The sequence below is a fragment of the Sulfuriferula thiophila genome, assembly GCF_003864975.1.
Lineage (GTDB): Bacteria > Pseudomonadota > Gammaproteobacteria > Burkholderiales > Sulfuriferulaceae > Sulfuriferula > Sulfuriferula thiophila.
This window is the reverse complement of sequence record NZ_BHGL01000006.1, coordinates 113,173-477,379: the sequence shown is the minus strand read 5'-3', so window position 1 is coordinate 477,379 and position 364,207 is coordinate 113,173. Positions and strand designations below refer to the sequence as shown.

General features: G+C 52.8%; 355 protein-coding genes and 4 tRNA genes (1 of these 359 cut by a window edge). 162 read left to right on the top strand and 197 right to left on the bottom strand.

Annotated features, from left to right (window positions below; translation table 11 throughout):
- From EJE49_RS14360 to flgB, 16 genes are all read right to left on the bottom strand, one after another.
- Window positions 1-1,142 (bottom strand): Tar ligand binding domain-containing protein (locus tag EJE49_RS14360; protein WP_124949233.1); only part of this gene is annotated, 1,142 nt, incomplete at its 3' end.
- A gap of 49 nt (window positions 1,143-1,191) precedes the next feature.
- Window positions 1,192-1,686: a chemotaxis protein CheW gene (locus EJE49_RS04785; protein WP_124949232.1), complete on the bottom strand. Its 495-nt coding sequence runs from the start codon at window positions 1,684-1,686 to the stop codon at window positions 1,192-1,194.
- A gap of 26 nt (window positions 1,687-1,712) precedes the next feature.
- On the bottom strand, window positions 1,713-3,770 hold the full coding sequence (cheA, locus tag EJE49_RS04780) for a chemotaxis protein CheA (RefSeq protein ID WP_124949231.1): 2,058 nt from the start codon (window positions 3,768-3,770) through the stop codon (window positions 1,713-1,715).
- Window positions 3,771-3,925: 155 nt separating this feature from the next.
- Window positions 3,926-4,291 (bottom strand): response regulator, encoded by a 366-nt coding sequence (locus tag EJE49_RS04775; protein WP_124949230.1) that lies wholly within the window; start codon window positions 4,289-4,291, stop codon window positions 3,926-3,928.
- Between the two features lie 60 nt (window positions 4,292-4,351).
- Complete coding sequence (locus tag EJE49_RS04770; RefSeq protein WP_124949229.1) at window positions 4,352-4,885, bottom strand: chemotaxis protein; 534 nt, start codon at window positions 4,883-4,885, stop codon at window positions 4,352-4,354.
- Between the two features lie 114 nt (window positions 4,886-4,999).
- A complete protein-coding gene (gene flgL, locus EJE49_RS04765; protein WP_124949228.1) occupies window positions 5,000-5,932 on the bottom strand; it encodes a flagellar hook-associated protein FlgL in 933 nt (310 codons plus the stop codon).
- 12 nt (window positions 5,933-5,944) lie between these two features.
- Window positions 5,945-7,885 carry a flagellar hook-associated protein FlgK gene (flgK, locus tag EJE49_RS04760; protein WP_124949227.1) on the bottom strand — a complete coding sequence of 647 codons (1,941 nt, stop codon included), beginning with the start codon at window positions 7,883-7,885 and terminating at the stop codon, window positions 5,945-5,947.
- Window positions 7,886-7,945: 60 nt separating this feature from the next.
- On the bottom strand, window positions 7,946-8,824 hold the full coding sequence (flgJ, locus tag EJE49_RS04755; RefSeq protein WP_124949226.1) for a flagellar assembly peptidoglycan hydrolase FlgJ: 879 nt from the start codon (window positions 8,822-8,824) through the stop codon (window positions 7,946-7,948).
- A 7-nt stretch (window positions 8,825-8,831) separates the two neighbouring features.
- On the bottom strand, window positions 8,832-9,890 hold the full coding sequence (locus tag EJE49_RS04750) for a flagellar basal body P-ring protein FlgI (RefSeq protein ID WP_370685815.1): 1,059 nt from the start codon (window positions 9,888-9,890) through the stop codon (window positions 8,832-8,834).
- A gap of 70 nt (window positions 9,891-9,960) precedes the next feature.
- On the bottom strand, window positions 9,961-10,623 hold the full coding sequence (locus EJE49_RS04745) for a flagellar basal body L-ring protein FlgH (RefSeq protein WP_124949224.1): 663 nt from the start codon (window positions 10,621-10,623) through the stop codon (window positions 9,961-9,963).
- Between the two features lie 16 nt (window positions 10,624-10,639).
- Window positions 10,640-11,422: a flagellar basal-body rod protein FlgG gene (gene flgG, locus EJE49_RS04740; protein WP_124949223.1), complete on the bottom strand. Its 783-nt coding sequence runs from the start codon at window positions 11,420-11,422 to the stop codon at window positions 10,640-10,642.
- 52 nt (window positions 11,423-11,474) lie between these two features.
- Window positions 11,475-12,215 (bottom strand): flagellar basal-body rod protein FlgF, encoded by a 741-nt coding sequence (gene flgF, locus EJE49_RS04735; protein WP_124949222.1) that lies wholly within the window; start codon window positions 12,213-12,215, stop codon window positions 11,475-11,477.
- 21 nt (window positions 12,216-12,236) lie between these two features.
- A complete protein-coding gene (flgE, locus tag EJE49_RS04730; protein WP_124949221.1) occupies window positions 12,237-13,466 on the bottom strand; it encodes a flagellar hook protein FlgE in 1,230 nt (409 codons plus the stop codon).
- A 27-nt stretch (window positions 13,467-13,493) separates the two neighbouring features.
- Complete coding sequence (locus EJE49_RS04725) at window positions 13,494-14,165, bottom strand: flagellar hook assembly protein FlgD (RefSeq protein ID WP_124949220.1); 672 nt, start codon at window positions 14,163-14,165, stop codon at window positions 13,494-13,496.
- Window positions 14,166-14,179: 14 nt separating this feature from the next.
- On the bottom strand, window positions 14,180-14,584 hold the full coding sequence (gene flgC, locus EJE49_RS04720; protein WP_124949219.1) for a flagellar basal body rod protein FlgC: 405 nt from the start codon (window positions 14,582-14,584) through the stop codon (window positions 14,180-14,182).
- Between the two features lie 5 nt (window positions 14,585-14,589).
- Window positions 14,590-15,000 (bottom strand): flagellar basal body rod protein FlgB, encoded by a 411-nt coding sequence (flgB, locus tag EJE49_RS04715; RefSeq protein WP_124949218.1) that lies wholly within the window; start codon window positions 14,998-15,000, stop codon window positions 14,590-14,592.
- Between the two features lie 164 nt (window positions 15,001-15,164).
- On the opposite strand from flgB, the gene flgA reads away from it, so the two are divergent.
- The 3 genes from flgA (at window position 15,165) to EJE49_RS04700 (ending at window position 16,749) form a co-directional block, all read left to right on the top strand.
- Window positions 15,165-15,854 (top strand): flagellar basal body P-ring formation chaperone FlgA, encoded by a 690-nt coding sequence (flgA, locus tag EJE49_RS04710; RefSeq protein WP_124949217.1) that lies wholly within the window; start codon window positions 15,165-15,167, stop codon window positions 15,852-15,854.
- A gap of 104 nt (window positions 15,855-15,958) precedes the next feature.
- Window positions 15,959-16,279 (top strand): flagellar biosynthesis anti-sigma factor FlgM, encoded by a 321-nt coding sequence (gene flgM, locus EJE49_RS04705; RefSeq protein ID WP_124949216.1) that lies wholly within the window; start codon window positions 15,959-15,961, stop codon window positions 16,277-16,279.
- Complete coding sequence (locus tag EJE49_RS04700) at window positions 16,276-16,749, top strand: flagella synthesis protein FlgN (RefSeq protein ID WP_124949215.1); 474 nt, start codon at window positions 16,276-16,278, stop codon at window positions 16,747-16,749. The genes flgM and EJE49_RS04700 overlap by 4 nt, the downstream gene beginning before the upstream one ends.
- Before the next feature lie 40 nt (window positions 16,750-16,789).
- Here the strand turns inward: EJE49_RS04700 and rimO are convergent, their stop codons facing one another.
- Window positions 16,790-18,103, bottom strand: coding sequence for a 30S ribosomal protein S12 methylthiotransferase RimO (rimO, locus tag EJE49_RS04695; protein ID WP_124949214.1), 1,314 nt, complete (start codon window positions 18,101-18,103; stop codon window positions 16,790-16,792).
- Between the two features lie 76 nt (window positions 18,104-18,179).
- Between rimO and EJE49_RS04690 the strand changes: the two genes are divergently transcribed.
- Window positions 18,180-18,323 (top strand): hypothetical protein, encoded by a 144-nt coding sequence (locus tag EJE49_RS04690; RefSeq protein ID WP_189941697.1) that lies wholly within the window; start codon window positions 18,180-18,182, stop codon window positions 18,321-18,323.
- Here the strand turns inward: EJE49_RS04690 and EJE49_RS04685 are convergent.
- From EJE49_RS04685 to rluD, 3 genes are all read right to left on the bottom strand, one after another.
- The gene (locus tag EJE49_RS04685; protein ID WP_124949212.1) at window positions 18,314-19,096 is read right to left on the bottom strand and encodes a ZIP family metal transporter; all 783 of its coding nucleotides are present in this window, start codon (window positions 19,094-19,096) and stop codon (window positions 18,314-18,316) included. The two genes, EJE49_RS04690 and EJE49_RS04685, sit on opposite strands and share 10 nt — an antisense overlap.
- Before the next feature lie 84 nt (window positions 19,097-19,180).
- Complete coding sequence (gene pgeF, locus EJE49_RS04680; protein WP_124949283.1) at window positions 19,181-19,915, bottom strand: peptidoglycan editing factor PgeF; 735 nt, start codon at window positions 19,913-19,915, stop codon at window positions 19,181-19,183.
- Between the two features lie 38 nt (window positions 19,916-19,953).
- Complete coding sequence (rluD, locus tag EJE49_RS04675) at window positions 19,954-20,931, bottom strand: 23S rRNA pseudouridine(1911/1915/1917) synthase RluD (protein ID WP_124949211.1); 978 nt, start codon at window positions 20,929-20,931, stop codon at window positions 19,954-19,956.
- On the opposite strand from rluD, the gene EJE49_RS04670 reads away from it, so the two are divergent.
- Genes EJE49_RS04670 through panC form a run of 7 tightly spaced genes read left to right on the top strand, consistent with a single transcriptional unit; the run spans window position 20,930 to window position 26,597 of the window.
- On the top strand, window positions 20,930-21,721 hold the full coding sequence (locus EJE49_RS04670; RefSeq protein WP_124949210.1) for an outer membrane protein assembly factor BamD: 792 nt from the start codon (window positions 20,930-20,932) through the stop codon (window positions 21,719-21,721). The two genes, rluD and EJE49_RS04670, sit on opposite strands and share 2 nt — an antisense overlap.
- 6 nt (window positions 21,722-21,727) lie before the next feature.
- Window positions 21,728-22,393 (top strand): histidinol-phosphatase, encoded by a 666-nt coding sequence (locus tag EJE49_RS04665; protein ID WP_124949209.1) that lies wholly within the window; start codon window positions 21,728-21,730, stop codon window positions 22,391-22,393.
- A gap of 54 nt (window positions 22,394-22,447) precedes the next feature.
- Entirely contained in the window at window positions 22,448-23,803 is a 1,356-nt protein-coding gene (gene pcnB / locus EJE49_RS04660; protein WP_124949208.1) for a polynucleotide adenylyltransferase PcnB, read from the top strand.
- Window positions 23,796-24,311: a 2-amino-4-hydroxy-6-hydroxymethyldihydropteridine diphosphokinase gene (folK, locus tag EJE49_RS04655; RefSeq protein WP_124949207.1), complete on the top strand. Its 516-nt coding sequence runs from the start codon at window positions 23,796-23,798 to the stop codon at window positions 24,309-24,311. The genes pcnB and folK overlap by 8 nt, the downstream gene beginning before the upstream one ends.
- A gap of 1 nt (window position 24,312) precedes the next feature.
- Complete coding sequence (locus EJE49_RS04650) at window positions 24,313-24,957, top strand: deoxynucleoside kinase (RefSeq protein ID WP_124949206.1); 645 nt, start codon at window positions 24,313-24,315, stop codon at window positions 24,955-24,957.
- Window positions 24,958-24,967: 10 nt separating this feature from the next.
- Complete coding sequence (gene panB / locus EJE49_RS04645; protein WP_189941695.1) at window positions 24,968-25,765, top strand: 3-methyl-2-oxobutanoate hydroxymethyltransferase; 798 nt, start codon at window positions 24,968-24,970, stop codon at window positions 25,763-25,765.
- A 4-nt stretch (window positions 25,766-25,769) separates the two neighbouring features.
- Window positions 25,770-26,597 carry a pantoate--beta-alanine ligase gene (gene panC / locus EJE49_RS04640; protein WP_124949205.1) on the top strand — a complete coding sequence of 276 codons (828 nt, stop codon included), beginning with the start codon at window positions 25,770-25,772 and terminating at the stop codon, window positions 26,595-26,597.
- A 26-nt stretch (window positions 26,598-26,623) separates the two neighbouring features.
- On the opposite strand, the gene motB is transcribed toward panC, so the two are convergent.
- From motB to uvrB, 9 genes are all read right to left on the bottom strand, one after another.
- Entirely contained in the window at window positions 26,624-27,541 is a 918-nt protein-coding gene (gene motB, locus EJE49_RS04635; protein ID WP_124949204.1) for a flagellar motor protein MotB, read from the bottom strand.
- Between the two features lie 19 nt (window positions 27,542-27,560).
- Window positions 27,561-28,421: a flagellar motor stator protein MotA gene (motA, locus tag EJE49_RS04630; RefSeq protein ID WP_124949203.1), complete on the bottom strand. Its 861-nt coding sequence runs from the start codon at window positions 28,419-28,421 to the stop codon at window positions 27,561-27,563.
- Between the two features lie 158 nt (window positions 28,422-28,579).
- Window positions 28,580-29,356: a class I SAM-dependent methyltransferase gene (locus tag EJE49_RS04625; protein WP_124949202.1), complete on the bottom strand. Its 777-nt coding sequence runs from the start codon at window positions 29,354-29,356 to the stop codon at window positions 28,580-28,582.
- A 46-nt stretch (window positions 29,357-29,402) separates the two neighbouring features.
- Window positions 29,403-29,957 carry a flagellar transcriptional regulator FlhC gene (gene flhC / locus EJE49_RS04620; RefSeq protein WP_124949201.1) on the bottom strand — a complete coding sequence of 185 codons (555 nt, stop codon included), beginning with the start codon at window positions 29,955-29,957 and terminating at the stop codon, window positions 29,403-29,405.
- A gap of 35 nt (window positions 29,958-29,992) precedes the next feature.
- Window positions 29,993-30,310, bottom strand: a complete 318-nt coding sequence (flhD, locus tag EJE49_RS04615) for a flagellar transcriptional regulator FlhD (RefSeq protein ID WP_124949200.1) — start codon at window positions 30,308-30,310, stop codon at window positions 29,993-29,995.
- A gap of 467 nt (window positions 30,311-30,777) precedes the next feature.
- Window positions 30,778-31,017 (bottom strand): RNA-binding S4 domain-containing protein, encoded by a 240-nt coding sequence (locus EJE49_RS04610; protein WP_442267846.1) that lies wholly within the window; start codon window positions 31,015-31,017, stop codon window positions 30,778-30,780.
- 47 nt (window positions 31,018-31,064) lie between these two features.
- Window positions 31,065-33,245, bottom strand: coding sequence for a RelA/SpoT family protein (locus EJE49_RS04605; protein WP_124949199.1), 2,181 nt, complete (start codon window positions 33,243-33,245; stop codon window positions 31,065-31,067).
- A gap of 69 nt (window positions 33,246-33,314) precedes the next feature.
- Complete coding sequence (locus EJE49_RS04600; RefSeq protein WP_124949198.1) at window positions 33,315-35,663, bottom strand: DNA internalization-related competence protein ComEC/Rec2; 2,349 nt, start codon at window positions 35,661-35,663, stop codon at window positions 33,315-33,317.
- Between the two features lie 3 nt (window positions 35,664-35,666).
- Window positions 35,667-37,703, bottom strand: a complete 2,037-nt coding sequence (gene uvrB, locus EJE49_RS04595; RefSeq protein WP_124949197.1) for an excinuclease ABC subunit UvrB — start codon at window positions 37,701-37,703, stop codon at window positions 35,667-35,669.
- An 83-nt stretch (window positions 37,704-37,786) separates the two neighbouring features.
- On the opposite strand from uvrB, the gene EJE49_RS04590 reads away from it, so the two are divergent.
- Entirely contained in the window at window positions 37,787-38,980 is a 1,194-nt protein-coding gene (locus EJE49_RS04590; RefSeq protein WP_124949196.1) for a pyridoxal phosphate-dependent aminotransferase, read from the top strand.
- Window positions 38,981-39,077: 97 nt separating this feature from the next.
- On the opposite strand, the gene EJE49_RS04585 is transcribed toward EJE49_RS04590, so the two are convergent.
- Complete coding sequence (locus tag EJE49_RS04585; protein WP_124949195.1) at window positions 39,078-39,311, bottom strand: ATP-binding protein; 234 nt, start codon at window positions 39,309-39,311, stop codon at window positions 39,078-39,080.
- Between the two features lie 164 nt (window positions 39,312-39,475).
- On the opposite strand from EJE49_RS04585, the gene EJE49_RS04580 reads away from it, so the two are divergent.
- The 4 genes from EJE49_RS04580 (at window position 39,476) to EJE49_RS04565 (ending at window position 43,015) form a co-directional block, all read left to right on the top strand.
- Window positions 39,476-40,084 carry a hypothetical protein gene (locus EJE49_RS04580; RefSeq protein ID WP_124949194.1) on the top strand — a complete coding sequence of 203 codons (609 nt, stop codon included), beginning with the start codon at window positions 39,476-39,478 and terminating at the stop codon, window positions 40,082-40,084.
- Window positions 40,077-41,213: a methyltransferase gene (locus tag EJE49_RS04575; RefSeq protein WP_124949193.1), complete on the top strand. Its 1,137-nt coding sequence runs from the start codon at window positions 40,077-40,079 to the stop codon at window positions 41,211-41,213. The genes EJE49_RS04580 and EJE49_RS04575 overlap by 8 nt, the downstream gene beginning before the upstream one ends.
- 273 nt (window positions 41,214-41,486) lie before the next feature.
- The gene (locus tag EJE49_RS04570; protein WP_124949192.1) at window positions 41,487-42,128 is read left to right on the top strand and encodes a c-type cytochrome; all 642 of its coding nucleotides are present in this window, start codon (window positions 41,487-41,489) and stop codon (window positions 42,126-42,128) included.
- Window positions 42,125-43,015 (top strand): c-type cytochrome, encoded by an 891-nt coding sequence (locus EJE49_RS04565; protein WP_124949191.1) that lies wholly within the window; start codon window positions 42,125-42,127, stop codon window positions 43,013-43,015. The genes EJE49_RS04570 and EJE49_RS04565 overlap by 4 nt, the downstream gene beginning before the upstream one ends.
- A gap of 85 nt (window positions 43,016-43,100) precedes the next feature.
- On the opposite strand, the gene modC is transcribed toward EJE49_RS04565, so the two are convergent.
- From modC to modA, 3 genes are read right to left on the bottom strand one after another with little or no spacing between them, the layout of a single operon-like run.
- Complete coding sequence (gene modC / locus EJE49_RS04560) at window positions 43,101-44,195, bottom strand: molybdenum ABC transporter ATP-binding protein (RefSeq protein WP_223246752.1); 1,095 nt, start codon at window positions 44,193-44,195, stop codon at window positions 43,101-43,103.
- Complete coding sequence (gene modB, locus EJE49_RS04555) at window positions 44,192-44,866, bottom strand: molybdate ABC transporter permease subunit (protein ID WP_124949190.1); 675 nt, start codon at window positions 44,864-44,866, stop codon at window positions 44,192-44,194. Before modB ends, modC begins: the two co-directional genes overlap by 4 nt.
- A gap of 21 nt (window positions 44,867-44,887) precedes the next feature.
- Window positions 44,888-45,649, bottom strand: coding sequence for a molybdate ABC transporter substrate-binding protein (gene modA, locus EJE49_RS04550; RefSeq protein ID WP_124949189.1), 762 nt, complete (start codon window positions 45,647-45,649; stop codon window positions 44,888-44,890).
- A gap of 103 nt (window positions 45,650-45,752) precedes the next feature.
- On the opposite strand from modA, the gene EJE49_RS04545 reads away from it, so the two are divergent.
- Window positions 45,753-46,052: an EAL domain-containing protein gene (locus EJE49_RS04545; RefSeq protein WP_124949188.1), complete on the top strand. Its 300-nt coding sequence runs from the start codon at window positions 45,753-45,755 to the stop codon at window positions 46,050-46,052.
- 100 nt (window positions 46,053-46,152) lie between these two features.
- Here the strand turns inward: EJE49_RS04545 and EJE49_RS14185 are convergent, their stop codons facing one another.
- From EJE49_RS14185 to arsC, 3 genes are all read right to left on the bottom strand, one after another.
- Window positions 46,153-48,018, bottom strand: a complete 1,866-nt coding sequence (locus tag EJE49_RS14185) for a diguanylate cyclase domain-containing protein (protein WP_124949187.1) — start codon at window positions 48,016-48,018, stop codon at window positions 46,153-46,155.
- 115 nt (window positions 48,019-48,133) lie between these two features.
- Window positions 48,134-49,123, bottom strand: a complete 990-nt coding sequence (torT, locus tag EJE49_RS04535; protein ID WP_223246751.1) for a TMAO reductase system periplasmic protein TorT — start codon at window positions 49,121-49,123, stop codon at window positions 48,134-48,136.
- 316 nt (window positions 49,124-49,439) lie between these two features.
- Entirely contained in the window at window positions 49,440-49,856 is a 417-nt protein-coding gene (gene arsC, locus EJE49_RS04530; protein ID WP_124949185.1) for an arsenate reductase (glutaredoxin), read from the bottom strand.
- Between the two features lie 104 nt (window positions 49,857-49,960).
- Between arsC and EJE49_RS04525 the strand changes: the two genes are divergently transcribed.
- From EJE49_RS04525 to EJE49_RS04500, 6 genes are all read left to right on the top strand, one after another.
- Window positions 49,961-50,284, top strand: coding sequence for an ArsR/SmtB family transcription factor (locus EJE49_RS04525; protein WP_124949184.1), 324 nt, complete (start codon window positions 49,961-49,963; stop codon window positions 50,282-50,284).
- A 40-nt stretch (window positions 50,285-50,324) separates the two neighbouring features.
- Complete coding sequence (locus EJE49_RS04520) at window positions 50,325-51,383, top strand: permease (protein ID WP_223246750.1); 1,059 nt, start codon at window positions 50,325-50,327, stop codon at window positions 51,381-51,383.
- Between the two features lie 27 nt (window positions 51,384-51,410).
- The gene (locus EJE49_RS04515; RefSeq protein ID WP_124949183.1) at window positions 51,411-51,626 is read left to right on the top strand and encodes a YgaP-like transmembrane domain; all 216 of its coding nucleotides are present in this window, start codon (window positions 51,411-51,413) and stop codon (window positions 51,624-51,626) included.
- Window positions 51,627-51,641: 15 nt separating this feature from the next.
- The gene (locus EJE49_RS04510) at window positions 51,642-51,956 is read left to right on the top strand and encodes a hypothetical protein (protein WP_124949182.1); all 315 of its coding nucleotides are present in this window, start codon (window positions 51,642-51,644) and stop codon (window positions 51,954-51,956) included.
- 73 nt (window positions 51,957-52,029) lie between these two features.
- Window positions 52,030-52,263 carry a thioredoxin family protein gene (locus EJE49_RS04505; protein ID WP_124949181.1) on the top strand — a complete coding sequence of 78 codons (234 nt, stop codon included), beginning with the start codon at window positions 52,030-52,032 and terminating at the stop codon, window positions 52,261-52,263.
- 24 nt (window positions 52,264-52,287) lie between these two features.
- Entirely contained in the window at window positions 52,288-53,253 is a 966-nt protein-coding gene (locus EJE49_RS04500; RefSeq protein WP_124949180.1) for a cation diffusion facilitator family transporter, read from the top strand.
- Between the two features lie 35 nt (window positions 53,254-53,288).
- On the opposite strand, the gene EJE49_RS04495 is transcribed toward EJE49_RS04500, so the two are convergent.
- Genes EJE49_RS04495 through EJE49_RS04475 form a run of 5 tightly spaced genes read right to left on the bottom strand, consistent with a single transcriptional unit; the run spans window position 53,289 to window position 57,596 of the window.
- Window positions 53,289-54,977, bottom strand: coding sequence for a GGDEF domain-containing response regulator (locus EJE49_RS04495; protein ID WP_223246749.1), 1,689 nt, complete (start codon window positions 54,975-54,977; stop codon window positions 53,289-53,291).
- Between the two features lie 21 nt (window positions 54,978-54,998).
- Window positions 54,999-55,418, bottom strand: coding sequence for a response regulator (locus tag EJE49_RS04490; RefSeq protein WP_223246748.1), 420 nt, complete (start codon window positions 55,416-55,418; stop codon window positions 54,999-55,001).
- A gap of 20 nt (window positions 55,419-55,438) precedes the next feature.
- Window positions 55,439-56,815 carry a sensor histidine kinase gene (locus tag EJE49_RS04485; protein ID WP_124949178.1) on the bottom strand — a complete coding sequence of 459 codons (1,377 nt, stop codon included), beginning with the start codon at window positions 56,813-56,815 and terminating at the stop codon, window positions 55,439-55,441.
- Window positions 56,812-57,351 (bottom strand): DsrE/DsrF/DrsH-like family protein, encoded by a 540-nt coding sequence (locus tag EJE49_RS04480; RefSeq protein ID WP_124949177.1) that lies wholly within the window; start codon window positions 57,349-57,351, stop codon window positions 56,812-56,814. The genes EJE49_RS04485 and EJE49_RS04480 overlap by 4 nt, the downstream gene beginning before the upstream one ends.
- A 20-nt stretch (window positions 57,352-57,371) precedes the next feature.
- Window positions 57,372-57,596: a sulfurtransferase TusA family protein gene (locus EJE49_RS04475; protein WP_124949176.1), complete on the bottom strand. Its 225-nt coding sequence runs from the start codon at window positions 57,594-57,596 to the stop codon at window positions 57,372-57,374.
- Between the two features lie 334 nt (window positions 57,597-57,930).
- Here EJE49_RS04475 and EJE49_RS04470 point away from each other — a divergent pair, with 334 nt between their 5' ends.
- Window positions 57,931-60,171: a putative bifunctional diguanylate cyclase/phosphodiesterase gene (locus tag EJE49_RS04470; protein ID WP_189941693.1), complete on the top strand. Its 2,241-nt coding sequence runs from the start codon at window positions 57,931-57,933 to the stop codon at window positions 60,169-60,171.
- Between the two features lie 16 nt (window positions 60,172-60,187).
- On the opposite strand, the gene EJE49_RS04465 is transcribed toward EJE49_RS04470, so the two are convergent.
- The 9 genes from EJE49_RS04465 to EJE49_RS04425 all read right to left on the bottom strand — a co-directional run bounded on the left by EJE49_RS04465 (window position 60,188) and on the right by EJE49_RS04425 (window position 65,557).
- Entirely contained in the window at window positions 60,188-60,616 is a 429-nt protein-coding gene (locus tag EJE49_RS04465; protein WP_124949174.1) for a thiol-disulfide oxidoreductase DCC family protein, read from the bottom strand.
- A gap of 82 nt (window positions 60,617-60,698) precedes the next feature.
- Window positions 60,699-61,274, bottom strand: coding sequence for a DUF4166 domain-containing protein (locus tag EJE49_RS04460; protein ID WP_124949173.1), 576 nt, complete (start codon window positions 61,272-61,274; stop codon window positions 60,699-60,701).
- Window position 61,275: 1 nt separating this feature from the next.
- Window positions 61,276-61,749, bottom strand: a complete 474-nt coding sequence (locus EJE49_RS04455) for a DUF2269 family protein (protein WP_124949172.1) — start codon at window positions 61,747-61,749, stop codon at window positions 61,276-61,278.
- Window positions 61,746-62,579, bottom strand: coding sequence for an NAD-dependent epimerase/dehydratase family protein (locus EJE49_RS04450; protein WP_124949171.1), 834 nt, complete (start codon window positions 62,577-62,579; stop codon window positions 61,746-61,748). The genes EJE49_RS04455 and EJE49_RS04450 overlap by 4 nt, the downstream gene beginning before the upstream one ends.
- Window positions 62,576-62,932 carry a hypothetical protein gene (locus EJE49_RS04445; RefSeq protein ID WP_124949170.1) on the bottom strand — a complete coding sequence of 119 codons (357 nt, stop codon included), beginning with the start codon at window positions 62,930-62,932 and terminating at the stop codon, window positions 62,576-62,578. Before EJE49_RS04445 ends, EJE49_RS04450 begins: the two co-directional genes overlap by 4 nt.
- 101 nt (window positions 62,933-63,033) lie before the next feature.
- Entirely contained in the window at window positions 63,034-64,050 is a 1,017-nt protein-coding gene (locus EJE49_RS04440) for an AraC family transcriptional regulator (RefSeq protein WP_124949169.1), read from the bottom strand.
- A gap of 60 nt (window positions 64,051-64,110) precedes the next feature.
- Window positions 64,111-64,662 (bottom strand): pyridoxamine 5'-phosphate oxidase family protein, encoded by a 552-nt coding sequence (locus EJE49_RS04435; RefSeq protein WP_124949168.1) that lies wholly within the window; start codon window positions 64,660-64,662, stop codon window positions 64,111-64,113.
- Between the two features lie 11 nt (window positions 64,663-64,673).
- The gene (locus EJE49_RS04430; RefSeq protein WP_124949167.1) at window positions 64,674-65,018 is read right to left on the bottom strand and encodes a DUF4870 family protein; all 345 of its coding nucleotides are present in this window, start codon (window positions 65,016-65,018) and stop codon (window positions 64,674-64,676) included.
- Window positions 65,019-65,077: 59 nt separating this feature from the next.
- The gene (locus EJE49_RS04425) at window positions 65,078-65,557 is read right to left on the bottom strand and encodes a GNAT family N-acetyltransferase (protein ID WP_223246747.1); all 480 of its coding nucleotides are present in this window, start codon (window positions 65,555-65,557) and stop codon (window positions 65,078-65,080) included.
- An 806-nt stretch (window positions 65,558-66,363) separates the two neighbouring features.
- On the opposite strand from EJE49_RS04425, the gene EJE49_RS04420 reads away from it, so the two are divergent.
- Window positions 66,364-66,804, top strand: a complete 441-nt coding sequence (locus EJE49_RS04420; RefSeq protein ID WP_124949166.1) for a host attachment protein — start codon at window positions 66,364-66,366, stop codon at window positions 66,802-66,804.
- On the opposite strand, the gene thpR is transcribed toward EJE49_RS04420, so the two are convergent.
- The gene (gene thpR, locus EJE49_RS04415; protein WP_223246757.1) at window positions 66,795-67,352 is read right to left on the bottom strand and encodes an RNA 2',3'-cyclic phosphodiesterase; all 558 of its coding nucleotides are present in this window, start codon (window positions 67,350-67,352) and stop codon (window positions 66,795-66,797) included. The two genes, EJE49_RS04420 and thpR, sit on opposite strands and share 10 nt — an antisense overlap.
- 83 nt (window positions 67,353-67,435) lie before the next feature.
- On the opposite strand from thpR, the gene amrB reads away from it, so the two are divergent.
- The 4 genes from amrB (at window position 67,436) to EJE49_RS04400 (ending at window position 70,366) form a co-directional block, all read left to right on the top strand.
- On the top strand, window positions 67,436-68,245 hold the full coding sequence (gene amrB / locus EJE49_RS14085) for an AmmeMemoRadiSam system protein B (protein WP_189941690.1): 810 nt from the start codon (window positions 67,436-67,438) through the stop codon (window positions 68,243-68,245).
- Window positions 68,235-68,801, top strand: coding sequence for an AmmeMemoRadiSam system protein A (amrA, locus tag EJE49_RS14080; protein WP_189941688.1), 567 nt, complete (start codon window positions 68,235-68,237; stop codon window positions 68,799-68,801). Before amrB ends, amrA begins: the two co-directional genes overlap by 11 nt.
- Entirely contained in the window at window positions 68,798-69,886 is a 1,089-nt protein-coding gene (gene amrS, locus EJE49_RS04405; protein WP_189941686.1) for an AmmeMemoRadiSam system radical SAM enzyme, read from the top strand. Before amrA ends, amrS begins: the two co-directional genes overlap by 4 nt.
- A gap of 141 nt (window positions 69,887-70,027) precedes the next feature.
- The gene (locus EJE49_RS04400) at window positions 70,028-70,366 is read left to right on the top strand and encodes a hypothetical protein (RefSeq protein ID WP_189941684.1); all 339 of its coding nucleotides are present in this window, start codon (window positions 70,028-70,030) and stop codon (window positions 70,364-70,366) included.
- A gap of 157 nt (window positions 70,367-70,523) precedes the next feature.
- Here the strand turns inward: EJE49_RS04400 and EJE49_RS04395 are convergent, their stop codons facing one another.
- The 20 genes from EJE49_RS04395 to EJE49_RS04295 all read right to left on the bottom strand — a co-directional run bounded on the left by EJE49_RS04395 (window position 70,524) and on the right by EJE49_RS04295 (window position 87,941).
- Window positions 70,524-71,156 (bottom strand): phosphoribosyltransferase, encoded by a 633-nt coding sequence (locus EJE49_RS04395; protein WP_124949163.1) that lies wholly within the window; start codon window positions 71,154-71,156, stop codon window positions 70,524-70,526.
- A gap of 16 nt (window positions 71,157-71,172) precedes the next feature.
- Window positions 71,173-72,084: a CHAD domain-containing protein gene (locus EJE49_RS04390; protein WP_223246756.1), complete on the bottom strand. Its 912-nt coding sequence runs from the start codon at window positions 72,082-72,084 to the stop codon at window positions 71,173-71,175.
- 394 nt (window positions 72,085-72,478) lie between these two features.
- Window positions 72,479-73,336: an EamA family transporter gene (locus EJE49_RS04385; protein WP_124949161.1), complete on the bottom strand. Its 858-nt coding sequence runs from the start codon at window positions 73,334-73,336 to the stop codon at window positions 72,479-72,481.
- Window positions 73,333-74,094, bottom strand: a complete 762-nt coding sequence (gene phnP, locus EJE49_RS04380; RefSeq protein WP_124949160.1) for a phosphonate metabolism protein PhnP — start codon at window positions 74,092-74,094, stop codon at window positions 73,333-73,335. The genes EJE49_RS04385 and phnP overlap by 4 nt, the downstream gene beginning before the upstream one ends.
- Entirely contained in the window at window positions 74,085-74,654 is a 570-nt protein-coding gene (gene phnN, locus EJE49_RS04375; protein ID WP_124949159.1) for a phosphonate metabolism protein/1,5-bisphosphokinase (PRPP-forming) PhnN, read from the bottom strand. The genes phnP and phnN overlap by 10 nt, the downstream gene beginning before the upstream one ends.
- Before the next feature lies 1 nt (window position 74,655).
- Window positions 74,656-75,816 carry an alpha-D-ribose 1-methylphosphonate 5-triphosphate diphosphatase gene (locus EJE49_RS04370; RefSeq protein ID WP_124949158.1) on the bottom strand — a complete coding sequence of 387 codons (1,161 nt, stop codon included), beginning with the start codon at window positions 75,814-75,816 and terminating at the stop codon, window positions 74,656-74,658.
- A complete protein-coding gene (phnL, locus tag EJE49_RS04365; protein WP_124949157.1) occupies window positions 75,813-76,538 on the bottom strand; it encodes a phosphonate C-P lyase system protein PhnL in 726 nt (241 codons plus the stop codon). Before phnL ends, EJE49_RS04370 begins: the two co-directional genes overlap by 4 nt.
- Before the next feature lies 1 nt (window position 76,539).
- Complete coding sequence (locus tag EJE49_RS04360) at window positions 76,540-77,373, bottom strand: ATP-binding cassette domain-containing protein (protein WP_124949156.1); 834 nt, start codon at window positions 77,371-77,373, stop codon at window positions 76,540-76,542.
- Window positions 77,370-78,266, bottom strand: coding sequence for an alpha-D-ribose 1-methylphosphonate 5-phosphate C-P-lyase PhnJ (locus EJE49_RS04355; protein WP_124949155.1), 897 nt, complete (start codon window positions 78,264-78,266; stop codon window positions 77,370-77,372). The genes EJE49_RS04360 and EJE49_RS04355 overlap by 4 nt, the downstream gene beginning before the upstream one ends.
- On the bottom strand, window positions 78,263-79,375 hold the full coding sequence (locus EJE49_RS04350) for a carbon-phosphorus lyase complex subunit PhnI (RefSeq protein WP_124949154.1): 1,113 nt from the start codon (window positions 79,373-79,375) through the stop codon (window positions 78,263-78,265). The genes EJE49_RS04355 and EJE49_RS04350 overlap by 4 nt, the downstream gene beginning before the upstream one ends.
- On the bottom strand, window positions 79,372-79,962 hold the full coding sequence (gene phnH / locus EJE49_RS04345) for a phosphonate C-P lyase system protein PhnH (RefSeq protein ID WP_124949153.1): 591 nt from the start codon (window positions 79,960-79,962) through the stop codon (window positions 79,372-79,374). Before phnH ends, EJE49_RS04350 begins: the two co-directional genes overlap by 4 nt.
- Complete coding sequence (phnG, locus tag EJE49_RS04340) at window positions 79,943-80,410, bottom strand: phosphonate C-P lyase system protein PhnG (RefSeq protein WP_124949152.1); 468 nt, start codon at window positions 80,408-80,410, stop codon at window positions 79,943-79,945. Before phnG ends, phnH begins: the two co-directional genes overlap by 20 nt.
- Entirely contained in the window at window positions 80,407-81,201 is a 795-nt protein-coding gene (gene phnE, locus EJE49_RS04335; protein WP_124949151.1) for a phosphonate ABC transporter, permease protein PhnE, read from the bottom strand. The genes phnG and phnE (EJE49_RS04335) overlap by 4 nt, the downstream gene beginning before the upstream one ends.
- On the bottom strand, window positions 81,201-81,998 hold the full coding sequence (gene phnE, locus EJE49_RS04330; RefSeq protein ID WP_124949150.1) for a phosphonate ABC transporter, permease protein PhnE: 798 nt from the start codon (window positions 81,996-81,998) through the stop codon (window positions 81,201-81,203). The genes phnE (EJE49_RS04335) and phnE (EJE49_RS04330) overlap by 1 nt, the downstream gene beginning before the upstream one ends.
- Window positions 81,964-82,743 carry a phosphonate ABC transporter ATP-binding protein gene (gene phnC / locus EJE49_RS04325; RefSeq protein WP_124949149.1) on the bottom strand — a complete coding sequence of 260 codons (780 nt, stop codon included), beginning with the start codon at window positions 82,741-82,743 and terminating at the stop codon, window positions 81,964-81,966. The genes phnE (EJE49_RS04330) and phnC overlap by 35 nt, the downstream gene beginning before the upstream one ends.
- A gap of 53 nt (window positions 82,744-82,796) precedes the next feature.
- On the bottom strand, window positions 82,797-83,666 hold the full coding sequence (gene phnD, locus EJE49_RS04320) for a phosphonate ABC transporter substrate-binding protein (RefSeq protein WP_124949148.1): 870 nt from the start codon (window positions 83,664-83,666) through the stop codon (window positions 82,797-82,799).
- A gap of 41 nt (window positions 83,667-83,707) precedes the next feature.
- Window positions 83,708-84,433 (bottom strand): phosphonate metabolism transcriptional regulator PhnF, encoded by a 726-nt coding sequence (gene phnF, locus EJE49_RS04315; RefSeq protein WP_124949147.1) that lies wholly within the window; start codon window positions 84,431-84,433, stop codon window positions 83,708-83,710.
- Window positions 84,434-85,189: 756 nt separating this feature from the next.
- On the bottom strand, window positions 85,190-85,378 hold the full coding sequence (locus EJE49_RS04305; RefSeq protein ID WP_124949146.1) for a hypothetical protein: 189 nt from the start codon (window positions 85,376-85,378) through the stop codon (window positions 85,190-85,192).
- 35 nt (window positions 85,379-85,413) lie between these two features.
- Entirely contained in the window at window positions 85,414-87,171 is a 1,758-nt protein-coding gene (gene ggt / locus EJE49_RS04300) for a gamma-glutamyltransferase (protein ID WP_124949145.1), read from the bottom strand.
- Window positions 87,172-87,479: 308 nt separating this feature from the next.
- Window positions 87,480-87,941: a DsrE family protein gene (locus EJE49_RS04295; protein ID WP_124949144.1), complete on the bottom strand. Its 462-nt coding sequence runs from the start codon at window positions 87,939-87,941 to the stop codon at window positions 87,480-87,482.
- 349 nt (window positions 87,942-88,290) lie between these two features.
- Here EJE49_RS04295 and EJE49_RS04290 point away from each other — a divergent pair, with 349 nt between their 5' ends.
- A complete protein-coding gene (locus tag EJE49_RS04290) occupies window positions 88,291-89,271 on the top strand; it encodes a helix-turn-helix domain-containing protein (protein ID WP_124949143.1) in 981 nt (326 codons plus the stop codon).
- Here EJE49_RS04290 and eutC read toward each other — a convergent pair.
- From eutC to EJE49_RS04270, 4 genes are all read right to left on the bottom strand, one after another.
- On the bottom strand, window positions 89,268-90,155 hold the full coding sequence (gene eutC, locus EJE49_RS04285) for an ethanolamine ammonia-lyase subunit EutC (RefSeq protein ID WP_124949142.1): 888 nt from the start codon (window positions 90,153-90,155) through the stop codon (window positions 89,268-89,270). The two genes, EJE49_RS04290 and eutC, sit on opposite strands and share 4 nt — an antisense overlap.
- On the bottom strand, window positions 90,047-91,444 hold the full coding sequence (locus tag EJE49_RS04280; RefSeq protein WP_124949141.1) for an ethanolamine ammonia-lyase subunit EutB: 1,398 nt from the start codon (window positions 91,442-91,444) through the stop codon (window positions 90,047-90,049). The genes eutC and EJE49_RS04280 overlap by 109 nt, the downstream gene beginning before the upstream one ends.
- Before the next feature lie 51 nt (window positions 91,445-91,495).
- Window positions 91,496-92,875 (bottom strand): ethanolamine permease, encoded by a 1,380-nt coding sequence (eat, locus tag EJE49_RS04275; protein ID WP_124949140.1) that lies wholly within the window; start codon window positions 92,873-92,875, stop codon window positions 91,496-91,498.
- A 272-nt stretch (window positions 92,876-93,147) separates the two neighbouring features.
- Window positions 93,148-93,591, bottom strand: coding sequence for an OsmC family protein (locus tag EJE49_RS04270; protein WP_124949139.1), 444 nt, complete (start codon window positions 93,589-93,591; stop codon window positions 93,148-93,150).
- Between the two features lie 364 nt (window positions 93,592-93,955).
- Between EJE49_RS04270 and EJE49_RS04265 the strand changes: the two genes are divergently transcribed.
- Entirely contained in the window at window positions 93,956-94,345 is a 390-nt protein-coding gene (locus tag EJE49_RS04265) for a DUF302 domain-containing protein (protein ID WP_124949138.1), read from the top strand.
- A gap of 54 nt (window positions 94,346-94,399) precedes the next feature.
- Window positions 94,400-94,666 carry an SHOCT domain-containing protein gene (locus EJE49_RS04260; protein WP_223246746.1) on the top strand — a complete coding sequence of 89 codons (267 nt, stop codon included), beginning with the start codon at window positions 94,400-94,402 and terminating at the stop codon, window positions 94,664-94,666.
- 74 nt (window positions 94,667-94,740) lie between these two features.
- Here the strand turns inward: EJE49_RS04260 and glcF are convergent, their stop codons facing one another.
- Genes glcF through EJE49_RS04235 form a run of 5 tightly spaced genes read right to left on the bottom strand, consistent with a single transcriptional unit; the run spans window position 94,741 to window position 102,042 of the window.
- Entirely contained in the window at window positions 94,741-95,958 is a 1,218-nt protein-coding gene (gene glcF, locus EJE49_RS04255; protein WP_124949137.1) for a glycolate oxidase subunit GlcF, read from the bottom strand.
- A gap of 1 nt (window position 95,959) precedes the next feature.
- The gene (gene glcE / locus EJE49_RS04250) at window positions 95,960-97,024 is read right to left on the bottom strand and encodes a glycolate oxidase subunit GlcE (RefSeq protein ID WP_124949136.1); all 1,065 of its coding nucleotides are present in this window, start codon (window positions 97,022-97,024) and stop codon (window positions 95,960-95,962) included.
- A complete protein-coding gene (locus EJE49_RS04245) occupies window positions 97,024-98,517 on the bottom strand; it encodes an FAD-linked oxidase C-terminal domain-containing protein (RefSeq protein ID WP_124949135.1) in 1,494 nt (497 codons plus the stop codon). The genes glcE and EJE49_RS04245 overlap by 1 nt, the downstream gene beginning before the upstream one ends.
- Window positions 98,517-99,845, bottom strand: coding sequence for a four-carbon acid sugar kinase family protein (locus tag EJE49_RS04240; protein WP_124949134.1), 1,329 nt, complete (start codon window positions 99,843-99,845; stop codon window positions 98,517-98,519). The genes EJE49_RS04245 and EJE49_RS04240 overlap by 1 nt, the downstream gene beginning before the upstream one ends.
- A 4-nt stretch (window positions 99,846-99,849) precedes the next feature.
- A complete protein-coding gene (locus tag EJE49_RS04235; protein WP_124949133.1) occupies window positions 99,850-102,042 on the bottom strand; it encodes a phosphoketolase family protein in 2,193 nt (730 codons plus the stop codon).
- Between the two features lie 124 nt (window positions 102,043-102,166).
- Between EJE49_RS04235 and EJE49_RS04230 the strand changes: the two genes are divergently transcribed.
- Entirely contained in the window at window positions 102,167-102,931 is a 765-nt protein-coding gene (locus EJE49_RS04230; protein WP_124949132.1) for an IclR family transcriptional regulator, read from the top strand.
- Here the strand turns inward: EJE49_RS04230 and EJE49_RS04225 are convergent.
- From EJE49_RS04225 to glnE, 4 genes are all read right to left on the bottom strand, one after another.
- Entirely contained in the window at window positions 102,928-103,677 is a 750-nt protein-coding gene (locus EJE49_RS04225) for an MBL fold metallo-hydrolase (RefSeq protein ID WP_124949131.1), read from the bottom strand. The genes EJE49_RS04230 and EJE49_RS04225 overlap by 4 nt on opposite strands.
- A gap of 90 nt (window positions 103,678-103,767) precedes the next feature.
- Complete coding sequence (locus EJE49_RS04220) at window positions 103,768-103,992, bottom strand: zinc-finger domain-containing protein (protein WP_124949130.1); 225 nt, start codon at window positions 103,990-103,992, stop codon at window positions 103,768-103,770.
- A gap of 10 nt (window positions 103,993-104,002) precedes the next feature.
- Window positions 104,003-104,923: a branched-chain amino acid transaminase gene (locus tag EJE49_RS04215; protein ID WP_189941677.1), complete on the bottom strand. Its 921-nt coding sequence runs from the start codon at window positions 104,921-104,923 to the stop codon at window positions 104,003-104,005.
- Window positions 104,924-104,978: 55 nt separating this feature from the next.
- Window positions 104,979-107,654 (bottom strand): bifunctional [glutamate--ammonia ligase]-adenylyl-L-tyrosine phosphorylase/[glutamate--ammonia-ligase] adenylyltransferase, encoded by a 2,676-nt coding sequence (gene glnE, locus EJE49_RS04210; protein WP_124949129.1) that lies wholly within the window; start codon window positions 107,652-107,654, stop codon window positions 104,979-104,981.
- A 221-nt stretch (window positions 107,655-107,875) separates the two neighbouring features.
- Here glnE and EJE49_RS04205 point away from each other — a divergent pair, with 221 nt between their 5' ends.
- The 29 genes from EJE49_RS04205 to EJE49_RS04065 all read left to right on the top strand — a co-directional run bounded on the left by EJE49_RS04205 (window position 107,876) and on the right by EJE49_RS04065 (window position 138,487).
- On the top strand, window positions 107,876-108,196 hold the full coding sequence (locus tag EJE49_RS04205) for a DUF485 domain-containing protein (RefSeq protein WP_124949128.1): 321 nt from the start codon (window positions 107,876-107,878) through the stop codon (window positions 108,194-108,196).
- 1 nt (window position 108,197) lies between these two features.
- A complete protein-coding gene (locus EJE49_RS04200) occupies window positions 108,198-110,225 on the top strand; it encodes a solute symporter family protein (protein WP_124949127.1) in 2,028 nt (675 codons plus the stop codon).
- A gap of 164 nt (window positions 110,226-110,389) precedes the next feature.
- A complete protein-coding gene (gene acs / locus EJE49_RS04195; protein WP_124949126.1) occupies window positions 110,390-112,357 on the top strand; it encodes an acetate--CoA ligase in 1,968 nt (655 codons plus the stop codon).
- A 1-nt stretch (window position 112,358) separates the two neighbouring features.
- Window positions 112,359-116,174 carry a YhdP family protein gene (locus EJE49_RS04190; RefSeq protein WP_124949125.1) on the top strand — a complete coding sequence of 1,272 codons (3,816 nt, stop codon included), beginning with the start codon at window positions 112,359-112,361 and terminating at the stop codon, window positions 116,172-116,174.
- Window positions 116,158-116,496, top strand: coding sequence for a hypothetical protein (locus tag EJE49_RS04185; protein ID WP_124949124.1), 339 nt, complete (start codon window positions 116,158-116,160; stop codon window positions 116,494-116,496). The genes EJE49_RS04190 and EJE49_RS04185 overlap by 17 nt, the downstream gene beginning before the upstream one ends.
- Window positions 116,489-117,394 (top strand): carbon-nitrogen hydrolase family protein, encoded by a 906-nt coding sequence (locus tag EJE49_RS04180; RefSeq protein WP_124949123.1) that lies wholly within the window; start codon window positions 116,489-116,491, stop codon window positions 117,392-117,394. The genes EJE49_RS04185 and EJE49_RS04180 overlap by 8 nt, the downstream gene beginning before the upstream one ends.
- A gap of 9 nt (window positions 117,395-117,403) precedes the next feature.
- Window positions 117,404-118,873 (top strand): metalloprotease TldD, encoded by a 1,470-nt coding sequence (gene tldD / locus EJE49_RS04175; protein WP_124949122.1) that lies wholly within the window; start codon window positions 117,404-117,406, stop codon window positions 118,871-118,873.
- A gap of 84 nt (window positions 118,874-118,957) precedes the next feature.
- Window positions 118,958-120,361, top strand: a complete 1,404-nt coding sequence (gltX, locus tag EJE49_RS04170) for a glutamate--tRNA ligase (RefSeq protein ID WP_124949121.1) — start codon at window positions 118,958-118,960, stop codon at window positions 120,359-120,361.
- 88 nt (window positions 120,362-120,449) lie between these two features.
- The gene (locus EJE49_RS04165; RefSeq protein ID WP_124949120.1) at window positions 120,450-120,818 is read left to right on the top strand and encodes a DsrE family protein; all 369 of its coding nucleotides are present in this window, start codon (window positions 120,450-120,452) and stop codon (window positions 120,816-120,818) included.
- A gap of 179 nt (window positions 120,819-120,997) precedes the next feature.
- A complete protein-coding gene (gene rpoE / locus EJE49_RS04160) occupies window positions 120,998-121,597 on the top strand; it encodes an RNA polymerase sigma factor RpoE (protein WP_124949119.1) in 600 nt (199 codons plus the stop codon).
- An 11-nt stretch (window positions 121,598-121,608) separates the two neighbouring features.
- Complete coding sequence (locus tag EJE49_RS04155; protein ID WP_189941675.1) at window positions 121,609-122,133, top strand: sigma-E factor negative regulatory protein; 525 nt, start codon at window positions 121,609-121,611, stop codon at window positions 122,131-122,133.
- A complete protein-coding gene (locus EJE49_RS04150; protein ID WP_124949117.1) occupies window positions 122,130-123,089 on the top strand; it encodes a MucB/RseB C-terminal domain-containing protein in 960 nt (319 codons plus the stop codon). Before EJE49_RS04155 ends, EJE49_RS04150 begins: the two co-directional genes overlap by 4 nt.
- On the top strand, window positions 123,086-123,577 hold the full coding sequence (locus EJE49_RS04145; protein WP_124949116.1) for a SoxR reducing system RseC family protein: 492 nt from the start codon (window positions 123,086-123,088) through the stop codon (window positions 123,575-123,577). Before EJE49_RS04150 ends, EJE49_RS04145 begins: the two co-directional genes overlap by 4 nt.
- A complete protein-coding gene (locus tag EJE49_RS04140; protein ID WP_189941673.1) occupies window positions 123,574-124,959 on the top strand; it encodes a DegQ family serine endoprotease in 1,386 nt (461 codons plus the stop codon). Before EJE49_RS04145 ends, EJE49_RS04140 begins: the two co-directional genes overlap by 4 nt.
- A complete protein-coding gene (locus EJE49_RS04135) occupies window positions 124,959-125,213 on the top strand; it encodes a glutaredoxin family protein (protein ID WP_124949115.1) in 255 nt (84 codons plus the stop codon). The genes EJE49_RS04140 and EJE49_RS04135 overlap by 1 nt, the downstream gene beginning before the upstream one ends.
- A gap of 98 nt (window positions 125,214-125,311) precedes the next feature.
- Window positions 125,312-127,108 (top strand): translation elongation factor 4, encoded by a 1,797-nt coding sequence (gene lepA, locus EJE49_RS04130; RefSeq protein ID WP_223246755.1) that lies wholly within the window; start codon window positions 125,312-125,314, stop codon window positions 127,106-127,108.
- A 24-nt stretch (window positions 127,109-127,132) separates the two neighbouring features.
- On the top strand, window positions 127,133-127,939 hold the full coding sequence (gene lepB / locus EJE49_RS04125; RefSeq protein ID WP_124949113.1) for a signal peptidase I: 807 nt from the start codon (window positions 127,133-127,135) through the stop codon (window positions 127,937-127,939).
- A gap of 11 nt (window positions 127,940-127,950) precedes the next feature.
- On the top strand, window positions 127,951-128,322 hold the full coding sequence (locus EJE49_RS04120; RefSeq protein WP_124949112.1) for a DUF4845 domain-containing protein: 372 nt from the start codon (window positions 127,951-127,953) through the stop codon (window positions 128,320-128,322).
- Between the two features lies 1 nt (window position 128,323).
- Window positions 128,324-129,022: a ribonuclease III gene (rnc, locus tag EJE49_RS04115; protein WP_223246745.1), complete on the top strand. Its 699-nt coding sequence runs from the start codon at window positions 128,324-128,326 to the stop codon at window positions 129,020-129,022.
- A 114-nt stretch (window positions 129,023-129,136) separates the two neighbouring features.
- A complete protein-coding gene (locus EJE49_RS04110; RefSeq protein WP_124949111.1) occupies window positions 129,137-129,421 on the top strand; it encodes a phosphopantetheine-binding protein in 285 nt (94 codons plus the stop codon).
- A complete protein-coding gene (locus EJE49_RS04105; protein ID WP_124949110.1) occupies window positions 129,421-130,071 on the top strand; it encodes a COG4648 family protein in 651 nt (216 codons plus the stop codon). The genes EJE49_RS04110 and EJE49_RS04105 overlap by 1 nt, the downstream gene beginning before the upstream one ends.
- Window positions 130,022-131,422: an AMP-binding protein gene (locus EJE49_RS04100; RefSeq protein WP_223246744.1), complete on the top strand. Its 1,401-nt coding sequence runs from the start codon at window positions 130,022-130,024 to the stop codon at window positions 131,420-131,422. Before EJE49_RS04105 ends, EJE49_RS04100 begins: the two co-directional genes overlap by 50 nt.
- Window positions 131,419-131,724 carry an ApeI family dehydratase gene (locus EJE49_RS04095; RefSeq protein ID WP_124949108.1) on the top strand — a complete coding sequence of 102 codons (306 nt, stop codon included), beginning with the start codon at window positions 131,419-131,421 and terminating at the stop codon, window positions 131,722-131,724. Before EJE49_RS04100 ends, EJE49_RS04095 begins: the two co-directional genes overlap by 4 nt.
- On the top strand, window positions 131,721-132,647 hold the full coding sequence (locus tag EJE49_RS04090; RefSeq protein ID WP_124949107.1) for a lysophospholipid acyltransferase family protein: 927 nt from the start codon (window positions 131,721-131,723) through the stop codon (window positions 132,645-132,647). The genes EJE49_RS04095 and EJE49_RS04090 overlap by 4 nt, the downstream gene beginning before the upstream one ends.
- Complete coding sequence (locus EJE49_RS04085; protein ID WP_223246743.1) at window positions 132,644-133,246, top strand: LolA-related protein; 603 nt, start codon at window positions 132,644-132,646, stop codon at window positions 133,244-133,246. The genes EJE49_RS04090 and EJE49_RS04085 overlap by 4 nt, the downstream gene beginning before the upstream one ends.
- Complete coding sequence (locus tag EJE49_RS04080; RefSeq protein ID WP_223246742.1) at window positions 133,243-135,582, top strand: MMPL family transporter; 2,340 nt, start codon at window positions 133,243-133,245, stop codon at window positions 135,580-135,582. Before EJE49_RS04085 ends, EJE49_RS04080 begins: the two co-directional genes overlap by 4 nt.
- Entirely contained in the window at window positions 135,575-136,378 is an 804-nt protein-coding gene (locus EJE49_RS04075) for a polysaccharide deacetylase family protein (protein ID WP_124949106.1), read from the top strand. The genes EJE49_RS04080 and EJE49_RS04075 overlap by 8 nt, the downstream gene beginning before the upstream one ends.
- 15 nt (window positions 136,379-136,393) lie before the next feature.
- Window positions 136,394-137,077, top strand: coding sequence for a phosphatase PAP2 family protein (locus EJE49_RS04070; RefSeq protein WP_124949105.1), 684 nt, complete (start codon window positions 136,394-136,396; stop codon window positions 137,075-137,077).
- Between the two features lie 87 nt (window positions 137,078-137,164).
- Window positions 137,165-138,487, top strand: a complete 1,323-nt coding sequence (locus EJE49_RS04065) for a cation:proton antiporter (protein WP_124949104.1) — start codon at window positions 137,165-137,167, stop codon at window positions 138,485-138,487.
- Between the two features lie 5 nt (window positions 138,488-138,492).
- Here the strand turns inward: EJE49_RS04065 and EJE49_RS04060 are convergent, their stop codons facing one another.
- The 3 genes from EJE49_RS04060 to EJE49_RS04050 form a co-directional block, all read right to left on the bottom strand.
- Window positions 138,493-139,281 carry a lysophospholipid acyltransferase family protein gene (locus EJE49_RS04060; protein WP_124949103.1) on the bottom strand — a complete coding sequence of 263 codons (789 nt, stop codon included), beginning with the start codon at window positions 139,279-139,281 and terminating at the stop codon, window positions 138,493-138,495.
- The gene (locus EJE49_RS04055) at window positions 139,281-140,252 is read right to left on the bottom strand and encodes a chorismate transformation FkbO/Hyg5 family protein (RefSeq protein ID WP_223246741.1); all 972 of its coding nucleotides are present in this window, start codon (window positions 140,250-140,252) and stop codon (window positions 139,281-139,283) included. The genes EJE49_RS04060 and EJE49_RS04055 overlap by 1 nt, the downstream gene beginning before the upstream one ends.
- 77 nt (window positions 140,253-140,329) lie before the next feature.
- Window positions 140,330-141,673 (bottom strand): NAD(P)/FAD-dependent oxidoreductase, encoded by a 1,344-nt coding sequence (locus tag EJE49_RS04050; protein WP_124949102.1) that lies wholly within the window; start codon window positions 141,671-141,673, stop codon window positions 140,330-140,332.
- Between the two features lie 316 nt (window positions 141,674-141,989).
- Between EJE49_RS04050 and EJE49_RS04045 the strand changes: the two genes are divergently transcribed.
- Genes EJE49_RS04045 through fabG form a run of 4 tightly spaced genes read left to right on the top strand, consistent with a single transcriptional unit; the run spans window position 141,990 to window position 145,178 of the window.
- Window positions 141,990-143,183: a beta-ketoacyl-[acyl-carrier-protein] synthase family protein gene (locus EJE49_RS04045; protein WP_124949101.1), complete on the top strand. Its 1,194-nt coding sequence runs from the start codon at window positions 141,990-141,992 to the stop codon at window positions 143,181-143,183.
- Window positions 143,180-143,992 carry a beta-ketoacyl synthase chain length factor gene (locus tag EJE49_RS04040; RefSeq protein WP_124949100.1) on the top strand — a complete coding sequence of 271 codons (813 nt, stop codon included), beginning with the start codon at window positions 143,180-143,182 and terminating at the stop codon, window positions 143,990-143,992. Before EJE49_RS04045 ends, EJE49_RS04040 begins: the two co-directional genes overlap by 4 nt.
- A complete protein-coding gene (locus tag EJE49_RS04035; protein ID WP_124949099.1) occupies window positions 143,986-144,462 on the top strand; it encodes a hotdog family protein in 477 nt (158 codons plus the stop codon). The genes EJE49_RS04040 and EJE49_RS04035 overlap by 7 nt, the downstream gene beginning before the upstream one ends.
- Complete coding sequence (gene fabG / locus EJE49_RS04030) at window positions 144,459-145,178, top strand: 3-oxoacyl-ACP reductase FabG (protein ID WP_124949098.1); 720 nt, start codon at window positions 144,459-144,461, stop codon at window positions 145,176-145,178. Before EJE49_RS04035 ends, fabG begins: the two co-directional genes overlap by 4 nt.
- 32 nt (window positions 145,179-145,210) lie before the next feature.
- Here the strand turns inward: fabG and EJE49_RS04025 are convergent, their stop codons facing one another.
- A complete protein-coding gene (locus tag EJE49_RS04025; protein WP_124949097.1) occupies window positions 145,211-146,173 on the bottom strand; it encodes a LysR family transcriptional regulator in 963 nt (320 codons plus the stop codon).
- Between the two features lie 169 nt (window positions 146,174-146,342).
- On the opposite strand from EJE49_RS04025, the gene EJE49_RS04020 reads away from it, so the two are divergent.
- The 5 genes from EJE49_RS04020 to EJE49_RS04000 all read left to right on the top strand — a co-directional run bounded on the left by EJE49_RS04020 (window position 146,343) and on the right by EJE49_RS04000 (window position 151,798).
- Window positions 146,343-147,764 carry a form I ribulose bisphosphate carboxylase large subunit gene (locus EJE49_RS04020; RefSeq protein WP_124949096.1) on the top strand — a complete coding sequence of 474 codons (1,422 nt, stop codon included), beginning with the start codon at window positions 146,343-146,345 and terminating at the stop codon, window positions 147,762-147,764.
- 72 nt (window positions 147,765-147,836) lie between these two features.
- A complete protein-coding gene (locus EJE49_RS04015) occupies window positions 147,837-148,193 on the top strand; it encodes a ribulose bisphosphate carboxylase small subunit (RefSeq protein WP_124949095.1) in 357 nt (118 codons plus the stop codon).
- 108 nt (window positions 148,194-148,301) lie between these two features.
- Entirely contained in the window at window positions 148,302-149,105 is an 804-nt protein-coding gene (locus EJE49_RS04010) for a CbbQ/NirQ/NorQ/GpvN family protein (RefSeq protein ID WP_124949094.1), read from the top strand.
- A gap of 66 nt (window positions 149,106-149,171) precedes the next feature.
- Window positions 149,172-151,499 (top strand): nitric oxide reductase activation protein NorD, encoded by a 2,328-nt coding sequence (locus EJE49_RS04005; protein ID WP_124949093.1) that lies wholly within the window; start codon window positions 149,172-149,174, stop codon window positions 151,497-151,499.
- Complete coding sequence (locus tag EJE49_RS04000) at window positions 151,496-151,798, top strand: hypothetical protein (protein WP_124949092.1); 303 nt, start codon at window positions 151,496-151,498, stop codon at window positions 151,796-151,798. The genes EJE49_RS04005 and EJE49_RS04000 overlap by 4 nt, the downstream gene beginning before the upstream one ends.
- A 14-nt stretch (window positions 151,799-151,812) precedes the next feature.
- Here the strand turns inward: EJE49_RS04000 and EJE49_RS03995 are convergent, their stop codons facing one another.
- Complete coding sequence (locus EJE49_RS03995; protein ID WP_124949091.1) at window positions 151,813-152,214, bottom strand: hypothetical protein; 402 nt, start codon at window positions 152,212-152,214, stop codon at window positions 151,813-151,815.
- A 234-nt stretch (window positions 152,215-152,448) separates the two neighbouring features.
- On the opposite strand from EJE49_RS03995, the gene EJE49_RS03990 reads away from it, so the two are divergent.
- Both EJE49_RS03990 and EJE49_RS03985 read left to right on the top strand, forming a co-directional pair.
- Entirely contained in the window at window positions 152,449-153,627 is a 1,179-nt protein-coding gene (locus EJE49_RS03990) for a ketose-bisphosphate aldolase (protein ID WP_124949269.1), read from the top strand.
- Window positions 153,628-153,778: 151 nt separating this feature from the next.
- Window positions 153,779-154,306 carry an adenine phosphoribosyltransferase gene (locus EJE49_RS03985; RefSeq protein WP_124949090.1) on the top strand — a complete coding sequence of 176 codons (528 nt, stop codon included), beginning with the start codon at window positions 153,779-153,781 and terminating at the stop codon, window positions 154,304-154,306.
- 255 nt (window positions 154,307-154,561) lie between these two features.
- Here the strand turns inward: EJE49_RS03985 and EJE49_RS03980 are convergent.
- Window positions 154,562-154,646: transfer RNA gene (locus EJE49_RS03980), tRNA-Leu, on the bottom strand.
- Between the two features lie 39 nt (window positions 154,647-154,685).
- Here EJE49_RS03980 and rnr point away from each other — a divergent pair.
- From rnr to EJE49_RS14075, 7 genes are all read left to right on the top strand, one after another.
- Entirely contained in the window at window positions 154,686-157,052 is a 2,367-nt protein-coding gene (gene rnr / locus EJE49_RS03975) for a ribonuclease R (RefSeq protein WP_124949089.1), read from the top strand.
- A 14-nt stretch (window positions 157,053-157,066) separates the two neighbouring features.
- Window positions 157,067-157,798: a 23S rRNA (guanosine(2251)-2'-O)-methyltransferase RlmB gene (rlmB, locus tag EJE49_RS03970; RefSeq protein ID WP_124949088.1), complete on the top strand. Its 732-nt coding sequence runs from the start codon at window positions 157,067-157,069 to the stop codon at window positions 157,796-157,798.
- Window position 157,799: 1 nt separating this feature from the next.
- Window positions 157,800-158,351, top strand: a complete 552-nt coding sequence (locus EJE49_RS03965; RefSeq protein WP_124949087.1) for a hypoxanthine-guanine phosphoribosyltransferase — start codon at window positions 157,800-157,802, stop codon at window positions 158,349-158,351.
- 86 nt (window positions 158,352-158,437) lie between these two features.
- Window positions 158,438-159,271 (top strand): Tim44 domain-containing protein, encoded by an 834-nt coding sequence (locus EJE49_RS03960; protein WP_124949086.1) that lies wholly within the window; start codon window positions 158,438-158,440, stop codon window positions 159,269-159,271.
- 97 nt (window positions 159,272-159,368) lie between these two features.
- Window positions 159,369-160,121, top strand: a complete 753-nt coding sequence (locus EJE49_RS03955) for an S-methyl-5'-thioinosine phosphorylase (protein WP_124949085.1) — start codon at window positions 159,369-159,371, stop codon at window positions 160,119-160,121.
- A 59-nt stretch (window positions 160,122-160,180) separates the two neighbouring features.
- Window positions 160,181-160,255 (top strand) — tRNA-Val (locus EJE49_RS03950).
- A 246-nt stretch (window positions 160,256-160,501) separates the two neighbouring features.
- On the top strand, window positions 160,502-160,792 hold the full coding sequence (locus EJE49_RS14075; RefSeq protein ID WP_189941668.1) for a hypothetical protein: 291 nt from the start codon (window positions 160,502-160,504) through the stop codon (window positions 160,790-160,792).
- 372 nt (window positions 160,793-161,164) lie between these two features.
- On the opposite strand, the gene EJE49_RS03940 is transcribed toward EJE49_RS14075, so the two are convergent.
- From EJE49_RS03940 to EJE49_RS03875, 14 genes are all read right to left on the bottom strand, one after another.
- Window positions 161,165-161,389, bottom strand: a complete 225-nt coding sequence (locus tag EJE49_RS03940) for a YnfA family protein (protein ID WP_262981951.1) — start codon at window positions 161,387-161,389, stop codon at window positions 161,165-161,167.
- Between the two features lie 97 nt (window positions 161,390-161,486).
- Window positions 161,487-161,834: a P-II family nitrogen regulator gene (locus EJE49_RS03935; RefSeq protein WP_124949084.1), complete on the bottom strand. Its 348-nt coding sequence runs from the start codon at window positions 161,832-161,834 to the stop codon at window positions 161,487-161,489.
- Window positions 161,835-161,890: 56 nt separating this feature from the next.
- Entirely contained in the window at window positions 161,891-164,977 is a 3,087-nt protein-coding gene (locus EJE49_RS03930) for an efflux RND transporter permease subunit (protein WP_124949083.1), read from the bottom strand.
- A gap of 9 nt (window positions 164,978-164,986) precedes the next feature.
- Window positions 164,987-166,228 carry an efflux RND transporter periplasmic adaptor subunit gene (locus EJE49_RS03925; RefSeq protein ID WP_124949082.1) on the bottom strand — a complete coding sequence of 414 codons (1,242 nt, stop codon included), beginning with the start codon at window positions 166,226-166,228 and terminating at the stop codon, window positions 164,987-164,989.
- 29 nt (window positions 166,229-166,257) lie between these two features.
- Entirely contained in the window at window positions 166,258-167,517 is a 1,260-nt protein-coding gene (locus tag EJE49_RS03920) for a TolC family protein (RefSeq protein ID WP_189941666.1), read from the bottom strand.
- 132 nt (window positions 167,518-167,649) lie between these two features.
- The gene (locus EJE49_RS03915) at window positions 167,650-168,000 is read right to left on the bottom strand and encodes a hypothetical protein (RefSeq protein ID WP_124949081.1); all 351 of its coding nucleotides are present in this window, start codon (window positions 167,998-168,000) and stop codon (window positions 167,650-167,652) included.
- Window positions 168,001-168,066: 66 nt separating this feature from the next.
- Complete coding sequence (locus EJE49_RS03910) at window positions 168,067-168,528, bottom strand: hypothetical protein (RefSeq protein WP_124949080.1); 462 nt, start codon at window positions 168,526-168,528, stop codon at window positions 168,067-168,069.
- Between the two features lie 54 nt (window positions 168,529-168,582).
- A complete protein-coding gene (locus EJE49_RS03905; RefSeq protein ID WP_124949079.1) occupies window positions 168,583-168,834 on the bottom strand; it encodes an SHOCT domain-containing protein in 252 nt (83 codons plus the stop codon).
- A 112-nt stretch (window positions 168,835-168,946) separates the two neighbouring features.
- Window positions 168,947-169,303 carry a DUF302 domain-containing protein gene (locus tag EJE49_RS03900; protein WP_223246740.1) on the bottom strand — a complete coding sequence of 119 codons (357 nt, stop codon included), beginning with the start codon at window positions 169,301-169,303 and terminating at the stop codon, window positions 168,947-168,949.
- Window positions 169,304-169,371: 68 nt separating this feature from the next.
- Window positions 169,372-171,243 carry a heavy metal translocating P-type ATPase gene (locus EJE49_RS03895; protein ID WP_223246739.1) on the bottom strand — a complete coding sequence of 624 codons (1,872 nt, stop codon included), beginning with the start codon at window positions 171,241-171,243 and terminating at the stop codon, window positions 169,372-169,374.
- 35 nt (window positions 171,244-171,278) lie between these two features.
- Window positions 171,279-171,680, bottom strand: coding sequence for an ArsR/SmtB family transcription factor (locus tag EJE49_RS03890; RefSeq protein WP_124949076.1), 402 nt, complete (start codon window positions 171,678-171,680; stop codon window positions 171,279-171,281).
- Between the two features lie 113 nt (window positions 171,681-171,793).
- A complete protein-coding gene (locus EJE49_RS03885) occupies window positions 171,794-173,686 on the bottom strand; it encodes a cytochrome c/FTR1 family iron permease (RefSeq protein WP_189941664.1) in 1,893 nt (630 codons plus the stop codon).
- Between the two features lie 288 nt (window positions 173,687-173,974).
- Window positions 173,975-174,535 (bottom strand): hypothetical protein, encoded by a 561-nt coding sequence (locus EJE49_RS03880; RefSeq protein ID WP_189941662.1) that lies wholly within the window; start codon window positions 174,533-174,535, stop codon window positions 173,975-173,977.
- Window positions 174,535-174,810, bottom strand: a complete 276-nt coding sequence (locus tag EJE49_RS03875; RefSeq protein WP_124949074.1) for a hypothetical protein — start codon at window positions 174,808-174,810, stop codon at window positions 174,535-174,537. Before EJE49_RS03875 ends, EJE49_RS03880 begins: the two co-directional genes overlap by 1 nt.
- A gap of 157 nt (window positions 174,811-174,967) precedes the next feature.
- Here EJE49_RS03875 and EJE49_RS03870 point away from each other — a divergent pair, with 157 nt between their 5' ends.
- The 5 genes from EJE49_RS03870 to EJE49_RS03850 all read left to right on the top strand — a co-directional run bounded on the left by EJE49_RS03870 (window position 174,968) and on the right by EJE49_RS03850 (window position 182,197).
- Complete coding sequence (locus tag EJE49_RS03870) at window positions 174,968-175,714, top strand: hypothetical protein (protein WP_124949073.1); 747 nt, start codon at window positions 174,968-174,970, stop codon at window positions 175,712-175,714.
- Window positions 175,715-175,877: 163 nt separating this feature from the next.
- On the top strand, window positions 175,878-176,711 hold the full coding sequence (locus EJE49_RS03865; RefSeq protein ID WP_223246738.1) for a hypothetical protein: 834 nt from the start codon (window positions 175,878-175,880) through the stop codon (window positions 176,709-176,711).
- A gap of 183 nt (window positions 176,712-176,894) precedes the next feature.
- Window positions 176,895-178,265, top strand: a complete 1,371-nt coding sequence (hemN, locus tag EJE49_RS03860) for an oxygen-independent coproporphyrinogen III oxidase (RefSeq protein WP_124949071.1) — start codon at window positions 176,895-176,897, stop codon at window positions 178,263-178,265.
- A gap of 213 nt (window positions 178,266-178,478) precedes the next feature.
- On the top strand, window positions 178,479-179,351 hold the full coding sequence (locus EJE49_RS03855) for a phosphate/phosphite/phosphonate ABC transporter substrate-binding protein (RefSeq protein WP_189941660.1): 873 nt from the start codon (window positions 178,479-178,481) through the stop codon (window positions 179,349-179,351).
- A 65-nt stretch (window positions 179,352-179,416) separates the two neighbouring features.
- On the top strand, window positions 179,417-182,197 hold the full coding sequence (locus EJE49_RS03850) for an EAL domain-containing protein (RefSeq protein WP_223246737.1): 2,781 nt from the start codon (window positions 179,417-179,419) through the stop codon (window positions 182,195-182,197).
- A 352-nt stretch (window positions 182,198-182,549) separates the two neighbouring features.
- On the opposite strand, the gene EJE49_RS03845 is transcribed toward EJE49_RS03850, so the two are convergent.
- Both EJE49_RS03845 and EJE49_RS03840 read right to left on the bottom strand, forming a co-directional pair.
- Window positions 182,550-182,945, bottom strand: coding sequence for a hypothetical protein (locus tag EJE49_RS03845; protein WP_124949068.1), 396 nt, complete (start codon window positions 182,943-182,945; stop codon window positions 182,550-182,552).
- Between the two features lie 8 nt (window positions 182,946-182,953).
- Complete coding sequence (locus EJE49_RS03840; protein WP_124949067.1) at window positions 182,954-183,727, bottom strand: HNH endonuclease; 774 nt, start codon at window positions 183,725-183,727, stop codon at window positions 182,954-182,956.
- Window positions 183,728-183,978: 251 nt separating this feature from the next.
- On the opposite strand from EJE49_RS03840, the gene EJE49_RS03835 reads away from it, so the two are divergent.
- Together EJE49_RS03835 and ycaO are read left to right on the top strand one after the other, a co-directional pair.
- On the top strand, window positions 183,979-184,716 hold the full coding sequence (locus EJE49_RS03835) for a pseudouridine synthase (RefSeq protein WP_124949066.1): 738 nt from the start codon (window positions 183,979-183,981) through the stop codon (window positions 184,714-184,716).
- A 12-nt stretch (window positions 184,717-184,728) separates the two neighbouring features.
- Window positions 184,729-186,453: a 30S ribosomal protein S12 methylthiotransferase accessory factor YcaO gene (ycaO, locus tag EJE49_RS03830; protein ID WP_124949065.1), complete on the top strand. Its 1,725-nt coding sequence runs from the start codon at window positions 184,729-184,731 to the stop codon at window positions 186,451-186,453.
- Window positions 186,454-186,517: 64 nt separating this feature from the next.
- Here the strand turns inward: ycaO and iscX are convergent, their stop codons facing one another.
- From iscX to EJE49_RS03780, 10 genes are all read right to left on the bottom strand, one after another.
- Window positions 186,518-186,712 carry a Fe-S cluster assembly protein IscX gene (iscX, locus tag EJE49_RS03825; RefSeq protein ID WP_124949064.1) on the bottom strand — a complete coding sequence of 65 codons (195 nt, stop codon included), beginning with the start codon at window positions 186,710-186,712 and terminating at the stop codon, window positions 186,518-186,520.
- A 2-nt stretch (window positions 186,713-186,714) separates the two neighbouring features.
- A complete protein-coding gene (fdx, locus tag EJE49_RS03820; protein ID WP_124949063.1) occupies window positions 186,715-187,053 on the bottom strand; it encodes an ISC system 2Fe-2S type ferredoxin in 339 nt (112 codons plus the stop codon).
- A gap of 10 nt (window positions 187,054-187,063) precedes the next feature.
- Window positions 187,064-188,926 carry a Fe-S protein assembly chaperone HscA gene (gene hscA, locus EJE49_RS03815; protein ID WP_124949062.1) on the bottom strand — a complete coding sequence of 621 codons (1,863 nt, stop codon included), beginning with the start codon at window positions 188,924-188,926 and terminating at the stop codon, window positions 187,064-187,066.
- A gap of 5 nt (window positions 188,927-188,931) precedes the next feature.
- A complete protein-coding gene (hscB, locus tag EJE49_RS03810) occupies window positions 188,932-189,468 on the bottom strand; it encodes a Fe-S protein assembly co-chaperone HscB (protein ID WP_223246736.1) in 537 nt (178 codons plus the stop codon).
- An 80-nt stretch (window positions 189,469-189,548) separates the two neighbouring features.
- Entirely contained in the window at window positions 189,549-189,872 is a 324-nt protein-coding gene (gene iscA, locus EJE49_RS03805) for an iron-sulfur cluster assembly protein IscA (RefSeq protein WP_124949061.1), read from the bottom strand.
- A gap of 10 nt (window positions 189,873-189,882) precedes the next feature.
- Complete coding sequence (iscU, locus tag EJE49_RS03800; RefSeq protein WP_124949060.1) at window positions 189,883-190,284, bottom strand: Fe-S cluster assembly scaffold IscU; 402 nt, start codon at window positions 190,282-190,284, stop codon at window positions 189,883-189,885.
- A gap of 16 nt (window positions 190,285-190,300) precedes the next feature.
- Window positions 190,301-191,512, bottom strand: coding sequence for an IscS subfamily cysteine desulfurase (locus EJE49_RS03795; RefSeq protein WP_124949059.1), 1,212 nt, complete (start codon window positions 191,510-191,512; stop codon window positions 190,301-190,303).
- A 36-nt stretch (window positions 191,513-191,548) separates the two neighbouring features.
- Window positions 191,549-192,031: a Fe-S cluster assembly transcriptional regulator IscR gene (gene iscR / locus EJE49_RS03790; RefSeq protein WP_124949058.1), complete on the bottom strand. Its 483-nt coding sequence runs from the start codon at window positions 192,029-192,031 to the stop codon at window positions 191,549-191,551.
- 54 nt (window positions 192,032-192,085) lie between these two features.
- Entirely contained in the window at window positions 192,086-192,838 is a 753-nt protein-coding gene (cysE, locus tag EJE49_RS03785) for a serine O-acetyltransferase (RefSeq protein ID WP_124949057.1), read from the bottom strand.
- Between the two features lie 51 nt (window positions 192,839-192,889).
- Entirely contained in the window at window positions 192,890-193,645 is a 756-nt protein-coding gene (locus tag EJE49_RS03780) for an RNA methyltransferase (RefSeq protein WP_124949056.1), read from the bottom strand.
- Window positions 193,646-193,739: 94 nt separating this feature from the next.
- Here EJE49_RS03780 and EJE49_RS03775 point away from each other — a divergent pair, with 94 nt between their 5' ends.
- The 4 genes from EJE49_RS03775 (at window position 193,740) to EJE49_RS03760 (ending at window position 196,142) form a co-directional block, all read left to right on the top strand.
- Window positions 193,740-194,537, top strand: a complete 798-nt coding sequence (locus tag EJE49_RS03775; protein WP_124949055.1) for an inositol monophosphatase family protein — start codon at window positions 193,740-193,742, stop codon at window positions 194,535-194,537.
- A gap of 65 nt (window positions 194,538-194,602) precedes the next feature.
- Entirely contained in the window at window positions 194,603-195,829 is a 1,227-nt protein-coding gene (locus EJE49_RS03770) for an aspartate kinase (RefSeq protein WP_124949054.1), read from the top strand.
- Between the two features lie 67 nt (window positions 195,830-195,896).
- Window positions 195,897-195,989: transfer RNA gene (locus EJE49_RS03765), tRNA-Ser, on the top strand.
- Between the two features lie 76 nt (window positions 195,990-196,065).
- Window positions 196,066-196,142, top strand: a tRNA-Arg gene (locus tag EJE49_RS03760).
- Window positions 196,143-196,351: 209 nt separating this feature from the next.
- On the opposite strand, the gene EJE49_RS03755 is transcribed toward EJE49_RS03760, so the two are convergent.
- Window positions 196,352-197,410, bottom strand: coding sequence for a substrate-binding domain-containing protein (locus tag EJE49_RS03755; protein WP_124949053.1), 1,059 nt, complete (start codon window positions 197,408-197,410; stop codon window positions 196,352-196,354).
- A 451-nt stretch (window positions 197,411-197,861) separates the two neighbouring features.
- On the opposite strand from EJE49_RS03755, the gene EJE49_RS03750 reads away from it, so the two are divergent.
- Together EJE49_RS03750 and EJE49_RS03745 are read left to right on the top strand one after the other, a co-directional pair.
- Window positions 197,862-198,206 (top strand): hypothetical protein, encoded by a 345-nt coding sequence (locus tag EJE49_RS03750; protein ID WP_124949052.1) that lies wholly within the window; start codon window positions 197,862-197,864, stop codon window positions 198,204-198,206.
- A complete protein-coding gene (locus EJE49_RS03745; RefSeq protein WP_124949051.1) occupies window positions 198,199-199,491 on the top strand; it encodes a type II toxin-antitoxin system HipA family toxin in 1,293 nt (430 codons plus the stop codon). The genes EJE49_RS03750 and EJE49_RS03745 overlap by 8 nt, the downstream gene beginning before the upstream one ends.
- Window positions 199,492-199,568: 77 nt before the next feature.
- Here EJE49_RS03745 and EJE49_RS03740 read toward each other — a convergent pair whose 3' ends face one another.
- Window positions 199,569-208,292: a glycoside hydrolase family 94 protein gene (locus EJE49_RS03740; protein ID WP_223246735.1), complete on the bottom strand. Its 8,724-nt coding sequence runs from the start codon at window positions 208,290-208,292 to the stop codon at window positions 199,569-199,571.
- Window positions 208,293-208,629: 337 nt separating this feature from the next.
- Here EJE49_RS03740 and katG point away from each other — a divergent pair, with 337 nt between their 5' ends.
- Complete coding sequence (katG, locus tag EJE49_RS03735) at window positions 208,630-210,801, top strand: catalase/peroxidase HPI (protein WP_124949050.1); 2,172 nt, start codon at window positions 208,630-208,632, stop codon at window positions 210,799-210,801.
- 96 nt (window positions 210,802-210,897) lie between these two features.
- On the opposite strand, the gene EJE49_RS03730 is transcribed toward katG, so the two are convergent.
- Window positions 210,898-211,317, bottom strand: a complete 420-nt coding sequence (locus EJE49_RS03730) for a GNAT family N-acetyltransferase (protein WP_223246734.1) — start codon at window positions 211,315-211,317, stop codon at window positions 210,898-210,900.
- Between the two features lie 302 nt (window positions 211,318-211,619).
- On the opposite strand from EJE49_RS03730, the gene EJE49_RS03725 reads away from it, so the two are divergent.
- A complete protein-coding gene (locus tag EJE49_RS03725; RefSeq protein WP_124949048.1) occupies window positions 211,620-214,613 on the top strand; it encodes a bifunctional diguanylate cyclase/phosphodiesterase in 2,994 nt (997 codons plus the stop codon).
- Window positions 214,614-214,635: 22 nt separating this feature from the next.
- Here EJE49_RS03725 and EJE49_RS03720 read toward each other — a convergent pair whose 3' ends face one another.
- Together EJE49_RS03720 and EJE49_RS03715 are read right to left on the bottom strand one after the other, a co-directional pair.
- Window positions 214,636-214,959, bottom strand: coding sequence for a VOC family protein (locus EJE49_RS03720; protein ID WP_223246733.1), 324 nt, complete (start codon window positions 214,957-214,959; stop codon window positions 214,636-214,638).
- 77 nt (window positions 214,960-215,036) lie between these two features.
- Entirely contained in the window at window positions 215,037-215,951 is a 915-nt protein-coding gene (locus EJE49_RS03715; protein ID WP_189941657.1) for a LysR family transcriptional regulator, read from the bottom strand.
- A gap of 96 nt (window positions 215,952-216,047) precedes the next feature.
- Between EJE49_RS03715 and metE the strand changes: the two genes are divergently transcribed.
- Complete coding sequence (metE, locus tag EJE49_RS03710; protein ID WP_124949046.1) at window positions 216,048-218,351, top strand: 5-methyltetrahydropteroyltriglutamate--homocysteine S-methyltransferase; 2,304 nt, start codon at window positions 216,048-216,050, stop codon at window positions 218,349-218,351.
- 63 nt (window positions 218,352-218,414) lie between these two features.
- Here the strand turns inward: metE and EJE49_RS03705 are convergent, their stop codons facing one another.
- The 3 genes from EJE49_RS03705 to EJE49_RS03695 form a co-directional block, all read right to left on the bottom strand.
- Complete coding sequence (locus EJE49_RS03705; protein WP_124949045.1) at window positions 218,415-218,792, bottom strand: hypothetical protein; 378 nt, start codon at window positions 218,790-218,792, stop codon at window positions 218,415-218,417.
- A 137-nt stretch (window positions 218,793-218,929) separates the two neighbouring features.
- Window positions 218,930-219,739, bottom strand: coding sequence for a 4-hydroxy-tetrahydrodipicolinate reductase (dapB, locus tag EJE49_RS03700; RefSeq protein WP_124949264.1), 810 nt, complete (start codon window positions 219,737-219,739; stop codon window positions 218,930-218,932).
- A gap of 2 nt (window positions 219,740-219,741) precedes the next feature.
- Window positions 219,742-220,194: an outer membrane protein assembly factor BamE gene (locus EJE49_RS03695; RefSeq protein WP_223246732.1), complete on the bottom strand. Its 453-nt coding sequence runs from the start codon at window positions 220,192-220,194 to the stop codon at window positions 219,742-219,744.
- A gap of 49 nt (window positions 220,195-220,243) precedes the next feature.
- Between EJE49_RS03695 and fur the strand changes: the two genes are divergently transcribed.
- From fur to prmB, 4 genes are read left to right on the top strand one after another with little or no spacing between them, the layout of a single operon-like run.
- Complete coding sequence (gene fur, locus EJE49_RS03690; protein WP_124949044.1) at window positions 220,244-220,675, top strand: ferric iron uptake transcriptional regulator; 432 nt, start codon at window positions 220,244-220,246, stop codon at window positions 220,673-220,675.
- Window positions 220,676-220,705: 30 nt separating this feature from the next.
- Entirely contained in the window at window positions 220,706-221,050 is a 345-nt protein-coding gene (locus tag EJE49_RS03685; RefSeq protein ID WP_124949043.1) for an ArsC family reductase, read from the top strand.
- 15 nt (window positions 221,051-221,065) lie between these two features.
- Complete coding sequence (gene dapE, locus EJE49_RS03680; protein ID WP_124949042.1) at window positions 221,066-222,196, top strand: succinyl-diaminopimelate desuccinylase; 1,131 nt, start codon at window positions 221,066-221,068, stop codon at window positions 222,194-222,196.
- Window positions 222,193-223,101, top strand: a complete 909-nt coding sequence (gene prmB / locus EJE49_RS03675; RefSeq protein ID WP_124949041.1) for a 50S ribosomal protein L3 N(5)-glutamine methyltransferase — start codon at window positions 222,193-222,195, stop codon at window positions 223,099-223,101. Before dapE ends, prmB begins: the two co-directional genes overlap by 4 nt.
- A 23-nt stretch (window positions 223,102-223,124) precedes the next feature.
- On the opposite strand, the gene EJE49_RS03670 is transcribed toward prmB, so the two are convergent.
- Complete coding sequence (locus EJE49_RS03670) at window positions 223,125-224,396, bottom strand: HD-GYP domain-containing protein (RefSeq protein ID WP_124949040.1); 1,272 nt, start codon at window positions 224,394-224,396, stop codon at window positions 223,125-223,127.
- 153 nt (window positions 224,397-224,549) lie between these two features.
- Complete coding sequence (locus tag EJE49_RS03665) at window positions 224,550-225,083, bottom strand: DUF302 domain-containing protein (RefSeq protein ID WP_223246731.1); 534 nt, start codon at window positions 225,081-225,083, stop codon at window positions 224,550-224,552.
- A 73-nt stretch (window positions 225,084-225,156) separates the two neighbouring features.
- On the opposite strand from EJE49_RS03665, the gene acnA reads away from it, so the two are divergent.
- The 5 genes from acnA to EJE49_RS03640 all read left to right on the top strand — a co-directional run bounded on the left by acnA (window position 225,157) and on the right by EJE49_RS03640 (window position 232,085).
- Entirely contained in the window at window positions 225,157-227,835 is a 2,679-nt protein-coding gene (acnA, locus tag EJE49_RS03660) for an aconitate hydratase AcnA (RefSeq protein WP_124949039.1), read from the top strand.
- Between the two features lie 4 nt (window positions 227,836-227,839).
- On the top strand, window positions 227,840-228,211 hold the full coding sequence (locus EJE49_RS03655; protein ID WP_124949038.1) for a YidH family protein: 372 nt from the start codon (window positions 227,840-227,842) through the stop codon (window positions 228,209-228,211).
- A gap of 21 nt (window positions 228,212-228,232) precedes the next feature.
- A complete protein-coding gene (gene metG / locus EJE49_RS03650) occupies window positions 228,233-230,257 on the top strand; it encodes a methionine--tRNA ligase (protein ID WP_124949037.1) in 2,025 nt (674 codons plus the stop codon).
- Window positions 230,258-230,442: 185 nt separating this feature from the next.
- Window positions 230,443-231,342, top strand: coding sequence for a patatin-like phospholipase family protein (locus EJE49_RS03645; RefSeq protein ID WP_124949036.1), 900 nt, complete (start codon window positions 230,443-230,445; stop codon window positions 231,340-231,342).
- Entirely contained in the window at window positions 231,342-232,085 is a 744-nt protein-coding gene (locus EJE49_RS03640; protein WP_124949035.1) for a 2OG-Fe dioxygenase family protein, read from the top strand. The genes EJE49_RS03645 and EJE49_RS03640 overlap by 1 nt, the downstream gene beginning before the upstream one ends.
- 6 nt (window positions 232,086-232,091) lie before the next feature.
- On the opposite strand, the gene EJE49_RS03635 is transcribed toward EJE49_RS03640, so the two are convergent.
- From EJE49_RS03635 to EJE49_RS03620, 4 genes are all read right to left on the bottom strand, one after another.
- Window positions 232,092-233,870: a SulP family inorganic anion transporter gene (locus EJE49_RS03635; protein WP_124949034.1), complete on the bottom strand. Its 1,779-nt coding sequence runs from the start codon at window positions 233,868-233,870 to the stop codon at window positions 232,092-232,094.
- A 62-nt stretch (window positions 233,871-233,932) separates the two neighbouring features.
- Window positions 233,933-235,147 carry an HD-GYP domain-containing protein gene (locus tag EJE49_RS03630; RefSeq protein ID WP_124949033.1) on the bottom strand — a complete coding sequence of 405 codons (1,215 nt, stop codon included), beginning with the start codon at window positions 235,145-235,147 and terminating at the stop codon, window positions 233,933-233,935.
- Window positions 235,148-235,346: 199 nt separating this feature from the next.
- Entirely contained in the window at window positions 235,347-237,047 is a 1,701-nt protein-coding gene (gene recJ / locus EJE49_RS03625) for a single-stranded-DNA-specific exonuclease RecJ (protein ID WP_124949032.1), read from the bottom strand.
- On the bottom strand, window positions 237,044-237,415 hold the full coding sequence (locus tag EJE49_RS03620; RefSeq protein WP_124949031.1) for a DUF8785 domain-containing protein: 372 nt from the start codon (window positions 237,413-237,415) through the stop codon (window positions 237,044-237,046). Before EJE49_RS03620 ends, recJ begins: the two co-directional genes overlap by 4 nt.
- A gap of 43 nt (window positions 237,416-237,458) precedes the next feature.
- On the opposite strand from EJE49_RS03620, the gene cobC reads away from it, so the two are divergent.
- The 3 genes from cobC (at window position 237,459) to EJE49_RS03605 (ending at window position 240,285) form a co-directional block, all read left to right on the top strand.
- On the top strand, window positions 237,459-238,082 hold the full coding sequence (gene cobC, locus EJE49_RS03615) for an alpha-ribazole phosphatase (RefSeq protein ID WP_124949030.1): 624 nt from the start codon (window positions 237,459-237,461) through the stop codon (window positions 238,080-238,082).
- A gap of 48 nt (window positions 238,083-238,130) precedes the next feature.
- Entirely contained in the window at window positions 238,131-239,489 is a 1,359-nt protein-coding gene (locus EJE49_RS03610; protein WP_124949029.1) for an EAL and HDOD domain-containing protein, read from the top strand.
- A gap of 64 nt (window positions 239,490-239,553) precedes the next feature.
- Window positions 239,554-240,285 carry a ribonuclease H-like domain-containing protein gene (locus EJE49_RS03605; protein WP_124949028.1) on the top strand — a complete coding sequence of 244 codons (732 nt, stop codon included), beginning with the start codon at window positions 239,554-239,556 and terminating at the stop codon, window positions 240,283-240,285.
- Window positions 240,286-240,292: 7 nt separating this feature from the next.
- Here EJE49_RS03605 and EJE49_RS03600 read toward each other — a convergent pair whose 3' ends face one another.
- The 3 genes from EJE49_RS03600 to miaA form a co-directional block, all read right to left on the bottom strand.
- Window positions 240,293-240,865: a TetR/AcrR family transcriptional regulator gene (locus EJE49_RS03600; RefSeq protein WP_189941655.1), complete on the bottom strand. Its 573-nt coding sequence runs from the start codon at window positions 240,863-240,865 to the stop codon at window positions 240,293-240,295.
- A 34-nt stretch (window positions 240,866-240,899) separates the two neighbouring features.
- Window positions 240,900-241,910: an NAD-dependent epimerase/dehydratase family protein gene (locus EJE49_RS03595; RefSeq protein WP_124949026.1), complete on the bottom strand. Its 1,011-nt coding sequence runs from the start codon at window positions 241,908-241,910 to the stop codon at window positions 240,900-240,902.
- 145 nt (window positions 241,911-242,055) lie between these two features.
- Window positions 242,056-243,012, bottom strand: coding sequence for a tRNA (adenosine(37)-N6)-dimethylallyltransferase MiaA (gene miaA, locus EJE49_RS03590; RefSeq protein ID WP_124949025.1), 957 nt, complete (start codon window positions 243,010-243,012; stop codon window positions 242,056-242,058).
- Between the two features lie 121 nt (window positions 243,013-243,133).
- Here miaA and EJE49_RS03585 point away from each other — a divergent pair, with 121 nt between their 5' ends.
- From EJE49_RS03585 to pnp, 5 genes are all read left to right on the top strand, one after another.
- Window positions 243,134-243,508 carry a tetratricopeptide repeat protein gene (locus EJE49_RS03585; protein WP_124949024.1) on the top strand — a complete coding sequence of 125 codons (375 nt, stop codon included), beginning with the start codon at window positions 243,134-243,136 and terminating at the stop codon, window positions 243,506-243,508.
- Window positions 243,509-243,516: 8 nt separating this feature from the next.
- Window positions 243,517-244,716 (top strand): formate-dependent phosphoribosylglycinamide formyltransferase, encoded by a 1,200-nt coding sequence (gene purT, locus EJE49_RS03580; RefSeq protein ID WP_124949023.1) that lies wholly within the window; start codon window positions 243,517-243,519, stop codon window positions 244,714-244,716.
- A gap of 524 nt (window positions 244,717-245,240) precedes the next feature.
- Complete coding sequence (gene xseA / locus EJE49_RS03575) at window positions 245,241-246,590, top strand: exodeoxyribonuclease VII large subunit (protein WP_124949022.1); 1,350 nt, start codon at window positions 245,241-245,243, stop codon at window positions 246,588-246,590.
- A gap of 90 nt (window positions 246,591-246,680) precedes the next feature.
- Entirely contained in the window at window positions 246,681-246,950 is a 270-nt protein-coding gene (gene rpsO, locus EJE49_RS03570; protein WP_124949021.1) for a 30S ribosomal protein S15, read from the top strand.
- An 87-nt stretch (window positions 246,951-247,037) separates the two neighbouring features.
- Window positions 247,038-249,158, top strand: coding sequence for a polyribonucleotide nucleotidyltransferase (gene pnp, locus EJE49_RS03565; RefSeq protein ID WP_189941653.1), 2,121 nt, complete (start codon window positions 247,038-247,040; stop codon window positions 249,156-249,158).
- Window positions 249,159-249,257: 99 nt separating this feature from the next.
- Here the strand turns inward: pnp and EJE49_RS03560 are convergent, their stop codons facing one another.
- Together EJE49_RS03560 and dksA are read right to left on the bottom strand one after the other, a co-directional pair.
- A complete protein-coding gene (locus EJE49_RS03560) occupies window positions 249,258-249,689 on the bottom strand; it encodes a hypothetical protein (protein WP_124949019.1) in 432 nt (143 codons plus the stop codon).
- A gap of 22 nt (window positions 249,690-249,711) precedes the next feature.
- A complete protein-coding gene (dksA, locus tag EJE49_RS03555) occupies window positions 249,712-250,131 on the bottom strand; it encodes an RNA polymerase-binding protein DksA (RefSeq protein WP_124949018.1) in 420 nt (139 codons plus the stop codon).
- Window positions 250,132-250,221: 90 nt separating this feature from the next.
- Here dksA and EJE49_RS03550 point away from each other — a divergent pair, with 90 nt between their 5' ends.
- The gene (locus tag EJE49_RS03550; RefSeq protein WP_124949017.1) at window positions 250,222-250,983 is read left to right on the top strand and encodes an HAD family hydrolase; all 762 of its coding nucleotides are present in this window, start codon (window positions 250,222-250,224) and stop codon (window positions 250,981-250,983) included.
- Between the two features lie 36 nt (window positions 250,984-251,019).
- On the opposite strand, the gene EJE49_RS03545 is transcribed toward EJE49_RS03550, so the two are convergent.
- Window positions 251,020-251,313, bottom strand: a complete 294-nt coding sequence (locus EJE49_RS03545) for an encapsulin-associated ferritin-like protein (RefSeq protein WP_124949016.1) — start codon at window positions 251,311-251,313, stop codon at window positions 251,020-251,022.
- An 86-nt stretch (window positions 251,314-251,399) separates the two neighbouring features.
- Here EJE49_RS03545 and msrB point away from each other — a divergent pair, with 86 nt between their 5' ends.
- The 3 genes from msrB (at window position 251,400) to EJE49_RS03530 (ending at window position 253,524) form a co-directional block, all read left to right on the top strand.
- Window positions 251,400-251,798 carry a peptide-methionine (R)-S-oxide reductase MsrB gene (msrB, locus tag EJE49_RS03540; protein WP_124949015.1) on the top strand — a complete coding sequence of 133 codons (399 nt, stop codon included), beginning with the start codon at window positions 251,400-251,402 and terminating at the stop codon, window positions 251,796-251,798.
- 8 nt (window positions 251,799-251,806) lie between these two features.
- A complete protein-coding gene (locus tag EJE49_RS03535; protein ID WP_124949261.1) occupies window positions 251,807-252,505 on the top strand; it encodes a ferredoxin--NADP reductase in 699 nt (232 codons plus the stop codon).
- A gap of 65 nt (window positions 252,506-252,570) precedes the next feature.
- Window positions 252,571-253,524: an MBL fold metallo-hydrolase gene (locus tag EJE49_RS03530; RefSeq protein ID WP_124949014.1), complete on the top strand. Its 954-nt coding sequence runs from the start codon at window positions 252,571-252,573 to the stop codon at window positions 253,522-253,524.
- Here EJE49_RS03530 and EJE49_RS03525 read toward each other — a convergent pair.
- Both EJE49_RS03525 and EJE49_RS03520 read right to left on the bottom strand, forming a co-directional pair.
- Window positions 253,514-253,837 (bottom strand): DUF3301 domain-containing protein, encoded by a 324-nt coding sequence (locus EJE49_RS03525; RefSeq protein ID WP_124949013.1) that lies wholly within the window; start codon window positions 253,835-253,837, stop codon window positions 253,514-253,516. The genes EJE49_RS03530 and EJE49_RS03525 overlap by 11 nt on opposite strands.
- 3 nt (window positions 253,838-253,840) lie before the next feature.
- Entirely contained in the window at window positions 253,841-255,187 is a 1,347-nt protein-coding gene (locus EJE49_RS03520) for a DEAD/DEAH box helicase (RefSeq protein ID WP_124949012.1), read from the bottom strand.
- Window positions 255,188-255,405: 218 nt separating this feature from the next.
- Here EJE49_RS03520 and EJE49_RS03515 point away from each other — a divergent pair, with 218 nt between their 5' ends.
- The 7 genes from EJE49_RS03515 to trxC all read left to right on the top strand — a co-directional run bounded on the left by EJE49_RS03515 (window position 255,406) and on the right by trxC (window position 262,602).
- Window positions 255,406-256,797 carry a TolC family protein gene (locus tag EJE49_RS03515; protein WP_124949011.1) on the top strand — a complete coding sequence of 464 codons (1,392 nt, stop codon included), beginning with the start codon at window positions 255,406-255,408 and terminating at the stop codon, window positions 256,795-256,797.
- A gap of 13 nt (window positions 256,798-256,810) precedes the next feature.
- Window positions 256,811-257,902, top strand: a complete 1,092-nt coding sequence (locus EJE49_RS03510) for an efflux RND transporter periplasmic adaptor subunit (RefSeq protein ID WP_223246730.1) — start codon at window positions 256,811-256,813, stop codon at window positions 257,900-257,902.
- Window positions 257,895-261,176, top strand: coding sequence for an efflux RND transporter permease subunit (locus EJE49_RS03505; RefSeq protein WP_124949010.1), 3,282 nt, complete (start codon window positions 257,895-257,897; stop codon window positions 261,174-261,176). The genes EJE49_RS03510 and EJE49_RS03505 overlap by 8 nt, the downstream gene beginning before the upstream one ends.
- A 20-nt stretch (window positions 261,177-261,196) precedes the next feature.
- Window positions 261,197-261,415 carry a YgaP family membrane protein gene (locus EJE49_RS03500; protein ID WP_124949009.1) on the top strand — a complete coding sequence of 73 codons (219 nt, stop codon included), beginning with the start codon at window positions 261,197-261,199 and terminating at the stop codon, window positions 261,413-261,415.
- 9 nt (window positions 261,416-261,424) lie between these two features.
- Window positions 261,425-261,835, top strand: coding sequence for a rhodanese-like domain-containing protein (locus EJE49_RS03495; RefSeq protein ID WP_124949008.1), 411 nt, complete (start codon window positions 261,425-261,427; stop codon window positions 261,833-261,835).
- On the top strand, window positions 261,835-262,089 hold the full coding sequence (grxC, locus tag EJE49_RS03490) for a glutaredoxin 3 (RefSeq protein ID WP_124949007.1): 255 nt from the start codon (window positions 261,835-261,837) through the stop codon (window positions 262,087-262,089). Before EJE49_RS03495 ends, grxC begins: the two co-directional genes overlap by 1 nt.
- A gap of 81 nt (window positions 262,090-262,170) precedes the next feature.
- Window positions 262,171-262,602 (top strand): thioredoxin TrxC, encoded by a 432-nt coding sequence (gene trxC / locus EJE49_RS03485; protein ID WP_442267845.1) that lies wholly within the window; start codon window positions 262,171-262,173, stop codon window positions 262,600-262,602.
- 10 nt (window positions 262,603-262,612) lie between these two features.
- On the opposite strand, the gene recN is transcribed toward trxC, so the two are convergent.
- Both recN and EJE49_RS03475 read right to left on the bottom strand, forming a co-directional pair.
- Window positions 262,613-264,280 carry a DNA repair protein RecN gene (gene recN, locus EJE49_RS03480; protein ID WP_124949006.1) on the bottom strand — a complete coding sequence of 556 codons (1,668 nt, stop codon included), beginning with the start codon at window positions 264,278-264,280 and terminating at the stop codon, window positions 262,613-262,615.
- On the bottom strand, window positions 264,280-265,152 hold the full coding sequence (locus EJE49_RS03475) for an NAD kinase (protein WP_124949005.1): 873 nt from the start codon (window positions 265,150-265,152) through the stop codon (window positions 264,280-264,282). The genes recN and EJE49_RS03475 overlap by 1 nt, the downstream gene beginning before the upstream one ends.
- 75 nt (window positions 265,153-265,227) lie before the next feature.
- Here EJE49_RS03475 and hrcA point away from each other — a divergent pair, with 75 nt between their 5' ends.
- Together hrcA and hemH are read left to right on the top strand one after the other, a co-directional pair.
- Window positions 265,228-266,244, top strand: a complete 1,017-nt coding sequence (gene hrcA, locus EJE49_RS03470; protein ID WP_124949004.1) for a heat-inducible transcriptional repressor HrcA — start codon at window positions 265,228-265,230, stop codon at window positions 266,242-266,244.
- A 6-nt stretch (window positions 266,245-266,250) separates the two neighbouring features.
- The gene (gene hemH, locus EJE49_RS03465) at window positions 266,251-267,360 is read left to right on the top strand and encodes a ferrochelatase (RefSeq protein WP_124949003.1); all 1,110 of its coding nucleotides are present in this window, start codon (window positions 266,251-266,253) and stop codon (window positions 267,358-267,360) included.
- Window position 267,361: 1 nt separating this feature from the next.
- Here the strand turns inward: hemH and EJE49_RS03460 are convergent, their stop codons facing one another.
- The 4 genes from EJE49_RS03460 to EJE49_RS03445 are packed head-to-tail and all read right to left on the bottom strand — an operon-like array spanning window position 267,362 to window position 270,097.
- Complete coding sequence (locus EJE49_RS03460; protein ID WP_124949002.1) at window positions 267,362-267,865, bottom strand: TPM domain-containing protein; 504 nt, start codon at window positions 267,863-267,865, stop codon at window positions 267,362-267,364.
- 1 nt (window position 267,866) lies between these two features.
- Window positions 267,867-268,697: a TPM domain-containing protein gene (locus EJE49_RS03455; RefSeq protein WP_124949001.1), complete on the bottom strand. Its 831-nt coding sequence runs from the start codon at window positions 268,695-268,697 to the stop codon at window positions 267,867-267,869.
- 6 nt (window positions 268,698-268,703) lie between these two features.
- Window positions 268,704-269,318 (bottom strand): LemA family protein, encoded by a 615-nt coding sequence (locus tag EJE49_RS03450; protein WP_124949000.1) that lies wholly within the window; start codon window positions 269,316-269,318, stop codon window positions 268,704-268,706.
- Window positions 269,319-269,365: 47 nt separating this feature from the next.
- Window positions 269,366-270,097, bottom strand: coding sequence for a DUF3530 family protein (locus EJE49_RS03445; protein WP_124948999.1), 732 nt, complete (start codon window positions 270,095-270,097; stop codon window positions 269,366-269,368).
- A gap of 188 nt (window positions 270,098-270,285) precedes the next feature.
- Between EJE49_RS03445 and hisD the strand changes: the two genes are divergently transcribed.
- The 13 genes from hisD (at window position 270,286) to EJE49_RS03380 (ending at window position 279,487) form a co-directional block, all read left to right on the top strand.
- Entirely contained in the window at window positions 270,286-271,590 is a 1,305-nt protein-coding gene (gene hisD / locus EJE49_RS03440) for a histidinol dehydrogenase (RefSeq protein ID WP_124948998.1), read from the top strand.
- Between the two features lie 4 nt (window positions 271,591-271,594).
- Window positions 271,595-272,674 carry a histidinol-phosphate transaminase gene (gene hisC, locus EJE49_RS03435; RefSeq protein ID WP_124948997.1) on the top strand — a complete coding sequence of 360 codons (1,080 nt, stop codon included), beginning with the start codon at window positions 271,595-271,597 and terminating at the stop codon, window positions 272,672-272,674.
- A 62-nt stretch (window positions 272,675-272,736) separates the two neighbouring features.
- Window positions 272,737-273,324, top strand: coding sequence for an imidazoleglycerol-phosphate dehydratase HisB (gene hisB / locus EJE49_RS03430; protein ID WP_124948996.1), 588 nt, complete (start codon window positions 272,737-272,739; stop codon window positions 273,322-273,324).
- Between the two features lies 1 nt (window position 273,325).
- A complete protein-coding gene (hisH, locus tag EJE49_RS03425) occupies window positions 273,326-274,021 on the top strand; it encodes an imidazole glycerol phosphate synthase subunit HisH (protein ID WP_124948995.1) in 696 nt (231 codons plus the stop codon).
- A 29-nt stretch (window positions 274,022-274,050) separates the two neighbouring features.
- Window positions 274,051-274,794 carry a 1-(5-phosphoribosyl)-5-[(5-phosphoribosylamino)methylideneamino]imidazole-4-carboxamide isomerase gene (hisA, locus tag EJE49_RS03420; protein ID WP_124948994.1) on the top strand — a complete coding sequence of 248 codons (744 nt, stop codon included), beginning with the start codon at window positions 274,051-274,053 and terminating at the stop codon, window positions 274,792-274,794.
- Window positions 274,794-275,555, top strand: a complete 762-nt coding sequence (gene hisF / locus EJE49_RS03415) for an imidazole glycerol phosphate synthase subunit HisF (RefSeq protein WP_124948993.1) — start codon at window positions 274,794-274,796, stop codon at window positions 275,553-275,555. Before hisA ends, hisF begins: the two co-directional genes overlap by 1 nt.
- On the top strand, window positions 275,552-275,947 hold the full coding sequence (hisI, locus tag EJE49_RS03410) for a phosphoribosyl-AMP cyclohydrolase (protein ID WP_124948992.1): 396 nt from the start codon (window positions 275,552-275,554) through the stop codon (window positions 275,945-275,947). The genes hisF and hisI overlap by 4 nt, the downstream gene beginning before the upstream one ends.
- Window positions 275,944-276,267, top strand: a complete 324-nt coding sequence (locus tag EJE49_RS03405; RefSeq protein WP_124948991.1) for a phosphoribosyl-ATP diphosphatase — start codon at window positions 275,944-275,946, stop codon at window positions 276,265-276,267. The genes hisI and EJE49_RS03405 overlap by 4 nt, the downstream gene beginning before the upstream one ends.
- Window positions 276,264-276,602, top strand: coding sequence for a histidine triad nucleotide-binding protein (locus tag EJE49_RS03400; RefSeq protein ID WP_124948990.1), 339 nt, complete (start codon window positions 276,264-276,266; stop codon window positions 276,600-276,602). Before EJE49_RS03405 ends, EJE49_RS03400 begins: the two co-directional genes overlap by 4 nt.
- Before the next feature lie 12 nt (window positions 276,603-276,614).
- Entirely contained in the window at window positions 276,615-276,827 is a 213-nt protein-coding gene (tatA, locus tag EJE49_RS03395) for a Sec-independent protein translocase subunit TatA (protein ID WP_124948989.1), read from the top strand.
- An 8-nt stretch (window positions 276,828-276,835) separates the two neighbouring features.
- Window positions 276,836-277,303, top strand: a complete 468-nt coding sequence (tatB, locus tag EJE49_RS03390; protein ID WP_124948988.1) for a Sec-independent protein translocase protein TatB — start codon at window positions 276,836-276,838, stop codon at window positions 277,301-277,303.
- Window positions 277,290-278,093 (top strand): twin-arginine translocase subunit TatC, encoded by an 804-nt coding sequence (gene tatC, locus EJE49_RS03385; protein WP_124948987.1) that lies wholly within the window; start codon window positions 277,290-277,292, stop codon window positions 278,091-278,093. Before tatB ends, tatC begins: the two co-directional genes overlap by 14 nt.
- Before the next feature lie 191 nt (window positions 278,094-278,284).
- On the top strand, window positions 278,285-279,487 hold the full coding sequence (locus tag EJE49_RS03380; protein WP_124948986.1) for an ammonium transporter: 1,203 nt from the start codon (window positions 278,285-278,287) through the stop codon (window positions 279,485-279,487).
- A 1-nt stretch (window position 279,488) separates the two neighbouring features.
- On the opposite strand, the gene EJE49_RS03375 is transcribed toward EJE49_RS03380, so the two are convergent.
- Genes EJE49_RS03375 through EJE49_RS03360 form a run of 4 tightly spaced genes read right to left on the bottom strand, consistent with a single transcriptional unit; the run spans window position 279,489 to window position 285,133 of the window.
- Window positions 279,489-281,051 (bottom strand): hypothetical protein, encoded by a 1,563-nt coding sequence (locus EJE49_RS03375; protein WP_124948985.1) that lies wholly within the window; start codon window positions 281,049-281,051, stop codon window positions 279,489-279,491.
- A complete protein-coding gene (locus tag EJE49_RS03370) occupies window positions 281,029-282,246 on the bottom strand; it encodes an ATP-grasp domain-containing protein (protein ID WP_124948984.1) in 1,218 nt (405 codons plus the stop codon). Before EJE49_RS03370 ends, EJE49_RS03375 begins: the two co-directional genes overlap by 23 nt.
- Window positions 282,233-283,708 (bottom strand): pyridoxal phosphate-dependent decarboxylase family protein, encoded by a 1,476-nt coding sequence (locus tag EJE49_RS03365; RefSeq protein WP_223246729.1) that lies wholly within the window; start codon window positions 283,706-283,708, stop codon window positions 282,233-282,235. Before EJE49_RS03365 ends, EJE49_RS03370 begins: the two co-directional genes overlap by 14 nt.
- 57 nt (window positions 283,709-283,765) lie before the next feature.
- Window positions 283,766-285,133, bottom strand: coding sequence for a sigma-54 interaction domain-containing protein (locus EJE49_RS03360; protein ID WP_223246728.1), 1,368 nt, complete (start codon window positions 285,131-285,133; stop codon window positions 283,766-283,768).
- 190 nt (window positions 285,134-285,323) lie between these two features.
- Here EJE49_RS03360 and EJE49_RS03355 point away from each other — a divergent pair, with 190 nt between their 5' ends.
- On the top strand, window positions 285,324-286,592 hold the full coding sequence (locus EJE49_RS03355; RefSeq protein WP_124948983.1) for an NAD(P)/FAD-dependent oxidoreductase: 1,269 nt from the start codon (window positions 285,324-285,326) through the stop codon (window positions 286,590-286,592).
- Between the two features lie 145 nt (window positions 286,593-286,737).
- Here EJE49_RS03355 and EJE49_RS03350 read toward each other — a convergent pair whose 3' ends face one another.
- Genes EJE49_RS03350 through trxB form a run of 6 tightly spaced genes read right to left on the bottom strand, consistent with a single transcriptional unit; the run spans window position 286,738 to window position 290,836 of the window.
- Window positions 286,738-287,004, bottom strand: coding sequence for a barstar family protein (locus EJE49_RS03350; RefSeq protein ID WP_124948982.1), 267 nt, complete (start codon window positions 287,002-287,004; stop codon window positions 286,738-286,740).
- Complete coding sequence (locus EJE49_RS03345; protein WP_223246727.1) at window positions 287,001-287,450, bottom strand: ribonuclease domain-containing protein; 450 nt, start codon at window positions 287,448-287,450, stop codon at window positions 287,001-287,003. The genes EJE49_RS03350 and EJE49_RS03345 overlap by 4 nt, the downstream gene beginning before the upstream one ends.
- Window positions 287,447-288,847, bottom strand: a complete 1,401-nt coding sequence (locus EJE49_RS03340) for a PhoH family protein (RefSeq protein ID WP_124948981.1) — start codon at window positions 288,845-288,847, stop codon at window positions 287,447-287,449. The genes EJE49_RS03345 and EJE49_RS03340 overlap by 4 nt, the downstream gene beginning before the upstream one ends.
- A gap of 9 nt (window positions 288,848-288,856) precedes the next feature.
- Window positions 288,857-289,303, bottom strand: a complete 447-nt coding sequence (locus EJE49_RS03335) for a peroxiredoxin (protein WP_124948980.1) — start codon at window positions 289,301-289,303, stop codon at window positions 288,857-288,859.
- A gap of 12 nt (window positions 289,304-289,315) precedes the next feature.
- Window positions 289,316-289,873, bottom strand: coding sequence for a Smr/MutS family protein (locus EJE49_RS03330; RefSeq protein WP_124948979.1), 558 nt, complete (start codon window positions 289,871-289,873; stop codon window positions 289,316-289,318).
- Window positions 289,874-289,879: 6 nt separating this feature from the next.
- On the bottom strand, window positions 289,880-290,836 hold the full coding sequence (gene trxB, locus EJE49_RS03325; RefSeq protein ID WP_124949255.1) for a thioredoxin-disulfide reductase: 957 nt from the start codon (window positions 290,834-290,836) through the stop codon (window positions 289,880-289,882).
- Window positions 290,837-290,996: 160 nt separating this feature from the next.
- On the opposite strand from trxB, the gene EJE49_RS03320 reads away from it, so the two are divergent.
- Genes EJE49_RS03320 through EJE49_RS03310 form a run of 3 tightly spaced genes read left to right on the top strand, consistent with a single transcriptional unit; the run spans window position 290,997 to window position 295,212 of the window.
- Window positions 290,997-293,276, top strand: coding sequence for a DNA translocase FtsK (locus EJE49_RS03320; protein WP_124948978.1), 2,280 nt, complete (start codon window positions 290,997-290,999; stop codon window positions 293,274-293,276).
- A 14-nt stretch (window positions 293,277-293,290) separates the two neighbouring features.
- Window positions 293,291-293,908 carry an outer membrane lipoprotein periplasmic chaperone LolA gene (lolA, locus tag EJE49_RS03315; RefSeq protein WP_124948977.1) on the top strand — a complete coding sequence of 206 codons (618 nt, stop codon included), beginning with the start codon at window positions 293,291-293,293 and terminating at the stop codon, window positions 293,906-293,908.
- The gene (locus tag EJE49_RS03310; protein ID WP_124948976.1) at window positions 293,905-295,212 is read left to right on the top strand and encodes a replication-associated recombination protein A; all 1,308 of its coding nucleotides are present in this window, start codon (window positions 293,905-293,907) and stop codon (window positions 295,210-295,212) included. Before lolA ends, EJE49_RS03310 begins: the two co-directional genes overlap by 4 nt.
- 30 nt (window positions 295,213-295,242) lie before the next feature.
- On the opposite strand, the gene EJE49_RS03305 is transcribed toward EJE49_RS03310, so the two are convergent.
- Entirely contained in the window at window positions 295,243-296,691 is a 1,449-nt protein-coding gene (locus EJE49_RS03305; RefSeq protein WP_124948975.1) for an SEL1-like repeat protein, read from the bottom strand.
- 167 nt (window positions 296,692-296,858) lie between these two features.
- Between EJE49_RS03305 and EJE49_RS03300 the strand changes: the two genes are divergently transcribed.
- From EJE49_RS03300 to EJE49_RS03290, 3 genes are all read left to right on the top strand, one after another.
- A complete protein-coding gene (locus tag EJE49_RS03300; protein ID WP_124948974.1) occupies window positions 296,859-297,800 on the top strand; it encodes a bestrophin family protein in 942 nt (313 codons plus the stop codon).
- A gap of 127 nt (window positions 297,801-297,927) precedes the next feature.
- Window positions 297,928-300,306: a response regulator gene (locus tag EJE49_RS03295; RefSeq protein WP_124948973.1), complete on the top strand. Its 2,379-nt coding sequence runs from the start codon at window positions 297,928-297,930 to the stop codon at window positions 300,304-300,306.
- A gap of 57 nt (window positions 300,307-300,363) precedes the next feature.
- Entirely contained in the window at window positions 300,364-301,338 is a 975-nt protein-coding gene (locus EJE49_RS03290; protein WP_124948972.1) for an esterase/lipase family protein, read from the top strand.
- A 520-nt stretch (window positions 301,339-301,858) separates the two neighbouring features.
- Here the strand turns inward: EJE49_RS03290 and zapE are convergent.
- Genes zapE through EJE49_RS03255 form a run of 7 tightly spaced genes read right to left on the bottom strand, consistent with a single transcriptional unit; the run spans window position 301,859 to window position 307,143 of the window.
- Window positions 301,859-302,953 carry a cell division protein ZapE gene (gene zapE, locus EJE49_RS03285; protein ID WP_124948971.1) on the bottom strand — a complete coding sequence of 365 codons (1,095 nt, stop codon included), beginning with the start codon at window positions 302,951-302,953 and terminating at the stop codon, window positions 301,859-301,861.
- A complete protein-coding gene (locus EJE49_RS03280; protein ID WP_124948970.1) occupies window positions 302,946-303,203 on the bottom strand; it encodes an FAD assembly factor SdhE in 258 nt (85 codons plus the stop codon). Before EJE49_RS03280 ends, zapE begins: the two co-directional genes overlap by 8 nt.
- 2 nt (window positions 303,204-303,205) lie before the next feature.
- A complete protein-coding gene (locus tag EJE49_RS03275) occupies window positions 303,206-303,901 on the bottom strand; it encodes a succinate dehydrogenase iron-sulfur subunit (RefSeq protein WP_124948969.1) in 696 nt (231 codons plus the stop codon).
- 9 nt (window positions 303,902-303,910) lie between these two features.
- The gene (sdhA, locus tag EJE49_RS03270; protein WP_124948968.1) at window positions 303,911-305,674 is read right to left on the bottom strand and encodes a succinate dehydrogenase flavoprotein subunit; all 1,764 of its coding nucleotides are present in this window, start codon (window positions 305,672-305,674) and stop codon (window positions 303,911-303,913) included.
- Complete coding sequence (gene sdhD / locus EJE49_RS03265) at window positions 305,671-306,021, bottom strand: succinate dehydrogenase, hydrophobic membrane anchor protein (RefSeq protein WP_124948967.1); 351 nt, start codon at window positions 306,019-306,021, stop codon at window positions 305,671-305,673. The genes sdhA and sdhD overlap by 4 nt, the downstream gene beginning before the upstream one ends.
- Window positions 306,015-306,389, bottom strand: a complete 375-nt coding sequence (gene sdhC / locus EJE49_RS03260; protein WP_124948966.1) for a succinate dehydrogenase, cytochrome b556 subunit — start codon at window positions 306,387-306,389, stop codon at window positions 306,015-306,017. The genes sdhD and sdhC overlap by 7 nt, the downstream gene beginning before the upstream one ends.
- 7 nt (window positions 306,390-306,396) lie before the next feature.
- Window positions 306,397-307,143 (bottom strand): GntR family transcriptional regulator, encoded by a 747-nt coding sequence (locus tag EJE49_RS03255; protein WP_124948965.1) that lies wholly within the window; start codon window positions 307,141-307,143, stop codon window positions 306,397-306,399.
- 101 nt (window positions 307,144-307,244) lie between these two features.
- Between EJE49_RS03255 and aptA the strand changes: the two genes are divergently transcribed.
- Window positions 307,245-308,690 carry an omega-aminotransferase AptA gene (aptA, locus tag EJE49_RS03250; protein WP_223246726.1) on the top strand — a complete coding sequence of 482 codons (1,446 nt, stop codon included), beginning with the start codon at window positions 307,245-307,247 and terminating at the stop codon, window positions 308,688-308,690.
- A gap of 24 nt (window positions 308,691-308,714) precedes the next feature.
- Here aptA and EJE49_RS14485 read toward each other — a convergent pair whose 3' ends face one another.
- From EJE49_RS14485 to EJE49_RS03190, 13 genes are all read right to left on the bottom strand, one after another.
- Window positions 308,715-308,879 carry a hypothetical protein gene (locus EJE49_RS14485; protein ID WP_442267847.1) on the bottom strand — a complete coding sequence of 55 codons (165 nt, stop codon included), beginning with the start codon at window positions 308,877-308,879 and terminating at the stop codon, window positions 308,715-308,717.
- Window positions 308,880-308,888: 9 nt separating this feature from the next.
- The gene (locus EJE49_RS03245) at window positions 308,889-309,473 is read right to left on the bottom strand and encodes a COG4705 family protein (protein ID WP_442267844.1); all 585 of its coding nucleotides are present in this window, start codon (window positions 309,471-309,473) and stop codon (window positions 308,889-308,891) included.
- 58 nt (window positions 309,474-309,531) lie between these two features.
- The gene (locus tag EJE49_RS03240; RefSeq protein WP_124948964.1) at window positions 309,532-309,837 is read right to left on the bottom strand and encodes a PepSY domain-containing protein; all 306 of its coding nucleotides are present in this window, start codon (window positions 309,835-309,837) and stop codon (window positions 309,532-309,534) included.
- Between the two features lie 110 nt (window positions 309,838-309,947).
- Window positions 309,948-313,043, bottom strand: coding sequence for an efflux RND transporter permease subunit (locus EJE49_RS03235; protein ID WP_124948963.1), 3,096 nt, complete (start codon window positions 313,041-313,043; stop codon window positions 309,948-309,950).
- 30 nt (window positions 313,044-313,073) lie between these two features.
- Window positions 313,074-314,114, bottom strand: coding sequence for an efflux RND transporter periplasmic adaptor subunit (locus EJE49_RS03230; protein WP_124948962.1), 1,041 nt, complete (start codon window positions 314,112-314,114; stop codon window positions 313,074-313,076).
- Window positions 314,115-314,166: 52 nt separating this feature from the next.
- A complete protein-coding gene (locus EJE49_RS03225) occupies window positions 314,167-315,537 on the bottom strand; it encodes a TolC family protein (protein ID WP_189941651.1) in 1,371 nt (456 codons plus the stop codon).
- 72 nt (window positions 315,538-315,609) lie between these two features.
- Window positions 315,610-316,755, bottom strand: coding sequence for an MFS transporter (locus tag EJE49_RS03220; protein WP_370685813.1), 1,146 nt, complete (start codon window positions 316,753-316,755; stop codon window positions 315,610-315,612).
- The gene (locus EJE49_RS03215) at window positions 316,742-318,304 is read right to left on the bottom strand and encodes an FAD-dependent oxidoreductase (RefSeq protein WP_223246725.1); all 1,563 of its coding nucleotides are present in this window, start codon (window positions 318,302-318,304) and stop codon (window positions 316,742-316,744) included. Before EJE49_RS03215 ends, EJE49_RS03220 begins: the two co-directional genes overlap by 14 nt.
- A gap of 1 nt (window position 318,305) precedes the next feature.
- The gene (locus EJE49_RS03210; protein WP_124948960.1) at window positions 318,306-319,091 is read right to left on the bottom strand and encodes a glucose 1-dehydrogenase; all 786 of its coding nucleotides are present in this window, start codon (window positions 319,089-319,091) and stop codon (window positions 318,306-318,308) included.
- Window positions 319,088-321,463: a glycoside hydrolase family 15 protein gene (locus EJE49_RS03205; protein ID WP_124948959.1), complete on the bottom strand. Its 2,376-nt coding sequence runs from the start codon at window positions 321,461-321,463 to the stop codon at window positions 319,088-319,090. The genes EJE49_RS03210 and EJE49_RS03205 overlap by 4 nt, the downstream gene beginning before the upstream one ends.
- A gap of 349 nt (window positions 321,464-321,812) precedes the next feature.
- Window positions 321,813-323,105 (bottom strand): ATP-binding protein, encoded by a 1,293-nt coding sequence (locus tag EJE49_RS03200; RefSeq protein WP_124948958.1) that lies wholly within the window; start codon window positions 323,103-323,105, stop codon window positions 321,813-321,815.
- On the bottom strand, window positions 323,102-323,761 hold the full coding sequence (locus EJE49_RS03195; protein WP_124948957.1) for a response regulator: 660 nt from the start codon (window positions 323,759-323,761) through the stop codon (window positions 323,102-323,104). The genes EJE49_RS03200 and EJE49_RS03195 overlap by 4 nt, the downstream gene beginning before the upstream one ends.
- Before the next feature lie 21 nt (window positions 323,762-323,782).
- Window positions 323,783-324,547: a COG4705 family protein gene (locus tag EJE49_RS03190; RefSeq protein WP_124948956.1), complete on the bottom strand. Its 765-nt coding sequence runs from the start codon at window positions 324,545-324,547 to the stop codon at window positions 323,783-323,785.
- Window positions 324,548-324,829: 282 nt separating this feature from the next.
- On the opposite strand from EJE49_RS03190, the gene EJE49_RS03185 reads away from it, so the two are divergent.
- From EJE49_RS03185 to EJE49_RS03175, 3 genes are all read left to right on the top strand, one after another.
- Complete coding sequence (locus EJE49_RS03185) at window positions 324,830-325,288, top strand: GNAT family N-acetyltransferase (protein WP_124948955.1); 459 nt, start codon at window positions 324,830-324,832, stop codon at window positions 325,286-325,288.
- A gap of 204 nt (window positions 325,289-325,492) precedes the next feature.
- Window positions 325,493-325,834, top strand: coding sequence for a helix-turn-helix domain-containing protein (locus EJE49_RS03180; protein WP_124948954.1), 342 nt, complete (start codon window positions 325,493-325,495; stop codon window positions 325,832-325,834).
- Window positions 325,834-327,132: a type II toxin-antitoxin system HipA family toxin gene (locus EJE49_RS03175; protein WP_124948953.1), complete on the top strand. Its 1,299-nt coding sequence runs from the start codon at window positions 325,834-325,836 to the stop codon at window positions 327,130-327,132. The genes EJE49_RS03180 and EJE49_RS03175 overlap by 1 nt, the downstream gene beginning before the upstream one ends.
- 287 nt (window positions 327,133-327,419) lie before the next feature.
- Here EJE49_RS03175 and EJE49_RS03170 read toward each other — a convergent pair whose 3' ends face one another.
- The 7 genes from EJE49_RS03170 to EJE49_RS03135 form a co-directional block, all read right to left on the bottom strand.
- A complete protein-coding gene (locus tag EJE49_RS03170; protein WP_124948952.1) occupies window positions 327,420-329,957 on the bottom strand; it encodes a DEAD/DEAH box helicase family protein in 2,538 nt (845 codons plus the stop codon).
- A complete protein-coding gene (locus EJE49_RS03165; RefSeq protein ID WP_223246724.1) occupies window positions 329,950-331,596 on the bottom strand; it encodes an Eco57I restriction-modification methylase domain-containing protein in 1,647 nt (548 codons plus the stop codon). Before EJE49_RS03165 ends, EJE49_RS03170 begins: the two co-directional genes overlap by 8 nt.
- Window positions 331,593-332,672: a PDDEXK nuclease domain-containing protein gene (locus EJE49_RS03160; protein WP_223246723.1), complete on the bottom strand. Its 1,080-nt coding sequence runs from the start codon at window positions 332,670-332,672 to the stop codon at window positions 331,593-331,595. The genes EJE49_RS03165 and EJE49_RS03160 overlap by 4 nt, the downstream gene beginning before the upstream one ends.
- The gene (locus tag EJE49_RS03155) at window positions 332,659-333,309 is read right to left on the bottom strand and encodes an N-6 DNA methylase (protein WP_124948950.1); all 651 of its coding nucleotides are present in this window, start codon (window positions 333,307-333,309) and stop codon (window positions 332,659-332,661) included. The genes EJE49_RS03160 and EJE49_RS03155 overlap by 14 nt, the downstream gene beginning before the upstream one ends.
- A gap of 339 nt (window positions 333,310-333,648) precedes the next feature.
- Window positions 333,649-334,170 (bottom strand): hypothetical protein, encoded by a 522-nt coding sequence (locus EJE49_RS03150; RefSeq protein WP_124948949.1) that lies wholly within the window; start codon window positions 334,168-334,170, stop codon window positions 333,649-333,651.
- Between the two features lie 687 nt (window positions 334,171-334,857).
- Entirely contained in the window at window positions 334,858-336,279 is a 1,422-nt protein-coding gene (locus EJE49_RS03140; RefSeq protein ID WP_223246722.1) for a heavy metal sensor histidine kinase, read from the bottom strand.
- Window positions 336,276-336,953: a heavy metal response regulator transcription factor gene (locus tag EJE49_RS03135; RefSeq protein ID WP_124948947.1), complete on the bottom strand. Its 678-nt coding sequence runs from the start codon at window positions 336,951-336,953 to the stop codon at window positions 336,276-336,278. Before EJE49_RS03135 ends, EJE49_RS03140 begins: the two co-directional genes overlap by 4 nt.
- A 217-nt stretch (window positions 336,954-337,170) precedes the next feature.
- Between EJE49_RS03135 and EJE49_RS03130 the strand changes: the two genes are divergently transcribed.
- The 4 genes from EJE49_RS03130 (at window position 337,171) to EJE49_RS03115 (ending at window position 341,190) form a co-directional block, all read left to right on the top strand.
- Window positions 337,171-337,467, top strand: a complete 297-nt coding sequence (locus EJE49_RS03130) for a hypothetical protein (protein WP_124948946.1) — start codon at window positions 337,171-337,173, stop codon at window positions 337,465-337,467.
- Window positions 337,468-337,648: 181 nt separating this feature from the next.
- Window positions 337,649-339,493, top strand: coding sequence for a copper resistance system multicopper oxidase (locus EJE49_RS03125; protein WP_124948945.1), 1,845 nt, complete (start codon window positions 337,649-337,651; stop codon window positions 339,491-339,493).
- A gap of 30 nt (window positions 339,494-339,523) precedes the next feature.
- Window positions 339,524-340,510 carry a copper resistance protein B gene (locus tag EJE49_RS03120; RefSeq protein ID WP_189941649.1) on the top strand — a complete coding sequence of 329 codons (987 nt, stop codon included), beginning with the start codon at window positions 339,524-339,526 and terminating at the stop codon, window positions 340,508-340,510.
- A gap of 83 nt (window positions 340,511-340,593) precedes the next feature.
- The gene (locus EJE49_RS03115; protein WP_124948943.1) at window positions 340,594-341,190 is read left to right on the top strand and encodes a c-type cytochrome; all 597 of its coding nucleotides are present in this window, start codon (window positions 340,594-340,596) and stop codon (window positions 341,188-341,190) included.
- A 119-nt stretch (window positions 341,191-341,309) separates the two neighbouring features.
- Here the strand turns inward: EJE49_RS03115 and gabT are convergent, their stop codons facing one another.
- The 10 genes from gabT to EJE49_RS03065 all read right to left on the bottom strand — a co-directional run bounded on the left by gabT (window position 341,310) and on the right by EJE49_RS03065 (window position 353,478).
- Window positions 341,310-342,608 (bottom strand): 4-aminobutyrate--2-oxoglutarate transaminase, encoded by a 1,299-nt coding sequence (gene gabT, locus EJE49_RS03110; protein ID WP_124948942.1) that lies wholly within the window; start codon window positions 342,606-342,608, stop codon window positions 341,310-341,312.
- A gap of 23 nt (window positions 342,609-342,631) precedes the next feature.
- A complete protein-coding gene (locus tag EJE49_RS03105) occupies window positions 342,632-344,119 on the bottom strand; it encodes an aldehyde dehydrogenase (protein WP_124948941.1) in 1,488 nt (495 codons plus the stop codon).
- Window positions 344,120-344,185: 66 nt separating this feature from the next.
- Window positions 344,186-345,646: an NAD-dependent succinate-semialdehyde dehydrogenase gene (locus EJE49_RS03100; protein WP_189941647.1), complete on the bottom strand. Its 1,461-nt coding sequence runs from the start codon at window positions 345,644-345,646 to the stop codon at window positions 344,186-344,188.
- A gap of 20 nt (window positions 345,647-345,666) precedes the next feature.
- The gene (locus EJE49_RS03095) at window positions 345,667-346,506 is read right to left on the bottom strand and encodes an ABC transporter permease (RefSeq protein WP_124948940.1); all 840 of its coding nucleotides are present in this window, start codon (window positions 346,504-346,506) and stop codon (window positions 345,667-345,669) included.
- Entirely contained in the window at window positions 346,503-347,420 is a 918-nt protein-coding gene (locus EJE49_RS03090) for an ABC transporter permease (protein ID WP_124948939.1), read from the bottom strand. Before EJE49_RS03090 ends, EJE49_RS03095 begins: the two co-directional genes overlap by 4 nt.
- Window positions 347,417-348,532 carry an ABC transporter ATP-binding protein gene (locus EJE49_RS03085; protein ID WP_124948938.1) on the bottom strand — a complete coding sequence of 372 codons (1,116 nt, stop codon included), beginning with the start codon at window positions 348,530-348,532 and terminating at the stop codon, window positions 347,417-347,419. The genes EJE49_RS03090 and EJE49_RS03085 overlap by 4 nt, the downstream gene beginning before the upstream one ends.
- Window positions 348,533-348,630: 98 nt before the next feature.
- Window positions 348,631-349,749 (bottom strand): polyamine ABC transporter substrate-binding protein, encoded by a 1,119-nt coding sequence (locus tag EJE49_RS03080; protein ID WP_124948937.1) that lies wholly within the window; start codon window positions 349,747-349,749, stop codon window positions 348,631-348,633.
- Between the two features lie 144 nt (window positions 349,750-349,893).
- Window positions 349,894-351,267: an aspartate aminotransferase family protein gene (locus EJE49_RS03075; RefSeq protein WP_124948936.1), complete on the bottom strand. Its 1,374-nt coding sequence runs from the start codon at window positions 351,265-351,267 to the stop codon at window positions 349,894-349,896.
- A 41-nt stretch (window positions 351,268-351,308) separates the two neighbouring features.
- Window positions 351,309-352,679 (bottom strand): glutamine synthetase family protein, encoded by a 1,371-nt coding sequence (locus EJE49_RS03070; protein ID WP_124948935.1) that lies wholly within the window; start codon window positions 352,677-352,679, stop codon window positions 351,309-351,311.
- 28 nt (window positions 352,680-352,707) lie between these two features.
- A complete protein-coding gene (locus EJE49_RS03065; RefSeq protein ID WP_124948934.1) occupies window positions 352,708-353,478 on the bottom strand; it encodes a gamma-glutamyl-gamma-aminobutyrate hydrolase family protein in 771 nt (256 codons plus the stop codon).
- A 261-nt stretch (window positions 353,479-353,739) separates the two neighbouring features.
- Between EJE49_RS03065 and pdxR the strand changes: the two genes are divergently transcribed.
- Window positions 353,740-355,236 carry a MocR-like pyridoxine biosynthesis transcription factor PdxR gene (pdxR, locus tag EJE49_RS03060; protein WP_124948933.1) on the top strand — a complete coding sequence of 499 codons (1,497 nt, stop codon included), beginning with the start codon at window positions 353,740-353,742 and terminating at the stop codon, window positions 355,234-355,236.
- Window positions 355,237-355,239: 3 nt separating this feature from the next.
- On the opposite strand, the gene EJE49_RS03055 is transcribed toward pdxR, so the two are convergent.
- Window positions 355,240-356,547 carry an NAD(P)/FAD-dependent oxidoreductase gene (locus tag EJE49_RS03055; protein WP_189941645.1) on the bottom strand — a complete coding sequence of 436 codons (1,308 nt, stop codon included), beginning with the start codon at window positions 356,545-356,547 and terminating at the stop codon, window positions 355,240-355,242.
- Window positions 356,548-356,789: 242 nt separating this feature from the next.
- Here EJE49_RS03055 and EJE49_RS03050 point away from each other — a divergent pair, with 242 nt between their 5' ends.
- A complete protein-coding gene (locus tag EJE49_RS03050; RefSeq protein WP_124948932.1) occupies window positions 356,790-358,169 on the top strand; it encodes an aspartate aminotransferase family protein in 1,380 nt (459 codons plus the stop codon).
- A gap of 40 nt (window positions 358,170-358,209) precedes the next feature.
- Here the strand turns inward: EJE49_RS03050 and EJE49_RS03045 are convergent, their stop codons facing one another.
- Genes EJE49_RS03045 through EJE49_RS03035 form a run of 3 tightly spaced genes read right to left on the bottom strand, consistent with a single transcriptional unit; the run spans window position 358,210 to window position 361,010 of the window.
- Window positions 358,210-358,584 (bottom strand): RidA family protein, encoded by a 375-nt coding sequence (locus EJE49_RS03045; protein WP_124948931.1) that lies wholly within the window; start codon window positions 358,582-358,584, stop codon window positions 358,210-358,212.
- 2 nt (window positions 358,585-358,586) lie between these two features.
- Entirely contained in the window at window positions 358,587-359,690 is a 1,104-nt protein-coding gene (alr, locus tag EJE49_RS03040) for an alanine racemase (RefSeq protein ID WP_124948930.1), read from the bottom strand.
- A 12-nt stretch (window positions 359,691-359,702) separates the two neighbouring features.
- Entirely contained in the window at window positions 359,703-361,010 is a 1,308-nt protein-coding gene (locus EJE49_RS03035; protein ID WP_124948929.1) for a D-amino acid dehydrogenase, read from the bottom strand.
- A 179-nt stretch (window positions 361,011-361,189) separates the two neighbouring features.
- On the opposite strand from EJE49_RS03035, the gene EJE49_RS03030 reads away from it, so the two are divergent.
- The 5 genes from EJE49_RS03030 to EJE49_RS03010 all read left to right on the top strand — a co-directional run bounded on the left by EJE49_RS03030 (window position 361,190) and on the right by EJE49_RS03010 (window position 363,361).
- Complete coding sequence (locus tag EJE49_RS03030; protein WP_124948928.1) at window positions 361,190-361,687, top strand: Lrp/AsnC ligand binding domain-containing protein; 498 nt, start codon at window positions 361,190-361,192, stop codon at window positions 361,685-361,687.
- A gap of 217 nt (window positions 361,688-361,904) precedes the next feature.
- The gene (locus tag EJE49_RS03025; RefSeq protein ID WP_124948927.1) at window positions 361,905-362,051 is read left to right on the top strand and encodes a lmo0937 family membrane protein; all 147 of its coding nucleotides are present in this window, start codon (window positions 361,905-361,907) and stop codon (window positions 362,049-362,051) included.
- A 33-nt stretch (window positions 362,052-362,084) separates the two neighbouring features.
- Complete coding sequence (locus EJE49_RS03020) at window positions 362,085-362,297, top strand: hypothetical protein (RefSeq protein ID WP_124948926.1); 213 nt, start codon at window positions 362,085-362,087, stop codon at window positions 362,295-362,297.
- A gap of 166 nt (window positions 362,298-362,463) precedes the next feature.
- The gene (locus EJE49_RS03015) at window positions 362,464-362,649 is read left to right on the top strand and encodes a CsbD family protein (RefSeq protein WP_124948925.1); all 186 of its coding nucleotides are present in this window, start codon (window positions 362,464-362,466) and stop codon (window positions 362,647-362,649) included.
- 148 nt (window positions 362,650-362,797) lie between these two features.
- Entirely contained in the window at window positions 362,798-363,361 is a 564-nt protein-coding gene (locus EJE49_RS03010) for a lipid-binding SYLF domain-containing protein (protein ID WP_223246720.1), read from the top strand.
- A gap of 100 nt (window positions 363,362-363,461) precedes the next feature.
- On the opposite strand, the gene EJE49_RS03005 is transcribed toward EJE49_RS03010, so the two are convergent.
- Complete coding sequence (locus EJE49_RS03005; protein WP_223246719.1) at window positions 363,462-363,944, bottom strand: Lrp/AsnC family transcriptional regulator; 483 nt, start codon at window positions 363,942-363,944, stop codon at window positions 363,462-363,464.
- A 163-nt stretch (window positions 363,945-364,107) separates the two neighbouring features.
- Between EJE49_RS03005 and leuA the strand changes: the two genes are divergently transcribed.
- Window positions 364,108-364,207 carry the beginning of a 2-isopropylmalate synthase gene (leuA, locus tag EJE49_RS03000; RefSeq protein WP_124948924.1) on the top strand. It continues 1,565 nt past the right edge of the window, so only the first 100 of its 1,665 coding nucleotides appear in the window; it begins with the start codon at window positions 364,108-364,110; the stop codon falls past the right edge of the window.

Here is a 364,207-nt window from a genome sequence, read left to right as displayed (position 1 = left end):
ATGTTGGTCTGGAATGCGATACCGTCAATCACTCCGATAATATCAGCGATCTTGCGTGCCGATTCGTTAATGGCGCCCATAGTTGCCACCACTTCCGATACAACTGCGCCGCCTTTAACAGCCACTTCCGAAGCAGTTCCGGCCAACTGATTAGCCTGACGCGCATTATCCGCATTCTGCTTGACCGTGGAGGTAAGCTCCTCCATTGCTGACGCCGTTTCTTCCAGCGAGCCTGCCTGTGCTTCAGTACGATTGGACAGATCCAGATTGCCCGCAGCAATCTCACTGGATGCCGAGGCTATCGTCTCTGTACCTACACGAACCTCGCCGACTATATGGGCCAGGCTGACATTCATATCTTTCAGCGCATTCAGTACATCACCAATTTCATCCTGGTGAATCACTGTAACATCGGAACGTAAATCACCATCCGCAACACGGCGCGCCACTTCTACTGCATGATGCAATGGCACGGTAATACTCCGGATCAGCAGCCAACCGGTTATGATGGCCATGATGACGCCAAGGGAAAGTATCGCAATCAGGAAATAAGTCATCTGTGCAATGTTTTCCCTCACCAGCACCCGATTTTTCTCCGCCCGTTTTGTCAGATACTCCACAAGTGCTTTTGAATTTGCATCACTTTTAGTATAGAGCGGGTTAATCACTTTCACCGTACGACCTGCTGCCTCTTCCCATTGATTTGCCTGGATATCTGCAACAACTTGTTTGATAGCTTCGGTACCCATGTTATTTGATTCGGTTAACCAGTTATCAAAAAGCTGCTTCTCCTCAGGATCAGATATCCCAGCCTGATACGCATCAGCCTTCTCCTTGAGGATTTTGTTACTGGCCTCAATACTTTTAATATGCTTAGTCACAGGATGGTCATGCATCTTTGATACACTGAACGTAGGGTCATGCTGTATTGCGCGCAACAACTCGCTGCGGTTAAATTCCATACGGTATTTAATACGCACAATGTCAGCTTCAGCGCTTTTGTCTTTTAATGTAAGACTTTCCAGAAGATACACATTGTGTTTTGCGGTATAAATACCTAAACCACCAACAAACAAAAGCAGCAAAGCATTCATTGTAAATGCTGCAATCAAGCGATTTTTAATACTGATTCGACTAAACATGATGTCTCCTTATTTATATTATTTATTCTTTACAACCTGACAACTGCAATCATGCAGCCATCTCGTCAGTTAAACCCATTTCAGCACTAGACATCAGCTTATCAATATCCACTAGAATCAACATGCGCTGCTCTACGGTACCCAGCCCAATCAGATAAGTAGTATCAAGCGCACTGGTCATGGCTGGCGCTGGTTTGATTTGTTCTGGATTCAGCGTAATCACATCGGATACGCTATCCACTACCATACCAACCACACGACCGCCAATATTCAGAATGATCACCACCGTCAAGTTATCGTAATTCGCGTCACCCAGATTAAACTTAATCCGCATATCCACAATAGGCACTATCAAACCACGCAAGTTGATGACCCCTTTGATAAACTCTGGCGCATTCGCAATTCTCGTCGGACTTTCATAACCGCGAATTTCCTGCACTTTCAGAATATCGATACCATATTCTTCCGCACCCAGAGTAAACGCAAGGAACTCATGCCCCGTAGACTCCTCAGAATTACCATTCATGTGCATAGTATTTTGCATGATTTACCTCTTAAACTTTAAACGATTTATCCAAGTGAACGCATAATTGCTGACACATCCACAATCAACGATACGCCACCATCACCCAATATTGTTGCCCCGGATATCCCCGGCACTTTACGGAAATTGGACTCCAGATTTTTAACGACAACCTGTTGCTGCCCTACCAGGCTATCAACGAACAAGGCCGCTTTTTTGCCATCCATACCCAAAATCACCACAATACCCTCTGAAGGCTCCGTATAGCGTGGGTTTATGGAGAATTGCTCATAAAGATAAATCAATGGCAGGTATTCTTCACGCACTTTAATCAGTCTACCCTGCCCCGCAACTTCCTTGAGTTCTGTCGTTGCTGGCTGCAACGATTCAACTACATAGGCAAGCGGCACAATGTATACCTCCTCACCAACCTTGACCGACATTCCGTCCAATATAGCCAGGGTCAAGGGTAATGATATCCGCATAGTAGAACCAAATCCACGCGCAGAGCGAATTTCCACTGAGCCGCCCATCGCAGTGATGTTGCGTTTAACCACGTCCATCCCCACGCCTCGACCAGAAATATCGGTGACAGCTTCGGCTGTTGAGAATCCAGGAGCAAAGATCAGTTGCCAGACATCTTCATCGGGCATGTTATCAGCGACGGGAATACCCTGCTGCTGAGCCTTATCCAGAATACGCTCCCGATTAAGTCCAGCACCATCATCACTGACCTCAATCACGATATTTCCACCCTGATGAGATGCTGCAAGGGTTAACCTGCCCGCCTCAGATTTACCCGCTGCCCGGCGCACTTCCGGTAACTCGATACCATGATCCACGCTGTTCCGCACCAAATGCGTCAACGGATCAACAATACGCTCTATCAAGCCTTTATCCAGTTCCGTGGCTGCACCCTGAGTAACAAAATCAATTTTCTTGCCCAGCTTACCCGCCAGATCGCGCACCATGCGCGGAAAGCGCGAAAACACATAATCCATAGGCATCATGCGTATCGACATCACTGACTCTTGCAAATCATGGGTATTGCGTGTCAGTTGGCCGACACTGTTTAACAGACCTTCGTGCAACATCGGATCCAGACTGCCTATACGCTGTTCAATCATTGCCTGGGTAATTACCAGCTCGCCAACCAGGTTAATTAGCTGATCCACTTTTTCAATGCTAACCCGGATGGAGCTCGATTCAGCATTGTTTGATCCCGATTTTTCATGGTCACGCTTAGTATTTTTCTTGTCTGCCACTTCGCCTGACGCCATCGCTGATTGGGCCAACATTTCATTTTGCGCGGCGGCAGATTCTTTCGCTGCTATTTCAGTCAGCATGGGCTCAAAAAAACCATAGCCTGGATCTTCAACTACAGGTGCGGCTAGCACTGCGGCAGGTGTGATATCAGTGATTTTTAATGCATTGGCATCCATAATAAACGAACAAATAGCGACGATATCGTCTGCACTACTCTCAGTATCCAACTCGAACACTACGCGCTGATCATCCAGGCGAGACTGAGTAATATTCCCTAACAAACCTAGCTCACTGGCCAGGGCATCAATATCTCGCTGAGGTGTCTCGGGCAGTTCGACACGAAAATGATGCATGTTCGCAGATGACGAAAGTGCTGTGTCAGCCAGCGCAGGCACCGGCTCAACCATTGCTGTTTTTTGCCCTGCCTGAGATGTGCCAACATTCGTAGCACCTAATGCAGACAATGCATTCAAACGCTTGCTGATCTGCTCAACAGCCACATGATCAACTTCACTGCCATTTTTATGACCATTGATTAACATTTCCAGCACATCTTTCGCGGCCAGAAATGCATCAACATGCTCTGCCGTTAAGGCTATTTCGCCCTTACGAATACGATCCAGCAAGGACTCCAGAACGTGGGTCACTTCCGTAATATCGTTAAACCCAAATGTTGCGGCACCGCCCTTTATGGAATGGGCTGTGCGGAAAATGGCATCCAGGTCTTCTGAGTCCGGTGAGGCTATGTCGACATCCAGCAACAGCCTTTCTTTTTCTGCCAGCAGCTCTGCAGCTTCGTCAAAAAACACCTGGTAAAACTGACTCATATCTACCGTCATTGCCAACTCCCTAAATTGCTTATTACGAACTTTATTACTTGTGGGATTTCTAAAGATTTATTATTTTTGCACAAAGACACTGCCTTTTACCTGATTTCCATAAGGTAAAATTCGATGCAAATTAAATGAAAATAAATTTCAGAGTCAGGCTAAAATCACCCAATTACTTTTTTAACCACGTCAGTCAGTCGCTGTGGATCAAACGGCTTCACCAACCAGCCCGTTGCACCTGCTGCACGTCCCTGAGATTTCATTTCATCACTGGATTCCGTCGTCAGCATCAGAATCGGCACCTTTTGGTAGTTGGACATGCCGCGTAGCATCTTGATTAGCGTCAAGCCATCCATGCGCGGCATATTCTGGTCAGTAAGCACCAAATCGAATGTTTGCTGTTTAGCTTTATTTAAACCATCCTGACCATCAACGGCCTCTGTCACATCGTATCCAGCTGCTTTTAGACTAAAGCTCACCATCTGCCGAAGCGAGCCTGAATCATCAACTGCTAATATGGTCTTGGCCATCATATTCCTCTTTTTACTTTATATACTCACAAACGCAACAATTGCTAAGCGTTGCGTGATTTAAAACAATTCTATATCGCCACTTTCAAGATGGCGCTGCGACACAATTTTGCGTGACAGATCATCAAAAACCAACTGCTGTCGTTCAAGGTCAGTATTCATATTATTGAGAATTTCCACAATAACAGCATCTTCAGCGACCGCGGGTATTTGACGATCAGACCGGTCCATAACCGCAAAAACATCGTGGAGTTCAGCGATGTGTTTAGTCATTTTGTTGATAAGCTGACTGGTCATGTCCTGAAACTGCAGTCCCGTAACGGCTGCATTGATATGCTGGTTGATTTCTGTTTGAAGTGTCGCCAACTGATCAGCCAGCCCGGCATCGGGTATGTTCGTTGTTAAGTTTTGATACGATGTCAAGCCTTGGTGAATAGCTAAAAAACTATTCCCAAGTTTTCGAACAGCCTCATCTAGCAGCATATTGGTTTGAGCTAAATCCCGCTCAATTTCGCACACATGTTGATTACCATGCGTAGAAACGGTTGCTAACAACTGCTGTAACTGTGAGCCCATGGTTTGCTTTTTCTGCATAGTCGCCCCCAGCGGTCTCATCCAAGTAAAAATAGCTTACTAACTGCACAAATACAATTACTTGGAAAATATTGTTATATTAATTATTATCTTATAACGAACTTATCTTCTACATTAATTAATATAATTAAACAAAGACAAACCCGACATTTTTACAAAGGATTGTTGAGCAGCTTGCAAAGTGGTCTGCTGCTGCGAGAACTTGGTTATGGCCTTAGCATAATCCAAATCCTGTAGCTTTGACAAGGTCTGACTGTACTGTATGTCACGATCAGAACCGTAACTATTCAACGCATCCAGCTCATTGAGTTTAGAACCGGTTGAAGCGCGCGCTGTTAAAACATTGTCCAGGCTTGCGCCAATATTCGTATTTGCTGTTTGCAATCCAGACAAAATATTAGCGTCTGTACTGGCTGGGTTTTCCAGAATTGTTGCAAAATTATCCAGTGTTTTGAAAATGTCTTGCGTACCTGTTTGAAAAATTCCCGGCCCTGATTCACTGATGGCAATTTGCCGCGAACTATCTACTTGCAACTGTGTTTGCCCCTGATCGCCTACGTATTGCGCACCAGTAACCGTAACGCCGCCTACGACAGTACTCGTTTTTACAAAGGGTGGCGTAGCTGTATGATAACCGCCAAACAGATATTTCCCGGTACCATCAGTGGAATTGGCTAATGACATCAGATTATCGAAACCGGCACGAAACTGAACAGCAATCGCCCCACGTGCGGCGCTGGATAATCCAGGAACACCTGCGCTTACGGTTAATGTCTTCAGGCTTTGCAACAAGTCTGTGGCTGTCGATAAAACGCCATCTACCATGGTTAATGAATTTGTCGCAGATTGACGATTAACAGCAAATTGCGCGTTAACCGATTGGGACTGCGTCACATCCAGCACCTGGGCTGCCGCAATCGGATTATCCGCCGGTGTCAAAATACTTTTACCAGCGGAAATTTGCATCTGCGTGTTATTTAACGCACTTTGCAAATCGCTGATTTTGCTTGAGCCCTGATCGTATAAAGCACTAGTACTGATACGCATAATTACCTCCTGTTACTGACCAATAGTCAACAACACATTAAATAACTGGCTAGCCAGTTGCATCACTTTTCCGGCGGCCTGGTAGGCCTGCTGATAACGCAGCAAATTGGTTGCTTCTTCATCCAGATTCACACCGGATGTCGCCTGTTGCGCATTCACCAAATTCGTTAATGTCTGACCTTCAGCCGTACTGGTCACATTTAATTCATTCGTTTTATTTCCAACCAAAGCCACAAACTGTGAAAATGCGCCTTGATAGCTAGCCGTACCACCTACCAACGTATTCGTGGTTTGCAATGCGCCTAACAACACAGCATTACGATTATCACCGACACCGCCGGTATTTACACCGACAGTAAACGTGTCACTGTTAGAAGGTGTGCCACTCAATGTAAAACTAATACCGCCAAAACTGATAGTCGCCCCAGCAGTGTAGGTCACTGGCGCACCAGCTGCGAACGTAGTCGTCGTACCATTATTGGTAACCGTCACCGCTTGCGTGGCTGGAAAACCCGTCAACTCATTAGTACCCGATGCATAGGTCAATGTAACAGGCGTACCGGCAGTTAACGGCGACGCCAGATAGGTACTGTCTACACTACCCGCACTGATCTTGCCTGTGCCCAAATTAGCAATAGGCGCCGCAGTTACAATAGGTGCAGCGGCGGCAATCTGGCTCGTATCGGTTATGCTCAAACCAAAAGCAGTTGCACCCGTCGAAGTCGGCCGTATCAGAAAATTATCGTTAGTTGCAGGCGTGCCGGTCAGATTAAATGAAACACCATCTATGGTTTGCGGAAAAGTAGTAAACGTTGTTACGGCACCATCAGACACACGAGTGACAGAGTAATTGGTACCATCATATTTCAAACGGTAATCACTCGTCGTCAATTTACTGACATCAGTAATAGCTGAAGTCACCGCTCCCGTACCTGTATTAGCGGTGCTGGCTGTTACTGTTGGAATGCCGACAGAGAAGAAATCGCCCCCGGGATTACCATTCAGATCTTGGCCAAGTCGATGCTGGGCATTAAATGTTGTGGCCAGACCGATTGCGATCCGGCCCAATGCATTCTGCGCAGGATCCAGAGTTTGGCTACGGAAATCAAGCAAGCCACCTAACGCTCCACCCGAGAGGGCCGAGCTATCCAGAATAACGGTTTTGCCCTTTGCATTATAGGCAACTTCGATTTTGCTTGGATCTGTAGGGGAAGTCGCCGTGGTCAGATTATATGCCTGGGAACCAACAACCAGCGGTTGCCCATTCCCGATAAATACGTTGTATTTATTGTCGCTCTGCTTCACCACCGTGACTTTAATTTGCTTACTTAAATCAGCCACTAACTGATCGCGCTGATCCATCAAATCATTCGGCGGCTGCCCGGTACCCTGCGCAAGGGCAATATTATCGTTTAGCTGCGAAATTTGCGTAGCTAATGAATTAATCGTGGAGACACCAGTAATTACCTGATTATTAACGCCCTGGCGCAACTCACTCAACTGCGCCCCCATACTTTGAAAACGAGAAGCCAGCGCACTGGCTGATGACAAAGCAGATTGACGGGATGCCGCTGAAGAAGGATTAGAGGCTAAATCCTGAATACCTTTAAAGAAGCTCTGCAAAGTTGGCGACAACCCGGATGTCGAATCCGCCAGCATATTATTCACTTGCGAAATCTGCGTGTAATAGCTGTTCAGGCTGCTCGCCGTACTCTGCGTATTATTGACCTGCGTAGCCTGAAAATCAGAATAAATTCGCTGTATGCTGGTAACGTCAACACCCTGACCCACAAATCCATAACCAAAGTCCTGCGCCGTGGCAGCACCCTGAATGACTGTTTGTCGACTGTAACCTGGCGTTGAGGCGTTAGCGATATTATGCCCGGTCGTGCTGATCCCGATTTGGGCTGCAGCCAGTGCGCTTTGTCCGATACTAAGAATATTAGTGGCCATGATAGTTTACTCTAAGACGTTACTTAGGTTAGCGGCAAATGCAGAACAAACTTTAATGAATCAGGCTGATAGTGATTGATTAATGATTTTGGTCAATTTGTCTGCATAATTAGGGTCGGTTGCATAACCGGCTCGTTGCAAGCCGTGTGCAAATCCATAGACGTCATGCGCATTCGCAATCACACCCTGATAGCGCGGATTGCTCCGCAATAAATTTGCGTAGTCGCGGAAGGAGTCCGCATAACTATCGTAAGCCCGAAATTTTTCCACTCGTCTTTGCGCAACACCATCCACATACTCTGTTGTCACTGAATCGACGGTTTTACCGTGCCATGATGAGCCAGCCTTGATGCCGAATAAATTGTGACTGGTCGTACCATTCGCTGCGAGTATCTCTTTACGACCCCAGCCACTTTCCAGCGCCGCCTGCCCGAGCATGAATTTGGCCGGAATGCCTGTGGTACGACTAGCCTCCTCGGCGTGCGCCTGCAACTTGTTCTGGAATGCCTGTACATGCGCAGGTTGCGACTGGCTGGATTTAGCCAAATCACCGCCTGACAGTGACCCGCTCGTTTCTTTGCCAAGCACATCGGCCTTGCCCGGCATAACCATGGGCGTCTGCGGTATGGCAGGGCCACCAAAGCTGGATAACTGCCGCGCCAACACATCGGCAAGACCTATGCCACGGCTTGCCATATTCTGGCTCAATTGCTGGTCAAGCATAGAGGTGTACAGACGGCTTTGCTCATTGTCAAACATGCCATCTTGCGGTGTCGCTTCACGCATGCTCTTCAGCATCATATTCATGAACACCGCTTCAAACTGCTTGGCAACCGTTTTAATGGCTTCAGGCGAGTTTTCCTTGGCTGCCCGACGCAGTTCCGCCAGACCCTGAGTGTCGGCTGCTAATTTACTGGTTATGTCAGCAGAACCTATCATAATGACCTCAGATAATTTCCAGTTCGGCCCGCAAAGCGCCCGACGACTTCATCGCCTGGAGAATGGCCAGCAAATCCTGTGGTGTAGCACCAATCGAATTGAGCGCCTTAACCACATCCGACAGTGAGGCGCCACCTTTAACCAGCATCATCTGCCCCGGCTCGCTTTTGATCTCTATTTGCGGAGTCTGGGTAATGACTGTTTTGCCTTTTGAGAACGGAGCGGGCTGACTAACTGCTGTTTCGTTCTTGATCACGACCGACAAATTGCCATGCGATACCGCACATGGATCCAGCATAACGGCCTGATTCATCACAATCGAACCAGTGCGCGCATTCATGATCACTTTGGCGGCAGTTTGTGCAGGATTAACACTAATACTTTCCAGCGCACCTAAAAACGCAACCCTGTCGTTACTGCCAATCGGCGTCCGTACCTGAATCACACGCCCATCTAAAGCGGCTGCAGTACCATTACCAAAATGCTGATTAATGGCGTCCACCACCCTGCTGGCAGTCGAAAAATCGGTGTCATTCAATTCCAGACGAATCACATTATCCTGGCCTAATACACTCACTACTGCACGCTCTACCGTTGCACCCGAGGAAATCCGCCCCACACTCAAATGATTAACCTGCGCCTTTGCACCATTCACAGCCGCACCTGCGCCACTTACCAGCACATTACCCTGCGCCATTGCATATATCTGGCCATCTGCACCCTTTAACGGTGTCATTAATAATGTACCACCCCGTATGCTCTTGGCGTTACCCATGGATGACACAGTCACATCCAGCAACTGGCCTGGCTGGGCAAAAGCCGGTAACGATGAAGTCACCATCACAGCGGCAACGTTCTTTAATTGCAGCGTAGTGCCCGGTGGCAGATTCACCCCCATCCCTTTCAGCATGCTCGCTACACTCTGCACGGTAAATGGCGTTTGCGTAGTCTGGTCACCGCTGCCATCCAGTCCGACTACCAGTCCATAACCTATCAACTGGTTCTGACGCACACCCTGTACGCTCGCCAGATCCTTCAAACGTTCGGCCTGTGCAATGCCTGTCATCAACGAAGTCAACAGAACAAGTGCCAGAGATAACGATAATTTCCATGATGTCATGATGATCTCACTATCGTCAGAAAGGTAATACATTCAAGAAAAAACGTGCCATCCACGCCATAGCCACTGCTTTATCAATACGGCTATTAGTACGGTATTCAATACGCGCATCGGCAACTTGCGTAGAAGACACCACATTTCCGGCCTGTATCGTATCTGGACTCACTACGCCTGAAAAACGCACATACTCGACGCCCTTATCCAACGCTACCTGCTTTTCACCGCTCACAACCAGGTTTCCATTTGCCAACACGTCGACCACGGTAACTGTCAAAGTACTGGTGAAATTATTCGTGGCTGACAGCGCATCTGTATCTGCATTTTTACCAGACGAATTCGCTGAGACCGACATGCCTTGCAATGTTTTGAATGGCAACCCGAATATGGTTGGTATGCTTGAGCTTATACTGCCTGATTTACTGCCGGAGCTGGATGCCGCTTTACCAGCACTGGTTTTTTCACTGATGGTAATGGTAAGTGTATCGCCGATAAGACGTGCACGCCGGTCTTCAAACAAAGGCCGATAGGCATTCGCCTGATAAATAGCACCGTTATTGGATTGTGCGGCAGTCACCGGCAGTGGCTTTGCCGTCATGGGTTGTTGAACGATACTATCAGGCACAACTGCACAGCCCGCTAGTAGCGAGAGCATCCCCATCAGTATCGTGATCGTTTTCATCGTGCGCTCAAGTCGATCAAAGCTGTGTCAGTTTTTGCAACATCTGGTCAGATGTTGTAATCGCTTTACTGTTAATCTCGTAAGCACGCTGCGTCTGTATCATATTTACCAACTCCTCGGCCACATTCACATTGGAGGTTTCAACGTAACCTTGATTGACCAGCCCGGCACCATTTGTGCCCGGAGTATTCGTGCTCGGACTACCCGATGCGGCTGTTTCGACAAACAGGTTCTCGCCTCGACTTTCCAGTCCAGCCGAATTGATGAATGTAGCCAGTTGCAATGAACCGACTTGAACCGGCGCAGTAACACCCGGCTGCGTTACCGATACTGTACCGTCACGCCCTATCGTTAGGGACTGTGCATTAGCCGGTATAGTAATGGCCGGTTGCACCACAAAACCACTGGAAGTCACTAGCTGGCCCTGATTATCAACTTGAAATGAACCATCACGCGTATAGGCAGTTGTGCCATCTGGCAACAGCACCTGGAAGAAACCGGCGCCTTGCACAGCCACGTCCTTATCATTACCCGTTTGCTGCAAATTGCCCTGGGTAAAGATACGTTCTGTCGCAACGGGTCTTACCCCGGTACCGACCTGCAATCCTGAAGGAAGCTGGGTTTGCTGGGATGACTGCGCACCAGGCTGACGCATGGTCTGGTACAGCAAATCTTCGAATACCGCGCGCGAGCGTTTGAAACCATTGGTGCTGACGTTAGCGAGGTTATTAGCAATCACGTCCATCTGTGTTTGCTGGGCATCAAGGCCGGTTCTGGCTATCCATAATGAACGTATCATGTTGTTCTCCGCATATAGGGTTGCTTATGATCTAAGTATAAGCCGATCAGTGTCAGGCCAAAGTCAGGATCTGACTGGCTTTATTGGCGTTATTCTCAGCGCTGGATATTAATTTCATCTGCATTTCAAACTGACGCCCCAGGCTAATCATATCCACCATAGCCGTCACCACGTTGACGTTACTGCCCTCTACGGCACCGTCAACGACGGTTACCGTGGCATCAGCATCGGCCGGTTTTCCATCTTTGGTACGGAAGTAGCCGTCATCACCGCGAACTAACGATGCTTCCGGCGGATTAACCAGCTTGATCCGCCCCAGCACATTGACAGAGGTAGCCGCGCCGGTTCTTGGAATGGTCGAAACCGTACCATCCTTGGCAATGGTCACGCTTTCATCTGGTGGAATGGTAATCGGCCCGGTTTCCCCCAGAACATTTAATCCATTCTGGGTTTGCAACAAGCCATTTTCGTTGGTTTTAAGACTGCCATTACGCGTATAAGCCTCAGTGCCGTTACCCATCTCTACTGCAATCCAGCCATTTCCTCGCAATGCCACATCCAGATCGCGTCCGGTTTGCTGCATCGGGCCTGGGGTAAAATCGGTACCCACCGTGGAGTCGACTACAAACGCGCGCGTAGGCAACCCCTCACTCACCACTGGTACGGCACGAAACGAATCCAACTGGGCACGAAATCCGGTCGTCGTCGCATTGGCCAGATTATTCGAAGTATTACTCTGCTTTTCCAGAATATGCTTCGCGCCCGTCATTGCTGTATATATCAGACGATCCATGATTCGCTCCCTAGCTGGCTATTAACGCAAGTTCACCAAGGTCTGCATCACCTGATCCTGGGTTTTGATGGTTTGCGCGTTAGCCTGGTAATTCCGCTGCGCAGTAATCATGTTCACCAGCTCGGCAGTCAGATCGACATTGGAATCCTCGGTAGCCGAAGACTGCAGCACACCCAATGGACCTGAACCCGGCGTGCTGACCAAAGCTGCGCCAGAAGCGGCCGTATCTGTCCACACGTTATCACCGAGTGGCTGTAAACCGTTTGGATTACTGAAACTGGCCAGCACAATTTGACCGAGCGTCTTGGATTGACCATTAGTGTAGCGGCCAACAATAGAGCCATCGGCAGCCGTGTTGAAGCCATTCAGCTTACCTGAAGCATAACCGTCCTGACTTAAGGAGTTAACGCTAAATGCGGAGCCGTATTGTGTGGTGCCGGTATAGTCCACGGTTACGGTAAAAGGTGTACCCGCACCTGTAGTGACAGGCACAGCAACGGAGATTGGGGAACCGCCGGTCAACACACCGGAACTATTGAACGTCACCGAACCTACCGGCACAGCAGCGGCTGGCGGTGTATATCCAATCGGCACACCATCGTTTGTTGCATACACATTCCAGGTATTGGCGGCTGTCTTCACATAATATGTCTGCAGCGTATGTGAATTACCCAAACTATCGTATACCGATACCGAAGTGGAGTTATTAAAGGTCGTAGGATCCGTTGTATCAAAGGGCAATACCGGCGCGGTGCTACCCGAATCCAGATTAAGCACTGCACCAACCTTGGCCGTCACCTTAGGCGCAAGATCCGAGGTATTGATATAGACATCCGTCGGCGCACCGGTTGATAACACGCCACTTGCATTGACTGAATAACCCGTCAAATGCAATCCGTTCGCGTTAACAATAAATCCTGATTTATCAAGCTGGAATTGCCCGTTACGGGAATAGCTGATGGTACCGTTATGGCTCAAGCGGAAAAAACCGCCACCGTTAATCGCTAGATCCAGCGGATTATTCGATGAGGTAATATTGCCCTGGGTAAACTGCTGGGTCACTTGCGACACTTTAGTACCGATACCTACCTGAGAGGTACCAGAGCCGGTCAATGAACTCGCATATACGTCAGCAAATTGCGCCTGGGATTGTTTAAAGCCAACCGTACCCGCGTTGGCAACGTTATTCCCGATCACTTCCAGATTTTTGGAAGCGGCATTCAACCCACTCAGTCCTTGTTGGAAACTCATTTTGCTCTCCTCGGTTTTATCAGGAATTTAAAGAATCTGACGTACATCGGTCATACTGATTGCACCTAAACCAGGCACAGTCAATTTAACCCCTTGGCTACTCGTAGCCACACTCGCAACTTGCCCATACGATAAAGTTTGTGCAGAAACAGGCTGGCCACCCAGCGTAGCTGTAACTTTGAAGCTGTAAGCGCCATCAGCCGCAGCAGCACCGCTATCGGTCGTACCATCCCATTGCAATGGCAGCAAGCCGGCTTGCTGTGCACCCACATCAAAACTGTGTACCGGCTGACCATTTCCATCCAGCACCGTGACATTCACAGTATCTGCATTGCTGGCCAGATCCACACCAAACAATGCCTTACCGGCATTCAGGCTAGTCGTTGAACCATCGACCATCACGCCGTGCCCTATCATGCTGGCAGCCTGAAATGATTGGGTCGATTGATAACTTGCAATCATCGACTCCAGCGTCGTATTCATTTTTTCAATACCCGATACCGTCGACAATTGCGCCAGCTGACTCGTCACCTGGGCGTTGTCCAGCGGATTCAGCGGATCCTGATTCTTCATCTGGGTCACCAGCAGTTTCATGAACTGATCCTGCGCCGCTGCCGACGTGCTCTGCGTCGCACTTGTACTGGGATTCATCGTTGCCAGCAAGCTGGGGGACACGGTATTGGTCTGAACTGTACTCATCTTGAACTCCTTAATTACTGACCAATGGTCAGCGTTTTTTGCAACATCGATTTGGCCGCATTCATGGTATCCACATTGGTTTGATATGACCGTGAAGCGGAAATCATATTGACCATTTCTTCTACCACATTCACATTAGGCATCGTCACATAGCCCTTCGCATCTGCCAGTGGGCTTTTAGGGTCATACATCAAGCGCGGCAGGGATTTATCCTCTACCACCTGATCGACTTTGACTCCCGTCGCTTCTGCACCATTCACCGGCATTGCCGAAAAAACCACTTGCTTGGCTTTATAAACCTGTCCGTTTGCACTCGTCGCGCTATCTGCATTGGCCAGGTTACTCGCCACCACATTCAGACGCTGCGCTTGTGCGCTCATGGCTGAACCAGCCACATTAAATATACTGAATAATGACATGGCAATTACCCTCCTTGCATAGCTGCTAACAAATCCTTAATCCGACCCGTGATCATGGTCAGGCTCGCCTCATACCGCAATGCATTATCAGTAAACTGATTGCGCTCGGTATCCATATCCACAGTATTCCCATCGACACTGCCCTGTTGCACCGTGCGGTACTGCAGTGGCGCCCCACCAAAATCAGCATCATTCACGCCGGGCATATGCCCGCTTGCAGTTTGCGCCATCGCCGTTGGCGTACTGGCATTGCGTGCTAACACACCTTGCAACGCCTGATTAAAATTAAAATCACGCGCCTTATAATTAGGTGTATCGGCATTAGCAATATTGGAAGCCAGTAACTGCTGACGCTGCTCACGTAGCCGTAATGCGGCTTCCTGAAACTGCAATTCATTGTTTATACTTCCTATCATCCTGGCCTCCTGTCAGCGTAATAACACTAAGATATAGTTCCTATAATAGTCGCATCACACAATATCAATTGATCGAATAGGCGAATTTTCATGAGCTTATTCTGCGCTTTAAGCCTGGCAAGGTGATTTAATATGGAATCAGAAATTCAATTGATGGTTACCCAATGAGAAGCCTGCTTACCTTATTATGCTTATTGCCTGCACTGGCTACTGCCCAGGTGGACGCACCGCGTCAGGACCCGGCTCGGATACTGCATAGCGTCGAGCAATTCCTGCAAACCCAAACGACCGGATTACCGGGCCAAGTCAAAATTAAAGTTGGCGCACTCGACAGCCGCCTGAACCTGAGTGCTTGCAATGCACTCGAACCATTTATTCCTACTGGTAGCCGTATTTGGGGTAAAACCACGGTCGGGGTGCGCTGCAGTTCACCGTCAAATTGGACTATCTATATACAGGCTGACATCAGCGTCATCGGTAACTATCTCGTCAGTGCCGCTCCATTGGCACAAGGTCAACAGATAAGCGAGAAACAACTCAGCATAGCCACTGGAGATTTGACAAAATTACCCAATGGAATTATTACCGATAGCAGCCAGGCAATAGGCAAGACCGTTGCGATGTCCATACCAGCTGGCACGCCATTACGCATGGACGCCCTGCGCGTTCAAGCGGTGATTCAGCAAGGACAAAGCGTCAAGCTTGTTTCCAGTGGCAACGGATTCGAAGTCAGCGCAGAAGGACGTGCGCTGACAACGGCCAATGCGGGCCAATCGGTCCAGATCAGAATGGGCAATGGTCAGGTTATTAGCGGCATTGCTCGATCAGATGGTATAGTTGAAGTGGGATATTGAATTTTGTGATTATTTTGCCCGTTGTGTTAAAGTTTGCAAAATAATTGCCGACAATTCAGTTGTAGCTCAGGATTGTCTGAGCGCTCACTAAAAGAGATAACATCATGAAAGTCACTGACTCTGTTAAAAACGTTACGGGCGTAACTGTCGGGACCAGTACTGCGGGTAGCAAAGCAAAAGCAGCGGATAAGTCGACTGGCGCGCAACCAAGCAGTGGCGCTACCGTCACCTTATCGCCGCTATCTTCCCAGCTGCAGGCCTTGCAATCGCAAATATCAACCAGCAGTGCTTTTGACGCAAAAAAGGTTGACGCGATCAAACTAGCTATTGCGGATGGACAGTTCCAGGTCGATTCTAAAAAGATTGCCAACGAACTGATATCGTCGGTCAAAGATTTACTACAAGGCAGGAATAGTCAAAGATGAGCACATTCGGCACACGATTATTAGAGAATCTGCATGAAGAAAACCAAACCATTACCAGCTTGGTTAAACTTATTCAGAATGAACAAGCTCTGTTAATCAACGCCGATATTGAAGAGATCAAACCCATTGTTGATCAAAAAGCTCAGCACATTGCCAAATTGGCAGAGCTATCAAACAAGCGCCATCTAATTCTTGCGACTGCTGGACATCAGCCTGATGAATCGGGCATGCAGACCTGGATTGACCAAAACGCAGCCCATACTGTTGATCAAGCCTGGCAAAGCTTGTTGAACCTGGTAAGAACAGCCAAAGAACTTAATCACACCAACGGGCTGCTGATTAATACGCACCTGAGCCGCAATCAAAATACACTCAATGTTCTGCGCGGTTCCAATAAAACCGGCAATATTTACGGTCCTGATGGTCAAACCACAAGCGCAACCAAATCCCGCGGCATCGTTGTCGGGTAAGCACCAAACCCTGAAGTTTTAGCGCTTCCCAAGCCCCGATTTAAACGCGTTCACCCCATAGGTCATGCTCGCCACTATCGATTATTTTAACGGTAGCAAACTCACCCGGCACCAACCCTGCAGCATCCTCAATCACCACCACACCATCAATCTCAGGTGCATCTGCATAACTGCGACCTATTGCACCCTCTTCGCTGATTTCATCAATCAGCACTGTAAGAGTCTGGCCAATACGCGCCTCCAACCGATCCGCACTAATGTCAGCCTGCAACTCCATTAACCGCGCACGACGTTCCTCTTTGATTTCTTCCGGCACGTGATCAGGCAATGCATTAGCCGTCGCACCTTCAACTGCTGAATACGTAAAGCAACCGACACGATCCAGATCCGCTTCTGCAATAAACTCCATTAGCTGTTCAAAATCGGCTTCCGTCTCACCAGGGAAACCGGTAATAAACGTACTGCGAATAACCAGTTCAGGGCAAATCTCACGCCATGCGCGAATTCGCGCCAACGTATTTTCAGCCGCAGCCGGACGTTTCATCGCCTTCAGTATGCGCGGGCTGGCATGCTGGAACGGGATATCGAGATACGGCAAAATCTTGCCCTCCGCCATTAATGGAATAATCTCATCCACATGCGGATAAGGATAAACATAATGCAGACGCACCCAGACATCAAGCTCAGCCAATGCAGCAGCCAATTCCGTCATGCGCGTCTTCAACGGACGGCCTTGCCAGAAACCAGTACGGTATTTGACATCCACACCATAGGCACTGGTATCCTGGGAGATTACCAGTAACTCTTTCACACCAGCCGCAGCCAGTCGCTCGGCTTCCTGCATCACATCACCCACAGGCCGGCTCACCAGATCACCGCGCATGGACGGGATAATGCAAAACGTGCAGCGGTGGTTACAACCCTCGGATATTTTCAGATAAGCATAATGATCAGGCGTTAAACGTATGCCTTGCGGCGGCACCAGGTCAAGATAAGGATCATGCGGCTTAGGCAAATGTTCGTGCACCGCCGCCATGACCGCTTCCGTGGCATGCGGACCGGTTACTGCCAGCACGCTGGGATGTGCCAGCTTGACCACATCGGCCTTCGCGCCAAGACAGCCGGTCACAATCACCTTGCCATTTTCAGCCAACGCCTCGCCGATTGCATCGAGCGACTCTTCCACCGCAGCATCAATAAAACCGCAGGTATTCACCACCACCAGATCTGCGTCCTGGTAATTAGGTGCAATTAAATAGCCTTCGGCGCGTAATTCAGTCAAAATACGCTCGGAATCTGAAGTGGCCTTGGGGCAACCTAACGACACAAAGCCAATTTTCGGGATAGTATTCATTTAAACAATCTTTCTTTGGTATCAAACCACGATGTACATTATATTTTTTGCGTTTGCCTATATCTGGGTCATGCTTATGGTTACAGCATCCAGCTGGATTAGCAGCGTAATGGTTTTCGTATTTGGTGGAGCACTACTTGCGGTTGTTTACTATCTGCTCGACACACCTGGACGCAAGCATCGCCGTCTGCGCGCAGAACAGCAGGAAGATCAGGCGTAACCCCGCGCCAGCCACTCAGTCAACGCAATCGTACCCACACCTGCAGCAATCAAGGCTGCCTGCTCTATCGTGGCTGCCAGCCCTACTCGCTTATGCAAGCCGGGAATCAAATCAGCAACCGCAACATAAATCATACTAGCTGCCGCCAACCCAAGGAACACAGGAATCAAATTTTGCATGGACTGCAACGCAAAATACGCTAACAACCCTCCCACCAGCGTGGCCGCACTCGATAACAGATTAAATGCCAGCGCACGCGATTTGGTATAACCGGAGTGGAGCAGAATCAGAAAATCGCCGACTTCTTGCGGAATTTCATGAGCGATAATTGCTAGTGCGGTAACAATACCCAACTGCACATCGGCCAGGAAAGCGGCTGCAATCAAGATACCATCCACAAAATTATGGAAAGTATCACCTACCAGTATCATCATGCCGGAACGGCCGTGATCATGCCCATTATGCTCATGCATAACGCCGTGCGTTTCACAGCTTTCATGATGACAATGCCGCCACAGCACGAGTTTTTCTAAGATAAAAAAGCCAAAAATACCCGCCAATACTGTCGCTGCTGTGTTGTGGGCATTACCAGACACCTCTATAGCGTGCGGTAATATTTCTAAAAATACTGCACCCAGCAACGCACCAATCGCATAACTGACTAGACCACCTACCCAACTGGGCCGTGCAGCAAATGCAAATATGGCGGCCGCAAACACACTGAGCGCGCCACCTATAAAACTACTCACAACAATCCAGGCAAGTACAGACATGTATAGCAAAACTCTAAATCGAAAGCATGATTATACGCTACCCTGTGCGCCAGCGCCTTAATGCACGCAAGCTGCCAGCGATCATCAGCGCTCCGCAATCCAGATCAGGCTGGCCATACGCCCTGTCACACCATCACGCCGATAGGAATAAAACTGTTGAGCATCCCCATAGGTACAGTAATTCCCACCATAAACCTCAGTAAGACCAATACGCTTCAGACGCAATCGCGCCAGCATGTAGATATCCGCCAGCCACTTCCCAGCGCTGACACCCTTGAAAGCACTAGCTGCTTCGGGCAGATCAGCAACAAACACCTGCCTCACCTCATCACCCACTTCAAATGCGGCTGGACCGATAGCAGGGCCGAACCACGCCATCATTTGGCCTGGAGGATGCGCCATCACATCAACGGTCTGCTCCAGCACGCCCGCTGCCAATCCACGCCAGCCTGCGTGTGCCGCACCAACCACGCTACCATCTGCAGCGCAAAACAGCACCGGCAGGCAGTCAGCAGTCAATACTGCACATACGGTATTAACCCGCCTTGCCATTGCCGCATCCGCCTCAACTATCTCTTTTAATTGGTCAGCGTAAGCAACCGTCGTGCCATGCACCTGTTTAAGCCACAGCGGTTCAGTTGGCAACTCATCTCGCACCAGGGTACGATTCTGTGCCACATCAACCCAGCTATCGCCGACATGGTCACCCAGATTTAAACCCTGGTATACGCCCTGACTGACCCCACCGGCACGCGTTGTCACCAGGCTTTTAACATTTTTGGGCGCTGGCCAGTCCGGAGTAATAACGTTTAAATTCATCATGCTTCACTTCGTTTGTAATCTGAATACGAGATTAATCACTCAATGTTCGCCGTTGTTAAACAATCTATCAACATGGCAAAATCAGCCGGCGGTTCCATCTGCCATTCCATCATATCTTCCGTCACCGGATGAACTAGCCCAAGCTGGGTGGCATGCAACGCCTGTCGCGAAAAATCACGTGAACATGGAATGTCGTTCGCTCTGCCTCGACTGTAAGCAGCGTCGCCTACCAATGGATAGCCAATAGACTGCATATGCACACGAATCTGATGGGTACGACCCGTCTCCAGCGAGCATCGCACCAGGGTATGTTTAGCAAAACGCGTCACTACAGCATATCGTGTTACCGCATCACGACCGGTGCTCACCACGGCCATCTTAGTGCGCAGGCTAGGATGACGACCGATAGGTGCATCAACCCGACCATTTTGCGCAATGACCCCATGCACAACGGCAAGATACTCACGCTTTACCGTACGCGCCTGCAACTGCCGAACCAGGTGCGTTTGGGCAGTTAATGTTTTAGCCACTACCAGCAAACCACTGGTGTCCTTATCCAGCCTGTGCACAATACCAGCTCGCGGGATGTGCGTTAATGCTGGCGCGTGATAGAGTAATGCATTCAACAGCGTGCCTTGCCAGTTGCCACTACCAGGATGCACAACCAGGCCAGCGGGTTTATTGATAATGAGAATGCTATCATCCTCGTACACAATATCCAGAGCGATGTTTTCGGCGACGGCGGGCAACTCGGCAGGATGCAATTCCGGATAGAGGGTAACGGCTTCACCACCCCACACCTTGTCTTTGGAAGAAAGTACGCGGCCATTAACCTGAACCAGTTCCTGCTTGATCCAATCCTGGATACGGCTACGTGAATATTCGGGCATTAATGCAGCCAGCGCACTATCCAAACGCAATCCCGCGCTGGAAAATGGGATTTCCAACTGGATAACGCTGCTCGCCGTTGGCTTTAATGTATAATCTATTAACTGTTTTTCGGATGATGTCATGAAACGAAGTTTACTTGTTTTACTGCTAGTTGGGTTAGTTGGTTGCAGCAGCACACCAACTACCAATGATGAAACCAAAAATTGGTCCGCACAAAAAATTTACTCCGAAGCTAAAAGCATGCTCAATTCGGGTAGTTATGAAAAGTCTATCAAACTATTCGAAACGCTGGAGGCACGCTATCCGTATGGCCGCTATGCGCAACAGGCCCAGCTCGAAGTGGCTTATGCATATTATAAGGACAATGAGCCTGTATCAGCCGTGGCTGCATGCGATCGTTTTATCAAGTTGCATCCAAATCATCCAAATGTTGATTATGCCTACTACTTAAAAGGCCTGGCGAACTTCACTGAAGATCAAAGCCTGTTTGCACGTATCGCTGATCAGGATATGACTGAACGCGACCCACGTTCTGCCAGCAGTTCGTTTGAATCATTCCGCGAACTTTCCACCCGCTTCCCGGACAGCAAATACACGCCAGATGCCATAGCGCGTATGAAATACCTGGTGGATGCACTGGCTTGGCACGAAGTTCACGTCGCTCAATATTATTATAAACGTGGCGCTTATGTCGCCGCTGCCAATCGCGCACAATATGCACTGATACATTACCCGCAGGCTCCCGCCAATGAACTCGGCCTGGCCATCATGGTCCGCAGCTATGATGCAATGGGTACCAATGATCTGCGCGATGATGCTTTGCGGGTATTACAAAAGAACTTTCCCACCAGTAAATATGTCAGTGGTAACTTCGATCGTAAAAAACCATGGTGGCGCTTCTGGGAACTATAATCTGATATGAAACTTGTTTTATTTGATCTAGACAACACCCTGCTGGCTGGCGATTCCGACTATGAATGGGGGCAATTCCTTATCGAGCGTGGCATCGTTGACCGCGCCCTGTATGAATCGCGCAACCTCGAGTTTTACCAGCAGTACAAAGCTGGCACATTAGATATTAACGAGTTTCTGGATTTTCAGTTGCGTCCATTAGCGCAGCATACCCGTGCGCAACTCGATGCATGGCACGCAGACTTCATGCAACAAAAAATCCAGCCTATGATCACAGCGACAGCACGTGACTTGGTCAATCGCGCCCTGGACGAAGCTGATCTGGTGGCCATCATCACTGCCACTAACAGTTTTGTTACTTCCCCGATTGCACAGGCATTTGGCATCCCGCATTTGATCGCTACCGAACCGGAACAAATCCAGGGCCAATTCACCGGCAAGGTCAGTGGCACCCCCAGCTTCCGCGAAGGTAAAGTGACGCGCCTGAACGAATGGCTGACAGATCAGAACAAGCAATTGCAGGACTTTGATCAAAGCTGGTTCTACAGCGATTCATTAAATGACTTGCCGTTATTGGAGCTGGTCAGCAATCCGGTCGCCGTCGATGCCGACCCCACTCTGCATTCGCATGCTCAGGCACGCGGCTGGCCAAGCATCAGCTTACGCAAGTAATAACCACTACATTCACTCAGGCCAAACGCGTTATGATAACGCGTGTTCTCATACATGATTAAAAGCTTCATCCGACGCATCTTGGGTAAGAAACCGCACACCACGAAAAAGACTCGCTTACAGCGCATACCCGTTAGTCAGCACGGATTAACGCGAGTGCAAATATTACCCTGCGCGCTAAAAGTCACTGACACTCTGCAACAAGCCGGCTTCAGTGCATTTGTTGTCGGCGGAGCAGTACGTGATTTGCTTTTGAGCAAAACACCAAAAGATTTTGACGTCGCGACAAACGCCACACCCGAACAGGTTCGCGACCTGTTTCGTCGCTCACGGATTATCGGGCGCCGCTTTCGCTTAGTCCATGTCATGTGTGGTGGCGACACCATAGAAGTATCGACTTTCCGTGCCAGCGCCGTGACTGAAGAAGACGACAGCAGCCATGTTACCGACGACACCGGTCGCATCGTGCGCGACAATGTTTTCGGTGATCAGGAAAGTGATGCCGAGCGACGCGACTTTACTGTCAACGCCCTGTATTACGACCCCAGCACAGAAGAAATATGGGATTACCGTGGCGGTGTCGCGGATATAAAACGCAAGACCTTGCGCATCATCGGTGATCCGGCCACACGTTATCGTGAAGATCCGGTTCGTATGCTACGTGCAGCCCGTTTCGCGGCTAAACTCGACTTCCATATCGATGAAACCACGCGCGCGCCCATTGCTGAACTGGCTGAACTACTGACTAATGTGCCACCTTCACGACTTTTTGATGAGATGCTGAAACTGCTCTTATCCGGCCATGCCTTACGCGCCGTACATCAATTGCGCGCAGAAGGTTTGCATCAGGGCATGCTGCCTATGCTGGACAGCATCCTTGAACAGGATGAGGGCAAACGCTTTATCACTGCCGCATTACATAATACCGACCAGCGTTTACAAGCCGGGAAATCAGTATCACCGGCATTCCTGTTCGCCAGCCTGCTCTGGCATGAATTGCAGATTCACTATCAGAAACGCCTGGATGCCGGCGAAATACCCGCCCCGGCCTTATTTGCCGCAATGGATGATACGCTGGATCATCAGCGTGCGCGACTGGCGGTTCCACGCCGGCTGGACGGCATGATGAAGGAGATATGGAGCCTGCAATCGCGTTATGACCAACGCTCTGGTAGTCGTCCTTATCGACTGCTCGGACACCCTCGTTTCCGCGCGGGATATGATTTCCTGCTGTTACGTGCCGAAAGCGGTGAAGTCGATCAGGAACTCGCTGACTGGTGGACAACGTTCCAGGAAGCCGATGAGACACAACGTGCAGCCATGCTGATCAAAGAACCTGCCAGCAGCAAACCTAAACGCCGCCGACGCACCAAAAAACCTAATCCAGCGCCTCAAGCTACCAATGACTAACATTGCCATCCCGGCGAGTGCGTATGTCGCAATCGGTAGCAATCTGGCAGATTCGGCACAACAAGTGCTACGCGCCTTTACCGCTATTGCGGCCTTGCCACATACTCGTCTTTGCTCACGCTCGTCGCTTTACCTGACTGCACCCGTTGGCTATGCCGACCAACCCGACTTCATCAATGCTGTCGCGCACATTCAGACTTCGCTCACACCTCAGCAATTACTGACAGCCTTGCTGGAAATAGAACAACAATTTGGCCGTGAACGCACCTTCCGCAATGCGCCGCGCGTCATTGATCTGGATGTGCTGTTATATAATGATTTACAGCAGCATGATGCCGGGCTGACCTTGCCCCACCCACGTATGCATGAACGCGCATTTGTTCTCGCGCCACTCGTAGAAATAACCGCAGACATCACCATACCCGGACGCGGGCAAGCCGTGGATTATTTACAGGCGACGCACAATCAGGATTTGCACCGTGTCGGGGATGACTGGCAGCGTCAATAGCATGAACATACTGAATAAATCCCCATACATTGCAGTTGAAGGTCCGATAGGCGCAGGAAAAACCAGCCTCGCTAAACGATTGGCGGCACATTTGAATGCAGAATTACTGCTGGAAAATGCGGAAGAAAATCCGTTTATAACACGTTTTTATCAGGATCCGAAACGGCACGCCCTGGCTACCCAGTTATTTTTTCTGTTCCAGCGCAGTGGCCAAGTCAATGCCCTGCAACAAAACGACTTGTTTCACAACGCAATTGTGGCCGACTTCCTGTTGGATAAAGACCCGCTATTCGCCGAACTCAATCTCGATGATGATGAGTTTCGCCTCTACCAGACAATTTATAAAGAACTACAACCGCAGGCTCCGGTACCCGATCTGGTAATTTATTTACAGGCCAAGCCAAGTGTTTTACTGGCGCGGGTACATAAACGCGGCATCGCTTATGAAAACAGCATTAGCTCCCAATATCTGGAACGCCTGACAGACAGCTACACCCGGTACTTTCATCGTTATGAAACTGCACCACTGCTCATTGTCAATTGCGAACATTTCAATTTTGTGGACAATGATGACCACTTTGCCCTATTGATAAAACAAATTGCCAACATGCGCAGTCCGCGCGAGTTTCTCAATCAAGCAGCGTGAGAGGATAATTATGGCTGATTTATTGTCTTTACAACTACGAGCTGCACAAGGTGAAAAGCTCGCCATCCTGACGGGCTATGACGCAAGTTTTGCAGCACAACTTGAAGCCTGCGGTGTAGATGCCATTCTGGTCGGCGACTCTTTAGGCATGGTAATACAAGGTCAGCGCTCGACGCTGCCGGTAAGCCTTACCGAAATGGCTTACCATACCGCCGCTGTTGCTCGAGGCGCAACCAAAACACTGATCATTGCAGACTTGCCTTTTGGTAGCTACCAAGCCAGTCCGGCCCAGGCTTTGCAATCCGCCAGTACATTATTGGCTGCTGGTGCGCACTGCGTGAAAATTGAGGGGGGTGCAGTTATGATGGAGACAGTTGCATTCCTGAGCACCCGCGGTATTCCGGTATGCGGACATCTGGGACTATTACCCCAATCCGTCAACAGCATGGGCGGCTACAAAGTTCAGGGCAAAACCGAGTCTGCCGCTCAGCAACTCCTTGACGATGCGCACGCACTTACTGCTGCGGGTGCAGCCATGATAGTGCTTGAAGCCATCCCGGCGCCTTTAGCCAAACAGGTCACCGATGCCATTACCATACCTACCATAGGCATAGGTGCAGGCGTGGACTGTAATGGACAGGTATTAGTGCTCTACGACATGCTGGGGATAACTCCGGGCAAGCCCCCGCGCTTTACACACAATTTCATGGCCGATACGAATGATATTGCCGCAGCTATCGCCGCCTATGTCACAGCGGTCAAACAAGGCACATTCCCTGCGGAAAAACACAGCTTCTACACCACCTAAACACATGCAAATTATTCACAGCATTCAGGCGCTGCGCAGTTGGCGCGCACAACATAACGATATCGCTTTTGTCCCGACCATGGGCAACTTGCATGCTGGCCACCTGGCACTTGTTGCAAAAGCACGTCAACAAGCCAGCCAGGTTGTGGTCAGTATTTTTGTCAACCCATTGCAATTTGGTGTTAATGAAGATTATTCACGCTATCCGCGCACCATGGAGCATGATGTTGAGTTATTGCAAAGCATGGGTGTGGACGTCTTGTTTGCCCCCAGCGTCGAGGAGCTCTTCCCTGCCCCGCAAAGTTATCATGTAGAACCTCCCCCTGTCGCCAATGAGCTATGCGGTGCATTTCGCCCCGGACATTTTCGCGGGGTCGCCACCATCGTGATGAAGTTATTCAACATCATACAACCCACAATTGCAGTATTCGGCAGGAAAGACTATCAGCAGCTAACCATTATCCGCGGCATGGTCGCTGATTTTGCCATACCGGTTACACTCCTGGCAGGTGAAACAATACGTGCAGAAGACGGCTTGGCGTTATCCTCACGCAATGGCTTTCTGAGTGCAGACGAACGACGTACAGCGCCACAACTTTACGCAAAATTAGTAGAAATGAAAGACCTGATTCTGGCAGGGGCGCATGACCACATGCAGATTGAACAACGCGCCATTGACGACCTCACTACACAAGGCTGGCAAGTTGACTATGTCGCCATTCGCGATAGCAGCCTCGCCATACCATCCCCGGACAGCAAGCAACTGGTAATACTGGTTGCGGCGCGCCTGGGAAGCACACGACTTATAGACAATATCGAAATTGACAGCTAACGGGCCGATCGGCTATCGTCAAACGACTATTTAGTAGTTGCCAGCGCGGCTCTCACTTCCTGCTCATCTTTGGCTGACAATACTCCACCGTCCTTGACCACCGCATCTTCAGTTTTCTTGTTCATCACAATAATGCTGATACGACGATTAATCGGATTCATCGGATTTTCCTTATCAAAAGGAATCGCAGAAGCCAGCCCGACCACTCGCAGCATCTTGGACTCATCCATCCCACCGGCGATCAATTCACGCCGTGAAGCATTGGCGCGATCCGTTGACAACTCCCAGTTACTGTACGAGGTGCCGCCATTAGCATAAGGCGTAGCATCAGTATGCCCGGATAAAGTGATTTTGTTTGGCACTTCGTTGAGCGTCTTGCCTATTTCATGCAGGATTTCTTTGGTATAAGGTTGTAGCTCCGCTTTGGCTGAAGCAAACATGGGACGGTTTTTTTCATCCACAATCTGTATGCGCAACCCTTCTGTAGTGATATCAAGCAACAACTGTTTTTTGAACTGCTTAAGCATCGGGTTCCCGTCAATCGACTTTTCTATGCTAGCCTTCAGGCCCTTCAAACGCGCCGCTTCCAGCCTCTCCAGATCTGCTTGTGCCGCCTTCAAATCGTAAGTTTTTTTCTGTACGGGATCAGTCGCTTTACTCACCTGCCCATCTTTACGCGTCAAATCCTTGCCGCCACCCTGAATAACGCTCGAACTATCGCCACTGCCAGAACCTCCGGCCATAGCCACTTTCAACGGCGTAGAGAAATACTCGGAAATGCCTTTCAAATCACCTTTTGCAGTTGAACCCAGCAACCACATCAACAAGAAGAAAGCCATCATCGCCGTCACAAAGTCGGCATAGGCAATCTTCCAGGCACCACCATGATGACCACCAGCGGTTTTCTTGATCCGCTTTACGATAATGGGGCGCGCATCAGCCATAATTTATTCTCACTTACGATTACTTGGATTTGGCTTGCTTAACATGCTCTTCAAGTTCAAGGAAACTTGGGCGCTCGGTCGAATAAAGCACTTTACGCCCGAACTCAACTGCCAGCGCGGGCGCATAGCCATTCAAACTTGCTAATAAAGTAATCTTGGTACATTGAAACATTTTGCTCGACTCATCCAGCTTCTGTTCCATCAAACCTGAAAGCGGCCCAACGAAGCCATAGGCCAGCAAAATACCCAAGAATGTACCCACCAGAGCATGGGCAATCAACATACCCAACTCAGCCGGTGGTGCACCCACTGATTCCATCGTGTGCACTACACCCATAACAGCGGCAACAATACCGAACGCAGGCAAACCATCACCCAACTTGGCAATGCAATGTGCCGCCACCGCACCTTCATGGTGGTGGGTATCCAGTTCGTTATCCATCAAATTCTCGATCTGGAATGCATCCATATTGCCGGATACCATTAAACGCAGATAATCAGTCATGAACTCGGTTATATGATGATCATGCACAATCGAAGGATATTTACTGAAAAGCGGACTCGCCTCAGGATTTTCAATGTCACCCTCGATGGACATTAATCCTTCCTTGCGAACTTTGCTTAGAATCTCAAATAATAATGCCAGCAAATCCATATAAAGGGCTTTAGTATACTTTGAGCCTTTGAATATCGACGGCAATGCTTTCATCGTCGCTTTTACAGACTTGGCATTATTTCCAACAAAAAAAGCACCTGCGGCACCGCCGCCGATCATCAGCAATTCCAGTGGTTGAAATAAGGCTGCCAAATGCCCACCCGCCAAGGCAAAACCGCCAAAGACGGAGCCTAGCACGACTACATAGCCAACAATTACTAACACTCGTCGCTCCCGGGAAAAGAAAGGATAAACCTTTCGTCATTATTATCTTCATCATGATCGAGGATCCATTGCTCTATATCGATGCTGCTAAAAACTTATCTTACACAAGATAATGTCGACTTCAAACGAAGTAACTTAAATGTTTCACGACAATATGACTAAATATACCATGCGTAAAGCGGGGTACGCATCCGTTCGGTTTGAATCACCCTGTCGGCTGCATGATGCTCTATCTTAAATTCATTGCTGAGCAACATGGAACCAGGCCGCATTTCTGCTTGCGCTTTATCCCATAAAGCAGACATCACAGCGGGAGACAAATACGCAAAGACCACATCGAACTGCGATAAATCCAGATCAACATAATCCGCGCGAATAAAACGACCTCTGCTGTTCGATAGACGCGCACGCAACCAGCTAATCAGCCAGGGCAATGGCGCCAACTCCACCCCCATTATCTCACTATCCAGCCGTCTGGACGATAAATTCAGCACCAGCCCACCCAAACCGCTACCTATATCCACCATGCGAATGCTTCGATCCGTGGGCAACAATTGCGCAACAGCTTCCCACACGGCAAAACTGGAAGGGTAATAGGGAACCTGGGTACGGAATGTATGCCAGTACAGCAGGAGAAATAATAGAAATGCAGCTAAAAAAACAACGGGGGGAAGATGCAGGGCCATTGCAAGAAACAACGCCATAGGAAAAAACAGTTGAATTACCCACCACCAGACAGCCAGTTTGCGCCAACGCGCCAGCAATGCAGCGATGACTCCTTGCAGCAGGACTGCAATACCAGTCGAAACGAGAACTGCAGGGATAAAATACCACCACATAACCAACAACAACCCAAGCAGGCAACCGGCAAGGATTTGCAGCAACAATGCCTGCACAGCCGGCAAGCGCCATGCTGTACGCAATCGTCTCATCATCAATCCAGCAGGCAAAGAAATGACCAAAAAGTGTCCGGAAAGTTAATTAAAGAGCCGCAGCGGCAAGCGCAGCTTCTTCGCGTAATTTCTTGGTTTTCCCTGCACGTGAAGGCATATGGCACAATCCGCATACGTAGTGATTATTCAAATCAAAACGATCAATCACGAAATGGCCACCACACTCGGAGCAGGTTGTTGTCGCTAGCATCTTGCGCTCAACAAAACGCACCAATGTCCAGGCACGTGTTAATGACAATACGGCTTCATCACCCTCATTAATCTCCACCTGCTCGAGATACAGTTGATAGGCTTTCATAATCGCCTGGATGCCTTGAATTTCAGCGTGCAGAACCAAATAATGATAAATATTGAGAAACATCGACGAATGGATGTTCGGCTGCCAAGTCAAAAACCAGTCCGTTGAAAAAGGCAGCATACCTTTAGGTGGAGACTCACCTTTTAATTCTTTGTATAAATTCAGCAATCGCTCACGGGAGAGGGAGGTTTCTGATTCCAGTAATTGCAGACGGGCACCCAGGTGAATTAACTCCATTGCCAACTGGATATCCTGCGCTTCTGTCACCACACTTTTTTTAGTCATTTTTTTAGCCTCACATCCCGGATGAATCAAAACGCTTATGCGAATTCTTCCACAGCCTGGCCTGCCATCAATATGGCTGCGTGAGAATGCGCTAACGCACGATCTTTATTATAGTTGGTAAGCATACCCAAAATCGCACCGTCATCAAAACGAAACCGCGCCAGCATCATATTTGTGCCTGCCAGTTTGAGTAACTGGGCATTACTCAGACCTTCAATCAATTCTGCAATTTGAGCATCGATACCGAGACGAAAGATAGCTGTTGCCTTATCAGCACGAATCATTTGCTGAGCCAGCATTAAATAGTTCAAATTAGCATCACGAATTTCAGCCAACATGTTATCTACAGTCATTTTTATTCTCCTCAAAAGCCAACTTTTTAAAACCTGTCGCACAGTTTGTGTGGCAAGTGGTTAGCATATTGGAACTAGAATAAAAAAGCGCAAATAGGCACTATTCTGTATTTTATGTAAGATGAAATGGTATGCAATAGACGGTATTTGGCTTACAAATACCAATTGGCGAAATAAAAAATCCGGCAGGAAAATTTATAAAATCCATAAGATTCCAGCGGTGGCGGGGCATGCAGAACACATGCATCACAGAACTAACTTACAAGCATGTAAGTGAACTCCACCCTGAAAATCAAATAAACCTGATAAAAACGGAGAAAAATATTTCTCATATTGTTGTTATCGGCCAACATTTTGAAAACTTTAGGGTTAAATTGAAAATAAATTCATTTATTTTCAATTTAACTACTAACCAACTGTTTTACAACAAAATATATTTTAAAATAAATTAAAAAATATTTGATATGTTATATATCGGCACTTTTTTGCAAAACTTTAATTTCCACATCGCCCACACTAACAACTTGCCCGCTGCGAACCTTACAGGTTTTGCGCAACTCCACTTCCCTATCCACCCTAACCAAACCTTCGGCTACGAGATGCTTCCCTGCACCGCCACTATCCACAACACCAGCCAGTTTTAATAGCTGATTAAGTTCTACAAACTCACGCTCCAATTCGAAATCAACATGCTGCATAGCTTCCATTTGATACCCCGCTTTAAAATAGGACTGCAAAATTACACATATACGAGCTAATTGACTCGCACTGCATGAATAACATTAGATAAACCCTGGATACGCGCCAAAGCACGGTTTAATTGCTGTTGATTAGCAAAGTTCACATGGAAGCGCATAGTCGCCACCCCGTCATTCGTATCTGTATTTACACGCACCAGCGGCATACGCTCTTTGGTAAAGATATCGGAAATATCACGCAACAGGCCATGGCGATCAAATGCTTCTACTGCAATATCACAAACAATGCGCTCACCACCCTCTTCGCCCCAGCTTGCCGCAAGCAGACGCGCCTTGCGCTCGCCCTCGACTCGCAGGACATTAGGACAGTCCTGGCGATGTATGGTGACGCCGCGCCCCTGCGTCGCATAGCCAACTATCGCAGCAGGCGGTGAAGGCTGACAACAGTGAGCAATTGTCACCGGCAGATTCCCCACCCCTTCAATCAGGATATCGTTGCTACCCGGTTTAGCCGCAACACGTATATTGCTCCGCTTAGCCGGCTCTATTGCTGGCAATGGCGCCATTTGCGACTGAATGGCATCGTCAAGTTGACGGGCACTAATATCACCGCGACCTATTGCAGCCAGAAACTCATCGCCTTTGGGTTCACCCAGCTTTACCGCCAGTTTATCCAGATTTACGTCGGACGCACCCAAACGCCGCACCTCCCGATCCAGAATATCGCGGCCTTGTGCAATATTCTCTTCGAAGTACTGATAACGGAACCAATGCCGTACTTTCGCACGAGCACGTGGCGTTACCAGATAACCCAAAGCCGGATTCAGCCAGTCGCGACTTGGCGTCCCTTGCTTCACCGTCAATATTTCCACCCGCTGCCCGTTTTTTAACGGCGTATTCAATGGCACAATCACGCCATCCACTTTTGCGCCACGGCAACGGTGCCCCAAATCAGAGTGCACGTGATAGGCAAAATCCACCGGACTCGCGCCAGCTGCCAGGTCTATCACTCGCCCTTGGGGTGTCAGCACATAGATGCGGTCCTGAAACAGCTCATTTTTAAATAACTCGGCAAGCTCACGGCCATCGGCAACTTCATCCTTCCATTGCAATATCTGCCGCAGCCAGGCAATTTTATCCTCGGCACCGGTGGCTTTAGTCGCACCTTCCTTATAGCGCCAGTGCGCCGCCACGCCCAGTTCGGCATGGTTATGCATGTCGAATGTGCGAATCTGCACTTCCAGCGCCTTATTTTCCGGGCCGATGACCCCCGTGTGCAACGAGCGATAATCATTACTTTTAGGATGCGCAATATAGTCATCGAATTCACCGGATATCGGCTGCCACAAGTGGTGTATCAAGCCCAGCGCGGTATAGCAGTCCTTCAACTCCGGTACCAGTATGCGCACGGCGCGAATATCATACAGCTGCTCAAATGCCAGATGCTTGCGGTTCATCTTGTTGATGATACTGACGATATGCTTGGGCCGGCCAGTGACTTCAGCAGCGATTCCCGCAGCTTTCAATTCGTCCTGCAACAGCGCCACGACATCGGCAATATAACGCTCACGATCCAGCCGTTTTTCGTCCAGCAAGCGCGCTATGCGTTTGTAATTATCGGGTTCAAGGATGCGATAAGACAAATCCTCCATTTCCCACTTGATTTGCCATACCCCCAAACGGTTTGCCAGCGGCGCAAACAACTCGCGCACTTCCCGCGCTACCTGATGACGGGCAACATCATCGTCACTCTGCGTCAACACGCGCAACGCATAAGCGCGTTCGGCCAGCTTGATTAACACCACCCTGACGTCTTCCACCATCGCCAGCAACATTTGCCGCAAACCTTCCACCTGGCTATGTCCATCACGGCGTACCGTTTCGTCACCGGCGATTAACTGCCCCACCGCATCCATTTTTGCCACACCGCGCGCTAGCGCCAGTACGGGCTCTGCAACAGGTAAGGGCTCATCCAGCGATATACCCGACAGCAGCGCAGCCGCTACGCTCTCGGCATCCAGATGCAACTCTGCCACTTGCAACGCAGTTCCCATAGCATGCTGCCAGCGCCCTATTCCAGCCTCGCTACCCGCATCCGGCAGTGTAGTAACCCATTGCGCCACATCAGCAATCATGGCCGCGCCAGTCACATCCGCCTCCGCCGTCAAACGCGGCAACACCGTTGCCAAATCCGGCAGAGCATCATCATTTACTGCAGTAGTCTGAGTTGTAACCATTATTTACCTAAATTATGCTAACTGAGACCTTTGCACTATGTAGCGAGTGCAGTAATCGTGTAAAGGTCTCTAACTATCCTGCCAATAATGCCGCTTTAACAGCCGCCAACTGTTAGTTTCCATAGCCACATCAGGCATGAAACGTATATCCACCAAACCATCAACATCCGAGCGCCGTAATTGACTACCGGCATCGCGATAGCGCGTCACCACATCACTGCGCGGATGCCCGAAACGGTTGTTGTAGCCCATAGTAAACACCGTCAATTGCGGCTGGACGGCGGCAATGAAACCAGGCGTGGATGAAGTACGGCTACCATGATGTGGCGCAACGAGCACAGACGCACGCAACAACGTCGGCTGTGTTGCCAGCAACATGGCCTCATCCTCTGCCTCGATATCGGCCGGCAATAATACACTACCGCCTGCGCTACTGAGCTTCAGTACACAACTGCGATGATTATCTTTTAACGACGCATCAGCATAACTGCTCAGCGTCGGATGCAACATGGCGAAATGTACGCCATCCCAATCCCAGCTTTGCCCCGCCTCGCAACGCCTTACTGGCTGCACTGAGTTAGCAAACAGCGAATGTGCGGACGGCAAAGAAGTAATGACGGTTGTCACCGGCACCGCATTTAACAATGATGCGGCGCCACCAGTATGATCATTATCATCATGTGACAACACCATCCCATCCAGCCGAGTGACCCCTTCGCCGCGCAAATAAGGCGCGATAATACGACTGCCGCTATCCGCTTCACTGTTATAGCGTGGCCCGGTATCGAACAACAGCGTGTGATGTGCGGTGCGCACCAGTACCGCCAGCCCCTGCCCGACATCGATCACACTCACCCATAAGGCACCAGCGGTCGGTTGCGGCACTGCTACCAGCAACGCCGGCAGCATCCACACCGCACCCAGCCAGCGTGCCGGGAAGCCTCGCGGCAACAGCCACCATAACGCGCCCAGCAAAGCCATGCCAACGGCCCAGCGGCTCGGTTCAGGCTGTTGCCACACAGGCCAGCTCGCCAATATTTGCAATAGCCACACACAAGCCGCCATCAACCCATGTGCCCAATGCAATGGCGCATCCATACCCGAAAAACTGCCCAGCAAAGCTAAAGGTGTAATCAAAAAACTGATGAGTGGTATCGCAAACGCATTAGCCAACGGCGAGACCGTAGACAACTGCCCGAACAGCAACAATAATATCGGCGCTAACGCCAGCGTCACCGCCCACTGTGAATGCCACCATTCTTGTAGCCAATGCGGCTTGCCGACACGTGACCCGGTTGCGAATAACAACACCCCCACCGCGCCGAACGACAGCCAGAACCCTGCCGACATCACCGCCCACGGATCGATCAATACCACGATCAGCAACGCCCAGGCCAGTATCCGCGTTGGTGCCAGCGTGCGACCGCTCCATAATGCAATCGCCACCACCCACAACATATAGAGTGTGCGTTGAGCCGGTATGCCGAATCCAGCCAGCACCACGTAAGCCAGCGCAACCAGCGCACCCGCCAGTATCGCCGCCCTGCGCGCCGGCAACCGCAAGGTCAGCCGAGTGCTGCGGCGCCAGAGTGCATAACATAGCGCAAACGCCAGCCCGGACAGCATAGTCACATGCAAACCCGAGATACTGATCAAATGGGTAATACCGGTACGCTGATACAACTGCCATTGCGCGGGCGGGATAGCAGACTGCTCTCCTATCGCCAGCGCCTTCAGCACCCCCGTGTAAGGCGCGCTAGCCAATACGTGATCAAAACGATCGGCAATATGCCCACGTAAGACCTCGATCAGATAGCGCGGTTCCGCAACCCGGGCTGATAGCAAACGCTGTTCGCTGCGTTCGCGTACTGCCCCCAAAGCACGAATGTCGCGTGCAAACCACATGGCTTCCATGTCCTGCACATGTGGATTCTGATTGGCGTGCGGACGCCGCAGACGCACCGTCAATTGCCAGCGCTGTGCCGCCTTTACCGACAGCGCCCCAGCTAGAGGCTTACCATTAAAATCAGTAAGATAGGTTGATAATTGCACGTGTTTCGGCACTTCCGCACCGGGAGTCCGCACCCGTTCCACGTCAAATTCGAAACGCTGACCGCGCTCAGTCACCACCGGCAAACTCGCCACCACACCGACCACGGAGACATCCACACCTTCCCAGGTGAGTGGCAAACTATCAGCCAGTCGCTGCTGTGCCAGCATGGCCGCGTAAAAGAAACCCAGCGCAAACCACAATACCAGCAAAGCAACTCTGCGCACTTGCCGCCACCTGCCCGATACGGGCAACCCCCATGCCGATGCCAGCAGCGGTAAGCCCCACGCCCAGGCCAGATCAGGCAATACGGCTTGTTGCTGCAGCCAAATTACACCCGTAACAAACGCGAGTATGACTAGACGCACAGCTTACTCATCGTCATGCGTGCCATCGGCACCAAACAATACGGTTTTCAAGCGCCTCAATTCATCACGCAATTCGGCAGCACGTTCGAACTCCAGGTTTCTGGCGGCGGTGAGCATGTCCTTTTCCACCTGTTTCAGTTCCTTGGTCAAGGTCTTTTCATCCTTGGCATGGTAGCTCGCCATTTTTTGCGCGACTTTATGATTAGCCTGTGCGCTTTCCATGTCATACGCGCCTTCGATAATATCCTTGATGCCTTTGACCACACCGCGCGGCGTGATGCCATGCTCAAGGTTATATTCCACTTGCTTATGGCGACGGCGGTCGGTTTCATCCATCGCCCGCCGCATCGAATTGGTAATGCGGTCAGCATACAGAATCGCACGGCCATTCAGGTTACGCGCCGCCCGGCCTATGGTCTGGATCAACGAACGCTCGGAACGCAAAAAGCCCTCCTTATCCGCATCCAGTACCGCTACCAGTGATACTTCCGGAATATCCAGCCCCTCGCGCAACAGATTGATACCAACCAGCACATCAAATATGCCCAGACGCAAATCACGGATAATTTCCACCCGCTCTACCGTATCCACATCGGAATGCAGATAACGCACTTTCACTCCATGCTCCGACAAGTAATCAGTCAGATCTTCAGACATGCGTTTGGTCAGCGTGGTCACCAGCACGCGCTCGTTCACTGCCACACGCTTGGTAATCTCGGATAGCACATCATCCACTTGCGTTGCCACCGGACGCACTTCGATCTCAGGGTCAACCAGACCGGTCGGCCGCACCACCTGCTCCACTACCTGGCCCTGATGCTGTTGCTCATAGTCAGCAGGCGTCGCCGACACGAACACAGTCTGGCGCATGATGTGCTCGAATTCATCGAAGCGCAGCGGGCGGTTATCCATCGCCGATGGCAGGCGGAAACCGTAATTCACCAGATTTTCCTTGCGTGCGCGGTCGCCCTTGTACATGCCGCCGATCTGCGGAATGGTAACGTGCGATTCATCAATAATCATCAGTGCCCGTGACGGCAGGTAATCAATCAGCGTCGGTGGCGGTTCGCCCGGCTTGCGCCCAGACAAATGTCGCGAGTAGTTCTCAATGCCTTTGCAAAATCCCAGCTCGTTCATCATCTCCAGATCGAAGCGCGTGCGCTGCTCCAGGCGTTGCGCCTCCACCAGCTTGTTATCGCGGTAATATTCTTCCAGCCGCTCGCGCAATTCGATTTTAATCGCCTCGATGGCGCGTAAGGTAGTACTGCGCGGGGTGACGTAATGACTGGACGGATACACGGTGAAGCGCGGCAATTTCTGCAGCAAGTGGCCGGTGAGCGGATCGAACAGACGGATACTTTCCACCTCGTCGTCAAACAGCGAAATCCGCACCGCATGTTCGGCACTCTCCGCCGGGAAGATATCCAGCACATCGCCGCGCACGCGAAACACGCCGCGCTTGAATTCAAATTCATTTCTGTCGTACTGCATCGCGATCAGACGTTGTATCGCATCACGCTGCGACAGTTTTTCACCCTGACGCAGATGCAATATCATCTTGTGGTAATCGCCCGGATCGCCGATACCGTAAATCGCGGACACCGTCGCCACGATAATGCTGTCATTGCGTTCCAGCAGCGCCTTGGTCGCTGACAGGCGCATCTGCTCAATATGCTCATTAATGCTGGAATCTTTTTCGATAAACAAATCACGCGCCGGCACATAAGCCTCGGGCTGATAGTAGTCGTAGTAGGACACAAAATATTCGACCGAATTTTCGGGAAAAAACTCGCGCATTTCCGCGTATAGTTGAGCTGCCAGGGTCTTGTTCGGCGCCATGATCATCGCCGGCCGCCCCAGTTGCGCAATCACATTCGCCATAGTGTAAGTCTTGCCCGAGCCAGTCACGCCCAGCAAAGTCTGGAACGCCAGGCCGTCATTAATCCCCTCTACCAGCTTCGCTATCGCTTGTGGCTGATCACCTGCCGGTAAAAAAGGTTGATGCAATCGAAAAGGACTATTGGGAAAAGTGACAATCACGAGTAAAATCCGTCTGTTTTTAACCTGTTAATCTTATCATGTCAGCGGATTAGCCTCTGACATACTACTCAAGGATGTTTAAGTTGGAACTCTCAAATCGCGTTCAGGCCATCAAACCCTCTCCTACACTCGCTGTTACTGCTCGCGCAGCGAAGCTTAAAGCTGAAGGAAAAGACATTATCGGCTTGGGCGCAGGCGAACCCGACTTTGACACTCCGCAACACATTAAAGATGCAGCGATTGCTGCGATTAACAGCGGTTTCACCAAATACACTGCGGTCGGCGGCACACCATCCTTAAAACAGGCGGTCATTGCCAAATTCAAACGCGACAACGGCCTGGACTATACCGCCAAGCAGGTTTTAGTCTCCTGCGGCGGCAAGCAGAGCTTTTTCAATCTGGTACAAGCCCTGATCAACCCCGGTGACGAAGTCATTATCCCGGCACCCTACTGGGTGTCATACCCTGACATCGTTATCCTTGCCGGCGGCTCACCGGTCATCATTGAAGCCGGTATCGATCAAGGTTTCAAAATTACGCCAGCGCAGTTGCAGGCAGCGATAACACCTCGCACCCGTTTGGTAGTGATCAACAGCCCGAGCAACCCAAGCGGCGCTGTGTACAGCCTGGAAGAACTGGCTGCATTAGGCGCCGTATTGCGTAACTACCCTGACATTATCATCGCCACTGACGATATGTATGAACACATCCGCCTGCAAGACGGACCGTTCAGCAACATCCTCAATGCCTGCCCCGACCTGTATGACCGCACCATGGTGCTGAATGGCGTATCCAAATCGTATGCCATGACCGGCTGGCGTATCGGCTATTGCGCCGGCCCGGAAAAGCTCATCACTGCGATGGAAAATGTGCAATCACAGTCAACCTCCAACCCCACTTCGATTTCGCAGGTCGCCGCTGAAGCCGCACTCAACGGCGATCAAGCTTGCATCGTGCCGATGATCGCCGCATTCCGCGAACGTCATGAATTCGTTGTCGCCGCACTCAACACTATTCCCGGCGTCAACTGCATCTATGCCGGCGGTGCGTTCTACGCCTTCCCTGATGTCAGCAGCGCCATCCAGCGCCTGCATCAGGCTGGCAAAATCACCGCCACCACTGACATTGCGCTGAGCGAGTATCTGCTGGAAAAAGCTGGAGTTGCCGTTGTACCTGGCTCGGCTTTCGGTAGCGAAGGTTATATCCGCTTATCATTCGCCACCTCCATGGATAATCTTAAGGCAGCATTAAGCCGGCTACAGACATGGATGGCGTAAGCTAGCTATAGCCAACGCAGCCTTGACACAACGATAGACGCTTACCGGGCTAAATCCACCGGTAAAAATCGACGGAATTAATTACTGACAGCAGCTGCTACAGACCGATTGAAGTTGCACGAAAACCCTGGCCGGTCACATTGGCCAGTATGGTTTTGGTATCGACACATTCGGGGTCATAAGCGACCAGCATCAAATGCGGTGTCCGGTCATGGGCACCCGCACTAACAACGCAACTATGTTCTCGTATGGATGCTTCTAACCTGTCCAACTGCTCACGCGTCAGCGTCTCGTCAACATGTATAATGAAATCGGAAATGGATATATGCATGATATTCTCCTTCCCATGCAATGGTTAATATCACCGTATATTAATACGTGTTTCAACTCCTAAATTATTTATAGCACATCACAGCAATCTGTCGAGTTGAGGCATTAACGCCAACCGATCAAACCACCCTCACTCAATCGCCGGCATTACGGTATGGGAACTACATGAACGATAAGATTCTCAGTTTGCTTGCACAAATCAATTCTCTCGACGCTGAATTGCGTACTGCCTTACATGAACAGGAAACCCGGGTACTATTTGAAATCAAAGGTAAACATATCCAATTTGAACGCAGCATCAAACAGGCGCACCGCAAGCTCAAACTTGGTTTTTTCCGCTGGCTGGTCACTAACCGTCCGCAGAATCTGATTACTGGCCCCATCATTTACAGCATGATCATTCCACTGTTTCTTACTGATGTATTAATCAGTTTTTATCAGTTTAGCTGTTTCCCTATCTATAAAATTGCCAAAGTACGCCGTGCCGATTTCGTCATCTTCGACCGCAGCCAACTGCAATACCTCAACTTCGTCGAGAAATTCCATTGCACTTATTGCGAATACGCAAATGGCGTGATCGCTTATATCAGGGAAGTCATCGCCAGAACCGAGGAATACTTCTGCCCGATCAAACACGCTCGCAAAGTACTGGGCTCACACTCACGCTACGCTTATTTCCTGGATTATGGTGATGCGGACAACTACGAAGCAAAACTGGAAGCATACCGCGTTGCCCTCGGCAAAGCAGAAAACATAGGAAAACCCCATGACTGAAGCCATTATCAACTGGATAGAAGCGGGTAAGCCCTGCTCGGCTATCTGGCACTCCGAAAACAAAACACCGCCGCCCAAGCGCATCGTCATCACCGATGACACTATGGCGGCAGACACCGCCTACCGCCTGGCCTGTGAAGGCACAGCATTGCTCTGGCGTGGTGATTTTCAGAATGCGCGGCAATTGCTGCAGGCACTGGCGCGACGCGTAGACCGCCCACCACACAAATCCAAAAAACCACCCAGACTAGCCACTACCCCAACCGAGGCATTCAATCTGCATCGGCAGGCACAGTCGCTTCGTGCCCGTGTGCTGGCAATGCTGCTAATACCGCTTGATGCCAATTACACCATCCCGCTACGCCGCGCACCGGATGTACGCGCAGCCTGCACTGAAGCTTATGGCGCTGGCACGGCTGCTTCCGTCGTCTCGCTACGTGAATTGCAGGGTTTGATCGGCGCGCACGAATGGCGCAAAAAAGGCGTAGACATACCCGTAATTGGCGAGCGCATTCATCCGCATTACGGTGTGTACTCACCCGTACGCGGCGAATATATCGAACTGATCGCAACGGCACCGCTGCCTGCGACTGAACTGGCATTCGACATTGGTACCGGCACCGGCGTGCTGGCTGCACTACTGGTTCGCCGCGGGGTTAAGCATGTTGTCGCCACCGATCAGGATCCCCGTGCACTGGCCTGCGCTCGTGACAACATCAAACGACTAGGGTTAAGCAATCAGATCGACATCGTGCAGGCGGATCTCTTCCCCCCCGGCCGTGCTCCACTGGTAGTCTGCAATCCACCCTGGATACCGGCACGGCCCAATGCCGCAATCGAACATGCCATCTACGATCCCGACAGCCGCATGTTACGTGGATTCCTCAGTGGATTAGCTGATCATCTGGAACCCGCCGGTGAAGGCTGGCTGATACTCTCTGATTTTGCGGAGCATCTGGGGCTGCGTACACGAGATGAATTACTCGCGCTGATTGATCAGGCAGGATTAACCGTCCTGGAACGCATGGACATCAAGCCGCACCACCCCAAAGCCAGCGCTGACACTGACCCATTGCACCGCGCACGTGCAGCAGAAATCACCTCATTATGGCGCCTTGCCGTACGTTAGTTTGTTCGGGTGCCTGATATAACATCAGACACCCGTCATCTCCCTGACATGTTCAAATCACCAGTCCAAAACTACCAGATATCTTGGCAACTCGAATTGCTATAATTGCTTCATCCCTGTTTTGTTGCATAAATGCCTGCCAACCATGGCATTACTATGCATTTTCGATACGCTATAAATATTAGAATTAAATAATATAATTATTTAATTCTAATATGCAACAGCCACACAACTAACCTATTCACCACTACCCCAGTTTTCAAGGAGTATATTTTGAAGCATTTCTTATTAGCCACACTCACCTGCATACCCCTCCTGGCGCAAGCCGATGATGTTGCCCAGACCATCACCACCCAAGGCAATAAACAGGGCGCAACCGCTTGCATAGCATGTCATGGTGCAGATGGCGGCGGCACCCCTGCAGCCGGTTTCCCTCGTCTGGCTGGTCTCAACGAAGCCTACATCAAGCACCAGTTACATGATTTTCAATCCGGCAAGCGTAACAATCCACTGATGCAACCGATCGCCAAGGCGCTTTCGGATAGCGAAATACAGGTTATCGCAGCCTATTATGCCGCGCTAGCTATCCCCGCCATTACACCGGCAGGCGGCGATCCGGCATTGTTACGCAAAGGTGAAGCCATCGCCACCAGCGGCGACTGGAACCATGAAATTCCAGCCTGTTTTCAATGCCACGGTGCAAACGGCCAAGGTATAGACCCTAGCTTTCCGGCGATCACAGGCCAGTCTGCGACCTACATTACCAATCAGCTTATGGCATGGAAATCAGGTACCCGTGCCAATGATCCAGTGGGTTTGATGAAATCTGTGGCCAGCAAATTATCGGCAGATCAGATCAAGGCTGTTTCCGCCTTTCTTGCTAATCAACCTTTAACCAATGGAACTCAAAAATGAAAAACACCATCGCAATCTCCATCGCTTTGGCTATGTTCGCCATCTCGGGCATGACGGCTGCCGCCAGCAAAACAGCGGCACCCGTTCCGGCTACCGCACCTGTATTTACGCCACCCAGCGAAGACAGTATTCCCAACGATGAGTTTGGAAAGATCGTTCGTCAAGGGAAAAACATTTTTGAAGATACCCAGCATTACGCCAAGCAATATGTCGGCAACGGCATGAACTGCGTGAACTGCCACCTTGCAGCTGGCCGCAAACCGGATTCCTCGCCATTATGGGGTGCCTATGTGCGCTATCCGGCTTACCGCGCCAAGAACAACAAGGTAAACACCTACGAAGAGCGCATACAAGGCTGCTTCAAATTCAGCATGAACGGTAAAGCACCTGCGGCGGATAGCCCGGAGATGGTGGCATTGGTAACTTATTCGTACTGGCTGGCAACCGGTGCACCGGTTGGCGCGAAATTAAAGGGCGCAGGCTACCCGGAAGTAGCAAAACCGGCTACCACCCCTGATGCGATTCGTGGTAAAACCGTGTATACGGAAAGCTGCCAGATATGCCATGGCGCTAATGGCGAAGGCAAGAAAGTTGACGGCAAATCGGTATTCCCGCCATTGTGGGGATCTGAGGCTTTCAACTGGGGGGCAGGCATGCACCGCATCAATACGGCTGCTTCCTTCATCAAAGCCAATATGCCGCTCTCCAAGGGCTATTCGCTTACTGACCAGCAGGCCTGGGACGTCGCTACTTATGTCATGTCCCATGAACGCCCACAAGATCCACGGTTCAAGGGTGACATAGCGCAGACTAAAAAGGATTATCACGACGAGAATTGCAAATATGGCGAAACCGTTGATGGCAAGGTACTCGGCGCACCTCACTAAATAGCACCAACGCAGCAAATCGCCCCGTGCAATCGGCATTCCGATCAAATTGCACGGGGCGTTTCATTTAAGCACTGAAAAAACTTTATCCTAACAATGCTACCGATTTGATCTGCGCCCATACTGCCCGGCCCGGATGCAGATCAAGCGCTGCGGCTGAACGCCGGGTGAGCCGTGCCAGTAATGGCGCACCACCAGCATCGAGGCGCACCAGCGTTAATGCCGGATGCTGGTCATCACCAAGCTCGGTGACCACAGCGGGCAATATATTGAGAATGCTGCCATCGGTATGCGGCGTCAAGGTCAGACTGACATCACGCGCCAGAATACGCACACGCAATGACTGATTAAGCGTTGCGCCGTTATCGCGTACCCACAAATTGCCGCCCACAAACCCCACCTGGCATAAATGCCATTGCCTGTCGAATCCGCTCACCGAACCCGCCAGCACCACGCCGGCGTCATCATGCTGACTTAACGGCAGATCAAGCCGCGCCAGCGTTTCTGAAAGCGCCCCGCTGGCGAGTACCTGCCCATGATCCAGCAACACCAGATGATCAGCCAGACGCGCCACTTCATCCGGCGCATGACTCACATAGAGCAACGGGATATCCAGCTCATCATGCAATCGTTCCAGATAAGGCAATATCTCACCCTTGAGTTTTAAGTCGAGCGCGGCTAAAGGCTCATCCATCAACAATAATTGCGGGCTCACTGCCAGCGCCCGCGCAATACCCACCCGCTGACGTTCGCCGCCAGATAAGGCGTCAGGCATGCGCGACAGCAAATGCCCTATGCCTAGCAGCGCAATAGCCTGATCCAACGACACGCATCTCTGCTGTTGCGGCACCCGTTGCTGCCCAAACTCCAGATTCTGGCGTATATTCAAATGCGCAAACAGACTGGCTTCCTGAAACACATACCCTATCGGGCGCTGATATGTCGGCATGAAAATGCCCCGCGCGTCGTCCTGCCAGACACTGCCATTCACCGCCAGATAACCCCCCGCCACGCGTTCCAGCCCAGCTATTGCCCTTAACACTGTGGTTTTACCGGAACCGGAATGGCCGAATAACGCAGTCACCCCTTTGCCCGGTAAATCCAGATCGACATCCAGCGCAAAGCCAGAGCGCTCAAAGTGGAAGCGCGCGCGTATACCGGATTCTGGATTCGTCATCATTTCGGCCTGCCTGACGCATTAAATCGATACAACAGCAGCAATACCGCAAATGAAAACAGCACCATGATCGCTGCCAACGTATGCGCCTCGGTATATTCCAGCGCCTCCACATGATCATAGATCTGCACCGAGACCACCCGCGTTTTATCCGGGATATTGCCACCTATCATGAGCACCACGCCGAATTCACCAACAGTATGGGCAAAGCCAAGTATGGTCGCGGTCAGAAAACCCGGTTTGGCCAAGGGCAGCACCACACTGAAAAACGTATCCCGCGGCGAAGCACGCAATGTCGCCGCCACTTCGAGCGGACGCTCGCCGATCGCTTCAAAGGCATTCTGTATCGGCTGCACCACAAAGGGTAAAGAATAGAAGGTGGACGCCAGCACCAGGCCGGCAAACGTAAACGGCAGCATCCCTAGCCCCAATGACTGGGTAAAATGGCCGATAGGACCATTCGGCCCCATTGCCAGCAACAGATAAAAACCAATTACCGAGGGCGGCAGCACAATGGGCAGCGCCACTAAGGCACCCACTGGCCCCTTAGTCCACGATCGCGTCCGCGCCAGCCACCAGGCGATAGGCGTACCGACCAGCAACAGCAGCACCGTCGTCACCGTCGCCAATCTGAGGGTTAGCCAGATAGCACCAAGATCAGTTGCATCAAGCATCAATTGCGTAATTTTCCGAAATTACAAATCATAACCATACGCCTTGATGACTGCCTTGGCTTTATCGCTTTTCAGATATTTCAGCAAAGCCGCCGCGGCAGGATTGTCTTTGCCGTTGATCAGCAGCAGAGCATCCTGACGAATCGGGCTATGCATTGTGGACGGGATAATCCAGCCCGAGCCACTCTTGAGCTTGCCATCCTCATACACCTGCGACAACGCGACAAATCCCAGTTCAGCATTACCCGTACTTACGAATTGATAGGTCTGTGCGATATTCTCACCCTGTACGAATTTGGGCGTTAACATACTCACCAGCCCTAGCTTGGTCATCACCTCAACAGCCGCTGCACCATAGGGTGCCAACTTGGGATTGGCCAGCGCAATATGCTCGAAACTGTTTGTTTTCAGCACCGCCCCCTTGTCATCCACCACACCAGGCTTGGCCGACCATAGCACCAGCTTACCAATCGCGTAAGTGAAGCGGCTACCCGTAACGCCCAATTTCTCCTGCTCCATGCGGGCTGGTGTTTCATCATCCGCAGCGAGCAGCATATCAAACGGCGCACCATTCCTGATCTGCGCATAAAACTTACCAGTTGCTCCGAAGGAGAGCGCCACCTTATGGCCGCTAGTCTTTTCGAAGTCAGTGGCAATGATTTTCATCGGCGCAGTGAAATTAGAGGCAACAGCAACTTGCACCTCTGCTGCACTTGCTTCCCCGGTGACCATACCAGCGCTCAAAAATATGCAGGCACAAAATCTCACAGATATACGCTTCATGAATAGCCCCTTGTAAAACCCAGCCGAAGTAAATTAGTTTATTATAACAACCTAATGCAGGTGGCATATTACCCTGTGCGTCTGCCTCAACGTAGCTATCATAATGCAAACGAAAACCGACTGCGCACAATCAACAGCCATGCCTGCATTTTCAGGAGACTCAGACAACGAATCTATCGTCACGGCGATATGTGCTCTGGCGCAAGGATTGAATCTTAATCTGATTGCAGAGGGTGTTGAGGAAACCAATCAATATCGTTTACTGCAAACGCTCAATTGCAATGAAGCTCAGGGTTATTTGTTCAGTAAACCTATATCCAGTCAGGACATTACCGAACTATTGATTAAAGATGCGCCGCTAGGGCAGCTACATACCACACCACAGCACTGTTTCGATATGTAGCAATACGCCGCCCGCTTTCTAACGGGACGTCAGTAACCCATCAAAACCAGCCACACAGGCATCCCAGCCTGGCTGGCACTTGCAAAATACAAACAAACCGCTATCTATTTATCTCAACCGCAGTTTTTGATAATGCCGTCGAAAATAGCGTCACGGTATTACCGCCGCTTTTTTTGGCATAGTACATGGCAGTGTCAGCATGCTTAAGCAGGCTACTCTCATCACTGCCGTGTTCAGGACAAATAGCAATTCCGATACTGGATGAGATGTGTAAGCTGCCACCCATCAACTCAAATGGCTGATTAAGCACAGAACGGATTTTTTCCGCCACCCGCATTACATCCTGCTCTGCCTCAATATTCGGCAGCAATACAATAAATTCATCGCCACCAATACGCGAAACGGTATCTGATTCACGTATGCAGTCCTGCATGCGTTTTGCAGCTTCCATCAGCAACAAATCGCCCACAGCATGACCACGGGTATCATTAATGCTCTTGAATTCATCCAGGTCAATAAAAATCAGGGCCATGCGCACATTGTCGCGTCTGGCGGCAGCAAGCGAACGTTGCAAGCGATCACGAAGCAGATTGCGGTTCGGCAACTCCGTCAATGTATCATGCGTAGCGAGCTTGGTTAATGCCTCGTTAGCGAAGCGCAATTCCTGCGTACGCTGCTCGATTTTATGTTCGAGCGTAGCGTTAATCTCATTGATCTGCTGAATTTTCTGGTTAACCGCATCATCCATGGCAATAAAGCTCTGGGTGAGATCACCCAGCTCATCACGCCGACTCTTGTTTTTTTCCAGTCGACTAAGCAGCTCATGCAACGTATCTGGTTGCTTACCACTGGCAATACCGAGAAAAACCCGACTTAGTGCCGTGAGTGGGTAAGAGATGGATGACGCGAAATACCAGGCGAACGGAAAAATGAATAGCAGGCTGGCTACGGCTATCAACCCCAATATCCGTACCATCTCCCACGTATTTTTTCGGACAATTTCCTTCGAATACAATTCGGCGATAGTGCCTACTAATCGCTTACCGTTATACAGAGGAATTAGACCCTGATAATAATGTTGACCTTCAATTTTTATCTCATTAAGCCCCATCCTGCCGACAGGCGTATCCGTAACAACTTGCTGCACGCCACTCCAGTCAGGCTTTTGATAAGCTGCCACATCCCCACTGCTAAGGCCTTGCCTGGTAAAGACATTGATCTTTATATCGGTCAGTTTGGACAGATAGTCAACAAAGGTTTGATCAAGCAACTGCACACCAACAACCAGACCAAGCTGTCGTGCGACCTGCTTTCCGGTGAGCGGATCAAACGCGTTACCGATAATGGGAACATAACTTTCAATAGCCAGCAAACCATCCACAACAGCATAGTGCACGCCTTCCTGTCGCGGCAGCGATTGCCCGAACGTTAAGTCGACCCCGGTGATGGCATTGGTTGTATGCAGTTTTGGGCGACTTAACTCCTCATTTTCTTTTAGCAGAGCGACCCAAAAAGAAGGAACAGACCCATTATCCACAAAGCCGACACGCCCGCTGCCACCGCCCAACTGAGCAAATGACACCAGCCTACCTGCAGAATCATAGATAGTTATTCTGGAAAGCATAGCTACCCTGGCGATTTTGTAAGTATCGTTTACCAGTTGCTGGTAACTATTAAACATGGTTTCGTGATCAAATTCCAAACGCGAATATTGGGTCAGGTACCAAATAGTTGATCCGAGGTTTTTTTGCATGGCCAACTGGCGTGATGCAGTCAGCACATTAGTTTTGCGATCATCCAGACTATCGTTGATAACGACTGAGGATTTACTTAACAGCGCATGGGATTGATCCTGATACTGCTGACTGATGACCCAGGAAACGGCGAGCATGGAAGCAAGCGCCACCACGATACTGATAGCAACCGCACCGAGCAGAATCTTGTCTCTGAGCCGCATCATTTTCATGTTTGCGCTGCCTTTACTGGGATGGTGAGCGCTGCACTGATTCAGCAGGCACCGGCATTACTACGCGATCATCACGAAGATTCACACTACCCGATGAGTCAGCACTGCGCAAGCATTACTTAAGCGTTTCCGGGGAATATGACAGGACAGGCACATAGTCCTTGGGGGCTATAGACGTGTCGAACTTATAAGTTGCATAGTTGCGCTTGTCAACCAGACCCAATTTAATCAGTATGGTATTCGGCGTTGCCTTGGTTCTTCCTTCCAGAAAATTCACTACTGTATCAACGCTTACCCGTGCCTGGCTGACAGCTTTCGTATCCGCAGCGGCAACGATTTCACCCTTTTGGATAAAATTGGCAATATCTCCGGTCAGATCATAGGCAACCACCCTGACCTTCCCTTCCAGCCCTGCCTCTTTTATTGGCAAGATTGCAGCAGGTGCGCAACCGCTACAACCCAGAATGTAATCAAGATGATTACCGTGTTTGGCAAGTAACTGCGCCGCTAATTGTGTCTGTCCGATCAGGTCACTATCGCCATATGTAATATCAACAATATTCACATTGATTGCCGCTTTACGCGCCGCTTCACGGGTACCCTCTACCTCACCAACAACCCAACCAGCACCTGCAGGGCCAGGTAACAATGCAATATTGATAGACTTCAAGCCGCGCCGTTGTGCATCGCGAATAACCCATTGCGTAGCATCAATACCCATGTGTATCAACGAGGTGGTCACTTTGACCGCCAAATCATCGCTGGTACTGTCATTCGCCAGCTCAAACACAGGTATACCCAATGAGCGCGCTTTGGCAATGGAAGCGTTGTTGGCGGTGTGACTGATCGGGGAAATAACAATGGCATCATATTTTGCAGCAATCGCCTCATCCATCTTGCGCAATTGCCCAACCAGATCGGTGTAACCGTCTGCGGGGAGAATATCCACTGCGACGCCTAACCGCTTGGCTTCACTAATGACCCCATAACTACAACCAACCCAATACGGATCCTTCATATGCGGAAACAGGAATGCGATGCGCCAGGGCTTACTGGCATGCGCTGCCATGACGTAGCTGTCGTTAACTACGCGGCCACTGGCCAAGGCATCATCCGCTGATCCATTCGGTTTAACCGGAGGGTAAATTGAATAGACGGGGATGGGTTCGAACGAACCAGCGGAAGCAGATCCAACAGCAGTGCAAACCAAAACAAGACATGACAAAATTTGTCGGCAACAAACGCTAATCGAAACCATATTTTGCATGCTATCCCCGATTCAAGATGAAATCACCGAAACATGCTTTATTTCATACCACTGTCCCCATAATACGCGAATTTTGTGCATGAGCAACGCAACCATTCATGCACCTTGCATCCAGTACGTTCGCTCGCACTACAACAAGTTCGGCGCCTGGAAGTCAGTCACCTGTTTTAGCAACGATTACCTCGCCGTCTTCCTTGGAAATTGGCCCCAGTTGCGGCAAGGTCAATAACTCCAGCACTACTTCAGAAGGCCGGCACAACCGGGTTCCAAGCGGCGTAACTACGATGGGCCGGTTAATCAGGATAGGGTGTGCCAGCATAAAATCGATCAATTCATCATCATTCCATTTGGTGTCGTCCAGATTCAGCTCATCGTAGGGTGTCCCTTTGCGCCGCAACAGATCGCGCACTGGCATCCCCATAGCCTTGATGAGCACCTCAAGTTTATCCCGGCTGGGCGGTGTTTCCAGATAAGCAATGACATTGGGCTCTTCGCCAGTATTACGGATGATGGCAAGCACGTTACGCGAGGTACCACAGGCTGGATTGTGGTAGATGGTGATGTCTGACATGATTTTTCCAAGTGATATATCAAAGACCTGAATACTAAACATAGTTCACACATAATTCAATATGCGCCTTGACATATATTCACCAATACATATATATTGAACGCATGCTTGATATAGACACTCTATTTGCAACACTTGCCGATGCAACACGCCGTCAGATCCTGGCTCAGCTATTGCACAGTGGCGAATCATGCGTTTGCCACCTGTATGGCACGCTGGATATATCGCAACCCAAGGTATCACGGCACCTGGCGGTATTACGCGAGGCTGGACTGGTTAGCTCGCAACGTAGAGGAACCTGGATACACTACAGCATCAACCCGGATCTACCGTGCTGGGCGCAAATAATTTTGGCGCAGATGTCAGTAGGACTGACGCTGGACGCTTCAGCCAGCCCAATCAACAGCACGTGCTGCGCTGCAAAATGAGCATTTTATTCGGCAAAACATATATTTCAGGAGCACTGGCGTGGATACTTTAGATCAACACACTGACAATAGCAGTTCAACCGCTAAATGGTTGGCAGGTGTTGTGCTCGGCCTGGCAATCTGGATTTGGACATACAGCCAGTTGCAAGGCGCTGCCGATTACGCCATGTCCTTCACGGGTATAGCGACTGAATCGCATCTGGGGCAGGCGCTCAACTTTTTTCTGTTTGAAACACCCAAAGTTTTGCTGCTGCTGACCCTCATTGTGTTTGTGATGGGTGTCATTCAAACGTTCGTCGCACCTGAACGCACACGCCAATTACTCGCTGGCAAACGCCTGGGTATAGGCAACATCATGGCCGCCAGCCTGGGTATTGTCACACCGTTTTGTTCCTGCTCGGCCGTACCGCTGTTTATCGGTTTTTTGCAGGCTGGCGTACCACTCGGCGTAACATTCTCATTCCTGATCTCGGCACCGATGGTCAACGAAGTCGCGCTAGGCTTGTTGTTCGGCTTATTTGGCTGGAAGATTGCATTGCTGTATATGGGCTTAGGCCTTACCGTCGCCATCACCGCCGGATTGATCATCGGCAAGCTCAATATGGAAAACCATCTGGAAGACTGGGTGCAAGCCATACAGGCCAGAGGCGGTGCCGTTATCGCCAATCTGGATCACCCGCAAACCTGGCCGGAACGATTCCAGGCAGGCATGCATCATGTCAAAGACATCGTCGGTAAAGTCTGGCCATATATCGTGCTTGGCGTGGCAGTCGGCGCCGGTATCCATGGTTATGTGCCACAAAACTTCATGGCGAGTATCATGGGCAAAGATGCCTGGTGGTCTGTGCCTGCGGCAGTACTGATCGGCGTGCCGATGTACTCCAATGCTGCCGGCATTATCCCGGTAGTACAGGCTTTGCTCGGCAAGGGTGCCGCTTTGGGCACAGTGCTGGCATTCATGATGAGCGTCACCGCCCTGTCATTTCCGGAGATGATCATCCTGCGCAAAGTGCTCAAACCAGCATTGATCGCAACTTTTGTAGGCGTGGTGTCAACAGGCATTTTGCTTGTCGGCTATGTGTTTAACGCAGTGCTTTAACTAACTTTATCAAATAGGAGATTCACAATGAAAGGCAATCGCATGATGCGCATGATGTCTGTAATGGTAATGATTTCACTGGCTGCAACGCACTTCTCTGGTCAGTTCGACTTGCTACACCCCAGCTTCTTATGGATAGCCGCGTTTGCCAGCATCATGGCATTTCAAGCCACTTTTACCGGGTTTTGTCCTGCTGGCATCATCATGGGCAATGGCAAAAAAGCCGCCTGCTGCAGTAAATAAGGAAAGGAACGCAAAATGGCTCAAGCAATCCTGCACCCCTCTATCGTGTCCCTGGTATCGTTAGCTGCTAATATTGCTGCCAATCATCCCAGACAAGGTCTCTGCCAACTCGACAAACTCGAGCAGTTCGGCGTTACCAAGGAACAAATCGACCTGGTAGTAGAAATCGCCCGCCATATCCGCGATGAAGCCGGACAAAAACTCGATGCACGTTTTGATGAAGCGCTTACCGCCAAAATGGAGAGCGCCTCAACGCATGCAAAACCGCTGAATATCCCGGTAGCCGAAGCATGCTGCACTCCTACTCCAGGCGGCAAATCCTGCTGCTAGAATAGGCATAAAGGCTGGCAGTGTTCGGACATACTATCTCGCCCACTGCCATCAATTACCCAAAGGAACCGTCATGAAAAACATCAAAGTACTTGGCACGGGCTGCACAAACTGCAAAACCACCCTCAAACTCATCGATGAAGCCGCCCAGGCAAAGGGTGTTGAGATACAATTGGAAAAAGTCGAATCCATCGCCGACATTCTGGGCTACGGCGTAATGTCCACCCCGGGCGTAGTAATCGATGGCATAGTGGTTCACGCCGGCGGCGTACCGGATCGCAAAAAAATTGATAGCTGGCTAACCTGATATTAGTAACTGGAAAACAACCTGATGAGCGCAAAGCACGACCACCATGAACACCACTCCAATGATCATGAACATCATCATGGACACGCTCATCACCACGATCACAGCAATGTCGATACCACCAGCCGCGCATTTGCAGTAGGCATCGCGCTTAACCTGACCTTTGTCATCATCGAAATCGGCTTTGGCATTTACGCCGATTCCTTATCTTTGCTGGCGGATGCAGGGCATAACTTCAGCGATGTGATCGGCCTGATTGCCGCCTGGGGGGCCATGGTCCTGGCACGCCGCCTGCCTTCACCGCGATTTACCTATGGGCTGCGCAGCACCACCATCCTTGCGGCACTCGCGAACGCCATGCTGCTGCTTATTGCAGTCGGCGGTATCTCCTGGGAAGCCATCCGCCGTTTTACCGAACCGATGGCAGTGAACGAACCCATCATGGTCTGGGTCGCATTAGTCGGGGTAGTCGTCAATGTGGCAACAGCACTCATGCTGATGAAAGGCCATAAAGACGACCTTAATCTGCGCGGTGCATTTTTGCACATGGTAGCCGATGCCGCCGTATCGGTCGGCGTTGCACTGGCTGGCCTGGGCATGATGTTTACTGGCTGGCTGTGGCTGGATCCGGCTATCAGCCTGCTCATTGCTGCAGTGATATTTATCGGCACCTGGGGTCTGTTCAAACAATCCCTCAAGCTGGCACTGCATGCTGTGCCAGATGCCATAGATCCCGCCCGCATTGAGACATACCTGCGTAGCCTACCGCAAGTGAGTGAAGTACATGACCTGCACATCTGGGGCATGAGTACCACTGAGAACGCCCTCACCGTCCACCTCGTTACGCCAGACGGCCATCCAGGCGATGCGTTTCTGGACGAGATTGCAGAAGAACTTGAGCACCACTTTCAGATTAGTCACGCCACGTTCCAGATTGAACTGGGTGACCATGAGATTATGTGCCGGCTTGCACCGGCTGAGGTGGTTTAAATTTAGCACCTGAGCGCAGGCTTAGTAACACACTATCAAAGGGGTTGGGGTCGCGCAATATGGTAGCCTTGCGCGTAATCAACCCCGATGTCACGTAACATGATAAGAATGGCTTCACTTTCCACGAACTCCGCAATTGTTTCCATCCCCATCGCCTGCGAAATATGTTTGATGGATTCAACGATGGAACGAGCCACTTTGTCAGTAGTAATGTTCCGTACGAAACTGCCATCAATTTTAACGCTATTGACCGGCAGATTCTTCAAATAATTGAACGAACACAAGCCACTACCAAAATCATCCAGCGAGAACGTACAGCCTATCCCGCGTAAAGTCTCAATCAGCCTGACCGCACTACTGAGGCTGCGGATTGCGGCCGTTTCGGTAATTTCGAAACAAATGTGCTGAGGTGGAACGCCGCACATTTCGATTTGTTCCAGCAAAAATCCGAGAAACTTGGGTTCAGTGATAGAGCGTCCGGACAGATTAATGCTGAAAAATTCGCCCTCTGCCGGCGGTGTGGGTAACATTCTCAACCACTCCAGCGCCGTGGCCACTACCCAGCGATCCACAGCGGGCATTAAATCATAGCGTTCAGCCGCAGGAATAAACAAATCGGGAGGCACCAACTGCTTTGCATCATCCAGCATACGCAGCAAAAATTCGCGCCCATGCGGCAGTGATCCTGGATTTACCGGCACAATAGCCTGACTGTATAAAATGAAACGGTTTTTGCGCAACGCTTCCGGGATACGTAATGCCCATTGCATTTCGCTGCTCCGCAATGAAAGCTCGCTGTCATTAGCCCGATATAAATGCACTCGGTTACGACCGGATTCCTTGGCTGCATAACAAGCCCTGTCAGCCGCAGAAAAAACGTGCGCAGCCGTCTCACTGAGACTGGAAATCAGTACCACACCAATGCTGATACCAATACTGAACACTTCCTCATGCCACTCGAAGAGAAATTTCTGCACGCTATCACGCAATGTTTCGGCTATCTGCAACCCCTGATCTTCCGGGCAACTCGGCAACAGCACGCCAAATTCGTCCCCGCCCAGACGAGCCAGCAAATCGCCACCCTTACGCACCTTATTGAGCAGCACTTGACACAGTTCCCGCAGTAGCGTATCGCCTGCAACATGACCGTGAGTGTCGTTAATAATTTTGAATTGATCCAGATCCATGTACAACATGACATGCTGATTGCCATTTTCCTTGGCATCAACCAACAATTCTTCCAGACGCCGTTCAAATTCACGACGGTTAAACAAACCCGTGAGCGGGTCATGCGAGGCATGAAAAACCAGTTGCTGTTCGATCTCATGGAGTGCCCGTCGATTTTCAGCTTCACGCAGCTCCCGTTCGATCGCCGGCAGCAACCTGGTAGTACGGTCTTTCATAATGTAATCGTTAGCCCCTGATTTCATCGCCAGCACAGCGGTTTCTTCACCCACCGTACCGGATACCAGAATAAAAGGAATTTCCTTGTCGATTTCCCGCACCCAGCGCAACACATCCAGGCCATCAAAGCCGGGCAGATTAAAATCGGAAATGACGATATCCCACCCACCTTGCTGGGTGTGATGCTTGATGGACTGTTCATCCTCCACGCGCATCAGGAAAAAATCGTGCCCCGCCTTTAGCAACTGACGTCGCAGCAGGATTTCATCATCCTCAGAGTCCTCGACCATCAATATTTTTAAAGCTTCAACCATATTCATTAACCCAGTCATTAGTCAACACTAATGTACGCAGTAAGGAGAGCGATTCAAATCCAGCCAGTATTCCCCGAGTTTACGTATCAATTCCAGGAATAATGCATAATCAACCGGCTTGCAGACATAACTGTTGGCGCCCAGATCATAGCCTTGCAATTCATCGTTTTTTTCTTGCGAAGTGGTCAGAATCACCACCGGCAAGTAGTGGGTACGCTTATCTGAGCGGATCCGCTTCAACACTTCCAGCCCATCCATGCCTGGTAACCCCAGATCAAGCAAGGTAAAACACGGCATTTCATGTTGCTTGCACATAGCAAGGTACTCGAGCGCCTCCGGGCCGTCGTTCACTACTACCACCTTGGCTGGCAACGCCACCTTGCGCATGGCGCGCAAAGTCAACTCCACATGATCCGGATTGTCTTCAACCAGTAATATCGTGTGCATTATTATTGTCATCCTCTAAATCACTGCTGTGGCAACGTAAAAAAGAAAGCCGCGCCCTGATCCACTGCGGCCTCGGCCCAAAGCTGTCCGCCATGACGCTGGATTACCCGCTGTACCGATGCCAGCCCAATGCCATCACCACTAAATTCGCGTTCCGCGTGCAAACGTTTGAATGGCCTAAACAGTTTATCGGCCTGATTCATATCGAACCCGGCACCGTTATCACGCACATAAAAACTGGCTCCGCGACCGGGCACGTCAGCAAGGCCAAATTCAATGCTGGCATCTACTCGTTTGCCCGTATATTTCCAGGCATTATTTAGCAAATTTTCCATTACCACACGCATCATTCTTTCATCAGCGGTGATAGCGAGTCCATTTTGTACCGAAAATGTGACATGTCTGTCCGGCGCAGATTCCTGTAACCGCGTAACAATTTCTGCGGCAATAGCTGAAAGATCGACAGCTTCGACCGCCATTTCGTCCCGCGTCAGCCGCGACAATTTCAACAAGGCTTCTATCAGCTTACCCATATGCTGTGCATTACTGCGGATACGGTGCAAATAACCAATAGCAGTGTCATCCAGCGTGGATGCATAATCCTCGACCAATGCCTGACTGAAACCGTCGATACTGCGTAACGGGGCTCTCAGATCATGCGATACGGAATAGGAGAAAGCCTCCAACTCCTGATTGATAGCGGCTAATTCCCGCGTCCGCTGTTCAACGCGTAGTTCCAGGCTGTCAACCAGCTCACCGATTTCCTTATAAAGCGATGCATTTTCGATCGCGATACTCACCTGATTGGCGAACAGAGTCAGCAATTCCAGATCACGCCGTACGAAGCTGCCACCCCCGGCTTTACCCATACCGGACAAACCGCCAATAATACGATGCTTCACCATCAACGGCACCAGCAAGGCTGAAGGCTGCCCCTCTTCCCAAGCTGTCTTTTCATCCATTAGCCATTCACGGGGCTCACCAAACAGCAAAGGCCGTTCATGAGTAATGACCCAGCCACACATACCGATCCGCACCGGGAAGCTCACCCCGAGAATATCTTTAGCATCTTTGCCACACGCAGCTGCATAGGTATAGCTGGTGCGCGTTTTATTGATGATCGGCACGAGAAATGTTTCGGCCTGAATTAGCTCACGTCCCTTGGTTGCCACCAAACCAAGTACACGTTCCAGATCCAGATCCGAGACGATGACATCACCCAACTCCTGTACCAGCGCAATTTCCCGCTGCAACAATTCTCGATGCACTTCGGCATCCGCCAAATCCTGTTGCAATGACGCGACTTGCTGCTGAAGCCGCGCATTTTCACTTTGTAACGCGAACAATGCATCCGGCTCTCGCTGGCTAGGTAAAATGGGCTGGGCAGTTTCAGTCATAACACAATGTTGTAATGCGAATCCATGGCGTCTTTCATGTACTGAGCCACACCCTTCACATTCACATCAGACGCCACCAGGTCGGACGTATCCAGCGCGAGCGCATCCACGCAAATCTGGCAAATGGTGAAACTGATGCCCAGTTCTTCTGCCAGCTGAATAAATTGCTCGACATTGGGTATGCCTTTGCGTTTGAGGATGTAGTTCAGGATCAACGGCCCCAGACCAAACAGGTTGTGTCGCGACAGAGGCAGATAACCGGGCCCGCCACGGTTGAGCATCTCAAACCCTTTTTGCAGAAAAGTATCCGTATCCATGCGCCGGTATGGCTGGGTTTCCTTGGCTGGGCGATGGAACCAGCTATGCAATAGCCCCCTGCGCCGTTTCAGGCAGTTGGCACCATACATGGTGAACCACATTTTAGTCTGCACGCCCATGGAGGCAAAGCCGGTCGCCACGATAAATGCCACCAGTACTTTGTCCATATCACCACTCACCACCATGACGGTGGCTGTTTTATTATTACTCTCCTCCATCCTGCCTCCCCGTTTTGCTGTTACAAACGAATAATGATGGTGATCTCACGTCCATCTGCTTGCACAGATTCGACGCCTAATGCATTTTCGGCACAAAAATCACGGACAGATGACTCAAAGATAGGATCATCGCCAACTATGGTCAGCGCTTGTCCTTTAGGAAGTTTATTGACAGCGGCACGCAGCTTGATTAACGGCATGGGACAACTCATACCACATACATCGATTTCTTCAATCGCTTTCATGTTGCCTCCAAATTTATTATTTTATTCATAATACTCGGATTCATGGTGAATTCACAACTGAATAAAATCCTTACTAAACATGATATTAATGTCTTTTTAAGAAGCCTTAACGACAGCACTCCGCCATGCACGCCCCATCAGCTCTGCACTGATTACAGCTTACCCAAACTGTAATCAAGGTCACTAATGGACGATTGTTATTACTATCTCTATACTTAACGCAGTAACTCGTGACTGAGCAGCGGTATGAATACCATGCTGGCTGCCCAACTAAATCAAAAACATAGAATCGGACACGATGTCATCCATCTCCAAAAAAATTTACGCAGTTTATTTGCTTGTTCTCGCGCTGGGTATAAGCTTATCCAGCCTGATCTACATCAATGGGCATGCCGTATTAGACGTTAACAATCATTTAGTCGAAAATAATCTACCCAGACTCATCAGCATTTCCAAGTTACGCAACGCTATCTTCGCGCAAAAGCCTATCCTTTATGAGTATTACGCCACCACCGACCGCGACAAATTTCTCCATGACTATGAAACCCAGCAACGCGAAATTGAAGCCGGCTTACGGACCATTTACATCCATACAGACGATAAAACATTACTACCCCAACTCGAAATTGCAGTTGAACATCTCTCACAGCATGCAGCAAGGCTAGATCAGACGCTCAACACCTCACCGATAGACTGGGACAATGCTCGTCAAATTTTGGCTAATGTAACCATAACAGAAAGTAAAATCTCACCGATAGTAGATGAATTAGTCAGCCTAAACCGTAAAAACGTATTGGAAAACGGCAACTTAGCACAATCCAAAACCCGACTAATGATACAAATGGTCATAGGATTCAGTGTTGTCATTTTCCTTATCGCCATTCTGATTGGCTATTACGTCAATGCGTATATAGCTGAAAGTGCCGAGCGTCGGCGCCTCGCCATGTTCCCGGAACGCAACCCAAGCCCGGTGTTACGCATAAACTGGGACGGCACAATCGCTTACGCCAATCCAGCCACAACCAGGCTACTGGCAGAACTTGATTTGTTAAGCGCGAATCAGTTGTTACCGGATAATTTTGCAGCGCGTTTAACAGAACTAAAAACCAGCGGCCAGGAAGGCCTGCAACTGGAATACACCAAACACAACCGCATCCTTGACTGTTTTATTCATATCCTGACTGATTTACACAGCTTTCACATCTACATTGCAGATATTACCGAGCGCAAACGTGCCGAAGAAAACCTGGTATATCAGGCTTATCATGATGAACTAACCGGCCTGCCAAATCGCCGCATGTTCAGCGAACACCTGCATGAAGCAATCCAGCTGACCAATGGTGAAAGCACGGTGGCAGTTGCCTTACTGCGACTGGACCGGATCAAGCGCGTCCTTGAAAGCCAGGGTTATGAAGCCAGTGATAACCTGCTGCATACCATTGCGTTACGTTTGAATGCCCTGCTGCATGAAAATCGCGATCTGGTTCGCGGCGCAACGCTATTCCGCTTTGAAGGCGCAACCTTCGGCTTGTTACTTCCGGAAATGAGCAATCCACACCAACTGCAGTTGCTTGGGGAAAAACTGCTGATGAGCATGCATGAACCCTTACACGTCAACAATCAGGAATTCTTCTTTACACTCAGCATTGGTGCCAGCATTTTTCCGGCAGATGGCAATAACACGGAAAGCCTGATCAGAAATGCGGAAGCGGCTGTCAATCGCGTCAATACGCTAGGCGGCAACGCTTTCCAATACTACACCCAGGACATGAACGACAAAGCCGAACGCTGGCTGGATCTGGAAAACGGACTGCGACGCGCATTAGAGCGAAATGAACTGGCATTGCATTATCAACCCCAGGTGGCGATCGCAAACAACAGAATTTTGGGCGTAGAAGCCCTGTTACGCTGGCGCCGCGATGGGCAAGCATCCATTTCTCCAGCAGAATTTATCCCGCTGGCTGAAGAATCCGGCCTGATTATCCCCATTGGAGAGTGGGTGTTACGCACCGCCTGTGCACAGGTAAAGCGCTGGCACGATGCCGGTTTCAGCGACATGATCATGGCCGTCAATATCTCGGCACGCCAGTTCCAGCATCCGGAGTTTACCGAGCTTGTTGCCGCGACCATCAAAGAAACGGGAATTAACCCGCACTACCTGGAACTGGAAATCACCGAAAGCGTGGCCATGCACGATGCCGAAAAAACCATCGCCACCCTGAATAACCTGCGCGCCCTAAATCTGCAGCTATCCATAGATGATTTCGGCACCGGCTATTCTTCACTCAGCTATCTGAAACGCTTCCCTATCAACAAGCTCAAGGTAGACCAATCCTTCGTCCGCAACATGACCACCGACGCCAATGATGCGTCCATTACCAAATCCGTGATACTGCTCGGACAAAGCCTGAACCTGAGTGTGATTGCAGAAGGCGTGGAAACAGCAGAACAGCTGTCCATGCTGAAACAGCAAGGCTGCGATGAAATCCAGGGTTACTATTTCAGCAGACCTGTACCTGAAAATGAGCTTGAACTGTTGCTACGCAGCAATCCGGAACGGACTATCGTGCGTTAGATCAACCAGTTAATAGCTAATGACGATCAAGAAACCTATTATGCTGTTCCGGGTTTGGCAGCAAACACTGATCGTATCGCCCAAACAGCCAGTAACGATTGAGCGCAATGCGGTCATAAAACCAGTTTCGGACTGGTCTCGGAACGATTCTCACTAGACTCATGTAGCACCAAGGTTTCGGCAACTGACTGACGATCTGCAAGAACGCATCACTTTGCGTGTAAATGCGGCAACCTTCAACGTAGAGCATAGTATCAAACGAACTGGTAGGGAATCCAAACCATAGCAATATATCCGCCCCCTCTGATGACTGCACACTGCACAGCTTGAAGATTCCGTTCTTATCATGCTTGATAAGAAACTGACTCCAACCATTACATAACTTGCAAACGCCATCATATAAAACCACTTTGTCATCAGCACTGATATGGGGTGGCAAGTTCATGACAATATCTCCTTATATAGAGGCCTGAACTTAACCATCCTAATGACTGGAACAGGCTTAACTATCTGTACAAAAAGAAAATTTATTCAGTCGTAAATCTGCCAGCATAACGATAAAGCTGACCGAACACTGGATGCACCAGCCGAAAATCCATCGTAAAACTATCAGCATCCACTGCCGTTTCCACTATCGTGGTATGTCCCAACAGCAGCCATTCCGGGACTGGCAGCAGCAAGCTTCCTAATTTAACTACGTAATATCGACCCTCATAATGCAGTTTGTTTTCATATACATTCACTGCCATTTTCAAACCAAGTACAGGGCTGACAAACTCAATCAATTCATTCCCGCCAGCATGAACCCAGTGACTGTTGAACTGGATTGCAGTGCCATCCGAAAACCCTATAGTACGTTTCCAGCGCTGAATATTGCCATCCATGTATTTTTCGACCGTTGTTACAATCGACTTACCGCGCCGATTAATCAACACACCCAGCAAGCGCAGAACATTCAGGCCGGGTTGCATCAAATCAGGATATTCGATATCCAACTCACCAAGATCAGTGTTAGTGGCTACTTGGTAATGAGCCTTCAACGCAGGCGGTAGTTGTTCCCATTCTGCACCGAGTGCCAATTGCATCAACGATTGCGTTTCCATTTCAGCCTCCCCAATTGAATTTGAATACCATTAACAAAACCACCAGCAACATTGCAGCAAAAGCAGGTACACCTAGCCAGAACCAGATGCGAGCATAGCGCCAGTATTGATCTGTCAGCGGAGTAGCCGATTGCAATGCAATATCAGCGAGTTGACGCATGCGTATTTGCAGCCAAACTACCGGCACCCAGCAAGCTCCTGCCAGCAAATAAAGTCCCAGACTCGTCGCCACCCACGGCGTGATGATGGGAAGGTTAAGCAAATACACCATCCACAAACCACTGATTGGCTGGAAAATAACCGTCGGGGTAGTAAAAATCCAATCAGCCAGAACGACATGCCGGTTAGTCACGGCTATATGCGCCAGATTGCCGCTGCGATCAGCCATCCATTTATAAAACGCACTGCCTAGCCCGGTTCCGAACAGCATGACCATACTCAATATGTGCAGGTATTTCAAAGTCATGTAAGTCATATTTTCACCCCATCAACCGCTAACGGCATCCGCCCCAAAAATTCTGCCAATGGCTGTACATCTGCCGCATTCCCCTGTTGCAACATGCGGATATTGTCCGGCTGCAACATAGGTAACATGATTTTCGCTATATGAGTCAGCGCCATTACCAGCGTTAGCGGAATCGGCATAGTCGGCGCAGGTGGTTTTCCTTGCGCCTTACGCAGTAGTTGCAGCCAGTTTATGAAATACAATGGGTATGCTCCAACCACATCCAGCGTGCGTTGTGCAGGAATAGCCTGCAGGCACAGCAACACCGTGGCCACCACATCACTGATATGCACTGGTTGAACAAGCTGCTTACCATCGCCAATCTGTGGAATTACTGGCAACATCGCCATGCGCTGAAACATCCGCACACTCTTGCCACCTTGCCCATACACCAGCGATGGCTGCAACACGAACCACTGCAGCGGCAAACCACGTAACACATCATCAGCCGTCTTTTTACTTAACTGATAGGGCGTAAATGCATGCTCATCAGCACCCAGCGCAGAAATTTGCACAACTCGTGATACTCCAGCTTGAACACAGGCATGAAACAGGGCGATAGGAGCCGCCGTGTGAAGGGTGACAAAGCGCTGCTCACGCGTTTCAGCAATAATGCCCACGCAGTTAATAACGGCATCAACGCCTTGCAAATGCGGCAGCCAATCAGTGGGGGTCAGCATACTACTGAAATCCAAACCATACGCACGCGCTACCGGAACAACCTCATGCCCCGCCGGGGTTAACGCCAACCCGATATGCTTGCCAATGAATCCGCTTGCACCAGTAAGCAAAATTTTCATGAGAGCTCTCCCGTTTCTGCTGGCTGTGCAATCTGCTGCGATACCGGGATAAAAACCTTCTTACCTACGATGATCATGCCAAAGAGCAAACCAGCCAGAGCTGCGACAAGCGCAATCCGAATATTCCCCAATACATCACCATGGCTGCTCATACCATCCACAACCATCACAAGTAACAGTGGCGCCAGAATCAGCATAGTGCGGGTATAAGCAACCCAGAATTCCGCTTGTCGATCGCTTGGACACAAATCTTGCAGCGCATTGCGCAATGCACTGGAAATGGCATAAAGCACAGTCGCACTCAGGCTCAGACTGAGCAAAATTTCAGCAGAAAATAACAACAATGAATTCATGACGGCTCTCCTTACGTGAAAAAGTAAGGTCAGCTTATGTCGCAGAATGGAGTAAAGCTTCCGGATTGATAGAACAGAAACAAATTTCTGTTACGGAAAGATCATTTTGGAAAAAATTTAGCGTTAATTTTGCGGAAATGACCCGGCGTCATGCCGGTTATGTCACGGAAGGCGTCATAAAAATTAGATTGCGACGTAAATCCTACGCTCAGACCTACCGACAATATTGATGCAGACAACTCGGTCAACAGCATTTTTTTGGCTGCTTCAATTCGATATTCGCGGATATAGCGTGAAAAACCTTTACCCAGTTGACCATTGATGAGTTCTGAAAGCTGATGGTTGGTGAGTGCCATATGTGTTGCCAAGGTAGGCAAATCAATATCCGGCGATTCAAACAGCCGTTCTCGCTCCATCAGCGCTGCCAGTTTGCTTAGCGCCTCATTGCAATCCACATTTGCCAGTGTAGAAACCGCATAGGTTTCACGCGCGGCTTCTTTAACCTCGGTCGACAACTGTGGTGTAAAGTTAAGCGCCAGACTCACCAGCAGAAATGCGCAGCCAATTGCGCTGGCGTACAACATAAAGAACATCTTCTCATCCAGTAACGGTAAAATCAGCCCCAGGAAAAGAACAATAACGGCTATCAGGAACACCATACCAAGCATAGCCAATTCCACCCGAAAACGACTGCGGTTTTCCCTCAATGCATACACACTGCGCGCCAGCAGTACCAGATAACCCGCACCCACTGCAAATGCCAGCGGTAAGGCTATCTGGTAAGTAAGGAACGGCGCTATCAATACGGGCGTGCCGTGCAATAACTGATATGGGCGGTAAGCAATTTGCGCTTGCAATAATGGTTTGCTATACAGGTAAAATATTGGTGCTACGGTAAACAGCATGGCGCGATAAAACGGCAAATGAATCAAATCAGAACCGTATTGCAAATAACTGAAATGCACCAGTTGCAAACTAGCCAATGCAAATAACAAACCGACACCCAGCCATTGCGCAATTATCTGTTCAGCATAATTAACCCTGCGAAAATGCGTCAGAGCAATAGTCAAGGCACTGAAAATGGAAAAACCTGTCAGCAGTATGGCGAGAGCATGCATATCAGTACGGGCTATTTTTTGATTGGTAATGAAATGGACAGCGAACAGAAGCCAGCCAGCTTAACTATTTTTTTCTACGATTCCGCTTGGAATCCCATCCAGGCTGGTCTGGTTCTTGTCTTTCCAATATTGCATCAGTCCTGACCTGCCTTTTTTAAGCGCCCAGTTTTTTAACTGCTCACGCTCACCGACATAGTTGTAATAAGGCACCGCCATGCCGCATGAGGTCTGCACCAACTCTACCGTCAGGTCGAAAATCTGCCGAGCGCCGGGTAGCGGATCGAACAACGCGAACAGCGCATCCCATTCGGGATCTTTGTGATGGATAGCTCTGGCTTTACCATACAGGCGCAAAATCATCGGTGCACCGACAAAATCACAGAACATCAGGGTCATGCGTGGATTATGCTGCACGTGCGCGGCAGTTTCATTGCCGCTGCCGGTGACGTTGAGCCAGACGACGCGATTTTTATCGATAACACGCAAGGAATCCATGCCCTTGGGCGAGACGTTGACACTGCTGTCAGCCGTCGCGGTGCCAACAAAGAATATCTTCTGCTCGGCGATGAATTTCGCCAGATTTTCAGAAATTTCCGTATATTTCTGTCCCATACTCTGCCTCGCTAAGCTATATTCATGGGTTTGTTGTCATTCAGATTCAGCCAGCCTTTTACGATGCGGTAAATAATCCACAAGGTATTGACGAACAAGATCAGCCAGCCGACCAGAATCAGCGTAGTAATACCGCCGATGATGCCCCACAGCAAACCGAACCAGAAGGTACGTATTTGCCAGCGGAAATGGCTTTCCAGAAAAGTCCCGACCACATCATCCCGTTTGATGTAATTCATCATGATCGCTGCAATGGCAGATATACCAAACAAAAATGCTGCAGCGTACAGGGCATAAATAATCGTGGTCAGGCTTTTGGCGGATTTTTCGTTATCCGTCAATGTCACATTGTCCATTGCAACCTCATCTGTAAATAAACTGGCGAATATTGATTGTACGTGAAATCCACGCTGGCCTAGAGCAACACTTTCATTTTTCGACCGCCGGCTACTTCAAAATCATTGCGCTGATAGAAAGCCAAAGTACGATCAAATTCGGGCAATGGCGGCGTAGTCACCTCCAGACGCTGCCAGCCCTTGCTCCGCCCATAGGCTTTGGCCGCATCCAGTAACAACTCACCGACACCACTGCTACGAAACGCTGGCTGCACATAGAGCTCGGGCATGATACCAAAGACACCCTCGGCATACAGGCTGCACGTCTCGGTAAGACTAATGAATCCAACGGGTGTATTTGTGTCGGTTTCCAGCGCAATAAATACGGCATACATGCCTTGAGTCAGGAAACGTTCACAACGTTGCACAGTGGCCGGTAGATCAACATGAAAATGCGCGCTACCGGTTACACGCATGATTTCTTCCAGCAATTGCTGCACCATGCTGCTAACAACTGCTGCATCACTCGGGCTGGCTGAATGGATAATAAATTTGCGCATGATTCCCACTAAATAGAAACGCCATTATCAAATGAAGTTAATACTACGATAGCTAGATATCTCAAGCAAATTACGCTGTCCAGCGTTCATTAATTTTTCAATGATGCAATGACAAATAGCTTAATTAATGCGCCCTTACTCCCTCGCCTCATATTGAGCATCCAAGTAACACTACAAATCAACTTACCTTGAAATACCGAAAATACTTGCTAGTCTTAAAATTGGTATATTGCAGTGAGCTAATTGAACATGACAGCATGGCTACTCGTCGCAAACTCCAGCTCTTCTTATTTGTACGCTAACCACGGACAGCATAAAGGTCTTGAACTGGTTCACGCGCTGGAAGCGGGCCTAACCAGCAACAGTTACGCGCGGCTTGTTCTGGTTGCCTCTGATCCCTTTATTGGCAAGCTGCATAAGTAGCTTTCAGCACTCGTCATATTCTGGACACAGGCACAAACGAAAAAGGATTACATGCACCGGATCAACAAAGAACTACCGGGCATCTTGGGAGTTATTTTTTGTATACGCTGGATAGCAGAAACTGAACTGTACGCACATCACCAAGCATGATAACAACCCTCTGAATTACCATAATATTCAGATAGTTAGTCTTGCGCCCTGCGTCGTGAACTGCGCCCATATTAACTATACAGATGATGTATCCGGGATTAGTATTAACATTACGGTAACCAATCTTACCGTACTTCCGCAGGCTACCAGGCTTGTTTGAGAGCAGCTACCGATCTTCTGTAGCAACTCAGCTGGTAGGTTTTTTCACTCACCACCATGGAGAAATGGAAATAATGACCACAACCTGGATTTTAATCGCCAACGCCAGTTTTGCTCGTTTATATGCAAATCACGGTATCAAAAAAGGTCTGGAACTCATCAAGGAATTCAATCATCCGGAAAGTCGAGAGAAAAGCGCGGAACTGGTATCGGATCGCCCCGGCCACAACAAGAGTCAGGGTAATGGCCACGGCTCATTCGTTCCCGCCTCTCTGCCCAAACACCTTGAAGCTGGAAAGTTCGCACATGAATTGGCACAGATTCTGGAACATGGGCGCACCAGCAACATTTTCGACCGGGTGATTCTGGTCGCTTCCGCACCGTTCATCGGGCTATTGAACAACCAGTTCAGCACCCATGTGCGCAACCTGATCACCGACACCATAGAAAAAGACTACACCAAATTTGCCCCGCAGGAATTAACCGGGCGCCTGTCGCATTGCATTTATTTATAAGCTAGCGACCATCGGCCTATGATTTCATAGGCCGATCCTTGCTCAGTCATGACAGACTGCACCAGTACAAAATCCCGCACTTTCCAGGTAATTGCTGCCATCTCCGGCAATGGGCGCGGACAATACGCTTTCCGCAACAAAGTCACATGCGGCACATACGCCCGCATATCCACCTCGAATCCGGCGACTTTTAACTGGCGCTGCAATTCACTGACCAGAGTGATCAATGCCTGCGGAACCGTTTGCGGAGCGACCCAGGCAATGTGATTTTGCCGCCACCAACCCGAATGCGACAGCTCAAAATCAAACGCATCACCCTGCAACTGTGCTGCCAATGCTTGCAACTCGGCAATGCGCGTCACGGCCACCTCTCCCAGAAACGCCAGGGTGATATGGATAGCCTCGGCACGGGTACGCCGCCCGCCGCACTGCTCGTGCATTTGTTTACCCAACTGATCGAGGGCCGAACGCATGACCGCATCCGGCCATAGCGCAAAGAACAGCCGCACTGTTTGAGGCCTGGCTTTACCCTCTGCCACAGGCAGCATATTTATCACACCACAACCTCTTGAATTTCAGCGTAACACCCTAATTTAAATAGCATAATTCTTCCTTACTGGAGATCATTACTATGCATCAGATTCGCCAACCCGCCGTCGCCGGTACATTCTATCCGGGCACCGCAAGCACATTGAAACATGACGTCACCACCTTACTGGCAGCGGCCAAAACAGCCCCCCTCGGCAAACTGCCCAAGGCCATTATTGTGCCGCATGCCGGCTATATCTATTCCGGCGCCACCGCCGCTGCAGCCTATGCGCGCTTAAGCGCAGGACGTGGCCAGATCACACGCGTCGTGTTGCTGGGCCCGGTACACCGCGTACCGGTACGCGGTCTGGCGCTGCCCGGCGCTGAAGCATTTGCCACACCGTTGGGCAATATTCCTGTTGACCAGAGCGCGGTGACCTTACTGAGCACCATGCCGCAAGTCGTCACCAGCACTGCAGCCCACGCCGGGGAGCATTCGCTGGAAGTACAGTTACCCTTCCTGCAGTCAGTATTAGGTGATTTTAGCCTGATTCCCCTGGCGGTTGGTGACGCTACCCCTGAGGAAATTGCCGAAGTGCTGGATGCGCTATGGGGCGGCCCGGAGACCTTAATCGTGATCAGCTCTGACCTGTCGCATTTCCTGCCCTATGCGACCGCATGCGCCGTCGATCAGCAGACCGCGCAACGCATACTGGAACTGCACGGACCGCTGACTCATGAACAAGCCTGTGGCGGCACGCCCATCAATGGCCTGTTGCTGGCCGCCAGTCGCCATCATCTGCAACCCTTATTGCTGGACTTGTGCAACTCGGGCGACACTGCCGGCGACAAAAACCGCGTAGTTGGCTATGCATCCTTTGCCTTTATGGAGGCATCAGACCATGCCAACTAACGATGGTCAGATTTTATTGCCGATTGCTCGCGCAGCCATCGCGCACCAATTCGGAGACACCCATCCAGCCAAAGAGGATGAGAGCTGGTTGCAGGAACACAGAGCCTGCTTCGTCACGCTCACCCAGCACGCGCAGTTGCGTGGCTGCATCGGCACACTGGAGGCACATCGTTCACTGCTGCATGATGTTAAAGCCAACGCTCAGGCGGCCGCATTTCACGATCCGCGATTTGCTCCTTTGACAAAAGCTGAGCTCGACTATACTGAAGTAGAAGTATCACTGTTATCGACCATGCAGGACATGGTCTTTGTCAGCGAAGACGATGCGCTGGCGCAATTACGACCGGAAGTTGACGGCATACTGTTTGAATACGGCCGCTACCGCAGCACGTTTTTACCGCAGGTATGGGAACAATTACCCGACCCCGTCGAATTCATGGCGCACCTGAAGCGCAAAGCCGGACTCGATCCGCGCTTCTGGGATACCGATGTCAGACTGTATCGCTACACCGTGAGCAAATGGAAAGAAAGCGACCTGGAGATAGCAAGCAAATGATTGCAACGGCTCATCACCCCGGTAAATACTGGCACGCCATCGACGATGGACGTATTCAGTGCGACCTGTGCCCGCGTGACTGCAAACTGAATGAAGGTCAGCGCGGCGCCTGTTTTGTGCGTATGCGTGAAGGCGACCAGATCGTACTCACCACCTATGGGCGCTCATCCGGCTTCTGCATCGATCCAATTGAGAAAAAGCCGCTCAATCATTTCTATCCCGGCAGCAGTGTGCTGTCATTTGGTACTGCCGGCTGCAATCTCGCGTGCAAATTCTGCCAGAACTGGGACATCAGCAAATCCAAGGACATGGACAAGCTAATGAATCAGGCTGCGCCCGAAATCATCGCTATCGCCGCTGAACAGAACGGCTGCAAGAGCGTGGCATTCACCTACAACGATCCGGTGATTTTCGCCGAATACGCCATGGACACCGCCGATGCCTGCCACGCCCGCGGCATCAAGACTGTCGCGGTAACAGCCGGCTATATGCACGATGCCGCGCGGCGTGATTTCTACAGCAAGATCGATGCAGCCAATGTCGACCTCAAGGCATTTACCGAGGATTTCTATTTCAAACTCACCGGCTCGCAACTGCAACCGGTGCTGGATACGCTGGTTTACCTTAAACACGAGACCAATGTCTGGTTCGAGATCACCACCCTGCTCATCCCTGGCAAAAACGATTCCGACGAAGAAATTACTGCGATGTGCCAGTGGATCATGCTGCAACTTGGCCCGGATGTACCGCTGCATTTTTCCGCGTTTCATCCCGATTACAAAATGCCGGATATTCCACAGACACCGACCACTACCTTGATACGGGCGCGCAATATCGCCTTGCGGGCTGGGCTGCATTACGTCTACACCGGCAATGTGCATCACATTGAGGGCGACACCACTTTTTGCCCAGACTGCCATACGCCGCTCATCGTGCGTGACTGGTATCACATCGACGAATACCAACTGACCGCAGATGGCCACTGCCCCGATTGCAACAGCCTGATCGCAGGCAGGTTTGACGCCAAACCCGGCAATTTCGGCCGGCAGCGTATCCCGATTGCGATCAACCGGGTGCGTACGTAATTTTATGAAAGGCTCTTGTCCACTAAAAACACAAAAAGCACGAAACAAAGCATAACCCCCGAATTTATCTAGAAATTTTCGTGTTTTTCGTGCCTTTCGTGGACAACTGTTTTTAACTCAAAACCTGCATGGAGGCTGAAGATGACTACCGCACTGACGCAACTGGTCAGCATCACCAGCGATCATGTCCATATCGAAGGCATGCTGGAATTGCCGGAGAACGCTCAGGGTATCGTGCTGTTTGGCCATGGCCATGGCCATGGCAGCGGCAGCAGTCGGCATAGCCCACGCAACAACTATGTCGCCGGGGTATTGCGCGACGCCGGTATTGGCACCCTGCTGATGGATTTGCTGACGCCGCAGGAGGACATGAGCTATGAAACCCGCTTCAACATTCCGCTGCTCACCCGGCGACTGCTGGATGCCACTCGCTGGAGCAAGTCGCCGCGCAGGCAGCGGCTTGGTTCAAGCACTATTTAAAAACTGACTGAACAGCTTTGCGATATTTCGCTATCGCCATAAAAACGGATATGACATCACATGCAGGCACGCCCAGATAGCATTTTTTCCCCACGCAATCTTGCCAAAACCTAGCATATTGGCGAAGCGCAAATTCTGGCGTGGGCATCAAAACGGACTAAACTTCGGCACTATCCTGCAGGACCGCAATCACTTCCTCATCCTCCACCTGCGGGAAATCCTCATAGAACTGCCCGACCGCCTGAAAATACTCCGGCACATCCAGACACACAACTTCATCGGCATAGCGCCGAATTTTTCCGAGTGTATCTGCTGGCGACACCGGCACTGCGCAAACCAGTTGCGCCGGATGCTGGGCACGCAGGCCATGCAATGCTGAAATCATAGTGGAGCCAGTTGCCAGCCCATCATCGACCACAATGACGATACGCCCGCGGGGATCGATAGGTGACCGTATCGGTGTATACTGCGCACGGCGTCTGCGTATAGTTTCCATCTGCGTCTGTTTTTCCGACTCAATGTATTCCGCTGTGCCGCCCACCGATGCGGCGTAATCCGCAATATAGGTCCAGCCGCTTTCATCCACCGAGCCAATCGCAAATTCCGGATTGAATGGCGCACGCAGCTTGCGCACCAGCACCACATCGAAATCACCTTCCAACTGCTCGGCAATCAGCTTAGCCATCGGCACTGCGCCGCGTGGAATAGCCAGCACCAGCGGATGTTTGCCCTTGTACTGCATCAGGCTGTCAGCCAGTTGTCTTGCTGCATCAGTACGATCACGGAACATGGGTTACTCCTCCGGCTTATCGGGGCTTGAACAAGCGCTTGAATCGCTGCTGGTGCCGGGTTGCCATAAAGCCGGCAAAACGCCGTTGGAACTGTTTGCGCACCTTAAACTGACGCTTCGCCAGTTTACGCATCATGCCGTCTACCGCTGTCAGCGTAGGCTGCGTCACCGGGGTAATCACTGTCGTTTGCTGAAAGTGCGCCAACATACGCTGCTGCACCTGCAAATCCTGATACTCACCGAGCATGTCCTGCAACGACTTCAACACCTTGATTGCTTTCCCAACCTTGGTTTCAGGGTAAAAACTCTGGAAAAACTCGATCAGATATCGCAGTTTTTTGCAGGATTTACGCAATTCATGCAGCGCCTGCGGGGGACTATCGGCATCAATCACGCCACCCTGCCGGATAACGCGACGCAGCATGTGCCAGATGCGCCAATTCGCGAAATCGCAGGCGGCATCATGCGCATGAAGCAGACGGCTATGTACAGGAACCGGCACAGCCAGATAACCACTCCAGGCCGTCATCAACTGCGCATAACGTGCTGATTGCAGAGCCTTACTCAGTTGCTGATGGGTCAACTGCTGTTGCTGCTGTAAATAGCTATGAAATGGTTCGAGCGCATTCACCAGCTTGCTATTGTTAGCTGCTTCGAAATTGAGCAGGTAGACATCGGCATCGCGAGCCATACCAGTAATATCACCCAGCCAGTTAAAACTGCGACTCAAACGTTGCCGCTCACGTTGCGGAATAACGCCGCGAGTTTGGCTGAGCAAAGTCCGGGTGCGCCGCACCGCGATACGGAAATCATGCAGGCACTCGACATCCGTCCCCGCACGCACGCCGGCTTCATTGGCGGCCATCGTCGCCAGCAGTCGCTGCATAATGCGGCGCACCGCCTCATCTGCACGCTGATTCCGAGCCACATCCAACTGAAGCGCCGCCGCTGCAACCTGCAAGTCTATACCCCCCCGAAAATGCTGCCTCTCAAGCTGAAATATGTAACCGTGTAACAGCATATCGCCCGAGCAACCAGTCAAATGACACACATTGCCCTGACTCAAGCAATATAACTTCTTTATACACCATACTCACAAAAACGCGGATGCAAACATGGCAATAGACACGGTGATAAATGCATGACTGTCTTTGGGATGCATGAGTTCGCTCCACAGCCACAAGCGGAAGTCCAAGGTGTGCTCTCTGAGCGTCTCATTTTCGGCCTTTGCTGTCATCGAACGATGTGTAGCACCCGAAACATTGCACTTATAGAGAGTTGTATTTGTAACAGCTTTCCGTCAAGTTAACTTTGTAACGAAGTTAACCGTAAATTCCAATCACAATAAGCCCGCTCACGACAAAAGTGGCCCCGGCAACACGCTTTCGCCATCCCACCTTTTCCTTCAGCCACAACACTCCTAGCAACACCGTAAAAACGATGCCCGCATTGGTGAGTGTCACTGCATACGCAGCGGGCAGCCAGTGCATAGCAAAAATTACCAAGGCATAGGCAGTCCCAACACCAATTGTCCCAATTGATAGCGCAATAGTAGTTGGCGTCTTGGTGGGAATCCACTGCTGTGTTCTCCACTTTTGTTCTAGGCTGAGAAAAATCCAACTGATTGCAAAATTGGCACATACATATCCCATAGCACTATTGATACCGTGCATATTGGATGCTGCAACCTTATCGCTAAGACTATATATAACTGTCATCGCTGCAGCAAACAATGCGTAAGGCCATGCCTTGCTAAAACGAGAGATGCCATCATGTGAGCTTGTTGCAATCAACCAAAGACCTACTGCAGCAAGCAAAATAGCTGCCCATGAAATCAATGGAAAACTGTGTCCGAAAACCGTTGTTTCAACGATTGCTATGAGCAATGGTGAACTACGCACCATAGGATAAACCGCACTTGCAGGTGCTTGATGGTAAGCGGCTCTAAGGGCTAGAAAATACAATCCATTTGTCGTGCCGCTAATGAGTACGCACAGGTAAAGCACAGGAGACTGTGAAGCATGATGCAAAAACTCCAGCAAAGTGAAAGGTGCGAAAAGTAGCACATATAGGCCAACGATCCACCACAGAAAATTAGCTTCACTAGGTGTTCTGCGGGTCAGTAGATTCCATGACACATGCAGCAGTACTGATATGCCGATGGCCAATATCGGCGTCATGTGGACTCCGGGCAGTCAATGAATTCACTATCCCGCGCTATAGAAAACTGCTCTGTCATTGTTTCAGGGTGATTCATCAACCATTCATCAAGACGGTGACTGATGTGCATTAGGACGATGTTGCTGTCTGGGTAGTCAGCACCTATGGCGATCGCCTCGAGCAGGTCAAAGTGGTTACGCTTACCTTCTATACCCGGCGGGTAGGTACAGTCCAGACAGATCGTATGAGGTCGCCACTCTTTCAGAAATGAGACAGTCGCAGGAGGGAGTTCGCGGGTATCCGTCAGATATGCCAGCTTAGCGTCTTTATATTCGATGCAGTAACCCAATGTAGGTTTAGAGTGAACTAAAGGTACCGGGGTAATGCGGACGTCGCCTACGCAAAATGTTTCGAACTTGGAAAGGTGAGTGAAATTAAGTGGGCCCGGGTATTTGTACAAGTCTGCACATCCGTCTGCATCATGGGGTGCAAAAGCATCAAGACTCCCTGTTCCCCAGCGTAAATGGAACAAGCCCTGAACGTGATCGGCGTGAAAATGGGTAATCAGTATTGAAGACAAAGTCCCCGCAGGAAATCGTTCAGCGATATCCATGACACCCGCATCAATCAGTAGACGTACATCGCCGGCCTCAAGCACTGCGCAATTTGGCAACCGCCGGACACTGGTATCGATACGTGCACGAGTACATACCGTGCAATCACAGCCCCACAGCGGAACGCCACCCGCCGAACCAGTCCCTAAAAAAGTTAGTCGCATGCAGCAACCTTTTCCTGACTGCGGATCAGTTCGACGAATGCAGGTCCTGTTGACTCCAGAGGAGCGTCATTATTGAAGCGTAAAAGTCTGTTGTGCTTCAGTGAAGCAAACTCACCTGCGCGCTTTAACCGTGATTCAATTTCGCTTGCTTCTTCTCGTCCTCTTGAAAGCAGACGTTCTCGTAACACCGACTCAGATACCTCAATCAGAACGGGCACTAGTTCCGGATAATGCCTAGTAGCCTGTGGCAGATAGGCGCGTGATCCGTTAAGAATCACTATGAGGCCTTTGGCAAGCCAATGATTAACTTCGCATCCGATGCCGTAGCGGAGACCGTGGCTATTCCAATGTAGAGGAAGTAGCTTATGTTCGACTCTGGACTGAAACTCGGCGTTGCTTAGCTCCACATGGTTCTCACCCCCCGCATTGTGCGGACGAGTGATATAGCGATGCGCGAACATCACGCTGGAGTTCGTAGCTAGTGCTTCCCGTGCAAAGTGCATCAGACTGTCTTTGCCGCTGCCGGATGGGCCTATGACGTAGAGCAGGACGCCACTCATCTTAGGCTCCGTGATCAAAGGCCAGTGTCATTACCTGTAAACCTTCCGACCAAACTCGCGACACTTGAGGTAGCCCACCCAAGTGTCTTACTGCTAATAGGTCTGCACGTTTTCCCGCTGCGATTACACCACGATCTTTGAGGCCAACTGCTCGTGCCGGATTACAGGTCACCAGTGCAACTGCTTCGTGCAACTTGATACCTGCCAATTCCGGTAGCTTCAGCACAGCGGGCAATAAAGCTGCTGGCGAATAATCGCCACACAGACAATCGGCCACACCTTCTTTGACCGCATCTAATGCGCGCATAGAACCTGACTGAGACTTTCCGCGCAGGATGTTGGGAGCGCCAAATAAGGTCGCCAGTCCAGCCGCACGAGCTGCCTGAGCCGTCTCAAGATTGATTGGAAATTCGGAAACACTTACGCCTAGTTTTTTTACGACATCAACCTTTTCTGGACGATCGTCATCGTGGCTAGCGAGCGGAATACCAAGTTCGCGCGCATGTTGTGCCAGTTGCTCCATGCGTGCCACAGCACCTTCACCTTGAGCCAGTTTGTTGGCGAGCAGGATTTCAAACTCCGCCGCATCCTTCTTGTAGGTGCGCGACAGAAAATCGCGATAGGCATCGACACTCTTGAACTGTCCCTGTCCTGGCGTGTGATCCATAAAGGACATCAAGTGAATCTCATCAAGGCCCAGCAATTCGTTCAGGATATCAGGCGCAGTTGGGTCGGTAATCTCGTAACGTGCATGCACTCGGTTGTCCACCAGAGCGTGTTCCTGCCAAGCATGTACGGCACGTGCTAGTTCTGCTGCGGTATTGTTATTGCGTACGCCAAGTTCTGCATTTGCAAAAGAAAGTGCGTGATAGATGGTGGTAATACCCGCCGCCGCATTTCGTTTGTCAGCTTGCGCACAAGCGAAGTCGAACGGGAAGTGCACACCGGGGCGCGGCTCGGCTTCTTTTTCCAGCGCATCGCAGTGCAGGTCGATCATGCCCGGCATCAATGTCTGGCCGCGTAAGTCGATCTCTTGCGCGCCTGCACTGCTGGCCGGATTGATGGCGACAATCTTCCCATCTGCGATGAGTACTGCAGCGTCTTTCAGTGTTTCGTTCTCCAGCACAACTTGCGCGCCGGTCAGATAAAAATGATTGTTCATGCAATTTCCTCTACGGGTTCAACGATAGCGACGGGAGGTGACAGCTCTATGACACTGTCGGCCAGACGGCGCACTAGATCGGGGTGGTGGAAGATGGCCAGCATAGCGATGCCGCTGCCTTTCAATGTTTCGAGATGTGCGACTACGCGTTCGGTAGTGGCGGGGTCGAGACTGGCGGTCGGTTCATCCAGCAACAGTAAACGCGGTTGCGCGATCAGGCCGCGTGCCAGATTCACACGCTGCTTCTCGCCGCCAGAGAAAGTGGCGGGCGGGACGTTCCACAGATGCGAAGGCACGGCTAGTTGCGCCAACAGATCAGCTGCACGTCCACGTGCTTCTTCGGTCTCCACACCGCGTGCGAACAAAGGCTCGGCCACCACATCCAGCGCGGACTTGCGCGGCAGGCAATGCAGGAACTGTGTGACGAAACCGATCTCGCTCTTGCGTAGCTCCAGTATGAGATGTTCGTCCGCCTGTGCAAGGTCGACGATTTCACCGGATGCAGTGCGGAACAGCATGCGTCCGGCGCTGGGCAGATAAGTGCGATACACACCTTTCAGTACCGATGATTTACCAGCACCGGTCGGCCCGATTAATGCTGTGAGCTTGCCTGGATAGACGCTCAGGTTCACATGCGAGGCGGAGGGGATGAGCTTGTTGCGTTCGTGCAGACAGAATGTCTTGGCGTAATTCTCTATAGTCAGGATAGCGTTCATAGTCATCTCACAATGCAGAAGCCACTAACCGCTGGGTGTATGCGTGCTGTGGGTCTTCAAGGATTTGGTCGGTGAGGCCGGACTCGATGACGCGGCCGTGCTTCATCACCAGCGTGCGGCCGGCCAACAAACGAATCACACCTAAGTCGTGCGTGACTACGATCATCGCGGTGCCGAGCTCGTGTTGTATCTCTAGGATCAGATCGAGGATGGCGGCTTGCACCGACAGATCGAGTCCGGTGGTGACTTCATCTAGGAACAGCAGCGGCGGTTGCGTGGCTAGTGCCTTGGCGATTTGTACGCGTTGCTGCATACCGCCGGAGAAAGTCTTGGGGTTCTGGTCCATGCGTACGCGAGCCACTTCGGTACGTACCAACAAATCACCTGCGCGGGTGCGAATCTCGCCGTAATGTTTGAGGTCGCTCATCAACAGACGCTCGGCGATGTTCCCGCCAGCGGAAATCTGGAAATTCAGACCCAGATGGGGGTTCTGATACACCATGCCGAAACGCTTGTTACGCATGCTGCGTTGTTGCGCTGCGTTGAGTGCAAACATGTCGTGCTGCACATCGCCGTCATAGAACGTCGCGCTGCCCGCCGTCGGCGTTTCGTCGAAATACAACATCTTTACCGTACTCGACTTGCCGCTGCCGGATTCTCCGATGATGCCGAGGATCTCGCCGCGATACAGATCGAAGTTCACATCATGCGCGGCGACCACACTGCCGCAGTGCGGGCAGATGTTGGTGTCGTTTTCCGGCCCTGTGCTGCTGATGCACAAGGGACACTGCTCACCGTGGATGCGCGACAAACCGCGCACGGACAATATCTTGTTGCTCATGCTTGCTTCCTCGCGCTGATTGTTTCCTGTTCTTCCTCGCAATAAGCCGAGTCGGAACATTGATGGGTGACGTTGCCTGCATCGTCGATGAGTTCGTCCAAGAAGCTAACAATCGAACCGCAGCAACGGCAAGCGATGCGCTGGCCGTTCACGTCGCGAAAATCTTCCACGCGGAAGGCGATGTCATCGAACACCAGCGGCTCGGCCAATGTGTACGGCGGCACAGCGTAGATCTTCTTCTCGCGTCCGGCACCCAGCAGCACCAGCGCAGGTGACTGATGTAGACGTGGCACGTCCCAGCGCGGGATGGGTGACGGGTCAATCACATAGTGGCCGTTGATACGTGTGGGATAGCGGTGTGAGATAGTGATCTCGTCGAAGCGCACGACATCCTCGTAAAGTTTCACCAACAGGCGCGAATAATCAGCCTCGCCGTGCATGACTTTGCGTCGCGCTTCCGATGGCTCGACAACCACCAGCGCATCGGGATATGGCACTTGCAAGACCAGTATCTGTTGCTCGGTGAGCAGCTTTTCCGGGATGCGGTGACGCGATTGGATCAAGGTCGCATCCTGTGTCTTTTCCGTGACCTCGACCCCGGGACAGGTGAGCTGCACAAACTGGCGCAGATTAACCGCGTTGACCGAATCGTCCGATCCTTGGTCGATCACTTTCAGCGTGTCGTCTTCACCGATCAGCGACAAGGTAAGTTGAAGACCGCCAGTTCCGAAGCCACGACCCATCGGCATCTCACGCGAGGCATAAGGTGTCTGGTAACCCGGGATGGAGATCGCTTTGAGGATGCAGCGGCGCACTTCCTTCTTGGCGTACTCGTCGAGGAAGCCGAAGGAATAGCCTGCATCTTCCAGCGGCAGTTCGTAATGAGCGTTCATGTGGTCGCCTCCGATTCTTTTTGTTGCATCTTCTGTTGGGTGGTGCGCAGTCGGTCCATGTCCGACTGGAAGGTGACGTAGTGCGGCATCTTGTAATGCGAGGCAAAGCCCATCGAGTCCACACCGTCCACATGCAGCAACACGAACTCGGGATCTTCCGAAGGATTGGTGGGGCCGTCTTGCATGCCTTTCTGCAAAGCGCGGTCGAGGATGGCCATGCTGATCGCCTTCACTTCGTTGTGACCGAAACAAGCGCCGTAGCCGAGCGTGAAGGTGGGCAGCTCGTCGCCGTTGGTGCCTTCGTACATCGCTACCACTTCGCATTCGGTGACCAGCACTTCACCCGCCTCCATCAACTCGGCTGTCACCGGATGCGGCAACATTACCGGCAGATAGCCGACGCGTAGTTCCGCCACTGTGGGGTGTACGTCGCCGTAACCGCGCATGTTGGAATACGCCATCGCCAGTAGGCCACCGGTCTCGGCGCGTGCCATGGTGGCTAGTGCAGCAGAGCGCGGCACTGGGAACACCAGCGGGTCTCGTGTGATGTCAAAGGCAGCTGCACGACTTGGCGCTACCGGTGGCAGCAGTCCTTCCGCACGCAAAGAGTCGATCACCTTCGGGAAGTTGTCAGGCAGTTCGGACTCGGGCGTATTGCGTAAAAATGCCTTTGCCACATTCTTAAATGCTGCAGGATCTTCGTTGGCTAGATCGAGTTGTAACAGGCGCAAGGCGTAGTCGTAAGTCGCGCCGAGATACTGACCGCCAGGTACTTCTTTGAACGCGGACGAGATGCGGCGGATGCAACGCATGTTGACTGTGTCCTGCACCGGCGATTCGAGCAGGCGCGGCTTGGTGGAACGATAGGCGCGCAAAGCGAAAGCCGCTTCCAAGGTGTCGCCCTGGAATTGTTTGAGTGCGAGCGCAGCCAGACGCGGGTGATACAGACCGCCTTCGGATATCACACGTGAAGTCAGCAAGCGCAACTGCTCTTCTATCATCGCCAGTGTGAGCGGTTCATCCAGCGAACCTTTACAGCGTAGGTAGTCTGTGACTGCTGCTGCACCATCTATGGCTGCCTTGCCGCCTTTAATTGCGACGTAACTCATGCTGCACCTCCCACTGTGATAAGAGTGGTACGCGGTAACGCAACAAAACTATTCGCATCACACAGCACCAGCTCAACACCAAGCGGAAAGGTGCTGACCCAGTCATTACGTGATGTGATCCAGTCTGCGTGCAGCTCCTCCACACCGATAATCATGGGTTTCTGTATACCAGGGCCACTTAGTTGCAGGCGAATTGTTCCGATGCCGGCGTCATTCAAAGACGTTACACGCAGCATCAAAGTTGCTCCGTACTCGGGAGCTTCCAATGTCCCAAGGCTAGGCATGAATTCAGGTGTACGGCTACCGTCAACAACAACAAAAGCGGCAACTTCTGGCGACGCACGATGCGCTTCAAGTTTGGGCCATTGCGACTCCTCTATTAGCTTATGAGGGTCTGCCAGCGTGGTCTGTCCATCAACCAGTGTGCTCAGCAATGCGAACCATGACGATGTGCTGGCTGTTGCGCATTGAGTGATTCGACCTGGATAACTGAAAGCATCCAGCAAGCTGCGGAATAGTTTCTGCTGCTTAGCCGGGTCCCAAATGTCTGAATTGTCTATTGCCATGTCATTCTTCATCTTCGTCATCCTCCTGTCCTAGCAGAGAGAAATCCACGCGCGTCGCTGCCAGAAGGTGTTTGCGCTCTGTTTCATTTTGTTGGTGTGCTTCTAAGCCTTGCTGTACTAGCGTCATGGCGTTAACCCAACCGGGTAGCTTGCCAGCTATTACCGCATCAAGGATGGCGATAGCGCGCGCGAGTTGCACACGGTCATCTACAATCAAGGCTCCGCCGCGCACTTCATTGCCTGCCATGTCGCGTATGACCACTTCGGCTCGTGCCACCGGTATTTCACCAATGAAATAGGATTCCTGAAATGCACCCTCACGCATGTTCAGCAATCCAAGTCCTGCGTGCGGTAGCGCAACATCTCGCACCTCTAGTTCACCCGACAATACGTCTGCCAGATACCTTACTTCACTTGCAGGTAAGGAGCAGAGTGCGGAAGGCCACTTATTTCTCGGTATATTTATCAATTGAGCTTTCCTCTAATCCAGGTAGACAGGTAGTCGATGACTAGGATGGAGATAAGAATCACGATGATCAAAGCCGCTGATTGGTCGTAATTGAACATTCGCAACGTGTCATGCAACGCAAGGCCGATACCACCCGCACCGACTAGCCCTAAAACCGAAGCCATGCGTACATTGCGATCAAAGATATAGAGCGTGTAACCAAGCGCCTCGCGCAGAATGGATGGCCAACCGGCATACATCACGATTTGTAAACGTGATGCGCCTGTGGCTGAGACCGCCTCATATATGCCTGCATCTACGCGCTCCAGACTCTCTGAGAAGAACTTGCCAAGAAAGCCTGCAGTGTGGACGCCTAGTGCGAGCGCACCAGGGAGTGGCCCGAGCCCCAGTGCCGCAACAAAAATAAGTGCCAGCAGCAGGTCGGGCATGGCACGCATGAAGTTAAGAGTCTCCCTGGCGATGCGGTAGACCGTTGCGTTCGGTGTCAGGTTGCGCGCAGCGAACGGTGCAAGCACTACCGCCACCACGAATGCCAATGCACTGCCCCATAACGCTGTGGCCAATGTCTGAATCAACAGTTCTACATATCTAGATAAGTCTGCAAAATTAGGCGAACCGTAGCGCTTGAAATATTCGAAGATGTCATCTACACCATACAGCAACGTTTCGAACGACAACTCCAAGTCCACGACGATCAGCCACAACAATGCCAGCCAAGCTGACAACCATACTGGTGTGGGGTTGAATGGCTTCTTTGGCAACGGCGGACGTACTGTTTCTATAGCAGACATTAAATCAGCCTCCTGCGGAATTTATCCGACATGCGATCAAGCAACGTGACCGCCACATAGATAGACAGTGCGATGGGTAGCAGACGGCCGTAATCGAACATACGCATCGCCATTACCAAGTCATAACCAATACCACCGGCACCCACTAGACCGAGGATGGCGGCTGCACGCAGGTTGTGATCTAGGATGTACATGACGGTACCTACGAAGTCCGGGAACACTTGGGGGAAATACGCAAAAGTACGTAGTTGAAACCAACCTGCACCATGTGCGGCCACCCCTTCGACTTGGCGTGCATCAATAACCTCGATGCTCTCTGCGAAGAATTTGCCCATGAAGCCAACAGTGACGAAGGCCAGTGCCATGACGCCCGGCAATGGCCCCAGCCCTACCGCCGACACGAACACCAGTGCCCACACCAATTCCGGCAGCGCACGCATCAGCGTCAGCAGATTGCGTGTCGCATGAAAGACGACTGGATGAGGACTCGCATTGACAGCAGCCAGTACGCCCAGCGGCAAACTGATGATAAGTGCAATGCTTGTGGCAAGAAAGGTCATCTCCATCGTTTGCAACATGTTCGTGCCCAGTGTCGGCAGATATTCCCAATCAGGCAACACCAGCAGATGGCTGGCGAAGTCGATCATGCGAGGGATGGCATTGAAGAGACGCACGAGATCGAGTTCGACCAATGACGCGCTGAGCCCCAGCAGCAGTAAGCAAGCAGACACGACGACTGTCGGTGCGAGTGCGGGCAGGCCATTAGGCGTAGGCCAGCATAGTCTCGAGTTGCTCATCGACTTGGTCTCCGTTACGGTTATAGATACGGCTGAGAGTTGCGCGGTCCAGACCGCTGGCGGGACCGTCGTAGACAACGAGGCCATCATTCAGACCGATAACGTGATCGGCGAAACGTTTGGCCAGTTCTACTTGATGAAGATTGACCACAACTGTGATGCCATCACGTGTGCAAATCTCGCGTAACAAGCCCAGGATCTCCTCGCTGGTCACCGGGTCCAAGCTTGCGACCGGTTCATCTGCAAGGATGACGCGCGGTTGTTGTGCCAGCGCTCGTGCGATGCCGACGCGTTGCTGCTGACCGCCAGATAAGCGGTCGGCGCGGTTCCAAGCCTTGTCTGTCAGCCCAACACGAATCAGCGCATCGTGGGCAATATCCATATCGCTACGCTGAAACAGATAGAACAGACTGCCGAGCCATGTGCGATGCGACAGTCGTCCTGTTAATACATTGGTCATGACCGATAGGCGGTCGACCAGATTGAAATGTTGGAACACCATGCCGACCTTCGAGCGTACTTCACGCAATGTCGCATGTGTCACCGTTTGTTGACCGATCTGCACCGTACCCGAGGTAGGCGTCTCCAGACCGTTAATGGTACGAAGTAGCGTGGATTTTCCTGCGCCGGATGGTCCGAGGATGACCGTGAACGAACCCGCCGGAATCTCGGTGCTTACGCCTTTTAGCGCATTGAATCCATTGGCGTAGCGTTTAGCGACGTCCTTGATGATGATTTGACTCATAAAACCTCCGGAAAAACGGTCGGCTACACATGCAGTCGACCGTCATATTGCGATTACTTCATTTGTTCTTTTTTCAAACCCAACTCTTTAACCATGTCGCGTATGGCTTGATAGTCCTTAGGACCCACCGCAACGTAATGGCTGATCTTGCCGTATCCGGTAACCTTGATTTCCTTGTCCGCGTTCAGAATCGCATCACGAATATCTGCCTTTAGCTTCTTAGGCAAATCACCGCGATACACCAGTGGAGAACCTGGCAATGGAGTTGACTCAGCAATGATGCAATTGCTTTCCTTGGTAATCAGACCTTTTTCCAACATCTTGGGATAAGTGATGTCGTTGTCAGCTGCCGCATCAACAGTTTTATTCTTAACGGCCAACTCAGCTGCGTCATGTGAGCCTGAGTAAGTAAGCTTGCCGAAAAACTCTTGTGGCATTTTTCCTGTTGCATGCTTCACCATGTAAGTTGGCATCAAACCACCAGATGTTGAGGCTGGATCAACAAACGCAACACTTTTGCCCTTCAAGTCCATGATGCTTTTGATACCACTGTCACAAGGGGTCACGATGATGCTTTTATAGGTAGGAGAGTTGCTACCTTCACGGATACCAACAGCAAACGCTTCAGCACCAGCTTCTTGCTCAGCCAGGTAGTAAGAGAGCGGGCCAAACCAAGCTATATCGACGCGCTTTTTTTTCATTGCCTCGATAACACCGGCGTAGTCAGTTGCAGTGAACATTTTTACTTTTTGACCAAGTTTTTTTTCCAAATAAGCGCGCATTGGCTCAAATGTCTTGATCATTTCTTCGTTGTTATCTGCGGGAATCAGACCCATCACCAACTCACGTGCGCTAGCCATGCCTGCTGCACTGAACAATGAAGCGCCGATCAGTGTTGAAAGTATCAGTTTGTTAAATTTCATTTAGTAAGTCTCCTATGAGTTTCAGTACGAGTTGTGGACGTTCAGGGAGTAATGCGCAGTTGGATACGGTCTGCGCGGAACCGGGTGATGGCGTACTCGACAGGAGTGTTATCCGCATCAAGCACGTTCAAACTCTTTACCCTAAGCACAGGGCGATTTTGGGTGATGCCAAGGAGTTTCGCGTCGTCACCTTGGGGAAGTACTGCAGTGACGAGACTCTCGGTCCGATGGAGTTTCCCACAGCGAGTGGACAACAAGTCATGCAACGATCCATCCTGATACTCGCTGAGTAATTCTTTATATGGGTGTACGGGAAGAAAGTGAGATATCACACAGAATGGAACGCCACCAGCCAAACGCAATGTCTCTATCCACAGCACGTGATCATCGGTTCCAAGCGACAAATTTCTTGCAACTCCGACTGATGCGGGGGCGACCATTTTTCTGATGACTCTGGTATCTGTAGAAATACCAATATCGGTGAGGGTTTGAGTGAATCGAGTGTTTTTCCCCACCCGGTAGTCCAACAACTGATCGGTAATGAAAATTCCTACACCATGTTGGCGTTCAAGCAGACCTACCGTGATTAACTCGTCAACCGCTCTGCGCAAGGTGTGTCTATTCACGCCAAAGCGCGCAGCCAATTCACCTTCGGAAGGTAGTTTGTCCCCAGCCGAACCCTGCCGTACATAATCACGCTCCAATACTTCAGCGATTTGCGCATACAGGGAAATGCCAGTGTCACGATCTATTGCGTAAAGACTCATCGGTGCGGTTGTCTAGATATGTAATGACATACATTTTAAATATCAAACATTTCACCACTGTTAAATTCTTGTTAAAGATTTATTTTTGATGGTGTTTAATGGAATTAACTGGACTGATCGAGGTGATTTATAAGCGGGGTCATCAGAATGACAGCCCTGCTTAAAGAATCCGGGAAGCGATTAAAGTTAGGCGACTAACCTATAATGTCGAAGGGGTAACCGAACAATAGATTAGTTGCGACCCAACGATGAATCATCCTTGCGTATTGCCTAGTTGAAGCATGCGGAGAGTTTTTCAGCCGACTTGTGAATAGGTACTGCTCAGATTTTAAACTGGCTTTGGCAATCCATGCTGAGAAGTCATTTCTCGTATCCTCCATCAGTTCAAATTGTAAAGGCCGCTGAGTTTTGCGCTGAACGACAATCGCCCGAGATAGCATCTGGTTGCCGTGGGTAACATCGCGAACTCGGATGCTGACAAGATCGCAACCTCTTCAGTGGAGGCTTTTGCTCGATCAGCTTGCCTTTAATCCATGGTTCGCGGGATTAGCAGCTTAGGCCGATTTTGAGACATTCTCGGCCTTCACCGCAAACTGCCGTTTATGGCACAGTAAGCCACCTAATAGCTAACCAGAAACGTTGCATACGGCTTATCAAATTTGAATGTTTACGGCTGACCTGTTTACGCTAATTATGATTACCTGATTTCAGCAGAATAGAAGCGCCTGCATACTGCCAACCCAGCAAACAGTCACATTAACGCCTTAAATGCTCGCATTGCGCATCCTTGAACGGACCGCTGAATTTTTCCCATCCTGACCCGGGCGTAGTTTGCCGGCACACCAGATCGCCATTCAATTTGCTGCGCCACTGATACCAGGCTGCCGGTGCTGCCAATGCCTGGGCACTCAGCAGTAATAACGTTAACATAACACTCAATTTCACGGCCACACTCCTCATTCCGGATTCACAGCAGGTGTTCAATATCCGACAGCCATGCCTTCACGTCGTGGATCAACACCACCCATCCAGCCATCTGGTACACGCATGATGCCATGCAATCCGCTGTTTGCTTCGCCTAATTTGACGGTATGTCCTAGAGACTGCAAAGACGGTTGCAAAGTTTCCAGAGCTGTATTCTGCTCAAGCTCGGTAGGCCCATTGCGGCTGCCGAAATTGGGCAGCGCAACGGCCTGTTGTATATCCAGATGCCAGTCGAGTACACCGACCAGCGCTTTGGTCACATAATTGATAATGGAACTGCCACCCGGCGAGCCGATGGCACCGACCAGCTGTTGCTGGCGGTCGAAAATCAGTGTCGGCGCCATCGAACTACGCGGCCGTTTGCCCGGCTGAACACGGTTTGCAACCAGCTTGCCGTCCTGTTCCGGTGCAAAGGAAAAGTCGGTCAGTTCGTTATTCAGCAGAAACCCGTCCACCATGTGCCGACTACCGAAAGCATCCTCTATCGACGAGGTCATGGAAACCGCATTACCCCAACGGTCGACGATGGAGATATGACTGGTAGACGGCAGTTCCAGCGCGTTGTCCTCAGCCTGACTGATAGCCGTCATGCCCGGCGGGATACCCGGCTCGGCCACACCCATAGCATGTAACGGATTAATCAAACTTGCCCGCTGTTGCAGATAATGCTTATCCAGCAGACCAGCAACCGGCACGTTGACGAAATCATCGTCTGCCAGATAAACATTACGGTCAGCAAACGCCAGACGCTCCGCTTCGCTGATCAGGTGCACCGCCGCCGTGCTTTCGGGGGGCATAGCTGCCACGTCATATGATTCCAGCATCCCTAGTATCTGCAATACCGCCACCCCACCCGAGCTCGGTGGCGGCATACCGCAGACGATGTACGCACGATACCCGCCACACACCGGCGTACGTAACTTCGCCCGATACCCGGCCAGATCAGCCAGGCTCATGCGTCCGGGATTAGTCGGATGGGCATGCACTGTCGCCACCATATCACGGGCGATTTTCCCGGTATAAAAGGCCTTGACGCCACGCTGTGCAACCTGGCGCAACACTTTGGCCAGTTGCGGGTTAACCAGACGCTCACCGGCAGCCAGAGGTGTGCCATCGGCATGATAAAAATACGCGCGCGCCGCCGCTTGCAACGGCAGGTATTTATCTCGCGCGATCAGCGCATGCAGCCGCGGTGACACGATAAAACCGCGCTCGGCCAGCTTAATCGCTGGGCCAAATAACGTGCGCCACGGCAGCTTGCCCTGATGCGCATGCGCCAGCGCCAGCATGCGTAAGGTGCCAGGAACACCGACTGATTTGCCACCGATCACTGCCTGATAGAAACTGACTGGCAAGCCAGTATCATCCAGAAACATATCTGCTGTCGCTGCTGCTGGTGCCGTCTCCCGCCCATCGTACGCCAATACCCGATTATGATCATGGCGGTAATACAGTAAAAAAGAACCTCCGCCGACACCGGAAGACTGTGGCTCAACCAGGGCCAGCACCATCTGCACCGCAATCGCCGCATCCACCGCACTGCCGCCACGGCGCAGCATGTCCACACCTGCCGCTACTGCCAACGGATTAGCGGCCACCACCATGGCATGTTTGGCGACCACGGCCTGCTGCTGTTGCAAACCCGTTGCAGCTTCAGGTGCCTCTGTACGATCAGCAGCATGCAACGAGAGGCTTAGCAGCGCTGCCAACACTGCGAAGCTATACCGGACGGCTTTTATAGCTGGTTTTTTCATGGATGTTTACACAGATAACCCGGATTAATTTTGCTTAAAGAAATCTTTTATGCCTTCTCTGCAGCACCCGATGGGAATGTACCGAGGAACAGGCAGAAGTTTCAGCATAGTGGAGAATACTTGAGGGTGCAACGCGTAAAGCAAGATGCCGGAGGAGCTTGCTGTGGCGGAAAGGATTACTAACTACGAGTGAGAGCCACCCCATATTAAACCAGCTATACGTTAAAAACCAAAGAGCCGGTCGACAGGCTGATAACCTGTGACCGGCTCGTTTGGTAAACAGCGCAGGATATGCGCTATGTTACGAATTAAGGGCGAATATAGGCGTACCCTTCGGCTTGTTTCTGAGCCAGTTCAACAACACCGGCTCCCACAAAGGAAACTTCCGGCAACATATCGCTACGCGCAATTTTTTGTGCTTTCATCGTATTCTCGCACGCTACGACTTTGATACCTGAATCAACCGCATCCTTAACTCTGGAGCCAACGTCTGACTCGAATTTAAGCATGCCGATACCGGGTCCGTAGGCAACGATTTCCAGCAAAACATTGTCTTTACCTACCGCATCCTGCACGTTTTTGGCGTTATTGAGTGTCAGATTCCATTTTTTAGGATCTGCATCACTCACCTGAAAAATCACTTTCATTTTCCCTGCTTGTGCGTGCGCCATTCCCCCATTATCAGCAGCAAATGTCATCGCTGGCACAGTCGCCATCGCCAGCAACGCAGCTGCAAATAAACCCTTTAATACATTCTTCTTATGTTTCATTGTTATCTCCGTTTAAAAAATTAAAAGCACGTCATGTTGTATTGAGTTAATTTAATTCGGATGAACCTTACACTAGCGTCCTTGCCCGTATAACTTATCCCTACTATAGAAGACGGGGTTGCGACGAAATTATTCCCTCCATTTTTTATTTTTGCATTACGACCATATAAAAACATCAATTACCGATATCCCGCCATAGTTCTATCACAGTGCATCTTTGTCACCTGCCGCATCACAACGGTGCACAAAACAGACAATATCACATTGAATACTAACAATAAATAACATTATTGCGGGCATGGAATTTGCGTCAGCATAGCAGTAACTAAGGCTATTTCGGAGCTGGAGCATGACATCGGCATTAAACCAAATTTCATCCGTAGCTAATCAACTGACTTACCAGATAACGCATGACTTTGACGCGCAGGCAGAGTTATTGCGCGGCTGGAATCAGGATTACCTGCAAATGTCATCCGGAAATTTCTCTGGCTATGTGTCGGAAATAAAATTCGATGATGTGCATCTGTTTCTGGAATACACGAGCCAGGCTTTGTTTCAGCATGGCCAACTACCCGAAGATGTGCTCGCCATAGGCGTGCCCCTGGCTGCGAAAAGCCAGGGGGTATTCTGCGGCTCTGCGACGAATAGCAACAGCATACATATTTTTTCCGGGCATGATGGATTTGAGTTCTACTCCCCTAGCGAACTGGTCATGGCGGGCATTTCCGTTAATCGTAGCGCGCTTTTGAGCTTGTTGACAGCAGAGGAACAGGAATCAGTACAGAAGAACTGCGCGCAGGCACATTTGTTGCAGCTTAATCCAACCGGCCTTGAGGCAATTCGCAGTTTCATGCGGGATATTTTTCATACAGTACAAGTGACACCCGCGGTATTGCACAACCCGCAAATTACCACATCACTACGCACCTCGTTATTGTCTTTACTGGCTGACAATCTGACTCATTCCTACGACACAGACCCTGCACCGATCTCAACTGCCCGCTGCTGGAAAATCGTTACTGAATCACGCGAACTGGCGCTTAGCCATGCAGAAAACCCAGTAAGCGTAGCTGAATTATGCCAGCACTTCGGTATCAGCCGGCGCACGCTGCAATATTGTTTCCATAATCTGATCGGCACCAGCCCGGTGGCCTATTTACGTGCCGAACGGTTAAATGCAGTACGTCATATGCTCAAAGATGCGGATTCAGTAACAGACGCTGCTACCTATTGGGGATTCTGGCATTTCGGGCATTTCTCGCAGGAATACAAAAAAATGTTCGGAGAACTGCCATCCGCCACATTCAAACGGCTGCATGCACTGAATTAGGCGGGCAATTTTAATATATCCGGCTCGGCAATCTGCACCATATCGCTTTCGTCTTTCAACGCCACCCCCGACAATTGCAAACGCCTTGACTCAGTCACCAGCCACATCAGTTTTTTCGCGGCAGCAACGTAACTCAACCCCTCCAGACGCACATTGGAAATGCAGTTACGCTCTGCGTCATTTCGCCCGACCTTAGGGTCATATGTCAAATAGATGCCCAGGCTATCCGGCGAACTCAAGCCGGGGCGCTCGCCGATCAGAATGGCCACCATGCGCGCACCCAAGGCAGCGCCAATTTCGTCACCAATCGCGACCCGGGCCTGACTGGCCAGCACTATCTGACCAAACTCCCAATCAGATGACGCATGCCGCCGGATCTCCTCTATCAGCGGCACAGCATGTTTATGTACCGCCAACGCCGACAAGCCATCCCCGATTACCAGTAACAAATCCGGGGCGATAGGCGGCTTAACTGCCTGCAATACGTGCAGACTGGCTGCGTCCACACGCCGGCCAAGATCGGGGCGCAGCAGATAGGTCTTGCGATCAATCGCTCGGCTGCTAACCCGCACTGTCGGGAAACCGCGGGCGGCCAGGGCTGCGTCAAGCATGGCTGCATCAAGCGGCAAATGCACAGCATCGCGAGCCATGGCATGCGCGTAACCGAAATTCAACACCTCAGTGGTGGGCAAACTGCTACCCACCCGTCCTAACGCGATGCGCGCCTGGGTAAACTGCCTGAGTCGCTGCCAGGGGTCAGCCGTTACAGCAACTTCTAGCCCATTGCCAGCAAACCCCTGGGCATGGTTTGTAGCAGGCGATGCGTCGCTTCCACTGGACGGACCCGACCATTGCTGTCGGTAATGTTCATCGTTTTCAACCATAATTCAAACTCCGGCGCGGGTTTCACTCCCATGACATTACGCAGATACAAAGCGTCATGGAACGAGGTGCTCTGATAATTAAGCATGATATCGTCTGCACCGGGTATGCCCATGATGAACGTCACCTCGGCGGCGGCCAGCAAGGTCATCAGGTTATCCATATCATCCTGATCCGCTTCGGCATGATTGGTGTAGCACACATCGCATCCCAGCGGCACGCCCAGCAACTTCCCGCAAAAATGGTCTTCCAGCCCGGCGCGGATGATCTGCTTGCCGTTATACAGATATTCCGGTCCAATGAAGCCCACCACGGTATTGCTGAGCAGCGGCGAAAAATGGCGGGCAATGGCGTAAGCACGCGCTTCACAGGTTTGCTGGTCAACACCGAAATTGGCGCTGGCCGACAACGCCGTACCCTGCCCGGTCTCAAAATACATCACGTTGTTGCCCACCGTACCGCGGTTCAATGACAGCGCCGCCTGTTGAGCCTCACGCAGTATGGCAATGTCGATACCGAAGCTGCGGTTGGCCTGCTCTGTGCCGGCAATCGACTGAAATACCAGATCGAGCGGCGCGCCTTTTTCCATTACCTGTATCTGGTTGGTGACATGGGTCAGCACACAGGATTGCGTTGGTATCCCGAATTCGCTGATGACTTCATCAACCAGATAATAGATATCCATCAATGCCGGAATGCTATCAGTGGCCGGATTAATGCCGATTACGGCATCGCCCGAACCGTATAGCAGACCATCGATCATGGATGCCGCGATGCCACGCGGATCGTCAGTCGGATGATTTGGCTGCAACCGGGTCGACATGCGCCCGGGCAAGCCGATGGTATCGCGAAACGCCGTTACGACTTTGCATTTGCGCGCGACCAGAATCAGGTCCTGATTACGCATCAGCTTGCTTACCGCGGCTGCCATTTCCGGGGTGATACCCGGTGCTACCCGCTGTAAAGCTGCTGTATCCGCAATGTCGGATAATAACCAGTTACGAAAATCGCCCACCGTCAGATGGCTGATTTCAGCAAATGCCAAAGCATCATGACTATCTATGATCAGGCGGCTGACTTCATCATCCTCGTAGGGAATCACCAGTTCCTGCAAAAAACGTTGCAACGGCACTTCAGCCAGACACATCTTGGCGGCCATGCGCTCGGCATACGTTTCCGCTGCCACACCCGCCAGAAAGTCACCGGAACGCTCCGGTGTCGCCTTGGCCAGCAAATCCTTCAGGTCCTTGAAATGCCAGGTTTGCAAGCCGACAGTATAGCGATATTGCATAGCTGCCCTCCTGACAGCGTCCGATCAACATGCCGGACGCTGCCGTTGCGATTAACCGGGAACTGTCACAGCGCGATTATCAATAGCCGCCTCACGATGATGCCTGGTCAGCAGGAAGTAACCGAATGCAACGGCCATGAGCACCACGAACAATCCCGCCAGCAACTGATTGTAATAAATCATGGTAACCAGACTGACCACAGCCAACCCCAAAGCGATAGCTGGAAACACCGGATACACCATGGCCGGGAACGGCCGCTCCAGAGCAGGCTCATTCTTGCGCAATGCAAACAGGCTGAGCATGGAAATGATATACATCACAATCGCACCAAATACCGCCATGGTGATCAGATTAGAAGTCAGCGTCTGTCCGCCGAACGAAATCAGATTATCACTGAAGATAGCCGCCACCCCGACGACACCGCCAGCGATAATGGCACGGTGCGGCGTCTTGAATTGCGGGTGAACTGCAGCAAAATATTGCGGCATGTAACCGGCACGCGCCAGCGCGAAGATCTGCCGCGAGTAACCCAGAATAATGCCGTGGAACGATGCCACCAGACCGAACAAACCTATCCACACCAGCATATGCAGCCAGCCACTGTTAGCGCCGACCACCAGTTTCATCGCCTGCGGCAAAGGATCGTTGATATTGGACAGCGCTTTCCAGTCACCCGCACCACCGGCAAACACCATCACCCCCATCGCCAGCACCACCAGTGTCAGTATCCCGGCAATATAGGCCACTGGCACAGTACGCTTGGGATTCTCAGCCTCTTCTGCCGCCATTGCGACACCCTCGATCGCAAGGAAAAACCAGATAGCGAAAGGAATCGCCGCCACGATACCGGGTATGGCCGCCATGCTGAAACTATCCTGCCCGGACCAGCCGTGCGCGACGAAATTACTCACGGAAAACGCAGGTGAAACCACACCCATGAACACCAGCAACTCTATTATTGCCAATATCGTTACAAACAGTTCAAAGGTAGCCGCGATACGCACGCCGATGATGTTGAGCGCAATAAAGATGACGTAAGCTCCGGCAGCCATGAATTTGGTATTTACCTCGGGAAACTGCACGTTGAGGTAAGCGCCGATCGCCATGGCAATCGCCGGTGGCGCAAACACGAACTCCACCAGCGTGGCAAAGCCGGCAATGAACGCCGCCTTGTCACCAAATGCGCGGCGGGCATAGGCGAATGGCCCGCCGGCATGAGGTATCGAAGTCGTCAATTCGGTAAAGCTGAAGATAAACGTGGTGTACATCACCGCGATCACCATGGACGTCACCATGAATCCCAACGTCCCCGCCTTATCCCACCCGTAACTCCAGCCGAAATATTCACCCGATATAACCAGCCCTACGGCCAGACCCCACATATGCCACGCATTCAGCGTGGGTTTGAGAGTGTTGCTTTGACTGTGCATGATCTTGCTCCATATAGACTTGCCAAACCCTGGCCGAGAGAACACTCAGCCCCCAATAAGTACCCGGTCACGACAATCAACGCACGTATTTAACGTACTGATTTCATCATGTCAGGGCTAATTTAAGGCGGGTAGCACGAATGCGCTATCCCATTTTGGCAAAATCACTGCAGACTGATACGAACAGAGGGGATTAATGCAACAGCCATGCCAAACGGTTACATCCGTTTAGCATCCTGCTGTGCTGTCGTATACACAATAGCCAAGGTGTATTACACCTCTGGGGTAACCGTGACAGCTATCTCGAAGTTGACATGTGAGGATAAGGAGTTGGCTATGAAACAGCCGTCCTTGGCTTTTTGCAGCAAAATACAGGCTCTGGCCTCTTCGGTACCATGAGGCACCTGGAGTTGCACTTGCACGGTAAATTCTGTGAATCTGGTCTTACCCTCCTCACGTGCCAGCGTCCCTTCCACATTGCAGCGCAATGTCGTCCAGGTTAACTTCATAGCCACAGCAACCGCACGAAACGTCAGAATAAAACAATCAGCGATGGCTGCCGCCAGCAAAGTTTCCGGCGACCAGCGATCACCCGGGCCACCAAACTCTATCGGTGGCGCTGACACAAACGTATCCAGCCCATCGCTCTCCAGAGCGACTTCACCTTCCGGCCCGGCAATTGCACTTGCTCGATACTGATGCGGTAAACTTTTCATGTAATACCCCTCAATCTGTAACGCCGATATCGGCAACCGGAAAACTCACATCACGCGCCAACCCATCTTGCAGCCGGATGACTTCCTGCACTTTGTTCCAGTCTAGCATGCCCTGCCAGCCGAGCCAGCAGTACCGGTGCATAAATGATCTGACCGGTCTGGCCTTTGTGTACCATGCGCTTGAGAAATTGGCATCCAGACTGAATACAACAACCCTAATCCGAGTACGCTGAATTTCATCTAGCTCTCGCCTGAATAATTGATTTTGAAAACAACTATAACAGGGAGCATCACAGTTCATGCAATGTAAGAATTTGATACTATACTTAAGTATTCTTACTCAATTTACTGAAAGGACACTCGTATGTATGGATTTGCCACCACTGTTGACCTGCCCTTTGCTGCTGCCATAGACAAAGTCACTGCAGCCCTGAAACTGGAAGGCTTCGGCGTACTGACCGATATTGATGTGCAGGCCACCATGAAGACCAAACTCAATATTGACGGACTGCCGTACCGCATCCTGGGAGCCTGCAACCCGCCGCTGGCGCATAAAGCCATCGAAGCAGATCCGGATATCGGCCTGCTGCTACCCTGCAACGTAGTAGTACGCGAAACGGCTGAAGGCAAAATTATCGTGTCGTTCATGGACCCCGCTGCCGTATTGCAGCTGGTCAATCGCGCCGATATCACGGCACTGGCACAGGAAGTCAAAGCACGGCTGGAACGGGTACGCGACAGTCTGGCAGCCTGAATCCAGACTGTTTAGATATTCCAACACCCCAGCCATTAGCAATAAGGAGATGCCATGTACGGCTCATACGATCACAGCTGGATGTTCGGAGGCGGTATGCTATTAGGCGGTTTGTGGATGATTATACTGTGGGGGATTCCGCTGCTGCTGGCCATCGCCCTGTTGAAATACCTGTTTGTCAAAACCGAGAGCAAACACGGACAGAACCAGCCATCAGCGCCGGCCTCAGCCCTCGACATCCTCGATAACGCCTATGCTCGTGGCGACATCAGCCGCGAAGAATACCTGCAAAAACGGGATGACATTAAGGGTAAGGGTTGATACAGCGCTAATAAAATTTCAAGAGAAGACTGAGCGCACATTACTGCAACACCTGCACATTAAACAGTAACAATTTACGAATGTGCAGGCTGATCAAACAACTCAATCCAGTGCCGTACCGGCAGAGCCGACTTGCTCGCCAGATGCAGCTGACAACCCACATTCGCGGTGACGATCTGTGTCGGTTGGCCACTGCTCAGCGCTATCAGTTTTTGTTGCAGCAACTGTTGCGACAAATCGGGTTGCAAGATGGAGTAGGTGCCGGCTGAACCACAGCAAAGATGTGCATCGGGGACTGTCGTCAGTTCAAATCCGGCACGACGTAACAACTGCTCCAGCGCGCCGGGTAATTTCTGTCCATGTTGCAGCGTGCACGGAGCATGCGCTGCCACTGCACCTGATGTGTGCAATGGCAAGGCAGTCAGATCCTCCTGCAACAGAACTTCGATCAGGTCACGCGTCATGGCCGACACCTGCTGCGCCTTGCCTGCATAATCCGGGTCATGGCGTAACACGTGGCCATAATCCTTGACCATCACGCCACAACCGCTGGCAGTCATGACGATGGTTTCTGCCCCGGCGGCAATATGCGGCCACCAGGCATCAATGTTACGACGGGCAAATGCTTTTGCTTCTTCTTCCGCGCTCAAATGCTGACTCAATGCACCACAGCACCCAGCACCACTGATTTCCAGCAAGCTCACGCCCAGCTTATCCAGCACTCGCGCGGCACTCGCATTGGTAAGTGGCGTAGTGGCAGGCTGCGCACAGCCTTGCAGCACCAGCATTTTCCGCGCATGTCGCGCAGTTGGCCAAGCTCCGGCAGATTGCGCTTGCGGAATTTTGTGTTGCATTGCAGCTGGCAGCAGCGGGCGGAACAATCGTCCCAGTTTGAGCAGTGTTGTAAAACGATGCCGATGCGGAATCACACTCCGTAGAACGCGGCGCAGCAGTTTTTCGCGCCAGGTCCGTCCCACTTGTTGCTCCACCACCGCACGGCCAATATCGACCAGATGGCCGTATTGCACGCCGGATGGGCAGGTGGATTCACAGGAGCGGCAGGTCAGACAGCGATCCAGATGCAACTGTGTTTTTGCTGTAGCGGGCTGACCTTCCAGCACCTGCTTGATCAGGTAGATACGGCCACGCGGTCCATCAAGCTCGTCACCCTGGATCTGGTAGGTAGGACAGGTAGCTGTACAGAAGCCGCAGTGTACGCAGGATCGCAGGATCGCATCAGCTTCCTGGCCAATGGCGGTGTTCTTGAACGCGTCACTCAGTGATGTTTGCATCTTACAATCCTTCGTACATGCGACCGGGGTTGAGTATGCCCGCCGGGTCGAATGCCAGTTTTAAACGTTGATGCAATTGCCATAGCCCTGCCGGTAATGGCTGGAACACTGTGCCAGCCCGATCTCCACCATGGATGAGAGCAGCGTGTCCGCCGAGGCCTGCAACTTGCGTGCGAACATCGTCTTCTGCTGCAGTACTGCGCAACCAGCGCTGCGCCCCGCCCCATTCGACCAGCCAGTCACCTGGCAGCTCGGGTTGCGCTGCAGTTTGCGGCAAAGCAATACGCCACAGTTTTTCTGTCCCGGCAAAGAATGGCAAATTGAGTTCGCGCAAGCTGTGCCAGAAAGCCGCGGCATCCGCCAGCACGTCACCCGCTTCACGCGCCTTGACTGCGGCAACGGCACTGTCTGCGCCGGAAAAGCGCAGATATAAATGGCCGTCAACCCAGGCGGAAGCAGACAACGGCAGGGGCTGAGCGGCCAGCCGGTTCATGCGGTTGAGCGCCTCCGCCAGTGTGCAAGACTGTATCAGCGTCAAATCCTGTTGCGGCGCCGGCAGCACTTTCAGGCTGATATCCAGCAGCACGCCGAGCGTACCCAGCGCGCCGGTCATCAGTCGAGCGGCATCGTAACCGGCAACGTTCTTCATCACCTCGGCACCGAATTTCAACAGCTCACCCTTGCCGTTGATGACGCGGCAACCCAGCACAAAATCACGCGCAGACCCTGCGTAGGGACGGCGTGGCCCGGACAAGTTGCAAGCCACCGTGCCACCGAGGGTAGCACCCGGCCCCCAGTGCGGCGGTTCGAACGCCAACATCTGCCCTTGGGTAGCAAGAGCCTGTTCGATTTCTACCAGAGGCGTACCGGCACGCGCAGTCAGCACCAGCTCGGTCGGTTCATAACTGATAATGCCGCGGTGGCCGGACATATCCAGCCTGCTGCCGGATATCTGCCGCCCATAAAATGCCTTACTGTTGCCACCGACGATATTAAGCGGCGTTTTGTCTGCATAAGCGGCCTGCACCTGCTGCTGCAAGGTAACCGTCAAATCATTTTCAGCCATCAGAAGCGCTCCAGTTCGGGGAACGGCAGCCGACCACCATGCACGTGCATTGCGCCGAACTCCGCGCAGCGGTGCAAAGTTGGCACGGCCTTGCCCGGATTAAGCAGGCCCTGTGGATCAAAGGCGTGCTTGATGGCATGAAACTGTTCCAGTTCAGCACTGTTGAATTGCGCACACATCTGGTTGATTTTTTCCATACCCACACCATGTTCACCAGTAATGCTGCCGCCCACCTCAACACACAACTCCAGTATTTTTCCGCCGAATTCCTCGACCTGCACCAGCTCGCCCGGCTTGTTCGCATCGTACAGAATCAGCGGGTGCAGATTGCCATCACCGGCATGGAATACGTTAGCCACCCGCAAGCCATACTGTTGCGACAGCTCGCCGATGCGGCGCAATACCAAAGGCAGATGACGACGCGGAATGGTGCCATCCATGCAATAGTAATCAGGGGACAGCCGTCCGACTGCAGGGAAAGCTGACTTGCGCCCCTTCCACAACAGAGCGCGTTCCTGCTCGTCACTTGCAAGCCTGACCTCGGTCGCACCGATTTCATGCAGAATGGATTGCACTCGCACCACCTGCTCGGCCACATCTTCACGCGTGCCGTCCAGCTCGCACAACAGTATGGCCTCGGCATCACGCGGATAACCGGCGTGAGCGAAATCTTCTGCCGCGCTGATGGAAAGCTTGTCCATCATTTCCAGCCCGCCGGGAATAATACCCGCGGCAATAATGGCACCAACTGCGGCACCGGCTTTTTCCACATCGTCAAACGCGGCAAGCATGACCTGCGCCTTTTCCGGAATAGGCAAAAGCCGCACAGTCACTTCCACGATTACGCCGAGCATGCCTTCCGAACCGGTCAGCAGCGCAAGTAGATCGTAACCGGCGCTATCGAGGGCCTCGCTGCCAATGACCAGCAACTCGCCCTCCACTGTCACCAGTTTAATCTGCAAAATATTGTGTACCGTCAGGCCGTATTTCAGGCAGTGCACCCCGCCGGAGTTTTCTGCCACATTACCGCCGATAGTGCAGGCGATCTGCGACGACGGATCCGGCGCGTAATACAGGCCATACGGCGCGGCGGCCTGGGAAATCGCCAGATTGCGCACACCCGGCTGAACTCGCGCGGTGCGTGCAAGGGTATCAAGCGACAGTATTGATTTAAGCTTGGCCAGACTAAGCAAAACACCATTAGGGTGCGGCAAGGCGCCGCCGGACAAACCGGTACCGGCGCCACGCGCCACCACCGGCAGCTGATATTGATAGCACAGACGCATGACTGCCTGCACCTGTTCCACGCTTTGCGGCAGTACAGTCACCCACGGCAGTTGCCGGTAGGCGGACAAACCGTCGCATTCGTATGGCCGCTGATCTTCTTCCACATGCAGCACACAATCGGCCGGCAACAGCTGCAACAACAGAGCCACCAGCTCGGCTTTGCCGATAGTTGGCGTGGGGTCGTGCTCGCAGCAGTGATTCGACATCAGTCAGTATTCCCGCGCAGACGGTTGTAGACAGTCGCCAGTGCGTTGTCATCGCCGACGTTGCCGGGGAAGATCACCACCGGCAGGTCAGGATAACGCGGATGATCGACTGGGCAGCGCACCACCGAACAGCCGGCCAGTATCTGCCCCAGCACGCGCGAAGTACGCAGCGCCAGACCATCACTCAGCACATCGTTGGAGGTGATACCACCTTTGCTGATCAGAAAACCGATGCTCAGCGGCAAATTGCGTACGACGTCCATCAAAAACGCCGACACCTGCTCACCGAAGGCCAGACGTGTAGTCTGGTCAGCGAAGGTTTTTTCCACTCGGCTGGTATAGACCACAGGCGTTTCGTTGCGTGCATGCGCTGCCTCGGCGGCCAGACGGACTTCTTCCAGCAGCGCGACGCGGTCAACGGCAATACGTTCGACATCCACTTCCAACCCCGCCACGCCCGGCTGTTTAAGCAGCTCGGCCAGTTGCGAGGTAGTTTTCTTGACATGCGAACCGACAATAACAGCACCGGCACGCCCGCCGCGTACATAGGCGGCCATCTGTTGCGGCGCTACCGGCTGCGGGCCGAGCTGCGCCAGCGAAGTCAGCAGACTGGCCGCGCTGCGGCACAGAAAACGCTTGCCGGTAGCGGCAGCAGTCTGAATCTGTGCAGCAAAGCGGTCCAGATCAGATTGCTGCTCGGCATCCACCACGCCGCAGACATTGTCCTTGAGCGCCAGCAAACGGGCGGATATATCGCCACGCACATCAGCCAGCGTGAAGCGTTCCACCTGTTCGGCAGCAATGCGGCCACTGGTTTTTTCTGCCACATAATCAGGCAGATAGCTGTGGCGGTAACCGAACACGGAATCGCGGGCAAATTCGGTTTCGTGCACCGGTACCGGCTCGCCGCTGACCATCAGATAATGGATGCTGTCGCGCGTAACCCGGCCGCCCTCGAAGAAGGCCGGCGTCAGGAAATGCGCATCGAACGGACCCAGTTCTTCGGCGATCACATCCGTTTCCACCGGATAATGACCGCGCAGGGTCGAGTCGGAACGGCTCACCAGTATCGGATTAATCGCCCGTCCGGCAGCGCCTTCCTGCTCCAGTGCGATACGCACATTAGCGCACACCTCGCGAGTGACCGCTTCGGCGCGCTCGGCCGACATGCCACGCGTGTTGGTGAGCACGAAGAACAGCGGCGACGCGTCCTGCAACGCACCGACCAGGGTCGGCACGTCCCAGCGCGTCAGCAGCAGACAGCCGTGTACTGTCTGCGACCCGGTCGGGTCGTCATCGAGTACGATGATTTTGGTTAGCTGGCTCATACGCTTATTTCATTAAGGCTTTGGCACGGGCAGACATAGCGTCCGCGGTGATGCCGTTAAATTCCATGATTTCGTCGGCAGAAGCGGTGGTTTCGCCACGCTTCCAGCAGAAGGTATCACGTTTAGGTGCACGCGTGCGCAGCAGCACCGGCTCCAGCGAAGCGCTCGGGCCGCCGGATACGGCAATCAGTGCGTCGCCATCGAACAGCGCATTGAAATGGTCGTCGTCCATGAACGCGTTGTCCGGCTGTGATACGGTGTCCCAGGCCACGTCGGTCGGACGGTACAGCGCACGTGGATTCACCACAGCAACGATGCGTACGGCGTAGCCTTCCGCTTCCAGTTTGTCCTTGGCAGCAAATACCGGCAGCAGCACCAAGTCGCCAGTGACAGCAAACACCACGGTACCTTTGTCGCCACCTGCGCTCTGGTAAATCGTCGCGGCACCCTGCTCGACTGCTTTTTTCGATTCAGCCAGGCTCATGTAAACCGGCAACGGGCTCTTCGATGCGATGATGACCATGCCTTTATTCACACTGTCGGTCGCATATTCGTAGGCGGTCTGGATCGAGTTGGCATCGCACGGGAACAACGGGAACACGTTGCCGTTGCGCATCATTGCGGCAAAGAAGTTCTCGATTTCCGGACGCTGATGGGTCCAGCCGTTGCGGCCCTGCTCCAGCGCGCCGGCAGTGAACATGCAGACGATGGACGGGGTCTTGCGACGCAGTTCGGCCATGGCCTGAGTCACTGTCTGGATGATCGGCCAGCCGTTGATGGCGAACGACTCGTACGACAGCCACAGCGAACGCGAACCGAATAGCGCCAGACCGGCTGCCAGACCGGCACAGGCGTCTTCGTTCAGCGGCTCGTACACCTGACCGTTCGGTTCCTGGTTGTACAGCGGGTCAACGGTCGGATGGCGGATTTTCAGCGCGTCGTTGATGTTCTTCATCGCCGAGGCTTCGTTACCGTCAGCATTGGTTGCGACGAAACGCGGATCAGCCTTGCCCAGCTGTGCTACCAGCGCGCCCATGGCGGTTGCCGGTACAGCCTTGTCGGTCGGCTTGAATTCTTCCATCGCCAGTTTCGGCATCGGCACGATGTCCAGCTCGGTTTCGGTCACTACGGTTTTCACAGCAGGGCCGCCACCGGCACGCGAGAAGTTGTCGCGTACCAGCTGCCATGCTTCTGGTGGCAACGCGCGGCGCTGCAGACCTTCGATCATGTGCGGCTGGTCGAGCGTGTCCTTTGGATACAGGTTGTGCGATTTCGCACCCAGGGTGTGCACGCCGGCGCCTTTTAGCTGCTTGATGATGAACACGGTCAGGGTACCGCCCAGTGCGGAACGGGCTGCTTTGTCCACGCCCTGCAATACTGCCTTGGCAAACGCCAGACGCTGGCCAAAAGAGAATTGGGTACTGTCTACATAGGCAGCACTTTGATTGCTGTCGTCGAACTCCTTGGCATCGACCAGAACAACTTCCTTGAAGCCGTGGCCTTTCCAGTAGGCGATCATCTCGTCGTTGCTCATGCGCGACACCATGGAATGGTGTTCCTGCGAGTAACCATTCCATATCAGCGATGGCAGGAAGTTGGTAACTTTAGGGTATGCGGTGTTGAAGTGCATCATGCTGTTCAACACGTACGGCTCGCCCATACCGCCATCACCGATAGTGACCGGGAACAGCTTGCCCGGATGCAGCAGTGCACCCGCCATAGCAAAGTGCTGACCCTGACCGAGTGGACCAGCCGGAGCCAACAAACCAGGAATGGCGCCTGACAAGTGGCCCAGCAGACCGTGTTTTTCACGGAAGCGCGCCATCATGTCGTCCATGGTGTTGATCCCCATTTTTTCCAGCGAAGAATCGAGGAACATGGAGGAATAGAAACCCGGTGCGTGATGACCAACTTCAGTCACGATATTGGTGTGACCCAACATAATCAGTGACGCATGCGCTTCGGCGCTTGAAGCAAAACCGCCCGGATGGCCGGAACCCTTGGAGCCGGTCACCTGCAGTGTCAAATAACGTAATGCATCGGCGCCCAGCAAGGTCTGATAGGCCGCCTTGTCATCATTTACATCGGCAATAGCGCTCTGCCCTTCGGCGATGAGTGCCTGAGCCGCCTTAACATCGAAATCTGGCCATTTTTCGCCGTAATGTTGGATACCTTGACAAAATGCGGGTGCGTTCATGAGTTTTGTTCCTAAAAGTTAAATTGGGAAGGCCGTGGTGGCGCATGTAGCTACATTAACAAATTACTAAAAATTTCGCAATACAGAATTGATTTCACAATGTGAAATAATGTAGAATCGCATCATGAGCACAGAATCCTCCATACAAGTCATCGATCGCATGGTTACCCTGCTGGAAAGTTTGGCACAGCACGGTCACGCCAGCCTCAAAATATTGGCAGCCGACACCGGCCTGCACAGCTCCACCGCGTTTCGCATCCTGGCTTCGCTACAACAGCACGGCTGGGTGGCGCGCGACAGCAACGGCGCCTATCAGCTCGGCAGCGGATTAATGCGTTATGCCGCACAGGCTGGCCAGGAAATCGACCTGCGCCAGGAAGCACTTCCGCTCATGGCAGCCCTGCGCGATGCCACCGGTGAAACCATCAACCTGACGGTGCGCGAAAACGACGAAGTGATTTATGTAGAACGGGTGACGTCCAACCGGCTGATGCGGGTGGAACAGGTGATCGGCAGCCGTGCCCCACTGCATGTGACAGCGGTAGGCAAGTTGATGCTGGGGGAAGGCTCCGCCGAAACGTGCCTCGATTACGCCCGCCGTACCCAGCTGCCCGCCTATACCGCCAATACCATCACCGACCCGCTGGCACTGTTCGACGCTACTCAGCAGTGCAAATCACAGGGGTATGCTTTCGATAACGAAGAAGCCGAACTCGGCGTGGGTTGCATTGGGGTATTGATTCGTGACGCCAGCGGTATGGCAGTTGCGGGGCTATCCATCTCGGCACCGCGCGAACGCCGCAAGGATGAGTGGGTAACCGAGTTACAACAGGCCGGTGCGCAATTATCGGCAAAACTCGGCTATTTCAATCCTGTATCTGCCGGTTAACCCTGCCGACTCTCACCTATCTGCTCGCAATACTGCTGGAGTGTCTCGGGTACGTCCGGTGGGCATTCGCCACATTCGCGGTTACCCGGCACGGCGTAATCGATGAATTTTGGATAAGCCAGATTAAGGCTGGCCATGATTTCCACAAATTCGGCCAGCGGTTTGTTGCCACCGAGGCGCGGATTGCGAAATTTTTCCTGAGCAATACTGGATACGCGTCGCCCCTGATAGTCATGAGCGGGATACACCAGCGTGTCTTCCGGCAAGCTGAACAGCTTGTCATGTACGCTGCGATATAAGGTAGGGGCGTCGCCGTTCTGAAAATCGGTACGCCCGCAACCATCGATCAGTAAAGCATCGCCGGTGAGCACGCGACCATCGACTGCATAGGCAAAATGATTATCGGTATGACCAGGAGTATGCAGCGGCATGATCTGCAGACTGCCTAGACTGAACGGCTTGCCGTCTTCTATAGCCTCATCTGCACATGCCAGATTATCCAGTGCAGGATGAGCGATACGGCTGCCCGTTTCCTGCCGCAACTTGCTGGCGGCACTGATATGATCAGCGTGAATATGCGTGTCGAAGGTGTAAGCCAGCTTCAGCCCGAGGGCATTGATTTCAGCCAGATCACGTTGCCAACTGGGCAAAACAGCATCAATCAATACTGCCTGCCCTGTTGTTTCACAACCCAGCAAATAAGTATACGTACTGGATACGGGTTCAAACAATTGGCGAAATATCATGTCAACCTCCTAAGATTAATGCAGCAAAAACCACGTGATGCATAAACCTTGGATTGGCATTGACGCCAGATCGTTCAATATTAACGTTGATTAATGCCCGTGCTTGACCGGCCCGCCCAGAAGCCGGAAAGTCGTACCGCAGTATGGGCACATGGCTTCGCCGGTTTTTGCCACGTCCAGAAACACGCGCGGATGCGAATTCCACGCAATCATTTCTGGCGTAGGGCAGTGCAATGGCAAGTCATCGCCAGTGATTTCAATGAAACGCTGGGTGTTATCCTGTTGCGCAAGATTTTCTTGAGGTGCCTGAGACATTGTTTATTCCTTAAATGTAGCTTAACCAGTCAGTGTGTTTAGGATCGCGACCATGCACGCAGTCGAAATACATTTTTTGCAACTGGGTGGTCACCGGACCGCGTTCGCCATTACCAATCATGCGATTATCCAGCTCGCGGATAGGCGTCACTTCAGCGGCAGTTCCGGTGAAGAAAGCTTCGTCAGCACTGTACACTTCGTCGCGAGTGATGCGCTTTTCGACTACTTGCAGACCGATTTCACCAGCCAGCTGCACGATGGTATCGCGGGTAATGCCTTCCAGCGCGCTGGTCAGATCCGGGGTGTAGAGCTTGCCGTTACGCACGATGAAGACGTTTTCGCCCGAACCTTCAGCAACAAAGCCATCTACGTCCAGTAACAACGCTTCCTGATAACCGTCCTGCGCGGCTTCCTGATGCGCGAGGATGGAATTCATGTAATTGCCGTTGGCCTTGGCTTTACACATGGTGATATTGACATGATGCCGCGCAAACGAAGAGGTTTTCACGCGAATGCCGCGTTCCAGTGCTTCCGCGCCCATGTACGCGCCCCAGGTCCAGGCCGCCACAATCACATGCGTCGATAAGGTTTTGGCCGAGATACCCATGGCTTCCGCACCGTAGAACGCCATCGGACGCAAATAGGCAGATTCCAGATTATTTTCGCGCACGGCAGCCAGTTGGGCTTCGGTAATAGTTGCTTTGTCGAACGGCATTTTCATGCCCAGAATATGGGCAGAACGGAATAAGCGATCGGTATGATCTTTCAAGCGGAAAATCGCCGTGCCTTTGTCAGTTTTATAAGCGCGCACGCCTTCAAATACGCCCATACCATAGTGCAGGGTGTGGGTCAGAACGTGGGTGGTGGCATCACGCCAAGGCACCATTTTGCCGTCGTACCAGATAAAACCATCGCGGTCAGCCATTGACATTGCATTTACTCCAAAACTTAAAGTTGAAATCGAATTTGAAATTGTAACTTAATTTTCATCCCAAGACTTGCGTCCAAAGCGTTTTAACCGCATTCGCATGCACCGCCACTGACTCGCCCTCTACCCTGGCAGCATCGGCGCCCTGCAAGCGCAGGCTGTGCTGCAACTGGCGGAATTGACGATATGCGGTACGAACTGCTTCGGCTGTATCGCTGGCAATAAGTCCCAATTCTGCGGCAATTTTCAGCAAGGCCAGGTTACCCGCATTCTCAGTCAGCTGGCGGTGGCGAGCGCTATAGGCAAGGATCAGGTATTGCACGATAAATTCGACGTCGACAATGCCACCAGCATCATGTTTGATATCGAACAGAGCACTATGATTCGGATGCCCATCGTGCATTTTCTGCCGCATGTTGCGCACATCTTCCCGCAATTTCGCCAGATCACGCTGCTGCGTCAGGATATCGCAGCGGATAGGCTCGAACAGCGCCCCTACGGCCGCATCGCCTGCCACAAAACGGGCACGGGTCAGCGCCTGATGCTCCCAGGTCCAGGCGTGATTGCGCTGATACTCACTGAAAGCGGCAATACTGCTCACCAACAGTCCGGAAGCGCCATCCGGACGCAAACGCAGGTCGGTTTCATACAAGATGCCGGCAGCGGTGGTGCTGGAAAGCCAAGTGATAATGCGTTGCGCCAGACGCGCATAGTGTTCTGCCGCATCAGGTGCATCATCCTGATACAGGAATACCATATCCAGATCCGAAGCATAACCCAGCTCACGCCCGCCCAATTTGCCATAGCCGATAATCGCGAAATGCGGAGCTTCGCAATGGCGATTGCGCACGCCTGCCCACGCCAGCGGCAAAGTCGCATCCAGTATCAGCGCGGCGAGATCGGACAGATAATCGGACAGTTTCTCCAGCGGCAATATGCCTGCCAGATCCTGTGCCAGCAAATGAAACGTCACTCGCTGACGGAAATGGCGCATACCATCCATTTGCCGCTCTACATCCCCCTCCTGGGCCTGCATTTGCGCAGCCAGCTCCGCCCGTAACGCAACCCAGTCTGGCGGCGTATACAGCACACGCGTATCCAGCAGTTCGTCCAGCAGCATCGGATTGCGAGTCAGATACTGCGCCGCCCACGGGCTGGCCGCACAGATTTTTGCCAGCTGGCGCAAGGTTGCCGGGTACTCCACCAGCAAGGCCAGGTATGACGCCCGCCGCGACACAGTTTCCAGCAAATCCATGATGCGTGCCAGCGTGCTGTCACGCGGCGGCAGACTTGCCGCAACTTCAATCAACTGTGGCACCAGCGTATCCAGACGCGCCCGATTGCTGGCCGGCAATCCGACATAACGGCTGCTCTTGCGACTTTGCTGCAGACGCTGGTACACGGCATCCGCATCGTCAAAGCCCAGATTGGCCAATTGCGCTTTGGATTCTTCCTCGTCGATCAGCCCTAGCCATAGCGCGCTCAACGGATGATGCGTACCGTCGGCCTGTGGCGCTGCAAATACCTGATCGAAATGCCGGGATACATGCGTTCTATGCATGTTTAATTTGAGCAAAAATGCGGAGTAATCCGCAAACCCCATACTGCTGGCAATACGTGATTGCTCTTCCGCCTGGGTAGGCAACATCTGCGTTTGTGCGTCATCCAGATACTGCAAACGATGTTCCAGATTACGCAAAAAAAAGTAAGCCTCGCGCAATTCACTGACGGCCTGCTCCGGCAATGAGCCACGTGCTGCGAGCATGGGTAAAATCGCTAATGTGGCGCGCGCTTGCAACGCCGGCACCTGGCCGCCGCGGATTAACTGAAACACCTGGGCAATAAACTCGATCTCACGAATACCACCCGGACCCAGCTTGATGTTATCCACCCGGTCTCGGCGTATCACTTCGCGACGTATCTGTGCGTGCAACTCGCGCATCGCGGCAAATGCATTAAAGTCCAGATATTTGCGAAACACGAACGGGCGCACTATCGCATTCAATTCATCCAGCCTGCTGCCCGTCAATGCCCGCCCCTTGATCCAGGCATAACGTTCCCACTCGCGTCCGTGGGTGACCAGATAATCCTCGAACGCGGCATAACCCATCGCCAGCGGCCCGGCGTCACCCCACGGGCGCAAACGTGTATCGACCCTGAACACGAAACCATCCGCGGTGATTTCGGAAATCGCCAGTCCGATTTTTTTCGCCAACAGAACAAAGAACTGATGATAGGAAATCGGCTTATCACCCGTCGTTTCACCTTCATCGGCATACAAATACACCAGGTCGATATCCGACGAGACATTCAACTCACCGCCACCGAGCTTGCCCATACCCACCACCGCCAGCTCCATAGGCGTCCCATCAGCGTTCATCGGCATGCCATGAGTTTCTGCCAGCCAGATTGTGTGATAGCGCAATGCGTAACGCACCGCCACTTGTGCGAGATCAGTACACATGCGCATCACCTCATGCAAGTCGCCCAGCCCGGCCAGATCACGCACAACCATCTGCGCCATCACCGCCTGACGCAACTTGCGCAAGGCCACCTGCAAGCTGTGCGCATCGACGATCTGCAGCGCATCCAGCTGCGCCTGCATCAGCGTGGTATTCCACGGCGTATCCAGATGCGCCACCAGCGTGTCCGCAAAATGCGCTTCAGCAGCAACAAGACGACGCAAATATCGTGAATGCTGGCTGGCTGCTGTTACTAAATCCACAGGATTCATAGTGAGTGCTTTCTTGTTTGACACATTTCTGTATTATTCACTAAAATCGCTCATCCCAACATGAAACCGGATTAATTCAGCCTGCCTCAGGCGCTGGATTACATCTCACGTTCGCATCACCATAATAATAAAAATGATAACCATACTAATAAAAAGCAGTCGTTTCTCTTTTCAATCAAACCAGCACTAACAGAGTTGCACCCTCACCACATGGAGCTTATATGACTACGCACAAAATGAACTGGCAAGCGATCGATGCTGATCCGCGATTCCAGGCTTTGCACCGCAAAAAAACCCTGTTTCTTTGGGGCTTAATGGTCTTTTCGATCATTTACTATTTCCTGTTACCTGTCGGCGCAGCCTATTTTCCCGAGATTTTCAAAATCAAAGTTTGGGGGCCGGTTAACATCGGTATTCTGTTCGCACTCTCAGAATTCATTGTGGCATGGTTTTTAGCCGTGATTTATTCACGCCGTGCCAATGCTGAATTTGACAGCATGGCAGAAGAAATCGTGAATGACGCACATAACATTGGAGCCTGATATGCAATCAACAAATACAATCCGAGCGTGGCTGACGCTACCGCTGCTAGCCGGACTTAGCTCAATGAGCTGGGCAGGTGAAGGTGCTGTTGCCGATGAATACAAATTCATGACCCTGGCTGTATTCGGTGCAATTATCGCGCTGACTATGGCAATTACGTACTGGGCAGCCAAAAAAACCAACACCACCCACGAGTTTTACGCTGCCGGTCGCAGTATTTCCGGCGCACAGAATGGCTGGGCTATCGCAGGCGACTATCTGTCTGCAGCTTCTTTTCTAGGTATCGCCGGCCTGATTTCGTTGTATGGCTATGACGGTTTCATGTACTCAGTTGGCTTCCTTGTCGCTTACATCACAGTACTGCTGGTAATCGCAGAGCCGTGCCGTAATATTGGCAAATACACACTGGGCGATATTCTGGCCTTCCGTAACGACCCCAAGAAGACCAAAACCATTGCAGCTATCTCCACCATCACCGTGTCGATCTTTTATCTGACCGCGCAGATGGTTGGTGGTGGTGTGCTGATCAAAACCCTGATTGGTATCGACTACGAAGTGTCGGTTATCGGTGTAGGCATACTGATGCTGGCCTATGTGGTATTCGGCGGTATGGTTGCAACTACCTGGGTGCAGATCGTCAAAGCCGTGTTACTGGTGCTTGCCTCTCTGGTTCTGGTCGTACTGGTGTGGGCGCCTTATGGCTTCTCACTGCCTGGCTTCCTCGACAGCGTAGTCAATAACGAAGGTGTACAGAAACAAGTTGCCAAACTATTGGGCAATGCCGCTACTGGCATGACTCCGGAGGAATTGGGCCAACGCTTCCTTGAACCCGGCCTGTTCCTGAAGAACCCGATTGACCAGATTTCTCTGGGCATGGCACTCGTGCTGGGTACTGCTGGTCTGCCACACATACTGATGCGTTTCTTCACCGTACCAAACGCAAAAGAAGCGCGTAAATCCGTTGTATGGGCGATGGCCATCATCGGCGGCTTTTACGTGATCACCTTGTTCCTGGGTCTGGGTGCTGCTACCCACGTCGGTCCAGCTAACATTATTGCACTCGACAAGGGCGGCAATATGGCTGCACCTATCCTGGCGCAATATCTGGGCGGCGGTGCACATTCGCTTCTGGGTAACTTCTTCCTCGCCTTCGTCGCCGCTGTGGCATTTGCTACGATTGTTGCTGTTGTTGCGGGTCTGGTACTGGCATCCGCATCTGCGATGGCACACGACATCTACGTTGGTGTCATTCGTGGTAACAATGCTTCACAGGAAGAACAAGTCAGGGCAGCGCGCATTTCTTCCATCATCGTCGGTATCGCCGCCATCGTTATCGGCATCCTGGCCAAAGGGCAGAACGTTGCTCATCTGGTCGGCATGGCTTTCGCAGTGGCTGCATCCAGCAATCTGCCTGCGGTCTTCCTGACCCTGTACTGGAAACGCTGCAACACCGGCGGGATCATACTGGGCATGGTGACAGGCGCGACTGCTGCCATTCTATTGGTCATGGTTTCTCCTAACATGACTTATCCTAAAGAAGTCGTTAAAGCCGCCAACAAAGTATTGCAAGGCGAGCCAGCGGCAGAAGCCAAACCCGCTGTAGCAGCAAAGCCGGGTGAAGGTCTGGTATGCGAACTGTTTGCCGTTTGTGCCAAATCTGAAGCAGCCAAACCAGCTTCACCTGCCACCCCTGCCAAACCGGGAGCGGTAGAGAAGCTGGCCACGCTGAATGCACAATTGCCGACACTGACCAATGCTGACGACATTGCCAAAGCCAACAAGGAAATCGGCAAACTGACGAAGGACATCAGCAAGGCTCAGGATGATCTGAAGCAGTACGCAGGCAAAACAACCAGCATCATGGGTCTGGAGAAGCCATTCTTCCTGCTCAAGAACCCTGGCCTGATTTCGATCCCGCTGGGTTTCCTGATGGTGATATTAGGTTCCTTGCTGTATCGCGATCCTCGTGCTGAAGCCATGTGGGAAGAATTGTATGTACGCCAAAACACTGGCATACACGCAGCTTAATCCCTGACGCTTCACTAACCACTCAATCCTCTGGTCTTGACTGACCAGAGGATTTTTTAATTTCTGCTATTCAATCATATGCACCAAGCTCTTGATCCCGAATTGGATTAAAATAGCGACTAAACATCAAGGGTTCGCCCTAAACACCCACCACGGAGTTTGTAATGTCACACATCGAATCAGTCCTGCATGAAAACCGTTCCTTCCCACCAAGCAGTGAGTTTCAGGCGCACGCTAATGTCTCCGGCATGGCGGCATATCAGGCATTAACGGCGCTGGCCGAAGCCAATTATGAGCAGTACTGGGCAGATTTAGCCCGCCAGCATATCACCTGGCAAACACCATTCACTCGCACACTCGACGAATCCAATGCGCCATTTTATCGCTGGTTCGACGACGGCGTGCTGAACGTATCCTACAACTGCATTGATCGCCACTTGCCAACCAAGGCCGAGCAGACTGCTCTGATTTTTGAAGCTGATGACGGCAGCGTAACCCGTATCAGCTACCAGCAACTGCACGATCAGGTCTGCACTTTCGCTAACGCTCTGAAAGCGCGCGGCGTACAAAAAGGCGATCGCGTCGTGGTTTATATGCCCATGGGTGCTGAAGCCGTCATCGCCATGCAGGCCTGTGCCCGCATTGGCGCTATCCATTCTGTCGTCTTCGGTGGTTTCTCCGCCAAATCCCTGCACGAACGCATCATCGATGCCCAGGCCAAACTGGTAATTACCGCTGATGCCGGCATGCGCGGTGGTAAAGCCGTAGCGCTTAAAGCTGCCGTGGATGAAGCCCTTACCCTCGGCGGCACCGAGTGCGTTACCGGCGTGATTGTTTACCAGCGTGCTCACAATGAAGTCAGCTGGCATGCTGAACGTGATGTATGGTGGCATGATTGCGTCAATGGCATGAGCAACACATGCGAACCAGAATGGATGAATGCCGAAGACCCGCTGTTCATTCTTTATACTTCCGGCTCCACCGGCACCCCCAAGGGGGTACAGCACAGTACAGCCGGCTATCTGCTCGGTGCAATTCTGTCCATGCAATGGGTGTTCGACGCCAAACCGGCAACCGATGTGTTCTGGTGTACTGCTGATGTAGGCTGGATTACCGGCCACACTTACGTTGCCTACGGTCCGCTGGCGATGGGTATGACCCAGGTTATTTTCGAGGGCGTCCCGACCTACCCGAATGCAGGCCGATTCTGGAAAATGATTCAGGACCATCGTGTTACCACTTTCTACACTGCACCAACCGCCATTCGCTCCCTGATCAAGCTCGGCGGAGATTTGCCGGCACAGCACGATTTATCCAGCCTGCGCTTGCTCGGCACTGTCGGCGAACCTATCAATCCGGAAGCATGGATGTGGTATTACCAGCAAGTCGGTCAGGAACGCTGCCCGATTGTCGATACCTGGTGGCAGACTGAAACCGGTTCCCACATGATTGCGCCGCTGCCCGGTGCTGTCGCTACCAAACCCGGTTCCTGCACCCTGCCGCTGCCTGGCATCATGGCCGATGTGGTCGATGAACATGGTCACCCCTTACCCCTGGGACAAGGCGGTTATCTTGTTATCAAGCGCCCTTTCCCATCCTTGCTGCGCACTTTATGGAATAACCCGGAACGTTACAAGAAAGCCTATTTCCCTGAAGAACTGGGTGGCAAAACCTATCTCGCCGGCGATTCAGCCCACCGCGATGAAGATGGTTACTACTGGATCATGGGGCGCATCGACGATGTGCTGAATGTTTCCGGTCACCGTCTCGGTACCATGGAAATCGAATCCGCACTGGCTGCGCACCCTCTGGTTGCTGAAGCTGCTGTAGTCGGTAAGCCGCACGACATCAAGGGCGAAGCGATCGTGGCGTTTGTTGTGCTCAAAGGCATACGCCCGGACAGTGATGCTGCGAAGGAAATCACCAACACCTTGCGCAACTGGGTCGGCCAGGAAATCGGCCCGATAGCCAAGCCGGACGAAATCCGTTTTGGTGACAACCTGCCGAAAACCCGTTCAGGCAAAATCATGCGGCGCTTATTACGCAATCTGGCGCGTGGCGAAGATATTACCCAGGATATCTCTACTTTAGAAAATCCGGCCATACTGGAACAGCTAAAAGCATCACATTGACATGTTAGCGTTTAGCCGCCGCTGGCTTCGTCGCGGCCTTATCTATGTTTTCATGCCGCTCACCATTGCTTTCGTGGTACTGGTGCTGGCATTGCGATTATGGATATTGCCCAACCTCGACCAGTGGCGTGGTGACATCGCCAACTCCATCAGCCAGTCTGCCGGACAGAAGGTCACACTGGGCCCACTTACGGCAGACTGGCAAGGCTGGCACCCGCGGTTACGCATACAACAACTGCGTGTATATGGCCCGGATAACCGGCCAGCCTTACTGCTGAACGATGTGCACACGACACTCTCCTGGAGCAGCCTGCTGCATGGCGAGTTACGCCTTGCCAGCCTGACCGTAGATGACCTGGTGTTAAGCATCCACCGAACGCATGGCGGCGCCCTGTATGTGGCCGGCATTGCACTTAACCAGCAACAGAATAACAGCGTATTCACCGACTGGCTGCTAAAACAGCGCCAGATTCAGATCAGTCATGCCACCATGTCATGGCTGGATGATCAACGTCAGGCACCGTTACTGGTAGCACGGGAAGTCAATTTCACCTTAACCAATCGCGGCAACAGACACCAGTTCCGCCTCTCGGCCATTCCGCCAGCGCTTGTAGCACACCCGCTCAGCATAAAGGGGGACTTTCGCGGCAACAGTTTGAGTCAACTTGCCGAGTGGAACGGCACCCTATCGGTACAGGTCGAGCGTACCGATCTGGCACAATGGCAGCCGTGGGTAACCCTGCCACTGGGAATAACGCGGGGTTTCGGCAACCTTGATCTGCAGTTGCAGATTGCCAAAAAACAGGTTATTGCCATCACTGCCAACACCAGCCTGCACCAACTTTCTTTGCAGACTGGCGCTGAACTGCCCCGCCTGAATCTGGTCGACTTATCCGGTCAAGTACAATGGAAACGCCTGGGTGCGGCTCAGTCCATTGACTTGCATAAGGTGAGCCTGCGCACCAGCAATTTTTTATACGTCACACCTTTTGACTTTTATCTGCGCTATGCCCCCGCCACCAGCCATACAGCAGCAACGGGGGATCTCCGTACAGATGGCCTGTGGTTGCAATCGGTGGCCAGCTTGGCAGCCTATATCCCACTCTCCACAGCTCAACGCAATGCTCTCAACCAGCACCGACCCAGCGGTCGTCTCAAGCAGTTCAGCGCGCATTGGCAAGGAGAGCTGCTGCACCCGATTGACTACCGGGTGCAAGGCCAATTCCAGCAACTTGGCCTGACCACAAGCGATACCGCACCGGGTTTTTCCGGATTGAGCGGGCAGCTTGATGCGACTACCCAAGGCGGCAACCTTGCCCTTAATAGCCAGAATGTAACCTTAACGTTACCCAGCATTTTATTCGAGCCCGATGTCAAGCTGGATACATTGACCGCCCAGCTCAAATGGCGCAAGCAGCCAGATAATTATCGTTTCCAGCTTACCGAAGCCAGCTATGCCAATGCCGATGTTGCCGGTAATTTATTCGGCGAATACCTGTGGCACGCAGGGCATCCCGGGGTAATTGATTTGACGGGTGCTGTCTCGCGCGGCAATGGCAAGATGGCTTATCATTATTTGCCATTAGCGATAAAACAACCCGCTTACGACTGGATACGCACCAATGTACTGGATGGCAAAGTTACGGGCGTGCAATTCCGCTTAAAAGGTGATCTGGCCAAATATCCTTTCCATAATGACGGCAACGGTTTGCTTGATGTGAATGTCAAGATAGTTGATGGCGCAATACAGCCCGCCCCTAATTTCCCCGCCATCGATCATATCAATGCCAACTTGCGTTTTACCGGCACCCGCATGGCGATCACAGCCAACAGTGCAAAACTCTATGATGCGGATTTGCGCAGGGTCAGTGCCGTCATTCCCGATTTATTCGCGATGGACGAAATACTCGACGTCAGTGGTGACGCCACTGGCAATCTGTCCGACTTTATCCGTTTTACCAACAACAGCCCGGTCGCTGACAAAATCGACAAATTGACCATAGGCGCAACAGCCTCTGGCAAAGCCAACCTCGGCCTCAATTTAAAGCTGCCCTTGCGCCGTATCGACAGCACCACCCTGGCTGGAATACTGACATTCAACAACAACACTATCATCCCTGCAAAACCCTTACCGCAGCTCGACATGGTACGGGGTAAACTGGCGTTTACCGGGACAGGCATCAACGCACAAGGCATTAATCTACGCTTGCTGGGTGGCCCTGCCAGCTTGTCTACCCAGACCTTGGCCAACGGCATCACCCATATTAATCTGCAAGGCCATCTCAGCGCAGCGGGACTAACTCCCTATATTGACCCGGAATTAGCCAGACTCATTACCGGCAGCAGCAATTGGCAAGGCAAGATTGATTTGCTACACGGCCGAGCCAACGCAACCGATTTCGAGAGCGACCTGGTGGGACTGGAGATTGCGTTACCAGCGCCTTTTAACAAGGCTGTGGGTGATCGGCAAACGCTACAGTTGAGTACTCGGCCACGCGCCAGCAACGAAACCGTGTTAAATCTGCGTTATGGACAAGTTGCCACAGCAAAACTTTTGCAGTTGGAACAGGCCGATCATAGTCGTATCGAACGTGGCAGCCTACGCTTTGGCGGCGCTGCCGAATTACCAGCGGAGCCGGGGATATGGGTAAGCGGCACACTCCCCGCAACCAATCTGGATGGCTGGATGAACCTATTCGACTCGAAATCCGGTCATGACTCACCCGCCATCGCTGACATTAATGTCGGCATCAGCCAACTGGATGTATTCAAACGCCGCTTCAATGATGTCACCATCCATGCCAGACATCCGGGTACAGACTGGCATGCCAGCATCCAGAGCCCGGCCATGCAGGGTGATATCTCCTGGTCACAGCCTGCGTCAGAGGGTCAATCCAACACCTTGAATGCGCATTTAAAGACCTTATCAATTCCAGCAGCCACAGACAACGGCACAATAACCACTCAAACCCAGAACGAAAATATTCAATGGCCTAAAATCATACTTAGCGTAGATGATTTAAAGCTCGGCAACCGACGTCTGGGGAAACTTGAAGTAAACGCCCTTCCTATTCCCGGCGGCCTGAATTTTGAACGTATACAACTCAGTCATAGCGACAGTAAATTGCAAATGTCTGCTACCTGGCGCCCGCTGTCGATGCCGCAAACTGATGCAAAAATACGCTTCGAACTGTACGATATCGGTCAATTCCTGAACCGCTTTGACCATACTGACACGATCAAACGCGGGCAAGCCGTACTCGACGGTCAAGCCAACTGGAATGGCACCCCGGTAGACATGACCGTCGCCAGCCTATCAGGCAGCTTTATGCTGAAAGCCAGTAACGGCCAGTTTCTTAAGGCCGATCCAGGTGCAGCCAAGCTGTTAGGCGTATTAAGCCTGCAATCGCTGCCGCGCCGTATCGGACTGGATTTTCGCGATGTGTTTAGCGAGGGCTTCGCTTTTGATGACATTTCGGCTACGATTAAGCTTGATCGTGGCATCATCTACAGCAACGATTTCAAAATGCAGGGCCCTGCCGCAAATGTGCAAATGAGCGGTATGGTTAATATCAATACGCAAACCCAGCAACTTCGCGCCTCTATCAGCCCGAAACTGAGTGAAAGTGTTGCCCTGGCCAGTTCACTGGTTGGCGGCCCAGTCGTTGCACTGGGTGTATATGCCGTGCAAAAGCTGTTCAAAGACCCGTTTGGGCAAGCCGCACGATTTGATTACACGATTACCGGGCCGTGGTCAGACCCGGTAATCAGCAAAGTTGGACGCATTAGCGATACTCAAAATGGAACAAACCCTTAAAATTGCCATCCTAGCCTTAAGTTTGACGCTGTCCAGCGTTGCTCATGCAGAAACCTGCACGCTCAATGACGCTTTCTGGCTACAACCACGTTCAGGCGTAGCGACACTCAATGAAAAATCGATCACACCTTGTGTATCGGCCTTGCTTACTGATAATAAAAGCAAATTATTGATTATTTATAACGATACCGACGATTCCAGCATATCGGCCACCGAATTGCGGCAGTGGTTAGTTGCCCTGGCACTACCCGCTGAGCGTATCATATTAAAAAAAGCGACTACATTAACCGACCCGATCCGTTTGGAGATACAACATGACTGACACCACCACATCCAGCTTCGCCAAATCCAAATCGCGAACGGCAGCCAAAAAACCTATCCAGAGTGGCGTAATACGCGTTGCCGCCATCCAGATGGCATCTGGCCCCAATGTCGCAGCCAATCTGGCTGAAGCAGAACGCCTGATTGCGGGGGCTGCCAAACAGGGGGCGAAATTGGTGGCATTACCCGAATACTTTGCAATCATGGGACTAAAAGACACAGATAAAGTCGCGGCCAAGGAAAGCGAAGGCAAAGGCCCGATTCAGAAATTCATGTCAAATATCGCCAAAAAACACAAAATCTGGCTGATTGGTGGCTCGATTCCGTTGACCTGCGACAATCCTGACAAGGTACGCAATAGCTGTCTGGTATACGATGACAAAGGCAAACAAGTCGCGCGTTATGACAAAATCCATTTATTTGGCCTGGACTTGGGTGCGGAACATTATCAGGAAGAAAACACGATAGAACCGGGTAATGAAATTGTCATCCTCGACACGCCATTTGGTCGCATTGGGCTGTCGATTTGCTACGACTTGCGCTTCCCGGAGCTGTATCGCACCATGCGTGATGTCGATATCATTTTCGTGCCTTCCGCATTCACCGCAACGACTGGCAAAGCCCATTTTGAAACACTGATCCGTGCACGCGCCATAGAAAACCTGGCATACGTCGTCGCCCCCGCACAAGGCGGCTATCACCTGTCAGGCCGTGAGACCCATGGAGACACCATGATCGTCGATCCGTGGGGCGTGGTGCTGGATCGCCTGCCGCGTGGCTCGGGCATCGTCATGGCCGGCATCAACCCGGATTACCAGGCCAGCCTGCGCAGCAGTTTGCCTGCACTCAAGCACCGCACACTTGACTGCAGCCGCTTGAAAATCAAATCCGCCACATAAGGTACGAATATGACTACGGCTTCAGGAATATATATACCCAGCGCAGCCACTTTACTGGAAACTGCGCAAGAAACACTGTTTGTACCCAACCAGCTTGATATTGGGCAACTGGACAGTGTGTTCGGACGACTGATGGACCACCATCTGGATTATGCCGACCTGTATTTTCAATATACGCGTTCTGAAGGCTGGAGCCTGGAAGAAGGTCAGGTCAAATCCGGCAGTTTCAATATCGAACAAGGTGTTGGCGTACGCGCAATTTCCGGCGAGAAAACCGCCTTTGCCTATTCCGATGACATCAGCCATGCTGCGTTGCTGGCCGCAAGCGATGCCACCCGCGCCATTGCCAAGAGCGGTGGAAGCCATAAACATCACGCCGTCACCCGCAAAAACACGAATACGCTGTACCAGCCAACAGACCCATTAACCACACTGAAAGACGCAGAAAAAGTCGCCTTACTGGAAAAACTGGAACGCTACGCCCGCGCAGCGGATTCCCGCGTTACACAGGTCATGGCAAGCCTGGCAGCGGAGTACGATGTGATATTTGTTGCGCGTTCCGACGGCCATCAGGCGGCTGATGTACGACCATTGGTGCGACTGTCTCTGCAGGTCATTACCGAGCAGGACGGTCGTCGCGAACAGGGATCTGCAGGCGGCGGTGGCCGTTTCGGTTACGAATATTTTACCGATGCCATGCTCAAGCAATACGCTGAACAGGCTGTGCACCAGGCCATCACCAACCTGTCAGCCAGACCGGCCCCGGCCGGTACTATGACTGTTGTGCTGGGCGCAGGCTGGCCCGGCATCCTGCTGCACGAAGCCATCGGGCATGGCCTGGAGGGCGACTTCAACCGTAAAGGCAGCTCGGCATTCAGTGGCCGGGTTGGCGAACGTGTCGCTGCAACTGGTGTGACTGTGGTCGATGACGGCACCATTGCACATCGCCGTGGTTCATTAAACATTGATGACGAAGGCAACACCACCCAGTGCACCACCCTGATAGAAAACGGTATCCTTAAAGGCTACATGCAGGACACGCTTAACGCCCGTCTGATGGGGGTGCCGATTACCGGCAATGCACGCCGCGAATCCTTTGCCCATATCCCTATGCCGCGCATGACTAACACCTACATGCTGAATGGCGACAAGGATCCGCAGGAAATCATCGCCTCGGTCAAACACGGCCTGTATGCCGCCAACTTCGGCGGTGGGCAAGTCGACATTACCAGCGGTAAATTTGTATTCTCCGCAGCGGAGGCATACATGATAGAAGATGGTAAAATCACCTACCCGGTCAAAGGCGCAACGTTGATCGGCAACGGCCCTGACGTACTGACACGCGTATCCATGATCGGTAACGACATGGCGCTGGACCCCGGCGTCGGCACCTGTGGCAAAGAAGGTCAAAGCGTGCCGGTTGGCGTAGGCCAACCCACTTTGCGTATCGATGGATTGACCGTCGGCGGCACAGCTTAACCATTCACGCCAATTGGTCGGGATAAATCAGTGTTGATTTGTCCCGACGCTTAATTCAGACTCACTACATACATAGCACACACCATGATCCGCACTCGTTTTGCTCCTAGCCCAACTGGTTACCTCCACATCGGCGGCGCCCGTACTGCCCTTTTCTCCTGGGCATTTGCCCGCCACCATGCCGGCACCTTCATCCTCCGCATCGAAGATACCGATCTGGAACGCTCCACGCCCGAATCCGTCGAAGCGATACTGCAAGCCATGGAATGGCTCAATCTTGAATATGATGAAGGTCCGTTTTATCAGACCCGGCGCATGGATCGCTATAAGGAAGTTCTGACAGAATTATTGGCCTCCGGCCATGCCTATCATTGCTACGCCAGCAAGGAAGAAGTCGAAATCATGCGCGAACAGCAACGCGCTGCGGGATTGAAGCCGCGTTACGATGGTCGCTGGCGCCCAGAGCCTGGTAAAACCTTACCAGCCATCCCCGCCGGAGTAGAACCGGTAATACGCTTCAAAAATCCTGCCGAAGGCAGTGTAGCCTGGGCCGACCTGGTCAAAGGCACAATAGAAATCAGCAATGCCGAGCTGGATGATTTGATTATCGCCCGCCCTGATGGCTCACCAACCTATAACTTCTGTGTCGTGGTGGATGACTGGGACATGAAGATTACCCACGTGATTCGCGGTGACGATCACGTTAACAACACCCCACGCCAGATCAATATCCTTAAAGCACTGGGTGCTACCCTGCCACTGTATGGCCATGTGCCGATGATACTGGGTGCAGATGGTGAACGCCTGTCCAAACGCCATGGCGCAGTCAGCGTAATGCAATACCTCGAAGAGGGTTTTCTTCCCGAAGCCTTACTCAATTATCTAGCTCGACTGGGCTGGGCACACGGCGATGAAGAAGTGTTCAGCATGAATCAATTTGTCGAGTGGTTTAACCTCGACTCCATCAGCCGCTCTCCCGCCAAATTTAATCCGGAAAAGCTGTTATGGGTTAATCAGCAATACCTGAAAATCGCGGACAATGATCGTCTGGCAACACTGGTGCGGCCATTCATGGAACAGCAAATCGGGCCGTTGGCTGATAGTCCTGCACTTCCGGAAGTCATGCAACTGTTAAAAGAACGGGTCAGCACGCTGGTTGAACTGGCCGATGCCGCTCATCTGTTTTACCGCTATGTTGAGCCCACAGCCGAATTGCTTGAACAGCATGTCAGCGCAGAATCCCTGCCGGCACTGCAACAGCTTACTGCCCAATTTAGCCAAATCGAGTGGACGCGCGAAGCCATCAACAGTGCTATCAAGCAAGCCGTTACGGACTCGGGATTGAAAATGCCTAAAATTGCCATGCCCTTGCGCGTCATCGTTGCTGGCATACCCCAAACACCAAGCATTGACGCCACACTGATGTTGATAGGGCAAAGCACCGTGATACAACGCTTACAGCAGCAACTGGGAAAATTAGTAAATTAACATCGTCTTATTAACTTTTTATTGCTATAATCGACCGTCTTTTTTGACGTAATTAGACTCAAGCTTTTATTTAACTTAGGAGATAAAGATGGCTGACAAGCTAATGATTATGATGGTGAATACCGATCCAGCAAACCCTTCTGAATTGGGCGCGCCATTTTTCCAGGCTACTGTAGCTGCTGCAATGGAATATGAAGTAGAAGTAATTCTGACTGCACGTTCCGGCGAATTGGCTGTTAAAGGCTTCGCTGAAAAACTGTTTGTGCAGGAAGGCTCTCCTAAGAGCGTGTACGAATTTATCAAAGACGCACACGAAGCCGGCGTTAAATTCAAGGTTTGCACCCCGACCTTGGAACTGTGGGGTCATGATCTGATTCCTGAAATCGAAGAAACTGTTGGCGGCGCTTATGTTATCCAGCAAGCTATGGATGAAGATGTTGTTACCTTGTGCTACTAAGCAACAAGCTTAACTAGAAAAGCGGCGTACTTACGCCGCTTTTTTTTTAAACACATTTTAAACACTAAAATTGAACTTAATGAACATTAGCAGAGTCTGTATTAACAAATAACAACGCGGCGATACAATGCTATATTGGTTGTGTGGCCCATTACAAAATTCAGGGATGAACAAGCACGATGACTGATCGTGATATCGATCAACAACTGGTAGAGCGAGTACAGCGTGGTGACAAGCACGCATTTGACTTACTGGTGGTGAAGTATGAACGGCGATTGGCTCGCCTGCTGTCTCGTTTCGTCCGCGACCCGCACGAAGTTGAAGACATTGCCCAGGAAGCGTTTATCAAAGCGTATCGGGCGCTGCCGACCTTTCGCGGCGATGCAGCCTTCTATACCTGGCTATACCGGATTGGCATCAACACTGCCAAGAACTATTTAATGGCGCGCGGTCGTCGCGCACCAACCACTACGGAATTTGATGCAGAAGAAGCAGAAGGATTTGAAGACGCAGCCGGACTACAGGATCTGAACACGCCGGAAAATGTACTGCTATCAAAAGAAGTAGCGCAAGTCGTCAATGATGCCATGGCGGCTTTGCCAGAAGATTTACGTACCGCCATTTCCTTGCGTGAAATGGAAGGTTTAAGTTATGAAGAAATTGCCGAAACTATGAATTGCCCCATAGGCACGGTGAGATCGCGTATATTTCGCGCCCGAGAAGCTATCGCCGCAAGATTACGCCCAATACTAGGTACCAACCTGGATACAAGATGGTAAGGAATACGACTATGCATAATACAGCTCACCAACAGGCCAATAGTAGCGAACACGATCTGGCCGGATATATTTCAGCAGGCATGGACAGCGAACTTGACAGCATGGCTTTAAACCAGCTCATGCAAAGCTGCAGGCAGGATAAAACATGCCAATCCCAATGGGAAACCTATCATGTAATAGGCGACATATTGCGCCAGACACCACTGACATCCAGCAGCCTGGCCGCTAAAATCAGTCGCCAGATTGCAGACGAACCGACCATACTCGCACCACAACGCCGCCACGCTATCAGCAAATATGCCATGCCCATGGCAGCCTCAGTAGCCGCGGTAATGCTGGTGACATGGAGTGCGTTGAATGTCCCGTCCGGCACCAATACACCCACTCCAACACTGGCAGCCACGCAAATACAGCAAGACAAAATCGATCAGGTACAGCTCGCCGACTTTATGGCCGCACACCGCGATTATTCACCGGGCGCGTCTTCCCCGTTTGTCAATGCTACCTACCAGGTAACCGCGGAGCGTAGCCGATGAGATTATGGTTGGTGTGGGTAGCTTTCATCAGCTTACCCACTTACGCAGCAAATCTGGAAACGCCGTCGAATCTCAATAACTGGCTGAGCCATGTCGCTACTGCCACTCAGCAATTGAACTATGATGGAACTTACATTTACCAGCATGGTGACAGCGTTGAAATATCCCATATCGCCCACCGCAAGGATAACTCTGGCGACTTGACAAAACTGGATGCACTATCCGGACCACCACATACATTCGTACGCGTCAATGATGCAGTGTACTGCTACATACCGGATGGCAATCAAGTAAAAGTTGAGCAACATCAACATCATAAATTCTTCCCTGCCATGCTGCCGGTACCCACTACGCCGCTCGCTGCACTGTATACCCTAAAGTCACTGGGCCGCGCGCATATCGCTGACCATGACAGCTTTGGTATCAGCCTGACCCCTCATGATGAATACCGCTATGGTTACGCCGTATGGGCTGATATAGGTACAGGACTGCTACTTAAACTGGTTAAATTTGATGCCCGGCAAGATGTTGCCGGCCAATTCACGTTTACCCAGGTAGACATAGGTCAGGCACCGGAACGCAAACAATTCCAATCCGGCTTTGCCGGTAAGAAACCCGTCACCATGCCTAGCCGTGAAGCCCAGATCAAAACTCATTGGCGTATCAACAAGCTACCCGATGGCTTTTATCTGGTAATGGAAACCCAGCGCGACCTGCCGGGCAAGCTGCAAAACGTCATACATCAGGTATATACCGATGGCCTCGCCACAGTATCCCTGTTCATTGAGCCGCTGGCACAACTGGGCAGCAATCCGCCACGCGGCTTGTCCAGTCACGGCATGATGAGCCTGTATGCACGGCCAATTGGATCATTTCAGGTCACCGCCCTGGGTGAAGTACCTGCGGTAACAGTCATGATGATGGCCGACAATCTGAGCCAGGAAGCCACAAAATGATAGAAATGCAGGCCCGAGTCATAGCAACAGAACCCGGTACGGCATTGGTTGAACCCATGTCCGGCTCATCCTGCAGCAGCTGTGCCAGCAGCAGTGGCGCAGCTAGCGCTGGCGGTTGTGGGGCTGACAAGATCGGTCAGTTATTCACCCTAAAAGCCAAGCAATATCGTGTCATCGACCCCATAGCCAGCCGCGTGGGTGATGAAGTCATCATCGGCATTGAAGATGGGGCTGTATTACGCGGCTCAGCGGCAGTTTATGCCCTGCCGCTACTCTTGATATTTATTGGCGCAACGCTGGCTGCCTCTCTGGCTCCGCCACAAAACCAGGATATAGCCTCCATAGCCGGTGCGGCCGCAGGATTTATCCTCGGCGCACTATGGCTGTTCCGCTTCAGCCGCAAAGCCGGCAACAATCCTCAATATCAACCCGTTGTTTTACGTTCCATTCGTTCAGATACTTTTGTGCTAAAGGAAATGAAATTATGAAAAAACTGCTTTTTTTGGGGTTCTTTTTAATTAATTTAAGCTTTACTGCATTTGCCAAAGACCTCCCGGATTTTACAGAACTCGTCAAACAGCACGGCGCTTCAGTCGTCAACATTACCACTACCCAATTAGTAAAATCAAACAATGGATTCGGCAACATGCCGGGTTTTCCAAATGATGAAATGTTCGATTTTTTCCGCCGATTCATGCCACCTCCCGACGCTGCGCAAAACAATCGCGAGATACCGGTACGTAGTGGCGGTTCGGGATTCATCATTAGTGCCGATGGCTACATACTCACTAACGCCCATGTCGTAGATGGTGCCGATGAAGTCATGGTTAAGCTGACCGATCGCCGGGAATTCAAGGCCAAGGTCATAGGCACTGACCCGCGCTCGGATATTGCGCTGATCAAGATTGCTGCCACTAATTTACCTAAAGTGCCTATCGGCGACTCCGCGCAACTGCAGGTTGGCGAATGGGTAATTGCGATCGGCTCACCGTTCGGTTTTGAGAATTCCGTTACCGCAGGTATCGTCAGCGCCAAGGGCCGCTCCTTGCCTAGCGAAAATTACGTACCTTTCATCCAGACCGACGTTGCTGTCAACCCCGGCAATTCAGGCGGCCCGCTGTTCAACATGAAAGGCGAAGTCGTCGGTATCAATTCCCAGATTTTCTCGCGCTCGGGCGGGTACATGGGCGTGTCTTTTGCGATCCCCATTGATGTTGCCATGCAAGTCGCCGATCAACTGAAGACGCAAGGCAAAGTCCGTCGTGGTCGCCTGGGTGTCGTCATTCAGGACGTCAGTGCCGGTAACGCCAGTGCGTTCGGCTTATCCAGACCGGAAGGTGCCCTGGTATCTGAAGTCGAAAAAGATAGCCCGGCCGCTAAAGGTGGCGTCAAAGCTGGCGACGTCATCCTCAAATTTAATGGCCAGAGCATCAGCCGTTCGATAGATTTACCGCGACTGGTTGCCGCTAGCAAACCTGGTAGCCTAGCGAAGCTACAGGTATGGCGCAATCGTGCAGTAACGGATTTATCAGTCACCGTTGCTGAAGCCAGCGAACCCAAGACCATCGCTAACAAGCCGGTCAAATCCGGGAAAATACCCAATAAAATAGGCCTGGTTTTAAGCGACCTGAATAAGGCAAGCTTGTCTCAACTAGGCATCAGTCACGGCATTGCGGTGGAAAGCAGCGACGGTATAGCTGCCCGTGCCGGTATCCAGGCTGGCGACATTATCATGGGTGTGGGCAGCATCAGCATCACCAGTGCTGAACAGTTCAACACTGTCATTGCCAATACCCACAAAAACAGCAGTCTCGCCCTGCTAATCAAGCGCGAGGACAGCACCCTGTACATTCCGCTACAAATTGAATAATGGCCAATAAACCACCTCACCTTACCGTATATTTACGGCGCTATTGTCACCTGTGTCATGACCTGCTTGCCAAACTGCTCCCCTACCAGCAGCAGTTTGGCATAGTGATCAACGAAGTTGATATAGACACAGACCCAGTGCTGGAAGAACGCTATGGCACACTGATTCCAGTGCTGACAGATGAAAACGGCGAAGAAATTTGCCATTATTTTCTGGATGAAGGCGCGCTTACTGCTTACTTAAGGAAGCACTGATTTAACCAAACATGGTGAAATCAGTGCTTCCCTCACAAAAATCCGTTAAAATTGATTACTATTAAGCTGCTTCAGGCACACAGCGTGTGCCTTTTTTATTGATGAAAAATATACGTAACTTTTCCATTATCGCGCATATCGACCATGGCAAATCCACTATGGCAGATCGAATCATCCAGCTCTGCGGCGGCTTATCCGCTCGCGAGATGGAAGCGCAAGTACTTGATTCAATGGATTTAGAGCGTGAGCGCGGCATTACTATCAAAGCGCAAACCGCCGCACTGGAATACAAGGCCCGCGATGGTCAGATTTACCAGTTGCATCTTATCGACACACCGGGGCACGTCGATTTTTCCTATGAAGTCAGCCGTTCATTGTCCGCCTGCGAGGGCGCATTACTGGTAGTCGATGCGTCACAAGGCGTAGAAGCGCAAACTGTTGCCAACTGCTATACCGCGACCGAACTCGGTGTAGAAGTCGTTCCCGTGCTGAATAAAATCGACTTACCCTCTGCCGAGCCTGATCGCGTTATTCAGGAAATTGAAGACATTATCGGGATAGAAGCCAGTGATGCGGTGCGTGCTTCAGCCAAGACAGGCTTGGGTATTGAAGATGTCATTGAAGCCGTCATCGCCAAAATCCCGCCACCCAAAGGCGATCCCGAAGCCCCGCTCAAGGCGTTAATTATCGATTCGTGGTTTGATAACTACGTCGGCGTAGTCATGCTGGTACGGGTAATGGACGGCAAAATCCAGCCCAAACAAAAAATCCGGCTGATGGCCACCAATACCGTGCATCTTACCGAGCAAGTTGGCGTGTTCACTCCAAAGGCCCGACCACGGCCTGAACTGTCTGCCGGCGACGTCGGTTTCATCATTGCCGGCATCAAGGAACTGAAAGCTGCCAAAGTCGGGGATACGGTAACACTGGATGCCAACCCGGCCAGCGAAGCCCTGCCCGGCTTCAAGGAAATCAAGCCACAGGTGTTTGCCGGTCTGTATCCTGTCGAGTCGCATGACTATGACGCATTGCGTGATGCACTGGAAAAGCTCAAGCTTAACGACGCCTCACTACAGTATGAGCCTGAAGTATCGCAAGCGCTGGGCTTTGGCTTCCGTTGCGGCTTCCTGGGACTGCTGCACATGGAAATCGTACAGGAGCGCCTCGAGCGCGAGTACGATATGGACCTTATCACCACCGCCCCCACGGTGATCTATCAGATCGTGATGAAGGACGGCGAAGTAATAGAAATCGAGAATCCGTCCAAGCTCCCTGATTTGTCCAAAATCGAAGAAATCCGTGAACCTATTATCACCGCCACCATCCTGGTGCCGGAAGAATATCTCGGCAATGTGATGACACTGTGTACGCAGAAGCGCGGTGCCCAAACCAACATGCAATACATGGGCCGTCAGGTCATGCTCAATTACGACATGCCGATGAATGAAGTGGTGATGGACTTCTTTGACCGGCTGAAATCTGCAACCCGTGGATATGCTTCACTCGATTATGATTTCAAGGAATTCCGCACCGCTGATCTGGTCAAACTCGACATTCTCGTCAATAGTGAAAAGGTCGATGCTCTGTCCCTCATTGTTCACCGCGCGACCAGCCAGTACAAAGGTCGCGAACTGGCTTCCAAAATGCGCGAACTCATCCCGCGCCAGATGTTCGACGTCGCCATTCAGGCTGCCATCGGCGCGCAGATCATCGCGCGTGAAAACGTCAAGGCATTGCGCAAGAATGTGCTGGCCAAGTGTTACGGCGGCGACATCAGCCGTAAGCGTAAACTGCTGGAAAAACAAAAAGCGGGTAAGAAACGCATGAAACAGGTTGGTAACGTTGAGATTCCTCAAGAAGCCTTTCTGGCAATTTTGCAAGTTGGCGATAAATAATCCTCAGGATAGAAGGCAAAGCAGATGAATTTCGCATTAATCATGTTTGTTGCACTGGTGGCCACCGGATTAATCTGGCTGATTGATAGCGTTTTTTTCAAACCGAAACGCAGCAGCGATGCCAATATGCCAGTACTGGCAGAATATGCCAAAAGCTTTTTCCCGGTGATCCTGGCGGTGTTTATGTTGCGCTCGTTTTTGGTTGAGCCGTTCAAAATCCCGTCCGGCTCCATGCTCTCCACCCTGCTGGTAGGCGACTTCATCCTGGTCAACAAATACACCTATGGCATCCGCATCCCGCTGATCAACACTAAAATCGTCGAAGTCAACCAGCCGAAAAATGGCGATGTGATGGTATTCCGCTTTCCACAGGACCCCAGCCTGGATTACATCAAGCGTGTCATTGGCGTACCTGGCGACACTGTCACCTACCACAACAAGAAACTCACCATTAACGGCAAACCCATCAGCCAGGAAAAAGACGGCATTTATAGCTATGTAGCCAGCGGCCTGAATGCCGTTAGCGCCAATCAATACCTGGAAAAACTCGGTACGCACGAGCATAAAATACTGATACAGCCAGAAATGCCTACCGTGTTCGTAGATCAGGTTGATAGCCAGTTCCCACACCGTCAGAATTGTGATTACAATGACGAAGGATTTACCTGTAAAGTACCGCAAGGCTACTATTTCATGATGGGTGATAACCGTGACAGCAGCAACGACAGCCGTTACTGGGGATTCGTGCCTGATCGCAACATTGTCGGTCGCGCCTTCATGATCTGGTGGAATTTCGACGACCTGAGCCGCATTGGTCATTTCATAGAATAAAGGAAAACAGCATGCGCCATAAACAGCAAGGCATCGGCCTGTTCGGTATGTTCTTTGTAGCAATGGGCCTGGTCTTTATCGCCATTGCAGTAATGAAGGTGGTGCCTGCCTATATCGAATACGGTGCCATTAAAAAGGTATTTTCCGCCATGGTGACCGACCCGGAAATGCGGGATGCAAAACCGTCGCAGATCCGCGAATCGTATAACCGTCGCTCAGGTATCGACAACATCACCAGCGTCAAAGCTGAAGATCTCGACATTTCCCGCGACAATGGCCAGCTGGTACTGAGCGCAAAATATCATGTAGAAAAACCATTATTCGACAATATTGGCATCTACATCGACTTTGCGCCGACTACGGCCCCTAATAGCGCGCAATAACGTGACCGAGATTGAGCAGGCCATAGGCTACCAATTCAAGCAGCCCCGGCTGCTAACCCAGGCTTTCACGCATCGCAGCTTTGGCACTCCGCATAATGAGCGGCTGGAATTTCTGGGTGATAGCGTGCTCAATTGCGCAATCGCGCAGTTTCTCTATACACGTTTCCCTGACCTGCCCGAAGGCGTGCTATCCCGACTGCGGGCAAATCTGGTACGCCAGCAAAGCCTGTTCGAAATTGCAGAGAAACTGAAACTTGGCGAGTTTTTGCGCCTGGGCGATGGCGAAGTAAAAAGCGGCGGGCGTAGCCGCCCTTCTATTCTGGCCGATGCGCTGGAATCCATTTTTGGTGCTGTGCTGCTCGACAGCAATTTCGATCAGGCGCAACAGGTAATCCATCATCTCTATGCCGACAGCATCGCTGCCATTGATCCCAAAACGCCCGCCAAAGACTCCAAAACCCTGCTGCAGGAAGTGCTACAAAGCCGACATTTGCCTTTGCCCGACTATGTATTGGTCAACACCACTGGCCACGCTCACGAACAGATTTTCAGCATAGACTGCGTCATTCCCGCTTTGGGCATACACACTTCCGGTGTTGCTAACAGCCGCCGCGCTGCCGAACAGGCTGCCGCACTCACTGCCCATCAAGCCATTATGACTGAAGCGACCCTGACCTCCGTTAGAAAATCCGGCAAGTAATTCATTTCAATTTTCACCATACAGCGACAAACCCAAGCTGGATGTAAGGTTTATTGAACTGTTCCGGCCACATCTTGTATAATGGCGTAGCAATTTCCTCCACTCAATTTCATTATGTCCGACACCATTCCAGCTACCGAACCAACCGCTTTATACCGAGAAATCGCCGAATTAATGATCGAATGCCTGAACCTTGAGGTAACGGCTGATGATATCGGTCTCGATGACCCGCTGTACGGGGATGGCTTGGGTCTGGATTCAATAGATGTACTGGAAGTCGCGCTGGTTGTTTCCAAGCGTTATGGCCTGCAACTGCGTGCAGATAGTGCTGACAATCAGCATATCTTCAGCTCACTGCGCAATCTGGCCGACCATATTGCTGCTCAGCGAACGCGTTAATGCAAAAAACAGCCCGCATTTTTCGCTGGCTGGGTATCTCAGCAGTAGTCATAGGCTACGCAATCCTGGCCAACTACACTAACCAGACGTCCCAAACAGGCCCGCTCGGTGTACTGGTTGCACTTGCCCCCCTTGCATTAACCGCACTGGTGCTCATTTTTAAATCCACACAACGCATTCTCACATTAGCGTTAGTCGCGCTGGCAGTCACAGCCTTATGGCTGCTCTGGCCGGTGCTGACACAACATTATGGCTGGATTTACTGGCTGGAACACGAAAGCCTGCAATGGGTATTATTCCTCACTTTTGCCCGCACCCTGTTTGCCAGACAACAGCCACTCTGTACCCAGTTTGCATCGATACTACATGGCTCGCTCACACCTGAACATGCCCGCTACGCGCATCAGGCCACTATCGCCTGGACGGTGTTTTTCGCGGTTATGATACTGACCTCGACCGGGTTATTTTTCATGCAGCCTATCGCCATATGGTCGATATTTGCCAATTTTATTTTCCTGCCTCTGGTCATACTCATGTTCATCGTCGAGTACATAGTGCGGAAGCGGGCACTACCAGACATCGAGCATGCCAGCATTCTGGATGCCGTGCGTACATTCATGCAGCATTCCAAATCGGCCCAACGTCATTAATCCGCACATCCACGCCATGCCAGCCATACCGCTGTTATCCCACACCGAGCCGGACCAGATTATCGCCTGGCGCCAGGGTACGGCTATCACTGCACGTCAATTTCTGGCCGATGTCACCCAGCTTGCAGAACGCCTCCCTGCAAGTCAATACGTGCTGAACATGTGCAGTGACCGTTATCACTTCACCGTCGGTATGGCTGCATCCATGCTCAGCAACAAAGTAAGTCTGCTGCCGCCTTCACACACCGTGGAAATGGTAAACCAGCTCAAATGCTATGCGTCTGACGTATTCTGCCTGAGTGAACATGAGCAGACTTCGATAGCACTGCCGCATATCGCCTATCCGAAGACGCCGGCACTAGCAGCAGGTGTATTCACGGTTCCACAGATCGCCAGCGAGCAATGTATAGCCGTGGTGTTTACCTCTGGCTCGACCGGCATCCCGCAGCCGCATCCCAAGACCTGGGGGTTCGTGGTCAACAGCGTGCATGCAGAAGCCGAGCGTCTGGGATTAATGGGCGGTGAACAGACCACCCTCATCGGCACTGTACCGCCGCAACACATGTACGGACTGGAATCCACGGTACTCATGGCTTTACTCAGCGGCAATGCGCTCAGTGATCAGCAACCGTTTTATCCGGCCGACATCTGCCAGGCCATTGCCGCCGTACCCGCTCCGCGCGTTCTCATCTCTTCGCCGGTGCATCTGCGTACCCTGCTGGATTCGGAATTACAGCCTGCAGCACTGGCCCTGGTGGTATCGGCGACAGCCCCGCTATCAACTGAACTGGCATCAGCACTGGAAGCACGCTGCCAGGCGCCGTTAATGGAAATTTACGGCAGTACCGAAACCGGGCTGATAGCCACCCGTCGCCCCACTCAGGGCGCCGAGTGGCAACTACTACCTGGTATCCGCCTGATCACACAGGGTGAACAGATGTATGCTGCCAGCGCACACATCACCCCGCCCATTGCCATGCACGATGTCATTGTACCGACCAGTGCGGAATGCTTCCTGCTACACGGACGCACAGCGGATCTGGTCAATATTGCTGGCAAACGCAACTCGCTGGCCAACCTCAATCATCAGTTAACCAGCATACCCGGAGTTGTTGATGGTGCCTTTTACATGCCGGAAGAAACCAGCAAAGATCACGTCACCCGACTGGCCGCTTTCGTCGTAGCTCCGGAACTCGAAGCATCACAGCTCATCGCTGCGCTGCGTCTACGCATCGACGCGGTGTTTTTGCCACGTCCGCTGATATTCATGGACAAGTTACCACGCAATCCGACCGGCAAACTGCCACGTGCAGCATTACAAAACCTGTATCTGTCCCGGAGCGCCGCATGAGCACACCAATCCAGTGGACAGTCCCGCTTGATCACCCTGCTTTTGCAGGGCATTTTCCCGATATAGCTATCCTGCCGGGTGTCGTACTGCTTGATCTGGCATTACAGCTTATTACCGATGCCTGCCATCTCACACTGCAAAACTGCACGATAAATTCAGTCAAATTTTTGCACCCGACACTGCCGGGAGATGTGCTCAGCATTGTTTACCATCAGCTGGATAATGGCACTATCCGCTTCGACATTAGCACCCCTGCACACAAAGCTGTCAGTGGCAGCGTCATGATAAACTCCAACGCATGAATCAGTCAGACCAACATTGGACACAGGCTCCGGAGCGTAGCAACATGCTCATGCTACGCATCATGACATTGGTCTCGCTTCATCTCGGGCGCCCGGCTGGCAGACTGCTGTTGCGGTTAATAGCTGCTTATTTTCTGCTGTTTTCCCCGACCAGCCAACGTGCATCACGCGCCTATTTACGCCGTGCCCTAGGGCGACCGGTCAAATGGTCAGACGTGTATCGCCATTTTTTTTATTTTGCCTCCACCATTCATGACCGCATCTATCTGCTGAACCAGCGTTTTGACTTATTCGATATTGAGATCCAAGGTCAGGAATTGCTGCATGATGCGATCGATGCTGGCGCCGGGGTGTTCCTGATGGGCGCGCATTTTGGCAGCTTTGAAGCAATCCGCGCGATTGGCCGGCAAGTGCCCGGCCTGCGTGTCAGCATGGTCATGCATGAACACAATGCATTAAAAATCAATGCGATGCTGGCTGCTATCAATCCCGATGCGGTAACAGATATCATCGGCCTCGGCCATATCGACTCCATGCTCAAAGTGCGTGAATGTCTGGATGACGGCGCGGTAGTTGGCATGCTGGGAGATCGCACGCTGGGTGAAGACATTATGCTGCCGGTCAACTTGCTTGGCAGCGTTGCCTACCTGCCCGTTGGCCCGTTTCGCATGGCTGCATTATTGCGGCGGCGGGTGATATTCATGACTGGCGTATATCTGGGTGGCAACCGCTACCGCATCAGTTTTGAATCGCTGGCAGACTTCACACATATCCCGACCGGCCAGCGCGGCGCTGTAGTCGATGCTGCAGTCAGACGCTATGCCGAACTTATCGAACAGCATTGCCGTCAAACACCATACAATTGGTTTAACTTTTTCGATTTCTGGCAGAAACCAGCCACCACCACACACACAAAACCATGATGACACCTACCCGTCGCCTGTCTCGCACTATTTTAGTTACATTCGCCCTGTTACTTGGCAACGGCCTGGCTACAGTCAGCCATGCGGCGACCTGGGATATTGACCAACTCATGCACAGTCTGGCTCAGACCCGCTCCGGGCATGCCAGCTTCGTGGAAACAAAATCCATCGCCATGCTTGAGCAGCCGATCGAATCATCGGGCGAGCTGTTTTACACGGCACCTGACCGTATGGAAAAACGCACCTTCAAACCCAAGCCTGAAACGATGGTGGTCGATGGTGATAACCTGCTGATTGAACGCAAGCAACAGAAGTACCGACTGCAACTGCCCGACTACCCGGAACTGGCTGCTTTCATCAACAGTGTGCGCGGCACGCTGGCAGGTGATCGTAAAGCCTTGGAGCGCACCTATCAGCTCAGCCTGGAAGGCACAGCACAAAACTGGACACTGCAGCTAATCCCTGTCAGCGCCCGCATGAAACAAGTAGTAACCCGCATCCGTATCGCCGGAGTAAATGACGAGGTGCGCAGTATCGACATCATGCAGGCCGACGGCGACAGTTCGCAGATGCGCATCGAAAAGCTGGCAACACCGTGAAAGCCAAATCAGCCCGCATCGCTATCGCCATCTGGATAGTATTTATTCTGGCCTGCAGTGCCATCATCAGCCGCAGTCAGTTTACAGCGGATTTATCTGCTTTTTTGCCACGTAGCCCCACGCCAGAACAACAACTGCTACTCGAACAGATCCGCGATGGCCTGGCTTCACGCCTGATCCTGGTCGGTATAGAAGGTGAAAATGCACAGACCCGCGCGAACCTGTCCAAACAGCTCGCCCGGCACCTGCGCCTCGACCCTGCTTTCATCAGTGTGAATAATGGTGAACCCGTCAGTGCCGAGCAGGATCGCGCCTATCTGTTCAATCACCGCTACTTGCTGAGTCCTGCCGTAACCCCGCAACACTTCAGTGCTGACGGCCTGCATGCCGCATTAAGCGACAGTATCGACCTGCTCGCGTCACCAGCGGGATTGCTGGTCAAATCCATGCTGCCACGCGACCCGAGCGGCGAAATGGTGCAACTGTTGAATCAGCTCAATGGCGGCACACAGCCCGCTCTAACTGACGGCGCATGGGCATCACGCGATGGCACAAGAGCCCTGTTGCTGATCCAGACCCGCGCCTCAGGTGCGAATACCGATGCCCAGCAGCATGCGATGCTGGCCATACAGCAAACCTTCAATGCCGCCGCCAAAGACCATCCGGCCGCCAGACTGGAAATGACTGGGCCTGGCGTGTTTTCGGTAAAGTCACGCGACACGATTAAAGAACAAGTTTCACGACTATCCATTATCAGCGTGCTATTGATTGCCAGCCTGCTGTTGCTGGTTTACCGTTCACCCATCGCGCTAGTCTTGGGATTTTTGCCTGTCATCAGCGGTGCGCTGGCCGGGGTTGCCGCGGTCAGTCTGGGATTCGGCGCGGTACATGGCATCACTCTGGGGTTTGGAACCGCGCTGATCGGTGAGGCGGTCGATTACTCTATTTACCTGTTCGTGCAATCGGAACAGAACAATGCTGACCGGCAGCACTGGATCAAACGTTTCTGGCCTACTATCCGCCTCGGGGTATTGACCTCCATTGCCGGCTTTGCCTCCCTGCTACTGTCGGGTTTTCCGGGGCTGGCGCAGCTCGGCCTGTATTCCATCGCGGGTCTGCTTACCGCTGCGGCTGTCACGCGCTATGTGCTGCCCCACCTGCTGCCTGCCAATTTCCATATTCATGACGTCACGGCCATCGGTCAGCGCCTGTCGGCACTGGCGCAACGAGCAGGCGCGCTGCGCTGGCCCGCTATTGTGGTATTGCTACTAGCACTGACCATCCTGTATCAGCATCGTGATAATGTGTGGAACGATAAAATTTCTGCGCTCAGCCCGGTCTCGCAAGCGGATATTGCGCTGGATGCTCGCCTGCGCGCTGATAGCGGCGCACCCGATGTGCGCTATCTGGTCGTCGTTTCGGGTGCCACTCAGGAAGCGGTGCTGCGTGGCAGTGAGCAGGTTGCCAGCGTATTGCAGACTCAGGTTGACCAAGGCGCGCTGGCAGGATATGAAACTGCCAGCCGCTATCTGCCCAGCCTCGCCAGCCAGCGTGCGCGTCAGGCCAGCCTGCCTGCAACCGACGTATTGCAGTCCAATCTGACGCAAGCCGTGCAGGGATTACCAGTAAAATCCAGCCTGTTTGCACCATTTCTGGCCGATGTCGCGGCTGCTCGCGTACAACCCTTGTTACAGCCAGCTGATTTGGACAAGACTTCCATGGCCATGGCGGTGAATGCACTGCTGATACAGCAAGACCAGCACTGGAGTGCATTGCTACCGCTGACCGCACTACCCGGTGTGGAGATCGATGCCGCGCGCATCCGTGGTGCACTGCACGGCCTTAATCTGCCCAATGTGCTGTTTGTGGATATGAAGATCGAATCGGACAGCCTCTACTCCGGCTATCTGCATGAAGCCATTCTGCTATCACTGGGTGGCCTGGCTGCGATCATCGCATTGCTGCTGGTGGTGTACCGCTCTCCAATGCATGTGATGCGTATCATCGTACCGCTGGCAGCTGCTGTCATTTCCGTCACGGCAGGACTGCTATTGTTTGGTCAGCAACTGATCATCCTGCATCTGATCGGTTTATTACTCGTCGTTGCAGTCGGGTCCAATTATGCCCTGTTCTTCAACCGTAGCGATAACGAAACACACATTGCGCCACGCACGCTGGCATCGATGCTGTTTGCGAACCTCACCACCGTAGCTGGCTTTGGCCTGCTGGCATTTTCCAACGTGTCGATATTGCAGGCAATGGGCGTCACCGTAGCACCAGGTGTGATTCTGGCCCTGATTTATTCGGCGATTTTTGCACGTAATTCACATGATTAAGTCGCGCTGGCAGCCTAGCCTGTTGGTACGCGCCACTCTGCTGCTGCATGGTGCAGCGTTGATCGCCCTGCTTGTTACCCCTGCGCACTGGCGCTGGGTGCTGGCGGCCGTGCTTGCCAATCATGTCGTGCTGACACTTACTGGATTGTGGCCACGCAGCCATGGTCTTGGCCCCAACTGGACTAAGTTACCTGCTGCTGCCGCAGCGCGCAATGAAATCGCCCTGACCATTGATGATGGTCCTGACCCTGAAGTCACGCCACGTGTGCTTGAGCTGCTGGAACGCTATGGCGTGCACGCCACTTTTTTCTGCATCGGTGAAATTGCACAGCGCTACCCCGAATTGTGCCGTGACATCGTGCGCCGCGGCCATGCCGTCGAGAACCATAGCCAACATCACCGGTATTATTTCTCCTTGCAAGGCATAGCCGGACTGACCCGTGAAATCCAGACGGCACAAACCACGCTGACCGACATCACAGGGCAGGCCCCGCAGTTTTTTCGAGCGCCAGCAGGCTTGCGCAACCCGTTTCTCGATCCGGTGCTGACACGGCTGGGCTTGCATCTGGCGAGCTGGTCAGTACGTGCATTTGACACCCGTGTCGGTGATCCGGCCACGGTCACACGCAAACTGGTGAAAGGCCTGCATGCCGGCGCAATTATATTGCTGCACGATGCACATGCGGCCCGTACGCCAGATGGCGAGCCAGTGATTCTGGCGGTATTACCGGCCATACTCGATGCAGCTGTGGCAGCCAATTTACGTTTTGTTACTTTACGCCACACACTGTCATGATTGGAACTGTCACGCATGAGTAAATCCACTGAATCATGCGTATGGTATCGCCAGATGGCAACTGCACTGTCCAGTCATATTTTACTTAAAGCGATAGGCACGCCATTGTTTATCGCCATATTCTTCGGGGCATATTTGTTCCTGCTCAAGCATCCGGCATACGCAATGACCGTTATGCCCTTCACCGCACTTGACCGCATGGTCAGCTTCCAGCCATCGGCTATGCCGCTGTATGTCTCGCTGTGGGTCTATGTTTCACTGCCTCCGTCGTTATTGACCGTGCGCCGTGAAATGTTTCTGTATGGCACTGCCATGGCAGCCACCTGTGTGATCGGCTTGCTGGTCTTCTATTTCTGGCCGACTGCCGTACCCGTTGCGCAAATTGACTGGGCGCTATACCCCAGTGTGGATTACCTTAAAAGCATCGATGCTACAGGCAACGCCTTTCCATCCCTGCATGTTGCCACAGCCAGCTTCTCAGCTATCTGGCTTAATTTCATCTTACGTCGCTTTAGCGCACCGCGCTGGCTACTCGCTATTAATTGGGCATGGTGTGCGGGTATTTTATATTCGACCTTGGCAACACGTCAGCATGTAATCGTCGATGTAATAGCCGGACTGATATTAGGGGTATTGGTTGCCTACATTTCATTAAGGCGTCGTGCAGTACAAACGACTAGTTCCACGATGAATGACTAGCACGATGATGGTTATACAATTCACCGGATCCTCACGGCATACTGACTAGCCTTAAACAGGTTATCACTACTAATTCAATAACAACTTATGACAACTACAGCCAATATTGCCGCCCATAAAACCGAAGCGCTGCTATTTTTTACCCTGCTGCAACTCACCGTCATTGTGCTTGCAGCCCGTATTGGCGGCGAAATTGCGCTACGCATCGGCCAATCCGCCGTTGTCGGTGAAATTATCATCGGCATCCTGCTCGGCCCATCGTTGTTCGGCCTGCTGGCTCCCGATGTCTTCCAGTATGTATTCCACTCCGGCGCCCCCGAACCGATGCAGATGCTGTCACAAATCGGTCTGGTGCTGTTGATGTTTCAGATTGGTCTGGAATTCGACTTTGCCCATCTTGGCAATCCCGGCAATCGTAAGGCAGTGGTGTGGATCGCTACTGCCAGCCTGATTGCACCGTTTGCACTGGGTTTTGCCGCTGGCCAGGTCAGCGCGCCCATCCTCTCTCCCGGCGCACATGCTTTGGGTTCGGCGCTATTTGTTGCAACCGCCTTTTCCATCACCGCGTTACCCATCCTCGGACGCATCATGATGGAATTCAACATGACCCGCACGCCGATCGGGGTGATTGCTATCAGCGCCGCAGCAATCAACGATGTCATCGGCTGGTTGCTGCTGGCGCTGATTACCACCCTTACCCTGTCCAATTTTGATGCGGGCAGTTTTGCGCTCAAGGTGGTGCTGGTACTGGGATTTTTCGTATTAAGCTGGTTCGTTGTCCGGCCAATTATGAAACGCATCCTGCATCGCTGCGATGCACACTCGGGTGCGTTGTCACATAACCTGCTGGGCATCGTACTGGCAGCAATATTCCTGTCGGCGATGACCACTTACCAGCTCGGTATTTTTGCCATATTTGGCGGTTTCATGATGGGTGTGCTGCTGCATGATGAACATGCCTTTGTGCGCACCTGGAAAGCACGCATCAGTCCGTTTGTCATGGTGTTTTTTCTGCCCATTTTCTTTACCTATACCGGCCTGCGTACCAATATCGGCAGCCTCGATACACTGGCCGCCTGGGGCTGGTGCGTACTCATCGTATTCCTCGCCTCACTGGGGAAATACGGTGGTGCATATCTGGCTGCACGTGCGGCAGGGATGAATCACCACGAGGGTAAAGTCATGGGCATCATGATGAATACCCGCGCGCTGATGGAATTGATCGTGATTAATGTGGGCTTTGATCTCGGCGTGATTTCGCAGCAGATGTTTACCATACTGGTCATCATGGCGATTTTCAGTACCGTAGTTACTTCGCCTTTACTGCGTATCTGGTTGCCACGCATAGGCATACCCGTCCCTACCCGCTCAGAAAAAATGGAACGCTCTGCGCACGAGCAACACGGGTAAATGCACTACCCAGTTCGGCTATCGTTAACTGGTGTCAGCGTGCCGGTAGGATAAAACGCCGATCCCTGCACCAACTCGTTGGCAAAATAGTCCTGCAACTCAGCCATGAACTGCTGGGTATGCTGCGGCGCATCAAAACGCCGCCCCAGACGTACCCGATACGTAATGGGCATAACCGGCTTGCGGAACAGTGGCCAACCCTTACGCAGGTATTCGGTATCGGTTTCAATCAGGATAGTCTGCACAGGCACCTGTGCCTGATGCGCAATGAGCGCAATGCTGCCTTTCAACTGATTTACCGGGTTCTGCGTGGTACGTGTACCTTCCGGAAACAGCAACAAATGACTGCCATTCTGAAAGTCATCCACCGCCAGATGGACCATGTTACGCAGTGGCTCACTCGGAATGAAACGCGCCAAACGTGCCCCCGCTCCTAGAAAAATATTATTCATCAGGCTGGCCTTCATCACACAGGCGACATTGGGCAGGCGCGAAATCACCATGACAGCATCAAGCAGGCAGGGATGATTAGGTGCAAGTATTAACGGCGGTTCACCGCGCAATGCATCGAGCGCAGTGAGGTCAAAATGACAGCGGCGTGAAATACTGAGACTGGCAAGATACATGCGAAACGCAGACATAACCACCTTACGGCCAAGTATGCGTCCTCTGCGCACAGACAACAATGGATACAGCGGCACCGCAATCAACGTCCAGCCAATGCACAGCAGCCCGAGCCAGATCAAGCCAAGATAAAGCACAAGATAATCGTAAACAGCAATCAGACTGCGCATTATTTTACAGGCTGCGAGGCAGTGGCCTCGATTTCTATTAACAGATCCTGCCGGCACACATCCGCTTGCAGGAACACGGCCTGAAACGGCACCCCGATTTGCGCCAGCATGACATTACGGATGATGTCCAGGTCACGGCTTTGGCGTACATACACGCGATAAAACAAATTACCCAGCGTAAAGCTCGGTTGACCAAGCTGATCATTAGCCGCCTGAACTATCGCTGCAATATTTACCAATGTTTCACGCGTTTGCGCCGCCACATCAGCGGGATGCACAGTGGCGTGACCCACAATGCTGGCGGTACCCGACACAAACAGGACATCATCCGTACCTGTGCGTACCAGGCTGGCGCGAGAAAACGTCGGACTGCGTGGCCCGTAATTTTGCGGATATTCATAAGCACTGAGCTGACGCGGGTTTTCGATTGCCAAGGGTGGTGTATGCCCGGCCAGAAAGGCAATCGTCAACGGACCATCTGCCGAACCCAGCGCACAGGCGGCCGGCACATTACCCGCAACATCACGCGCGCTGGCGATAAAAGCATCCTGACGCCCCAGATTAAACTGCCGATAACGTTCCAGCCCGTGGCTGTAACCATTGATATCGGCCATATAATTCCAGAAACGATATACAAACGGGTAACCCAGCTTATCGAGTAACTCGAATATTTGCCGATAGGCGCGCTCAGTGGTTTGCTGCAGCGGACTGGCAGGATCAGTCTCAAGCACGCTTTCTTCAAGCTGAATGATGCCGAACAGTGTGTTGCCATCGTGACGATAACGTATTGCGTGATGCTGCCCGGCCACCGGCTCAACGTCGCTTAACCAGACCTCACAGCCAGCATCAGGTTGCATTGGCTCTGCATTGGATAGATTCATTTCAACGAGTGCGGTCATCGGCACCCGGATAAATGGCACATCAAAATTCACCGCTAGCGGGGCCGATGAAAAGCAGAGTGCGCCTAGCATCTTACTTTTCCACACTTCAGACTGATCCATCAATGCATCAAATAACAAGCACTGGCTTTTCAAAACACTTACACCCATTAGCGTACCTCGGCACCCGCGTCATCCAGGGTACGGATATTATGCTTACGCATGCGCCATGCCTTTACCGTACGCTTCAACTTAACCAAAGACCCCAGATAATACAGACTCTTGAATACCGCGATGGAACGCCAGATAGGTGTCTTGCCGAATATATCGCCAGCCAGCACCGAGAGCACGGCTTCTTTAGCACGCAAGATGTTACGCGGCCCCATGAACATATCGCGCATGGTCGGGTTAGTCATGCGATAAATAAACCAGGAAAACGCTTTCGGGCCTACGCGCATACTGCGATCAAACTTTTTCAGCGCCGCAGCCGCTTGTTCAGGGCAGCGCAGGCAGGTGTCAACCGTATCGGCACCGACAAAAGCGCTCTGCATCGCCAGCATCACCCCGGACGAAAACACCGGGTCGATGAAAGCATAGGCATCACCCAGCAACAGATAATTGTCGCCATAGGTACGGTCGCATACATAGGAAAAATTACCGGTTGCTTCAACAACTGAAGTCAGTTTGGCGGATTCCAGGCGCTGCACCAATTGCGGGCACATCGCGATAGTTTCATGAAAGAATGCTTCCAGCGGCTTTTTCCCGCGCGTTTTCAGGTAGTACGGCCAGGTCACTGCACCCACACTGGTCGTACCGTCAGCCAGTGGGATAAACCAGAACCAGCCATGCTCAAACCAGAATACGGTGATATGACCTTCGTTTTTTCCAGAATGGCGCTGTGCACCGGAAAAATGCGCATAAATCGCAGTACTGTTATGTTCTTTGTTACGATGCTTGGCCTTCAGACGATTACCCAGAAAAGTATCACGCCCGGATGCATCAAGAACAAAACGCGCATGCCAGGAGGCTACTCTGCCATCATCATACCGTGCCTGTATCACAGCACCGGCGGCATCCGGCAGGAAAGACACATCCTGCACCTGACAGCCTTCGATAACCGTCGCATTTTTAGCTGCTGCATTGCGAATCAGGATTTCATCAAACTCGGAACGGCGTACCTGATAAGCCATGGGCATGGATTTGTCCCAGGCATCAGCAAACTCGAATGTCTGTTGGTGATCGTGCCAGGGAGATACGAATTCAGCCCCCCACTTCTCCATACCGATAGCCTTGACGGCTTTAGCAACACCCAGCTTTTCAAGCAAAGGCAAATTGGCTGGCAGCAGCGATTCACCGATATGAAAGCGTGGATGGTGCGCTTTTTCCAGCAAAGTCACCTGATAGCCGCGCTCTGCCAGCAAGGTCGCCACGGTAGCGCCAGCGGGTCCACCACCGATCACGAGCACATCACATGAAGTGGGGTTGGTAGAAGGGTGTGTGGTGTTATTATTCATAAATAATTTGCTATAAATATCGGATAACATTTCCGTATGCAGGGGCTGATCCAATATAATCGACCAGATGAGTTCGCATCATACCAGACGCGATAAACCCATGGATTATGCATGTTAGCGTAAAGAATATACAACGTATGTGCGCTAGCGCACTGAACGTTTTTCCGTTCCACATGATGATGACCCTATGTGATTTTTGAAGGGTAATGCGATAATGCATGTACTATTCAAACGATATGCGCATGCCAGCACAACAAGTAAATTTGCACTATAGAAACCCGAATACAACCAGCTCACCATACTAAGAAAGATCGTATTGAAACCGTTGTTACTATCTCATTTCACTGCGACCAGCTGTATCGGACAAGGCTTGGATCAGACGCTGGATGCACTGATCCATAGCCGCTCCGGTCTGGCACCCTGCGCATTCGAGACAGTTGATCTGCCTACCTTTGTAGGCGAAGTCGCCGGTGTCGATGCGGTGTGCATAGCGTCACATCTCGCCGCCTTTGACTGCCGCAACAATCGACTGGCGCAGCTTGCCTTCACCCAGGATGGTTTTGCTGAAGCAGTGCAAGCTGCCGTCGCCAAATATGGTACGCAACGCATAGGCGTATTCATCGGTACCAGCACCTCCGGCATTCTGGAAACTGAGCTGGCATACCGGCGCCGCGACCCGATCAGCGGCGCATTACCCGATGACTTTCATTACAGCACCCAACACAATACATTTTCCGTGGCTGATTTTACCCGCCACTATTTTGGCCTGACCGGCCCGGCGGTAACGGTTTCATCGGCATGCTCGTCCAGTGCCAAAGTATTCAGCTCAGCGCGACGCATGATAGCAGCCGGACTGATCGATGCGGCAGTGGTCGGCGGTGTCGACTCGCTATGCCTGACCACCCTGTACGGCTTCAATTCGCTGGGTCTCACCGCAAGCCAGGCATGCCGACCGTACGATGCCGCGCGTGATGGCATCTCCATCGGCGAAGCTGGTGCATTTGCACTGCTCGAACAACCAACGGCGCAACTGGCTGACAATGCCATACTCTTGCTGGGTGTCGGTGAATCCAGTGATGCCTATCATATGTCCTCACCGCATCCGGAAGGTCTGGGCGCACGCATGGCGATGCAGGCCGCGCTGGATATGGCTGGCTTGCTGCCGAGCGACATCGATTACATCAACCTGCACGGCACCGCTACTCCCAGCAATGATGCTGCCGAGGGCAAAGCTGTCAGCGCCTTATTCGGCGCGGCCACCCCATGCAGTTCCACCAAGGGCGCTACTGGCCATACCTTGGGCGCAGCCGGTGCAGTTGAAGCGGTGATCTGCGCGTTAGCCTTGCAGCATGGCCTGCTCCCTGCCGGACTAAATACCCGACAACTGGACTCGGAGATCCCGCTCAACTATCTGCTGCACAACGGCACACAAGCCATTACCCGGGCCATGAGCAACTCGTTCGGCTTTGGCGGCACCAATTGCAGCCTGATTTTTGGACGCGTGCTATGAGTCAGTTGAACACACCTACGCTCACCGTCTACATCGACGGCATTGGCCTGCTCGGCCCCGGTCTGAACGGATGGCCGGACAGCGTGTCCATACTCACCGGGCAGCAACCCTATCTGAGCCAGACCACGATATTACCGTCACCCGTATTGTTAGCCGCAGCCGAACGCCGCCGCAGCGGCGCCATCGTCAAGCTCACGCTGGCAGCGGGACTGGAAGCCGTTACTGCAGCGAATCTCGACCCCGCCACCCTGCCCTGCGTGTACACCGCATCCGGTGGCGATGGCCAGAACTGTCATGAAATCTGCCAGGCACTGGCCTCAGATGATCGCGATATCTCCCCCACCCGTTTTCACAACTCGGTACACAATGCCGCTGCGGGTTACTGGAGCATTGCCACTGGTGCAATGACACCGATCTCGGTACTCTGCGCCTATGACGCCAGCTTCGGCGCAGGACTGCTGGAAGCGCTCACCCAGGCAATCGTGGATAACACCACCACACTACTCATCGCCAGCGACACTACTTATCCCGAGCCTTTGCACCACGTCCGCCCTATCCCGGATAACTTCGGAGTCGCCCTGGTGCTGTCTCCACAGAAAAGCACTCACAGCCTGGCCAAAATCAGCGTCAGCCTGACTGACGACAGTGCTCACCAACTCAACGATGCAGGGCTGGAACAATTACGGCTAAACATACCAGCAGCACGTAGCCTGCCTATGCTGCAAGCCTTGGCACAAGGACAAAACGAGCGGATCGTACTTGATTATTTTGACCACCTGCGCATTGCAGTGGAACTCAGTACATGCTGAATCCAGCCCAGCCTGATCATGCCTGGATAGAGGCCCACATCCCGCATCAGGGCACGATGTGCCTGCTCGATCACGTTACAATGTGGGATGCGGAGCATATCCAGTGCCGAGCCAGCAGTCACCGCCTGGCTGATAATCCGCTACGTTCGCGCGACCAGCTCAGCAGCGCCTGCGGCATCGAATATGCCGCCCAGGCTATGGCGGTACATGGTGCATTACTGGCACCCGCCGACAATGCCCGACCGCGTGCCGGCTTTCTAGTCAGCGTGCGCGGTGCCAATCTCCACGTACCCCGGCTGGATAACATTAACGCCGATCTCGACATAGTAGCGACCTGCATCCATAGCAGCGCCGACAACATCCTCTATCAATTCACCGTACATGCTGCCGGAGAGCTGCTAGTGGATGGGCGTGCCGCCGTGATGTTAAGCGCAGAAAATCAACTCCAGCTAACCGGAACACCCACATGAAAAACGCGCTCGTCACCGGCGGTAGCGGCGGTATAGGTGCGGCCATTTGCCGCCGCCTCGCTGCTGACGGCTACCACGTCTACATCCACGCCAACCGAAATCCGGCAACAGCGCAGGCCTTGGCCGAGGAGATTACAACAAACGGGGGTAGCGCACAGATCCTGGGATTCGACGTAACCGACAATCAGGCCGTGGTCGATGCACTCACCCCGCTGATCGAACACACACCCATCCAGGTACTGGTAAATAATGCCGGCATTCATGATGACGCCGTGTTTCCCGGCATGCGCATGGAGCAATGGCAGCGCGTCATGGACGTATCCGTGAATGGCTTCTACAACGTCACTCACACACTGATGATGCCGATGATCCGCAGCCGCTGGGGACGCATCATCAATGTGTCCTCGATCGCCGCCATCACCGGCAACCGTGGCCAGGTCAACTACTCCGCCGCCAAAGGCGCACTCAACTCCGCCACCAAATCGCTGGCGCAGGAAGTCGCCAGCCGCGGCATCACCGTCAACGCGGTCGCCCCCGGCATTATCGACACCACGATGAGCGAGCACGCCTTCGCCCCTGAAGACATCGCGCGCATGGTACCGATGAAACGCGCCGGCAAACCCGACGAAGTCGCCGACCTGATCAGCTTCCTCGCTTCGCCGCAAGCGGCGTATATTACCGGGCAGATTATTTCGATTAATGGCGGGATGATTTAGGGGCGGAAACACCAGTTACTGTAGTTTGAACCTTAGCCTGCGTTACCCGCTTTCGCACCTTGCCGGGAAAATCCCGGAAAATCCTTCATATAGCGCTCGGCCATAGGTCCGCTTTCCTTCTGTAGGAACTCCAGGAATGCGCGCGCTACGACAGAGAGTTGCTTGCCATTTGAGTACGCAACATGCCACTGGCGCGGAATGGGAAAGCCTTCCACATCGAGCACGGCCAGATCATCGCCACTTTTCTCCAGTGCCAGCGTATGTGCCGATAGTACCGAGACCCCCAACCCCCCAGCGACTGCCTGCTTGATAGCTTCATTACTACCCAGCTCCATCCTGACCTTGATGGGCAAACCACGCTCTTTGAAATAAGCTTCAGTGGCCAGGCGCGTGCCAGAACCTGATTCACGCATCAGAAACGGTTCCTCAGCGATCCGCTGCGCGGAAATATTTTTCTGGCCTGCCAGCACGTGAGTGTGCGGGGCGATGACGACCAATGGGTTATCCAGAAACGGTTCTACCCATACATCCATGTGCTCAGGCATCTGCCCGAGGATATACAGATCATCTTCATTACTCATCATGCGCTGGATCAGGCGTTCGCGGTTGGTCACCTTGATGGACACTTCGATACCGGGATAAAGGTCGCAAAACGGACCAAGCAGCCGGGGCACAAAGTATTTGGCGGTAGAAATAACGCCTACACGCAGCTTACCCGCTTTTACGCCCTTCATGTCCGAGACCAGCATCTCAAAGCGTGACAAACCCTCAAACAGACTATTAGACACACCCAGCAGTTCACGCCCCGCTTCAGTGAGAAAGATACGTTTACCTACTTGTTCGAGCAAAGGCAATCCAACGATCTCAGTCAGTTGCTTCATCTGAATAGAAACAGTAGGTTGCGTAAGATGAAGTTCTTCAGCAGCACGAGTGAAACTTAGATTACGCGCAACGACTTCGAAAATCTTCAGTTGATGTAACGTTGCATGCTTCATGTATGAATTTCACCAAATAATTAATCATTGATAATAATCTATCATAAGCATTCAAAATTACAATTATTATTTATCATTATCGCTTGCTATAGTTGCACCAAGCTCAAGTGAGCCACACGCTGAACCTAACGGGAAAGCACATTGTTTCAACCTTGGAAGGAGATCTTCAATGGCTGTAAAATCATACAACGCTGGTGTTAAAGAATATCGCCAGACTTACTGGACGCCAGAATACACACCGCTGGATACCGACATATTGGCTTGCTTCAAAATCACACCACAAGCCGGTGTTGATCGCGAAGAAGTTGCTGCTGCTGTTGCTGCAGAATCATCAACCGGCACATGGACCACTGTATGGACCGACCTGTTGACTGATCTGGACTACTACAAAGGTCGCGCATATCGTATAGAAGACGTACCGGGTGATGACACCTGCTTCTACGCTTTCGTGGCTTACCCAATCGACCTGTTCGAAGAAGGTTCTGTTGTTAACGTGCTGACCTCTTTGGTTGGTAACGTATTCGGTTTCAAAGCATTGCGCGCTCTGCGTCTGGAAGACGTACGCTTCCCAATCGCTTATGTTAAGACCTGTGGCGGACCTCCTGCCGGTATCCAGGTAGAGCGTGACCGTATGAACAAATATGGCCGTCCTCTGCTGGGTTGCACCATCAAGCCTAAGCTGGGTCTGTCTGCTAAAAACTACGGCCGTGCAGTATACGAGTGCTTGCGTGGCGGTCTGGACTTCACCAAAGACGACGAAAACGTTAACAGCCAACCATTCATGCGCTGGCGTGATCGTTTCGAATTCGTCCACGAAGCGACTATCAAAGCTGAGCGTGAAACCGGGGAGCGTAAAGGTCACTACCTGAACGTTACCGCTCCTACACCGGAAGAAATGTACAAGCGTGCTGAGTTTGCTAAAGAAATCGGCGCACCGATCATTATGCATGACTACCTGACCGGCGGTTTGACTGCTAACACAGGCCTGGCTAACTGGTGTCGTGATAACGGTATGCTGTTGCACATTCACCGTGCTATGCACGCTGTGCTTGACCGCAACCCGCACCACGGTATTCACTTCCGCGTATTGACCAAAGTATTGCGTTTGTCTGGTGGTGATCACCTGCACTCAGGTACTGTGGTTGGTAAATTGGAAGGCGATCGTGAAGCAACTTTGGGTTGGATCGACACTATGCGTGACGATTTCATCAAAGAAGATCGTAGCCGTGGTCTGTTCTTCGATCAAGACTGGGGTTCTATGCCTGGTGTGATCCCTGTTGCTTCTGGTGGTATCCACGTTTGGCACATGCCAGCACTGGTTAACATCTTCGGTGATGACTCAGTGTTGCAATTCGGTGGCGGTACATTAGGTCACCCATGGGGCAATGCGGCAGGTGCTGCAGCGAACCGTGTAGCGTTGGAAGCTTGTGTGGAAGCGCGTAACAAGGGTGTTCAGATTGAAAAAGAAGGTAAAGACATCCTGACTAAAGCTGCTGCTAATAGCCCAGAACTGAAAATCGCTATGGAAACATGGAAAGAAATCAAGTTTGAATTCGACACAGTCGATAAATTGGACATTGCTCACAAGTAAAACCAATCTGGTTTTGTGACGGCAGGTTGTCGTCACAAAATTTAATGAACTAATTGTTTAAAAGGATAAATCATGTCTGAAGTTATGGATTACAAATCGCGTTTAAGCGATCCTGCTAGCCGTAAGTTTGAAACTTTTTCTTACTTGCCAGCGATGTCTGAAGACGACATCAAAAAGCAAGTTGAGTATCTGATTTCCAAAGGCTGGAACCCAGCTATTGAACACATCGAGCCACAATACTTGATGGATTCATACTGGTACATGTGGAAACTGCCTATGTTCGGCGAAACTGACGCGAACGTAGTGATAGCTGAAGCGTTGGCTTGCCACAAAGCTAACCCTGACAACCATGTGCGTTTGATTGGTTATAACAACTTCAATCAGTCCCAGGGTGCGTCTATGGTTATTTACCGCGGCAAGACTGTTTAATTAAACAGTTTAAGTTTAGCGGCGCGGGTTAACCGTGAACAGACCCCCGTTACCCGCAAGTGACGGGGGTCTTTTTCTATCAATCGTTCAATGTATTGGATATAAAACATGAATGACATCATCAAACAGTATGTAATTGAAAAAGAACCTTATTATCGTCCTGTTGCGGACGAAGTCGAGCTGTATGAAGCGACTTATGCCGTGCGTATGCCGATGATGTTAAAAGGTCCGACCGGATGCGGTAAAACGCGTTTTGTTGAACACATGGCTTGGAAATTGAACAAACCCCTGATTACTGTGGCATGTAACGAAGACATGACCGCTTCCGATCTGGTCGGACGTTTTCTACTGGATGCATCCGGCACTCGCTGGCAGGATGGTCCACTGGCGATTGCTGCGCGTTATGGTGCGATTTGCTACCTGGATGAAGTCGTTGAAGCTCGCCAGGATACTACCGTCGTTATCCACCCATTAACTGACGCGCGTCGCGTATTGCCACTGGAAAAGAAAGGTGAACTGATCCAGGCTCACCCTGATTTCCAGTTGGTAATTTCGTACAACCCAGGCTATCAGAGCCTGATGAAAGATTTGAAACAATCCACCAAACAGCGTTTCGGTGCTTTGGATTTCAATTATCCGCAGCATGATATTGAAACTGAAATCGTATCCCACGAAACTGGTGTATCCAGTGAAGTCGCCAGCAAATTGGTATCGATTGCAGAACGCGCCCGCAATTTGAAAGGTCATGGCCTGGATGAAGGTATTTCAACCCGTATGCTGATTTACGCAGGATCATTGATCGCTACCGGCGTGAATCCACATGCAGCATGTCGCGTAACACTGGTGCGTCCGATCACGGATGACCCGGATATGCGTGATGCACTGGATGCAGCAGTTACCACTTTCTTTTAATGACCGCATGGGCTACATGCCCATTCGGCGTTCATATTGACAGCTTAGTTAAGGTTAAAACCAACGATGAGCATTAACCTCGAAGACTATCAAGACATATTAGGCGAACTCTCGGAATCTTCGCAGCGCATTCTGGAAGCCTCGTGGCATGAGGCCGCCAAAGTGTTCAGCTCACAAGGCCTGAGCCACTACCTGCAAGGCGCGCGTTCGCTCAAAAATCTGGGCCGCGGTTGTGAGCTGGTGGCGACTTTCATCCAGGAAGCACCGAAGATCGGCAAAGAAATAGGCGAAGACATCATTCCTGACCTGGTGCATACGGGCATGATGATGGCATCAAAAACCAGCGGCGCGGTGATAGAACGTATCTTCGCTACGGCTGCCATTGCGGCTAATCGTCTTGGCGATGAGCAGATGTTTCGCAGTTATTTGCAACTGTTGAATCAGTTGATTTCGCAAGCACCGCGCGGCATACGCCCGATGCTGGATAATCTTGAGCCTTTGCTGAGTCAGTTAACCTTAGGTGGCTTGCGTCGCTGGGCGATGTGGGGTGCACAAGCGCATCGTACTGACTATCCTGAGCAAGTGCGGTACTTTGGCCTGGAAAGCAAAGAATCACAGGCCATGTTGCAGCAAGAACGCAAAGGCACACTGTTTGTCGATATGCATCGCCGTATCAATATGTATTTGCGAGCATTATGGGCACGCGATTTTTTCATGCGCCCAACCTCTGGCGACTTTGAAAACCGACAAGGCTACAAGCCTTTTATCGAAAATTATCTGATGCATTTACCCGATGCATTTGATGATTTTGAAGGTGTATCCGGCATGGAAATTTACCGTGCTACAGCGGCCCACTGCGCTGCGCATCTGGTTTACACAAAAAACCCTATTTCCGCCGAAAGCCTCAACCCCATGCAAATGGCGGTCATTTCGGTAGTGGAAGACGCTCGTGTAGAGCAATTGGCGATCAATGCTTTCCCGGGTATGCGCCAGTTGTGGGCATCATTGCATATTGCCCAGCCTACGCAAGCAAAAACTTTTGGCGATTATTTGAATCGTATCGCTAGAGCTTTGCTCGATCCAGGTTATGAAGATACGCATCCGCTCATTGTGAAAGCGCGGGAATTATTTGCCGCAGAACAAAGCCGACTAGCTGATAACCAGATGGCATGGGATATCGGCGTGACACTGGCACACGAGTTATCGTTGCTGCGCATCCCGTTCCAGCCTCGCACGGATCTGCTGACTTCACCTTATCGTGACGACAACCGCTATTTCTGGGAATTCGAAGAGTTCGACTTTAACCAGGCAGAGGCGGCGGGTTATGAATCGGTCAAGCAAGTACGTAAATACGTCAATGTCATGGAAATGGTCAATGAAATTGACTGCGAATTGGCCGGCGATGACGCGCAAGAGATCTGGGTACTGGGTACAGAATTGCACCCTTACGAAGAAACTGGCCAAAGTTACAACGAAACCGAGGGCAAAGAACCGGTTTCGGACCCCTATCACTATTCCGAGTGGGATTACCAGATTCAACTGGAGCGCCCTGCCTGGGCGACAGTGCTGGAAAAACGCGCCAAATCGGGCGACATGCAGATTATCGACGATATTGTCGCGCAGCATAAACGCACCATCGGCCGGCTCAAATTCCTGCTCGACGCGATGCAACCACAAGGTGTTACCCGTATCCGCAAACTGGAAGACGGCGACGAAGTGGATATCAACGCCGCGATACGCTCGATGATCGATGTACGCATGAACATGCAACCCGACACCCGCATCATGATGCGCTCGGTGCGCAAAGTGCGCGACATTTCAGTCATGGTGCTGATTGACTTGTCCGAATCGACCAATGAAAAAGTGGCCGGACAGGAATACAGCGTGCTTGATCTGACCCGACAGGCTGCCGTTTTACTGGCGGATGCGATTAATAAGGTAGGCGACCCGTTTGCCATACATGGCTTCTGTTCAGATGGACGTCACAACGTCGAGTATCACCGCTTTAAGGATTTTGACCAGCCTTACAACGATACGGCTAAATCCAAATTGGCAGGGATGACCGGACAATTATCCACCCGCATGGGCGCGGCGATACGTCATGCCGGGCATTATTTGAAATTACAGAAGTCATCCAAAAAGCTGTTATTGGTGATTACCGATGGTGAGCCGGCAGATATCGACGTACGCGACCCACAGTATTTGCGCTTTGATACGAAAAAAGCTGTAGAAGAAGTGGCGCGCTCCGGCGTGGTCACGTATTGTATGAGCCTGGACCCGCGCGCTGACCAATATGTGTCACGTATCTTTGGTGCGCGGAATTACATGGTAGTGGATCACGTTGAACGCTTACCTGAAAAACTACCAGCACTTTACGCAGGATTAACACGATGACACAACAGTTTTATGTCGGTATCGACAATGACAACAAAGGTGGCTTGACCCATTTGGGACGCATGGTACGGGATGCCTGGGTATTCGGCATCATTCCCGATACGGAAACCTGTGAAGGTTGGGATGGTGCACGTATGCAGGGCCTGTATGAAAAGGTTTACGCTGCCTGGGAACCGTATGCCCACCTGCCGAGCCGGTTGCCGGAAGAGTTGCGCGAGAAGCACGCCAAGCTGTATGCCGAAGCCATCAATGCAGCACGTGCTGATGGCTGGGATGCAGAACTGGGCGAAGACGAGTAATGCTCAACCCGGCGCTAAGGTGCCGGGAATTTAAGCACCTGCGCCGCGCCCTCGATTCTGGATTTACTTGCCAGAGCGTTAAGCGCACGGGGCAATTCAGCTTGCAGGCGCGGCATAAGGTTTTTAGCGTTCGCTTGATAGTACACAGCTTCATACGCAACAGGCTCGTCCAGCGCAACCCGCGCCTGCGGATGAAAATGACGCCAGGCAATGTCTATCCAGCATTTGCGTTCGCCGTCCAGAAACACCAGCTCCTCGGCATCGAGGATAGCCAGATACTGCATGGCACGGATAGGAATAATCAGGTTACCGGTATTACTGCGGGACAGTAGTGTAAACGCCAGATTATAGGTAGCAGCAGGCAACTGCAGTAACTCGCTGGCCACTGCCTGATCACGATAGCAGGTAATAATCATAATGACATCTCCTTCAACAGAGCATGCGATACGAGTCAGTAAAATTGTACAGCGAATTGCCGTACCTTAATCAGGTAAGCAACATATGGACCATTTATCTACACACATGATTTGAGCGACACCCTCATGAGGATGAGGCCAAAAAATGAATAAGCTGATGCAAAACATTATCGGATGCACCGCCATCGTAAGCAATTACGGGCAGACCCATTTATCATGCATCAAGGTGACATCATGCCGCTAACACACATGGCAGACATGCTAAATCACGCTTACCGTCACGGTTATGCTGTAGGCGCGTTTAACGTATCCAACTTCGATTTCCTTGAAGGCGTACTGGCAGCAGCCGAAACATGTCGCGCCCCGGTCATCCTCAACATTCCGGAATCGCATCTCAAACATGACAACTTTGAAATGCTAATGGCCGCTATCGTCACTGGCGCACGTCGCGCCACAGTGCCGGTTGCTATTAGCCTCGATCATGGCACCAACATGGAAACTGCTGTCAGAGGCATTAAGGCGGGTTGCAATGCAGTAATGATAGATGCCTCTGCCCTGCCGCTGGATGAAAATCTGCGTTGCACCAAAACAGTCGTGGAAATGGCTCACGCTTGCGGTGCGGCAGTAGAGGGTGAATTAGGATACGTACCCTGGGTCGCAAGCGACGGCGGCGAAAAGCCAGCCGAAGAGATCGCTTACACCTTGCCCGCCGAAGCCAAAGCGTTCGTCGAACGCACCGGTGTAGACTGCCTCGCAGTCTCCATAGGCACCATACATGGCTTATTGCACGGCACGCCCAAGCTGGATATCACCCGACTCAACAAGATCAACGAAGCCGTTGGTATTCCGTTGGTCATCCATGGCGGCACCGGTCTCACTGATGATCAATTCCGGAAACTGGTCGCGCATGGCGTGGCTAAAATCAACTACTACACGGCACTAACCGATGTGGCCGGCACCAGCATCCGTACCCAGCTGCAAAATCACCCGAATGGCAGCTACCCTCAGCTGACCTCGGGCGTACGCGATGCCATTAGCAACCAGATTGAACGCATGATGCGCCTGTGGGGCAGTGGCGGGCGTGCAGCCGAGGTGCTGCAACGCTGCCGCGTGTGGCAGGAAGTAGAGCAAATTGCATTCTATGAGGTGCCCGAGAACATGGATGAAGCGCAGGTCGTCGCCATCATGCACCGAGGTCAGGCTGCGTTAAGCGCCACCCCGGGAATACGGAAAGTCCGCACCGGGAAATCACAACAGCCGGATGGCCACTACCGTTATTACTGGATCATCCGTTTTGCCAGTCAGGAAGCGGCTGACCGCTATCGCGCACAGCCTTCGCACCTGCAATTCGCTGACAAAACGCTACGCCCTATTAGCACCGAACTGCATACGATAGACTATATAGCCATTTGAGCAATAGCGTGGACGCATACCCTTGCGTTCACCAAAATTGCCACCACTTTAAGTGATACTAGCGCAGCAAATTTAAGCCCACCTGGCAAAACACGCCATTTGCAGCCATACTTGCCCCATTCTGCGTCCAGCTCCAACCAATCCAATCAGCATGCCTATCAAATCACGCATACGTACCGTTCCCCATTATCCCAAGCCGGGGATTATGTTTCGAGACATAACAACACTGTTAAAAGATCCGACTGGTTTTAGAATTACGATCAATGAGTTAGCGAGTCGTTATGCAAATACAAAAATAGATATAGTTGCCGGTATTGAAGCCCGTGGCTTTATCATAGGCGCTGCACTGGCCTATCAGCTGGGTGTGGGTTTTGTGCCTATCCGCAAGCAGGGCAAACTCCCAGCTGCTACACTTAACCAGGACTACTCATTAGAATATGGCACCGATCGTATCGAAATGCATATCGATGCAATATCCGCAGGCGATCGCATACTGCTGGTTGACGACCTGATCGCCACCGGCGGAACAGCCGAAGCAGCCTGCAGACTAATTAAGCGTGCGCATGGTCAAATAGTAGAATGCTGCTTTGTTATCGACCTGCCTGATCTGGGCGGGCGGGCCCGCCTGGAACAACAGGGGCATACCGTATTCGCATTATGCGAATTTGTAGGTGATTGAAGAAATTACCGCTAGCGCATGGCGTTACGCTACGCCATGCAATTTTTGTTAAGCGATTCTGTTAGAATGCTCCACTATGCTTAATAAGAATTTACTAAAAATGCTGCAGGAAAATGACCGTGACGAGAACTCGTCTGGTTATTTAAATAAAACAAAATCGGGTAATACAGTATTGATTTTTTCAGAAAGAAGCATCAGAAAACAAAAGGTTACGCCAATAACACTGCGTAACCTTTCGTTAACCAACAACTATTTTGGTGCCCAGAAGAGGACTCGAACCTCCACACCTTACGGCACACGGACCTGAACCGTGCGCGTCTACCAATTCCGCCATCTGGGCTGAGAGACGCGAATTATAAATGAACAAGGATACTTGTCAATGAAAACTACTACAAAATCTAAGAAAACAAATAAACCCACTGCTTTACGCTGGAACGATCCTCACCTGGAACGCGAGCGCGAACGTTACGAAAACCCGCTGCCGAGCCGTGAGTTCATCATGGATGTACTGCGCCAGCATGGCACGCCACTGCTAGGTGATGAACTGGCAACCCTGCTCGGCATCACGCCAGAAGAAGCTGACCTGTTCACACGTCGCTTACGCGCCATGGAGCGTGATGGTGAACTGATCCAGAACCGTCGCGGCGACTTATGCGTCGTAGAAAAACTCGACCTGATCAAAGGACGCATCGAAGGCCATCCCGATGGCTTCGGCTTCCTCAAGCCGGAAGACGGCAGCGAGGATTTATTCCTGTCACCACGCGAACTGCAGAAAGCCATGCATGGTGACCGTGTCATGGCACGCGAAGTGGGCGTGGATCGACGCGGACGTCGCGAAGGCAAAATCGTTGAAGTACTGGAACGCGCAAATACCCATATTGTCGGCCGCTTCATTATCGAACACGGCATCATGATGGTTGTCCCGGAGAACAAACGCATTACCCAGGACATCATGATCCCCGCCGGCAGCCAGGGCAATGCCAAATCCGGTGAAGTCGTCAGCGTAGAGCTGGTTGAACAGCCTGCCAAATACAACAAACCAGTAGGACGCATCATCGAAATTCTGGGCAGTTACGCTGATCCCGGCATGGAGATTGAAATCGCACTGCGTAAACACTCGCTGCCGTACATCTTCCCGGAAGCAGTGGAAACCATGGCGAAGAAATTCTCCAAAAAAGTGTTGAAGAAAGAACACGAAGGCCGTGAAGACATTCGCCACTTGCCTCTGGTCACAATAGACGGCGAAACCGCACGCGACTTCGACGATGCCGTGTACTGCGAACCGCAGGGCAGTGGCTTCCGCCTGATCGTCGCCATTGCCGACGTCTCCCATTATGTACAGCCCGGCGATCCGCTGGATCAGGAAGCTTACAATCGCGGCAACTCCGTGTACTTCCCGCGCCGCGTGATTCCAATGCTGCCGGAAGAGCTATCCAACGGCCTGTGTTCGCTTAACCCGCAGGTAGAACGCCTGTGTATGGTATGCGACATGCAGATCGGCGCTATGGGCGCAGTCAAGAGTTACCGCTTTTACCCGGCAGTGATGTATTCCCATGCCCGCCTTACCTATAACCAGGTATGGGAATGGCTGCAACATCCAGAGAATGCAGAAGAGCATAGCCACTTGCTGCCACAATTGAACAATCTGGATGCGTTATTCCGGGTATTACTCAAAGCGCGTGAACGTCGTGGCGCGATTGACTTTGAAACCATAGAAACGCAGATGGTGTTCAATGACGAGAAAAAAATCGAACGCATCATTCCGGTCATGCGCAATGACGCCCACCGCATCATCGAGGAATGCATGCTCTCGGCCAACGTCTGCGCATCTGATTTCCTGAAGAAACAGAAGCACCCGACGCTATATCGCATCCATGAAGGCCCTACTCCGGAAAAACTCACCGCATTGCGCGAGTTTTTATCCGAATTCGGCCTGGGCCTGACCGGTGGCGATGACCCGCAAGCCAAGGACTATGCCAAACTACTGCAACAAATCAAGCCACGTCCTGACGCCCAGCTTTTGCAAACCGTGATGCTGCGTTCATTGCAGCAAGCGGTATACAGCCCGGACAATGTCGGCCACTTCGGACTGGCATACGAGCATTACACTCACTTTACCTCGCCAATCCGCCGTTACCCGGATTTGCTAGTGCACCGCTCCATCAAGGCCGCACTCAAAGGCCAGCAATACGTGCCGGGCAACTGGGTAGAATTGGGCGGTCATAGCTCGATGACCGAACGCCGTGCCGATGACGCCACACGCGATGTCGAAGCCTGGCTGAAATGCTATTACATGCAGGATCGCGTTGGTGAAGAGTTTGTCGGCACCATCGCCAGCGTCACCGGCTTCGGTCTGTTTGTTGCACTGGATGACATCTACGTGGAAGGACTGGTGCACATTTCCGAGCTCGGCAGCGACTATTTCCATTTCGACAAGACTCGCCACCAGATTCTGGGCGAGCGCACCGGTGTACGTTACCGCCTCGGTGACCGCGTCCATGTCAAGATCGTCCGTGTCAGTCTGGATACCACACGTATCGACTTCAGCCTGACCACCGTCGACAGCAGCGCACGTAAAACGCCAACCAAAGCCGCAGGTAAAGCACCGGGTAAAACCGCTCAAAAACCTGCAGCCAAACCGGCGGCCAAATCCAGGAAAAAATCTACGCAAAGCAAAGCTGCTGCCGTACAATCCACGCCTCCCGCCGACGCGCCCGCCAAAAAATCGCGCCGTCGACGCAAATAACTCAGGAATAAAACATGGCCACAATTTTAATTTATGGATTCCACGCCGTGACGTCACGGCTACGTGTCAATCCTGGCAGCATAGAAGAAATTTTTGTTGATGCTGCCCGCCAGGATCCGCGCGCACGTGACCTGCTTGAGTCCGCCAAACAGCTTGGGCTGCGCATCCTGCAAGTAGACGGTAAACGTCTTGACGGCATCGCCGGCGGTCCACGCCACCAGGGAATCGCTGCCCGCGTGACCATGGTGCAGCAACCACGCCATGTCGATGAAGTACTGGAAGGCCTGCAAGGACCATTGCTGCTACTGATCCTCGACGGCGTACAAGACCCGCACAACCTTGGCGCATGTCTGCGCGTGGCGGATGCCATGGGCGCAAATGCTGTGATTGCTCCCAAGGATCGGGCAGTCGGCCTCACCCCAACCGTTGCTAAAGTCGCCTGTGGCGCAGCGGATACAGTGCCATACCTGACGGTAACCAACCTCGCCCGCGCCATGCGTGACATCAAGGAATATGGCGTATTCATCATCGGTACCGATGGCGAAGCAGAAACCGAAATCGGCCAGGCCGACGTCAGCGGTTCGGTCGCCTGGGTACTGGGTGCGGAAGGCACCGGTATCCGCCGCCTGACCCGCGAACATTGCGACACCATGGTTAAAATCCCCATGTACGGCACTGTAGAAAGCCTGAATGTCTCGGTTTCAGCCGGTATCTGCCTGTACGAAACACGCCGTCAACGGAATTAACATGCTCAATCCACACGATGCCTGGCAGGTTCTGCACGACGCAGAAATCATTTTCTCTGCGGACGATGTTAACGAGGCAATAACCCGGCTTGCGATCGAAATCACCGCCGACTGCACCGACAAAAACCCGCTGGTCATTACGGTAATGAATGGCGGCATGATGTTTGCCGGACAGCTATTACCGTTACTGCGTTTCCCGCTAGACTGCGATTATATTCACGCCAGCCGCTACGGAAATGCCACTCAGGGTAATGAGTTGACGTGGGTCGCCATGCCCCGCGAATCGGTGCAAGGCCGCCATGTATTACTGCTCGACGACATCCTTGATGAAGGTCACACATTAGCGGCAATCAAGAAAGAGCTGACCGGTCTCGACGCTGCGCAAGTCAGCTGCGCAGTATTGACGAATAAAAACACCGGCAAATCCAAACCCATCGAGGCTGACTATATCGGACTTACCCTGCCCAATCGCTATGTGTTTGGCTGCGGTATGGACATATCGGGCGCGTGGCGTAATTTACCTGCGATCTACGCCTTGAAAGTGAACGAATAGGCCCCATCTAAGACTAAGTTATGTAACAATAGACTGATATTGTTGGTAACATCGCTACATTACCGTATTTTAATTGGAGCTAAATTATGCGAAAAATTTTCGCCATTGCACTTACCCTGTTTTTAAGCCTGAGCCTGATCACCGGCACTGCCGAAGCGAAACGTTTCGGTGGTGGCAAAAGCTTCGGCAAACAAAGTCAAAGCATCAGCCCGCAAGCGGCACCTCGCGCACCCGCTGCTGCGCCTGCAGCCCCCGCCGCCACTGGCAATAAATGGTTAGGTCCATTGGCAGGCCTGGCAGCCGGCGGCTTGCTGGCTTCGATGTTCATGGGCCATGGTTTTGAAGGCATAAAAGGCATGGATATACTTCTCATGCTGGCATTGGCTGCCGGTGCATTCTTCCTGTTCCGTGCGCTGCGCAAAACCTCGAATGGTGCGCAACCTCAAGCTGCTGCCTATAGCGCTTACGGACAAACTGCCGCCAACCCGACCATGAGCAATGACAGCTTCGCCGGTGGCAGCACCAACACCAGCGTACCAGCAACTCGCCCGGACTGGTTTGACGAAACCGCATTCGTGCGCGACGCCAAAATGCATTTCATCCGTCTGCAGGCCGCCTATGACAATGCAGATCTGAATGACATTCGTGAATACACCACACCCGAAGTATTTGCCGAAGTCAGCATGCAAATTCAGGAACGTGGCACTGCAACGCAAAAAACCGATGTCACGCTGCTCAATGCCGACATGCTCGATATCGTCACGGATAGCAACTACATCACCGTCAGCGTACGTTTCCACGGCCTGATCCGCGAAGAAGCCAATGCACCGGCAGAACCATTCAACGAAATCTGGCATATCCAGAAACCCGTTAATGACCGTAGCGCGCCTTGGCATATTGCAGGCATACAGCAAGCCTAAGTAGCAAATAGAAACACCCGTGCGCCATTACCGTATTCGCGGTAATGGCGCATTGGCATTCAGGCCCCGAATAATCAAAAACATCAAGGAATAAACCATGCTGGCTATCATCGGCGGAACCGGACTCACCCAACTTGCCAACCTCGCCATTACCCATCGCCAGGTTGCCCGTACCCCTTATGGCGAAGCCTCTGGCGCACTCACTTTTGGTAACATCAACGGCCATGAAGTTATTTTTCTCGCCCGCCACGGTTATGGACACACCATTCCCCCACATCAGGTTAACTACCGGGCAAACATCTGGGCACTCAAAGACCAGAATGTTACTCACATCGTTTCCGTCGCCAGCGTGGGTGGCATCCATGCCGACCTTACCCCCGGCACACTGGTCATCCCTAACCAGATCATCGACTATACCTATGGGCGCAAAACCACATTCTTCGATGGTAATAACGAACACCCTGTCACGCATATCGATTTCACTGAACCCTATTGCGAAGAAATGCGGCAACGCATTATGACTGCGGCCACTGATGCAAAAGAAAACTACATTGATAATGGCGTTTATGCCTGTGTCCAGGGCCCGCGACTGGAAACAGCTGCGGAAATCAACCGACTGGAACGTGACGGTGCCACCATGGTCGGCATGACCGGCATGCCCGAAGCGAGCCTCGCTCGCGAACTGGATCTCAGATATGCCGCCATCGGCGTAGTCGCCAACCACGCCGCCGGTCGCGGCACCAGCAAAATCGCCATCAGCGGCAACGAAGTCCAGACCACCATCAATGCCGCCATGGGCCGCGTGCGCAATGTGCTGGAAAACATCGTCGCCTTGCATCACGAGGCCTGACCATAGCCGCAACAATTGACGAAAAACCGTGAATATGATTAAATGCGCCCCTCATTAAAGGGCGGTTAGCTCAGCGGTAGAGCACTGCCTTCACACGGCAGGGGTCACTGGTTCGAACCCAGTATCGCCCACCACACAAAACAATGGCTCAGGTTAATCCCTGAGCCATTTTTATTTATACACTTGCCAATTCGAGACATTTTTGGGGCACCGGGCTTTCAGATGACAACCTACTGAAGCTCGGTATCCTAGATGGCGACTCTCGAAAAACGTGGCAATTACTGGCGAGTAAAATTCGTCACACAGGCTTTCCAATCCAGACCCGTTCGTTCGATACCAAAGCACTGGCCGCACGCTGATCGCGCGATATCGAAAACGAAATGAACAAGGGCTTCTTTGTTGATCGCACAGAATCCGAGAAAAACACACTTCGAAATGTCCTATCCCGTTACCATGACGAAGTAATCCCTCTCAAGCGTGGAGCGAGTGCCGAAGCGTCTCGCCTCCGGGCCATGATACGCCATCCTATTGCAGAACTAAAAATTGCTGCGCTGTCCAGCACACATATTGCCAAATACCGAGATAGGCGTTTAAAGAAAGTAGCCGGGGCAACTGTCAACAAGGAACTCAACCTCATAGCCCACGCACCTGAGACAAGCCGTCGCGAATGAGGTATCCATACTCCAGAAAATCCGGTTCGCTTAATGCGCCGCCCTCAAGATGCAAAACCAAGGGACCGTCGCTTGATTGGTTTCGAGAAAGGATTGAATCCGTTAGAAGTGGCCAATATCACTGGACACAAAACGCTGCAGATGTTTAAGCGGTATACGCATTTACGGGCAGAGAATCTAGCGAGAGAGCTTGGATAAATTCTTGACGGGCTCAGCAACCAGCCGCTTAACTTAGGCAGCGGTTATTGATCTGAGGGGGCATACATTACACGACTACTGATCGTAACTGTAGAAGCATTGGCTCGCTGCTGCACCCGACTCTGCTTATAAATCCCGATTCAAACGTTTGACGTTCATTCGCGCGCCAGACTTTCACGCTGTTCTGGGCCCGAACAAGATGACGGATGCACCCAAGAGGCATATTGAGGCACCGAGCAAGTCCCACCGATCTGGGCGGACCCCTTCTGCCAGCCATAGCCAGACCAACGATGCTGCAATGTACACACCGCCATAGGCGGCATAGGCCCTGCCGGCGGAAGCGGAGTCGATCCGGGTATGCAGCCAGGCAAAGAATATCAAGCTCACCACTCCGGGCAGTAACCATCCAGCCGGCTTACCAAGACGTAGCCACGCCCAGAAAGAAAGCAGCCAGCTATTTCCGCCAACGCCGCCATGACATGGATACCGACAGATATCATGACAGCCCCGCAACCGGGACTGCCCGGATGATATCGCTCACATAAATCCACCCCGCCTCGGCTTGGCCGGTACGGGCGGTGCGTTTGATGATGTCGACCAATTCGTCCACTTGGTGATCTTCACAAATCAGCTCCAGCTTGGACTCGTTGATAACAGCTTCAGCCAGATCGATGGAATAGTGTTGTTCCTTGGCATCCACGGCCTTCAGCAAGCTTTGCACCGGGATGACACTGAGGTTGCGACAGCCCTTCGTCTGGTCGACATTGCATTGGCCGGATTCTTTAAGGGCGCGAATCACATCGGCGATGCGGTGGTTGTGTATATAAGCCTTAATTTCTTTCATGGAGATTCTCCTGTTTGGTGATTGCGTGCGACCAATCCAGGCCGCACGCTACTGGTTTACTTCGCTTGTTTGCGTTCGCGGCGTGTCTCCACCCACTCATACATCAGGGGCAACAGCAGCAACGTCAACGCGGTGGAGGTAAACAAGCCCCCTACTACCACTGTTGCCAGCGGACGCTGAGTTTCCGCCCCGACGCCGCTGGAAAGCAGCATCGGCACCAGGCCGAAGATGGCGATGGATGCCGTCATCAGTACTGGGCGCAGGCGTAGCGCAGCGCCTTGCTTGACCGCCTCTCTGATCGAAAGACCTTGCCGCCGCTGATCGTTGAGGAACGACACCAGCACTATACCGTTCAGCATCGCTACCCCGAACACGGCGATGAAACCGATGGCGGAAGGTACCGACAAGTACTGACCAGTAATGGCGAGCCCAATCACCCCGCCAATGGTGGCGAATGGCACGTTAGCGATAATCAGCGTCGCGTAAGTGAGCGAGTTAAACGCAGTGTAGAGCAGGATGAAAATAAGTCCGATGGTGAGTGGCACGATCAGCGCCAGCTTGGCCATGGCGCGCTGCTGGTTCTCGAACGCGCCACCCCATTCGATCCAGTAGCCAGCCGGCATCATCACTTCACTTTTGATCTTGGCCGCTGCCTCCTTCACGAAGCTGTCCACATCACGCCCTTTCACATCCATTTGGATCACAGCGTAACGTTGTAACTGCTCGCGCCGCACGAAGGAATAACCTTCATCCAATTCCACCGTGGCGACTCTGGAGAGCGGTACCAAGGCACCGCTCTGGGTGCGGATCGGGATGTTATTGATGGCTTCAACGCTGTTGCGGAAATCGGGTGCGAGCCACACTTGGATGTCGAAGCGCTTTACGCCATCGATCAACGTGCTCACCGCCTTGCCGCCGATACCAGCCTGCACGACCTCAAGAATATCGTCGACGTTCATACCGTAGCGCGCAACTGCTTCCCGATTCACTTTGATCACCATTTGCGGCTTGCCCTTGTTGGCTTCCAGGGCCAGATCAGACACACCCGGTACCTTTTGCAGGACAGACTTGATCTCACCGGACAGGCGATCGAGCGCAGTCAAATCCTCGCCGTACAGTTTCAAGGCCAATGTAGCGCGTACCCCGGAAATCAATTCCTCGACACGCATTTGGATCGGCTGGGTGGCGGCGAATACGGCCGTGGGTACCTCTTTCTCCAGTGTTTCCTGCATTTCACGCGTCAGCGCCGGAAAGGATATTGCCTCCGGCCATTGGCTGCGTGGCTTAAGATCCACCAGAATTTCCATGTAGTTCACGTCCGCCGTTTCACCGATTTCCGGGCGTCCGATCATGGCGATGGCCGATTTCGTTTGCGGAAACTGCTTGAGCCGCGCTTCGATCTGCTGCGAAATACGAATCGATTCTTCCAGCGAAGTAGATGGAATGCTGGTCACACGAAACATGATGCCGCCTTCCTGCAACGTCGGCATGAACTCCTTGCCAAGAAAAGGGAAAATAGCAATAGTCGCCACCAATAAGACCAATGCCCCGCCGATCACCTTACGCTTGTTATCCAGCGCCCAATCCAGTAGTGGAAGATAAAGCCTTTTTGCCCACATCACCACGATGGTGTCTTTTTCTTCCTTCGGACGGAGGATCAATGCAGCCAGCACGGGTACAAGGGTTAGCGTGAGAACCAAAGAACCAATCATGGCAAAGGTGATGGTCAGTGCCATCGGCTTGAACAGCTTACCTTCGAGCCCGGTGAGTGAAAACAGCGGCAGAAACACCACGATGATGATCAAAATCGCGAACGCGGTCGGATTAATCACCTCCCGTGCCGCTTCCAGGATGACGTGTGTCTGGTTGACCGTCTGCCCTACCTTGTGACTCAACAGGCGGAAGCCGTTTTCCACCAGCACCACTGCACCGTCCACCATCATACCGATGCCCACAGCCAGACCAGCAAGTGACATCAAGTTGGCCGACAAGCCCCATTGCTGCATCAAAATAAAGCTGATCAGCATGGCGAGCGGCAAGGCGATGATGACTACCACCGCAGAGCGTATTTCGCCTAGAAACAGGAACAGAATGATAGCCACCAAGATTGACCCCTCAACCAGGGCATTTTCAGCAGTCTTGACAGCCTTTTCCACCAGCTCAGTGCGATCATAAACCGGATGGATCGTAACGCCTGCCGGTAATGCCTGCTGCACTGTTTTTAGCTTTGCCTTCACTGCATCCACTACATTCTTGGCATTCTCACCAATACGCTGTAAAGCGATGCCGAGCACTACCTCCTTACCGTTCTTGGTGATGGCACCTGTACGCAGAGCTGGCGCTTCTTTTACTTCCGCCACGTCGCGCACATAGATCGGTGTGCCCCCCTTCTCAGTGATCATGATATTGCCAATATCCTGCGTATTGGCAACCAGCCCCAAACCCCGTACCAGATATTGCTCCTGACCGAGATTGACAAATTGCCCACCGACCTGGCGATTATTCAGGTGCAACGCCTCCATCACCGCCTTGAAAGTCAGGTCGTACTTGATCAGCTTCTGCGGATTGATCAACACCTGATATTGCTTTTCCTGACCACCCCAGGAAGTCACGTCGTCCAACCCTGGCGCTGTACGCAGTACCAGGCGGATAGTCCAGTCCTGTAGCGTACGCAAGTCCATCTGCGTGAGTTTCTTGTCCGCGGATTCCACGGTGTACCAGAACACCTGGCCCAGCCCCGAACTATTCGGGCCAAGCACTGGCTCGCCATATCCTTCCGGGATGCGTGCCTTGGCCTCCAGCAACTTCTCGCTTACCAGACGACGTGCGAAGTAAATGTCGACGTTATCCTTAAAATACACGCTTACCGAGGACAGGCCGAACATGGAAACAGAGCGGATTTGTTCTATGCCAGGCAATCCTGCCACGGCCGTCTCTACCGGAAAGGTCAATAACTTTTCCACATCCTCAGCTGCGATACCTGGTGCGGATGTGTAAATATTTACCTGTACCGGCGTTACATCAGGAAACGCATCCACCGGCACTTCCTGCCAGGCTTTCACGCCAAAGACGACTACCAAAACAAAGGCCACCAACACCAACACCTTATAGCGCAATGCTATATCAACAATATTATTAAGCATAGCCGCCCCCTAGTCTGCATCGCCAATTTGAGATTTGAGCAACCGCGCCTTGAGGGCATAGGCACCGCTCACTACCACGCTATCGCCCGCCGCCACACCGGATTTAAGCATGACGTACCCTTGGACACGTTCTCCCAACTCTACGGCTCGCGGCTCAAATCCATCTCTTTCGGCGACAAATACTGTCGGTTGCCCCTGTAACAGCAACACGGCGTCTTCCGGCACGATCAGCGCCTTGATGCTTGCCCCTGTGGTGTTGATTGCGGCGCTGGCAAACATCTCCGGTTTCAACCTGCCGTCGGGGTTCGGCACTTCCACCCGCGCCTTGACCGTGCGGGTTTCCTTGTCCATTGTGCTGCTGATGTAGGTAAGCCGCCCCTTGAACACTTCCCCCGGATAGGCGGACACAGTGACGATGGCCTGGGCACCAACCCTGACCTTGCCAAGGTCTTTTTCGAATAAATCGCTTTCTATCCACAGAGTGGACAAATCGGCTACGGTAAATAGAAATGCGTCCGGCTGGGCAAGCTCACCCAGTACCGCTTTTTTCTCGATGACGGTACCGGCAAACGGTGCGGTCAACGCGAACACCGAACCGGATAGTTTCTCCGGGACGACGCCCATCATGCGCAGCTTGTCACCGGCGGCACGCAGTGCGGCGCGGGCTTTTTCGTGTTCGGCGCGAGCGCGCAAGTAGTCCTTCTCCGGGATGATATTGTCAGCATTCAGCCGCTGGGCACGCGCGAAATTGGCTTGGGCCAGCGCCGCCTCACTCGCTGCTTGCAGATAGCTCGAACGCGCCTCACCCAGATCAATGCTATCCAGCATAGCCAGAGCCTGCCCCGGTTTTACTCGGTCACCCAGGCTAGCATTCACCTTGACGATACGCCCTGGCATGCGCGGGCCTACGTGAGCCAATTTATCCTGGTTAATCTGAATAGTCGCCGTAACCATGATCTGTCCGGCTCTATTCTGCAATTCCAATTTCTGCACTTGGATATTTGCTGTTTTGACTTCTTCTGCGCTCAGCGTGAGCAGTTTCTCGCCGCTTTTTTCGTCGGGATTTCCCTGTTTTGGTGTTGTCTTGTCTTTGCTTACCGGTTCCATTTTGTCGAGCTGCTTTGCATCATTCTCTGGCGCTTTGGGTTTGTCGCCGCACCCAGCAAGCAGAGTTGCAGATAAACTTCCGACCAGCAACCAGGAAGCCAGTCGCCCCAAGTCACGCTTTTGTTGGCTGTGTAAATTTTTCATGTGATGAATTCCTTGATTTTCGATTATGTTCAGCGTAATTCGTGCGCAGGCGACCAGCCCGCTGCCGCTTCCAGGGACACTTGGGTCAAGCGCAGCTCGGTTCGGGCGTCGAGCAGATCGCGCTGCCCATCCAGTACCTGGCGGTTAACCAACAACAATTGCAGCAGCCCAATCTCGCCGGCGCGAAAGGAAACGGAGGACAGATGCTGGTTTTCCTCCAAGCTCGGCAGCACCGATGCGCTCAGCCGCTGCACGCGTGTTTTCAAATTCTCCAAACGCGCCCACAGCGCCAGCACTTGAGCGCGCGCGTCACGTTGCACGGCCTGTTGCTGCACCTGCACCTGGGTCAGTTCGGTCGTCGCACGCCCGATTCCGGTGTCATTGCGGCGAAACAGCGGCAGTGGCAGGGAGACGCTCAAAGCCGTAATTTTCTCCCGGGAATCAGCCGCACCTTCGCGTGCGGCAGAGAGACCCAGCGTCACATCCGGATAAACTGCCGCACGCTCCAAATCAAGACGGCTTTTGGCAGCTTTTTCCCGATGGTCGAACGCGCGCAACAGCGGGCGACTGGCAGCACCCGCCAACAGCTCTTTCAAGCTGTATGATGCAAGAGGCGGTTCCAGGGATCCGCTGACTTCGGGCAAATTATCAGCGAGCAGTTGCAACAAGGCGGCCAACTCGGTTCGTGCCTGGATCAGTTGCTCCCGCAGCACAGATACCTGATTTTGTGCACGCTCCGCTTCCACCTTAGCAAGGTTGCCATCGAGTCGGCTGTCTTCGCCTGCAGTAACACGTTTTCTGACCGCCATCGCTGCCTCCTGGATAAGCTTGAGCGTCCGCTCCTCCATTTGAATGCGCAATTGCAGACTGAGTACTTGCACGAATCGCTGCTCCACCTCTGCATGCAGTTGCCGCCGGGTTTCCGCAATGACTTCCTGCGTCGCGGCAAGAGACTGCTCCGCTGCGCTACGCCGCTTGCCCTGTTGCCCGGCGATTTCAAAAGTCTGTGTCACACCGACCGTCCATTCGTGGTTGACTCGGGCGGGATCAACCGTTTGAGGAATAGTACGCCTGCGCGACTCCGTCGCAAGTTGCGGATTGTTCCACAGCAACGCACGAGCATCGGTCAACTCACCCTGCGCCATGGCAAGATTCGCCTCGGTAGAGCGCAGTGTCGGGTTAGCCTGTTCAGCCTGATTCCAGGCTTGTTCCAAGGTCAGTGGTGCCGACAGAACTGACAGCGGATAAAACGTTGCGAGCAAGAATGACACACCGATAAGGCTGCGCATCAGTCCCATCCTGCTCCGCAGGGCGTGGTAAATATTAACGAATTGCACGATAACTCCTTCAAATATGCGTACACCCCCCTTGCGGCGAGAGCGCACTCAAGACAAAATCAAAAAACCAATTTGGATAAAGTCTTAGGAAAGGAGTCGTGGTGGCCGGAAACGGCCGTCGGGGGAATGAAATTTAATGACGAATGATCGCTGCGTAGAATATTCATTTGCGAATTCAGATGTCACGAGAGCGCTCTGGCTGAACAAGCCCACGAAATGCCCGACGATGTGACACCAGTGATTGCACATAATTTCAGGTGAAGCAGTTTTATGAACTTTGAATTCGGCTGAAGCATGTCCATCATCCACAGCTATGCTGTGTTGCTCGTCGAACCACACGTCAGCCACAGCTGCTTTGTTAAACGTCCAGCCGCCAAAGTTGATCACGAGCGTGATGACGAGCAGATAAACGGTTTGATGAATCGATCTGTCCATGTCTAGTCTTCAAAGTGCGTCATATCGAAGTGCAACCACGCCGGAGCACCGGCATGAAGTTCATCTTCAATACATCCGCATATAACCCTGATGCTCCATCATTTGATTCATCATTTGCTGTTGCATGCCCATGTACTGCTCCATCATGTACTGGCGTTGCTTTAGTTGCTCCGGGGTCAGGCGCTGGTAATCATTCCAGATCATCGGGCTGTTCATCATGGGACCACCCATGCAGCAACCCATCATGCTGGATCCCCGCATGCCATACATCATTCCCTGCGTGTTTTGCATGGCAGCCCAATGTTCCTGCAACAATTTCTGGCGCTCCTGGGGAGCCTGAGTCTGGCGGATCTTAGCCATTTGCGCTTGCATCTGCTTCATCTGCTCCTGAATTTGAACCATTCTCTTGTCGAAATCCAGATCTGATGGCTTAGCCTGAGCAGCTTTTTTAGCAGTCTGAGCATCATCGGCAAAAGTTGGCATCGAAACAGAAATAGCCAACATCGCAAGCAATAAAATCTTCTTCATTTCTGCCTCCTTAGAGAGTTGAATCAAACGAAGCACTCGTGTTGATTGACTCCTTCAACCTCGCTTCAAGTCTTCACGTTTTTGTAAGTACTCTTCGCGATTAATTTCTCCCCGAGCATACCTTTCTTCCAGGACAGTCAGCGCCGGAGACTTTCTTTCACCATCAGGCGCATTCGAGCGACGATCACCCATCAGATACTTCACCACCGCCAGCACCAGCAGTATAGGAATCAGCCAGAAAAACGCCATGCTTAACCATCCCAACCAATGCCAACCCATGCCGTAACCTTCATAATCCATCCACATTCGTATTCTCCCGGTATAGTCGTTGAAAAAACCACCTGACTCGCTCCGCATCGCGCTTCATTTCTACTGTCAGGCTGCTAAACCTGCATATAACCACGCAGCACCACAATCCTTAGAGCACACGCATCACGCGCTCCAGCCGTTGCCTGACCTCGGTCGCCAACGCATTAATCTCGGGTTTATTCACTAGTTCAAGTACTGCATTCGGGTCCATGAATTCCACATGAACCGCGCCAGCCCCATCCTGCCGCACCACTACATTGCAGGGCAGAAGCAAGCCGATGGACGGTTCGCTTTCCAGGGCGCGATGCGCCAAGGGTGGATTGCATGCGCCCAGTATCCGGTAGGGGGGCATATCCTGGTTGAGTTTCTTCTTCATTGTGCCCGCGACGTCGATATCGGCGAGTATGCCAAACCCCTCGCCCTGAAGCGCTTGGGTCACATGCACAATCGCGTCGTCGAACGACATATCGACGGTTTTTCCAAAGCCATACTTGGTCATTTTTAATCCCTTTCGTTAAATGCAATTAAAATGCGTCAGGCCCGCAACATGCGCAACCCGCTCGCAATCACCACAAACTCACTGATTTCATGAGCCAGCACCGCGATGGGCAGCGTGAAATAGCCACTCACTGCACCAACGACAAGCGTGCTAATCACGACTGTGGACAGCGCGAGATTTTGCAAAATAATTCCCGAAGTACGGCGACTGAAACGGATGAGGTAAGGCAACCGGGACAGGTCATCGCCCATCAGCGCCACGTCCGCAGTTTCCAGTGCCACGTCAGTCCCCGCCACGCCCATGGCGATGCCTACATATGCGGCTGCCAGCGCCGGCGCATCATTCACACCATCACCTACCATTGCAACCTTGCCATAGCGCGCCGTGAGTTCAGCCACCATGCGAGTTTTGTCTTCAGGAGAAAGTCCGGCGTGCACTTCGTCCACGCCCACTTGTTGAGCAATAGCTGCAGCTGTAAGTGGATTGTCTCCGGTCAGCATAACCACCCTTTCAATGCCCGCCTGTTTCAGTTCGGCGATGGCCTGCACAGCTTCCGGCCGCAGCGGGTCAGTGATGGCAAGCAAGCCGTGAAGCTCTCTTTCTGTTCCGAGCAGCACTACTGTCTTGCCCTGATTCTGCAATTGCTCTATCTGCGTCAGTACGGTAACGAGCGAGAGCCCCAGATCGGCAAACAGCTTAGGATTACCAATATATAGCTGTTCCCCGCCCACATATCCCCGTGCGCCTGAGCCGGTCATTGACTGAAAATCTTCAACCGGGCGAGGCTGAATTCCTGCCGCCTTGGCACGGTTTAGGATTGCCTGTGCCAACGGATGCTGCGAACGGGATTCCAGTGCTGCCGCCCCCGCCAATACTTGAACTTCAGTATAGCTGTTGAGTGCAACAATATCTGTGACCTCCGGTCGTCCGAGCGTTAACGTGCCCGTCTTGTCCATGGCAATCACCCGTACCTTGGCGAGATTTTCCAGATGCACGCCGCCCTTCATCAAAACGCCGTTGCGCCCTGCGGTGCCGATGGCAGCCACAAGCGTGATCGGGATCGAAATCACCAGTGCACAAGGCGCGGCGGCCACGATGAAGACGGTGGCACGAATCAGCCACTCCTGCCAAGGCAACCCGAATAACGGTGGCAATACAGCAATCAGTACGCCTACCGCAAGCACAGCCGGGCTATAGCGTTTTCCGAAGCGCTCAATGAAGCGCTGACTCCGCCCTTTGCTGGCCTGAGCCTCTTCCACGAGGTGGATAATGCGCGAAAGCGTATTATCAGCAAAAATCTTTGTCGCGCGAATTGTTAATGCGCCTTCGCCGTTAATCGTGGCTGCAAACACCTTACTTCCAACCACTTTTTCTACGGGCACTGATTCACCGGTGACCGGGGCCTGATTCACGCTGGAGCGACCTTCAACCACCTCTCCGTCAGTCGCAAGCGCCTCACCGGGAAGTACAATAAACAAATCTCCCACTTGCAGTTGTTCAACTGGAATGCGTAATTCCTGACTACCGCGCCGCGCCAGCGCAGTTTTGGGAGCGAGATCCATCAGGGCACGAATCGCATTGCGTGCGCGTTCAGCGGTATAACCTTCCGCTGCTTCGGATATGGAATATAAAAACACCAGCATGGCAGCCTCCATCCACTGCCCCATCAACCCGGCAATAATCGCAGCGGTCGCCATCAGTAGCTCGATCCCGATCTCGCGTTCCTGGACAAGATTTTCCAAGGCTTCGCGGCCGAAATAATAGCCCCCGGTAACAACCGCAACCAGATAGAGGAAAGTTTGAATTGATAACGGCAGACCAACATAGCCACCAATAAAGCCGACCAGCAGCAGTAGACCAGAGGTCACCGAAGTCACTACCTGTGGATTGCGCCATGGGTTCGGCATCTGAACACCTTGCTGAGCGCAACTGGGACAAGCCATTACTCGCTCCCCTCTGCCAGTTCAGTATTTTGAATACCCACACGACACCGGCCTTCTTCACGGAGGCACATACGCTCTCGGAAGCGCGCCAGATCTGCGGCAAATATCCCGTCATTATCAGGCAGTGCTTTGAGCATTTGGTAAAGAGGCTCCAGAAATTGAACCCCTTGCACCAGTCGGTGATATATCCAGCGTCCTTCTTTATCTGACGTCAGCAGCCCGGCTTGTCTGATCACTTTGAGATGCCGGGAAAGTTTGTATTGAGGCTCCAGCAGGCTATCCACCAGCTCACACAAACAGGATTCTTCGCCCGCCATGACGAGTAAACGCATGATGCGTATCCTCGTTGGATCTGCCAGCGATTGGAATATGTCTTGGGGTTGAATGTTTATTAGATGCATACTTGCACTATAGTGCAAGTATTTATTATTTACAACAAAATTTCTCTATCGCACCAGGATGAAATAGGTATCTTTATGATCAGCCTATTTCATCCCAAAGTTTGAGTTCATAATTATTGTTTTGCAGAGACCCGCGAAATCCAAAATGTATAAGTGATACCACCCAGTGCTAATGCCACTAATAGTGCCTGGAGGACAAGTCCCTGCATATTGGGATAGATACCTAACAAATCCATGCGTGGGAAATTAACTGCATCAACAGGCAACTTCCCTGCTTCTTGCAATGCTGCCACTCCCTTTCCCGCAAAAATGATTGCCAACACATAAAGCATACCGGAACTGACTCCAAAGAATAGTCGCAGCGGCAAGCGCACACCAAGCCGGAAAATCACCCATGCCAGCATGATGAGAAGCAGCGCACCCACACCAATACCAAACAAGACCATCTGACTCCCTTCAGCACCTACCTGCGCCCACAGCGTTTCATAAAACAACACTGTCTCAAATACTTCCCGATAAACTGCGATGAACGACACCGCCGCCAACAACCATAGCGTACGACCATTTAAGGCGCCGCGTATTTTACTTTCTATAAATTGTTTCCAATGTTGCACATGCAGTTTGTTTAACAACCAGAAGCTTACGTACAGCAGGATGGCAGCAGCGAGCAATGCGGTTACACCTTCTGTTAATTCTCTACTTGCACCACTGACATCGATCACGTATGACGCTACAAACCAGGTCGCGACACCCAGTAACAATGCCCCTACCCAACCTGCGTGAATATAGGGCAAAGCATCACGGCGGCCGGTTTTAGTAAGAAAAGCAATAATAGCCGCCAGAATCAATATGGCTTCCAAACCTTCTCGAAGCAAAATCCCCATGGCGCTCGCAAACCCGACCCCTGGAGAAATAGTGGTGCCTTGCATGCGCTTATCCGCAATCACCAATAATGATTGCAGTTTGTCATGCTGGGTGACAACCAGTTGCAGTGCTGCGTTTTTTTTGATTAGATTACGGTAGTTGTACATACCAGCTTCGATAGTTGCCCTAAGCTTTGGATCTATCGCGCCCAAACCAGCTTCAGCCAATTCAAATCCTTCAAGATACGCAGCCACTGCTACTTGGTATGCGCTTTGTGCATCACCGCGGCGGTAGTTTGCCAGACTTTCATTAAGCTTTTCGATACTGAACTGGATCGGGCTTGCCTTACCATTGTCAACCATAACTGGATTTGCCCGCAGATAGGCAAGCACTTTCACACCATCTTCGTTCTGTTGCACACTTAAATCGTGCGGCGTTGCCATGACGACTGCTCTAAGATCAGGAAACCGGTTCCTGCCTTTCCCCTGGTTCCATAACACTTGGCCTTGGCTTCGCTCAGCATCACTGACTGAAAACTGACTCACGTAAAATGCCAATGCCCAGCGCTGTTCATCTGTGAGCTGTTTAAATGAAGGCATTGCTGTCCCTTTAACACCCACACTAATCGTGTTGTACAAGCCAAAAACGCTGCGCTGCGCCTGCCGCTCCCTATCATGAAAGTCAGCCGGTTTCGGCTGTAATGTTATAGCCAGCGGCCCGTCGCCTTTTCCTTGTGCACCATGACAAGCAAAGCAATTCTGTTGAAATAACGCAGCCGCGGCACGTACATCGGGTGTGCTTTTTGGACTAGTCGCAATAGCAAAATTATTTATGATTGCAGTTTTTATCGCAGTGGCTTTGGCAGCGATTTCTTCGCCACTTTCTTTGCTATTCACCAATGCCTCCAGCGTGTTTGCCTCGCCTTGCACAGAATCTTTTTCTGGAAAATCAGGCAAGTTTGTTACTGAAAGTTTAATCTGCTTGGAAAATTCAACCTGCTCTTTGTATTCAGCCTGGTTAATGACTATATGATCTTTAACTGTCTTCTGGTAATCAACGCCAATATAATCAAGCATCTGCACGATGCTTTGTGGCTGATCATCAGCACGAACCACGCCGTTCAACAATAAACTCGCCATCATGAAGAAAATGCTTAGTAAATTCCGGTATGTATTCATAGCACCAAGATAAAGCGATAATGATAATAGTTCTCATTATTATCATAGCTATTTTATTTGTCAAACAATCTCTAAATTTACTAGTAGTCGAAAACTTGAATGCTGCACTGATGTGTCTTAACTGGTGCTGGTTAAAGCCGCTTGAAATCCGGTTGCTATATAGCCAATACGAAACCAGCATGCAATGGATAGAAATCATACAAAAGGGGTTAGCGTATAGCTAACCCCTTTTGTTTTGAATCGTATTGACAGCTAGAACACGCGAACGATAAACGCTTTAGCTGATTCCATAGGTAATTTGCTACTGCTCACCAGCAATAGCATACCAGCCAGATACACAGGCCAGGATTTCAAAGAAACCTTCCAGTCGGTAAGTGATGGCCACATGCTGGAAAATTGCGGTGCAAGCAAACACCATATCGCAATATCCATGTTCTGATAAATATAATCATTACCAATTCTGTGCGCAGCCACAAGCACTATCACATACACGCCCAGCAAGGGTGCCAGACAGGTCGGCATGGCGTTATACCAGCGCAGATTGGCGAATCCTACGCTCCCCAACACCAGCCTGCTACTGCCATCCATTTTCGGCAACAAACTGAACGACACCGGTTTAGCATTTGTTAGCATACCCACCAGCAGATGCAGAAACTCATGCAGCATAGTCCCGGGCAAAGACAGTATCGAATAAATTGTGGTTCGGCCAGAGACGCTCTTCAATAACAGCCAGATGATTGCGGAAGGAATAAGATAAAGCAATGCTGGTAACAGCGTTGCTTTATTGAACAGCATGACAGGTTGATACTGCATTAAAACAGCCGCAGCGAAGCCACTTCCTGCTCTTTGGCAATTTTCTTTAAAGCGATTTTGACAGCCTGGGTTGCACCATTCTTTTCGGCATGTTCGGTAAAAGTGGCGATGGCATGATCCAGCGAATCACCCATTTCACGCCAATCCGTTTCAAATTCCCGGTGCTTTACATACGAGGTAGTCAGTTTTCCGGAACGCATCACGATCATCAGCACGGCGCAACCGGTGCGGCGAACAGCGAGCGCGGTTTTTCGATTTCTGTTAATTACCACCATCTCCGATTACTCCATCGTCAAGTTGATTAGACGAATTATTATGTTGGTATTATTCATCACGAACCAATTAAACATCTGACTGATTGCAGGTTACGATATTATCATTTTGCCGGATGCGCAACCTATTGCATCTCATATTAACTATTGAAAAACCGTCATGTCAAAAATTGCCTACTATAACGTCATTACAAGCATACTCATGGTGTTCAGTTTTTCTACTGCGCATGCCGTTGACAGTAGCGTGTACCCCGCGTCCACAAGTCATAACATGACAAGCAAATCACCGGATGCATCCAAACTGGTTACTCCCATAATCAGCACCATCACCATCGCCCCTTACAGAATCACCCGATATTCGACGGCTAATGGCAAATGGGGGGCAAGCTGTAACTGGCGTGACCAGCCGACACTAACTGTAAGCTGCAATAACGAACTGATTACCAATGCAGCAAGCCCTTTTAAACATGGCAGCAGTTTGAGTTTTGAGATCAACGAGCGCTTTATTGGCAATTATAATGAACTCAAAGTAGCTCTTGGTGAAATTGGCAGCACGGGCGTTCCCAGTCAGCATACGCTATTACCAAGCAAACCTGCCGCATCAACTTTTGCACCTGCGAATGGCATTATCAAAGCTGACACCCTGACTAAAAACACCGATCACATGATTACGCTCAGCCAGTTAAACGATATACCCCCGAACCCGAAACGCGCGATCCTGACCGACATTATTGTTAATTTCAAAGGTCGTTATCAGCTTGGACACTACCAGACAATCACCCTGGCATACGACAATATTTCAGATACAGAATTACGTAAAGTTCATTTCCAGGATGGCATTCTTAAAACCATGAGACTGAAAGATGATGTTGATGAAAAAGAGCACAATGACCAATTAATCAAATAGCGAGCACCCCTCTTATGACGCGCTGATTACCCTGCTGCACCACGCCTGTTACCAGCCATATGGATTTAGTTTTAAATCAGGCAAGCGCATCTGTTTATGAGACTATAATTCAGCTGCATGCAGGCCATGATGGAAAATATAATTTTAAATGATATAGGTGAAAATGATGACTAACAAACAATCGATGCTGTTTTCAACTGTGATGGGCCTAGCAATAGGCAGCCTTTCCCTGAACGCACAGGCTGGCACACAAGACATACTGTCTGCCAATAACCAGGCCGGCATACAACTCACTATGCAGCACATGGATTACAGCGAAACCTATCAAGGCGTATTGATTGATACTGAAAATGGCAACGTGCCGGGCATAGACCTGTCGGTATCCGTCATGAAAGATTTGTGGCTGGGTAACGATTATTTGCAGGCAGAATACGCCTATTCCAGTGGCAAGACTGATTATGTCGGTTCTTATCAAGGCGGCAGCTATGGCTCCCTTGTCGCTAAATCCGGTGCAGAAATTAACGACTTCAGTATTCGCTATGGCAAAGGTTATGTAGCCAGCCAAACTGTCATGCTCACCCCATATGGCGAATTTGGCTACCATCAATGGGATCGCAATGTGGGTGATGGCATACCCGGCGGATACATGGAACACTACAGCCACAAATACCTGGCTTTTGGCATACTCGGCCAATACTCACCCGTTGCCAGGCTGGTACTGACCGGCAATGTGATGGCTGGCCGCACCTTGCGACCAGCCATTACGGTAGATTTACCTGCTCCACAGGGTTTCTCTGCAGGTCTTGGTAACTCCGCTATCTACAAGGCGGGTATCGCAGCAGACTACGCCTTCACCAAAACCATACATGGCAACGCAGGTATTGATTACACAACCTGGCAATATGGCGCCAGCGCAATACAGCCTAGCGGTTACCTGGAACCGGACAGCAAAACTTACATAACCACCTTTAAAGTGGGTGTTGGTTACGCATTCTAACTAGCAGGTGTAATAAGCCTCTGCTGGAATTGATGTTTTCCCTCCGTTCTGTTGGTGCCGCATAGCAAATTACCCGGTGCCAGCAGAGCAGCTCTGCACTACCCGTTTTTCTGTCTCTGGCCTAACAAGCTACAATCAGTTTATAATCGACAAGATTATCTTTTTATAAAAATATCTCAGTTCATGGAACTCACCGCGTCATTACTGGAAAAATACAGCAAACCCGGGCCGCGTTATACCTCCTATCCTACCGCGCCCTACTTCGATGAAAAATTCGGCGCAAGCGCGTGGCTGGATGAACTGCAACAAACGCAGGCGAGTGGCCGGGATTTATCGCTGTACGTGCATATACCGTTTTGCGACAGCTTGTGCTATTACTGTGGCTGTAACATGGTGGCGACTCAAAATTACAGCAAAGCCACTCAGTACCTTGGTTTCCTGTTTCAGGAAATCGAGCGCATGGCAGCACTCACTTTACCTGGACGTACGGTGCGGCAGATCCACTGGGGTGGTGGCACACCTACCTATTTGCACCCGGATGATATTCGTCGCCTGTTCGCGCATCTGCGCGCCAGCTTCAACATCGCCGCCGATGCCGAAATCGGCTGTGAAGTTGATCCGCGCGAACTGAGCCGTGAGCATGTACAAGCGCTGGCAGACAGCGGTTTCAACCGGCTCAGCCTCGGCGTACAGGATCTCGATCTCACCGTACAACAGGCCGTCAATCGCGTCCAATCTGCATCACTCATCCACGAAGTGTACGGCTGGATGCGCGACGCAGGCATCCCCAGCATCAACATGGATTTGATGGTAGGACTGCCACACCAGACCGTAGCCAGTTTCAGCCAGACCCTGGAACAAATCATTGCAATGGCACCAGATCGCCTCGCAGTATTCAGCTACGCTCATGTACCGTGGATGAAAAAACATCAGAAGCTAATACAGGAAACGGACTTACCTGATTTACCTACGCGCATTGCCTTGCAACAACTGCTGCTGGAGAAACTGACACACGCTGGCTATGTGTATATCGGCATGGATCATTTTGCCAAGCCCGATGACGAGCTGGTAAAAGCCCAGCGCAACAAAACCCTGTACCGTAATTTTCAGGGCTACACCACGCACAAGGATTGCGATATTTATGCATTCGGCGTCTCCGCCATCAGCCAGACCGATGAAGTGTACGTACAGAACGCCAAAAATCTGGCCGAATACCAGCAGCGCATCGCCGCCGGCGGCCTCGCCACTGAACGTGGACTGCGCATCAGTCGCGAAGACCGACTGCGCCGCGACGCGATAGTACGCATCATGAGCGATCTGGAATTGAACAAAATGGAATTCTCCCGGCACTGGCAAATCGAATTTGACAGTCATTTTGCCGATGCACTGAGCGAGCTTGCCGACATGCAGGCCGATGGCCTGATTGAACTGCACGCTGAGGTTATCCGTGTAACTGAAACCGGCCGCCTATTCCTGCGCAATATCGCCATGTGTTTTGATGCTTATCTCAAACAGCCGGCAGTAAATGAACCGCGCTATTCGCGGACACTGTAATCTCACCCGCCACGCAAACTAAATAGCAGCAGCATATCAAACAGATCTAATCACCTTGGAATGTGATTCTTACACAGCTGTGGTACATTTTATCCGTTGCGCACCAGGGTTGGTTGTAGCTTAATGTCAATGTTGCATGCAAAGCGTTATACTTCCCGGATTACCTGACAATGCATCTGCGCTACAACGCAATATAAAACGGAGGAGGTAATCGTGAAATTATATTTCAACAATATAATCCGGCTTGCTATTTGCCTGGTTTCTATTACATTTCCGTTGGCACCGGGCCTAGCCGCGGCCCAAGGCACTACCCAAACCAGGCTGTTACAGGTCGGCGTTTTGCCCACGTTAAGCGCACGAGTATTACTTAACAATTACCGACCATTACAAATCTATCTGGAACGCGAGTTAAAACGTCCGGTTGAGTTCACCACCGCACCGGATTTCAAAACATTCCACTTTAATACCATCGCGGGAAAATATGATGTAGTCGTAACCGCCGCACATCTGGCACGCCTGGCGCAATTGGAGGCAAACTATTTACCACTGGCAAACTATAAAGCGGCTAATAGAGGCATCATCTTTGAAGCCAAAGACCAGCCGCTGGCTACAATTCAGGATTTAAAAGGGAAAACATTGGCTTTCGGGGACAGAAATGCCCTGATTGTGAGCCAGACAATAAACTATCTGCAACAGCAAGGCTTGCGTGGCGGGCAGGACTACACGTTACTCGACACACAAAGCCATAACAGTGCAGCGTATTCTGTACAAAGCCATCGAAGTACACTTGCCATCACTTCTCCCAGCGGATTTAAAAATATCCCTGAAACAATTAAAAACGACCTGAAAATCTTTCTGGTTTTACCAGAATTACCCAGCCTGACGTGGATGGCCAATCCACGCATAACGTCGGAAATCCCCAGAATCAAGACCGCTTTACTCAACTTCACCCCCGATTCAGAGGGTGGAAAACAGTTTTTTGACGCAACCGGGTATATCGGACTGCGTGAAGTAAGTACCACAGAAATGACTGCGCTTGATCCTTATGCACAAGACATTAGCAACCGACTGAGATCGTCACAATGAAGGGTATTCGCCCTTTTTCACTCCGCACCAAACTGTTATTTGCCAGCATCATTGTGGAAGCAATCATGCTGACGTTACTCGTCACAAACAGCCTCCGCCTATCTCAGGAAAGTTTGCAAACGCAGGCAGTACAACGCAATACTGAACTTAAGATATTATTCAATGCAGCACTGGCTGCGCCCATGGCTGAGCACGACTACGCCACATTGAATGAAATACTCACTGAAATCAGACGCGGGGAAGGCATCGTGTATATGGTGCTGACTGATCGATCCGGTAACAAAGTGGCGTCTGCTGGCTGGGATGAACCAGGCGCTTTACCAAAATCGAATGGAAATCTGGATTTTTCTCAGACAAGCAACAACCACTTTGATTTAGCAATTCCCATCAAGCTTGCCGAGAACACTTACGGAACACTTTCATACGGGCTCTCCAGCACCTTCTTAAAAAATGCCCAATCGCATTTACTGCAACAGAGCTTACTCATCGCTGCAATAGAAATCATATTGTCATTTGTGCTGCTTGCGATGTTGGGGTACTGGCTGACACGTCATCTGAGTCTGCTGACAAAAGCCACAGCATCACTGGCAATGGGTGATTTCAACGCCGTACTACCCGTAAAATCGGATGACGAGGTAGGTGTCCTGACCCAGACATTTAATGTAATGTCTGCTGCCATACGCAGTCGAATTGATGCCCTAACACAGAGCGAAGCACAATTTCATGCCATTGCCGACTATGCTTATGGCTGTGAAGGCTGGATTGATCAGGAAGGCTATCTGATCTGGGTAAATCCGTCAGTCGACCGCATTACCGGTTACTCACCATTAGAGTGCGTGGCTATAGCCCGCTTCCCGGCCGATTTTGCTGTGGCGCAGGATCGGGACCTCGTATCCAGAACCATACATAGCGCGCTACAAGCTAACACCGGCGGTAATTTCGAATTCCGGCTACAACGCAAAGACGGGGAAATTATCTGGATCGCCGTATTCTGGCAACCGATATACGGCCCTAATCAGGAACATAATGGCATCCGTACCAGCATGCTGGATATTACCGAGCGCAAAAATGCCGAAATGGCACTGCAAAGAGCCTTAACGGATCTTAAACGCGCAGATGAAGGTCGCCAGCAATACCTGAATGAAATCGAAGAAGAGCGGGCCAGATTACTGGCGCTGCTTGGCGTCATGAATTTGGGTATCCTGTTCGTAAATGCGAATAATCAGGTGAAGTATTACAACCCGACATTTTTGCGCATCTGGATGATACCGGAAGATATCGAACTGGTCGGCCATTCGGCAGAGGAAGTGCTCACCCATTCCACTAATAAGCTGTCTCGCCCTGATCATTTTTCCAAGCACTTGCTGAATGTACTGGAAACTCACGAGGTATCCGACAGTTTTGAAATCCAGATGGACGATGGCCGGGTTGTAACACAGCTCTCCTACCCGGTACGCGATCACGATGGCCGCTTTTTTGGACGCCTCTGGATTTATGAAGACGTAACTCGTGAACGCCAGACCGCTGAACAATTAGTCTATCTTGCCGAACGGGATGCACTTACCGGCCTGTTCAACCGGCGCCGATTCCAGGACGAACTGACGCGCTTGTTATCCGACTCCGACCGACATGGTCGACAAGGTGCCTTGCTGTTTTTTGATCTGGATGAATTTAAGTACATTAACGACACATTCGGCCACCGCGCTGGCGATTCCGTATTGATTCGCGTGGCCGGAGAAGTCGCCGTGCTCACCCGGAAAAATGAAGTATTCAGTCGCCTGGGTGGGGATGAATTTGCATTATTGATGCCAGATGCCTCGGAAAAAGACGCGGAGATACTGGCCGAAAGAATCGTACGGGCAGTCTCCCAGATCCCATTCCGGATGGAAGGCCAGAATTTACGCTTGACCACCAGCCTGGGTATCGCGCATTACCCTAAAAATGCGACGTCAGCAGAGGATTTAATTGCACACGCTGATGCTGCCATGTATCAAGCAAAAGATGCGGGTAAAAACACCTGGCGCAGCTACCGCCCGGAACTTGATGCATCCCGTGAAATGGTCAATCGGCTGACCTGGAATGACCGGATTGCCAGTGCATTTGAAAAATCCTTACTGCGCCTGCATTTCCAGGGGGTTTATTACACGCATAATGGCCAGCTATCCCATTTGGAAGTACTCATCCGGATGATCGATGAGACTGACGAATCGCGGCTGATCATGCCCGGGCATTTTATTCCTTATGCCGAAAAGAACGGCAAAATTCTGGACATAGATCGCTGGGTAATTCGCGAAAGTATCAGCCTGTTAGCCAGCTCTGAACTTATCCCTTCGCTGGCCGTGAATATCTCCGGCCGCTCCTTTGATGAGCCTACCCTTCCCCACTATATCGCAGAACTGCTCAAGGAATTCAATGTTGCACCTGACCGACTGTGGGTAGAGCTGACAGAAACCTCGGCAATTTCAGACTTACACGACGCGGAACGTTTTATCGAAGCACTACGCAAAACAGGCTGCCATACGTGTCTGGATGACTTTGGCACAGGATTTTCCTCGTTTGCCTATCTCAAGCACCTTAAAGCTGACGTACTCAAAATTGATGGACTGTTTATCCGAGACCTACCCAATGATCGCGACAATCAGGTATTTGTAAAATCGATTGTGGATGTAGCGCGGGGGTTAGGTAAAAAAACGGTTGCCGAATTTGTTGAAAATGCAGAAACATTGAACATGCTGAAACAGTTCGGTGTGGATATGGTGCAAGGCTATCATCTGGATAAACCGCAGGAACATCACCCCGCACTGGTCTGCCTGAAGGCGGATAAGATTAGCACTGACATCCGTTAGCGACACCAAAGAGCACATCGTCACAACGACATTTCAAAATCTTTATTTCTAGCGTACTGATCACTGCGGCTAATCATTTGATCTGATTGAGCTGCGCCCGGAAGATATCCGTGTAACGGAAACCTGACGCCCGTTCCTGCGCAATATTCAATGTGTTACTCGACTACCTCAAATAGCCGACTGAAGCAGCGCAGCGCTATTCGCGGACGTTCTAATACTCCACTGACTGTTAAAATGCAACGGGGCCAAAGCTTTGATACAGTTCCGTCAAATATCGCACGGGTATCCAAAACTGACTACGTGAATTAACAGTCGATTTTGCAGAGCTTGCATTATTACTTTGTAACCGGGATTAAAAACTACCCATTCCGCCCCATACTTCCATAGCTGTTTCGAGTTTACGCATTTGTCTTTTTAACCCTAATGGAGTTAAAGATTGCAATTTGTTCGGTATTCGAAATTCGACACTTAAACCGTTATGAGGCTTCTCCGTTACAAGATAGCAAATTCGGTTGATATAATGAAAGCCCGGGATAATCCATTGATCCCTGCTGTCGCCACCATCAACTACAGTCCATAAATAAAAGTCATCAAACTCACAAACTAGCTCAAGATCATCACCAAACGTCTCTAAACCAATCCCGCCCCAAATATCAAACTGTGACTTAGGGTGGCGATAAAGCACAAAGAATTCATAAAACGCATCTTCATGTAGTACAAGTGATTTTACTGGCAACTGGTCTGACATTTTGGCTATTACTGATTATCAAGAAATAAGTCTGTTCTATGACGTGAGATAAACTCAACACTAGGCATGAAACGTTCAGGTAATTCGATTAACATCCCGTTCAAAGGTAACAACACCTCTTTCACAAACGTATCGTCGCGACGCTTTAACTCATCTGAAACCACAATCCTGAAATCATCAGAAAGCGTGATAAAGCCCTTATCGAAAGCTCTATCATGAATGGCAGAAAGGCATAATCCATTACTTGGGTTAAGACGATTCGCTTTGTCTTTGCTCCACGGCACGATATGGCTAGCAATCAATAATTGTGGCTCAGACAAACCGGACATACAGCAACGTCCACGATAGCTACTTAATACAGCGCGACGAAAAAAATGCTGCTTGATTCTTTGCGTTGCCAGAACCTGCCGAGTTTCTCCAGTAAAATCATCTAGTAGAAACTCTTCGTTTTCTGACACCACATCCACAATATTGGCATCCAGTTGCTGCCGGAGTAGTTCACACTCCACCGCAAGCCTTTCCCAATCTGCATGGAATTCATCCCATACCTCACGATCCAAAGCCGATGCGTTTCCCAAGCCGACACGGCCTGTACTCGTGATGGCTGGATCAATGCTTGCGATGTTGAGCATCTTCATAGCAACCGCGTCAGATGTACGGCCTATAACTCTTGCCAATGCTATTATTTCTGGGTTGCGTCCATAAATTCGTCCATACGGAAGCTGACAATACAAGTGAAAAGCCAGCTTAACTTGCTCCTTAGTCCAACGCTCTGTTGCCATATTTTAGTTCGACAGAACAAGGTAGCAACCCGTCTGCCAACTCCTTGAGTGAAGTAAAATTAACAATGAGTGTAGCAGATACCCCTGAACCTAGTAACAATCCCAGAACGTAAATTTATTAGTTTATTAACCTAATCATTGCATTCAACTCTTGGATAATGTTGACTATAAAATATTCATCAAAATCGGGTATTCCCCCAATTTCCCGCGTAAAATCACTCCTTTAATCGCAACAAATCCATATCCTCAACATGTCTGAAGAAACACTACGACTTTCCAAACTGATGTCCATGCGCGGACTGTGTTCGCGCCGCGAGGCCGACGTGTATATCGCCCGTGGCTGGGTGCGTGTCGATGGCGTGCCGGTGACCGAACTCGGCACCAAGGTATCGCCGCACTGCCGTATCGACCTGATGCAGCAGGCGCAGCGCGAGCAAAATAACCGCGTCACCATATTACTGAACAAGCCTATCGGCTATGTGTCTGCACAGGCCGAAGACGGCTATCAACCCGCCAGCGTGTTGATCACAGCGGGCAATCATTACCCTGAAGATCAGTCCGGCATCGCGTTTTCCAACGAACACGCCCACGGCCTGGCACCGGCCGGACGCCTCGACATCGATTCTATCGGGTTGTTGGTACTCACGCAGGACGGGCGTATCGCCAAGCAACTGATCGGTGAGAACTCCGCAGTGGACAAAGAATATCTGGTACGGGTCGAAGGCCAGCTCAGCGAAAAGGGACTGAGATTGCTAAATCATGGCCTGAGTCTGGATGGCGCAGCATTGCGCCCGGCGCAAGTCAGCTGGCAGAATCAGGATCAGTTGCGCTTTGTGCTGCGTGAAGGCAAGAAGCGTCAGATTCGCCGCATGTGCGAGCTGGTTGGCCTCAAAGTAATCGGGCTGAAACGTATACGTATCGGTAATGTCCTGCTGGGCGATCTGCCGATTGGACAATGGCGCTACCTCGCTGACAACGAACAATTTTAATCAGGATTGAACATGACCCAACAGCATTTCATTATCGGCAAGGACGCCGCGCTGGAAACTTCCATCGCCACCATGCAGGCCAAATTAAAAGCATTAGGCTTTAATATTGAAGAACGTTCCTGGCTCAACCCGGTTGCCGATGCCTGGTCAGTGCACATCCGCGATAGCGACTGTCCGCTGTTGTTTACCAATGGCAAAGGCGCATCCCGGGATGCCGCTCTGGCCAGCGCACTGGGCGAATTCTTTGAGCGCCTCGGTTGCCGCTATTTCTGGACCCACTATTACTTCGGCAAAACGATCGCCGAACAGGATTTCGTGCACTATCCGCAGGAACGCTGGTTTGACGTGCCGGAACATGGCGGCTGGCCAGAGGCGTTACTGAATGACGAATTGCGGGAGTTCTACGACCCTGACAGCGCGCTGGATGTGCAGACGCTGGTGGATCGCAATTCCGGCAATGCCGAGCGCGGCATCTGCGCCCTGCCCTATCAGCGCCAGCGCGATAACGAGACTTGCTGGTTTCCGGTCAACATCATCGGTAATCTGTATGTCAGTAACGGCATGTCCGCCGGCAACACACCGACTGAGGCGCGCACCCAGGCCTTATCCGAAATCCTGGAGCGCCATGTCAAGTTCCGCGTCATCAGCGAAGGCATCTGCCTGCCTGACGTGCCGGAGGAAGTCATCGCCCGTTACCCGAGCATCGCCAAAGGCATCGCTGAATTACGCGCTGCCGGTTTCGGCATCCTGGTAAAAGACGCCTCGCTGGGCGGACGCTATCCGGTGATGAACGTGACCATGCTCAACCCTAACGATCAGGGCTGTTTTGCCAGCTTCGGCGCACATCCGCGCTTTGAAGTCGCACTGGAACGCTCACTCACCGAACTGCTGCAAGGTCGCGACCTGGACGCGCTGGCCGGTTTCCATGAACCCGGCTTCGATCTGGAAGAAATCGCCGATCCACAGAATATTGAAATCCATTTCGTTGACTCCAGCGGCATCATCAGCTGGGAATTCCTGCGCGATCAGCCTGATTATGAATTCGCCGACTGGGATCATCCCGGCACCACGGCAGAAGAGTTCAACTGGCTGTGCGACTGCATCCATCAGGACGACCGCGACATCTACATTGCCGACTACACCGATCTGGGCGTATACAGTTGCCGCATCATCGTGCCCGGCATGTCGGAGATCTACCCGATCGACGATCTGGAATGGGACAACAACAGCATAGCCAACGACTTGCGTCCGGCGATACTGAATCTGCAGAATCTGGATGATGGCGAATGCCAGACCTTGCTCGATACGCTGAATGAACTGGGCCTGGCAGACCAGCGCCCGGTGGCCGCTTTAATCGGGCTGGCAGCCGACCCTGGCTCGCACTGGAAAGATTTACGCATCGGTGAACTCAAGACGCTGCTGGCACTGGCTTGCGGCAACACCGAAGCCATACAGGAAGGCTGTGACTGGATACACCACTTCGAACAAATTGCTGCCCCGCGACGTCTGGTATACCGCTGCATCACCACGCTGCTGGAAATGGAAGATGCTGCGCCCTATCAGGCCAATCTGGCGCTGCTCTATGGCACTGACACTGTCGCACAGGCACGTGCCTTACTGAGCCGCGAACAGCGCTTCTTCGACCTTGGCGCACCGGGTATGGATTTGACTGGCTGTGACATGCACCAGCGCTTGCTGGCCGCTTATCGCAAGGTATCGGTTCACTCCGCCAAGTAAGTTAGCTTAGCGCAAACGCAAAAGGCCAGGGATAACCCTGGCCTTTTGCGTTGCAACCTATTATTTATTCTGCTTCGTCTATCCACGCCATCTGGATAGCTTCCAGAATCTTCTCATTGGAATGTTCCGGATCATCATTAAAATCAGGCAGCGCCGTTACCCAGCTATGTAAATCGGTAAAACGGATGAATTTAGGATCAACATCAGGATGAGTCTCAAACAGTTCGATCGCAATATCCAGCGTATCAGTCCATTTCATAATTAATGCCCCTCTTTAACCATGTTAACGGTGTATTTAGGTATCTCGATGACCAGATCGGTATTATCCATAATTGCCTGACAGGACAAGCGCGAATGCGGCTCCAGACCCCATGCTTTATCCAGCATATCATCTTCCAGCTCTTCGGATGGCGTAAGTGAATCAAAACCTTCACGCACGATCACGTGGCAGGTGGTACAGGCGCATGACTTTTCACAAGCGTGCTCGATGTTAACGTCATTGGCCAGCAGGGCGTCACAAATGCTGACACCGGGCGCTACATCAATCGCAGCGCCTTCTGGACAGAGTTCCGGGTGGGGTAACACTATAAGTTGTGGCATTTACTTATTCCTAAATTGTATCGAATCGTTGACCCGCCAGGGCTTGCTTGACGCTTGCATCCATACGGCGTGCAGCAAAATCGCGGGTGACTTCGTTGAGTACTTCAGCAGCATCCTTGATGGCACGATGATCCACCCCCTCCAGCAGCGCAGTCAGTGTCTGCACCGCTGCGGCGATGGCCTGCTGCTCATCCGCGCCCAGCAGATCCGTGCCGTTTTCATCCAGCGCGGTTTGCGTGGCATCGAGCAGGCGCTGCGCGTCAACTTTGGCCTCTTGCAAGGCGCGCATCTGCATGTCTTCCTTGGCATAGGTATAAGAGGCCTGCAGCATGCGGGTAATATCTTCATCCACCAGACCGTATGCCGGTTTGACCGTAATCGTGGCCTGCACGCCGCTTTTCAGTTCTTCCGCATATACTGATAACAGGCCATCGGCATCGACCTGAAAAGTCACACGAATACGAGCGGCTCCGGCCACCATCGGCGGAATACCGCGTAATTCAAATTTAGCTAATGAACGGCAATCGCTCACCAGCTCGCGCTCGCCCTGCACGACATGAATGCTCATCGCCGTCTGGCCGTCCTTGTAGGTGGTGAACTCCTGCGCGCGAGCCGCAGGAATAGTGGTATTGCGCGGAATGATCTTCTCCGCCAGACCACCCATGGTTTCTATGCCCAGTGACAGCGGAATCACATCCAGCAACAGCCAGTCATCCGCGGCACGATTGCCCGCCAATACGTTGGCCTGGATCGCCGCACCCAAAGCAACGACTTTATCAGGATCCAGATTGGTCAACGGGGTTTGGTTGAAAAACTCGGCTACCGCAGACTGGATGCGTGGCATACGGGTAGAACCACCGACCATGACCACGCCCTTAATCTCTTCCACAGTCAGCCCTGCATCACGCAACGCTTTACGGGTAGGTGACAAGGTTTTATTGACCAGACTGGCAGTAATTTCATTGAAAGTTTTGGCTGTAAGCACCACATCTACGGTTTCACCCGAAGATAAAATCGCGGTAATACCCACTTCCTGATGCTCGGACAGGGACTCCTTGGCATCACGCGCCTTGCCTAGCAACAAGCGCGTGTCTCTGGCACTCAGCTCCGGGAACTTGGCCTGCTCCAGCACCCAGCAGAAAATGCGCTGATCAAAATCATCGCCACCTAAAGCCGAATCTCCATTGGTGGCCAGTACTTCAAACACACCCTGCGACAAGCGCAGAATCGATATATCAAAGGTACCACCACCCAGATCATAAACGGCATAAACACCTTCCGAGGCGTTATCCAGACCATAGGCAATGGCAGCCGCAGTCGGCTCATTGAGCAGACGTAAGACATTCAGCCCGGCCAGCTTGGCAGCATCCTTGGTCGCCTGGCGCTGCGCATCATCAAAATAAGCGGGTACGGTAATCACCACGCCAGTCAGTTCGTCGCCCAGCGAGCGTTCAGCGCGATCGCGTAACACTCTCAGAATGTCAGCCGAAACTTCAACCGGACTTTTCACCCCGGCTATCGTTTTTAATTGCACCATACCCGGCGCGTCAACGAAATGATAAGGGAAGCTCGCTGCATCGGCAATATCCTTGAGACCGCGGCCCATGAAGCGCTTCACCGAAACGATAGTATTGTGCGGATCCTGGCTCTGCATCGCTTGTGCGGCATAGCCCACCACCGGTGCAGCAGCTTGCGTATAGCGCACCACAGAAGGCAGCAAGGCGCGGCCATCCTCATCATTCAGCACCAGCGCCACGCCATTGCGCACACTGGCTACCAGTGAGTTAGTTGTTCCCAGATCAATACCCGCTGCCAGCCTGTGCTGATGTGGCGCGGTGCTCATGCCCGGTTCTGATATTTGCAAAAGTGCCATGTAGTTTAATTATCCAATGCTGAATAAGCGTCGTCGATTTCGCTCATTATTTTGTCAACAAACTTGAGCTGGCGCACTGTGTTTGTTGCTGTTGGCAAGTCCTGCTGTTGATCAAGCTGTACTAAAAGCTGCTCACGCCAGGTTTTAGTTTGCGCTGCAATTTCACGCTCTACCTGCTGCAGTGCCGGCAGATCACCACCAGCACGCGCATCCTGTATGGCCTCGCGCCATTCGATTTGCTGCATCAGAAAAGCGGGCGCTAATTGTGTATTGGTTTCAGACAAGGCATTAATGCCATTTAGTTGCAAGAGGTACACTGCGCGGTTAAGCGGTGATTTGAGGGTCTGATAAGCTTCGTTGACACGAGTGGACCACTGCATCGAAGCACGCTTATCGGCTTCAGACGAATTGGCAAATTTATCCGGGTGAACCTGGCCTTGCAAATCGCGATAAGCAGACTCTAACGCCGCGCCATCCAGCTCAAATTGCGGTGTCAGATCGAACAATTCAAAATGGTTACGACTAAAATCAAATTGCATCATCCTGATCCGTTATCAAAAGAGTATGGTACACAGCAACAGGGGCAAGTACTCGCAGCACCTGCCCCTTGTGATGCTTATACTTAAACGTTAAAGCTTTCGCCGCAGCCGCAGGCGTCCTTGACGTTAGGGTTGTTGAATTTAAAACCCTCATTCAGACCTTCGCGGGTAAAGTCCAGCTCCATGCCATCAATGTACGGCAGACTTTTCGGGTCGACCAACACAGTGACGCCATGGTTAACGAAAGTCAGATCGTCGTCTTCCACCACGTCGGCAAATTCCAGCTTATAAGCCATGCCCGAGCATCCGCTGGTGCGGACACCCAGACGCAAACCTACACCCTTACCGCGTTTCGCCAGAAAATTGGCAATATGTTTCGCTGCGCTTTCGGTGACAGTAATGGCCATGTCCATCTCCTTAATGCACGTTGCCAGCGGCTTCGCCGTGTTTGGCTTTGTAGTCTTCGACTGCAGCCTTGATCGCGTCTTCAGCCAGAATAGAGCAATGGATCTTGACTGGCGGTAATGCCAGTTCTTCAGCAATTGCCGTATTCTTGATTTCCATTGCCTGATCCAGTGTTTTGCCCTTAACCCACTCAGTTACCAGTGAGCTGGAAGCAATAGCGGAACCGCAACCGTATGTTTTAAATTTGGCATCTTCAATAATGCCATCTTTATTTACTTTGATTTGCAGCTTCATCACATCGCCGCATGCAGGGGCACCAACCATACCGGTACCGACTTCTTCATCATCCTTGGCAAAAGAACCTACGTTGCGTGGATTTTCGTAATGATCTAAAACTTTATCGCTGTATGCCATGATCGTTCTCCTAAAATTAGTGCGCAGCCCATTTGACGCTGTTCAAATCGATGCCGTCCTTAAACATTTCCCATAACGGCGATAACTCACGCAATTTGCCGATTTTCTGATGCAATAAATCTATTGCATAATCAACATCTTGCTCGGTCGTGTAACGACCAATGGAAAATCGTATCGAGCTATGAGCGAGTTCGTCTGAACGACCTAATGCACGTAGCACATAGGATGGCTCCAGACTTGCTGAAGTACAGGCTGAACCTGATGATACGGCCAGATCCTTGATTGCCATCAGCAATGACTCGCCTTCAACAAAATTGAAGCTGATGTTCAGGTTATGCGGTACACGGTGCGCCATATCGCCATTGACGTGAACTTCCTCAATATCGGACAGACCTTTCAGCAAACGGTCACGCAAGGCACGGATACGGACATTTTCAGTCGCCATTTCTTCACGTGCAATACGGAATGCTTCGCCCATACCGACGATCTGATGCGTCGCCAAAGTACCGGAACGCATGCCACGCTCGTGACCACCACCGTGCATTTGCGCTTCGATACGCACGCGCGGTTTGCGACGCACATACAAAGCACCCACACCCTTAGGGCCGTAAGTCTTGTGCGCAGAAAATGACATCAGATCAACCTTGAGCTTGGAGAGATCAATCTCAACCTTACCGGTAGCCTGTGCAGCATCTACGTGGAAAATGATGCCTTTTTCACGGCAAAGCTCGCCGATTGCTGCAATGTCCTGAATCACGCCGATTTCATTATTCACAAACAGTATGGAAATAACGATGGTATCCGGACGGATCGCTGCTTTCAGCTTTTCGATATCCAGCAGACCATCTGTTTCCGGGGTCAGGTAGGTAACTTCATAACCCTCACGCTCCAGTTCGCGCATGGTATCCAGCGTAGCTTTATGTTCGGTACGCAGGGTAATCAGATGCTTGCCCTTGCCTTTATAAAAGTGCGCGGAACCTTTCAGCGCCAGATTGATGGACTCAGTTGCACCTGAAGTCCATACGATTTCCTTGGGATCCGCACCCACCAGTTGCGCGACTTGTTCACGTGCGGTTTCAACTGCTTTATCAGCGTCCCAGCCATAAGCATGCGAACGGCTGGCAGGATTGCCGAACATTTCGGTCAGATACGGGATCATCTTTGCAGCAACACGCGGATCCACTGGTGTAGTAGCGGAATAATCAAGATAAATCGGGTACTTCAACATTTTTTAACTCCAATATAAAGCGACTAGCCCAGTAAACTAGGCAACCGCCGAAACTTTGTCACGTTTAACGCGGTGATCATTCACCACTGCTGCTTTAGCGCATTTCTCCTGCTTAGCCAGTTGCTGCTCAACCAGACTCGCCAATGACACCGTATTCAGATAATCCTGTATGCGCCGGTTCAAATTCGACCACAATTCGTGGGTCATGCAACGGTGATCATCCTTGCAGTTTTCCAGACCACCACATTGTGTTGCATCCATAGGCTCATCAACTGCCTGAATAATCTGCGCCACTGAGATGTCAGCCAGCGGCTTGGCAACGCGATATCCGCCGCCAGGGCCGCGCACACTCTCTACCAATTCGCGGCGCCGCAATTTACCAAATAATTGCTCTAAATACGAGAGCGAAATTTTCTGACGCTCGCTAATGCCGGCCAAAGTCACCGGCCCTTTGTCATGATGTAATGCCAAATCAATCATGGCAGTTACAGCAAACCGTCCTTTAGTTGTCAAGCGCATGATGCAATTCCCGTATCCGTCACAGTGAATTGGACAATACAATACCCGATAAATTCAGTCAACTATTTTATTCAAATACGCCGGGTCGAATTCATCTTTTTTCGGCACCGGGGATGAGGGTTCCACACCCAGAATTTTAAGCTGTTCCACGATCCAGTTGATACGCTCATCCATGCACACCGAGTGATCAATCAAACCGTGCATGGCCTTTACCATCGGGTCATTCATGTCCGCACTGATAGCGTACGCGGTGAAACCCAGCGTCTTGACAGCGGTTTCAATTTCACCCGTAGCCGCACTGGTTAAAATGCGCGCAGGAATACCCACTGCTGTCGCACCTGGCGGCACATCTTTCACCACCACTGCGTTCGAGCCGATCTTGGCACCTTCTCCGACAGTCAACGGACCCAGAATCTTTGCACCCGCACCTACCACCACACCCTTGCCCAGCGTTGGATGGCGCTTGCCTTTATTCCACGAAGTACCACCTAATGTCACCTGGTGATACAGGGTGCAGTCGTCACCAACCTCCGCTGTTTCACCAATCACCACACCCATACCATGATCAATAAATACCCGGCGCCCGATATGTGCACCCGGATGAATCTCTATTCCGGTTGCCCAGCGCCCGAAATATGCTGTAAACCGCGCCAGCCATTTCCAGCCCCAGCGCCAGAAGCGCGAAGCCAATCGATGCAGCAAGATCGCATGAATGCCGGGATAGGTAGTCAGCACCTCAAATACTGAACGCGCAGCCGGATCCCGCTCAAACACCACTGCTATATCTTCACGCAATTGATCAAACACGACGACCTCTATCTTTCCAACAGATAAGCAAGTATGCAATACCCGACTAAATTAGTCAACAATATCCCAGTCTTTGGGGACATTCACCTGCGCAGGATTGCGCATCAATTTTAATATCCCCATCAAAATATTCAGCTCCTCTTTTTCCAGCTGCGCGCGCGAATACAAACGTCGCAAGCGGGTCATCAATCGCCTCGGTGCCGCCAGATTCAAAAAGCCGATAGCGATCAACGTACGCTCCAGCTCACGGTAAAACAGCTCCAGATCATCATGCTGCGCCAAAGGCTGCGGAGCAGCCTCAACCATACCCAACTCCGGCACAGCGCAACGCAACTCATAACTCAATATCTGCACTGCCGACGCCAGATTTAACGAACTGTAATCCGGATTCGCCGGAATATGCACCAGCATCTGACACTGATCCAATTCGGCATTGGTCAGACCCGACATCTCGGTGCCAAACACCAGCGCAACTGGCGCTTGCGCAGCCTGCGCCACTAGCAGCGGCGCAATCTCGCGCGCACTGAGCATGGTATGAGACAGATCACGCCGGCGCGCGGTACATCCAACCACCATCGTCGCACCAGCCAAAGCACTGGCAAGATCATCCGTTACCACTGCGTTATCCAGCACATCAGTAGCGCCGGAGGACATCGCCACTGCAACAGGATCGGGGAACTGCTTGGGTTGCACCAGCCGCATATCGTGCAACCCCATGGTTTTCATTGCCCGTGCAGCCGCACCGATATTGCCGGGATGGCTGGTATGACTCAGAACGATGCGTACATTATTTAACAAGTTGGACATATATGTTTTTTAATCGTAAACCAGCCTAACGCTGGGGAAAAATGCGGATTTGAGTTAAACTATGCGACATTATTTCGCTCATTGACATATCGCCATGCATCCTATGCTCACCACCGCGGTGAAAGCCGCCCGTCGTGCCGCAGGTATCATTACCCGCGCTTCACAAGACACCGACGCTTTAACCGTTAAACACAAACAACACAATGACTTCGTTACCGAAGTGGATCGCGCTGCCGAAGCGGCGATTATCGACGTATTGCTCACAGCCTACCCAAATCACGCTATTTTAGCAGAAGAGAGCGGTCAGCAAGGCGAATCTGAATATCAATGGATCATCGACCCACTCGATGGCACAACCAATTTCCTGCATGGTTTCCCCCAATACAGCATTTCCATTGCGCTGGTACATAAAGGCCAACTCGATCAGGCTGTCATTTATGACCCGACTCGCAATGACCTGTTCACCGCTTCACGCGGACAGGGCGCCTACCTGAATGAGCGCCGCATTCGCGTTTCCAAGCGCCTTAAATTGGCTGAAGCGCTAGTCGGCACTGGCTTCCCCTATCGCGACTTCACCCACCTGGATACATACATGGCCATGCTGCGCGATGTCCTGCAAAAAACCGCGGGCGTACGTCGCCCCGGCTCTGCAGCACTGGATCTGGCATACGTTGCAGCCGGTCGCTTGGATGGCTTCTGGGAAATCGGCCTGTCTAAATGGGATATCGCGGCAGGTTGCCTGCTGGTTAAAGAAGCCGGTGGACTGGTTGGCGACTTCCAGGGTGATGACAGCTATATCGACAGCGGCAACATCATTGCCGGCAATCCGAAGATATTCGCCCAGTTATTGCAGACACTTGCACCACACATTACCCCCGAGCTAAAAGGCTGATCTTGGCGCTCGCCAATTCATCCCGACTAGGCTAGAATTTACTTTTGTTTTATTAACCACTTTTTATGGCACTCATTGTACAGAAATACGGCGGCACCTCAGTTGGCTCGGTGGAGCGCATCAAACAAGTAGCGGAACGCGTTGCCAAATTTAAAATGCTCGGGCACCAGGTCGTCGTCGTGCTCTCCGCCATGAGCGGCGAAACCAATCGCCTGATTGCGCTGGCTAAAGGCGTTCAGTCAGACCCCGATCCACGCGAACTCGACGTATTAGTATCGACTGGCGAACAAGTGACCATTGCCTTATTGGCCATGGCATTAAAAGACCTGGGCTTGAAAGCCAAAAGCTACACCGGCTCGCAAGTGCGCATACTGACCGACAACGCTCACACCAAGGCTCGCATCCTCGGCATCGACGAAGAAAACATCCGCAACGATCTTAACGCGGGTAAAGTCATTGTCGTCGCCGGCTTCCAGGGCGTAGACGAACACGGCAACATCACCACGTTAGGTCGCGGTGGCTCAGACACCACTGGTGTGGCACTAGCTGCTGCACTGAAGGCGGATGAGTGCCAGATCTACACTGACGTTGACGGCGTATACACCACCGACCCGCGCATCGTCCCAGAAGCCCGCAAACTCAAAACCATTACCTTTGAAGAGATGCTGGAAATGGCCAGCCTCGGCTCCAAGGTACTGCAAATTCGCTCCGTCGAATTCGCCGGCAAATACAAAGTCAAACTGCGCGTACTTTCCAGCTTTCAAGAAGAAGGCGAAGGCACACTCATCACATTTGAGGAAGAAAACAACATGGAACAAGCGATTATCTCTGGCATCGCCTTTAACCGCGACGAAGCCAAGATTACCGTACTCGGCGTACCTGACACCCCAGGCGTTGCCTACCAGATTCTGGGCCCGGTCGCCGATGCAAACATTGACGTCGATATGATCATCCAGAACGTCGGCGCCAACAACACCACCGACTTCACCTTTACCGTGCATCGCAACGAATATGCACGCGCCATGCAGTTACTTACCAGCATGCAACCCAAGATCGGCGCACGCGAAATCATCGGCGACGACAAAATCGCCAAAGTCTCCATCGTCGGCGTGGGCATGCGTTCACACGTAGGTATCGCCAGCACCATGTTCAAAACGCTGGCCGATGAAGGCATCAACATCCAGATGATCTCCACCTCGGAAATCAAAATTTCCGTTGTAATCAACGAAAAATATCTGGAACTTGCCGTACGCGTATTACATAAGGCATTTAATCTGGAAAACGCCGGATAAAGTTGACTGCAAGCGCGCGATGAGCTATCATGGCGCGCTGTTTGACGTTGCTGAAAAGTGACAAATAGGAGAGATGGCCGAGTGGTCGAAGGTACTCCCCTGCTAAGGGAGCGTAGGGTTTATAGCCTTACCGAGGGTTCGAATCCCTCTCTCTCCGCCAACAACCGTTTAAGCAATTTTTAAACCAGTAGTTGAGTTAAGACAGTGAAGTATGTTACAATTTTGTTCTTACGGATGCGCCCGTAGCTCAGCTGGATAGAGTACTTGGCTACGAACCAAGGGGTCAGGAGTTCGAATCTCTTCGGGCGCACCAACAAATTCAAAGGGTTAAATCAGAAATGATTTAACCCTTTTTTATTTTCTAGCAAGCCCAACTATCGGACTTTTTCATGTTACTTGCTGATCTCTGGCTATGGAACATGCCGTATCAGATTAGTGCGCCAAACTCTTAATGGCGATTCGAGTTGCAGCCACTGCTCAAGCATGTCTGTGTCAGTACCAAACAGATATGAAGTTTGTAGTTTATTGCAAAGCATAAAAACCTTTTGGTGGTGAAGTTCCAATCACTTCGGTAAGGAATCGATTCAAATCATCTTGAATAGTGACTGGTGCATCAGATCTAAATTCCATATTTCCGCGTACCATAGAAACCATCACAACCATAGCAGGAAGCTCAAGCTTATAGGCATGGAAATATTGCTCGATGCCTGCGCTGACTACCTTTGCAACGCCTATTGCACGGAATCCTCGCGCTGTGCCGATCTTCTGCGCCGCTGCCTTATAAGCAGCCAGCACTTTGCTGACCAATTTCGCTTGCTCTGGATTATCAAGAACCGAACCTAATATTGCCAGACCGCCATGGGGTAACTGATCATTAGGCCATGCTGTGTAACCAGTAAAGAGCGGTTGATATGAAATACCCCGCTCCATACCAGACACACTAAAACTCGACATGATGCTTTGCATAATCAAGCCCGTTGCAGCAGGCTCAACCAAAGATATACCTGACGCCGGCATAGAAAACGAAGAATCACAATGTGAGTTGGAATTAAGCGGTAGCTGTTCCTTCAGCAATTTCACGGCCTCCATCACCGGCAAGTAACAAACATGCACATCGGCAGTCGTCATGCCGCTACGCTTTAACGCTGCCTGAAAAATAAAATCCGGCCCACCATTTTTCCCGCCTCCAGTCGGTCCTGCTACGATCAGACCTTTACCGCGCAAATCACTGAAATTCGTGACCTTGTCTTTTTTGTAGGTTACTTCACTAAAGCCTTTCCACAACCCAACATAAACCAAACGCAGATCGGGAACCTTACCTGCCGTAACCTTCTCGGCTATCGTGTAAGTCATTGCCAATAAGCCATCCGCTTGCCCCTGCTTGAATACAGCATCCATTTCCTTACTGTCTGCTACTGGCACAATTTCAACAGGCAACGATGGGTCATCTGCCATGGCAACCAATAACGGAAAAATATTTGGATTGGGGGTGGCTACAATCCTCAGCTTGTCTTGCGCGCCAGCAGGCAAGGCAACAGATAATGCACAGCACAGTATGAGAATTATTTTAAACATAAACATCGCACTCCATCATTTTTAAATTTAAAATCACTAATGCGTTAGTCTACATGCATTGTAAATTCCTGAGCTACAGATTGGTATTTTTCCAATCCGTCTGGAAATGTTCTGTGCGTCAGCACACATATGCTCAAATCAAATTTTGCGTTTCTATAATGACCCACCCAATAAGATACCGGCCCTGATAGGTTATTAGCGTGCCATCCAAGATGATGATGCGATATTAAATACAAACTCATAAGTCAAATGACTCAATCCAGAATGCATCTCAACATCTCTGGATAACACCAAACCGTCATTTTATATTAATTAATAAAGACTAATATTAGACTAATATATGCGATAAATTTCTACAATAGACTAAATATAGACTAATAATTGACGAAAATAATAGTGTGACCTACTATTAGTATACTATCTGCAACTTGATCATATAATAGCCTACTATTAGCTCATGACTATCCAGCACCTAACCAATACAGAAATCGCATTGCGCTTAGCGCAGGAAGTCCATGCCTGGCGTGTCTCACCTGAAGGCGCAGGCATCTCCCAAGTAGAACTCGCGCGCAAAAGCGGAATTGGCCTGACGCCTCTCAAGCGCTTTGAAAAAACGGGGGCGATCACCCTGCGCAATCTGATAGCAGTACTCCGCGCGCTCGACTTGCTGGACGGGCTGGATACCCTTATTCCAGAACCTGGCGCCCCGGGACCGTTGGCACTACTGGAAGCGGAACGAACAAAAGTTAAGCGGGTTCGCGCGCCGCGCAGCACTTCAGGCAAAGGCTCGCCGCATGGATGAAATCAAGGTAGTCGAAGTAAAAATATGGGATCAGTCCGTGGGCGCCGTCGCGCCGTTACGGGGCAAGCCCGGATTCTATGAATTTCAGTATCTGCCCACCTTTGTAAAATCGGGGCTGGAGCTCTCCCCTCTGTTGATGCAGTTGTCGACTAAAAAACGATTCAGCTTCCCTTCGCTGAGTACGGAAACATTTCACGGTTTACCCGGCATGCTGGCCGATGCATTGCCCGACAAATTCGGTAACGCGCTGATCGACGAGTACCTTACCCGCACGGGCACAAAGGCCACCGACATTACGACGTTGCAGCGCATGGTGTACGTCGGTCGTCGTGCAATCGGCGCGCTGGAATTCGCGCCGGCCGCCGACGATATACGCAGCCCCGGGGTGGCAGTACCTCTTGAGATGTCAAGCCTGGTGGAGGACGCACGGCGCGCGCTGCGCGGAGAGTTCAGTGCTATTGCACAGGATATCCTCGACGTTGGCAGTTCAGCCGGCGGCGCCCGCGCCAAAGCGGTTATCGGCTGGAACCCGGATACCGGGGCCGTCGTTTCCGGTCAATTCGAGGTACCCGATGGCTATGAGCACTGGCTGCTTAAATTTGATGTTGGTCTTGATGGGGTATTAAGCTACGCAACCGGCTTTGGCCGTATCGAGTATGCGCACTACCTGATGGCTACTGAAGCGGGTGTCCACATGAGCGAGTGCCGGCTCCTGGAGGAAAATGGCCGGGCGCACTTCATGACCAAACGCTTTGATCGGCGCGGCAATCAGAAACTGCACACCCAGAGCCTCTGTGGCCTGGCACACCTGGATTTTAACATTCCAGCCACCTACAGCTACGAGCAGTACTTACGCACAGTACTGGAGATGAACCTCGGTGCGCAGGCGCTAGAGCAAGCCTGGATCCGCTGCGCGTTCAACATTGCCGCCGTTAACTGCGACGACCATACCAAGAATCTCGCCTTTTTGCTGGACCCCGAATCCGGCTGGAGCCTGGCCCCCGCTTACGATGTCTGCTTTTCGCACAACCCGGCTGCTGGCAAATGGACCCGACAACATCAAATGCTGGTTGGTGGGAAAGCATGGGGGATAACCGATATTGACCTCATAGCGCTCGCGCAAAAATTTGACGTTCGGCAACCGCAAGTACTGCTGCAGCGCATAACTGACGCAGTTGCTCGATGGCCGGAATTCGCGCGCATCGCTGGCGTCACCCCAGAGGCAACTGCGCGTATTCTGTCATACCACCCCGACTGGTTATCACCCCGCGCCACACGCGGGTAGCCTATCAGTGATATTCCACAAGCCATCCCATGGGAGCAGATGCTTCACCAAAACGAAGGCAGTAAACAAAAAAACTATTAGCTCAAAATCACTTCAACGTGATGCTCCCGGCGATCATCTACCAACGGGATGATGTCATGCGGTAGCGCCATGTTATCTGCAACAGGACTATCTACGCTGACTCCATTTACCACCACGCCATCCACCGTGACGCGAATCACGTGCCCCGCCGTTTCACCAACGCGCTTGATTGTAATGTGGTACAAGGTGTCGCGATAGCGGTAGTGTATTTTGTAAGATTTCCAATGGTCCGGAATACATGGTGCAATACGCAGATGGCCCACTTCCAGTTGTAGACCAAGTAGTGTTTCCAAAGTCAGTCGGTACATCCAGCCAGCCGCCCCGGTGTACCAGGTCCAACCGCCCCGACCTGTGTGTGGTTGTGCGGCATAAATATCCGCACACATGACGTACGGCTCGACCTTGTAGCGTTCGATCTCCTCAGGTGTACTGCCGTGATTAACCGGATTGAGCATGGCGAACAATTCCCATGCGCGTTCCTTCTCGCCCATCATGGCATACGCGGTGGTGGCCCAGATCGCGGCATGGGTATATTGTCCGCCGTTCTCGCGGACACCAGGAACGTAACCTTTGATATAACCGGGTTCAAGATCAGATTTATCGAAAGGCGGATCGAGCAGCTTGATTAACTGCGCATCTCTTTTAACCAGACGCTGGTTGACTGCCGCCATCGCCTGACGGGCTCGAACGGGATCGCCGCCGTTTGAGATAACCGACCAGCTCTGGCTGATCGAATCGATTTGACATTCTTCATTGCTGGAAGACCCCAAAGGCGTGCCGTCATCAAAATAGGCGCGTCGATACCAATTGCCGTCCCAGGCATTCGCCTCAATATTACTGCGCAACAGTTCAGCTTGCCCGCTGCAAACTTCGGCAAAGGCCTCATCGTCTTGACCACGAGCCACGCCTGCAAACAGTTGCAGGTTTTCGTACAGGAACCACGCCAGCCAGACGCTCTCGCCCTTGCCGTCGCGACCAACCAGATTCATGCCGTCGTTCCAGTCACCGCAGCCCATCAGCGGCAGTTGGTGTTCGCCAAAGCGCAAGCCATGCTTGATGGCGCGCACGCAATGCTCATACAGGCTGGCCGATTCAACCGAACGTTGCGGTTGGTCGTAATAGGCTTCCTCTTCCGGATTCAGTTCGCGGCCTTCCAGGAAATGCACCGATTCGTCGAGTACGCCGGTATCGCCAGTCGCCAGCACATAACGACAAGTTGCATACGCCAGCCACAGATAATCATCTGAGAAATGGGTGCGCACGCCTTGTCCGTGGGGTGGGTGCCACCAGTGTTGCACGTCACCCTGGAGGAACTGGCGCCCGGCATGCCGGATCAACTGCTCGCGGGCAAGCCACGGTGTCGCATGGATCAGCGCCATGGTGTCCTGCAACTGATCGCGGAAACCATAGGCTCCGCCGGATTGATAATACCCGCTCCGGCCCCACAGCCTGCAGGACAGCGTCTGGTAGATTAGCCAGCCATTTGCCAGCACGTCTAGCGCGGCATCGGGAGTTTCTACACGCACCGCGCCCAAGGTGTGATTCCAGTGCCCCCATACCGTTTCCAATGCCTGCCGTGCGCCAGCTGGTCTGCCAAAGCGCTGAATGAAATGCTGCGCTTCAGCAGTGTCCCGGGCCGCGCCGAATATGAACACGATCTCACGCTCTTGTCCTTCGGCCAGTTCGATCTGGGTCTGCATTGCAGCACACGGATCAAGACCAGCACCTGTCTTGCCTGATAATCGCTTGCGACGCATTGCTGCCGGGCTGGCCAGAGAACCGTTACGGCCAATAAACTCGGTCCGGTTTCCGGTCACCGACCGTTCCAACTCGCTGACCTGCACAAAGACGACCCGATTGGCGCATTCGTGGCCATACGCATTGCGAGCAAACAGCGCCCCGCTGTGCGGATCTGTCTCGGTCACGATGTGCATCAGATTGGCATGACGCCATTCACCGAGCACCAGTTCCCAATACCCGGTTAGCGACAAGCGACGTGAGCGCTTGGTATGGTTGCGCAACTTGACCACCACGAATTTCACGAGGGCATCCATTGCGACGTAAGTGAACATTTCCGAGGAGATGCCGGCTTCGAAATGTTCGAACACGCTGTACCCGAAACCGTGCCTGCATACATAGCCGGAGCGACCTCGGGCAGGCAACGGCGTTGGCGACCAGAACGCACCCGTTTCTTCATCGCGGATATACAGCGCCTCACCGCTAATGTCGCTAATGGGGTCGTTATGCCAGGTGGTCAGCCGGAATTCGTGCGCATTTTCTACCCAGGTATAGGCACTCCCGCTCTCGCTGACGACCGTGCCAATGTATGGGCTGGCGATAACATTGGCCCACGGCGCCGGGGTGTTCTGACCCGGTTCCAGGGTAATGACATATTCGCGCCCGTCCGGGGTAAATCCCCCCAGTCCGTTGCAGAAAATGCGTTCGCGTGCCAACAACGGACTGACTGATTCGGATGTCAGTTGCAGCAATGGCTCCAGACGGTCCGACGCACGCTCTGCCGAGACGCGACGCTCCACCTGCTCGACCAATGTATCGGTGTTATCACTGAACACGATACGGGCGACAGTCTGGAACAGCACCCGATCTTCCTCGGAAAGTTCTTCGGCGCGCCGCACAAAGACACCACCCGGTTTGTCAAGAATCTGAGCTTCTGGACCCGCGTTGATTAGCCCCATGATCTGGTCTTGCAGCACTGCCCGGTAGCCAGAAAAATCCTCGTTGATGATCACCAGATCCGAAATCAAGCCCTTCATTCGCCAATAGGCATGGGCTTGCAGCACCTGTTTTACCAAGTCGATACGATTCAGATCGCCGATATGCAGCAGGACGATCGGCAAATCGCCAGAGATGGCAAAGCGCCAAAGTCCGGATTGACCAAGCTGGTTGCGGGATATCACACCGGGCTCTGCGCGGCGCATGGCATTTGCATAAATGACAGAGGTCGCCAAACGGCCATAAATTTGCGCATCGGCTTCAGTCACATTCAGGTGGCGCAATACCTCCTGACTTTGGAACCATGCCAATTCAAAGGCGCGCTCAACAAAATGCCGGTCACAATACTTCTCAAGCAAAGCCAATACAGCCTCGCGGGTATCCGCAACACCAGAGATAATCTGCACGCTCGCCGACTCGTCAGGTAACAAGGTGATGGTACGACGGATCGCCACGATGGGATCCAGCACAGAACCATCCGTGTTCGACAACGACTTCGATAAATGGGATAGGCTATCACTGCTATCCATTACCACCGGGTTGGCGGCCGTTCTACCCCGCCCGATGAATTTGGCGCGGTCAGTTTCATAAGACGATTCATCGGCAACCGCACCAGGTGCTGCCAACAGATGAAACATCCATGGCACTTGCTCACCCGGTGTACGAGGTCGCCGCGTGCAAATGATCGCCTGCTTGTCGGGCAGGATTTCAGTCTGCACGAACAAGTTGCTGAAAGAACGATGCGCCAGGTCAGCGTTTAAAGGGGCTAACACGACCTCTGCATAACTCGTCACCTCGATATGGCGGATACGGGACGACTGGTTGGTGAGCGTAACACGACGAATCTCGACGTCGTCCTCAGGCGAAACGCTGACCTCGGTGTGCGCTTCGATGGCCTGATCGCGCCGCCGGTATTCCGCACGCCCTTGCACAAAAATAGCTTCGTAATGGTCGGCCTTGCGCAATGTCGGTTGATAAGCGCTTGACCAGTAGCGCCCCGTATCGCGGTCGCGCAGATATATGAAAGTGCCCCAGCTATCGGCAGTCGTGTCTTCTCGCCAACGGGTGACTGCCAAGTCGTGCCAGCGGCTGTAACCACCACCGGCGTTGGTTGCCATGACATGGTACCTGCCGTTGGATAACAGGTGAACTTCAGGTATCGGTGTGTTCGGGTCAGTAAATACACGCATGATCCCGCTTGCTTCAGCAGCGTGGGGACGTGCGGCGGCGCTCACTTCAGCGGCGTGCGGATGAAGGGTAGCACCCTTTTTCGGCACACGTTCCTGCAACAACAATTCCGTCGCTTGCACCAGTGGGACAGACATGAATCGGCGCTGCATAGGCCGGTCGAGCAATACATGCTCAAAGGCCAGCAGGCTCATGCCTTGATGGTGTGCCATGAAGGTCCGCACGATAGCGTGACTTTTGCCCCGCGGCACACGCGTAGGTGTGTAGTCAATCGCCTCGTAGAAGCCATAGCCGCCGAGGAAACCGCTGGCAGCCATCACCTGCAAGTTGTGGCATGCTTCCTGCGGCATCACCATCAGCGCCAGTGCGCTGGCATAAGGCGCGATGACCAGATCATCTCCCAACCCGCGCTTAAAGCCCAGACCGGGCACGCCAAACGCCCGGTATTGATAGACTTGGTGCATATCGGTGGCGTTATAGCACGATTCTGAAATACCCCACGGCACAGCGCGTTGTCGACCGTATTCGATCTGACGCGCCACGATGGTCTTGCAGGTATGCTCAAGCAACGTGTTCTCATAATTCGGCATTAACAGCTGCGGCATGAGGTACTCGAACATCGAACCGCTCCAGGAAATCAAGCTCACGTCGCCGCCATAATTTGTCAGCAGACGGCCAAGAGAAAACCAATGCTTCTGCGGCACTTGTCCCTGTGCGATTAGCAGGAAGCTGGCCAGGCGCGCTTCGGATGCCAGCAGATCGTAGCAGGAGGGATCGCGGCGGCGCTCGCCCACGTCATAACCGATAGCCAGTAAGTCGCGCGAAGTATCGTAGAGGAATTCAAAATCCATCACCGCCAACGCACTGCAACGATCTATTAATTCGTCTATGCTGCTGATGCGCTCCACCGCCAGTTTGTAAAATGATGCTGGAGCAAGCGCCCAAACTACAGACAAGGTCGCTGTGTCAACCGTGCTTGCTCTCGCCAATTCTGTCAGCGTCGGAATGTGACTGAAACGCCACGGTTCAGGTACCAGTAATCTGAGATCATCCCGCAGGTAGCGGGATTGCTGCTCAAATGCCTGCGCCCAGTAAACCAGCTCGCTATCGCTATCAATACCCTCCTGCAGCCATGCAAGCAACTCCTTGCCCGCAAGGTTAATCTCGTCAAGCAGGCTATCGGCTGTAGCCAATGTCTGTGACAGGGTATTTGATGAGGGCTCAGGTTGCGTGACTGAATGTAATTTATCCTGCAGAAATTTAATTTTCTTTTCAATATCCGGAGCGGGTGACGAAGGTATGTGTTCGGCAAGCACCTGCAAGGTGTCCTGCAGACCATGAAACGCATTTGATGACAACACCGGCCGATCTTTCAACTCGGCAAGTCCGGCTTGCAAGGTGAGCAAGCTACCGGCCAGATTGCCGCTGTCCACCGAAGACACGTATTGCGGATGCAGCGGTAGCAGCGTGCGCGTGTCGTACCAGTTGTAAAAATGACCGCGGTGGCGTTCCAGCTTTTCCATCGTGGACAGTGTGTTTGAAGTCAGGCTCAGCACTTCTGCGCCAGAAATGTAACCAAAATCGTACGCAGCCAGGTTCGCCAGCAGCGACATGCCGATATTCGTCGGCGAGGTACGCGAGGCGATGGCCGCAGCCGGATATTCCTGGAAATTATCGGGTACCAGCCAGTTGTCCTGCGGACCGACGAAATCCGCGAAGAAGCGCCACGTTCGCCGAGCCGACGCCCGCAGAAACGACCGTTGATCAACCGTCAAGTCCGGTGTGGGGGACACAAGCGGTATGCTGATCCACCACCCTACGACGGGTGACACCAGCCAGAGCAACAATACAGGTGCACAGAAGAGCAACTCCGCCAAGTGGATGCCTCCGAATGCCAACGCCAAGCCCAGCACTACCGCCAGAACAGGCGCGATCCACATCTCCATAAAGAAATCGGCCAACGTGCGGCATGCGTTGCGGCTTGCATAGGAAGGTATATGCCAGAGCAACAATCCGCGTTGAGTAAACAGCATCCGCACACCCGAGCGCAAGATCGCATCCAGACAAATCAGTGTGTCGTAGGGTAACAGGACCAAGGTCAGCAAAACGATCATTATTGAACGGCCCACGGTTTTGCCTGTCAGGATCAAGTGCACCTGCCAATCACGTTCTTCAGGCTTGCGAACGAGCTCGATCACAGTGGACAGCAAGGTAGGCAAGAACACCACCGCCATAACCAGCAGAGTCCAGAACCACACGGGTCCCGGACCAAACAGCCACCCTCCTACCAGCAAGGCAAGCAGCGAAGGCGGCACCAGGCTGCGTCGAAGGTTGTCGAAAATTTTCCACACCGACAAGACTGAGAGCGGATTCGGTTGCCGCTTCGTCTTCGCCCCATTTGGCTTATTTGACTCTGGCTGTGCGGGCGAACCGGGCACACGCGGTAGCAGCCAGCCGGCAAGCTGCCAGTCGCCGCGTATCCAGCGGTGACGCCGGCTGGCTTCTATGGCGTAACTGGCAGGATACTCTTCAATGAGGTCGACATCGGTCACGAGTGCCGAACGCGCATACCCACTTTCGAGCAAGTCATGACTGAGAATGAGGTTCTCCGGAAAGCGCCCATCGACGGCCTGACGAAAAGCATCCACATCATAGATACCCTTGCCGATGAATGACCCTTCCCCGAAAATATCCTGATAGACGTCGGACACCTCGCGCGTGTAAGGATCGATGCCTGACTCACCCGCGTATAGTTTCGTGAAGCGTGACCGGCCTGCACTGGTCAGGCTGATCGAAGCGCGTGGCTGCAAGATCGCATAGCCTTCAACTATGCGTCCCTTACCAGCATCGTAAACAGGCCGATTGAGCGGATGCGCCATGTTACCTATCAGTGTGCGTGCCGCATCGCGGGGCAGTTGCGTGTCGGTATCCAGGGTGATGATGTACTTGATCGAAATGAGGATGGATGTGTCACCGACAATATCCGAGAAGGCCGTTTGCGCCTCTCCCCTGAGCCGGGCATTGAACTGCTCCAGTTTGCCGCGCTTGCGCTCATATCCCATCCACACCCGCTCAAACGGATTCCACACCCGGGGCCGGTGAAACAGATAGAAAATGCTTGGACGATCCCCACTGTAGGTCGCGTTGAGCGCCTGGACAGCTGCGCGCGCGTAGGTGAGCAATGCATCATCGCCTGGCAGCGTTTGCTCGGACGCGTCAGGAAAATCCGTCAGCAAGGCAAAGAACAGATTAGCATCGCGATTACCGAGATAGCGGATCTCCAGCGCGTCGAGCAGAGCATCAATCTCTTGCGGCCTGCTAAGTAAGGTGGGAACAACCACCATCGTACGGTGTGCATCGGGAATGCCCTTGGAAAAATCCAGTCGCGGTAACGCGCGCGGCGGCAACACGAGCGTGACAAAAAGATTCACCAGAGAAACAGCCAGCGCCGAGGCACCCACAAGGAAAGGAATCGCAAAAAACCAGTACCGCCAATCACCCAGCCCCAAGCCACCGTAAGCGTAAAGTACGCCTGATGTTGCAAGCGCAGTGAGCAATAAAATCGGGCCAAAATAAAGTGTCATACAGAAATCACGGCTTGCTCGACTGGCCCGTATTTTCCACGACAAATGGCAACCGACCGAGCGCTCCAGTATCAACCGTCCGTTATCAATCAGGTAGTATCCGACATGCGCGGTACGGTGCTTTGGACCTGATCGTTCTGCAGCAGTACGCGCAAGAGCAATGGCTGAGCGTGCCACCGCCAACTCACTGTATGAACCGCACCTCGCCACGTCTTCGATGACATGCCGGTAGCGGTCGCAGGTGGCGAAATCCTGGGCAATATGCATCCCCGCCGGATCTTCACGCAAAGTCTGTTCAACGACACTGAGCGACTCGACGAAATTACTCCAATTCATGGCGCCGATGAAACGTAGGCTACCGATACTATTTGCAATGGATATTTGGTTGGCCGCAGCCGTCCGACCAGCCGCCTCAGACAACTGCGTTGCAGTCACCCCTTGTTTAAGCAGCTTTTGCTCAACCCAGGCTTTAACGAACGCCATAGCGCCCCCCTCAACCTGAAGTCTTGCGTAAAACTCCTCCACAAACGGCGCGGTCAGAGGCACGTCGGCATTAACAAAATCGGCAAACAACTGAATAAGCTGTTCGGGTTCGCTTTCAGCCGTCGCGAGCATGCGGTCTGCCCATGTAATGGCCGCGTCGAGCTCTTCGCGCCGGTGAGCGATACGTAATCCAACGCGGCGAAGATTTTCCAGCAGCGCTAACTGCAGCATGATCGGAAATGCCCACAATTCGCCCAGTTTTAACGGTTCAGCGGTCTGGTACGCTTCAATAAAGAGAGTGGCATTGTCGCTATCAACCCGACCATCCATGTGGGAAATTAACTCGATTGCCAAGTCATAGATACGGGGAAAACCGGCTGAAAGACCATCAGCCAGGCGTGGTAACTGTCGGCTATACCCGCGCGGCAGATGCCGACGCGCTAGATTGATCTGCTGTTCGATGAGATAAAAATTGTCGAGCAACCATGACTCTGCCGGGCTGAGCCGTTGTCCCGGCGTGGTTGCAGCGGTCACAACGTTATACGCCGCCAGCAATACGCGTGCATTATCATCCAGCCGTGGCAGTAGCTTGTCGGCTCCCGGATTAGGATCAATTCGATGCTGACCCGCCAGCGTTACCACGTGACGTTTCAGTTGCTCGGTGCTGAATAACTCAGAGCGTAGCAATTCAGTATCCTGATCGTTACGCAGCGCATTCCTCGTTCGTGCCAAAAATCCGTACCCTTTGATCACTACGACATTCTCCTCACTAGCACTCGGTAGTCAGCGCAATACGGGCAAAATGACGTATGGTTGCTGAAAACTCATACTACGTAATGTGCAGTCTAGGTAGAAAAACAAACAAACACTGTGCGGTAACGTACATTATGATGAACAAGGATATCCCCAGAAAATCATAGACATTTCTGTTTTTGAACGACCGGTCAGTCTTGGCCCGGCAAATCTGCTCTTACCCAAGGCTATTAACCACATTGCTAAAATCTATTAGATTAATCGGTGAGGAGAACCTACACTGAAATCTGCATTCAACTAAATAGAGGAGAAAACCATGTCTGACAGCAAATGCCCGTTTGTACACAAATCCGGTAGCGGCACGTCGAATCACGATTGGTGGCCAAACCAGCTGAAACTCGAAATTCTGCACCAGCATACTCCCGAATCCAGCCCGATGAGCGATGACTTCAACTACGCCGAAGCATTCAAGACACTCGACCTTGCTGCCGTGAAACAAGATCTCACCGCCCTGATGACCGACTCGCAAGAGTGGTGGCCGGCGGATTACGGTCACTATGGACCTTTCTTCATTCGCATGGCCTGGCACAGCGCAGGCACCTACCGCACCGGTGATGGTCGCGGTGGCGCAGGTCACGGCAATCAGCGTTTCGCGCCACTCAACAGCTGGCCTGATAACGTCAACCTGGACAAGGCACGCCGGCTGCTGTGGCCGATCAAGCAGAAATATGGCCGGAAAATTTCCTGGGCCGACCTCATCGTTCTCACGGGTAACGTCGCCATGGAATCGATGGGCTTCAAGACCTTCGGATTCGCAGGCGGACGCGAAGACATCTGGGCGCCTGAGCTCGACGTCTACTGGGGCAATGAACAAAAGTGGCTGGATGACAAGGCGCGCTATTCCGGCGAACGCGAACTCGAGAATCCGCTTGCTGCCGTGCAGATGGGCCTGATCTACGTCAACCCTGAGGGTCCGGGTGGCAACCCGGATCCAGTCGCATCCGGCCGCGATGTGCGCGAGACCTTTGCGCGCATGGCAATGAACGACGAAGAAACTGTGGCGCTCACCTGCGGTGGACACACCTTCGGTAAATGCCACGGTGCCGGTCCGGCCACTCACGTGGGACCGGAGCCTGAAGCCGCGCCCATAGAACAGATGGGCCTGGGCTGGAAGAGCAGCTTCAAAAGCGGCAAGGGCGGTGACCAGATCGGCAGCGGACTGGAAGGTTCGTGGACGCCGACCCCGACCCAATGGGACATGAGCTATCTCGACATGCTGTTCGGCAACGAGTGGGTCGTGGAGAAAAGCCCGGCGGGCGCCTGGCAGTGGACGCCGAAGCGGGAGACCGACAGCAACCAGGCGCCGGCCGCCGACGATCCTTCGAAGCGGGTCCAGATCATCATGACCGCTGCGGACATGGCGATGCGCATGGATCCGATCTATGAACCGATTGCACGGCGCTTCCACAAAAATCCGGCAGAATTTGCCGACGCCTTCGCCCGCGCCTGGTTCAAGCTGACCCACCGTGACATGGGACCCCATGCGCGCTATCTCGGCCCCGAAGTACCCAAGGAAGCGCTGATCTGGCAAGATCCTATTCCGGCCGTTGACCATCCGCTGATCAACGACCAGGATGTTGCCGCCCTCAAGGCCAAAGTTATGGCATCCGGGCTGAGCGTTGCGGAGCTGGTTTCGACGGCATGGGCATCGGCATCGACGTTCCGCGGCTCCGACAAGCGTGGCGGCGCCAATGGCGCGCGCATCCGTCTTGCCCCGCAGAAGGACTGGGAGGCCAACCAGCCAACGCAACTGGCCAAGGTGCTTGGCAAGCTCGAAATCATCCAGCGTGAATTCAATGCTGGCGGCAAGAAAGTCTCGATGGCGGATCTAATCGTACTGGCCGGTTGCGCTGGTATCGAAGATGCGGCAAAGCAAGCTGGGAATGCCGTAACGGTGCCGTTCACGCCGGGCCGTATGGACGCCTCGCAGGAGCAGACCGACGTGGTCGCTTTCGCAGTGCTCGAACCGATCGCCGATGGCTTCCGCAACTACCAGAAGGCAAAATACGCCGTTTCGGCTGAGGAGTTGCTGCTCGACAAGGCGCAACTGCTGACGCTTACCGCACCCGAAATGACGGTGCTGATCGGCGGGATGCGCGCGCTGAACGCAAATGTCGGTCAATCCAGTCACGGTGTCTTCACCAAGCAACCGGGGACACTCACCAACGACTTTTTCGTAAACCTGCTCGACCTGGGCACGGAGTGGAAGCCCGTTTCGGATGCCGGCGACGTGTTCGAAGGCCGCGACCGCAAGACCGGCGAAGTCAAATGGACGGGCACCCGTATCGATCTGATCTTCGGTTCAAACTCGCAGCTGCGGGCCATTGCAGAATTCTATGCGTGCAGCGACGCGCAACAGGCATTCGTGCGTGACTTTGTGGCGGCTTGGAACAAGGTGATGAATCTGGATCGTTTTGACCTGGCGTAATGTTGAAAAACAAGTCTTAAAAATCTCGTATCACACAGCCCTGACCTGATGCCGGTTTATCCCGAATCAGGCTAGGGCTGCCCTACCCTTAATAAATCATAAAACCAGCCTCATGCGCACATGCGGGATGCCCGCATCATCAAATACATCGCCCTCCTCGATAAACCCCAATCCCTGATAGAACGGCATTGAGTCCACTTGCGCATCCAGAAAAACAGTGCGAAAACCGGATTCAGCGGCATGCCGTATGCCGCGCAGCATCAGTTGCGTACCCAGGCCCTGACGACGGAGTTGCTGCCTGACCGCAACCCGCCCGATCTTGATCTTGTCACCATATGGCACCAGCCTCAGCGTAGCGACAACCTGCGCGTCCTGCAGCAAGACAAGGTGCATAGCTGCAGGGTCATCCTCATCAATTTCAAGCTCAACCGGCACCCGCTGCTCGACGACGAAGACTTCGTGACGCAAAGCAAAGGCTTGCTGTATCCATTCCGAGTTTGCATCAACGATTAACATCTTTCCTGCCATACTCTTAACATGCCTCTAAAATTATTCGGTAAGCGAACACCATAGCCCCGACACAACTGGAAACTATCGGCGCAATTAAGATCATCATTAACGCACCCAAAGTGTTTGCATTCGCAGCGTGCCAGCTCAGGAATTAATTACGGTGAAGTTCGCTAAATTGCGCGTATTCATTATAGAATAATCGCAATCCGGCAAACGCTGATAATTAAGTACTTACGCGCTAGCCGCACCTTTACCATACTTTAATAATAACTGACCTTATGCACATTCACCCAACCTCGAAGGAGGTAATGAGCGGCAATGTCCAATCAGGCAACCAGACCTGTTCAGCATCGACAGATACTGTCGAATATAGCGTACTGTCAGAAGCAGAAAAGGAAAAAATCCTTACGCTGCAGCAGGCTATTCTAGAACTGGTGACGCAAGGGATTGACCATAAGGAAATTATCAACACGCTGTGTCAGCTTGAAGAGCAGCTACTCCCCAATTCCGTAGCTTCAGTGATGCTGCTGGACGAAAACCAGCACCTGAATGTCTACGCTGCACCCAGCATCCCGGTTGCGGCGATCAGCCGGCTCAAAGGCTTGCGCCCAGGCCCTGGCGCAGGCTCATGCGGCAATGTGATTTATCGCCAGGAACCGGTATTTGTCAGCGATACGTTATCCGATGCGCGCTGGCTTGACCTGCGCCCTCTCGCCATCGATTACAGCTTGATGGCATGCTGGTCTATGCCTGTGTATGCTACGGGACGAAAAATAATAGGCAGCTTTGCCCTCTCCAGTTTCGAGAAGCGCGCACCTAGCGTCTTCCACTGCAAATTGCTCGAGATTGGCGCTTCCATTATCGGCATCGTTCTGGAACGCAACAGACAGACCGAGTTTCTCCGACTCGCTGCCAAGGTGTTTGAAAGCAGCGGTGAATGCATCATCATTACCGACAACCATCAGGCGATACTTTCGGTAAACCGTACTTATAGCGAGGTAACCGGATATACAAGTGATGAGGTGACGGGTCAACGACCTGGCATGCTGAACTCAAAACTGCATAACGCGGCATTCTTCCATAACATTTCACTATCCCTGACGGAAAATGGTTACTGGCAAGGGGAAATATGGGATCAGCGCAAGAATGGTGAAATTTATCCGGTATGGCTAGGCTTAAGCGTGGTGCGCGACAGCGCCAACACGGTCACCAACTACATAGGGATATTCACCGACATCACCACGCGAAAACTTGCCGATGAAGCACTGAAAACCGCAGCACATCAACAGCTTGCCATACTCAACAATATCCCGGACATGGCCTGGCTAAAGAATGCAGAGGGTCGTTATATCAGCGTCAACGAACCCTTCGGCGCTTTATGTGGCCTCACCCCTGATGAACTGGTTGGCAAAACCGACCTTGACCTCTGGCCAGAGAGTTTTGCCAAAACTTATATTCAAGATGATCTGAAAGTCGTCCAGACAGCCAAAGGCATAAAAGTAGAAGAACGCCTGCAAAACAAGCAAGGGCTGATTTCATGGGTAGAAACAATCAAATCACCCATTTTTAACGAAATCGGCAAGGTTATCGGCACGACGGGTATTGCCCGGGATATCACTGAGCGCAAGCAGAACGAAGACCAGTTGCGCTTGCTTGCCAAGGTGTTCGAATCCAGCACGGAAGCCATTATCATTGCCGATGCGCAACGCAAAATCATCACCGTCAATGCCGCCTTCACTCTGCAAACTGGCTATACCTTGACGGAAGTGGCTGGAACAGAACTGATACTCAGCTCAGAAGTGCAGAGTTCGCCTGAGTTTTTCCAAACCATCTGGAAAACCACCGATGTCGCCGACCACTGGCAGGGTGAAGTATGGGATCATCGTAAAGACGGCAGCCTCTATCCTAAATGGATAAACATTGATGTATTGCGCAATAACCACGAGCAAATTACCCACTATGTCACCACGTTTTCTGACATCAGCGAACGCAAGGAAGCTGAAGAACGCATCCGTTTCCTGGCACAACACGACATACTGACAGGACTGCCCAACAGAGCACTATTTACCAGCGAACTGACGCAGGCTATTGCAAACGCCAAACGCCAGCACCACCAACTTGCACTGTTTTTTATCGACCTGGATCACTTCAAGAACATCAATGATTCGCTTGGCCATCATTTCGGAGATTTATTGCTGCAAGAGATTGCAGAACGACTCAAATCACGACTGAAAGACATGGATGCGATCTGTCGGCAAGGGGGGGATGAGTTCATCCTGCTGCTGCAGGACATTACCTCGCCCGATGATGTAGCGCACATCGCAGAACGGCTGATTGAGGTGTTATCCACGCCCGTCCTGTTAGACAGCCACGAAATAGCCATTTCTGCCAGCATTGGCATCGCACTGTACCCCGAAGATGGCGACAATGGAGAAACGCTGGTCAAAAATGCCGACGCTGCCATGTACCATGCCAAGCAGTCAGGCCGCGACCAATATCGTTTCTTTGTCAAAGCCCTCAACGACACAGTGCATGAACGCCTGACGATAGAAAGCGGCTTGAGAAAAGCCCTGGAACGCAAAGAGTTTGAACTGTACTACCAGCCGCAGATTAATCTCATTAGCGGGGAGATGATAGGTGTAGAAGCGCTCATTCGCTGGCATCATCCTGAATTCGGCATGGTGCCGCCCGTCCGTTTCATACCGATTGCCGAAGACAGCGGTCTCATCATCCCGATTGGTGACTGGGTGCTAAATGAAGCCTGCCGTCAGGCTGTGGCCTGGCAGCAGGCCGGATTAACTGAATTAACAATGGCTGTTAATCTGTCCGCAGTGCAATTCCGACGCGGTGACGTCGAAAAAAGCATTAACAATGCACTGCAGGCATCAGGCTTGAACCCTGCCTTGCTGGAACTGGAACTGACTGAATCCATCCTGATTCAGGACACCGAAAAAATGCTGGCCACCGTACAGCGCCTCAAGTCACTCGGGGTAAAGCTGTCGATTGATGATTTTGGCACGGGTTATTCCAGCCTGTCCTATCTGAAGCGCTTCAATGTCGACAAGCTTAAAATTGACCAGTCCTTCATCCGCAACATGGTCAATGACCCCAGCGATGCCGCCATCGTACATGCCATAATTCAGATGGCACGCAGCCTGAATCTGAAAACCATCGCCGAAGGCGTCGAAGAACAAAACATGCTGGAAGCACTGCAATTGCATCAATGTCACGAAGCACAGGGCTATTACTTTGCACGTCCGATGCCTGCAGATGAACTGGCGCGTTATGCCGCAACCAGATAATCCGGCTCAGGACGCCATCCGGTCAGCGGCGCACACTGCTTGCGTCCATCACTTCTATCTGGTTACCGTCGGGGTCTGGAACGTAAATTGACCGGGTCGCATCACGATGTGTGGTGAGCGGACCAAACTGCCCGGCGTTGTCATGCAGGACGCCAATATGTGGCGGATGTTGCGAAGACGTCACCAGTGCCACATTCATATTGGCGAATTTCAACAACGCCCAGGTAGCATCCTGATAAGCCACATCACAGCGAAACTGTTCGCGATACCAGGCCACACTCGCAGCAATGTCACTCACCGGTATGGCCACATGATGGATTTGATCTAATTGTGATTGAGTAGACACTATTGGCTCCCGATGAAGTAATCAATAAAACCACAATAACAACCAATCCATCACAACACAAGTGACACGGCTCAGCATCAGACCAATGGCTCTATTCCCGGCAGCGTCATGAAAGCCTGCTCGCGCAAGGTTTCTACAAAATCCCGATGAAACGCACGTCCGGCGTCACTGTCACGCGCGGCAGTATAAAGCCCGCTCCACAAGCCGCGCTTGGTAATGGGCCGCGCCACAACGTAACCACGCTCCAGATATGACTGAATTGCCCAGGCCGGTAACGCAGCCAAACCCTTGCGACTGGCAACCAGCTGCACAATGGCGATGGTCAATTCAGCATGACGACGCTCAGGTGTAATCCCTGCGGGTTTCAGTACACGACGAACCAGATCAAGCAATCGGTCAGGTGCCGGATACGTAATCAGCACGTCGTTAGCAAAATCTTTAGCAGTTAAGCAAGGCTTGGCAGCCAGCGGATGTGCTGTCGCCATCAATGCCAGCATTTCATATCTGAACAAGGGGTTAAATACTACGCCTTTATGTTTGCCAAGCTCGGACACGATGACCAGATCCGCCTTGTCTTCGCCAAGCAGCGCGATAGGATCGGTGTGAAAACCGCCCACCAGATCCATTTCCACTTCTGGCCAATGGCTACGGTAGGCATCCATCGCCGGCATCAGCCAGTCGTAGCAGGTGTGGCATTCGACAGCGATGCGTAACCGGCCCGGCTGATTGTCTTCCGCCAGCCGCGCCAGATCTCGCTTGGCCGCCTCGATCCTGGGCAGGATTTCTCTAGCCAACGCCAGCAGCAGCTCGCCTGCCGGCGTTAAGCGCAACGGCCGGGCGCGTTCAAACAGGCTCACCCCGTAATGCGCTTCCAGCGCCACCAGTTGATGCGACAGCGCGGACTGCGTGAGGTAGAGCCGTGTCGCAGCCCGGGTAATGCTGCCGCTGTCATTCAGCGCTTCAATCAGACGTAAGTGTTTTAGTGCCAGCATATATGAATAAATTTCATGGTATTTACAAAAACAATTCGTTTGTATCATAAAGCAAGTTGCCGCAAGATGCACGTCATCAATCAACGGAGTAAAAACATGACCACGATACATAGCCTGGGCTTTCCCCGCATCGGCAAAAACCGCGAACTCAAAGTTGCACTGGAACAATACTGGCGCGGCGAAATCGACTCAACCGCACTCGAGGCTACCGGGCGCGAACTGCGCGCGCGCCACTGGCAAACCCAGCAGGCCGCCGGCCTGGATTTTGTCAGCGTGGGCGATTTCGCCTACTACGACCAGATGCTCAATCATATCCAGCTGCTCGGCTGCGAAGCCAGCCGCTTCCATTTCAACGGACAAGAGCCGGAACTCAACCGCTATTTCACCCAGGCACGCGGCGTAGCAAACGAGGCCCCCGCCTGTTGCGGCGGCCACCCGCAGCCGGATCAGGGCACCTGGGCGCTGGAAATGACCAAATGGTTCGATACCAATTACCATTATCTCGTCCCCGAATTTACAGCTGATACGCAATTCAAACTCAACTCCAGCCGCCTGTTCGATGAAGTCGCAGAGGCGCAAGCGCTGGGGTATAAAGTTAAAGTCAGCCTGATCGGGCCTCTCACCTTTCTGTATCTGGGCAAGGAAAAAACCGCTGACTTCGAACGTTTGCATCTGCTCGAACAACTCATCCCGGTCTACGGCGAGATATTGCTCAAACTCAAAACTCTGGGGGTGGAATGGGTACAAATCGACGAGCCCATCCTGTGCCTGGACCTGCCCGCCACGTGGAAAACCGCATTTGAACCGACCTACAACCGTCTCAACGCCGTCGGCATCAAGCTGCTGCTGGCAACCTATTTCGGCGCGCTGGAAGACAATCTGGTATTGGCGTGCAACCTGCCCGTTGCCGGACTGCACATCGATGCAGTGCGGGCGCCGCAACAGATCAGCAATGTCATTGATCGCTTGCCGCATTACAAAGTGTTATCGCTGGGCGTGATTGATGGCCGTAACATCTGGCGTGCCGATCTGGACGCAACCCTGGCGCTGGTTGAGGATGCACGCGCCCGACTCGGTGAGCGGCTGTGGCTCGCACCCTCATGTTCATTGCAGCATGTACCGGTTGATTTATCAGCGGAAACCACAATGGACGCCGAACTGCGCTCCTGGCTGGCATTTGCCGTACAAAAACTGGACGAACTCGGTGCGCTTAAGACGGCACTTGATCAGAATATCATTGCTGCCGAACAGGCCTTTACCGCCTCCCGCATTGCCGCAACCTCGCGTCGCAACAGCCCGCGTGTGCACAATCCTGACGTAGCCACGCGCATAGCCAATTTACCGGCTGATGCCGACCAGCGCCGCTCGCTTTTCAAAATACGCCAGGCGTTACAACGCAGCCGTTTCAAATTGCCGCTATTCCCTACCACCAGCATCGGCTCATTCCCGCAAACCAAAACGATTCGCGCTGTGCGTGCTGCTTACAAACGCCATGAGCTGACCGAAGACGACTATACCAAGGCGATGCAAGCCGAAATTAAATTTGCCGTTAACAAGCAAATCGAACTTGGGCTGGATGTGCTGGTGCATGGCGAAGCCGAGCGCAACGACATGGTCGAATATTTCGGCGAGCAACTGTCAGGATTCGCCTTCACCCAGAATGGCTGGGTGCAAAGCTATGGTTCGCGCTGCGTCAAACCGCCCATCATTTACGGTGACGTATCGCGCCCGCACGCCATGACCGTCACCTGGACCAGCTACGCGCAAAGCCTGACCAGCCTGCCGATGAAAGGCATGCTGACCGGCCCGGTCACTATTCTGCAATGGTCTTTCGTGCGCAATGACCAACCCCGCAGCGCCACGACGCTACAAATTGCGCTGGCCATCCGTGATGAAGTAGTGGATCTGGAACGCGCCCATATCGGCATTATTCAGATTGATGAACCCGCCATACGCGAGGGCCTGCCGCTACGGCGCAGTGACTGGAATGACTACCTGGCATGGGCTGGTCGCGCCTTTCGCATTTCAGCATCCGGTGTCAGCGATGACACCCAGATTCATACGCACATGTGTTACTCGGAATTCAACGACATACTGCCTGCCATCGCCGCCCTGGATGCGGATGTCATTACCATAGAAACGTCGCGATCCGACATGGAACTGCTACGTGGCTTTGGTGATTTCAATTATCCCAATGAAATCGGCCCCGGCGTCTATGACATTCACAGCCCGCGCATACCGACTACAGAAGAAATGGTACGACTGTTGAAAAAAGCTGCCGAGGTGATTCCTGCCGAACATCTCTGGGTCAACCCCGACTGCGGCCTCAAAACCCGCGGCTGGCCAGAGACCGAAGCCGCACTGGCGAACATGGTGGCCGCAGCAAAAGCACTGCGTTAATGCCGCACAAATAAAAAGCCCCGAGGTTTTGCACCTCGGGGCTTTTTATTGCGTGAATAAGGCTTATTGGCCCATACGGCTGCGCATCATGCCGCCACCCATACCACCGCCCATGCCGCCGCTGCCCATACGCGATTGCATTTTGGTTTTCATGCCGGCCATTTTAGTTTGCATATTGGATTGCATCGTATCTTTTTGCGCCTGCTGCTGCTCAGGGGTCATGCTGTTCCAGTTTTCCTGTTTTTGCTGCGCTGTGGCCTGACCTTTTTGCTTGGCAGCCGCAATTGCAGCCTGCTGTTGCGCTGGCGTCAAACTCTGAAATTCTTGCGCACGTGCCTGGGCGCTATCCATGCTCGGATTAACTGTTGCAGTATCTTCGGCGAAGCTCAATTGCGCAGTCATTGCTGTTAGCGCAAGAACAATCAGACTCGTTTTTTTCATTTGCATACTCCTCAATATCAATTCAAAAATAACCACAAAATGAGCGGGTGTCTGTACTGCTGACGGGAGCAGTATGAAACCCATTTGTTATATGAATGTTTCACTCGATCAGAAAAGCGTTACAAAGTGTTACAGCGTTAGTCCCGCAAGCCCAACACATCCTGCATATCATAATCACCGGCCCCGCTACTCGCAAGGAAACGCGCTGCGCGCAAGGCGCCTTGGGCAAAGGTCATGCGACTGGAGGCTTTATGTGTAATCTCGACCCGCTCACCGATACCGGCGAACATCACCGTATGGTCGCCAACGATATCACCGCCACGCACGGTAGCAAAACCTATGGTGGAAGGATCACGCTCACCAGTTACACCTTCACGCCCGTACACAGCACACTCGCTTAAATCACGACCCAGGGCAGCTGCAACCACTTCGCCCATGCGCAATGCAGTGCCGGAAGGTGCATCGACCTTATGCCGATGATGCGCCTCAATGACTTCGATATCATAACCTTCGTTTAGAACTTTGGCAGCTATTTCCAGCAACTTGAATGTCAGATTTACACCCACACTCATATTGGGTGCGAACACCACGCCGATATCCTGACCGGCTTCGGAGATGGCCTGTTTCTGCACGGCGCTGAAACCGGTCGTACCGATAATGATATTGACGCCGAGCTGGCGGCATAGCGCCAGATGCGTCAGTGTACCTTCGGGCCGGGTAAAATCGATCAGCGCATCCGCGCCCGCTAAGGTTGCAGCTATATCGTCACTGACTAGCACATCGCTATCGCCGCCGATTGCAGAAGCAGGACGTCCCAGATAAATACTGCCTGCGCGTTCCAAAGCACCATGCAAAACACAATCCGGCGACTGGCTGACTGCATCGAGCAATACCTGCCCCATGCGTCCGGCACTGCCGGCAATGACAATCTTCAGCGGTGACTTCATACTCATTTACCCACCACTGCCGGTCCTGGCTTGTCCGTTACCGCATCTGTTTTGGCCGGCACAGCTTTATTGACATCAACTGGTTTGTCTTCGCCGAGCAGATTGACCACATGATCCAGCTTGTCGCCATCAAAATACAACACCGCCCGACGTTGCTCGGTAATCTTGCCGTCTTTACGGTAGATATAAATGTAATCCCAACGATTGGCATGGAACACATCGGTCAGCAACGGCGTACCCATCACAAATTTCACCTGCGCCCGCGTCATGCCAGGCTGTAATTTGGCCACCATATCCTGGTCAACAAAATTACCTTGCTGAATATCGATTTTATATGGAGTTAATGATGATGCACTGAGTTTAGGAAATGACGGCAGATGACTGCACCCCATTAATCCTGCTGATAATAACGTCAAAACGATAAGCGTGCGCATAACTGGTATTTGCAAAGTCATGTAAAGCCTCTATGATAGCTTAAATCATTTACAAGAAACACGCCCCATTATGAGCGCACCATCGGATTTGAAAAATATAGGCTTAAAAGCCACCCTGCCACGCTTAAAAGTGCTGGAACTGTTCGAAAAAAGTGAGAAACGCCACCTCACCGCTGAAGACATTTACCGCATGCTTATCTCCGAAGAGATCGATATCGGCCTGGCCACGGTATACCGTGTATTAACCCAGTTCGAACAGGCAGGCTTGCTGATCCGCCATCATTTTGACAGCGACAAGGCCGTCTACGAGCTGAATGCAGGCGAGCATCACGATCACCTGGTATGCCTGCAATGCGGGCTCGTTGAAGAATTCTTTGACGAAGAAATCGAACGACGCCAGAAAAAAATAGCTACCGAGCGCGGCTTTACTATTCATGACCATTCACTGCACTTGTATGTAGATTGCATTAAAGAGCCCTGCCCGCATCGCATACGCAAATAATTACTGAACATTCCAGACGTTAACGATTTTATGGATATATACGGCATTCCCAATTGCAGCACCGTTAAAAAAGCACGCACCTGGCTGGAACAGCACAACATCGTTTACCAGTTTCATGATTTCAAAAAAACCGGCGTCACCACCGAACAACTCAGCGCATGGGCGCAACACACCGGCTGGGAAAAGTTGCTCAACCGCCAAGGCATGACCTGGCGCCAGCTCAGTGACGAGACTAAAGCCAGCATCACCACACCGGCTGCAGCCTTTGCATTGATGGCTGAAAAAACCAGTGTGATTAAACGCCCCATCCTGATTCATCAAGGGCAGATACTAGTCGGCTTCAACGAAGCTGAGTACACTGCCGCCCTCACGTAACCGATAGAAACCGACATGACCGACACACTCGCACTTACCCAAGAACTCATCTCCCGCCAATCCAACACGCCGGATGATGCCGGTTGCCAAGCCCTGATGCAAGCACGTCTGGAACCGCTGGGCTTTCATTTCGAATACATCAACTCCAATGGCGTCAGCAACGTGTGGGCCAGACGCGGCGACAGTGCACCGCTAGTCTGTTTTGCCGGCCATACCGACGTGGTGCCGACCGGCCCGCTGGATAAATGGCATTCTGATCCGTTCACGCCTACCATACGCGACGGCCAGTTGTATGGCCGCGGCGCGGCTGACATGAAAGCATCGCTGGCCGCATTTGTTACTTCGATTGAAGGTTTCGTCGCCCGGCACCCGGATCATAAAGGCTCCATCGCGTTGCTTATCACCTCTGACGAGGAAGGCATTGCCACCGACGGCACCGTCAAAGTAGTGGAAACGCTGGCCGCTCGCGGTGAAAAAATCGACTGCTGCATTGTCGGCGAACCTACTTGCGTGGACAAATTAGGCGATACCATTAAAAATGGCCGCCGCGGCTCTTTATCCGGACGCCTGACGGTCAAAGGCATACAAGGCCATATTGCCTATCCGCACCTGATTCGCAATCCCATCCATCAGGCCGCTCCCGCCATTGCCGAACTGGCTGCCACGGTATGGGATCAGGGTAATGAATATTTCCCGCCGACCAGTTGGCAGATTTCCAACATCCATGGCGGCACGGGTGCTACCAATGTGGTGCCAGGCACGGTCGAAATCCGTTTCAACTTCCGCCACTCCACCGCCAGCACCAAGGACAGCCTCAAGCAGCGCGTCCACGCCATACTGGACAAACATGGCCTGGAATATGATCTGGACTGGGAAGAATCCGGCAAACCTTACCTGACCCCGCGCGGCAGCCTGGTGGCCGCCATCAGCGCCGCAATCAAACAGGAAACCGGGATAGACACCGAACTCTCCACCACCGGCGGCACTTCCGATGGTCGCTTTATTGCTGACATCGCCGAACAGGTCGTCGAGTTCGGCCCGCTCAACGCCAGCATCCACAAGCTCAACGAACATGTTGCCGTGGCTGACCTGGAGCCGTTACGTGCCATTTACCAAATCACTTTGGAGCACTTACTCGCAAAATGACTACTAACTACTTTCTGGATACCGATGCGCTGATTACCGTACGCGACTGGCTGCGTTTCGGCATCAGCCGCATGAATCAGGCGCAGCTCCACTTCGGTCACGGCACCACCAATGCACTGGATGAAGCCGCTTACCTGATCCTGCATACCCTGCACTTACCCATCGACAATCTGGAACCGTTTCTGGATGCGTGCCTGACCGAGGTAGAACGCGAAGACATCCGCGAAGTATTCGAGCGCCGCGTTAATCAGCGCGTACCGGCGGCATATATTACCCACGAAGCATGGCTGGGTGATTTAAGTTTTTATGTGGATGAACGCGTCCTGATTCCGCGCTCATTCATTGCGCAACTGTTACGCGAGCGGCTGGTGCCCTGGGTAGCCGACCCGGAATGCGTCACCAGCGCGCTGGATATGTGTACCGGCTCGGGTTGTCTGGCCATCATGCTGGCCGAAGCCTTCCCTAACGCGGATGTCGATGCGGTCGATCTGTCGCCTGACGCATTGGAAGTGGCCGAGCGCAATGTCGAAGAATACGGTCTGAACGACCAGATCAATCTGATCCAGTCCGATCTGTTTACCCAACTGGGCGAACAGCAGTACGACGTCATCATCACCAACCCGCCCTACGTTAACGCGCCGAGCATGGCCGAACTACCGCCCGAATACCAGGCAGAACCGGAGCTCGCGCTCGCCAGCGGTGAAGATGGCCTGGATCACATCCGCACCATTCTCAAGCATGCTGCCGAACACCTCTACCCAAAAGGCATACTTGTCGCCGAAATCGGCCACAACCGCGACGAACTTGAAGCAGAATTTCCACACCTGCCGTTTACCTGGCTGGAAACCGACGGAAGCGATGAGTTTGTCTTCATCCTCAGCAAGGAACAGTTGAATATACGCTAAGCCCGGCTCAACAGCTTAGGGACTTAAGCCGCACCCGGCTTTTTCTGTGAATCGCAGTAATACGTGACACGGGCACGCGGGTTGAGGTATTGATGCACTTCCCGCGGCAACTCATTCGGACGCAGACTTTTATTAATTTTCAGGTCTGCTTCCGTAGCCAGGCTCACCACGATTGCCTCATCCTTGGGAATATCGGCATCATAAATCAGCACGTCGGGGCGCAACGGGTTACCGGGATTAACCGACAACACCAATCCCAGCATATCATTGGAAATCTGCACGATACTGCCCGGCGGATACACACCCAGGCAGTGAATGAAAGCCTTGAGCATCACATCATCGAACTGGGCACGCCGGTGGGCGAACATGCGTGACAGCGCCTCAGAGGGGGTCAGCGCATTGGCCGCATTGGTCGGGTTGCATAGATTATCGTAGGTATTCACTATAGCCAGCAAGCGCGCCAGGGGGGAAATCTTGTCCCCCACCAGTCGCCGCGGATAACCGCTACCATCCACATATTCATGGTGCTGGAGAATAATCGCCAACGCTGCATTAGACAGCCCGACTTTCTTGGCAAAAGCGGCGCCAACATCACAATGCTGCTCAACAATCGCCTGCTCCGGTCTGGTCAGCGGCTCTATCTTTGCCAGTATCTTGTGCGGAATCTCACTCTTGCCAATGTCATGCAGCATCGCCCCCATGCCCAGCTCGTGCATCTGTTCGCCATTCAAGCCCAACGCCTGTGCCAGCATCAGCGAGAGCACAGTGACATTCAGCGAATGGAAATACACATCATCCCCGAGTTTGTCGCTCATGGCATGAATCAGCACATCACCTTCATCCAGTATGCTTTTAACCATCTTGTTAACCAGCGCATCGGTTGCGGCGAAAGCTTCCTGAGGGCGGGCATGAATATTACGGGTAATATTCCTGACAGCTTCGGCCGCACGCATGAACTCATGCTCCACCCGGGTGATTTCGTTTCTGATATGTTTTAGCTGATCAATTCTGGCTTTTTTTGCGGCCATCAACTCGAGATCTGCAGCGGCTGCAGCGGACGGCGTCTCCACCACAACCACTGTATTCGCAGCAACCGGGAGCGGCTCACTGTCACTTTTGGGCTGCTCATAGCGGATCTGCGCCAACCTGAGCTTGCGTATGGTGTCTATCTGTTCCTGATTTTTGATCTTGAAACTGCTAAAAACGAAGGGATGATCCATCCAGCCCAGATCGAGATGAATATAGAGACCAACGCATAGTTGTTCGGGGGTGATATAGTCGAAACCGGCTGGCATAACGCTCTCTATAGATCCTGGCGATAACCAAAATGAGTGGGATGATCATTAATATTAAGAATAGCCTGACCATGTTACGGCAACTACCACCCCATCGGCAATAGGGTTACCCAGTCAGGCTAAAAGCGTTAACAATTTCAGAACAGGAACAGATTACAAATCACCATTTGCACCCGCATTAACGATTTCCACCAGGCCATTACGCACCGTGGTGATTTTCTGTTCCAGCGCCGGTGTCATTTTAGTGGTTTTAGCTAATTCCTTGACATCCATATCCATCATCACCAGCCAGGCCTGACCGGTTTTGTCTTCAATCAGGGCAATACGGCACGGCAAAAATACGGCGAAGTCCACATTCATATCGACCAGATCCTTGGCCGTCAACGCATCACAAAACTGATAAATTGCCATGCGCCGCTGTTTGCCGCCTATCATTGCCTCAACCTGATTGGACAAGGGCAGCTCTGCCACCAGTTTGATGTTGAGGGCATTGGCACGCAATTTCATGGATTCGACTGCATCATCCATGCTCACCCCCTTGGCCAGCGGCACTTTGTACACACCAGGCATCGCAGAAGACGTCACCGCAACAGGTTTGGCTGTCGATTCGGCGGCATGCGCCGAGGGCATCAACATTGCAAAACCGAATACTGCCGAGCCTATCAGGCTATTTATCGTGCGTTTCATGGGTTTCTCCTTAGAAAATGAACCGGAATTGCGGTAAAATTAGCATAATTCAATTTTAACGGGCATGGTAACTATGAACCCCCATAATTTGTTCAGCACCCTTACCGAATTCAACTTGGGCAACGGCACACGCGGACGTATGTATTCACTACCCGCGCTCGAAGCTGCCGGCATCGGCAAAATTTCCCGCCTGCCAGTTTCCATCCGCATCGTACTTGAAGCCATCTTACGCCATTGTGATGGCAAAAAGGTGACAGAACAGCATATCCGCGAACTGGCCAACTGGCAAGCAAACGGCAAGCGCACCGAAGAAATACCATTTGTGGTCGCCCGCATTCTGTTGCAGGACTTTACCGGCGTGCCGCTGCTGGCTGACCTTGCCGCCATGCGCTCGGCTACTGCCAAAACCGGCAAAAACCCAAAACTGATCGAACCATTAGTGCCGGTGGATATGGTCGTCGACCACTCAGTGCAAGTTGACGTATTCAACCAGCCAGATGCTTTGCAACAAAACATGGAGCTGGAATTCATCCGCAACCGCGAGCGTTACCAGTTCCTGAAATGGGGCATGCAGGCGTTTGACACCTTCAAGGTCGTGCCACCCGGCATCGGTATCGTGCATCAGGTCAACCTCGAATACCTGGCGCGCGGCGTCATGGAAAAGAACGGTGTGTACTACCCAGACACACTGGTCGGCACCGACTCCCACACCACCATGATTAACGGCCTCGGCATCGTCGCCTGGGGCGTAGGAGGTATTGAGGCGGAAGCCGGCATGCTTGGCCAGCCGGTGTACTTCCTTACCCCTGATGTGGTCGGTGTGCACCTCAAGGGAAAAATCCGCGAAGGCATCACCGCCACCGACGTGGTACTGACTATTACTGAAATGCTGCGCAGTGCCAAGGTTGTCGGCAAATTCGTCGAGTTTTTCGGCGAAGGTGCTGCTGCACTGTCCCTGCCTGACCGTGCGACCATTGCCAACATGGCACCTGAATATGGCGCAACCATGGGTTTCTTCCCGGTGGATGAAGCCACTTGCGCCTACTACGCTGCCACTGGCCGCAGTGCCGAGCAGGTCGACACCATCCGTAACTATTTCCAGGCACAAGGCTTGTTCGGCATACCTGCAGCCGGTGATTGCGATTACTCGCAAGTACTGGAACTGGATTTGAACAGCATCGTACCTTCCGTGGCCGGCCCGCGCCGCCCGCAAGATCGTATTAACCTTGATCACGTCAAAACCAAATTTGCCGAACTGTTCGCCAAGCCAGTCAACGAAGGTGGCTATGGCAAGGATGCCGCCGCCCTGACCCAGCGCGTGCCCTACGATTCAGCCACTCTGGGGCATGGCGACGTAGTCATTGCCGCGATCACCTCCTGCACCAACACCTCCAACCCCAGCGTGATGCTGGCAGCTGGTTTGCTGGCGAAAAAAGCCGTCGCCAAGGGCCTCACCGTACCCGCTCACGTCAAGACCTCATTAGGCCCTGGCTCCCGCGTCGTCACCGAATACCTCAAGGCGGCCGGTTTATTCGATGCGCTGGGTGACGTCGGCTTCAAGCTGGTCGGCTACGGCTGCACCACCTGCATCGGCAACTCCGGCCCATTGCCAGCCGCCATCGAATCCGCCATAGTCGGTCACGATCTGGTCGCGGCGTCGGTATTGTCCGGCAACCGCAACTTCGAAGCGCGCGTGCATCAGAACGTCAAGGCCAATTTCCTGATGAGCCCGCCGCTGGTGGTCGCGTATGCGCTGGCAGGAACGATGAATAAGGACCTCAGCACCGAACCTGTCGGTACCGGCACAGACGGCCAGCCGGTATACCTGAAAGACATCTGGCCTACTCTGGATGAAGTCGCTGCGGTCATGGGCACCGCCACCAATCCGGAAACTTACCGCGCCCTGTATGCCGACTTTACTGCTAATAATCCATTGTGGGCAGCGGTTCCTGCACCAGTTGGCAGCGTGTATGACTGGGATGACGCTTCCACTTACATCCAGCAACCACCGTTCTTTGACGGTGCCGCCGGTGACAGCGGCGTGATTCATGGTGCCCGTGCACTGGCAGTATTTGGCGACTCGGTGACCACCGACCACATCAGCCCGGCCGGTTCCATCAAGCCTAGCTCGCCGGCAGGTAAATTCCTGCTTGAGCATGGCGTGGACAAAGCCGACTTCAATAGCTATGGCGCCCGCCGCGGCAACCATGAGGTGATGATGCGCGGCACCTTTGCCAACGTGCGCATCAAGAACCTGATGATACCGGGTAGCGAAGGCGGCATTACCCGCCATCAGCCGGATGGCGAAGAAATGGCGATTTATGATGCCGCCATGCGCTACCAGACTGTCGCAACACCGCTGATGATTTTTGCTGGCGAAGAATACGGTACTGGCTCTTCACGTGACTGGGCAGCCAAAGGCACCAAACTGCTTGGTGTCAAAGCGGTTATCGCCAAGAGCTTCGAGCGCATCCACCGCGCCAACCTGGTGGGCATGGGCGTGTTGCCATGCCAGTTCAAGGACGGCATAGGTGCCGACACCCTGCAACTGGATGGTACCGAAACATTCGACCTGCTCGGCCTGGAAAACGGCATCACCCCGCAACAGGATGTACAGTTGGTCATTCACCGCGCTAATGGCACCAAGGATAACGTTGCCGTCAAACTGCGTATTGATACCCCTATCGAGGTGGATTACTACCAGAGCGGCGGCATACTGCCCTTCGTGCTGGCTCAACTGCTAGGGAGCTGAAATCATGTCCGACCTTAACGATCCTCGCGTATTCTTTGCCGCAGAACGCACCCTGCTGGCATGGAACCGTACCAGTCTGACACTGATGGCGTTCGGCTTCGTGGTCGAACGTTTCGGACTGTTCCTGCATATGCTCGCGCCCAAAGTGCCACAAAATTTTGAACGCGGCGTTTCGTTCTGGGTGGGGATGGGTTTTATCACTCTCGGCAGCGCTGTGGCAATACTGGCAGTCCTGCAATATCGCGGCGTATTGCGCACACTGAAGCCCATAGAAATACCTGATGGCTACTGGGTCAATACCGCTGCTGTCACTACCCTGATTCTGGCGGCTCTCGGCATCGCATTGTCAGTCTATTTAATGACTGGCCTTAAATAATTCCACCAAGCAAACTAAAACATGTCCCGTAAAATCCTCGTCACCTCCGCTCTCCCTTACGCCAACGGCGCCATCCACCTTGGCCATCTGGTCGAATACATCCAGACCGACATCTGGGTGCGCTTCCAGAAAATGCAGGGGCACGAATGCTACTACGTGTGCGCTGATGACACCCACGGTACGCCGATCATGCTGCGTGCCGAAAAAGAAGGCATCACCCCGGAAGCCCTGATTGACCGCGTCCACGGCGAACACTTGCGCGACTTCACCGGTTTCCATGTCAATTTCGACAGCTATCACTCGACCAATTCCACCGAAAATCGCGAACTTGCCAGCCAGGTTTACCTCAACCTGCGCGATGCGCAGCTGATCGAGCGCAAAACCATCGAGCAGTATTACGACACTACCAAGGAAATGTTCCTGCCCGACCGTTTCATCAAGGGTCAATGCCCGAAATGCGGCGCGCAGGACCAATACGGCGACAACTGCGAAGTATGCGGCGCAACTTACTCGCCGACCGACCTGATCAACCCGGTTTCCGCCGTGTCCGGCACGCCGCCGGTACGCCGCGAATCTGAACACTACTTCTTCAAGCTCGGCGACTGCGCCAACTTCCTGCGCGAATGGACCCGTTCCGGCGCGCTACAGAACGAAGCCGCCAACAAGCTCGACGAATGGTTCTCCGCCGGCCTGCAGAACTGGGACATCTCGCGCGACGCACCGTATTTCGGCTTTGAAATCCCGGACGCGCCGGGCAAATATTTCTATGTGTGGCTGGATGCGCCTATCGGCTACATGGCCAGCTTCAAGCATCTCGCCGCCAGCAAGCAGCTCGATTTTGATGCCTGGTGGAAACCGGATACCAACACTGAGCTCTACCATTTCATCGGCAAGGACATCCTCTACTTCCACGCGCTGTTCTGGCCGGCCATGCTCAAGAACGCAGGCTACCGCACACCGAGCGGTATCTTCGCGCACGGCTTTCTCACCGTCAATGGCGCGAAAATGTCTAAATCGCGCGGCACTTTCATCACCGCCGAAAGCTACCTCGACAGCGGCATGAACCCGGAATGGCTGCGCTACTACTTTGCCGCCAAGATCAACGGCAGCATGGAAGACCTTGATCTCAGCCTCACCGATTTCGTCGCCCGCGTTAACAGCGATCTGGTTGGCAAGTACGTCAATATCGCCAGCCGCACTGCAGGTTTCATCGCCAAGCGCTTTGATGGCAAGCTGGCGGATACCCTGCCGACTTCCGAACTGCTCAACGAAGTACAGCACAGCGCCACCCTGATTGCCGAGTGCTATGAGAGTCGCGATTTTGGCCGTGCCTTGCGCGAGATCATGCATCTCACCGACAAGGCCAACCAGTACGTCAACGACAACAAGCCGTGGGAAATCGCCAAACAGGGCGGCGAAGATGCCCTGCTGCACGAGATATGCAGCGTCAGCATCAACCTGTTCCGCCTGCTCACGCTCTACCTCAAGCCGGTGCTGCCGAAGCTGGCCGCCGATGTCGAACAATTCCTCAATATCCCGGCCATGGTCTGGGCTGATGCCAATACATTGCTGGCCAAGCACAGCATCAACACCTACAACCACCTGATGACACGCGTCGATCAGAAGCAGATTGATGCCATGATCGCCGCCAACATCACTGAATCTGCACCCGCCATTCCGGAGATGAAACCTGCCATGACTATCGCCCCTATCAGTGAAACCATCAGCATCGATGACTTCACTAAAATTGACTTGCGCGTCGCCAAAATCGTCAACGCCGAACACGTTGAAGGCGCTGACAAACTGATCCGCCTGACACTGGATATCGGCGAAGGCACCACCCGCAATGTCTTCGCTGGCATCAAATCCGCCTACGACCCTGCCACACTGATTGGTCGCATGACAGTGATGGTTGCGAATCTGGCACCCCGCAAAATGAAGTTCGGCTTGTCTGAAGGCATGGTACTCGCCGCTTCCGGCGACACCCCGGGCTTATACATCCTCAGCCCGGACGATGGCGCAACACCGGGCATGCGGGTTAAATAGCAGTATCATTGTCCACGAAAGGCACGAAAAGCACGAAAATAAAAGCCCGCTCATAGGCTATTATGAGACCTTTGCACGATGTAGCGAGCGCAGTAATCGTGCAAAGGTCTCATTATAGAAAGTACCGTCAAACTTTTTCGCGTCATTCGTGTCTTTCGTGGACATAAAATTATATTTCCAAATACATGATAGCTATCAAAATCCGTCCCGCTTACTGGCTGTTAGTTATACTGCTGCTCGCCTTAACCGGCTGCAGCAACCTCATGCAGCAACCGGAAGTCATTACCCAGCCTGTTGTCCGCCCTGCACCTAAGATTGCACTCGTCCTGGGTGGTGGCGGTACGCGTGGGTTTGCCCACATTGGCGTCATCAAATACCTGGAAACCCAGGGTATCGTACCGGACATCATCGTCGGCACTAGCGCCGGTTCCGTGGTGGGTTCACTGTATGCTTATGGCTACAATGGCTTTGAAATACAGAAACTGGCCATCCAGATGGAAGAGCAGTCCGTCATCGACTGGGCCTGGCCGGATCGCGGCATATTCAAAGGCGATGCATTGCAGAAATTCATCAACACCGCCGTAAAACAATCACCCATAGAAAAGCTAAAGCGCCCCTTTGCTGCAGTTGCCACCGACCTGAGCAGTGGTGAAGTCATGGTATTCCGCACCGGCAATACCGGCCAGGCAGTACGTGCCTCCAGTGCAGTGCCCGGCGTGTTCCAGCCGGTGACCATCGCTGGCCGCAGTTATGTTGATGGCGGTCTGGTGCGTCCGGTTCCGGTCAGCGAAGCGCGTGCCCTTGGCGCCGATTTCGTGATTGCTGTCGACATTTCCAACAAGCCCAAGAGCAATACCACTGCCAGCACGCTGGATGTGCTGATGCAGACCTTTGACATCATGAGCCAGACGATCAATCGCTATGAACTGCCCAAAGCCGACATCGTCATCCGTCCGCGCACCCAGGATATCGACGTCAGCAATCTGGATGGTCGCCATATCGCCGTACTGGAAGGCGAAAAAGCGGCCGCGGCTATCATGCCCGAGTTAAAAGCCAAGCTGGAAAAACTGCGTAAAGGACGCTGATGAGCACCACTATAATTGCGCCCACCTTCTCCACACCTGATCAACTTGTGCACAAATTGCGCACGCATGGCTACGCCACACTGGGACCCTCCGGTGTTTGCGAACTGGGGCATTGCGAGTTAAGCGCACTGGAAGCGGTCAAGCCAAGCTGGAATGATCTGCCGGTCGATCTGTTTCTGCGTGACGGAGGCCACTACCGGCGGCGCAGACATAGCAGCTTCATCATAAATGATGCAACAGTCACCCAAACCCCGCATCGCCCGCACTGGCAGCCACTGGAATACAACGCATTGCATGGCGGCATGCAGCGCCTGTTTGAACCGATTGCACCAGCCACCATCCGCCAGCCGGTATGGTCGCAACTGTTGCAGGCCATCGGCAACGTCTGTTCCGGCATCAAAGGTGAACAACCGTGGTATGTAGAAGCACATCAGTTCCGCATCGACACCACCAACGGTATCGGCCGGCCTACCCCGGAAGGCGCCCACCGTGACGGTGTCGACTTCGTGGCAATCCTGCTGATCGCCCGTGAGCATGTCAAAGGGGGTGAAAGCCGGGTGTTTGAAGCCGCTAGTTCCAATGGCCAACGCTTCACGCTGATGGCGCCTTGGACCTTGCTCCTGCTCGATGACGAACGCGTTATCCACGAATCCACCCCTATCCAGCCCACGGCTGACAGTGGCTACCGCGACACACTGGTACTGACCTATCGCGCCGGCGGGTTTCAGGAGCAGACTGGCTGATTGCAGCTATTGCCGCGTATGCTTGTTGTCGTCCCAGTCATTCCACTCCACCTGACTCACTGCCAGATACTGATTAACCGCCTGGCCGACAGTAGGAAAGAAACTCTCTACACCGAACTTGTTAAATAAGCCGTAATGCTTGAGCTGGTCTTTCACCGGCCCTTTCATTTCGGCGAAACAGAGCTCGATATCCGCCTGAGCCAATACCTTATCCAGATCAGCCAGCATATCCGCGGCAGTGGTATCGACATCGGTAACCGGTTCTGCCGCCACCACCACCCAGCGGGTTGGCGTAGGCGCATTCACCACCGCCAGCAATACATGCTCGCGAAATATCTCCGCATTCGCAAAAAATAACGGCGCATCCCAGCGAAACAACACCAGACCGGGAATCTGCCGGCCTTCCGGATGCCGTGACATATCATGGTAACCTTTCATGCCGTCAACCCGCCCCAGCACCGCATCATAAGGCCGCCAGGCTCGCCAAATGAAAGCCAGCAGCGCCATACCCACCGCAAGAAAAATGCCCTGAATCACGCCCAGCGACACCACCCCGAAGAAACACACCAGAAACAGTGCAAATTCACTGCGACGCAAACGATACAAATGCAGCACACCAGCAATCTCAAACAAACCAAAACAGGCATATATCACCACGGCCCCCAGTGCTGCATACGGCAAATTACGCAGCAACATCGGTGCATAAATCAGTAGCAGAGCAATGCATAAAGCTCCCACCAGCCCTGCAACCTGGGTCTTTGCCCCGGCGGACTCGGCCACAGGGGTACGTGACGAACTACTGGTAACCGGGAAGCCATGGAACAGACCGCTAGCAATGTTGGCAACACCCAGCGCAATCAGCTCCTGATTACCATTCACTTCGTAGTTACCACGCATGGCATAGGTACGTGACAGCACGCTCAGATCGGCAAAAGACACGACCGCGATGGCGAACGCGCCGGACAACAAACTATTGAATTCTGCCAAAGAAATACTGCTGAAGCGGAAAGCTGGCAAGCCTTGCGGCAACACGCCAATCACCGCTATGCCTGACTGCGTGGCAAGATCAAAATACCCCACCAGCAGCGTTGCGCCGATGACCGCGACCAACACCCCAGGCACTTTGGGCAGCCAGCGCCTGCACGCCAGCATAATCATCAGGCTGGCCAGCCCGATTGACAGCGCAACCCCGTTCGTCAGACCTTGCTGCAAACCTTGCGCCAGGCTGTAAGCAACCTGAAAAAAACTATCGCCCGTTACCGAAAAACCGAACACTTTTGACAACTGCCCGACCACTACCGTCAGCGCAATACCGTTCAGGTAACCATAACGAACCGGTTTGGAAATAAGTTCAGTGACAAAGCCAAAACGGCTGAAACCGGCAACCAGACATAAAGTGCCGGATATCACCGCAAGCATCCCTGCCAGTAACACCACACGCTCCGGATTACCCGCTGCCAATGGCAGTATAGTGGCAGCAATCAGCGCAGCCAGTGCCGAATCAGGCCCCAACACCAGAATACGACTAGGGCCGAATACCGCGTAAGCCACCAGTGGGGCTATGGTTGCATACAAGCCGTAAATAGCCGGCAAGCCGGAGGCAACCGCATACCCCATACCGACAGGCACCAGTATCGCAGTGAGTACCAGACCAGCAAGGATGTCCTGGCTAAGCCAAGCCAACCGGTAGCTGCGCAGTATGGCCAGGCCAGGAACCCAGCGCGCCACCCCGCTGGGCTGCACTTCGTGAAAAAGGGGATTAACTTGTGGAACAGGCTCGGTCATGGCTACGCACCGCTAGGTAAGGACAATCCGAAATGACGTGCATTACCTGCCGCTTCTACCCTCTAGCATACACCTGTCATCTTCATCACATCCAGCCCCCACTTTGCAGCATCTTCCACGCTTTCGATCACATCCTGCGAGCGTGACATATCGATCAACTCCATCTTAATCGGCACATTGGAGCGGCTAGAAAAGAACACCTTGACAATAGGCTTCAACAAACTCTGACTGGACTGATCAGTGACCACAGCCAGTCTGCCTGATTTGAGTTTCAGCAGGGTACCCACCGGATAGATACCCACGGTTTTGACAAATGCTTTGAACACCACGGCATCAAAATGACCCGCCTGCCATTCAGCCATTTTGCGTAGCGCATCGGCTGGTGCCCAGCCTGCCTTGTAACACCGGTTGGAGGTAATGGCATCATATACGTCACACACGGCGCCCATTCGGGCGTGCAGGCTGAGCGCATCACCCGACAGTTTATCGGGGTAGCCTGTGCCATCCACCCGTTCATGGTGATGCAGACAGACATCCAAAGCGACATCATCCACGCCAAACGATTCCTTCAGCATCTCCCAGCCACGCACAGGATGACTCTTTACCACGTCAAATTCCTGCTCCGTCAGCCGCCCAGGTTTATTCAGCACCTCATCCGGCACCGCCATTTTGCCGACGTCATGCAACAGGCCGGCCATGCCCAATGATTTAAGCAACGCACCTTCTATGCCCATCTGTTTACCCAGCGCAATCATCAATGCACAGACAGCTACCGAATGCAGATAAGTGTAATCGTCTTTATTCTTCAGCTTGGCCAGGCTCAGCAATGCCCCGGGATTACGCGATACCGACTGGTTAATTTCATCGACCAGGGTGGACATTTCCCCGATAGGTAAGGCCTTGCCCATGCGCGCTTCTTCAAACATGGACATAACAGCATGCTTGGCCTTACTTTGCAGTTTCTTGGCGCGTTCCAGCTCCTGCTCCAACGACACACGCTCTTCCACTTTCGGAGTGATGTCTGCTGCCTGCTGCAGCACTTCCTGCACCCTTTCGGCGACTTCGGCAGACAACTCTTCGGCTTGTTCAACTACATCCAGGCCCTTGGCGATATTTATCCATACCTCGCGAATAGCACTCTGCTGCAGCGCAACGATGTCCTTGTTGTCGTCAAGCTTAAAAGAGGATTTCCAGAAAGGATGATCCATCCATTTGCCGCAGAGTTCCTCGATATACATGCCGAGCCTGAGATCATGGACACTGATTTTTTTTCGCATAACAGCACCCTTCCAGCATAAACTTTAATAATTTTTATTTTTCATAGACTTACGCGTAGTGAAAAACCTCACTACATAAAGACAGCTTATTATCAGACCATTATTCTTCTGTTTGAATCTTATACCCAATTGATGCAACATCAGAAAACGTTTACAAATATTTACAATCGCATCTAGCTCGATCTTAATACAACTAAACTCAGCCGTGTTCCCCACGCCAATGCTCAAGCTTGATCTGCAACCGCGTCTGCCCGTTGTAATGATTCAATTCAGGTTGATAGACCGCGTGAATGATGGGGGGTAACGATTCGGTACGATTAAACAGTATGCTGTCAAAACGTTGCCCATTGCTCTCCAGTTGCAATTTCAGATGCTTGTCTTTGAGTATGCGCTGCTGCGTCACCCGAAACTCGCCATCGAAACTGGGCGCGGGAAAGCCCTGCCCCCACACCTGTGCATTAATCACTTGTGCCAATTCAACATTCAACTCTGTAGTCGCCAGACTGCCATCGGTCGGTATCGTTCGCGCCAGATCAGACGGGCTTAACAAGCCTTGCACAACCTGTTCAAACAGTTCAGCAAATTGTGCAAAATCTGCTTCACGGATAGACAGGCCAGCAGCGGCAGCATGCCCGCCGAATTTCAGGATCAGATCCGGCGCCCGTTTGGATACGATATCCAGTGCATCGCGCAGATGCAAGGCGGCGATAGAACGGCCAGAGCCTTTGATTTCGCCACTATTACCACGTGCGAAACAGATCACCGGGCGATGAAATTTATCCTTAAGCCGCGAAGCGAGTATGCCGATCACACCCTGATGCCAGTCTGGATCGAACATGGCGAGGCTATAACTCTCGGTGGTGGTGATATGTTCCAGAGTGGCCATGGCTTGCGCCTGCATATCAGCCTCAATGGTGCGCCGTTCAACATTCAGCGCATGCAGTCGCTGCGCCATCACTTCCGCAGCGGTATCGTCCTCGCTGAGCAAGCACGCGATACCCAGCGACATATCTTCCAGCCGGCCGGCCGCATTCAGCCGCGGGCCAATCATGAAGCCAAGATCAGCTGCATTAGCGGCAGTGATATGCCGTGCCGCAGCGTTGAACAATGCCCGTATGCCAGCGCAGGCACGCCCCTGCCGCATACGGCGCAAACCTTGCTCGACCAGTATGCGGTTATTGTCATCCAGCCTGACCACATCAGCGACGGTGCCCAGCGCTACGATGTCCAGCAGTTGTGCCAGATTCGGTGCGGCTTTTTCCTTAAATGCCCCTCGTGTCTGTAACTCGGCGCGCAGCGCCAGCAGCACGTAAAACATCACGCCGACTCCGGCCAGATTTTTACTCGGGAACGGGCAGCCCGGCTGATTGGGATTAACGATCAATGCATCCGGCAGGCTGTCACCAGGCAGATGGTGATCCGTGATCAGCACTTCGATACCCAGTGCTTGCGCAGCTTGCACTCCGGCAATGCTGGCAATGCCGTTATCCACGGTAACGATGATGTCCGGCTGCTGCTGTGCCGCAAGCTGGACGATTTCCGGCGTCAGTCCGTAGCCGTATTCAAACCGGTTAGGCACCAGAAAATCAACAGTCAGGCCCAGCAGCCGCAAACCACGCACAGCGACAGTACAAGCAGTTGCGCCATCTGCATCATAATCGGCCACTACCAATATGCGTTGCTGGCTGGCAATCGCATCAGCCAGCCGCGCCGCCATCGCCTGTATATTTTTCAGAGTGCTGAAATGCAGTAAACCAGCCAGCTCGGTATCCAGTTGCGCTGCCTGCGCTATGCCGCGTGCAGCATAGACTCGAGCCAATATCGGATGCACCCCTGCTGCAGCCAGCTGTTGCGCATGTTCAGCGGAAAATTCACGTGCAGTAATACTTGCTTCGCTCATTCGACCACGCGCACATCGGTCACAAAGTATTCAGTTTCGGCAAAGCAGGTGGAGGGCACGCCTTTGTGCTGTTCGTAATCCAGGCTGACACGTTTGCCCAGATTTTTATTGATCTTGTCAGCAACAGCGTCATCAATCACGGTAAAATTGAATTTTTCACTCAGCGTACCGGGCATGGAAACCATCGCCAATTCGCCTTCCCAGGTTTTGCAGATCCAGCCTTTTTTGGAAAACTTCTGCACATAGCCTGCACGCTCGCCGGACGAATATGACCAATGCAGTGCCACCCAGGTGTAAGCTGCAAACAGCACCACTGGAACGATGACCAAACCGGCAACCCAGCGCCCTAAAACTCGACGTTGTATCATTATCTATCCCTGAAATCATTAACGATTGCATTCTAACTCAAAAATGTCCCTGAACTCGCTCACTACCCTAGATCTTATCCGCCATGGCGAACCTGTTGGCGGCCGTAAATATCGTGGCCAAATTGATGACCCGTTGTCGGAAAAAGGCTGGGCGCAAATGCAACGCGCCGTTGGCAGTTTTGATCAATGGCAGCACATCATCAGCTCGCCGTTATCCCGCTGCCGCGAATTCGCCCAGCAACTCTCGCAACAGCACACTGTCCCGCTGAGCCTTGAGCCGCGCCTGCAGGAAGTCGGCTTTGGTGCGTGGGAAGGACAGACCTCAGCCGAGATCAGCGCCAATGATCCCGATCTGATATTCAAATTCAAACGTGACCCGATCATTTACCGGCCTCAAGGAGCAGAGCCCGTCGCGGATTTTTACCAACGCGTCAGTCAGGCATGGGATGAAATAGCGACCGCGCATGACGGGCAGCATGTCCTTATCGTCTGCCACGCCGGGGTGATCCGCATGATACTGGCGCACATACTGGGGATGCCGCCAGCCAATGCCTACCGCATCCAGGTTGGTAGCGCCGCCGTATCCCGTATCACCGTAGAAAAACGTGGTGCAAATACCCATACCAATCTGGTATTCCATGATGGCAGCCTGACAAAAAACAGTTAAGCGCCGATAAGCTAGTGCTATTATTATGAGATTGAGTAGCATGGAAGCATGATGGAACCGACTTCATCCGCAAAAGCGTCCCAAAAAGAACGCAATATCAACACCGACAGCAATGAGCACTCCAGCACTCTGACACATGTGCTGCCTATAGCTACGGATGGCCACAAATCCCGTCAGGATGAAGTGCTGGAACGCCTGCTCAAGCAGCAACCGATCTACAACCGTTCAGGCCAGATAACTGCCACGGAACTCAGTCCGCGCATACGGCTCACCTTTAGCACTAATAATAGCAACACCAAACAGTTGCGTCAGAGTGACGACACTACCCTGATTGCCGGACTATTCTCCCTCACCGAGGAAGGCAAACATCCACGCCAGCCGCTGTTTGTCAGCATTGACGCGACAACGCTATTATCTGACGATATCGATTATTTGCCCGCGCAACATGTCATCTTTGCGCTGGATATCGACCCTCGCGATATGGCCACCCTGCTACCAAAACTGAAGAAACATCAGAAAAACGGCTATCGCATCCTGCTCAATTACCATTACGGCGCAGCTTTTCCGGCAGCATTAAGCGGTTTGATCAAACAGGCGCGACTGGATGTCGGCCTGCTCAATGCTACCGAACTGGAAAACGCGACCAGCAGTTTGCGCCACCACGGCATGCAAACGCTGATCGCATCCAACATACGCTGTCAGGAAAGTCTGGATTTATGCATCAGACTGAAATTCGATGCGTTTCAAGGCAGTTATTTTGATCATGGGCCCGACCTAACCACCACCCGACCTACCGAAATCAATCGGCTGCGTTTGCTTGAATTAATGGATCTGGTCATTGCCCGGCATGACCTGTCTGAACTGGAAGCGCTGATCAAATTTGACGCGCGCCTCAGTTACCAGTTAATCGCCTATACCAACACGCTGGATGACAACGATGCCGCCATTAGCTCATTGGCCCAGGCACTGCACCTGCTCAAACACGACAGTCTGTATCGCTGGCTGACCCTGTTACTGCACACCAGCAACGACCCAGGCCCGAATACGCTGAGCCTGCTGAAACGCGGTTTAAGCCGTGCTTTTTTCCTGGAAGCCCTGGCACGCAAAAGCCTGCACCATATCGACCCCCAGGCCATGTACCTGATGGGACTGCTCTCGGTGATGGACAAGCTCACCGGCCAACCCATGTCGCAACTCATTCCGGCGATCAAACTCAGCCCGGAAATTCAACAGGCCCTCCTCGACAGCAAGGGTATCGGCGGACTGATGCTCAACCTTGCCCTTGCTGCCGAGAACGGCGAGCAAAGTCGCATAGAAGATTACGCTGCCCGCTGCCTGATTAATCCGGTAGATGCCAACCTTGCCATGATTAACGCACTGGTCATGGCCGAAACCACCAACTTGTGACTCTCGACACCATGAAAGCACTGGCGGGTGGTAAAATACCCTTTTCTGCTCATGGTTAAGTAACATGACACCCACACTCACCTTCAGCATCACCACCATCCCCGACACCGACGGTTTGCGCGCTATTTATGGCACTGATGAACACGCTAATGCCGAACAGCTCGCCGAAATAGTTTTTCAACAAGGCCGGCAGAGCCATGAGCAGGATTTTCTGCCCCTGCATCTGCATCGTGTCGCTGCAATAGCCTGTACCTTGCGTGATGATGACCAATTTCATGTCTGGTCACTAGGCAATCCGCATGACAGCGAAGCCGTATTGATACAACATCTGTTCGACATCATGGAAAAACACCTGCCACTATCCATATCCTGGAATGGCAGCGGTTTTGACCTGCCCGTACTGTGTTATCGCGCCCTGACTCACAACCTGACCGCCCCGCGCCAGTGGGATGCAAACAAACGCGAGCAACACATTAACTTAATGCACGAACTAGCTTGCCACCAGCCCGACGCACACGCATCACTCCACGATATCGCCCGATTGTGCGGATTGCCTGCCACACCGGACTTGGCACCTAACCAGATATGGGTCGACTGGCAGGCGGGCAAACAGGATTCATTACGCCAGCAGAATGAATTGAATGCGCTGAACACTTATCTGCTGTATTTACGATTCCTGCGCTTACGTGGCAGCATGACGCCAGTTCAATTGCAAACAGAATGCAATTTGGTACGCGCCAGCCTCACCCAGCTGGATGAACCGCACTGGCTCGGTTTTTTACAGGCATGGCAATAACGCCGAACTAGAGCTGGCTGATCCAGTTATCCAGCTGCTGGATCTCACGCTGCAACAACGCCGTGTCCTGATAAACATGCGCGATCACCGCTATCCCCTGAGCTCGCCCAAGTAAATGCAGCGCCAACTCATCTGCATCAGCAACCCGCCCCAACTCGGTAAAACGCGCACGCAGCCAGTCGCGAAACAGCTCAAACAGTTCACGCGCCGCCAGCTGCAAGTCGCGCCGATCTTTACCCAGCTCTGTGTTCAATGTACCTATCGGGCAGCCATATTCGACCAGCTCACGCTGACGACCGGTAATCATGCTGACGAAGGCCAGCAAGCTTGACTTTGGGTCGGCGTGCTGACTATCCCATTGACTCAGCAAGGCACTAAAATCACTCAGATGTTGCGTGATGACGGCTTTAAGGATGTCGTCTTTGGTTTTGAAGTAATGATAGATATTCCCACGATACAAACCAGTGGCATCGACGATATCTGAAAACGAAGTCGCTTCATATCCGCGCTGATAAAAGAGTTGCTTGGCACAGCTAATAATATCTGCGCGCGTTTTTTCACCTTTACTGCCCAGACTCACTGAGTGCTCCCGATCAAGATCCAATGTAAGCATTCTATACCAGCGGCTTGGCCATAGACATTGGCTTACGCTGCCGCACTCGCATTTCCTCCATCTGCGCACGCACCGCTTCGCGCCAGCCATGCACGGGTATGTAGCCAAGTATATGTTCAGCCTTGGCATTATCGGCATGTACCTCTTCAAGCAGATGAACAATACTGCGCGTAATTAATGGCTCCCAGGGCACAATTCGATCCAGCATTTCCATCAGCCAGGCGAAGGTATAGGCAATGGCAAATGGCACGCCAAAATGCGGCAAAGGCAGGTGATATTCGTCATGCAACAAGGTAATCACCTGGCGCACTGTGGGCACCTCCGGCCCGACGATATTAAAACTATCATAATCAGCCAAGCCGTCAGCCGTTGCCGCCAGCGCAAATGCCAGACCTATATCGCGCCCGTCTATGACAGGCAAGCTGGTCCTGCCACCCGCAACCCAAGGCACCAGATGCGTCTTTAAGCGAGGAACCAGTATAGGCAATACGCCCAAAGCATAACGCCTGCCGGCGAATATCCCCAAACGCAGATTTATCCCTTGAAACACCGGGCTGGCATACTCGCGCAATGTGTTTTCAATAGCAATGACATTATTCAGGTGTGGCCAATATGCCCGTGGAATACCCCAGTTCATGGCATCAGCCGATTGCCCGGGGGAGGCTGCACTGGTAGTGCTAATATTTACAAAACGACTGACCCCTGCCCGCCTGGCACTGTCTATCAATGCCAAAGTAGGCTGCAGATACAGCGCTGTGGATTCATCACCATGCCCCCATAAGGAAGTCCAGGCTGCAGCATGGCACAGCACATCAACACCTACCACGACCGTCTCTCGATAACGTTCATCGCGCAGATCGCCTTCGCGCACCTCGCCAGCATACTGCTCCGGCAGCTTGCGCCTGTCACGACAGGCGGCTATCACCCGTACATCGCTACGTTGCTGCAACGCCTCCACGATATGGCTGCCCACAAACCCATTTGCGCCGGTTACCAGTATTGTTTTCATCATGACCCCCCATAAAATTAGACAAACGTCCAATTATATTGAGATGACCATCCAAAAAAGTCAAATCAAATTTCACCTATACAGTCGAAAAAAAGAGCCGCATAAAAGCGGCTCTTTTTTACTAAGATACTTTCCAGCGCTCCAGGCACTAGCTCAGGAAATCATCCACCCGATTCCCCAGCAACGACTCGAGCCTCGCATTCAGACAATCCAGCACCACTGCATCTGCCATACTACGTAGCCAGGTCAGCTGGCGCTTGGCTAGTTGCCGAGTAGCAAAGATCCCTCGATCCCGCATTTCGTCGTAACCATATTCCCCAACCTGATATGACCACGCCTGACGGTAGCCTACGCAGCGCATGGAGGGCAGTTCAGGGTTGAGGTCATAACGTTCACGTAAGCCGGTTAACTCTTCAAGCAATCCCATGCCAAGCATGACATCGAAGCGCTGCGCGATACGATCATGCAGCACCTGCCGGTCCGAGGGCATCAGCGCCAGGGACAGCACGCGAAAAGGCAATGCAGCCTCACGGCCTTGCGCCCACGCTTCCGACATCGGCTTGCCAGTTAAACGCACGACTTCCAGCGCACGCTGGATGCGCTGGCTGTCGGTTGGCTGTAACCGTGCCGCGGTTACAGGGTCAAGCAGTGCCAGATCATCATGCAAGGCAGCCCAGCCACGTTCAGCAGCATCCCGCTCAAGTTCAGCGCGCAGACCGGCATCAGCTTGCGGCAAGTCGGATAAGCCTTCACGTAAGGCCTTGAAGTACAGCATGGTGCCACCTACCAGTAACGGCACACGCCCTCGCGCGGTAATATCCGCCATCAATGGCAATACATCGGCACGAAACTGCGCCGCTGAGTACACTTCAGTAGGTGCAATCAAATCAATCAGATGATGGGGCGCAACGGCCAGTGTGGCCGCATCCGGTTTAGCTGTGCCAATATCCATCTCACGGTAGACCAATGCCGAGTCGACACTGATGATTTCCAGCGGAAATTTTTGCGATAACGTAACCGCCGCAGCGGTTTTGCCTGATGCCGTCGGCCCCATCAAAAAAATTGCAGATGGAAGCGAAACTTCAGCGTTAATAGATTCAACCATGATTCTCATTAAATTCAATTAGTTAATTAGCATTATACCACACCGCTGGTGCGGTTTAGCCTTGTCTATCGACCTTGTTTTGATTACACTTCATGACTCTTATAGCCCAATACCCACCATCATGGATATACTCGAACTAGCCGGATACGCTCCGCTAAAGAAGCTTACGGAGTCCGCCCAGGCGGGTGATGTCAATGCGCAATACAACCTTGGCGTACTGTATTTTGAAGGCAAAGATGTGCCTCAGGATTATATCGAAGCCGCCAAATGGTATGGCGCTGCCGCTGACCAGGGTGACAAGCAGGCCCAATTCAATCTTGGCCTGATGTTTTATCGCGGCATCGGCTTACCACAGAATTACGAATATGCTTACCAGCTCTTCGAACTCGCGGCGAATCAGGGCGACGAACGCGCTGAACAGGGCATGTCTGCCATATTGACCGAAGCCCCAACCGACGTTGCCGCCAGAATCAAATCTTCCCACACACTCAACTGAACATAATCATGCAAATTGGAACCCCTCTCTCCTCCGCCGCCATTCGCGTCATGCTGTTAGGTAGCGGTGAACTAGGTAAAGAAGTCATCATCGAATTGCAACGCATGGGGGTGGAAGTCATCGCCGTTGATCGTTACGAAAACGCGCCCGGCCATCAGGTTGCCCACCGCGCTCATGTCATCGACATGACTGATCGCGCTGCTTTGCGTGCACTGGTAGAACTGGAACGCCCGCATTTCATCGTGCCCGAAATCGAGGCAATTGCCACTGATGAATTACAGGCTATCGAACAAGCCGGCTTGAGCCAGGTCATCCCAACTGCGCGTGCGACCCAGCTCACCATGAACCGCGAGGGCATCCGCCGTCTGGCTGCTGAAACGCTAGGTTTGCCTACCTCGCCGTATCGTTTTGCTGACAGTCTGGATGCGTTACGCGATGCCATCGACACGCAGATTGGTTTCCCATGCATCGTTAAGCCGGTGATGTCTTCTTCCGGCAAGGGGCAGTCGTTCCTGAAATGTGCAGACGATGTGGCACCGGCCTGGGACTATGCTGCCAGTGGTGGCCGTGTTGACCAGGGGCTGGTGATCGTGGAAGGTGTCATCGACTTTGATTATGAAATCACCCTGCTCACGGTACGCGCCATCGGCGCATCCGGGCAGGTAGAAACCAGTTTTTGCGACCCGATCGGCCATATTCAGGTCAAAGGTGACTATGTGGAATCCTGGCAACCCCAGACTATGTCTGCACCCGCTCTGGCGCTGGCTCAGGATATTGCCCGTCGCGTGACAGAAAATCTGGGGGGGCGCGGTTTATTTGGTGTAGAACTGTTCGTCAAGGGCGATCAAGTATGGTTCTCCGAAGTTTCCCCACGTCCACATGACACCGGCATGGTAACGATGTGCAGCCAATACCAGAGCGAGTTTGAATTGCATGCCCGCGCTATCCTTGGATTACCGGTAGACACCCGTTTACGTGAACCGGGTGCATCCGCCGTCATCTACGGTGGCGTTGATACCGATGCCGTCCAGTTTAATGGTGTTGCCGATGCCTTGAGCGTGCCACGCAGCAGCATTCGCCTGTTTGGCAAGCCGGCCGCCTTTGTTCGTCGTCGCATGGGTGTTGCACTGGCATGCGCAGAAAATACGGACGAAGCACGTAAACGCGCTAAACTTGCAGCGCAGAAGGTCACCGTCAGTAAGGCTTAACCCATTAGCGGATAAGGTCTTTTACATGTTACCCACATATTCTGTGGATAACTTTGTGGGTAACATGTTCACCAATACGCTAACTCACCTGCTGGTAAGGATTTTTAGCGATGGCTCATTTTTTGACAAGCTATTAAATTAATTAAAAACAACGAGTTAAAAATATAACTTTATGTCAAGCCTAGTTTTATTGTAAGCGATTATTTTTTACCGGCTGTGGAAAATCCTTGACACCTCCCTTTAAAAAATAGTGGAATCAAGCTGTTTTACGCTAACTCTACTGCTGATAAGGCTTTTTCTCAGTTACCCACATATTCTGTGGATAACTTTGTGGATAAAATGTTTATCAAGTGGCTAAGTCTCAGACAGGCAAGGCTTTTTACCCGTCGCTCATTTTTTACCATGCAAATATTTTATTTATAATCAATAACTTAAAAAACTCCAGCGCCGTCAAGTACTATTAAGCAAATTCAAATTAAATATCGAAAACTGTGGAAAAACCTTGACAAACCCAACCCGATCCGATGAATTTCACTCCTACCCCTAATATACTCGCTGTCAGCGCCTTTAACCGCCTGGTGCAACAAACACTGGCAAGCACTATCCCGCTCACCTGGATTGCCGGCGAGATATCCAATCTGACGCGAGCAGCCTCTGGACACTGGTATTTTTCGCTAAAAGACGCAACGGCACAGGTACGCTGCGTCATGTTCCGCGGCCGTAACCAATATATAGACTGGCTACCGGAAAACGGCATGCAAGTTGAAGTACGTGCTACACCGGGATTGTATGAGCCGCGCGGCGAGTTTCAATTACAAGTCGACACCCTGCGCCGCGCCGGACTAGGCGTATTATTTGAAGCATTTGAACGACTCAAACGCCAGCTTGAAGAAGAAGGCCTGTTTGCCGCATCCCGCAAGCGTGCCATACCGGCCATGCCGCGCCGGATTGGCATTATCACCTCCCCCCAGGCCGCGGCATTGCGCGATGTGCTCACCACTCTAAAGCGCAAAATGCCCAGCCTGCCGGTTATCCTCTACCCCTGCCAGGTGCAGGGCGCGCCTGCCGCCGCACAAATTGTTGCTGCATTAAATACGGCATATCAACGCGCGGAATGTGACGTACTGATCATATGCCGTGGTGGCGGCAGTATCGAAGACTTATGGTCATTCAATGAAGAAAGCGTTGCCCGCGCTGTTGCCGCCAGCCCCGTCCCCATCATCAGTGGCGTAGGACACGAAACCGACTTCACCATCACCGATTTTGTAGCTGATCTGCGCGCCCCCACACCGACTGCAGCAGCCGTACTTGCCAGCCCGGACCGCAATCAATTAATACAATCACTGGATCTGCTTCAGGCGCGCCTGGCACGCCAATTACGTCACCGGCTATTTCAACAGCAGCAGCAACTGACCCACCTTGGGCAACGCCTGATTCACCCCGGCAAAAAACTAGGTGCCCAGCAGGCGCAACTCAGTCACCTCAGCAGCCGTATGCGCCATGCATATCGAACCGCCAGCCAGCAACGTAACTGGCGACAAAGCCAGCTTGCACAGCGACTCAGGCAACAGCTCCCCAGCACAACCCCTCATACCAAAGCACTGGCGCAACAGCAAAGCCGTCTGCAACTGGCTATGCACCATCTGTTAGCACAGCAACTGACTGCACTGGGGAACCTGGACAGCCATCTGAAACACCTCAGCCCCACCGCTGTACTGAACCGCGGATATAGCCTGGTGCGTAACGAATACGGCGAAATCATCCGCAATACAACTCAAATCAGCGTGAATGAGAAACTCAGCATCTATTTTGCTGATGACAGTGCTGATGTACAGGTCAGAAAACTCAACGCATCCAATCGTTTGAAAAAATGACATTTTCTGGGTATAATGCACTGCTTACGAACGAAGCGCCTCATTCAGCCGAAGCACTTCGCGATTTTTAATCTCACCAGGAGAACTATCATGGCTGTTACTACAGAACAAAAAGCGCAACTCGTTACAGAATACCAACACGCTGCAGGCGATACCGGCTCATCCGAAGTTCAGGTTGCACTGCTGACCGCACGCATCAATGGTTTGACCGATCACTTTAAAGCTAACTCAAAAGATCACCACTCACGTCGTGGTTTGTTAAAAATGGTTAGCCGTCGTCGTAAATTGCTCGACTACTTAAAGCGCACCAACAATGACAGCTACCGCAATCTGCTTGCCAAACTTGGTCTGCGTAAATAATCACCAGGCGATAACAGTCGTCTGAACACATACCGCCCCGCCTATTTGTAACGCGGGGCGGTTTTGTTTGAACTCTAAAGGATAACAATGAAGATTACCAAATCGTTCCAATTCGGGCGCCACACCGTTACCCTGGAAACTGGCGAAATCGCACGCCAGGCAGGCGGCGCAGTATTAGTCAGCATGGATGACACCGTCGTTTTAGTCACCGTGGTCGGTAAGAAAGAAGTTAAAGCAGGTCAGGACTTCTTCCCGCTGACCGTTGATTATCAGGAAAAAACCTATGCAGCCGGTAAAATACCAGGCGGCTTCTTCAAACGCGAAGGCAAGCCTTCAGAAAAAGAAACACTCACTTCCCGCTTAATTGACCGCCCGCTGCGTCCATTATTCCCGGAAGCGTTTTACAACGAAGTTCAAATCATCGCGACTGTATTATCAAGCAACCCTGAAGTTGACTCCGACATTCCGGCTCTGATTGGCGCATCTGCTGCTCTGGCTGTTTCCGGCATTCCTTTCGCTGGCCCTATCGGTGCTGCGCGCGTAGGTTTAATCAACAACGAATATGTACTTAACCCATTAGCCAGCGAACTGCCGAATTCCGCCATGGATCTGGTTGTTGCCGGTACAGCACAAGCGGTATTGATGGTTGAGTCCGAAGCTAAAGAATTGCCAGAAGACATCATGCTGGGTGCCGTAGTGTACGGTCATCAGCAAATGCAGGCGGCTATTAACGCCATCAACGAACTGGCTGACGAAGTCAACCCTGAACCATGGAACTGGGTTGCGCCTGCAGCCAACGTTGAACTGATTGCAAAAGTAACCGAAGCGGCTGAAGCCGGTTTGATCCAGGCTTACAACATCCGCCAGAAAGGTGCGCGTTCACAGGAAATCGATGCCATACGCAGTCGCGTGATGGAGCAACTGGTCACCGCAGACATGGGCACATTGGCTGTTAATGAGATCAACGACATTTTCCATAACCTGGAAGCTAAAATCGTACGTGGTCAGATTCTGAATGGCGAGCCACGTATTGATGGCCGCGACACCCGCACCGTTCGCCCTATCAGCATTCGCACTGGCGTATTGCCGCGCACTCACGGCTCTGCTCTGTTCACCCGTGGCGAAACCCAGGCTATGGTTATCGCCACGCTGGGCACAGGCCGCGACGAACAGAAAATCGATGCGTTGCAAGGCGAGTACAGCGACCGCTTCATGCTGCATTACAACATGCCTCCGTATGCTACCGGTGAAACCGGTCGTGTGGGCACACCTAAGCGCCGCGAAATCGGCCATGGCCGTCTGGCTAAACGCGCACTGGCAGCCATGTTGCCTAGCCGTGAAGACTTTGGCTACACCATGCGCGTCGTTTCCGAAATCACCGAATCCAACGGCTCATCGTCTATGGCTTCCGTCTGTGGCGGTTGCTTGGCATTGATGGATGCTGGCGTTCCGATGAAAGCCCACGTAGCTGGTATCGCTATGGGCCTGATCAAGGAAGAAAACCGCTTTGCCGTGTTGACCGACATCCTTGGTGATGAAGATCACCTCGGCGACATGGACTTCAAGGTAGCCGGTACTGAAGCTGGTATCACCGCGCTGCAAATGGACATCAAGATCACCGGCATCACCAAGGAGATCATGAAGGCTGCACTGGATCAAGCTAAAGAAGGTCGTATGCACATTCTTGGCCTGATGAAGAGCGCAGTGGATTCACCGCGTGTGGAAATGTCTGCATACGCACCACGCATCATCACCATGAAGATCAATCCTGAGAAAATCCGTGACGTGATCGGTAAAGGCGGTGCTGTTATCCGCGCACTCACCGAAGAAACCGGCACTCAGATCGACATTGGCGAAGATGGTACAGTCAAGATTGCCTGCACCAGCGAAGAGTCCGGTGAAATTGCGAAAAAACGCATCGCAGAAATCACCGCTGAAGTTGAAGTCGGCAAAGCTTACGAAGGCACCGTTATCAAACTGCTGGACTTTGGCGCGATCGTTACCGTATTGCCAGGTAAAGACGGTTTGCTGCATATCTCGCAAATTGCCCATGAACGTGTCAATGCAGTAGCTGATTACCTCAAGGAAGGTCAGCCAGTCACTGTTAAAGTGCTGGAAGCTGATGAAAAAGGTCGTCTGCGTCTGTCCATGAAAGCGCTGATTGAGCCACCGAAGAAAGAAGAAGAAACACCGGCCGCAGCAGAATAACGCAACGGCAACCCAACAAAAAAGCAGCCATTGGCTGCTTTTTTGTTATCTATCCTGATGCTACTGCAAGAACCAAACTACATACTTAAAACAGTATAGCTATTCGGCTACTTTCTCTCCCAGGAAACTTTCCCACCAGCGCTTACGATTGTTCGGTACGATCTTGGGCTGGAGATCAGCCGGCGGAACCTGACTCATAACCCAACCCGGCAATACACGTTCTTTACTGGAGCCGCATGACACGCCTAGATTATGCGGATCATAAATCACGATAAATTGTGGTGTTTGAAGATCATCGGCGTAAACAATACCGCAGTAAGTCTCTTCATGCTCCTTACGCAGCAATGCATCGATTTTCTGCACAAAGTCGCTCACTTGCTGGGAAGTGGAAGGTGAACCCGGCACATCTTGCCCTACCGCATAAAGATACCATCTAGCACCTGTATCAACACGCGGCCAGAAAGCTGTCAGTTGATCCCATGACAACAAGCTAAATAACAAACCATCCAGCTTGGCTTCAAATTCGCTCATATCGCCTCACAAAAGTGATTGATTAACGTGCAACCTGACGCTCACGGAACTCGTCCAGGGTTTTGCAATCTATGCAAAGGGTAGCAGTAGGACGTGCTTCCAGACGCTTCAAACCGATTTCGATGCCACACGCTTCGCAGTAACCATATTCGTCATGGTCAATTTTGGCCACGGTTTCATCAATCTTCTTGATCAGTTTACGCTCGCGATCACGGTTGCGTAATTCCAGCGCCATATCAGATTCTTGACTGGCACGATCGTTAGGATCAGCGAATAAGGTAGCATCTTCTTGCATGGCATGTATGGTGCCATCAATATCTTGCGACAACTCTGCTTTCCAAGCCTCCAGGATTTTGCGAAAATGGGCAAGTTGCACCGCATTCATATACTCTTCATCTGGTTTTGGGGTATAGGGTGTGAATTTAGTAAAATCTGTGGCCATAATGTTTTAAGTCGCTTCCGTTTGTACTAAAAAAGGCAAACTACTTTAATATCAGAAATCAGCTCGAAGAGCAACTAAGGATGAACATAAATGCAATTACAAGCTCTCATATTTGACGTGGACGGCACACTTGCCGATACCGAGCGCGACGGCCATCGCGTCGCTTTTAATGCCGCCTTTCGCGAATATGGACTGGACTGGGAATGGGATGTCGCACTTTATGGTCAATTACTCGCTGTCACCGGCGGTAAGGAACGCATGAAGTATTACGTGGAGTCATTTCGCCCGGACTACACGCCCCCAGCCGATTTCAATGACATGGTCGTCGCTTTGCACCGCGCCAAAACACGTCACTATACCGACATGCTGCAGCAAGGTGGCATTCCATTGCGCCCGGGTGTTAGACGCCTGATACAGGAAGCGCGTGATGCCGGGCTGCGCCTGGCTATCGCAACCACAACCACGCCGGAAAACGTCACCGCCCTGCTCAAATACAGCTTGGCCAGCGATGCGGAAAACTGGTTTGAAGTCATTGCCGCAGGCGACATCGTGCCGGCCAAAAAACCTGCTCCCGATATCTACACTTGGGCATTGGAACAACTGCAACTGCCAGCAGAGGCATGCTTCGCCTTTGAAGATTCGGAAAACGGCATTCGTTCGAGTGTCGGCGCAGGTTTAAAAACTCTGGTCACCATTAACGACTATACCCTTGACCATGATTTCAGCGGTGCTGCTGCCGTAGTCAGCGACATGGGTGAAACTGACGCCGCACCGCAAGTGCTCAGCGGCAGCTTACATGGTGAGCCCTACGTCAACCTTGCCGCCGTACGCGCCTGGCATGCAGCAAAATAACCCGGCAGAATGAGACAAACCGGGCAGCACGGCTAACTAATCATGCTGCCCGGCAATTTTGCCGGTTTTAAATAAATTGTCGCGCAACTCATGATCCAACACCGGATCACGTCGCCGTATCCACTCCAGCACCATTGCTGCATGCTCTTTTTCCTCGTCACGATTATGCGCGAGGATTTCTTTGAGTTCAGGATCTGTACAGGCATCAACACGCTGGTTATACCAGTCAACTGCCTCCAGCTCTTCCATCAGTGAAGTAATCGCTCTGTGCATGTCTTGCGTCGCGTCACTTAATTTTTCAATTGACTCGTGATAGCCTTCGTTTGCCATATCAATTCACCTTATAATGACCATAGTACCTGCAGCACACACTAGGCCACGACACCCCATTTGTCAATTCGAGCGGAGATAGTCCCATGTCACAAAAGCCAATTCCTGATGACGAACAGCTTCGCCAGCGCATGTCACCCGAGCAATACCACATTTGTCGGGAACATGGCACAGAACGGGCATTCACCGGCAAATACTGGGATCTTAAAGCCCCCGGCACCTATCACTGTGCAGTATGCGGCGAAGCCTTGTTTGATGCCGAACACAAATACGACTCTGGTAGCGGCTGGCCAAGTTATTGGCAGCCGATCAAACCAGACGCCCTTGAAGAACGCACTGACCACAGCCTGATGATGGCGCGCACCGAAGTACTTTGCAAACGCTGCCACAGCCATTTAGGGCATGTTTTTAATGACGGACCACCCCCAACTGGGTTACGCTATTGCATTAACTCTGCTTCACTTGAATTTGAACCTCAACCTTGAATAACCGCATGCACACCGCCACAATCACATCGATACAGCAAGCCTCGCCCAGCGTTAAAATTTTTCAACTGGATTATGGTCAGCAGCCATTTCATTACCTGGCCGGGCAATGGATAGACTTATACGCCACGATTAATGGCAAAACCGAGGTGGGCGGCTACTCCATGACCTCATCTCCACACCAGTCTGGCAGCCATATCGAACTGGCAGTCAAATCCAGCACACGTCACCCGGTCACACGCTGGCTGCATGAAAGCGCACAAATCGGTGACACAGTACAAATCTCCGATGGCCAAGGCGTGTTTGTGTACCAGCCAGAAATGAGCCATCGCGTAGTATTGGTGGGTGCCGGCGTCGGCGTCACGCCACTTATCAGCATTTTCCGCTACATAGCCGCATCCGTTCCACAAACAGATGTCACACTGGTTTACAGCATCCCCAGTGCAGATGAATATTTATTCCAGGCCGACATTGAAACGCTGAGCCAGCAACCGAATTGCCATCACCTCATTACGCTTACCCAGCCTGATAGCAACTGGCAAGGTCGCAGCGGACGCATAGACGCACAGCTGTTGCGCGAAGCCGGCATGAGTGACGATACGCTGTATTACCTGTGCGGCCCGCAAGGCATGGTAGAAGATGCGAGCGCAGTGCTCACCAGCATTGGCGTTCCAGAAAGTCGTATCATTTACGAGAAGTGGTGGTAAAACATACCATCCTCAACCGCGCCGATTGGGCGTACCATTACCAACCTCACACGATCTGAGCCGATATGAAATTATCCAGCAAACTCAAATATGCACTGATAGGCGTGCTCGCATTACCGCTACTCGCCTTAGCTGACAATTACCCGGTGCGTGATTATCCCGCGCAAAAAATCGCTGCCCACACCTATGTAATTCACGGCCCGCTGGGCCAGCCGTCGCTGCAAAATCAGGGGTTCATGAACAATCCGGGATTCATCATTACCAAAGATGGGGTCGTGGTCATTGATCCGGGTGCCAGCCTGGAAACCGGGCGTATGGTTCTGCGACAAATAGCCAAACGCACCGCGTTACCGGTGACTTACGTCTTTGATACCCACATCCATGGCGATCACTGGCTCGGCAACCAAGCCATTATCGAAGCCTACCCCGATGCCAAGTTGCTTGCCCATCCAGATATGATACGCAAGGCCCAACAAGGCGGCGCCGAAGAGTGGGTTGCATTAGTCAACACGCTGACGGACAACTACACCGCGTCCACGCAAGCGGTCATTCCCACCATACCGGTGGTAGACGATCAAATCATCCAGACCGGCGGCATGCATTTTCATGTCTACGCACCTGAAAACGCGCACAGCAAAACAGACATCATGATAGAGGTCGTGGAAGATTCCGTGCTGTTTACCGGCGATAATGTACTCAACAACTACATTAACCGGATGGATGATGCGACGTTCAAAGGCAGCATAGCCGCATGTGACCGGGCTATCGGCCTGCATGACAAGCGCTATGTGCCAGGGCATGGACAGACCGGAAACGCCGCGATGGTCAAACGTTACCGCGAATATCTGGCAACGTTATACGCCGCAGTAAAAGAACAATACGATGCGGGAAAAAGCGATTACGAGATGAAAGATGCGGTCGCTGCGAAATTACGGAAATTCAGCAACTTGCCCGGATTCACCGAACAATTGGGCAAACATATCAGCCTGGCTGTGCTGGAAATCGAAGCTAATCAATAGTGGTCGGCGTTACAGCCCACACATTGCCCAGATTTACCGTTTCCACCAAACTGTTATGCAATACCACGACACCGCCTCGACGATTGTCGCCGGTGTCACTGAATTCAAACCGGTAGATGCGCCTGAAACCCACCCGCGCATCATCGTCGCGAGCCAGACGAATCCTGTCCAGCGCTACCGTATCATCCAGCAACTGCACGTTACCTGAATGCGCGGCGCGCTTGGCTGCGGCAACAGCAATATCGTGGCATTTCATGCTATCCAGCCAGAACCAGCCCAATGCCAGAGCGATGGCCAGTATGCCCCACTCCATTGCTCAGTTACGCGGTGCCGGCGGCAGGAACAGCGCAGCAACCTGCTTGCGCTGACCCGGCTCCTTGTTACGTGTAATCAACGGCGAATCCGGTACCTCAATATCAACACGCTCACGCCGCGGTGGCTCTGCATCTGCAGCTAACGGCCGCGGCGGACGCTCAGTCCTTGGGCGCGGCGCACGCGCCGGCTCTGGCATGGCACCAAGAGCAGGCTCGAAACCGGGCACTATCTCAGCCGGAATCTTCATATTGAGCAATTTTTCGATATCGGCCAGATAACGCAATTCATCTTCCGACACCAACGACAATGCCTCGCCTGAAGCCCCGGCACGACCCGTACGACCAATACGGTGGACATAATCTTCCGCAGCATGCGGCAGATCGTAATTCACCACAAACGGCAGTTGATCAATATCGATACCACGCGCGGCGACGTCGGTCGCAACCAGCACCTGAATCGCACCCTGCTTGAATTGATCCAGCGCATCAACCCGCGCCTGCTGGGTTTTATCGCCATGTATCGCATTCGCCGGAATGCCGTCGCGATTCAAATGCTGCGCCAACCGGTTAGCACCGAGCTTGGTACCGCAAAACACCAGCACCTGGCGTAACTGACGGGAACGGATCAAATGCGTCAGTAACGCATGCTTGCGTTCCTTGTGAACAGGATGGGCCACTTGCTTGACGGTTTCCGCCACGGCATTGCGCCGTGCAACTTCAATTAACTGCGGATTATTCATGATGCTGTCAGCCAGCTTCTTGATCTCGCCGGAAAACGTTGCAGAGAACATCAGATTTTGTCGGCCAACCGGCAGCAACTCGATAATACGGCGCAGATCCGGCATGAATCCCATGTCCAGCATGCGATCAGCTTCATCCAGTATCAACATCTGCACTTGTGACAAGTTAATGGTTTTATTCTGCACATGGTCCAGCAAGCGACCCGGCGTAGCCACAAGAATATCAATTCCGCCGCGAAGGATATCAATTTGCGCATTCATGTTCACGCCACCGTACACAACGGTAGTGCGTAATGGCAGATACTTGCCGTACTTGTGCACACTTTCTTCCACTTGCATCGCAAGTTCACGCGTAGGTATCAAAATCAGGGCGCGAATCGGATGGCGTGCCGGGGACGGGCTATTGGTCGCAAAAGGCGCGAGACGACTTAACATTGGCAACGTGAAACCGGCAGTTTTACCTGTACCAGTCTGCGCACCAGCCATCACATCGCATCCGGTCAGCACGACCGGAATCACCTGCGCCTGCACCGGCGTAGGCTCGGTATAACCACACTCCTCAACCGCGCGAAGTATCTCAGGTACTAGACCGAGATCTGAAAAAGCCATGCGTTACTCCTGAATCAATCGAATAATCAATCATTTTACAGCATCCTGCCAATTACCGTACGACACGTTTACATTTAAATAGCATGCCACCATTGCCATAAATGCACCTATTCGAATATAATTAAATTCTAATATATTTCCACACCAGCACATTAATAATGATGCTGGTAGTATTGAATGCGTCGTTTGAACCCATAAATTACAGGTGAAGCCACAGGATGAAAACACACATCACAATTCGCCATAAATTCGCACTCAGTGCGCTAACGCTCTCTATCAGCCTCAGCTGGACTCACACCGCTTTTGCCGAAACCCTAAGTTTCGCACAGTGTGTTAACACAGCATTAAAGCAAAATTTCGACCTGAGTGTCAGCCGCGCCCAAATCGATCAGGCTGAAGCCGGATTAAATCAGGCACAGGGCAACCGTATGCCCAAGCTGACCGTATCGCTGAATGCCATGGGTTCCAACGATGCGCTGAATGCTTTCGGCATGAAATTGTCCCAGCGCAACGCCACGTTTAACGATTTTGGTTTGAGCCAATATACAGGCGTCGGTAACGTTGTACCTGACGCGCTGAATAACCCTGGCTTTACCACCAACTTTAATACCCGCTTCGAAGTGCAAGTGCCAATTTATACCGGCGGCATGATCAGCAGCGGCATCCAGCAAGCCCAGGCCTACATCAAGGCTGCCCGCAATGGCGATGAAGCTGCACGGCAGCGGGTAATTTTCCAAGTATTACAAGCCTATCAAGGCGTACATACCGCCCGTGCCTATTTGAATGTTGCCAAACAAGGTGAAGCGGCAGCCAGCTCACAGGTCAAGATGATGGAAAGCCTGGTGAAAGGCGGCGTCATTGTAAAAAGCGATCTGCTCTCTGCAAAAGTCCATTTACAGGATGTGCGCGTACAACGCGCGCAGGCAGAAAATGCTGTCGCCAGCGCACTGGATCAATTGCACCTGTTACTTGGCATTCCGCTAACCCAACCATTGGATGTCGGTGCATCCATCACGGTAAAACCAACGACCGCGACTACTGAACAATTACGCCAGACCGCCATTGCCAACAATCCGGGCATTAATGCGCTGCGCCAGCAAGTCGAGGCGAGCCAGGCCAGTGTCGGCGTAGCCAAAGCCGCTTACAAACCGCAAGTGGGATTAATGCTGCGCCAGGAATGGAATGATCCGAAGCTGGGCTTTAGCGCCAACTCCTATACTGTCGGCGGCTCGGTCTCCTGGGCTGCATTTGATGGCGGCGTGACCTCGGCGATTGTTGCCCGCGCACGGGCAGCACAAGATGAAACCGCAGCCAAACTCGCTCAGGCCGAAGCCGGCATTGCCTATCAGGTAGAAGATGCGCGACGCAAGGCAGACGAAGCGGAACAGCGCCTGGCAGCCCGCCAGTTAGCCAGTGAACAAGCCGAAGAAGCGGCCACGCTAGTCAATAAACGCTATACCAATGGCGTAGCCACCATTACCGAACAACTTGGCGCGCAAGCGCAACTCGATAAAGCGCGCGCCGATGTCGTCGCCGCAGAATACGACCTCGCCATACAGCGCGCCAGCCTCAAGCTCGCATTAGGCCAGCTCGAATTTGACCAATTATAATCAGGAGTCGACTGTGAACCACCTACTTGCCAAACCTATTGTCATTGCCGTTGCCGCCACGCTGCTATTAGCCGGATGCGGTGAAAAATCTGCCGAACACACGGCAACCGCAAGCGCAAATACCGTTAAAGCCGACATTACTATCGTCAACCCGGCCAGCATGGCCATCATCGCCACCTCCCCCGGTAACGTTGTCGCTGAACAGCAAGCACAGATCGCCTCCCGCCTGATGGGATTTATCCGCGAAATCAATGTCGATGTCGGCCAGAAAGTCGTTGCCGGTCAACGCCTGTTCTCGGTCGATCCCACTGACATACAGGGCCAGGTCAGCCAGGCCAGCGCAGGTTTGGCGCAGGCGCAAGCCGCATTAGCGGATGCCAAAAACGACTACGACCGTTTTGGCGCCTTATACAAAGAGGAAGCTATCCCCAAAGCACAGTGGGATAAAATCCGCTTGCAATACCAGATCGCGCAGCAACAGACTGCCGCCGCCAGGGCAGGTCTGGGCACAGCTAACTCGCAAATGCGTTACGCCACGCTGACAGCACCTTTTGCTGGCGTCATCACCCAGAAAATGGCGAATGTCGGCGACCTTGCGGCCCCGGGCCGCCCTGTACTGGCAATGGAAAATCCGAACAAACTGCAAGTGCAAACCCAGGTATCCGCTGAAGTCTATGCGCATTTGCAACCTGGATCACAGGCCAGCCTGACCACCGATGGCCAAGCAGCCACCCTCATCGGCAAGGTGGCGCAACTGGTACCCGCAGCGGACCCCATGAGCCGGACTTATCTGGTAAAAATTGATTTGCCTGCCAGCCACACCCTCAAGAGCGGTATGTTTGTGCAAGTAGGCTTTGCTGTCGGCGAACGCTCCGGATTACGTGTTCCCGCCAGCGCAGTGCTGGATCGCGCCGGCATCACCGGCGTGTTTGTGGTCGACCAGCAAGGCATTGCCCACTACCGCATGGTACGCGTCGGCGACACCAGTAACGGCATGGTTGCGATTCAATCCGGCTTAACGGCCGGCGAACGCGTGGTTAGTTCCGCAACGGACAAACTGCAATCCGGCGACAAGATCATTACCACAGGGGCAGGCAATGTCTGAACATCAGCCCACTGACCTTAATATCGCAGGTAAAGTCGCCCGCGTATTCCTGGAATCCAAGATCACTGCCATGATCATGCTGGCGATCAGCCTGGCCGGCATCATGGCGCTGTTCGTTACCGCACGCGAATACAATCCGCAGATCGTAGTGCCCGCAGCCAACATCATCGTCGCCAAACCCGGCGCATCAGCTACCGAAATACAGAATCTGGTGGTCAAGCCGCTGGAAGCAATCATGAATGCACAATCCGGCGTCAAGCATACCTTTGGTTATGCTGCCGCTGATTTTGGCGTAGTCACCGTACAGTTTGATGTCGGCCAGGACCAGGAACGCAGTCTGGTTAAGCTGTACAACCAGTTGATGCAGAATCTGGATCGCCTGCCACCCGGCACCATGCAGCCACTGATCAAGCCGATCAATGTCGATGACGTGCCCATCATCACCCTTACCCTCAGTGCAAACACGCTGGACGATAACCAGCTCCGCCACATTTCCACACGCGTACTGGAGCAATTGCGCAATGTACCGGGCGTATCGTTTACCCAGGTATCTGGCGGTGCGCAGCGCGCAGTGAATGTCTGGATCGACCCGGCCAAGCTCTCGGCAGCCGGACTCAGCCTGGATCAGGTAGATAAAATGCTGCAGGGTGCAAATGTATCGCTACCCATAGGCACACTGGTCAATAACAACCGTAACCAGCCTTTGCGCCTGTCCGGTTTCATCGGCGACTTGCGTGAAGTGGGCAAAATCATCATCGGAGCGCCGAATGGCAAACCGGTATATTTGAAAGATGTCGCCAGCATTGAGGATGGCGCCGCAGAAACAAACGAAGTCAGCCGCTTTGCCTTTGGACCTGCCGCAGCACAACAGGCCTACCGCGGTGAAGCCCCTGCTGTCACTATCGCCATCGCCAAGAAAGCCGGCACCAATGCCGTTGTCGTGGCGAATGCTGTGCTAAAAAAACTCGACAGCCTCAAGCGCAATGCCATTCCTGAAGGCGTAACCGTCAGCGTTACCCGTGACGACGGCGCCAAAGCCGACGATGCGGTCAACACCCTGATGGAACATCTGGGTATCGCAATCGGCTCGGTGGTGGTAATTCTGGTGTTTTTCCTCGGCTGGCGCGAAGCGGCAATTGTTACGCTTACTGTACCGCTGATTCTATTCGTGGTGCTGACTGTCGGCCTGATCGCGGGTCAAACCATCAACCGCATCACCCTGTTCGCACTGATCCTGTCACTGGGTCTGCTGGTGGATGCAGCGATCGTGGTAGTGGAAAACATCCATCGTCACATGCACCACGGCGGCGGCAAGAATTTCAAGGAAGCCCTGATCGTTGCCACCAACGAAATCGGTAACCCTACTAACGTCGCCACCATTGCCGTCATCCTCGCATTCATCCCGATGGCATTTGTCACCGGCATGATGGGGCCGTTCATGCAGCCTATCCCGTTTAACGTGCCGGTGGCGATGATAGCCTCCCTGTTCATCGCCTACATGGTGGTGCCGTGGGCAGCGAATCGCTGGCTGGCCGGCAAAGCGGCCAAAACGTTAGCTGAAACCCCTTCACTGGAGGAGCAATCAGCTAATCCCCAAGACCCGCTGCATCGTGCCTATGTGGCCGTCATCACCCCGCTGATCCAGCACAGCGGCAAACGTAACCTGTTATTCATCGTGGTGCTGGGGCTACTGATCGCCGCCATGGTTCAGCCTGCATGGCAGTTCATCCGTCCGTCCGGCATTAATGGCCCGTTATCAGCCATGGGTGTTGAACTGAAAATGCTGCCGAATGACAACACCAACACGTTCCTGCTGCAAGTGGATACACCGGCAGGCACAACGCTGGCGGAAACAGACCGTGTTGCCCGCGCAGTAGGCGATGTGCTGGCCAAAACCGCATTTGTTACTGACTACCAGACCTTTCTGGGCATGACTGCGCCGGTGGACTTTGCTGCTCTGGTGCGTGGCGACATGCTTAAGCGCGGCGACAATATTGCACAACTGCGCATTAACCTGACCAACAAGCATCATCGCTCCACTTCGTCCCATCAGATTGTGCAGGATCTCGATGTGGCGCTGAATCCGGTACGTCAGGCATTCCCGCAGGCCAAGATCAAGCTCTATGAAACCCCGCCAGGCCCGCCGGTGCAATCGCAGATTCTGGCTGAGCTGTACGGTCCGGACTACGACAAGTTGCGCAGCGCAGCAGCCGATGTTGATCGCGATTTCGCCAAAGTTTACGGCATCATCAATGCCGATGATTCAGTAACTGCGACTGTGGACAGTTTCAACATCAAAGTAGACAGCGAAAAAGCCGCACTGTCGGGTGTCGCCGTTGGTCAGGTCGCGAAACTGCTGCATGACTATGTCTCCGGCTTCAACATCGGCACAGTACACGTTGATGACAGCCGCGAACCGCTCAACCTGACCGTACGCCTGCCGCGCAGCCAGCGCCAGACACCGGAACAGATCCTGTCTATCCGCATCACCAACATGATGGGGCAGCAAGTGCCGCTGTCCTCAATCGCTACGGTGGAGCGCGCGACACAGGACAAACCCATCTATGATCGCGATCAGCATCCTGTGGTTATGGTTGGCGGCGAATTGCTGAAATCCAGCCCGGTTTATGCCGTACTTGCTCTGGACAAAATGCTGGATGGCAAGATGCTGAGCAATGGCGTCACCTTCAAAACCGGCAATCTTGGATTTACGGAAGCGCAACCGGATGATGTGGTCGGCTACCATCTGCTGTGGGGCGGTGAAATGCGCCTCACCCTCGATGTGTTCCGCGATCTGGGCTCTGCGTTCATCGTCGCGCTGGTATTCATTTACCTGATGCTGGTTGGCTATTACAAATCCTTCATGATGCCACTGATCGTGATGGGCGCCATCCCGCTGACGCTTGTGGGTGTATTCCCCGGCCACTGGATTACCCAGCAAGCGTTTACCGCGACATCGATGATAGGCGTGATTGCATTAGCCGGCGTAGTAGTGCGTAACTCACTGCTGCTGATTGATTTCATTATCGACTATCGCAAACAAGGCTATGGTCTCGAGCAAGCGGTGATTGAGGCCGGTGCAGTGCGATTCCGTCCGATTATGCTCACCGCACTGGCGATCATCCTTGGCTCTGCTATCATGATCACCGACCCGGTGTTCGGAGGCTTGGCCGTGTCCCTGATTTTTGGTACATTCGCTTCAACTGTACTCACATTAGTCGTCATTCCCCTTATGTATTATCTGTGGGAACGCCGCCTGGAAAAAACCGTCTAATTTTTTAATAAGGAAACATCATGACTGTAGAACGTATCGTCCGTATCGTTGCTGGCCTTTTCATCATGCTATCATTGGCATTGTCCCACTTTGCCGGTACAGCAGACTTAAGCAGCCCTAGCTGGCTCTGGTTCACTGCTTTTGTTGGCTTTAATCTGTTCCAGAGCGGCATCACCCGATTCTGCCCCATGGACATCATGTTGAAAAAAGCCGGCGTACAATCCGGTTGTGGTTTATAGGAGTTTATTTTGGAATTTGTACAACATAACATCTGGCTGATCGTATTAGCCGCTTTTTCAGGCTTCATGCTGATTTTCCCTAATTTACGGGGCAAGATCAGCGGCACGGAAGAGGTAGACACAACGGGCGCGGTTCAGCTCATCAATCACGATAATGCGATAGTGCTTGATGTGCGCGAAGCCAATGAATTCAGCAGCGGCCACATTGCCGATGCCAAACACATCCCTGTAGGGCAGTTAGCTAACAACCTGAAACCCCTGGAAAAATACAAAGACCAGGCTATCGTTGTCAACTGTCGCTCCGGCGCACGCTCTGCCAGCGCATGCAGCATATTGCGCAAGAACGGCTTTACTAAAGTTTATAATTTGAAAGGCGGTATCCTGGCTTGGCAACAAGCGAACTTACCGACGGTGAAATAATGCCTGTAGTAACCATGTACTGCACCGCTGTTTGCCCTTATTGCGTCATGGCCGAGCGCTTGCTGCTTGGCAAAGGTGTTGAAGTTACCAAAATCCGGGTTGATCTGGAATCTGGTCGGCGCGAAGAAATGATGACGCGCACTGGCCGCCGTACCGTGCCGCAAATCTACATTGGCGATACACATGTTGGCGGTTTTGATGATTTGTCCGCACTGGATCGTGCGGGTGGATTGGATCCATTGCTGGCAGGTTAATATCAGTTTCTCTTGTAAAAACGAAAACATCCCATATCTATAGGTATCGGGATGTTTTTTTATTTTGATCGTACGGAGATAATGAATATGGAACTCGTTTGCCCAAATTGCTTTGCCATCAACCGCATTCCCGAGCAACGCCTGAACGAACAACCCAAATGCGGTAAATGTTCGCAGCCCATGCACCAGGGATTACCGGTAGACCTGAACACCTCGAATTTCGACCGCTTCATCAGTCGTAACGAGTTACCTGTATTGGTGGATTTCTGGGCAAGCTGGTGCGGGCCGTGCAAAATGATGGCACCTACATTCAAGCAAGTCGGTGCAGAACTTGCCCCCAAAGTACGCTTTGCCAAAGTGGAAACCGAAGCAGAACAGACGCTGGCGGCACGCTATCAAATCCGCAGCATCCCCACCCTGATACTGTTCAAAAACGGCAAGGAACACGCCAGAATGTCAGGCGCGCTGGATGCTAATGGTATGAAACAATGGCTAAGATCACAGGGAGTTTAAACCGCGCTGACTAACGCGCTGCACGTCCCATGCCCAGCATCTCATGGGCATGCTGACGAGTGGTATCGGTAATTGTCACCCCACCCAGCATGCGGGCGATCTCATCCACCCGCTCAGCCTCGTCCAGCGGCGTGATCCTGCTTACTACGCCGCCATCACGGCTGGCTTTGCTCACTTGCAGATGATGTTCACCTACAGCCGCCACTTGCGGCAGATGGGTGATGCAGAGAATCTGGCGGCTGGCGGCCAGGTCTTTGAGCAGATGCCCGACAATTTCAGCCACGCCGCCGCCGATGCCCACATCCACCTCATCAAAAATCAGGGTCGGCACGCCCGCAACCTGACTCACGGCGGTTTGTAACGCCAGACTGATGCGCGACAATTCACCGCCGGAAGCCACCTTGGCCAACGGTTTAGGTACAGCGCCAGCATGCGGCGCTACCAGAAATTCGACGAGTTCCAGCCCGTGCGCGCTGCCATCAGCCTGCGGAACCAGCGCGATATTGAATTGACCGCCGGACAATGCCAGTTGCTGCATGCTGGTACTGATAATTTTTTCCAGCCTGGCCGCAGTCTGGCTACGACCGGCACTCAACTGTTGCGCCAGGGCCAGCCATTTTGCGCGTGCGGCCAGCGTATCCGCTTCCAGCTTACCGAAATCGGCACACTGTTCCAGCTCATGCAAACGTTGCTGCGCAGTCTCCAGGACCTCTGGCAACTGCTCTACCTTGATACGATATTTGCGTGCCATATCCAGCACTTGTTCAATACGCTGCTCGACTTCCAGCAGACGCGCCGGATCAGACTCCAGATGATCTGCATAACGTCGCAGTTCATGACTGGCTTCCTGTAACTGCACAGCAGCAGACTCAATCAAATCATGGGTCGCTTGCAGTTCGCTGTCGTAATCAACCAGTGTAGTCAGCTTGGCGGTAACGGCATGAATCAGCTCCAGCGCAGTTGCTTCGCCTTCCGACAATGCGTTCAGGGCAAAAGCCACGCCATCACCCAGATTCACCGCATTCGCCAGACGGCCATGCTCATGTTGCAAGGCTTCCCAGGCATCCGTATCAAACTGCAATGCAGAAAGCTCCTGGACTTTCCACTGCAACTGCTCGCGCTCAATCTCCACCGCGCTGCTATCAGCGCGCAAAGCAAGCAACTGTTCATCCAGCTTGCGCCACTGCCGGTAATGCTGGGAAACTTGTTGCGCAAGATCACTCATGCCACCATAACCATCCAGCAATTCACGTTGCGTCGCCGCTTTCAGTAAGGACTGATGCGCGTGTTGGCCATGAATATCCACCAGAAACTCGCCCGCCTCGCGCAACTGCTGCGCACTCACTGCACGGCCATTGATAAAGCAACGCGAGCGCCCTGCATTATCGATCACGCGACGCAGCAAACAGTTGCCGTCATCATCCAGTTCGTTTTCGGCTAACCACGCCTGTAATACCGGCAAGTCTGCCACATCAAAATCCGCGCTGATCTCCGCACGGGCAGTACCCGCCCTGACCACGCCGGCATCACCGCGCTCACCCAGCGCCAGCGCCAGCGCATCGACCAGAATGGACTTACCTGCCCCGGTCTCCCCCGTCAGCACCGTAAAACCGGATTCAAATACCAAATCCAGCGTATCAACAATGACAAAGTCTCGCAGGTTGATCTGGCGTAGCATTACAGTTTTTTCCCCCAATACAGCTTCTCGCGCAAGGTGCGATAATAGCTATAATCTTTCGGATGTAATAAGCGAATCGCTTTGGGTGCACGGGTAATATGCACAATGTCACCAATCTGGATATCGCAATGGCGTTGCCCGTCAAAATGCACCCGGGCATCATCTGCATAAACCAGGTGCAACTCAACGACCGAGTGACTGTTCACCACAATAGGCCGCGCTGCCAGCGTATGTGCACAAATTGGCACCATCACAAACGCCTCCAGTGTCGGATGCAGAATCGGGCCACCCGCAGATAAGGCATACGCAGTGGAACCGGTAGGAGTCGCAATCACCAGACCATCAGAACGCTGGCTATAAACAAACTCGCCGTCTATGACCGCTTCGAATTCAATCAGACGACCGGTGGAACCTTTACTCACCACCACATCATTAAATGCGCACGCAGAGAAAATAGTTTGTTGCTGTCGCAGGATGGTCGTATACAGCAGCAGACGTTTTTCCGCAACGAACTCCCCGTCCAGAATCGCCGCCAGATCCTCCAGCATGGTTTCGGCGGGCACATCTGTCAGAAACCCTAAGCGCCCCTGATTAATGCCAACCAGTGGAATATCGTGACCGACCAGCATACGGGCAATTGACAGCATCGTACCGTCACCGCCCAGCACCACTGCCAGATCGGCTCGTTCACCGATTTCTGTCATTTCCGCAGTGGGATGTTTGACTATCCCGAGCTGATCGGCTGTATTATGTGCGATGAGCACTTCATAACCGCGTTCACGCAAAAAATCAGCCAGTTGCGGCAGCGTTGCGCTCATTTCAGGGCTATCGTATTTGCCAACGAGGGCAATGGTTTTAAATGTTTGGGACATAGTTTCAGATTATAGCGATGACATGCTGTGCTGGATATACCGCATTACCATGTAATTTTTTGTACAATAGCAACCATGTTAACTGAACGCGCACAAATACTACTAAAAACCTTGGTCGAACGCTATATTGCCGATGGGCAACCCGTTGGTTCGCGTACGCTATCGCAGTACTCAACGCTGGATTTGAGCTCGGCCTCGATCCGCAATGTCATGGCTGATCTGGAAGCAATGGGACTGGTCACCAGCCCGCACACTTCAGCCGGACGTATTCCCACGGTGCAAGGTTATCGCGTCTTTGTTGATAGCCTGATGACGATCAAGCCACTGGACAGTATCGAAATCAATCATCTGGAAGCACAACTGCACACCGATGACCCGCAACGTGTCGTCGCCCACGCCTCGCAACTGCTGTCGCAACTCACCCAGTTTGCCGGCGTAGTGATGATACCCAAGCGCCGCAATGCGGCCTTCCGTCAACTGGAATTCATGCGCCTGGCGGAAAAACGCGTGCTGCTGATCATCGTTACCACTGATGGCGAAGTGCAGAACCGCGTACTTACCACCGACCGCAATTACACATCAGCCGAGCTGACCCAGGCAGCGCAACTGCTTAACCAGCATTATGCCGGCACCACCTTCGACAGCGTACGCCAGCGCATGCAGGCCGAACTCAAATCGCTGCATCAGGACATTAACGGCTTGATGAATATGGCACTCACCGCCAGCAGTGAAGCACTGACGCAAAACAACGAAGGTTTGGTATTGTCCGGTGAGCGCAACTTGCTTAAGGTGGACGCCTTTTCCAACATGGAACGCTTACGCCGGCTGTTTGATATGTTTGAACAGAAAACTTCGCTGATGCAATTGCTGGACTTGAGCCAGCAAGCCGAAGGTGTGCAAATCTTTATTGGCAGCGAGTCTGAAGTTTCCCCGCTCGATGAATGCAGTGTCGTGACCGCCCCCTACCAGGTCAACGGCGAAATCGTCGGCACTCTGGGCGTGGTCGGCCCCACCCGCATGGCTTATGAACGCGTAGTCCCTATCGTCGACATCACAGCCAAATTACTTTCCAACGCACTTTCTTTTCATTGAGCCACTATGCCCCGCTATCAGACTGAACCCAGCTATACCCATGGCACCCCTGCTAAAACCGGCATATTACTGCTCAATCTGGGCACCCCGGACGCGCCTACTAAACAGGCACTGAAACCTTACCTCAAACAATTTCTGTCTGACCCGCGTGTTGTGGAAATTCCACGAGTGCTGTGGTGGCTGATCCTGAATGGCATCATTTTACAAACCCGCCCCAAAAAATCCGCGGAAAAATACGCAAGCATCTGGGATAAGCATGAAGGTTCACCTCTGCGTTTTCACACCGAAAAACAGGCGAAACTTCTGCAAGGCTGGTTAGGCGAGCGAGTCAAATCACCGATTGTTGTTGATTACGCCATGCGCTATGGCAACCCATCGGTAGACAGCGCGCTAGCCCGCATGAGCGAACAAGGCTGCGACCGTATCCTCACCATCCCGCTCTACCCGCAATACGCCGCCAGCAGCACAGCTTCGGCACTGGATGCGGTGTATCACTACCTGCTGAGCAAACGCAACCAACCCGCTCTGCGCACCATCAGGCATTATCATGATGACGCCGGCTACATCGATGCGCTGGCAAAAAACGTTCAGGAGTACTGGATGCGCAATGGCCGTCCGGACATACTGATCATGAGTTTCCACGGTGTACCACGCTACACGCTGGACAAAGGCGACCCATACCACTGCGAATGTCACAAAACCGGACGACTGCTGGCCGAAGCGCTGGGTCTGACCAAAGAACAATACCGCGTTACCTTCCAGTCGCGTTTCGGGCGCGCTGAATGGATCAAACCGTATACCGCAGCCACACTGGAAGAATTAGGCCACGCCAAAACCCGCCGTGTCGACGTAGTTTGCCCCGGCTTCGTCGCTGATTGTCTGGAAACGCTGGAAGAAATTGCGATGGAAGTGAAAAACGACTTTTTGACGGCAGGCGGCGGTGAGTTCCATTACATACCGGCACTGAATGAAAACAGCGCCTGGATTAATGCATTGGGTGAAATGGCGCTGACTAATCTGAATGGCTGGGTGAGTTCGGAATGGGATAATGCGGCGGTTAAAGCAGATGGCAATGCCAGCCAGCAACGCGCAATCGCGCTCGGCGCAAAACAATAAACTACCGTTTAACCACCACCGGCCGATTATCCAGCTCATTGCGTTTATCGGCAGTCGCTGGATAATGCTGCTGCAATAAGGCGCCGATCAGCGTCACGCCTTGCAACACCGCAGCCTCATATTGCCCTTGCCGCAACAGGGATTCCATCGCACGACACACCTGCTCCCATTCGTCCGGCGCGATGCGCTGATGAACGCCACGATCAGCAATAATTTCCACATCCCTGTCTGCCAGCAGCAGATAAATCAGCACACCGTTATTGAATTCGGTATCCCATACCCGCAAATCGGAGAAAACCTGCAAAGCCCGTTCACGGGCACTGAGGCCACGCAACAATTCCGGTATATCCAGCGCGCCTTCGATGGCCACGCACAGCTCGCCGGCATGATGCTGTTCGGTGCTATGAATCGCGGATTCGATGGCATGCATCGTCCTGGCGGGGAACGCCCGATGAACCTGCACGGGCAGATGCAGCAAATGTTTGAATGTGCGCTTGAGTGTCATATCACCATCTCCCCGATGCACCGCCGCCGCCAAAGCCGCCGCCTCCGCCACCAAAGCCGCCTGAACCACCGGAACGCCCCCCTCCAAAACCACCCATGAATAACATAGGATTGATGCCGGCAAGCACGACAAAAAACACCAATAAGGCGGCCAGCCCGGCCATCAGAATGGAGCCCAGCAACAGCCAACCCACACCGCCTACCACGGCTGCCGTCAAGCCAGAACCGACAAAACGCCCAAACACCGCACTTAATACCTGACCGATCACCGCAGCGGCAATAACCGCAAAAAACAGCATCCCCATAGGATCTGCCGCATTATTTTGGGATGGCTTTTTAGGCGGCGGCAAAGGCTCGCCATCTACCAGTTTAACCAGCTGACTCACCCCGGCCTGAATACCGCCAGCAAAATCGTTTTGCCTGAAATACGGCACAATCGTCTCAGCGATTACCCGTTTGGCAATCGCATCCGGAATAACACCCTCCAACCCGTAGCCCACTTCGATGCGCAGTGCACGGTCATCTTTGGCAACGATGAGCAAGGCGCCGTCATCAACCCCTTTACGACCCAGTTTCCACGCCTCCGCGACCCGCAGACTGTATTGTTCGATCGCTTCAGGCTGGGTAGTCGGTACGATAAGCACAGCGAGCTGGCTACCCTTGCGCTGCTCCAGTGCCTGTAACTGCTGCTCGATGCCTGCCGCCTGCGTGGCTGTCAGCGTGCCGGTCAGATCGGTTACCCGCGCCTTGAACGCAGGCACGGCAACCTCTGCCCACGCAGAGGGGGTGAACCACGCAACTACCAATAACAGAGCAACCAGCCAGCGCCGCATGATCAATTACTGCGCAGGCGCCGGTTTAGCCGGTGCGCTAAAATCTACCGTGGGTGCTTTGGAGATTTCTTTTTCGTTGTCTACCGTAAAGCTGGGTTTCACCTTGTAACCAAGCGCCATCGCTGTGAGGTTGCTAGGGAACTGGCGCACGGTGTTGTTATATACCTGCACCGCTTCGATATACCGCTTACGCGCTACAGTGATACGGTTCTCCGTCCCTTCCAGCTGTGCTTGCAGATCACGGAATACGCCGTCCGCTTTTAACTGCGGATAGTTTTCAGCCACCAGCATCAACCGTCCCAGCGAGCTGCTCATGTCACGCTGCGCCGCCTGAAACTTGGCGAAAGCTGCCGGATCATTGATCAGCTCTGGCGTGGCCTGAATCTGGCCAACACGGGCGCGCGCTTCTGTGACCTGAGTAAGCACATCTTTCTCGTGCGTAGCATAGCCTTTCACCACATTAACCAGATTAGGCACCAGATCGGCACGGCGCTGATACTGGTTAAGCACTTCCGCCCAGCTCGCCTTCACCTGCTCATCACTGGTCTGGAAAGTGTTGTAACCGCAACCGCTCAGGCTCAAGGTCAATAACACCATTAACATCATTACCCAGTTACGCATCGCTTTTCTCCTTGAATACATTATGTTTATGAAACTGAAAGATACTATTAAAACCGCTGATCCAGATAAGTAGCGACGGACGTCACCAGTTGCTCATCCATGTTATCGAAAAAATGATCGGCATGCGCCACCATCTGTTGCATGGAAGCGGGCTTGCCTTGCAATACCGCTTTACGCGCTGCGGCACTCTTCAATACATCCGGCAAATCATGCTCGCCATACAAATCCAGAACCGGCACGCTGACCTTACGGTAATCGACTCGGTCAGGCATACCGATAGCCACCCAGGTCTTGATCGCCACATCGGGCTTATTAAGCATATACACCGCACTCATGCGTGAGCCCAGACTGTGCGTAACCAGAGCGATATTGGTATAGCCCTTGGCCTTGAGAAAGTCCACTGCAAGCCGCAAACGCTGCACCGCTTCGGGAAAGGTAACAGAATATGCTGCACCTTTGGCATTACTCGCCAGTACCGGCATTTGTATCGACAACGTTGAGTAGCCAAGATCCGGTAAACGACTGCGCAGAACCCCTGTCAATCCCCAGTCCGGATTAACACCCATGCCATGCACTATCAGCACCGCTGCTTTGGCATCTTTGGCCGGCGTATAGAGTGTTAAAAACTTATGTCCATTTGACTGCTCCAGATAAACCGGATCACCCACCACTACGCCGGGAACGACCTCATCCGCCCATTTTTTCTCGCGGATGTAGTCTGCGGAAAACGCAAGATTGCTCACCAATGCACAGACAATTATCCATAATAAGCGATTCATATCCTTCCTCCATATTTACAGTTAAGCAATTAACCATAACGTATACATTAGCAGTAAAGTCAAAAAGTAGCATAACTAACTTTGCAGCACACAATTACTCGGCAATATTCGCAACCACCTTCCTCGATTTGCCTGATTTTATCGGTATAATGCAATATTGCTTACCGCATTTGTCACGGATTGCTGCCATGCTAAATATTCAACGACTCAATACCCAATCTGCACAATTTCAAGCAGACCTAGACCGATTACTTGCGTTTGAAGGCGAGCAGGATGCTGCTATCGAACGTACTGTCGAAGACATCCTGCGCCACGTACGCCGTGACGGCGATGCAGCGGTGCTCGAATACACCAAACGCTTTGATCGCCTGGATGTTGCCACTATGGCCGAGCTGGAATTGCCGGTTGCCCGCCTGCAAGCCGCGCTGGACAACCTGCCGGCAGAACAGCGTGCCGCACTGGAAGCCGCGGCGCAACGTGTACGCGACTATCACGAGCATCAGGTAATGCAATCATGGACTTACCAGGAAGCCGACGGCACCGTGCTAGGCCAGCAAGTTACCGCACTGGACCGCGTGGGTTTATATGTGCCGGGCGGCAAAGCCGCTTATCCGTCATCCGTATTAATGAATGCGATTCCCGCCAAGGTGGCTGGTGTGGCTGAGCTGATCATGGTGGTACCCACCCCGGACGGCATCCAGAATGAACTGGTGCTTGCCGCCGCTGCCGTAGCCGGGGTTACCCGCGTATTTACCATCGGTGGCGCGCAAGCCGTGGCCGCGTTGGCGTATGGCACGGCTACCATCCCTCAGGTCGACAAGATTGTGGGTCCGGGCAATGCCTATGTCGCTGCTGCCAAACGTCGAGTATTCGGCACCGTGGGCATTGATATGGTGGCTGGCCCTTCCGAAATCCTGATCATCTGTGATGGCAAAACCAATCCCGACTGGATTGCGATGGATTTATTCTCTCAAGCCGAGCACGATGAACTGGCGCAATCGATATTGCTATGCCCGGATGACAGCTATATCGATCAAGTGATCGCCAGCATCAACAAACTGCTGCCGGAAATGCCTCGCCGCGAAGTGATTACGGCCTCCTTGCGCGACCGCGGAATTTTGATCAAGGTTCGCGACCTGGACGAAGCAGTTGCCATCGCCAATCACATCGCACCTGAGCACCTGGAATTATCAATTGACGACGCCGATGTCTGGGCCAAGAAAATCAAGCACGCTGGCGCCATCTTCATGGGCCGCAATACCTGCGAATCGCTGGGTGATTACTGCGCCGGTCCTAATCACGTGTTGCCAACCTCGCGCACTGCGCGTTTCTCCAGCCCACTCGGCGTATATGATTTCCAGAAGCGTTCCAGCCTGATCCAGGTTTCCGCTGCGGGAGCGATTACGTTGGGCAATATCGCTGCCACGCTGGCGTATGGCGAAGGCCTGCAGGCCCACGCACGCTCAGCCGAATACCGGATTACTGCGGAATAACAACATGAGCCGCTTCTGGAGTCCGGTCACACACACGCTGACCCCCTATGTACCGGGGGAACAGCCCAAGCTCGCCAATTTGGTCAAGCTCAATACCAATGAAAGCCCTTATGGCCCCAGCCCGAAAGTCATCGAGGCGCTGCATGGTCAGGCAACTGAGGGCTTGCGCCTCTATCCGGATCCGAACAGCGACGCGCTGCGCCAGGCAATTGCCGATTACCACGGCGTGCAACGCGACAACGTGTTTGTTGGCAATGGCTCGGACGAAGTGCTGGCTCACGCCTTTCAAGCCTTGCTGAAACATGACCTGCCTATCCTGTTCCCGGATATCAGCTACAGCTTTTACCCGGTGTATTGCGGCCTGTACGACATCCGGTTCACCCAGGTACCATTGACCGAATCATTCCAGATTAACGTGGATGATTACATGCGCCCGAACGGCGGCATTATTTTCCCGAATCCCAATGCCCCGACTGGCTGCCCGGTCACACGGAACGATATCGAACGCCTGCTGCAAGCCAATCCCGACTCAGTGGTAGTGATCGACGAAGCCTATGTGGACTTCGGCGCAGAGTCCGCTATCAGCCTGGTACAGCGCTATCCGCAATTACTGGTGGTGCACACGCTGTCCAAATCGCGCGGACTGGCTGGATTACGCGTAGGCTTTGCTATCGGCAACGCCGAACTGATTGCCGGCCTGAATCGCGTCAAGGACAGTTTTAATTCCTATCCGCTGGACAAATTCGCTCAGGCTGGTGCAGTTGCGGCTATGCAGGATCAGGCTTATTTTGATGAAACCCGGCAGCATATCATCCGCAGCCGCGAACAACTGGTCGCCGACCTGACCCGGCTTGGCTTTATTGTCCTGCCATCCGCAGCTAACTTCGTATTTGCCCGCCACCCCCAATATGAAGGGGAACGGCTTACCGCCCAGTTACGCGAACGCAGCATTATCGTGCGACATTTCCGTAATCCTGCCCGTATCGCGCCATTTATGCGCATTACTATCGGCACAGATGAACAATGTCATACCCTGATCACTGCATTAACTGATATATTGCAAACTATGGAAACACTAATTTAATCAATCACGGATTGTTTGAACAAATCAGTATTTTCCTAACTTTATCCCAAAGATATAAAATCATGCGCACAGCTCAAGTCACCCGCAACACGCTGGAAACCCAGATTAGCGTTCAGATTAATCTGGACGGTACCGGCATCAGCCGCTTTAACACCGGCGTACCCTTTCTCGATCACATGATCGACCAGATCGCACGTCATGGCGTCATTGATATCGAAATCGATGCTACCGGCGATTTACATATCGACGCACATCACACCGTAGAAGACATCGGCATCACGCTGGGACAGGCTTTCGCCAAAGCAATCGGCGATAAGAAAGGCGTGCGCCGCTACGGTCACGCCTATGTACCGCTGGATGAAGCACTGTCCCGCGTTGTACTCGACCTGTCCGGCCGCCCTGGTCTGGAATATCATGTGACGTTCACCCGTGCTGCCATTGGGCAGTTCGATGTCGATCTGTTTCACGAGTTTTTCCAGGGTTTCATCAACCATGCCGGCGTAACCCTGCATATTGATAACTTGCGCGGCAATAACGCTCACCACCAGGCTGAAACCATATTCAAGGCTTTTGGCCGTGCCCTGCGCATGGCGGTCGAGCCAGATCCACGTATGGGCGGTGTCATGCCTTCCACTAAAGGCTGCTTATAACATGGCTGCAAATGTTGATATTGCCGTAATTGATTATGGCATGGGCAATTTACGTTCAGTGTCCAAAGCACTGGAACACGTTGCTCCAGCCGCCAGCGTTGCTGTGACGGCCGACCCGGAAGTTATACTCAATGCCGGGCGCGTGGTATTTCCCGGCGTCGGCGCCATGGGCGACTGCATGGCCGAACTGCAACAGCGCGGCTTAATAGATGTGGTCAAGCAGGCTGCCGCCAGCAAGCCTTTCCTGGGCATATGTCTGGGCATGCAGATGCTGTTCGAGCATAGCGAAGAAGGCGACGTCGCTGGTCTGGGTATCCTGCCAGGACGGGTGTTACGCTTCCCGGAGGAAGCCATGCTTGACAGTCAGGGTAATCGTCTCAAGGTACCGCACATGGGCTGGAACGAAGTGCATCAGGCCGTGCCGCATCCGATGTGGAACGGCATAGTCGATGGATCACGCTTTTATTTCGTGCATAGCTACTATGTAGAAGCAGGTAACCCAGATCTGGTGTCAGCATTCACCCTGTACCCGTTCCCGTTCACCTGCGCAGTGGCTGCCAACAATATCTTTGCCGTGCAATTTCACCCGGAAAAGAGCCAGTCTGCCGGTCTGACACTGCTTGGCAATTTTGTTACATGGGATGGTAATATAGCACCTAACCAATGTGACACATTTAATACCGAATGCTCTCTCTAACTCGTTTTTATTGATTCCACTCCCTAATCATGCTGATCATCCCCGCTATTGACCTGAAAGACGGTCACTGTGTACGCCTTAAACAAGGTTTAATGGAAGAGTCCACTGTATTTTCTGAAGACCCCGCCGAAATGGCGCGGCATTGGCTGGCGCAAGGCGCAAAACGTCTGCATCTGGTTGATCTGAACGGCGCGTTTGCCGGCAAACCGGTCAACGGCAGCGCCATCAAATCCATCGTCGATGCTGTCGGCGTCGATGTACCCGTTCAACTCGGTGGCGGCATTCGCGATCTTGATACCATTTCCCGTTACCTGGACAGCGGCATACGCTACATCATCATCGGCACAGCCGCAGTAAAGACACCAGGCTTCCTGCACGACGCCTGCAATGCATTCCCCGGCCAGATCATAGTCGGCCTGGATGCCAAGGACGGCAAAGTCGCAGTGGATGGCTGGTCCAAGCTCACTCACCACGATGTGATCGACCTCGCCCAAAAATTCCAGGATTACGGCGTAGAAGGTGTTATTTATACCGATATCGGCCGTGACGGCATGTTATCCGGCGTCAATATTGAAGCCACAGTCAAGCTGGCACAGGCGCTAACCATACCCGTCATCGCCAGCGGCGGCATTACCAACCTGGACGATGTACGCAACTTATGCGCTGTCGAGCACGAGGGCATCATGGGCGCAATTACCGGACGGGCAATCTATGAAGGCACGCTGAATTTCGCTGCCGCACAAGCGCTCGCTGATGAACTGTCAGGCACATAATGGGACTCGCTAAACGCATTATCCCTTGCCTAGACGTCAGCGCCGGTCGCGTCGTCAAAGGGGTCAATTTTGTCGGCCTGCGCGATGCCGGTGATCCGGTAGAGATCGCGCGCCGCTATGATCGTGAGGGCGCAGATGAACTGACTTTTCTGGACATTACCGCCAGCTCGGATCAGCGCGACCTGATCCTGCCTATTATCGAAGCAGTCGCGTCTGAAGTATTCATTCCGTTGACCGTAGGCGGAGGTGTTCGCGAAGTCAACGATGTGCGGCGTCTGCTCAATGCCGGCGCGGACAAAGTCAGCATCAATACCACCGCGGTCAACAACCCGCAAATCGTCGCCGATGCCGCCTCACGTTTCGGCTCGCAATGTATCGTTGTCGCCATTGACGCCAAAGCCAATGCCGAGGGACGCTGGGAGGTCTACACGCACGGTGGACGCAACGCCACCGGACTGGATGCCGTGGAATGGGCCATCAAGATGCAAAATCTGGGTGCAGGCGAAATTTTGCTGACCAGCATGGATAGAGACGGCACCAAAAGCGGTTTTAACATCCCGCTGACCCGTGCAGTTTCCGATGCGGTATCCATCCCCGTCATTGCCAGCGGCGGTGTAGGTACTTTGCAACATCTTGCCGAAGGCGTCATCCAGGGCCATGCGGATGCGGTACTGGCAGCCAGCATTTTCCATTTTGGCGAATACACCATACACGAAGCTAAATTACACATGCTGCAATTTGGTATAGAGGTGCGCTTATGAGCACTCAGGATAACTGGTTAAACAAAGTTAACTGGTCGGATGACGGTCTGGTTCCGGCCATTGCTCAGGACGCCACCAGCAATGAAGTATTGATGGTCGCATGGATGAACCGAGAAGCGCTTAAACGCACGGTAGAGTCGGGCGAAGCTGTGTATTGGTCACGCTCACGCAAGAAACTCTGGCACAAAGGCGAAGAATCCGGGCACGTGCAAAAAGTACACGAAATCCGTCTGGACTGTGATGAAGATGTCATTTTGCTGAAAATAGAACAAATCGGCGGTATTAGCTGTCATACCGGACGTCATGACTGTTTTTTCCAGAAACTGGAAAACCACGAATGGACAGTCACCGAACCTGTATTGAAAGATCCGTCAGAGATTTATAAGCGATGAGCGATATACTAACCCGCGTTGCCGCGACACTGGAATCACGCAAATCCAGCGAAGCAGGTTCATCCTATGTTGCCAGCCTGTATACCAAGGGGCTGGACGCCATACTCAAAAAGGTGGCTGAAGAAGCAGCTGAAACTATCATGGCTGCCAAAGATGGTGATAAACAGCATATCGTCTACGAAGTAGCTGATTTGTGGTTTCATACAATGATACTGCTGGCACAGCAGGGCTTAGGCCCGCAAGATGTACTGAATGAACTGGCGCGGCGCGAAGGCGTGTCGGGTCATACTGAAAAGGCAGCACGCAAGGACACGTTATGAGTGATTGTATCTTTTGCAAAATCGTCGCAGGCACATTACCCAGCAACAAGGTGTATGAAGATGATGAAGTCATGGTATTCCACGACATACATCCCATCGCACCGGTACATATGTTAATTATTCCCAAGGCACACATAGTATCTTTGTCTGAATGTGAGAATAATCATCAGGAATTGCTGGGCCGGATGTTATTATTAGCGCCTAAGCTCGCCCGTGAAAATGGTCTGGAAACAGGATTCCGCACCATGATCAATACCGGGCGCGGTGGTGGACAGGAAGTATTCCACCTGCATATTCACATATTTGGCGGCGGTAACAAACTGGCGCATACCTAACAAGGAGATATCATGGGTAGCTTTAGCATTTGGCATTGGTTAATCGTTCTGGCCATCGTGTTGGTCATATTTGGCACAAAAAAACTGCGCAATATCGGCGGTGACGTTGGTGGTGCGGTGAAAAGCTTCAAAGACGCCATGAAAGAAGGCGAACAAGGCAAAATCGACACTCAGGCAACGGGCCACACCATAGACGGTGAAGTTAAAGAAAAAACCAAAGTATAAGGCGCAACATGTTTGATGTTGGCTTTTCTGAACTAATGGTGATTGGTGTCGTTGCCCTCATCGTTATCGGTCCCGAGCGGCTTCCTAAAGTCGCGCGTACCGTCGGGTTATTGCTCGGCCGCGTGCAACGCTACGTCGCTACGGTAAAATCCGACATCAGCCAGGAAATGCAGCTGGATGAGCTACGAAAAAGCGGGCAGATACTTAAAGACAGCCTGCAAGAGACTGGGCAACAGATCACCGACGAAGTCCACAACGTCAAGCACACTGTTGAAAGTGCCGTACTCCCGGAAACTGACAGCATTCCGGAAACCGAAATTACGACAGCACAAACGGAACTGCCGGCGAATGAACAAGAGCCGGCAGCCATTCCAGACAATCTGCAGGGTGAATTAGCTTTTGAACCTATGCCCATAACGCCGCCGCAACCTGACACCGCCTCTATCAAGCCAACCACACAGCATGAGCACACCTGAATTTCAAGACACATTCATCTCTCATCTGGTTGAATTACGCGATCGGCTATTGCGGGCCGTCATATCTGTCATCGTTGTTTTTTTAGGTCTGTTTCACTGGGCTAACGACCTTTATACACTGCTCGCGCAGCCCTTGCTGCATGCGCTCCCCAAAGGGGGGCAACTGATCGCCACGGAAGTTACCGCACCGTTCTTTGTCCCTATCAAAGTCACCATGATGGCGGCTTTTTTAATTGCGCTGCCTTATATTCTCTACCAAATCTGGGCGTTCATTGCTCCGGGCTTGTATTCACATGAAAAACGTCTGGGCATCCCGCTGATTGTAGCCAGTGTCTTGCTGTTTTTCTGCGGCATGTCTTTCGCCTACTTCCTGGTATTTCCCGTGGTCTTCGGATTTATTGCCGGAGTCGCGCCAGTTGGCGTTGCTGTGATGACTGACATCAGCAAATATCTGGACTTTGTGCTGACCATGTTCATGGCATTTGGCATCACCTTCGAAGTACCGGTTATTGTGGTTCTGCTGGTAAAAACCGGCTTTGTCAGTGTCGCCAAATTGCGTGAAATTCGTCCTTACGTCGTCGTTGGCGCATTCGTTATCGGTGCAATTTTCACCCCGCCTGATGTCGTCTCCCAGACCATGCTTGCCGTACCACTCTGGTTGTTATACGAAATTGGCATTATAGTCGCCAGCCTGATTACCCGTCCCGCCCCGGAAACGGATGCTTACCAACCATTATCGGAAGCCGAAATGGAACGTGAGCTTGACGGCATCGACACACCCAAAAAATAAATCATCGTATCAATACGACCATCTCTATATGCATAGAGATGGTCTTTTTTTGCACATTAAAAGTGCATAATTTGCGATTACGCACAAAAATAGTGCCAAATATCCAAAATAAAAATAAAATATATTGATTTTAAAGAGTAAATTATCTGGCCCATATTTTGCTTTATTTATAGCCTCATTCAGGAGCCGATATGGACAATCTCAAAATAAGCAACGACGCATTATTTATACTCTTAGGCGCGATCATGGTCTTGGCCATGCACGCCGGTTTTGCCTTTCTGGAACTTGGCACGGTACGCCGCAAGAATCAGGTCAACGCGCTGGTTAAAATTCTCGCCGATTTTTCCATTTCAACTATCGCCTATTTTTTCATAGGCTATGGTGTGGCATACGGCATACATTTTGGTCATGGCGCAGATACGCTGATCGCCAACAATGGCTATGAATTAGTTAAATTTTTCTTCCTGCTGACATTCGCTGCCGCCATACCCGCCATCATTTCTGGCGGCATAGCCGAACGCGCTAAATTCGGCCCGCAACTGGCTGCCACTTTTTTATTGGTCGGCTTCGTCTACCCGTTTTTCGAAGGCATCGCCTGGAATAACCATTATGGCATTCAGGACTGGCTGAAACTGCAATTCGGCGCCAACTTCCACGATTTCGCTGGCTCTGTCGTAGTCCATGCCATGGGTGGCTGGATTGCACTGGCTGCGGTATTACTGCTCGGCGCTCGGCATGGTCGCTACCGCAAGAATGGCGAAGTGGCAGCGCACCCACCTTCCAGCATTCCATTCCTGGCACTCGGTTCGTGGATACTGATCGTAGGCTGGTTCGGCTTTAATGTCATGTCCGCGCAAACCATAGACAAAATTAGCGGCCTGGTTGCAGTTAACTCATTGATGGCCATGGTCGGCGGCACACTGGCAGCGCTGCTGGTCGGCCGCAACGACCCCGGTTTTACCCATAACGGCGCATTGGCCGGGCTGGTCGCGGTATGTGCCGGATCCGACATCATGCACCCGCTGGGCGCGCTGATTACCGGTGCAGTGGGTGGCGCATTATTTGTCTGGATGTTCACCATCACTCAGAATAAATGGAAAATTGATGATGTGCTAGGCGTATGGCCATTACATGGCTTATGCGGCACCTGGGGCGGTCTGGCTGCAGGCATTTTTGGTTTGCCGGCGCTGGGAGGCTTAGGTGGCGTTGCCTTCATGTCGCAACTGATAGGCACGGCAGGTGCAATCGCTGTTGCATTGATCGGCGGCTTCGTGGTTTATGGCCTGCTTAAATCAACACTGGGTATACGCCTTAATCAGGAAGACGAATTCAACGGAGCCGATTTATCCATACACAAAATTTCTGCCACCGCAGAGCGTGAAACCAACTGGTAAATTAACTGGCATGAGCGCGTACCAACAGCGCGACTTTGTCCAGAGCAGCCAAAGTTCGCGCTATCACCGCAGATGTACCGACACCCTGCGGTGATAGCGCTTCAACGACGAGTCGAGCACTCGCACACACCCGAAGCGCACTTACCGGCACATCATTGCGCACACCGCAAAGCACTGGCTGTCCAAGCTGCACTCTCTTCGCCAGCAATGACTGGTCTGCTACATCAAATAATGCAGTTTCAGCCTGACTCAGATCGCGTTGCAATAATTGATAAATACGCACCATTTCATCACAGCTTAACAACTGATTAACCGCGTGAGATGACTGACGATAAAGCTGGAAAGGGAAAATCGTAGGCACATTATCCCACCCTGTGCTGCCAGCGACCGGGGAACGCTCCAGTGCCGGCACAGGCAAAATCCCGAATATCGGATCACTGCTTAATTTCTGCACAACTGCCTCAGCAAAGGTTTGCAGGAAACCGGCAACAGCCTGCTCCGGTATCGCCCGAAATGCACGCAGCTCCGCTAACGCTGCTTCCCAGCGTAGCAACAAGCCGTAATTAGCCGCATCCTCGACAAGTTGAGTAGCATCCCAATGACATGACCAGTCAGCCCGCGCCGAATAGGCACGCAGACTGGATGGGAGCGGATAGCGTTGCAATCGCTTGGCCATTGGCTCCGGTATCAGCAAAGCACCAGAAAAAGTGGGGCCGCTAATAAATTTAGAACCGGTAATAGCCACCATGAAGCCTTGCTGTAAATACGCCCGCAAGGTCGATGGCATAATACGGAACTGACATGCATCCACCAGCACATCCAGTTGTTCAGGGAATTGCTGATGCAGCGCCACAACGCAGGCCACACTGGGCGTAATCATGCCGGTTTTCGACACATCCACCAACGTCAGCAACACGCGCCGTCCTGCCGCTATCGCCGCACGGGCCCGCGCAGTCACATCGGCATCCATCGCCGCCACAGCACGAGGCGAACTATCCGCCATACGCATCGCCACCATCTCTACCGGGATGACATCTTCACTAACGGCAGCGCCCTCATCCACCATCCGAGCCAACGCAGTACGCGTACTGAAATGCCTGCCCGCAAGGGCGGCAGCCACACCGCTACCTGTTTCCACCGCATCAACCATAATGGCCTGCAATGCATGGCCCTGATTGCGCACCAATTGTGCAGCAATCAGATGACTATCGGTACCCGATGCCGCAAACACCACTTCCACTCCGGGCAGATCAGCAATACCGCATAGCGCCCCCAGCTCTGCCCGCATCCGCACCAGTTCGCGCGCATAGCATGCCGCAGGCGCCTCAGCGACCGCACACGCCAACAGCGCATCACGCAGTTTGTCTGCAGCAGCAAAGCCTGACTCGGAAACAACCGAAGCAGTCGATGAACCCAGTGCAATCAGATCCGGATCAGGATGAGCCTGGCAGCCATATTTATTGCAACCGCTCCCGGCGTCCAGCGCAATGCGTGCGTCACCGCCAGTGACCAGCAAAGCAGCCGTAGCAGGGATTATCACGTCAGCCTGGATGGTTGGCGGCATTAATCAGCATCTCTCGAAATGCAGAAAAGACTTTGCGCATCTGCGGCTGTTTGTAGGGGAACATGTCGACCGGATCCATCGCATGCACGATCATGTTGCTGTCAATTTCAAAAATCAGCAATTCACCTGCTGCAGTCTCCGCACAATCTACCCCCAGATAATCCAGCCCGCTACGCTCGGCGATAGCTTGAAAAGCCGCCTCATGCTTACGCGCAAACTCCTGATCAAAATCAGCCATGAACTGTGCTTCCTCGGCCCGGTTTTCTGGCTTGTCCGTCATTTCCGCATTCAGATAATGCACCATCCAGTGCCTGGATAATGCCATATGGCATACATACGGACGCCCATCGATGAGCACAATCCGGTATTTCCGGAATAATCCGTCCGCGCCGCTGTAATCGACAAAACGCGACAGATAAAACACATCTTCCGGCATCGCTTGCAGATAAGCGGGAATATCCGCCGCACTTTCCAGCTTGATCAAGCCTCGCCCCGCATGCGAATCAACCGGGCGCACGATCAGTGGAAAATCAGCGTCCGCCATCAGCGTGGACAATGCCAGTGGATGATTCGCCAGTTGCTCCAACACCTGCCGGTCAATTCGCGCAGTACGGGGCATCACCATACCCGGCACATCTGCTAGCTGGGCACATGCAGCATCGCGTGACAGCGCCAGTATTCTGGCCGGGGAATTAAGCACCGGACGCGGCCACTGGTCTATGAAGGAAGCTACGAATTCCAGCACAGGCTTGTTCTGTTCAGACTCGCCAATCGCCACAAACACCAGATCATGCTCAGGCAGCTCGGACGGAAACGGAATCTCCGGCGCCACATACAACAGTTGCAACGAGATATCTGTGTCTTCCAGCAGAAACTCTACCGGCGTATTCGACATCAGATCACCCGGCCCTACCAAAGCCAGTACACGCAAGGCAGCTTGCTCACCCTTGAACGGCAATTGATACACCAGTTGCAACTTGAGCGCTTCCGTCTGCATCTGCATGGCCAGTTCATTACTCTGCTTGAGCTGCAGAATAACGGACAGATCCAGCAGCACATTGGCCGCCCGAGGATGGGTGTTGGCATACGCAATCAGCTCGGTCGCCAACGGCGCGAGATCTATGCCCTGCAACGCCATACGCATTAAAGTCGGCAAGCCGATCAACGGACGCTGTTCGAGTTCATTCTGTTCCATGGCTGTTCCTGTCATGCACGATACTGTCGCCAAATTTGAGGGTGGCCGTAATCAGCGCGTCTATATTCGTGGTATCGGTACGATGATTAACGATGGCAGCCCGAATCGCCAGCTTGCCATTGATGATAGTCGTGGATGGAGCGGCAACACCTGATTCCTGAATGGCCATCACTATTGCCGCATTCACGGCATCGGCATCGTCACACCGATAGCGGAAACAGACTATATTCAGATTTACCGGTGCCAGCAGTTCAAGCGCGGGTGTCGCCACAATGCGCTGTTTCAAATATTGCCCCAGTTCACAGGTTCTGGCGATACTGCGGCCCATTTGCTCGGCGCCATATACCTGCAGGGTGAACCAGGTCTTCAGTGCCCGAAAACCGCGTGACAGATCGGGGCCGAAATCGCATGGCCATGGCGAGCCTGCCGCCATGCCGCACGTTTCCCGGCGCAGATAAGCAGCCGGCGATGCGAACGTGTCGTAGTGCATGCTGCCATCGCGCACGATAATGAATCCGGCATCGTAGGGCACTTGCCCCCATTTATGGAAATCAAAAGCCACGGAGTCGGCACGTTCCAGACCAGTCAATCGCGGTGCCAACTCAGGTGAAAGCATACCCAGCGCACCGTAAGCACCGTCTATATGAAACCAGAGACCCTCGCGTTTTGCCAGATCGGCTATTGCCACCAGGTCATCTATCGCCCCCACATCCACCGAACCTGCCGTACCGGCAATGAAAAACGGCGTATAACCCTGCTCGCGATCCTGCGCGATAGCTGACGTCAGCGCGGCGATATCCATCTGGAACTGCTCGTTCATCGGGATCACCCGCAGCGCATTCAATCCCAGCCCAGCCAAGTCCATTGCCTGGGCGATGCAACCATGCGCACCGGCCGAAGCATAGGCCGTCAGGCGCCTGCCGCTGGCAGCCATGCCCTGAGCGCGCACCGCGCTGCCGAGTGTAGCCGTGCGCGCCACCAGCACTGCAATCAGGTTCGCCATCGAGGTGCCGGTGACAAATAAGCCGCTGGCGGTTTCCGGAAAGCCAAACAGATCCTGCACCCAGCGCACTATCTGCCGCTCTACCTCAACCGGAATCTGATTGCGCCCGCCCAGGTTCGCATTCAGCCCCGCTGCCAGCATTTCTGCCAGCATGCCGACAGGCGTGCCACCGCCATGCACCCATCCCATAAAACCGGGATGCGCATTGCCAATCGCATACGGCAGAATATCGTGCATGAACGTTTCATGCACCACGGCAAGATCAGTGGGCTGCTGCGGCAAAGGCTGCTGAAATACGTCACGTACGGCTTGCGGAGCCGGTTGCCACACTGGCTGCTGGCGGATTTGTTCAAGATAATCCAGCATGTCATCCAGCATGCGATGCCCTTGCTCACGTAACGCCTGCCAATCAGCCGGATCAAGTGACGCCTGAGCTAACTCCCGTGTTTCTTTGGTCAAAATTACTATCCCGTTCTCATTATTGAAATGCACTGCTTGTTCAAATGTGCCGCATTGTTATGACAAACCATATAACTTTAATTTTCGATATAAAGTTCGCTCGCTCATCCCAAGTATATCAGCGACATTGCGCCTATGCCCATGATGAATCCGTAGCAAGTCCGCAATATATTTAGCCTCCAGCTCCGCTATCGGCACACCGGACACAACTTGATGCAGATCTGAATTAGCTTGCGGCAGTTCACTTACCGTCACAGCTTCGACCATTGCTGGCCGGGGCTGCGCTGCGGCACTCCCCAACACGATTTGCTCGGCGCTGATAATACTATGGTGACTTATCGCCACCGCTTTCAGCAGAATATTCCTTAACTCACGCACATTGCCAGGAAAATCATACTGCATTAATTTGGCGACAGCATCATCGGTCAATTTGCACCGCGGCACACCTGCGCGGGTAATCCGCTTCAACATCGTCTCGGCAAGTGCGGGTATGTCACTGCGACGTTCGCGCAAACTTGGCAGCCGCAAATCAATGCCGGCAATCCGATAATACAGATCCAGCCGATAAAATCCGGATTCAGCCATTTCCAGCAGATTACGATTCGTCGCGGCAATGATACGCACATCGGCCTGCAAGGTTTCCGTACCGCCCATACGCCGGAATTCGCCAGTTTCCAGCACACGGAGTAACTTTGCCTGCATCGTCAGCGGAATCTCTCCCGCCTCATCCAGAAACAAGGTACCGCCGTCAGCCATTTCAAACAAACCCTGCTTGCGGCCTATGCAGCCGGTAAACGCGCCGCGCTCATGGCCAAATAGCTCATCCTCGAACATCGTCTCGGTAATCGCCGCACAATTGATCGCCACGAACGGCTTATCCCGCCGACTGGAGCGCTTATGCAGATACTGAGCAGCCAGCTCCTTGCCCACACCGCTTTCCCCCAGCAACAGCACTGAGGCTTCGGATTGCGCGGTCATCGACAGCATTTCCACGCAATGCAGGAATGCCGGCGAGCTGCCAACCATGCGCATTTCATCGCAGTCCAGCTCATCCGGGCTGGCAATTGGCAACACCGCCTCTCCCAGATAGCGCACCCCGACCTGATCAAATATGGGATAACCCTTAATCCGCGCATACTCGGGGCGGTGATGACGGTCAAAGTGGGTATGAATCACCTCATGTGCATTGCCGCTACTAAACACCGCCTGATGCGGGCAGTCTTCGCCATTCTGATGGCAAGGCACTGCCGAACGATGTGACACCTCATGGCAACGCTGGCCGACCACCTGCTCCCGCGCAATACCATAGTTATCGCAATAGGCCTGGTTTGCACCGACAATCTGATAATTCGCATCAATCATCACAAACGGGTGCGCATGCACTTCCAGCAGTGAAGTTAATTCCGGACCAAGTTTAGGTTTCAATTTTCACACCCCTGACAACATGTCATGACATCAGCTTTAACATTAATGCAAAACCAGCCATTGTGTCATGACAAATTTTCACACCCATCATGGAAATTAAAATTATCCATAATAAACATAGAGATAAATTCTGGCACAATATCTGCTATTCATAGCTCACTGAATTAATCGTTAACTCAAGGACAACACCATGGCACATATCGTTATTTTAGGCGCAGGCATAGGCGGCATGCCAATGGCTTACGAAATGAAGGAACTGGCTCGCCCGGAAGATACCGTCACCGTCATTTCCAATACCGACACTTTCCAGTTCACACCATCCAATCCATGGGTAGGTGTCAAATGGCGCGCCCGTGAAGAAGTCACGTTCCCGATAGCACCCTATCTGGAAAAGAAAGGCATCCATTTTATCGCTCGTGGTGCCAAGCGCTTGCAACCAGACACCAACCAGATTGAGCTGGTAGATGGCCAGATCATTAATTATGACTATATAGTCATCGCCACCGGTCCAAAACTCGCTTTTGACGAAGTGCCCGGATTAGGCCCTCAGGGCCATACCCATTCCATTTGCAGTATTGATCATGCGGAAATATCCGCGAATGAATGGGATGATTTCTGTGCGGCGCCCGGCCCCATCGTCGTGGGTGCCGTACAAGGCGCATCCTGCTACGGCCCAGCCTACGAATATGCATTCATCATGGAAACCGATTTGCGCAAACGCAAGATCCGCGACAAAGTACCGATGACGTTTGTCACCGCAGAACCGTATATCGGCCATCTGGGCCTGGGCGGTGTCGGCGATTCTAAAGGCATGCTCGAATCCAGCATGCGTGAACGTCATATCAAATGGATTTGCAACGCCAAAGTCAGCAAGGTGGAAGCCGGAAAAATGTTCGTTACCGAGCACAATGACGATGGCAGCGTCAAAAAAGAACATGAACTGCCATTTGCCTATTCCATGATGCTGCCGGCCTTCAAGGGTATCGATGCGGTATTCGGCATAGAAGGCCTCACCAATCCGCGCGGCTTCATCATCGCCGATGCGTATCAGCGCAATCCAAAATATCAGAACATCTATTCAGTCGGCGTGTGCGTCGCCATTCCGCCCGTAGAAGTCACGCCCGTCCCCACCGGCACACCGAAAACAGGTTACATGATAGAGAGCATGGTTACCGCCACAGCGCACAACATCCGCAATGCGCTGGATGGCAAAGAGCCTACAGAAAAAGCCACCTGGAATGCGATCTGTCTTGCTGATTTTGGCGACACCGGTGCAGCTTTTGTGGCATTGCCGCAAATACCGCCACGCAACGTCAACTGGTTCAAAGAGGGAAAATGGGTGCATCTGGCCAAGATCGCTTTTGAGAAATATTTCATTCGTAAAATGAAAAAAGGCACGACCGAACCGATTTACGAGAAGTATGTATTGAGTGCGCTAGGCATCAAAAAATTGAAGTAGCGCGCAGAACATCAGCAGGCAACCACCCCAAAAAGATGGCCAACTGCTGGGTACGAGTACAAACAGCCATGTTTGTACCTTTTTATGAACGCCTGTTAGTCTTGTGCTGGCTAACAGGCGTTTTTTTCGCGGTTTTCAGAACGTTTTATCCACGCAGCGTCAGGGTAAAATCATCGCGCTCGGCAACAGCATCTGCCAGAATTTCCAGCAGCAGCCAGTAATCTTCACCGAGTGCATCACGGCTGACACCGGGCTGCTCCCAAATCAACTCCAACGGGCCTTCAACATCAGTCAACGTATCCCACAACGCATCCATATTGCGGCCAAAATGTGCCGGGAACTCAAAGGCAAAGGCGATTTGCTCGTAAAAGTTTTTGATGCTGGTCAGGTTTTTTAAATGGCATGTTTTCATCGGCAAGCAGGTATCTCCGTATAAGTTTGATAATGATCAACCGTGACAAAACGTCGCCCCTGTTCAGAGTAAATCAAGCGTTTTGCACCACGGTGACCGCCTTTGTAATCCAGATCCGCTTCGTGCCACTGCCCGGCCGGTAACTGCCGTTCACGATTACCAAAACGATCCCCCCCTATGCTTTTGCCTCTCAGCAAAGGCGCATCCCATAAATCATGGCCACGCCGCCAACCGGCGGCTGCCGCTGCACGTTTGGTGACAAACTTGTCGGGCAAGCTCTGATTATGGGTCGCATTTAAGGTATTGAGGATAGCGGTCAGCTCCACTTCATCTATTATAGGATGCAATGTGGAATTTACCCGGTGAACTTCATCGCGACAAGGCGCGGCCTGCGCCATGGAACTCATCAGCGCAGCCGCCAACCCCAGCCCAGCCCACAGTTTCACAGCGTTTCTCCGGCATAATCCGCCAGGCGCGAACGCTCACCGCGTGCCAGCGTAATATGCCCGCCGTGCGGCCAGCCCTTGAACCGGTCAACCACATAAGTCAGACCGGAGCTGCCTTCGGTCAGATATGGGGTATCGATCTGCGAGATATTACCCAGACACACCACCTTGGTACCAGGACCGGCACGGGTAATCAGCGTTTTCATCTGCTTCGGCGTCAGGTTCTGCGCTTCGTCGATAATCAGATATTTATTCAGGAACGTCCGGCCACGCATGAAGTTCAACGATTTCACCTTGATGCGGGTACGGATCAGGTCCTGCGTCGCCGCACGACCCCAATCGCCAGCCGCCTCATCGGTCTTGTTCAGCACATCGAGGTTATCTTCCAGCGCACCCATCCACGGGCTCATTTTCTCTTCCTCAGTTCCCGGCAGGAAGCCGATATCTTCACCCACCGGCACGGTCACCCGGGTCATGATGATCTCGGAATAGCGTTTATGCTCCAGCGTCTGCATCAATCCAGCTGCCAGCGTCAGCAAGGTTTTGCCGGTACCCGCCTGACCCAGTAACGTGACAAAATCAATTTCCGGATCCATCAGCACATTCAGTGCAAAATTCTGCTCACGGTTGCGTGCGGCAATGCCCCACACATTGTTTTTCTGGTGCGTGTAATCCTTGATGGTTTGCAGCTCGGCAACTTTGCCATCGACCGAACGCACAATCGCATAAAACGGTGTCGCGCTTTCCTGATAGACGAATTCATTGATCAGCATTGAGGAAACCAGCGGCCCTTTAACGCGATACCAGGTACGCCCGTCCACTTGCCAGGATTCCATGCCCTTACCATGCTTATCCCAGAAATCGGCTGGCAACTCGCGCACACCGGCATACAGCAGGTCGGTGTCTTCCAGTACCTTATCGTTAAAATAATCCTCGGCAGCAAGACCCAAAGCACGTGCCTTGATGCGCATATTGATGTCTTTCGACACCAGTATCACCGGACGACCAGGTTGCTCCTGACGCAGACTCAGCAGTACGCCGAGGATCTGGTTATCGACCTTACTGGTAGGCAAACTGGCCGGTAATGCACCCTGAATTGCCCGCGTTTGCAGAAACAGGCGCCCCGTTGCGCCCTTGCGACTTTTACTCTGTAGCGAAATACCACTTTCTATCCCGGCTTCGCACCCCGACACAATTTCATCCAGGAATCGACTGGCCTGACGCGCATTGCGCGCCACTTCGGTCATGCCTATCTTGTGTTGATCCAGCTCTTCCAGGGTTGCCATTGGCAAAAACACATCATGCTCTTCAAACCGAAACAGACTGGTTGGATCGTGCATTAGCACATTGGTATCCAACACAAACAGCTTAATCACCGCCGGGGTTTTACGAGGCATTTAATTCTCCTAAAGGGCTTTAAGGGTATCCAGAACAGCCTGAGCATGACCAGTTGATTTCACACTACGCCACTCATGTATCAGCTTTCCGGTTTCATCAAACAAAAACGTACTACGATCAATGCCACGTACTTCATTACCATACATATTCTTTAATTTCATGACAGCAAACAAATTGCATGCCTTTTCTTCTTCATCCGCCAGCAAATCAAACGGCAGATCCAGCTTGGTTTTGAACTTCTCGTGCGAACTGACGCTATCGCGCGAAATCCCTACAATCTCGCAGCCCAACTGCTGAAATTCGGCATATAAATCACGAAAATCCGAGCCTTCTACCGTGCATCCCGGGGTATCGTCCTTGGGGTAAAAATACACCACCAATTTTTTGCCACGCATATCACTCGATTTGAATGTTTTGTTCCCGGTTGCCGGCAACTCTAAATCATCAATTTGCATATTTTCTCCTGATTAACTTGATTTCAATAACACCACGACCGCACCGCTGCCACCATCTACGGCGCGCGCCTGACAAAATGCCAAAACTTCATCCCTCTGCATCAGCCAATGCTTTACTTTGGTACGCAGAATCGGTTCCTTGTTTTTAGAGCCCAGCCCCTTGCCATGAATAATACGCACACAGCGCAAGCCGCGCTTGCCGCACTGCGCCAGAAAAGCCGCCACTGCCTGCCGTGCTTCCACACTGACCAGGCCATGCAGATCGAGCTCGGCCTGCAATACCCAGTGTCCACGACGCAGTTTGCGCAAGGTATCGCGACGTAAACCCGTACGAATGAACACTAGCTCTTCGCCGGTTTCCTGTCCATCATCCCAGCCGATGTAATCGGACAGGCTGTCAGCCAGCACTTGCTGTTCGTCACGTAATAAGCTTTTGGGAATGGGATCTGTTGCGATGGGTGCGGGTTCGATACGCCCATGTGCGGCAATAGGCCGGGCATCCCTGACGGCGGCTTGAAATAGCGCGAGGTCGTCAGGGCTGAGGGGAGCAGGTAGGCGGTTACCTGCCATAACGCTTTACTTCACCAGACTTTCTAAATAGCGATCTGCATCCAGCGCCGCCATACAACCGGTGCCAGCACTGGTAATCGCCTGTCGGTAAATATGATCCTGCACATCGCCAGCTGCGAACACGCCAGGAATATTGGTTGCCGTCGCATTGCCCTTATGGCCGCCATGAGTAACGATATAACCGCCCTCCATGTCGATTTGCCCGGTGAACAAATCGGTATTGGGTTTATGCCCGATCGCAATGAACACGCCAGTCAGGGCGATATCCTTGGTGCTGCCATCAACAACTGATTTAACACGCATGCCGGTTACGCCGGTTTTATCACCCAGCACTTCATTCAATTCACAATTCAATTCCAGGCTGATCTTGCCTTCGGCCACTTTTTCCATCAGGCGGTCAGCCAGTATCTTCTCTGATTTGAATTTATCACGGCGATGCACCACGGTGACATGACGTGCGATATTAGACAGATACAGCGCCTCTTCCACCGCGGTATTGCCACCACCAATTACGGCCACATCCTGATTGCGATAGAAGAAACCATCACACGTTGCACAGCCCGACACACCTTTACCCATGAATTCCTGTTCGGATTCCAGGCCCAGATACATTGCCGAAGCACCGGTAGCAATAATCAGTGCATCACACGTGTACGTACCCTGATCACCAATTAAAGTCATCGGTTTTTCGGTCAGTTTGGCCGTATGAATATGATCGAAAATGATCTCGGTATTGAAACGTCGCGCATGTTTTTCAAAACGCTCCATCAATTCCGGACCTTGTACCCCATCCACATCCGCTGGCCAGTTATCTACCTCGGTAGTCGTCATCAGCTGACCGCCTTGTGCCATACCGGTAATTAAGACCGGGTTCAGGTTTGCCCGTGCTGCATACACCGCTGCAGCATAACCGGCAGGACCCGAACCTAGAATCAATAACCGTGAATGTTTGGTTTCAGACATATTCATGCACTCCAATATAAGTTAATGTAGAAATTCTAACAGGATTCAATCACCCTTTAACAAGGTTCACGTTATAATTTTAACTTCGATGACACTAAGGAAGCACTGATTTAATCAAACATGGATTGTATGATTAAACCAGTGCTTCCCTAACATAACTATGTTTACTCCACGTCGCCGTTCTGCCACATCACCACGCAAACCCTTGCCTCCCAGGGTAAGTGGATTACTGCGTGAAACCAGTTGGCTACTCAGCGCTTTGATTGCGCTCGGTTTAGCATTGATTCTACTCACTTATACACCGGGCGACCCCGGCTGGTCGCATAGCAGCAAAGCCGCCATCCATAATCTGGGCGGCGCATTCGGCGCGTACATAGCAGATATATTGTTGGCATTATTCGGTTTTTCAAGTGGCTGGCTGGTGGTTCTGGCAGGCTTCAATACCTGGCGCGGTTACCACCGGTTAGAGCGTGAAGAAGAAATTGACCGGCGTGCCACTCTGATACGCGCAGCCGGTTTTGTGTTACTCATCCTTGCCAGCAGCGGACTGGAGTCTGCACGACTGCACAGTCTGGGCAAACACTTCCCTGAACAGGCAGGCGGCATTATCGGCGCGCTGAGCGGTGATGCTACGACGCAGCTACTCGGTTTTACCGGCGGCACACTGGCCTTACTGGTGATGATCGCTGTCGGCTGGAGCCTGTTTAGCGGCATCTCCTGGATGAGCGTAGCTGAAACCACGGGTGCGGCAATCGAACGCGGCTGGCTGCGCTTAATTCAGATCGGGGAAAACTGGCGTATCAAGCGCGCTGGTGCCACGGCTACGCGCCAGCGCAAGGAAGTCGTGCAAGTGCAGAAACAGCGCATGGAGCACCAGGAACCTGTCATCATCGAAACACCGTCACCCATCATTATCAAATCGGAACGCGTGGAAATCGAGAAACAGGCGCCGCTGTTTGCGGAAATGCCCGATTCGCCACTGCCACCGTTACACCTGCTTGATCCTGCCAGCCCGCCGGTGGAGAGCCTCACCGCCGACACGCTGGAGTTCACTTCTCGCCTGATCGAACGCAAGCTGGGTGAATTCAACGTGCAGGCGCGCGTGGTTGCCGCCCTGCCCGGCCCGGTCATCACCCGCTATGAAATCGAACCGGCTTCTGGCGTGAAAGGCAGCCAGATTCTCAATCTGGCCAAAGACCTTGCCCGTGCGCTGTCAGTGGTGAGCATCCGTGTCGTCGAAACTATCCCCGGCAAGACTACGATGGCGCTGGAGATACCTAACCCCAAACGCGAAATCGTGCGCTTGTCGGAAATCCTCGAAGCCAAGATCTATCACGACATGAACAGCCCGCTGACCATGGCCATGGGCAAGGACATCGCCGGCAACCCGGTGGTCGCCGATCTCGCCAAGATGCCGCACGTACTGGTGGCGGGCACTACCGGCTCGGGTAAATCCGTGGCCATCAACGCGATGATCCTCAGCCTGCTGTACAAAGCCGACGCCAAACAGGTTCGGCTCATCCTGGTCGACCCGAAAATGCTGGAACTGTCGATTTACGACGGCATCCCGCACCTGCTCGCGCCGGTGGTGACTGACATGCGCCAGGCCGCTGCTGCGCTCAACTGGTGTGTGGCCGAGATGGAACGCCGCTACAAGCTGATGTCCGCACTCGGCGTGCGCAATCTGGCCGGCTACAACCAGAAACTCGGCGAAGCACGTAAAGCCGGCAAGCCGCTCACCCACCCGTTCAGCCTGACCCCGGACAACCCCGAGCCACTGGACGATCTGCCGCTGATCGTGGTGGTGATCGACGAACTGGCTGACCTGATGATGGTGGTCGGCAAATCGGTGGAACAACTGATTGCACGCCTGGCGCAGAAAGCCCGTGCCGCCGGTGTCCACCTCATCCTCGCCACCCAGCGCCCGTCGGTCGACGTCATTACCGGCCTGATCAAGGCCAACGTGCCGACGCGAGTCGCCTTCCAGGTCTCCAGCAAAATCGACTCACGTACCATCCTTGATCAAATGGGTGCGGAAGCCCTGCTTGGACAGGGCGACATGCTTTACCTGCCGCCCGGCACCGGCTATCCGCAGCGGGTACACGGCGCCTTTGTCGCCGATCACGAAGTGCATAAAGTGGTCGATTACCTGAAACAGATGGGTGAACCTAACTATGTCGAAGGCATCCTCGACACCCCGGAAGACAACGAAGCAACTGGAGAGTCTGGCGGCGGCGATGCCGAATCCGATCCACTCTACGACGAAGCGGTGGCACTGGTATTACGCACGCGCCGCCCTTCTATTTCCGCCGTGCAGCGCCATTTGCGCATCGGTTACAATCGCGCCGCACGCCTCATCGAAACCATGGAAAACGCTGGTTTGGTCAGCCCTATGCAAAGCAATGGCAACCGAGAAGTCATCGGCCAGAATCGCGAATAACCCGGTATCCAATCATGAAAAAACTCAGTCTGCTTGCTGCAATTTTGCTCTATAGCGCCAGCGTCTCGGCCAATGGCATTGATGCGCTCAAAGCCTTTATCGCTGACACCAAGACCGCTCAAGCCAGCTTCACCCAAACCGTACTCGACAAGAGCGGCGTCACCAAACAGCAAACCAGCGGCACCATGGCGTTCTCGCGCCCGGGCAAATTCCGCTGGTCTTACCAGAAACCATACGAACAAATCATCGTTGGTGATGGCAGCAAAATCTACCTGTACGACGTCGACCTTGAGCAGGTCACCATTAAGCAGCTTGGTCAGGCACTGGGCAGCAGCCCGGCGGCACTGCTGGCTGGCGACAATGAGATCGAGAAATTCTATGTACTGGCAGATGCCGGCAGCCATGATGGCCTGACCTGGCTCACCGCCACGCCCAAAGACAAAGAAGGCAGCTTCAATCAGATCCTGATGGGCTTTAACCAGCGCACCCTGGCAGAAATGAAGATACGCGATAATTTCGGCCTCACTACCGTACTCAAATTAAGCCATCTGGAACGCAACCCCAAGCTCCCAGCCAGCACCTTTAAATTCACCCCGCCAGCCGGGGTAGATGTCATTTCCGACGGCAAGTGAGCAGCGATTTATTTCATAAAACCACAGACCACGCGCCGCTGGCAGAACGCCTGCGGCCGCGCAGCATAGACGAAGTTATCGGCCAGAGCCACCTGCTCGGCAGCGGCAAACCATTACGCCTCGCCTTTGCCTCCGGCAAGCCCCATTCGATGATTTTATGGGGTCCGCCGGGTGTCGGTAAAACCACGCTGGCGCGTCTCACGGCTGATGCCTTCGACTGCACTTTTATAGCACTATCTGCCGTATTTGCCGGAGTCAAAGATATCCGCGCCGCCATGGAGCAGGCCGAACAGACCCTGCAACAGCATGGCCGTCACACCCTGCTGTTCGTCGACGAAATTCATCGTTTTAACAAGGCGCAACAGGATGCGCTATTGCCCTTTGTTGAATCCGGTCTGGTCACCCTGATCGGCGCCACCACCGAGAACCCCAGCTTTGAAGTCAACAGCGCGCTGTTGTCACGTGCTCAGGTGTATGTTCTGCAAGCACTCAGCGCCACTGAATTACGCGAACTGGTGATTCGCGCCGCCAAAGTCATAGCGCTGGACCTGGCCGACGCCGCGATCGACACCCTGATCGGCTATGCCGATGGCGATGCGCGTCGCCTGCTGAATCTGATCGAGCAAACCCAGACCGCAGCACAGATCAGCGGCATCACCCACATCGAGGCAGCGTTCATTGATCAGGCGCTGACCCTCAATTCGCGCCGCTTCGACAAAGGCGGCGACCAGTTCTACGACCAGATTTCCGCATTGCATAAATCAGTACGCGGCTCCAATCCCGATGGTGCGCTGTACTGGCTATGCCGTATGCTGGATGGCGGTGCTGACCCTAAATACCTGGCCAGACGCATCGTCCGCATGGCCTGGGAGGATATCGGCCTGGCCGACCCACGCGCGATGCAAATTGCCAATGATGCGGCAACAACTTATGAACGATTAGGCTCGCCGGAAGGCGAACTGGCACTGGGGCAGGCCGTCATTTACCTGGCAGTGGCCGCCAAGAGCAACGCTGGCTACAACGCATTTAATCAGGCCATGGCCTTCGTCAAACAGGACAAATCCAGCCCGGTGCCAGTGCATTTGCGCAATGCCCCCACCAAGCTGATGAAAGAACTGGGCTACGGCCATGCCTACCGTTACGCCCATGATGAACCGGAAGCCTATGCCGCCGGCGAGACTTACCTGCCGGATGACATGACCGAACCGGACTGGTATCAGCCCGTACCCCGCGGACTGGAAAGCAAAATTGCCGACAAGCTTGAACATTTGCGTGCGCTGGACCGGAAAGCCCGGAAAAAATAAGCGCTCTATCACCACGGATAGCACAGATAACTAACTTATCCCTGCTTTCACTATCTCGACTAACAAACCCAAAATTGTTCTGAAATTATAATCGCCTCGAGTAAACGCATCACGGTAGGCGGGCCAGCTGATTTCCTTAAAATACTCCCAACTGCTCAAATACATCCTGAGTTTGTTTCTGGCATATTCAAAACCACCCTCTGCAGACAGTTTCAACCAGTAAATACCAGCCTCACGGTTAACAGGCTGACCATCAAGCCCTTTGAAAAAAATAACGCCAAGATCATGTTGCGCAGTTTGATGACCTAACTCAGCAGCACGCTTTAACCAGAACAGACTTTTGGCAGGATCCCGTGGGTACCCCGCGTACCCGTTAGCATATAAATCACCCAGACAAAATGCACCATAACTTTGGTCATTCTGCGCAGCCAGAGAACACCAGCGCGTTGCTGCGACAAAATCCTTGGGCAGACCATTCTCACCCCGGATATAAGCATCAATCAATGCACGGTTAGCCTGCGGATTTCCGATCAAGGCGGCACGCATAGTATCGGCATGCGCTGCCTGAAAATCACCTACGGCATAATAAGCCTGACCACGCCAGTAAAGCGCATCGGTTAAATTCGGATTGGCAACCAGCGCGCGATTATAAAGCGGTAGCGCATCGGCATAATTCTTACGACGCATGAACATATGCGCAGCACGCTCATCCAGCCATGGGTCCTGCACCATGCCGACAATACTTCGATAGATTGCAACTTCAGTACCCCCGTCGGCCTGCCTGATTTCCCCACTGTCATTCAACTGCTGCTCTGCCTTCAGCACCTTGATAGCATCAGCGCTTACACCTGCTTTTTCCGCTGCGGCAATCTCCCGCGCCCATACCTCGCGGTTATTGGTTGTCGCAAGATAGCCTCGCCTCAGCGCCAGGCTGCGCGGCGTCTTAGCCACAGCTTGCTGATAAACGTGTATTACACATTGTTCATCACCCTGCTCGCTGCAGATACTGATTAATGTGCGTTGTGCCGCCAGCGGGTGCTGGCTCAAGGTTAGTGCTGTTTCAAGATCCTGACGCGCCTTATCCAAAAAGCTCCAGTACTGCTGCCATGCATAATCTGATTGCACCCCACCGGAAATTGCCTTTGGATGCGCAATCAACGCCGCACGTCCCCACACATAGTTCGCTTGCGCCACCCGCGCCTCATAGCTTTGTGGAAACTGCGCTACCCAGCGATCATAAAAAGCATCGAGTGACGTATCCGTCTGCTCCCTTAATGCTCTGTAAGTCTGTAGCAATGGCCGCTCAGCGTCCTGATTGGCTTCATACTCGCTCTGATAGCGTTGCAAATAACCCTGCAACATCCTGGCATCCTGTTTCGCCGCCAGCGCCTGTACTTCCAGTGCATCCGGGATCGGCAAAACAACCGCCCAAACTGAAGCTGAAAAAAACAGCGCCCATACCACGATCCAGTTTCTCATGCACCTCCCCCTTTATTTAATTTTATTCACTGAAAGCAGATCGAAAACCATGACGCTTTCGCAAAGTATAGTGCTCATGCCAAAAAACCATAACATAGCTCACCCAAAACGGTAAACTGTTCAACTGTAATACCCGTATCCTCATCACACGCATACAAGGTCGATTTATGATAGTTCGCGGCAGGCCATCAGGATTACGTTTATTTTTAGTACTCCGCGGTTCGATTCTTCAGCAAATCTGGAAAGTGCTGGCAGTCAACTTCATTCTGGCCACGCTGGTGACTCTGAATCACGGCGACCTGTTCCGCCTGAAAATTACCCTGACCGCTATTCCTTTTACCCTGATCGGCCTGCCGTTGGCCATATTCCTTGGCTTTCGCAATACTGCCGCCTACGACCGTTACTGGGAGGGTCGCAAACTGTGGGGCGAAATTGTTCTGCACAGCCGCAACTTCACGCGTCAATGCCTGAGCCTAATCAGCTACGCAGAGCCACTCAAGCCGGGCGCTGGACTGGACGATGTACGCATCCGGATGGTTTACCGCACCATTGCCTTCAGCCATGCGCTACGCCATCTGTTACGCAATAGCGATGCCCGCAGCGAGCTGCAACCATTGCTCACGCAACACGAATGGCGGCAACTCGACAACACCACCAACATGCCGGATTACCTGATGCACCAGATGGGTAATGACTTGCGGCTGTGCATGAATGAGCAACGCATCGACGGCTGCCTGGCGGCATCCATGGATACGACCATGTCCGAACTGACTTCGGCCGCAGCTGCCTGCGAGCGCATCAAGAGCACGCCCATCCCCTTTTCTTATACCCTGATGCTGCATCGCACTGCTTATCTGTACTGTTTTTTGCTGCCTTTCGGCCTGGTCGATACCATAGGCTTCATGACGCCCTTTGTCGTCGGTATCGTCGCCTATACCTTTTTTGGTCTGGATGCACTCGGTGATGAAATCGAAGAACCGTTCGGTACCTCACCCAATGACCTGGCGTTGAGCGCAATCTGCCGATCCATAGAAATCAATCTGCGCGAAGCGCTGGGTGAAGAACACAAACTTGAAGCGCTGAAACCGGTCAACTTCAGTTTGATGTAAATCCGCTTAACATATTCAGCGCGGCACGTCTCGCGCCAGCGAATTCCAATTCATGCGATTTACATACTATACTGAACCTTTCTAAGCACCCGTTTGCAGCCTGTGCGAGCAATGGAGACGATAAAACATGATAAGCGCCCCCATCAATCCAGATGAAGCCGAACGGCTAGCAGCCCTTCACCGTTACAATATACTCGACACCCCGGATGAGGCGGAATTCGATGATTTTACGCGGCTGGCTTCCCAAATCTGTGAAACGCCGATCGCCCTCATTTCCCTGGTCGACAGCGGTCGCCAATGGTTTAAAAGCAAGGTAGGCATTGATGCCCCGGAAACCCCGCGTGACATTTCCTTTTGCGGCCATGCCATTCATGGCACTACCGTGCTTAATGTACCGAACGCTCTGGAAGATAATCGCTTCCATGACAACCCGCTGGTCACTGGCGGCCCGGAGATCCGGTTTTACGCCGGCGCGCCGCTGCTGACAGCCGATGGTTACGGCATCGGCACCTTATGCGTTATCGATAGCGTTCCACACAACCTTACTGCTTCCCAACTTGATGCATTGCAGACACTGGGCCGGCAAGTGGTGCGGCAACTGGAACTACGTTCAGCCATACGCCGCGAACACGCTCACAATATTGAACTCACGCAATTGAGCACCCGACTGGAACTTGCAACCCAGTCTGCGCATATGGGGATATGGGAATACACCTTCGGCGATGACCAACTCGCCTGGGATAGCATCATGTGCCAAATCTACGGCATAGTTCAGAGCAAATTGATTACCACTCACGCAACATGGCAATCCAGCTTACATCATGAAGACCGCATACGGGTGCTGCAAGACTGGGAACATGCTCTGGCGCATGATCAGGAATTCGAATCCGAGTATCGGATAATACGGCCGGATGGACAGCAACGCTGGCTAAAAACCAATGCCATAATCCAGCGTGACCATCAGCAACAAGCGTTGCGTATGATAGGCGCCAGCCGGGACATCAGCGAACGTAAACGCATGGAACAGATGAAACAGGAATTCGTCTCAACCGTGAGTCACGAATTGCGCACCCCGCTCACCGCCATCAGTGGTTCACTGGGACTGATTGCAAGTGGTGTTGTCGGTACATTACCGACACAAGCTAAACAGATGCTCGACATTGCTCACAAAAACAGTCTGCGTCTCGCCCATCTCATCAACGACCTGCTCGATATGGAAAAACTGACCGCAGGCAAGATGCATTTTGACATGCAGGTTGAAGCACTCACCCCTCTACTCGAACAGAGCATGGAGGCCATGCAGGCCTATGCTGAGCAATATCAGGTGCGCTTTGCGCTCAACCGGCAAAGTATTAATCCTCGCGTACGCGTTGATGCCGGACGATTGCAACAGGTCATCAGCAACTTCCTCTCCAATGCCGCAAAATTCTCGCCGCCGGGTGAGCAGATCGACATCATAGTCAGTCAACAGCAACACATGGTACGTGTAGAAGTTATCGATCGCGGACCGGGTATTCCGCTTGCTTTCCATGGCCGTATATTCCAGAAATTTGCGCAGGCAGATTCATCTGACACACGCCAGAAAGGTGGCACCGGCCTGGGGTTATCGATCTGCAAGGAAATTATTGAGCGTATGAACGGCCAGATCGGCTTCGATTCAGCAGAAGGCCACGGCGCACGCTTTTACTTTGAACTACCGTTGTGGCAAGCGCAGGGCATAACACTGCAAACAGACAACACAACCATAAACACTAATCCCCGTCTGCTGGTAGTCGAAGATGAACCGGATATCGCCCTGTTGTTAGCCATGATGCTGAATCGCTCAGGTTATCAGGTCGACATTGCGCATGATGGTGAAACAGCCTTGAACTACCTGGAGCAGAATAACTATGCCGCGATGACGCTGGATCTGATGCTGCCGGACCAAAATGGCGTATCCTTGATCCGTGAAATTCGCAGTCTGGAGAAATTCAGCAGCTTACCCATCATAGTCATATCCGCCCATATCGCCGACGGCAAACTGGCCATCAACAGCGAATTTCATGCCATAGACTGGCTGGAAAAACCTGTCGATGACGCCAGCCTGAATGCTGCCGTGGCCCGCGCCCTGGTCCTCCACGGCACCACCAGACCGCGCGTGCTGCACGTGGAGGATGATGCCGATTTGCGCCTGATAGTCGCCGCTATCGGCAGCGATGTGGCTGATTTTGATATTGCACGTTCGCTGAGCGAAGCGCGAGCCAAACTGGCGCAGGAACACTACAGCCTGGTCATACTCGACATAGGCCTGCCCGATGGCAGCGGCTGGGAATTATTGCCGCAATTGAAAGCCATGAACCCCAGCCCGCCAGTCATTGTGCTGTCCGGAACGGAACCGCGCGAACTGCAAAATGAGCTGATAACTTCCGCCCTGATAAAATCCCGCGTTTCCTATCAGGATTTACTGGATGCCATTCACCATGCGCTTGCAGACCATTCCACTATTGAAACGCAGCCACCCCTGTAGCGTATGCAAACGGCTCACAGTCAAATTCAAACCATTATGTATAAACACAGCCCCGCCATGAAACGTCTTGCCTTGTTCATAACACTGACTTCTCTGCTCAATGGTTGTGCCATGCATAAACCACCTGATCCGGCTTTTTTTACAATAGCGCCGGGTCGCCTGCCACCAGCAGATATCACGCTTAATATTCCCGGCCTCGGCCCCTGCACCGACAACCCGGATCGGAGTCTGCATCTTGATTCCAGTCAGCCAGTCAATGTGCTGGTACATGGCTGTTTCGGTTCATCAGGCGAGTTTCGCGGTCTGGCTCAGGTGCTGGCCTTTCATGGTCAGCAAACGGCATGTTTCACCTACGATGACCGCAACAAACTCACGCGCAGCGCTACCGAATTGCGCGATGCAATCAATCAGCTCGCTGATCAAACGCATATCCCAAAAATCACAGTGATCGGTCACAGTCAGGGCGCATTGATTGCACGCAAATCGCTCACCGAACTGCCGCTCACTTCACAGCCTGTTCGCCAACCCGATCTGCGTTTAGTAACCATCTCCGGCCCATTCTCCGGGATCGCATCGGCAAACACGTGCGGTAAAACCTGGCTATATCCGCTCACGCTCGGTCTGCTTCCAGCCAGTTGCTATCTGGTAACAGGCGCAAAATGGGCAGATATCACCTATTCCTCGCATTTCATCCTTGAGCCGGGCGTGCTTGTCCCACAAGTCAGCCATTATCTTAAAGTTGACACGGACGAGCGCGGCAGCTGTCGGCGCGAACAAGATGGTCGCTGCGTAGAGAGCGACGACATTTTCTCGCTGGCAGAACAGCGTTATCCGTTACACGAAACAGATGCGCGCACCCGACGAGTAGAGGTACATGCAGGTCATGTCGAGATTGTGGGTGACAAGCGCGTGGCACCCACCAAACTGATCGCAGTGCTGCAGGAACAAGGCGTGCTTAACCCGACCGCTCCGGAAAGACTATCTGCTTTCTCAGCACTACTCGCACAGATTTATCAGACAAATGAGTTCTGAATCCAGCCCCCGACAGACTGGTAGCGACATTCACCCGTATTAACAATGTGCAGCCTCACAGAGTTGTTTACAGCCTCTCATGGGTCTGCATATTGCGCTGGCATCAACGACAACCCTGTCGTTCAAACCCAATAGCAGCACACCAAAAGCATGTCATATTGAGATAGTTTTGAGTGCTAGCGTACAGACCGCATCCGGTGACAAGTACATTCTGATGATATTAACAGGAGAATCATGATGAAATATTGGAAAGAAGTACTCTCAGAAAGCCACAGGAAAGCCTTGCATGAAAATAACGCCCCGCCAGTCTACGAGGTGGAGTTTATTCCCACGGAACGCAGAATATCCGATCGCTGTAGCCCGTTACAACGCTTGAACAAATCCACCACAACCGATGAGCGCAGAACAACCTCAGGGCGTCGTGATACAGACCGGCATGAATGACACCCACTACTGCAGGCACTCAGCTTTAGCACTTACACCCTAGCCCCGGCAAGGAAGCGACTGCATATACGTCAACTCAATCCGATTGATGGGCTTGCGTCAGATAAGCATGTGACTGCATTTCTGTCAGCCGACTTAACGCACGTTCGAATTCGCCGTCAAACAAGCGGGGCGGCGCAAGCTGAGCCAGCGGCACGGCAGCAGAAACTATCAGCCTGACCCGGCGGTCGTACAACTCATCCACCAGCCACAGAAAACGGCGCGCCTCGGCCACGGTGTTCTCACCAAACCGGGGTACGCCGGATAACAGCACGGTATGAAAACGCGACGCGAGTTCGATATAGTCAGACTTGCTGCGCGGTCCGCCGCACAACTCGGCAAATTCGAACCACACCACGCCGTTATTTTGATGACGCGCAACGATAATACGACCATCGACTTCCAGACTGACACCGGGCTGGCCAACAGCACCTGTCTGGGCCCGGTAAATTGCCGCCAGCGCCTGCTCTGCGGCGGCATCCAGCGGGCTGTGATACACCCCGGCCAGCTCCAGTGCATTGCGCCGATAATCTTCCCCGCCATCCAGATGCAATACGGCCAACTGCGCTTTGATCAAATCTATGCATGGCACGAACTGACTGCGTTGCAGGCCATTGCGGTACAAGGCATCCGGCTCCGCATTACTGGTAATGACAAGTGCTACGCCGTGATCAATCAAGCCCTGCAACAGACCCCGCATCAGCATCGCATCGGTAATATCATCAATATGAAATTCGTCCAGACACAACAGCCGTACTTTGCGCGAAAACGCCAGCGCCAGACGCGCCAGCGGATCAGCCTGGCCTTTCATGGCAGCAAGCCGCCCCTGAATTTCATGCATGAAGTGATGGAAATGCAGGCGACGCTTTTGCTTTAGCGGCACACAGGTAAAAAAAGCATCCATTACAAAGCTTTTGCCGCGCCCTACTCCGCCCCACAGATAGAGTCCACGCACCGGCTGCGGCTTGAAGAAATGACGAAAAAAATGCCGTAACGAACTTGGCTGCAGCAGGTCGTCATGCAGTCGTTGCAGTTCGGTTATGGCAGCGCGTTGCGAGGTATCCAGCACCAGCCCGCGCTCAATCGCCTGACGTTCTACGCAGGCAATGACCTCATGGCCAGGGCTATGCATCAGCATTCCCTGATCCGCCCTCACAGCCACGTAACCACGCGACAACATCTGAAGCAGAGTCATGTGTTTCGCGCACCAGCAGCCATAATTCCTGATCAGACAAATCGAGCAGCACGTCGAATTCGACCAGTTGTTGCGCTGTCAGTTTGGCACAATAGTGCTGCAGAAAGCGCCCTAGCACCAGATCCAGCTCCAGCATACCGCGCCGGCAACGCCAGCGCAGGCGACCAGAGATGTCGATTTCGTCCATCCTTATACGGTCCGCTTCACCAGCATGGTCTTGATCTTGCCGATCGCCTGCGTCGGGTTGAGCTCCTTGGGGCAGACGTCGACACAGTTCATGATACTGTGGCAACGGAACAGCCGATATGGATCTTCCAGATCATCCAGTCGTTCGTTAACAGCCTGATCACGGCTATCCGCGATAAAGCGGTACGCCTGCAGCAACCCTGCGGGGCCGACGAATTTATCCGGATTCCACCAGAACGAAGGGCAGGATGTCGTGCAGCAACCGCATAAAATGCACTCGTACAAGCCATCCAGTTTGGCTCTGTCCGCGGGTGATTGCAGGCGCTCGATTTCCGGTTCCGGGTCCGTATTGATAAGGTAGGGCTTAACCGAACGGTAATGCTCCATGAACTGGCTCATATCCACTACCAGGTCACGGATCACCGGCAGTCCGGTCAACGGGCGCAGTTCTATCGGCTGTTTCAGTGAATTGAGCGGCGTCACGCAGGCCAGCCCGTTTCTGCCGTTGATATTCATGCCATCCGAACCGCACACTCCTTCGCGGCAGGAGCGACGCACGCTCAAGGACTCATCCTGCTCTTTGATCATCAAGATAGCATCGAGCAGCATTTTGCCTTCCGCTTCGATATCCAGCTCGTAATCCTGCATATAGGGCTTGCTGTCGGTTTCAGGGTTATAGCGATAGATGGAAAAGCGCATGATGGAATCCTAATAAACGCGTGGCTTGGGCTGGAATGCATCGACAGACAGCGGCTTCTGCCGTACCGGTTTGTAGTCGAGACGATGGCCTTCGGCGAGGTAGAGAGTGTGCTTCATCCAGCCGCTGTCGTCACGTTCCGGGTAATCATCGCGGGCATGGGCACCTCGGCTTTCCTTGCGCGCGGCGGCGGATACCATCGTGGCCAGGGCAACTGCCATCAGATTTTCCAGCTCCAGCGCTTCGATGCGTCCGGTGTTGAAAACCTTGCTGTGATCGCGCAACACCACATCCGGCAGTTTGGCCGCGATTTCCTGCATTTTCTTCAATCCGTCCTGTAGCACTTCCTCGGTACGAAATACACCACAATGCAACTGCATGGTCTTGCACATTTCCTCGCGCAATTGTGCGACGGTGATGCCGTCACCGGTTTTATCCCAGCGCGTCAGCCGCGCCATGATACGCTCCAGCGCTGCATCGGCTACTGGCCGCGCAATGGGATTATCACGGCAATATTCGATCACGTCATTCCCGGCAGCACGGCCGAACACAATCAAATCGAGCAGCGAATTACTGCCCAGGCGGTTGGCGCCATGCACCGACACACAGGCACATTCACCAATGGCATACAGACCGGGCACCACTTCTTCCGGTCCGGTACCAACCGGCATCACTACCTGGCCCTGCAGGTTGGTGGGAATACCGCCCATCATGTAATGCACGGTGGGCACCACGGGGATAGGGTCGGTCGCCGGATCGACATGGGCAAATTTCTTCGCCAGATCGCTGATGCCCGGCAGCCGTTGCTGGATCACCTCGGGGCCGAGATGATCCAGCTTGAGCAGCACATGGTCTCCATCTTTGCCACAACCGCGACCTTCGAATATTTCGACCGCCATGGCACGCGAAACCACGTCGCGGCTGGCCAGATCTTTGGCATTTGGCGCATAACGCTCCATGAAACGTTCGCCATTTTTATTTACCAGATAACCACCTTCACCGCGCACACCTTCGGTCACCAGCACGCCGGCACCGTAAATCCCGGTCGGGTGGAACTGCCAGAACTCCATATCTTCCAGCGGAATACCGGCCCTGAGCGCCATGCCCAGTCCGTCGCCAGTATTGATCAGCGCATTGGTGGTCGCAGAAAAAATGCGCCCGGCGCCACCGGTAGCGAGTATGGTGGCACGCGCCTCGATAAAAATCGGCTCGCCAGACTCTATGCCTATCGCCACCACACCCTGCGCATAACCCTGCTCATCCATCACCAGATCGACCGCAAAGTATTCCTCGAAAAAATGGGTGCGCGCCGCGATATTGCGCTGATACAGCGTATGCAGCATGGCGTGACCGGTACGGTCAGCTACCGAGCAGGTTCGCACCGCAGGTGCTCCGCCATAATCCTGAGTCATGCCGCCAAACGGACGCTGATAGATCTTGCCGTTTTCCAGCCGGTCGAACGGCATGCCGTAATGCTCCAGCTCGATCACCGCCTCGTTGGCATGGCGGCACATGAATTCGATCGCATCCTGATCACCGAGGTAATCCGAACCCTTAACGGTGTCGTACATGTGCCAGTGCCAGTTATCTTCACTCACATTGCCGAGACTGGCAGCAATGCCGCCCTGTGCCGACACCGTATGGGAACGGGTAGGAAACACCTTGGACACCACCGCCACTTTAATATTAGCCTCGGACAGTTGTAGCGCTGCTCTCAGCCCGGCCCCGCCACCACCGATAATCACCGCATCAAATGTACGCTTGGTAATACTCATAAACCACCCCACAAAATTTGCACAGCCCAGGCGGTATAAGCCACCAGCGCAAGAATCACTGCCACATGCAACGCCAGCCGGACCACGGTGTGGTGAACGTAGTCCATGAAAATGTCACGCATGCCCACCCAGGCATGCAGGAACAAGCTTAACGCAAATAACAAACTTGCGAGCCGCACCGGCAGGCTGTGAAACAGCCCTTGCCAGACATTGAAATCCAATGCTGGCTGCCGCAGCAGGTGAACCACCATAAACACGCTATACAGCGCCATCACTACGGCGGTGACGCGCTGGGCCAGCCAGTCTCTCACCCCATAATGTGCACCACTGGCTATACGGTCTACCATAGTCGGACTCCAATCAGCACGGTAAGCGCGATACTGACCGCCAGCACCAGTTTGGCAGTAAAGCGCGCCTGAGCCAGCTTGACGCCGATATCCAGATCCAGCGCCAGATAGCGCAGCCCCATGCAGAAATGGTGCAGGTAAGCCCAGATCACACCCAGCAGCGCCAGCTTGGCCAACGGCTGCTGAAACCACGACTGCACCTCGGCAAAACCTTGTGCCGAGCTCAGCGACTGCTGCAACACATACAGCAACACTGGCAACAGCAGGAACAGCAGCGCGCCACTGGCACGGTGGATGATAGATACGACAGCAGGTAAAGGCATTCGAATTTTAAACAGATTGAGATAAACAGGACGACGAGTACTCATATTGCTCCTAATTCAGTTCATCAAAATAATAATGGTGCTCGGTGCTGATATAGCTCATGCGCCATTCCACCGGCTGATGCTTGTAGGTAAACGCCACCCGTTCGATGCATAACAGCGGCGTACCCGCAGCCACACCAAGCAATTCAGCAATATCCGCATCCGCCAGCGTTGCGCGAATGCGTTCCTGTGCCGAAATAATGCGGATCTGGTACTGGGTTTCATACAGCGAATACAGCGTGCCCTTAAAGGCATTGACGTGCTCTTCGACCATCGCGCTGGAGATACCTTTGAGCAGCGTCGCCGGCAGACGGATATCGTCATACACCACCGGCTTGCCGGACAAGGTAAGCACGCGCTGCATCTGCACCAGCGCGCTGCCGCTAAGAATGCCCAGGCGCTTGGCTACCTGCGCATCCGCCTTGCCACGACTAAAATTGATAAACTTGCTTTGCGGATACTCCTGCTCACCCGCCAGATTACGTAGATGCAAGAAGCGGTAGGTTGTGCCGTCATCGGCATGGGTGGCCACAAAAGTGCCCTTGCCCTGCCGCCGCATCAGCATATTTTCCGCGACCAGCTCGTTAATGGCTTTGCGCACCGTGCCCTGGCTAACATTAAAACGGCGCGCCAGCGCGATTTCACTGGGGATCATCTCACCCGGCTGCCATTCGCCGTCAGACAGGCTGCGGGTAATCAGCCGCTTGATCTGTTCGTACAGCGGCATGAAATTGGGGATAGCGGGTTCTTTAGTCATCGTTTGCTGAGTATATCCAACAACACGTAATCAAGTCCACTAGTCTTATATAAGACATAAGAATATTCCGTTATTTTATGTATAATCAAAATAACGATGAATTGACGAAACTAGGAGTTCATGTGGCTGACTTACCAAACCTCGAGCACTACTGGATGCCGTTTACCGCGAACCGCCAGTTCAAAAGCATGCCGCGCCTGTTCAAGGCAGCGAAAGGCAACTACTACACCACCATCGACGACCGCACCCTGCTCGACGGTACCGCCGGCTTGTGGTGTGTAGCCGCCGGCCATGGCCGCGAAGAAATCGCCAGTGCCGTGGCGCACCAGTTACGCACACTGGACTACGCCCCTGCTTTTCAAAACAGCCACCCGCTGGCGTTCGAAGCAGCAGAACGCCTGGCGCAATTCATGCCACAGGGGCTCGACCGCATCTTCTTTACTGGATCCGGCTCCGAGTCTGCCGATACCGCGCTAAAAATCGCACTGGCGTATCACCGCGTCACCGGCAATCCGCTGCGCAACAAGCTGATCGGTCGCGAGCGCGGCTATCACGGCGTCAATTTCGGCGGGCTGGCAGTAGGTGGCATCGCCGGTAACCGCAAGGCGTTCGGCAATGGTCTGGCAGGCGTCGATCATATCCGCCACACCCTGGATATCAGCCGTAACGCTTTCACCCGCGGCTTGCCGCAGGACGGCGGCATCGCACTCGCCAACGAATTCGAACAGCGCATCACCACCCTGCATGACCCGGCCACCATTGCCGCACTGATCGTGGAGCCGATACAAGGCTCGGCCGGCGTAGTGCTGCCACCAGCCGGCTATCTCAAGCGCCTGCGCGAGATCTGCGACAAATACGGAATTTTGTTAATTTTCGACGAAGTCATCACCGGTTTCGGCCGTCTCGGTACCAAGTTCGCCGCCGACTATTTCGGCGTGGTGCCTGACATCCTCACCTGCGCCAAAGGCCTGACCAACGGCGCGGTGCCGATGGGCGCAGTTGCGGTCAAACGCGAAATCCACGAAGCGTTCATGAGCAACAGCCCGGCCAACGCCATCGAGCTGCCGCATGGCTACACCTACACCGCTCACCCGATCGCCTGTACCGCCGCCGTCGCCATGCTCGATATTTTTGCTACAGAAAAGCTGGAAGAGCGCGCTGCCGGACTGAGCGAGCACTTCGAACAGGCCGCCCACAGCCTGAAAGGCGTGCCTTTCGTCAAGGACATTCGCAATATTGGCCTGGTGGCCGGAATCGAACTGGAGCCAACCCCGGACAGGCCGGGTGCCCGCGCCTTTGCTACCTATCTCAAGTGCTACGAAATGGGCGTGCTGGTGCGTTATACCGGTGACATCATCGCCATCTCGCCGCCACTCACCATCGAAAAGCACGAAATCGACCGCATTTTCAGCAGCATAGCCGAGGCACTTACCTCACTGGCAGCAGAAGGCGAGCCAGGGTTGGACCCGACCCGCTACCTCAAGGATGAGCAGCAATGGGCCGCCCACCAACTGGAAATGCATCAACAACAGGCCACTCTGTCGTGAATACTTCGCGCAACAGCACTTTGTTCAATGCCCCTGTTTTGCTGGTTTATGCGCAAACATAAAGACAGCAAACACGATCAATGCAAGCAATGTCGCCGAAGCAGAAAAACGGCTTAACTCAAGACCACCCTTGCTGATCGGTTTATCCAGAAAATCACCGACCACCGCACCAAGCGGCCGGGTTAGTATGAATGCTGCTCAGAAAAGTACCGTGCGTGAAATTCTGGTTCGGTAATATGCCAGCGCAATAATCGCCAGCATCGTACCAAACACAATTGCACCACCACCGTACCCAAGACCAGCCGTATCCGCTGTCCAATCGCCAAGCGCCGTGCCCAGCGTTTGTGAAAACATGATAGTAATCCAGTAAAACATCTCCGACTTCGGCGAACTCACGCTATCCACAGCTACCGAACCCAGCACGCGATACCAGATGAACAGCGAAGCCATCAGCAAGGTGAACAGAATTGCCGTACCACCCGCATAGCCGATACCCAGCGAACGGTCAGCAAAATCCGCCAGCGTCGTGCCAACCGTGGTTGTGGCGATAATGGTTGTCCAGTAGATGACAGGATGAAACTGCTTTGCCGTAATTTGCGCAATTACCGCAACCATGAATATCGCTGCAAATATCCCGGTACCGATCAGGTAACCGAGATGCATGGACATGGATACCGCATCACCGCCCGTCTCACCCAAGGTAGTGGCCAGAATTTTAATTATCCAGAAGATAAGCGTCACCTCTGGCACCTTGCTGAGTATCTCTTGCTGTTTAGTATTCATATTTCTGTTCCGCTTCGGTAGTTGTCGAGTTGGCGTGACCTCAGGATGCAGCTATCCATTAATCTGGATTGGCACCCTCAGCCTTGTTTTCCAGTAGCGCACCGGTCTGCGCATCTACGCCTACTTCCTGAGTAACTTTACCCACGCGGATATCGAATGAATAACGCAAGCCACTGCCACCTGCTTCTTTTTCCAGCTCCTCATCGGTGATTTTGCCGGCATGTGCCTTCAAGGCGACGGCGCGTGCCTCGACCATCGTTACCTTGGCATGTTTTGCCAATGCCTCGCCTGTATAAGCCTGTGCGCCCACAGCACCCAACAACATCACCAATGCCACTGCTATTACGCTTTTATTCTGAACCATGATGAAATTCCTTGATTAAATCAGCGCAACGAAATGTTTTGCCGTTTTCACAGAGTAAGGGGCCAACTCTTAACAGAGGCTTAAAGATGAAATTATTTTATTAAATGCAGTTATTGAAATTGAGTTTGGCGCTCAAAGCGCCCATAGCGCAGCGCGAGCGTCGGCAGGATCAGCAGGTTGAGCAGCGTGGAAGTGATCAGCCCGCCCAGGATGACGGCCGCCATCGGGCCTTCGATCTCGTTGCCTGGCGCGCCGCTGGTCAGCGCCAGCGGCAGCAGCCCCAGCGCGGTGACCAGCGCTGTCATCAGGATCGGCGACAGGCGTTCCGCTGCGCCGCGTATCGCGGCATCCTTGCCCCACGCCACGCCTTCCACCTCTACCAGATGGCGATAGTGCGAGATCAGCATGATGGCGTTACGCAGGGTAATGCCGAACAGCGTGACGAAACCCACCAGCGAGCCGATCGACAATACCCCGCCGGTGACGAGCACCATCACCACGCCGCCGGCCAGCGCGAACGGCAGGTTGGCGAACACCAGAATGGTCGAGCGCACGCCGCCCAGTGCCATATACAGCAGTAATGCTACGCCCACCGCAGCCAGTGCCGAATGCAACAGCAGATCCTGTTGGGCGCGGGCCTGCTCCGGCGCATCGCCGGCGTAGACCAGGTAAGTGCCGCGCGGCAGCGTGACCTGCGCCGCGATCTGTTTTTTCACCGCCGTGACAAAACTCGACAGCGCACGTCCCTTGACGTCTGCGGTCACCACCTGCAGGCGTTGCGCGTCGTCGTGCAGGATCAGATAACGCCCATCGGTCTGGTGAATATCGGCAATGTCCTTGAGTAGCACCATGCGGCCGTCCGGCGTCTTCAACGGCAGCTCGCCCACTTGCGCCGGGCTTTGCCGTGACCCTGACGCCAACACTACGGCCACATCAAATACCCTGTTGCCGTCGTACACCTCACCCACCAATGTACCGGCATAAGCAGTTTCTATCGTGCTGAGCGCATCTACCGGGGCGATACCGAGCTGTGACAGCGCGTTATCACGCAAATGAATAACCAGTTGTGGGCTGCCAGTAGGCGCTTGCACCTGCACCGCACCTGCACCTGGCACGCTACGGATCGCAGCGGCGATCTCTTCAGCTTTTCGATCGAGCACGTTGAGATCATTACCGTACACATTCACCACCACCGGCGCGGTGTAACCCGAAATCGTTTCATGAATCCGTTCGGTCAGGAAGGTATTAACCGAGAAACTCGCACCCACGAACGGCAGTACAGCATTACGAATAGCATTTAAGACACGCTGCTGCCCTGCACCCGACAGCGGTGCCAGATCCACTTCAAATTCGCTCGCAAAAGCACCTGCCGGATCCGACACCTGAGTTGCACGCCCGACGCGCTGGGCCACCGAACGGATTCCCGGAATACGGCTGAGCGATGCGCTCACACGTTGCCCCAGCTCAAGCGACTGGGCCAGCGACGTGCCCGGTGCCATTTTCATATGGACGATGAAATGTCCCTCGCGCAACGTGGGCAGGAAGCTGCCCTGCAGGAACGGCAGCACCGCAAATGCCGCGCCGCACAGCAACACCACGACCAGAATCACCGCGCCCGTACGCTGCTCGATGCCGGAGAGCAGACGGGTGTAGCGCGCCTTGAGCCATACACCCAGCGGCGGCTCTTTTGCTTCGGCGGCACGGCTTGCCAGCAACGCATAGGCCAGCGCCGGGGTCAGCGTCAGCGCCACCACCAGCGAAGCCATGATGGCCGCAATATAGGCGATTGCCAGCGGGCCGAACAGGCTGCCGGCGACGCCGGACAGCGTCAATACCGGCACGAATACCAGCGCCACAATGAAGGTGGCGTAGATCACTGCACCGCGCACTTCGAGCGATGCACTCAGCACCACTTGCGCCGCATTCAGCGGGGCGGCCAGCAGGCGGTTTTCGCGCAGGCGCCGGAAAATGTTTTCCACATCGACAATGGCGTCGTCCACCACCTCGCCGATGGCGATGGCGAGTCCGCCCAGCGTCATGGTATTGAGGCCGATGCCGAAGTGATTCAGCACGATCACCGCAGTCAGCAGCGAAAGCGGAATCGCGGTGGCCGAAATGACCGCTGCGCGCGCGTTGAACAGGAACAGGAACAGCACGATCAGCACCAGCGCAGCGCCGATCAGCAGCGCGGTGCGCAGGTGGCTGATCGCGGTTTCAATGAAGTTGGCCGGACGGAACAGGTCGGGATTCAGTGTCACGCCTTCGGCAGTGAGGGCGGGTTTGAGCTGCGCGAGGCGCCGCTCCAGCGCCCGGGTCACGGCCAGGGTATTCGCGCCGTACTGTTCCTCGACCACCAGCATCACGCCCGGCTGCCCCTCGATCGAAGCCGCGCCGACTGCGGGGGCGGGCGCCACCGTCACATTCGCGACATCTGCCAGGTGCAGGGTGGCGCCGCCCTGATTGCGCAGCACCACCGCCCCCAACGCTGCGGCGGAGATGGGCTGCCCGGTGGTTTCCAGCGTGATGCGCTGGTTGTTGTTTTCGATGATGCCGGCGCCGCGCACCGCGGTTGCCCGTTTTGCCGCATCGACCACGTCCTGGATAGACAGGCCGTAGCGCACCAGCTTGTCGGGGGCGATCTGGATCTGCAACTGCTTCACCTCGCCGCCAAATACGGAAATGCCCGCCACCCCGTGCACGGAAAGCAGCTGCGGCTTGACGCTCCAGTCGGCAAGGGTGCGCAATTCCATCAGCGAGCGCGACTTCGAAGTCAAACCGAGACTCAGCACCACGCTGGTGGATGAAGCCAGTGGCAGCATAGCGGGTATTTTGACACCTTGCGGAAGAACTGCCGCCGCACCGCCAATCTGCTCTGACACAGCCTGACGAGCCCTATAGATATCAGTGTTCGCTGTAAAAGTCAGGGTAATCATGGACAGCCCCTGAAACGACTTGGAGCGCAGATTTTTGATTCCTCCCAGACCAGACAGCCGATTTTCCAGCGGCTGAGTAACCAGCACTTCCACCTGCTCAGGTGACAGTCCGGGAGCTTCAGTCTGGACTTGCACCTGCGGTGGGGCAAATTCAGGAAACACATCCAGCCGCGCATGACTGAGGGCGAACAGACCGTACCCCGCCAGCAGCATTGCCAGTGCGATGACGACGCCGCGAAAGCGGATGGCAAAGTTAACGACAGGGGTCAGCATGAGAGGAAATCCAACGGAAATGTGTGCGAATTAATCATCGTCTCCATCCCCGCTTACAGGGGCACCTGCTTGTGGTTTAGGCTGGAATTCCTGCGAAAAAAGCAGCGCGGCGCCCTTGACCACCACGCGTTCGCCGCCGAGCCACTGCGCAACAAACCAGCCACCGGGTGCGGGGGTGTCGACGGCGATTTCGCGGCGCACGAATTGCGTATCGGCGGACTGCACATAAACCCACGGCCGATTGGCATACCAGATCACCGCGGAGTCCGGAATCACCACCCCATTGAGTAACCCGCCAACAGGGAGCAATGCCTCGACACGCATACCGATACGCAATATTCCTCGCGGTGCCAGATAAAAATAGGTCGGGCTCTGGGTAACCGGATCAGCCAGGGGTGCGGCGGATATCAGCTGCGCAGCAACCTGACTGCCCGTACCAGACAACCCGACATGGATAGTTGGCGACGGTGCAAGCATCAGCCCGCCTATCGGTAACGCGACAGAAAGCAGCACGTGCTGACCTGAATTCAGTGCATCCAGTTGCGGTGAGTTTGCGCTAAGCGCCCACTTTTCCAACACATCCCCCCAGCGGTTGCGCGCCATATCAACAGCAGTCCTTGAGCTTGCCTGTGCCGCTTGCAGATGTGCGCGATCCGCATCCCGTGCAGCCTGTGCCGCCTCGGTCATTTTGTCCGACACTGTATGATCCTGGCTATTTAGCAACGCCAGACGCTGAAATTCACGCTCTGACACAGCAGCCTGAGCGCGCGCCGCATCCGTTTGCGCTTGCGCCGCGAGTAATTCCCCACGCAACTGCAACAGTGGGCCTGGATCAACCACGTTGGCATACGCTCTGGCTTGCGGCTGGAAGCGCGTAAGCGGCAACGCCTGTGCAGCTATACCGCTCGCCTGCAACTGCCCGGGACTGACAACTACCATACCCACCGCAGGCACATCTGCTAGCGTGCTATCCGGCACTTTGGCAGACGGCACACTGCGCATCCAGAAAACGATAACAATGATCAACGCCAAAACGACCAACCCCAAAAAAATACTGCGTTTCTGTGTCATGGCTGGAATCCTTTGTTGGCTGGTACATCATGTGCGGGGTCAGGCTTTGCTCTTATTTCATGGCGCCATCCAGCGGATGCGCTATCGCATCTTCCAGCGCGCCCAATTGTTGCTGCGCCTGCATGACAGCGTTAAGGCGTGTCGTTTCTGCTGCCAGATACTGCAATTGTGCCTCATCCACAGCACTGCGGCTGGTATAGCCCGACAATAGCTGTCGCTGTGCGGAAGTGACACGCAAGTGTTGCACAGTCACGGCAGACTGTGCAGCATCCACTGTTGCGAGTGCCGCACGGTAGCCTGCCAGAGCACGCTCGCTCTGCTCAATATCCCGGGTTTGCAGCGCGACAAACTGCATCGCGGCCAGCTCGCGTTGCGCTTTGGCCTGCGCGATTTGACCCTGATTCTGATTGAATAACGGCAACGTCAGATTAATTCCCAGCGACCATTTATTAGCACCCTGGTCCCATTTGTAGCCGGGACCGAGCTGCAAATCCGGATATTGCCGCGCAATTTCCAACTGCAGCGCAGACTGGCTCGCGGCATACCGGGCCAGTGCTGCCAACAGGTCAGCGCGATTAGTCAGCGCTGCACGACGCACTGCCGGCGTAGGGATTTGCGCTACCGAAAGCGGCCGGTTGAACATATCAAAGGAAATTTTCACATGGTCGAGTGCCGCCACCGGCACGCCGACTGCTGCCGCCAAGGCTACCCGAGCCGCGACTGCACGGCCCAATGCCATTTGCAATTGCAACTGCGTATCTGCCAGCGCAGACTCCGCAGCTTCCACCTCCGGGCGCCCAGCTTCACCCGCTGCGAGACTGCGCTGCATTGCATGCAACAGGCTTGTGCGCAGCTGTAAGGTTTGCCGGAGGATATCCACTTCACCCAACGCGGATGCTTCATCCAGCATGCGACTGCGCACCTGACTACGAATCTGCCAAGCTATTTCAGCCACATGGAAACGCGCCGCGTCACGCTGAAAATCTGCCTGTGTCTCCATGTAGCCGCGTCTTCCGGCAGTATCAATAGGGAAATTCAGCATCAAACCCCAGATCCAGGGTGACATCCCGGCTATTGTATCGGCGTTATAGCCCGGTGTGAAATTCAAACCCGGATTAGGACGCTGCCGGGAAATGGCAACCCCTGCTTCAGCCACATCTTGCTGCGCACGCGCCACAGCCAGATCAGGATGGTAGTACAGTGCCGCCAGCGTTAGCCGGTTCAAATCCCAGGTATCGGGTGGTACCGGGTCAACCAAATGCGCCTGCAGATACTGTTCAAGGCCGGGTGCAGACAACGAACGGGCGGCGAAAGCCGTCGCAGTGGCTTGCGCTGACAAGGGTTGCGGCACATAGCTGGCACAACCAGCGAGTGTCGCCAACATCAGCAATAATGGCTGTAAGGTGTATCGGAAGTAAGGCATAGTCATCATCCTGATGTGTAGAACACAATCCAGCGGCATATTGATGTTGCGCCATGCAAACTGACAATACACTTAACCCATTTTAGGTGGCAATGAGATGCGCCAGCCCAACACAAACAACGGCAGCGCCAGCAAGGTCGCAAACAAATAAATATGTTCCAGGCTCACCAGACTTTGCAATGGCCCAAGTGCAAACGAGCCTATACCCTCACCGGCCATCAATGCAGCCACCATCAAGCCAGCCATACGTGTTTGTTGCCCGGAAAAAGCCGTCAGTCCATACGACATGGAAAACGGGAAATAGACACTGCAAGCAGCACCTGCTATAGCAAATGCACCGACCAAAACCCAAGCACTGGAAAGAAATGGCAACACGGCAAAACAGACACCCATGCCAAGCGGTGCTGCCAGATAAATCCAGCGCTGTGGAATTATCCGCTCCGGCACCAGCGCCAATAGAATACGGAATAACGTCATACTGCCCCAGAATGCAGAAAGCGCCAGTGCACCGATATGCGCAGGCAGCGACTTATTCACACTAATGTAAATATTGGCCCAACTACCAAAGATGCCTTCGCCAATGGCATAGATAAATACAGCCAGCGCAAACAACAGCATAGATCTTTGCCAGCGCGGGGATGCACCTGTTTGGGCTGTACTCGCCGGCAATGGCAGCATTAGCACTAACACAAATCCGACAGCCAGCATGAGTGGCCATACACCCCAATTACTCCAGCTAGCGATGCCATGCAGGATAAGCGGAGAAAGCGCGGTAGCGCCACCAATGCCGGCATTAAGCAGCGTGACTGCCATAGTCGCAGTGCGGGGGAACAACAGTGCAGCGTAGTGATTAACAGCCGCTAATGTCAAGCCGAAACCTACACCCAGGAATAGCGTTTCCAGCAACAGCAACGCATGTGCCAATGTACCGCTGCTATAGGCTGCGCCAGCCAGCAAGAGCAAGGCAATCACATTTGCGGCAACGCCAGTACGGAACAAGCCATGACTGCCAATGCGTTTTTGTAACGTTTCAGCGCTGAGCGCGCCAAAGATGGCGCCCAGCGTTTGCGGCAGAAACAGCACGCCATAAGCAGTGCTAGAGAGGTGATAGGGTGCGGCGGCCAGAATGGTGCCGAGTGCAGGGATCAGAACAAACGCGCACCCCTGCAGAAAACCTGCTGTATAGACTGCAACAGCACTGAGCTTAACCATTTTCAAGCTGGATTTTCCAGTCACCCTGGGCGAAACGCTGACGCAGATGCACACCGACACGTAGCGCGTTAGCCATAATCGTCAGCGATGGATTGACGGCAGAAATGGAGGGCATGAACGATGCGTCCACCACATACAAGTTGTCCAGCTCGTGCGCCTTGCAATTAATATCGAGCACGCTTTGCCCTGGGTCGGTGCCAAAACGCGCCGTGCCAACCTGATGCGCCACAGCTTCGATACCCATGCGCTGGGTGAAAACGAGCGGATAGCCAAGCCGTTTCAGGATATTTTTCCAGCCACCGACCAACCGCTTATGAGCCGCCTCATTGGTCGGCTGGTAATGCAGCCGTATACTGCCGTCGGCATCCAGGGATACCCGGTTGTCAGAGCGGGGCAGGTCTTCAGTAGTCAGCCACCAATCCACCGAATGCTCTGCCGCCCAACGTGCCAACGGCCAGGGAAAAAACGGGCGCTGCGCTTTGAGGATAGCCGGTGTAACCTTACCGAGATTTTGAATATGACCAAGCGGGAATGGAAAATCTGCTTTACCCGAAGTATTGTAAAAATCGTTGATGGCGATAGTTTTCTGGAACACGGTAGGATTGATGCGACGTGGATCGATAGCAATACAGGCACTGTTGAGATGGCACATGTAGTTACGTCCCAACTGGTCGCTGCCATTAGCCAGCCCTCGCGGATGCAGTGCGTTGGCCGAGGCAAGTAGCAGCGCAGCCGAATTGATGGCACCCGCGGCCACTACCACCACGCGGGCATGGAAACGCCGTGCGCCCTGCGGACTTTCTGCCTCCACACTTTCCACACGGCTGCCTTTGGGATTGGTGAGGAGTTTCCGCACCCGAATACCGGTCAAAATACGAACATTGGCGTACTGCAATGCCGGGAGGATACCGCAAGTTTCTGCGTCGCCCTTGGCATGCAACATACACGGAAAACCATCGCAGCTGTCGCAGCGTATGCATGCACTTAGCTGTGGATTAGCTTCGTCCCGATTCAGCGCCAGCGGCAGCGGAAACGGATGCAGCCCAGCTCTTTCCAACTGACGTACGACATCAGCCATGTAGGGTTCATGTGTGAATGGCGGGTAAGGATAGTTACCACGTAGCGGCTCGGTGGGATCAGCGCCAGCAAGACCATGTGCGTGATACCAGTGCTCCGCTTCATCGTAGTGCGAACTCAAATCTGCATAGCTTATCGGCCAGTCTGGCGTGCTACCGTCAACATGGTTGCGCGCAACAAAATCTTCGTTGCGGCGGCGCAACACTGCTGCGCCATAAAGCTTGGTATTACCACCAACATGATAGCCGGTGACCGGTTGAAATGAGCGTCCGCTGCCATCGCGCCAGCGTTCCTGCGTATGGTAGCGGTGGGCATGAAATACCGCTTCTGCCTGCCAGTTGGCTTTTTCCCTCGGCAGAAAATCTCCGCGCTCCAGCACCAGTATGGAAATGCCGCTGGGTGCCAGTGCACGAGCCAGCGTACCGCCACCTGCACCGGTGCCAATAATGATCAAATCGGCATCCATAGTATCTGCCACTTTAACCTCCGTGGCGGAAGTCTGGGTAGATCAGCATGCCACCATCCACTGCAATGCTGGTTCCGGTAATGTAACTGGCGAGGTCACTGGCTAAAAAAGCAGCAACCTGGCCGATTTCATTCGGTTCACCCATGCGACCCATGGCAATTTTCTGATCCAGGTCGGCCAACCCTTGTGTATCTTGCCAGACGCTGGCGTTAATCGGCGTTTTGATTGCCCCAGGCGCAATGGCCAGCACGCGGACACCTTGCGCGGCCACTTCCTGCGCCAGGGTTTTGGTGAACATAGAAAGCCCGGCTTTAGCACTGGTGTAAGCGCTATAACCCGACCACGGAATAAACTCATGCACCGATGTAATGTTAATAATGACCCCGCTTTTTTGCGGCAGCATCCATTGCAACGCCTGACGTGCGCAGTAGTAAGAACCTTGCAGATCAACGGTAATAACACGCGCCCATTGCTCAGGATCGCTGTCGGCACAATTTGCAGCGCCGCCATCCATGCCGGCATTGTTGACCAGGATATCCAGCCCGCCAAAGGCTGCACCGACCTCAGCGAAAAGCCGTGATACCTCTTCGATCACTGAAATATCAGCCTGAAATGCTTGTGCCTCGCCACCTTGCTGCACAATGCGCGCCACCACTGCATCTGCCGCCGCTTTGTCACTCCGGTAATTAATCGCCACTTTGGCACCTACGCTGGATAAAGCCATTGCAATCGCCTCACCCAGACCGGAACTGGCACCTGTAACCAGTGCACGACGCCCACTCAAATCAATTGTCATCATGATATTTCTCCTGTGATCTGAATCAGGTAATCCTCACCTTGCCATTGCCCGGTTTCCAGCCAATACAAGGTAAATTCCAGTGTGTCGCCAGGATGCATTTGCGTCGTTGGCAGGATAGCGACATGCCCCAAACCCCAGTCTTCGGTGTCCACATCAGCAACATTTTGCCAGCCATTACTTCCCCAGTGCACGCGTGCATGAGCATGCAGCAGCATGCGTAACTCCTTACCCGCAGGTAAGTTGCGGAGACGTTGTTTCATGCGCCATAAATAAAAAGAAATGTCCGGACGCTGACCGTGATAGCGCAGCCAGGTTTGCGCTGGGCGATCAACTGGATAGCCTTGCGCATAACTCAAGCACAGCTTAATGTATTCCGCGTGCGCCCAGACCAGCGGCATCGCTGAACCACTGGGCTGCCCAGGATAAAGGTCCCAAGCAGGGATAGGATCGGTATCCCATACCTGCTCAGGAATAAGGCCGCCTGCCCCAGTCATGGCAGTCATGGCTTCTAAATAAGGAAGCGCGTCTTCTCCAGCCATTAATGCATAGTGACCACGCTCGCCTGCGAGCAACGGCCAGCCACGACCAATGCCGCTGCCATCAAAAGCACTGCCATCCGATTTCTCACCGTAGCCATCACCATTGTAGCGATGCCAAACCGGACCATTGGGTGTATCAGTTTTGAGCAACTTATCAATGGCAGTGATGCTCGCCACAATATGCGGGTCATGAGCATCGCGTAGGCCATACCGTACCAATTGCAGGAAATCAGTTGCTATTTGCTCGTCGGCGGCCAAATCTGGATCAATGGCGCGATTTTTGATCAGCAGATGTTCATGCCTTGCGCCCTCGTGGCATAGCTCATCAGTAGGGGTGCTGCGTAAATAATAGCCAGGCACGTCTAGCCGGCTCGCCAACGCGGTGCCTTCTACCCAGGTCCAGTCTTCCAGCCGCGCATTCCAGTAATCAGCGAGCATCAGCGCACAATCGCGCTCACGACCTTGCAGAAACTCAGCTCCTTCCACCAGTGCGGCAATAGCCACCGCCAGTGTGAATGTATTGATACCGGCATCTTCTTCCCAGCGATCCTGACCAGTGGCAGGACCTTCACGGATGATAAAATCGAGCGCCCGACGTACCGTGTCATGCACCGGCATCTGCGCCAATGCATCTCGCTCTTGCAATGCCGCAATCAGCAGCACTGGAAAAGCTGTTTCATCAAGCTGTATGCCCTGCCAGAAAGGTTTGCCGCCTAGCCACTGATTCTGCAGCCAGTGGCCGTCGGTCTGTTGCGTGGCCATCAAGTAGCACAATATATTCTGCACTTCCTCAATTTTGTCCATGGCCAATAATGCACCCGCCGTTTCAACCAGATCACGTGACCACACCAGATGGTAACCACCGCGACTTGAGCTGGATGCGCCCCATGGTACTGACAGACTGGCAACCGCTGCGCCAGGATAAGTGTGATCCTGATGCACTTTGAGTACGCTCTCGGAGCGTAGCAACAATTGCTTCACTGGTTCTGACAAAACGGCAAGCTTAGGCGGTGGTTGCCAGCCTTTCTGCCATTCACTCCAGTCCGCACACTGCGCTTGCCAGGCCGAGTCAAACCCCTGCATCAAAGCGCTCCATGCCAAGGTAGCTGCAGCTTCTTTACTACTCCCCAACCCCAACGCTAACGTGCAGCGACGCGGTAGTTCACCCCCAAGGGATACTTCACCAGGTTCGGTTTCGGCATAATGCCAGGTCATTTTCTGGTTACGATCAAAATCCTGCCAAAGGTCACTTTTCCCGACGCTGCCTACTGAAAGTGCGCCAAAGCCGGACCAGCCTTTGGCATCAGTGCACATCAACGCCAATCCAAACGGCCCCTGCTCCGCCCACAGCAAAGGTCGCCCTTCCCACCTATCCACCCACGCACAATTATTGTCAGCATCCCCACCCAACCGTGGTGCGGCAAGTAGATAAGGTCGTAACGCTTCATCACCCTCCAGCACAATATCCAGCAACAGAACATCGCGCTGTGGATCAGGACATATCCGCAATTGCAAATTGAACAGCGCGTGCCGGTGATGGATGGTCAGCACTGGGATACCCGGCGCTACGAATTCCAGCGTGTAGCCAGGCAGGCTACTAAGCTCTTGCCAGAAACCTTGGCCGTCAGCGACGATAAAGCCCAGATCCTTCACTTGTGGGATGTCAAGACGAGGGTAATATACTTCGCTGATAATGCCCTGCGCTACGCTAAACCACAGACGCGAAGCGCCAAGCGTAGTACCAACCATATCTTTGCGTGCGGATGTCCAGCGTAGGTTAGGCAAAGATGATGCAGGGGCTTTTCCAGAAGGCTGCGGGATGTGACTTTCCATTGCGTCCTCTCTCCGGGAAGTGCCTGTCGGCTTGTTTCGATTCCCGTTACTTACAGATGATTGCTTCGGCTTTAGTCCGCAATAGATACGCGGCCTTGGAGCAAACAGACCCTAAAAACGACAGATATCGTTGCTAGAATAGAGATTGCATATGACAGACACGCTCACTTTGGAAAAGTTTTAGAAATTATGTAGTTATAGTTGCGACATGACGAAAGTAGATAAAAAATGGAGGCAGAGTCCGGAATTTAATCTGGAGTGGGCTTGCTTGCCGCAAGCTGCTCAGCGGAGTTATCTGTATTCATGGCAATCATGCTTGCATGAAGCGCTCGGGCAGGCAACGCTATAACTAAAAGGTAACCGTCACTATCAATCCCGAGCCATTTGAATTATCTGACAGCCCTAGTTCCGCATGATGCACTTCGGCAATATTGCGCACGATGGCCAGCCCCAGGCCACTGCCGGTTACTTCCGTGCCTTCGCGCCGATAGAAACGATCAAACACACGCTCCCGTTCTTGCGCGGGAATGCCGCTGCCATTATCCATCACGCGCAACACGGCTTGCCCTGCTTCACGACTGACGTAAATACGGACTTGCCCTGCATCAGGCGTATAACGAATGGCATTATCAACCAGATTGCTGATCAGGGTACGCAAATCTGCCTGCTGCCCCAACACCAGAACGTCAGGTTGCACCTCAAGCTGCAAGTCGGTTTGATGTGCCTCGGCCAGGGGCATGAAATCCTGTGCGACTTCCTGCGCCAATGCGCTTAAATCAACGGTTACAAAATTCGCCTGCTCCAGACGCGGTTCGCTACGCGCCAGCGTCAGCAACTGCTGCACCAGATGAATACTGCGATCCAGACGCTGGTTAAGCTTGGTAAACGCAATTGCCCGTTGCTCGTCGCTGGCAGCGCGTTCAGTCAATTGCAACTGCAATTTAAGCGCGGTCAACGGACTGCGTAACTCATGTGCAGCATCGGCAACAAATGCCCGTTGCGCCTGCATGGCCTGATTCAAGCGCATGAGCAATTGATTGAGGGCAATGACCATGGGTTTAATTTCTTGCGGCAAATTGGTTTCATCCAGCGGCTGCATGGCATCGGCATGCCGCGTTGCTAAAGCGGTGGTAACTGTTTGCATGGGACGCAAGCTGCGTCCCACTGACCACCAGATCAGCCCGGCCAGCAGCGGAATAAGCACGAAAAACGGCATCAGCATGCGCACCGCCAGTGCTGCCGCCAATTCCTCGCGCACCATCATGGGTTGCGCAACCTGAATGTATTGCCCACGCCGCTGTGTGCTGTACAACCGCCAGGGCTGCTGCTGGTAATTCACCGTATGCAGGCCAGTTGCGGCATAACGGGGCAAAGCCCGTGACGGATAGGATACGAACAACAGCTTGCCCTGGGCATCCCACACCTGAATAACATTATCTTCCTCGGGATCTTCATCGCCCGCTGTTACCGCAGGCAACTGACTACGACCCGGCAATGACAACGCGATTTGCTTGATCTGGTAATCGAATAGCTCATTCGCCTCATCCTGCGCCAGCCAGTACATGCTCAAGCCCGCGATGCCTGTGCTGATCAGCATGCCGACGATGAGCCAGAGCAGCAGGCGTTGCCGGATCGAATTCATGCTGCCGCCACTTTATAACCTACACCGCGCACATTGCGTATGAAGTCGGTGCCGAGTTTTTTACGCAGGTGATGTATGTAGACTTCGACCGCATTGCTGCCGATTTCCTGATCCCAGCCGTAGAGCTTTTCTTCCAGCTCGGCCAGTGACAGCACCCGCTCGGGCGGATCGAGCAAGGCTTGCAACAGGGCAAACTCACGCGCAGACAAATTCAGCACGTTACCATTCAGAAACACCTCCCGACTTGCCGGGTTGAGCGTCACCCCGCCATATGCAATTACCGGCTGGGCACGCCCCGCCTGACGACGCAACAGCGCACGCACACGGGCAAACAGCTCATCCAGATCAAACGGTTTGACCAGATAATCGTCCGCCCCCGCATCCAGACCGCTCACCCTGTCCGCCGTGGCATCACGCGCCGTAATAATCAGCACCGGCAACATACCGCCACGCTGCCGATACTCGCTTAACACCTGCAAGCCCTGTTTCTTCGGCAACCCCAGGTCCAGCAGCAACAGATCATACACACCGTTATCCAGCGCCAGCTCGGCACTGCGCCCATCACGCACCCAGTCCACGGCATAGTTTTCGCTGACCAGCGCCTCGTGCAGGCTCTCGCCTATCATTGCATCATCCTCTACCAACAGTAAACGCATGGCTGACCTTAATCCTGATTATCACTCAGCCGAATCGGCAATGAGCAGTTGCTGTTTTTGCTGCATGGTTAAGTATGCAATCAAAATAACAATAGCGCCAAGAAAAACGCCACTGGTTCCGACAGTCCCTAAACCCAAGCCACCCACATTGACAGGCTGCGACAGCAAATCACCCATGGAGGCGCCAAATGGGCGAGTCAGTATGTAAGCCAGCCAGAATGCCAATACCGCATTCAGTTTAAAGCGATAATGAGCCAGCGTGATTATGGCTATGACAGCACCAAACATCACCGCAGATAATGCGTACCCCACTGCCAGATGCTCGGCCACCAAATCACCTGCCGCCGTCCCCAGCGCAAAGGTAAACAAGATCGCTGCCCAGTAAAACAATTCACGTTTGGCGGTGTAAATGCTGTGTATCGACAAGGTTTTCTCACTCGCGTACCACAGCGCAAACACGGCAGCCAAAGCGATACTGAATAACACGGTAATTGTAACCAGACTCACGCCCAGATTATCCACCAGGTTATCCGTAATCAGGGTGCCGACCACACTAACCATGACCACCACCAGCCAGTAACTAATGGGCACATAACGCTTTAATTTGAACTGAACCAGCAACGCAAACACCAGCAAACCACTCATCACCCAGGATGTATTAATCAGCCCCAGCTTCATGGTAAATGACAGGAAATCCGCGGCGGTTTCGCCGACTGTCGTTGCCATGATTTTGATTACCCAGAAAAACAGGGTAATTTCAGGCACGCGGTTAAACAACTTATTCATGATGGCTCCCCACAGTATTAGTAAGTCTGGAGGATAAAACAGGAATACTTAACGCAGACTTAACATCGCCTGCGGCCTGAATAGCAAGCCGATATACGCGAGAATTCAGATGCAGAATTTCATGTTAGGATGCTGAAAACTACGATGCCATGAAATGCAAAATACGCTCATCAGTCAGCAGCACGACGGGCGCTTAATAGTTCGATATCGACCTGACCTGGCTTGCATTCCCGGACATGGACTGGTCAATTTTTTGACGTTCCGATCTATAACAACACAGCCATGAACACCATCAACACACGAATCGCAACACTAGATGACCTTGAAATCACGGCAACGCTGTTTGACGCCTATCGCCAGTTCTATGAGCAAACACCCGATTTGCCTTTAGCCACTGAATTTATTCGTAACCGCATCCAGAATAATGAGTCAGTCATCATTCTGGCCAGCAACGACAACCAGCACGTTATCGGTTTCTGCCAGCTCTACCCCACCTTCTGCTCAGTGGAAGCAAAGCCCATTTACTCGCTGTATGACTTGTTTGTAGTGCCTGAAGCCCGACGCTCAGGTGCAGGCAAGATTCTTTTGCAGGAAGCCGAGCGTCTTGCAGCCGAAAACGGCATGGCGCGTATGGATCTAACAACCGCAAAGACCAACAAACCCGCGCAAGCCGCCTACGAAAAACTCGGCTGGATTCGGGATGACGTGTTTTATGCGTACAGCAAACACATCGAGATTTGATCTATTCGAACAGTTGCAATTCAGATGTAACGCAGCCCCATGGTGACGCCACCAGCAACATCAAGCTTAAAATGGCTCATAAACAACCCCATAACTACAATAAAGACTCATTTATGAATCACAACCATTGACAAGCGCTATTCACGCACTATAGAATGACTCTTAAATAAGACCTTAACACACTTAAAGCACTATTTATGAATCATGCGCGTAACTCAATCAGCCAGCCTGACACCCCCCTTAGATAAACAAGCCGCCCAGATAGGCGAGGCTCTGGTGCGACTACGCCAAGCGCGTCAGGTTAAGCAGTCAGACGCTGCCTTGCGCGCAGGCATTTCACGCGCTACTGCACAACGACTGGAGCACGGCGACCCTGGAGTCGCCCTGGGAGGCATCTTGCGCTACCTCGATGCGATCGCCCCCGGCGTGACTTTACTAAAACTGCTCACCGGCGAGGATCCATCGCTGGTTGCTATGGAACATAAGTTACGCAGCCAGCGAGTACGCGGACTTACAGCCGCCGAGCTCAGGGAACTGGACTTTTAATGGCCGCCACAACGACCAGTCTTTATGTTTTCGCACATATCGATGGTGAATTTGCACCTGCCGGGAAACTGAACCTCGCGGAGCATGATCAGCAAACGGCGGCATCAACCTTTACCTATGGCCTACGCTACATCGAACGCCCTAATGCAATCGAAATAGATCCCGTCGGATTAAGCTTGAAACCGATAGAAAACGTAACGGGCAAGCTGCTCGTGCCGCCTAACGGTCTGTCGTTTTTTGGCGGCATCCGCGATGCGGCGCCTGATGCATGGGGGCGCCGACTTATCGAAGCCCGGCTCCGTGTGCCGGCAAACAGCCTGCCGGAGTCTGCTTACCTGTTAGGGGCTGGCAGCGACCGCGCAGGCGCTCTGGATATTCGCACTTCGCTAGACGCACCGGCTCAAGACTCACGGGGATCGGCCCCATCACTTGAGTACCTGCTGGAAGCTGCAGAACGCGTTGAATCCGGACTGCCCGTCCCAGACAGATTATCGGATATATTCATCGCCGGCACCGGCCTGGGCGGAATGCGACCCAAAGTCAGCATTCGCGACAGCGAACATCATCTCTGGCTCGCCAAATTTCCCAGCATTGGCGACAGCCTGATTGATATCCCGCTAATCGAGCATGCCACCCTCCGGCTAGCCGCACTGGCAGGCTTAGCCGTACCGGAAACCAAAATAATCAGAGTACTGGAAAAAAATGTAATGTTGATACGCCGCTTCGATCGGTCATGGACAACAACAGACAAACCAGCAGAGATCAGACACCACATGATCAGTGCGCTGACCCTGCTGGCTTGCGAGGAATCGGACTCACCAAACAAAAGTTACATGGATATCGTCAGCGCCATGCGGCGTTACTGTGGCACGGCCTACCTCAAGGCCGACATAGCTGAACTATATGCCCGCATGGTTTTCAATATCCTGGTAAGCAACGACGACGACCATCTGCGCAACCATGCATTCCTGCGCGACCCCGGCTCGGGCGAGTGGCGACTCAGCCCCCTATATGATGTGATGCCGCGAGCCGGCTTGGCAAGCGAACGCTTCCTGCATCTCGGCGTCGGCGCCAAAGGACGACTCGCCGATTTGGATAACGCCTATTCGGCCAAAGAACGCTTCGGCTTGCTGGCCCCCGATGCATGCGCAATCATTGACCGGGTCTGGCGAGTAGTGCGTCAATGGCAACTGCACTTCGAGGCATTCGACGTACCGGCAGAACAGATAGCACGAATCTCCCCCGCATTTCGGCATATTGACGATGTGTCTAGCCCAGAATTGCGCAAACAACTTTAGCAGGAAATTTGTCTTGGACTGTGGGAATCAGGAGACTGACATAGGCTGTGGGGCTGACCCAATTATCTGCATCGAGATTTAATCTATACAAACCGATTCTATAATTTCAGCTGATACCAGATTTGTTCGAGGCATTGAAAGCAACATCTGTATGTAAGGCTAGTTCTGAGAGACTGGGGTAAATGGCCCATAGTGACCCGATTCGATCAGTTAAACTGACCCGACCTAACGTCCGGTTTTCGGCCAAAGGAGACATTAGCAGTCTTCTGAAAAAGGTAGTCGTCCCTTCAATACTTTGCCACCACGGTGTCATATAGTCCATAGTGTCTTAAGCCCTCATGGCTCTCGATTCCCGTATAGCGAAGTGATGCATCTTCGTAACGACGAAAGGCAAAGACGGCTTGGTTCATCTGCTCAGTATTGAAAACCTTAAGACGGACGAGCAGGTGAAAGTCTTTGACCGTCAAACCGGTGACAGCTAGAAACAGGTCCGGTTCGAGCTTGGTGATCACATCCTGCAACGTGTTTTCTCGGAAGTCGGTGAGGTACATAAATGCCGGAATGCGGGTTGCGAACTTAATCAACTTCTCCTGCACCAGTTTGCGTTTGGACTTGTACTCTTTCTCTTCGTCGGAGAGTTCCTTCTTCTCCTTTGCTGACAAGTCATTGTCCTTGGCCTTGTTCTTGAGCTCCTTGACCTTCTCGCTCTTGTTGATGATGGTCTCGATGACGTTGTCACCCAGCGCGCGCCAGCCTTCGATCCGCTCCACGGCGGCCATCGCCTCGACATTATCCAGAATGCGGCGCAAGGTGTCGTTGTCCACGTTCACCAGCATTGCGCTCTCCCACTTGCGTGCCAGCAGCGTGGCCGATGTCCCCGCCATTGCGATGTCGAGAATGCCCCCTGCGTCAATCTGCGTCATGTTCGCGCCGTCATAGGCCAGCACAGGCAGAAACGATACGAGCTCCTTAACCGCATTCTCCGGGTTCGGCTCGTTGGGCGACAGGCCAATCCCGTACTCCGAGAGTTGCCGCAGCGCGCGGGTGGGCGCAAAGTCGAACACGAAGCAGACGGGCTTGAGTATCTCCTCCTCGTTCGGGTTGTCGCCGTTGGGGTTTTTGATCGACCACGCCGACTGCACGCGGAATGCGGCCTGAAAATAGGTCTCGGGGGACTTGAGATTGCGCAGCATCAAGATCGACGACCACTGCGACACGGTGACGCCTGTCGTGAGCTTGCCGCACGAGAGCGTGATGGTCTTGGTGTCGAATCCGCTCCCGATCGCTTTGCGCACTGGCGGCAACGCCTCCAGCCCAATGCCCGCCGAGGCACCTGCGGCGACGACCACCTCGTAGTCATGCCAAAAGACATTGTGCTTTTCAGCCAGCAGGTTCCCCATCGCATGGCAGGCCGCGACGTTGGGCAGGAACCAGAACGCGTGCTGCAAATAGGGCAGCACGCGCACATCCGAATACGGAAACGGTGGCCGCGTACCGGTCTTCAGATGCTCGACCGATTTGGGCGCATAGCCCCCACGGATGATGTCCAGCCACTTTTGCACATCGTTTTTATGCTTGAATTTCGCGGTTTTGCCCGTGCCGGTCGCGGCGAAAAACTCGTTGAGGTCGAACTCGTCAAACTCGCCGCCGCTCGCAATGGCCAGTAGTTCGTCCGGCATCTGATACGTCAATAGCCGCATCTGCGGCATCGCAGCGTAGGGGTTGCGCTGGTTTGGATTTGTAGCGGCGAACGCTTCCTTGGCGCGCTGTTCGTCGGTATACGTCCAGTTGAAAATCTGCTCCTCGATGAACTCCCCCGTGGACAGCGCCTTGAACGGCGTGCCGGAGAGGTACAGGTAAGCCCGTGTGGTGATGGGCAGAAACTCGGTCTCCTTCTCAGAGAGCACGCTCAAGTCCTCGTTCACGTCCCGCAGGTCTGCCGCGTACTCAAGGGCGGACTCCTTCTTGGCAACCACCTCCTCCTCGCCCTCGAACAGCTCTTTTGCGGTCTCGCGCCAGGCACCGAAGTGGTACTCGTCAAACACCACAAGGTCCCAATTCACCGTGTGCAGCCACTCGTTCTTGGGCTTGATGTTTCCCACAGCGTCACGGCCAAGCAGGTCCTGAAAAGAACCGAAATAGACCACCGGCTTCTTCGAGTTGATCTGCGTCGGATCGCCACCGGAGGATTTTGACAGGTACTGCCACCCATCAAAATCAACATGCGATTCAAGGTCGCTTTGCCAGGCATCCTCGACCGCAGGCTTGAACGTCAGCACTAGAACGCGCTTGGCCTTCAGTTTCTTCGCTAACTGGTAGGTGGTGAAGGTCTTGCCAAAGCGCATCTTCGCGTTCCACAGAAAACGCGGAACGGCATTCTTGTTTTCGGCCCAGATCGACTTGTAATAGTCAAAGGTCTTGTTCACGGCATCAAACTGCTCCCGGCGCATCGGGAAAGTTTCGTGATGCGTACCCGTGAATTTCTGGCCGGTGCGCAGCTCGGCGAGCACGGTCTTCACGTCCTTGACCGAGCAACGCATCCACTCCAATTCGACGTTCTCGAAACCCTTCCTCACGAGCGCCGCGCGCACATCGTGATCGCTGAAGAGGGAGCAGTCGTCGCGCTCGGCGGATTCATCCAACTCGATTTTGTAGTTCTTGATGGCGGCGGTCTTAACCTGCTCCGCGATGCGTTGCTTCACATTGCGCGTCGTCTGCCCCACCTTGAGCAGACCTTTGTGTGCCTTGTCGTCAATCGTGTAGGCGTAAATGCGAGGACGGGCTTCTGGCTTGGGCGCGAGGATGTCCTCGATGGTCTTACTCATCTTCTTCGACTACCGTGACATCTTCGAGAAAATCACTGGCGAGATCCATCGGGCGGACTATCTTTTCAATGAAGGCAATCTCACTGACCGTCAGGTCGTATTTGGCGTAGAGATCAGCGTCCGTCCACTGTTTAGTCCAATCCTGCGTGGGCACGAAGGTATAAACCTTGCGCGTGGTGTCTTGCGAAGGTTTGTGCAGAAGAATCAGCAGGCGCGTCAGCCGACAGGTGAGGTAGGACAAAACACTCTCTGCCTCGCTCTTGGAATCGAGCGGGCCGATGCACAAATACGTTTCGGAACAGATGCTGCCCGGCTCACCAATGAAGGGCGTACTGAGGATGCGATGCGGATAGGTGTCACGATTGCCGGTGCCGGGCGCAGCGCGGCCGATGTAAATTTTCCACTTGTCGATGAGTTCAGTACCGGACGGCACGGAGTTTCTGGCGACGTACCCTGTCCCGCCGTTCTGGTAGATGAGCACATCACCAGCGCGCTTTGTTGCCTTGCCCTTGAAAGTTGTTTCAAGTGCGAACGGCTTTCTGGAGCTGACGAGCCGATCAAATCGCTTACTTTCTGGGAGCAAGAGAGTTTCAGATTGCCCTGTTTCGACAGAAACAACCTTCTTGAGAATCGACAGTCCTTCGTTGAATCGAATGAACACATCCGCGCCTTTTTCAAGCAACTGTCGCGTGGCGGTCGAGTCAGGCCAATCCTTAAAGCGGGTGGTCACGCGGCAGAGGCCGGGGTTGTCCCGTTCCCATAGGAAGTAACACACGCCACCTTTGAGACCCACGCCCGGAAATACATCCGCCGCACTGAGGTAGTCATCAATAGAGCGCAAGCGATTATCGGCAAGCATAGCCTCTCTGAATTCATCGAGGCCTTTGCCGCCAGCGAACCAACGCGCTGGAATTACCAAAGATAGATAACGCGGTTCGAGCTTCTTGGCCTGTTCCACAAACAACTGATAAATCGGTGCGGCACTCTTGCCAAAGCCTCCATCGTCCAACTGATACGGCGGATTTCCAATGATGACATCGAACTGCATATTGCCTCCAAACAACTCGTTCATTCGAGTCTTGATATTATCTGCGTGAATGAACGCGTAAGCGTGAGTTTCCAGCGCCTCGCCGCGATCCAGCACCGCTTGGCTAGTGCCGCAAAAGGTGCATTTGCTGTTGGCCCAGGTGTGCTCGGTACGCTCAAACCAGATATTGCCTGCCTCGCTGTCAAAGCCCTTGGCGATGGAGTGCGATCCGTTGGCACGCTTCGAGCAATACACACTCCGGCGGGCAAGCAGGCTGGTGAGATGCGTTATGCCAATACCAAACACTTGCTGCGTCAGGATGTGATTGACTCTTTCTTCAAGGTTCGGCATTTCGTCTGCAAGACCTTTGTTCAGTCGGCTAGTAATTTCTCGCAGGAATACGCCCGTCTTGGTGAACGGGTCGAGGAACTTCACGGTTTTGTCCGCCCAGATGTTCGCCCCGTTGTTGCTGGCCGCCCACGCCTCGGCGAGAGTATCCAGCATCCTGTTGGCGAACTCTGGCGGGGTGAATACCTCGTCGTTGGAAAGATTGGCAATGCAGGTCAGTACATCAGGATTGCGACCTCGCAGAGTGAAGCTCGCCTGTATCATGATTCGTCCTCGTCACTGCGCCTGTCATCGCCCGCCAGCTCGCGTTCAATTTGCTCGATGCTGGGCAGGCTGGTTTGAAGTTCGGGGGGCAGGGATTCGAGCAATTTGTATTCGGCGATTCCCATGGGCTGGGTTTTATCGCCCAAGGCATATTCGGCCACGATCTTATTTTTGCTCTTGCACAGCAAGAGGCCTATGGTCGGATTGTCATGCTCGCTTTTGACCTGACGATCCACGGCGGTCAGATAAAAGCCGAGTTGCCCCAGATGCTCGGGTTTGAATTTGCCGGCCTTGAGCTCGATCACCACATAGCAGCGCAGCTTGAGGTGGTAGAACAGCAGGTCGATGAAAAACTCGTCGCCGCCCACATCCAGCAGCACCTGCTGCCCGACGAAAGCAAAGCCCGCACCCAGCTCCAGCAAAAATTCGGTGACATGCTTCACCAAGGCGTGTTCGATCTCGCGCTCTTGCGCCTCATCGGTGAGACCCAAAAAGTCAAACCGATAAGGGTCTTTTACCGACTCGCGGGCCAAATCGGATTGCGCTTTGGGCAAACTGGCCTCGAAATTGGTGATTGCCGTACCGCTACGCTCCAGCAAGCGGGTTTCGATCTGCATCACCAGAATGTTGCGCGACCAGTTGTGCTGCACCGCTTCGGACAGATACCAATCCCGCTCTTCGCGGGTTTTGAGCTTGTCGAGCAAGGTGCAGAGGTGAAACCAGGGCAATTGTGCAGCAGCCTGCTGCACAAATTCCGCATCCGTCCACGCCTCGGCAAAAGCGCGCATGTACTTGAGATTGCGCGGTGAAAACCCTTTCATATCAGGAAAGGCGGTGCGCAAATCATGCGCCAGCCTCTCGATCACCTTCGCCCCCCAGCCTTGCTCGGCCTGCCGGACCAAAATGTCGCGCCCGATCTGCCAATACAGCAACACCAGCTCGCGGTTGACCGCCAGCGTGGCGCGCTGCTGCGCGGTATGGATGCGACCCTTGAGATCAGTCAGCCAGTCAGCATAACCTTCGGGCGGGGCGGTCAGGCGCACCGGCTTGTCGCTCATGGTTTCAATCTTGTCCATACTCATTCTCCCCCAGAGCAGCCAGCTCGCTCACCGTCATCGGCGGATAGGTCTTGGTCGGCATGAATATCTCGTGCTTGCCGAGGTGGGCGAAGAGCGTCCCTTCCTGACTGTAGGCCGACGAATGGGTCAGGGTGTCGAAGCGGAAATCGCGGCGCTGAAACTTGCCCTTGCCGAGGTAGCCCCATTCGGCAAAAGTAATCGGCTCGCCAGTGCTGACGCACATCGTCAAGGCATCACCGTGAACCAGGTTCTGCGATAACACAAAGGTCGCGGCGCGGTAGAAGTCATCCGACTCGTCAATACTCAGATACTCGGTGAGAATATCCAACATGTTTGCACGACACTCGGCGATGTTATCTTCCAGAAGCTCGATCCCATAGATGCACATCAGCGCCAGAAGCGCATAGTGCTGCTTTTCGAAATCAGATTTCCCGAACTTGCACTCGACAGCGGCGAGCTTGCGTTGCAAGACCTTGACAATAAAGTTACCGCTCCCGCATGCCGGTTCCAGAAAGCGCGAATCAATCCGCTCCGACTCGTCCTTCACGAGGTCGAGCATGGCATCGACCATCCATGCGGGAGTGAATACCTCTCCGTGATCAGCGACGCGTTTTCGAGATTTGATCAGACTCATAAGCAAAAGGCTTTAGGCTACAATTGTTAGTATTATGGCATTGTACCTAATACTCTTCATTTGAGGCATGAACTTCCGCTAAGGCCGAATTACGGACTTTCATGGCCTTAATTCAAACGGTCTGTTCAGCGCACGCCTGAGACATTCTGAAGTAGGCTGAAGCGTATCATTACTAGTTGTGATTTTCAGTGAAAGCTCGCCTAAGTACTATACAACTCAAATTGCTGCCAGGCCAATGCAAGGCATTCCGGTAAATTGCCGTAGTTCACCTGAAATACAAAAAACCCACCAAACAAGGGTGGGTTTTGCAGGTCAAACTTGCTCAGGCATCAGTATGGTTCACTGACTCGCCACACGCATCCTGTCCAGCTTTTCGATAACAGCCTGATAAAGATCATGGTCGGCTTCAGCGTTGTTGCGGTCTGGATGGTGAGCGCTACGGATCTTTTTCAGCGCAGTCATATCGTCGGGCAGGTCATGCACCTTGGTCACCCGGTCACCGTTTTTGACCATCTCACGCTGTAGCTCGGCTTCTGCGCCTTCACGTGTGTCATATAACTGCTTGTTGCCAAGACGCCAGCCATCCTGATTCTTGCGCGGGGACTGATTTTCTTTACCATCAAACCATATCCATTTTCCAGTCTCAGGATCCAGATCAAACTCAACAGTGATGATGCCGTAGGTGTGCACTGGCGGCTTGATGTCTTTGGTAAACAGATTGATCGTGTTGCTGACCGTACCCACGTCAGTGAGGTAATACGCGCCTGCCTCATGAGGGCAGAACGCGCTGCTGGACGTTGGTATCGGCTTGCTGCCATTCATTTCAGCCATGCGGGCTGCTCGGCGTTGTGCGTTGGTCACTGGTATTGCTCCTTATATTGGTTGAAACCCACTGGAATCACCCCTCGCTGAAGGGATCACCCGCTGGACTCCTGAACTGCCTCGTTGCTAGTCTGATGAGCCGCCTTTGGTAGGCCCGGCCTTTCGACCTGGTGCGACGGGCGGCACATAGCCCGAAATCCTGCACTGAAAACCATCAATACGCTTGTCACCATGGAAGTGAGTGACGCTGCACTGGGATATTTCTCCCCGCGAGGCTAAGTCAGCCAGTGTCTTGCGTACTTGCACCAGTGCAATCCCGGTTGCTGATGCTATCTCCAAGTCGAGAAGCTGCCCATGTTTTTTCAAGTGGTTTAGAACTTGATCTGCCTGCATGTCGATTCCTTTGACGTATGGATGAACGAGTGACCCTAGGTCGAGCCTGGAGTCAATACAGAACACCCGGAAAAGCAAAAGGCCACCTCGAAGGATGGCCTAATTGTTTGCTATGCCTGGCTCCCCAAGTAGGATTCAAACTACGACCTGTGGATTAACGGTCGTATATAAGCCACTACTGGTACGGCTTTCGGGGCGGCAATCAATTAATCAATTAAATCAGTTGCATAATTATACAGCACATGCAGTAAATATACTGAATTATATCGGGTCTGGTGCTGCAAACTTGCAAAATACCATGCGTAAACGTTGTATGCTGCGTCCAGCACCGATTTAGCTTGCAGCTTCTGGAAGCTTGATTTCGAAAGCTATCGGCAGTGTAATCGCAAAAACCGTTGCATGATTGTCCGAAGTAACCTCAATGTGACCTTTGTGCGCCTCAACGATCGATTTAGTGATAGCCAGACCCAGCCCCACGCCATCCAGCGCGGTTCCGCGGGCAGGATCCAGGCGGTAAAAACGATCGAAAATTCTTTCCAGTTGTTCGGACGGTATTGCCTTACCTGGGTTCGCTATCTCAATCCGTTGCAACGTGCCTTCCTTCACAAGTCGAATAAGCACCTTGCCACCGGGCGCGGTATGAGTAATCGCATTGGACAGCAAATTAGCGATAGCACGCTGCAGCATGATACGGTCACCGATTACGCTTCCCTCGCCCGTGGTGACAATAGCGACGCCTCTATCTTCGGCGAAGAGGCCAAAAAACTCTGCCAGACGTTCAATCTCTGCTGCGAGATCGATCTTTTCTCGTCCTGCCACCATTAAGCCGTTGTCTGCTTTAGCCAGGAATAGCATGTCAGCAATCATCCGCGCCAGACGATCGAACTCCTCCAGATTGGACGCTATCACATCCTGATACTGTTCTGTGCTTCTAGCCTGGGACAGCGCCACTTGTGACTGAACCATGAGGTTATTGATGGGCGTACGTAGTTCATGGGCAATGTCCGAGGAAAAATCCGTAAGCCGGTGAAACGAATCTTCCAGCCGCGATAGCATGCCATTGAAAGCGATCGCCAAATCACGCAACTCCAGCGGTACGCTTTCGAGACGCAAACGCTCCCCCAAGTGACTGACAGAAATATTGCGCGCTACAGCGGCCATGTCTCGCACAGGCAAAAGCCCGCGTTTGGCGATGAACCAGCCAAGCGCAGCCGCGGAAGCCATGCCGAACACCAGAGCAGTCAGCAGCAAGCTGTGAAAATGGTCGAGAAAGTGTCGGTGCTCGTCAGTTTTCAGCGCAATGGCAACTGTAAACCCGGGGTGTCCAGCCAGGCCGGAGGCAAGCTTAGTCCGAATGCCGCGGAACATGTGCTCTCCATCATGCCAAGTGAGCATAGTAGAGAATGTCGGGTGGGGGTCTGTATTCACTGCTGCAAACTGCTTTGGAAAAGCAAAGCCGGCAGTGGCAAACAATAGCCGCCCGGTTTGATCCCGGACGGTCACGAACAGATCCGGATGCCCCACTAGCGCGCCATCCAGCAACTGAGGAAATGCAGCTAAATCAGCAGGCGTACGGACTTCATTGATCAAATTCCGGGTCAATTCCCATTTGCCATGGATTTCACTCCAGTCCATATCCGCCAGATGCGACTCGACAGAACGATTCAGGAAATAGCCTATCCCAGCCAGCAAAAGCATGGTGGCCAAGGCAAACTGCAATGCTAGACGATAGGTGATCGAGCGGTTCAACATCATCTGTCTCGCAACTCCATGACATATCCCATGCCCCGTACCGTATGGATAAGTTTGAGCTCGAAGTCGTCGTCAACCTTCGCGCGCAGGCGACGGATGGCAACCTCCACTACATTGGTGTCACTATCGAAATTCATATCCCATACTTGGGAAGCGATTAACGTGCGCGACAGAACTTCACCCTGATGCTGCAGAAACAGCGTCAGCAGCACGAACTCCTTGGCCGTCAAATCAATACGCTGACCTCCCCTGTTGGCGCGTCGACGGATAAGATTCAGCTCAAGATCAGCGATTACCAGTGTATCCGGCTCAACCATCTTTCCCCGCCGCAGCAAGGTGCGTACGCGCGCCAGCAATTCGGAAAATGCAAACGGCTTTACCAGATAATCATCGGCCCCCAGCTCCAGCCCTTTGACCCGGTCATCTACCTGGTCGCGCGCTGTCAGGAACAATACAGGCATGCTTTTACCGGCAGCCCGGATCGCGGACAACACATCCCAGCCATTAATTCCCGGAAGCATGACATCCAGAATAATCAAATCAAATGCTTCGGTCAGCGCCAGATGCTGCCCATCCACCCCATTGACAGCAAGATCGGTAATAAATCCAGCCTCGGAGAGTCCTTGTTTCAGGTAGGTACCTGTTTTCAGTTCATCTTCGACAATTAATATTTTCATGGGGATATTATCGCTGCTTTTACCAACGCGGAGTGAAAGGTTACAAATTTGTAATCATCACGTAAGCACTTTGTCGCCATCCATAGCGCATGCTGTATTCACAGACAAACGAATAATCGGTTTTGTCGACATGCTGACATTGCAGCGTTTAAACACTGCAAGCCAGTTACCAATGAATCCTATTTTGTAACGCACTCACATTGAAAAAGGAAAAATCATGAAAATGAATAAAGTTTATAGCTTACTATTGGCTAGCGTAATTATTGTTGCTGCACCTGCCTATGCACAAGAGATGGGCACAAATGCAACAGCGCCGATGGATATGAGTAATAAAATGGACATGGGCCAAGGCAACATGGGTAATGGTATGGATGCCATGAAAAATATGCATCAGGATGGCAATATGGACCCTGCCGCTATGAAAAAAATGATGGGTAGCCACAGCCATCAACCAATGAAATCAGAGGCAAAACCGGTGACATCAGAAGGGAAACCGGAAGATCACAAACATTAAGATTCATTAACAATATCACGGCAATACAATGAGTTGGTTATAATTATGTACGGCGCTATACTCATTTGCAGCAATAATCCGAAAATTTACGGCTAACGGCAATGTGCTCGCTGCCGTAAATTTTTCCGTAGCTATGGCAAAAAATAATACCAACTCATGCTTCGCATACCAAGGATTTCTTATGAAAAATACGACTCCCAAAGATCTGCCAGCGAGCCCATCTCGCCGTCGCTTTGTTGAAGGGCTTGTCGCAGGCGGTGCATTGATAAGCACGGGTCTGTGGCAAAACCCTGCCTGGGCTTCGACCGGCCAAACCCAGGCTGCGACCCTCAGTGGCACCGAGTTTACGCTTGACCTTGTTGAGTCACCGGTTAACTTCACTGGCACCCCGCGCATGGCGACCACAGTAAATGGCCAGGTACCCGCCCCGCTACTGCGCTGGCGCGAAGGAGATCGTATTACCCTGCGGGTAACCAATCGCATGTCGGTACCGAGTTCCATACACTGGCATGGCATCATCCTGCCGGCACCCATGGATGGTGTGCCCGGCCTCAGTTTTAACGGCATCGCGCCGGGGGAAACCTATGTTTACCAGTTCGATGTACATCAGTCCGGCACTTACTGGTATCACAGTCACTCGGGCTTTCAGGAGCAGACCGGACTCTATGGCCCCATAGTCATTGAGCCGCGCGAACCCGCACCTTATACCTATGATCGCGATCATGTCGTGATGCTGTCGGACTGGACGGATGAAGACCCCGCCCAGGTCTTCAAGCATCTCAAGCAGATGAGCGATTACTACAACTATGTGCGCCCCACTGTTGGCGATTTGATACAGGACGCCAAGAAGGTAGGCTGGTCTAGCGCGCTCGCTACACGCCTATCATGGGACAAAATGCGCATGAGCCCGCGTGACCTGTCCGACGTAAGCGGCGCCACGTATACCTTCCTCACCAATGGTCAAACTCCGGCGGGAAACTGGACTGGCCTGTTCAAGCCCGGCGAGAAAATCCTGTTGCGTTTTATCAACGGTTCGTCAATGACCTATTTCGATGTACGTATTCCCGGCTTGAAAATGACCGTGGTCGCTGCCGACGGGCAATATGTAAAACCGGTCAGCATTGATGAATTCCGTATAGGCGTAGCGGAAACTTACGATGTGATCGTTGAGCCGACACAAGATCAGGCTTACACAGTGTTCGCACAGGCGCTGGATCGTTCCGGCTACGCGCTGGCAACCTTGGCGCCGCGTATCGGAATGCGCGCCGAAATTCCCAAGCTCGACCCCGTTCCCCTGCTTGGCATGTCAGACATGGGCATGGCCATGGGCGATATGCCAGGGATGGATATGTCTGGGTCAGGCAGCATGAAGGGTATGGATATGTCTGGTTCTACTAGCATGCAAGGTATGGATATGCATGCTGGGATGGACATGCCTGGCATGGATATGTCGGGTTCAGCCAAGTCCGATGCAAAAGCTACGGCAGCAGCAGGCGGCGATGTGCCCGTAAAACATCATGCTGCCACCGAATATGGCCCATCCAATTCCACCCGTGCGGATCAGGTATCAACACGACTGGATGATCCCGGCGTGGGTCTGCGCGATAACGGACGACGGGTACTGACCTATGCCGACCTGCATACGGTGGGTGGCGCGCTCGATCCACGCAATCCGACACGCGAGATAGAGCTGCATCTAACGGGGAATATGGATCGTTATATGTGGTCTTTCAACGGCGTCCCCTACTCCGAAGCCGAACCGATATTGTTTCATTATGGCGAACGTCTGCGCATCGTACTGATAAACGACACCATGATGCACCACCCAATTCACTTGCATGGCATGTGGAGCGAACTCGAATCGCCTGATGGGCGCTTTCAGGTACGCAAGCACACCATCAGCGTAGCGCCCGGGCATCGCGTCAGTTATCGGGTAAGTGCAGATGCTCGCGGCAACTGGGCTTATCACTGCCACATGCTCTACCACATGGAAGGCGGCATGTTCCGCGCCGTCGTAGTCGCTTAATGTGTGCGTGAAACAATGGAGATCATCGTAATGAAAAACCTCAAGCCGTTAGCACAGATATTATTGTGTACGCTGTCCCCGCTAAGCGGAGCCGTCTATGCTCAGGATTCGATGTCGATGCCTATGCCCGCGCAGGACACGACAACGCCCGACTCAAGCATGAGTGGCATGGATGCAGACTCCATGAAAAAAATGGAGCACATGCCGGCAAAGCACACTACCGGCACCAGTAACAAACAGCACGACCATAAGCAACCTGCGCCTGAAATGCAGCACGCCCATGAACAATCAGCCCCGCCAGTAGGCAGCCTGCCGAGCAGCGATGGCTCAGCAGGCAAGTCGTACCACGCTTACGATATCGGCATGGCAACCATGAATATGGAAGACAACCCACTCATCACCAAACTCCTGCTCGACAAGCTGGAGTATGTGCATGGCGACCAGGCTGACAGCATGGTATGGGACGGGCGTTTTCGCATCGGCTACGACCTGAACAAACTGTGGATACGCAGCGAAGGTCAGCGCGCCAAAGGCAAAGTCCAGGAAGCTGACGCTGAATTACTATGGGGTCATACTTTTGCGCCATACTGGGATGTAGTAACAGGCCTGCGTCATGACTTTGGTACTGGCCCAGCGCGAGACTGGGCTGCTTTTGGCATACAAGGCCTCGCCCCCTATAAGTTTGATGTGGAAGCAACAGCCTATGCAGGAACAGAAGGCCGTGCCGCCGTGCGCCTGAAAACCTCTTATGACCTGCTGCTGACACAGCGCTTGATCCTGACCCCTGAAATCGATGCCAATCTGTACAGCAAGGATGACCTGGATCGTGGCATTGGCGCCGGACTAGCGGATACGTCAGTGGGTTTACGCATTCGTTTCGAAGTCCGTCGTGAATTTGCCCCCTATGTGGGTATTGAATATATCCAGAAATACGGTAAAACTGCAGATATTGCACGAACCAGTAGTGACGCCACACATGATCTGCAACTGGTAGCGGGTGCGCGTATATGGTTTTAACACGCATTAGCTAAGTATTACGCAAACAGTTAAATAAACAGCAACACCAAAATAGATTCGTTACGCAATTAAAAAGGATAATCATGAATACTCTAAAAATAGTGCTGGCAACGTTACTGGTGCTCGCACTGGGCGCTGGGGCATTTATATGGTCTGGCATATACAATCCCGGTGCTGACAGTCCGCACTGGAAACTCACATACGCACTGATGGAAGCTACGCGTGAACGCGCTATTGAACACCACTCAGAAGAGATCAAAGTACCTGCCAATCTTCAGGACTCGGAACTCATCCTGAAGGGTGCCGGTCAGTACGCCGCTATGTGTACCAGCTGCCATCTGGCCCCGGGTATGAAAGATTCCGAATTACGTCCGGGACTCTACCCTTTGCCACCTAACCTGAGTCTGGCTAAAGTAGATCCGCGCGAGGCGTTCTGGGTCATTAAGCACGGCCTTAAAATGAGCGCGATGCCAGCCTGGGGCATGAGCCACGACGACGAAACGATCTGGAGCATGGTGGCATTCTTGCAACAAATGCCGGGAATGACAGAAGCGCAATACAAAGCGATCGTCGCCCAGGCCCCGCCAGACGAAGATATGGGGCCAATGGACAATGCAACCATGCCAGCAACGCCTGATAGCCACACGCACACTGGCGGCCATCAGCATACCAAACATTGACCCACCCCGGCCGGGATGCTGCGTAGCGTCAGCGACAGCAGGTAAATCGATTGCTGTAACTGATCACCATGCCATCCTGGCCGGGCGTTGTCCCACATCCGCCATAATTACCAGGATGTTCAAGCGCCCGCCTTTGCCAAAGCCCGCCCAAGTATGGCCAGCGCTTCATCAAAAATCGCGTCTTCCGTGGTCAACGGATAGAGGAAACGCATCACGTTACCGTAGACGCCACAGGTAAGCAGGATCAACCCCTTTTCCAGTGCCGCCTGCTGCACGCGCTTTACCGCATCGGGTGAAGGCTCGCCGCTGGCCGGGTCTATGAATTCGGCGGCGATCATCGAGCCCAGCCCGCGCACTTCTTTTAAAGCCGGTACGGTCGCTTGAGCAGCCTGCAGGAACGCGGTTAATTTCTGCCCGAGCACATTGGAACGGTCTACCAGTTGCTCCTGCTCGATGATGTCGATCACCGCATGCGATGCCGCTATCGCCAGCGGATTGCCGGCGTAGGTGCCGCCCAGCCCGCCCGGCAACGGGCCATCCATCACTTCAGCCTTGCCGCACACTGCTGATAATGTCATGCCCCCAGCCATGCTCTTGGCGATGGTCATGATGTCGGGCAGCACGTCGTAATGTTCAGCAGCGAACAGCTTGCCTGTGCGACCAAAGCCAGTCTGCACTTCGTCAAAAATCAGCAGGATGCCGTGCTGATCACAAATCTGGCGCAAGGCGCGCATCAATTCCGGCGGCGCGACATAGAAACCGCCCTCACCCTGCACTGGTTCGATGATGATCGCCGCGACGCGCTGCGAATCGACATCGGCCTTGAACAATGTCTGTATCGCATACAGCGCGTCGTCGACACTGACGCCATGCAGCGCCATCGGAAACGGCACATGGTAGATCTCGGACGGGAACGGCCCGAAGCCAACCTTGTACGGCACCACTTTGCCGGTGAGCGCACAGCCCATCATGGTACGACCGTGAAAGCCACCGGAAAAGGCGATGATGCCGGAACGGCCGGTACTGGCGCGGGCAATCTTGATCGCATTCTCCACGGCCTCTGCGCCGCTGGAAAAAAAAGCAGTCTTTTTAGGGTAATTACCCGGCGTCAGCGCGTTAATGCGCTCGGCCAGCGTGACATAGCTCTCGTACGGCAGCACCTGATAACAGGTATGAGTGAAGCGCTTGAGCTGCTCCTCAATGGCCTCCACCATGCGCGGATGGCGATGGCCAGTATTGAGCACGGCAATGCCGCCGGCGAAGTCGATATAACGCTGGCCTTCAACATCCCACACTTCAGCATTCAGGGCACGGTCGATATAGAATCCGGCCATCACACCGATACCGCGCGGGGTAGCGGCAAGACGGCGCTGGTGCAGGTCTGCGTTGCTGATTGGGTCCGTTGTTTTTACTGTCATGCTGCTACTCCTTGCTCGCCGAATCAGGCGAGGCTGATCCATGTAGTTTTGAGTTCAGTGTATTTTTCCAGCGCATGCAGCGATTTGTCGCGACCGTTGCCGGACTGCTTGAAGCCGCCAAACGGCACGGTAATATCGTCCTCATCGTAACTGTTGACGTGTACCGTACCTGCGCGCAGCGCACGCGCCACCAGATGCGCGCGGGAAATGTCGCGCGTCCACACCGCGGCGGCGAGGCCGTAGCTGGTATCGTTGGCGATGCGGATTGCTTCTTCCTGCGTATCGAAAGTGATGATGGACAGCACCGGACCGAAGATTTCCTCGCTGGCGATAATCATGTCGTTGGTGACGTTATCGAAAATAGTCGGTGCCACGTAATAACCGCCGGACTCGGTACGCACGCGCTCGCCGCCACAGCACAGCTTGGCGCCCTGCTGCTTGCCGGCAGCGATATATTTGAGCACGTTATCCATCTGCCCCTGATCGACCAGTGCGCCCATCCGGGTATTCGGATCAAGCGGGTCGCCTGGCATGTGTTTGGGTGAACGTTGTTTCAGCTTTTCCACGAACTCGTCACGGATGGAACGCTCGACCAGCAGCCGCGACGGCGCATTGCAGCTCTCACCCTGATTGTAGAATATCGAACCCGCGGCAGCGGCCACCGCTTTGTCCAGATCGGGGCAATCGGCAAACACGATATTGGGCGACTTGCCACCCAGTTCGCACCAGGCACGTTTGAGGTTGCTCTCGCCGGCCATGATCTGAATCTTCTTGCCAACGGCGGTCGAGCCGGTAAAGGCGATGCAGTCGACATCCATGTGCAAAGCCATAGGCGAACCGGCTTCTGCGCCGTAACCCGGCACCACATTGAACACACCAGCGGGTATGCCGGCTTCTAGCGCAAGGTCACCCAGACGCAGCGCGGTCAGCGGCGATTTTTCCGAAGGCTTCAGCACCACGCTGTTGCCGGCCACCAGCGCCGGTGCGATTTTCCACGACGCCATCAGCAACGGATAATTCCACGGCACGATGGCGGCGACCACGCCGATCGCCTCGCGGGTGATCAGCGCCAGGGTATTGCCATCGGTGGGCGCAATTTCGTCGTACACCTTGTCGATAGCTTCGCCGAACCAGCGCAGCGTATTGGCAGTGCTGGGCACGTCGGTATTCATGCTGGCCGTGATGGGCTTGCCCATATCCAGCGTTTCCAGCAGCGCCAGTTCCTCGCGGTTGGCCATCACCAGATCGGCAAAACGGATCATGGTACGTTTACGCTCGCCCGGCGATTTACCCGCCCAGCGCCTGTCCTCGAATGCGGCACGCGCGGCAGCCACGGCCAGGTCGATATCGGCTGCCTGACAACGCGCCACACTCGCCAGCTTGCGGCCGTCTATCGGCGACATGCACTCATACGTGGCGCCATCTGCGGCATTTACACGCTGACCATTAATCAGCGCGCGACCATCAATAGTTAATGCTGCGGCACGGACGTGCCAGTCGATTGTAGTCATTTTCACTTCCTCGGTTTTGGCTCAGACCAGAGTCACAATCCAGCCCGGGTTTTTCGCTGGCTAAACTTACAGTCCAGCCATGGCGACATACTTGATTTCCAGATATTCATCCATGCCGTGATGCGACCCTTCACGGCCCAGACCCGACTGCTTGACGCCGCCGAACGGCGCTACCTCATTGGAGATGACGCCGGTATTGACGCCGACCATGCCATATTCGAGCGCCTCGGCTACGCGCCAGATACGGCCGATATCGCGGCTGAAAAAGTAGGAAGCCAGTCCGAACTCAGTACGATTGGCCAGTTCGATAACTTCATCATCGGTCTTGAAGCGGAACAGCGGCGCGACCGGGCCAAACGTTTCCTCGCCGAACACCAGCGCATCAGCGCTGACGTCAGCCAGCACGGTGGGTTCATAGAATGTACCGCCCAGCACATGACGCTTGCCGCCGGATACCAGTCGTGCACCCTTGGCAATCGCATCAGCGACGTGACTTTCCACTTTGGCCAGCGCGGCATCGTCAATCAGTGGTCCTTGCGTGACGCCATCGGTAAAGCCATCGCCTACTTGCAATTGCGCGACGCGGTCGGCCAGTTTCTGCGCGAAGACGTCAAATACGCCGTCCTGCACAAATAACCGGTTGGCACACACGCAAGTCTGGCCGGCATTGCGGTATTTGCTGGCAATGGCACCTTCCACGGCAGCGTCCAGATCCGCATCGTCGAACACGATAAACGGCGCATTGCCGCCCAGTTCCAGTGACAGCTTCTTGATCGTATCCGCGCTCTGCCGCATCAGGATGCGGCCGACTTCGGTCGATCCGGTAAATGACAGCTTGGTCACTACCGGGCTCTCGCAAATGGCGGCACCAATTTCACGCGCATCACCGGTAATCACCTGAAACACGCCACTCGGTATGCCAGCCTCTTCGGCCAGTACGGCCAGTGCCAATGCTGACAGCGGCGTCTGCTCGGCGGGCTTGACGATCATGGCGCAACCAGCAGCTAGCGCTGGTGCAGCCTTGCGCGTAATCATTGCAGTAGGGAAATTCCACGGCGTAATCGCAGCGGTGACACCGATGGGCTGCTTCAATACCAGCAACCGGCGATCGCCAAGTGGCGCAGGTATCACCTCGCCATAAACGCGCTTGGCCTCTTCGGCAAACCACTCGATGAAACTGGCACCATAGGCAATTTCACCACGCGCCTCGGCCAGTGGCTTGCCTTGTTCTGCGGTCAGTATCCGCGCCAGATCTTCCTGATGCTGCATGATCAGCGCAAACCATGTTTTCAGACGTGCCGACCTGTCTTTGGCAGTCAATGTGCGCCACTGTTTCTGCGCCACAGCAGCAGCGGCAATGGCACGCTCGGTTTCAACACGCCCCATGCGCGGCACGCGTGCAAACTCTTCCCCCGTTGCAGGATTATGTACGGCAAAACTCTCGCCTGAGTCTGCGGCTACCCACAGGCCGGCAAGTAACGTGCTGTTCTGCTTGAGCAAGGCCGGATAATTTAAATTTAATATCATGATTTACTCAATTAGAAGACTTAAAGCGTTTGATTGCTTTCACTGTAAGCCAATGCAATTTCGCGCTGACGCTGCCTCGAAATCCGTGACTGATAAAGACTGAATGCCACCACCGCTATTGTTACTGTTGCAATCATCACAGTGGCAGCCGCGTTAATCGATGGATTCAACCCTAACCGTGCCCGTGAGAAAATCACCATAGGCAGAGTGGAATAACCGGGGCCGGACAGGAACGATGACAACACCACGTCGTCGAACGACAGCGTGAAAGTCAGCAGGAAAGCAGATACCAAAGCCGGCGTTAACAGTGGCAGGGTAACTAAACGAAATACCTGGAATGGTTTACAGCCAAGATCCATCGCGGCTTCATCCAGCGTGCCATCCATTTCACGCAAGCGCGCACGGATAACAACTGCAGCATAGGCCGTCCCCAACAAGGCATGCCCCAACAGTATAGTGAACAAGCCGCGCTCAGGGAAACCCAGCCAGTTCTGCAGCGAGACCAGCATCAATAACAATGACAAACCCACGATGACGTCAGGCATCACCAATGGCGCACTGGACATGGATGTCAGCAGAGTACGTCCCGCAAAGCGACGATAACGGTTCAGCACAAAGGCGGTGAACGTACCAAATAACACCGAAATCAGCGCTGAATAGAAAGCGACCCTGAGAGACAAGCCCACGGCACTGATTAAATCATCATCCGCCGCCAGCGCAGCGTACCATTTCAGGCTGACGTGACTCCACACCGTGACCAACGGGGAGGCGTTGAATGAATAAATCACCAGCGTAACGATAGGCAGGTATAAAAACACGTAGACCGCTATCAGCCAGATTCTGCCGAATTTGCTATTCATCGGTGCGCCTCCGTCTGATCCGCCTGATATTTGTTGAATATCGCCATCGGCAACAAGATCAACAAGATCATCACCACGGCTACAGCAGATGCCATCGCCCAGTCGTTATTGCTGAAGAATTCATCCCACAGTACGCGACCTATCATCAATGTATCCGAGCCACCCAGCAGCTCGGGAATCACGTACTCGCCCAAGGCAGGGATGAATACCAGCATCGAGCCTGCAATGATCCCGGCCTTGGACAGCGGCACAGTAATCAGCCAGAAGGTTTTGAACGGGCTGGCCCCCAGGTCTGCAGCCGCTTCCAGATAACGCATATCGAGTTTGGATAAATTGGCATACAGCGGCAATATCATGAACGGCAGGTAGGAATACACCATGCCTATCATCAGCGAAGTCGAGGTGTTCATGATCTGCAATGGCGTATCTATCAGACCCAGCGATATCAATATGTTGTTAAATACGCCATCACTCACCAGCAGCGTTTTCCAGGCATAAATGCGGATCAGAAACGAAGTCCAGAACGGCAACATGATGAGCATCAGCAGCATAGGCTGCAAATGTGCGGGGGATCGCGCCATGAAATACGCAAACGGATACGCGATGACCAGACAAATCACCGTGGTAGCCAGTGCGTATTTAATGGAAGACACGAAGGTGTCAAAATACAGCGGATCAGTGCCTAGAAACAGATAGTTGGAAAAATTCAATTTGATGGTGAGCCAGCCACCACCTGCTGTAAACATATTGGAAACCTCCGTGGTTTCCATTTCTGACAGACTGATTTTGAGTATGATCAGCAGCGGTATCAGTGCCAGTATCACAAACCAGAGATAAGGGATGCCTATCACCAACTGACGACCATTAATATAACGCCGCAAGTTGCTATATATATCCGTCACTTTTGCTTTCATTGCGTCAGCACCACCATCGCCAGTTCATGCCAGCTCGCATAAGCACGGTCACCCCAGGTCAGACCGCAACTTAAATCCCGCGTACTGTTAAGCTCCTGCGCTTTTAAAATCATGCCGCTGGCCAGCTGCAGGTGATAAGTCGTATAGGCGCCAAAATAGGCGATCTCGATTACTTCACCTTCGCACCAGTTATAGTCACCCGTGGGGCGCTCCTTGGACAGCAGTATCTTTTCCGGCCGTAATGCAACGCCTACCGCCATGCCTGTCGTACCACTGATACCATGTCCGACATAATGCATACACTCGACACTGCGTACGGTGACATGGTCGGGTTCGTCTTCTTCCAGCACGCCTTCAAACATATTTACATTGCCAATAAAATCGGCCACCTGACGGCTATTGGGTATTTCATAGACCGCATCCGGCGAACCCACTTGCAGGAAATAGCCTTCACTCATCACGGCGATGCGTGAAGCCATGGTCATTGCCTCTTCCTGATCATGCGTTACCAGCACGCACGTCACACCGACTTCTTCGATAATATTAACCAATTCAAACTGGGTTTTTTCCCGCAGTTTTTTATCCAGCGCACCCAACGGCTCATCCAGCAGCAACAGCTTGGGACGCTTCGCCAGACTGCGCGCCAGCGCAACACGCTGCTGCTGTCCACCTGACAGTTGATGCGGCTTGCGTTTGGCGAACTTATTCAGCTGAACCAGGCTCAGCATGGACTCGACACGTTCAGCAACATCCGCTTTAGCCATGCCGTCCCGCCGCAAACCAAACGCAATGTTGTCCCAAACACTCAAATGCGGAAATAACGCGTATGACTGGAACATCATGTTGATTGGACGCTGATACGGCGGCAGGTGCGTGATATCCTGCCCCGCCAAAAATATTTTCCCTTGTGTGGGCGTTTCAAATCCAGCCAGCATGCGTAACAATGTTGATTTACCGCAACCAGAGCCACCTAACAGCGCGAATATTTCACCTGTTGCCACCGTCAGCGAGACGTTATCTACTGCCTTGACCGTACCGTCAAAAATCTTGGTAAGCCCCTCGACACGCAGTAAATCTTTCCGCACTGCCTTGGCTTTTGGTGCTGTTGCCATAAATCCCCCTGAAACAAACTACCTGAACATATTTTGAATGCGTCTGATACTGCGCCCACTGAATACAACAGCAGGCGCAGTCTCGACCTTACCGCGAATTACAGACCTGATTTAAAGCGTGTGAACAAGCGCGTCATGGTGCGACGGGTATCATTATTCACAGTACCCGGCGCAACTAACTTGGCAATATCCTCATCCGACAGGAAAATGGATTTATTATTGCGGATTTCGGCATCAACAAATGGTGTCGCCGCCCGATTCGGGTTGGCATAAGTCACGGTGTTGGTAATCTCCGCTACGACTTTGGGCTGCAGCACATAATTCATGAATTTGAGCGCATTGCCCGGATGCGGTGCATCTGCTGGAATGGCCATGGTATCCATAAACATCAGACCACCATTTTTCGGCACCAGTGCGACAATGTTCTGCGGGGATTTATTTTCAATCGACTTTTTACGCGCCAGATTGAAGTCACCCGCCCATCCATACGCCGCGCAGATAGAACCACTTGCCAGCGCATCAATCTGCCCGCCCGAGTTGAAACGTTTGATATCAGGCCGGATCTTTTTCATCATGTCGTATGCTGCGGTGTAATCTGCGGCATTGTTGCTGTACGGATCTTTACCCATGTAATGCAGTGCAGCGGGGAACACATCGGCCGCTGTATCGAGGAACGTGATACCGCAAGTTTTGAGTTTATCGGCGTATTTAGGATTAAATATCAGCTCCCAGACATTGTCCGGCATAGGGGTCGTGCCCAAGGCTTTTTTGACCTTGTCGACGTTAATACCGACGGTGTTGTAACTCCACATCCAGTCGATCAGATATTGATTACCCGGATCTACCTTGGCTAACTGTTTGAGCAGACCTGTATCCAGATTGCCATAGTTAGTCAGCTTGGATTTATCCAGCTTCTGGAACAGTCCGCCTTCAATTTGCAGTTTTGCCCAGTTTGAAGACGGGACAACGATATCGTAACCCGTCTTTTTGGCGATCAGCTTGGCATGCAGAATCTCGTTGCTATCAAATACGTCATAGCGCACTTTGATACCGGTTTCTTTTTCAAAATTCTTAATGGTGTCGGGTGCAATATAATCCGACCAGTTATAGATATTAAGCACTTTTTCTTCGCCAGCCCAAGCAGTAGAAACCAGACCTGCCGAGACCATAACGGCCGCCAGCACGCCTGCCAATCGCTTTTTGAACGGTGATTTCATAATAAAACTCCTTACAGTTAAGTAAAAAAATTAAAAAATCCATGCAAGTATGGATTACTTGAGCAGGTCAGCTTTTGACGCAACTGCAGTAATCCTATCACGACAATTTCATACCCGGCAGTCATCTGTGCCGAGCTTTTTTATTTACATCCAGCCACGCAATTGTACATCCTTCAGCGTTGCATCCAGACAGATGCGCACCCGCTTCATCATTTCGTCGATATCCGCCCTGGTGCATGCCAGCGGCGGTGCGATGATCATGCGATCACCTACAGCACGCATGATAAGGCCATTGGCAAAACAGTGGCTACGACAAAGCATACCGACTTCCAGCGCTTCATCAAACACCAGATGTTGCGATTTATCTTTCATCAGCACCAAGCCACCCACCATGCCGAATGTTTCGGCAGCCGCGACCAGCGGATGATCGGACAATGCCGCGAAATGTTGCGCCAGATACGGCCCGGTTTCGTCGCGCACACGATCCACCAGACCTTCTTTTTCGATAATATCCAGATTAGCCAGGGCTACAGCGCAGGCAACCGGATGACCGGAATAGGTGTAGCCATGATTGAATTCGCCCCCCTTCTCAATCAGTACGTCTGCCACCCGTTTACCCACTACCACACCACCCAGCGGGATATAACCGGAAGTCACACCTTTGGCGAATGTTATCAGATCCGGCTTCGCACCCATCAATTCGGAACCAAACCACGCACCCAGACGCCCGAAACCGCAGATCACTTCATCGCAAATCAGCAGAATGCCGTACTTGTCGCAGATACGCTGGATTTCCGGCCAGTAGGTTTTCGGCGGAATAATAACCCCGCCTGCACCCTGTATTGGCTCGCCGATAAAAGCAGCCACTTTTTCCGGGCCGACCTCCAGTATTTTCTGTTCCAGCCAGCCAGCAGCTTCAATACCGAACGCATCCTTATCCTGATCGGGTGCCAGACCGAAATGATAAGGCTGTTCTATATGAACGATGCCCGGAATCGGCAACCCACCCTGAGCATGCATGCCCGACATGCCACCCAGCGAAGCACCGCACATGGTCGAGCCATGGTAGGCGTTTTTGCGGCTGATAATCACACTGCGCTCAGGCTGCTCTAATGTAGTCCAGTAATGCCGCACCATGCGCACGATGGTGTCGTTGGATTCCGAGCCGGAAGAACTGTAAAACACATGAGAAAAACGTTCTCCGGCCAGACTGACAATACGCTCTGCCAGTTGTGCCGCAGGCACATTGGTGGTCTGAAAAAAACTGTTGTAGTACGGCAGCACTTCCATCTGCTGCGCGGCTGCCGCCACCAGCTCCTTGCGACCATAACCGACGTTGACACACCACAGGCCGGACATGCCGTCAAAAATCTTGTTGCCTTCCGAATCCCAGATATACACCCCTTCACCACGGGTGATGACTCGCGCGCCTTTAGCCGCAAGCGCTTTATGGTCGGTAAATGGATGCATGTAATGTGCCGAATCCAGCGTTTGTACTTCGCGGGTCGTGAGCGGCATGGTGTTCTCCTTGTTCATAAACCGGGTTCGTTAATTTAAGATCAGACGTGCATCAGCAGATGCTCGCGCTCCCAGGGACTGATCACGCGCATGAATTCTTCGTGCTCGGTTTCTTTCACCGCCACATAGACATCCAGAAAGCGCTTGCCCAATACGTCGTGCAATGGTTTGCACGCATCCAGCAAACGCAATGCTTCAGATAGTTCGCGTGGCAGCTGATAGTTCGAGTCATATGCACTGCCTGTGGTCACCGCGCTCGGTGCCAGTTTTTCAACGATACCCAGATAACCGCATGCCAGGGTCACGGCCATCGCCAGATAAGGATTGGCATCCGCGCCCACCACGCGGTTCTCGACACGACGTGCTTCCGGCTCGGAAATAGGCACACGAATACCCACCGTGCGGTTGTCATAACCCCATTCGATGTTGATAGGCGCAGCACCGTGGCGCACGATGCGACGATACGAGTTAACGTAAGGTGCCAGCAACGCCATGGCTGCAGGCAGATACTTTTGCAAACCGGCAATATAATGCTGAAATAAAGGCGATTCACTACCATCTGCATTACTGAAAATATTCAGGCCGGTTTTGGTATCAATCACGCTCTGATGGATGTGCATAGCCGAACCCGGCTCATTGGTCATGGGCTTGGCCATGAAGGTGGCATACATGTTATGGCGCAACGCTGCTTCACGCAGGGTGCGTTTAAAGAAGAATACCTTGTCTGCCAGTATCATCGGCTCATCGTGCAGGAAGTTGATTTCCATCTGTCCGGCGCCGAACTCGTGAATCAGCGTATCCAGCTCCAGCCCCATGATGTCGCAGTAATCGTAGATATCTTCAAACAGCGGATCAAATTCGTTCACTGCATCGATGCTATATAACTGCCGACTGGTTTCAGCACGCCCGCTACGTCCGATAGGCGGCACCAGTGGCTGATTTGGGTCGGTATTACGGGCCAGCAGATAAAACTCCAGCTCGGGTGCCACAATCGGCGTCCAGCCCATGTTCTTGTATAGATCTGCAACCCGGCGCAGGACATTGCGCGGCGCAAAATCCACCGGCGTACCGTCATGAAAGAAGCAGTCCATGATGACCTGAGCCGTTGGGTCAACCGCCCACGGCACCAGCCGCACCGTGCTCGGATCAGGCACCAGCACCATGTCCTTATCGGTAAACCCGAAGACATTGTCATAGCCATCATGATGCTGAGGCGACTCGCCGGTTACTGTTACGCCCAGCACCGCTTCAGGCAAGCGCATCGCACGCTCGGCAGTAAATTTCTCGCGCGGCAATATTTTGCCACGCGCCACACCCGTGAGGTCTGGAACTAGACATTCGATTTCAGTCACGCGATTTTCAGCCAGCCACTGCTCCATGTCGGCATGGGAAAAATTTTTACGTTCAGCCATTTATATTCTCCAATACGTCTAATTATGATTAGTTTCCAATGCTACGTTGCAAAACGCGTGCCTGGCAGGCTGCACCAAAGGCACGAAATATCGCCAGATACGGTGGCGTATTCATTACATTCCATTCCGGATGCCACTGCACTGCCAGCGCAAAGCTTTTTGCACCCGCAACACTGATGGCCTCAATCAGACCATCCGGCGCATACGCCTCAGCCACCAGCCCGGCACCCAGCCTATCTATACCCTGACCATGCAAGGAATTAACCATGAATTCACTGCAACCTGTGATTGCTGCCAGCTGGCCACCCGCAACAGTACATACCGTATGCACCTGTGCGTACTGCTCTTCCAGCGCCTGCACATCCGGCTCACGGTGATCGGCCTTGCCAGCGACCTCATGAACAGCCTGGTGCAAGCTGCCGCCAAACGCCACATTGATTTCCTGAAAGCCGCGGCAGATACCCAGCACAGGAATACCCGCTTCCACCGCAGCGCGAATCAGTCGCAGGGTTAAACCATCACGCTCAGGATCAAGCGGCAATGACGGATCGCGCACGGCCTGATCGAAGTGGGATGGGTGAACATTGGATACCGCCCCGGGCAGCAAAATACCGTCAGCCACTTCCAGCAATGCAGCTACATCATGCGCTGACCCCAGCGCCGGAATAATCAAGGGCAAAGCTTGCGCTGCCTGCACAACTGCATTGACATACTTGTGACCAGCCACATGAAATGGATGATCGCCAAGCTGCCTGCTGTCTGCCGGCAACAATACTACCGGTGTGTGATTCTGAATCATTTGTACATCCTCATCTTAATGACAAGCAGCTTCTTGCCTGTTTATGAATTGGCACCTTTTCTGGATAAAAAACCAATCCAGTCAGTTAAGCATAGCAATAAATAAATATCTTACAAACAGTAAACAACATAATGTTTTATATAATATTTTTTATTGATAAACTGGTTACTACAGATGTATTCTTCGCTTAAATTGGCAATCTCACAAGAGCCATTTTGAATATTTTGATAGTGCCATTTAATATCCTCAGGAGCAATTACCGTGGAATCTCTGACCATCTCTGAATGGTTGCTTAACGAACTCAAAATCGGGCGCTTCCCGGCGCGGATGCCTGCGCACCGCAGAGTGTACGAATCCATCCGCCGCGCGATTGCCAGTCATCACCTTACGCCCGGCACCCGGTTGCCCTCTACCCGCAGCCTGGCAGAAGCGCTGGGGCTATCGCGCAATACGTTGCTGGCAGCATTCGAGCAGTTGCACGATGAAGGTTATGTCATTTCCCAAACCGGCAGCGGAACACGGGTTGCATCAACATTCCCGGATGAATTTACCGAACAGAAAAATGCCCGAGCAGCAGGTGTAGCCGATGCCACAAAAAGCGCGGCCGGCCTGTCCAAACGCGGCGCTATTGCTGCAGGACTGGCAGAGCAGCCCAGTTATGAGGTACAACCCTTTGCGCCGGGTGAAGATGATTTTTCTGCTTTTCCAACCCAGCTCTGGCGCCGGTTGCTCAACCGTCAGTGGCGTGATCCGCAACCGTCCCATCTGGATTATGGTCATGCCGGTGGCTACTTGCCGCTACGTCGAGCCATCGCCAATTACCTGCGCATGTCACGTGCCGTCAATCTCACCGTCGAACAAATCCTGATCACTTCCGGCACCCAGCAGTCCATCGACCTGTGTGCCCGTCTGCTTACCGATCATGGCGACCGCGTCTGGGTAGAGAATCCCTGCTACTGGGGCGCACGCCGGGTACTGGAAGTTAACGGCCTGCAATTACACCCGGTACCTGTTGACGATGAGGGAATGGCGCCAGGCAATGCCGACTTTCGTCGCCCTCCGCGTCTTATCTACACCACACCATCTCACCAGTACCCCAAAGGCGTGGTGATGAGTTACGGACGCCGGCGTCTGCTGCTCGACTATGCAGCCAACCAGGGCGCGTGGATACTGGAAGATGATTACGACAGTGAGTTTCGTTTTGAGGGCCGTCCGCTGTCCTCCCTGCAAGGCATGGATCAGAGCGGGCGCGTGCTGTATCTCGGCACCTTTTCCAAGGTCATGTACCCCGGCATCAAGCTGGGCTATCTGGTAGTGCCGCCCGATCTGGCCGAAAGCTTCAAGCGTGGCCTGTACGAATTGCAACGCCCGGGCCAGGTGGTTATTCAGGCGGCGCTGGCCGAGTTCATTGAAGAAGGCCATTTTGCCAGCCATATCCGCCGCCTGCGGCAGATTTACGGCGAACGACGCCGCCTGCTACAGAAAGCGCTGGCGCCAGTCACCAGCGTCGGCGCGCGACTGCCGCCAGCTGGTTCGGGTCTGCATCTGGTGGTGGAACTGCCGTCCTACTGTGATGATGTGCGCGTCGCTGAACTGGCGGCAGAACAAGGTCTGCGTGTCTACCCGCTATCCGGTTACGGCATCGGCGAGCATCGCGAGAAAGGGCTGATTATTGGCTACGCCTATGCCGCCACCGAGCGCATTGCGCCCTATGGTCGCATCCTTGCCGACGTGATCCAGGCCGCGCTCAGCCACTAAAGATCAACCCAGCGCGTCGCGCAAACGATACCAGGCCATACCCAGCACCAGCGCGGGAGTGCGCAGCACCCTGCCGCCAGGGAAATCATGATGCGGAATACGCGCCATCAGATCAAGGCGCTCCGCCTGTCCGGCGATGGCTTCGGCCACCATCTTGCCGGCCATGCCGGTGAGGGCCACGCCATGGCCGGAAAACCCCTGCAGGTAATACACATTCGGCGCCACCCGGCCAAAATCCGGCGCACGATTCATGGTGATATCGACAAACCCACCCCAGGAATACGCCACTTTGGCACTGGCCAGTTGCGGAAATACCCGCTTCATGCGCTTATGCATGTCTTCCTTCAGATTCGGCGGCGTCATCGTGCTATAACTGACCCGTCCACCAAACAGCATGCGGTTATCCGCAGAAAAACGGAAATAATCCAGTACGAAATTGGAATCGCACACAGCCGATTGAGTAGGAATCAGTTCGGCAGTCAGCGCCGGATCCAGCGGCTCGGTAGCGACGATATAGGTGCCTACCGGCATAATTCGCTTGACCAATGCCGGTGCCAGCCCGGGAGCAACTTCCGGCAAATACATGTTACCGGCAAGCACGACGAAACGTGCCTTGACGCTGCCGTGGCCCGTCTGCAGTTGCGCCGGTTCACCTTTGCTCATTGCCTGCACTGGCGAGTGTTCAAATATCTGCACCCCAAGACCCTGCGCTCCCCGCGCCAATCCAAGCGTATAGTTGAGCGGATGCAGGTGTCCGGAACGGCGATCATGATAGCCACTGTGAAAACGCGGACTGTCTATCCACTGATGCAACGCATGCGGCTCTATCCATTCGGTATCGCTGTCGTATTGGTAGCGTTTGGCCATGCCCTCGTACCATGCGCGCAACGCTGAACCTTTACGCTCCCCTACCGCCACGCCGAGAAAACCATCCACCAGATCGCACTGGATATCGAAGCGTTGAACCCGTGCACGCACCAGATCGAGCGCCTCGATGGTGACATCCCAGACCTTGCGCGCGGCATCAAAGCCCAGGGCTTTCTCAATCACGGATTGATCACAGGCCAGACCGGAGATAATCTGCCCGCCATTGCGGCCGCTGGCACCCCAGCCCACGGTTTCAGCCTCCAGCACGACCACCGAATAACCGCGATCTGCCAGCTCGATCGCAGCTGACAGGCCTGCCAGACCGGCGCCAACCACACAGACGTCCGCTTCCGTTTCCCCTTCGAGCCGGGGGTAACTGAGCCGGAGGTTAAAGCTGTCAGCATAGTAGGAATCCTGAATCAGTTTTTGTTCACAGGCGAGCATAAATATCTTTCCTTCATGTTGCGGCCATGCGTCCACACAGCCAAGTCCAGACCGGGGTTGCCGCAGCACTGCGGGTCTGCTCGGCATGGTTGTCATGAAACGGCATGCACTGAAAAAACATAGAGCGCTTGCTATAGGGAGCGAAAGTTGAGTAGGATACTAACCTGGATAATGGCCCAATCACCAGAGCCACTTTTACACAAACAATGGAGCCATTTGTCAGGCGCCAGTAAAGGTCATACATGCATACCACCCGCAACGATCACCTCAGCATCAATGCTGCCAATTTGCTGGAAACCGAATGTCAGCGCTATCTGCAACTGCACCCCGCGTCAGCGCAACTGGCCAGACAGTCCAGCCAGCATTTTCTGTATGGCGTGCCCTTGCACTGGATGCACGACTGGGGCACACCGACCCCGCTGTTTGTGCGCCAGGCGCACGGTGCGCACTTCAACTGTGCCGACGGCATTGACTATACCGACTTCTGCCTGGGCGATACTGGCGCCATGTTCGGCCACAGCCCGGAGCCGGTAGCCCGCGCACTGGAACAGCAGGCACGGCGCGGCTTTACCACCATGCTGCCGGACGTGATCTCGCCGGATGTCGGCACCGCACTGACCGACCAGTTCGGCCTGCCGTACTGGCAACTGGTGACCACCGCTACCGACGCCAACCGTTTCGTGCTGCGCTGGGCGCGCGCAATCACCGGACGGCAAAAGCTGCTGGTGTTCGATGGCTGCTACCACGGCACGGTAGATGACACCATGGTCGATGTGGTTGATGGCCACACCGTCAGCCGCGCCAGCCTGCTCGGGCAGAACACCGATCCGGGCGTGCATACCGTCGCAGTGGACTTTAACGATCTGGCCGCTGTGGAACGCGAACTGGCAAAAGGAGACTACGCCTGTCTGCTTACCGAGCCGGCTCTGACCAACTGCGGCATGGTACCGGCGCTGCCCGGTTTCATCGCCGGCCTGCGTGAACTGACGCAGCGCTATGGCACACTGCTGGTGCTGGATGAAACCCATACCATCTCCAGCGGTCGCGGCGGCTGGGCACGCAATGCCGGGATAGAGCCGGACTTTGTCGTGGTAGGCAAACCGATTGCCGGTGGATTGCCGGCAGCCGCCTATGGTTTCAGCGCAGCACTGGCAGCACGCATGCAAGCCGCTAAGGATGCTGCACCGCCTGGCCACTCCGGCATCGGCACCACGCTTTCCGGCAATATGCTGACGCTAGCCGCCATCCATGCCACGCTGACCGAAGTCGCCACAGCCAGCGCCTATACGCACATGCTGGAACTCGCTGCCACGCTGGAACACGGCCTGCGTGACGCCTTGCACCGCCATGATCTGCCATGGTGTATCACCCGCATCGGTGCGCGTCTCGAACTGCAATTCTGTGCCAGTGCCCCGCTCAACGCCAGACAGGCACGCGCAGCCCAGCACGATACGCTGGAACACGCGATCCACCTGTTCCTGCTCAACCGTGGCGTATTACTCACTCCATTCCACAACATGATGCTGATCTGTCCGGCCACCAGCCATCAAGATATCAGCAAACTGCTCAATATATTCGCTGATTGCCTGACCGCCCTAACCCAAAGCCCACGGAAAGCATGAGCAAATAGCTATGCACATTTATGCATGGCATTGAGTACGCTCAGGACAACAACACAATTGCTTCGATTTCAATCAGTACATCGCGAGGCAGACGCGCAACCTGTACCGCTGAACGCGCCGGGCGGTGGCTGCCGAACGCAGCCTCGTACACCCCATTCATTGCCGCGAAATCCTGCAGATCCTTGAGGAATACCGTGGTTTTTACTACCTGTGCCACCGTGCCGCCTGCTGCTTCGATCACAGCGCGCAGATTATCGAACACCTGCCGGGTCTGTACTACTATATCGCCCTCTACCAGCGTGCCGTCAGCACGCAATGGAATCTGCCCGGAAGTGAATAACATCGATCCCGCCACCACAGCTTGTGAATACGGGCCGATTGCAGCCGGTGCATGTTGCGTTTGTATCAGTTTCATCATTACTCCTCAGTTGATATATCCGTATATTCGAAACGGACGCGTTTGACGTTACATAATAATTCATAGGCTATGGTTCCGGCACGCTCAGCTATCTCGCTCACCGGTACCTGATCGCCCCACAGTTCGACGCGACTGCCCGGATTCGCTGCAGGCAGATCAGTCAGATCCACCGTCAGCATATCCATGGATACCCGCCCGATCACTCGGGTCAGTTTACCATCCACCGCCACGGCAGTGCCCATCGGAGCCACGCGCGGATAGCCGTCGGCATACCCACAAGCCACTACCCCGACCCGGGTAGGCTGCTCGGCAACAAAAATACCGCCATAACCCAGCGCTTCGCCCGCAGGCAGGGTGCGCACTGAGATCAGCGCCGACTCCAGCTGCATCACCGGGCGCAGGCGCTCATCGACTGACATGCCGAAACTGCCTGCCTGTCCTGCAAACGGATTCGCCCCGTACAGCATGATGCCGGGCCGGGCCCAGTCCGCATAAGCGCCCGGCCAGCCCAGCACCCCCGCAGAATTAGTCAGGCTGACCGGCGCGCTGATGCCGGCAATCGCCGTCTGAAAAGCCTGTATTTGCCGCACCGTATAATTGGAACCCGGCTCATCCGCACGCGCAAAATGGCTCATCAGCACGATGTGCGCAACATTGGGGTGCTGCTTCAGCCGTTCATAGGCTTGCCGGTAAACTTCAGGCGCCAACCCCACCCGATGCATACCACTGTCCATTTTCAGCCAGACGGTGAGCGGACTATATAACCTGGCTGCCATCAGCGCCTCAACCTGCCACAGATGGTGCACCACAATCCACAAATTATTTGCCTCAATCTCTGGCAACTCTGCTGATTCAAAAAATCCTTCCAGCAGCAATATGGGTGCAGTAATGCCCGCTGCACGCAGGATCAGCGCCTCCTCGATCGCCGCTACGGCAAAGCCATCAGCCTCGTCGGCAATGGCGCGCGCGCATTGCACGGCACCATGCCCGTAAGCATTGGCCTTGATTACTGCCAGCGCACTACCACCGTGCAGCTTTTTGGCTAATCGATAATTATGGCGGAACGCATCCAGGCGGATACGGGCAACAGCAGGACGACTCATCGCATCTCCCCGTCAACCTGCCATCTGACTGCCAAGCGCTGTCTTGGCATGGCATCCACCATGCTTGCTATCATAGCGGCACAAGCCCAGATCATCTGCCGCGATGGCCGGAGTCCTTCCAGCCACCAAATCCGCCAGTACCTGTGCCGAGCCACAGGACATCGTCCAGCCTAGCGTGCCATGACCGGTATTAAGCCAAAGATTATCGTAACGGGTCGCCCCGATGATAGGCGTGCCGTCAGGCGTCATCGGACGCAATCCGGTCCAGAAGCTAGCCGCAGGTATGTCGCCACCCTGCGGGAACAGGTCGCCAGCCACCATTTCCAGGGTGGCGCGACGGCGCGGATTGAGCGTCAGATCAAAACCGGCCAGCTCGGCCATGCCGCCCAGACGGATGCGGTCATCAAATCGGGTAATCGCCACTTTGTAGGTTTCATCCATGACGGTGGAAACAGGTGAGGCGGCGGCATTGGTAATTGGCACAGTCAGTGAATAGCCTTTGACCGGATACACAGGTATATCAATCCCCAGCGCCTGCAGCATAGGGCGCGAATAACTGCCCATGGCCACTACGAACTGATCACCCATGATGCGTTCGCCACCGGCCTCGACGCCAATAATGCGGCCATTGGCACTCAGTAGCCGATCTACCGGCAAATTGTAGTGAAATATCACTCCCAGCTTTTTCGCCTCTTCGGCAAGGCGAGTGGTAAATAGCTGGCAATCTCCGGTTTCATCACCCGGCAAGCGCAAGCCACCGACCAGCTTTTCCTTAACCAGCCCCAGTGCAGGCTCGATCTTTGCGCAGCCTTCACGGTCAAGCAATGCATACGGCACGCCACATTCGGCAAGTACCGCAATATCCTTGGCTGCCGCGTCCAGTTGCTGCTGGCTGCGAAACACCTGCAGTGTGCCTTGGGTGCGCTGTTCATAAGCTATGCCGGTTTCGGCACGCAGCTCGCGCAGGCAATCCCTGCTATATTCAGCGAGTCGCACCATGCGCGACTTGTTGAGCGCATAGCGCTCAACCGTGCAGTTGCGTAGCATCATACCCATCCATTGCAACTGCCAGAGCGAACCATCCGGCCGGATAGCAAGTGGCGCGTGGTGCTGAAACAGCCATTTGGCGGCTTTCAGCGGAATCCCCGGGGCCGCCCACGGCGCCGAGTAGCCCGGCGAAACCTGGCCGGCATTGGCAAAGCTGGTTTCCATGCCCGGCCCGGATTGCCGATCCACCACGGTCACATCAAGACCGGCTCGCGCCAGATAATAGGCACTGGTTATGCCCACCACTCCACTTCCAAGCACGACGACACGCATCACACACCTCCGCACAATATCCATTTGAAACATTCAGTGCATAAAGGAAGTTTATATCCGCAACAGCAGAAAAATTATCTTTATATTTACCGATACACAGTATAAATTTCTATATTAATGAATTTAACATGTTGTATTTCCCGAAAATTCACGAATTACGGTACCCCAAGGAGAATTCCATGCGCATCCGCACCCACGCCGTCCGTGAACTGGACAAAATCGACCGCAAGATACTCGCCATTTTGCAGCAAGATGCGCGTATTTCCATTACCGACCTGGCCGAACAAGTCGGTCTCTCCGTCACCCCTTGCGGCGAGCGGGTCAAACGCATGGAAAAGGAACACGTCATCCTCGGCTATCATGCCCGCCTCGACCCGCATGCCCTGCAACTGTCACTGCTGGTGTTTGTGGAAATCAAGCTATCTGCCAAATCGGGGGTGATCTTCGAGAAATTCAAACAGGAAATTATCAAACTGCCGAGTGTGCTGGAGTGCCACCTGGTATCAGGCGATTTTGATTATCTGGTAAAAGCGCGCATCCCCAAGATGGCCGACTACCGTAAACTGCTGGGCGACATCCTGCTCACCCTTCCTGGCGCACAGGAATCAAGAAGCTATATCGTCATGGAAGAAGTCAAAGAGACCCTGAACCTGCCACTGAACGAAACCCAGAACTAAGGCAACACAATGGATAATTCGGATGTCCCCTGCATACCGATTAACGAACGCCTTGCATCATTCCGGGTATGGTCTATATTTAAACCAGAAAGCAGGCTGGCCACTCTGTTTGCATCCGTATTATGTTGTGTACATGCAGATGCTTATCAAGCACTCGAACCGCTTCGCCATTGCCGCGCTGACAGATAGCCTGTTCGTTCTATAAGGAGGATTGAAAATGCTCGGAACCATCGCCGTTATTCTGATTGTGCTCTGGTTGCTTGGCTTGGTTTCCTCCTACACCATGGGCGGATTCATACACATTCTTCTGATCATCGCCATCGTAGTGATTTTGTTGCGTGTCATTCAGGGTCGACGGCTGTAACAATCTGAAAAAACACCATGCAGGAGAATATTGATGAATGCATTCAAAATGTTAGCAGTCATATTAATCGTAGCCGGCGGCTTGGCATTGGCATATGGCAGTTTTACCTATACCAAGGAAACGCATCAGGCCAAGATTGGACCGATAGAGTTGTCAGTCAAGGACAAGGAAACGGTAAACATTCCTGTCTGGGTCGGCGTAGGCGCGATAGCAGCGGGGTTGGTTCTGCTGATTGTGCGCAAATAGCTGTAACTAGTAGAGCAAAGTCATCACTGCATAGTGTGATATTCGCTATTCCACTTCACTCCTCACTTAAAACACCAAGCAATTATCAATAATTTCCACTATGTTAGGTTACGCACAGACGTAGCCTGAAAACAGAGGCAATCTAAGGTTTTATCAGGAGATTCCCATGAATAAAGACCAGATTCAAGGCACCGTAAAAGACCTCGTCGGCCAAACGCAGGAAGCAGCAGGAAAGTTAATTAAGAGTGATGAGCAACAATCCAAAGGACTGGAAAAACAGATCACTGGAAACGTCCAGAAGGCAATTGGTGATGTGGAAGCAATCATCAAAGCCAAAGTGCGCTCAATCTAATCTGCTGATGTGCTACATGAAATAAAAGCAGATGTCTCAAGCGCGATTGCCTCGTTCAGCTTTATAACAGGGTAGTCGCTCTTCGATATATCCTGGCATTTTGCCAATCAGGTCAAAAATGACCATTCCCAACACCAGGAGGTTCATCATGATGAATATGCGACGCAATTTAATTAAAATTTTGTTTGTTACCGCTGCTGCATTCTCGCTGGGTGCAACGAGCGGTCAGGCGAATGCCGCAACCGCAGAGGACTTGAATAATGATGCCAATCAGGCATTACACACCCTGTACAAGTCTCGTCCTATAGCAGAGGTCATTTCAAAATCAGCCAAGGCAATACTTGTGTTCCCTAACATTGTCAAAGCCGGACTGGTATTTGGCGGCAGTTATGGCGAAGGCGTTCTGTACAAGGGCGCTAATGTCACTGGCTACTACAATTCCGTTTCTGCCTCCTGGGGCTTGCAGGCTGGTGCCCAGTCATACGGCTATGTCGTATTCCTGATGAGCGACAAAGCCGTGAGGTATCTCGACAAATCCAAGGGATGGGAAATCGGTGTAGGACCAACAGTGGTGGTGGTGAATGAGGGTATTGCCAAGAACCTATCATCATCGACACTGAAAGATGATGCCTATGCGTTTATATTCGATCAGCAAGGACTCATGGCCGGCATCAGTATCGAAGGCACTAAAATCTCGCCTATCAAGCGTTAATGCTTCAAGACTGCACTGAAATTGGCTTGCAATGCCAGCAGTGCAGTTTTTTTGTACCAGCGCCTGCCATGCTGTTACAACAAACTGGTTGTTAAAACAACTAACTCTCACCCACATCCACCGCTGTTTTATCCACCACCCGCCGCAGCACAAAGCTGGAACGCACCCCGGTCACGCCCGGAATCCGGTTGATTCTGTTCAGCAACAATTCCTGATACGCATCCATGTCTTTGACCAGCACTTTAAGCTGATAATCAGCCGCCTGACCGGTAATCAGCAGACACTCCATGACCTCAGGTATCTCGGCTATGGCTATTTCAAAATAATCAAAACGCTCCGGGGTATGCTGATCCATGGAGATATGAATCAAGGCCATCAACGCCAGGCCAAGCACCTTGGCATCAACCAGCGCGCGATAACCGGTAATGTAGCCCGCGTCTTCCAGCGCACGCACCCTGCGCAGACAAGGCGATGGCGACAGGCCGATACGGTCGGCCAATTCCTGATTACTGATGCGCCCATCCTGTTGCAGCAGGCGCAGAATCTGCCGATCGAATCTGTCAATATTAATAATATTGCTCATGGTTTTTAATAAAAGGCATATAAATTAAATAAATTACAATATATCGCAATATTATGCCAATTAATATGATTATTTAACACAATTACGCAAGCACCTGCTATCCATTTTTGCGTACCATATCTCCTATTGAATAGAGCCGTTCAACATTAAGGAGCCGAAGATTATGTTACCCAACCCATCCAGCAAATACGCACCGTTTCCACCCGTGCAGCTTGCCGACCGGCAGTGGCCGAACCGTACCATTACGGCACCACCGATGTGGA

Bases quoted from the DNA above. Each gene is read 5' to 3' on its own strand.
- EJE49_RS04785 (WP_124949232.1), bottom strand. From the start codon at position 1,686: ATGCAAAATACTATGCACATGAATGGTAATTCTGAGGAGTCTACGGGG.
- cheA (WP_124949231.1), bottom strand. From the start codon at position 3,770: ATGACGGTAGATATGAGTCAGTTTTACCAGGTGTTTTTTGACGAAGCT.
- EJE49_RS04775 (WP_124949230.1), bottom strand. From the start codon at position 4,291: ATGGCCAAGACCATATTAGCAGTTGATGATTCAGGCTCGCTTCGGCAG.
- EJE49_RS04770 (WP_124949229.1), bottom strand. From the start codon at position 4,885: ATGCAGAAAAAGCAAACCATGGGCTCACAGTTACAGCAGTTGTTAGCA.
- flgL (WP_124949228.1), bottom strand. From the start codon at position 5,932: ATGCGTATCAGTACTAGTGCTTTATACGATCAGGGCTCAAGCAAAATC.
- flgK (WP_124949227.1), bottom strand. From the start codon at position 7,885: ATGGCCACTAATATTCTTAGTATCGGACAAAGCGCACTGGCTGCAGCC.
- flgJ (WP_124949226.1), bottom strand. From the start codon at position 8,824: ATGATAGGTTCTGCTGACATAACCAGTAAATTAGCAGCCGACACTCAG.
- EJE49_RS04750 (WP_370685815.1), bottom strand. From the start codon at position 9,890: ATGACAGGCATTGCACAGGCCGAACGTTTGAAGGATCTGGCGAGCGTA.
- EJE49_RS04745 (WP_124949224.1), bottom strand. From the start codon at position 10,623: ATGAAAACGATCACGATACTGATGGGGATGCTCTCGCTACTAGCGGGC.
- flgG (WP_124949223.1), bottom strand. From the start codon at position 11,422: ATGATACGTTCATTATGGATAGCCAGAACCGGCCTTGATGCCCAGCAA.
- flgF (WP_124949222.1), bottom strand. From the start codon at position 12,215: ATGGATCGTCTGATATATACAGCAATGACGGGCGCGAAGCATATTCTG.
- flgE (WP_124949221.1), bottom strand. From the start codon at position 13,466: ATGAGTTTCCAACAAGGACTGAGTGGGTTGAATGCCGCTTCCAAAAAT.
- EJE49_RS04725 (WP_124949220.1), bottom strand. From the start codon at position 14,165: ATGAGTACAGTTCAGACCAATACCGTGTCCCCCAGCTTGCTGGCAACG.
- flgC (WP_124949219.1), bottom strand. From the start codon at position 14,584: ATGTCATTATTCAGTATATTTAATGTGGCTGGTTCAGCCATGAGCGCA.
- flgB (WP_124949218.1), bottom strand. From the start codon at position 15,000: ATGATAGGAAGTATAAACAATGAATTGCAGTTTCAGGAAGCCGCATTA.
- flgA (WP_124949217.1), top strand. From the start codon at position 15,165: ATGAGAAGCCTGCTTACCTTATTATGCTTATTGCCTGCACTGGCTACT.
- flgM (WP_124949216.1), top strand. From the start codon at position 15,959: ATGAAAGTCACTGACTCTGTTAAAAACGTTACGGGCGTAACTGTCGGG.
- EJE49_RS04700 (WP_124949215.1), top strand. From the start codon at position 16,276: ATGAGCACATTCGGCACACGATTATTAGAGAATCTGCATGAAGAAAAC.
- rimO (WP_124949214.1), bottom strand. From the start codon at position 18,103: ATGAATACTATCCCGAAAATTGGCTTTGTGTCGTTAGGTTGCCCCAAG.
- EJE49_RS04690 (WP_189941697.1), top strand. From the start codon at position 18,180: ATGGTTACAGCATCCAGCTGGATTAGCAGCGTAATGGTTTTCGTATTT.
- EJE49_RS04685 (WP_124949212.1), bottom strand. From the start codon at position 19,096: ATGTCTGTACTTGCCTGGATTGTTGTGAGTAGTTTTATAGGTGGCGCG.
- pgeF (WP_124949283.1), bottom strand. From the start codon at position 19,915: ATGAATTTAAACGTTATTACTCCGGACTGGCCAGCGCCCAAAAATGTT.
- EJE49_RS04670 (WP_124949210.1), top strand. From the start codon at position 20,930: ATGAAACGAAGTTTACTTGTTTTACTGCTAGTTGGGTTAGTTGGTTGC.
- rluD (WP_124949211.1), bottom strand. From the start codon at position 20,931: ATGACATCATCCGAAAAACAGTTAATAGATTATACATTAAAGCCAACG.
- EJE49_RS04665 (WP_124949209.1), top strand. From the start codon at position 21,728: ATGAAACTTGTTTTATTTGATCTAGACAACACCCTGCTGGCTGGCGAT.
- pcnB (WP_124949208.1), top strand. From the start codon at position 22,448: ATGATTAAAAGCTTCATCCGACGCATCTTGGGTAAGAAACCGCACACC.
- folK (WP_124949207.1), top strand. From the start codon at position 23,796: ATGACTAACATTGCCATCCCGGCGAGTGCGTATGTCGCAATCGGTAGC.
- EJE49_RS04650 (WP_124949206.1), top strand. From the start codon at position 24,313: ATGAACATACTGAATAAATCCCCATACATTGCAGTTGAAGGTCCGATA.
- panB (WP_189941695.1), top strand. From the start codon at position 24,968: ATGGCTGATTTATTGTCTTTACAACTACGAGCTGCACAAGGTGAAAAG.
- panC (WP_124949205.1), top strand. From the start codon at position 25,770: ATGCAAATTATTCACAGCATTCAGGCGCTGCGCAGTTGGCGCGCACAA.
- motB (WP_124949204.1), bottom strand. From the start codon at position 27,541: ATGGCTGATGCGCGCCCCATTATCGTAAAGCGGATCAAGAAAACCGCT.
- EJE49_RS04625 (WP_124949202.1), bottom strand. From the start codon at position 29,356: ATGATGAGACGATTGCGTACAGCATGGCGCTTGCCGGCTGTGCAGGCA.
- flhC (WP_124949201.1), bottom strand. From the start codon at position 29,957: ATGACTAAAAAAAGTGTGGTGACAGAAGCGCAGGATATCCAGTTGGCA.
- flhD (WP_124949200.1), bottom strand. From the start codon at position 30,310: ATGACTGTAGATAACATGTTGGCTGAAATTCGTGATGCTAATTTGAAC.
- EJE49_RS04610 (WP_442267846.1), bottom strand. From the start codon at position 31,017: ATGGAAGCTATGCAGCATGTTGATTTCGAATTGGAGCGTGAGTTTGTA.
- EJE49_RS04605 (WP_124949199.1), bottom strand. From the start codon at position 33,245: ATGGTTACAACTCAGACTACTGCAGTAAATGATGATGCTCTGCCGGAT.
- EJE49_RS04585 (WP_124949195.1), bottom strand. From the start codon at position 39,311: ATGCATATATCCATTTCCGATTTCATTATACATGTTGACGAGACGCTG.
- EJE49_RS04580 (WP_124949194.1), top strand. From the start codon at position 39,476: ATGAACGATAAGATTCTCAGTTTGCTTGCACAAATCAATTCTCTCGAC.
- EJE49_RS04575 (WP_124949193.1), top strand. From the start codon at position 40,077: ATGACTGAAGCCATTATCAACTGGATAGAAGCGGGTAAGCCCTGCTCG.
- EJE49_RS04565 (WP_124949191.1), top strand. From the start codon at position 42,125: ATGAAAAACACCATCGCAATCTCCATCGCTTTGGCTATGTTCGCCATC.
- modC (WP_223246752.1), bottom strand. From the start codon at position 44,195: ATGATGACGAATCCAGAATCCGGTATACGCGCGCGCTTCCACTTTGAG.
- modB (WP_124949190.1), bottom strand. From the start codon at position 44,866: ATGCTTGATGCAACTGATCTTGGTGCTATCTGGCTAACCCTCAGATTG.
- modA (WP_124949189.1), bottom strand. From the start codon at position 45,649: ATGAAGCGTATATCTGTGAGATTTTGTGCCTGCATATTTTTGAGCGCT.
- EJE49_RS04545 (WP_124949188.1), top strand. From the start codon at position 45,753: ATGCAAACGAAAACCGACTGCGCACAATCAACAGCCATGCCTGCATTT.
- EJE49_RS14185 (WP_124949187.1), bottom strand. From the start codon at position 48,018: ATGAAAATGATGCGGCTCAGAGACAAGATTCTGCTCGGTGCGGTTGCT.
- arsC (WP_124949185.1), bottom strand. From the start codon at position 49,856: ATGTCAGACATCACCATCTACCACAATCCAGCCTGTGGTACCTCGCGT.
- EJE49_RS04525 (WP_124949184.1), top strand. From the start codon at position 49,961: ATGCTTGATATAGACACTCTATTTGCAACACTTGCCGATGCAACACGC.
- EJE49_RS04515 (WP_124949183.1), top strand. From the start codon at position 51,411: ATGAAAGGCAATCGCATGATGCGCATGATGTCTGTAATGGTAATGATT.
- EJE49_RS04510 (WP_124949182.1), top strand. From the start codon at position 51,642: ATGGCTCAAGCAATCCTGCACCCCTCTATCGTGTCCCTGGTATCGTTA.
- EJE49_RS04505 (WP_124949181.1), top strand. From the start codon at position 52,030: ATGAAAAACATCAAAGTACTTGGCACGGGCTGCACAAACTGCAAAACC.
- EJE49_RS04500 (WP_124949180.1), top strand. From the start codon at position 52,288: ATGAGCGCAAAGCACGACCACCATGAACACCACTCCAATGATCATGAA.
- EJE49_RS04495 (WP_223246749.1), bottom strand. From the start codon at position 54,977: ATGAATATGGTTGAAGCTTTAAAAATATTGATGGTCGAGGACTCTGAG.
- EJE49_RS04490 (WP_223246748.1), bottom strand. From the start codon at position 55,418: ATGCACACGATATTACTGGTTGAAGACAATCCGGATCATGTGGAGTTG.
- EJE49_RS04485 (WP_124949178.1), bottom strand. From the start codon at position 56,815: ATGACTGAAACTGCCCAGCCCATTTTACCTAGCCAGCGAGAGCCGGAT.
- EJE49_RS04480 (WP_124949177.1), bottom strand. From the start codon at position 57,351: ATGGAGGAGAGTAATAATAAAACAGCCACCGTCATGGTGGTGAGTGGT.
- EJE49_RS04475 (WP_124949176.1), bottom strand. From the start codon at position 57,596: ATGAAAGCGATTGAAGAAATCGATGTATGTGGTATGAGTTGTCCCATG.
- EJE49_RS04465 (WP_124949174.1), bottom strand. From the start codon at position 60,616: ATGAACTTGCCACCCCATATCAGTGCTGATGACAAAGTGGTTTTATAT.
- EJE49_RS04460 (WP_124949173.1), bottom strand. From the start codon at position 61,274: ATGGAAACGCAATCGTTGATGCAATTGGCACTCGGTGCAGAATGGGAA.
- EJE49_RS04455 (WP_124949172.1), bottom strand. From the start codon at position 61,749: ATGACTTACATGACTTTGAAATACCTGCACATATTGAGTATGGTCATG.
- EJE49_RS04450 (WP_124949171.1), bottom strand. From the start codon at position 62,579: ATGAAAATTTTGCTTACTGGTGCAAGCGGATTCATTGGCAAGCATATC.
- EJE49_RS04445 (WP_124949170.1), bottom strand. From the start codon at position 62,932: ATGAATTCATTGTTGTTATTTTCTGCTGAAATTTTGCTCAGTCTGAGC.
- EJE49_RS04440 (WP_124949169.1), bottom strand. From the start codon at position 64,050: ATGCATGCTCTCGCCATACTGCTGACAGGTTTTTCCATTTTCAGTGCC.
- EJE49_RS04435 (WP_124949168.1), bottom strand. From the start codon at position 64,662: ATGGGACAGAAATATACGGAAATTTCTGAAAATCTGGCGAAATTCATC.
- EJE49_RS04430 (WP_124949167.1), bottom strand. From the start codon at position 65,018: ATGGACAATGTGACATTGACGGATAACGAAAAATCCGCCAAAAGCCTG.
- EJE49_RS04425 (WP_223246747.1), bottom strand. From the start codon at position 65,557: ATGCGCAAATTTATTATCCATTCAGCCAGCCCGAGTGATGCAGCAGTT.
- EJE49_RS04420 (WP_124949166.1), top strand. From the start codon at position 66,364: ATGACCACAACCTGGATTTTAATCGCCAACGCCAGTTTTGCTCGTTTA.
- thpR (WP_223246757.1), bottom strand. From the start codon at position 67,352: ATGCTGCCTGTGGCAGAGGGTAAAGCCAGGCCTCAAACAGTGCGGCTG.
- amrB (WP_189941690.1), top strand. From the start codon at position 67,436: ATGCATCAGATTCGCCAACCCGCCGTCGCCGGTACATTCTATCCGGGC.
- amrA (WP_189941688.1), top strand. From the start codon at position 68,235: ATGCCAACTAACGATGGTCAGATTTTATTGCCGATTGCTCGCGCAGCC.
- amrS (WP_189941686.1), top strand. From the start codon at position 68,798: ATGATTGCAACGGCTCATCACCCCGGTAAATACTGGCACGCCATCGAC.
- EJE49_RS04400 (WP_189941684.1), top strand. From the start codon at position 70,028: ATGACTACCGCACTGACGCAACTGGTCAGCATCACCAGCGATCATGTC.
- EJE49_RS04395 (WP_124949163.1), bottom strand. From the start codon at position 71,156: ATGTTCCGTGATCGTACTGATGCAGCAAGACAACTGGCTGACAGCCTG.
- EJE49_RS04385 (WP_124949161.1), bottom strand. From the start codon at position 73,336: ATGACGCCGATATTGGCCATCGGCATATCAGTACTGCTGCATGTGTCA.
- phnP (WP_124949160.1), bottom strand. From the start codon at position 74,094: ATGCGACTAACTTTTTTAGGGACTGGTTCGGCGGGTGGCGTTCCGCTG.
- phnN (WP_124949159.1), bottom strand. From the start codon at position 74,654: ATGAGTGGCGTCCTGCTCTACGTCATAGGCCCATCCGGCAGCGGCAAA.
- EJE49_RS04370 (WP_124949158.1), bottom strand. From the start codon at position 75,816: ATGAACAATCATTTTTATCTGACCGGCGCGCAAGTTGTGCTGGAGAAC.
- phnL (WP_124949157.1), bottom strand. From the start codon at position 76,538: ATGACTATGAACGCTATCCTGACTATAGAGAATTACGCCAAGACATTC.
- EJE49_RS04360 (WP_124949156.1), bottom strand. From the start codon at position 77,373: ATGAGCAACAAGATATTGTCCGTGCGCGGTTTGTCGCGCATCCACGGT.
- EJE49_RS04355 (WP_124949155.1), bottom strand. From the start codon at position 78,266: ATGAACGCTCATTACGAACTGCCGCTGGAAGATGCAGGCTATTCCTTC.
- EJE49_RS04350 (WP_124949154.1), bottom strand. From the start codon at position 79,375: ATGAGTTACGTCGCAATTAAAGGCGGCAAGGCAGCCATAGATGGTGCA.
- phnH (WP_124949153.1), bottom strand. From the start codon at position 79,962: ATGACGAAGATGAAGAATGACATGGCAATAGACAATTCAGACATTTGG.
- phnE (WP_124949151.1), bottom strand. From the start codon at position 81,201: ATGTCTGCTATAGAAACAGTACGTCCGCCGTTGCCAAAGAAGCCATTC.
- phnE (WP_124949150.1), bottom strand. From the start codon at position 81,998: ATGAGCAACTCGAGACTATGCTGGCCTACGCCTAATGGCCTGCCCGCA.
- phnC (WP_124949149.1), bottom strand. From the start codon at position 82,743: ATGAGTCAAATCATCATCAAGGACGTCGCTAAACGCTACGCCAATGGA.
- phnD (WP_124949148.1), bottom strand. From the start codon at position 83,666: ATGAAATTTAACAAACTGATACTTTCAACACTGATCGGCGCTTCATTG.
- phnF (WP_124949147.1), bottom strand. From the start codon at position 84,433: ATGAGTCTTTACGCAATAGATCGTGACACTGGCATTTCCCTGTATGCG.
- ggt (WP_124949145.1), bottom strand. From the start codon at position 87,171: ATGAAAAAACCAGCTATAAAAGCCGTCCGGTATAGCTTCGCAGTGTTG.
- EJE49_RS04295 (WP_124949144.1), bottom strand. From the start codon at position 87,941: ATGAAACATAAGAAGAATGTATTAAAGGGTTTATTTGCAGCTGCGTTG.
- EJE49_RS04290 (WP_124949143.1), top strand. From the start codon at position 88,291: ATGACATCGGCATTAAACCAAATTTCATCCGTAGCTAATCAACTGACT.
- eutC (WP_124949142.1), bottom strand. From the start codon at position 90,155: ATGGTTGAAAACGATGAACATTACCGACAGCAATGGTCGGGTCCGTCC.
- EJE49_RS04280 (WP_124949141.1), bottom strand. From the start codon at position 91,444: ATGCAATATCGCTATACTGTCGGCTTGCAAACCTGGCATTTCAAGGAC.
- eat (WP_124949140.1), bottom strand. From the start codon at position 92,875: ATGCACAGTCAAAGCAACACTCTCAAACCCACGCTGAATGCGTGGCAT.
- EJE49_RS04270 (WP_124949139.1), bottom strand. From the start codon at position 93,591: ATGAAAAGTTTACCGCATCAGTATCGAGCAAGTGCAATTGCCGGGCCG.
- EJE49_RS04265 (WP_124949138.1), top strand. From the start codon at position 93,956: ATGTATGGATTTGCCACCACTGTTGACCTGCCCTTTGCTGCTGCCATA.
- EJE49_RS04260 (WP_223246746.1), top strand. From the start codon at position 94,400: ATGTACGGCTCATACGATCACAGCTGGATGTTCGGAGGCGGTATGCTA.
- glcF (WP_124949137.1), bottom strand. From the start codon at position 95,958: ATGCAAACATCACTGAGTGACGCGTTCAAGAACACCGCCATTGGCCAG.
- glcE (WP_124949136.1), bottom strand. From the start codon at position 97,024: ATGGCTGAAAATGATTTGACGGTTACCTTGCAGCAGCAGGTGCAGGCC.
- EJE49_RS04245 (WP_124949135.1), bottom strand. From the start codon at position 98,517: ATGTCGAATCACTGCTGCGAGCACGACCCCACGCCAACTATCGGCAAA.
- EJE49_RS04240 (WP_124949134.1), bottom strand. From the start codon at position 99,845: ATGAGCCAGCTAACCAAAATCATCGTACTCGATGACGACCCGACCGGG.
- EJE49_RS04235 (WP_124949133.1), bottom strand. From the start codon at position 102,042: ATGAACGCACCCGCATTTTGTCAAGGTATCCAACATTACGGCGAAAAA.
- EJE49_RS04230 (WP_124949132.1), top strand. From the start codon at position 102,167: ATGAGCACAGAATCCTCCATACAAGTCATCGATCGCATGGTTACCCTG.
- EJE49_RS04225 (WP_124949131.1), bottom strand. From the start codon at position 103,677: ATGATATTTCGCCAATTGTTTGAACCCGTATCCAGTACGTATACTTAT.
- EJE49_RS04220 (WP_124949130.1), bottom strand. From the start codon at position 103,992: ATGTCTCAGGCACCTCAAGAAAATCTTGCGCAACAGGATAACACCCAG.
- EJE49_RS04215 (WP_189941677.1), bottom strand. From the start codon at position 104,923: ATGTCAATGGCTGACCGCGATGGTTTTATCTGGTACGACGGCAAAATG.
- glnE (WP_124949129.1), bottom strand. From the start codon at position 107,654: ATGAATCCTGTGGATTTAGTAACAGCAGCCAGCCAGCATTCACGATAT.
- EJE49_RS04205 (WP_124949128.1), top strand. From the start codon at position 107,876: ATGACTACGCACAAAATGAACTGGCAAGCGATCGATGCTGATCCGCGA.
- EJE49_RS04200 (WP_124949127.1), top strand. From the start codon at position 108,198: ATGCAATCAACAAATACAATCCGAGCGTGGCTGACGCTACCGCTGCTA.
- acs (WP_124949126.1), top strand. From the start codon at position 110,390: ATGTCACACATCGAATCAGTCCTGCATGAAAACCGTTCCTTCCCACCA.
- EJE49_RS04190 (WP_124949125.1), top strand. From the start codon at position 112,359: ATGTTAGCGTTTAGCCGCCGCTGGCTTCGTCGCGGCCTTATCTATGTT.
- EJE49_RS04185 (WP_124949124.1), top strand. From the start codon at position 116,158: ATGGAACAAACCCTTAAAATTGCCATCCTAGCCTTAAGTTTGACGCTG.
- EJE49_RS04180 (WP_124949123.1), top strand. From the start codon at position 116,489: ATGACTGACACCACCACATCCAGCTTCGCCAAATCCAAATCGCGAACG.
- tldD (WP_124949122.1), top strand. From the start codon at position 117,404: ATGACTACGGCTTCAGGAATATATATACCCAGCGCAGCCACTTTACTG.
- gltX (WP_124949121.1), top strand. From the start codon at position 118,958: ATGATCCGCACTCGTTTTGCTCCTAGCCCAACTGGTTACCTCCACATC.
- EJE49_RS04165 (WP_124949120.1), top strand. From the start codon at position 120,450: ATGGCTGACAAGCTAATGATTATGATGGTGAATACCGATCCAGCAAAC.
- rpoE (WP_124949119.1), top strand. From the start codon at position 120,998: ATGACTGATCGTGATATCGATCAACAACTGGTAGAGCGAGTACAGCGT.
- EJE49_RS04155 (WP_189941675.1), top strand. From the start codon at position 121,609: ATGCATAATACAGCTCACCAACAGGCCAATAGTAGCGAACACGATCTG.
- EJE49_RS04150 (WP_124949117.1), top strand. From the start codon at position 122,130: ATGAGATTATGGTTGGTGTGGGTAGCTTTCATCAGCTTACCCACTTAC.
- EJE49_RS04145 (WP_124949116.1), top strand. From the start codon at position 123,086: ATGATAGAAATGCAGGCCCGAGTCATAGCAACAGAACCCGGTACGGCA.
- EJE49_RS04140 (WP_189941673.1), top strand. From the start codon at position 123,574: ATGAAAAAACTGCTTTTTTTGGGGTTCTTTTTAATTAATTTAAGCTTT.
- EJE49_RS04135 (WP_124949115.1), top strand. From the start codon at position 124,959: ATGGCCAATAAACCACCTCACCTTACCGTATATTTACGGCGCTATTGT.
- lepB (WP_124949113.1), top strand. From the start codon at position 127,133: ATGAATTTCGCATTAATCATGTTTGTTGCACTGGTGGCCACCGGATTA.
- EJE49_RS04120 (WP_124949112.1), top strand. From the start codon at position 127,951: ATGCGCCATAAACAGCAAGGCATCGGCCTGTTCGGTATGTTCTTTGTA.
- EJE49_RS04110 (WP_124949111.1), top strand. From the start codon at position 129,137: ATGTCCGACACCATTCCAGCTACCGAACCAACCGCTTTATACCGAGAA.
- EJE49_RS04105 (WP_124949110.1), top strand. From the start codon at position 129,421: ATGCAAAAAACAGCCCGCATTTTTCGCTGGCTGGGTATCTCAGCAGTA.
- EJE49_RS04100 (WP_223246744.1), top strand. From the start codon at position 130,022: ATGCCGTGCGTACATTCATGCAGCATTCCAAATCGGCCCAACGTCATT.
- EJE49_RS04095 (WP_124949108.1), top strand. From the start codon at position 131,419: ATGAGCACACCAATCCAGTGGACAGTCCCGCTTGATCACCCTGCTTTT.
- EJE49_RS04090 (WP_124949107.1), top strand. From the start codon at position 131,721: ATGAATCAGTCAGACCAACATTGGACACAGGCTCCGGAGCGTAGCAAC.
- EJE49_RS04085 (WP_223246743.1), top strand. From the start codon at position 132,644: ATGATGACACCTACCCGTCGCCTGTCTCGCACTATTTTAGTTACATTC.
- EJE49_RS04075 (WP_124949106.1), top strand. From the start codon at position 135,575: ATGATTAAGTCGCGCTGGCAGCCTAGCCTGTTGGTACGCGCCACTCTG.
- EJE49_RS04070 (WP_124949105.1), top strand. From the start codon at position 136,394: ATGAGTAAATCCACTGAATCATGCGTATGGTATCGCCAGATGGCAACT.
- EJE49_RS04065 (WP_124949104.1), top strand. From the start codon at position 137,165: ATGACAACTACAGCCAATATTGCCGCCCATAAAACCGAAGCGCTGCTA.
- EJE49_RS04060 (WP_124949103.1), bottom strand. From the start codon at position 139,281: ATGCGCAGTCTGATTGCTGTTTACGATTATCTTGTGCTTTATCTTGGC.
- EJE49_RS04055 (WP_223246741.1), bottom strand. From the start codon at position 140,252: ATGCTAGGCGCACTCTGCTTTTCATCGGCCCCGCTAGCGGTGAATTTT.
- EJE49_RS04050 (WP_124949102.1), bottom strand. From the start codon at position 141,673: ATGAATAATAACACCACACACCCTTCTACCAACCCCACTTCATGTGAT.
- EJE49_RS04040 (WP_124949100.1), top strand. From the start codon at position 143,180: ATGAGTCAGTTGAACACACCTACGCTCACCGTCTACATCGACGGCATT.
- EJE49_RS04035 (WP_124949099.1), top strand. From the start codon at position 143,986: ATGCTGAATCCAGCCCAGCCTGATCATGCCTGGATAGAGGCCCACATC.
- fabG (WP_124949098.1), top strand. From the start codon at position 144,459: ATGAAAAACGCGCTCGTCACCGGCGGTAGCGGCGGTATAGGTGCGGCC.
- EJE49_RS04025 (WP_124949097.1), bottom strand. From the start codon at position 146,173: ATGAAGCATGCAACGTTACATCAACTGAAGATTTTCGAAGTCGTTGCG.
- EJE49_RS04020 (WP_124949096.1), top strand. From the start codon at position 146,343: ATGGCTGTAAAATCATACAACGCTGGTGTTAAAGAATATCGCCAGACT.
- EJE49_RS04015 (WP_124949095.1), top strand. From the start codon at position 147,837: ATGTCTGAAGTTATGGATTACAAATCGCGTTTAAGCGATCCTGCTAGC.
- EJE49_RS04010 (WP_124949094.1), top strand. From the start codon at position 148,302: ATGAATGACATCATCAAACAGTATGTAATTGAAAAAGAACCTTATTAT.
- EJE49_RS04005 (WP_124949093.1), top strand. From the start codon at position 149,172: ATGAGCATTAACCTCGAAGACTATCAAGACATATTAGGCGAACTCTCG.
- EJE49_RS04000 (WP_124949092.1), top strand. From the start codon at position 151,496: ATGACACAACAGTTTTATGTCGGTATCGACAATGACAACAAAGGTGGC.
- EJE49_RS03995 (WP_124949091.1), bottom strand. From the start codon at position 152,214: ATGATTATTACCTGCTATCGTGATCAGGCAGTGGCCAGCGAGTTACTG.
- EJE49_RS03990 (WP_124949269.1), top strand. From the start codon at position 152,449: ATGCCGCTAACACACATGGCAGACATGCTAAATCACGCTTACCGTCAC.
- EJE49_RS03985 (WP_124949090.1), top strand. From the start codon at position 153,779: ATGCCTATCAAATCACGCATACGTACCGTTCCCCATTATCCCAAGCCG.
- rnr (WP_124949089.1), top strand. From the start codon at position 154,686: ATGAAAACTACTACAAAATCTAAGAAAACAAATAAACCCACTGCTTTA.
- rlmB (WP_124949088.1), top strand. From the start codon at position 157,067: ATGGCCACAATTTTAATTTATGGATTCCACGCCGTGACGTCACGGCTA.
- EJE49_RS03965 (WP_124949087.1), top strand. From the start codon at position 157,800: ATGCTCAATCCACACGATGCCTGGCAGGTTCTGCACGACGCAGAAATC.
- EJE49_RS03960 (WP_124949086.1), top strand. From the start codon at position 158,438: ATGCGAAAAATTTTCGCCATTGCACTTACCCTGTTTTTAAGCCTGAGC.
- EJE49_RS03955 (WP_124949085.1), top strand. From the start codon at position 159,369: ATGCTGGCTATCATCGGCGGAACCGGACTCACCCAACTTGCCAACCTC.
- EJE49_RS14075 (WP_189941668.1), top strand. From the start codon at position 160,502: ATGAACAAGGGCTTCTTTGTTGATCGCACAGAATCCGAGAAAAACACA.
- EJE49_RS03935 (WP_124949084.1), bottom strand. From the start codon at position 161,834: ATGAAAGAAATTAAGGCTTATATACACAACCACCGCATCGCCGATGTG.
- EJE49_RS03930 (WP_124949083.1), bottom strand. From the start codon at position 164,977: ATGCTTAATAATATTGTTGATATAGCATTGCGCTATAAGGTGTTGGTG.
- EJE49_RS03925 (WP_124949082.1), bottom strand. From the start codon at position 166,228: ATGAAAAATTTACACAGCCAACAAAAGCGTGACTTGGGGCGACTGGCT.
- EJE49_RS03920 (WP_189941666.1), bottom strand. From the start codon at position 167,517: ATGCGCAGCCTTATCGGTGTGTCATTCTTGCTCGCAACGTTTTATCCG.
- EJE49_RS03915 (WP_124949081.1), bottom strand. From the start codon at position 168,000: ATGGACAGATCGATTCATCAAACCGTTTATCTGCTCGTCATCACGCTC.
- EJE49_RS03910 (WP_124949080.1), bottom strand. From the start codon at position 168,528: ATGAAGAAGATTTTATTGCTTGCGATGTTGGCTATTTCTGTTTCGATG.
- EJE49_RS03905 (WP_124949079.1), bottom strand. From the start codon at position 168,834: ATGTGGATGGATTATGAAGGTTACGGCATGGGTTGGCATTGGTTGGGA.
- EJE49_RS03900 (WP_223246740.1), bottom strand. From the start codon at position 169,303: ATGTCGTTCGACGACGCGATTGTGCATGTGACCCAAGCGCTTCAGGGC.
- EJE49_RS03895 (WP_223246739.1), bottom strand. From the start codon at position 171,243: ATGCCGAACCCATGGCGCAATCCACAGGTAGTGACTTCGGTGACCTCT.
- EJE49_RS03890 (WP_124949076.1), bottom strand. From the start codon at position 171,680: ATGCATCTAATAAACATTCAACCCCAAGACATATTCCAATCGCTGGCA.
- EJE49_RS03885 (WP_189941664.1), bottom strand. From the start codon at position 173,686: ATGATGGCGAGTTTATTGTTGAACGGCGTGGTTCGTGCTGATGATCAG.
- EJE49_RS03880 (WP_189941662.1), bottom strand. From the start codon at position 174,535: ATGCAGTATCAACCTGTCATGCTGTTCAATAAAGCAACGCTGTTACCA.
- EJE49_RS03875 (WP_124949074.1), bottom strand. From the start codon at position 174,810: ATGGTGGTAATTAACAGAAATCGAAAAACCGCGCTCGCTGTTCGCCGC.
- EJE49_RS03870 (WP_124949073.1), top strand. From the start codon at position 174,968: ATGTCAAAAATTGCCTACTATAACGTCATTACAAGCATACTCATGGTG.
- EJE49_RS03865 (WP_223246738.1), top strand. From the start codon at position 175,878: ATGATGACTAACAAACAATCGATGCTGTTTTCAACTGTGATGGGCCTA.
- hemN (WP_124949071.1), top strand. From the start codon at position 176,895: ATGGAACTCACCGCGTCATTACTGGAAAAATACAGCAAACCCGGGCCG.
- EJE49_RS03850 (WP_223246737.1), top strand. From the start codon at position 179,417: ATGCTGACGTTACTCGTCACAAACAGCCTCCGCCTATCTCAGGAAAGT.
- EJE49_RS03845 (WP_124949068.1), bottom strand. From the start codon at position 182,945: ATGTCAGACCAGTTGCCAGTAAAATCACTTGTACTACATGAAGATGCG.
- EJE49_RS03840 (WP_124949067.1), bottom strand. From the start codon at position 183,727: ATGGCAACAGAGCGTTGGACTAAGGAGCAAGTTAAGCTGGCTTTTCAC.
- EJE49_RS03835 (WP_124949066.1), top strand. From the start codon at position 183,979: ATGTCTGAAGAAACACTACGACTTTCCAAACTGATGTCCATGCGCGGA.
- ycaO (WP_124949065.1), top strand. From the start codon at position 184,729: ATGACCCAACAGCATTTCATTATCGGCAAGGACGCCGCGCTGGAAACT.
- iscX (WP_124949064.1), bottom strand. From the start codon at position 186,712: ATGAAATGGACTGATACGCTGGATATTGCGATCGAACTGTTTGAGACT.
- fdx (WP_124949063.1), bottom strand. From the start codon at position 187,053: ATGCCACAACTTATAGTGTTACCCCACCCGGAACTCTGTCCAGAAGGC.
- hscA (WP_124949062.1), bottom strand. From the start codon at position 188,926: ATGGCACTTTTGCAAATATCAGAACCGGGCATGAGCACCGCGCCACAT.
- hscB (WP_223246736.1), bottom strand. From the start codon at position 189,468: ATGATGCAATTTGATTTTAGTCGTAACCATTTTGAATTGTTCGATCTG.
- iscA (WP_124949061.1), bottom strand. From the start codon at position 189,872: ATGGCCATTACTGTCACCGAAAGCGCAGCGAAACATATTGCCAATTTT.
- iscU (WP_124949060.1), bottom strand. From the start codon at position 190,284: ATGGCATACAGCGATAAAGTTTTAGATCATTACGAAAATCCACGCAAC.
- EJE49_RS03795 (WP_124949059.1), bottom strand. From the start codon at position 191,512: ATGTTGAAGTACCCGATTTATCTTGATTATTCCGCTACTACACCAGTG.
- iscR (WP_124949058.1), bottom strand. From the start codon at position 192,031: ATGCGCTTGACAACTAAAGGACGGTTTGCTGTAACTGCCATGATTGAT.
- EJE49_RS03780 (WP_124949056.1), bottom strand. From the start codon at position 193,645: ATGTCCAACTTGTTAAATAATGTACGCATCGTTCTGAGTCATACCAGC.
- EJE49_RS03775 (WP_124949055.1), top strand. From the start codon at position 193,740: ATGCATCCTATGCTCACCACCGCGGTGAAAGCCGCCCGTCGTGCCGCA.
- EJE49_RS03770 (WP_124949054.1), top strand. From the start codon at position 194,603: ATGGCACTCATTGTACAGAAATACGGCGGCACCTCAGTTGGCTCGGTG.
- EJE49_RS03755 (WP_124949053.1), bottom strand. From the start codon at position 197,410: ATGTTTATGTTTAAAATAATTCTCATACTGTGCTGTGCATTATCTGTT.
- EJE49_RS03750 (WP_124949052.1), top strand. From the start codon at position 197,862: ATGACTATCCAGCACCTAACCAATACAGAAATCGCATTGCGCTTAGCG.
- EJE49_RS03745 (WP_124949051.1), top strand. From the start codon at position 198,199: ATGGATGAAATCAAGGTAGTCGAAGTAAAAATATGGGATCAGTCCGTG.
- katG (WP_124949050.1), top strand. From the start codon at position 208,630: ATGTCTGACAGCAAATGCCCGTTTGTACACAAATCCGGTAGCGGCACG.
- EJE49_RS03730 (WP_223246734.1), bottom strand. From the start codon at position 211,317: ATGTTAATCGTTGATGCAAACTCGGAATGGATACAGCAAGCCTTTGCT.
- EJE49_RS03725 (WP_124949048.1), top strand. From the start codon at position 211,620: ATGAGCGGCAATGTCCAATCAGGCAACCAGACCTGTTCAGCATCGACA.
- EJE49_RS03715 (WP_189941657.1), bottom strand. From the start codon at position 215,951: ATGCTGGCACTAAAACACTTACGTCTGATTGAAGCGCTGAATGACAGC.
- metE (WP_124949046.1), top strand. From the start codon at position 216,048: ATGACCACGATACATAGCCTGGGCTTTCCCCGCATCGGCAAAAACCGC.
- EJE49_RS03705 (WP_124949045.1), bottom strand. From the start codon at position 218,792: ATGAAAAAAACGAGTCTGATTGTTCTTGCGCTAACAGCAATGACTGCG.
- dapB (WP_124949264.1), bottom strand. From the start codon at position 219,739: ATGAAGTCACCGCTGAAGATTGTCATTGCCGGCAGTGCCGGACGCATG.
- EJE49_RS03695 (WP_223246732.1), bottom strand. From the start codon at position 220,194: ATGACTTTGCAAATACCAGTTATGCGCACGCTTATCGTTTTGACGTTA.
- fur (WP_124949044.1), top strand. From the start codon at position 220,244: ATGAGCGCACCATCGGATTTGAAAAATATAGGCTTAAAAGCCACCCTG.
- EJE49_RS03685 (WP_124949043.1), top strand. From the start codon at position 220,706: ATGGATATATACGGCATTCCCAATTGCAGCACCGTTAAAAAAGCACGC.
- dapE (WP_124949042.1), top strand. From the start codon at position 221,066: ATGACCGACACACTCGCACTTACCCAAGAACTCATCTCCCGCCAATCC.
- prmB (WP_124949041.1), top strand. From the start codon at position 222,193: ATGACTACTAACTACTTTCTGGATACCGATGCGCTGATTACCGTACGC.
- EJE49_RS03670 (WP_124949040.1), bottom strand. From the start codon at position 224,396: ATGCCAGCCGGTTTCGACTATATCACCCCCGAACAACTATGCGTTGGT.
- EJE49_RS03665 (WP_223246731.1), bottom strand. From the start codon at position 225,083: ATGAAACGCACGATAAATAGCCTGATAGGCTCGGCAGTATTCGGTTTT.
- acnA (WP_124949039.1), top strand. From the start codon at position 225,157: ATGAACCCCCATAATTTGTTCAGCACCCTTACCGAATTCAACTTGGGC.
- EJE49_RS03655 (WP_124949038.1), top strand. From the start codon at position 227,840: ATGTCCGACCTTAACGATCCTCGCGTATTCTTTGCCGCAGAACGCACC.
- metG (WP_124949037.1), top strand. From the start codon at position 228,233: ATGTCCCGTAAAATCCTCGTCACCTCCGCTCTCCCTTACGCCAACGGC.
- EJE49_RS03645 (WP_124949036.1), top strand. From the start codon at position 230,443: ATGATAGCTATCAAAATCCGTCCCGCTTACTGGCTGTTAGTTATACTG.
- EJE49_RS03640 (WP_124949035.1), top strand. From the start codon at position 231,342: ATGAGCACCACTATAATTGCGCCCACCTTCTCCACACCTGATCAACTT.
- EJE49_RS03635 (WP_124949034.1), bottom strand. From the start codon at position 233,870: ATGACCGAGCCTGTTCCACAAGTTAATCCCCTTTTTCACGAAGTGCAG.
- EJE49_RS03630 (WP_124949033.1), bottom strand. From the start codon at position 235,147: ATGCGAAAAAAAATCAGTGTCCATGATCTCAGGCTCGGCATGTATATC.
- recJ (WP_124949032.1), bottom strand. From the start codon at position 237,047: ATGAGCGAAGCAAGTATTACTGCACGTGAATTTTCCGCTGAACATGCG.
- EJE49_RS03620 (WP_124949031.1), bottom strand. From the start codon at position 237,415: ATGATACAACGTCGAGTTTTAGGGCGCTGGGTTGCCGGTTTGGTCATC.
- cobC (WP_124949030.1), top strand. From the start codon at position 237,459: ATGTCCCTGAACTCGCTCACTACCCTAGATCTTATCCGCCATGGCGAA.
- EJE49_RS03610 (WP_124949029.1), top strand. From the start codon at position 238,131: ATGATGGAACCGACTTCATCCGCAAAAGCGTCCCAAAAAGAACGCAAT.
- EJE49_RS03605 (WP_124949028.1), top strand. From the start codon at position 239,554: ATGACACCCACACTCACCTTCAGCATCACCACCATCCCCGACACCGAC.
- EJE49_RS03595 (WP_124949026.1), bottom strand. From the start codon at position 241,910: ATGATGAAAACAATACTGGTAACCGGCGCAAATGGGTTTGTGGGCAGC.
- miaA (WP_124949025.1), bottom strand. From the start codon at position 243,012: ATGGTTGAATCTATTAACGCTGAAGTTTCGCTTCCATCTGCAATTTTT.
- EJE49_RS03585 (WP_124949024.1), top strand. From the start codon at position 243,134: ATGGATATACTCGAACTAGCCGGATACGCTCCGCTAAAGAAGCTTACG.
- purT (WP_124949023.1), top strand. From the start codon at position 243,517: ATGCAAATTGGAACCCCTCTCTCCTCCGCCGCCATTCGCGTCATGCTG.
- xseA (WP_124949022.1), top strand. From the start codon at position 245,241: ATGAATTTCACTCCTACCCCTAATATACTCGCTGTCAGCGCCTTTAAC.
- rpsO (WP_124949021.1), top strand. From the start codon at position 246,681: ATGGCTGTTACTACAGAACAAAAAGCGCAACTCGTTACAGAATACCAA.
- pnp (WP_189941653.1), top strand. From the start codon at position 247,038: ATGAAGATTACCAAATCGTTCCAATTCGGGCGCCACACCGTTACCCTG.
- EJE49_RS03560 (WP_124949019.1), bottom strand. From the start codon at position 249,689: ATGAGCGAATTTGAAGCCAAGCTGGATGGTTTGTTATTTAGCTTGTTG.
- dksA (WP_124949018.1), bottom strand. From the start codon at position 250,131: ATGGCCACAGATTTTACTAAATTCACACCCTATACCCCAAAACCAGAT.
- EJE49_RS03550 (WP_124949017.1), top strand. From the start codon at position 250,222: ATGCAATTACAAGCTCTCATATTTGACGTGGACGGCACACTTGCCGAT.
- EJE49_RS03545 (WP_124949016.1), bottom strand. From the start codon at position 251,313: ATGGCAAACGAAGGCTATCACGAGTCAATTGAAAAATTAAGTGACGCG.
- msrB (WP_124949015.1), top strand. From the start codon at position 251,400: ATGTCACAAAAGCCAATTCCTGATGACGAACAGCTTCGCCAGCGCATG.
- EJE49_RS03535 (WP_124949261.1), top strand. From the start codon at position 251,807: ATGCACACCGCCACAATCACATCGATACAGCAAGCCTCGCCCAGCGTT.
- EJE49_RS03530 (WP_124949014.1), top strand. From the start codon at position 252,571: ATGAAATTATCCAGCAAACTCAAATATGCACTGATAGGCGTGCTCGCA.
- EJE49_RS03525 (WP_124949013.1), bottom strand. From the start codon at position 253,837: ATGGAGTGGGGCATACTGGCCATCGCTCTGGCATTGGGCTGGTTCTGG.
- EJE49_RS03520 (WP_124949012.1), bottom strand. From the start codon at position 255,187: ATGGCTTTTTCAGATCTCGGTCTAGTACCTGAGATACTTCGCGCGGTT.
- EJE49_RS03515 (WP_124949011.1), top strand. From the start codon at position 255,406: ATGAAAACACACATCACAATTCGCCATAAATTCGCACTCAGTGCGCTA.
- EJE49_RS03505 (WP_124949010.1), top strand. From the start codon at position 257,895: ATGTCTGAACATCAGCCCACTGACCTTAATATCGCAGGTAAAGTCGCC.
- EJE49_RS03500 (WP_124949009.1), top strand. From the start codon at position 261,197: ATGACTGTAGAACGTATCGTCCGTATCGTTGCTGGCCTTTTCATCATG.
- grxC (WP_124949007.1), top strand. From the start codon at position 261,835: ATGCCTGTAGTAACCATGTACTGCACCGCTGTTTGCCCTTATTGCGTC.
- trxC (WP_442267845.1), top strand. From the start codon at position 262,171: ATGAATATGGAACTCGTTTGCCCAAATTGCTTTGCCATCAACCGCATT.
- recN (WP_124949006.1), bottom strand. From the start codon at position 264,280: ATGCTACGCCAGATCAACCTGCGAGACTTTGTCATTGTTGATACGCTG.
- EJE49_RS03475 (WP_124949005.1), bottom strand. From the start codon at position 265,152: ATGTCCCAAACATTTAAAACCATTGCCCTCGTTGGCAAATACGATAGC.
- hrcA (WP_124949004.1), top strand. From the start codon at position 265,228: ATGTTAACTGAACGCGCACAAATACTACTAAAAACCTTGGTCGAACGC.
- hemH (WP_124949003.1), top strand. From the start codon at position 266,251: ATGCCCCGCTATCAGACTGAACCCAGCTATACCCATGGCACCCCTGCT.
- EJE49_RS03460 (WP_124949002.1), bottom strand. From the start codon at position 267,865: ATGACACTCAAGCGCACATTCAAACATTTGCTGCATCTGCCCGTGCAG.
- EJE49_RS03455 (WP_124949001.1), bottom strand. From the start codon at position 268,697: ATGCGGCGCTGGCTGGTTGCTCTGTTATTGGTAGTTGCGTGGTTCACC.
- EJE49_RS03450 (WP_124949000.1), bottom strand. From the start codon at position 269,318: ATGCGTAACTGGGTAATGATGTTAATGGTGTTATTGACCTTGAGCCTG.
- EJE49_RS03445 (WP_124948999.1), bottom strand. From the start codon at position 270,097: ATGAATCGCTTATTATGGATAATTGTCTGTGCATTGGTGAGCAATCTT.
- hisD (WP_124948998.1), top strand. From the start codon at position 270,286: ATGCTAAATATTCAACGACTCAATACCCAATCTGCACAATTTCAAGCA.
- hisC (WP_124948997.1), top strand. From the start codon at position 271,595: ATGAGCCGCTTCTGGAGTCCGGTCACACACACGCTGACCCCCTATGTA.
- hisB (WP_124948996.1), top strand. From the start codon at position 272,737: ATGCGCACAGCTCAAGTCACCCGCAACACGCTGGAAACCCAGATTAGC.
- hisH (WP_124948995.1), top strand. From the start codon at position 273,326: ATGGCTGCAAATGTTGATATTGCCGTAATTGATTATGGCATGGGCAAT.
- hisA (WP_124948994.1), top strand. From the start codon at position 274,051: ATGCTGATCATCCCCGCTATTGACCTGAAAGACGGTCACTGTGTACGC.
- hisF (WP_124948993.1), top strand. From the start codon at position 274,794: ATGGGACTCGCTAAACGCATTATCCCTTGCCTAGACGTCAGCGCCGGT.
- hisI (WP_124948992.1), top strand. From the start codon at position 275,552: ATGAGCACTCAGGATAACTGGTTAAACAAAGTTAACTGGTCGGATGAC.
- EJE49_RS03405 (WP_124948991.1), top strand. From the start codon at position 275,944: ATGAGCGATATACTAACCCGCGTTGCCGCGACACTGGAATCACGCAAA.
- EJE49_RS03400 (WP_124948990.1), top strand. From the start codon at position 276,264: ATGAGTGATTGTATCTTTTGCAAAATCGTCGCAGGCACATTACCCAGC.
- tatA (WP_124948989.1), top strand. From the start codon at position 276,615: ATGGGTAGCTTTAGCATTTGGCATTGGTTAATCGTTCTGGCCATCGTG.
- tatB (WP_124948988.1), top strand. From the start codon at position 276,836: ATGTTTGATGTTGGCTTTTCTGAACTAATGGTGATTGGTGTCGTTGCC.
- tatC (WP_124948987.1), top strand. From the start codon at position 277,290: ATGAGCACACCTGAATTTCAAGACACATTCATCTCTCATCTGGTTGAA.
- EJE49_RS03380 (WP_124948986.1), top strand. From the start codon at position 278,285: ATGGACAATCTCAAAATAAGCAACGACGCATTATTTATACTCTTAGGC.
- EJE49_RS03375 (WP_124948985.1), bottom strand. From the start codon at position 281,051: ATGCCGCCAACCATCCAGGCTGACGTGATAATCCCTGCTACGGCTGCT.
- EJE49_RS03370 (WP_124948984.1), bottom strand. From the start codon at position 282,246: ATGGAACAGAATGAACTCGAACAGCGTCCGTTGATCGGCTTGCCGACT.
- EJE49_RS03355 (WP_124948983.1), top strand. From the start codon at position 285,324: ATGGCACATATCGTTATTTTAGGCGCAGGCATAGGCGGCATGCCAATG.
- EJE49_RS03350 (WP_124948982.1), bottom strand. From the start codon at position 287,004: ATGAAAACATGCCATTTAAAAAACCTGACCAGCATCAAAAACTTTTAC.
- EJE49_RS03340 (WP_124948981.1), bottom strand. From the start codon at position 288,847: ATGCCTCGTAAAACCCCGGCGGTGATTAAGCTGTTTGTGTTGGATACC.
- EJE49_RS03335 (WP_124948980.1), bottom strand. From the start codon at position 289,303: ATGCAAATTGATGATTTAGAGTTGCCGGCAACCGGGAACAAAACATTC.
- EJE49_RS03330 (WP_124948979.1), bottom strand. From the start codon at position 289,873: ATGGCAGGTAACCGCCTACCTGCTCCCCTCAGCCCTGACGACCTCGCG.
- trxB (WP_124949255.1), bottom strand. From the start codon at position 290,836: ATGTCTGAAACCAAACATTCACGGTTATTGATTCTAGGTTCGGGTCCT.
- EJE49_RS03320 (WP_124948978.1), top strand. From the start codon at position 290,997: ATGTTTACTCCACGTCGCCGTTCTGCCACATCACCACGCAAACCCTTG.
- lolA (WP_124948977.1), top strand. From the start codon at position 293,291: ATGAAAAAACTCAGTCTGCTTGCTGCAATTTTGCTCTATAGCGCCAGC.
- EJE49_RS03305 (WP_124948975.1), bottom strand. From the start codon at position 296,691: ATGAGAAACTGGATCGTGGTATGGGCGCTGTTTTTTTCAGCTTCAGTT.
- EJE49_RS03300 (WP_124948974.1), top strand. From the start codon at position 296,859: ATGATAGTTCGCGGCAGGCCATCAGGATTACGTTTATTTTTAGTACTC.
- EJE49_RS03295 (WP_124948973.1), top strand. From the start codon at position 297,928: ATGATAAGCGCCCCCATCAATCCAGATGAAGCCGAACGGCTAGCAGCC.
- EJE49_RS03290 (WP_124948972.1), top strand. From the start codon at position 300,364: ATGAAACGTCTTGCCTTGTTCATAACACTGACTTCTCTGCTCAATGGT.
- zapE (WP_124948971.1), bottom strand. From the start codon at position 302,953: ATGCATAGCCCTGGCCATGAGGTCATTGCCTGCGTAGAACGTCAGGCG.
- EJE49_RS03280 (WP_124948970.1), bottom strand. From the start codon at position 303,203: ATGGACGAAATCGACATCTCTGGTCGCCTGCGCTGGCGTTGCCGGCGC.
- EJE49_RS03275 (WP_124948969.1), bottom strand. From the start codon at position 303,901: ATGCGCTTTTCCATCTATCGCTATAACCCTGAAACCGACAGCAAGCCC.
- sdhA (WP_124948968.1), bottom strand. From the start codon at position 305,674: ATGAGTATTACCAAGCGTACATTTGATGCGGTGATTATCGGTGGTGGC.
- sdhD (WP_124948967.1), bottom strand. From the start codon at position 306,021: ATGGTAGACCGTATAGCCAGTGGTGCACATTATGGGGTGAGAGACTGG.
- sdhC (WP_124948966.1), bottom strand. From the start codon at position 306,389: ATGAGTACTCGTCGTCCTGTTTATCTCAATCTGTTTAAAATTCGAATG.
- EJE49_RS03255 (WP_124948965.1), bottom strand. From the start codon at position 307,143: ATGACTAAAGAACCCGCTATCCCCAATTTCATGCCGCTGTACGAACAG.
- EJE49_RS03245 (WP_442267844.1), bottom strand. From the start codon at position 309,473: ATGAATACTAAACAGCAAGAGATACTCAGCAAGGTGCCAGAGGTGACG.
- EJE49_RS03240 (WP_124948964.1), bottom strand. From the start codon at position 309,837: ATGGTTCAGAATAAAAGCGTAATAGCAGTGGCATTGGTGATGTTGTTG.
- EJE49_RS03235 (WP_124948963.1), bottom strand. From the start codon at position 313,043: ATGCTGACCCCTGTCGTTAACTTTGCCATCCGCTTTCGCGGCGTCGTC.
- EJE49_RS03230 (WP_124948962.1), bottom strand. From the start codon at position 314,114: ATGACACAGAAACGCAGTATTTTTTTGGGGTTGGTCGTTTTGGCGTTG.
- EJE49_RS03225 (WP_189941651.1), bottom strand. From the start codon at position 315,537: ATGCCTTACTTCCGATACACCTTACAGCCATTATTGCTGATGTTGGCG.
- EJE49_RS03210 (WP_124948960.1), bottom strand. From the start codon at position 319,091: ATGATGACAATTGATTTGAGTGGGCGTCGTGCACTGGTTACAGGTGCC.
- EJE49_RS03205 (WP_124948959.1), bottom strand. From the start codon at position 321,463: ATGGAAAGTCACATCCCGCAGCCTTCTGGAAAAGCCCCTGCATCATCT.
- EJE49_RS03200 (WP_124948958.1), bottom strand. From the start codon at position 323,105: ATGAATTCGATCCGGCAACGCCTGCTGCTCTGGCTCATCGTCGGCATG.
- EJE49_RS03195 (WP_124948957.1), bottom strand. From the start codon at position 323,761: ATGCGTTTACTGTTGGTAGAGGATGATGCAATGATAGGCGAGAGCCTG.
- EJE49_RS03190 (WP_124948956.1), bottom strand. From the start codon at position 324,547: ATGAATAAGTTGTTTAACCGCGTGCCTGAAATTACCCTGTTTTTCTGG.
- EJE49_RS03185 (WP_124948955.1), top strand. From the start codon at position 324,830: ATGAACACCATCAACACACGAATCGCAACACTAGATGACCTTGAAATC.
- EJE49_RS03180 (WP_124948954.1), top strand. From the start codon at position 325,493: ATGCGCGTAACTCAATCAGCCAGCCTGACACCCCCCTTAGATAAACAA.
- EJE49_RS03175 (WP_124948953.1), top strand. From the start codon at position 325,834: ATGGCCGCCACAACGACCAGTCTTTATGTTTTCGCACATATCGATGGT.
- EJE49_RS03170 (WP_124948952.1), bottom strand. From the start codon at position 329,957: ATGAGTAAGACCATCGAGGACATCCTCGCGCCCAAGCCAGAAGCCCGT.
- EJE49_RS03165 (WP_223246724.1), bottom strand. From the start codon at position 331,596: ATGATACAGGCGAGCTTCACTCTGCGAGGTCGCAATCCTGATGTACTG.
- EJE49_RS03160 (WP_223246723.1), bottom strand. From the start codon at position 332,672: ATGGACAAGATTGAAACCATGAGCGACAAGCCGGTGCGCCTGACCGCC.
- EJE49_RS03155 (WP_124948950.1), bottom strand. From the start codon at position 333,309: ATGAGTCTGATCAAATCTCGAAAACGCGTCGCTGATCACGGAGAGGTA.
- EJE49_RS03140 (WP_223246722.1), bottom strand. From the start codon at position 336,279: ATGATGTTGAACCGCTCGATCACCTATCGTCTAGCATTGCAGTTTGCC.
- EJE49_RS03135 (WP_124948947.1), bottom strand. From the start codon at position 336,953: ATGAAAATATTAATTGTCGAAGATGAACTGAAAACAGGTACCTACCTG.
- EJE49_RS03130 (WP_124948946.1), top strand. From the start codon at position 337,171: ATGAAAATGAATAAAGTTTATAGCTTACTATTGGCTAGCGTAATTATT.
- EJE49_RS03125 (WP_124948945.1), top strand. From the start codon at position 337,649: ATGAAAAATACGACTCCCAAAGATCTGCCAGCGAGCCCATCTCGCCGT.
- EJE49_RS03120 (WP_189941649.1), top strand. From the start codon at position 339,524: ATGAAAAACCTCAAGCCGTTAGCACAGATATTATTGTGTACGCTGTCC.
- EJE49_RS03115 (WP_124948943.1), top strand. From the start codon at position 340,594: ATGAATACTCTAAAAATAGTGCTGGCAACGTTACTGGTGCTCGCACTG.
- gabT (WP_124948942.1), bottom strand. From the start codon at position 342,608: ATGACAGTAAAAACAACGGACCCAATCAGCAACGCAGACCTGCACCAG.
- EJE49_RS03105 (WP_124948941.1), bottom strand. From the start codon at position 344,119: ATGACTACAATCGACTGGCACGTCCGTGCCGCAGCATTAACTATTGAT.
- EJE49_RS03100 (WP_189941647.1), bottom strand. From the start codon at position 345,646: ATGATATTAAATTTAAATTATCCGGCCTTGCTCAAGCAGAACAGCACG.
- EJE49_RS03095 (WP_124948940.1), bottom strand. From the start codon at position 346,506: ATGAATAGCAAATTCGGCAGAATCTGGCTGATAGCGGTCTACGTGTTT.
- EJE49_RS03090 (WP_124948939.1), bottom strand. From the start codon at position 347,420: ATGAAAGCAAAAGTGACGGATATATATAGCAACTTGCGGCGTTATATT.
- EJE49_RS03085 (WP_124948938.1), bottom strand. From the start codon at position 348,532: ATGGCAACAGCACCAAAAGCCAAGGCAGTGCGGAAAGATTTACTGCGT.
- EJE49_RS03080 (WP_124948937.1), bottom strand. From the start codon at position 349,749: ATGAAATCACCGTTCAAAAAGCGATTGGCAGGCGTGCTGGCGGCCGTT.
- EJE49_RS03075 (WP_124948936.1), bottom strand. From the start codon at position 351,267: ATGCCGCTCACGACCCGCGAAGTACAAACGCTGGATTCGGCACATTAC.
- EJE49_RS03070 (WP_124948935.1), bottom strand. From the start codon at position 352,679: ATGGCTGAACGTAAAAATTTTTCCCATGCCGACATGGAGCAGTGGCTG.
- EJE49_RS03065 (WP_124948934.1), bottom strand. From the start codon at position 353,478: ATGATTCAGAATCACACACCGGTAGTATTGTTGCCGGCAGACAGCAGG.
- EJE49_RS03055 (WP_189941645.1), bottom strand. From the start codon at position 356,547: ATGCTCGCCTGTGAACAAAAACTGATTCAGGATTCCTACTATGCTGAC.
- EJE49_RS03050 (WP_124948932.1), top strand. From the start codon at position 356,790: ATGCATACCACCCGCAACGATCACCTCAGCATCAATGCTGCCAATTTG.
- EJE49_RS03045 (WP_124948931.1), bottom strand. From the start codon at position 358,584: ATGAAACTGATACAAACGCAACATGCACCGGCTGCAATCGGCCCGTAT.
- alr (WP_124948930.1), bottom strand. From the start codon at position 359,690: ATGAGTCGTCCTGCTGTTGCCCGTATCCGCCTGGATGCGTTCCGCCAT.
- EJE49_RS03035 (WP_124948929.1), bottom strand. From the start codon at position 361,010: ATGCGTGTCGTCGTGCTTGGAAGTGGAGTGGTGGGCATAACCAGTGCC.
- EJE49_RS03030 (WP_124948928.1), top strand. From the start codon at position 361,190: ATGCGCATCCGCACCCACGCCGTCCGTGAACTGGACAAAATCGACCGC.
- EJE49_RS03025 (WP_124948927.1), top strand. From the start codon at position 361,905: ATGCTCGGAACCATCGCCGTTATTCTGATTGTGCTCTGGTTGCTTGGC.
- EJE49_RS03020 (WP_124948926.1), top strand. From the start codon at position 362,085: ATGAATGCATTCAAAATGTTAGCAGTCATATTAATCGTAGCCGGCGGC.
- EJE49_RS03015 (WP_124948925.1), top strand. From the start codon at position 362,464: ATGAATAAAGACCAGATTCAAGGCACCGTAAAAGACCTCGTCGGCCAA.
- EJE49_RS03010 (WP_223246720.1), top strand. From the start codon at position 362,798: ATGATGAATATGCGACGCAATTTAATTAAAATTTTGTTTGTTACCGCT.
- EJE49_RS03005 (WP_223246719.1), bottom strand. From the start codon at position 363,944: ATGAGCAATATTATTAATATTGACAGATTCGATCGGCAGATTCTGCGC.